The 446,644-nt window shown below is 72.8% G+C and carries 399 protein-coding genes and 8 pseudogenes (2 of these 407 running past the window's edge); 204 read left to right on the top strand and 203 right to left on the bottom strand.

The window, feature by feature from the left end:
* Positions 1-861, bottom strand: partial view of an SGNH/GDSL hydrolase family protein gene (locus ACIGXJ_RS09135; protein WP_399642691.1) — the 5' portion only. Its footprint begins 63 nt before the window's first position; the window shows 861 of its 924 coding nt (coding positions 1-861); it begins with the start codon at positions 859-861; its stop codon lies off the left edge, out of view.
* A 259-nt stretch (positions 862-1,120) separates the two neighbouring features.
* Positions 1,121-2,674, bottom strand: a complete 1,554-nt coding sequence (locus ACIGXJ_RS09130; protein ID WP_399642690.1) for a M28 family metallopeptidase — start codon at positions 2,672-2,674, stop codon at positions 1,121-1,123.
* Positions 2,675-2,985: 311 nt separating this feature from the next.
* Between ACIGXJ_RS09130 and ACIGXJ_RS09125 the strand changes: the two genes are divergently transcribed.
* Complete coding sequence (locus ACIGXJ_RS09125) at positions 2,986-3,411, top strand: ATP-binding protein (protein WP_399642689.1); 426 nt, start codon at positions 2,986-2,988, stop codon at positions 3,409-3,411.
* A 40-nt stretch (positions 3,412-3,451) separates the two neighbouring features.
* On the top strand, positions 3,452-3,814 hold the full coding sequence (locus ACIGXJ_RS09120) for a hypothetical protein (RefSeq protein WP_399642688.1): 363 nt from the start codon (positions 3,452-3,454) through the stop codon (positions 3,812-3,814).
* 103 nt (positions 3,815-3,917) lie between these two features.
* Here ACIGXJ_RS09120 and ACIGXJ_RS09115 read toward each other — a convergent pair whose 3' ends face one another.
* Entirely contained in the window at positions 3,918-4,085 is a 168-nt protein-coding gene (locus tag ACIGXJ_RS09115; protein ID WP_399642687.1) for a hypothetical protein, read from the bottom strand.
* Between the two features lie 105 nt (positions 4,086-4,190).
* Complete coding sequence (locus ACIGXJ_RS09110) at positions 4,191-8,111, bottom strand: hypothetical protein (protein WP_399642686.1); 3,921 nt, start codon at positions 8,109-8,111, stop codon at positions 4,191-4,193.
* A 479-nt stretch (positions 8,112-8,590) separates the two neighbouring features.
* Here ACIGXJ_RS09110 and ACIGXJ_RS09105 point away from each other — a divergent pair, with 479 nt between their 5' ends.
* The 3 genes from ACIGXJ_RS09105 to ACIGXJ_RS09095 all read left to right on the top strand — a co-directional run bounded on the left by ACIGXJ_RS09105 (position 8,591) and on the right by ACIGXJ_RS09095 (position 10,875).
* Entirely contained in the window at positions 8,591-8,758 is a 168-nt protein-coding gene (locus ACIGXJ_RS09105; protein WP_399642685.1) for a hypothetical protein, read from the top strand.
* 1 nt (position 8,759) lies between these two features.
* Positions 8,760-9,767, top strand: coding sequence for a peptidoglycan-binding protein (locus ACIGXJ_RS09100; RefSeq protein WP_399642684.1), 1,008 nt, complete (start codon positions 8,760-8,762; stop codon positions 9,765-9,767).
* A 193-nt stretch (positions 9,768-9,960) separates the two neighbouring features.
* Positions 9,961-10,875 carry a hypothetical protein gene (locus ACIGXJ_RS09095; protein WP_399642683.1) on the top strand — a complete coding sequence of 305 codons (915 nt, stop codon included), beginning with the start codon at positions 9,961-9,963 and terminating at the stop codon, positions 10,873-10,875.
* Between the two features lie 58 nt (positions 10,876-10,933).
* Here ACIGXJ_RS09095 and ACIGXJ_RS09090 read toward each other — a convergent pair whose 3' ends face one another.
* Entirely contained in the window at positions 10,934-13,120 is a 2,187-nt protein-coding gene (locus ACIGXJ_RS09090; RefSeq protein WP_399642682.1) for a WD40/YVTN/BNR-like repeat-containing protein, read from the bottom strand.
* A 215-nt stretch (positions 13,121-13,335) separates the two neighbouring features.
* On the opposite strand from ACIGXJ_RS09090, the gene ACIGXJ_RS09085 reads away from it, so the two are divergent.
* On the top strand, positions 13,336-14,118 hold the full coding sequence (locus tag ACIGXJ_RS09085; RefSeq protein ID WP_399642681.1) for a sporulation protein: 783 nt from the start codon (positions 13,336-13,338) through the stop codon (positions 14,116-14,118).
* A gap of 211 nt (positions 14,119-14,329) precedes the next feature.
* Here ACIGXJ_RS09085 and ACIGXJ_RS09080 read toward each other — a convergent pair whose 3' ends face one another.
* The 4 genes and pseudogenes from ACIGXJ_RS09080 to ACIGXJ_RS09065 all read right to left on the bottom strand — a co-directional run.
* On the bottom strand, positions 14,330-15,679 hold the full coding sequence (locus ACIGXJ_RS09080; RefSeq protein WP_399642680.1) for a hypothetical protein: 1,350 nt from the start codon (positions 15,677-15,679) through the stop codon (positions 14,330-14,332).
* An 89-nt stretch (positions 15,680-15,768) separates the two neighbouring features.
* Positions 15,769-16,503 (bottom strand): flavodoxin family protein, encoded by a 735-nt coding sequence (locus ACIGXJ_RS09075; protein ID WP_399642679.1) that lies wholly within the window; start codon positions 16,501-16,503, stop codon positions 15,769-15,771.
* Positions 16,504-16,798: 295 nt separating this feature from the next.
* Positions 16,799-16,966 carry a hypothetical protein gene (locus ACIGXJ_RS09070; protein ID WP_399642678.1) on the bottom strand — a complete coding sequence of 56 codons (168 nt, stop codon included), beginning with the start codon at positions 16,964-16,966 and terminating at the stop codon, positions 16,799-16,801.
* Positions 16,967-17,531: 565 nt separating this feature from the next.
* Positions 17,532-17,702, bottom strand: a pseudogene (locus ACIGXJ_RS09065) (LysR family transcriptional regulator); the annotation flags it as partial.
* A 57-nt stretch (positions 17,703-17,759) separates the two neighbouring features.
* Between ACIGXJ_RS09065 and ACIGXJ_RS09060 the strand changes: the two are divergent.
* Positions 17,760-17,933 (top strand): hypothetical protein, encoded by a 174-nt coding sequence (locus ACIGXJ_RS09060; RefSeq protein WP_399642677.1) that lies wholly within the window; start codon positions 17,760-17,762, stop codon positions 17,931-17,933.
* A gap of 346 nt (positions 17,934-18,279) precedes the next feature.
* On the opposite strand, the gene ACIGXJ_RS09055 is transcribed toward ACIGXJ_RS09060, so the two are convergent.
* The 5 genes from ACIGXJ_RS09055 to ACIGXJ_RS09035 all read right to left on the bottom strand — a co-directional run bounded on the left by ACIGXJ_RS09055 (position 18,280) and on the right by ACIGXJ_RS09035 (position 28,486).
* Positions 18,280-19,434 carry a S1 family peptidase gene (locus ACIGXJ_RS09055; protein ID WP_399642676.1) on the bottom strand — a complete coding sequence of 385 codons (1,155 nt, stop codon included), beginning with the start codon at positions 19,432-19,434 and terminating at the stop codon, positions 18,280-18,282.
* A gap of 358 nt (positions 19,435-19,792) precedes the next feature.
* Positions 19,793-24,223, bottom strand: a complete 4,431-nt coding sequence (locus tag ACIGXJ_RS09050) for an SAV_2336 N-terminal domain-related protein (RefSeq protein ID WP_399642675.1) — start codon at positions 24,221-24,223, stop codon at positions 19,793-19,795.
* Positions 24,223-25,263 (bottom strand): AAA family ATPase, encoded by a 1,041-nt coding sequence (locus ACIGXJ_RS09045; RefSeq protein WP_399642674.1) that lies wholly within the window; start codon positions 25,261-25,263, stop codon positions 24,223-24,225. The genes ACIGXJ_RS09050 and ACIGXJ_RS09045 overlap by 1 nt, the downstream gene beginning before the upstream one ends.
* The gene (locus ACIGXJ_RS09040; protein ID WP_399642673.1) at positions 25,260-27,233 is read right to left on the bottom strand and encodes a hypothetical protein; all 1,974 of its coding nucleotides are present in this window, start codon (positions 27,231-27,233) and stop codon (positions 25,260-25,262) included. The genes ACIGXJ_RS09045 and ACIGXJ_RS09040 overlap by 4 nt, the downstream gene beginning before the upstream one ends.
* Positions 27,230-28,486: a hypothetical protein gene (locus tag ACIGXJ_RS09035; protein WP_399642672.1), complete on the bottom strand. Its 1,257-nt coding sequence runs from the start codon at positions 28,484-28,486 to the stop codon at positions 27,230-27,232. The genes ACIGXJ_RS09040 and ACIGXJ_RS09035 overlap by 4 nt, the downstream gene beginning before the upstream one ends.
* A 259-nt stretch (positions 28,487-28,745) precedes the next feature.
* On the opposite strand from ACIGXJ_RS09035, the gene ACIGXJ_RS09030 reads away from it, so the two are divergent.
* Entirely contained in the window at positions 28,746-29,303 is a 558-nt protein-coding gene (locus ACIGXJ_RS09030; RefSeq protein ID WP_399642671.1) for a hypothetical protein, read from the top strand.
* Positions 29,300-29,434: a hypothetical protein gene (locus ACIGXJ_RS09025; protein WP_399642670.1), complete on the top strand. Its 135-nt coding sequence runs from the start codon at positions 29,300-29,302 to the stop codon at positions 29,432-29,434. Before ACIGXJ_RS09030 ends, ACIGXJ_RS09025 begins: the two co-directional genes overlap by 4 nt.
* 184 nt (positions 29,435-29,618) lie before the next feature.
* Here the strand turns inward: ACIGXJ_RS09025 and ACIGXJ_RS09020 are convergent, their stop codons facing one another.
* The 3 genes from ACIGXJ_RS09020 to ACIGXJ_RS09010 form a co-directional block, all read right to left on the bottom strand.
* A complete protein-coding gene (locus ACIGXJ_RS09020) occupies positions 29,619-30,185 on the bottom strand; it encodes a TetR/AcrR family transcriptional regulator (protein WP_399642669.1) in 567 nt (188 codons plus the stop codon).
* Positions 30,182-30,544, bottom strand: a complete 363-nt coding sequence (locus ACIGXJ_RS09015; protein WP_399642668.1) for a DUF1304 domain-containing protein — start codon at positions 30,542-30,544, stop codon at positions 30,182-30,184. Before ACIGXJ_RS09015 ends, ACIGXJ_RS09020 begins: the two co-directional genes overlap by 4 nt.
* A gap of 311 nt (positions 30,545-30,855) precedes the next feature.
* Positions 30,856-31,785 (bottom strand): AraC family transcriptional regulator, encoded by a 930-nt coding sequence (locus tag ACIGXJ_RS09010; protein WP_399642667.1) that lies wholly within the window; start codon positions 31,783-31,785, stop codon positions 30,856-30,858.
* 121 nt (positions 31,786-31,906) lie between these two features.
* On the opposite strand from ACIGXJ_RS09010, the gene ACIGXJ_RS09005 reads away from it, so the two are divergent.
* The 7 genes from ACIGXJ_RS09005 to ACIGXJ_RS08975 all read left to right on the top strand — a co-directional run bounded on the left by ACIGXJ_RS09005 (position 31,907) and on the right by ACIGXJ_RS08975 (position 38,149).
* Positions 31,907-32,587: an NAD(P)H oxidoreductase gene (locus ACIGXJ_RS09005; protein ID WP_399642666.1), complete on the top strand. Its 681-nt coding sequence runs from the start codon at positions 31,907-31,909 to the stop codon at positions 32,585-32,587.
* Positions 32,588-32,751: 164 nt separating this feature from the next.
* On the top strand, positions 32,752-33,972 hold the full coding sequence (locus ACIGXJ_RS09000) for a metallophosphoesterase (RefSeq protein ID WP_399642665.1): 1,221 nt from the start codon (positions 32,752-32,754) through the stop codon (positions 33,970-33,972).
* 262 nt (positions 33,973-34,234) lie between these two features.
* Entirely contained in the window at positions 34,235-34,414 is a 180-nt protein-coding gene (locus ACIGXJ_RS08995; RefSeq protein WP_399642664.1) for a hypothetical protein, read from the top strand.
* Positions 34,415-34,435: 21 nt separating this feature from the next.
* Positions 34,436-35,173 (top strand): hypothetical protein, encoded by a 738-nt coding sequence (locus ACIGXJ_RS08990; protein ID WP_399642663.1) that lies wholly within the window; start codon positions 34,436-34,438, stop codon positions 35,171-35,173.
* Complete coding sequence (locus ACIGXJ_RS08985; RefSeq protein ID WP_399642662.1) at positions 35,170-36,135, top strand: DUF6895 family protein; 966 nt, start codon at positions 35,170-35,172, stop codon at positions 36,133-36,135. Before ACIGXJ_RS08990 ends, ACIGXJ_RS08985 begins: the two co-directional genes overlap by 4 nt.
* A complete protein-coding gene (locus tag ACIGXJ_RS08980; protein ID WP_399642661.1) occupies positions 36,132-37,064 on the top strand; it encodes a DUF6895 family protein in 933 nt (310 codons plus the stop codon). The genes ACIGXJ_RS08985 and ACIGXJ_RS08980 overlap by 4 nt, the downstream gene beginning before the upstream one ends.
* Positions 37,061-38,149: a serine hydrolase domain-containing protein gene (locus ACIGXJ_RS08975; protein ID WP_399642660.1), complete on the top strand. Its 1,089-nt coding sequence runs from the start codon at positions 37,061-37,063 to the stop codon at positions 38,147-38,149. Before ACIGXJ_RS08980 ends, ACIGXJ_RS08975 begins: the two co-directional genes overlap by 4 nt.
* A gap of 88 nt (positions 38,150-38,237) precedes the next feature.
* On the opposite strand, the gene ACIGXJ_RS08970 is transcribed toward ACIGXJ_RS08975, so the two are convergent.
* The 4 genes from ACIGXJ_RS08970 to ACIGXJ_RS08955 form a co-directional block, all read right to left on the bottom strand.
* The gene (locus ACIGXJ_RS08970; protein WP_399642659.1) at positions 38,238-39,623 is read right to left on the bottom strand and encodes an alpha-lytic protease prodomain-containing protein; all 1,386 of its coding nucleotides are present in this window, start codon (positions 39,621-39,623) and stop codon (positions 38,238-38,240) included.
* A 326-nt stretch (positions 39,624-39,949) separates the two neighbouring features.
* Positions 39,950-43,327, bottom strand: a complete 3,378-nt coding sequence (locus tag ACIGXJ_RS08965) for a CHAT domain-containing protein (RefSeq protein ID WP_399642658.1) — start codon at positions 43,325-43,327, stop codon at positions 39,950-39,952.
* Between the two features lie 199 nt (positions 43,328-43,526).
* Entirely contained in the window at positions 43,527-44,462 is a 936-nt protein-coding gene (locus tag ACIGXJ_RS08960; RefSeq protein WP_399642657.1) for a hypothetical protein, read from the bottom strand.
* A 3-nt stretch (positions 44,463-44,465) separates the two neighbouring features.
* Positions 44,466-44,876, bottom strand: coding sequence for a hypothetical protein (locus ACIGXJ_RS08955; protein WP_399642656.1), 411 nt, complete (start codon positions 44,874-44,876; stop codon positions 44,466-44,468).
* A gap of 484 nt (positions 44,877-45,360) precedes the next feature.
* Here ACIGXJ_RS08955 and ACIGXJ_RS08950 point away from each other — a divergent pair, with 484 nt between their 5' ends.
* From ACIGXJ_RS08950 to ACIGXJ_RS08930, 5 genes are all read left to right on the top strand, one after another.
* Entirely contained in the window at positions 45,361-46,938 is a 1,578-nt protein-coding gene (locus ACIGXJ_RS08950; protein WP_399642655.1) for a PP2C family protein-serine/threonine phosphatase, read from the top strand.
* Positions 46,935-48,026, top strand: coding sequence for a B12-binding domain-containing protein (locus ACIGXJ_RS08945; RefSeq protein WP_399642654.1), 1,092 nt, complete (start codon positions 46,935-46,937; stop codon positions 48,024-48,026). Before ACIGXJ_RS08950 ends, ACIGXJ_RS08945 begins: the two co-directional genes overlap by 4 nt.
* Positions 48,023-48,451: an STAS domain-containing protein gene (locus tag ACIGXJ_RS08940; protein WP_399642653.1), complete on the top strand. Its 429-nt coding sequence runs from the start codon at positions 48,023-48,025 to the stop codon at positions 48,449-48,451. The genes ACIGXJ_RS08945 and ACIGXJ_RS08940 overlap by 4 nt, the downstream gene beginning before the upstream one ends.
* Before the next feature lie 162 nt (positions 48,452-48,613).
* Positions 48,614-49,054 (top strand): Lrp/AsnC family transcriptional regulator, encoded by a 441-nt coding sequence (locus ACIGXJ_RS08935; protein WP_399642652.1) that lies wholly within the window; start codon positions 48,614-48,616, stop codon positions 49,052-49,054.
* Positions 49,055-49,104: 50 nt separating this feature from the next.
* A complete protein-coding gene (locus ACIGXJ_RS08930; protein ID WP_399642651.1) occupies positions 49,105-52,068 on the top strand; it encodes an aminotransferase in 2,964 nt (987 codons plus the stop codon).
* 82 nt (positions 52,069-52,150) lie between these two features.
* Here ACIGXJ_RS08930 and ACIGXJ_RS08925 read toward each other — a convergent pair whose 3' ends face one another.
* Together ACIGXJ_RS08925 and ACIGXJ_RS08920 are read right to left on the bottom strand one after the other, a co-directional pair.
* Positions 52,151-52,429 carry a hypothetical protein gene (locus tag ACIGXJ_RS08925; protein ID WP_399642650.1) on the bottom strand — a complete coding sequence of 93 codons (279 nt, stop codon included), beginning with the start codon at positions 52,427-52,429 and terminating at the stop codon, positions 52,151-52,153.
* Positions 52,384-53,013, bottom strand: a pseudogene (locus ACIGXJ_RS08920) (helix-turn-helix transcriptional regulator); the annotation flags it as partial. The pseudogene ACIGXJ_RS08920 and the gene ACIGXJ_RS08925, both read right to left, overlap by 46 nt.
* A gap of 63 nt (positions 53,014-53,076) precedes the next feature.
* On the opposite strand from ACIGXJ_RS08920, the gene ACIGXJ_RS08915 reads away from it, so the two are divergent.
* Positions 53,077-53,463 (top strand): VOC family protein, encoded by a 387-nt coding sequence (locus tag ACIGXJ_RS08915; protein WP_399642649.1) that lies wholly within the window; start codon positions 53,077-53,079, stop codon positions 53,461-53,463.
* Positions 53,464-53,573: 110 nt separating this feature from the next.
* Entirely contained in the window at positions 53,574-53,810 is a 237-nt protein-coding gene (locus ACIGXJ_RS08910; RefSeq protein WP_399642648.1) for a hypothetical protein, read from the top strand.
* A gap of 72 nt (positions 53,811-53,882) precedes the next feature.
* On the opposite strand, the gene ACIGXJ_RS08905 is transcribed toward ACIGXJ_RS08910, so the two are convergent.
* Both ACIGXJ_RS08905 and ACIGXJ_RS08900 read right to left on the bottom strand, forming a co-directional pair.
* Positions 53,883-54,911 (bottom strand): MBL fold metallo-hydrolase, encoded by a 1,029-nt coding sequence (locus ACIGXJ_RS08905; RefSeq protein ID WP_399642647.1) that lies wholly within the window; start codon positions 54,909-54,911, stop codon positions 53,883-53,885.
* Between the two features lie 104 nt (positions 54,912-55,015).
* Positions 55,016-55,924: a serine hydrolase gene (locus ACIGXJ_RS08900; RefSeq protein ID WP_399642646.1), complete on the bottom strand. Its 909-nt coding sequence runs from the start codon at positions 55,922-55,924 to the stop codon at positions 55,016-55,018.
* 35 nt (positions 55,925-55,959) lie between these two features.
* Between ACIGXJ_RS08900 and ACIGXJ_RS08895 the strand changes: the two genes are divergently transcribed.
* A complete protein-coding gene (locus ACIGXJ_RS08895; RefSeq protein WP_399642645.1) occupies positions 55,960-56,931 on the top strand; it encodes a LysR family transcriptional regulator in 972 nt (323 codons plus the stop codon).
* 152 nt (positions 56,932-57,083) lie between these two features.
* Positions 57,084-58,730, top strand: coding sequence for a penicillin-binding transpeptidase domain-containing protein (locus ACIGXJ_RS08890; protein ID WP_399642644.1), 1,647 nt, complete (start codon positions 57,084-57,086; stop codon positions 58,728-58,730).
* A 237-nt stretch (positions 58,731-58,967) separates the two neighbouring features.
* Here the strand turns inward: ACIGXJ_RS08890 and ACIGXJ_RS08885 are convergent, their stop codons facing one another.
* Positions 58,968-59,243 carry a DUF3253 domain-containing protein gene (locus tag ACIGXJ_RS08885; RefSeq protein WP_399642643.1) on the bottom strand — a complete coding sequence of 92 codons (276 nt, stop codon included), beginning with the start codon at positions 59,241-59,243 and terminating at the stop codon, positions 58,968-58,970.
* Positions 59,244-59,418: 175 nt separating this feature from the next.
* Between ACIGXJ_RS08885 and ACIGXJ_RS08880 the strand changes: the two genes are divergently transcribed.
* Both ACIGXJ_RS08880 and ACIGXJ_RS08875 read left to right on the top strand, forming a co-directional pair.
* The gene (locus tag ACIGXJ_RS08880; protein WP_399642642.1) at positions 59,419-60,168 is read left to right on the top strand and encodes a hypothetical protein; all 750 of its coding nucleotides are present in this window, start codon (positions 59,419-59,421) and stop codon (positions 60,166-60,168) included.
* A 236-nt stretch (positions 60,169-60,404) separates the two neighbouring features.
* A pseudogene (locus ACIGXJ_RS08875) lies at positions 60,405-61,156 on the top strand (GNAT family N-acetyltransferase); the annotation flags it as partial.
* A 140-nt stretch (positions 61,157-61,296) separates the two neighbouring features.
* Here the strand turns inward: ACIGXJ_RS08875 and ACIGXJ_RS08870 are convergent.
* Positions 61,297-62,277 (bottom strand): hypothetical protein, encoded by a 981-nt coding sequence (locus ACIGXJ_RS08870; protein WP_399642641.1) that lies wholly within the window; start codon positions 62,275-62,277, stop codon positions 61,297-61,299.
* Positions 62,278-62,647: 370 nt separating this feature from the next.
* Here ACIGXJ_RS08870 and ACIGXJ_RS08865 point away from each other — a divergent pair, with 370 nt between their 5' ends.
* Positions 62,648-64,417: an NlpC/P60 family protein gene (locus ACIGXJ_RS08865; protein WP_399642640.1), complete on the top strand. Its 1,770-nt coding sequence runs from the start codon at positions 62,648-62,650 to the stop codon at positions 64,415-64,417.
* Between the two features lie 86 nt (positions 64,418-64,503).
* Here the strand turns inward: ACIGXJ_RS08865 and ACIGXJ_RS08860 are convergent, their stop codons facing one another.
* The gene (locus ACIGXJ_RS08860; RefSeq protein ID WP_399642639.1) at positions 64,504-64,848 is read right to left on the bottom strand and encodes an alpha-amylase; all 345 of its coding nucleotides are present in this window, start codon (positions 64,846-64,848) and stop codon (positions 64,504-64,506) included.
* Positions 64,849-65,344: 496 nt separating this feature from the next.
* On the opposite strand from ACIGXJ_RS08860, the gene ACIGXJ_RS08855 reads away from it, so the two are divergent.
* Positions 65,345-65,653, top strand: coding sequence for a hypothetical protein (locus ACIGXJ_RS08855; RefSeq protein ID WP_399642638.1), 309 nt, complete (start codon positions 65,345-65,347; stop codon positions 65,651-65,653).
* A gap of 213 nt (positions 65,654-65,866) precedes the next feature.
* On the opposite strand, the gene ACIGXJ_RS08850 is transcribed toward ACIGXJ_RS08855, so the two are convergent.
* A complete protein-coding gene (locus ACIGXJ_RS08850) occupies positions 65,867-66,748 on the bottom strand; it encodes a LysR family transcriptional regulator (protein WP_399642637.1) in 882 nt (293 codons plus the stop codon).
* A 61-nt stretch (positions 66,749-66,809) separates the two neighbouring features.
* Between ACIGXJ_RS08850 and ACIGXJ_RS08845 the strand changes: the two genes are divergently transcribed.
* The 5 genes and pseudogenes from ACIGXJ_RS08845 to ACIGXJ_RS08825 form a co-directional block, all read left to right on the top strand.
* A complete protein-coding gene (locus tag ACIGXJ_RS08845) occupies positions 66,810-67,175 on the top strand; it encodes a DoxX family protein (RefSeq protein WP_399642636.1) in 366 nt (121 codons plus the stop codon).
* A gap of 240 nt (positions 67,176-67,415) precedes the next feature.
* Positions 67,416-69,128, top strand: coding sequence for a cytochrome c oxidase subunit I (gene ctaD / locus ACIGXJ_RS08840; RefSeq protein WP_399642635.1), 1,713 nt, complete (start codon positions 67,416-67,418; stop codon positions 69,126-69,128).
* A 29-nt stretch (positions 69,129-69,157) separates the two neighbouring features.
* Positions 69,158-69,508 (top strand): hypothetical protein, encoded by a 351-nt coding sequence (locus ACIGXJ_RS08835; protein WP_399642634.1) that lies wholly within the window; start codon positions 69,158-69,160, stop codon positions 69,506-69,508.
* A gap of 496 nt (positions 69,509-70,004) precedes the next feature.
* Positions 70,005-70,793 (top strand): RNA polymerase sigma factor, encoded by a 789-nt coding sequence (locus ACIGXJ_RS08830; protein ID WP_399642633.1) that lies wholly within the window; start codon positions 70,005-70,007, stop codon positions 70,791-70,793.
* Between the two features lie 485 nt (positions 70,794-71,278).
* Positions 71,279-71,629, top strand: a pseudogene (locus ACIGXJ_RS08825) (SsgA family sporulation/cell division regulator); the annotation flags it as partial.
* A gap of 254 nt (positions 71,630-71,883) precedes the next feature.
* Here ACIGXJ_RS08825 and ACIGXJ_RS08820 read toward each other — a convergent pair.
* From ACIGXJ_RS08820 to ACIGXJ_RS08810, 3 genes are all read right to left on the bottom strand, one after another.
* Entirely contained in the window at positions 71,884-73,095 is a 1,212-nt protein-coding gene (locus ACIGXJ_RS08820) for an acyltransferase family protein (RefSeq protein ID WP_399642632.1), read from the bottom strand.
* A gap of 83 nt (positions 73,096-73,178) precedes the next feature.
* Positions 73,179-73,907, bottom strand: coding sequence for a restriction endonuclease (locus ACIGXJ_RS08815; protein ID WP_399642631.1), 729 nt, complete (start codon positions 73,905-73,907; stop codon positions 73,179-73,181).
* Positions 73,904-74,113 carry a hypothetical protein gene (locus ACIGXJ_RS08810; protein ID WP_399642801.1) on the bottom strand — a complete coding sequence of 70 codons (210 nt, stop codon included), beginning with the start codon at positions 74,111-74,113 and terminating at the stop codon, positions 73,904-73,906. The genes ACIGXJ_RS08815 and ACIGXJ_RS08810 overlap by 4 nt, the downstream gene beginning before the upstream one ends.
* A 370-nt stretch (positions 74,114-74,483) precedes the next feature.
* On the opposite strand from ACIGXJ_RS08810, the gene ACIGXJ_RS08805 reads away from it, so the two are divergent.
* Entirely contained in the window at positions 74,484-74,822 is a 339-nt protein-coding gene (locus ACIGXJ_RS08805; protein WP_399642630.1) for a hypothetical protein, read from the top strand.
* Positions 74,823-74,976: 154 nt separating this feature from the next.
* Positions 74,977-75,552 (top strand): antibiotic biosynthesis monooxygenase, encoded by a 576-nt coding sequence (locus tag ACIGXJ_RS08800; RefSeq protein ID WP_399642629.1) that lies wholly within the window; start codon positions 74,977-74,979, stop codon positions 75,550-75,552.
* A gap of 140 nt (positions 75,553-75,692) precedes the next feature.
* On the opposite strand, the gene ACIGXJ_RS08795 is transcribed toward ACIGXJ_RS08800, so the two are convergent.
* Complete coding sequence (locus ACIGXJ_RS08795) at positions 75,693-76,289, bottom strand: dihydrofolate reductase family protein (RefSeq protein ID WP_399642628.1); 597 nt, start codon at positions 76,287-76,289, stop codon at positions 75,693-75,695.
* A 267-nt stretch (positions 76,290-76,556) separates the two neighbouring features.
* On the bottom strand, positions 76,557-76,712 hold the full coding sequence (locus ACIGXJ_RS08790) for a hypothetical protein (protein ID WP_399642627.1): 156 nt from the start codon (positions 76,710-76,712) through the stop codon (positions 76,557-76,559).
* Between the two features lie 469 nt (positions 76,713-77,181).
* Between ACIGXJ_RS08790 and ACIGXJ_RS08785 the strand changes: the two genes are divergently transcribed.
* The 3 genes from ACIGXJ_RS08785 to ACIGXJ_RS08775 all read left to right on the top strand — a co-directional run bounded on the left by ACIGXJ_RS08785 (position 77,182) and on the right by ACIGXJ_RS08775 (position 81,101).
* Entirely contained in the window at positions 77,182-78,276 is a 1,095-nt protein-coding gene (locus ACIGXJ_RS08785) for a glutamate--cysteine ligase (protein WP_399642626.1), read from the top strand.
* Positions 78,277-78,406: 130 nt separating this feature from the next.
* Complete coding sequence (locus ACIGXJ_RS08780; RefSeq protein ID WP_399642625.1) at positions 78,407-79,258, top strand: MBL fold metallo-hydrolase; 852 nt, start codon at positions 78,407-78,409, stop codon at positions 79,256-79,258.
* Between the two features lie 178 nt (positions 79,259-79,436).
* Positions 79,437-81,101: a RecQ family ATP-dependent DNA helicase gene (locus ACIGXJ_RS08775; protein WP_399642624.1), complete on the top strand. Its 1,665-nt coding sequence runs from the start codon at positions 79,437-79,439 to the stop codon at positions 81,099-81,101.
* Between the two features lie 106 nt (positions 81,102-81,207).
* On the opposite strand, the gene ACIGXJ_RS08770 is transcribed toward ACIGXJ_RS08775, so the two are convergent.
* The 3 genes from ACIGXJ_RS08770 to ACIGXJ_RS08760 form a co-directional block, all read right to left on the bottom strand.
* Complete coding sequence (locus ACIGXJ_RS08770) at positions 81,208-82,065, bottom strand: MBL fold metallo-hydrolase (RefSeq protein ID WP_399642623.1); 858 nt, start codon at positions 82,063-82,065, stop codon at positions 81,208-81,210.
* Positions 82,066-82,100: 35 nt separating this feature from the next.
* Positions 82,101-82,634 carry a hypothetical protein gene (locus tag ACIGXJ_RS08765; protein WP_399642622.1) on the bottom strand — a complete coding sequence of 178 codons (534 nt, stop codon included), beginning with the start codon at positions 82,632-82,634 and terminating at the stop codon, positions 82,101-82,103.
* Positions 82,635-82,882: 248 nt separating this feature from the next.
* Entirely contained in the window at positions 82,883-84,124 is a 1,242-nt protein-coding gene (locus ACIGXJ_RS08760; RefSeq protein WP_399642621.1) for a choice-of-anchor Q domain-containing protein, read from the bottom strand.
* Positions 84,125-84,301: 177 nt separating this feature from the next.
* Here ACIGXJ_RS08760 and ACIGXJ_RS08755 point away from each other — a divergent pair, with 177 nt between their 5' ends.
* Complete coding sequence (locus ACIGXJ_RS08755) at positions 84,302-84,925, top strand: TetR/AcrR family transcriptional regulator (protein ID WP_399642620.1); 624 nt, start codon at positions 84,302-84,304, stop codon at positions 84,923-84,925.
* Positions 84,926-84,997: 72 nt separating this feature from the next.
* On the opposite strand, the gene ACIGXJ_RS08750 is transcribed toward ACIGXJ_RS08755, so the two are convergent.
* The 4 genes from ACIGXJ_RS08750 to ACIGXJ_RS08735 form a co-directional block, all read right to left on the bottom strand.
* A complete protein-coding gene (locus ACIGXJ_RS08750; protein WP_399642619.1) occupies positions 84,998-85,762 on the bottom strand; it encodes a restriction endonuclease in 765 nt (254 codons plus the stop codon).
* A 99-nt stretch (positions 85,763-85,861) separates the two neighbouring features.
* The gene (locus ACIGXJ_RS08745) at positions 85,862-87,727 is read right to left on the bottom strand and encodes a GMC family oxidoreductase N-terminal domain-containing protein (RefSeq protein ID WP_399642618.1); all 1,866 of its coding nucleotides are present in this window, start codon (positions 87,725-87,727) and stop codon (positions 85,862-85,864) included.
* Complete coding sequence (locus tag ACIGXJ_RS08740) at positions 87,724-89,139, bottom strand: hypothetical protein (protein WP_399642617.1); 1,416 nt, start codon at positions 89,137-89,139, stop codon at positions 87,724-87,726. Before ACIGXJ_RS08740 ends, ACIGXJ_RS08745 begins: the two co-directional genes overlap by 4 nt.
* Complete coding sequence (locus ACIGXJ_RS08735) at positions 89,136-89,831, bottom strand: FadR/GntR family transcriptional regulator (RefSeq protein ID WP_399642616.1); 696 nt, start codon at positions 89,829-89,831, stop codon at positions 89,136-89,138. Before ACIGXJ_RS08735 ends, ACIGXJ_RS08740 begins: the two co-directional genes overlap by 4 nt.
* Before the next feature lie 231 nt (positions 89,832-90,062).
* On the opposite strand from ACIGXJ_RS08735, the gene ACIGXJ_RS08730 reads away from it, so the two are divergent.
* Positions 90,063-91,004, top strand: a complete 942-nt coding sequence (locus ACIGXJ_RS08730) for an SDR family oxidoreductase (protein ID WP_399642615.1) — start codon at positions 90,063-90,065, stop codon at positions 91,002-91,004.
* Between the two features lie 232 nt (positions 91,005-91,236).
* Here the strand turns inward: ACIGXJ_RS08730 and ACIGXJ_RS08725 are convergent, their stop codons facing one another.
* The 5 genes from ACIGXJ_RS08725 to ACIGXJ_RS08705 all read right to left on the bottom strand — a co-directional run bounded on the left by ACIGXJ_RS08725 (position 91,237) and on the right by ACIGXJ_RS08705 (position 96,601).
* Positions 91,237-91,578, bottom strand: a complete 342-nt coding sequence (locus ACIGXJ_RS08725; protein WP_399642614.1) for an STAS domain-containing protein — start codon at positions 91,576-91,578, stop codon at positions 91,237-91,239.
* On the bottom strand, positions 91,575-92,864 hold the full coding sequence (locus ACIGXJ_RS08720; RefSeq protein WP_399642613.1) for a PP2C family protein-serine/threonine phosphatase: 1,290 nt from the start codon (positions 92,862-92,864) through the stop codon (positions 91,575-91,577). Before ACIGXJ_RS08720 ends, ACIGXJ_RS08725 begins: the two co-directional genes overlap by 4 nt.
* On the bottom strand, positions 92,861-93,664 hold the full coding sequence (locus tag ACIGXJ_RS08715) for an alpha/beta fold hydrolase (RefSeq protein WP_399642612.1): 804 nt from the start codon (positions 93,662-93,664) through the stop codon (positions 92,861-92,863). Before ACIGXJ_RS08715 ends, ACIGXJ_RS08720 begins: the two co-directional genes overlap by 4 nt.
* Before the next feature lie 68 nt (positions 93,665-93,732).
* On the bottom strand, positions 93,733-94,938 hold the full coding sequence (locus tag ACIGXJ_RS08710; RefSeq protein WP_399642611.1) for a spore photoproduct lyase family protein: 1,206 nt from the start codon (positions 94,936-94,938) through the stop codon (positions 93,733-93,735).
* A 214-nt stretch (positions 94,939-95,152) separates the two neighbouring features.
* Positions 95,153-96,601 carry an MFS transporter gene (locus ACIGXJ_RS08705; RefSeq protein ID WP_399642610.1) on the bottom strand — a complete coding sequence of 483 codons (1,449 nt, stop codon included), beginning with the start codon at positions 96,599-96,601 and terminating at the stop codon, positions 95,153-95,155.
* Between the two features lie 150 nt (positions 96,602-96,751).
* On the opposite strand from ACIGXJ_RS08705, the gene ACIGXJ_RS08700 reads away from it, so the two are divergent.
* Positions 96,752-97,348: a TetR/AcrR family transcriptional regulator gene (locus ACIGXJ_RS08700; protein WP_399642609.1), complete on the top strand. Its 597-nt coding sequence runs from the start codon at positions 96,752-96,754 to the stop codon at positions 97,346-97,348.
* 6 nt (positions 97,349-97,354) lie between these two features.
* On the opposite strand, the gene ACIGXJ_RS08695 is transcribed toward ACIGXJ_RS08700, so the two are convergent.
* Positions 97,355-98,026 carry a DUF4232 domain-containing protein gene (locus ACIGXJ_RS08695; protein WP_399642608.1) on the bottom strand — a complete coding sequence of 224 codons (672 nt, stop codon included), beginning with the start codon at positions 98,024-98,026 and terminating at the stop codon, positions 97,355-97,357.
* A 353-nt stretch (positions 98,027-98,379) separates the two neighbouring features.
* Here ACIGXJ_RS08695 and ACIGXJ_RS08690 point away from each other — a divergent pair, with 353 nt between their 5' ends.
* The 3 genes from ACIGXJ_RS08690 (at position 98,380) to ACIGXJ_RS08680 (ending at position 99,189) form a co-directional block, all read left to right on the top strand.
* A complete protein-coding gene (locus tag ACIGXJ_RS08690; protein ID WP_399642607.1) occupies positions 98,380-98,511 on the top strand; it encodes a hypothetical protein in 132 nt (43 codons plus the stop codon).
* Between the two features lie 13 nt (positions 98,512-98,524).
* Positions 98,525-98,806, top strand: a complete 282-nt coding sequence (locus tag ACIGXJ_RS08685; RefSeq protein WP_399642606.1) for a hypothetical protein — start codon at positions 98,525-98,527, stop codon at positions 98,804-98,806.
* A gap of 62 nt (positions 98,807-98,868) precedes the next feature.
* Entirely contained in the window at positions 98,869-99,189 is a 321-nt protein-coding gene (locus tag ACIGXJ_RS08680; RefSeq protein ID WP_399642605.1) for a hypothetical protein, read from the top strand.
* Between the two features lie 78 nt (positions 99,190-99,267).
* On the opposite strand, the gene ACIGXJ_RS08675 is transcribed toward ACIGXJ_RS08680, so the two are convergent.
* From ACIGXJ_RS08675 to ACIGXJ_RS08650, 6 genes are all read right to left on the bottom strand, one after another.
* Entirely contained in the window at positions 99,268-100,635 is a 1,368-nt protein-coding gene (locus ACIGXJ_RS08675; RefSeq protein WP_399642604.1) for a hypothetical protein, read from the bottom strand.
* A 44-nt stretch (positions 100,636-100,679) separates the two neighbouring features.
* Positions 100,680-101,174: an MSMEG_6728 family protein gene (locus ACIGXJ_RS08670; protein ID WP_399642603.1), complete on the bottom strand. Its 495-nt coding sequence runs from the start codon at positions 101,172-101,174 to the stop codon at positions 100,680-100,682.
* Between the two features lie 46 nt (positions 101,175-101,220).
* A complete protein-coding gene (locus ACIGXJ_RS08665; protein ID WP_399642602.1) occupies positions 101,221-101,673 on the bottom strand; it encodes a hypothetical protein in 453 nt (150 codons plus the stop codon).
* Positions 101,674-102,041: 368 nt separating this feature from the next.
* Positions 102,042-102,467 (bottom strand): DUF6003 family protein, encoded by a 426-nt coding sequence (locus ACIGXJ_RS08660; RefSeq protein WP_399642601.1) that lies wholly within the window; start codon positions 102,465-102,467, stop codon positions 102,042-102,044.
* Positions 102,457-103,836, bottom strand: a complete 1,380-nt coding sequence (locus ACIGXJ_RS08655; protein ID WP_399642600.1) for a DUF418 domain-containing protein — start codon at positions 103,834-103,836, stop codon at positions 102,457-102,459. The genes ACIGXJ_RS08660 and ACIGXJ_RS08655 overlap by 11 nt, the downstream gene beginning before the upstream one ends.
* Positions 103,833-104,846, bottom strand: coding sequence for an alpha/beta hydrolase family protein (locus ACIGXJ_RS08650; protein WP_399642599.1), 1,014 nt, complete (start codon positions 104,844-104,846; stop codon positions 103,833-103,835). The genes ACIGXJ_RS08655 and ACIGXJ_RS08650 overlap by 4 nt, the downstream gene beginning before the upstream one ends.
* 147 nt (positions 104,847-104,993) lie before the next feature.
* Between ACIGXJ_RS08650 and ACIGXJ_RS08645 the strand changes: the two genes are divergently transcribed.
* Complete coding sequence (locus ACIGXJ_RS08645) at positions 104,994-105,650, top strand: GNAT family N-acetyltransferase (protein WP_399642598.1); 657 nt, start codon at positions 104,994-104,996, stop codon at positions 105,648-105,650.
* Positions 105,647-106,555 carry a PaaX family transcriptional regulator C-terminal domain-containing protein gene (locus ACIGXJ_RS08640; protein WP_399642597.1) on the top strand — a complete coding sequence of 303 codons (909 nt, stop codon included), beginning with the start codon at positions 105,647-105,649 and terminating at the stop codon, positions 106,553-106,555. Before ACIGXJ_RS08645 ends, ACIGXJ_RS08640 begins: the two co-directional genes overlap by 4 nt.
* A gap of 166 nt (positions 106,556-106,721) precedes the next feature.
* Here the strand turns inward: ACIGXJ_RS08640 and ACIGXJ_RS08635 are convergent, their stop codons facing one another.
* Together ACIGXJ_RS08635 and ACIGXJ_RS08630 are read right to left on the bottom strand one after the other, a co-directional pair.
* Positions 106,722-107,453, bottom strand: coding sequence for a sporulation protein (locus tag ACIGXJ_RS08635; protein WP_399642596.1), 732 nt, complete (start codon positions 107,451-107,453; stop codon positions 106,722-106,724).
* A 123-nt stretch (positions 107,454-107,576) separates the two neighbouring features.
* Entirely contained in the window at positions 107,577-108,431 is an 855-nt protein-coding gene (locus ACIGXJ_RS08630) for a class II glutamine amidotransferase (RefSeq protein WP_399642595.1), read from the bottom strand.
* A 335-nt stretch (positions 108,432-108,766) separates the two neighbouring features.
* Between ACIGXJ_RS08630 and ACIGXJ_RS08625 the strand changes: the two genes are divergently transcribed.
* Positions 108,767-108,964: a hypothetical protein gene (locus ACIGXJ_RS08625; RefSeq protein ID WP_399642594.1), complete on the top strand. Its 198-nt coding sequence runs from the start codon at positions 108,767-108,769 to the stop codon at positions 108,962-108,964.
* Positions 108,965-109,002: 38 nt separating this feature from the next.
* Here the strand turns inward: ACIGXJ_RS08625 and ACIGXJ_RS08620 are convergent, their stop codons facing one another.
* Entirely contained in the window at positions 109,003-109,842 is an 840-nt protein-coding gene (locus ACIGXJ_RS08620; protein ID WP_399642593.1) for a YhjD/YihY/BrkB family envelope integrity protein, read from the bottom strand.
* 266 nt (positions 109,843-110,108) lie between these two features.
* Entirely contained in the window at positions 110,109-111,518 is a 1,410-nt protein-coding gene (locus ACIGXJ_RS08615; RefSeq protein WP_399642592.1) for a DUF2252 domain-containing protein, read from the bottom strand.
* Positions 111,519-111,779: 261 nt separating this feature from the next.
* On the opposite strand from ACIGXJ_RS08615, the gene ACIGXJ_RS08610 reads away from it, so the two are divergent.
* Entirely contained in the window at positions 111,780-112,235 is a 456-nt protein-coding gene (locus tag ACIGXJ_RS08610) for an SHOCT domain-containing protein (RefSeq protein ID WP_399642591.1), read from the top strand.
* A 27-nt stretch (positions 112,236-112,262) separates the two neighbouring features.
* Entirely contained in the window at positions 112,263-112,715 is a 453-nt protein-coding gene (locus ACIGXJ_RS08605; RefSeq protein WP_399642590.1) for a hypothetical protein, read from the top strand.
* 197 nt (positions 112,716-112,912) lie between these two features.
* On the opposite strand, the pseudogene ACIGXJ_RS08600 reads toward ACIGXJ_RS08605, so the two are convergent.
* Together ACIGXJ_RS08600 and ACIGXJ_RS08595 are read right to left on the bottom strand one after the other, a co-directional pair.
* Positions 112,913-113,017: pseudogene (locus tag ACIGXJ_RS08600) on the bottom strand (DUF2252 family protein); the annotation flags it as partial.
* 117 nt (positions 113,018-113,134) lie between these two features.
* Positions 113,135-113,223 (bottom strand): annotated as a pseudogene (locus tag ACIGXJ_RS08595) (hypothetical protein); the annotation flags it as partial.
* 609 nt (positions 113,224-113,832) lie between these two features.
* Between ACIGXJ_RS08595 and ACIGXJ_RS08590 the strand changes: the two are divergent.
* Complete coding sequence (locus tag ACIGXJ_RS08590; protein ID WP_399642589.1) at positions 113,833-114,141, top strand: amphi-Trp domain-containing protein; 309 nt, start codon at positions 113,833-113,835, stop codon at positions 114,139-114,141.
* Positions 114,142-114,205: 64 nt separating this feature from the next.
* Here ACIGXJ_RS08590 and ACIGXJ_RS08585 read toward each other — a convergent pair whose 3' ends face one another.
* On the bottom strand, positions 114,206-115,177 hold the full coding sequence (locus ACIGXJ_RS08585; RefSeq protein ID WP_399642588.1) for a hypothetical protein: 972 nt from the start codon (positions 115,175-115,177) through the stop codon (positions 114,206-114,208).
* Positions 115,178-115,512: 335 nt separating this feature from the next.
* Between ACIGXJ_RS08585 and ACIGXJ_RS08580 the strand changes: the two genes are divergently transcribed.
* From ACIGXJ_RS08580 to ACIGXJ_RS08565, 4 genes are all read left to right on the top strand, one after another.
* Positions 115,513-118,221, top strand: a complete 2,709-nt coding sequence (locus ACIGXJ_RS08580) for a LuxR C-terminal-related transcriptional regulator (protein ID WP_399642587.1) — start codon at positions 115,513-115,515, stop codon at positions 118,219-118,221.
* 139 nt (positions 118,222-118,360) lie between these two features.
* Positions 118,361-119,998, top strand: a complete 1,638-nt coding sequence (locus tag ACIGXJ_RS08575; RefSeq protein ID WP_399642586.1) for an MFS transporter — start codon at positions 118,361-118,363, stop codon at positions 119,996-119,998.
* Positions 119,992-120,510, top strand: coding sequence for a hypothetical protein (locus tag ACIGXJ_RS08570; protein ID WP_399642585.1), 519 nt, complete (start codon positions 119,992-119,994; stop codon positions 120,508-120,510). Before ACIGXJ_RS08575 ends, ACIGXJ_RS08570 begins: the two co-directional genes overlap by 7 nt.
* Before the next feature lie 127 nt (positions 120,511-120,637).
* Positions 120,638-120,835, top strand: coding sequence for a hypothetical protein (locus ACIGXJ_RS08565; protein ID WP_399642584.1), 198 nt, complete (start codon positions 120,638-120,640; stop codon positions 120,833-120,835).
* A gap of 97 nt (positions 120,836-120,932) precedes the next feature.
* Here the strand turns inward: ACIGXJ_RS08565 and ACIGXJ_RS08560 are convergent, their stop codons facing one another.
* Positions 120,933-121,586 carry a potassium channel family protein gene (locus ACIGXJ_RS08560; protein ID WP_399642583.1) on the bottom strand — a complete coding sequence of 218 codons (654 nt, stop codon included), beginning with the start codon at positions 121,584-121,586 and terminating at the stop codon, positions 120,933-120,935.
* Positions 121,587-121,776: 190 nt separating this feature from the next.
* Here ACIGXJ_RS08560 and ACIGXJ_RS08555 point away from each other — a divergent pair, with 190 nt between their 5' ends.
* On the top strand, positions 121,777-122,298 hold the full coding sequence (locus ACIGXJ_RS08555; RefSeq protein ID WP_399642582.1) for an NUDIX domain-containing protein: 522 nt from the start codon (positions 121,777-121,779) through the stop codon (positions 122,296-122,298).
* A gap of 220 nt (positions 122,299-122,518) precedes the next feature.
* Here ACIGXJ_RS08555 and ACIGXJ_RS08550 read toward each other — a convergent pair whose 3' ends face one another.
* The 4 genes from ACIGXJ_RS08550 to ACIGXJ_RS08535 form a co-directional block, all read right to left on the bottom strand.
* Positions 122,519-123,535 (bottom strand): YeiH family protein, encoded by a 1,017-nt coding sequence (locus tag ACIGXJ_RS08550; RefSeq protein WP_399642581.1) that lies wholly within the window; start codon positions 123,533-123,535, stop codon positions 122,519-122,521.
* A gap of 38 nt (positions 123,536-123,573) precedes the next feature.
* Positions 123,574-124,149 (bottom strand): cysteine dioxygenase, encoded by a 576-nt coding sequence (locus ACIGXJ_RS08545; protein WP_399642580.1) that lies wholly within the window; start codon positions 124,147-124,149, stop codon positions 123,574-123,576.
* A 382-nt stretch (positions 124,150-124,531) separates the two neighbouring features.
* Entirely contained in the window at positions 124,532-125,437 is a 906-nt protein-coding gene (locus ACIGXJ_RS08540; protein ID WP_399642579.1) for a LysR family transcriptional regulator, read from the bottom strand.
* A gap of 838 nt (positions 125,438-126,275) precedes the next feature.
* Complete coding sequence (locus ACIGXJ_RS08535; RefSeq protein ID WP_399642578.1) at positions 126,276-127,247, bottom strand: LysR family transcriptional regulator; 972 nt, start codon at positions 127,245-127,247, stop codon at positions 126,276-126,278.
* Positions 127,248-127,381: 134 nt separating this feature from the next.
* Between ACIGXJ_RS08535 and ACIGXJ_RS08530 the strand changes: the two genes are divergently transcribed.
* Positions 127,382-129,571, top strand: a complete 2,190-nt coding sequence (locus ACIGXJ_RS08530; RefSeq protein ID WP_399642577.1) for a M4 family metallopeptidase — start codon at positions 127,382-127,384, stop codon at positions 129,569-129,571.
* 232 nt (positions 129,572-129,803) lie between these two features.
* Positions 129,804-130,232 (top strand): hypothetical protein, encoded by a 429-nt coding sequence (locus ACIGXJ_RS08525; protein ID WP_399642576.1) that lies wholly within the window; start codon positions 129,804-129,806, stop codon positions 130,230-130,232.
* Between the two features lie 50 nt (positions 130,233-130,282).
* Here ACIGXJ_RS08525 and ACIGXJ_RS08520 read toward each other — a convergent pair whose 3' ends face one another.
* Positions 130,283-130,627 carry a hypothetical protein gene (locus ACIGXJ_RS08520; RefSeq protein WP_399642575.1) on the bottom strand — a complete coding sequence of 115 codons (345 nt, stop codon included), beginning with the start codon at positions 130,625-130,627 and terminating at the stop codon, positions 130,283-130,285.
* Between the two features lie 78 nt (positions 130,628-130,705).
* Between ACIGXJ_RS08520 and ACIGXJ_RS08515 the strand changes: the two genes are divergently transcribed.
* Entirely contained in the window at positions 130,706-131,563 is an 858-nt protein-coding gene (locus ACIGXJ_RS08515; protein ID WP_399642574.1) for an MBL fold metallo-hydrolase, read from the top strand.
* A gap of 267 nt (positions 131,564-131,830) precedes the next feature.
* On the opposite strand, the gene ACIGXJ_RS08510 is transcribed toward ACIGXJ_RS08515, so the two are convergent.
* Both ACIGXJ_RS08510 and ACIGXJ_RS08505 read right to left on the bottom strand, forming a co-directional pair.
* Positions 131,831-132,418: a hypothetical protein gene (locus ACIGXJ_RS08510; protein WP_399642573.1), complete on the bottom strand. Its 588-nt coding sequence runs from the start codon at positions 132,416-132,418 to the stop codon at positions 131,831-131,833.
* 54 nt (positions 132,419-132,472) lie between these two features.
* Complete coding sequence (locus ACIGXJ_RS08505) at positions 132,473-133,051, bottom strand: TetR/AcrR family transcriptional regulator (protein WP_399642800.1); 579 nt, start codon at positions 133,049-133,051, stop codon at positions 132,473-132,475.
* 152 nt (positions 133,052-133,203) lie between these two features.
* Here ACIGXJ_RS08505 and ACIGXJ_RS08500 point away from each other — a divergent pair, with 152 nt between their 5' ends.
* On the top strand, positions 133,204-134,022 hold the full coding sequence (locus ACIGXJ_RS08500; RefSeq protein ID WP_399642572.1) for an SDR family NAD(P)-dependent oxidoreductase: 819 nt from the start codon (positions 133,204-133,206) through the stop codon (positions 134,020-134,022).
* Between the two features lie 278 nt (positions 134,023-134,300).
* On the opposite strand, the gene ACIGXJ_RS08495 is transcribed toward ACIGXJ_RS08500, so the two are convergent.
* From ACIGXJ_RS08495 to ACIGXJ_RS08485, 3 genes are all read right to left on the bottom strand, one after another.
* Positions 134,301-136,994, bottom strand: coding sequence for a prolyl oligopeptidase family serine peptidase (locus ACIGXJ_RS08495; protein ID WP_399642571.1), 2,694 nt, complete (start codon positions 136,992-136,994; stop codon positions 134,301-134,303).
* Entirely contained in the window at positions 136,967-138,751 is a 1,785-nt protein-coding gene (locus tag ACIGXJ_RS08490) for an N-acetylglutaminylglutamine amidotransferase (RefSeq protein WP_399642570.1), read from the bottom strand. The genes ACIGXJ_RS08495 and ACIGXJ_RS08490 overlap by 28 nt, the downstream gene beginning before the upstream one ends.
* A 192-nt stretch (positions 138,752-138,943) precedes the next feature.
* Positions 138,944-140,134 (bottom strand): glutamate--cysteine ligase, encoded by a 1,191-nt coding sequence (locus ACIGXJ_RS08485; RefSeq protein ID WP_399642569.1) that lies wholly within the window; start codon positions 140,132-140,134, stop codon positions 138,944-138,946.
* A gap of 312 nt (positions 140,135-140,446) precedes the next feature.
* Between ACIGXJ_RS08485 and ACIGXJ_RS08480 the strand changes: the two genes are divergently transcribed.
* A complete protein-coding gene (locus ACIGXJ_RS08480; RefSeq protein ID WP_399642568.1) occupies positions 140,447-140,821 on the top strand; it encodes a hypothetical protein in 375 nt (124 codons plus the stop codon).
* Between the two features lie 90 nt (positions 140,822-140,911).
* Here ACIGXJ_RS08480 and ACIGXJ_RS08475 read toward each other — a convergent pair whose 3' ends face one another.
* The 3 genes from ACIGXJ_RS08475 to ACIGXJ_RS08465 form a co-directional block, all read right to left on the bottom strand.
* Positions 140,912-141,214: a protealysin inhibitor emfourin gene (locus ACIGXJ_RS08475; protein ID WP_399642567.1), complete on the bottom strand. Its 303-nt coding sequence runs from the start codon at positions 141,212-141,214 to the stop codon at positions 140,912-140,914.
* Positions 141,215-141,299: 85 nt separating this feature from the next.
* Positions 141,300-142,511: a M4 family metallopeptidase gene (locus ACIGXJ_RS08470; RefSeq protein WP_399642566.1), complete on the bottom strand. Its 1,212-nt coding sequence runs from the start codon at positions 142,509-142,511 to the stop codon at positions 141,300-141,302.
* Between the two features lie 37 nt (positions 142,512-142,548).
* Complete coding sequence (locus ACIGXJ_RS08465) at positions 142,549-143,493, bottom strand: endonuclease/exonuclease/phosphatase family protein (RefSeq protein ID WP_399642565.1); 945 nt, start codon at positions 143,491-143,493, stop codon at positions 142,549-142,551.
* Between the two features lie 356 nt (positions 143,494-143,849).
* Here ACIGXJ_RS08465 and ACIGXJ_RS08460 point away from each other — a divergent pair, with 356 nt between their 5' ends.
* From ACIGXJ_RS08460 to ACIGXJ_RS08430, 7 genes are all read left to right on the top strand, one after another.
* Positions 143,850-144,305, top strand: coding sequence for a carboxypeptidase regulatory-like domain-containing protein (locus ACIGXJ_RS08460; protein WP_399642564.1), 456 nt, complete (start codon positions 143,850-143,852; stop codon positions 144,303-144,305).
* A gap of 31 nt (positions 144,306-144,336) precedes the next feature.
* The gene (locus ACIGXJ_RS08455; RefSeq protein WP_399642563.1) at positions 144,337-147,057 is read left to right on the top strand and encodes a hypothetical protein; all 2,721 of its coding nucleotides are present in this window, start codon (positions 144,337-144,339) and stop codon (positions 147,055-147,057) included.
* A 27-nt stretch (positions 147,058-147,084) separates the two neighbouring features.
* Positions 147,085-149,247, top strand: coding sequence for a WD40 repeat domain-containing protein (locus ACIGXJ_RS08450; protein WP_399642562.1), 2,163 nt, complete (start codon positions 147,085-147,087; stop codon positions 149,245-149,247).
* 2 nt (positions 149,248-149,249) lie between these two features.
* Positions 149,250-152,750 (top strand): hypothetical protein, encoded by a 3,501-nt coding sequence (locus tag ACIGXJ_RS08445; RefSeq protein WP_399642561.1) that lies wholly within the window; start codon positions 149,250-149,252, stop codon positions 152,748-152,750.
* 209 nt (positions 152,751-152,959) lie between these two features.
* On the top strand, positions 152,960-154,432 hold the full coding sequence (locus ACIGXJ_RS08440; protein WP_399642560.1) for a sugar transferase: 1,473 nt from the start codon (positions 152,960-152,962) through the stop codon (positions 154,430-154,432).
* Between the two features lie 115 nt (positions 154,433-154,547).
* On the top strand, positions 154,548-155,138 hold the full coding sequence (locus tag ACIGXJ_RS08435) for a putative colanic acid biosynthesis acetyltransferase (RefSeq protein ID WP_399642559.1): 591 nt from the start codon (positions 154,548-154,550) through the stop codon (positions 155,136-155,138).
* Positions 155,135-156,346 (top strand): glycosyltransferase family 4 protein, encoded by a 1,212-nt coding sequence (locus ACIGXJ_RS08430; RefSeq protein WP_399642558.1) that lies wholly within the window; start codon positions 155,135-155,137, stop codon positions 156,344-156,346. Before ACIGXJ_RS08435 ends, ACIGXJ_RS08430 begins: the two co-directional genes overlap by 4 nt.
* 179 nt (positions 156,347-156,525) lie before the next feature.
* On the opposite strand, the gene ACIGXJ_RS08425 is transcribed toward ACIGXJ_RS08430, so the two are convergent.
* Positions 156,526-157,734 carry a glycosyltransferase family 4 protein gene (locus ACIGXJ_RS08425; protein WP_399642557.1) on the bottom strand — a complete coding sequence of 403 codons (1,209 nt, stop codon included), beginning with the start codon at positions 157,732-157,734 and terminating at the stop codon, positions 156,526-156,528.
* Between the two features lie 32 nt (positions 157,735-157,766).
* Entirely contained in the window at positions 157,767-158,747 is a 981-nt protein-coding gene (locus ACIGXJ_RS08420) for an NAD-dependent epimerase/dehydratase family protein (RefSeq protein ID WP_399642556.1), read from the bottom strand.
* 264 nt (positions 158,748-159,011) lie between these two features.
* Here ACIGXJ_RS08420 and ACIGXJ_RS08415 point away from each other — a divergent pair, with 264 nt between their 5' ends.
* The 5 genes from ACIGXJ_RS08415 to ACIGXJ_RS08395 all read left to right on the top strand — a co-directional run bounded on the left by ACIGXJ_RS08415 (position 159,012) and on the right by ACIGXJ_RS08395 (position 165,784).
* Positions 159,012-160,481, top strand: coding sequence for a hypothetical protein (locus ACIGXJ_RS08415; RefSeq protein ID WP_399642555.1), 1,470 nt, complete (start codon positions 159,012-159,014; stop codon positions 160,479-160,481).
* The gene (locus tag ACIGXJ_RS08410; protein ID WP_399642554.1) at positions 160,478-162,067 is read left to right on the top strand and encodes a hypothetical protein; all 1,590 of its coding nucleotides are present in this window, start codon (positions 160,478-160,480) and stop codon (positions 162,065-162,067) included. Before ACIGXJ_RS08415 ends, ACIGXJ_RS08410 begins: the two co-directional genes overlap by 4 nt.
* Entirely contained in the window at positions 162,064-163,602 is a 1,539-nt protein-coding gene (locus tag ACIGXJ_RS08405; protein ID WP_399642553.1) for an oligosaccharide flippase family protein, read from the top strand. Before ACIGXJ_RS08410 ends, ACIGXJ_RS08405 begins: the two co-directional genes overlap by 4 nt.
* A gap of 86 nt (positions 163,603-163,688) precedes the next feature.
* A complete protein-coding gene (locus ACIGXJ_RS08400; protein ID WP_399642552.1) occupies positions 163,689-165,239 on the top strand; it encodes a fibronectin type III domain-containing protein in 1,551 nt (516 codons plus the stop codon).
* Positions 165,230-165,784: an adenylyltransferase/cytidyltransferase family protein gene (locus tag ACIGXJ_RS08395; protein WP_399642551.1), complete on the top strand. Its 555-nt coding sequence runs from the start codon at positions 165,230-165,232 to the stop codon at positions 165,782-165,784. The genes ACIGXJ_RS08400 and ACIGXJ_RS08395 overlap by 10 nt, the downstream gene beginning before the upstream one ends.
* On the opposite strand, the gene ACIGXJ_RS08390 is transcribed toward ACIGXJ_RS08395, so the two are convergent.
* Positions 165,674-166,405, bottom strand: coding sequence for a CDP-alcohol phosphatidyltransferase family protein (locus ACIGXJ_RS08390; RefSeq protein WP_399642550.1), 732 nt, complete (start codon positions 166,403-166,405; stop codon positions 165,674-165,676). The two genes, ACIGXJ_RS08395 and ACIGXJ_RS08390, sit on opposite strands and share 111 nt — an antisense overlap.
* A gap of 108 nt (positions 166,406-166,513) precedes the next feature.
* On the opposite strand from ACIGXJ_RS08390, the gene ACIGXJ_RS08385 reads away from it, so the two are divergent.
* The 8 genes from ACIGXJ_RS08385 (at position 166,514) to ACIGXJ_RS08350 (ending at position 174,469) form a co-directional block, all read left to right on the top strand.
* Positions 166,514-167,857 carry a glycosyl hydrolase family 28-related protein gene (locus ACIGXJ_RS08385; RefSeq protein ID WP_399642549.1) on the top strand — a complete coding sequence of 448 codons (1,344 nt, stop codon included), beginning with the start codon at positions 166,514-166,516 and terminating at the stop codon, positions 167,855-167,857.
* 403 nt (positions 167,858-168,260) lie between these two features.
* A complete protein-coding gene (locus tag ACIGXJ_RS08380) occupies positions 168,261-169,337 on the top strand; it encodes a PQQ-dependent sugar dehydrogenase (protein WP_399642799.1) in 1,077 nt (358 codons plus the stop codon).
* A gap of 56 nt (positions 169,338-169,393) precedes the next feature.
* The gene (gene pqqA / locus ACIGXJ_RS08375; RefSeq protein WP_399642548.1) at positions 169,394-169,534 is read left to right on the top strand and encodes a pyrroloquinoline quinone precursor peptide PqqA; all 141 of its coding nucleotides are present in this window, start codon (positions 169,394-169,396) and stop codon (positions 169,532-169,534) included.
* Positions 169,535-169,542: 8 nt separating this feature from the next.
* Positions 169,543-170,457, top strand: coding sequence for a pyrroloquinoline quinone biosynthesis protein PqqB (gene pqqB / locus ACIGXJ_RS08370; protein WP_399642547.1), 915 nt, complete (start codon positions 169,543-169,545; stop codon positions 170,455-170,457).
* Complete coding sequence (gene pqqC, locus ACIGXJ_RS08365) at positions 170,454-171,224, top strand: pyrroloquinoline-quinone synthase PqqC (protein WP_399642546.1); 771 nt, start codon at positions 170,454-170,456, stop codon at positions 171,222-171,224. Before pqqB ends, pqqC begins: the two co-directional genes overlap by 4 nt.
* 47 nt (positions 171,225-171,271) lie before the next feature.
* Entirely contained in the window at positions 171,272-171,493 is a 222-nt protein-coding gene (pqqD, locus tag ACIGXJ_RS08360) for a pyrroloquinoline quinone biosynthesis peptide chaperone PqqD (protein ID WP_399642798.1), read from the top strand.
* Positions 171,490-172,662 (top strand): pyrroloquinoline quinone biosynthesis protein PqqE, encoded by a 1,173-nt coding sequence (gene pqqE, locus ACIGXJ_RS08355; RefSeq protein ID WP_399642545.1) that lies wholly within the window; start codon positions 171,490-171,492, stop codon positions 172,660-172,662. Before pqqD ends, pqqE begins: the two co-directional genes overlap by 4 nt.
* 274 nt (positions 172,663-172,936) lie before the next feature.
* Positions 172,937-174,469, top strand: a complete 1,533-nt coding sequence (locus ACIGXJ_RS08350; RefSeq protein ID WP_399642544.1) for an alpha/beta hydrolase domain-containing protein — start codon at positions 172,937-172,939, stop codon at positions 174,467-174,469.
* A gap of 510 nt (positions 174,470-174,979) precedes the next feature.
* On the opposite strand, the gene ACIGXJ_RS08345 is transcribed toward ACIGXJ_RS08350, so the two are convergent.
* Positions 174,980-175,813, bottom strand: a complete 834-nt coding sequence (locus ACIGXJ_RS08345; RefSeq protein ID WP_399642543.1) for a PIG-L family deacetylase — start codon at positions 175,811-175,813, stop codon at positions 174,980-174,982.
* A 313-nt stretch (positions 175,814-176,126) separates the two neighbouring features.
* A complete protein-coding gene (locus ACIGXJ_RS08340; protein WP_399642805.1) occupies positions 176,127-176,300 on the bottom strand; it encodes a hypothetical protein in 174 nt (57 codons plus the stop codon).
* 102 nt (positions 176,301-176,402) lie between these two features.
* Here ACIGXJ_RS08340 and ACIGXJ_RS08335 point away from each other — a divergent pair, with 102 nt between their 5' ends.
* On the top strand, positions 176,403-177,152 hold the full coding sequence (locus ACIGXJ_RS08335) for an esterase/lipase family protein (RefSeq protein ID WP_399642542.1): 750 nt from the start codon (positions 176,403-176,405) through the stop codon (positions 177,150-177,152).
* Here ACIGXJ_RS08335 and ACIGXJ_RS08330 read toward each other — a convergent pair.
* Entirely contained in the window at positions 177,125-178,306 is a 1,182-nt protein-coding gene (locus ACIGXJ_RS08330; protein ID WP_399642541.1) for a GlxA family transcriptional regulator, read from the bottom strand. The genes ACIGXJ_RS08335 and ACIGXJ_RS08330 overlap by 28 nt on opposite strands.
* Positions 178,307-178,437: 131 nt before the next feature.
* Between ACIGXJ_RS08330 and ACIGXJ_RS08325 the strand changes: the two genes are divergently transcribed.
* A complete protein-coding gene (locus ACIGXJ_RS08325) occupies positions 178,438-179,361 on the top strand; it encodes an NADP-dependent oxidoreductase (RefSeq protein WP_399642540.1) in 924 nt (307 codons plus the stop codon).
* Positions 179,362-179,582: 221 nt separating this feature from the next.
* Here the strand turns inward: ACIGXJ_RS08325 and ACIGXJ_RS08320 are convergent, their stop codons facing one another.
* Complete coding sequence (locus ACIGXJ_RS08320; protein ID WP_399642539.1) at positions 179,583-179,927, bottom strand: DUF3140 domain-containing protein; 345 nt, start codon at positions 179,925-179,927, stop codon at positions 179,583-179,585.
* Positions 179,928-179,934: 7 nt separating this feature from the next.
* Positions 179,935-180,168, bottom strand: coding sequence for a DUF2945 domain-containing protein (locus ACIGXJ_RS08315; protein ID WP_399642538.1), 234 nt, complete (start codon positions 180,166-180,168; stop codon positions 179,935-179,937).
* 229 nt (positions 180,169-180,397) lie between these two features.
* Between ACIGXJ_RS08315 and ACIGXJ_RS08310 the strand changes: the two genes are divergently transcribed.
* From ACIGXJ_RS08310 to ACIGXJ_RS08300, 3 genes are all read left to right on the top strand, one after another.
* The gene (locus ACIGXJ_RS08310) at positions 180,398-180,544 is read left to right on the top strand and encodes a hypothetical protein (RefSeq protein WP_399642537.1); all 147 of its coding nucleotides are present in this window, start codon (positions 180,398-180,400) and stop codon (positions 180,542-180,544) included.
* Positions 180,545-180,787: 243 nt separating this feature from the next.
* A complete protein-coding gene (locus ACIGXJ_RS08305) occupies positions 180,788-181,285 on the top strand; it encodes a MarR family winged helix-turn-helix transcriptional regulator (RefSeq protein ID WP_399642536.1) in 498 nt (165 codons plus the stop codon).
* Between the two features lie 175 nt (positions 181,286-181,460).
* Positions 181,461-183,539: an MMPL family transporter gene (locus tag ACIGXJ_RS08300; protein WP_399642535.1), complete on the top strand. Its 2,079-nt coding sequence runs from the start codon at positions 181,461-181,463 to the stop codon at positions 183,537-183,539.
* Between the two features lie 7 nt (positions 183,540-183,546).
* Here ACIGXJ_RS08300 and ACIGXJ_RS08295 read toward each other — a convergent pair whose 3' ends face one another.
* Genes ACIGXJ_RS08295 through ACIGXJ_RS08280 form a run of 4 tightly spaced genes read right to left on the bottom strand, consistent with a single transcriptional unit; the run spans position 183,547 to position 188,385 of the window.
* On the bottom strand, positions 183,547-184,554 hold the full coding sequence (locus ACIGXJ_RS08295) for a DUF5914 domain-containing protein (protein WP_399642534.1): 1,008 nt from the start codon (positions 184,552-184,554) through the stop codon (positions 183,547-183,549).
* On the bottom strand, positions 184,551-185,555 hold the full coding sequence (locus ACIGXJ_RS08290; RefSeq protein ID WP_399642533.1) for a phytoene/squalene synthase family protein: 1,005 nt from the start codon (positions 185,553-185,555) through the stop codon (positions 184,551-184,553). Before ACIGXJ_RS08290 ends, ACIGXJ_RS08295 begins: the two co-directional genes overlap by 4 nt.
* Positions 185,552-187,087 (bottom strand): phytoene desaturase, encoded by a 1,536-nt coding sequence (locus tag ACIGXJ_RS08285; RefSeq protein WP_399642532.1) that lies wholly within the window; start codon positions 187,085-187,087, stop codon positions 185,552-185,554. The genes ACIGXJ_RS08290 and ACIGXJ_RS08285 overlap by 4 nt, the downstream gene beginning before the upstream one ends.
* Complete coding sequence (locus tag ACIGXJ_RS08280) at positions 187,084-188,385, bottom strand: polyprenyl synthetase family protein (RefSeq protein WP_399642531.1); 1,302 nt, start codon at positions 188,383-188,385, stop codon at positions 187,084-187,086. The genes ACIGXJ_RS08285 and ACIGXJ_RS08280 overlap by 4 nt, the downstream gene beginning before the upstream one ends.
* Positions 188,386-188,584: 199 nt before the next feature.
* Between ACIGXJ_RS08280 and ACIGXJ_RS08275 the strand changes: the two genes are divergently transcribed.
* The 5 genes from ACIGXJ_RS08275 to ACIGXJ_RS08255 all read left to right on the top strand — a co-directional run bounded on the left by ACIGXJ_RS08275 (position 188,585) and on the right by ACIGXJ_RS08255 (position 194,817).
* Positions 188,585-189,772 (top strand): lycopene cyclase family protein, encoded by a 1,188-nt coding sequence (locus tag ACIGXJ_RS08275; protein ID WP_399642797.1) that lies wholly within the window; start codon positions 188,585-188,587, stop codon positions 189,770-189,772.
* A gap of 31 nt (positions 189,773-189,803) precedes the next feature.
* Complete coding sequence (locus ACIGXJ_RS08270; protein WP_399642530.1) at positions 189,804-190,523, top strand: class I SAM-dependent methyltransferase; 720 nt, start codon at positions 189,804-189,806, stop codon at positions 190,521-190,523.
* Positions 190,520-192,142, top strand: coding sequence for an FAD-dependent oxidoreductase (locus ACIGXJ_RS08265; protein ID WP_399642529.1), 1,623 nt, complete (start codon positions 190,520-190,522; stop codon positions 192,140-192,142). The genes ACIGXJ_RS08270 and ACIGXJ_RS08265 overlap by 4 nt, the downstream gene beginning before the upstream one ends.
* 117 nt (positions 192,143-192,259) lie before the next feature.
* Positions 192,260-194,584 (top strand): PAS domain S-box protein, encoded by a 2,325-nt coding sequence (locus ACIGXJ_RS08260; protein WP_399642528.1) that lies wholly within the window; start codon positions 192,260-192,262, stop codon positions 194,582-194,584.
* On the top strand, positions 194,563-194,817 hold the full coding sequence (locus tag ACIGXJ_RS08255) for a hypothetical protein (RefSeq protein ID WP_399642527.1): 255 nt from the start codon (positions 194,563-194,565) through the stop codon (positions 194,815-194,817). Before ACIGXJ_RS08260 ends, ACIGXJ_RS08255 begins: the two co-directional genes overlap by 22 nt.
* A 256-nt stretch (positions 194,818-195,073) precedes the next feature.
* On the opposite strand, the gene ACIGXJ_RS08250 is transcribed toward ACIGXJ_RS08255, so the two are convergent.
* The 3 genes from ACIGXJ_RS08250 to ACIGXJ_RS08240 all read right to left on the bottom strand — a co-directional run bounded on the left by ACIGXJ_RS08250 (position 195,074) and on the right by ACIGXJ_RS08240 (position 198,347).
* Positions 195,074-196,120, bottom strand: a complete 1,047-nt coding sequence (locus ACIGXJ_RS08250; RefSeq protein ID WP_399642526.1) for a M4 family metallopeptidase — start codon at positions 196,118-196,120, stop codon at positions 195,074-195,076.
* Positions 196,121-196,569: 449 nt separating this feature from the next.
* Complete coding sequence (locus ACIGXJ_RS08245; RefSeq protein ID WP_399642525.1) at positions 196,570-197,343, bottom strand: SDR family NAD(P)-dependent oxidoreductase; 774 nt, start codon at positions 197,341-197,343, stop codon at positions 196,570-196,572.
* Positions 197,340-198,347 (bottom strand): NADP-dependent oxidoreductase, encoded by a 1,008-nt coding sequence (locus ACIGXJ_RS08240; RefSeq protein ID WP_399642524.1) that lies wholly within the window; start codon positions 198,345-198,347, stop codon positions 197,340-197,342. The genes ACIGXJ_RS08245 and ACIGXJ_RS08240 overlap by 4 nt, the downstream gene beginning before the upstream one ends.
* A gap of 272 nt (positions 198,348-198,619) precedes the next feature.
* Here ACIGXJ_RS08240 and ACIGXJ_RS08235 point away from each other — a divergent pair, with 272 nt between their 5' ends.
* Both ACIGXJ_RS08235 and ACIGXJ_RS08230 read left to right on the top strand, forming a co-directional pair.
* Positions 198,620-199,123, top strand: coding sequence for a DUF485 domain-containing protein (locus tag ACIGXJ_RS08235; RefSeq protein ID WP_399642523.1), 504 nt, complete (start codon positions 198,620-198,622; stop codon positions 199,121-199,123).
* The gene (locus tag ACIGXJ_RS08230) at positions 199,120-200,736 is read left to right on the top strand and encodes a cation acetate symporter (protein ID WP_399642522.1); all 1,617 of its coding nucleotides are present in this window, start codon (positions 199,120-199,122) and stop codon (positions 200,734-200,736) included. Before ACIGXJ_RS08235 ends, ACIGXJ_RS08230 begins: the two co-directional genes overlap by 4 nt.
* Before the next feature lie 26 nt (positions 200,737-200,762).
* On the opposite strand, the gene ACIGXJ_RS08225 is transcribed toward ACIGXJ_RS08230, so the two are convergent.
* From ACIGXJ_RS08225 to ACIGXJ_RS08160, 14 genes are all read right to left on the bottom strand, one after another.
* Positions 200,763-201,380, bottom strand: a complete 618-nt coding sequence (locus ACIGXJ_RS08225; protein WP_399642521.1) for a histidine phosphatase family protein — start codon at positions 201,378-201,380, stop codon at positions 200,763-200,765.
* A gap of 5 nt (positions 201,381-201,385) precedes the next feature.
* Positions 201,386-201,868 (bottom strand): SRPBCC family protein, encoded by a 483-nt coding sequence (locus tag ACIGXJ_RS08220; protein ID WP_399642520.1) that lies wholly within the window; start codon positions 201,866-201,868, stop codon positions 201,386-201,388.
* A gap of 9 nt (positions 201,869-201,877) precedes the next feature.
* Positions 201,878-203,671: a carbamoyltransferase gene (locus tag ACIGXJ_RS08215; RefSeq protein ID WP_399642519.1), complete on the bottom strand. Its 1,794-nt coding sequence runs from the start codon at positions 203,669-203,671 to the stop codon at positions 201,878-201,880.
* A gap of 22 nt (positions 203,672-203,693) precedes the next feature.
* Positions 203,694-204,740: an NAD(P)/FAD-dependent oxidoreductase gene (locus ACIGXJ_RS08210; RefSeq protein WP_399642518.1), complete on the bottom strand. Its 1,047-nt coding sequence runs from the start codon at positions 204,738-204,740 to the stop codon at positions 203,694-203,696.
* A gap of 2 nt (positions 204,741-204,742) precedes the next feature.
* Positions 204,743-205,702, bottom strand: coding sequence for a hypothetical protein (locus ACIGXJ_RS08205; RefSeq protein WP_399642517.1), 960 nt, complete (start codon positions 205,700-205,702; stop codon positions 204,743-204,745).
* A 440-nt stretch (positions 205,703-206,142) separates the two neighbouring features.
* Positions 206,143-207,135, bottom strand: coding sequence for a BtrH N-terminal domain-containing protein (locus tag ACIGXJ_RS08200; protein ID WP_399642516.1), 993 nt, complete (start codon positions 207,133-207,135; stop codon positions 206,143-206,145).
* Positions 207,136-207,140: 5 nt separating this feature from the next.
* Positions 207,141-209,360, bottom strand: a complete 2,220-nt coding sequence (locus ACIGXJ_RS08195) for a hypothetical protein (RefSeq protein ID WP_399642515.1) — start codon at positions 209,358-209,360, stop codon at positions 207,141-207,143.
* Positions 209,357-212,839, bottom strand: a complete 3,483-nt coding sequence (locus ACIGXJ_RS08190) for a DUF5682 family protein (RefSeq protein ID WP_399642514.1) — start codon at positions 212,837-212,839, stop codon at positions 209,357-209,359. The genes ACIGXJ_RS08195 and ACIGXJ_RS08190 overlap by 4 nt, the downstream gene beginning before the upstream one ends.
* 5 nt (positions 212,840-212,844) lie before the next feature.
* Positions 212,845-214,014 carry an AAA family ATPase gene (locus ACIGXJ_RS08185; RefSeq protein ID WP_399642513.1) on the bottom strand — a complete coding sequence of 390 codons (1,170 nt, stop codon included), beginning with the start codon at positions 214,012-214,014 and terminating at the stop codon, positions 212,845-212,847.
* A gap of 50 nt (positions 214,015-214,064) precedes the next feature.
* Positions 214,065-219,038: a hypothetical protein gene (locus tag ACIGXJ_RS08180; protein WP_399642512.1), complete on the bottom strand. Its 4,974-nt coding sequence runs from the start codon at positions 219,036-219,038 to the stop codon at positions 214,065-214,067.
* A complete protein-coding gene (locus ACIGXJ_RS08175) occupies positions 219,035-219,889 on the bottom strand; it encodes a DUF4132 domain-containing protein (RefSeq protein WP_399642511.1) in 855 nt (284 codons plus the stop codon). Before ACIGXJ_RS08175 ends, ACIGXJ_RS08180 begins: the two co-directional genes overlap by 4 nt.
* A 99-nt stretch (positions 219,890-219,988) precedes the next feature.
* Positions 219,989-221,017: a pentapeptide repeat-containing protein gene (locus tag ACIGXJ_RS08170; protein ID WP_399642510.1), complete on the bottom strand. Its 1,029-nt coding sequence runs from the start codon at positions 221,015-221,017 to the stop codon at positions 219,989-219,991.
* On the bottom strand, positions 221,007-221,546 hold the full coding sequence (locus ACIGXJ_RS08165; protein ID WP_399642509.1) for a hypothetical protein: 540 nt from the start codon (positions 221,544-221,546) through the stop codon (positions 221,007-221,009). Before ACIGXJ_RS08165 ends, ACIGXJ_RS08170 begins: the two co-directional genes overlap by 11 nt.
* A 205-nt stretch (positions 221,547-221,751) precedes the next feature.
* The gene (locus tag ACIGXJ_RS08160; protein ID WP_399642796.1) at positions 221,752-222,243 is read right to left on the bottom strand and encodes a flavin reductase family protein; all 492 of its coding nucleotides are present in this window, start codon (positions 222,241-222,243) and stop codon (positions 221,752-221,754) included.
* 292 nt (positions 222,244-222,535) lie between these two features.
* On the opposite strand from ACIGXJ_RS08160, the gene ACIGXJ_RS08155 reads away from it, so the two are divergent.
* Positions 222,536-223,135: an SUKH-4 family immunity protein gene (locus ACIGXJ_RS08155; RefSeq protein ID WP_399642508.1), complete on the top strand. Its 600-nt coding sequence runs from the start codon at positions 222,536-222,538 to the stop codon at positions 223,133-223,135.
* 1 nt (position 223,136) lies between these two features.
* Here the strand turns inward: ACIGXJ_RS08155 and ACIGXJ_RS08150 are convergent, their stop codons facing one another.
* Entirely contained in the window at positions 223,137-224,345 is a 1,209-nt protein-coding gene (locus ACIGXJ_RS08150; RefSeq protein ID WP_399642507.1) for a phosphatidylserine/phosphatidylglycerophosphate/cardiolipin synthase family protein, read from the bottom strand.
* Between the two features lie 235 nt (positions 224,346-224,580).
* Here ACIGXJ_RS08150 and ACIGXJ_RS08145 point away from each other — a divergent pair, with 235 nt between their 5' ends.
* From ACIGXJ_RS08145 to glgX, 5 genes are all read left to right on the top strand, one after another.
* On the top strand, positions 224,581-226,344 hold the full coding sequence (locus ACIGXJ_RS08145) for a diacylglycerol kinase family protein (protein ID WP_399642506.1): 1,764 nt from the start codon (positions 224,581-224,583) through the stop codon (positions 226,342-226,344).
* A gap of 1 nt (position 226,345) precedes the next feature.
* The gene (locus tag ACIGXJ_RS08140; RefSeq protein ID WP_399642505.1) at positions 226,346-227,299 is read left to right on the top strand and encodes a YihY/virulence factor BrkB family protein; all 954 of its coding nucleotides are present in this window, start codon (positions 226,346-226,348) and stop codon (positions 227,297-227,299) included.
* A 3-nt stretch (positions 227,300-227,302) separates the two neighbouring features.
* The gene (locus ACIGXJ_RS08135; RefSeq protein ID WP_399642504.1) at positions 227,303-228,070 is read left to right on the top strand and encodes a phosphatase PAP2 family protein; all 768 of its coding nucleotides are present in this window, start codon (positions 227,303-227,305) and stop codon (positions 228,068-228,070) included.
* Positions 228,071-228,263: 193 nt separating this feature from the next.
* Positions 228,264-228,713: a hypothetical protein gene (locus ACIGXJ_RS08130; protein WP_399642503.1), complete on the top strand. Its 450-nt coding sequence runs from the start codon at positions 228,264-228,266 to the stop codon at positions 228,711-228,713.
* 192 nt (positions 228,714-228,905) lie between these two features.
* Complete coding sequence (gene glgX / locus ACIGXJ_RS08125; protein WP_399642795.1) at positions 228,906-231,020, top strand: glycogen debranching protein GlgX; 2,115 nt, start codon at positions 228,906-228,908, stop codon at positions 231,018-231,020.
* 106 nt (positions 231,021-231,126) lie between these two features.
* Here the strand turns inward: glgX and ACIGXJ_RS08120 are convergent, their stop codons facing one another.
* A complete protein-coding gene (locus ACIGXJ_RS08120) occupies positions 231,127-231,441 on the bottom strand; it encodes an XRE family transcriptional regulator (RefSeq protein WP_399642502.1) in 315 nt (104 codons plus the stop codon).
* A gap of 233 nt (positions 231,442-231,674) precedes the next feature.
* Here ACIGXJ_RS08120 and ACIGXJ_RS08115 point away from each other — a divergent pair, with 233 nt between their 5' ends.
* Genes ACIGXJ_RS08115 through ACIGXJ_RS08105 form a run of 3 tightly spaced genes read left to right on the top strand, consistent with a single transcriptional unit; the run spans position 231,675 to position 232,842 of the window.
* On the top strand, positions 231,675-231,821 hold the full coding sequence (locus tag ACIGXJ_RS08115; protein ID WP_399642501.1) for a hypothetical protein: 147 nt from the start codon (positions 231,675-231,677) through the stop codon (positions 231,819-231,821).
* Complete coding sequence (locus tag ACIGXJ_RS08110) at positions 231,818-232,423, top strand: PRC-barrel domain-containing protein (protein ID WP_399642500.1); 606 nt, start codon at positions 231,818-231,820, stop codon at positions 232,421-232,423. Before ACIGXJ_RS08115 ends, ACIGXJ_RS08110 begins: the two co-directional genes overlap by 4 nt.
* Positions 232,420-232,842, top strand: coding sequence for a PRC-barrel domain-containing protein (locus tag ACIGXJ_RS08105; RefSeq protein WP_399642499.1), 423 nt, complete (start codon positions 232,420-232,422; stop codon positions 232,840-232,842). Before ACIGXJ_RS08110 ends, ACIGXJ_RS08105 begins: the two co-directional genes overlap by 4 nt.
* A 61-nt stretch (positions 232,843-232,903) precedes the next feature.
* Here the strand turns inward: ACIGXJ_RS08105 and ACIGXJ_RS08100 are convergent, their stop codons facing one another.
* On the bottom strand, positions 232,904-235,189 hold the full coding sequence (locus ACIGXJ_RS08100; RefSeq protein ID WP_399642498.1) for an MMPL family transporter: 2,286 nt from the start codon (positions 235,187-235,189) through the stop codon (positions 232,904-232,906).
* 369 nt (positions 235,190-235,558) lie between these two features.
* On the opposite strand from ACIGXJ_RS08100, the gene modA reads away from it, so the two are divergent.
* The 7 genes from modA to rph all read left to right on the top strand — a co-directional run bounded on the left by modA (position 235,559) and on the right by rph (position 244,805).
* On the top strand, positions 235,559-236,353 hold the full coding sequence (modA, locus tag ACIGXJ_RS08095; protein ID WP_399642497.1) for a molybdate ABC transporter substrate-binding protein: 795 nt from the start codon (positions 235,559-235,561) through the stop codon (positions 236,351-236,353).
* 107 nt (positions 236,354-236,460) lie between these two features.
* The gene (locus tag ACIGXJ_RS08090; protein ID WP_399642496.1) at positions 236,461-238,395 is read left to right on the top strand and encodes an ABC transporter permease; all 1,935 of its coding nucleotides are present in this window, start codon (positions 236,461-236,463) and stop codon (positions 238,393-238,395) included.
* Positions 238,396-239,039: 644 nt separating this feature from the next.
* Positions 239,040-239,147, top strand: a complete 108-nt coding sequence (locus tag ACIGXJ_RS08085; protein ID WP_110635242.1) for a keywimysin-related RiPP — start codon at positions 239,040-239,042, stop codon at positions 239,145-239,147.
* A 168-nt stretch (positions 239,148-239,315) separates the two neighbouring features.
* Positions 239,316-241,184, top strand: coding sequence for an asparagine synthase-related protein (locus ACIGXJ_RS08080; protein WP_399642495.1), 1,869 nt, complete (start codon positions 239,316-239,318; stop codon positions 241,182-241,184).
* On the top strand, positions 241,181-241,438 hold the full coding sequence (locus tag ACIGXJ_RS08075; protein WP_399642494.1) for a lasso peptide biosynthesis PqqD family chaperone: 258 nt from the start codon (positions 241,181-241,183) through the stop codon (positions 241,436-241,438). The genes ACIGXJ_RS08080 and ACIGXJ_RS08075 overlap by 4 nt, the downstream gene beginning before the upstream one ends.
* 82 nt (positions 241,439-241,520) lie before the next feature.
* Positions 241,521-241,937 carry a lasso peptide biosynthesis B2 protein gene (locus tag ACIGXJ_RS08070; RefSeq protein WP_399642493.1) on the top strand — a complete coding sequence of 139 codons (417 nt, stop codon included), beginning with the start codon at positions 241,521-241,523 and terminating at the stop codon, positions 241,935-241,937.
* Between the two features lie 273 nt (positions 241,938-242,210).
* On the top strand, positions 242,211-244,805 hold the full coding sequence (gene rph, locus ACIGXJ_RS08065) for a rifamycin-inactivating phosphotransferase (RefSeq protein ID WP_399642492.1): 2,595 nt from the start codon (positions 242,211-242,213) through the stop codon (positions 244,803-244,805).
* Positions 244,806-244,833: 28 nt separating this feature from the next.
* Here rph and ACIGXJ_RS08060 read toward each other — a convergent pair whose 3' ends face one another.
* Both ACIGXJ_RS08060 and ACIGXJ_RS08055 read right to left on the bottom strand, forming a co-directional pair.
* Complete coding sequence (locus ACIGXJ_RS08060; RefSeq protein WP_399642491.1) at positions 244,834-245,946, bottom strand: AI-2E family transporter; 1,113 nt, start codon at positions 245,944-245,946, stop codon at positions 244,834-244,836.
* 10 nt (positions 245,947-245,956) lie between these two features.
* Entirely contained in the window at positions 245,957-246,370 is a 414-nt protein-coding gene (locus ACIGXJ_RS08055) for a hypothetical protein (RefSeq protein ID WP_399642490.1), read from the bottom strand.
* A 93-nt stretch (positions 246,371-246,463) separates the two neighbouring features.
* Here ACIGXJ_RS08055 and ACIGXJ_RS08050 point away from each other — a divergent pair, with 93 nt between their 5' ends.
* Complete coding sequence (locus tag ACIGXJ_RS08050; protein ID WP_399642489.1) at positions 246,464-247,363, top strand: DUF72 domain-containing protein; 900 nt, start codon at positions 246,464-246,466, stop codon at positions 247,361-247,363.
* Positions 247,364-247,508: 145 nt separating this feature from the next.
* Here the strand turns inward: ACIGXJ_RS08050 and ACIGXJ_RS08045 are convergent, their stop codons facing one another.
* Positions 247,509-249,557, bottom strand: coding sequence for a cellulase family glycosylhydrolase (locus ACIGXJ_RS08045; RefSeq protein ID WP_399642488.1), 2,049 nt, complete (start codon positions 249,555-249,557; stop codon positions 247,509-247,511).
* Between the two features lie 406 nt (positions 249,558-249,963).
* Between ACIGXJ_RS08045 and ACIGXJ_RS08040 the strand changes: the two genes are divergently transcribed.
* Positions 249,964-251,400 (top strand): VWA domain-containing protein, encoded by a 1,437-nt coding sequence (locus tag ACIGXJ_RS08040; RefSeq protein WP_399642487.1) that lies wholly within the window; start codon positions 249,964-249,966, stop codon positions 251,398-251,400.
* A gap of 108 nt (positions 251,401-251,508) precedes the next feature.
* On the opposite strand, the gene pntB is transcribed toward ACIGXJ_RS08040, so the two are convergent.
* The 6 genes from pntB to ACIGXJ_RS08010 all read right to left on the bottom strand — a co-directional run bounded on the left by pntB (position 251,509) and on the right by ACIGXJ_RS08010 (position 258,545).
* Positions 251,509-252,975: a Re/Si-specific NAD(P)(+) transhydrogenase subunit beta gene (gene pntB / locus ACIGXJ_RS08035; RefSeq protein ID WP_399642486.1), complete on the bottom strand. Its 1,467-nt coding sequence runs from the start codon at positions 252,973-252,975 to the stop codon at positions 251,509-251,511.
* Between the two features lie 6 nt (positions 252,976-252,981).
* Entirely contained in the window at positions 252,982-254,541 is a 1,560-nt protein-coding gene (locus ACIGXJ_RS08030; RefSeq protein ID WP_399642485.1) for a Re/Si-specific NAD(P)(+) transhydrogenase subunit alpha, read from the bottom strand.
* Positions 254,542-254,804: 263 nt separating this feature from the next.
* On the bottom strand, positions 254,805-255,188 hold the full coding sequence (locus tag ACIGXJ_RS08025; protein WP_399642484.1) for a hypothetical protein: 384 nt from the start codon (positions 255,186-255,188) through the stop codon (positions 254,805-254,807).
* 138 nt (positions 255,189-255,326) lie between these two features.
* The gene (locus tag ACIGXJ_RS08020) at positions 255,327-256,205 is read right to left on the bottom strand and encodes an alpha/beta fold hydrolase (RefSeq protein WP_399642483.1); all 879 of its coding nucleotides are present in this window, start codon (positions 256,203-256,205) and stop codon (positions 255,327-255,329) included.
* Between the two features lie 106 nt (positions 256,206-256,311).
* A complete protein-coding gene (locus ACIGXJ_RS08015; RefSeq protein ID WP_399642482.1) occupies positions 256,312-257,118 on the bottom strand; it encodes a hypothetical protein in 807 nt (268 codons plus the stop codon).
* A 461-nt stretch (positions 257,119-257,579) separates the two neighbouring features.
* On the bottom strand, positions 257,580-258,545 hold the full coding sequence (locus ACIGXJ_RS08010; protein ID WP_399642481.1) for a hypothetical protein: 966 nt from the start codon (positions 258,543-258,545) through the stop codon (positions 257,580-257,582).
* A 126-nt stretch (positions 258,546-258,671) separates the two neighbouring features.
* Between ACIGXJ_RS08010 and ACIGXJ_RS08005 the strand changes: the two genes are divergently transcribed.
* The 7 genes from ACIGXJ_RS08005 (at position 258,672) to ACIGXJ_RS07975 (ending at position 265,537) form a co-directional block, all read left to right on the top strand.
* Positions 258,672-259,628 (top strand): ArsR/SmtB family transcription factor, encoded by a 957-nt coding sequence (locus tag ACIGXJ_RS08005; protein ID WP_399642480.1) that lies wholly within the window; start codon positions 258,672-258,674, stop codon positions 259,626-259,628.
* A 212-nt stretch (positions 259,629-259,840) separates the two neighbouring features.
* Positions 259,841-260,476 carry a hypothetical protein gene (locus tag ACIGXJ_RS08000; RefSeq protein ID WP_399642479.1) on the top strand — a complete coding sequence of 212 codons (636 nt, stop codon included), beginning with the start codon at positions 259,841-259,843 and terminating at the stop codon, positions 260,474-260,476.
* A gap of 878 nt (positions 260,477-261,354) precedes the next feature.
* Positions 261,355-262,041 carry a hypothetical protein gene (locus ACIGXJ_RS07995; RefSeq protein WP_399642478.1) on the top strand — a complete coding sequence of 229 codons (687 nt, stop codon included), beginning with the start codon at positions 261,355-261,357 and terminating at the stop codon, positions 262,039-262,041.
* Positions 262,038-262,283 carry a BON domain-containing protein gene (locus tag ACIGXJ_RS07990; RefSeq protein ID WP_399642477.1) on the top strand — a complete coding sequence of 82 codons (246 nt, stop codon included), beginning with the start codon at positions 262,038-262,040 and terminating at the stop codon, positions 262,281-262,283. The genes ACIGXJ_RS07995 and ACIGXJ_RS07990 overlap by 4 nt, the downstream gene beginning before the upstream one ends.
* On the top strand, positions 262,280-263,005 hold the full coding sequence (locus ACIGXJ_RS07985) for a metallophosphoesterase (RefSeq protein ID WP_399642476.1): 726 nt from the start codon (positions 262,280-262,282) through the stop codon (positions 263,003-263,005). The genes ACIGXJ_RS07990 and ACIGXJ_RS07985 overlap by 4 nt, the downstream gene beginning before the upstream one ends.
* Before the next feature lie 406 nt (positions 263,006-263,411).
* Positions 263,412-264,470 carry a nitrous oxide reductase family maturation protein NosD gene (locus ACIGXJ_RS07980; RefSeq protein ID WP_399642475.1) on the top strand — a complete coding sequence of 353 codons (1,059 nt, stop codon included), beginning with the start codon at positions 263,412-263,414 and terminating at the stop codon, positions 264,468-264,470.
* A 38-nt stretch (positions 264,471-264,508) separates the two neighbouring features.
* The gene (locus tag ACIGXJ_RS07975; RefSeq protein ID WP_399642474.1) at positions 264,509-265,537 is read left to right on the top strand and encodes a methyltransferase; all 1,029 of its coding nucleotides are present in this window, start codon (positions 264,509-264,511) and stop codon (positions 265,535-265,537) included.
* A 76-nt stretch (positions 265,538-265,613) separates the two neighbouring features.
* On the opposite strand, the gene ACIGXJ_RS07970 is transcribed toward ACIGXJ_RS07975, so the two are convergent.
* From ACIGXJ_RS07970 to ACIGXJ_RS07925, 10 genes are all read right to left on the bottom strand, one after another.
* Positions 265,614-265,946, bottom strand: coding sequence for a TcmI family type II polyketide cyclase (locus ACIGXJ_RS07970; protein WP_399642473.1), 333 nt, complete (start codon positions 265,944-265,946; stop codon positions 265,614-265,616).
* Positions 265,947-265,967: 21 nt separating this feature from the next.
* Complete coding sequence (locus ACIGXJ_RS07965) at positions 265,968-266,447, bottom strand: SRPBCC family protein (protein WP_399642472.1); 480 nt, start codon at positions 266,445-266,447, stop codon at positions 265,968-265,970.
* Position 266,448: 1 nt separating this feature from the next.
* Complete coding sequence (locus tag ACIGXJ_RS07960) at positions 266,449-266,706, bottom strand: acyl carrier protein (protein WP_399642471.1); 258 nt, start codon at positions 266,704-266,706, stop codon at positions 266,449-266,451.
* Between the two features lie 22 nt (positions 266,707-266,728).
* Positions 266,729-267,964, bottom strand: a complete 1,236-nt coding sequence (locus tag ACIGXJ_RS07955) for a ketosynthase chain-length factor (protein WP_399642470.1) — start codon at positions 267,962-267,964, stop codon at positions 266,729-266,731.
* Complete coding sequence (locus ACIGXJ_RS07950) at positions 267,961-269,229, bottom strand: beta-ketoacyl-[acyl-carrier-protein] synthase family protein (RefSeq protein WP_399642468.1); 1,269 nt, start codon at positions 269,227-269,229, stop codon at positions 267,961-267,963. The genes ACIGXJ_RS07955 and ACIGXJ_RS07950 overlap by 4 nt, the downstream gene beginning before the upstream one ends.
* On the bottom strand, positions 269,226-269,666 hold the full coding sequence (locus ACIGXJ_RS07945) for a cupin domain-containing protein (RefSeq protein ID WP_399642467.1): 441 nt from the start codon (positions 269,664-269,666) through the stop codon (positions 269,226-269,228). The genes ACIGXJ_RS07950 and ACIGXJ_RS07945 overlap by 4 nt, the downstream gene beginning before the upstream one ends.
* A gap of 63 nt (positions 269,667-269,729) precedes the next feature.
* A complete protein-coding gene (locus ACIGXJ_RS07940; protein WP_399642465.1) occupies positions 269,730-270,878 on the bottom strand; it encodes a SchA/CurD-like domain-containing protein in 1,149 nt (382 codons plus the stop codon).
* A 142-nt stretch (positions 270,879-271,020) separates the two neighbouring features.
* Positions 271,021-271,692, bottom strand: a complete 672-nt coding sequence (locus ACIGXJ_RS07935) for a class F sortase (protein ID WP_399642464.1) — start codon at positions 271,690-271,692, stop codon at positions 271,021-271,023.
* A gap of 221 nt (positions 271,693-271,913) precedes the next feature.
* Positions 271,914-272,396, bottom strand: a complete 483-nt coding sequence (locus ACIGXJ_RS07930; RefSeq protein WP_399642463.1) for a hypothetical protein — start codon at positions 272,394-272,396, stop codon at positions 271,914-271,916.
* A gap of 154 nt (positions 272,397-272,550) precedes the next feature.
* Positions 272,551-274,212 carry an FAD-dependent oxidoreductase gene (locus ACIGXJ_RS07925; RefSeq protein ID WP_399642462.1) on the bottom strand — a complete coding sequence of 554 codons (1,662 nt, stop codon included), beginning with the start codon at positions 274,210-274,212 and terminating at the stop codon, positions 272,551-272,553.
* Positions 274,213-274,434: 222 nt separating this feature from the next.
* On the opposite strand from ACIGXJ_RS07925, the gene ACIGXJ_RS07920 reads away from it, so the two are divergent.
* On the top strand, positions 274,435-275,169 hold the full coding sequence (locus ACIGXJ_RS07920) for a sulfite exporter TauE/SafE family protein (RefSeq protein WP_399642461.1): 735 nt from the start codon (positions 274,435-274,437) through the stop codon (positions 275,167-275,169).
* 90 nt (positions 275,170-275,259) lie between these two features.
* Here ACIGXJ_RS07920 and xdhC read toward each other — a convergent pair whose 3' ends face one another.
* The 4 genes from xdhC to ACIGXJ_RS07900 form a co-directional block, all read right to left on the bottom strand.
* The gene (gene xdhC, locus ACIGXJ_RS07915) at positions 275,260-276,075 is read right to left on the bottom strand and encodes a xanthine dehydrogenase accessory protein XdhC (protein ID WP_399642460.1); all 816 of its coding nucleotides are present in this window, start codon (positions 276,073-276,075) and stop codon (positions 275,260-275,262) included.
* 1 nt (position 276,076) lies between these two features.
* Positions 276,077-278,497: a xanthine dehydrogenase molybdopterin binding subunit gene (gene xdhB, locus ACIGXJ_RS07910; protein WP_399642458.1), complete on the bottom strand. Its 2,421-nt coding sequence runs from the start codon at positions 278,495-278,497 to the stop codon at positions 276,077-276,079.
* Complete coding sequence (locus ACIGXJ_RS07905) at positions 278,494-279,978, bottom strand: xanthine dehydrogenase small subunit (protein ID WP_399642457.1); 1,485 nt, start codon at positions 279,976-279,978, stop codon at positions 278,494-278,496. Before ACIGXJ_RS07905 ends, xdhB begins: the two co-directional genes overlap by 4 nt.
* A 365-nt stretch (positions 279,979-280,343) precedes the next feature.
* The gene (locus tag ACIGXJ_RS07900) at positions 280,344-280,784 is read right to left on the bottom strand and encodes a hypothetical protein (RefSeq protein ID WP_399642456.1); all 441 of its coding nucleotides are present in this window, start codon (positions 280,782-280,784) and stop codon (positions 280,344-280,346) included.
* Between the two features lie 345 nt (positions 280,785-281,129).
* On the opposite strand from ACIGXJ_RS07900, the gene ACIGXJ_RS07895 reads away from it, so the two are divergent.
* The 9 genes from ACIGXJ_RS07895 (at position 281,130) to ACIGXJ_RS07855 (ending at position 288,554) form a co-directional block, all read left to right on the top strand.
* On the top strand, positions 281,130-281,450 hold the full coding sequence (locus ACIGXJ_RS07895) for an ArsR/SmtB family transcription factor (RefSeq protein ID WP_399642454.1): 321 nt from the start codon (positions 281,130-281,132) through the stop codon (positions 281,448-281,450).
* Positions 281,447-281,857, top strand: a complete 411-nt coding sequence (locus tag ACIGXJ_RS07890) for an SRPBCC domain-containing protein (protein ID WP_399642453.1) — start codon at positions 281,447-281,449, stop codon at positions 281,855-281,857. The genes ACIGXJ_RS07895 and ACIGXJ_RS07890 overlap by 4 nt, the downstream gene beginning before the upstream one ends.
* Positions 281,858-281,891: 34 nt before the next feature.
* Positions 281,892-282,632: a VOC family protein gene (locus ACIGXJ_RS07885; protein WP_399642452.1), complete on the top strand. Its 741-nt coding sequence runs from the start codon at positions 281,892-281,894 to the stop codon at positions 282,630-282,632.
* 357 nt (positions 282,633-282,989) lie between these two features.
* Complete coding sequence (locus tag ACIGXJ_RS07880; protein ID WP_399642451.1) at positions 282,990-284,396, top strand: family 2B encapsulin nanocompartment shell protein; 1,407 nt, start codon at positions 282,990-282,992, stop codon at positions 284,394-284,396.
* A 74-nt stretch (positions 284,397-284,470) separates the two neighbouring features.
* Entirely contained in the window at positions 284,471-285,904 is a 1,434-nt protein-coding gene (locus ACIGXJ_RS07875) for a family 2 encapsulin nanocompartment cargo protein terpene cyclase (protein ID WP_399642450.1), read from the top strand.
* A gap of 15 nt (positions 285,905-285,919) precedes the next feature.
* Positions 285,920-286,795 carry a geranyl diphosphate 2-C-methyltransferase gene (locus ACIGXJ_RS07870; protein WP_399642449.1) on the top strand — a complete coding sequence of 292 codons (876 nt, stop codon included), beginning with the start codon at positions 285,920-285,922 and terminating at the stop codon, positions 286,793-286,795.
* 474 nt (positions 286,796-287,269) lie between these two features.
* Positions 287,270-287,716, top strand: a complete 447-nt coding sequence (locus tag ACIGXJ_RS07865; RefSeq protein ID WP_399642447.1) for an SRPBCC domain-containing protein — start codon at positions 287,270-287,272, stop codon at positions 287,714-287,716.
* Positions 287,713-288,078, top strand: coding sequence for an ArsR/SmtB family transcription factor (locus ACIGXJ_RS07860; protein ID WP_399642446.1), 366 nt, complete (start codon positions 287,713-287,715; stop codon positions 288,076-288,078). Before ACIGXJ_RS07865 ends, ACIGXJ_RS07860 begins: the two co-directional genes overlap by 4 nt.
* A gap of 11 nt (positions 288,079-288,089) precedes the next feature.
* Complete coding sequence (locus ACIGXJ_RS07855) at positions 288,090-288,554, top strand: hypothetical protein (RefSeq protein ID WP_399642445.1); 465 nt, start codon at positions 288,090-288,092, stop codon at positions 288,552-288,554.
* A gap of 439 nt (positions 288,555-288,993) precedes the next feature.
* Here ACIGXJ_RS07855 and ACIGXJ_RS07850 read toward each other — a convergent pair whose 3' ends face one another.
* The 3 genes from ACIGXJ_RS07850 to ACIGXJ_RS07840 form a co-directional block, all read right to left on the bottom strand.
* On the bottom strand, positions 288,994-290,139 hold the full coding sequence (locus ACIGXJ_RS07850; RefSeq protein WP_399642444.1) for an RNA polymerase sigma factor: 1,146 nt from the start codon (positions 290,137-290,139) through the stop codon (positions 288,994-288,996).
* Between the two features lies 1 nt (position 290,140).
* A complete protein-coding gene (locus ACIGXJ_RS07845) occupies positions 290,141-290,554 on the bottom strand; it encodes a YciI family protein (RefSeq protein ID WP_399642794.1) in 414 nt (137 codons plus the stop codon).
* A 207-nt stretch (positions 290,555-290,761) separates the two neighbouring features.
* Complete coding sequence (locus ACIGXJ_RS07840; protein ID WP_399642443.1) at positions 290,762-291,373, bottom strand: hypothetical protein; 612 nt, start codon at positions 291,371-291,373, stop codon at positions 290,762-290,764.
* Between the two features lie 413 nt (positions 291,374-291,786).
* Between ACIGXJ_RS07840 and ACIGXJ_RS07835 the strand changes: the two genes are divergently transcribed.
* On the top strand, positions 291,787-292,644 hold the full coding sequence (locus ACIGXJ_RS07835) for a GerMN domain-containing protein (RefSeq protein ID WP_399642442.1): 858 nt from the start codon (positions 291,787-291,789) through the stop codon (positions 292,642-292,644).
* A gap of 75 nt (positions 292,645-292,719) precedes the next feature.
* Here ACIGXJ_RS07835 and ACIGXJ_RS07830 read toward each other — a convergent pair whose 3' ends face one another.
* Together ACIGXJ_RS07830 and ACIGXJ_RS07825 are read right to left on the bottom strand one after the other, a co-directional pair.
* Positions 292,720-293,325: a hypothetical protein gene (locus ACIGXJ_RS07830; protein ID WP_399642441.1), complete on the bottom strand. Its 606-nt coding sequence runs from the start codon at positions 293,323-293,325 to the stop codon at positions 292,720-292,722.
* Positions 293,326-294,217: 892 nt separating this feature from the next.
* The gene (locus ACIGXJ_RS07825) at positions 294,218-294,601 is read right to left on the bottom strand and encodes a VOC family protein (RefSeq protein ID WP_399642440.1); all 384 of its coding nucleotides are present in this window, start codon (positions 294,599-294,601) and stop codon (positions 294,218-294,220) included.
* A 130-nt stretch (positions 294,602-294,731) separates the two neighbouring features.
* Here ACIGXJ_RS07825 and ACIGXJ_RS07820 point away from each other — a divergent pair, with 130 nt between their 5' ends.
* Positions 294,732-295,379: a TetR/AcrR family transcriptional regulator gene (locus tag ACIGXJ_RS07820; RefSeq protein ID WP_399642439.1), complete on the top strand. Its 648-nt coding sequence runs from the start codon at positions 294,732-294,734 to the stop codon at positions 295,377-295,379.
* A gap of 170 nt (positions 295,380-295,549) precedes the next feature.
* Positions 295,550-297,592, top strand: coding sequence for a HelD family protein (locus ACIGXJ_RS07815; RefSeq protein WP_399642793.1), 2,043 nt, complete (start codon positions 295,550-295,552; stop codon positions 297,590-297,592).
* Positions 297,593-297,780: 188 nt separating this feature from the next.
* Here ACIGXJ_RS07815 and ACIGXJ_RS07810 read toward each other — a convergent pair whose 3' ends face one another.
* Positions 297,781-298,674: an endonuclease/exonuclease/phosphatase family protein gene (locus tag ACIGXJ_RS07810; protein WP_399642437.1), complete on the bottom strand. Its 894-nt coding sequence runs from the start codon at positions 298,672-298,674 to the stop codon at positions 297,781-297,783.
* A 194-nt stretch (positions 298,675-298,868) separates the two neighbouring features.
* Here ACIGXJ_RS07810 and ACIGXJ_RS07805 point away from each other — a divergent pair, with 194 nt between their 5' ends.
* Positions 298,869-299,411 (top strand): GNAT family N-acetyltransferase, encoded by a 543-nt coding sequence (locus tag ACIGXJ_RS07805; RefSeq protein WP_399642436.1) that lies wholly within the window; start codon positions 298,869-298,871, stop codon positions 299,409-299,411.
* A 7-nt stretch (positions 299,412-299,418) separates the two neighbouring features.
* On the opposite strand, the gene ACIGXJ_RS07800 is transcribed toward ACIGXJ_RS07805, so the two are convergent.
* From ACIGXJ_RS07800 to ACIGXJ_RS07780, 5 genes and pseudogenes are all read right to left on the bottom strand, one after another.
* Positions 299,419-301,434, bottom strand: coding sequence for a DUF1996 domain-containing protein (locus ACIGXJ_RS07800; RefSeq protein WP_399642792.1), 2,016 nt, complete (start codon positions 301,432-301,434; stop codon positions 299,419-299,421).
* Positions 301,435-301,662: 228 nt separating this feature from the next.
* Positions 301,663-301,839, bottom strand: coding sequence for a hypothetical protein (locus tag ACIGXJ_RS07795; RefSeq protein ID WP_399642434.1), 177 nt, complete (start codon positions 301,837-301,839; stop codon positions 301,663-301,665).
* Positions 301,840-301,963: 124 nt separating this feature from the next.
* Positions 301,964-303,382 carry a cellulose binding domain-containing protein gene (locus ACIGXJ_RS07790; RefSeq protein WP_399642433.1) on the bottom strand — a complete coding sequence of 473 codons (1,419 nt, stop codon included), beginning with the start codon at positions 303,380-303,382 and terminating at the stop codon, positions 301,964-301,966.
* A gap of 58 nt (positions 303,383-303,440) precedes the next feature.
* Positions 303,441-304,991 carry a beta-N-acetylhexosaminidase gene (locus ACIGXJ_RS07785; RefSeq protein WP_399642432.1) on the bottom strand — a complete coding sequence of 517 codons (1,551 nt, stop codon included), beginning with the start codon at positions 304,989-304,991 and terminating at the stop codon, positions 303,441-303,443.
* Positions 304,992-305,031: 40 nt separating this feature from the next.
* Positions 305,032-305,551: pseudogene (locus ACIGXJ_RS07780) on the bottom strand (carbohydrate ABC transporter permease); the annotation flags it as partial.
* Between the two features lie 265 nt (positions 305,552-305,816).
* On the opposite strand from ACIGXJ_RS07780, the gene ACIGXJ_RS07775 reads away from it, so the two are divergent.
* Complete coding sequence (locus ACIGXJ_RS07775) at positions 305,817-306,662, top strand: GntR family transcriptional regulator (RefSeq protein ID WP_399642431.1); 846 nt, start codon at positions 305,817-305,819, stop codon at positions 306,660-306,662.
* Positions 306,663-306,734: 72 nt separating this feature from the next.
* Here ACIGXJ_RS07775 and ACIGXJ_RS07770 read toward each other — a convergent pair whose 3' ends face one another.
* On the bottom strand, positions 306,735-307,013 hold the full coding sequence (locus ACIGXJ_RS07770) for a hypothetical protein (protein WP_399642429.1): 279 nt from the start codon (positions 307,011-307,013) through the stop codon (positions 306,735-306,737).
* Positions 307,014-307,264: 251 nt separating this feature from the next.
* Between ACIGXJ_RS07770 and ACIGXJ_RS07765 the strand changes: the two genes are divergently transcribed.
* Positions 307,265-308,251 (top strand): aldo/keto reductase, encoded by a 987-nt coding sequence (locus ACIGXJ_RS07765; protein ID WP_399642428.1) that lies wholly within the window; start codon positions 307,265-307,267, stop codon positions 308,249-308,251.
* Positions 308,252-308,258: 7 nt separating this feature from the next.
* On the opposite strand, the gene ACIGXJ_RS07760 is transcribed toward ACIGXJ_RS07765, so the two are convergent.
* From ACIGXJ_RS07760 to ACIGXJ_RS07735, 6 genes are all read right to left on the bottom strand, one after another.
* Entirely contained in the window at positions 308,259-308,822 is a 564-nt protein-coding gene (locus tag ACIGXJ_RS07760) for an EF-hand domain-containing protein (protein ID WP_399642427.1), read from the bottom strand.
* Between the two features lie 252 nt (positions 308,823-309,074).
* Entirely contained in the window at positions 309,075-313,367 is a 4,293-nt protein-coding gene (locus tag ACIGXJ_RS07755) for a discoidin domain-containing protein (protein ID WP_399642426.1), read from the bottom strand.
* A gap of 81 nt (positions 313,368-313,448) precedes the next feature.
* Complete coding sequence (locus ACIGXJ_RS07750; protein WP_399642424.1) at positions 313,449-315,053, bottom strand: glycoside hydrolase family 13 protein; 1,605 nt, start codon at positions 315,051-315,053, stop codon at positions 313,449-313,451.
* A 100-nt stretch (positions 315,054-315,153) separates the two neighbouring features.
* Positions 315,154-316,029, bottom strand: coding sequence for a carbohydrate ABC transporter permease (locus ACIGXJ_RS07745; RefSeq protein WP_399642423.1), 876 nt, complete (start codon positions 316,027-316,029; stop codon positions 315,154-315,156).
* A 15-nt stretch (positions 316,030-316,044) separates the two neighbouring features.
* Positions 316,045-317,004, bottom strand: a complete 960-nt coding sequence (locus ACIGXJ_RS07740; RefSeq protein WP_399642422.1) for a carbohydrate ABC transporter permease — start codon at positions 317,002-317,004, stop codon at positions 316,045-316,047.
* Between the two features lie 111 nt (positions 317,005-317,115).
* Positions 317,116-318,528 (bottom strand): ABC transporter substrate-binding protein, encoded by a 1,413-nt coding sequence (locus ACIGXJ_RS07735; protein WP_399642421.1) that lies wholly within the window; start codon positions 318,526-318,528, stop codon positions 317,116-317,118.
* 218 nt (positions 318,529-318,746) lie between these two features.
* On the opposite strand from ACIGXJ_RS07735, the gene ACIGXJ_RS07730 reads away from it, so the two are divergent.
* Entirely contained in the window at positions 318,747-319,325 is a 579-nt protein-coding gene (locus ACIGXJ_RS07730; protein ID WP_399642420.1) for a hypothetical protein, read from the top strand.
* Between the two features lie 31 nt (positions 319,326-319,356).
* Here ACIGXJ_RS07730 and ACIGXJ_RS07725 read toward each other — a convergent pair whose 3' ends face one another.
* Positions 319,357-320,163 (bottom strand): class I SAM-dependent methyltransferase, encoded by an 807-nt coding sequence (locus tag ACIGXJ_RS07725; RefSeq protein WP_399642419.1) that lies wholly within the window; start codon positions 320,161-320,163, stop codon positions 319,357-319,359.
* Positions 320,164-320,302: 139 nt separating this feature from the next.
* Between ACIGXJ_RS07725 and ACIGXJ_RS07720 the strand changes: the two genes are divergently transcribed.
* Both ACIGXJ_RS07720 and ACIGXJ_RS07715 read left to right on the top strand, forming a co-directional pair.
* Entirely contained in the window at positions 320,303-321,118 is an 816-nt protein-coding gene (locus ACIGXJ_RS07720; RefSeq protein WP_399642418.1) for a class I SAM-dependent methyltransferase, read from the top strand.
* 72 nt (positions 321,119-321,190) lie between these two features.
* Entirely contained in the window at positions 321,191-322,900 is a 1,710-nt protein-coding gene (locus ACIGXJ_RS07715) for a protein kinase (protein ID WP_399642417.1), read from the top strand.
* Between the two features lie 49 nt (positions 322,901-322,949).
* On the opposite strand, the gene ACIGXJ_RS07710 is transcribed toward ACIGXJ_RS07715, so the two are convergent.
* The 5 genes from ACIGXJ_RS07710 to ACIGXJ_RS07690 all read right to left on the bottom strand — a co-directional run bounded on the left by ACIGXJ_RS07710 (position 322,950) and on the right by ACIGXJ_RS07690 (position 330,082).
* Positions 322,950-323,480: an SRPBCC family protein gene (locus tag ACIGXJ_RS07710; RefSeq protein ID WP_399642415.1), complete on the bottom strand. Its 531-nt coding sequence runs from the start codon at positions 323,478-323,480 to the stop codon at positions 322,950-322,952.
* 152 nt (positions 323,481-323,632) lie between these two features.
* On the bottom strand, positions 323,633-324,991 hold the full coding sequence (locus ACIGXJ_RS07705; protein WP_399642414.1) for a PQQ-binding-like beta-propeller repeat protein: 1,359 nt from the start codon (positions 324,989-324,991) through the stop codon (positions 323,633-323,635).
* Positions 324,988-325,533, bottom strand: coding sequence for a SigE family RNA polymerase sigma factor (locus ACIGXJ_RS07700; protein WP_399642413.1), 546 nt, complete (start codon positions 325,531-325,533; stop codon positions 324,988-324,990). Before ACIGXJ_RS07700 ends, ACIGXJ_RS07705 begins: the two co-directional genes overlap by 4 nt.
* A 94-nt stretch (positions 325,534-325,627) precedes the next feature.
* On the bottom strand, positions 325,628-327,184 hold the full coding sequence (locus ACIGXJ_RS07695; protein WP_399642412.1) for a serine hydrolase: 1,557 nt from the start codon (positions 327,182-327,184) through the stop codon (positions 325,628-325,630).
* Positions 327,185-327,298: 114 nt separating this feature from the next.
* The gene (locus tag ACIGXJ_RS07690; protein WP_399642411.1) at positions 327,299-330,082 is read right to left on the bottom strand and encodes a SpoIIE family protein phosphatase; all 2,784 of its coding nucleotides are present in this window, start codon (positions 330,080-330,082) and stop codon (positions 327,299-327,301) included.
* 228 nt (positions 330,083-330,310) lie between these two features.
* Between ACIGXJ_RS07690 and ACIGXJ_RS07685 the strand changes: the two genes are divergently transcribed.
* Positions 330,311-330,901, top strand: coding sequence for a hypothetical protein (locus tag ACIGXJ_RS07685; RefSeq protein ID WP_399642410.1), 591 nt, complete (start codon positions 330,311-330,313; stop codon positions 330,899-330,901).
* An 11-nt stretch (positions 330,902-330,912) separates the two neighbouring features.
* Here the strand turns inward: ACIGXJ_RS07685 and ACIGXJ_RS07680 are convergent, their stop codons facing one another.
* On the bottom strand, positions 330,913-332,112 hold the full coding sequence (locus ACIGXJ_RS07680) for an Ig-like domain-containing protein (RefSeq protein ID WP_399642409.1): 1,200 nt from the start codon (positions 332,110-332,112) through the stop codon (positions 330,913-330,915).
* A 206-nt stretch (positions 332,113-332,318) separates the two neighbouring features.
* On the opposite strand from ACIGXJ_RS07680, the gene ACIGXJ_RS07675 reads away from it, so the two are divergent.
* Genes ACIGXJ_RS07675 through ACIGXJ_RS07655 form a run of 5 tightly spaced genes read left to right on the top strand, consistent with a single transcriptional unit; the run spans position 332,319 to position 337,918 of the window.
* Positions 332,319-333,500: a lipid II:glycine glycyltransferase FemX gene (locus tag ACIGXJ_RS07675; protein ID WP_399642408.1), complete on the top strand. Its 1,182-nt coding sequence runs from the start codon at positions 332,319-332,321 to the stop codon at positions 333,498-333,500.
* On the top strand, positions 333,497-335,143 hold the full coding sequence (gene murJ / locus ACIGXJ_RS07670) for a murein biosynthesis integral membrane protein MurJ (RefSeq protein WP_399642407.1): 1,647 nt from the start codon (positions 333,497-333,499) through the stop codon (positions 335,141-335,143). The genes ACIGXJ_RS07675 and murJ overlap by 4 nt, the downstream gene beginning before the upstream one ends.
* Positions 335,143-335,826, top strand: a complete 684-nt coding sequence (locus ACIGXJ_RS07665) for a response regulator (RefSeq protein ID WP_399642406.1) — start codon at positions 335,143-335,145, stop codon at positions 335,824-335,826. Before murJ ends, ACIGXJ_RS07665 begins: the two co-directional genes overlap by 1 nt.
* Before the next feature lie 14 nt (positions 335,827-335,840).
* Positions 335,841-337,346, top strand: coding sequence for an ATP-binding protein (locus tag ACIGXJ_RS07660; protein ID WP_399642791.1), 1,506 nt, complete (start codon positions 335,841-335,843; stop codon positions 337,344-337,346).
* Complete coding sequence (locus ACIGXJ_RS07655; protein WP_399642405.1) at positions 337,343-337,918, top strand: hypothetical protein; 576 nt, start codon at positions 337,343-337,345, stop codon at positions 337,916-337,918. The genes ACIGXJ_RS07660 and ACIGXJ_RS07655 overlap by 4 nt, the downstream gene beginning before the upstream one ends.
* A gap of 21 nt (positions 337,919-337,939) precedes the next feature.
* On the opposite strand, the gene ACIGXJ_RS07650 is transcribed toward ACIGXJ_RS07655, so the two are convergent.
* Positions 337,940-339,109, bottom strand: coding sequence for a PucR family transcriptional regulator (locus ACIGXJ_RS07650; RefSeq protein ID WP_399642404.1), 1,170 nt, complete (start codon positions 339,107-339,109; stop codon positions 337,940-337,942).
* Positions 339,110-339,260: 151 nt separating this feature from the next.
* On the opposite strand from ACIGXJ_RS07650, the gene ACIGXJ_RS07645 reads away from it, so the two are divergent.
* The 3 genes from ACIGXJ_RS07645 (at position 339,261) to ACIGXJ_RS07635 (ending at position 343,221) form a co-directional block, all read left to right on the top strand.
* Positions 339,261-340,748 carry a long-chain fatty acid--CoA ligase gene (locus ACIGXJ_RS07645; RefSeq protein ID WP_399642403.1) on the top strand — a complete coding sequence of 496 codons (1,488 nt, stop codon included), beginning with the start codon at positions 339,261-339,263 and terminating at the stop codon, positions 340,746-340,748.
* Positions 340,749-341,030: 282 nt separating this feature from the next.
* Positions 341,031-341,384 (top strand): SCO0607 family lipoprotein, encoded by a 354-nt coding sequence (locus ACIGXJ_RS07640; protein WP_399642402.1) that lies wholly within the window; start codon positions 341,031-341,033, stop codon positions 341,382-341,384.
* A gap of 178 nt (positions 341,385-341,562) precedes the next feature.
* A complete protein-coding gene (locus tag ACIGXJ_RS07635) occupies positions 341,563-343,221 on the top strand; it encodes a glycosyltransferase family 2 protein (RefSeq protein WP_399642401.1) in 1,659 nt (552 codons plus the stop codon).
* 60 nt (positions 343,222-343,281) lie between these two features.
* Here ACIGXJ_RS07635 and ACIGXJ_RS07630 read toward each other — a convergent pair whose 3' ends face one another.
* Both ACIGXJ_RS07630 and ACIGXJ_RS07625 read right to left on the bottom strand, forming a co-directional pair.
* Positions 343,282-343,542, bottom strand: a complete 261-nt coding sequence (locus tag ACIGXJ_RS07630) for a hypothetical protein (protein WP_399642400.1) — start codon at positions 343,540-343,542, stop codon at positions 343,282-343,284.
* A 328-nt stretch (positions 343,543-343,870) separates the two neighbouring features.
* Complete coding sequence (locus tag ACIGXJ_RS07625) at positions 343,871-345,130, bottom strand: SLC13 family permease (RefSeq protein WP_399642790.1); 1,260 nt, start codon at positions 345,128-345,130, stop codon at positions 343,871-343,873.
* A 125-nt stretch (positions 345,131-345,255) separates the two neighbouring features.
* Between ACIGXJ_RS07625 and ACIGXJ_RS07620 the strand changes: the two genes are divergently transcribed.
* The gene (locus ACIGXJ_RS07620; protein ID WP_399642398.1) at positions 345,256-345,888 is read left to right on the top strand and encodes a carbonic anhydrase; all 633 of its coding nucleotides are present in this window, start codon (positions 345,256-345,258) and stop codon (positions 345,886-345,888) included.
* A 29-nt stretch (positions 345,889-345,917) separates the two neighbouring features.
* Here ACIGXJ_RS07620 and ACIGXJ_RS07615 read toward each other — a convergent pair whose 3' ends face one another.
* From ACIGXJ_RS07615 to polX, 3 genes are read right to left on the bottom strand one after another with little or no spacing between them, the layout of a single operon-like run.
* Positions 345,918-346,178 carry a VOC family protein gene (locus tag ACIGXJ_RS07615; protein ID WP_399642397.1) on the bottom strand — a complete coding sequence of 87 codons (261 nt, stop codon included), beginning with the start codon at positions 346,176-346,178 and terminating at the stop codon, positions 345,918-345,920.
* Positions 346,178-346,372 carry an AraC family transcriptional regulator gene (locus tag ACIGXJ_RS07610; protein ID WP_399642396.1) on the bottom strand — a complete coding sequence of 65 codons (195 nt, stop codon included), beginning with the start codon at positions 346,370-346,372 and terminating at the stop codon, positions 346,178-346,180. The genes ACIGXJ_RS07615 and ACIGXJ_RS07610 overlap by 1 nt, the downstream gene beginning before the upstream one ends.
* A gap of 16 nt (positions 346,373-346,388) precedes the next feature.
* The gene (gene polX, locus ACIGXJ_RS07605) at positions 346,389-348,143 is read right to left on the bottom strand and encodes a DNA polymerase/3'-5' exonuclease PolX (protein ID WP_399642395.1); all 1,755 of its coding nucleotides are present in this window, start codon (positions 348,141-348,143) and stop codon (positions 346,389-346,391) included.
* Between the two features lie 140 nt (positions 348,144-348,283).
* Between polX and ACIGXJ_RS07600 the strand changes: the two genes are divergently transcribed.
* Together ACIGXJ_RS07600 and ACIGXJ_RS07595 are read left to right on the top strand one after the other, a co-directional pair.
* The gene (locus ACIGXJ_RS07600) at positions 348,284-349,054 is read left to right on the top strand and encodes an SAM-dependent methyltransferase (protein WP_399642394.1); all 771 of its coding nucleotides are present in this window, start codon (positions 348,284-348,286) and stop codon (positions 349,052-349,054) included.
* Positions 349,055-349,539: 485 nt separating this feature from the next.
* On the top strand, positions 349,540-349,941 hold the full coding sequence (locus ACIGXJ_RS07595) for a DUF4232 domain-containing protein (RefSeq protein WP_399642393.1): 402 nt from the start codon (positions 349,540-349,542) through the stop codon (positions 349,939-349,941).
* A 14-nt stretch (positions 349,942-349,955) separates the two neighbouring features.
* On the opposite strand, the gene ACIGXJ_RS07590 is transcribed toward ACIGXJ_RS07595, so the two are convergent.
* Complete coding sequence (locus tag ACIGXJ_RS07590; RefSeq protein WP_399642392.1) at positions 349,956-350,309, bottom strand: hypothetical protein; 354 nt, start codon at positions 350,307-350,309, stop codon at positions 349,956-349,958.
* Positions 350,310-350,431: 122 nt separating this feature from the next.
* Positions 350,432-351,223 carry an MBL fold metallo-hydrolase gene (locus tag ACIGXJ_RS07585; protein WP_399642391.1) on the bottom strand — a complete coding sequence of 264 codons (792 nt, stop codon included), beginning with the start codon at positions 351,221-351,223 and terminating at the stop codon, positions 350,432-350,434.
* 100 nt (positions 351,224-351,323) lie between these two features.
* Here ACIGXJ_RS07585 and ACIGXJ_RS07580 point away from each other — a divergent pair, with 100 nt between their 5' ends.
* From ACIGXJ_RS07580 to ACIGXJ_RS07570, 3 genes are all read left to right on the top strand, one after another.
* Positions 351,324-351,941, top strand: a complete 618-nt coding sequence (locus tag ACIGXJ_RS07580; protein ID WP_399642390.1) for an ABATE domain-containing protein — start codon at positions 351,324-351,326, stop codon at positions 351,939-351,941.
* A gap of 173 nt (positions 351,942-352,114) precedes the next feature.
* Entirely contained in the window at positions 352,115-353,293 is a 1,179-nt protein-coding gene (locus ACIGXJ_RS07575; RefSeq protein ID WP_399642389.1) for an alpha-hydroxy-acid oxidizing protein, read from the top strand.
* A 104-nt stretch (positions 353,294-353,397) separates the two neighbouring features.
* Positions 353,398-354,000: an SUKH-4 family immunity protein gene (locus ACIGXJ_RS07570; protein WP_399642388.1), complete on the top strand. Its 603-nt coding sequence runs from the start codon at positions 353,398-353,400 to the stop codon at positions 353,998-354,000.
* Between the two features lie 49 nt (positions 354,001-354,049).
* On the opposite strand, the gene ACIGXJ_RS07565 is transcribed toward ACIGXJ_RS07570, so the two are convergent.
* On the bottom strand, positions 354,050-355,363 hold the full coding sequence (locus tag ACIGXJ_RS07565; RefSeq protein ID WP_399642387.1) for a M28 family metallopeptidase: 1,314 nt from the start codon (positions 355,361-355,363) through the stop codon (positions 354,050-354,052).
* A 188-nt stretch (positions 355,364-355,551) separates the two neighbouring features.
* Positions 355,552-356,544: a class I SAM-dependent methyltransferase gene (locus tag ACIGXJ_RS07560; protein WP_399642386.1), complete on the bottom strand. Its 993-nt coding sequence runs from the start codon at positions 356,542-356,544 to the stop codon at positions 355,552-355,554.
* Between the two features lie 280 nt (positions 356,545-356,824).
* Between ACIGXJ_RS07560 and ACIGXJ_RS07555 the strand changes: the two genes are divergently transcribed.
* Positions 356,825-358,156: a phosphatase PAP2 family protein gene (locus ACIGXJ_RS07555; protein ID WP_399642385.1), complete on the top strand. Its 1,332-nt coding sequence runs from the start codon at positions 356,825-356,827 to the stop codon at positions 358,154-358,156.
* Positions 358,157-358,234: 78 nt separating this feature from the next.
* On the opposite strand, the gene ACIGXJ_RS07550 is transcribed toward ACIGXJ_RS07555, so the two are convergent.
* Complete coding sequence (locus ACIGXJ_RS07550; protein WP_399642384.1) at positions 358,235-358,750, bottom strand: hypothetical protein; 516 nt, start codon at positions 358,748-358,750, stop codon at positions 358,235-358,237.
* A 330-nt stretch (positions 358,751-359,080) separates the two neighbouring features.
* Here ACIGXJ_RS07550 and ACIGXJ_RS07545 point away from each other — a divergent pair, with 330 nt between their 5' ends.
* The 5 genes from ACIGXJ_RS07545 to katG all read left to right on the top strand — a co-directional run bounded on the left by ACIGXJ_RS07545 (position 359,081) and on the right by katG (position 365,883).
* On the top strand, positions 359,081-360,559 hold the full coding sequence (locus ACIGXJ_RS07545; protein ID WP_399642383.1) for a glutamate--cysteine ligase: 1,479 nt from the start codon (positions 359,081-359,083) through the stop codon (positions 360,557-360,559).
* A 134-nt stretch (positions 360,560-360,693) separates the two neighbouring features.
* The gene (locus ACIGXJ_RS07540; protein WP_399642382.1) at positions 360,694-361,116 is read left to right on the top strand and encodes a cytidine deaminase; all 423 of its coding nucleotides are present in this window, start codon (positions 360,694-360,696) and stop codon (positions 361,114-361,116) included.
* A 251-nt stretch (positions 361,117-361,367) separates the two neighbouring features.
* Positions 361,368-362,783, top strand: coding sequence for a phosphotransferase (locus ACIGXJ_RS07535; protein WP_399642381.1), 1,416 nt, complete (start codon positions 361,368-361,370; stop codon positions 362,781-362,783).
* 59 nt (positions 362,784-362,842) lie between these two features.
* On the top strand, positions 362,843-363,304 hold the full coding sequence (locus ACIGXJ_RS07530; protein ID WP_399642789.1) for an NUDIX domain-containing protein: 462 nt from the start codon (positions 362,843-362,845) through the stop codon (positions 363,302-363,304).
* A 389-nt stretch (positions 363,305-363,693) separates the two neighbouring features.
* Positions 363,694-365,883, top strand: a complete 2,190-nt coding sequence (gene katG, locus ACIGXJ_RS07525) for a catalase/peroxidase HPI (RefSeq protein ID WP_399642380.1) — start codon at positions 363,694-363,696, stop codon at positions 365,881-365,883.
* Between the two features lie 51 nt (positions 365,884-365,934).
* Here the strand turns inward: katG and ACIGXJ_RS07520 are convergent, their stop codons facing one another.
* On the bottom strand, positions 365,935-366,963 hold the full coding sequence (locus tag ACIGXJ_RS07520) for a saccharopine dehydrogenase family protein (protein ID WP_399642378.1): 1,029 nt from the start codon (positions 366,961-366,963) through the stop codon (positions 365,935-365,937).
* A gap of 165 nt (positions 366,964-367,128) precedes the next feature.
* Here ACIGXJ_RS07520 and ACIGXJ_RS07515 point away from each other — a divergent pair, with 165 nt between their 5' ends.
* Positions 367,129-368,073 (top strand): helix-turn-helix domain-containing protein, encoded by a 945-nt coding sequence (locus tag ACIGXJ_RS07515; RefSeq protein WP_399642377.1) that lies wholly within the window; start codon positions 367,129-367,131, stop codon positions 368,071-368,073.
* Here ACIGXJ_RS07515 and ACIGXJ_RS07510 read toward each other — a convergent pair whose 3' ends face one another.
* Entirely contained in the window at positions 368,074-368,463 is a 390-nt protein-coding gene (locus tag ACIGXJ_RS07510) for a VOC family protein (RefSeq protein WP_399642788.1), read from the bottom strand.
* Positions 368,464-368,508: 45 nt separating this feature from the next.
* Positions 368,509-369,096 (bottom strand): annotated as a pseudogene (locus ACIGXJ_RS07505) (TetR/AcrR family transcriptional regulator); the annotation flags it as partial.
* Positions 369,097-369,242: 146 nt separating this feature from the next.
* Here ACIGXJ_RS07505 and ACIGXJ_RS07500 point away from each other — a divergent pair.
* Together ACIGXJ_RS07500 and ACIGXJ_RS07495 are read left to right on the top strand one after the other, a co-directional pair.
* The gene (locus ACIGXJ_RS07500; protein WP_399642376.1) at positions 369,243-370,169 is read left to right on the top strand and encodes an NAD(P)-dependent oxidoreductase; all 927 of its coding nucleotides are present in this window, start codon (positions 369,243-369,245) and stop codon (positions 370,167-370,169) included.
* 72 nt (positions 370,170-370,241) lie between these two features.
* Positions 370,242-370,706 carry a DUF6098 family protein gene (locus ACIGXJ_RS07495; protein ID WP_399642374.1) on the top strand — a complete coding sequence of 155 codons (465 nt, stop codon included), beginning with the start codon at positions 370,242-370,244 and terminating at the stop codon, positions 370,704-370,706.
* Positions 370,707-370,820: 114 nt separating this feature from the next.
* Here the strand turns inward: ACIGXJ_RS07495 and ACIGXJ_RS07490 are convergent, their stop codons facing one another.
* Positions 370,821-370,985: a hypothetical protein gene (locus tag ACIGXJ_RS07490; protein WP_399642372.1), complete on the bottom strand. Its 165-nt coding sequence runs from the start codon at positions 370,983-370,985 to the stop codon at positions 370,821-370,823.
* Between the two features lie 141 nt (positions 370,986-371,126).
* On the opposite strand from ACIGXJ_RS07490, the gene ACIGXJ_RS07485 reads away from it, so the two are divergent.
* A complete protein-coding gene (locus ACIGXJ_RS07485) occupies positions 371,127-371,630 on the top strand; it encodes a hypothetical protein (protein ID WP_399642370.1) in 504 nt (167 codons plus the stop codon).
* A gap of 26 nt (positions 371,631-371,656) precedes the next feature.
* On the opposite strand, the gene ACIGXJ_RS07480 is transcribed toward ACIGXJ_RS07485, so the two are convergent.
* The 5 genes from ACIGXJ_RS07480 to ACIGXJ_RS07460 all read right to left on the bottom strand — a co-directional run bounded on the left by ACIGXJ_RS07480 (position 371,657) and on the right by ACIGXJ_RS07460 (position 375,572).
* The gene (locus ACIGXJ_RS07480) at positions 371,657-371,902 is read right to left on the bottom strand and encodes a hypothetical protein (RefSeq protein ID WP_399642369.1); all 246 of its coding nucleotides are present in this window, start codon (positions 371,900-371,902) and stop codon (positions 371,657-371,659) included.
* Positions 371,903-372,075: 173 nt separating this feature from the next.
* The gene (locus ACIGXJ_RS07475; protein ID WP_399642368.1) at positions 372,076-373,038 is read right to left on the bottom strand and encodes a polysaccharide deacetylase family protein; all 963 of its coding nucleotides are present in this window, start codon (positions 373,036-373,038) and stop codon (positions 372,076-372,078) included.
* Between the two features lie 14 nt (positions 373,039-373,052).
* Complete coding sequence (locus ACIGXJ_RS07470; RefSeq protein WP_399642366.1) at positions 373,053-374,054, bottom strand: glycoside hydrolase family 11 protein; 1,002 nt, start codon at positions 374,052-374,054, stop codon at positions 373,053-373,055.
* A gap of 264 nt (positions 374,055-374,318) precedes the next feature.
* Complete coding sequence (locus tag ACIGXJ_RS07465; RefSeq protein WP_399642364.1) at positions 374,319-374,714, bottom strand: VOC family protein; 396 nt, start codon at positions 374,712-374,714, stop codon at positions 374,319-374,321.
* A 243-nt stretch (positions 374,715-374,957) separates the two neighbouring features.
* The gene (locus tag ACIGXJ_RS07460; RefSeq protein ID WP_399642363.1) at positions 374,958-375,572 is read right to left on the bottom strand and encodes a hemerythrin domain-containing protein; all 615 of its coding nucleotides are present in this window, start codon (positions 375,570-375,572) and stop codon (positions 374,958-374,960) included.
* Positions 375,573-375,745: 173 nt separating this feature from the next.
* On the opposite strand from ACIGXJ_RS07460, the gene ACIGXJ_RS07455 reads away from it, so the two are divergent.
* From ACIGXJ_RS07455 to ACIGXJ_RS07430, 6 genes are all read left to right on the top strand, one after another.
* Positions 375,746-375,973: a DUF5133 domain-containing protein gene (locus ACIGXJ_RS07455; protein WP_399642361.1), complete on the top strand. Its 228-nt coding sequence runs from the start codon at positions 375,746-375,748 to the stop codon at positions 375,971-375,973.
* A 47-nt stretch (positions 375,974-376,020) separates the two neighbouring features.
* A complete protein-coding gene (locus tag ACIGXJ_RS07450; RefSeq protein ID WP_399642787.1) occupies positions 376,021-376,695 on the top strand; it encodes a YqjF family protein in 675 nt (224 codons plus the stop codon).
* On the top strand, positions 376,652-377,299 hold the full coding sequence (locus ACIGXJ_RS07445; RefSeq protein ID WP_399642360.1) for a hypothetical protein: 648 nt from the start codon (positions 376,652-376,654) through the stop codon (positions 377,297-377,299). Before ACIGXJ_RS07450 ends, ACIGXJ_RS07445 begins: the two co-directional genes overlap by 44 nt.
* 94 nt (positions 377,300-377,393) lie before the next feature.
* Positions 377,394-377,777 (top strand): hypothetical protein, encoded by a 384-nt coding sequence (locus ACIGXJ_RS07440; RefSeq protein WP_399642358.1) that lies wholly within the window; start codon positions 377,394-377,396, stop codon positions 377,775-377,777.
* Positions 377,778-377,858: 81 nt separating this feature from the next.
* Complete coding sequence (locus ACIGXJ_RS07435; RefSeq protein ID WP_399642357.1) at positions 377,859-380,342, top strand: molybdopterin oxidoreductase family protein; 2,484 nt, start codon at positions 377,859-377,861, stop codon at positions 380,340-380,342.
* Positions 380,339-380,830, top strand: coding sequence for a hypothetical protein (locus ACIGXJ_RS07430; protein ID WP_399642356.1), 492 nt, complete (start codon positions 380,339-380,341; stop codon positions 380,828-380,830). Before ACIGXJ_RS07435 ends, ACIGXJ_RS07430 begins: the two co-directional genes overlap by 4 nt.
* A gap of 3 nt (positions 380,831-380,833) precedes the next feature.
* Here the strand turns inward: ACIGXJ_RS07430 and ACIGXJ_RS07425 are convergent, their stop codons facing one another.
* Both ACIGXJ_RS07425 and ACIGXJ_RS07420 read right to left on the bottom strand, forming a co-directional pair.
* Positions 380,834-382,372, bottom strand: coding sequence for a glycerol-3-phosphate dehydrogenase/oxidase (locus ACIGXJ_RS07425; protein ID WP_399642354.1), 1,539 nt, complete (start codon positions 382,370-382,372; stop codon positions 380,834-380,836).
* Positions 382,369-383,031: a TetR/AcrR family transcriptional regulator gene (locus tag ACIGXJ_RS07420; protein ID WP_399642352.1), complete on the bottom strand. Its 663-nt coding sequence runs from the start codon at positions 383,029-383,031 to the stop codon at positions 382,369-382,371. The genes ACIGXJ_RS07425 and ACIGXJ_RS07420 overlap by 4 nt, the downstream gene beginning before the upstream one ends.
* A gap of 164 nt (positions 383,032-383,195) precedes the next feature.
* Here ACIGXJ_RS07420 and ACIGXJ_RS07415 point away from each other — a divergent pair, with 164 nt between their 5' ends.
* From ACIGXJ_RS07415 to ACIGXJ_RS07385, 7 genes are all read left to right on the top strand, one after another.
* Entirely contained in the window at positions 383,196-384,791 is a 1,596-nt protein-coding gene (locus tag ACIGXJ_RS07415) for an FAD-binding oxidoreductase (RefSeq protein WP_399642786.1), read from the top strand.
* 35 nt (positions 384,792-384,826) lie between these two features.
* Entirely contained in the window at positions 384,827-385,708 is an 882-nt protein-coding gene (locus ACIGXJ_RS07410) for a diacylglycerol/lipid kinase family protein (RefSeq protein WP_399642351.1), read from the top strand.
* 188 nt (positions 385,709-385,896) lie between these two features.
* Entirely contained in the window at positions 385,897-386,400 is a 504-nt protein-coding gene (locus ACIGXJ_RS07405; protein WP_399642349.1) for a nucleoside deaminase, read from the top strand.
* Positions 386,401-386,444: 44 nt separating this feature from the next.
* Entirely contained in the window at positions 386,445-386,963 is a 519-nt protein-coding gene (locus ACIGXJ_RS07400; protein ID WP_399642348.1) for a hypothetical protein, read from the top strand.
* A gap of 369 nt (positions 386,964-387,332) precedes the next feature.
* Positions 387,333-388,454, top strand: coding sequence for a GDSL-type esterase/lipase family protein (locus ACIGXJ_RS07395; protein WP_399642346.1), 1,122 nt, complete (start codon positions 387,333-387,335; stop codon positions 388,452-388,454).
* A gap of 133 nt (positions 388,455-388,587) precedes the next feature.
* Complete coding sequence (locus ACIGXJ_RS07390; RefSeq protein ID WP_399642345.1) at positions 388,588-389,040, top strand: iron chaperone; 453 nt, start codon at positions 388,588-388,590, stop codon at positions 389,038-389,040.
* A gap of 311 nt (positions 389,041-389,351) precedes the next feature.
* Complete coding sequence (locus ACIGXJ_RS07385; RefSeq protein WP_399642344.1) at positions 389,352-390,566, top strand: DUF2235 domain-containing protein; 1,215 nt, start codon at positions 389,352-389,354, stop codon at positions 390,564-390,566.
* Positions 390,567-390,665: 99 nt separating this feature from the next.
* Here ACIGXJ_RS07385 and ACIGXJ_RS07380 read toward each other — a convergent pair whose 3' ends face one another.
* Entirely contained in the window at positions 390,666-391,421 is a 756-nt protein-coding gene (locus tag ACIGXJ_RS07380) for a BTAD domain-containing putative transcriptional regulator (RefSeq protein WP_399642342.1), read from the bottom strand.
* 311 nt (positions 391,422-391,732) lie between these two features.
* On the opposite strand from ACIGXJ_RS07380, the gene ACIGXJ_RS07375 reads away from it, so the two are divergent.
* Positions 391,733-392,449, top strand: a complete 717-nt coding sequence (locus tag ACIGXJ_RS07375) for a peptidoglycan-binding protein (protein ID WP_399642340.1) — start codon at positions 391,733-391,735, stop codon at positions 392,447-392,449.
* A gap of 9 nt (positions 392,450-392,458) precedes the next feature.
* A complete protein-coding gene (locus ACIGXJ_RS07370) occupies positions 392,459-392,653 on the top strand; it encodes a hypothetical protein (protein ID WP_399642338.1) in 195 nt (64 codons plus the stop codon).
* A 56-nt stretch (positions 392,654-392,709) separates the two neighbouring features.
* On the opposite strand, the gene ACIGXJ_RS07365 is transcribed toward ACIGXJ_RS07370, so the two are convergent.
* The 3 genes from ACIGXJ_RS07365 to ACIGXJ_RS07355 all read right to left on the bottom strand — a co-directional run bounded on the left by ACIGXJ_RS07365 (position 392,710) and on the right by ACIGXJ_RS07355 (position 395,776).
* A complete protein-coding gene (locus ACIGXJ_RS07365; RefSeq protein ID WP_399642336.1) occupies positions 392,710-393,531 on the bottom strand; it encodes an inositol monophosphatase family protein in 822 nt (273 codons plus the stop codon).
* A 28-nt stretch (positions 393,532-393,559) separates the two neighbouring features.
* Positions 393,560-394,303 carry a PP2C family protein-serine/threonine phosphatase gene (locus ACIGXJ_RS07360; RefSeq protein ID WP_399642334.1) on the bottom strand — a complete coding sequence of 248 codons (744 nt, stop codon included), beginning with the start codon at positions 394,301-394,303 and terminating at the stop codon, positions 393,560-393,562.
* Between the two features lie 444 nt (positions 394,304-394,747).
* Positions 394,748-395,776, bottom strand: a complete 1,029-nt coding sequence (locus tag ACIGXJ_RS07355) for a GNAT family N-acetyltransferase (RefSeq protein WP_399642333.1) — start codon at positions 395,774-395,776, stop codon at positions 394,748-394,750.
* 55 nt (positions 395,777-395,831) lie between these two features.
* Here ACIGXJ_RS07355 and ACIGXJ_RS07350 point away from each other — a divergent pair, with 55 nt between their 5' ends.
* The 11 genes from ACIGXJ_RS07350 to ACIGXJ_RS07300 all read left to right on the top strand — a co-directional run bounded on the left by ACIGXJ_RS07350 (position 395,832) and on the right by ACIGXJ_RS07300 (position 401,945).
* Complete coding sequence (locus ACIGXJ_RS07350) at positions 395,832-396,428, top strand: TetR/AcrR family transcriptional regulator (RefSeq protein ID WP_399642332.1); 597 nt, start codon at positions 395,832-395,834, stop codon at positions 396,426-396,428.
* A gap of 70 nt (positions 396,429-396,498) precedes the next feature.
* A complete protein-coding gene (locus ACIGXJ_RS07345) occupies positions 396,499-396,837 on the top strand; it encodes a gas vesicle protein (protein WP_399642331.1) in 339 nt (112 codons plus the stop codon).
* Between the two features lie 49 nt (positions 396,838-396,886).
* Positions 396,887-397,339, top strand: coding sequence for a gas vesicle protein GvpJ (gvpJ, locus tag ACIGXJ_RS07340; RefSeq protein WP_399642329.1), 453 nt, complete (start codon positions 396,887-396,889; stop codon positions 397,337-397,339).
* An 8-nt stretch (positions 397,340-397,347) separates the two neighbouring features.
* A complete protein-coding gene (locus tag ACIGXJ_RS07335) occupies positions 397,348-398,061 on the top strand; it encodes a GvpL/GvpF family gas vesicle protein (protein ID WP_399642327.1) in 714 nt (237 codons plus the stop codon).
* A 32-nt stretch (positions 398,062-398,093) separates the two neighbouring features.
* Positions 398,094-398,348: a gas vesicle protein GvpG gene (locus ACIGXJ_RS07330; protein WP_399642326.1), complete on the top strand. Its 255-nt coding sequence runs from the start codon at positions 398,094-398,096 to the stop codon at positions 398,346-398,348.
* 45 nt (positions 398,349-398,393) lie between these two features.
* On the top strand, positions 398,394-399,068 hold the full coding sequence (locus tag ACIGXJ_RS07325) for an ABC transporter substrate-binding protein (protein WP_399642324.1): 675 nt from the start codon (positions 398,394-398,396) through the stop codon (positions 399,066-399,068).
* A complete protein-coding gene (locus ACIGXJ_RS07320; protein ID WP_399642322.1) occupies positions 399,061-399,822 on the top strand; it encodes a hypothetical protein in 762 nt (253 codons plus the stop codon). The genes ACIGXJ_RS07325 and ACIGXJ_RS07320 overlap by 8 nt, the downstream gene beginning before the upstream one ends.
* Before the next feature lie 9 nt (positions 399,823-399,831).
* The gene (gene gvpJ / locus ACIGXJ_RS07315) at positions 399,832-400,434 is read left to right on the top strand and encodes a gas vesicle protein GvpJ (protein WP_399642321.1); all 603 of its coding nucleotides are present in this window, start codon (positions 399,832-399,834) and stop codon (positions 400,432-400,434) included.
* A complete protein-coding gene (locus ACIGXJ_RS07310; protein ID WP_399642319.1) occupies positions 400,431-401,225 on the top strand; it encodes a GvpL/GvpF family gas vesicle protein in 795 nt (264 codons plus the stop codon). The genes gvpJ (ACIGXJ_RS07315) and ACIGXJ_RS07310 overlap by 4 nt, the downstream gene beginning before the upstream one ends.
* 119 nt (positions 401,226-401,344) lie before the next feature.
* Positions 401,345-401,569 carry a gas vesicle protein gene (locus tag ACIGXJ_RS07305; RefSeq protein ID WP_399642785.1) on the top strand — a complete coding sequence of 75 codons (225 nt, stop codon included), beginning with the start codon at positions 401,345-401,347 and terminating at the stop codon, positions 401,567-401,569.
* Positions 401,553-401,945, top strand: a complete 393-nt coding sequence (locus ACIGXJ_RS07300; RefSeq protein WP_399642317.1) for a gas vesicle protein K — start codon at positions 401,553-401,555, stop codon at positions 401,943-401,945. Before ACIGXJ_RS07305 ends, ACIGXJ_RS07300 begins: the two co-directional genes overlap by 17 nt.
* A gap of 19 nt (positions 401,946-401,964) precedes the next feature.
* Here the strand turns inward: ACIGXJ_RS07300 and ACIGXJ_RS07295 are convergent, their stop codons facing one another.
* The 3 genes from ACIGXJ_RS07295 to ACIGXJ_RS07285 all read right to left on the bottom strand — a co-directional run bounded on the left by ACIGXJ_RS07295 (position 401,965) and on the right by ACIGXJ_RS07285 (position 404,580).
* Positions 401,965-402,813: a carbohydrate-binding protein gene (locus ACIGXJ_RS07295; RefSeq protein ID WP_399642784.1), complete on the bottom strand. Its 849-nt coding sequence runs from the start codon at positions 402,811-402,813 to the stop codon at positions 401,965-401,967.
* A gap of 248 nt (positions 402,814-403,061) precedes the next feature.
* The gene (locus tag ACIGXJ_RS07290) at positions 403,062-403,994 is read right to left on the bottom strand and encodes a helix-turn-helix domain-containing protein (RefSeq protein ID WP_399642316.1); all 933 of its coding nucleotides are present in this window, start codon (positions 403,992-403,994) and stop codon (positions 403,062-403,064) included.
* Between the two features lie 85 nt (positions 403,995-404,079).
* Positions 404,080-404,580 carry a peptidylprolyl isomerase gene (locus tag ACIGXJ_RS07285; protein ID WP_399642315.1) on the bottom strand — a complete coding sequence of 167 codons (501 nt, stop codon included), beginning with the start codon at positions 404,578-404,580 and terminating at the stop codon, positions 404,080-404,082.
* A gap of 189 nt (positions 404,581-404,769) precedes the next feature.
* On the opposite strand from ACIGXJ_RS07285, the gene ACIGXJ_RS07280 reads away from it, so the two are divergent.
* The 3 genes from ACIGXJ_RS07280 (at position 404,770) to ACIGXJ_RS07270 (ending at position 408,108) form a co-directional block, all read left to right on the top strand.
* On the top strand, positions 404,770-405,162 hold the full coding sequence (locus ACIGXJ_RS07280; RefSeq protein ID WP_399642314.1) for a nuclear transport factor 2 family protein: 393 nt from the start codon (positions 404,770-404,772) through the stop codon (positions 405,160-405,162).
* A 235-nt stretch (positions 405,163-405,397) separates the two neighbouring features.
* Positions 405,398-406,585, top strand: coding sequence for an FAD-dependent monooxygenase (locus ACIGXJ_RS07275; protein ID WP_399642313.1), 1,188 nt, complete (start codon positions 405,398-405,400; stop codon positions 406,583-406,585).
* Positions 406,585-408,108, top strand: coding sequence for a hypothetical protein (locus ACIGXJ_RS07270; RefSeq protein WP_399642312.1), 1,524 nt, complete (start codon positions 406,585-406,587; stop codon positions 408,106-408,108). The genes ACIGXJ_RS07275 and ACIGXJ_RS07270 overlap by 1 nt, the downstream gene beginning before the upstream one ends.
* A gap of 99 nt (positions 408,109-408,207) precedes the next feature.
* Here ACIGXJ_RS07270 and ACIGXJ_RS07265 read toward each other — a convergent pair whose 3' ends face one another.
* A complete protein-coding gene (locus ACIGXJ_RS07265) occupies positions 408,208-409,098 on the bottom strand; it encodes an SDR family oxidoreductase (protein WP_399642311.1) in 891 nt (296 codons plus the stop codon).
* A gap of 802 nt (positions 409,099-409,900) precedes the next feature.
* Between ACIGXJ_RS07265 and ACIGXJ_RS07260 the strand changes: the two genes are divergently transcribed.
* Positions 409,901-411,049: an MAB_1171c family putative transporter gene (locus ACIGXJ_RS07260; protein WP_399642309.1), complete on the top strand. Its 1,149-nt coding sequence runs from the start codon at positions 409,901-409,903 to the stop codon at positions 411,047-411,049.
* Entirely contained in the window at positions 411,042-412,442 is a 1,401-nt protein-coding gene (locus ACIGXJ_RS07255) for an NAD(P)/FAD-dependent oxidoreductase (protein WP_399642308.1), read from the top strand. Before ACIGXJ_RS07260 ends, ACIGXJ_RS07255 begins: the two co-directional genes overlap by 8 nt.
* 7 nt (positions 412,443-412,449) lie before the next feature.
* On the opposite strand, the gene ACIGXJ_RS07250 is transcribed toward ACIGXJ_RS07255, so the two are convergent.
* Positions 412,450-413,061, bottom strand: a complete 612-nt coding sequence (locus ACIGXJ_RS07250) for a toxin (RefSeq protein ID WP_399642307.1) — start codon at positions 413,059-413,061, stop codon at positions 412,450-412,452.
* A 156-nt stretch (positions 413,062-413,217) separates the two neighbouring features.
* Here ACIGXJ_RS07250 and ACIGXJ_RS07245 point away from each other — a divergent pair, with 156 nt between their 5' ends.
* Together ACIGXJ_RS07245 and ACIGXJ_RS07240 are read left to right on the top strand one after the other, a co-directional pair.
* The gene (locus ACIGXJ_RS07245) at positions 413,218-413,646 is read left to right on the top strand and encodes a VOC family protein (protein ID WP_399642306.1); all 429 of its coding nucleotides are present in this window, start codon (positions 413,218-413,220) and stop codon (positions 413,644-413,646) included.
* An 815-nt stretch (positions 413,647-414,461) separates the two neighbouring features.
* Positions 414,462-416,036, top strand: coding sequence for a polysaccharide lyase family 1 protein (locus tag ACIGXJ_RS07240; RefSeq protein WP_399642305.1), 1,575 nt, complete (start codon positions 414,462-414,464; stop codon positions 416,034-416,036).
* Between the two features lie 313 nt (positions 416,037-416,349).
* Here ACIGXJ_RS07240 and ACIGXJ_RS07235 read toward each other — a convergent pair whose 3' ends face one another.
* Positions 416,350-417,078 (bottom strand): TetR/AcrR family transcriptional regulator, encoded by a 729-nt coding sequence (locus ACIGXJ_RS07235; RefSeq protein ID WP_399642304.1) that lies wholly within the window; start codon positions 417,076-417,078, stop codon positions 416,350-416,352.
* A gap of 103 nt (positions 417,079-417,181) precedes the next feature.
* Between ACIGXJ_RS07235 and ACIGXJ_RS07230 the strand changes: the two genes are divergently transcribed.
* Positions 417,182-419,866 carry a DegT/DnrJ/EryC1/StrS family aminotransferase gene (locus ACIGXJ_RS07230; RefSeq protein ID WP_399642303.1) on the top strand — a complete coding sequence of 895 codons (2,685 nt, stop codon included), beginning with the start codon at positions 417,182-417,184 and terminating at the stop codon, positions 419,864-419,866.
* A complete protein-coding gene (locus tag ACIGXJ_RS07225; RefSeq protein WP_399642302.1) occupies positions 419,866-420,888 on the top strand; it encodes an LCP family protein in 1,023 nt (340 codons plus the stop codon). Before ACIGXJ_RS07230 ends, ACIGXJ_RS07225 begins: the two co-directional genes overlap by 1 nt.
* A gap of 52 nt (positions 420,889-420,940) precedes the next feature.
* On the opposite strand, the gene ACIGXJ_RS07220 is transcribed toward ACIGXJ_RS07225, so the two are convergent.
* The 10 genes from ACIGXJ_RS07220 to ACIGXJ_RS07175 form a co-directional block, all read right to left on the bottom strand.
* Entirely contained in the window at positions 420,941-421,579 is a 639-nt protein-coding gene (locus ACIGXJ_RS07220) for a sugar transferase (protein ID WP_399642301.1), read from the bottom strand.
* 1 nt (position 421,580) lies between these two features.
* Complete coding sequence (locus ACIGXJ_RS07215) at positions 421,581-422,243, bottom strand: PIG-L deacetylase family protein (protein ID WP_399642300.1); 663 nt, start codon at positions 422,241-422,243, stop codon at positions 421,581-421,583.
* Positions 422,240-423,214 (bottom strand): methionyl-tRNA formyltransferase, encoded by a 975-nt coding sequence (locus ACIGXJ_RS07210; protein ID WP_399642783.1) that lies wholly within the window; start codon positions 423,212-423,214, stop codon positions 422,240-422,242. Before ACIGXJ_RS07210 ends, ACIGXJ_RS07215 begins: the two co-directional genes overlap by 4 nt.
* On the bottom strand, positions 423,135-424,550 hold the full coding sequence (locus tag ACIGXJ_RS07205) for a lipopolysaccharide biosynthesis protein (protein ID WP_399642298.1): 1,416 nt from the start codon (positions 424,548-424,550) through the stop codon (positions 423,135-423,137). Before ACIGXJ_RS07205 ends, ACIGXJ_RS07210 begins: the two co-directional genes overlap by 80 nt.
* A complete protein-coding gene (locus ACIGXJ_RS07200; protein WP_399642297.1) occupies positions 424,547-425,836 on the bottom strand; it encodes an O-antigen ligase family protein in 1,290 nt (429 codons plus the stop codon). The genes ACIGXJ_RS07205 and ACIGXJ_RS07200 overlap by 4 nt, the downstream gene beginning before the upstream one ends.
* Positions 425,824-427,098, bottom strand: coding sequence for a phosphotransferase family protein (locus tag ACIGXJ_RS07195; RefSeq protein ID WP_399642296.1), 1,275 nt, complete (start codon positions 427,096-427,098; stop codon positions 425,824-425,826). Before ACIGXJ_RS07195 ends, ACIGXJ_RS07200 begins: the two co-directional genes overlap by 13 nt.
* Positions 427,095-428,534, bottom strand: coding sequence for an RtcB family protein (locus ACIGXJ_RS07190; RefSeq protein ID WP_399642295.1), 1,440 nt, complete (start codon positions 428,532-428,534; stop codon positions 427,095-427,097). The genes ACIGXJ_RS07195 and ACIGXJ_RS07190 overlap by 4 nt, the downstream gene beginning before the upstream one ends.
* A gap of 16 nt (positions 428,535-428,550) precedes the next feature.
* Positions 428,551-429,681, bottom strand: coding sequence for a glycosyltransferase (locus tag ACIGXJ_RS07185; protein WP_399642294.1), 1,131 nt, complete (start codon positions 429,679-429,681; stop codon positions 428,551-428,553).
* A gap of 84 nt (positions 429,682-429,765) precedes the next feature.
* Entirely contained in the window at positions 429,766-430,881 is a 1,116-nt protein-coding gene (locus tag ACIGXJ_RS07180) for a hypothetical protein (RefSeq protein WP_399642293.1), read from the bottom strand.
* Positions 430,882-430,886: 5 nt separating this feature from the next.
* Positions 430,887-432,257: a hypothetical protein gene (locus tag ACIGXJ_RS07175; RefSeq protein WP_399642292.1), complete on the bottom strand. Its 1,371-nt coding sequence runs from the start codon at positions 432,255-432,257 to the stop codon at positions 430,887-430,889.
* Positions 432,258-432,363: 106 nt separating this feature from the next.
* Between ACIGXJ_RS07175 and ACIGXJ_RS07170 the strand changes: the two genes are divergently transcribed.
* Entirely contained in the window at positions 432,364-433,221 is an 858-nt protein-coding gene (locus ACIGXJ_RS07170; RefSeq protein ID WP_399642291.1) for a hypothetical protein, read from the top strand.
* Here ACIGXJ_RS07170 and ACIGXJ_RS07165 read toward each other — a convergent pair.
* The 3 genes from ACIGXJ_RS07165 to ACIGXJ_RS07155 form a co-directional block, all read right to left on the bottom strand.
* Positions 433,172-434,653, bottom strand: a complete 1,482-nt coding sequence (locus ACIGXJ_RS07165) for a polysaccharide biosynthesis protein (RefSeq protein ID WP_399642290.1) — start codon at positions 434,651-434,653, stop codon at positions 433,172-433,174. The genes ACIGXJ_RS07170 and ACIGXJ_RS07165 overlap by 50 nt on opposite strands.
* A gap of 83 nt (positions 434,654-434,736) precedes the next feature.
* A complete protein-coding gene (locus tag ACIGXJ_RS07160) occupies positions 434,737-435,951 on the bottom strand; it encodes a serine hydrolase domain-containing protein (RefSeq protein WP_399642782.1) in 1,215 nt (404 codons plus the stop codon).
* Positions 435,952-436,006: 55 nt separating this feature from the next.
* Entirely contained in the window at positions 436,007-436,903 is an 897-nt protein-coding gene (locus tag ACIGXJ_RS07155; RefSeq protein ID WP_399642289.1) for an alpha/beta hydrolase, read from the bottom strand.
* A gap of 107 nt (positions 436,904-437,010) precedes the next feature.
* On the opposite strand from ACIGXJ_RS07155, the gene ACIGXJ_RS07150 reads away from it, so the two are divergent.
* On the top strand, positions 437,011-438,063 hold the full coding sequence (locus ACIGXJ_RS07150; RefSeq protein WP_399642288.1) for a helix-turn-helix domain-containing protein: 1,053 nt from the start codon (positions 437,011-437,013) through the stop codon (positions 438,061-438,063).
* A 9-nt stretch (positions 438,064-438,072) separates the two neighbouring features.
* Here the strand turns inward: ACIGXJ_RS07150 and ACIGXJ_RS07145 are convergent, their stop codons facing one another.
* Positions 438,073-438,591: a GNAT family N-acetyltransferase gene (locus ACIGXJ_RS07145; protein WP_399642287.1), complete on the bottom strand. Its 519-nt coding sequence runs from the start codon at positions 438,589-438,591 to the stop codon at positions 438,073-438,075.
* Here ACIGXJ_RS07145 and ACIGXJ_RS07140 point away from each other — a divergent pair.
* The 3 genes from ACIGXJ_RS07140 (at position 438,590) to ACIGXJ_RS07130 (ending at position 441,805) form a co-directional block, all read left to right on the top strand.
* Positions 438,590-439,180 (top strand): helix-turn-helix domain-containing protein, encoded by a 591-nt coding sequence (locus ACIGXJ_RS07140; RefSeq protein WP_399642286.1) that lies wholly within the window; start codon positions 438,590-438,592, stop codon positions 439,178-439,180. The genes ACIGXJ_RS07145 and ACIGXJ_RS07140 overlap by 2 nt on opposite strands.
* A gap of 200 nt (positions 439,181-439,380) precedes the next feature.
* Positions 439,381-440,880, top strand: coding sequence for an MFS transporter (locus tag ACIGXJ_RS07135; protein WP_399642285.1), 1,500 nt, complete (start codon positions 439,381-439,383; stop codon positions 440,878-440,880).
* A gap of 124 nt (positions 440,881-441,004) precedes the next feature.
* On the top strand, positions 441,005-441,805 hold the full coding sequence (locus tag ACIGXJ_RS07130) for a VOC family protein (protein ID WP_399642284.1): 801 nt from the start codon (positions 441,005-441,007) through the stop codon (positions 441,803-441,805).
* Positions 441,806-441,835: 30 nt separating this feature from the next.
* Here the strand turns inward: ACIGXJ_RS07130 and ACIGXJ_RS07125 are convergent, their stop codons facing one another.
* The gene (locus ACIGXJ_RS07125; RefSeq protein ID WP_399642283.1) at positions 441,836-442,093 is read right to left on the bottom strand and encodes a helix-turn-helix domain-containing protein; all 258 of its coding nucleotides are present in this window, start codon (positions 442,091-442,093) and stop codon (positions 441,836-441,838) included.
* Positions 442,093-442,590: a DUF2975 domain-containing protein gene (locus tag ACIGXJ_RS07120; protein ID WP_399642282.1), complete on the bottom strand. Its 498-nt coding sequence runs from the start codon at positions 442,588-442,590 to the stop codon at positions 442,093-442,095. The genes ACIGXJ_RS07125 and ACIGXJ_RS07120 overlap by 1 nt, the downstream gene beginning before the upstream one ends.
* Before the next feature lie 637 nt (positions 442,591-443,227).
* Here ACIGXJ_RS07120 and ACIGXJ_RS07115 point away from each other — a divergent pair.
* Positions 443,228-444,883, top strand: coding sequence for a phosphodiester glycosidase family protein (locus ACIGXJ_RS07115; RefSeq protein WP_399642281.1), 1,656 nt, complete (start codon positions 443,228-443,230; stop codon positions 444,881-444,883).
* On the opposite strand, the gene ACIGXJ_RS07110 is transcribed toward ACIGXJ_RS07115, so the two are convergent.
* The gene (locus ACIGXJ_RS07110) at positions 444,855-445,481 is read right to left on the bottom strand and encodes a hypothetical protein (protein ID WP_399642280.1); all 627 of its coding nucleotides are present in this window, start codon (positions 445,479-445,481) and stop codon (positions 444,855-444,857) included. The two genes, ACIGXJ_RS07115 and ACIGXJ_RS07110, sit on opposite strands and share 29 nt — an antisense overlap.
* 252 nt (positions 445,482-445,733) lie before the next feature.
* Between ACIGXJ_RS07110 and ACIGXJ_RS07105 the strand changes: the two genes are divergently transcribed.
* A protein-coding gene (locus ACIGXJ_RS07105; protein WP_399642279.1) for a protein kinase crosses the window boundary here: on the top strand, positions 445,734-446,644 show its 5' portion. 559 nt of this gene lie beyond the right edge of the window; only the first 911 of its 1,470 coding nucleotides appear in the window; it begins with the start codon at positions 445,734-445,736; its stop codon lies off the right edge, out of view.

The raw sequence follows: 446,644 nt of genomic DNA, 5'->3' as shown, positions 1-446,644 counted from the left end.
CCTGGCGTTGGGGTGAGCCGGAGCGGCGGGTGCGGCCGGACGCAGGGGTTCGACCCAGCGGTCGGCGGGCGCCTTGCACATGTCGTGCCCGACGGACGGACCGTAGGTGTCGGCGAACTCGGCCCGGTTCAGCCACGCCACCAGGCGCAGCATCTGGTTCAGGCGCTTGCCCGTGTCCCGGAGGTAGGGGAAGTCCTTCGCGGCGAACGGCACCGACGGGTAGCAGCCGCTGCCGTCGTCGGGCAGGAGGGCGGGATAGCCGACGACCACCACGCGCGCGTGCGGCGACCGCTCGTGCACCGCGCGCAGCACACGGGCGACCTCGGGCGCCGTCTCGACGATGTTCAGTGCGAGCCGGTCGATCCCGGAGGTCGTGTAGTGGCGGCGGCACGGGTCGCCGGTGAGGTCCGTGGAGCTGAGCGCGGCGCAGGTGCTGATGATGGAGCCGAACCCGATGTCGTTGCCGCCGATCTGCAGCGTGACCAGGTCGGTGCCACGTGTCAGGGCGTCCAGCTGGGGCCCGTTGGTCCCCTGCGCCACCCACATCTCGTCGGTCTTGGCCCCGCCGCAGCTGACGTCCTTGAACGAGGCGACCTTGTACTGGGCCGCCACCAGCGAGGGGTAATTGTGGTCCGAGCGGGCGCAGTTGGCGTCGACCTGGCGCGGAATGAGCGGCCCTGAGGTGTATGAGTCGCCGAGTGCCACATAGTCGACGGGACGGTGGGAGTGCCCTTCCCCGGCCAGGGCGGGAGCCGGGGCGCCGACACCGGCGACGAGCGCACAACCGCTCAGTGCGGCGCCCAGCATCGCGGTGCGGCGGCGTCGCGGGCTCTCGCCACCGGGACGCGTGTGATGGTTCATGAAGCTCCTCCCCTGAAGCCCGGACAGCCCGCGGCACGGGACCGGCCGGCTCGGCGCACGAAGCATCGCGACACCGCGGCAACCGGACTCACTCCTGCCCCACAGGCCCAACACCGCCTGTATACCGGCGAGTAGGCCCCGGGGAACAGAGTCCGGTCGCCGTCGGCTCGTTCGGCTTTCGCCCGCCCGCGACGCTCCTGACCGACGCGCGCGGTCCGGCCCCCAGGCGGGGGGCCGGACCGCGCGCCTGTAGATACCGCTACTGCGTCACCTGCTCGTGGCCTTCGTGCAGGCCGCCGCCGCTGCCGGCGTCACCCTCCGTGGGGACGGAGACGACCGGCCGGGTGAGCGGGGCGAGGTCGTACGCGTAGTGGCCGACCGCGTCGGCGATGACATCCACGTTGACGTCGAGCGCCCGCATGTCGATGTTGCGGATGTCGTCACCGGGGGCGTGGTAGTTCACGTCGTACGCCACACCGGCCTGTCCGCCGTACTTGGCGGCCTGCGCCTCGGTCTTGATGCCCTCGGCGCCGGTGAAGGTGCCGCCGGCGGGGATGCCGACCTCGATGAACGGGCCGTAGTCGGAGCGGCCGGTGAAGTCGGTGCCCTCGTGCGGGATCCCCTTGGAGTCGAGGAAGTCGGTGATGCCCTTCTCCAGTTGGGCCGAGCCCTCGGGGCCAGGGCCGGCGCCGGTCGCGTCCGAGTCGTCCCCGTCGAAGACGAAGTAGGCGGCGTTCGGAGAGGCGATCATGTCGAAGTTCAGATAGAGCTTGATCTGCTTGCGCTGCTCCTCCGTCAGCGACGCGACGTACGCCTCCGAGCCCAGCAGTCCGAACTCCTCAGCCGACCACCAGGCGAACTTCACCTTGTTCTTGACCTTGGACTGCGACTTGGCCAGCTCCAGCGCCACCTGGAGGATGCCGGCCGAGCCGGAGCCGTTGTCGTTGATGCCCGGGCCCTCGGGCACCGAGTCCAGGTGCGCGCCGAGGAAGACCGTGTCGGCCGCGTTTCCGCCGCGGGTCTCCGCCACGACGTTGAAGGTCTTGCGGTTCTCGTGCAGTTCGCGGATGTCGAGGGTGACCTTCACCGGGCCCTGGGCGGCCTGGGCGGCCAGGGCCTCGCCGTCCGCCTGGGTGATGCCGCCGGTGGGGATCCTGCCGGCGGTGGCGTCTCCTATCGTGCCGTTGAGCGCGCCTCCGGTGTTGTTGTAGATGACGGCGCCGACCGCGCCCGCGGCGTGGGCGTTGGCCTGCTTGACGGCGAAGGTGCAGCCACCGCGCTTGATCAGGGCGATCCGGCCCGTGAAGGTGCCGCCTGCGAAGTCGGCGGCCTCGCAGCCATGGGTGCCGTCGGCGTCCAAGGGAGTGACCGCGACGTCCGCGGTGAGGCCGCCCTCTGGTCCGCTGACGGTGTACGTCATCAGCTCGACGGGGATGTCGCGCGGCTGGGGCGAGACGACGGCGAGGGTCTCGGCGATCTCGTCGGTGTAGACGAAGTCGAACTCCTGACGGGAGATCTTGTAGCCGGCTGCCTTGAGCAGCACCTCGATGTAGGCGGCCGACTGCCGGTGCCCCTTCGAACCGGCCGCTCTGGTGTCGCCGTTGCGGTCGGCTATGGCCTGGAACACTCCGAGGTGGCGGAAGGCGTCCTTGGCCGTGGCCTCCTTGACGAGCTTTCTGGCCAGTGCGTCGCCCCGGCCGGCCCAGCTCGTGTGGTGGGCTTCCGCGGTGGCGGACCCGGCCAGGAGCAGGGGGGAGACGAGTGCGGCGGCGGCCAGGGCGGCGGTCGCCGTCACGCTACGACGTGCGGGCATGATGGTCCTCTCACTGCAGCTCGATGGATCGATCGACAGTCGGAAGAACGCGCTCAGCGGGACGGGATCGAGGCACGTTAACCCCGGGACGGCTCGCTGCCAAGGAGGCCGCCCGAACTGTTCCGGGGGCCGGGAACAGACGGCTGATGGGCCGTCAGAGCCCAGTCGAACAGCGGCCGGAACAGCTCCGTGCACCCCGCCCCCGAAGAAATCGAGCAAGCCCGGCGCGTCGACACAGGCCTGCTGCCCCGGGGGTCTGGGTACACGGTGCCTGCACGTGATGGTGTGGACGAAGGAGAGGAAGTCGGGCAGTGGCAGTGAAGGCGAAGGGGTGGGCGCACTCGTTCCCCATGAACCAAGGAGTGCGCGCCGGCCGTGAGTGGACACGCAGGCGTCTTGAGACCCTGCCGTGGAGCGCTGCCGAGCCGGACAAGGTCGACGCCATCGTGCTGGCGGTGTCCGAGCTGATCACCAACGCGCACATCCACGCACACAGCGACGCGCAGCTGGTGCTCACCTGGGACGGCGAGTGCCTGCAGGTGAGCGTCCATGACGAGGACCCGTCGCTGCCGCGCCGGCGCGATCCGGAGGCGGGCGAGCCCTCAGGCCGAGGAGTGGCCATCGTGCACCATCTCGCCGACGAGTGGGCGACTACCTGCCAGCGGCACGGCAAGACGGTGACGGCGTGCTTCCGTCCCGCCGACCCGGGCACGGACCAACAGAGCCAAGGCAGTTGACACCGCGCACTGGTGCAGCCCCTCGGAAAGGACGGACCTCATGCAGCTGGCACGGGGAGCCAGTGACGACCCGTACGTCTGGCTCTGGGCCCTCGGCGCTCTGGCGCTCTACGCGCTGATCACCTACGGGCTGACCTATCGCGCCCGTGCCCGTCGCGGTTCCAGGCATCCCGCTCGTGACGCCGTGCACGACCTCAAGGACCGGGAGGATCCCCAGCCGAGCGACAAGCGTCTCGTCAGCCGCGTGATCATGCTGAGCGGGGCGGGGCTCACCGGTCTGGTCGCCGCTCTGACCAGCGGGGTCGTTCGGACACTGGCGGTCGGACTCGCCATCGGCGCGGCGGTGACCGCGTGGGCCTACTACGACCACCGCACGCAACGGCGCGCTTCCACGAAGCCGTGACCCCGCCCCCGGCCCCGTAGGCCGACGTTCCTGAAGCACCCGCCGGCTGCGAGGACACTGTGGTGCGGGTCCGGTGACGGTTCGTCACCAGACCCGCGTGGCGTCAGCGTCTGCGCGACCAGCCGGTCCCGATCCCGGCGACGTGCAGAGCCAGCGCGGTCAGCCCCAGCAGCATCACGTTCGTGGAAGAGAATGCATCATTGGTGCTGATTTCGGCCGCGTTGATCAGAAACGAGACGAAGAACAGCACCGCAGCGACTATGCCAAGCATGGAAGAGGCTCCTCTCTGAAGGGTGAAGCCCGTATTCCCGGCGGCGGCCCTGTCAGTCCTGTCCCGCACGAGCTCGGTCACGTACGCGACCGGAGCGACAGCGATTCACTCCTGGCCGCACACCTCCCGATACGGCACGCCCGTCAGGTAAGCGCGCCACTGGGACCGTGTCAGCCCTCCCCGGGCTCGGCGGCACGCCGCTTCGGCCATGCGGTCGGGGTCGACGGCGAACCGCTGGAGGGGGACATGGCGGCCGGCCGCGAACAGGGTGCCGCTGTCCGGGGAGAAGGCGAGGGAGGTGATGTCGTCGCCGGCGGTGGGCAGGCCCGCGCCGAGGGGGCGGCGCGAGGGGACGTCCCACATCCTCAGGGATCCCTGGGAGCCGGCCGCGACCAGGACCGTACCGTCCGGGGAGAAGGCCAGCGCGGTGGTCGCCTCCTCCTCCCCCGCGGCCGGGCCGGTCGGGAGGATGTCGCCGGCCAGGACACCCAGGGAGGTGCCGTGCCTGACGTCCCACAGAGTGATGCGGTCGTTCAGGTCGAGCAGTGCCACCGTGTCGCCGTCCGGGCTGAACGCCGCGAGACGGTTGTCGTCGAGCCTCGCCGTCGTTCCGGGGCGGCCGGCCGTGGGGAGCAGGGTTCCGTCGTCGTGCAGCAGCGTGCGACCGTCCGGGGAGATCGCGCTGACGGTGCCGAACTCGCCGAGCTCCCCGGCGACCGCCGTGCCGTCGACGCGGCGCGTCCTGCGGCCGTTGTCGGCGTCCCACACGGTGAGGGCGGGTTCCAGACCGTCGGAGGTGATCAGTTCCCTGCCGTCGGGACTGAGCGCGAAGCTCCAGGGGCGGTCGGCGGGCAGCGGCACGGTGCTCAGCCGGCGACGCCCGACCGTGTCCCAGACAGTGATGCGGGTGCTGTCCGCCAGTACCGAGGTCAGTCCCAGGTCGAGGGCGAACCTGCGTCCGTCCGCGCTCAGCGACAGGTCTCCGCCCCACGGGCTCTCCTCGTCGGGCATCGGGACACGCGGAACGTCAAAGAGCAGCCGTCCGGTGCCAGTGGCGTACAGGGCGAGGTGTCCTTCGTCGCCGTCCCGCCGCAGTACGGCCAGCGTGCTGCCGTCGGCACTGAGCAGGGCGTCGCCGGCCTCGTCCCCGCGCCAGGAGGGCCGTAACACCCGGCTGATGTCGACGGCACGGACGGTGCCGGTGTCGCGGGTGCCGCGTACGACGTAGCGCAGTACGCCCGCCCGGAGGTCGAATCTCACGTCCTGTGGTTCGAGGTCGGTCAGCGGGTGGCGGAAGACGGGGGCGTCGGGGCGGTCCGCACGCCACAGCAGGATCGCGCCCCCTCCCACGCCTGCGACGAACCGCCCGTCCTGGCTGATCACGTACTGGTCCAGGGCCACGTCGTCGATGGCCGGCAGTCTCTTGCCGGTGGAGATGTCCCAGCGCCGCATGCCGTTCGTGCTCGCCACGGTCAGGACGCGTCCGTCCGGTGAGAACTGCAGGGTGTCGTCCAGCCCGCACTTGGGCTCCAGGGGCCGGCTGGTGTTCCGGCGGCGCTGTACGCGCAGATCCCAGAGAGTCAGGCCACGCGCCGTGCACACGGCGAGGGTCCGGTTGTCCGGAGTGATGTCGTGGGCAGCCGCTTCTCCGTCGGGCAGGGTTCCGCTGAACAGCCGGTGGCCGTCGCTCGTGTCCCACACCTGCAGCCGGTCCGCCAGGTGCAGCGCCCATGCGCGACCACTGGTGCTGAAGGTGGGGGTGAACGCGGTGGCGCTGAACCCACCCGCCTCCAGCTCCAGTTCGCCGGTCCCCGCGTCGTTCTGGTCCTCCGGGACGGAGGGGGCACCACTCTCCTCAACGCCGCTCTCCCCGGCACCGCTCTCCACGACGCCGTCCTCGCCCTCCCCCTGCCCCTGCCCCTGCCCCGGAAGCGCATGCGGCATCTCGATCGGCTCCCAATCGACCGACGCGTCGACCCATGGCCCCAGGAAGCGCTCCGCCTCGGTGTCCCACAGCCGCAGGCGTTCCCTCTCCACCATTTCCACGATCACGTAGCGGCCGTCGGGGCTGACGGCGCCCGGAAAGGCTTCACTGGGCGGCGCCCGATGCGTGCTGATCTGCCGACGGGTGTGCACGTCCCAGCGGACGACTCCGCCGGGGCCCTGGAGGGTGGTGAGCGTGCGGCCGTCGGGGGCCAGCACGTATCCGGCCACCGAGCCCGCTCGACGCGGGGCGAACGGGGGCAGTTCGTTGTGGGCCAGGGCGCCCAGAAGGGCGGACCGGGTCTCGGGGGCGGGGTGCAGCCGCCAGGCCGCCACGGCGAGCCGGAGGGCGAGGTCCGGCTCTGAGGAGCGCAGGGTGTCGGCTGCGGTGGCGGCACGGCCGGCGGCGGCCTCCAGCTGACGGCGGTCGGAGACGCGGTTCTGCTGCCAGGCGACCACACCCGCGACCAGGGCCAGCACGAGCAGCACCGAGACGGAGGCGACCCAGCCCTTCAGGCGGCGTTGTTCCCGGGCGAGGGCGGAGCGGCTTGCGGTGAGGAACTCGGCCTCCGCCGGCGTGAGTTCGGCCGCGGCGTCGGCACCGGTGAAGATCTCCTCGGCCTCCGCCAGTCGCGCGCCCCGGAAGAGGGCCCCGGTGTCCCGGTCCAGCGCCCGCCAGGCCAGGGCCGCTTCGGTCAGCCGTCGCAGGGCGTGCAGCCGGTGCCGGTCCTCCTCGATCCAGGCGCGCAGCCGGGGCCAGGAGGTGATCAGTGCCTCGTGGGCGAGGTGGACGGTGTCGCCGTCCAGGGTGACGAGCCGGGCCCGCGCCAGCCGTTCGAGGACGGCGTCGGTCCGCTCCGGGGTGCCTGAGCCGGCCGTGCGCAGTTCCGCGCGGTCGACGGGGCGGCAGGTGTCCGCGGTTCCCTCGCCGGGCGCGATCAGCCTGAGGAGGACGCGCCGCAGCAACGCCGCCTGGGCGGGGTCGAGTTCGCCGTACAGCTCCTCGGCCGTCTGCGCGACGGCGCCCTGGACCCCGCCGACGGCCTCGTAGGCCCGGAGTGTGAGCATCCGGCCCGTGCGGCGCCGCCAGGTCTCCAGCAGCGCGTGCGACAGCAGGGGCAGACCACCCGGCTCGCCGGTGACCTCGTCAAGGAGCTGTGCGGTCAGCGCCCGTTCGACGGTCAGTCCCCGGACGGTGGCCGGCCGCACGATCACCTCGCGCAGCTCCTCGCGGCTCGGCGGTCCCACCGGTATGCCCGTCTCCCCTGTCACCCGTGCCAGTTCCGGGTGTTCGAGGCAGCGGCCGTAGAAGTCCGCGCGTACGCCGAGGACGACCCGCAGCCGGCCGGCCGGCTCGCGGGAGGTGAGGAGCAGGTCGATGAACTCGGCGCGTTCGCCCGGGTCCGGGCAGAGGGTGAACACCTCCTCGAACTGGTCGACCAGTACGAGCGTGTCCCCGGGCTTGTCCGCGGGGCGCAGTCGCTCGGCGTGCGTGCGCACGGGGTGCGGGCCGGGCGTCAGGATGCGGATGGCGGCGAGGGGTTCCTCCGGTCCGGCGCCTTCGCGCAGCCGGGGGACCAGGCCGGCGCGCAGCAGGGAGGACTTGCCGCTGCCGGAGGGGCCGAGCACCACCGTGCAGCGGTGGGTGCCCACCACTTCGAGCAGGTTCTCGACGAGCTGGTCGCGCCCGAAGAACACTGCCGCGTCGCCGGGTTCGAACCGCATCAGACCGCGGTAGGGCGACTCCTCGGCGTCGGCGTCCTGTCTGGGCACGGCGGTCAGTTCGTCGGTGACGGCCTGCCGGCGTTTCTCCCAGTCGTCCGTGTCCCCGCCGCACGCCGCCACGTAGGCGAGGGTGACCGCCAGTGTCGGCAGCTTCTCCCCGGCGGCCGCCTGCGACAGGGCGGGGGCCGAGTACCCCGTCCGCTGGGCCATCGCCCGATAGGTCGGGTGCCCCGCCTCGGCGCGCAGCGCCCGTAAGTCCGCCGCGAACCGCTGCACCGGACCCGCGTCCGGGTCGAGCGGCTTCTCCTTGCGCCCCATCCCCTGCCTCCCCGTTTCCCCGATTTCCCGGGTCCCGATTTTCCGGGTCCCGATTTTCCGGGTCCCCGCTTCCCCCGTCCCCGGGTCCCCGCTTCCCCCGTCCCCGTTTCCCCGGATCCCGTTTCCCCGGATCCCGTTTCCCCGGATCCCGTTTCCCCGGGTCCCCGTGCGCGTGCGGCCCCGTGGATCCGGGCCCCCCGCACGGCCGGTTCGTGTCCCGCGCTCCCCCGGCGCCCGTCCCCCTGACGGTGCGCCGACGACACAACCCGGTGCCGCCACGGTAGAACCCGCCCCCGGCCTGCGCAAAGCGGCTCCTCGGGTGCGGCGGATTGTTCACCTGCACAAATGCCGGCTGCTTATCAACGCTCGGCCCGCTGAACTCGTTGTCGAGCGGCACCGCGACGGCGCCGCCCACCGCCGGCCGGGTCCCTCTCGGGAGTCCGCGGCCGGCGCGATCCGACCCGAGAGAGGACCGGCTCATGACCGAGCCCACACAGGCACAGCCCACCCAGGAACAGCAGTCGCCGTACCCGGTCGGCGGCGCGGGGGTCTTCGACGTCGACCCGAGCCAGGACGGCGTCAGCCAGGACCCCGCGGTCGCCGTCGACGGCGACGTCCAGGCCCTCCCGGAAGACATGGAGATCTGACATGGGCAACGTCCAGGGAATGCTCACCGCGGCCCGCAAGCTGCTCGGCGTGCGGGAGAACCCGCCCGGCTCGAACAGCAACATCGTCACCCGCTGGTACGGGATGCGCGGCCCGTGGTGCGACATGGCCGTCAGCTACGCCGCGGCCCACTCCGACAACCTGGCGGCGGTGGGCGGCAAGTTCGCCTACACCGTCGCCCACGCCCGCTACTTCCAGAAGAAGGGACGCTGGCACTACGGCATCGGCGGCATCCGCCCGGGTGACATCGTCTTCTTCGACTGGTCCGGGTCGCGCTCCATCGGTGCCATCGACCACGTCGGCATCGTCGAGGCCGTGCACTCCAACCGCACCATCACCACCCTGGAGGGCAACACCTCCGACGCCTTCCGGCGCAGGCGCCGCAACTCGTCCTGCATCGTCGGCTACGGCCGCCCCGCGTACAAGGGCGGCAGTGCCCCGATGCCGAGCGGTGACGGCATCCTGCGGCGCGGCTCGAAGGGCAACGCCGTCAAGACGCTGCAGAAGAACCTCAACACGGTGCTGAAGACCAAGCTCGTCGTGGACGGTGACTTCGGGCCGGCCACCGAGAAGGCGGTCAAGGACTTCCAGGCCAAGTACCGGCTGACCGTGGACGGCCAGTACGGTCCGAACTCGGCGGCGATGATGAAGGCCGTCCTGGCCGGCCGAGACAAGCCCATACGGCCGAAGGCCCTCGTCCTGCAGGTCGACGACACCCTCGACGTCGACGGGGAGTTCGGTCCGGCCACCTGCGCGGCGCTGCAGCGGTCCCTCAACACCCGCACCCGGGCCGGTCTGGAGGTCGACGGCGCCTTCGGGCCGCTGACCATCAAGGCCCTCCAGAGCTACCTCAAGGTCGCCGCGGACGGGATCGTCGGCCCGAAGACCATCGCCGCCCTGCGGACCCGCCTCGGGGCCAAGCCTGACGGCGACTGGGACGCGGACACCACCCGCGCGCTGCAGAAGGCGCTGAACTCGGGCTCCTTCTGATCCCTGTGCACGGACCCCGGCCGGGAGACCGGCACGGAGGTGGCCTCCCGGCCGGGGTCCCGCATCCCGCACCACGACGCCCCGCGACATCGACACAGGAACGGAGGTGGCGCAGTGGACGCACAACACCCGACGGAAACACCCCGACAGCTCGCGCACCCCGCAGCCCACGAGACACCACAGGAGGCACAGGATGATGAACCCGTCGAGCCCGCAACCGGGAACCGCCGGTGCGCCTGTCGCCGCCGCGGCCGGTGACTACAAGGTCGCCGTCACCGAACAGCGCACCGGACAGATCCTCGTCTTCGACCGCAACGACCCGTTCACCGACCACCACGTCAGATGGTCCTTCAGCACCGGCAACGCCCCCGGCTGGACCCACCCGTTCGAGGTCCGCTTCCGCGACACACGCCGCTACGGGGCCATCGCGCTGATGACCTTCGGCAAGCCCGGGGAGGGACGGGCCGGCATCGTCAACGTCACCGCCAAGAACCACCTCACCCGGTCGGATCTGCTGTGGACCGCCCGGATCACCAGCTACCCGCACTCCATCGAGCGAGTGCCCCATGCCGGCACGGTGGTCGTGGCCGGCTCCCGCGACCGGCTGCACGTCTTCGGCCCCTCCAGCAGCGACCCCGCCACCCTCAAGGAGGTGCAGACGCTCACCTTCACCAAGGCCCACGCGGTCCTGTGGGACGACCAGAACGCGCTGCTGTGGGTCACCGGCGGCAAGGTGATCCGCACCTACCGCGTCGAGGGCACCCTGCGCGCGGCACGGCTGCACCGGCACGGCCCGGACATCACCATCGCCGGCAACGGCCACGACATCCAGCCCGACTACGCCCGGCCCGGCACCCTGCTGGTCACCGACAGCCACCACGTGTACTCGGTCGACAAGGCGAGGCGGGCCGTCAGGATCGTGGCGAGGATGCCGTACGTGAAGTCCTACGTCCGGCACGCCCGCGGCCAGGCGATGTGGACGGCGGACCCCGACATCGACGACTCGGTCTGGGGCGGATCCACCGTCCACTTCTCCTCCGGGGGCGACCGCAGCCGGCCGGGCGCGCAGATCTACAAGGCCCGCATCTACACCACCCTGTTCCACTGAACCGGCAGCCGGCCGCCCGGCTGCCCGGTCACCTGCGGCCCCGCCGCGCGGCGAGGGCTCACGACGGGTCGCCGTACTGGAGACCGCGTCCGTTGGTGCCGACGTAGACGCGGCCGAAGGTGTCGGGGTCGCCGGTGATCACACCGACGCCACCGATGCCGCCCCACTGGTGGGCGTCGTCGTTGACGCGGAGCCAGGTGGCACCCCGGTCGGTGGAGCGGAAGACCCCCGTGACGTTCCCGACGGTGCCGATCAGGTACAGCGCCTGGTAGGAGGCGCGCGGCGCGGCCTTGCCGAAGCCGAGGGCGGAGGCCGACCGCACGGTGGTGAGCGTGGTGAAGGTGCGGCCGCCGTCGGTGGAGTGCAGCAGTCCCTTGCCGCCGCCGGCGATCCACAGGTCCCCGGCGACACCGGGGACGGCGGTGAGACGGCCGTCGGCGGGCAGGCCGAAGGCGCGGGCGGTGAAGGTCGCGCCGCCGTCGGTGCTGGCGTGGAGCGTGCCGCCGGACAGGGAGTAGAAGGTGCCGGCCGAGGAACGGTCGGCGACGACCACGGCGCCGGCGCCCAGGCCGTGGACCTGCGACCAGCTCGCCCCCTTGTCGGTGGAGCGGTAGGGGGCCTGGCCGGCCTGGGTCCAGACGATGGCGGAGCCGTCGGCCGCGAGCGCGATGTGGCCGCTGCCGGCGCCGGTCACCGGCTCCGCCCCGAAGCCCTTCCAGGTGCGGCCGCCGTCGGTGGACAAGGCGCCGTCCTGTGCGCCGCCCGTACCGACGCGGACCATCGACGCGGGCCTGGACTGGGCGAAGTCGATGTCGGTGCTGTTGGTCATCATCGGGTCGGACAGCCGCCCCGCGGGCACCCTGCTCAGGGAGTCGTGGCGGAAACCGCCCTGGTCGCCCATGGCGGTGACGACGGTGGCACCGCCGGGCGGGGCGATCGCGTCCATCAGCGCGGTCTCCTCGAGCCCCCGGGCGCCCGACGCCCAGTGGCTGGTGCCGCCGGTGTCGGTGGCCGTGGCGTCCTTGCTGCGCCAGATGCCGTTGCCGGTGCCGTACAGCACATGCCCGGAGTCGAAGGGGTCGATGGCCAGGGCGGTCATCCAGTGCCCGGTGTGCGTGCCGACGTAGGGCGCGCCGGACGCGTTGCGCACCGACTTCGCCGCCAGAGCCTTCCAGGTCGTGCCACCGTCGGTGCTGCGGTAGATCTCGTCCTCGGGCCACCAGCGGCCGAGGGTGGTGACCATCACCGTGGCCGGTCTGCGGGGGTCGACGGCCAGACCGGAGAACCCGTAGGAACCCCGGGACGGGGAGACGTTCCTCCACGCCCCGCTGCCCGGCGTGTACTTCCACACCGAGCCCCCCGTCACGCCGTTGGGCCCGAGGTCGTCGGTGTACGTCAGGTACAGCGAGCCGTCGCCGGAGAGCACGCCGTGCTGCGGAAGCTGCCCGGTGGGCCCGCCGGGGACGGCCCGCCAGGTGCTGCCGCCGTCGGTGGAGCGGTACAGGGAGGTGGAGGAGTCGGCGACACCGGCGTAGACGGTCCTGCTGCCGGCCGGACCGTACGTCACGAAGGCCACGCCCGCGCCGCTGCTCGCGCCGTCCTTGACCGGGAACGAGGAAATCTGCTTCCAGGTCACGCCGTGGTCGGTGCTGCGCCACAGGCCGTTCTTGCGGGTGCCGAGCAGCAGGGTGCCGTGGTGTGCGGGGTCGACGGCCAGCCGTTCGCCGGCGCCCCGGCCGTCCTCGTTGCCGCCGAGCTTGAACGGCAGCTCGGTGCGCTTGAAGGTGCGGCCGCGGTCGGCCGAGCGCAGGATCGCGCCGTTGCCCGCCCACTCGTTGGTGTAGGTGCCCGCGGCGAGGTAGAGCCTCCTGGGGTCGACGGGGTCGGTGGCCACCGAGTCGATGCCGAGCAGGTTCCAGTCCTTCTCGCCGAGCCAGTCGGTCAGCGGGATCCACCGCTGGGCCCCGGTGTCCCAGCGGTAGGCGCCGCCCATGTCGGTACGGGCGTACAACAGGCCCTTCTCCCGCGGGTTGAACACCAGCCCCGTGACGTAACCGCCGCCCACCACCTGGGCGTTCCTCCACACGTACGGTCCGGCCGCCGTCTGCGCCGGGCCGGCCTGCGACTCCTCCTGGGCGAAGAGGAAGTACGGCACGACGAGGGCGGGCACGCCGAGCAGCAGGCCGGTTGCGGTCCAGCGACGGCGGTGACGCCCGCGGCGCACGCCGTTCGTGGGGTTGTTCATGGGGGGTGTTCTCCTTGCATACCGTTCACCGGAAAGACAGAACCGGGCACCGCGATGACCGGATCCGACTCCTTGTGGTCGCAGACGCCGCAAGGGGTTGCCGTGAGACAGAGCGTCCTCACGTCAACGCCGCATCCAGGGCCGGGCCCTCAGGTACAGGCCGCACGCACGCGTCTCGTAGCATGATCCTCCGATCACAGGGGAGGGGTCCGGGGATGGGTTTTCGCAGACTGTTCGGCATCGGGGGCGACGCGGGCGAGCAGGAACCGCCGGAGATCGACACCCAGATCACCACGGTCGCTCCGCGGCCCGGAAGCACCATCGAGGGGCAGGTCGTCCTGAAGGGCGGCAGCAAGGGCCTCCACGTCGAATGGCTCAACCTCGACGTCATCGGAAAGGCCCACTCCTACAACGGCTCCCTCGACGACGACGAGATCGTCGGCCTGAGCACCGACCGGCATCAGCTGACGCTGGCGCCCGGTGAGGAGAAGGTGGTCACGTTCACCGGCGAGCTGCCCTGGGAGTGCCCGGTCACCGAGCTCCACGGCCAGGCGCTCGGTGTCGACGTCTCCCTCGTCACCCGCCTCAACTGGGAGTCCTCCTCGCCCGTCCGGGACCTGGATTTCCTGCACATCGCGGCACCGCCGCTGTACGAGGCTGTCCTGGACGCCTTCGCCGAGGAGGGCTACCACGTCGACAACTCGCAGCTCATCGACGAGTACATCCCCCATGCGGAGGCCCACCGGGGTACCTACCAGATCTTCTTCCTGACCGACCGCAGTCGCGGAGTCGACCGCTTCGCCGAGCTGGAGGTGGTCTTCCACCAGAACATGGTGGGGGCCATGGTGTACGTCCGCCGCGCGGCCCGTGCCACGTACGAGTGGAGCGACAAGCCGCCGGCGCGCAGGTTCCCGGTCGCCCACCACGAGGTGGGCCGAGCCGACGTCGGCGAACGGGCCCGCAAGGCACTTGCCGAACTCCCCATCGTGGACAGCTGAACTGCCCATAGCGGCCCGTCTTACGGAGGGGGCCGGGAGGTCGAGGGGACGCCCACGGCCGAAGAGGGCGTGGTGACCGGGGTACCGAAGCCGACCGGCCAGCCGCCACGGGGCGGAGGCCGGGTGCCGCGTAGCGGTCACCACCGCGCCGCCGTGCACCGAGGCGCCACGACCGCGGCCCCGCACCTTCCGGTCACCGTGCCGGTCGCGGTCAGACGCTCACGCCGTGGCGGCGGGCCGTGTCGAGCAGGGCGCTCGTCACCATGTCCGCGAGCGCCTGGACGAAGGGGACGAACTCGGAGGCGGCGGCGTAGTCCGAGAGACGGAAGTCGAAGTCCTCGTTCCTCCAGTCGCCGATGGAACGGACCTTGTCGTCCAGCAGGGATCGTGCCTTCCTCTCGGGGGTTTGGCGCAGCCACTTCTTGCGCTTGTGCTGGTGGTAGACGGTCTCCGTCGTCTCGACGGCGAATCCGACGCTTCCCGGCGCCCTGTCCGCCATCGTCAGCACCAGCGTGCCGCTGTCGCGCAACCCGGCTTCGTAGCTGCCGTACCACCACCGGTGACGGTCCGGGGCCCAGCGCCGGGTCGGAGGAGTGACCCGCGGCGGCGGCACATGTGTCGGCCGGCGCAGGGTGAGGGGCCAGCCCCGCACGGAGTCGTAAGAGGTCGCGGTGTACGTCCCGATGCCCGGCCGCCCCGCCGCGTCGAGCGCCGCCCCTACCCGTACGGTGGTGGCGACGATGTCCCTTTCGGCCACCCGCAGCGCCTGGGTGTTGACCGTGACACGGACGAGAGCCCACCACCACGGCCCGAACGCCTCGGCGCCGATCACCTCCTCCGCCGGTCGCCGGGCAGCCGCCTCCCACTCCACGCGACGGCAGCCACGCCCGCCCAGTACGACTACCAGCCTCGCCAGTTCGCGTGCGCTCAAGGGTGCTTGTGCGTGCCGACCGGCGTCGTGCGCGAGCACCCGGAACACCTCCGCGTCGTGCTCCCACGTCCACACCCGCAGGTCGGCGGCGCGCGCCGCGTCGGCCTGCCGCTTCTTCCAGCGGTCCCACTCGGCCCGCAGCGCGAGCCTCCCGGCCTCCGCACGGGCCTGTTCCCGCTCACGGGCTGCCCGCGCCTCCTCCTTCACCGCGGCGATCCGCGCCTCGATCTCCGCCCGCACCTCGGCATACACCGCGTCGGCTGCCGCCAGCCGGGCGGTGCAGGCATCCTCGGTCCGCCGCAGGCGGTGCGCGATCCGCCGACCGATCAACGGCAGCTTGCGGGCCCACCAGCGACGGTGGGCCCGCATGTGGGCCTCCCACAGCATGTCGGCGGCCGAGACGGTCTCGGTGGCGTAGGCGAGCATGGCATCCCGCCATCGGACCACCTCGGTGTCCGTCACTCGCAGGCGGGTTCGATCGGTGACGCGGCCTTCGAAGGACTGCCACGGAGGACCGTCGGCGAAGCCGGCGTACGGCTCGCCGTCGACCCAGTAGCCGACACAGGCCGTCCCGGCTCCGCGTCCGACCGGCCAGGTACACCGCAGGATCCACCGCCGCTCGTCGGACACGTCGCCCCTCCCCCTTCGCCGGACACCGCCGTGTGGGGATACCCCGTCCACTCGGGCCGACACCGGGTTCGGACCCCGCGCGGCGCGCTCTACCGGTGTTCTGGGTTGTCTGCTCCCGGGCGGCAGCCGGCGTCCCACTGCGTCCGCTGGTTGCCGTAGGCCGGTACGCCGCCGGAGCGCTTCAGCAGCGCCGCGAGGTGCATCAGGTTCCAGGCCATGAAGGAGGTGTTGCGGTTGGTGAAGTCGTTCTCCGGGCCACCCGAGCCCGGGTCGAGATACGAGGGCCCCGGGCCGGCAGCGCCGATCCAGCCTGCGTCCGCCTGGGGCGGGATCGTGTATCCGAGGTGCTGGAGGCTGTAGAGGACGTTCATCGCGCAGTGCTTCACACCGTCCTCGTTGCCCGTGATCAGGCAGCCGCCGACGCGGCCGTAATAGGCGTACTGCCCCTGCGGGTTGAGGAGGCTGGAGCAGGCGTAGAGGCGCTCGATCACCCTCTTCGTCACGGAGCTGTTGTCGCCGAGCCAGATGGGCCCGGCGATGACCAGGATGTCGGCGGCCATCACCCGTTCGTAGAGCGCGGGCCATTCGTCGGTGGCGAAGCCGTGCTGGGTCATGTCCGGGTACACACCGGGCGCGATGTCGTGGTCGACGGCGCGGAATTCGGAGGTGGTGACACCGCGCGACATCATGATGTCCGCGCTTCTGTCGATCAGACCTTGGGTGTGGCTGAGCTGCGGGGAGGGTTTGAGGGTGCAGTTGATGTAGAGAGCGGTCAGGTCGTCGAAGCGGTACTGGGTGTCGGGGGAAGGCGAAGCTGCTGTCATACAGGCAGCGTCTCGCGAGCAGTCCGATCTGCCAGGTTTCGACGCACCGTGCAGGACAGCCGGCTCGCCGTCCCGGCCGAACGGCTGGGCCGGTGCGACGGTGGCAACCGTGACCATGCCGCTCTCCCCCGGCGGGACGAGAGGGGGGGACCCGTCGGGTGGACGGGCTGCTCTCTTCGCGGTCTGGGGTGATGGGGGTGACGGCCGATGGGCCGGGGCCCGTCAGCGCATGTCGACCGCTCCTCGAAACGGTGGGCCTCCTCGCGAGAACCCGGTGACAAACGGCCCATCCGCATCATTCCTCTCGCTCGAAGTCGGCTTCGGCCCGTTCCGCGTCCTGGTCGGCCTGGGCGTGGGTGTACAGGTCGTGCACGAACGTGCGGGCGGCCTCCGGCGAGATGCCCTCACCCAGCCGGAGCAGACGATTCGTCCACAGGTCGAGCGGATCGGTCGTTTCAGTCATGGACTCTCCCCAGGATTCACAAGCGGTACGAAGCGGACGGGGGGCCGGCTCAGCCCGCCTTCACCCGGGCCTGCCGGCAGTCGACGACCGCGCGCAGGACAGCCGCAGCGAAGAAGCCCTCTCGTCCGGGTGGCCCTTCCCACCGGATCGGCACCTTCCTGCTGCGCCGCGGCCGGGGCGCCCCAGGAGGGGGCGTCACGCGCGACGCGAGCTCCCGCGTTGCCTTTGGTCTCGCATGCCCTGGTGCCGCAGGGACGCGGCCTCTCCCACGATCTCTGCGACCAGCAGAGCGGCGACGATTTCGGAGCGCGGTGGACAGCACGGCATCTCCTGTTCTCCACCCCATGGTCCGCGCTTGAGTCACAGGCGCAACCGGAGTTGTCACTGTGACGAGAGAGCACCCGAAGCACCGGCATGGCGAGCAGGGGTCGGGCCCCTCCGCTTCTCGACGGGACAGCGGCCCTTCCGGCGCGAGAAGGGAACGGCAGGGGTTCGCCGCGCCGGAAGCGCTCGCGCGGGGCGCCAGGGTTCGGGTCGTTCGCGAGCTGCGGCGGCACCCGTTGCCGGCCCGCAGGCATTCCTGGACGTCGCGCACCACTGGGCCCTCGCGCGGCCCGCCCCCGTTCCGGTACGACTGCATGGCGGTGTCCGTGCCCTGCGGGAACCGGAACCAGCGGCGGTCGCTCAGCTCCGCCAGCCGCAGCCCGTCGCGGCGGGCCAAGGGACCGCTTGCCTTGTTTTCGCTTCGGCCCAGGGGCAGGCGCATCCTGGTGGCATCGACGAAGGGACCGACATGAGCGCCAGGGAGAAGGTCAAGGCCGCAACGGAGCAGGTTGTCGGGAAGGCGGTGCGCAAGGTGGCGTACGCGATGGGCAAGAACACCACCGCCGCCAAGGGTGCCGCGCTGGAGGCTCGGGGCAAGGCCCGGGCCACCAAGGAGGGCGTGAAGGACCGCTTCCGCCACTGATGGTGTTGCGCCGGGGAAGGGCGCGGAGCAGAGGCAGGGGTCCGGTGCACACGGCACCGGACCCCTTCTCACACGACCGGCAGCGGTGCCGGGGCACACGTGGCACTGCGGCCAGCGGTCGGCCCCCCCACCTGTCCCGCGGCCGCCGCGGCCCCTGCCACGCATCGGGGCAGGGGCCGCTTGCGGCCGGCAGGCTCAGTCCCGGAGCCACCTCGACCACTCGGCGCCACCTCGGCCGCTCGGCGGAGAAGGACCGCCGTGCGCTCGCCGGCACGCCGTGATCAACCGGCCGTCGCAGGTCTGCCCGTTCGCGGCAGAGGTGTGTCCCGACGGACCGACCTGATCGTCAGGCGGTGTGGAGAGTCAGACCGTACCGGCCGAGGATCTCGTTCACCGGCTGGAACCATGTCTCGCCGCCGGTGGAGCAGTTGCCCCAGCCGCCGGAGGTGACGCCCTGTGCCTGGTCGCCGCTGATGAATGCCCCGCCGGAGTCGCCGCCCTCCGCGCAGACGCTGGTCTTGGTCATCTGGTGGACCGCGCCCTGGCTGTAGTTGACCGTCTCGTTCTTCGCCAGGACCGTGCCGCAGCGCCAGTGTGTCGTGGACCCGGAGCGGCAGATCGACGTGCCCACCGGTGCTTCGGCGGAGCCGCGGACCAGCCGGTCGGGGACGGTTCCCCAGCCGAGCACCACCGGCACGGTCCACCAGCCGCTGTGGATGCTGACGTAGGCGTAGTCGTCGCCGGGGAACGAGGAGCCCTGGAACGTGCCCATCGCGGAGCCGTCCCAGCCGCGCACGGCCGCGCCGGCCCGTCCGCAGTGCCCGGCCGTGACGAAGCCGCCGTACACGGAGAAGCCGATCGAGCAGCGGACGTTGCCGGTGTAGTAGGGGTCGCCGCCGACCGTGCCCGCCGCGTAGGTGCGCGGCATCTCGGGCGTCCGGGCGACGCTGACGGGGCCGGCGGCGCGGGCCCGCTCGACGAAGGCGCGTACCGCGGGTGCCGTCCGCTGGGCGCTCACCACGTCGATCACCACGCTGTTGGCCTTCGCGTCGACGTACCAGCCCGCGACGCCCGCCGGGGCGGTGAGGGAGTCCAGATGCGTCTTGACCCGGTTCAGGGTGGCGGCGCTGTGCCGGACGAGGCGGGTGTCGGCGCCCAGTGCGCGGATCGCCGGTGCCTTGGCGCGGTCGGTGACGGCGACGACGAGCCGGCCCGTGGCCGGTTCGAACCAGGAGCCGGCGTAGGCACCCGCGGCCTCGGCGCGAGCCGCCTTCTCGACACCGGTCGCGGCCCGCTCGGCGCGCAGGCGCCGCGTCGCCTGTTCCGCCGTCAGCCCGAGGTCCCGGCGCATGGCTTCGAGCAGGCCGGGCGAGACGGAGGAGGAGTCCTGGGGAGGTGCGGCGGCGGGAGCGCCGTTCGCCGACCCCGCCTGGGTGGTGCCGAGCCCGGCCGCGAGCAGCAGGGCCACGACGAGGGCACGCGGGGTGAGGGTGCGTTTCACTGGGCCTCCTGGTGGGGGAAGAGCGGGGAGCTTGCTGAGAGCGCTCTCAGAATGTCTGACGGCACGCTAGACCCTCACCCGTTGTCAGGTCCATACCAAGTTTCGGCCGTCCGTGCTGCCGGGGCCCGTGGCCACCGGGGCCGTCGACGTACAGCGGGCTTTTCGATCCCCACCGGCGCCGTCGACGTACAACGGGCTTTTCGATCCCCACCGGCGCCGTCGACGTACAGCGGGCATCTCGGTCTCCACCGGCGCCGCGACGTACAGCGGGTATCTCCGTTCCCCACCGAGGCCGGCCCGCGCGATGGTCAACTCCGCCCTCACGGACGGACCTTGCTCTACCGGGACCCGCGCGGCCTCATCGCGGTCCGCCGCCCATGACCGCCGTGAAGGAAGCCACGTCACCCTCACCGGGGTCGACGGGACGGACCCCGCCGCGGAAGGTCCAGGAACCCGACGCGTCGCGCACGAACTCCCCCGTGGAGGCTGCCGTCGCCCGCGGGACCCCGGCGAAGCCGTATTCGTGGAGCACGGCGTCTCCTTCGCGGATGCGCAGGCTCAGGGCCGGTACGTCGGCGAAGGAGCCGTGTGGCGGGCCCTGTTGCAGCAGGACGCCGAGGACGACGCGTGCGTACCGGGCGTCGATCCGGTCGAGCTCCAGGGTCATCACCTCGTCCCCTCCGAGGCCCGGCCCGTCGCCGCTCGGGTGCGGGTACATCGCGCCGTCCGGCGGGACGCTGCCCCCGTGCACCACGTACGCCGGATCGCCGTACGGATCGCTCGCCAGGTAGGCGGCCGCGACCAGGACCAGGCGGGTGGGCGGTTGTCCGGCGGGAGGCGGGCCCCGCCTGAGGGCGACCTCGACCTTCCGGTCCTCCTGGGTGGGACCGCCCGGGGGCGGGACGTCGGCGGTGGCGCGGGGATCGCTCTGCGGGCCGGCGACAGCCCGCAGTTGTTCCGGGTGGAGGATCTCGATGCCGTTCCGGCTCGTCGCCACGATGTTCCGTCCGCGCAGCTCTTTGAGCGTCCGCTGGGTCGCCTCTCTGCTCGCTCCCACGGCCCCGGCGAGTTCCTGGTTCGTCAGCGGCAGGTCGAGCAGGATGCCGGCCTCCGTACGGCGGCCGTGGGTGCGCGCCAGGTCCAGCAGCAGTGCGGCGAGGCGTTCCCGTGTGGTCATCGACGCATGCTGCAGATGGCGCCGGTCGGCCTGCCGCATCCGCTCGGTCATGACCGCGAGCAAGTGCTGAGACACCGCCGGATGCCGCTGCAGGAAGCGGCTCAAGGTGTCGCCCGTCATGGCGACGACGTCGACCTGCTCCAGCGCGGTGACCGTCACGCTTCTGGGACCTCCGTCCAGAGACGCCTCCTCGCCCACCAGGTCACCCGGCCCGCGCAGGCCCAACAGGGCCTCGTAGCCGTGCGGGCTGGACGCGGTCACCTTGGCCCGGCCGGAGACGATGAGCAGCACCTCGCGGCTCGGGTCGTTCCGGCGCAGGAGGACCTCGCGGCGGGCGTAGGTGCGGGCGCGGCCGAGGGCGAGCAGTCTCTCGCGGTCGCGTCGTTCGAGCCGGGCCAGGAACGGCACCGGGTTGCCGAAGGCCGCCCATTGCCCTTCCCGGGTGTCCTGCCGCGGTGCCGGCGCGGCCTGGCCGGGCTGTCGCTGCCGGGTGGGTCGCGGGTGTGCCCTGTCCGCCGCGGCGGCGATGTCCCGGGCGGTCCGCAGGGTGAGGCCGGCGTCCGTGACGTCCGTGACGATCCCCGCGATGCGCCCGGCCTCGTCGACCACGGGAGCGCCGGTCACCGTGCGGCTCGACCAGTGTGCCGACGGCTGCGGCCGGAGCGTGTCGTGGGTTACCGCTGTGGTGTCGACGAAGACGTAGGACGTCGGCCCCAGGGTTCGGTACGGCGGTGCGCCGACCACCGTGAACCGCTGCCCCGGGGCCGGGTCGGTCAGGCTGAGCGCGGCGACGCCTTTCGAGGCGTCCGGCAGCGAGAAGAACGCCAGGCCGGTCGCCTCGTCCAGCGAGTCGGCCTCGGGCGCGTGCCGTTCGGCGGCCGGGTCCGCCGCGTAGGAGATACGCACCCGGGGCAACGGCTCGCGCAGGGAGCGGGCCGGCGCGGCGACGAGGGACGCGCTGAGCAGCACGCCCGAGCACAGCGGGCGGTCCCGCTCCCGGTCCCACAGGCGTACGGCCACGCCGTCCGGGGAGGGTCCCAGTCGGTCGACGGGCCACTCGGGGACGCGAAGTCCGCGTTCGCGGGCGCACTGGATCACGGCTGCGAGGTCGGGGCGGGACGCGTGCCGTCCGAGCGCGTCCAGGAGGGAGGCCGGCCACCGCAGCAGGTGTTGCGCGGCCAGTGTGCTCACCAGCACCTCGTGCGCGTAGTAGGTGATCTCGCCGGGAGCCACGTGCCTGGCCAGCAGGGCGGTGCCGCCGACGACGGCGGCGGTGGCGCGCTCCAGCACACGCGGCAGTTCCCCGGCGACTATCTGTCTCGGGCTCGGCAGGTGGTCCCTGGCCGCGCTCGCCAGCACCTGGGCCGGCAGGGGGGTGCGGCAGCCCAGGGAGAGAGCGCCCGCCGCGGCGTCGACCAGGGCCCGCACCTGGTCGTCGGCGCGCCGGTAGGCGTCGTGCAGCGCCGGGACGACCGTGAGGCCCCGGAAACCGCTGCCGTGCGCGGCCATGTCCAGCGCGGCTTCGAGCAGGGGGGTGTCGTGGTGTGCCAAGAGGGTGCGGGCGCGCTCCGCCTCGGCGGCGGTCAGCGGGAGCGGGACGCGGATCACCGTGGCGTCCTTCCAGGCCGGGTCACGGCGCAGCCTCTCCCAGTGGTCCGACCGGACGGTGGCCAGCACGAGCCGTGGCGTGTCCGCGGAGCGCAGAAGTGCCTCGACGTGGCCGAACCGCTCCAGATCGTCGAGCCACAGCACCGTCCGGGAGCCGGACGGCGGCAGGGCCTCCCGACCGCGGGGGCCCTCGCCCGGCGCGTGGACCGGCCAGCCGGGCAGGACGGCCTTCACCGCCTCCACGGCGGAACGCGACTTCCCCGCCAGCGCGTCGCCGACCAGGACCACGCGGACCCGGTCCCCGGCAGCGGCACGCCGCACGGCCGCTCGCAGCTCGGTGTCGAAGTCCCGCTCCACGTACTCCGGGAGGTCCCGAGCCCGCTCCGTGAAGGGGAACGGATGGACCCCCGGGGCCACCGCGTCCGACTCCCCCGCCACTGTCGTCGAGGCGCCGGCGGCGGACTCGGCGAACGGCCGGGCACCCGCCCCGGTCGCCCGGCCGGCGTCCGTGCCGACCGCCTCGCCCGAGGCAACGCGGACCGCGGGGAAGTCGGTGCCGGGGCCGGGACCGTGCTCCAGAAGGCGGCCCATCCTGCGGCGCACCAACTCCTGCACGGCCGTCACGTCCTGGCGGCGCTGCGCTCCCAGCAGAGCCTCGCGCACACCGGGCAGGAAGTCGAAGGAGAACACGGCCATGTCGCCGGGGGGCCGCTCGCCCGCCTGCTCCCAGGGGACGAGCAGTCCGCCCAGTGCCACCTCGGCGAGATGCCCGTGCTCCGCCTCGGGCAGCATCACCCGGCGGACGAGGGTCATCACGGGCAGCGTCAGCGGCACCGCCGACAGACAGCCGGCCAGCTCCCGGGCGAGGGGCGAGGCGGTCTCCTGGAACCGCCGCAGAGCGGCCGGGCCGGGCAGCGCGGGCTCCGGCGCGGGTGGGTCCGGCACGGGCGCCGGGGCTTTCGGGACGGCCAGACAGGACGTCCGGTGCCATCGCCCGCCTCCGTCGACGATCGAGGCCAGGGAACCCAGTCCGGACGCGGTGGCCTCGACGACGGGAACGGCGATCGTCCCGGACAGCTCCGGTAACCGCTCCCGGTCGGGGCGCCGGCGGCGGGCGCGGGCCGGCAGCAGCCGCCAGGACGCGTTGGGGGCGGCGGGCTGACTGGCCTGCACCAGCAGTCCGGTCGTCGGCAACGCGGCGCTGCCCCACAGTCTGCGGGGCAGCAGGTGGACCATGCAGAGCGGGCTGTGCACGGCCCAGTGCCGCAGTACGTCGTGCACGGCGCCGGTGCCCCAGCCGGGGGCCACTCCGTCCGTCAGGACCACGGTCAGCCGGTGCCCCGTCGGGTCGGTGACCTCCTGGGGGCTGCGGGCCTCACCGCCGCGCACGGAGGTGATCCGGGGGCGGGCCGAGCCGTCGGTGCCACTGAGGAACCAGACGCGCACGTCCCGGAAGACACCGGCGCGTTGGACGAGGGTGGAGAGTTCGTCGATCAGGTCGTGCCAGAGCAGCATCGAGTGGTGGGTGTCCACGACCAGGGCGAGGTCGATCCACCGGCTGCGGCGCGGGGTGAGGACCGGCACCGTCATGTGCTGCTCGACGCTGGCGACGACGGTGCGTTCCTCGTCCAGTTCCGTGCCTGTCACACCGGGCACGGTCCGCTTGGCCAGCGGGCGCAGCGCTCGCATCAGGGCGAGCGGATCGGAGAGGCCGGACGCGCGCCGCACCCGCACCGGCGTGCCCCGCGGTGCGTCACCGGGGTCGCCGCCGGGTGGGGCTGCGGCGTAGTGGCGTACCTCGCCGGGGTACGGCGTGGTGGAGCCGCCCGGTGCCGGAGGGGTCGGTGCCGGCTCGTCGGGCGGTGCCGCGGGGGCGGTCTCCGCGTCCGTGCCCGGCCGGCCGGCGGCGCCGGTCCGGGTGGCGAGCCAGAGGATGTCGGCCAGTTCCTCCGGTCCGGCCTCGATCCCGGCCGCCAGCAGCGCCGCGCGCAGTGCCGCCAGCATCACGAGGGTCCGGGTCCGGTGAGGCGTTGCAGAACCGCGTCGAGGAACTCCCCCTCACCGGCCGTGCCGGGCCAGGCCCCGCGCAACCGCAGTTGTACGGCGTTGAGGAGCTGGTCGGTGGCGAGGTCGCCGTCGAGGCGCCGTTGCAGGAACTGCTCGACGAGCCCGCGGTGCCGGTCGGCCTCGGCCGTGTCCAGCCTCAGGCGCCGCCGCACGATCTGCACCAGTTTCTCCTCGCCGGGCGGCTCCATGTGGAGCCGGATGCAGCGGCGCAGGAACGGCGGGGGGAAGTCCCGTTCCCCGTTGCTGGTCAGCACGATGACGGGGAACGACCGGCAGCGTACGAGTCCGCGCTGGACGCGGACGAGCGCCTCGGGGTCGTCGTGCGTGCCGATCCGCACCTGGGGTGCCTGACCGGCGACGCGGGCGAGTTCGGGGATGTCGTACGTACCTTCCTCGAAGACGGTCAGCAGGTCGCCGGGCAGGTCGATGTCGCTCTTGTCGATCTCGTCGACGAGCAGCACCCGGGGCCGGCGGCGAGGCAGCAGGGCCGTGCCCAGGGGGCCGAGGCGTACGTAGGGGGCGATCGACGTGCCTTCGCCGTCGGGGTCCGGGCTCTCGCCGCGCAGGTGCCGCAGGTTGGCTTCGTGGAGCCGGCCGATGGCGTCGTACTGGTAGAGCCCGTCACGCAGGGTGCTCCGGCTGGTGATGGGCCAGTGCAGCACGGGGCCGAGCCCCAGGTCCGCGGCGATGCTGTAGGCGAGGGAGGACTTCCCCACGCCGGGTTTCCCGGTGACCAGCAGCGGGCGGCGCAGATACAGGGCGGTGTTGACCGCGTTGGCCTCCGCCGTGTCCGGCACGTGGTCGGCTCCCCGCCGCAGGGTCTCCTGCCAGGCCGGGCTGTCGCGGTCCGGGAAGTCGTACGCGGGATCGGGCTCGCCGTCGAAGGTGCGCCACGGGGGGCACTCGGCCGCGAGCCGCGAGCGGCGCTCGTCGCGGGGGCCGGAGCCCCGGTAGATCCACCAGTCCTCCGCCGTCATGACAGGGCCCGCCTTTCGGGTACGCGTTCGGGGTCGTCCCACAGCAGCGCGAGACCGGCCGTGGAGCTGCGTCCGGCCGGCGTGGTGCAGGGCCGGTCCGGGATCCTCGACTGCCACACCAGGAACGGCAGCCGCGGGAGGTTCAGTTCGCCCTGGTCCCGCTGCTCGTCGAGGATCGCCGCGACCCGGCCGGGTTCTCCCCCGCCGCGGTGCCAGACCGCGATCGGGACGCCGGCGTCGAGCACGGCTTCGAGTGTCTCCGCCAGCCTCGGCCCCGAGACGTCCGCCAGTACGCAGACGGGGGGCTCGGCGGACTGGAGGAGGGTGCCGAGGTCCATGGACACCGTCTCGTCGCGCAGTTCCCGTACGGCGTGCGGGTCCGTGCCGCCGTGGGCCTTGAACCACCGCCACTTGCGGCGCCACAGGGTGCCCGCCAGTCCGTCCCGCTCCTGCGGGCAGCGCACCACGACCTCGAACGCCCGGCCCAGCTCGACAGACCGGCCGCGCCTTCCGATGGGCAGCTGCCAGGACTCGAACGGCTCGGCGAGCAGCTCCAGCGGCACATGGAACTCGATGCGGCGTACGTCGTACGCGCGTGTCTCCGCCAGCAGGCGGGTCAGGGCCCGCCGGGTCGCGGGCGGGTCCAGCGGCCGCTCCGACTCCCAGAGCGTCTCGAAGCCGTCGTCGCGGTAGAGCCACGTCCGTACCCAGAAGGTGCCCTCACGCTCGCCGTCCTCCTCGAACCGCAGGTGCAGGCCGACCTGCGCGGGGTCGGCGCGCGGAGGCACCGGTACGGGTGGGGCGCCCAGCCGGGCCCGGGCCGACTCGATCCAGTCGAGGATCTGCTGCGCCCACGCTTCGTCGGCGCTGTGGGCGGCGAGGTACCTCATGAACGGCAGCACCAGCGGCAGTCCGCGCCGGCCCTGGCGTGCGTCGAGATCGTGCGTGACGCCCGCCAGGTCGGCCGCCGGAAGGCCACGGCGCACGGGATGGACGCAGTCGGTGATCTCGAACGCCCAGCGGTAGGCGTCGTAGGTGTGGGAGGGCAGGCAGGGCAGCCGCAGCAGCGGCGCCAGTTCGTCCCAGCCCCGCTGGTCGAGGACGACCGCGCCGTGCGTGGTCGTGCCGTCCCCCGGCGGGCCGTCGGGGTGTCGGTCGTCGCCGCGGACGGTGCTGCCCGTCCAGTCCCGGTGGACGACGAACTCGGGCTGCTGCCAGGCCAGCCCGTCGGCCCGGAGCTCCAGGAGGTCGGCCTGTACGGTCCGCACGATCGGCACGAGTTCGCTCACGCTCGCCGGCGGCGAGGTCTCCCGGAGTCTGCGCAGGAGCGCGTCGGTGAACTGCCCCGCGCCGCTGTCGGGCAGGTTCTGGGCGAGCTCGCCGACCCGGCAGGCGTACAGGGCGAACTGGAGCCGGTCGGAGTCCGGGCGGCGGGCGCCGTACTCGGCGGCGCCGAAGGACAGTTGCCGTGCGAGACGGGCGTCCACCCGGCAGGCGTCGCCGATCGCTATCTGCCGGCCGAAGCGGCCCGCCTGCACGCCGGACCCTTTCCACCAGCGCAGCGCGGCCTCGATGTTGAGATGGCAGGTCCATTCCCGGGTGGCGTCGGCGTACGGCAGGAGCAGCTGGTGGGAGTCGTCCAGGTAGCCGTGTCCGGCCCAGTAGATCCACAGCAGGTCGCCGTCGCAGGCGGGTAACTCCTTGAACAGCAGCCGCTCGACGTGATCGCGGGTCGGCGGCGGGACGTCCCGCTGCGGCAGGTCCACCGCGGTCCTGTCCAGCGGGGACACCAGGACGTGCACCTGTTCCTCGGGGACTCCCCCGGCGGTCAGCCAGTTCGCGAACCGTACGGCGTCCCGGGCCGCGCCGGGCAGGTCCCAGCCCCGGCCGATCGTGTAGGACTCGATGCCGACCACCAGGGCGAACATCCTGCGCGGGTCGATTCGCCGCCCGGCATCGGCCGTGCTCACGGGGATGCCTCGAACGCCTCGATCTCCTTGACGATCCGGTCGTACACGGCGTCGAGTTTCCAGTAGGCGCTGTGGCTGAGCGGGAACGGCTGCCGGCTGGTGACCTCGTGGTCGGTCACCCGTGCGTCGCCGGGGAAGACCGGTTCCGCCCGGTAGGCGAGCAGGTCCTTGCGGTCGTAGATGTTGAGCCAGCGCGGGAAGCCCGGCGGCAGGCCGGCCGAGGGCGGCAGGCCGGTCAGGGCGCCCAGTTCGTGCAGGAAGGGTGCCTGGGAGCCCACGGTGACCAGCAGTCGGGGCTGCGGCAGGGCGGTCTGCCCGATCGCGGCCAGTGCGCACACGTCCACCAGGGCGATGCCGCCGAGGCTGTGACCGACCACGACCGTCGGCCCCTCCTCGGCCCTCATCACCTGCTCCAGGTGGTCGCGCAGCGGCCCGCCGCGGGCCTGGTAGCGCAGGATGTCGCCGAGCGCGGGGACCGCGCCGGTGGTGAGGGGTGTGCGCCACCGGTCGAGCACGGGCTGGGTCGTCACGCGCAGGGCCAGGGTGCCGAGCACCGCCGCGACGCGCTCGCCCGGGAACCGTGCGGTGCCGCCGAGTCGGGTGGAGAGCAGATCGACGGCCGCGTCCCGTTCGTCGCCCGTGCAGACCACGCCGTCGGCCGCGGCGGCCAGCGCGTACGCCACGACGGCGCGTGCCGTCGCGGTCACCAGTTCCCGTACGGCGGGTGCGTCCGGGACGCTGTCGCAGGCGTCGGTGAACTCGGCGGCGCCGGCCATGGCTTCGGCCGCCGCGGCCACGTTCGCCGTTCCTCCCACCGGTTGCAGGACGTCACTCGCGGGCGGGCCGGCGGTCAGGGCGGCCGGTAAGCCTTCCAGGGCACGGGCGACGCGGCGGCCGTCGGCGAGCGCGCCGGGCGCCCCGGCGCCGTCGTCCTGCGCGGCCACCTCGGCCAGCACGCGCAGTTCGCACAGCGGGTCGACGAGCAGCAGCCCCCACGCCGCGGCCTGTTCGTCCGGAGGTGCGGCCTCGGACGGGCCGCGCACCCGGCCCCGGCGGGGAATCGAGACGCCGCCCGCCGCGAGGGAAGCCCCGTGCGTCTCGCCCCAGTGGACGGCGGACACCTCGGCCCGGGGAAGTCGCGACCGCAGACGGTCCAGGACCAGATCCGACAGGCGCGTGAACCCCTCCCGGCGTACTCCGGTCCCGTGGACGAAGACGACACGCAGCCGCTCATCACCGGACAGGTCCGCCACCCCCTTTCTTGGAGACCTCCCGGCAGTGTGCACCAACGGCCCGCGGGCACGCAGGCGATCGATAGATGTGCCGGGGGCGTGGACGTGAGGGGCATGAGGGACTGCACGGCGATGCTGTCGGAAGTCCGCAGCACGGCATCCCGCTTGTCCCTGCACTCTCCCGGGAGACACCGGGTGGACGACGACGCCGTATCACCCGTCCGTCGCGCCGGACGCGCGCAGTCCTGCGCCGGCCTCTACGGTCGAAGTGCCCTGCGCTGTGACGAGACGTCTGGGCTGGGGCGGTCCCGTACCCCGCGCCCTGGACGGGGCCGCCCGCTTCTCGCCCCACCTGGTCGCGCCGGGAACGCAGTCGGCCGGCCGTGACCTCGTGCCCGGTGAGTTCCGAGACGAAGGCGGCGGTGACGGAGACGGGGTCGGGAAGTGCGCCCACGTCGACGCCCAGGACCCGTTCGGCGCCCAGCGCGACGACCAGGCCGGCCATCGTGCCGCCGGAGCCGAGGGCGGTGACGACATGCCGGACGCCGGGCTGCTGGGCGAGGATCTCCTCACCCGCCTCCCGGTGTCCGCGGGCGCCCAGCGCGCCGGATCCGCCGAACGGCACCAGGTACGGCACTGCTCCCTCGCCCTGCAACTCGGCGCACGTCTTCCGGGCCCGACCGGCCGGCTCCGCGGGCGCGGTGTCACCCGCCCACACGATCCGGGCGGCGAGGGCGGAAGGATGTCCGCACCGCACCGCAGGGCGTCGGCGACCAGCCACTCCAGCTTGCGGATCTTGTTGCCACCGCCGCCGAGTCCGGTCAGGTCGTCCGCTTGACCCACAGGTCGTCCGGCCCCAGCCCGATCGCCCGCGCCGGCCTCGGCGCCGCTTCCATCGGCGTGGGCCACGCCGACAACGTCACCTTCTCCACCACGAACTCCTCGCTCCACGTCGCGGCAGCGCGCTGAAGGAAGACGTCCGGCGCGCCGGGCGCTCACCGTCTCATACGGGCACGGAGAGGTAGGGGTGGGGCTGGGGGCCGTTCGTGCGCCCTGTGCCGCTCGGCCGAACGCGGCGCGCCCGTTCGTCGGCCCGCTCAGCCGATCAGCACCACGACGGCGATGTCCCGGCGCGGCGACGGCGGTGTGCCGGTCAGGTCAGGGGGGTGCGGTGGAGGTTGACCAGCAGTCGCCAGACCCGCTGCGCGACCTCGCCGGGGGTGGCCTCGATGAGGCCGTGGAGCCAGTCGGCGACGACTCCGGCGAAGGTCGCGGCGACGGCGGAGGCGACCAGGTCGGGTTCCGGCGCGCCGGCCAGCGCCCGCTCGGTGCGGCTGCGGTCACGCAGTTCGAGGTGGAGCACCTGGCCGAGGGGACCGCTGCCGCCGGGGGTCAGCAGTTCGCGGTAGAGCCCGGCGTGGGGGGCGAGGCGGTCGAAGAAGTCGAGCAGGGCGGGCGGCGGGACCTTGGGGTCGGGTTGGCCGCGCCAGGCGTGCAGGGCGTCGACGGCCTCGCGGACGATGTCGGCGCAGGCGTCGACGGCGAGCGCCTCCAGGTCGGCGTAGTGCAGGTAGAACGTCGCGCGCCCCACTCCGGCCCGACGGACGAGTGCGGCGACACTGACCTCCGCCAGCGGGCGGTCGGCGCACTCCTCCAGCAGTGCTCGGCGAAGTCTGGCCCGGGTCCGGGCCGTTCGAGGGTCTCCTTGCTCAACTCTCACCGGGCCAACAGTACGGCGGCGAGTGCCAGTGCCCCCGGCAGTGCCTGGGCGGCGAAGATGCGCCGGTTGGCGGTGAACCCGCCGTACACTCCGGCGACGAGCACGCAGGCGAGGAAGAAGACCTGCACCCGGAACCCGGTCGGGTCCGCCGCGATCAGCCCCCACACCAGGCCGGCGGCCAGGAACCCGTTGTAGAGCCCTTGATTCGCGGCGAGTGCCGCGGTGGCGCGGGCCATGTCCGCGTCGAATCCGGAGAGCTCGCGCCCGGGTCTGCGTTCCCAGAGGAACATCTCCAGGACCAGGATGTACGCGTGCAGCGCCGCCACCAGTCCGACCAGCACGTTCGCGGTTGTCGCCATGGGTGTCCCGCCTCCAGGTTTATGGACAGGTGTCCAGAATACATGGACAATAGTCCATGAAATCCACGAGGAACCCCGCGGCGCCTCGGCGATAGGGCACCTGGCTCGCCGAGCGCATCAACGCGCGCGGTCGGCGGGGGAGCGCGGAGACCCCCATCGCGCCGGCACCCTCCCCCGCCCTGCCGCCGCACGCATCAGACCCCGCTCGACCCGGCGTGGCAGCGGCGGCAGCCCACTTCGGCATCGCCAGTCAGGGCCGCGTCCCCGAACGCGACGCCCGAGGGTGCCCGTTCGAAGGCCCGGACCCGGGTTCACGCCGCCGCGGCGCGGAACGTGCTGGGGCTCATGCCCTTGTGGCGCTTGAAGGCGGCGCTGAAGCCGAACGCGTCGGCGTAGCCGACGGTCTTCGCGATCTGGGCGATGCCGAGGTCGGTGTCGGCGAGGAGCGCCTCGGCTTCGTCCATACGGCATTCGGTGAGATAGGCGAGGGGCGGGCGGCCCATGAGCTGGGTGAAGCGCCGGGCGAACAGCGCCCGGGAGACGCCGGCTCGGGCGGCCAGCGACGCGACCGTCCATGGATCGGCGGGCCGGTCGTGGAAGGCGTGCAGGGCGGGCGCGAGGACCGGGTCGGCGAGGCCGCGGAACCAGCTGGGGGCGTCGTCGCCCGCCTGGTCGAACCAGGTGCGCAGCGTGCACACCAGAGCCCAGTCCAGGAGCCGGTCCATCAGCGCCTGTGAACCGGAGGAGAGCCGTGAGGCGTCGGCGGCGGAACTCTCCAGCCAGTCGCAGACCTCAGCGCCCTCGGTGACGACCAGGACGGGCGGCAGCGCGCGCAGGAGCCGTTCGTGGCGGTGCCCCGAGGCGCGGTAGGCGCCGACGATGAGCGCCGTGGCTCCGCCCGTGTCGGCACCCCACTGGATGCCGCCCAATTCCTGCGCCGAGCAGGGGTCTTGGTCGGTGAAGCAGCTGATCTCGTACTCCGCGTGCGGGCGGTTGACGGCGGCGGGCTCGTCCGCGAGATGGAACGGTGCGGGGCCGCGCACGACGGCCGTGTCCCCTGCGGCGATGACCCGCTCGGTGCCGTCGGACAGCAGCAAGGTGCCGCCCCCGCGCAGCACGGTGACCATGGTGAGCGGTGCGCCGTCGGCGAAGCGGATGGTCCAGGGCGCCCTCAGGACGGCACGGCAGACGACCGAGCCCTCGGCCCGGATGCCATTCAGCAGCGAACTCAGGGGATCCATGAGGGAATCGTAGACGATCTCCTATGCTTCGGAGACTTTCTCCCATGGATCATCTACACGACCCCGGTTGTACTGGACTCACCGAAAACACCCAACGCACCGAGCCCAGTCGGGAGACACCGTGCCGCAGCACAGCAGTGACGCCGGAACAGCCCTCGTGGTCGTCGCACACCACCGCAGCGATTCCCTCACCGCACACACCGCCCGCCGTGCGGCCGACCGCCTCGAAGCCGCCGGATACCGCATCGACCTGCTCGACCTGCACGGCGAGGGGTTCGACCCCCGGATGACCGTGGAGGACCAGCCGGACTGGGGCGACCGGGAGAAGACGTACTCGGAGGAGACGCGGGCTCATATGCGGCGCATCCTCGCCGCCGATGTGATCGTCGCCGTCTTCCCCGTGTACTGGCAGAGCGTGCCCGCCGTCCTCAAGGGATGGATCGACCGCGTGTGGAACTACGGGTTCGCCTACGGCCGCAGCAAGCCCCGCCTGGCCGGGAAGCGCATCCTGTGGCTCGGTCTGGCCGGCGCGACCGCCGACGACCCTGTCGCGGAGGGGATGCAGTCCCTCCTCGAAGCCAACCTGAGCGAGGGCATCGCCTCCTACTGCGGTTTCTCGCACTCCGCCGTGGGCCTGCTCCTCGACGCGGAGGAGCGGCCGCAGCGCGTCGACGCCGACGGCGGTCTGCTCGTGGGCGACGCGGTCGCCGGGGCCGAACGCGATGCGCAGTACGCCGACTTCGACCGCCGGACACTGGAGTTCGTGGAGAAGTTCCTCGCGGACGTACCCGCCGCGGCCTGAACGGCCCCGATCCGCCGGCCGACCGGCCCCTCGCCGGTCAGCCCGCCGGGCACGGCCCCCGGCCAGGGTTCCTCAGGCGGCACAGACGGCCGCGAGCGCCCTGTCGGAAGGAACGGGCGCCCGGATACAGTGCGCGGGACGGCAGCCCGGTCAGAGAGGGAAGCGTGACCGACACCAGCAGCACCCGACCCACCGACGGTGATGCACAGGCCCGGCGGCCGAGCCTGTTGCACCGCGTGATGCGCTACCTGCCTCTGATCGCCCCCGTCCTGCTGTGGGCCGTGCCCTGTTGGGTGCTGCTGTACACCGGCCAGCACTGGCCGCCGGCCGTCGCCCTCACCGGCACGGCCCTGTTCGCCCTCGGCCTGGTCGGAATGCCGCTCGCGATGGCGCGCGGCCACGGCCGGCGCCAGCAGGACCGGGCGGCGATCGCCGGTGACACCCTGCTGGGGGCCGTCTGGGTTCTGTTCACCTGGTCCGTCCTGCTCGGCGCCTTGCTGCGGCTCGCCCTGTTCGTGACCGGGGCCGGGGAGAGCCAGGACCGGGCCCGGATCGTCACCTGGGCCGTCCTCGGTACGACCGCCGTGCTGCTCGCCCGGGGGTACGCCGAAGCCCGCCGTGTGCCCCGCGTGCGCCGGCTCGATGTGCAACTCCCCAGGCTGGGCGCCGGGTTGGACGGCCTCCGTGTCGCCCTCATCACCGACACCCATTACGGTCCCCTCGATCGCGCCCGCTGGTCGGCGCGGGTGTGCGAGACGGTGAACACCCTGGAAGCCGATCTCGTCTGCCACACCGGCGACATCGCGGACGGCACCGCCGAACGCCGCCGCGCCCAGGCCGCCCCGCTCGCCACCGTGCGGGCCACCCATGCCCGCGTCTACGTCACGGGCAACCACGAGTACTACAGCGAGGCCCAGGGCTGGGTCGACCTGATGGACGAGCTGGGCTGGGAACCGCTGCGCAACCGTCATCTGCTGCTCGAACGCGGAGGCGACACCCTCGTGGTCGCCGGCGTGGACGACGTCACCGCCGAGTCCTCCGGCCTGACGGGCCACCGCGCCCACCTCGCCGGAGCCCTCGACGGCGCCGACCCCGGCCTGCCCGTGCTGCTCCTGGCGCACCAGCCCAAGTTCGTCGACCGGGCGGCAGCGGCCGGCATCGACCTCCAGCTCTCCGGCCACACCCACGGCGGCCAGATCTGGCCCTTCCACCTCCTGGTCCGCCTCGACCAGCCCGCCGTCGCCGGCCTCAGCCGGCACGGGCCCCGCACCCTCCTCTACACCAGCCGCGGCACCGGCTTCTGGGGCCCGCCCTTCCGCGTCTTCGCCCCCAGCGAGATCACCCTGCTCGTCCTCCGCTCCCCCCACGCGCCCACCCCGGCGTAACGCCCGAGGGATGTCCGACCGCGCCGGGTGAGCGCGCTGCGACGGACGAAACCGTCGACGGCGAGGGCGACTTCGGCGAGGAGACGACGGGCTGGATGCACGGCATCCGGCGGCTCCGAGGCGGACGCGGCGTGCACGCATCACACGGGTCAGATGTTGAAAAAGGGACAGAAGTTATGCAAGGGAAATTTGCATCATCCCGGGAAAATCGGTGAACCGGAGTGGTGGCAAGTCCAGCCGGAACCGACAAGGAGATGACGACATGCCTGACACCGAACGCATGATCGACGAACTCACCGGCATCGAACTCGAGGAAGTCCTCGACCCCGCCGAGCCCGACGGGGTCTACCGCGACAGCAGGGAATGCGCCGCCCTGGCTCTGCAGGGCGGGACCACCACGCTGCTGCTGTCTCCGCCGACCCCCCGCCCCAAGAAGGGCTGAACGGCTCGACGGGAGCATCACATGGAGCAGTCACGTACCTCCGCCCTGCTGCAGGGCGTGGTGCAGGACCTCGCTTCGGGCGTGGCCTCCGCCCTTCACGGCGGCGGCCACGCCTCCCCCTCCGGCGACGTACTGCGGGACGGGACGGCGAACGGCGTGGTCCTCGCGGCCGTACGGGTGCTGGGAGCGGACCTGCTCCTGCCCCATGTCCTCTTCGGCACCGCACCGAGTGAGCCCGAACGGGCCGCTGTTCAGGAGGCCGTCCGCGCATTCCCGCCGCGTCCGGACGCGGCCCCCACCGTGGCCTGGAGCCACTGGGGCATGGACCGCGCCCTGCGCCGGGCCGACGCCGGCCTCACCCGCACACCCCTCTCCGCCGACGACCTCGGTTCCCCCAACTCCCCGGGCCCACCCGTCGAACCCGGCGGCGGCTGGCTGCGCGACGACTCCTGGCAGACCCTCACCCACCGTCTCGCACTGCTGGCGGCCCTCGCCGTGCCGGGCGAGGACGGCGCCGTCGCGCGCGGTGCCCAGGAGCGGGTGGTCGACCTCAGCCGGGGCTTCGTACGGGCCGTACGCCGCCGGAACTGGCGGCAGGCCGCCGGAGCGGGGCGCTGGCTGGCGCTGCTCCGGGACGTGCCGGACACGCTGGGGCTGGACGCCGGCCTGGACTTCGTGGAGCTGATGGGCGGCGACGACGCGTGCGTGGCCCTGCAGGTGCGAGCGGCCCGCCTGATGCGCACCGGAGTGCCCGTATGACGGCCGCGGACGTGCGCGGGGTGGTGGACGCGGCGCTCGCCTGGGTCTCCGAGGAGCGCGAACGGTTCGTGCTGCCGGACGAGGCCCTGGACAGCGCGGGCGCCGTGAACACGACCTGGAAACCGCTCGGCGAGCTCGCCCAGGTGTGCTCGACCGCCCTGTGCCACACCGCCGAGGCGGATGCGCTGCACGCCCGTGCGGCGGACCTGCTGGCCTTCGCGTGGAAGCAGACCGGCCAGGGCGAGCTGCTCCTACGACAGCAGCGCCGTGAGCCCTTCTCGACGTATCCGCTGGAGGTGTACGCGGCGTTCGCGTCGGCCGGACTGCGCTACGAGCCCTTCGTCGAGCTGTCCGCCCGGCTGACCGAGACGCGCGGTCGCCGGCTGGTCGAGCAGGTGCCGGTGCGGCGGCTGGGCGTCCTCTTCGCCGAGCGGCACTGCGGCCGCCGGCCCGACGGGGAGGTCCCCGACGTACTGGGCCGCACCTGGCTCGGCGGGCTGCCCGAACCGTGGGCCTTCGAACGCCTCTCCGGCTACGCGCTCACCCACGTCGTCTTCCACCTCACCGACTGGGGGCGCGGCGGCCCAGGTGTCCCCGCCGATCTGGCCGGCTACCTGGAGCTGTGGATGCCGCCCTGGCTCGACACCTGCCTGGACGCGGGCCTGTGGGACCTGGCCTGCGAACTCGTGGCCGTGGCCGCGAGTCTCCCGGTCGGGCCCGAACACACCGATTCCGTGGGACCCGGCGGAACCGGCCCCGGCCTGTGCGCCGCCGTCGACGACGCGTGGGCCGCGCTCGCCGCCGCCCAGCGCCCGAGCGGGGCCATCCCGGAAGAGGCGGGCGGAGGCGACGGGGAGCCGGCCTTCATCGACTGCTACCACTCCACCCTCATGGCCGCCTTCGCGGGCGTCCTCACCCTCGGCCGCCGCCCCGCCCACGACCGGGAAGGAGCACACCCATGACCGGCACACGCACGACCGGCACGGCCCTGATACACACCGTGGGTGTCCGCGCGCTCGAATGGCTGTGGGCCCACCGCGACGGCTTCCGACTGGAGCCCGACGCGGACCCCGAAGTCGGCTTCCTGGAGCGGTTCAAGCCGATCGGGGAGCTCGCGCTCGTCTGCAAGGTGCTCTTCCGTGAGGGCGTGGCCGGCTCGCGTCAGGCCGACCTGGCCCGCAGGCTCCTGGACCACATGTGGCGCGACACCCTCGACGGCGGCCGCATGCTCGTCCGCGGGCAGCGCACCGAGCCGTTCTCGCCGATCCCCTTCGAAGTGCACCTGGCCTTCAGGGAACTGGGCTACCGCTGCCCGGAGGTGGAGCGTGCCACCGAGCTGAACCACCGGCTCGGCAGCTGGTCCGCGTTCGAGACCACACCCACCCGGCGGCTCGGCCTGTCCGCCTTCCAGCGCCGCGCCGGTCTGACCCCGTGGCCCGCCGAGGCCGACGCGTTCCGCGGGACCTGGCTGGCCCGCCGGCCCGAGCCGTGGACGGTGGAGGGCCACACCGCCTACGACGTCACCCACGCGGTCTTCCACCTCACCGACTGGGGTGAACGCCCCGAGGGACTCCCCCCGGACACCGCCGACTACCTGTCCCTGTGGCTGCCGGCGTGGCTGGACGACTGGCTGGACCTGCGGCGCTGGGACCTGCTCGGCGAGCTCCTCGTGGTCGACGCCTGTCTGCCGCGGCCCACCTTCGACGAGCGGGCGTGGGAGGCGTTCGCCGCGGCCCAGGAGCCCGACGGGGCCATGCCCGCGCTGCGGACGATGCCGACCGGGGACAGGGACGAGGTGTTCGATGTGGTCTACCACCCCACGCTGGTCGCCGCGTTCGCCTCCACCCTCGCCACCTCCCGGTCCCTGAGCGAGCTGGCGCAGGCGTCATGACCGGCGCGCCCCGCACCCCATGGCCCGAGGCGGCACCGCCCGACGAGGAGCCCGAGGCAGCACCGCCCGCGGCCGGGTTCGCCGCCCCCTATGACGTCGAGGAGCGGCTCGCGGCCGCCGTGGAAGCCGCCGACGCGCCCGACGCCGTGTTCGCCCTGTCCCGGCACGGCAGGCGTGTCGTGCGCTGCGGCGGTCACCTCGCCACCCCCACCGCCCGGGAGGACCTGCGCTACGAGATCGGGTCCGCCTCCAAGACGTTCACCGGGCTGCTGCTCGCCCGGCTGATCCGGCTCGGGCGGCTCACCGGCGGCGAGTCGGCGGCCGGCTGCCTGGCGCCCGGCCGGTCCGCGCGCACCGGCGCGATCTCCCTCGCGCACCTGGTCACCCACACCTCCGGACTGCCCGCGCTGCCGGCCGACTTCGTCGTGCGTGCCCTGCCCGCCTGGCACACCCAGCCCTACGGCCGCTACCCGGCCGACCGGGTCGTCGCCGCCTTCCTGCGGGCACGGCCCCGGCGCCGGCCCGGCAGCCGCTGGCACTACTCCAACTTCGGGGTCGCCGTGCTGGGCCACGCCCTGGCCGCGAAGACCGGTACGCCGTGGGAGGACCTGGTCACCGAGCAGATCCTGCACCCGCTCGGCCTTCACGGCACCGCGCTGCGGCCAGGTACCCCGGCCACGGACGCGGTGGGGCACGGCAAGGACGGCCGTACGCCCACCCCCGGCTTCGACCCGGGCGGGTTCCAGGCCGCCGGCGCCGTCCGGGCCACCCCGCACGACCTGCTCACCTTCCTGGAGGCGCACCTCGACCCCGCCGGAACACCGCTGGAGGGCGCGCTGCGGGCGGTGCGCGTCCCGGTGCTGCGCCGGGGGCTGGGCCACCGGCACACGCACACGCTCACCTGGTTCAGGCACCCGACGGACGGCGGCCCGATGTACTTCCACAGCGGAGCAACCCTCGGCCAGCAGTCCTTCCTGGGCTTCCGGCCCGACACCGGGACCGCGTTGGCGGCCCTGTGCACCCGCCGGTTCCGGGCCGGTGACCCCTTCATCGCCACGGCGTACGCGCTGCTGGCCGGCGACTGACCCGGTACGGCACAGGTGTCACTCGCCGGCCGTCGGGCCGGTCCGGCGCGCGGGCGGTTCCGCGCACGCCGGACCGCTCAGGCCGGGTTCACACCCGCTGCCACAGCGCGGGCGTGCTCTCCGGCCGGGCGCCCGCCTGCGCCTGGTGAGGCTGCAGGCACTGGTAGCGGACGGCGCCGTAGGTGACCGTCGCTCCGGCCTCGTAGACCCGGCCGGAGGTCCAGGCGTCGGCCGCCGGGGTCTCGTCGGGGGCGGACGGGGCGGACGGCGTCGCTTGGGCGGCCGTGGTCACCAGGGTGAGACCGAAGCCGCTCAGCAGCGCGTTGATCGGCTGGAAGAACGTGGTGCCGCCAGTGGTGCAGTCCCCGGAGCCGCCCGAGAGGACGCCCTGCGCCTGCGCGCCCGCTACGTACGAGCCGCCGGAGTCACCCGGTTCGCCGCACACCGTCGTCCGGGTCAGCCCGTTGACGGTGCCCTCCTCGTAGGTGACCGTGGCGTTCTCCTGCTCGATCTTGCCGCAGTGCCAGCCGCTGGTGGAGCCCGAGCGGCACACCGAGGCCCCCACCAGCGCCTGCACCGAGCCGGCGACTTCGACCGTCGCGTCGTCCGCGCCCCGCACCTTCGGGGTGACGGTCCAGCCGCCGGTGACCCCCACCCACGCCATGTCCTTGCCGGGGAAGGTGGATGCCTTGAAGGTGCCCTGCGCTACGTCGCCCGCCCCGGTGGTCGTCGAACCGGGCTTCCCGCAGTGGCCGGCCGTGGCGAACCCCTTCTGCTCGCCCTTGGTCACGGAGAAGCCGACGGAGCAGCGGTAGGTGTCGTCGATGTAGTACGGGTCGCCCCCGACGATGTCCGCCAGGGCACGGGGCCGATGCTCGGACAGCTGCACGCTGATCCGCTTGCCCGCCACGCCCGCCCGTGCGATCAGCGCCTCCGCCGCGGCGCGGGTGGTGGCCTGGAGCACGACCCGGTTGGTGCGTACGTCGATGGAGCGCACCGGCGTGTTCACGCCGTCGGCGCCGTCGACGGCCGCGTCGAGCCGCTGCTTCACGGCCCGGAGGTCCGCGAGCGAGGCGGGGACGACCGCGGCCTCGGCGCCCTGCGCCCTGATGGCGGCCGCGTCGGCGGCGCGGGTGGTGGCGACCGTGAGCAGGGCGGAGGTGGTGCCGCTCAGCCAGGCCCCGGCGAAGTGCTCGCCGAGCGAGTTGCGCAGCAGTCCCGCCCGGGCGCCCGCCTCGGCCTCGTTGGCCAGGCGGGTCGTGGCCTGGGTGGGCGTCAGATGCAGGTCCCGCTGCAGCGCCCGCAGCAGCGCGGCGTCGGGACGGCCCGCGCCGGGAGCCTGCGCCGGGGACGGAAGGGGAGCGGCGGCGGGCGGGGACGCGGCACCCGCCGGGGGGTGCGCGGCGGTCAGGGCGAGGGTGCCTGCCACCAGCAGGGCGGCTCGGGTCGTGCGCGCGGTGTGTCTGCCGGCCATACGGGGCCTCCTGGGATCCGAGTGAGGGTCAGGACGTCGGACGTCGTGGCCATAGCCCTTGACGCGAAGTCCACGTCTCATCGCGGGGGCGGAGGTGTTTCCCGCGATGGGGGACGTGGCGGGGCGGCAAGTGCAGTAGGCCGCCGGGCGCGTCGGGCGCACGGGTACGCCGGCGAGGCACGGCTCCGGGGAAGCGGAAGGCGTCCCTCCCCGCTCTGTGTGAGCCGGTCCGGGAGGCGGGCCACGCGCGGCAGCAGCCGGGTCCGGGAGCACGACCGGGCCGTGGGCTCCGCCGTACGGCCCGCCTCGGCCCCCGGGCGTGGCGCTCAGGCGCCGGTGTGGAGGTGCCCCGCCCAGAGTGACGGGGTCTGCGGGAACTCGTCGCGGACCATGCGTACGGCCCTGTGCAGGGCGTGGGCGGCCCGGCGGGTGTCGAGGGTGTTCCCGGCGGTACGCAGGTGGGAGTAGAAGGTGTCGGCGATGGTGGCGGAGACCTGGTCGTCGACCTCCCACAGAGTGCCGATCACCTGCGGGAAGCCTGCCAACTGGAAGGCGGAGGCGAGGTGGACGGCCTCGTCGGCGGGCATGGGGTCGGCGATGTCCGCGGTACGGCAGGCGGAGAGGTAGGCCAGCTGCGCCGCCTCCAGGCGCAACGGGCCCAGGGCTGCGACGGTCAACGGGTCCTGCCTGTGGTCGTGCAGCAGCAGCCGGCTGCGTGAGGGGTCGGTGGGATGGCTGTCCCCGTGGCAGGCGAAGTGGGCCACGGAGCAGGTGCGCAGGTGGGCGAGGACCTCGGCCTTGGTCGGTGTGCCGGCGGCGGGGACGGCCGCCCCGGTGGCGGACCCGGGGTTCCTCAGCAGGACGTGGTCGGGCAGCCGGGACCGTACGTTGGCGACCTCGGCGTCGACGAAGTCCAGCCGGCCCTGGTGGGGCAGGCCGGGGGTGGTGGGCATGGCGACGATCAGTGCGCGTGCGGGCCCCGGCGGACGGTCGGCGGCCAGTTCTCGCGCGTAGCGCAGGGCACGCACGGTCGGCGTGTACGAGGAGACGACACGGTCCATGACCGTGCGGCGGTTCCGGTCGCCGGGAGGGTCCGTGTGGTGGCCGGCGGCGTGCAGGGGCAGACGCCCCAGAGGGCCGCCCGAGGCCCACCACAGTCGTGGCCGTTCCGCGCCGGCTGCGGGTTCCTGCCGGTATCCCAGGGCGTCCAGCACCGGGCCTGCCACGGCGTCCCACAGCCACCGCAGGACTCCGGCCAGTGCCGCCTGCGCCCGTCGCCTCTCGTCGCGGGTCGCGCCGGTCAGGGTGCCCCGCACGGCCTGCTGATAACTGACGTACTGGCCGGCCACCGCCTCGGGACTGAGCAGGGGAAGTCCCACCTGCTGGACGCCGCTGCCGGTGACGATCAGGGCGTCGCCGCGGTAGAAGCTGTGGTTGAGGACCACCACCGGACCCTCACAGGCCGCCTCGATCAGCTCACTGGTCCGGGGCGGCAGGCCGAAAGAGGAGAAGCCGTCCAGTCGCCGGATCTCGGCCAGGAGGGCGGCCATGTCGCCGGCCAGCCGGTGGCGTTCGGGGACGACGTGGTCCTGCCTCAGCCGTCCGCCGGGGGCGCGCTCGTCGGCGAGTTCGTCCAGACGACCGCGCAGTTCGGTCAGCCGTGCGGCCAGTCGGGGGTGCTTCGCGCGCAGATCGCTCAGTTCGCTGCGGGTGTCCAGAGCCTGGCTCAGCTGTACGGCCCGGCCGGTCTCGAGCAGTTGGAGCGCGCGCTCGGCGGGCCGGGAGCGGGGCGTGCGGGGGGCGTCGAGGGCCATCGCGGCGGCGCTCGCGGACAGGCCCTGGAACCGGGCGAGCACCTGCCGCTGGTCTCCTGGGTCGAGGCGGCGTGCCGCCAGCTCGGGCAGCAGCCGCACCGCCGCCTCGGCCACGTCAGCGGCCCGCCCGGGATCGCTCCGGGACAGCGCGAGCGCACCGGAGAGGTTCATGCCGGCTTCGATCCGGAGGCGGACGTCAGCCGACCCGTCCTCGAACACCTGCGTCCAGAGCGCTGCCACCGCCTGCCGGTCCGCGTCCCGAGCGGCCCTCACCACCTCGGGGGACGGGGCGGCCGGGTACGAGGCCAGCCGGGTCACCAGCGCTTGCGCCAGGTTGAACAGCGCCTGCGCACGACCGGGGTCGCCCGGAGGCATGTCGCCGACAGCGGAGCGCATCATGACGATCGCGTCGTCGAGAACCTGCGCCGACCGGGTCCGCGAGTACAGCGCCAACAGCGCCTGCCCGAGGACGGACTGGTACCAGGGATGGTCGGGATGCCCGGCGGGAAGCGCGCGGATCGCCGCACAGTGCGTGCTGACGGCGGCTTCCGCGTCCGCCGCCGTTCCCGCCTCCCGCAAGGCCCGCATCCGCAGCACGATCCCCAGCTCGTTGAGGTGTTCGGCGCGTCCGGAGTCGTTCACCGGCAGGGCGTCCACCGCGGCGTGCATGGCGTCCGCCGCGGCCGCCAGATCCTCCTCCGACCCGGTCCGCTGGTACCGGACCCGTAGTGCGACGGCCTGGAGATAAAGGTGCCGCGCACGTTGCGGGTGACCCGCGGGGGTGTCCCGCAGCGTCGCGCGGGCGATACCGACGGCCGCGTCCGCGTCCCGCAGCGCCGCCCCGCCCGTCCCGGACCGGCTCCGCACGTGGACGCCCAGACCGGACAGGACGGTGGTCCGGTGGGGGTGGCCGTCCGGCAGGACCGACAGTGCCTCCTGCCCGGCGGCGATGGCGGCATCCAGGTCGGCAGGCGACCGGGATTGCGCGTAGCGCAGCCCCAGCAGCTGCCCGAGGTCGTGCAGAAGAGCCGCCCGGCGGGCGCGGTCGTCGGCCGGAGTGGCCCGTACCGCCTGCCGGTAGGTGTCGGCTGCGGTGTCGAAGTCGGCGAGCGCCCGCGTCAGACCGGCCCGCTTGGCGAGATCCTGGGCGAGGACGCCCAGGTGCCGGGCGCGGTCCGGTCGGCCCGGCGGGAGAGCGCGTGTGGCTTCGTGGCCGGCGGCGATGGCGGCGTCCAGGTCGGCTCGGGCCCCGGTGAGCTCGAACCTCTGCCGTAACGCGGCCCACAGGTTGCCGTGGAAGGCGCTGCGTCGCGGGTGGTGCGGCGGTGCCGCTCGTACGGCCTCCCCGCCGTAGGCGATGGCCTCGTCCAGGTCGGCAGGCGCCTGCCGCAGCTCGTACCGGACGAAGAAGGCACCGGCGAGCACCGACAGCCGCTCCGCTCGGTCGGGGTGGGCATCGGGAGTGGCTGCGAGGATCCGCCGCATCCGCGAGACGACCAGGGTGAGCAACTCCGGGTCACGGCCCGTCTGTGCCTGCCGGAACATCTGCGTGGCATCACCGGCCGCGGCCTCGGTGATCATCGGCAGCAATGGGGCCGGCATGTCGTCGTCGCCCGCGAGGAAGCACGGGACCAGAAAGGCAGCGGCCTTCGCCGCCTCCACCATGCCCTGGTCCCGGGGGGACGCCCGGTACCGGTGCCAGTGCAACCAGCCGAGAACGGAACGCGTCTCCAGTTGCTCGCCCGTCGGTGCCGCAGTGTCGCGCCGGAGCCGCTCGGCGAGCCGCTCGGCGTCGTCGAGGGTCCGCGGGTCCAGGGCCCTTGAGGGGTCGCCGCAGCTGTTGACCCGCCGCAGGCGTGCCAGCTCCGCGGACCAGTTCTTCCTGCGCATGTCGCCCTCACGGCTCGCTCTGTCTCATCGTCCGGTGGACGGGATGCTAGCGGCGGCACGGCACGGAACTACGCGTCACTCCCCGAACTCCCCCGATCCGGCGTACTTTTCACCGTCAGGACGACAGCGAGCGCTCGGCCGTGCGGAGCCCGGGCGACGTGTCGCCGTGCGAGCGCGGATCCGATGTGCTCGGCGCCGGTCAGGGTGGCGGCGGTGGCGGCCCCGGCGCGAGGTGGTGGGTGACGGCTTCACCGAGGGCTTTCGGCGCTGCGGTGGTGTCCAGGCCCAAACGGTCGGCCAGTTCGCGAAGGTGGAGGCGGGTGGCGGCCTCCAGCAGCACGGCATAGGCGTCGGTGGCGGCGCGGGTGCGGCGCCAGCCGGTGAGGCCGAGGACCGCGCTCAGCGCCGCGGCGGGCCACCACCACCACACCAGTTGCAGGTACAGCACGGCCCATGCGGTGAGGGTGGTGGCGCGCGTGAGGGCCTGGCGGGCGGCGGTGATCTCCGCACGCGGGGCGTCGGTCAGGATCAGCCATATGTCCGGCCAGCAGACGGCCGCGTCGACGCCCGTCTCCCGCTCGAGGCGGACGGCCACGGCGTTCAGCCGATCGCCGCACCAGGTGGGCCTGCCGGGGGCTTCCGCGGCGATGCGTGTCATGGCCCGGTGGGCGGCGTGGCGTTCGGATGGGTCGGCCCGCCGGCCCCGGGCACGCGCTAGGGCGGCTTCCTCCCTGAGCCGGTGCCACCGGGCTGCGGCGGCGTTCCAGCGGCGCAGGCGGCGGGCGACGAGGCGGCCGGCGCCGCGCCGCAGGGGTCCGGGCCAGTCCCGCCAGCCGGCGGACAGCGTGAGGCGTTCGACCAGGACACCCAGTCCCTGCGCCGCGAGACCGGCCACCGCCGCGGCGGCGAGAGCCGCGGCCAGCAGCACCACCTGGCCGCCGGCGCCCCGGACGGCCGGCGCGCCGGCCCAGGCGGTGACCTGGTCCGCCAGACGGGACAGGTCGGCCGGATGGCCGTGACCGAGGGTGCGGGCCGCGGCGGCGACCGCCAGGAACAGCGCACCCGGCAGCACCAGCGCGGAGAACCACCGCTCGGCGAGCTTCTTCCCGAACTCGGACAGGAAGCCGGTGACCACGGCCTAGAGCCGGTCCCTGCGCAGGCCGTCGCCGGTGATCGCGCACCTGGGAACGGGCGCGTCGCCCGTCCGCCACCAGTACCGCACGCACCGCCCGTCCGGACACAGGTACACCGTCTCGCCCGGGACGTTCGCGCTGATGCCGATCGCCTGCACGGACCGCACGGTCGTGGTGCCCCCCTCGTAGCCGTGGAGTCCCAGTGGGTCGCCGTGGCTCTGGAGGGCGCGGTGCAGGGCGTCGAGCGGGCCGGTGATGTCCTCGCCGGTGCGGGCGGCGGTCAGCACCCGCTCCAGCGGGGCGTCGCCGTCGCGTGAGCCGCCCCGCAGGTCGGCGCGGATCTCCTCCACGTACGCGCACACGACGGCCAGGCCCTCCGCTGCCCGCTCCGCGGCGTCGTCCGGTGCCACGGCCACAGCTCTGCCCTCCGATACCTTCCAACCGATGGCTGCGTGCTGCTCCACCGAGGGTGGAGTGCACCAAATCTAGTGCCCCTCGGGCGTATGCGGACCCCGGCCACGCGATCCGTCGAGGAGGCGTTCCCCGCTGTCCCGGCGGGGGCCCGTCCCCGGCCACGTGATCCGCATGTGTGTGAGGAAGGCGACACGGGAGGGCGATCGCTCACGGCGCCGGCCGCCTGATCTGCATCAGTGACGTCCATGGATTCCCGTGCGCGCACACGCGATCTTCACATGTGTGCAGATGACGGCCTTCGACAGGGGGCCGGTTGCCAGACGGACGCCGCGTGGGGGATCGTTGCAGGAAGACAACGATCCCCTTTGGAGGGTGAGGTGAGGGATTCGCTCAGCGGGTCCTCGTTTCTTGGTTCTTACCCGAGCCCAGACCTCCGCAGGCGCGGAGCCGGACTTCCCGTGGGGCAGTGCCCCCTACCCGGTTCTGGTGGCTGACGCGACGGGTCTCGTAGTGCAGCGCAACGACGCCGCACAGACGCTTCTGCCCGCGGCGTGCCCCGGGACGCCTCTGGCCGATGCGGTCCCGCCCTGGCTGGCCGCGGCGCACCTGGAGATGCGTGCGCCCGGCCTTCGAGCGGTGCAGGAGCGGGGCGTGTCGTCGTCGGGTGTGATCGAGGGGCGGCGTTTCGCGGCCTACCCCAGCGTGCGCGACGACGGCAGGGTGGCGTGGTGGCTGATGGACGACACCGATCACCAACTCGCCCGTGAGGCGCTGCACATGGAGCGGGAGCGGACGGCGTTCCTCGCGAGGGCGTCCAGCACTCTGCTGTCCTCCCTCAACCTGGGCCGCTGCATGGACGTGACCGCGCAACTGGCCGCCGAGAACCTCGCCGACGCGGCCCTGGCCATCGCGCCGGCCCGCGGCCACCGGCTGCCCATGGTGACCTGCGTGCGCGGCGGGACACCCGTCACCGCGCAGAAGGCGGTGGCCCCCGACGCCGTACCCGGGCTGGCTGAAGCCCTGCGCGGTTTTCCGCCGGTGCCGTCCCGGTGGATCGATCCCGCCGCCGCCCCGGCGTGGATGATCCCCGAAGGCTTCGGCCCCGTCGGCGCCATAGTGATCACTCCGCTGCCCGGGCACGGTGTCCCGGCCGGTGCGCTGGTCCTGCTGCGCAAGGAGGGCAGCGTCGCCTTCACGGAGGAGGAAGAGGTCTTCGCCCGCCTGTTCGCCGCGCGCTCGGGAGCGGCGATGTCGGCAGCCCGTCTGTACGCGGAGCAGACGGCCGTCACCGAGGTGCTCATGCGGGAGTTGCTGCCTCCCGCGCTGCACCAGATCTCCGGGGTCGACTTCGCCGGGAGTTACCGCCCCTCAGCGGACCACGAGCGCATCGGCGGGGACTTCTACGACCTGCATCCCGCGGCCGTGGAGGGTGAGCCCTCGCTGGTGGCACTGGGCGATGTGTGCGGCAAGGGCCTGGAGGCGGCCGTCCTCACGGGCAAGATCCGCAACACCCTGCACGCCCTGCTGCCCCTGGCCGACGACCACCAGCGGATGCTCAGCCTGCTCAACACCGCACTGCTGAGCACCCGCCACACCCGCTTCGCGACGCTGGTCCTGGCCTCCGCCGCCCGCAGGGAGAACGGGGTCGACGTACGGCTGACCAGCGCCGGCCACCCGAGCCCGCTGATCGTCCGGACGAACGGCACCGTCGAGGAAGCCGACACCCGCGGCACCCTGGTGGGGGTGCTGCCCGAAGTCCGGGCCCGCACCACGGCCGTCACCCTCGCCCCGGGGGAGTCCTGCGTCCTGTACACGGACGGAATCACCGAGGCCAAGGGCGGCCCGCTGGGCGACAGTGTCTTCGGGGAGGAGCGCCTCAAGCGTGCTCTCGCCGGATGCGTCGGCATGCCCGCGGAGGGCATCGTGGAGCACGTCCAGATGCTCGCCTCCCAGTGGCTGGGCGACCGCAGTCACGACGACATGGCGGTCCTCGCCATCTCGGCCCCGCGCACGCATCATCTCAGCGCGGTGGACGGCCATACCCGGGGCAGGTACACCGCATGAGCACGAGCACCCCGTCCCGCCTCTCCGGCAGCGCCCGCGTGCGCGAGTTGTCCGTCCGGCTGTGGACCGCCGTGACGGCCGGAGACGAACACGCCGCCACCGACCTCGTCGTACACGCCGTGGACGACGGCGTCCACCCCGAGTCCGTCCTCCTGGACGTCATCGCCGCCGTCCAGGGCAGGGTCGGTGAGGAATGGGCCGCCAACCGCATCAGTGTCGCCCAGGAGCACGCCGCGACGTCCATCACGGAACGTGCCGTCGCCGCGCTGGCCCTGCACCCCGCGGCCCGCACCGCTGTCCATCGGGGCCGCATCACGGTGGCCTGCGTGGACGGTGAATGGCACGCGCTGCCCGCCCGGTTGGTCGCCGAGGTGCTGAAGCTGCGCGGCTGGCACGTCGACTACCTCGGCGCGCAGGTCCCGGCTCCGCATCTGATCTCCCATCTGCACACCACGAAAGCCGACGTGGTCGCCCTGTCCAGCTCGATCGTCACCCGGCTGCCCACCGCGCACGCGGCGATCACCGCATGCCAGGCCGTCGGCGTCCCCGTCCTGGTCGGCGGCGCCGCATTCGGCCCCGACGGCCGCTACGCGCGGCTGCTCGGTGCGCAGGCCTGGGCTCCCGATGCCCGCGCCGCGGCCGACCGGCTCAGCGAGGGGCCGCTGCCCCGACCGCAGGCGCACCATCAGCAGGTCGACGACCTGCCGCACCTGGCCGACCAGGAATACACGATGGTCGCCCGCAGCCGCGACCGCCTGGTGCGGGCCGTGTTCCTCGCCCTGCAGGACGAGTTCCCCGCCCTGCGCGCGTACGACGACATACAGCGCGAGCGCACGGCCGAAGACCTCGCGCACACCGTGGACTTCCTCGCCACCGCCCTCTACGTCGGCGACGAAGACCTCTTCACCGGGTTCATCACCTGGACCGCCCACATCCTCCAGGCGCGCGGCGTGCCCGCGCAGTCGCTGCCGCCGGCCCTCACCCTCTTCGCCCGTGAGCTCAAGGACCTCCCCCGGGCGGTCCGCACCCTTCAGCGCGGAACCGAAGCCCTGGCCACCACCCACCCCACCGCTGGAACCCCCGCATGACGCTGCCCCCCGCACTGCACCTCACCACCGTCGACACCGACGACACAGTCCGCATAGAGATCACCGGGGATCTCGACTACGACAGCGCGGAACTCCTCCTGGACGAGGTCACCGCCCAGCTGTCGGCCCGGCCGGGTCTGAGGGACCTGCACCTGCACTGCGCGGAGGTCGGCGTGGTGGACTCCACGGGGCTGTCCGTCCTGCTCATGATCGGCCGACGCACCGCCGCGGCTGGCACCCGTCTGCACCTGGACGACCGGCCCGCGCAACTCACCCGGCTCCTCGACCTCACCGGCACACTGGACCACTTCACGGCCACGGCCGCCACCGGCGCCGCGGCCTCGCACCGAGGCACGCCGGAACGTGCGACGCCCCAAGGGGCGATGCAGGCGGGCCGCCCCACCGGACGGGATACCACCAGCTGAGCAGGCGGAAGTCAGCCGTCTCGACTCACGCTTTCACGCGCGCAGCACCCACGGAACGCGCGTGATTCGGCAGTCTCGGCACTTGATTCGAGCACAGGGATCGGGCAGTGTGCTTGAAACAAGCGCGACGACTGCCGTTCAGGCAGACGCGAGAGGTGCTGCATGGACGACATCGACCGGGCCATCCTGCGGGAGCTGCAGATCGACGGCCGGATCCCGTATGCCGAACTGGGGCCGAAGGTGGGCCTGTCGCCGTCGGCGGCGAGGCTCCGGCTGCAGCGCATGATCGACACGAAGGCCGTCCAGGTCGTCGGAGTGACCGATCCGATGACCATGGGGCAGCAGGCGATGGCGCTCCTGGGCCTGCGTGTCGACGGCGACCCGCGGGCGGTGGCCGACGAGCTGGCCCGGCACGACGAAGTCGTGTACACGGTCCTGACGTCCGGCGGCTTCGATCTCTTCGCGGAGGTCGTGTGCCCCCGGCCCCGTGCCCTTCTGGACTTCATCAACGATGTCGTGCGGCCCGTAGAGGGTGTCGCGTCCGTGGAGAACTTCCCCTACTTCGGAATCCACACCCACCGGTTCCTGTGGAACGTCGACTGAGAGCACCGAAGCACCCCAGTCGGCCCGCCCGCACCAGCCGAGGAACTCATATGCCGCACGACGAGCACCGCACCATCGACTTCTTCACCGAGGACGCCCTTCCCGCACCGCGCGTGACGACGGCCGACGCCGAGCGCATCGCAGCCCAGCACCTCGGGTGCCCTGCACGCGCCGAACCGCTGGGAAGCCAGCAGGACGCCAACTTCCTGCTGCGCGACGAGAACGGGACCGCCCTGGCCGTTCTGAAGATCGCCAACCCCGCCTTCGGAGCGGTGGAGATCGAGGCCCAGGACGCCGCCGCCGACCTGGTCTCCTCGGCACACCCCGAACTGCGCACCGCCACCGTGCTACGACGTCCTGACGGCTCCCCCCTGCGTACCGAGGTGGACACCGACAGCGGGCCGGCCGTCGCGCGACTGCTGCGCCACCTGCCCGGCGGGACCCTCTCGGGACCCCGCCACCTGTCCCCCGGCACCGTGGCGGCCATGGGCACGATCGCCGGCGAGGTCGGCACCGCACTGCGGGACTTCCGGCACCCGGGCCTCGATCGCGTACTCCAGTGGGACCTGCGCCACGCGGACCGTGTCGTCGCCAGGCTCGCCCGGTACATCGACGAACCCGACCGGCGCGCCGCCGTCCGCACCGCGACCGCCGGTGCCTGGACACGCGTGCAGCAGGTCGCCGGCGCACTGCCCTCGCAGGCCGTGCACCTGGATCTCACCGACGACAATCTGATCCGTACGCCCGGCAGCCGGCCCCCGATGCCGGACGGCGTGATCGACTTCGGTGACGTGACCACGAGCTGGGCCGTCGGCGAGCTGGCCGTGACGGTCTCCTCGATGCTCCACCACGACGGCATCGAACCCCACCACGTGCTGCCGGCCGTCCGCGCCTTCCACGCCGTCCGGCCCCTGAGCGCGGCGGAGGCGGAGGCGCTGTGGCCGCTCGTCGTCCTGCGCGCCGCCGGTCTGGTCGTCAGCGGACGCCAACAGGCCGCCGTCGACGAGGACAACAGCTACGCCAGGGCGGCCCTCGACCGCGAGTGGCGCATATTCGAGCAGGCCACCGCCCTGCCCCTCCCGGTGATGACCCACCTCGTCAAGGACGCGGCCGGGCTGGCCGACGCACCCACGCGCACCGACTCACCTCCGCACCCTCTCCTGCGGGACCTGGCCGCCGCCGACATCGCCGTCGTCGACCTGTCCACCGAAGCCGACTCCATGGACGACGGAGCCTGGACCGACGCCGGCACCGAGGCCCGGCTGGCGGCCGCCGCGCTCGCGGACGGGGCAGGCGCGGTCGCCACCCGGTACGCCCAGCCACGGCTCACCGAAGCACCGGAAATGTCAGCCGTTTCCGCCGCCACCGTGCCCACCGGCATCGACCTGTGGCTCGGCCGGGCCACCGTGGCGCAGAGTCCCACCGAGGGAACGGTCCTCGTGGCGGACTCGGGGCAGGTGGAGGTGGCCCACGGCTCTCAAGTGCTGACCTTGTCGTTCCCGCGCACGGTCCGGCCGACGGTCACCCCCGGCGTATCCGTCCGGGCGGGCCAGGACATCGCACACCTTCCCGCCGGAGCCCGGGTGCGCCTCGCCCTGCGCGACGCCGACGGCCCTGCCGTCCCTCCCCTGATCCGTCCCGAACACGCCCCCGGCTGGCTCGCGCTGACCGCCGACCCCGCCCCGCTCCTCGGCCTCCCGGCCACCGGCCGTACCCGGCGCAGTGACCTTCTCGCCCGGCGCGACGCCGTGTTCGCGACCGTACAGGGGCACTACTACGCCGACCCGCCCCGCATCGAGCGGGGTTGGCGCCACCACCTTCTGTCCACCGACGGCCGTTCGTACCTCGACATCGTCAACAACGTCACCCCGCTCGGCCACGCCCACCCCCGGGTCGAGCAGGCGGTCTCCCGGCAGCTGCGACGGCTCAACACCAACTCGCGCTTCCACTACGCCGCGGTGGTCGAGTTCACCGAACGCCTCGCCGCGCTCCTCCCCGATCCCCTGGACACGGTGTTCCTGGTCAACTCGGGCTCCGAGGCGGTGGACCTGGGCCTTCGGCTGGCCATCGGCGCCTCCGGCCGGCCCGACGTCGTGGCGCTGCGCGAGGCGTACCACGGCTGGACGTACGCCTCCGACGCGGTGTCCACCTCCCTCCAGGACAACCCCAACGCCCTGGCCACCCGGCCGGACTGGGTCCATACCGTGGATTCGCCCAACTCCTACCGCGGCAGGCACCGTGGGGCCGACGCCCCGCGCTACGCGCCCGAGGCCGTCGCGGTCATCGACGAGCTGGCCGCCGCAGGGCGTCCGGCGGGAGCGTTCATCGGCGAGACCTTCTACGGCAACGCCGGCGGAGTCGCCCTGCCCGACGGCTATCTGGCCCAGGTCTACGCGGCCGTACGCCGTCACGGCGGCCTCGCGGTGGCCGACGAGGTCCAGGTCGGCTACGGCCGCCTGGGTCACTGGTTCTGGGGCTTCGAGCAGCAACAGGTCGTCCCCGACATCGTCTGTGTGGCCAAGGCCATGGGCAACGGGCACCCGCTCGGCGCCGTCATCACCTCCAGGGCGGTTGCCGACCGGTACCGCGAGCAGGGCTACTTCTTCTCCTCCACCGGAGGCAGCCCCGTCTCCAGCGTCGTGGGCCTCACCGTCCTCGACGTGCTGCGCGACGAGGACCTCCAGGGCAACGCCGTGCGTGTCGGCGGCCATCTGAAGCGCCGGCTCCAGGCACTGGCGGACCGCTACGGCATCATCGGCACCGTCCACGGCTCGGGCCTCTACCTCGGCCTCGAACTCGTCCGGGACCGCGTCACCCTGGAGCCCGCCACACAGGAGACCGCCGAGCTCTGCGACCGCATGCTCGACCTCGGCGTCATCGTCCAGCCCACCGGCGACCACCTCAACATCCTCAAGATCAAACCGCCGCTGTGCATCGACGCCGCCGCGGCGGACTTCTTCGCCGACATGCTCGACCTGGCCCTCGGCCAGCTCGGCCACGGCCCCACCCGCTGACCCCGGGCCCGGCCCGCGGCGAACCGGGCCGGCCTCTTCGTGGCGGCAAGTCCCTTGCGCAGGAAGGCGAGGGCGCCGCCCTCTACTCACCTGTCTCGTGCGGCGAACGATCCGTGCGCGGCGGCTCGTCGTAGGTGATGACGACGGGCGCGTCCGCCTGCGCCCGTGCGCGGTCCGAGGCCGCCGCGATCTCCTCGTGGCTCCATTCCCTGTGCAGGCGCTCCCCGTGGGCATCGGTGATGTCGATGACCACACCGGTCCACTCCTCGGCGGGCTGTTCGGGGACGAGCCCCAGCTCGTACGCGGCGTCCCGGAGGAGGGACTCGGTGACGCGACCCTGTCGGCCCGGAAGGTCCGCCATTGCCCGCGCGTCACGTCCCGGGCGACGAAGTACCACCGGCGGCCCGTGTGGACCAGGCGGTAGGGGTCGATGTCCCGGACCGTGGCTCGTCCTTCCCGGTCGCGGTACGACAGGCGGGCGCGCTCGCCCCGGCGGCAGGCGGCGGCGAGCTCCAGCAGCATGCCGGGCGTGATCTGGGGCTCGTCGGGCCTGGGGGTGTGGACGACGGCGGCGTCCATCTCACCGAGCCGGTCCGCGATCCGCCGCGGCAGAACCTGTCTCAGTTTCAGCAGCGCCGACAGCGCGGCCTGGTCACCGCCCAGAGCGCCGCTCAGCGCCGCTTCGCGCAGCCCGACGGCCACGGCGAGTGCCTCTTCGTCATCGAGGATCAGCGGCGGCACGCGGGACCCGGCACGGAGGCGATAACCGCCCCAGGGGCCGGGCTCCGACTCGACGGCGTAGCCCAGTTCACGCAGCTTGGCGATGTCCCGGCGCACGGTGCGCTCGGTGACCGCCATCCGGCCGGCCAGCTCACCGCAGGTCCACGACGGCCGTGCGGCCAGCAACGAGACGAGACGCAGCAGGCGGGCGGATGCGGTGATCACGCGCCGAAGTCTTCCATATGACCAGGACCGGATCTGTCCTGGTCACGTCGTAGCGTCTTCCCCATGAGCACGGACAACGCCTCCGCGTCCACGTTTCGTTACTCGGCGGTCACCTTCGACTGCCCCGACCCCGCCGAACTGGCCCGCTTCTACGGCGAGGCTCTCGGCCTGCCCGTCGTCTACTCCACCGACGACTTCGTCCTGCTCGGCCAAGAGGGCGCGGCCGGGCTGGGATTCAACCGGCTGGCCGACTACCGACGGCCCACCTGGCCGGACCCGGCGCAGGAGAAGCAGGCCCATATCGACGTGGGCGTCGACGACTTGGACGCCGCCCAGGCCCGGTTCCTCGCCCTGGGGGCCGTCAAGCCCGACCTCCAGCCGGACCCCGGCCGGTGGCGGGTGCTGCTGGACCCCGCGGGGCACCCGTTCTGCATCTCCACCCTCGCCTGAGCGCGGCCACGAAGGGGTTCCACGAGAGAAAGCCCTGGCGAGAGATCGGCCGCCGTGCCCAGGATGGGCACGCGCTGCCAGTCCTTGCCGTTCGGGAGAGTGGACCCGCCATGACCGAAGCCTCACCCTCACGTCTGCTGCGCGGCGTCCTGCGTGCCGACTCCTTCATGACGTCGTCGGCCGGGACGATCACGCTGATCGCAGTCCTGCTCACGCTCGTCTACACCGAGACCGTCGCAGGTTTCGTCACCGCCGGCCTCCTCTTCACCGCCTGGTCGGCCGTCGGCTGGACCGGCCGCCGGCATCAGCGGCTCGAGGAGCGGAACCGGATGACTGAAGACCGTTGACACCCAGGATGCGCGCCGAAGCCGGCGTCTCCGCCCACCGCGACGACGGTGAACGCCGGGGGCCCGGCCCGGTCAGGGCGTCCGCGGCGGCTGGTGCGCGTCACGTGACACCACGTCAGGTTCTTCGACGGCCTTCGCCCGCATGGTGCCGTCGTACACGGTCCGGTAGTCCGGCACCACGGTCCGCGTCCTGGGTGAGGTGGCGGCGACCTCGGCGAGGAAGGCGTCCATCCGCATCTCCGGGTCACGGACCGGGGGCTCGGTCAAGGGACGTTCGAAGTTGTCCCAGTGGACGGGGACCACGACCCCGGGGTGGCCGAGCGCCCGGAGCAGCCGAGGGACGTAGCGGTGGGTGGCGGTGCTGGAGGGCACGGCGATCATGGCGAGATCGGGGCGCAGGTGCCGTACCGCGCGCTCGTCGAAGTCGCTGGCGCCCATGAGGTACGCCGACGGGCCGCCGTCGCCTGTGCTGACCAGGTAGGCGAGGGTGTCCCCCTCCGGGAGGTCGGCGATGGTGCGGGGGGCGGTCGCGGGCGGGGCGTGCAGTGTGCCGGGGGCGAAGTAGGCGCAGTTCTTGTTGCGGCTGTGCAGACTGGGCACGGCCTCGACGACGATCCCGTCCCCGAAGTCCAGCACCTCGCCGCCCTTGACGACGGAGATCTGGCCCGCGTCCACGCCCAGTGCGGTCAGCAGGTGGTACGTCGTCTCGGTCCCGACGACGCGCGCGCCGGTGGTCCGGGCGATGTACGGGACGTCGGCGAGGTGGTCCCAGTGGGAATGGCTGACCAGCACGAGGTCCGGCGTGCCGATGTGCGCGTCCACGACCGGCGGGTCGGTGCGCAGCGGGGTGCGCGGGTCGAAGGCGCCGTCGTACAGGCCCGTGCGGAACCGGGTGAGGTACGGGTCGAACAGGACGGTCCGGCCGCCGGCGTCGATGCGCCAGCCGGTCGTGCCGAGCCAGCGGAACGAGGCGGTGCCCGCGCGCCGGTCGTGGGGCGCGGCGGACGCGCCCGCGGCCGTGCCGATCAGTGGCGTGGCCGCCCCGAGCGCGGCCCCGCGGAGCACCGTACGGCGGTGGAAGGAGGGTGTCTGCTGGGTCATGCCGTCAGCAGAGCAGGGCGCAGAGTCCCCTGTCCAAGACCGCATGCACGCCCCCGCCATACGTGATCGCATATGAGGTCCGGTCACGAGGTGTGTCGCGCCGGTCAGGCCGGGGTTCTCGGCGCCTCGCCCCTCAGCCGCCCGACCGCCAGTGCCGCCGTCCGGCCGATCGCCGCGTCCACCGTGGCGAGGGAGGCGGTGAGGTCATGGGTGCGGGCGAACACGGCGACGGCGTAGCAACGGCCGTCGGGGTGGCGGGTGACTCCGGCCTCCATGTGCAGGCCCGGCAGGGTGCCCGTCTTGGCGGCGACGGCGACCCCGGGCGGGAAGCCGGACGCCAGCCGGTGACGGAACACCTGACGGCTCATCAAGTCCCGTACGAAGGCGCACGCTTCCGGCGCTCCCGCCGCGTCGCTCCAGACGAGCCGGAGCAGCCGGGTGATCTCACGGGGCGTGCTCGCGGTGGTGTGCCGGGGGTCGAGTACCGCGAGCCGCCGCTTGCGCTCGTCCGGCAGTCGCGCCCAGCGCACGGCGAACTCCCGCTCGTCACGTGCCCCGACCTCCGCGAGCAGCGCCTGCAACAGGTCCCGTGGCCCGCCCACGATGTGCGTCCGCTCCAGCCCGAGCTCCTTGGCGAGCAGTCGTACGGTGTCCAGGCCGACACGGGACAGCAGCAGATCGGCGGCCGTGTTGTCGCTGACGGACATCGCGAAGTGGGCCAGGTCGCGCAGCGACAGCTCCACGTCGTCGAGGCAGCCGGCGGTGCCCCACCCGCCGAGCCGGTCCGCCTCGCGCACCGACACCCGCTCGCGCGGATCCAGTTGACCGTCGGCGACCTGCCGGGCGAACTCCAGCACCAGCAGCACCTTGAAGATCGACGCGATCACCACGGGCTCGTCCGCCCCGACGGCCACCTCTGCCTCACCCGCCCCGTCCCCGGTCACCGGAATCGCGTGCAACTGCCCCGTGCAGCCGGCGTCCGCGAAGATCCGCCGGATCCGCTCCTCGATCACTGCCGTTCCCCTCCCCGGGCCCATCGCGTAAGGTCATGATCGTGGATCTCCTACGCCACCTGCGACTTTTCGTCACCGTAGCCGACGAGCTGCACTTCAGCCGGGCCGCCGAGCGGCTCGGTATGGCCCAGCCGCCACTCAGCCAGGCGATCCGCCGGCTCGAGAAGGAACTGGACACCGAGCTGTTCGACCGCTCGCAGCGCAGCGTACGGCTGAGCGCCGCCGGAGCCGTGCTGCTGGACGAGGCCCGTGAACTCCTGGCCCGCGAGGAGCGGTTGCGCACGGTGGCCCGCCATGCCGCCGGCGGCGGCCTCGGCACGCTGCGCGCCGGAGTGCCGCCCGACACCACGGCCGCCGTGCTCTCCGCGCTGCTCGCCGCCTGCGCCGAGCAGGCCCCCGGGCTGACCGTCGACCTCCAGGAGGTCAGCACCGAGGAACAGGTGCGGCTGCTGGCGAGCGGAGGACTGGACGCCGGACTCGTGCAGCACCCCGTCGACGCCACCGGCCTGCTGCTCGGCCCGGAGGTCCCGCTGGACCTCGGTGTCGTACTGCCCCGCACCTCGCCGCTGGTCCGGCTGCCGGAGGTGCGGCTGGCCGAGCTGTCCGGCCACGACCTGGTGCTGTTCCCGCGCGCCCACGCCCCCGGCTGGTACGACACGGTCCTCGACGTGTGCCGCGCCGAGGGCTTCGTCCCGGGCCGGGTGCGCCACGCCTCCAACCCCGAGTTCCTGCTCGCCCTGGTGACCGCGGAGCACGGCGTGGCCTTCGACCAGGGGCCGGCCGCCCGCAAGGAGCCGCGCGTCGCCTGGCGGCCCCTCGCCCGGCGCCCCCTCACCCTGCGCGTCAGCGGCGCCTGGCCCGCCGGCCGCGCCGCCCACCCCGCGGCCCCCCGCTTCGCCGAACTCGCCGCCGACGTCCTCGCCCGCCGGCACACCGCGGCACCGCGCCACCTGGGCACCCGCCCGGAAGACGACTCACCCCGCCCGTGGTCGGTGGTGTACGGATGACGGGCGCCCGCCCCGCGTGACCGTTCCGCAACAGCGCCGGACGTTCCGGGCACCGTGCCGGCTCCACGACCTGCACCCATATGCCGGGGCGCGCGACACGAGACGAGACGGGTCTTGGACGCACCCCGTGGGCGGCTGTTTGGCTCAGCGGCATGACTGTTCATGTGGACGGACCCCGAAACGAACGACGAGACGGACGGCGGCACGGAAACCGACCGCCCTCCCGGGGGCTGCGGGCCCTCGCCCTCACGGGCCTGGTGACCGCGGCCGCCACCGTCGTCGCGTACGCCGCCGGCCTCGGCCCCTTCGCGGACGCCGACGGCCCCGATCCCGCGGCCGAGGCGCAGGCCCGGGCGTTCCTCGCCGACTGGTCCGCGAACCGCCTGCCGAGCGCCGCGGCCCGCACCACCAGACCCGGCACCGCCCAGGAGGTGCTGGACAGTTTCACCGATGGACTCGACATCGAGGGGCCCGAGTTCACCACGGCCGGCCCCGTCGAGAACGGGGACGGCACGGTCACCGTCCCCTTCACCGCGCGGATGCCCGTCACCGGCCTGGGCATCTGGTCGTACCGGTCGGCACTGCCGCTGCGCGAGCAGGACGACGGTTCCTGGAAGGTGGACTGGACACTGTCGCTGATCCACCCGCGGCTGAGCGGCACCGCGAAATTCCGCCTCGAACGCGAGGAGGCCCGGTCCGTCGAAGCCACCGACCGCCACGGCGCGCTGCTGAGCGCGGACCGCCACCCCTCCCTCTCCCCCGTCCTGGCTCATCTGGGCGGCGTCGGCCCCCGGGGCGCCGTACACCTCGTCGACCGGGTCACCGGCGAGGTCGAACGCACCGAGACCACCTTCGGCAAGAATCGGGACCTCACCGCCGGCAAGCCGGTGCGCACCACCCTGGACGCCGACTGGCAGGCTGCCGCCGAACGTGCTCTCGCGGCGCGGGCCCGCGGCAGGAACGCCGCGCTCGTCGCCCTGCGCGTCGACGACGGCGAGATCCTCGCCCTGGCCAACTCCCCGGCGTCCGGCTTCAACCGCGCCGCCTCCGGCACCTACGCGCCCGGCTCCACCTGGAAGATCGTCACCACCAGTGCCCTGCTGCTGAAGGACGCCGTCGCTCCCGGTGACATCGTGAACTGTCCCAAGTACCTCACCGTCGGCAAGCGTTTCCAGAACGTCGAGACCTCCCACCACCCCGGCGCGACCTTCCGCACGGACTTCACGGAGTCCTGCAACACCGCCTTCATCAGCCTGCGCGACAGGCTCGGCGACGGTGAGCTCGGCGAGGTCGCCCGCACCTACTTCGGCGTGGGCCAGGAGTGGCACATCGGCGTCCCGTCCTACGACGGATCGGTGCCCGTCCCCCAGGACGAGACCGAGAAGGCGGCCTCGATGATCGGGCAGGGCAGGATCCAGGCCAACCCGCTGATCATGGCGTCGGTCACCGCGACCGCCGTCTCCGGAACCTTCCACCAGCCCTCGCTCATCGAGGGCGCCGAGGACACGACCAGGACCACCTCGCTGCCACGGGAGGTCGTCGGCCAACTCCGCGCGCTGCTGCGCGCCACCGTCACCGACGGCACCGCCCAGGTCCTGGCCGGCCTGCCCGGTGGCGTCGGGGCCAAGACCGGCACCGCCGAGGTGTCCGACGACCAGGACAACAACGGCTGGCTCGTCGCCCACCGCGGCGATGTCGCCGTGGCCTGCGTCGTGGAGGAGGGCGTCACCGGCGGCGGCTCGGCGGGACCGGTCGTACGGGAGCTGCTGGCCACGATGCCGCAGTCCAGTGCGGGGTGAGCTCCGGCGACGACCTCGCCGGTTCCGGTCCGTGCCTGCCGCGAGTGGCCGTGGTCCGGTCGCCCTGGCGGACCACGTCGAGTCGTGTGGGCGCCGCCGGCCCTCGCACATGGGCGCCGGACCATACATCCGGCGAGGGCGGCGGACAGCTCGCCGTGACGAGCGGACGCGCGAGGGCGCGTCGTACGGCAGCAGCGGGATCGTCCGGCGTCTGCGCGGCACTCCGGTCGGCATCGGCTACGGGCGTGGGCGGCGGATACGCACGGGGCCGCGCGTCCCGGTCTCCGCCACGGGCCGGCCGCCCTGGGTCACCTCGACCTCGCCGGCCTCCGCCATACGCCGGGCCGCTCGGCGGACCGGTTCCATCAGAGCCCGCCAGCCGTCGTCGTCTCCGTCGTAGACCTCGCGCGCCACGTCGGACGGACAGATCGAAGCCGTGTCGGCACGACGCTCCAGCAGGCTCGCGATGGCCCTCTCCAGCCGCTGGCCGAGCTGCCGGTCTGTCTCCGCCATCCTTCCAGTGTGGCACCCAGGGGACAGGCGCGCGTCCGTCGCCCGAGTACGGACGCGGCCCGCCACGATCGCCGAAGCGGTGGGCAGGAGCGGCCCGGGTGACGGACTGCGGGGCGGTCCCGGGCGATCGCCCGCCGGCGGGGAGACCTCCTGGAAGCCCGTCTACCCTGGCCGGGTGACGGATGAGGGTGACTTCCGGGCCGGTGACGTGCTGTCGGTCTCCTGCCCGTTCACGGTCACCGGGGTCGAGCGAGGCGTCACCTGGGACCATGTGTCGGTGCGATGGCCGTGGTGGGAGATCGACACCGCGTGCGAGTTCGGGCAGTGGAACGGGATCGTCGCCCTCGGTGTGAGCAACGGTGGACGCGCCACGGCAGACGTGGAGGCCGAGCTGTTCCGCACCGACCCTCCGCCGGATCAGCTGAAGGCGGGAGACGTCTGCCGGGTCGGCGTGCCGCCCACCGTGGTGCATGTGACGGCCGTCGAGCATCATGACCCGCCGCTGGAGACGGTCTGGCTGCCGCGTCCCACAGGGACCGTCACCGTGCTGCCCCGAGGTATGTCCTACCGCGAATTCCCGGACGGGAGCCATCTCGACGGTTCGGGTTACTCCATCCACCCCGGTGACGGGATCCCCTTCACTCTCGAACTGTTGATGCGCCCCTACGCGTTCCTCCAGGCGGGCGACGAAGTCGCCGACGCCGTCGGCCGGGCATGGCGGTTCGACGGGCCCTGGGACTGGACCGCCTTCGACGGAGAGCCCGTCGGCGCGGGACCCGAGTGGCCGCTCGTCCTGCTCACCCGAGCGGGAGAGCCGTGCTCCGCCGACGACGCGGAAGCAGTGGCTGCGAGCACGGCGACCGGTTCGCATCAGGAGACGGTCCGAGAATGGATGGCCCTCACCCAGGCATCCCCCACCCCCTGACCCCCGCTCGGAGGACGGGCTCGCCCAGTCCGACCGTGCCCTCACGCACGCTCAACGGCGCTGTGCCCTGCGCGGGACGTCGGTCTGGGCGTTCAGCATGTCGGGGTTCAGCCGCGGCATCAGGGCACGCTTCCTTGCCGGGGGCAGCTCACCGCCCACGCCGTTGTCCGAGGCGACGGTGACGATCGCTGAGTTCCAAGGGCTCCTTCAGTGAGTTCGTGAGGTCAGCACCCGCCATGGACAACCAGGTCCAGAGCTTTGCCGTCACCGACCTCCGACGCCGTCCCGTGGTCGTCGAGACCAACGGCTTCGTCGCCGGCTTCACCCCGACACCGACAACCCGTACCTCAACTGCGCGACGCCGCTACCCGATGCCCAGCCGAACGGGCAGGACGTGGCGGCGCTTGTGGGGATCGTCCGCGAGCGGGGGCTGGTGCCTCGTCTGGAGTTCGCACCGCAGGCCGCCCCCGCCGTGGCACCGGCTCTGCGGGCGGCGGGATTCAGCACGGAGGCTGTGCACGAGTACCTCGTCTGCACGCCCCACACGCTGATACTCCCCCAGCCCTCCGGTCACCTCCGGGTGGAGGTCCCGGCCACCGGCGAGGACTTCGCCGAGCTCGGCGCCGCGCTCGCCGAGGCGTTCGGCGGCGTCTTCGCGCCCTCCGCACAGGGTGCCGGACGACTGCGCCGCACCCAGCGGAGCGGTGGAGCAGTGCGCTTCGTCCGCGAGCCGCGGGGCGGCGGCGTCCTCGGCGGGGCGTCCTGCTCCCCTGCGGCCGAGGGCACCGCAGAGCTGTCCGGCGTCGGCACCCGCCCCGCCCACCGGGGCCGCGGCATCGCCGCCGCGGTGACCGCCGCGCTGACCGAAGCGATGTTCGCTCAGGGCGCCGGGTCGGTCTGGCTGGAGCACTCGGGGGAAGGATCCCGCCGCGTCTACGAGCGCGTCGGTTTCCGGCCGCAAGGCACTCGCCTCTACGTCTCCTCGCCCCGGCGCAGAAGCCCTGACGGTACCGGCCGGCTCGGGGGCGGCCGCGTGCCGCCCCCGGGTTGCGCTGTTTCCGGCTGCCTTCGGTCAAGGGCGTCAGTGCCCTCTTCCGGCCCACGCAACGCCTTGTTCATGTGCCATGCCTACATGGCGTCCTCGTCGAAGGCCTCGTCGCCCGTCATCGCGGCGCCGAACCCACCCAGGACCTCTTCGATGTCCAGTTCGGTCGCACCGGTCGGGGCCGTCGGCTTCTGGCCCTCGCTCATGCGCACCACCAGGCCCAGCTTCTTCACCTCGGTGTTCTCGGCCAGCTCGGCGAGGTCGACGCGGACCTCGGTCAGCTCGCCGTCGTCGAGAGTGAAGTCGGCTGTGACATCGGTGTTCGGGGCGTCCGCGAGTTCCTTGTCCGTGGGCAGGTCCATACCCGGGGGCAGGTCCTTGGTGAACGGACGGATCTCGTCGAAGAGCTCCGTCATCAGGGTTCGGAAGGGAGCGGTGGCGGTGATGTGCTCGGACCCGTCCTTTTCCCCGGCGGACTTGAAGTCGACCTCGCCGGCGATGGTCCTACGGAGCGCCTCCACCAGCTTCTTCTGCGTCTTGGCGTCGAGGGTGGGCTGCGGCTCGGGCTCGGTGCCGGGCTCGGCGCCCATCGCGCCGCCGGCCTCTTCCATCTCCTTGGTGTCGATCTTCACCCACTCACCTTCGAGCACCTTCTTGAGCCCGCCGGCGTCCGGAGGCAGGTCAGCCGCGGACGGGACGGGGGCGCCCAGCGCCTTCCCGAGGGAATCCGTGTCGGAGCGGATGTAGGTGTAGTCACCGACGATCCGGTACTCGACGAGATCCCCGTCCTTGGTGCTGACCTTCATGGCCATACCGACGTAGTCCTTCTCCCCGGACTCGCCGATCGGCTTCTTCGACTGCAGGGTGACACTGATCTTCGCGCCGCTGAGCAACTCGGCGGCCTCGTCCGGGATCTCCTCGCCGGGCTCCGGGTCGGAGGAGGCGTCCAGCGCCTCGAGGGTCTCGGCGTCCGTGTCCAGGTCGAGCTCGAAGGAGATCGTCTTCTCCTTGCCCAGCTCGTCGAAGGCCTGGTCGAGCTTCCTGCCCGCGGAGAGCTGCTCCACGGTGCCGCAGGCAGCCGAACCTGCCAGCACCGCGCCGACGACGGCTGCTGCGGTCAGGGTCTTGCGTATGGCGGTGATGATGGTCTCCTCGTCAGTGTGATCGTGATGCGATCACCTGGGAGACTCAAGGCACGGCCAAATGGTTGCCCCGGACACTGAACCGGTCACCACATCAGCGCGACCCGGCACCTCCCCGCGTCCGGGCCGGCGCCTCCACAACCGCCCGTCGGAGCAGTTCCGACGGCTCCCGCGCCCCACCCCGAACCGGACGCTCGACCGCGACGAGCCGTGAACCGAGGAGCTGGGTAAGGTCCCTCATCGCAAGATCGTCCGGTCCTGTGTTTCTTTCCGCACCAGGGGGAGCCCTCGCATGTCCGCACCGAAGTCCTCACCGAGCCGCAGAGCGGCCCTCACAGCGCTCGTGGGAGCGACGGCGGGCAGCGCCCTGCCGTTCGCCTCGGCGCCGACCGCGCATGCCGCCGGCCCGGCCGCGCTGCCGACGATGACGACTGCGTCGGCCTCGGCGTCGGCCCAGGCCGGCGCGCAGGCACCCGGTTTCCGGGTCCCGGTCCTCATCGACCCGACCGACCCCTGGCACTACTCCCCGCACCCGGCCGGCGCGCTGACCACGCGTACGGTCGCCGGCGGCCTGGAGGTCTCGGACGCCACGGGCGTGCTCGCGACGCTCACCACGGGGGCGCGGACGGTGACGCTGCGGGGGCCGCGGCGATGGTTCACCGAGCAGAAGAAGGCCGTGCAGGACGACTTCGACCGCACCCCGCCCACCGGCGGCTGGGGCGCGTCCCCCGGGGGCGGCACCTGGTCGCACCACAACGGCGTCGACGCCGACTACTTCGTCGAGAGCGGCCGCGCCGCCATCACGCTCGCCGCCGGCAGGAGCCGTTACAGCCTGCTGCCCGATCACGGGATCGGCGACCTCTACGCCGCGGCCCGGTTCTCCTTCGACAAGCTGCCCGCCGGGGCGCCCGTCTCCCTCGGCCTCGTCTTCGCCGCCCAGGACGTCAACAACCACTACCGGGCGCGGCTGATCGTCACCCCCGCGGGAGACGTCCAGCTCGTCCTGGAGAAGGAGCTCGCCGACACGTCGGCTGTTCTGAGCGAGCCCGTCACGGTCGGCACCGGCTTCAAGGCCTTCGACCACTGGTGGGTCCGCGTGGAGAAGGCCGGTGACGAACTGCGGGCCCGTGCCTGGCGGCACGTCACGACGGGCGTGGCCGACGAACCGACGAGCGTGTGGCACCACCGGGTGTGCGACCCGGAGAAGAACCCGGGCGCCGTCTTCCGCTCGGGCACGGTCGGCGTCCGGGGCCTCGCCTCCACCGGTGCCACCGTGCTGCCGCAGGCGCGGGTCTACGACTTCAGGATCGACACGGCGACCTGGACCGACCCGCCGGTCGTCACCCACGACACATGGGTGCGGGTCCTGCCGGAGCCCTTCGACGGCACGTGGACACCCGCCCTGGAGCAGCGGGTCCGTGCGTGGGCGGGCGACACCTCGCCCGACGCCCTCACGTACTCCTCGATGTACCGGCCCTTCGCGCCGGCCGTCACCGACCCGGCGCGCCAGAACGCACAGGTGCTCGGTGAATCCGGCTACAGCTCACTGCTGGCATCCGGACAGCGCGAGGTCGGCGCCGACTTCCACGAGTACATGGGACTGCCCTGGACCTTCCCCAGCGGCGAGACCGTCAGCGCGACCCCTGACCCCAAGTGGCTGAAGAACCTCGACTGTTCGGGCTTCGTGCGGATGGTCTACGGCTATCACCTGGGCGTTCCCATGGGCCTGGCGGCGGACTCCCAGCGCCGGTACCTGCCGCGCAGGTCCGAGTGGCAGGCGGCGTCCAGCCCTGGCGTCGTCGTCGCCCGGGCCACCGACGCGCCGCCCCCGCTCGACGCGCTGCGGATCGGCGACCTGCTCTTCTGGAACGACCCCGACGACGGTGCGGTCTCCCACACCGGGATCTACCTGGGCCTGGACCAGTACGGCAAGCACCGCTTCGTCTCCAGCCGCAAGACGCCCAACGGTCCGACGATGGCCGACGTCGGCGGAAAGTCGATCATCAACGGCACCGCGAGCGACCTCTACACGCACAGTCTGCGCGTGATCCGCCGTCTGTGAGCGGCCGCGCTCGACGAGCCGGAGTGCGGTGGGCGCCGGTGGTCACCGGCGCCCGGGGCCGCGTAGGCCCCATCTCGTGGGCGCGGTCAGGCGTTGCTGGTGGTGACGAGGGCGGGGTCGCACGTCAGCAGCCCCGTCACATAGTTGCCGTCCGTTCCGTAACCGGCGAAGGTCGCCCACCCGTTCGGCTCGATGAGGCGGCACGGGGCCCACTGACCGTTCGTGTACTCGACCGTGACGGCGACGGTGGCGTCACAGCCGTTGAAGACGTCGGTGTAACGCCAGCTCTGGAAGTACTGCACGCACTCCGGAGCCGGGGACTCGGTGGCCGCGGTAGCGGCCGGGGAAGCGGTCAGGACCGTCAGGAGACCCGCCGCAGCGGTGGCGGTGAGGGCGACGGGTCGGGATATGCGCTTCAGGAGGGTTGCCATGCGCCGCATCCTCAGGGCGCAAGGAGCTTGCATGCAAATTGCTGAAACTATTTTCAGACACGCGCCTCCCGGGATCTTTAACACCCAGGTCATCGACCGTTCTTCACGCGGAAACCAGTTGCAGGCGCGCATGTGCCGGCTCGAGCGGGCGCCCGATGGCGCGCCCGCACCGGCTTCATAGCCGCCAGGAGGCATCAGGCTCCGGACCCTCCGGCCGAAAGCCGCGAGGCGCAGAGCAGCGGGGGCACACAGACCCTGAGCGACCCCTTCAGGCTTGAAAGAGCTTTCATGACCTTGCAGAAAGTTGGGTCATAGCTCTTGACGCCGCTCTCGACGGCGGGACATGGTCGACGCAGCCCTTCCCGGGACGATGAGATGCCGACGCCGACGCCCCGTCGATGTCCGGACCGCTCTCGCCATGTCAGCCTGCAACGACGCTCGGCTGACGTCCGTACGCCCCAGGGCACGTGTGAGCCGCAACGTCGCAGGAGACACCATGACTGTGATCCCTCAATCCGTGGTCTCCCCGCCCCGAGCGGTGTCCGACAGCCGGTCGCAAGCCCTCGGCTCCGCAGGAGGCGCCCGGCAGGAACCGCCCGTGTGGCTGATCAGCATGCCCACCGTCGCCGCGGACGGGGTGTCCGGAACCCAGTGGTTCGCGGTCCGCGCCCACACAGCACACCAGGCGATCGCGGATGCCGCCGTCCATGCGGCGAGCACCCGAGCAGTCGTACGCCGGCGAGGAGCCCGTGTCTTCATCGAGCAGGCCCGGGTCGCCCCATGGACCTCCGACGGAACCTGGTGAGGACGACACACTGCCTGGCTTCTGAGTGGCGGCCCCGCACCGCCCGGCCCCGTCCCTCCGAGCAGCGGCATCGCTGACATCGCGTCTCGGCGGCCGGACCGGCCCCGGCACCGTACGGAGTTCCAGGCACGCGTCACCAGGAACCCCACGACCTGCGCATCGGCAGCGGCGGTCCGGCCAGGCAGGCGCCTCTCGGCGGTACGCGGCCCCGCCTCACCCCCTTCCGAGCCGTCGCGCGACGGCCTCCAACAGCTCGCCCAGCGGGGCTTCGCGCTCCCGCCCCCGCGGCCGGGCCAGGCCCACCCGGCTCGGTGAGACCCCGCGGACCGGACGGAACACCACGTCCGGGTGGGAGTAGAAGCGGGCCGCGGATGCCGGGGCCAGCGCCACACAGCCCGCGGCCACCGCCCCGAGCCATTCGTCGGGACGGCTGGTGACGGCTCCCACCCGGACGGAGTGCCCCTCCCGCTCCTCCGTAGCCAGCCAGTGCTCCCGCCAGGCGCCGGTCTCCGCCCCCGCCGCGACGAACGGCTCGTCCCACAGCTGCCTGAACTCCACCGTCTCGCTGTTCGCGAGCCGGTGCCGAGCGGGCAGGAGCACCCCACGTTCCTCGGTGAACAACTCCCGCACCGTAAGCCTCTCCTGCCCCGGGAACGGCACGCGCACCACTGCCGCGTCCACCTCACCCCTGGCCAGGCCGGCGCTCGGATCCGACCAGTCGAATTGCCGCAGTTCCACCCGCCACTCCGGCCGCGCCCGGTGGAACCCGGCGATGACCTCGGGGACCGCCCCCACGGCGCCCGCGTCCAGGAAGCCCAGGCGCAGCACCCGCGCGGCCCGGCCGGCTGCCCGCACCGCCTCGTCCCAGCCGTCCAGCAGTGCGGGCACCCGCGCGGCGAGCTCACGGCCTGCCTCGGTGAGCGCCATCCCCGACCGCGAACGCGCGAAGAGCCGTACTCCGAGATCGTCCTCCAGACGCCGGATCTGTTTGGTCAGCGCGGGCTGCGAGACGAACAGTCTCTTCGCCGCACCGGTCAGGGTGCCCTCCTCCGCCACTGCGGCGAAGTACCGGAGCAAGCGCGTGTCCACATCCATGCCGCCAGGTTATAGAAGCAGGTATTGGACGGTGCCCATGTGTCCTGCGAACCCTGAAGGCATGTCCGGTAACCAGCTCGCGCTGCTCGTCGTCCCCCTGCTCACCGCCGCTGTCAACGTCGGTATCGCCGCCGCCGACCTCGCCGGGGCACGCTTCGTCCTGGCCAACTCGGCCGAGGTGGGGGTGCCCCGGTCCTGGCTGTCCAGGCTGGCTTTCCTCAAGCTGGCCGGCGCGGCGGGCCTCCTCCTCGGTCTCCTCAGCACCGCACTGCGCCCCGTCGCCGCCGCCGCGGCATGCGGTCTCGTGCTGCTCTACCTGGGCGCGCTCGCCTTCCATCTGCGCGCCCGCGTGCTGCACAACATCGTCTTTCCCGGCTTCTACCTCGCCACCGCCGTCGCCTCGCTCGCCTTGATCCTGACGTCCTGACGGCATCGCCTGTGTCAGTGCCGGCGGATCCTGGCCGCTCGTCGACCGGTCGGAGCCGGGTGCGGCATGCGGGACGGCGTCAAGGTGGTGCCGGCGGCGCGGCTCGTTGCCGTCGGCCGTGGCACCGCCCCGTCCTTTGATCCGGGTTTGGCTTCTTACGGCGCGTCAACGTGTAACGCCTGCCCCTTTCCGAAATGTTGGGGCACAAATGCGGCACATGCATCGATCTAGGGAGACGCCATGGGCACCGAGGCGGAACCGGTCACGTTGGTCCCGGTCGAAGGGAGACGAAGCAAAGGTCGCGTGATCGTCTCCTGGCTGACCACGACCGATCACAAGAAGATCGGCCACCTGTACTTGATCACTTCGTTCGGCTTCTTCCTGTTCGGCGGCCTGCTGGCCATGGCGATCCGGGCGGAACTGGCCCGACCCGGGCTGCAGATGCTGTCCAACGAGCAGTACAACCAGGCGTTCACGCTGCACGGCACGATCATGCTGCTGCTGTTCGCCACCCCGACGTTCGCCGGGTTCGCCAACGCGATCATGCCGTTGCAGATCGGCTCCCCGGACGTGGCCTTCCCGCGGCTGAACATGTTCTCCTACTGGCTGTTCCTGTTCGGCGGCCTGATCGTGATGGCCAGCTTCCTCACCCCCGAGGGCGCCGCGGACTTCGGCTGGACCGCCTACACCCCGCTCAGCGGCGGCGAGCGGACCACTCAGCTCGGCGGCGACCTGTGGATCATGGGCCTGGCGCTGGGCGGGTTCGGCACCATCCTCGGCGCGGTCAACTTCATGACCACGATCATCTGCATGCGCGCCCCCGGCATGACCATGTTCCGGATGCCGATCTTCACCTGGAACGTGCTGATCACGTCCCTGCTGGTCCTGCTCGCCTTCCCCGTCCTGGCCGCCGCGCTGTTCGCGCTGGAGGCCGACCGCAAGTTCGGCGCCCACGTCTTCGACCCGGAGAACGGCGGGGCGATTCTCTGGCAGCACCTGTTCTGGTTCTTCGGCCACCCCGAGGTGTACATCCTCGCGCTACCGTTCTTCGGCGTGGTGACGGAGATCATCCCCGTGTTCTCCCGCAAGCCGATCTTCGGCTACCAGGGACTGATCGCGGCGACCATCGCCATCGGCGGGCTGTCGGCGACCGTATGGGCGCACCACATGTTCGCCACCGGAGCAGTGCTGCTGCCCTTCTTCTCCTTCATGACCTACCTGATCGCCGTGCCCACCGGGGTGAAGTTCTTCAACTGGATCGGCACGATGTGGAAGGGCTCGCTCTCCTTCGAGCCGCCGATGCTGTGGGCGTGCGGGTTCCTGGTCACCTTCCTCTTCGGCGGCCTGACCGGTGTCATCCTCGGCTCGCCCCCGATGGACTGGCACGTGACCGACACCTACTTCGTCGTCGCCCACTTCCACTACGTGCTCTTCGGCACGATCGTCTTCGCGATGTTCGGCGGATTCAGCTTCTGGTGGCCGAAGATGACCGGCACCATGCTCGACCACCGGCTCGAGAAGATCCACTTCTGGACGCTGTTCGTCGGCTTCCACACCACGTTCCTGGTGCAGCACTGGCTGGGCGCCGAAGGCATGCCCCGCCGCTACGCCGACTACCTGGCCGCCGACGGCTTCACCGCCCTCAACACCCTGTCCACCATCGGCTCGTTCCTCCTGGGGCTGTCGACCTTGCCGTTCCTGTACAACGTCTACAAGACCGCCCAGGCGGGCAAGCGGGTCGGCGTGGACGACCCCTGGGGGTACGGCCGCTCCCTGGAATGGGCCACCTCCTGCCCCCCGCCGCGGCACAACTTCGTCACCCTTCCGCGCATCCGCTCCGAATCACCGGCCTTCGACCTGCACCACCCGGACATCGCCGAACAGGAGTACCTGGCGCAGGGAGGCCGCCGCGACGCCATCGACGCCGAAGGCCACAGGCAATCCCCCCGATGAGGAGCAGCCGCCGGCCACGAGGGGCAACGATGGACGAGACGGCTCCCGCCGCATTCGCCAACGCCGTCGAGGGCTACCTGCTGGCACGGTCCCACGAGGACGCCGCCCGCAAGGAGGCCGAGGAGCTGTGCGGCGCGCTGCCCTGGCTGACCGCCGCCCAGGCCCAGGACCTCACGCATCACTATGTACGACGACGCCGTCACCTCACCCGTCAGATGCTCGAGGCGACCGTGGACCGAAGTGCCGAGCTGCGGCGGGAGTACGAGCTCCGTTACGCCACCCTGCGCCGCCGCCTGCTCAGACGGCACGCCGCGTGCGCCTGCCTGGTGCTCGCCGCGGCCGCGGGGGCAGGCGGCCTGGCCGGTCTGCTCACCCGTTGAACCAGCCCCCTGATCCCTGCGGCCGCAGGTCGGGGATCAGGAAGGCCGGCGCGGCTCCGAACCCGGCCCGGAAGGGTCCTGGGCATCCCTGGCCTGCTCCATCGGCCCACTCGATCCGGTCAGTTCCCTCCAGGCCCTGGCCAGCGGGATACATGCCCGGACCAGGCGGGTGAGGGAACGCGGCAGATGTTCCAGTGCGACGAGACAGGCCAGCACGCCGGTCGTCGCGGTGACAAGGGTTTGAGTCATGCCGTGGTCGTAGGGGGTGACGCGGCCGTCGCATCACGTCCGGACCGTGGTTCACCCGTTCGGGGGGCTCTGCGCACGATTGCGTTATCCGCAGGGCCCTTCCCTCCCTACAACGCTGTCGGCATGTGACCGCATCGCAGGGAGAGATATGCCCGACGACGAGTTCGACGGGGTTCCACCGTCAGGGGCCCAACAACTGCCGGCCGCACGCACGGGGGCCGACGCTCACGAGTCCCCGCTCTTCAGGGTGCACATCGAAGAGAACTCCGACGCCCTGGCCAGGCTCGCAGACAAGACCGCCGCCGAAACCAGCCGGAGAGCCGCGGACGACGCGGCCCTCCATCAGGCCCTGGCGGCCGCACAGTTCGACGGCCCGGCCTGGAACCTCTTCGCGCGGGCGTTGACCGAGTACGCCTGTCCCATCCTGACCAACTGGCTCTACACGGGGGAGATCTTCAGCCTGTGCGCGGACCGGGGACGGCCCGTTCGTACGCCCCGAAGGCTCCAGGACATGGAGACGCTGCGTGCCGACCCGGACGAGCGGGAGGAGCTCGTCTGTGAGGTCGTCGCGCGGGCCCTGCACCTCTACCGCCGCAGCGCACGGGCCGGTACCGGCTGGCGCCCGGACGGCGGCGCGTCCCCGAAGACGTATTTCATCGGTGCCGTCGTGGGGGAATTCGCAGGGGTCTACGACCGCTGGGCCTCGGAGCGCGCCAGGCGCCCACCATGTGCCCCGGACGGCATGAACGCGTTGCGCGATGTCGCCGGTCATCCCGGTGAGGAACCCGAGAGCCGGGTGATCGGGCATGACGCCGCGCGGCAGTTGCTCGCGCAGGTGAAGGACGAGACCACGCGCACCGCTGTGTTCCTCATGCTCAGGGGTTACACGATGAAGGAGATCGGAGAGTTCCTCCACCTTTCCGCGGCGGCCGTCGCGATGCGCATGTCCCGGCTTCGAAAGGACCGGCAGCAGCAGGGCAGCCGGGAAGAACAGCTCACCCCTTCGACGACGCAGGACGGCAGGGAGGACGCGTGAAGCGGGAAGAAGGCCTCGCAGACGGGGTCGCGGAGGCCATCGCGCGGATTCGGGAGGCAGAACTGCAGGCCCCCGAAGCCCTGCGGCCGAGTCTGCGCGCGTGCCTCGAGCACCTCGCGGAACTGCAGGAGCGCGTGGACGAGGAGGCCAGAGGAGCCGACGACGGCCCGGGCGGCGTGACCGGCCCCGACTTCGAGGTCCTGCTCAAGCAGTCCTCGCTCGGCACGCCGGGCGCAGCGGCTCTGCGGGACCGTACCGGCGCCGAGGTGCACGAGCGTGTCGCGAGGCGGCTGGCCGAGCTCGAGGAGAACGTCCCCACCGGGGCACCGCCCGAGAGCGTTCACGACGCCGAGCCCGAACGAAAGGTCGCCGGACAACTGAGCACGCTGCTTCGCAGCTACGTGGAGCAGCGCCGCCGGCAGGCCGGTGCACAGCCCCGGAGCGCGGAAGGTCCCGACGCTTCCGAGGTGACCTGCGAGTTGAGCATGCGGGTGGTGGTCTCCAGCACCTCCTCGGCACCCGTGCCGGCGAAACTGCGCTACCGGCGATCGGATCCCTACGCCATCGAGGCGTGGTTCCGGACGGGACCGGACGAACAAGTGCACTGGGTCTTCTCCCGCGAGCTCCTCATGGCCGGCCTGCACACCTCCGCAGGCGTCATGGACGTGAAGATCCGGCCCGCCGTCTCCGTCGGCACGGAGGTCGTCCTCATCACCCTGCAGTCCCCCGAGGGCACAGCTCTGCTGGAAGCCCCCAGGGCGGCTCTGCAGAGGTTCCTCCGGCGCACACATGAACTGGTGGCGCCTGGAGACGAAAGGCGACACGTCGACATGGACGAACTGTTCCTACTCACCACGTCCGCAGGGCACATCACATCGGACACCTCGTCCACCACCGCCGCCGAGCCCGAGTACGAGGGCGAACACGAGGCCAAGGACGAGGACGAGGACGAGCCCGGGTACGAAGACGAGGACGAGGACGAGGAACACGCAGACGACCCCGACCAGCGGGCCGAGACCGACCAACTCCTCGACAGGCGAAGAGGGCACGACCACTGAAGCAGCCGCCGGCACCCGCCGTCGGGGCCCCGTCAGGGAGGCTGGAGACGGCGGCCCAGCTCGCGGCCCCGTTGGTGGCACGGCGCCTCGATGTAACGGTAGGTCAGGAAGCACAGGGGCAGCAGCACGGCGAAGAACGCCGCTTCCAGTGCGAGGTTGGCCCGCCACCGTCGGGCGACCGTGCCGGCGATCACCGCGAGCAGCACCGGGTGAACCAGATACACCGAATAGCTGATCACTCCGAGGCCGGTCAGCGGCCTCGGCAGCTGCCGGCGGCGCACTGCCAGTCCGACGCCGAAGGTGAGCACGGCCAGCAGGAAGGCGAGGATCCAGCCGCGCCGCGTGAAGAGGTCACCGTCGCCGTACCGGTGGGCACTCCACACCGCGCAGGCCACCACCACGACCGCGGTGCCCGCCGCGTACCACCAGCTGCTCCGGCCGTGTTCGGCCCGGTGGACGGCGGTGCCGAGGAACATCACCGCCAGGATGACCAGGCCCTCCCACACGGGGACCGTGCCGTTGAGCAGCAGAACGAGCGCCAGGGCCCCGCCCAGCACTCCCCCGAACACCCGAAGTGTGTGTGCCGTGGCGCTCGCACAGCAGATGGCGATCACCATGGTGGTCGAACCCGCCGCGATCAGCGGACCGGTGCCGGTCACGTCCGACAGCGCGGAATCCTCCAGGGTCACGCCGGCCGTCGCGCTGACGGCCGCGAGCACGGCCAGACCGACGGCGACCGCGGCCGACTGCCGTACGCGGACGGTGAACAGAGCGACGACCAGCAGATAGAAGGCCATCTCGTACGACAGCGTCCACAGGACGAGCAGGACGCTCGGCGTGCCGAGCAGTTCCTGGAGAAGGGTGAGGTGGGCAACGGCCACCGCGCCGGCGTTCTGCGCCCCGGAGTCGCGGATGTCCGCCACGCCGCACAGTCCGAGCACGAGGATCATGGCCACGACGGCCGCCCACAGCGGGTAGACGCGGAACACCCGTACGATCCAGAACCTCCGTACGCAGCCGTGGCGTTCCAGGGAAGCGGGGATGATGTAACCGCTCACCAGGAAGAACACCATGATGCCGTAACGGCTGGTGTTGAACTGCGGCATCAGCTCCCGCCGGAAGTCCGACATGAAGGTGTTCGACGAGTGGTCCAGGGCCACGACCAGCGCCGCGATGCCTCGCAGTGCGTCCAGCCAGCCCAGGCGCGGCGGACCGCTGGTGAGGGATGCGGGGAGCAGTCGCATGAGCACGTAGAGTAACGGCAGTCGGCGCGTCGATATCGGCTGCCGCCGTCGTCCACGTCGATGACGGCCGCCCGTGGGCGGATTCAGGAGAGGGGCGTCGGCTCACGAGGTGGAGGGACGGCGCGGAGCAGCTCCCACAATGGCCGTGATCCGGAGGCCCAGACTCCGAGCGTGTGGCGGTCCACCACGTGGAGGCGCTGCTGCTCGGCGAAGGTCATCGCGGGCGCGGTGACCCGTCCGTTGGTCACGATGACCGCGACGTCGGCTCCGTGGACCTGGCGGGCCGTGCCGTTGAGGACCTGAAGGTCCGGCGTGCCCACGGCGGAGCCGGCGAGGCCGTCACGCCGGTGCTTGCACTGGATGACCCAGCGCCGCCCGTAGGGGTCGGTGGCCTTCACGTCGGCGCCCAGGTCGCCGCCACCCCCCACCCGGGTCGCGTCCCGGCAGCCGTCGCGGCGCATCAGGTCGCGCACCGCTTCTTCGAAGCGCGCGTGATGGAGGCCGTCCAGCTGGGACAGGCCGTAGCGCAGCCTCTGCGCGTGAACCGCTTCCCACCGTGCTTGCCGCTGCCTGTGGTACAGCCGGCCGCCGCCTGCCGACACCGCGACCGTGCCCACGACGGCCAGGATCCACCAGTGGGCCAGCAGCCAGTTGACGACCGTCACCACCGCGGCGACGGCCAAGACGCCGCCGACCAGGAGGCCGATCAGCCGGTCGTCGGCTCGCTGCCGCCCGGCCGGCCTGCGGGTACGCCGCCGTACCGGCGGGCGCCTGCTCGTCGCCGCCCGGCCCCTGCGTCTGCGGGGGCTCACCGGCCGGCCTCCGTGACGCCGCTCGCGAGCTGCCCCAGGACGTTCTGGATTCCCTGGCCCGCCGGAGTGGGTGCGATCAGGACACCCAACGCCAGGACGATGACGACGGTCAGCTTCTCGTCGAAGCGGCTGCGGGCATGCGTACGCCGCCGCAGTCGCCAGACGACGATGACCGCGAGCAGCACCGCCACGTTGATGGTCAGCACCGTCCAGACCTCCCCCACGACCGGCCACCACTCCACCGCGGCTGCAGAACGCCGCCGCGGATCTCTTGTGTAGCGGCACCCCGGCGATGTTGCGGACGGGTTGCCGGCGAATGGCACAAAGCCATCGAACCTGGCCGAATACCACACTTACGTCCGGTGAGCCGTCCGCACCGGAGTGCCGAGTGATCGTCAGGGGCGTTCTCCCGCAGGTGCGGTGGAGCCGGCCTGCCCGCGCGCCGAGCAGGTACGCAATCGTGGCAAGATGACGTCATGTTGATCCGAAAGGACGATGCCGCGTAGGCGTCCCAAGGCCGTCCGCGCAGAGCGGTGGCGGCCACGATGGCAGGGTCCGGTCCGGCAGGTCCGTGGCGTGTCCGCTCGGACGCGTGCGGCGATCCGCCGGGTCGAGGACGAGCGGATGTGGCCCAACGCCGTTGCCGACGCGCTGCGCCGTATCGAGTGGGCTTTCGAGCAGCCCGGCACATACCTGGCCGCTTCCGAGGTCGATTCGCCCGGGCTGGAGGTGGAGGACGCCCGTGACGACCTGGCGGAGGCCATGCGCCGGCTGCCTCCCGGAGCTCGGCGGGACCTGGGCCGGCTCATCGATCGCATCGACGACGAGTTCGAACGCCGCACCCTGCCCAACCCCGCGCCCATGAGCCGACGACTCGTGGGTTGCTGGTGGTGGTCGAGGATCCGTGACCGCTGAACCGCCGCCCTCCGTCGAGAGCGCATGCACGGCCGGCCGACCGCACCCCTGCCAGGCCGGGCGTCCGGGCGTCCTGTCCGGACGGGCTGTCGGGCGGCCGGCCGCGGTGAGGTGCGTAGAGTGTGGGTGGGCGCGGTGAGATCACAAGGAGTCGATGTTGACTGCCGTCAGCCTTGAGCACGCTGCCGTCCCCGCCGACACCGGCGAGGTGACCCTGCTGATAGCCCGCCGGGTGGAGCCCGGCCACGAAGCCGCCTTCGAGCGGTGGGCGAAGGGAATCCTCGCCTGCGCGGCCACCTTTCCCGGGCACCTCGGCTATGGGTTCTTCCGCTCCTCCGGCGGCGACGCCCCATGGTTCCTCGTGCACCGATTCCGCGATGCGCAGGCGTGCCGCGCCTGGCAGGAGTCGCCCGAACGGGCGGCCTGGTTCGCCGACTGCGAGGGCCACCACCACACGGAGATCGCCCGGCGGCAACTGACCGGCATGGAGACCTGGTTCGCCGAGCCCGGCTCGGCGCGGCCCGTTCCACCACGGTGGAAGATGGCGATCAGCGCGACGCTCGCGATCTACCCGATCTCCGTGTTCGGCAGCCTCTTCCTCCTGCCGCACCTGACCGCACTCCCCCTCCTGCTCAGCAGTGCGGTCGTGGCCTGCGTCTTCAACGTCCTCATGACGTACGTTTCGATGCCCGTCGTGAGCCGGGTCCTGCGCCGCTGGCTCAGCGCATAGACCCTGCGGCCGCCGCCTCGGCTGCCACTCGCCGACGGCCTACGGCGGACGGCGGACGGCGGATGCCTGTGCACGGTGCCAACCCCGCCCCCGCCTGGTTGGCGAAGGAAGCCGCGCCAGGCGGTTCGCGGGCGTGTGGTTCAGCGGTCCTCGCCGACCGCGGTCGAGGACCGGTCGGTCGCCAGGCGATAGCGGAGGTAGACGACATTCGAGGGGAAGGTACGGGTTTCGACGAGGTCGAGGTCCACGCGGCGCTCGTGCCGGGGAAAGAACGGAATGCCGCCGCCGACCAGCACCGGGTGGACCATGACCCGGTACTCGTCGATCAGCCCCAGCGCGGACGCCTCGGCGGCGAGTGTCGCACCGCCGATCGCGATCTCGCCCTCCCCCGGCTCGGCCCGCAGCCGCTCGATCTCCTCCGCAAGCCCGCCCGAGGCCAGGCGGGCTTGCCCCCGCACCTCCGACAGGGTGGTGGAGAACACCACCTTGGGCAGCGGATTCCACAGCGCGGTCCACTCGAGTTCCGCTTCGTCGAGCGCGGACTCCTGGTCGGCGGTCTCCCAGTACAGCATCGTCTCGTACAGCCGTCGTCCCAACAGGTGCACGTCGACCTGGCGGATCTGGTCGATCCAGAAGCGGAAGACCTCAGGGTCGGGTGCCGTCCAGCCGAAATCGCCGTCCGGACCGACGATGTAGCCGTCGAGTGAGGTGCCCATCGAATAGGTCACGCTGCGCATCAGAAGTCCTCCTCGGTCACGCGTTCCGCAGTACGACTGCCGTCCCGTCCCGGACTCATCGCAGTTTCCGGGATCCGGTGCCAGGGCGGTGCTTCTGGGACACCGCCGCTACGCCGGTGGTGCGCAGAAGTCCGGTGGCCAAACGAGCCCACCGCCCGGAGGACACGCACGCGAGCAAGGGGACACCGGCCACCGGGAGCGACGGTCGAACCGCGGTACGCCGTCGCACGAGGCGGCACAAGGACACTGCGCGCGCGAGCGCCGTACTCAGGCCCTGGCTTGGCTGCCCCAGACCGTCCCGCCGCGAGGGGCGGCGTGATGCACGGGCTCCTGGGCCTGCGAGAAGTCCCGGTTCCGCAGCCACAGGGACGTCATGAACCACAGCGCGGTGAAGATCACGAGGAACACCACCGAAACCCACATCGCCCGGCCTCCTGGGGCATCCCATGCTGACGCCGCAGCCGAGGCGGCCCACAGGCCGGTGCTGCCGGCGTAGAAAGTGCGGATCCGGCGCAGCTGCCGCAGCGCTCGTACGGACTCGGCATGATCGGTTCCCGGTGTCATGGCGACCCAGGTACCCCGCACGCGGCCGGTAAACGTCGGAGATCCTATGCGAACCGATCCGCAGGTCCGGCCAGGCGGCGTGTCCTGCCTGAACGCGGACGGCGGGAAGCCCGCACGCGTCGCCTGCCCCGCCCCTGGCGGTTGCCCTGCCGGGTGGGCCGTGCTCAGCCCACCCCCACATTTGGGGGATTTGTGGTGGTTTATTACGAAGCGTGCGCGGCACTCGGGCACCCGAGTGACCCTCTCGACGGGGTCCACCGTGCGATGCACCGGCCAGGCGCATCGGGAGCCAGTCCGGTGCCCAGCCGGGCGGAACAGTGGGCGATCGATGACGACGATCGGTGTGGAAGAGGAATACCTGCTGCTCGACCCGGTCACGGGCCTGCCGGTACCCATGGCGGACAAGGTGCGCGCCGATGCCGGCCTGGGGCCTCTCGTGGCCGAGCAGGAGGTGCAGTGCGAGCTGCTGCAGGCGCAGGTCGAGGTGGCCACGCCGGTGTGCGGCACGCTGGAGGAGGTCGGCGGACACCTGCTGCGGCTGCGGCACGCTCTGGGAGCGGCCGCCGAGGCACACGGGTGCCGGATCGCGGCCTGCGCGACACCCCCGCTGCGCCACGGTCACCCCGTGGCCGTCACCGACCGGGCGCGTTACCGGGCCATGCTCGTCCAGGCGCCCCAGCTCGTGGCGGAGCAGCTGGTCAACGGCATGCACGTGCACGTCGGCGTGCCCAGCCGGGAGGCGGGCGTCCAGATCCTCAACCGGATCAGGGTCTGGCTGCCGACACTCACCGCCCTGTCCGCGAACTCTCCGATGTGGGACGGTCACGACACCGGCTTCGCCAGCTGGCGGACCGTGATCTTCAGCCGCTGGCCGGTCAGCGGCATGCCCCCGCACTTCGCCGACATCGCCGACCACGACCGGCGCGTGCAGCAACTGCTGGACGGCGGTCTGATCTCTGACACCGGGCAGCTGTACTGGCAGGCCCGGCTCTCGCAGCGGTACCCCACCATCGAGGTGCGGTGCCTGGACGTGCAGCTGCGCGCGGACGAGGCGGTGATGCTGACGGGCCTCGTCCGGGCGCTCGTGGAGACCGCGCTGGCGGACACCGCGGCCGGTGCTCCGCCGCTCGACTGCGACCAGGAGCTGTTGCAGGCGAGCATGTGGCACGCGGCTCGCCATGGACTGAGCAGCACCCTGGTGGATCCGGGTGGCCGGCAGCGCCGGGCCGGCGAGATGCTGTACGAGCTGCTGCGGCACGTCGCCCGCGCACTGGACGCGTCCGGCGACAGCCGGCAGGTGACGGCCCTGGTCCACCGCCTGCTGCAGGACGGCACGGGCGCCGACCGGCAACGCGCCGCCCTTGCCCAGGGCGGCCTGACCGCGGTCACCGAGCTGATCCTCGCCCAGAGCACCATGCCCTGACACACCGCAGCGGCCGCGCTCCGTGACCGTGACCGGAAGATGTCGGCCCCTGCGTTTGACGCGGGCGTGGCGCGAGGCTGGACTGGAGTAATGGGCGCTGCGGCCGAACTCCGTCCCAGGGAGAGCAGCGATGACTACGACGGAAACGTTCAATCTTCTGGAGCCGTACAAGATCGCCGAAGAGACGTTTGTCATCCCGTGGGCTCTGGAGGCCCCTCCGGTCGGCCACTTCCCGATGAATTCGATGGTGATCCGGGGAGCCGAACCCGTGCTCGTGGACACCGGTGCGCCGGCGGTGCGAGCCCAGTGGCTGGAGGCCGCATGGTCCGTGGTGGATCCGTTGGACGTGCGATGGATCTTCCTCACGCACGACGATCGCGATCACGCCGGCAACCTCCTGGCCGCTCTCGCCCAGTGCCCGAACGCGACGCTGCTGACGACATGGTTCTCGATCGGGCGCATGGCCGAGGAATGGGAGACACCGGTCAACCGGTGCCGTTTCATGATCGACGGCGACGCCGTGGACATCGGTGACCGCACTCTGGTGGCCAAACGACCGCCGTTGTACGACAACCCGACCACCCGCTCCCTCTTCGACACCAGGACGAGCGTCTTGTGGGCGGTGGACACCTTCGCGACGAACGTGCCCACTCCCCTGCCCGACAGCGCCGGCCTGTCAGCGGACGAGTTCCGCGACGGGCAGTTCTTCGGCGGACGGTTGGTTTCGCCCTGGGCGGCGTTGCTGGACGGCCAGAAGTTCGGGGCGGTGGTGGACTACTTCCAGCGGCTGGACTCCGAGGTCATCGCCGGCTGCCACACGCCGGTGCTGCGCCGGCCACACATCGCGGAGGCATTCGATCTTTTGCGCCGGCTGCCCGAGATCCCGCCCTGGCAGGAGTTCACACAAGCCGACCTCGACCAGTGGATGGAGTCGGCCGAGACCTCGGTCCCGCCCGAACAGCCAAGGCCGTCGGCCACGTGACCGACGTGCCGCGGGTGAGCAGGTCCACGACGCGTGGGCCGGGCTGATCCGGCCCGCAGTACGAGCAGCCGGGATCTCGGCCTCGCCCTCCTGCTGTGCGCCGCTTCGCTTCACCGTCGTTCCCGGAGGGTACCCGGGCCGGGTCGCAGGACTGCCGGGCCGTGAAGGGGGCGTCGTGATGGGCGTGCACGACGGGATCGCCGAGCTGCGCCGTGTCGCCCGGGAGCGGTTCGGGTGGAGCGAGCTGCGCGCCGAGCAGACGGAGGCGATGGAGGCACTCCTCGACGGCCGCGACGTGCTCGTCGTCATGCCCACCGGTTCCGGCAAGTCTGCGATCTACCAGGTGCCGACCGTCATCCTCGGCGGCCCCGCCGTCGTGGTGTCTCCGCTCGTCGCCCTGCAACGCGACCAGGTCACCGGCCTGCGGGAGAGTGCGGCACCGGACGCCGTGGCCGTGAACTCGGCGCAGCCGCAGTCGGTCACCGACAGCGCCTGGCGGTCGGTCCGGGACGGTGACGCGGAATATCTGTTCCTCTCCCCCGAGCAGCTGACCAAAGACGGTGTCGTGGAACGGTTGCGGAAACTGGGTCCCTCGCTGTTCGTCGTGGACGAGGCCCACTGCGTGTCCGCCTGGGGGCACGACTTCCGCCCCGACTACCTGAACCTCGGCGAAGTCGCCGACCGGCTGGGCCGCCCGCCGGTGCTCGCTCTGACGGCGACGGCCGCGACCCCGGTCAGGACGGACATCGTCGAGCACCTGCACATGCGCGACGCCCGTGTCGTGACGACCGGGACCGACCGGCCCACCATCCACCTCTCGGTACGCACCTTCACCGACGACCCCGCCAAACGCGCGGCCGTCCGCCGCTGGACGGCCCGAGCGCGCGGCCCGGGCATCCTCTACACCGCCACCCGCAAGGACGCCGAGGCGTACGCGTCGCAGCTTCGGCAGGACGGCGTGGACGCGGAGGCGTATCACGCGGGCGTGAAGGCGGCCGACCGCCGCCGGATCCATGACGGTTTCCTGGCAGGCGCTCCTGCCGTGGTGGTGGCCACCTCCGCGTTCGGGATGGGCATCGACAAGGCGGATGTACGGTTCGTCGCCCACGCGTCCGTCCCGGAGTCGCTGGACTCCTACTACCAGGAGACAGGCCGTGCCGGCCGGGACGGGGAGCCGGCTCACGCGGTCCTGTTCTACCGCCCCGAGGACCTGGGCCTGCAGCGGTTCCTCACGGCCCGGTCTCTGGACACCGACGCGCTGCGCCGGATCCTGACCACACTGCGCGGCCAGGACGCCCCGCTGAGCCGTGGCCGTACGGCGCAGGTGTGCGGCCTGTCGCGCCGCAAGACCAGCGACCTGCTGAACCTGCTGGAGGAGGCGGGAGCCGTGACCGTCGAGGGCAGGCGCCGTGCGGTCCGGGCTCTGCCCGGCCCCACCGTGGACGAGGCCGTCGAAGGGGCGGCAGAGGTGTTCGAGCGTCGGCGGCGCATCGACCGCTCGCGCATCGAGATGATGCGCGGCTACGCGGAGACGCCCAACTGCCGCCGCCAGTACCTTCTGGGCTACTTCGGCGAGCAGCTGGACGCACCGTGCGGGCGGTGCGACGTGTGCGAACGCGAGGACGAGCACCCCGCCACCCGGGCCGGACAGCAGGACGCCGCTCCCCCGGCCGGACACCACGGGACGTACGAACCCAACGACCGGGTGCGCCACGCGGAGTGGGGTGCGGGCACGGTGATGCGGACGGAGGCGGACCGCCTCGTCGTGCTGTTCGAGCAGGTCGGCTACAAGACACTGTCCGTGACGGCGATAGAGGAGGGCGACCTGCTGACCGGCGCCTGACGCCGGGCGGGGCGGCATGCCGGGCGGGGCGGCATGTGTGGGCGGGGCGGCATGTGTGGGCCACCGGTGCGGACGACCCGCCCGGGTCCGGGGGCGAGACCCCGCATCACAGGGCTGTCGGCGCCGTGCCCGGTACGGCGGTCACCCGAGCCCGCTCACCGTGCGCGCAGTGGACGACCCGGTCGCCGAGTCCGACGGCATCGATCTCGGTGAGGAACGCGGAGAGCGGCGAGCGCATCACCGTGTAGTCGCCGTAGTGGACGGGGAGGACGAGCCGGGGGTCCAGTCGCCGCGCCAGCTCCGCTCCCTGAGCGCCGTCCATGGTCACCACGAAGCCGCCGGGAAGCCGGGTGCCACCGAGGTGGAGCACGGCCAGATCGGCGGCCGGGAAACGGCGGGCGATCTCGTCGAGGCCGTCGTGGACCAGCGTGTCTCCCGAGATGTACAGCCGTAGCCCGACCGGCCCGCCGACGGGGCCGAACTCCAGCAGGCTGCCCATCACCGGCGGCAGCAGCCCGCGTATCAGGGGGTTGCCGGCGTGCCGGCCCGGCAGGGCGGTCACGCCGACCTCGTCGTTCCCGTGCCGGAGGGTGAGGTGCTGCCAGGTCCGCAGCCCTGCGGTGCGCGGGAACCGGTGCACGACCCTGAGCCGGCGTGCCGCGTGCGGCGTGGTCAGCACCGGCACGCTGTGATCGAGCTCGCCGCGCGCCCTGCGGTCCCAGTGGTCGCCGTGCAGATGCGACAGGACGACGGCGTCGAGGCGGGGCAGCTCGGCGATGTCCACGGCCGGTTCGGTCAGACGACGGCTGAGCAGCCCGTACCCGAGGTAGGCGTACTGGCCGCGGTGCAGGAAGTTGGGATCGGTGAGCAGCGTGAGCCGGCCGTAGCGGAGCAGCACGGTCGCGTTGCCGATGAAGTGGACGTCGAGCGTGCCGTCCGGGATGTCTTCGCTGATCCGTGTCATGGCGGTGCCGTCCGTTCAGCGGTCTTCAGCGGTCTTCAGCAGTCTTGAGGTCGTCCGCGGGGCAGCGGTCCGGCGTCGGAGTGGCGGCCCGGCCGGAGGGCGGCGTGGCGTCCGCCGGGGCCGCGGCCGTCGCGGGCGGCGAGCGCGTCGGCGACCGCCCCGGTCGCGAACGCGTAGACGGCCTTGTGCAGAAGGTCCACCGCGAGTTCGGAGCGCGGCCAAGTGGGCGGTGGGGCGCCGACGCCGGTCATGTTCTCGAGGATCTGGTCGTTGGTGAGGCGCACGACGGCGAACTGCGTGGAGGCGACCGGCCCGCGCAGTCCGGCCTGGGCCATGATCGAGCGCAGTACGCCGAGCAGGGCGGCCTGACCGAAGTGCATGGCCAGGTTGAGCGGGACCGGCTGGGTCCGCGGGCGCTCGGGCAGGCCGGTGAGGCGCTGCAGGACCCGCGCGGGCACGTGGGAGTCGGGCCGGCCGGTGACCCTCGGCTCGACCTTCTCGCCGACGGTCATCACGACGCCTCCGGCGGTACCGGCGACCAGGCCCTGCCACAGTGCGCGCTTGATCACGCCCGGCCGAGTACCCCGCTCCCGACGGCCTCACCCACGCCGCGACTCGGGCCTGGGTTCATTCGACGTACTGCGTGCCTGTCGTCGGGGGCGCCCCTCGTCCGTCCCCGCGACGGCGTGCGGTGCCCGGTCCGGCGGGGGAACGAGTACGCCGGACCGGGCGGTCGTGCCGGGGGCCACCGGTGACCGTTCGGGACGCAGGTTCGCATCGTCCGGACGTCGGCGTCGGTGCCCCCGGCCGCGGTGGGTCAGGGCTGGTACTCGAAGGCTCCGGTGTCGCAGGCCGGGCCCTGAGGCCGGGTGACTCCGCGCTGATCGGTGGACGGGCAGTCGGACGCGGCGTCGCGGGCGGGGCTGTCGGGCAGCAGGGCCACGGTGTCCGTGGGGCCGCCGTGGTCGGCGAGCGGGCCGAGGCGCGCATCACGGCGCGGCAGGTCGCCTTCGGCCGTCAAGCCGCAGCTGTCGCCGCTGTCGAGGTTGCCGCCCAGGGACTCGATGGCGGCGAAGGCCCTCTTGCAGTCGCCGGACGCCCGGCCGACGGTGTTCGCGGCGATGATGGTGTTGTGCAGGGCGAGGTGGCCGAGCGGCAGGTCGACGATGTCGGTGACGGACGAGGGCAGGCTGTCCAGGTAGGCGGGGGCGATGTTGATCCCGCCTCCGCCGTCGGTGGAGGTGTTCCCCGTGATCGTGGAGTTGCGGATGTCCACCAGGCCGGTACCGCGTATGTCGATGCCGCCTCCGTAGCCCGACAGGCTGCCGGGCCGGTCCCAGTCGTCGGTCACATGGTTGTCCGCGATCGTCGAGTTGAGCACGGTGCCGGAGTCGTCGAACCGGATGCCTCCGGCCTCGCCGGCCGTGTTGTCGCTGACGGTGCTCTCGATCAGCGTCAGATGGGAGTCCGGGATGTTGAAGATGCCCCCTCCGTAGCCGGCGGTGTTCCCTGTCACCGCGACCCGGCGCAAGGTCATGTTCTTGCTGTTGGCGATGCCGCCCCCGCCCGGGTCGGTGAGCCGTACTTCCCGCTGCTTGGCCTCGCCCCCGGTGATGGTGAGGTCGGACAGCGAGGTGTCGGCCCCCATACGGAAGACCCGGTCGACGTGGTCGGCGTCGATGACGGTCTCGCGGGCGCCTGCCCCGCGGAGGGTGGTCGGCGCGGTGACGTTCAGGTCGCCTGTGGTGGGGTCGGCGGTGCGGGTGTTCAGGTAACGGGGATCGGGAGGGATGCTCAGCCGGTAGTGGCCGGCGGGCAGCTCGATCGTGCTGCCGGGCCGGGCGTTCGCGGTCATGACCGCGGCGCGCAGCGTGCACGTCCCCGCACTGGTACGGCAGACGCCGTCGGACGTGTCGGCGTCGACGGCGTCCTCGGTGGAGTCGACCGTGATGGCCGCGGCCTGGGTGTCCGCCCGCGCGGGGGCCGGTGCGGCGGCCAGGGTTCCCGCGACGGCCGCCAGTGAGGCGGTCAGTGACGAAAGGGTCGTTGCTCTGTTCATGGGGGTGCCTCCTGGGGGTCTCGTCCCCGCGCCGGTCTCGTGCGCGGCAGTGAGAAACACTCGCGTACATGACATGTATCAGAATGCGTACCAGCTATGGCAGATTCGATCCGGCCCCTCCTGAAGCCCCATCAGACGGAGCTTCCAAGAGGGCCACACGGGCTTACACAGGAGTTCGTGACGGGCTCTCAGCGCCGCCGACTCCTCTACGCGATGACGGTCGTGGTGGCCGAGAAGGGCTATATCGCCACGACCGTGGCCGACGTCACCTCACGGGCGGGCGTGTCCCGCAAGACGTTCTACGATCTGTTCGCGGACAAGGAGGAGTGCTTCATCGCCGCGGCCGACACAAGCCGTGAGCTCATGATCAAGTGGCTCCGGACGTCGTTCGCGCATTCGTCGGCGCAATCGCTCTCCCCCGTCGCCACGCTCCGCGCCTCGATCCGCGCCTACCTCCAGCTGATCGCCGGAGAGCCGGAATTCGCCAAGGCGTTCTTCCTGGAGACGGCGACGGCCGGCGGCCGGGCACAGGAGCACCAGGACGCGTGCCGGTCCTGGTTCGCCGAGTCGATGCGCGCCTGGCGTGCCGGGCTTCCCGGTCACCGCGGCGTCCCCGAGGCCCACTACATCGCCGCCGCCGACGCCACACACGAAGCCGTCTGCCGCTGTCTGCGCCGAGGCGGCGTCGACGAGGTCCCCGGCCTGGAGGACACCGTGCTGCACATCTGCCTCGCCCTGCTGGACGTGACCGATCCGGAGACGGAAGAGAGGGCCGGGCCGAGCTCCGGATCGCGCGCCTGAGGCGCGTTGCCCGGAGCACGCTCTCATGCGCGCGTGCGGGCACGAGTGGAACCGGGCATCCGCTCTCTCGCCCTACCCCGGCATCCAGGGCGCCGGCCCCGTCCCGTCGTGCCAGGCCTGCAGTGCCGACCGGTCGACGCCCACGATCCCGCACTGTTCGGCGTACTCGACGGCAGGGGCGGTGAACTCGCTGGTGGTGACGAGGACCGCGACGTCGGCCTCGTGTACGGCGTAGCAGGTGCCGCCGAAGCGCTGCAGGTCCTGGGAACCGACCCGGTAGGTGTCGTCGTAGCGCTTGCACTGGATGACGATTCGTCGCCCGTCCGGCGCCGTGGCCAGCACGTCCGCGCCCAAGTCACCTGCGCCGCCGACGACTTCGACGCCGCTGCAGCCGTCGCGCTCGCACAACGCGGCCACGGCCTGCTCGAACTCGTCGGCGTCCAGGGCGGCGTAGTCGTACGCCTCGTCGTACTCGGCGGGTCCGGCGGGCTCGGCGACCGGCTCGACCACTACGGACGGGACGACGGTCTCGGGCGTCTCCAGCTCCTCCAGCGCCGTGTGCGCGCCTTCCTCCAGGGCCGCAGCGGCACGGCGAGCGGCCCGGGCGCCGGACAGGCGCCGCCGTCGGCGTCGTAGCCCCAGGGCGGCGAAGAGGCTCAGCAGACACAGGACCACCACCCAGACCGGGCGCCGCTCGGCGGTCGCGGCCAGTGTGCGGGCCGCGAAGCCGAGAGCACACACGAGGAGAGCCAGGAGTGCGAAGAACAGGGCCGTGGCCCGGAGGTCGAACGGCCGGCGGTCGGCGCGCGGTCGTATTCGGCGTGCGGGCACGGTCACGAGGAGACGCCCCCTTCCACTTGCTGAGCTGGACGATCACTTCCGTCTGCCCCGCAATACCTGTCTCCGCACGCGCCGCGTGTCATCGGGCGGCGAAGGTCAGCGGCGCTCCAGGGCGGCCCGGCTGATCGCCAAGGCCACTGCCATGATGGTGACTTGGGGGTTGACCTCCGGGCAGGTGGGGAAGGTGGACCCGTCCGCCACCAGGACCCCGTGCACGCCCCGCAGCCGCCCCCAGGTGTCCGCCGGTGCCCGTTGCGGGTCCGCGCCGACGGCGACGGTGCCCGTCGGGTGGAACGCCGAGAGGTGCAGCCCTCGCGTGGTGGCCCCGCGCAGTGCCGCGCGCAGGCCGGGGACGGAGCGGACCGGCGGGGCACCGGCCAGCCCGGTGAGAACCTCCTGCGCCCCGGCCGCGAGGAGGATCTCTCCGAGGGCCCGCACCGCGCGCAGCAGCAGGCGTCCGTCCGCCGGGTCGAGCCGGTACGTGGTCAGCGCTCTCCGGCTGCCCCGTACCCTGCCGCCCGGCCGGTCGGCGATCATGGCGCCGACCGTCGCGAGGTGGTCGCCGGCGGCCAGTTCGGCGCGGAGGCGGCGGCCGAGGCCGGGCGGGACGAAGGAGCTCATGCCCGGCGGCGGGGCGGTGGCTTCGATGAGGATGCCCTCGTCGTGGAACTCCTCCACCGCCACGCTCTGCAGCACCACCGCCCCGCCCGCGACGGGTTCGGCGAAGCGCCCGGCGACACTCACGGCGGGGTGGACCGCCAGGTTGCGGCCGGTCATCGGATGCCCGCCGAGGCCCGAACGCCGCAGCAGCAGAGGCGACATCAGGGCTCCGGCGGCCACGACGACCAGGCCGGCGAGGATCTCGAACCGCGTGCCGTCCGGCCTTCGCACGGCCACTCCGGCGGCAGCGCGCCCGCCGGGCCGGTCGGGGTCGGTCAGGATCACGTCGGCGTACGCGGAGGTGACGATGGTAGCGCCGGAGGCACAGGCGTCGGGCAGCACCGACAGCTGCACGCTCTGCTTGGCACCCGAGGGGCAGCCCGCCACGCACTCGCAGGAGCCCCTGCAGCCGGGCGCGTTGCGCCGCACCGGGCGGGCCTCCCACCCCAGTGCCCCGGCTCCGCGCAGGGTGAGCGTCCCGTTGCGTCCCAGGGCGTGCGGGGGCGAGGGGGCGACCCTCAGGGTGCGTTCCACCTCGTCCAGGTCGGCGGCGAACGTCGACGGGTCGGCCAGGGGCACTCCGTGGGCGTCCCGCCACCGGGTGAGGACGCGCTCCGGAGTGCGGTAGCAGGTGCCGGAGTTCACCGTGGTGGTGCCGCCGACGGCGCGGCCCGTGGGGAGCAGGACGGGCGGGTCGCCGATCATGACCGTGGCGCCGCCGTCGCGGTACAGCTCGGTGAAGCGGTCGAGCGGGGGCCGGGTGCGGAACTCCTCGGTGGTGTGGTGCCTGCCCTCCTCCAGGACGATCACGCGCAGCCCGGCGCGGGCGAACGTACGAGCCGCGACGGAGCCTCCCGCTCCGGAGCCGATGACGACGACGTCCGCGGTGTGCCGGTCCGGCCAGTCGGCCGACGGCACACAGTTCAGCGGCGGGTCGTCGGCAGGGACGGGCCCGGTCGCCGGGGGCGGATCCGCCCGGCGCCGGTGGAGCAGGCGTTCCGTTCCGGCCGCGAGGACGACGGGGATCTTCACGAGGTCCAGCAGATGGGAGAGGTGCCGCTGCCCGGCCAGCGTGGTCATGACCGCCTCGCGCTCGTCGGGGGTGAGGCGGTCCAGCCGGCGGCCCAGGCGGGCCACGGCGTACGCGTCCAGCGCCCCCGCCGCCGCGTGGAGCCCGGCACGGGCCGGGAGCGGCATGGCGCCGAGCACCTTCTCCAGCCGCCGCGGCACGGCCGCCGGCCAGCCGTCGTCGCCGGTGTCGGCGAGCAGTGCGGTGACGAGGCCGTCGAGGCTGCGGCTCACCGGCTGCCCACCTCCGCATGGGCGGTGCCCTCGAGGCGCCAGCCGGCTTCGGTGCGCCAGCGCCCCCACCAGCGTTGCAGGACGATGTGCGCGTCGGCCGTCTCGCTGTTGCGGCACACCGCCCGGCTGCCGTCGGGGTCGGTGTACGTCAGCGCCAGCGTGCGTTCCTCCGGCTGGACGACGGTGACCCGGACACGCCGCAGCCCTGCCCAGCCGGAAACCTCCCACTGCGGAAGGCCGATCCGTGCGCGGAACCGTCCCAGGCCGGCGAGCCCCACGGCCGACCGGGTGCCGCCCCGGGGCCAGTCGCGGCCGTCCTTGCGCAGCCGCAGGAACACCAGCGGGGGCAGTCTGCCGAGCCCCGGCCGCATGGACACCGCGGCGACGATCTCCAGGACGTCGCCGCCGCCCAGGTCGGCGTGGAGCCAGGCCCAGCGCCGGGCGTTGCCGTGACCGTAGATACGGGCGGTGGCGCCCGGCGCGCCGTCCAGCCTCAGCTCACCGCCGGGGTGGGTGATCGTGCCGCTGTACCGGGAGCGGGCCGCGGGCAGCATGTGCGCGGCGGGAAGCAGCGGACGCCGCCATGCCCATCGGGGGAAGGTGTGCAGCGGTGCGCCCTCGGGGTGCTCGGTGAGGTCCCACTCGAACGGTCCGGCCTTCCCCCGCAGCGTGCCGGCTCTCGCCTCGACGCCGTCGGCGGCGAAGCCCGACGGCGGACCGGGCCAGGGCCGGGGGCCGAACCGGGCGTGCTCCACGGGGCCTTGGGCGGGGAAGACGGAGACCCAGCCGTGGGCGTGGGCCGGGGTCCCGTCGGTCGGTACGGTCAGTTCGTGGTGCAGCCACACACCCGTCCCGTCGGCCGGGTCGGTGAGGGTGGTGTACCAGACCTCGGTGCGGCCGGGCTTCCCGTCCCAGCGGGAGCGCAGGTGTGGCTCGCCCCGGCCGGGGACGGGGTGCCGCCAGCTCGCGAGGAAGGGGACGAGCTCGCGCAGCGGGAACCGCAGGGTTCCCTCACCGCACGGGACGCCGTCCTCGGACACGGTGAACGGCAGCACGGTCATCGAGGTCCAGGGCGAGCGTGGGGAGACCGACTTCCATCCGCGCAGGGTGAACTCCCGGCCGTCCGCCCTGAACCGCAGGCGGTAGTCGATCCTGCGGCGCGCGAGCGGGGAGATCTCCAGCTCGCCCGTCACCTGGTGGTCGTCGGCGTACCCGCGGATCCGTATCCGGCCGCTCACCGTCGCCCGCGTGGTGCGGTGCGGGAGCACGACCGTGTCGGCCCACACCCTGAGGTCGACGCGCACCGGCCTGTCCTCCGGCTGTCCGGCGAGCCGGACCGTGCCGGTCATGGTCTCGGCGAAGGTCGTGGCCCGGTCCTTCAGTGCGCGGTCCCTCACTGCGCGGGCCGTCACCGCGCGATCCCGAGGTCGCTGAGCATGATGCGTTCGGTGGCCTCCAGGTAGGCGTCGGCGGCACGGCGGGCCGCTTCCCCGTCCCTGGCGGCGACCGCGCGTACGAGGGGTTCGAGCCGCGCGTGCGCTTCACCGGCGTCCCGGAAGGGGCCGGCCAGCTGTCGCCGGACGGGGAGGTAGGCGTTGAAGAGGGTGTTGGTCAGCAGGACGTACACCCGGTTTCCGGTGGCGCGGGCCAGCGCCCGGTGCACTTCGGCGTCGGCGAGCTGGGCCGTGTCGGCGTCCTCCGCCGCCCGTACGGCTTCCAGCAGGGCGCCGAGTTCGGCGATGTGACGGGCCGTCGCCCGGAGCGCGGCCCGTTCCGCGATGAGTGCGCCCACCGACCGGCGTACCTCGAAGACCTCCTCCAGCCACGCGGGGGCCTGCCGTACCAGCATGGGCAGCAGGTCCGCGCCCCCCGTCCGCAGGTAGTCGCGCACCCGGGTGCCCACACCGTGCCGGGTCTCCAGCAGCCCGGCCTGCACCAGCCGCTCCAGGGCGTGCTTCAGGGTGGTCCGCGTGACGCCGTAGCGGGCGGCGAGGTTGCGTTCCGGCGGCAGCAGCGACCCGACGGGATGCCGGCCTTCGAGGATGTCCTCCTGGAGCCTCCCCTCGAGCGTCTCCACGACGGTGGTGCGGGGCAGCGTCTCCATGGCGTCTCTCCACCTCATGGCCGTGACCACCGAACCCGGACTGGTCCAGTGGCTCAGCCACAAAACCACCGCGGTGGCGAGCCGGTCAAGAGGTCGGCGAACCGATGCACGGACGACGCAGGTGGCGCGTCCGCGGACGGGACGAACAATGGAAAGAGTCGTCGCCGGCACGACCTGGCGGCAGATCCGGCAGATCCGGATGGACCCCTTTCCCCGGCCCCAGGGACACCGATGCCAGACTCCGGCAGCACCGCTACCCGGCAGCCAAGGACCGGCGCACCCCGCAAGGGGCGGGTCGTGGTCGTCACGGGCGCCGCGCGAGGCGTGGGTGAGGCGCTGGTACGGAAGGTGTCCGCCAAGGGGGCACGGACCGTACTGCTCGGGCGGGAAGCGGAAACGCTGCACCGGGTGGCCGCGTCCCTGCCCGCCCCGAGCCTGTGCGTCGAGACGGACGTGACCGACCAGGCCGCGCTCGACCGTGCCGCCCGGCAGGCCCTCGATCACTTCGGGCCGGCCGACGTGGTCGTCGCGAACGCCGGCATCGCCGCGGGTGGTGCCTTCAGCCGCACCGACGCCGACCTGTGGCGCCGGGTGATCGACGTCAACCTGGTCGGCTCCGCCAACACCGCCCGCGCGTTCCTGCCCCAGCTCACCCGGACGCGCGGCTACTTCCTCCAGATCGCCTCGACGGCGGCCTTCGGCTCCGCCCCCATGATGAGCGCGTACTGCGCCTCCAAGGCGGGCGTGGAGTCCTTCGCCCAGGCCCTGCGCGGTGAGGTGGAACCCGACGGCGTCGACGTAGGGATCGCCTACCTGCACTGGACGGGCACCGACATGATCGCCGGCCTGGACGAGCACCCCGTGCTGCGGGCCCTGCGGCGGCACCAGCCCGCGTTCGCGCGCCGCGTGCACAGCCCCGCCCAGGTAGCCGACTGGCTGACCGCCGGCATCGGCCGGCGCGCCCACCGGGTCTACGCACCCCCGTGGCTGCGCTGGGTGCAGCCCTTGCGGCCGGTGTTCCCGGCCGTGGTGGCTCATGTCGCCCGCCGCGAACTGCGTACGTTCTCCGTCGGCGACCTGTCCGCCGACACGGGCGTTCTCGGCGCGGGAGGCCGCGCCGACTGGCGGTCGTTCGCGTCCGGCTCTCCCGGGGCGCCCGAGCCGCGGGACTGAGCCGAAGGGCCGGGGGCCTGCCCGTCAGGGCCCCGCCCGGCGCCGGCCTCCCTCCCACGGGCCGGATCGAGACCGAGTGAATGCCGGTGGACAGGGCAGTCGGTGGAGGGAAACCCGCCAGGGACGGTTCTGAGGTCAGGGCCGGGCACGACGGCCCGGGGCCGGGCACGACGGCCGTCGGCGCAGCGTGCCCGGCCGCCGGACTCTCTTGCGGCCGCGGGCGTCACGGGGGTCAACCCCCTACGGCCGCGTTCGTGTCGGGATACAGGGCGAAGAGCTGATCCAGGCCGACGATCCGCAGGGTGCGCAGCAGGGAGCCGGGTACGGACGCGAGGACCGTCTCCGCCTGGGCGGCGCGGGCATGCTGGTACGCGACGATCAGCGCGGTGATGCCGCTGGAGTCGCAGATGTGGAGTCCGGCCAGATCCACGACCAGCCGTTGGCCCGCCGTCAGGCGGAGCGTGCCGATCCGCGCTCGCAGCTCCGGAGCGCTGGCGTAGTCGAGATCGCCGGAGACGGCCAGCACGTGGCCGTTAGCGGTGTCATGAGTGGTGATCTTCAGCTGATGCATCATGTGTTCGTGGTGTGAGGGCGGACGGCGGGAACGCCTATGGCGAGGAGGGCGGTGTCGTCGTCGAGACCGTCACCGAAGCCGTCCAGGACCTCGGTCAGGGCCCGGACGACCGCGTGGACGGATTCACCGGCGTGCCTGCGGGCGAAGCCGAGCAGGCCGTCGTCTCCGAACAGCTGTCTGCGGTCCCTGCCGATACGTGCCTCGGTGAGTCCGTCGGTGTACAGCAGGAGGGTGTCGCCCGGCGAGAGAACCGTGGTGGCGGTGACGAAGTCCGCGGCGGGCAGGACGCCGACCAGCAGTCCCCCGGGCGTGCGCAGGAAGTCGGCCGTGCCGTCGGCACGCAGGACCACCGCCGGCGGATGGCCGCCGGAGGCGAGGCGCAGGGCGACCTGTCCGCGACCGGGGCCGGGCTCCAGGGTGCCGAAGATCGCCGTGCAGTAGCGCGGGTCACCGCTGCCGGAGTAGCGCTCGTGGAGCACCGTGTTCAGGGTCGTCAGAGCGGAGACGGGGTCGGGATCGTGCACGGCCGCGGCCCGCAGGGTGTAGCGGGTCAGCGAGGTCACCGTGGCGGCCTGGGGCCCTTTGCCGCACACATCGCCGAGGAAGAAGGCGTGGCGCGTGTTGTCGACCGGGAAGACGTCGTAGAAGTCGCCGCCGAGCCGGTCGGGCGAGGCGGCGTGGTAGTGCGCGGCCGTCTCCACTCCGGGAACGGGCGGGAGGACGTCGGGGAGCAGCGACCGCTGGAGGACGGCGAGGGCCTCCTGCAGGCGGCGCCGGTCCGCCTCCGCCTCCCTGTGGGCCTCCTCGGCTGCCTGGCGGCGGCGCAGCAGCTCCTCCTCGTAGGCGCGGCGGTCCCGTGCGTCGAACAGCGTGGTGCGGATCAGCAGGGGCTGTCCGCTGTCGCCGTTCTTGACGACCGAGGAGACCAGGACGGGTATCCGGCCGCCGTCCGCCCGTCGTAGCTCCAGGGCGATGCCGCTGATGTCGCCCTGCATCTGCAGCAGCGGCGCGAAATGCGTCTCGTGGTAGAGCTTGCCGCCCACGGTCAGCAGGTCGGCGAACCGCATCCGGCCCAGTACGTCCGCGCGGTCCAGGCCGAGCCAGTCCAGCAGCGTGCCGTTGATCTTGGCGATGGTGCCGTCCATCAGCGTGGACAGGTATCCGCACGGGGCCCTCTCGTACAGCTCCTCGACGCTGTCCTCCAGCAGCGCGGCGAACGCCGAGTCGGCGGCCCCGGAGTGCCCGATCCTCCGCGGCCCCCGTTCCCGGCCGGCGCCGCCGGTCATCGCAGGCCGGCCAGGAAGCGCAGTATCGCCTCGTTGGTGGCCTCGGGGGCGGACAGGTGCGGGCAGTGCCCCGTGGCGTCGAGGGTGACCAGGGCCGACCCGGGGATCTCCCGGTGGACGAACGCGCCGACCTCGCGGGGGGCGATGACGTCCTGCGTGCACTCCAGGACCAGGGTGGGCACCCGTACGCGCTTGAGGTCGTGCCTGGAGTCCGACAGGAAGGTGCACCGGGCGAAGACGCGCGCCATGTCCGGGTCGGTGGCGCAGAAGCTGTTCCTCAGCTCCTCGCCGAGCTCCGGCCGGTCGGCGTTGCCCATGATCACCGGGGCCATCGCCGCGGACCAGCCGAGGTAGTTCGACTCCAGCGAGGCGAGCAGTTCGTCGATGTCCTCGGCGCTGAAGCCGCCCCGGTAGTCGTGGTCGTCGACGTACCGCGGCGAGGGGGCCACCATCACCAGCGCGCCGATCCGCTCAGGGGCGGCGTCGGCGGCCAGCACACCGATCATGGCGCTGACCGAGTGGCCCACGAACACCGCGTTGCGCAGATCGAGCGACTCGCAGACCTCCACGACGTCCCTGGCGTAGCCGTCCAGCGAGGCGTAGCGGCTCTCCGAGAACGCCGACGCGTCCGAGCGGCCCGCCCCCACGTAGTCGAAGAGCACCACGCGGTACTGCTCGGCGAGCGCCGGCACGGTGAGCCGCCACATGTTCTGGTCGCAGCCGAAGCCATGAGCCAAAACCACCGTCTCGCCCTGTGGGTTCCCGGTGACAGTGACGTTGTTCCTGTGCAGGACATCCATGTAGGCAGTCTCTCAAATCGACGGGGCGGGGCCGGAGGGGCCTCGTCCGGGCCGGAAGCCGGGCGGGTTCAGAAGGCGTAGCGGACGCGGAGCCAGGGGGCGTGCAGGCCGATGAGGCCGCGGAGGGCGTTCACCGCGTCGGCCTTGACACCGTTGCGGTAACGGACGTTCAGGGCGCCGTTCTCGGAGCGCTTGGCCTGCTGGAGCGCGGGCTGCCACAGGACGTCCTCGGCGCGGGGGTGCCAGCCGAGGTTGACCTCGTGCAGTTCCCGGTTGTGCGTCAGCATGATCACTTCGGCGGCTGCCTGCCGCCGCACCCGCTCGGGCAGGACGTCACCGAGGTGCCTGAGCAGGTCGGCCCAGGCTTCCTGCCAGCCGGGGCGGACGACCACGGGAGAGAGGTTGAAGTGCACCTCGTAACCGGCGTCGAGGAAGTCCGCTGCGGCGGCGATCCGCTCGGCGATCGGCGAGGTGCGCAGGTCCAGCAGCCTGGAGTCCTCCGGCGGCATCAGGGAGAAACGGACGCGGGTCCGGCCCCTGGGGTCCAGCGCGAGCAGGTCGGGGTTGACGAACTTGGTGGCGAAGGACGCCTTGGCCGTCGGCCACTGCCGGAAGGCGTGCACGAGGTCGGCCGTGTTGTCGCAGACCAGGGCGTCGACCGAGCAGTCCCCGTTCTCGCCGATGTCGTACACCCAGGCCGTGTCGTCGCACTGGTTGGGCTCCGGCTTCGGCCCTTGCCGGGCGACGTGCCGCGCGAGGTGGGCGATGATCCGGTCGATGTTGGTGAAGACGGTGATCGGGTTGGCGTACCCCTTGCGTCGCGGCACGTAGCAGTAGGCACACGCCATCGCGCAGCCGTTCGAGGTGCCCGGGGCGATCCAGTCGGCGGACCTGCCGTTGGGGCGGGTCGTGAGCGTCTTCTTCTCGCCGAGGACCAGGGTCTCGCTCTTGACCCGCACCCAGCGTTCGACGTTGCCCCCGTTGCCGTGCAGTCCCGGGATACGCCAGTGGGAGTCCACCGTGGTCAGCCGCGCCCCGGGGAACCGGGCGACGACCTGCCGGCCGCGCGCGGAGGCGGCAGCGGCAGGCTCGGCGAGGATCTCCCGCACGGGCAGCATCCGCCGGGCAGCCGGGGAGTCCCGGAAGAGGCTGCCCGCTCTGCCTTCTCCCTGACCGCCGCTCCCCCGCTCCGGGCCCGGGGTCAGCGCGTCCAGCCCGAACAGCGTGCCGGAATCGTCGTCGTCCGGGGGTGGGATCGGGGAGGGATGGTGCATGCGCGCTCCGGTGCGGGTGCGGCCAGGTGCCGGTGGCTGAGCCAGGGTGTCCAGTGTAGGGACAGTCGGAAGGACGGCCCCGCCTGCCCGCCGCCCCCCTGCCGTCTGCGGTCGCGGTGCGTGAGCGCCGTCCGTCCGGTGCGCCGGTGGTCGCGAAAGCGCGGACCGTCCCGAAGGACGGGTCCGCGCTGTCCGGAGTGTGTACGTCAGGCGCTCAGTGCCCGTGGCCGGCGCCCTCCGGAGCCTTGCGGGGCAGCAGGCGCAGGGCCGGGAGGCAGGCCGCGGTGATCGCCATGACGACGATCAGGCTGACGGTCATCGCGTGGGCGGAGCCGCCCGCGTGGAAGTAGACGGTGGTGACGACGGCGGACCCGATGCCGTTGGCCAGCTGCTGAACCGCGGTGAGGGTGCCACTCGCGCTGCCCGCCTCGTCCGGGTCGATGTCACCGAGCGCGATGTCGAAGACCGTGCCGAAGCAGCAGCCCATGCCGAGGCCGGTCAGGAAGACCGCGGGGGCCAGCGTCCACAGGCTGACGTCGAGGCCGCTGACCTGGACCAGCGCGAGCAGCCAGCCGGCGCCGGCGATGGTCAGCAGCATGCCGATGAGGACCAGGGTGCGGCCCAGGCGCGCGCCCAGGGCCATGCCCGCGAAGGCGGCGACGATGATCCCGAGGGTCAGCGGGAGCAGGCCGAGCGCGGCGTCACCGGGGCTGACGTGCAGCGCCTGCTGCATGAACAGTGAGATGACGTACGTCAGACCACTCGTCACGGCGAAGAACAGCAGACCGACGAAGAGGCCGGAGGTGAAGCCCTTGTTCCTCAGCAGCGAGGGCTTGATCAGCGGGTCGGTGGCGCGCTGCTGGCGTCGGGCGAACACGCCGAGGAACACGAGGCCGACGGCGAGCGAGGTGAGGGCGAGCGCGTCCCAGCCCTGGGTGGAGCCCTCGATCAGTCCGAACATGAGGCCGAACATGCTGACGGCGAGCAGGCCGCCGCCGAGGCCGTCGACCGGCATCGTACGGTCGCCGGTGTCCTTCGGGAGCAGCTTGAGCGCGGCGATCGTGCCGACGAGGCCGAGCCCCAGGTTGATCAGGAAGACCGGACGCCAGGACAGGCCCGCCACATCGGCGTCGATGACGAAGCCGGCGAGGACCGGGCCGCCCACGGTGGCGACGCCGAGCAGGGGTCCGAAGAGGTTGAAGGCCTTGCGCAGCATGTCGCGCGGAAACGTGGCGGTGATGATCGCCATGCCCTGCGGGATCATCAGCGCACCGAAGGCGCCCTGCACCGCGCGGGCCACGATCATGAGCCCCGGGTCAGGTGAGAGGCCGACGACGGCGGAGGCCGCGGTGAAGCCGGCCATACCGGTCAGGAACAGTCTGCGGCGGCCGAACTTGTCGCCCAGCCGTCCGCCGACGACGAGCAGCACGCCCATGGCGAGGGCGTAGGCCGAGCCCAGCCATTTGATGAGGGTTTCACCGCCGCCCACGTCGTCGACGATCGTCGGCGCGGCGATGTTGGTGACGGTCGCGTCGATCATGTCCAGCGCGTCGGCGACCAGGACGAGCCCGAGGATCAGCCACAGGACGGTCTTGGAGAGCGCGGCCGCGCGTGACGTGGCGGTGGGGGTGGCGGGGGTTTCCGGCGTGGTGGCTGTGGACATGGCGGGGCCTCCTGCGGGCGTGGCGGACGGGATACGGCACGCTCGGTGCCGCACCCCCAGAAAACCACAGTCACTACAAACTCGCAATCACTACGGCTTTGAAGTGAGTGCGAGCTCGGAGCGCATCGGAGTTCGTCGTACGCTGACCCCATGGCAGAGACGAAGACCGGCGAGAAGGCCCCCGGCCGGCGGGAACGCAAGAAGGCGGCGACCCGTAAGGCACTGTCGGACGCCGCCCTGGAGCTGTTCCTGGAGCGCGGCTTCGACAAGGTGACCGTCGCGCAGATCGCCGAAGCCGCGGACACCGCCGTGACCACGCTGTTCGCGCACTTCCCCGGCGGCAAGGAGGCGCTGATCCTGGGTGACAGCGCCGAGCGCGAGGCCTCGCTCACCGCCGCGGTGCGCGGCCGGGGCGGGAACGAATCGGTCCTCGACGCGCTGCACCGGTTCTTCGCGGGGCGCGGCATCTTCTCGCCGGACCCGGACAACACCTTCCGGCGGCAGGTGCGGTTGATCACCGAGACGCCTCAACTGCGCAGGTACGCGCGGGACTTGTGGACCGCCTGCGAGAGCACGCTCGCCCGGGTGATCGCCGAGGAGACCGGCCGCGACCCCGACGACGTCTCCCTGCGGGTCCTGGCCCGCTACGTCCTGGAGATCCCGGACCTGACGAGCGACGCCCCGGAGCCCACCCGCGCCCTGGACACGGTGTTCACGCATCTGCGGCGCGGGTGGCCGGAGTTGTGAGGGCCGTCAGTACGTCAGCGCGTCCTCCGCGCTGCCGAAGAAGCTGGTGACCTCCATGTCGTTGACGGTGACGGGCCCGTGGCCGACCGGCACCGTCGTGGGGCTCTCGGCGGCCGTGAGCGCGATCTCCACCTTGTCGGCGCTCTTGCCGCCCGGGGTGTCGGCGTGCGAGAAGAGGATCCCCGCATAGGCGCTCTGCCCGGCCTCGAGGATCCAGTCCTTGCCGTCGGGGCCCATGTGGCCGGCGGCGCCGTCGAGTTCCGCGATCGTCAGGACCAGCTCGTTCGCCGGGAGGAGACAGGGGTCGCTGCCCTTGTTGACCGCGGTCAGCAGGGCGTGGTTGACGGGCTTGGACGCGACGGTGACGACGTACGTCAGGTCGGTCGTCTCACACATGCCGACGCCCCCGTCCTGGTCGTCGGAGCCGGCGTCCGAGGGCGAGGCGGTGCCGCCGCCGCTGCCGGAGGAGCTCTCGTCGGAGGCGCCGCCGTCACTCGGTCCGGCCGTCGACGGGGTGCTGGAACCCTCGTCCGGACCCGCGGCGGACGGGCTCGCCGTCGCGCTCGGAGCGGCCGTGTCCTCCCCGGAGTCGGCTTCGCACGCGGCCAGCGCCATGATGCCGAGCGAGACGGCGGCGAACACCGCGGTGGTACGGAGTGAACGAGCTGCGTAAGCCATGAGGAGCCCCCCGGGAATCGGAATGTCCCGGTGATCGTGCCCCATCGGAGCCGTGATTCCGACCGATCGCACGGAGCGGGAGCCGTCCGCGGACAAGGCTGTGACACTTCGACGGGCTCGCTGGTCCACGAGGTGCCCGCTCATCCGGCCTGGTTCCAGTTGCCTGCCGGTCAGGTCACCCAAACCGGTCCCGGCGCCCAGCGGCCAGCGCCCGTCGCCCGTCGCCCGGCTGATTCGGCGGCGCGAGCGCGCCGGCCGCCCGCTTCGAGGCGGGTCTGGGCGGGGCGTTCGCCGACTGGGTCCCCGGGCACGTCCTGACACCGCTGGCCGTCGACGCGGACCGCGGCCGGTCCATGCTGCCCGACGGCGGCCCGCTCTTCCGGGACGTCCTGGACGCCGGTGCCGCCGGACCGGCGGACTGGCTCGCCGCGGTCGAGCGGTACCCCGGATGCAGCGCGCCCTGGTCCCGTACACCGGCCGGATGACGGAACTCGGCCGGTGGCCGGCGTTCGCGACACCTACCCGGAGCCGTGGGCGGACCTCGCCGTCCCCCTGCGGGAGCTCCGCCGTGCCGCGACCCTCGCGGTCCGGCTGGCCGCCCTCGGCCGCGCGGTCTCGTGGTTCCGGCTCTTCCCCGGGACTCCGGCCGACGACTGCCACGAGGCGAGCGCCTACTGGATCGGGGAACTCTTCGCCGGCGCCGGCCTGTCGAAGCCGTGGGAGCCACCGGGCGAATCCCGTGAAGGCGCCTCCCGGCACGGGGGCGGGACATACGCTTGACGCCGCGGATCGCCGGGCGCGGGCCGGCCGCGCCCGTGCAGTCGCCATCGACGGGAGCCAGGATGGGCTACTTGGACGGCATCGAACCACGTCTCAGGAAGGCGTTGGAGCTCCGCAAGCTCTCCCTCCGCGAACGGGCGGACAGAAGGGGCTACTTCGACGTCTACTGGGACGACGGCATCAAGAACGGCGCGGACGACCCGGGCCTCCCGGTCGGCTTTCTGAACGTGTCCGCCTACTCGTCCGGCTTCATGCGGCGCAGGACCGAGTTGTGGTGGGTCAGCGTCTCCAGCCCCGTGGTCCACGAAGTCGCCGCCAGGCTTCCCGACATCAACGAAGCCATCGGCGTGCTCCTGGCCCATCTCCCCGACCGGTACTCCTGAACGGCCCGGTGGCGCAACGCCGGAGGGCCTGGGCGTTCGGTGAGAAGCGATGGACGCCGCCCCCGACCGGGCCGGCGTTCACCTCACGTCCCGGGGCTCCGGCGCGGGCTGTACGTCGTCGGGAAGGGCGCCGAGCATGCGCAGCGCGGACACCGCCCGGGCCCGGACCTGGGCGTGCGGGTGCCGGGTGTGGGAGCGCAGCAGGGCGCCGTCCTCACGGCACCGCTGTTCGGCCAGCCCGATGAGCGCCGCCGGCGTGACGGTGGCCGGGTCGGCGCACAGGGCCCGATAGTGCGCGCGGGGGTCGTCGCCCATCGCCCGCAGCTCCCGGCAGGCCGCCGCCCGGACCGCAACCGACCGGTCCGGCAGATGCCGTACCAGCTCCGCCCCGCGTCCGGCGCCCCGCAGCCGGCCGACGGCGGCGGAGCGCACAGCCGCGTCCTGCGCGGACAGCAGGCTGTCCAGTACGGTGTCCCCCTCCGGGCCGGCGAGGGCGGCGGCGCAGCTGTACCGCCGGATGCCCCGGTCCCGGTGTCCGCGGGCGAGCGAGACCCAGTCCGGAGCGCGCAGGCACCCGGCCGCCACGGCGGCGGCGAGCACGGCGCGGCGGACGTCGGACGACGGCTCGGCCTCCAGGCAGGCGACGACCCGGGCCCGCACGTCGTCGAGGTGGGCCCGCTGCCCGGAAGCGAGCGTCACACGTATCCCCGTGCACGCCGCGTGCCGGCGCACCCCGCAGGCCGGGTCCGACCCGGCGACCGCCCAGATCTCGGCCTGTCCGAGCCGCCCGTACGCGGCCCCGGCGAGCAGGCCGGCGATCCGGGTCTCCGGAGCACTGCCCGAAAGCAACTGCGCCACCGCCTCCTCGTCCGGTCCGCCCAGGCGCCCGAGCACGGCCTCCCGCACCCACGCGCCGTACCGCCGCCGCATGCCCACCAGCGCTGCCAGCGGTGACAGTCGGCGCAGTACGGCCTCGTCCGCGTCGGCGAGCGCGCGGCCGAGGATCTCCCGGGCGAGGTCCCGCACCCGCTCGTCGGCGTCCGCGCACCGGATCAGCACGAGCGGCAGCACGGACGCGGGCGCGACCGCGGACTGCACGTGTGCGAGCGCCGCCGCACGGACGCGGGCGTCCGCGTGCGCGAGGCACAGTGCGATCTCCGACTCGGTGGGCGGCGCACTCCAGGAAGGGGTGCCGCACTGCTGCCGGTACGGCGCCCGGCCCCAGTCCGCGTACTCCCTCTTGTCGAACCAGTGGAAGCCGATCCGGATCCGGCAGCTGATCCGCCGGCCCTTCACCGAGGTGGCGGTGCCCGACCAGATCTGGCGGTCGAGGTCGACCCACTCCTCGGCCTGGCCGGTACCCGTCGCCGAGGCCACACCCTTGCCGTGCAGCAGGCGTTCCCCTCGGGTGAGGAAGCGGGTGGGACCGAGCCGGTGTGCCGTCATGGCCGGACTCTAGCGCCCCACCCCACCACCCCCACCAGCGCTTTTCACGGAGGCGCCGGGGGTGCGGACTCCTCCCTGCCGCGGTCCGAGGCGGGCCAGACGTACGGCAGGTCGTCGGGTACACCGGGGAAGAGGGCGGCGTAGATCTCGGGGGCCTTGCGGACCAGGGCCGACTGGTGGCTGCGGTGGAAGGCGGTGTCACCCAGCCACGGCGGCAGCTCCCCCGCCTCGGCCAGCTCCTCCTGGGCGCGGACCGGGGCGCCCGGGTGGTGCGCGGCGAAACCGGCCACCAGGGAGGCGGCGCAGCTGTCCTGGTGGCCGCGTTCCCGCCACACGCGGCAGATCTCCAGGCCGTACCGCACGAGTGCCTCCTCGTAGCCGCTCCACATCCGTACGGCGGGGTGCCGGCGCCAGCCGTAGCCGGGCACGGTCAGGCCGCGCAGGACCTGGAGGGCCTCGACGCGCTGTTTGCCCAGCCTGCGCGGGTCGAGGTCGTGTGCGGCCTGCCGGAAGCCGGGGCGGGTCAGGAAGGTCTGCATGCCAGGCGTCCTCGGTGCTCGATCACTGTCTCCTCCACCGGCCCGGTCATTCCTCCGGCAGGGGTGGGCGGGCGGTGTGGTGGGGGTGGCCGGGCGTGCGGCGCCGCTCCTTCAGCTCGGCCTCGTACAGGTGGTCGCGTCCCTGCGCCAGTTCCTCCACCGCGCTCGCCTCCAGCTCCCGGAAGGGCTGGTAGTAGGTGGCGTCGTAGGCCTCGACGATCTGGAAGGTCCAGTGGCCGGGGATCACGTTGCGGCCGAGGATCTCCGAGGTGATCTTCTCCGCCCACTCGGAGTGGCCCGCCTCGCGCAAGAGCTGGACCGCGCGGTCGAGCTGGAAATCGGCGGTACCGGTCATCTGATGGAAGTCGTAGAGGCGGCCTCGGGCCCGCTCCGTCGTCTCCAGGGCCTTGGAGAGCGCGCCGAGCGCCTCGACGGTTCTGTCGTCGACGCCGTCGGGGCGGCGGTGGCTGCGGTCGGGGCCGGCCGGGAACTCGTTCATGTGTCCTCCCTCTAAGGGGCCGCCCCCGGTGCCGGGGTGCGGGGTCGGCGTCGGTCGCCGGTACGGTCCGTGTGTGCGAGCGGCCGCCGCCCCCACCGGGTGCGGCGCACGAGTTCGCCGGGCGTCAGGCACCCGGAGGAACAGTTGCCGGTGCGGGGCGGTGGCGCTGTGGCCGCCGCCCGGGTTGCCGATTCAGACGATGAAGAACGGCCACATGCGCCTCCGTCCCGTGCCTGAAGCCTGCGTCCCGGCCGGCCGGGACGCCGAGTTCCCCCGTCACACCTGTCCAACCGGGCTCACCGGTCACAACACCGGAGCCAAGAGGCTTCTCTCCCCTCCTTCTCCCTCACGGCCCCTTCCGGATGCGGTCAGCGCCGGGCGGCCGCCTCGATGACGGCCGGATCCTCACCGGTCAGCTCCGCGACGCGGTGCGCGGGCACGCCGGCGGCCAGCGCGCGGGCGAGCAGCTCGTCCCGGCCGTCGGTGCACTGGCGGTAGGCGAGGAGTTCCTCCTCGAGCGCGCCGGCGCCCTCCGGGACCCTCTGGCGGCGCAGCCGGCTCAGCTCCTCGTCGGTCAGCGGTACGGGCAGCCGATCCGCTTCCGTGGGGATCCCCGCCGTCTCCTCCGGCGGCACGATCCGCAGACCGGGCGAGGTCGCGGTCACGTCGAGGGCGGCGAGCCACGCGGTGACCGCGGAGGTGTCCATGCACGACAGCTCGCCGAGCGCGGCGGGCTGCACCCCAAGGTGCGCGGTCGTCTCGTCGGCGAGGAACAGGTAGGCGTCATCGGTCATGGTCGGCTCCTTCGGTCATAGTCGGCTCCTTCGCGGCTGGTCGGCCTTCGTATGTGCCTCTACCCCGGCGGCGAAGTCGCAGGCAGGGCGTGGAGTCACCGGCCGGCCCGGTCATGAGCGGGGCAGGGGCCGGGCCGCCGGCGGCGGCTGCGGCTGTCGCGGTGCGCGGGGGCCGGGTGAGGTGCGTCCAGGCGCGCAGTACCCGTTCGAGGGGACCGTAGGCGTGGCGGCGGAGCCACCAGCGGCTGGCCACGACCTGCACGGCGAACAAGGTCGTGGCGATCGCCGCGACGCCCGCCGGCGGTACGCGGCCGACGAGTGCGAAGCCGTAGCCGGTGAACAGCAGAGCGCACACCAGGGACTGGGTCAGGTAGTTGGTCAGCGTCATCCGGCCGGCCGGTGCCAGCAGCCTCAGTACGGACTCCGCGCGGGGGCTGTGGGCGATGCGCAGGAGCGAGGCCGCGTAGGCGGCGGCGAGCAGGGGTGCCGTGATCACGTCGACGCCCAGGGCGAGGACCTGGTAGGCGGTTCCCTGGTGCGCGAGGCTCGCGTGGGCGTAGACCGCACCGCCGGCGAGTCCCGCCGTGAAGCCCCAGAGCTGCAGGCGTCGTAGGAGGCGGCCGTGCGGTGCGAGGTCGGACAGGGCCTGGTGCCTGCCCGCGGCCAGGCCGAGGAGGAAGGCCGCCAGCGCGGCGGGGGCCTGGAAGAACACCAGCAGGAAGGCGACGTCCGGCAGTTGCTGGAGGTGGACCGTGATGACGGAGGCGGCGTCGGAGCGCAGCAGTTCGGTGGTGGCCGCCGCGTCGGCAGCCGCCGCGGCCTCGTTCAGGCGTCCGCCCGCCGGCCACAGGGCCAGGGCGAGAGCCGTGTACGCGGCGAAGGTGAGGGTGAACAGCGCCAGCGCGGTGCGTACGGCGGTACGGGGCCGGATCCGGCGCAGCGCCAGGAGGACCAGGCCGAGCACGGCGTAGGTGGTGAGGATGTCGCCGGGGAACAGCACCACGGCGTGCACCGCTCCTAGGACGAACAGCCCGGACGAGCGGCGCAGGAAGCGGGGCGCGAACCGGGTCCGGCGGCGTTCGGCGGAGGCGAGCTGGAGGGTGAAGCTGTAGCCGAAGAGGAAGGAGAAGAGCAGGAAGAACTTGGCTTCGAACAGCACCGTCACCACCGTGCGGACCGCGGTGTCGAGCGGGCCGTCGAAGCCGGGGTCCTCCACTCCGGTGCCGTGGTGGGCGGAGGCCAGGTAGGTGCTGTTCACCATCAGGATGCCGAACAGCGCGAAGCCGCGCAGCGCGTCGACCGCCGCCACCCTCCTGGCGGGCGCCTCCTGCCCGGCCGGGGTGTCCGGGACGGCTCGGGGGGTGGTCACGGCGCCTCCCCGCCGGTGCCTCGCTGTACGACGTACCGGGCCTGGTCGGCGAGGAAGCTGCCGGAGTACAGCTCGCGGGGCAGGAAGACGGCCGTCAGCGTCAGACGCCATGACGAGCGCTCCAGGTCCCGGTCGACGAGGGAGTGGGTGGCGTCGGGGTAGTGCGCGACCGTCAGCGAGGCGGCGGGCAGGAGTTCGCGGTAGACGGCTTCGGTCTCGGCGGCGTCCACGTTGACGTCGTGGCCCGCCAGCACCAGCAGCAGGGGCGTGCCCCTCATCGCGCGCAGGTCGGCGGTCGCGTCCGAGCGGTAGTTGCGTGCGACGAACGCCCACCGCCGCGGGGTCATGCCGCCGACGTCGCCCATCGCGTCGCGGTACTCGGCGAAGGACGCCCGCCGTTCCAGCAGCCTCAGGGTGGTCTCCCGGCGCCGCAGCGCCGTGGCCTTCTCCGCGGCGGTCGCGCCGTCACGGTCCAGTTCGGCGAGGAGGTTGTAGCGGCCTTGTCGCAGCCAGTTGACGGCGGGTGAGACGGCGATGACGAACTGCAGGTGCCGGTCCCGTGCGGCGACCTTGGGCAGGACCCAGCCGGCCTGGCTCGCTCCCCACAGCCCGATGCGCCGGCCGTCGATGTCGGACCGCTCACGGGCCCACCGCACTGCGGCCAGGGTCTCGTCGGCCCGGTCGTCCATGCTCTGGTCGAGCCAGTCGCCCTCCGATCCGCCGACGCCGGGCTTGCTGAACGACAGCGAGGCGTAGCCGGCGCGGGCGAAGGACTCCCACATGGGGCGGTAGAACGTGTCGTGGGTGGCCTCGACCGGCCCGTCCCCGTGCACGAAGACCACCAGGCCGAACGGCCCCCGGCCCCGCTCGGGCAGGGCCAGCACCCCCTGGAGGAGCCGCCCGTCGTGCCGCAGGGAAACCTTCTCCTCGCGCAGCGCGTAGGTGTTCTGCCACACCGCGAACCCGCCGGCCCCGGTGGCCACCAGCACCAGCCCCACCAGCGTCCACACCGCCCCTCGCCACCTGCGCCGTACCGGCGTTCTGCGTGTCCCGGACACACCAGCCCCCCAAATCGCTCAATGCAAAAACGGTCGTAGCGATAATGAACGTATTACTATCGATCACACAAGCGGCTGTGCCCACGACGAAGGAGTCCCATGGAGACCACGGCAGGCGGGGCCCACCCGGCGGCCTGCACCGGCCCGTCGGTGCGCAGGAGCGTCCCCGAGGGCAGTGAGGAGCAGGTGGCGGCGCTGTACTGGGAGGCGTTCGGCCGCAAGCTGGCGCCGGCCCTCGGCCCGCCCGAGACCGGGCGCGCGTTCATCGCGGCCCACCTCCACCACGACCGCGGCATCGTCGCGATGTGCGGCGGCCGCGTGGTCGGCGCGGCGGGCCACCAGCTCGGCGGGCGGGCCCTGACCGGCGGCGGAGTGAAAGAGGTCCTGTCCACCTACGGCCTGCTGCGCGGCCTGCCGAGGCTGGCGGTCCTCGCCCTGTTCGAACGCTCCCCCGCCGCGGGCGAACTCGTCATGGACGGCATCGCCGTGGACGCGGCACACCGCGGCCGGGGCATCGGCAGCCTCCTCCTGGAGGAGACCGCGGCCGTCGCCGCCGAGCACGGATGCCGCCGCGTCCGCCTGGACGTCATCGACACCAACCCCCGCGCCAGGGCGCTGTACGAGCGGCACGGCTTCACCGCCCGCCGTACCGAGCAGACCCCGTACCTGCGCCGCCTGCTGGGCTTCGGCGCGGTCACCACCATGCACCGGCCCGTCACCCCGGCCGACGCGACGAGCGAACGGAAGGCACGATGACCACCGACAGCCCTGTCCGCACGGACGACCGGGCGGCCTGGCGGCCCGAGATCCCCACCCGGCTGCTCGTCCACGCCCTGGTCCGCGAGGACGGCACCGTCGACGCCCAGGAGCTCTACACCGTCGCCGCCGTGCTCGGCATGAGCGACCAGCAGATCAGACTGTGCGTCAAACGCCTGGTCGCCGACGGCAGGTTCACCCAGGAGGGCCGCGGCCGCAAGGCCACCCTCCGCGCGGTCGCCGACGTCACCGGATCCGTGGCCCCGGACGCCGCCTACGTCCGCCACGCCTACCGGCAGGACAGCGGACTCGCCCCCTGGGACGGCACCTGGCACCTGTTCGCCTTCGCCATCCCCGAGACCCGGCGCACCGCCCGTGACACACTGCGCGAGCATCTGCTGCACCTCGGCGCGGCACCCCTGCAAGGCGGCCTGTACGTCACGGCCAACCCCGTCGGCGAACTCGTCGAGGCCCAGGCCCGCCGTCTCGGCGTCCTGGACACCCTCGCCCGCTTCACCACCACCGACCTGCGGATCGGCGACATCACCGAACCCGCCCGGCTGGCCGCCGCCCTGTGGCCGCTCACCGAGATCGCCGAGCGCCACGAACACCTCGGCACCTTCGCCCGGACGTGCCTGACCCGCCTGGGCGAGGGACCGCGGCCCTCGGACGCCGAACGGATCACCATGGCCGTCGAACTCGCCGCCGCCTTCAGCCACGCGATGCGCCCGGACCCGCTCCTCCCGCCGCAACTCCTGCCGCAGCCCTGGCCCGGGACGGCCGCCCGCCGTCTGGCAGCCGACTGCTTCACCCACCTGAGCGAAGCCCCTCGCGCCGGTACGACCCCGGCCCTGCGCCTGTTCGCCCTGTACGGCGAGGCGCTGGGCCTGGACGACGCCGGCTAGGACCTTCCGTTCGGATCAGGCCGGCCGAAGGGGACTTGTGCTTCCCGGCCGGGCCCAGCGGGTGCGACTGCGAGGCAGGAGGGAGTCGACGCGATGGGGTCTCCCCCCGGCTCGCCGCGTGGGCACAACGGCCGGGGGCCGGCGCGACCGGCCCCCGGTGCCGGTCTCAGCCCTTCAGGAACGACTCCCGGAGGTAGGCGTCCAACCGGGCCGTCAGCGCCGCGTGGTCGGCCGTCTCCTCATGACGCAGGGTCAGCGGAGCGACCGAGGTACCCGGCCGTACGTCGATCTCGTCGGGCAGGACGGCGAGGAGCAGCTCGACCGCGCCCAGCCGGTACTCGGCGGGGAACGACAGCTCGATCTCCTGCCACCAGTCCACGTCCTGACGGGAGTTGTACGCGACGCCGGGCTTGACCTCGGCCTCCCGCAGCCGGAACCCGAGTTCCTCCAGGGCCCGGAGCACCGCGGCCTGCGACGGCAGGGCGTGCACCTCGACCGCGTCCACGTCCGTCCGGTCCACCGCCCTGTCCACGGCGAGCTCGGTACGGACCGCGCAGTACGCGCCCTGGAGCGGGCGGCCGCCTGCGTGGGTGAGGGGCATGGCGAGCGGCAGCGGGAAGGAGAACTTCTCGGTGCGCGTCTCCCCCGCCCCCAGGGTGAAGGGCCCGGGGAACTCCTGGACCGCCATGCGGCGCAGATAGCGTGCCTCGTCGCCGTGACCCTCGAAACGCACGAGCAGCTCGACGGTCAGCCGCTCGATCTCCACCTCCGCGTCGCCGCCGCGGACGGTCACGGTCCCGGTGATCTCCTCCCCCGGCAGACACTGCGTCCGGTCCAGCTCGGTGGCGACCTCGGGCGCGCCCACCCCCAGGGCACTGAGCAGCCTGCGGAATGCCATCTCGGCACCTCCCCCTCTCTCCGGAGCAGGAACGGCCCTGCCCGACGGTGCCCCCGACATTAACGGCCGCCGCGGCGCCGCCCACGCCCGGGGGCGCGCCGCCTGACGGTCCGTCGCCTTCCCTCAGCCGCCCCCGTGACCGGGACGGAAGGCGTGCAGTGCGTCGCGTCCCGGCTGGATGACGCCGTAGCTGCCCTCAGGTACTTCGTTCCAGGCGCCGGGGAGTTCGCCGAGCGGTTCGGACACGACGAGGCGGGTCTCGTCGGAGATGTCGCGCAGGAACGCGGCGTCCGGGTGGAGCGCGCGCAGGGTGGCCACCTCGGTGCTGAAGTACAGCGACCGCGACCGGCCTTCGCTGGAGTGGCGGAAGGCCCACACGCGCTCGCCGTCGGCCACCGCGACGGTCATCTGCAGCGGGTGCGGGATGCCGTGCGCGTGGCCCGCCTCCTCGATCAGGCCCGCCATGCGCGCCACGGCACCGGGGGGATCCTCCGTCAGACCGAAGGTGAGCGCGAGGAAGAACATGAGCTCGGAGTCGGTGGTCCCCTCGATGTCGGGGTACAGCTCCGGGTCGACGGCCACGGCGAGGTCGCGCCGCATGAGGCGGAACCCGTTGATCATGCCGTTGTGCATCCACATCCAGCGGCCGTGCCGGAAGGGATGGCAGTTGGACTCCTGCACGGCTGTCCCGGTCGCCGCCCTGATGTGGGCGAAGAAGAGGCCCGACCGCACGTGGTGGGCGACCTCCCGCAGGTTGCGGTTGTTCCACGCCGGGCCCACGTCCCGCACGACGGCCGGTGTGTCGGCCGTGGCCACGCCCGCGTCCTGCGTGTACCAGCCGATGCCGAAGCCGTCCCCGTTGGTCGTCTCCACCCCCATCCGGGAGTGCAGGCTCTGGTCGATCAGCGAGTGCGTCGGCTCGAACAGCACCTTGCTGAGCAGGACAGGCGTGCCCGAGTAGGCGATCCAGCGGCACATCTCGGATCAGATCCCTTCGTCGCCGACGGCGGCCGGCCATCCTCCGCCGCCGCTCCCATCGCACCCGAACACCCGCCGGGCCACCTCACCCCTGGCGGGGGAGACACGCCCGGCGGAGGGGCCGCACCGGAGCCCCGCTTCACCCTCGGTGGGTGCTGCCGTGGCGGGCGCCGGCACGAAAGGTGGACGTGTGCCGGCCGGGCCGGCACCGTGCCGAAGGGCATGCCCGCGAGCCGGAGGACGACCGTGAACGCATACCCGGCCATCGCCGAGCACGGCACGATCGGCGACCTGCGGATTGCCGCATCGGTCTCCTCCGGCGGAAGCGTCGACTGGTGGTGCACGCCCCGCTTCGGCTCCCCCAGCGTGTTCGCCTGCAGTCCACCACCGGCGTCCCGCCGCGTGCCGAGGCGCTGGACGAGGAACTGGCCGCGCAGGGCGACAGGCCCCGAGCCGACGGGCACCGGCACGCGGCGACCCGCGGCCTCACCGTGCCCGGCGAGAGCGGCTCCGAAAGCCCCGGCATCGCCTGACCACCCGCGCCCGTACGGCGGTGAGGCTGTCCGAGGGGTCAGGTCCCCGTGCGCCCGCTCCGGCGGGAGACGTCCTTGCGGGACCTGCGCCAGCGGGAACGGGTGTCCTCCAGCACGCTGTCCCACTGCCGGCGGACCTCGTGCTCGGAAGGCCGCAGGCCCTGCCGGATCCGGCCCAGCTCGTCCCCCACCTCGCGGCCCAGCGAGGCCGACGCGACGACGACGAACATGGCCGCGAACAGGGCCGAGAGCATCGCGAAGACACTGCCGACGACGCCGTAGCGGTCGGCGTACGAGTTGAACAGACGCGGCAGGTAGAACGACGCGCCCCACGAGTAGACGGTGGTGAGAACCGCGCCCGTCACCGCGAACGGGATCAGCTCGCGCCAGGGGATCCGCTTCGCCGACAGGATCCAGCCGCTCCAGCAGAGGAACACCGCCGTCACGGCCGCCTCGCACACGGCGGCCGGCAGCCCGGCCGCCCACTCGCCGAGCACCGCGGAGATCCATCCGCTGACCAGGGCGTACACGCCGAGGGCGAGGATCCACCACAGGCCGTTGCGCGAGTTGCGGACACTGAGCGGCTTCAGTTCCCAGGTCTGCTCGAAGAGGCGCTGCGCGGCGCGGGCGAAGCTCAGCACGGAGACCGTCAGGAAGAGCACGCCGAAGATGCCGGTGCTCGCGTTCTCGCTCTGCGTCGGGGAGAAGAGGAAGTTCACGGCGTCGGCTCCGGGGCCGCTGAGATCGTAGCGCCGGATGATCCGCTCGGCGGCGTCGAGGTGGACGAGGCTGCCCAGGACGGCGCCGGCGAGGAGGGCCAGCGGGACGAGAGCCGTGAAGGCGCTGGAGGCCAGGGCCATGGAGCGGTCGAACCCCACGACGCGCTGGAAGCGGTTGAGGACGCGCAGGGCGAAAGCGGGACGCAGCCAGAACGTCAGCGTCCTCAGCAGCCGCTCGCGGTCGATCCCTGCCGTCGTGCTGCCCTCCCTGACGTGCGCGAACGTGAAACGGCACGAGCGTAGCCGTCGTCCGCGCGCCAGCCGGGGCGCGACAGGCGGCGTTCAGCCGGCCGGCCCCCGGGGAGTCCCCCGCCGGGCCGCCCCGGTCAGGTCCGGTGCCGCCGGGGCGCGGCCGGCCGGCACCCTCACAGGGCGGCCGCGCGGACCCGGCCCGAGGCGACGGCCGCGGCCAGTGCGCCGGCGTCGCGCTCGTTCTGGTCGGCGTATGCCTGCGCGAAGGCGGCTAGGGCGCGGTCGAAGCGGTCGCTGCTCCCGAGGTAGGCGGCGATGGCGACGGGGTCGCCGGAGCGGGCGTGGGCCCGGGCCAGGGAGGCTCCGCACAGGCGGGCGAAGAGCCGCAGCTGGTCCGGGTCCATGGTGTCCGGCCGCGCGATGCCCTTCCAGTCCCAGAGCTGGCGGACGTAGAAGTCCCGGCCCGTGCCGTCGAGGCCGACCGCGCGGGTCCAGCCGAGGAAGATGTCGCTCGTGGTCTGCATCAGGCGCTGTCCGGCCACCACGCGGCGGCCCTGGTTGTCGAAGGGTGCGCCCGCCGTGTGCGCGGCGAGCACCGACTCCTGCGCCTCCTTGGCCTGCAGCAGCAGGGGATCGTCGTCCCCCTTGCCGAGCAGCAGCAGGATCCAGCAGCGCGTTCCGACGCTTCCGACGCCCACCACCTTGCGGGCCATGTCGACCAGGCGGTAGCGACGCAGCAGGAACCGGTGTTCCGAGGACAGGGTCCGCGCGTACCCCTCCACCACCTTCCGCAGCTCGCCCTCCTGCCGGTCGTCGGACGGGTCGGTCAGCAGGTCGCGCAGCGGGGTGACGAGCGGGGGGTCGGGGGTGATGCGCCGGCCCTCGGCCGTGACCCGGGTGAGCTTGGCGAAGGCCTGGAGGTGGGTGCGCGTGCGGGCCTTGGCGGTCGCCTCGGCGGTACGGCGGCGCGCCTGCTTGCTCATCGACGAGGCCAGCAGTTCACGCATCCGGTCGGCGTCGTCCTGCGCGTACCAGACGTCCAGGGTGGGCATCGAGGCGAACTCCCGCATCCGCGTGCGGTAGGCCCGCACGCATGCCCGTACGGCGCCGTCCTGGTCGGAGGTGGAGAAGCCGTTGTTCCGGCCGGCGATCGAGAAGGAGGCCGCGAGCCGTTTGACGTCCCATTCGAAGGGGCCCGTGAGGGTCTCGTCGAAGTCGTTGATGTCGAAGACGAGATGCCGCTCGGGCGAGGCCAGCAGCCGGAAGTTCAGCAGATGGGCGTCTCCGCACAACTGCGTCGTCAGGCCCGTGCACGGCAGCGGCGCGAGGTCCATCGCCATGAGGGCGGCGGCGCCCCGGTAGAAGCGGAACGGGGATTCGAGCATGCGGCCGTAGCGCACGGGCACCAGCTCCGGCACCCGGGTGGCCGACTGGTCCTCCAGCACCCGGACCGGATCGGGCCGCCCGCCGTCCGCCTCGAACCAGCCGTGGCAGGACCGCGGAGCCCGTTTGCGGGCGTCCTTGCCGTGCGCCGCCCGCTCGGCGGGTGACAGAGCGGTGTGCACGGTGATCGCTGTCGTCATGGCCGTCCCTCCGTTCCCGCCCGAGGCTCTCCCCTCCCGTATGGACCAGCCCACCGTGACTGCGGGCCGCGCGGATCACCCGCGGGGGGTGACCCGGGGCCTCCGGTGCGCGGCGAGGGCCGTCCCAGGGGCCGGAAGTCCGGCCGGAGGCAGTTCACCCGCGCCGGGTGAGGCCGCCGGCACCTCGCCCGGGCACTCTGGGATCAGCCGGGGACGGCGGCGGTACGCCCGCCCGGAACCGAGAAGAGAGATGAGTACCTCATGGAACTCGCCTACGACTACCCCCTGCTGAGCATGTTCTGGACCATGCTGTGGTTCTTCCTGTGGATCATGTGGTTCGTCCTGCTCTTCAGGATCATCGGCGACATCTTCCGGGACGACACGCTGAGCGGCTGGGGCAAGACCGGCTGGCTGGTCTTCGTCATCGTGCTGCCCTTCCTCGGCGTCTTCGTCTACGTCATCGCCCGCGGCAGGAGCATGGGCCAGCGCGAGATCACGCACGCCCGAGCCCAGCAGGCGGCGTTCGACGACTACATCAAGAAGACAGCGGGCGACGGCGGCCGGCCCACTAGCGCCGACGAACTCGCCAAGCTGTCCGACATGCGCGCCCGCGGGGACATCACCGACGAGGAGTTCCGCCGCGCCAAGGACCTGGTCCTGAGCGAGACCGGCTCCTCCGTTCCTCCCGGCACTCCGACCGCATCCGCCACCCACTGAGCACGCACCAGGAAACGAGGCAGGAAGATGACCGCCACCCATGCGCCCAGGGAGGCGCACTCCACGAAGTTCGCGTGGGCCGCGGGCCTGATGACGTTCGCCGCCGTCATGCTCACCCTCGTGGGCATCCTCGACATCCTCCGCGGCATCATGGCGATCGCCGAGGACGACGTGTTCCTCACCACCCGCAACTACGTCTTCGAGTTCGACCTCACCAGCTGGGGCTGGATCCATCTCGTCCTGGGCGCGGTCGCCGTGATCATCAGCATCGGGCTGTTCCAGGCGGCGACCTGGGCGCGGGTCCTCGGCGTGGTCATCGCCGGGCTCGTCATCATCGCCAACTTCCTCTCGCTGCCGTACTACCCGGTTTGGTCCGTCATCATGATCGCCATCTCCGGCTTCATCATCTGGGCCCTGTGTGTCGCCAGGAAGGACGACTTCGGCGATCCCTTCGACACCATGCCTGGCGGCGACAGGTGAGCGCCCCGTCGTACCGCTAGCGGCGAGCGCCCGGCCCCGGCACTCCAAGTGGTGCCGGGGCCGGCTGCTGCCCGAGGCGGTGGTGTCACAGGGGGTTCCGGCAGGCAGCCGGCCAGCCCCTCGTGGGCGACGGGCAGGTTCACGTACGGGGCGAGGACGGAGGGCTCGGCCTCCTTGGCCTGAAGCAGCAGCAGCTCCCCCGCGACGCGTCCCTGCAGGAGCAGCACGAAGCAGCGGGTGCCGACACTGCCGACGCCGACGACCTTGAGCGCCGCGTCCAGGATCCGGAACCGGTCGAGCAGCCGGGCCTGCGCCGGCGGCAGGCCGGCACGGTAGTCCTCGAAGACCTGCTCGGCGAGGCGGTCAGCCCGGTGTCCGGTACCCCCGCCAGGTCGGCGGCCATGACCGCGGGGGTGCCGCGGTAGAACGAGGACAGGGAGCCCGCCGTCCGGGCATAGCGGATCGGCACCAGCTCGGGGATCCGCGGCTCGGCCTCCTCCTCCAGCATGGCCACGAGATCGCGGCGCCGCGGCGACGGGGCCCACGCGCCGTGCTCGGCGAGGGGGACCTGCCGGCGCGCGGCCCGGCCGTCTGCCGCGGGGTCGTCGGAGGCGGGGGACGCAGGGGGCTCGCCTGTGGAGCGGGGGGCGGTGGACACGGGGCGGCTCCTGCGGGGTGGGCCTCTGACGGGGGGTCATGCGGCAGGGTCGGATCGTGGAGGTTGCGCTGCATCCAGGCGAGCACCTCGCCGACCGTGTGGCCTGTGCCGTCCGCGCCGGGGCCGTGGATGCGGTCGCCGGGGCCGTGGATGCGGTACGGACCGTCGTCCGCGAGGGCCGTCGGCGCGGTGCGGACCTCGGCCCGGCGCCGGGGAAGCCCGGTGACCTGCGCCGTACCCTCCGCCGCCCCCGCGACGGTGATGCGGGAGTCCTCCGGGCAAGGCCGCCGCAGCTGGGCGGCCCGCACGTAAGCTCCGCCTCGAACCTGCCACGCCTGTCGCCGGCCGCCGCTTCGGGACGGGCGGACGACGCGGCGTACGCCGTGCTCACCAGGACGGCGGGAGGGCGGGGCCCCACAATGGGAGGGGTCTGGTGCTCCCCCGGCCCAGGAGGCTGCCGTGAAGGACCTCGAATTCGAGCAGAAGCGCACGCTGTCACGCTCCGAGGCCGCGGACCAGCTCGACGCGCTGGCGGCGGCGCTCCGCCGCGGCGGCCGAGCCGAGCTGGACCTCGGACCCGGAACTCTCACGGTGCGGATCCCCGACGAACTCCGCACCGAGATCGAGGTCGAGCTGGAGGACGGCGAGATCGACCTGGAGATCGAGCTGTCGTGGCGCACGGAACAGCCGGACCGGACCGCGGAGGACGAGGCCGACGAGGCCGACGAGGCCGACGAGGCCGACGAGGCCGACGAGGCCGACGACTGAGTTTTCCGGTGCGGCCCGTCCGCGATGCGAGCCGGGATTGGACCCGGGTGCCGCCGGGCCGGCCTCACGGCGCCCGCCGGTGTCGTCGGTGCAGTACCCACCCGGCAGCCGCCGCCAAGGACAGACAGACCAGGACGACCAGCCCCGCGATCCAGCCGCTGTCCTCGACACGGGCCCCCAGTGCCATGGCCAGCACGGCCAGCACCACCGGGGTCACCGCGAAGGACACCAGCCGCAGCAGGGAGAACACCCCGGCGGCCTTGGGCACCCGCGGGAGTCTCCGTGACCTGGCGGTGCCCCTCGCGTCGGAGCCGGTGTAGTACGTGGCCGCCCGGGCGCCGAGCCGCAGACTGGCCTTCCGGTACAGCCATGCCATGCACGGCAGCCAGACCAGGGGAAACACCAGTCCGAGGAGGAACAGCAAGGTCACGGCTGTCGTTCCCGCGGCCCGCCGGAGCCGGCTGCCCTCGTCGCGAGGTCCGATGATCCCGAGCACCGCCGCCATCCGGACGACCACCCGCCACCGTGTCCCCCGGGGCACACGGCCACGGCCGCCGTGCGGGCGCCGCTCGGCCCCCGCCAGGGCCTCCCGGGCGGCCTCGGCGGACGGATAGGCGCTCTGCAGCACCAGCAGGTCCACCACCCGGTCCTCGGACTCGGGGTCGTGGCCGGACAGCACGGCCAGTTCCAGCACCATCTGGGCCTGGGCGAGCAGGGCGGCGACGAAGGCCACCGGAATCAGCACCACGAACGGACCGCCCACGACGGCGCCCTCGGCGATCGTCACCCGCGTCCCATGGGCGATGACGCCGCCGCTCAGTTCGCCGAATCCGTCCCCGGGGCTGCCGCGTCGCCGCCGGCCGGCCGCGGCGGCCGCACGCCGTCCGAAGTGCCTGACGGCGAACATGGCGAGCTGCTCGGGCATGTGCTGCGGATCCGCCCAGATCATCGGCAGCAGCGCCTGGGCCTCGACTCTCGGCGCCCCGGTCGGCGGCCCCGGCCCGGCCCCTTCGGGAGAGTCGCCGTTCACGCCCATCCGCCCGGACTCCCTTCCGCTCGTCCGGGCCTCAGCCTGCGGGCTCCGTTCCGGCCGCGGGCTCCCGTTCAGCCCTCTCGTCGACGTCCCTCCGGGGACGGCTGTGCACCACGGGGACCACCTCCGAGACCCGTCCCTGCCTCCGCGAGGCATGTTCGGCCGGTGCCTCCAGGCTGCTCCGAGCGCGCGGTGGACGCACCCGCAGGACGACGGGCCGCAGGCCGACGCGGTCTTCTCGGCTCCTCCGAGGGCGTCTGCCGGGGGCCGTCCGGCCCGGGCACGGGACCTTCGGCTCCTGCCGCGGCGCGCGCACATGGACAGAAGCTGTGATTCTGATGGAAGAGCTGCAATCCACAACCTGCTGGACAGGGGTGGTGGCCACCGTGGCAGTGAGCGACGAGAACCCGGCGGGGTCTGACACCCCGCACGCCGATCCCCTGGGTGTCCCGTTCCTGAGGACACGATTCGCCGTGCCGGCGCGGCCTGCCACGTTCCTGCGGCGTGAGCGCCTGGTGAAACACCTCGAGCAGGCGCTGACGACACCGCTGACGGTGGTCAACGGCTCCGCCGGTGCCGGCAAGACGCTGCTGGTCGCCGACTGGGCCGCGCGCCTCGGGCAGCCGCCTGCCTGGCTCACCCTGGACGCGGCGGTCCAGGGCCCGGGCATGTTCTGGGCCCATCTGCTGCACTGCCTGCGCGGCCACGGTGTGCCGTTGCCGGACGAGATCGGCTTCCCCGCCGACGCGAGCGGGGTGAACGCCACCTGGCTGAGCCGGCTGGCCGCGCGGCTGAGCGGCGGCGACCGGACCGTGACCGTGGTGCTCGACGAGTACGACCGGGTGACGTCACCGGAGATCCCGGAGCAGCTGGAGTTCGTCCTGCATCACGCCGGGCACGGTCTGCGTCTGGTCCTCGTCACCCGCACCGAGCCGCTGATGCCGCTGCACCGGTACCGGGCGACGGGCGAGATGACCGAGATCAGGGACGCGGAACTGGCCTTCACCCCCGAGGAGACCGTCGCGCTGCTGGAGCTGCACGGACTGCGGCTGTCCGTCGAGGCGGCGGGCGCCCTGGTGGACCGCACCCGCGGCTGGGCGGCCGGTCTCAGGCTCTGCGCACTGGCCGCGCAGCAGAGCCCGGACCCTGAGGTCTATCTGAAGGAGTTCGAGGCGGGCCACAGCACGGTCGCCGACTTCCTGCTGGCCGAGGTGCTCAAGCGGCAGCCGCCCCCGGCTCAGGACCTCCTGCTGCGGGTCAGCATCCTGGACCGCTTCTGCGCCGGCCTGGCGGACACGCTGATCGGGCGGACCGACGCCGAGCCCGTCATCGTCGGGCTGCACCGCGAGAACGCGTTCGTGGAGGACCTCGGGCACGGCTGGTACCGACTCCATCCGCTGTTCCGGGAGATCCTCCGGGCGCATCTGCGGGAGCGTTCGCCGGGCCTGGAGCCGGAACTGCACCGAAGGGCCGCGCACTGGCTGCGGCGGTCCGGGTCGCTTCCCGAGATGCTGGCCCACGGCGCCGCCGCACAGGACTGGGAGTTCACCTCCCGTGCCCTGGTCGACGATCTGGCGATCGGGCAGCTGTTCACCGGACTGTGCTCCGGCGACATGGCGGACCTGTTCGAGCGCATGGGGCTGGAGACGGCGAGCCCCGCGGCCCATCTCGTCCAAGCGGCCCGGGACCTGTCCCGCCACGACCTCGATCGGGGTCTGGCGCATCTCCGCAGGGCCGAGGAGCAGTTGACCGCGGACGCCGCGGGCCCGCCGGCGGCCCAGCTGAGCTGCGCCCTGCTGGAGGCGCTCGCGGCCCGGCTGTCCGGCTCGCCCGACCGGGCGGAGCAGGCCGCGCAGGCAGCCCGGGAAGCGGAGCGGGAGGTCCCCGCCCGGCTGCTGGACCAGCACCCCGAGGTGCCGGCTCTGCTGCTGACCCATCTGGGCTCGACGCAGCTCTGGGCCGGGCGGTTCGACGAGGCGCGGGCCGCGCTCAGCGAGGTGGCCGACAGCCCCGGCGGGGCCTCCACGGCGATCCCGCGGGCCCAGTCACTGGGGCACCTGGCGCTGATCGACTACCTCGACGGGTGGCCGAGCCGGGCCGAGCGCCACGCTTTCGCCGCGATCAGCGAGTCGGAGCAGTTCAGCCTGCCCCAGCCGTGCGGATCCGGGCTGGGGCAGCTCGTCCTTGCCGCGGTGGCGGTCGACCGCAACGAGCTGGGCCGCGCCCAGGACCTCCTCGACCGCACGCCCGACTCGGCCACGCGGGACCCGGTGACGGAGGCGGGCCGGTCCATCGCGACGGCCCGGCTGCTGCTGGCCCGGGGCAAGGCACGCGCGGCCCTGGCGGCCGCGGAACCCTCGGTGGAGGCCGATGTGTCCTCGCCCTGGGCGCAGAGCCAGACCGCCCTGGTCGCCTCCGCCGCCCACCTGGCCGAGGGTCGCCCGCACGCGGCGGCCGAGGTCCTGCGGCAGGTGGCCGAGGGAGAGCCGGCCTGTGCCGTGGGCGCCGCGCGGGCGCACCTCGCGGCCGGTGACCGGCTCCAGGCCCTGCACGCGCTCGGCGGCATCGCGGCGGAGGGGCGGGCCGGCCCGGCGGTGCGCGTCCGCGCCACGCTGGTGCGGGCGCAGGCCGCCCACGCGGCGGGTGATGTCGCGGCCGCCCGCAGGCTCCTCGCGGAGGCGCTGGTGGAGGCCCGGCGCGAGCGGCTGCGCCTGCCCTTCCGCGAAGCGGGACCGTGGCTCGGGCCCCTCCTCGCCTCCGCGCCCCTGCAGCACATCGCCGCCGGCTGGCTCACCGCAGACGCCCCGTACGGCGAGCCGCCGCACCGGGCGGCCGAGGCCGCGCCCTTGCTGGTGGAGCCGCTGAGCGTCCGTGAGCGGGACGTTCTGCAGCGCCTCGCCCAGATGATGTCCACCGAGGACATCGCCGTCGATCTGTATGTGTCGGTGAACACGGTGAAGACGCACCTCAAGAGCGTGTACCGGAAGCTCGCGGTGAACCGGCGCCAGGACGCGGTGCGACGGGGCCGCGAGCTGGGGCTGCTGTGAGCGGGTACCGCAGGGTGCCGCCTCCCCCCTGGCGGGTGAGGCACCCGGCGAGCGATTCGGGTGCGATGGGAGCGGCGGCGGGCAGGCCGGCCGCCGCCCGGGGTTGCCGGTACCGGGCCGACTCGGCGAGGTGGACACCGTGACGCGCTGGCGGGCTCTGATCGTGCTGGGGACGGCCCAGTTCCTGATGGTCCTGGACACATCCGTCATGAACGTCTCGATCACTCAGCTGGTCGAGGACTTCGACACCGAGGTCACCGCCATCCAGGCGGTGATCACGCTGTACGCCCTCGTCATGGCCGCCTTCATGGTCACCGGCGGCCGTTTCGGCGACATGCTGGGGCGGCGGCGCATGTTCCTGCTCGGCATGTGCGTCTACGGCGTCGGCTCGGCCGTGACCGCGGTGGCTCCGACCCTGTGGGTGCTGGCCCTGGGCTGGTCGGTCGTCGAGGGGCTGGGCGCGGCCATGGTGCTGCCGGCCATGGCGGCCCTGGTCGCGGAGTCATACCACGACCGGGACCGCGCCCTCGCCTACGGCGTGATCGGCGGCCTGGCGGGAGCGGGGATCGCGGTCGGTCCGCTGCTCGGCGGCTGGATGACCACGTATCTGTCGTGGCGCCTGGTGTTCGCCGGCGAGGTCGTGGTCGTGATCGGGGTTCTCCTCTTCCGGCGGGCGATCGCCGAGAGCCCGCACGCCGGGCCGCGCCCCCGGCTGGACGTGCTCGGCGCCGTGCTGTCGGCGGCCGGGCTGGGCCTCGGGGTGCTGGGGGTCCTGCAGAGCAGTTCATGGGGCTGGGTGCAGCCCCGCAACCCGCCCTTCACGGTTCTCGGCTTCGCCCCGACCCTGTTCGTCATCGCGGCGGGGGCGGTGGTCCTGGCCGTCTTCGTGCACTGGCAGCGCCGGCGCGAGGCCAAGGGCGCCGACCCCCTGGTGCATCTGTCCCTGCTGCGCGTGCCCGTGCTGCGGGCCGGCCTGATGTCGCTGGTGAGCCAGAACCTCATCCTGCTGGGCCTGTTCTTCACCATTCCGCTGTATCTCCAGGTGGTGCAGGGCTTCGACGCGTTCGAGACGGGGCTGCGCCTGCTGCCCGTCTCCGTGACGATGCTCGTCGCCTCGACGGTCGGTTCCCGGCTGGGTCGCAGGGCGGGACCGCGCAGAGTGGTCCGCTTCGCGCTGCTGACCCTGGTGGCGGCCGTCGTGTGGCTGCTGGCCACCATCGACCCGGTCATCGACGACGCCCAGTTCGCCGCGGCCATGGCACTGCTGGGCGTGGGCATGGGCCTGCTCGCCTCGCAACTGGGCAACGTCGTCCAGTCCGGCGTCGGCGAGGAGGAACGCAGCGAGGCCGGCGGACTGCAGTTCACGGCCCAGAACCTGGGTTCCGCCCTGGGCACCGCCCTCATCGGATCGCTGCTCATCGGCGCCCTGACCCATGCTTTCACCACGCAGGTGGAGGATGACGCGCGGCTGTCGGAGGAGGCCCGGCAGCAGACCGGGGTGGCGATCGAGGCCGGGGTCTCTTTCGTCTCCACCGACCAGGTCCGCACCGCCGCCCAGCGTGCCGGTCTGCCGCCCGCCGAGGTCGACGCGCTCACGGACTCCTACGCCTCCGCCCAGCTCGACGGGCTGAAGGCGGCGATCCTCGCCGCCGGCGGCATCACCCTGGCCAGCTTCCTGGTCACCCCCCAGCTCCCGACGGGCCGAGCGCAGCGTCCCGGCGACGGGAGGGGGAAGCACGCACCGCCGCTCTCCCACTCCGAGAGGCATCCATGGTGAGAACCGACCGTGTCACCCCTCGGGAGCGCAGAGCGGAGCGCCGGGCCCACGCCGACTACACCGGTGGCGTCTACGGTTCCATGCTCGCCGCCGGCGTCGTGCTCGGCGCCGGCACACTCGACCACTTCCCACGCCTGGAGCTGGTCCTGCTGCTGCTCCTGACCGGTCTGGTCTTCTGGGTGGCCCATGTGCACGCCCAGCTGTTCGGTGCCCGGCTGGCCCAGCACGGCATCGACCGCGCGGCGGTCCTGCACGTGTGCCGTGACGAATGGCCGATCGTGAAGGCCGCCGTTCCCCCGGCCCTGGCCGTGGCCGTCAGCCCGCTGCTGGGCCTGGGCGTGCCGGGCGCACTGTGGCTGGCCCTCGCCGTGGCCGTGGCCGGGCAGGTGGGCTGGTCGGTGGCCGCCGCCCTTCGGGTCGGTGCCTCCCGGCGGCTGATCGCCCTGACCGCCTCGGTCAACCTGTTGCTTGGCCTGCTGATCGTCCTGCTCAAGCTCGTGCTGACCCACTGACCCCCGTGCTCGGGAAGCCGGCTCCCAGCTCACCTGTGCCGGGTGAGGCACGGCTCCACCGCGAGCAGGAGGATTGCGGAACAGAGCGCAGCAGGTTCATGCATCGCTGTGGGCGGGAGAGCGGCTCATGCGCTACGAGATCCGCGTCGAGGGACACCTGTCGGAGACGCTGGCCAAGGTCTTTCCGGAGCTGGACCACGTGAGGATGTCCGGTCAGACGGTGCTGTTCGGACCCGTCATCGACGAGGCCCACCTGTATGGACTGCTGGCCCGTTTCCGGTCGTTGGGAGTACGCGTGCTGGAGATGCGGCAGCTGCCCGAGTGACCCGCGCACGTCTGCCGTACGGCGCCCGCCCGGCGGGTGACAGCGGGCCGGTGCGGCCCCTCCTGCCCTCCATGCTCGCCGTCCGCTTCCGTGGCGGTCAGCGCCCGTCCCCAGGTGGCCGTCCCGACTGTCTCCGCAGCCCCGTCTGCACGGCGTGCGCGAGGATCCGCGCGAAGACCCCGACGAGCACCAGGCCGCCGGCCATCTGAAGCATGATCACCACACGGCCGGCCTGCGAACGCGCGGTGATGTCGCCGAAGCCCACGGTGGAGAACGTCGTCAAGGTGAAGTACAGGGCGTCGGTCCTGGTCAGGGGTTCGCTGAAGGACCCCGGGGTGGACTGCTCCAGAAGGAAGTAGGTTCCCGCGAAGAGGACCAGGAACAGCGTCAGCGTGGCGGCGAGCGCCTCGGCGGCCCTGAGCCGGGGGTACGACGACCGCGCGATGGTCCGGACCTCCCAGAGGAAGAGCACCACCACGGCGAGCAGCCCGCACGCGAGCAGTGCCGCTGTGCCGGCCGAGTCGGTCCCGTCCAGGGGCAGCAGATAGTAGGCGGTGACAAGACCCGCCGCGATGAGCGAGGCCCGCACGAGGGTCAGGGTCGTCACCCGTCGGCCCGGGTGCAGGAGCGGGTCCGGCCGCGGGGCCGCCTCGGCCGTCTCGCCCTTGCCGCTGTCGTCCCTGCCGCTGTCGTCCCTGCCGCTGTCGTCCCTGCCGCTGTCTTCCGTCCGGGCCGTGCTGGGATCGCTCATGTCCTCACGCTTCGCTGCTGCGGAAACCGGTGGACTTACGCCCCATCCATCCGACCGCCGTCCCGGCCGCTGCGGATCACCCGCCGTGGGTGACCCGCACAGGCCCCGCACGCGCGACGCCTGCCCCGGCGGGGCACCGCACGCCGGGTCTTCCGGGCCGGGTGTCAGTGGGCTCTGCGATCGTGTGCGCGTGGATGAACTCGTGGACCACGTCGACGCGCAGGACCGAGTGCTCGGGGCGGTCAGCCGGCGGGAAGCTGTCCGGGAGGGCTGGCTGCACCGGGTCGCCTCGGTCGTGTGCCGAGACGGGCGGGACCGCTTTCTCGTCCATCGGCGCGCAGAGCAGCTGTCCCGTTTCCCCGGACACTGTGAACTCGGCGTCGGGGGCGCAGCGGGAGTCGGCGAGTCCTATGAGCAGGCGGCCGCCCGCGAGCTCGGTGAGGAGCTGGGAGTACGGGCGTCCGTGCGCCTTCGGTTCACGTTCCTCAACCGGGTCGGCCTCAGCCCCCACTGGCTCGGGGTGTGTGATGCCGTGGTCCCGGAGATCGTCGCCCCCGATCCGGGAGAGGTGGCCTGGCACGGGTGGCTGACCGAGTCCGAGCTGCGACGGGCTCTGCGGCAGTGGACCTTCACTCCTGACAGCCAGGAGATCTTCGACCGGTATCTCGCTGGTCGTACTGACCCGGCGCGTGCGCATGAGGGGCGCCCCTGAGCTGGGTCGGTCGGGTCGGCGGGGTGGGGGTGTCCGGCGGCTCCGTACCGCCGGACATGGGCTCTGCGCGGTCCCGCGGTGGACGTCTCGGCAGGCGCCGTCCGCTGCGGACGCGCGCACAGCATGCCCCGTTCCGTCAACTGCCATGTCACTGCGGCGAGTTCGCCCGACTCCGCGCGTCAGGTCGTACCCCGAGGTCAGGATCGCGGGAGAGCGCGCGTCAGCGCGCCACCAGTAGCACCCCGGCGTACGAGACGCCTGCCACGACCAGCCAGGCCGTCAGACCGAGGAGCGCCGTCCGGGCGCCGGTGCGGGTGAGCGAGGGGAGGTCGACGGCGCTGCCGAGGCCGAACAGGGCCGCGGCGAGCAGAAGTTCCTGCCCGGTGTGGGCCGCCTCCAGCGCGGGGCCCGGCAGCAGCCCGGTGCTGCGCAGGGTCACCGCCGCGAGGAAGCCGACGATGAACAGCGGTACCAGCGGCGCGCGCTTGCGGCCGGGCTCGCCCGGCCCGGCCGCGGCGAGGCTGCGGTGGCGGGCGGACAGCGCGACGGCGGCCACGAGCGGCGCGAGCAGCGCCACCCGCATGAGCTTGACCAGCACCGCTTCGCCGAGGGCCGCGTCACCGGCGGTCTGTGCCGTCGCGACGACCTGACCGACATCGTGCACGCTCGCGCCGGCCCAGCGCCCGAACTCGGCGTCGCCCAGCCCCAACGGCCCCTGGAGCAGCGGCAGTACGGCTATGGCGAGGGTTCCGCAGAGGGTGACCAGGGCCACCGAGGTGGCCGCGTCCCGTTCGTCGCTGCCCCTCGCCTCACCGACCGCGCCGATGGCCGAGGCGCCGCAGATCGCGTACCCGGCGGCGACGAGCAGGGGCTGGTCTCCCGGCAGGCCCAGTCGCCGTGCGAGCCACCAGGTGCCGGCCAGTGTGGTGAGGACGACCGCCAGCGTCATACCGACCGTGGCCCATCCGATGCCTGCCACGTCGTCGAGTCCGAGTTGCAGGCCGAGCAGGACGATGCCGGCACGCATCAGCCGTCTGCCGGCGCAGGACAGGCCCGGGCGGGCGGGGCCCCGTACCACCGTGCGCAGCCGGGGCAGGTGTGCGGCGAGGACGCCGAGCACGACGGCGGCGGTGAGCATCGGCACGGCCGGAAGAAGCCCGTGCACGGCGACGGCGAGGGTGAGGCCGAGGGCCGCGAGGAGGAGGCCCGGGCGCAGAGCGGGCGCTGCGCGCCGCATTCGGTCACCTTGCGCGGGACGTTCCCTGAGGAGGGCCATCAGCAGTCGACGGGCAGTTGGTAGACACGCCGGACGCTGCTGCCGAGGCGGGAGATGTCCGCGCCGTAGACGTGGAGCGAGACGGCTGTCTCGGGGCCGGCGTTCCAGACGCGGTGGATGTCCCCTGGAGGGGCGAACCCGCAGAACTCTCCCTGTGCGTTGACGACATCGGCGGTGGCGACGAGCCTGGCCGCGCCGTCGTCCGCCGGGAGGAGGCGGTAGCGCCGCTCGTGTTCCCGGCCCTGGTGCACCCCCGTGGTGCACCAGGACACGTGGTCGTGGACGGAGGTTCCCTGGCCGGGCAGCCAGACGAGCGCGACGACGGAGAAGCTCCCGTCGCGCTCCGCGTGCAGCAGGTGCTGCCGGTAGCGGGCCGGGTCGCTCCGCCGCTGCTCAGCGGTGAGCAGGTCGGGCGCACCCAGATGAGGTGCCAGGCACTCGCCGACGAGATGCGCGGTCAGGTCGGGCGGGAGGCCCCGCCCGACGACTTCCCGTAATCCGGCGAGCAGGGCTTCGAGGCGGTCGGTGGCGTGGGCGGCGGTGAAGGCACCCGGAGCGGTCGGCGCAGAAGTCATACGGAAAGCGTCGGACCGCTTCTGCCATCACGTCCAACGACACTTTCTTCGCATGTCCCAAGGAGCGCTTATGGATGGGCGGTGCTATTGAGCCATCCGATCCAGCGGTCTGATCCGGCACTCCGAGGGACCGGCCGGATGGAGCGGCCCGAGGGACCGGCGGGACGGAGCGGCCCGAGGGACCGGCCGGACTGACCGGCCCGAGGGACCGGCGGGACGGAGCGGCCCGAGGGACCGGCGGGACGGAGCGGCCCGAGGGACCGGCCGGATGGAGCGGCCCGAGGGACCGGCCGGATGGAGCGGCCCGAGGGACCGGCCGGATGGAGCGGCCCGAGGGACCGGCGGGACGGAGCGGCCCGAGGGACCGGCCGGATGGAGCGGGTCAGCAGCCCGTCTTGCCCGCGGCCACGGTCTTCAGTTCCTGGAGGACCAACGCCGTGGCCGGAACGCGCAGATGTTCCCGCAGGACGTACGCCGAGACCTTGCGCCGGGATGCGGGCTGGAGCGGCCGGCCGGCCACCTTGGCTCGGTGCATGAAGGTCAGCACCAGCGCGGGCACCATGGCGACGCCCAGCCCTTCCGCCACCAGGCTCTGCACCGCCAGGTTGTCGTCCGTGGTGAAGGCGATGTCGGGGACGAAGCCCGCCTCCGCGCACTCGTGCAGCAGGTTGGCCCGGCAGCGCGGACAGCCCGCTATCCAGCGCTCCCCCCGCAGGTCGGTGAGCTTCACGACCCTGCGCCGGGCGAGCCGGTGCCCGCTGGGCAGCAGTACCGTCAACTGGTCCTCCAGAAGCGGAGTTTCGACCAGGTCCTCCGGGACGTGCTCGTGCAGTCCGGGGTAGGTGAACGCCAGGGAGATGTCGCACTCCCCCTGCGCCAGGCGGTGCAGGGACTCCGGCGGCTCGTTCTCCAGCAGATCGACGCGTATGCCCGGGTGTGCCGCCGCCACCCGGGCCAGAGCCTCCGGCAGAAGCGTGGAGTTGGCGCTGGGGAAGGCACAGACACGGACCCGTCCCGCGTGCAGCCGGGCCAGCGCGTTCATCTGCTCCTGCGCCGCCGACAGTGACCCGAGGATGTCGCTGGCGTGCCGTGACAGCGTCTCGCCCGCCTCGGTGAGCCGTAACCCGCGGCCCACCCGGACGAACAGGGGCATGCCGACGTCCCGTTCGAGGGCCTTCATCTGCTGGGTGATGGCCGGCTGTGTGTAACCGAGGGTGCGGGCGGCGGCCGAGTACGAGCCGGTCCGCACCACTTCGTGGAACGTTCTCACGTGCCGGGAATCGAACACCGCTGCATCATAGAGCGGGCCCGCGGGCGGGGCGATGCGCGGGGCTCGCCGCACGCGGGCGCGACATCCACCGGACCAGACGGTCGAGGTCGAGGCCGTGGCCGGCGCGGATCACCGCCCCCCTTCAGGGCGCGCCCCGCCAACCGGAGAAGCGGCCAACACGCCGGAGAGCATGGGGCCGGTGCTGCACTTCTCCGTTCCGAAGCTCTACGAGGCGATCCCGGGCGCCGGCAAGCCGATGTTCCGTGTCGAGGGCCCAGGTGGCGGGTGCGGGTGCACTGCGAGGGCCGCGCGGCGGTGCGCCGGCCGGCGGCCGAGGGCGTGCCGGAGGGCATCGAGCGCTACCTGGTGCAGTTCTGGCCCGCCTCGGTTCCTCGTCCTCAGTCCGCGTCATAGGGGCGGGACGGCAGGTGCTCGCGCGCGCTGTGCGAGATCACCCGACTCGAGCACACCCGCGACTACCTGCGGCCGGGCGACGTCAGCACGGCTGTCAGCCGGTGGAAGACCTACGTCCGCCGGCCCGAGCGGGATCTGTGGCACGACCACGAGTGGGGCAACGTCCACTGATACTGCTGCGGCGACCCCTTCGAGGCCCGAGCTCTCCTCGACACCGTGACGCAGGCCCTGTCACCTCGAAGCGCCCGCGAACTGCGAGAGAGCGTCCGCCGGTCGGACGCCGTGTGGACTGCCGGCACGGATCCGCCCTGGCCGTCAGCATGGGCCTTTCGGTTCGTGGTCATGCGGCACATGGTGCCAGGCGTCGGTGACACCGCTGCGACGGGGCCGGTTCCGGGTCGTCCGCCACTGGCGCGGCCCCACGACACATCCGGCGGTCCGCTCATGGCTCCCGCTCGTCGAGGGTCGGGTGCAGCTCGGGGCGGGCGTCCCACCAGGCGCGGTGGAAGGGGTTGTTGTCCACGTCCGCGAGATAGGCGTGGGCGGCCGCCCGGTAGAGCAGTTCCGCCTGGCGGGTGGAGACCGCCGCCCGGTTCCACGCGATGCGGATGCGGCCGGTGACCGGGTCGCCCGCCAGCGGACGCAGAACCGTGCCTTCGGCGGTGGGGGCGGTCGGCTGGCTCAGTGATATCGCCCGGCCGGCGGCGATCAGGTCGTAGTGCATCTTCCGGTCCGTCACCCGGTGGCGCAGCCGCGGGGTGAAGCCCACTTTGGCGCAGGCGGCTACCAGGGCCTCGGGGCCGCCGTCGTCGTCCTCGACGAGCATCATCCAGGACTCGTCGGCCAGTTCCGCGAGCGCGATCCGCTCGCGGGCGGCCAGTGGGTGCGTGGCCGAGAGCCGTACGCAGAAGGGTTCCTTGGGAATCAGGGTGCGGGCCATGATGCCCTGGGGCAACGGCACCTCGTAGTCGTTGACCTCGCCGTACAGCGCGGCGTCGTACTTTCCCGCGCCGAGCTGTCGGGTGAGCGTGGTCGCCGACTGCTCCACCGACACATGGATGTCCTGGCCGGCCAGGAGCCCTTCCAGCTCGCCCAGCAGCCGGTCGACGAGGACCAGCAGGATGCAGCCCAGCCGCAGACTCGGGTGCGGGGCGATGGCCCGGGCGCCCGCGGCCAGGGCGTCCATCTCGCCGAGCACCAGGCGGGCCTTGCGCAGGACGAACTCCCCGAGCGGGGTGGGCTCCACGCCCTGGCGGCCGCGCAGGAACAGCTCCCCGCCCGCGACCCGTTCGATACGTCGCAGCTGGGCCGACAGCGCCGGCTGGGAGACCCCGAGACGCCTGGCGGCCCGGCTCAGACTGCCCGCCTCGGCGATCCGGCACACGGCCTCGAGATGCCTCAACTCCAGGTTCATTGGCGCAGAGTACGCACCGCCGCGCGGCCGCACCATAACCCGGGAGTTATGCAACATCGCATGTCCCGAACTGGCCATGTCCACGCCCATACTCGCCGCAACGATCCGCCTCCCCACCCTGAACGGAGCAGACGTTGCACCCCACCAGAGTCACCGCCGCCGTGACTGCCCTGGCGCTCTCGGCGAGCCTCGCGGCCGCCCTCGCCGGGCCCGCCACCGCGGCCCCGCAGGACCGTCCCGCACCGCCACCCGGCAACGGCAGGTCCCTCGCGCTCGCCGCCGCCGACCGCGCCGCGGACAGCGGTCTCGACGAGCTGCGCCACGGCGCCGACGAGAACCTCGTCCGGACGTCCGTCACTCCCTGGTCGAACGGCCTGTACTTCTCGGCCTACGAGCGCACCTACAAGGGCGTTCCGGTCGTCGGCGGCGACGCCGTCGTGCTCAGCGACTCCACCGGAAAGGTCCGTGAGGTCACCGGCGCCCCCGCCCCGGCCCTGCGGCTCTCCACCCGGGCGGCGGTCACGGGACGGGCCGCGCTCGCCACCGCGCGGGGACAGCTCGCCTCGGTGGACAGCGCGAGCGCGCCCGAACTGACCGTCCTCCTCAAGTCCGGCAAGCCGGTCCTGGCGTGGCACACCCTCCTCGTCGGCCGTACCGCGAGGAACGCGCCCAGCTCGCTCGACACCTACGTCGACGCCCGCACCGGTCGTGTCGCGCAGGTCACCGAGAAGGTCCGGCACGCGGACGGCCGTGGCTACCACAACGGCAACGTCACCATCGACACCGCCGCCACCTCGATGACCGACCCGAACCGCTCAGGCTTCCGCTGCGGCGGCCAGAGCGGCACCGCCTACACGGGCTCCTCCCCGTGGGGCAACGGCGGCGCCAACGACCTCGTCACCGCCTGCGTCGACATCATGTACGCCGCCCAGCGCGAGTCCGACATGCTCAAGTCGTGGTTCGGCTACAACGGCATCAACGGCCAGGGCGGCATGGTCCCGGCCCGGGCCGGCCTGTCCGAGGTGAACGCGTACTACGACGGCACGAAGACCACGTACGGCCGCAACCAGAACGGCACCAACCAGCTCACCGGCATCGACGTCGTGGCCCACGAGTACGGCCACGAGATATTCGACCGGACCCCGGGCAGCACCGGCTCGTCCAACGAGAACGGCGGCATGAACGAGTCCACCGGGGACATCTTCGGTGCGCTCACCGAGCACTACGCCAACAACCCCAACGACACCCCCGACTACACCGTCGGCGAGAAGCTGAACTTCCTCGGCGACAACCGGCCCATCCGGTACATGTACAACCCGTCGCTGCGCAACAACGACCCCAACTGCTACACGCAGTTGACCTCCAACACGGAGGTGCACGCGGCGGCCGGTCCGCAGAACCACTGGTTCTACCTGCTCGCCGAGGGCTCCAACCCGGGCGGCGGCAAGCCCAGCAGCCCCATATGTTCCGGCGGGCCCTCGTCCGTCACCGGCATCGGCATCCAGAAGGCCGGCAAGGTCTTCATGGGCGCCCTGCTGATGAAGACCTCCGGCTGGAACCACCTCGCCGCCCGCAGGGCGACCCTGACCAGCGCGAAGAACACCTACGGCAGCACCGAGTGCAACGCGGTGAAGGCGGCCTGGAACGCGATCGGCGTGCCCGCCCAGTCCGGTGAGACCGACTGCGGCGGCACCACCACCCCGGACTTCTCGCTGTCCCTGAACCCGTCGTCGGGTTCGGTCCAGCAGGGCGCGTCCGTCACCTCCACCGTGAACACCAGCACCACCGGCGGCAGCGCGCAGACCGTCCAGCTCTCCGCGAGCGGCGCGCCGAGCGGCGTCACGGTGTCCTTCAGCCCCTCCTCGGTCACCTCCGGCGGCTCCTCGACGATGACCGTGCAGGTCGCCTCCGGCACCGCCGACGGCACCTACCCGATCACCGTCACCGGAACCGGCTCCGCCACGCACACGGTCACCTACCAGCTGACCGTCGGCACCAGCACCCCGCCGACCGGCTGCGCCGGCGCCGAGTACACCTACGAGGGCACCCTGGCCTCCGGTCAGCGGGCCGTCCAGCCGAACGGCTCGTACTACTACTCGGCGTCCTCCGGCACCCACACGGGCTGCCTGCGCGGTCCTGCCGGCACCGACTTCGACCTCTACCTCCAGAAGTGGAACGGGGCGAGCTGGGTCGACGTGGCCGTGGACGGCGACGCCACCTCCGAGGAGGACCTCAGCTACAACGGCACCGCGGGCTACTACCGCTATGTCGTCCACGCCTACAGCGGCTCCGGCGCGTACACGCTGGGCTTGAGCGCCCCCTGACAGGGGGTTGAGCGCCCCACGACGGGTACCTGACTCCACCCCGAGGGCGAGCGCCGCGCGGGAACAGGGGAGCCCCACGCGGCACCGGGGCCGGATCGCCGACCATCCGTCGGCGGCCCGGCCCTCGCGTACGCCCGTCCGCCGCCGACACGGCGTGGGCGCCGCAGCTTCAGGTCGACGGTGATCGGACTTCTGCTGACCCGGACGGACCGCACCGGCTTCAATGGCGGCCATGGCCACGCCCGCATCCCCGCCTTCCGGCACGCCTCCCGAGGAGTACGCCCTGCGCACACACAACGCGCCGGACGTCGCGCGCCGGGACTTCCTGCGGGACGTGGAGAGACTGGAACGCTTCTGCGACCGTGCGGACCAGAACGGGCTGGCCCTGCTCATCACGAACGAGTCGTCCCTGTGGCGCCCCCGGCAGCGCAGGACGCCCACCCGTGACGAGGAGTTCCGCATCCACCACGGTCGCGAGCTGAGCGGCACCCTGCTCTGGGCGGGCGGCGCCTTCCCCGGCAACACCAGAGTGCTGCGCGGGACCTACTCGCTCGCCTGGCGCCCGTACGCCCAACTGGAGGGGCCTGCGGGCGAGTTCCGTTGCCTCGCGGTGTTCGTCGCTCCGCACGCCGGCCGACTCGCACCGTCGCAGGGGGTTTGACACCCACGGCACGACACCCGGTTCCTGGGGGCGTCAGCGAGGCCGGCGTGTCAGTCGTTCTCCGCTTCGAAGGGCTCGTCGTGCCAGCGCCAGCCGGCGGTGCCGTCGTCGTGGATGTGCAGGATGAACTCGGCGACGTGACCGCCGTCCGGGAACGTCATGGTGAGTTCACGGCGGATCCGGTGGTAGCAGGCACCGGCCCGCTCCCAGTCCTCCTCGTCGACGGCCTGTTCCTGCTCGGCGAAGAGGGGACGGAACTCTTCGAAGCCGGGCAGCGCCTCCACTGCGGCGTGGGTCCAGGGCATGTCGGTGTCCGTCACGGTCAGCCGGGCGACCTCCTGGTCGCCATGGTGGAGCCGCCAGACACTGCCGGTCGTGAGGTTCGCGTGGGTCACACCCCATGATGGCCCACCGCTGTCACGGCACGCGAGGAGTCACCGCACCCGCACGGAAGGCATGACAAGATCGCGGCCATGTCCCTCAGCGTCCCGCGCCTGTGCATAGGCTCGACCGAGATCATCGCCCTCGCCGATGGGGAGGGCCCGTTCTTCTCCCCGCGCGCCGAGGCGTTCCCCGAGGCCACGCCCGCTCAGTGGGCCGAGGCCGACCGCTACGACCCGGGCTCGGTCGACGCCGAGGGCCGCTGGCGGCTCCAGTTCCGCGCGTACGCGATCCGGAGCGACAGGGGCCTCACCGTGGTGGACACCGGAATCGGTCCGTCGGACAGCCCGGCCAGTTCATGGGCGCCGGTACCGGGTGTGCTCCCGGAGTCGCTCGCCGCCGCCGGCATCGATCCTGCCGAAGTCGACACCGTGGTGCTCACACATCTGCACACCGACCACGTCGGGTGGGCGGTCGTCACCGAGGCCGCCGTCCCCTCGGCGGACGGCGCGGTGGACGTCCACGCCTCGACCGGCGGCCGCCGTCCCTACTTCCCCAACGCCGAACACCTCCTCCAGCGGGCCGAGTTCGACGCCCTCGACATGCTCAATCCGCAACTGCGCGACGCCCTCACCGACCCGCTCGCGGCCGCCGGTCAGCTGCGGCTCCTCGACGGGGACACCCCCCTGCGCGCCGGGCGCGTGGTCGCCACGCCCGGGCATACGCCCGGACACCAGAGCGTGCTGGTTTCCGACGGACGCGAGTCGGTGGCCATCACCGGCGACCTGCTGGTGCACGCGCTCCAGCTGCTCCACCCCGAACTCGCCTACGTGCACGAGGTCGACCCCGAGGCGGCCAGACGCTCAAGGGAGCGCATGCTCCGCCGCGCAACCGGGACCAAGCTGCACGTGGCGACGCCGCACTTGACGGGGCCTTTCCTCGAAGCCTGATCACAGAGCATCGGTCGGCGCTCACCGGAGCGATGCGCCGTGTGCCTTCGACCACGGGCGCGGCACATTCAGGATCCCGGCTCCTCACCGGCCTCGGTCCACGAATTCCTGGGCCGGCAGCGCTCCGGAAGGAGCGACGCGGAGGTTGCTGTGGCGTGTGAGGCACCTTCGTACCCATGTCCGAGCCTAGACCCGGACGGTCACGGTCGGCCGGACCGTGACCGACGCCTCCTCCTTCCCCCGGCGGACCGTTGCCCGTCACCGCGCTCAGTCGAAGATGTCCAGGAGGTCCGCCCAGGAGCCGTCGTCGGCGGCGGGGCGGGCCCGCATGGGGCGGGGCTCCGGGTAGGTTGCCGCTGCCGCCCTCTCGCGGACGATGTCCGGTCCGCCGCACGCGGCCACCGCGAAGGCACCGAAGACCTTGGCGAACGCGGCCGGGTCGCGGAACTCCACGCCGTACGCCGGGCCGTCCAGCAGCGGAACCCACACCACCCGCTCCGCCCGGGCCCATTCCCCCACCGGCTGGTCGTCGGCGGTCGACCGTCCGTCCAGCCAGGTCCGCGCCACGTGCAGCAGGTTGACGTTCTCCATCGGCAACCGCTTGCGCCGTATGCGCAGTTCACGTGTCGTCAGAGTGACCTTCTGGTCCTTCTTCGAATACCAGACGACGCCCACCCCGAACGGCACCCACAGCAGGATCCCGATCATCGGCCAGACCAGGGCGTCGCCCCATGTGCGCAGCAGTCCGCCGTCCACCAGGTACACGGCCCCGAAGAACAGCACCCATTTCGCCGTCATCCGCCAGAACCCGGTGCCCTGGCGGTAGAGGACCCGCCGTTTCCCCGTCATCGTCATGCCTCCACGCTATCCGTCACCCGGGCAGCGGCCCGAACCCGGTCCAGCGCCTGCTCAGGCGCGCGGGCCGGCGCCGTGCAGCAGGGTGTCGACGATGCGGGCGGCGAGGGTGTCCGGGGCGGCTCCGTCCGTGTTCCCGTGCAGGGATTCACCGATCAGCGCGTAGTACACCCGGCGCACCCAGTCCAGGTCGGCCGTCTCGTCGATGAGCCCTTCGTCCTGGGCCCGCCTCAGCACGGCGACGCAGCTGCGGGCGATGTCCTCATGGAGCGCGGCGGCCTCACCGTCGGGGTCCGCCGGCAGCTCAAGGGCGAACGCCCAGGCGCTCTTCACCTGGAGCACGTTGGCCGTGATCCGGTGCATCGCCACCAGCGGCGGCGCGGTGTCCGGCCGGCCGTCGTCCACCGCATCGGCGAGCTGCCGGGCGGCCGACGAGGCCAGTGCCTCGATCAGCGCCTGCCTGCTGGCGAACCGCCGGTGGATCGTCGTGCGGGCCACTCCGGCGGCCGCGGCGATCTGCTCCATGGAGGCTCCGGGCTCCTCGGCGAGCACCCGCTCGGCCGCCTCCAGGATCGCGCGCACGCTGCGCTCCGCGTCCGCCCGCAACGCTCGTGGCGCCGTCTCGCCCATCATGCCTCCTGCTCCCTCGCTCACCCGGAAAGACAATACATCTGTGACGCCGTCCAGCAGATATCTGCATCAACACTGTTGCAGTTAGCTATAATTCTCCTACATACTCGTTCCAGTTGACCTCGACTGGTCGACCCCGACTTGAGGAGGACCCTGTGCACAGCACTGCCCTGATCACCGGAGCTTCGTCCGGCCTCGGCGCGGAGTTCGCCGCTCAGCTCGCCGCCGGCGGACACGACGTGCTCCTGGTCGCGCGCTCCGGCGACCGGCTCTCCTCGCTCGCCGAGCGGCTGACCGCCGAACACGGCGTCCGCGCCCACGTGCTGGTCCAGGACCTCGCCGAGCCGGACGCGGCCCGCCGTATCGCCGGCGAACTGGCCGCGCGGGGGCTGACCATCGACCTGCTGGTGAACAACGCCGGATTCGGCACCTGCGGCCGCTTCGAGGAGATATCCGGGGCGCGCGACCACGACCAGCTGATGGTCAACGTCGTCGCGCTGGTCGACCTCACCCATGAGCTGCTGCCCGGCATGCTGGAGCGCGGGCGCGGCTCGGTCGTCAACGTCGCCTCCAACGCCGCCTTCCAGCCGTCCCCTTACTTCGCCGTGTACGGGGCGGCCAAAGCTTTCGTACTGAACTTCGGCCTCGCTCTGCGGCAGGAGTACCGCCGGCGCGGCATCCGCGTACTCACCTTGTGCCCGGGACCGGTCGAGACCGCCTTCTTCGACACGATCGGCACCCGCCGGGCAGCCGTCACCGGCTCCTTCACCACCCCTGAACCCGTCGTACGTGCCGCACTGCGCGCTCTCGAACGCGACCGCGGCTATGTCGCCCCCGGACTCGGCAACGCCCTGACCGCCCACCTGTCACCCCGCCGCCCCCGCACGCTGGTCGCCGCCGTCGCCGAACGCGTCACCCGCAAGGTCCTGGCGCCCGCGGCGCCCGCACCGAGCCTGGCCGAACACACCTCGTGAGGCGCTCCGCCGGCTTACGGAAGCCGCCGAAGGGCCTGCCCTTCCGGCGGCGGTGCGGCGGCGTCGCAGGCGTGTCCTTGCCGCCGGGGCGACCGTTGACGCAAGCCGTATCGGGTGGAAGTCGCGTCGTCTCGCCCCCGCACCACCGGCATTACAGGGCCGGCCCTGGCGTTCGGCCCCGGCGACAGGTCCTTGGCGACCGCGAGCCGGACCGCGAGGACACAGACCGCGATGAATCCGGCCGGCCTCGCTCCTGTCCGGCTGGGGCCTCGTCGACGTCATCCGTGGCGCAGATGCCGTTCCATCCAGTCCGCGGCGGCCCTGCGGAACAACCGCCGGTTGTCGGCGCGCAGGAAGTCGTGTCCCTCGTCGCGCAGGGTGAGGAGCTCGGCGGGGACGCCGCGTTCCCGCGCGGCCCGGACGAACTGCTCCGACTCCCCCGGCGGCACATTGGTGTCGTGTTCGCCGTGCACGGCCAGCAGCGGCACCCGCAGCGCGTCGATGCGGCTCATCGGTGACAGGGCGCGCAGCAACTCGCGGTCGTGCTCGGGGTGCCCGTACTTGTGGGCCGCCGACTCCGCGATCCATGGTTCCGTCCCGGCGAAGAACGTCAGCAGGTCGGACATGCCGCACACGGCTACGCCCGTACGGAACAGGTCGGGGTGCCACACGAGCGAGGCGAACGTCAGGTAGCCGCCGTACGAGCGCCCCATGACCGCCAGCCGGGTCGGGTCGGCCGGGCCCGCCGTCACCGCGTGGGCCGCGCAGTCCGCCACGTCGTCGAGGGCGGCGAAGCGGCCCGTGCCCAGGTCGGCGTCGACGAACGACCTGCCGTGTCCGGAGGAGCCGCGGACGTCCGGGGCGAAGACGTCAAGACCGCGACCGAGGAGTTCGTGGTACAGCGGGTCGAACACCGGCCGTTCCTGCTCCTCCGGGCCGCCGTGCAGGTGGATCACGCACGGCGCGGGCTCGTTCGGCGGACGCCCCGGGGCGCGGTAGTACCAGCCGCTCAGCGGCAGGCCGTCCCGTGCCGTGAGGCGCAGCGGGACGGGCCGCACGGGCGGGCGGCCGGGCGGAACGGCGTCCTCGTCACGGGACGACCAGGGGGTGCGGAGCAGGGACACCCCTTCGTGGACCCACCACAGACCCGGACGGCGCTGCGAACCGGACAGCGCGAGCAGCAGCCGTCCGGCCCCGGCCGGCGCGACACGTGTGACGACCTCGTGCGGCAGAGGCACCGGGCGGGCGGGTCCGGCGGCGCCGGGACTCAGGCGTGTCGGCCCCGTGGCCTCCGGGCCCTCACCCGCCTGCCCTATGTCTTCGAGACTCAGACGCGCCGACCCCACGGCTTCCGGGCCCAGGCCACCTGGTCCCATGGCCTCCAGATCCAGGCCCGCCCGTCCCATGGCCTCCGACCCCAGGGACGCCAGACCCGCGGCCTCCGAACCCAGGCCCGCCCGTCCCACGGCCTCCGGACCCAGGCCCGCCCGTCCCATGGCCTCCGACCCCAGGGACGCCAGACCCGCGGCCTCCGAACCCAGGCCCGCCGATCCCACGGCCTCCGGACCCAGGCGCGCCGGTCCCATGCCCTCCGCGCCCAGGGACGCCGACCCCACAGTCTCCGGACCAAGGCCCGCCAACCCCATGTCTCCCGGGCTCAAGCGCGCCGCTCCCGCGGGCCCAGGGCGCGCCGCCGACGTCTCCAAGAGTTCGAGCTCGCTCGCCCCCAGCACGTTCCACGCCAGCACGGCCGTGCGGCCGTCGTGGGCCATCGACAGGAGTTCGAGGCCGCTGCCGTCCCGCTCCGCGACGACCGTACGGCCGCGGGGAACGCCGTCGGCGTCGAGGGCGAGGGCGTACAGCGCCGCGTACTCCCGCTCGGCGTCGCTGCGCAGCCACAGCGTCCGGCCGTCGAGGGAGAACCGGCCGATCCACGGGTCACCGTCGGCGACGGGCATCGTGCAGGTCGTCGTCGAGTCGGCAGTGCGCCGGACGACGGCCTCCCGCCGTCCGCGCGGCCCCCGGCGCAGCAGCACGAGTCCGCCGTCGTGGCTGATGTCGCACACGCGCAGGGTGGCGGCGTGCGTCTCCGTGGCGAGGAGCACGGGTGAGGCCAGTCCGTCGGGGTCGATGAGGTAGGCCGACAGGCCACCACCCGAGCGGATCGTCGGCGCGCCGAGGGCGGTCGCGCCGGTGTGCGTCGCGTCGCCCCCGGCGGTGCCAGGGCCCACGTCGTACGCGCTCGTCCCGAGGAGTGTCGCCCGGCCGTCCCGGCCGGCCCAGTCGGGCGGGGCGTGGCTGCCGTCGAGGGGGCCGGGGGCCGGGCCGGGGTCGGCCGAAGACCACGTACCGTCGCCGTGGGGGCGGCCGGCCGGTGCGGAGAGGGTGACGGCGATGGCCGAGCCGTCGTGCGCCCAGCAGCCGAGGTGGGCGGAGGTGTCGGGGTCGGCCCCGGCCAGGATCCGGCGGCCGCTGCCGTCTGGCCTCACGCACAGCACCCGTGAGTGCTCGCCGCCGCCGGGCGCGGTGGTGTACGCGATCCAGCGGCCGTCAGGTGACCAGGAGACCTCCGTGACGGGGTCCGGCGAGGAGTCGAGCAGCCGGGGCTCGTCGCCGTCGACGGGCCCGGCCCACAGCTGGGGGACGCCGCCCCGGTCGCAGATGAAGGCCGTCCGGCCGCCGTCGGGACTCGCGGAGGGATACCAGCAGCCGTGTGCCCGCAGGCGGGTGACGGCGTCCCTGGGGCCTCCTGCCTCGGACAGCGGCACCGCGACCGGGGCCGCGGTGCGTGCCCGGTCGTACGCGTCCGCCGGGCGGGGCGCGCCGGCCTGGTCGTGCGAGGCGGCCCCGCCGGTGTGGTCGTACGCGTCCGCGGTCCCGGGGGCAGTGGCGGCCGCGGCCGGCGGCCGTGCGGTCGTCGGCGTGTGCGTTCCCGGCCAGGCGGTCACTTGATTCCGTGCGTCTGCAGCCATATCTCCAGCAAAGCTACCTGCCACAGGGCGTTGGCTCCGCGCTTGGTCCGGTGCTCGTCCGGCGCCGCGAGGAGCTCGGTCACGTACTCGTCCCGGAAGAGCCCGCGCTTCTTCGCCTCGGGCGCCTCAAGGGCGTCGCGCACCCGGTCCAGGACGGGGCCCGCCATGTGCCGGATGGCCGGGACCGGGAAGTAGCCCTTGGGGCGGTCGACGACGTCGCGGGGCAGCAGCTTGCGTCCCGCCTCCTTCAGTACGCCCTTGCCGCCGTCGGCGAGCTTGAGCTCCGGCGGACAGGCCGCGGCCAGCTCGACCAGTTCGTGGTCGAGGAACGGCACGCGGGCTTCGAGGCCCCAGGCCATGGTCATGTTGTCGACGCGCTTCACGGGGTCGTCGACGAGCATGACGTGGGTGTCCAGCCGCAGTGCCGCGTCCAGGGCGGTCTCCGCGCCGGGTACCGCCATGTGCTCCTCGACGAAGCGTGCGGAGACGTCGTCCGGGGTGAGCATGTGGGGCTGCAGCATGGCCGCGAGGTCGGGGTGCCGTCGGTCGAAGTACGTCTCGGCGTACTGCTGCGGCTCGTCCTCGCGCGCGGCGGCGGCCAGCTCCGGGTACCAGTGGTAGCCGGCGAACACCTCGTCGGCGCCCTGCCCGCTCTGCACGACCTTGACGTCCTTGGCCACCTGCTCGGCGAGCAGGTAGAAGGCGACGACGTCATGGCTCATCATCGGCTCGCTCATCGCGGCGACGGCGCCGTCCAGGGCGGCCGACACCCGGTCGGAGGGCACCATCAGCCGGCGGTGGTCGGTGGCGAACTCGCGGGCCACCAGGTCCGAGTAGCGGAACTCGTCGCCCTCCTCCCCGCCCTCGGACTCGAAGCCGACGCTGAACGTCATCAGGTCGCGCTGCCCCTCGTCGGCCAGCAGCGCGACGATCAGGCTGGAGTCCAGGCCGCCGGACAGCAGGACGCCGACCGGTACGTCGGAGACCATCCGGCGGCGTACGGCGGTGCGCAGCGCCTCCAGCACCGCGTCGCGCCACTCGTCGGGGCCCATGCCGGCGTATTCGGCGCGGCGGGTGTACGACGGCTGCCAGTACCGGTGGTCGCGGTGGGTGCCGTCGGGCTCGACGACCCGCACGGTGGCCGGGGGCAGCTTGCGTACGCCGTTCAGGACGGTGCGCGGCGTCGCGACGGTGGCGTGCCAGCTCAGGTACTGGTGGAGCGCCACCGGGTCGACGGAGGTGTCGACGTCCCCGGCGGCGAGCAGGGCGGGCAGCGACGAGGCGAAACGGAGCCGGCCCGGGGTCTGCGCGAGGTACAGCGGCTTGATGCCGAGCCGGTCGCGGCCCAGCACGAGCCGGCCGGTGCGGTGCTCGACCAGGGCGAAGGCGAACATGCCGTGGAAGTGCTCGACGCAGGCGGTTCCCCACTGCTGGTAGGCCTTCAGCACCACCTCGGTGTCGGAGGTCGACTCGAAGCGGTGGCCGAGGCCGCGGAGCTCGTCCCGCAGTTCCCGGTAGTTGTACACGCAGCCGTTGAAAACGCCCGTGATCCCGCCGCGGGCGTCGGTCATCGGCTGCGCCCCGAGCTCGGACAGGTCGATGATCTTCAGCCGCCGGTGGCCCAGCGCCACCGCGTCCCTGGTCCAGACGCCCTCGCCGTCGGGCCCCCGGTCCGCGAGCCGGTCGCTCATGCGCTCGACGGCCGCGAGGTCGGGGCGCTCGCCGTCGAAGCGGATCTCGCCGCTCAGACCGCACATGCCCGGCCGCCTCCCTTCCGCGCGTCGGCGGACGTGAGCCGCGGTACGGGGACCGGGTCGCGCCTGCCGGTCGTAACCGGGGTGGTCTTGCTGGGCATGACGGAACTCTCCTTGCAGATGTGGTGTGCGGAACGGGTGGGGCCGACTGCCCCGATATGGCGTGGAGCGGGCGTCATGGCGCGGGCCCGTGGCTCAGCGGCCGACGACTTCGGCTGCTCCGGTGCCGGTCCGGGAAGCCGCCCCGTCCACTGCCGGGGACGGCAGGTTCCTGTGACCGACGGGTACTCGCCGGCGGTTTCTCTGTTCGCCGCGGGTCTCGGCGATCAGCATGTCCACGCAGGCCAGCAGGTCCTCGCGCTGGGCGGTGCGGCGTACGCGCTGGGCGGCACTGCCGTCGGCCAGAGCGGCCTCGGCCAGGGAGCGGACGGTCTGCCAGTCGCCGTGGGCCTCCAGCGCGGGGCGCAGCCGGGTGAGCAGGGATCGGACGACCTGCGCGGCGGGTGCCTCGCGGTGGCTGGAGGGGTCGATGAGGGTGCCTTCCAGGCCGGACCGGGCGGCTCGCCAGGTGGCGCCGCGCAGCCAGTCGTGACGGCCCTCGCAGGCCGGGGCTCCGGCGGCGAGGCGCTCGCGGGCGTCGGTCACCAGGGCCCGGAACAGTCCGGCGACGAGCACGACGGTCTCCACGCGCGGGCAGGCGTCGCAGATGCGCAGTTCCAGGGTGCCCAGGTGGTCGGAGGGGCGTATGTCGTAGTAGATCATCCCCGGGTCGGTGATGATCCCGGCCTGGATGAGCTCCTGCACCGCGGCGTCGTACTCGGCCGCGTCGGAGAAGCAGCCGGCCGGGCCCGCGGTGGGCCAGCGCTGCCACAGCAGCGTGCGCCAGCTGGCGTAACCGGTGTCGGCCCCCTGCCAGAAGGGCGAGCTGGCGGACAGCGCCAGCAGGACCGGAAGCCAGGGCGAGACCATGCACATGATGCGTACGGCGGTGTCGCGGTCGGGCACGTCCACGTGGACCTGGGCGCCGCAGATCAGCTGCTCCTCGGCGACCTGGCGGTACTCCTCGACCATGTGGCGGTAGCGCGCCCCCGCGGTGGGGTGCCCGGAGGAGGCGGGTGCCAGCGGTGCCGTGCCCGCGGCGACCGCCGCGAGCCCCAGCGAGGAGGCCGCCGCGTCGAGTCTGCGTCTGCTTCCGGCCAGGTCGGTGTACAGGTCGTCCAGGGTCGTGTGCACCCCGCTGTTGGTCTCCACGGCCGACTGATGCAGCTCCGTGGTGAAGTTCCGCCGGGGCAGTCTTCGTAGCACCGGGTCGGCGCGCGGCACGAGCAGCCCGCTCTCCACCTCCAGGATGTGGAACTCTTCTTCCACTCCAATACGTACACTCACGGCCACTCCTCGCGCTGTTGCCGAACGTCCGCCCGCCTCACGGCCCCCGACCCCTCCCGGCGGCCTCCGGGGCCGGCGTGATCACCAAGTGCCCCGGACGCGCGCAAGTAAGCCCACAAATGCGCGTTTGATGCCGGCACCGGGCACATGAGCAGGGCTTTTCTCGTTGGTGCACGCGGGACGCGCCCACCGGCACTCCGCGGGGTCTGCCGCACATCGTCTCCTCTCGTCGGGCCGGCCGAAGCCCGGGAAGTGAGTGCCGGGGAGCGAGAGAGACGCTGGAACGGGCGGAGAGGCTCCGGGCCCAGGGCGGTGGCCGCCGCCTCCGCCGCGGACGGCAACCTGCATGCCTGGGAGCACGAGTACCGCGGAGGTGACCACTGCTACTGGAGCGGCTCCAGCCGGAACCGGGACGGCGTGAAGGAGACCGCCCAGGCAGGCTGCGGCGGAATGCGGAACAGTGCCACGTCCCTGGAGAACCGCGGTTACGAGGGCGTCGACGCGGTGAACCTGTACTGGGACATCGACCAGGAAGGCGCCTGGGCATGCCTGGGCCGGGGCGAGATGTGGCTGGACCTGTCGCTGGGCCGGGAGACGTGCAGCCACAAGAGCCGGCTGAACAGCGGCGGTCACGGTGAAAACCTGCGGGACAACATCTCCGCCCACCAGTGGGTGGAGAGCTGCTGAACGGCCACCGCACAGGCACCGGAGATGCACTCCCGGCCCTCAACCGGGAGCACCGCTCGTACGCTGTCGAGGACGCCTGCCTGTCGGCTGTCAGGGCAAGCGCTGCTCCAGCCAGTCGAGCAGCGCCGCGAAGGCCGGGGACATCGTGGTGTCCGACCGGGTGAGGACCGTGGACCGGCCGCCGTCCTCCACCGTGATCGTGTAGCTCATCGCGTCCCGGGCACGGCCCGGCCCGGACGGGCCCTCGGCGTCCTGCGCGAGGGCGGCGGCGACCAGCCGGGCCAGCTCCGCCGCGGCGTCCTCGGGCAAGTCGTCGCTGTCCAGGACATCCGGCGGCAGACGGCGCTGGATCGCGGCCGCCTGCCCACCGTGTGTCGCCAGGGTCACCTTCATCCGGCCGATTCTCCCAGCGGGCCGCACACTCGGCCTCCTCGGCGGGGCGAGCGTGCGCGGACCGGCCGGCCCGGGCCGACTGTGGTCATCTGCCGGCCTTCAGCGAGGCCAGCTCCTTGGCCAGCCCGGTCACCTGGGCGGTCAGCGCGCCGACCTGCTTCGTCAGGGCGGCCAGGCCGTCTCCCTGCTCCCCCGCGCCGTCCCAGTGAACGGCGAAGGTGCGCGCACGGGCGACTCCGACCGGGACACCGCTGATGGTGATGCCCACCTCCCGCCATGCCGACATGACGGCCAGCTGCTCGGCGCTGTCGGAGCCGTACAGCTCCTCGGCCTTCTGGTAGGTGGTGTCGGCGAAATCCTGGAACTGGGTCTCCGCACTCGAGGCCTTCAGCGACTCGTACCAGATGAGCCCCGGAGCGCCCCACGCGTTGCCGCCAATGCGCTCCGCTGTGAGGTAGAAGGCCTTGTTGGGAATGCCGGAGTTGTCGTGCACCCCGCCCCAGTCGCCTTCCTCCGTGTTCGGCTGGCGCACGTATTTGCTGATGTGGTCCGGCTGGGAGTCCCTGCCGAAGAGGGGGTTGTCGTACGCCTCCCCCGGTGCCTTCATCGACCGCAGGGCGTCGGCGCCGATCCCCGGGGTGAAGATCTCGCTCCCGATCAGCCAGCTCGCCGTGTCCGCGGTCTGCTTCAGCGACCACTGCTCGACCAGTGCCCCGAACACGTCCGACATCGACTCGTTCAGGGCGCCGGGCTGGTCGTGGTACGCCAGGCCCGCGGTGAACTCGGTGACTCCGTGGGCCAGTTCATGGGCGATCACGCTGAGCGACCCGGTGAAGTCGCTGAACTTCTTTCCGTCCCCCTCCCCGAACACCATCTGCCGGCCGTCCCAGAAGGCGTTGTTGTACTTCCGGCCGAAGTGGACGTACCCGTCCAGGCGCATGCCCCGGTTGTTGAGCGAATTGCGCTGGAGCACCTGCTGGTAGAAGTCGCGTGTGGTGCCGAGGCCCTCGAACGCCCGGTTGACCGCCTCGTCCCCGGACGGCGGTCCGTCCTCCGACCGCGCGTGATCGGCGAGAGAACGGGACCTGTTCCCGTGGCAGTCGAAGATGGTCCGCCGAGCGTTGCCGGGGGTGGGGGCGCCGTCGAAGGACGACCAGACCGCTCGCTCTCCCCGCAGCCGCGTCGTGGTCAGCAGGGTGTCCAGCGCGGTCTGGCGCACCTCGCTGTCGTCGCTCTTCAGGAGTCGGAGCAGGAGCTGCGGGGGGATGATGCAGTTGACGCGGCGATTGCTGTTCATGGGATGCCTTCTGCGCGTGAGAAGCAGCGGCGTGCGCTCACTGCACTTCCAATCTGATGATGACGGGGCCGTGGTCCGAAGCCTTGGGCCTGTCCTGCCCGACGCCCGGGAATCGCGGGCCCTTGTACTTGGTCGCGCGCAGCGGCATCCCTTTGCGGAGGATCTCGGGCAGCACGTCCGGTGCCGCCTGGGCGAGTGAGGTCGACAGCAGGAGGTAGTCGAGCTGCCGGTACTCGTCGCCGCCGCTCCAGTAGTGCGTCCACCGCTCCTCGGCGGGCAGGCGGGTCACCACGTTGTCGACCTGATCCCAGTTGACGAGCTCGTCGATGCCCGAGCTCCCGTTGCCGTTGGGCTCCAGGTAGTCGTTGAGATCTCCCAGTATCACGAACGGATGGGCGCCCGGCTCCCGACCGAAGCGGTCCGTGACGATTTCCATGACCTTGGCCGACTGCCGCTCTCGCTTCGGCCGCGTTTCCGCGCGTCCCCCCAGCATGGACTTGAAGTGATTGACGAAGAGCGTGACCGACGCCTTCCGGTCCTGGTCCGTCTCGACCTCGATGTCGACCTCGAGGCAGTCGCGGGAGAAGAGTGCCGCGGTCGGGCTCGCGGGGTCCATGAGGTGCTGATACGAGCGGACATGGGTGATCGGCCACTTCGACAGCACCGCGACGTCGATCAGACGGGGATCGTTGCCGTCCACTCCGGCCACGTAGGGGTACTGGGAGCGTCCGCCCAGCGCTTGGGCCCGGAAGTGCTTGAGGGTGTCGACGTTCTCCACTTCCTGCAGGCAGAGCACATCGGCCGCGATGTCCCGCACCGCCGCCCCCGTAATGGCTTTGTCGTCGACACCCAGTTCCTCGAATCGGGTCTGGTCGACGACCCACCCTCGTGAGTTCGCGTTCGCCGGGTCGACGTTGTCCTTGAAGCGCCAGCGGGCGAAGAGATTCTCCACGTTGAATGTGGCCAGTCGCAGCGTCGTCATGGGGGCCTCCCGAGCACTCAGGACAGAGACGCGGATATGCGGGAGTAAGAAAGAAAAAGCGCGATCTGCACCCATGAGGCAGCAGCAACATGACGAGCGTCGGTGTCTACCAGCCCCCTTTTGCGCAGTAGACCCCCGCGGATATCTCCAGCTTCCCGCCGCTCACCGCACCTGGCAAACGGAGTGTATGCCACCGGCCGAAATTGACATGCTTTGCGCACGGGACGAATCTGGAGTCAGGCGCGCCTGAACGCCCCTCAGAAGTTGTCACTTCAATCAAACTTGCGTTCGTCGACTTCGGCCGCGCCCCGCCCGTCCTCGACGAGAATCCCGGCCGCGCCCGAGAGGAGACTCTCATGTACGGGCATGTGCGAAGCACCACCGGGGACGAGCCGATCTTCATGATCAAGATCAGCGTGTACGGCCCCGGCCTCAAGCTGATCGATCATGTCTACACCGACGAGGACGGCTACTACAGTGTCGCGGTGGCCGCCGGGGAGACGGTCACCGTCAGGTTCGACACCCATCACTCGCTCACCAACGCGGACAGCTGGCAGCCGTCGCTGATCACCGACGTGGTCACGGACGACACCGTGCCGCTCGACCGCCGTCTCGTCCCTGTCGGCCAGTTCGCGGACACGGCACGCGGCGTCGACATACTCGCCGCCTTCCTCCTGGCCTCGGCCGTGGAGGAACCGGAGTACGCGGCCCACGCCACGACGCGGCTGTCCCAGCTCAAGCAGAACACCCTGTTCCTCCAGCACATCCAGGCAGAACTCCTCCGGCACTTCACGGAGCAGGAAGAAGCCTGATGGGCCGTACCCGACCCGGTCGGTGGTCATCGTGCCCGCTTTCCTTCTCGTCCGCCCCTCGGACCATCTGCTGCTCGGGGCGGCGTGGTCCGGTCTGACCGTGGCCGAAACCCGTCCCGACGGGATGCCTGTGCTCAAGGCCACCGGCGACGACGCCCGGCTCGTGGTCTCCTTCCCGCCCCAGCACGTGGCCGAGGAGACGTCGCTGACCGGGCAGTCGGCCCCGAAGACCCTGCCGACGGCCTCAGGCACCCTCGTACCGGTCTGGAACGGCATCCTGTCCGGGCCGAGCCGGATCTCCTTCGCCCTGCCGAAGGGCACGGCCCTCGTCCCCACCGTGGACGGCGTCCTGGAGGCCATGGGCAGGGGCCGGCCGATCGCCGCGGACACCGCCGTCGAGCTGCCCTGGCGGATGGTCTTCGCCGTGCAGGACCGCCAGGGCGGCCAGGACATCACCTCCGACCATCCCCTGCTCCCCCTGACGGTCGGCGGAGTCTCGGGCCTGTGGCGCGCCCGCCTCCGCTCCTTGCGGCGAGAGCCGGGAACCCCCCTCCAGGACGCATTCCTCGCGGTGCACGCCGTCGACCCGGCGGCCGCCAGGTCACCGGATCCCGGGTTCGCCGTCCCGCTGGGCCAGGTGGGCCGAGACCGGCTCGCCGGCCAGGCCACGCCTGCGCAGCCCGCACGCGCCACCCGGCTGGAACTGAGCGCCCTGGGCGGCACCCTGACGGCCGCAGGCCGGTGGGACACCTTCCAGTGGGAGCACGACGCGGTGCTCGGCCGGGACGTCCGGGTGCGGACGGAGACCTCCGGCGTGCTCTACCCGCTGGGCCACCGGGCCCGGTACGTGGAGTTCAGCGAACGCGTCTTCGACCCGACGGCCGGCCACGCGGCCGTACTGCGCAGCACGTTCGTCCTCACCGTCACCGAGCCCGTCCGGCGGCCGCCGCCGGACGGGCCGGTGGCCCGCGCCTTCCCGTTCGGGGACATCGAGATCACCACCCTCGTGTACGGGGGCCTCGTCGGTGACCCCTGGCAGAACTTCCCCGACCCGGTCACCGGACCCCACCTCGGTACCTACTTCAAGCCCACGTTCGCCGAAGGCAACCGGCCGGTCGACTTCCCCGTACGCTGTGCGGCGCCCAGAGGTGACGTCCGGTTCCGGATGCAGCTGCTCTTCGTCGCAGACGTCACCGAGCCCGGCTTCTCCTCCCTCACGGACCCCGCCCTTGCCGACCGCCTGGCGAGTGTCCTCCCTCCGCAGTCGGTATCCCTTCCCGGCATCCCGATCGACCTGGTCCGGTCGGCCACACCCCGCGACGGCGACGTCCACGAGGTCCACGGCATCACCGTCGGCGGCACCCTGCACACCACCGGATACCGGCCGGTGCTCACCGGTCTCGACATACGGCTCCCGGCGCTGCGGACGCTGCTGGGCGAGGACGAACCGCACCGGGCCGAGTTCACGCGCGAGTACCTCGACCACGGCACCTCGCACGACATGCTGTTGAAGCTGGACCCTCCCGTCGAATTCGACTTCGTCGGCCGAAGCGACCGTTCGGGCGGTCTGGTGGCCCCGAAGTTCACGACGGACGCGATGTCCCGCGACCTCGGTCCCGTGAACTCCACGGCACAGCCGGCCCAGGGTACGGACGAGATCGACCCGGCACGGCTGTTCCCCCCGGAGGCCACCCTGCTGGGGTTCGCGTTGACCGAACTGGTCACCGGTCTCAAGAAGCCGCCGACCGTGACCTCCGAACTGAGGCCGGGCCGCCCGCCGGCCGCCAGGATGGCGTGGAAGGACGTACGCCTGAAGGCGAGCGGTCCGTTCCGGCCGACCGGTGAGAGCAGGCTCGACCTGACCGTGACGGCATCGGCCGACGGAACCGACACCCACTGCAAGGTGACCGACTTCGCGCTCGTGCTCCCGACGCCGTCCGCTCCGCTGCTGAAGGTGCAGTTCGCCGCCATGACCTTCACCCAGAAGAGCGGTGGACCGCCCTCGATCGCCCTGGAGGACATCGAGGTGGAGTTCCTCGGCGAACTCCAACTCCTCCAGGAACTGGGTGAAGCCGTCGACCTGTCCGACCTGGCGCCGCAGATCGACGTGGACCCCGACGAACTCACCGCGAGCTACTCGTTGCCGCTGCCATCGGTCGCCGCCGGCGCGTTCCTCATGACCAACCTGGAGGTGAGCACCGAGATCGCCGTCCCGTTCGACGGGAAGCCGGTGTCCGTCACCTTCGGCTTCGCGAGCCGGGACAACCCGTTCACGCTGACCGTGCTGATGTTCGGCGGTGGCGGCTACCTGGAGCTGGAACTCGACCACAGCGGGCTGCAACGCCTGGAGGCCGCGCTGGAGTTCGGCGCGATGGTCGCCGTCGACTTCGTGGTGGCCCGCGGGGAGGTCCACGCCTTCGGCGGGATCCGGTTCGAGCTGGCCGACGACGAGGTCACGCTCACCGGCTACCTGCGCATCGGCGGGTGTGTCGAAGTCCTGGGCCTGGTCTCGGTGTCGGTCGAGCTGTGCATCGCGCTGGCCTACCAGTCGGCGACCAAAGCCCTGGTGGGCCGGGCCACCCTGGTCATCGAGGTCGACTTCACGCTGTGTTCGGCGAGCGTCGAACTCGACAGCGGCAACTGGGTGCTGGCGGGCGGCGAGAGCGCCGACCCGACGCTGCTCGCCCTGCACGACACCGACGACGGCCTGGCGCGCTGGCGGGCGTACCAGGCGGCCTTCGCACCGCTGTGACCGGAACGTTGTGACAGGAGCGCAGTCATGAGCGAGATCGGTGAGCTGCTGGCGAAGGCGGAGCTGGGCTACGCTCCGTCCGAGATCGCCTGGGGCGACGACGGGCTGAGCCTGGTCGCGCTCGGGCCGCGCCGCACGGACGCCCCCTTCGCCACCCAGGCACTGTCGGTCGTGAACACCGGCTCGGGCGAGATTCGCTGGTCGAGCTCGGCGCTGGACACGACGTCCGTCGTGATCAGCCCTGACGGACAGCTCGTGGCCGGGACCGGCGGTGACGGGCAGGTGGAGCCCATCGAGAAGATCGTCGAACCGCTCGACTGCTTCGACCTCCCGCCCGACATGCGGGAGGAGTGCGAGCGGTTCAACGAGGAGGAAGCAGGCATCCACATCGTCGGCTGGACCCCGCCGCCGCGCCGGACCTGGGTGCGGGCGACGGACTCGGCCATCGTGCGGTGGCACCGGGACGATCCGGCCGGGGACGTACGGCACCTCGTCCACAGCCCCGACGGCGAGCTCCTGGCCGGTTCCGGCAACGGCCTGCTGGTGCTCGACGCGCTCGACGGAAGTGTCAGGAGCGCGTTCCCGGCTGTCGTCTCACAGCTGCCCGCCGTGTACACCCGCGACTCGCAGCGACTGGCGGTGGCCGAAGCGACCCGCATGGTGCTCGTCGACGTGACCACCGGGACCGTCCGCTGGACGACCGGGCTGCCCGCCGCCATCACGGCGTTCGCCTTCACCGCCGACGAGACGGCACTGGTGGTCATGACCGACGGCGAGGCCTTCACCCTGAGGACCGAGGACGGGAACATCCGCGAAACGGTCGCTCTCGAAGACCCGCTGCAGGGCGCGACGGGGACGGCCCTCAGCAAGGGCGGCCGACGGCTGCTCCGAATCGGTGCCGAGGCGATGGTCCTGTGGGACCTGTCCGACGGCAAGCGGCGCTTCTCGACCCCGGTCGGGGCCTCCGCCCGGGGCCGCTTCAATCCCGTCCTCCCGGAGATCGCGATCGCCTCGGCCAGCGGCGTGAAGGTCGTCAACTGCCTGCTCGGCACCACCGTGTGGGAGACGGCGACAGCCCCGCTGACCGGCCTGGCGTTCTCACGCGACGGACAACGGCTCGCGCTCGGCGGGCGGGGCGGCCAGAACTCCGGCTTCCTCCATATCCGCAGCATGGCCCCTTCGAGCGTGTCGAGCCTGGCCTTCGAGGGCCCCGTGAAGAAGATCGCGCTCACCTCGGCCACCGGGCCGCTGGCCGCCGCGGCCGGCCACGACCCCGGGGCCAAGGCCTCCTTGTTCCGCGCCGACACCGGCGACCTGGTCCTGGAGAAGAAGCTGCCCGGGGAGATCAACTCCCTGAAGTTCGGCCCGGACGGCCACCACTTCGCCACCGGCAACACGGACGGCGGCGTCCGGCTGTTCCGCACCGACACGGGCGAGCGGTTGTGGATCGTGCCGCACAACGCGCCGGTGGAAGGCGTCGCCTTCCTCCCCTCCGGCGGGAACGACGACGTGGTCACGGCCAGCCGGGACAAGACGGCACGCCGGCTCGCCCTCGACGACGGGAAGGAGGTCTGGAAGTCCAAGCACCCGCAACCGGTGACCCGGGTGACCACCAGTGGCGACGGCCGGTTCGTCGCGACCGCCTGCGCGGACCGCTCGACCCGGATCCTTTCACCGGACACGGGCGCCGAACTCGCCGTCTTCGCCCACGACGACAAGCTCAGGGCGATCGCCTTCAACCCCCAGGGCTCACTCCTGGCAAGCGGCGGGGACGACGGCGCGGTGCTCATCATCGCGACCGCCACCCGCAAGGAGATCGGGCGCTCCCAGCACACCAGCGATGTCACCGCGCTCGCCTTCAGCGGAGACGGCAAGCTCCTGGCGACCGCCGGCAAGGACAAGGTCGTCCACGTGTGGAACGTGGCGGCCGACCCCCCGCAGAAGGTGCGGACCCTGACGTTCCCGCAGATGATCACCCAGCTTCTCTTCCACCCGACCGACCCGCAGCTGGCGCTCGTCAACGACGAGCCGAAGCCGGCGGTCGTCATCATCGACCCGGCCGCCGACACCGAACTCGCCCGGCTCGTCCACCCGGCCACCGTCAACGACCTTGCCTACAGCCCCGACGGCAAGTTCCTCGCCACGGCCTGCGCGGACGGTCTGGCCCGCGTCTACCCGGGTCGGCGGTAGCGATGAGCACGATCGTCTGGGCGGCGGTGCCCGCCGGACTGACCGGGGGCCCGCAGCCGGCCGCCCGCATCCGTGTCCTCGTCGTGCCCCGGCTGGCCGCGGGCGCCCTCTCCGAATTCGGTCTCCAGGACTGGCCGTCCCTGCTCGCCGACGCCACGTTCGACCTGGAGGTCCGCACCGACGAGGGCGTCCACGAGGCGGAGCACCCGCTCCTGTACGACCCCGTCGCCGACAGCGACGCCTGGCACGCCTTCTTCGGCGGTGAGGCCGGGGTGGTCGAGGAGTGGACGCCGACGGAGCAGCCCGCTCCGCGGGTCGGTACGACGTATGCCGACGCCCGTGCCGTCGTGACGTCGTACCGGGAGTGCACGAGCATCCTGACCCGCGAGCCGGCAGACGGCGAGGACGCCGTACGCCAACGGATCGAGCGGTGGAAGACCCCCCTGTCGCCGTCCGGGGAGTCCGAGCCGCCCCTGCCGCCACTGCCGCCGGTCCTCGACTTCCACCGGACCGTGGCGACCCTGCGCGACCACCCCGCGGTCCTGGAAGCCCTGGGGCTCGTGTTCGAGCTGCGCGCCGACCGGGCCGACCTGGACATCGGCGCGGGCCCACGGTTCCTGCGGATCCGCGGCACGGACCTGCCGATCGACATCAGTTCGCCCTGGACCAGGTACGACCTCTCCGATACGGGTTTCTGGCCTGCGCCCGCCGACGGCTCCAGCGGCATCCGCAACGGGCTCCTCGACCTGTCCGGGGTCGGCCTCCTCGACTGGGCCGAGGGACCCGCCCCGGCCTGGGCCCTCAGCCTGATCGACGTCGACGGAGCCGTGCGCGCCCTGCGCACCGAGGCCAGGGCCCTGGACGTCGACAGCAGCCGCCGGCCCGCGCTGCCGGACCTGCGGACGGCCGGGCTCATGCTGATGCGCCCGGGCCGCCAGTCGGACTTCACCGCGCGCGCCGGAGTCGCCGCGGGCCGGCTCGGGGCCGGACTGCACGGCGCCGAGCTCACCGCCGAGGATCTGGTGCTGGGCTACCGGGTCGACATCCGGACCGGTGACGACGAGCAGTGGCACCCGCTGTGCACGCGCCGGGCGTCCTACACCGTCGAGGACGGCGACGGTCAGGTGATCCGGCTGGGCGATCCCGCGCTGCCCGAGGAGGGGCACGTCAAGCCCTACGCGGCGGTGCGGACCCCGGACGGACGGCTGCAGGCGGACGAGGTCGTCGTCCGCTGGGACGGCTGGAGCCTGGCGGTGCCCTTCATGGACCTGCTCGGCGGCGCCGCCGTGCCGGAGCCCGACCCGGCCACGGCACCGCCGTACGTGTTCCGCTGGGACTTCAGTCCTGTCGACGGCACCCTGCCCCGTCTGCGGTTCGTCGTCCGGTATGCGATGCGGGTGCGGATCGCCGACCTCACCGGCGGCGGCCCGGGCCTCGATGAACCCACGGGCCCCTCGGGCGCAACCGAGACGGTCAAGTACGCCCGCAGCGATCCCATCAGGCCGCCCCGGCTGAGCCACGACGGCACGTTCGGGGCCGGCGCGGCCCTGGACCGGCTGGTCGTCCGCAGCGACTTCGGCATGAACGCCGCCCAGTTCAGCGCGGCCCACCCTCAGTACCCGCCGGTCGAGCGGCGTGCCCTGCACCGGCCGACCGTCAGTTTCGGTCTCGCGGAGCAGCACGGGGTGTTCGACCCCCGGGAGGGGCATCCGGAGGACGTCGGCCCCTCGTTCACCGAGCGCACCTGGAAACTGGCCCTGCGCGCGCTACGCGCGGAAGCCTCCGGCGAGTCGGACGGCGCCCTTCCGGACCCGGCGACCAGCGGCGTCAACGCCTATGTCCCCGCCGCCCCGGGCGGGCCGGCCGCCCCGGTCACCGACCGGTCCGCCTGGGACGACTGGCCCTCCGCGGCCCCCAAGCGGCTCACCCTCTCCGACCAGCCGGCCGCCACTCCTCCCATCGCCCTCAAGTGGGTGAACGGTGACCTTGAGCTGAAGCTCGCCAAGGCCGAGGAGGTGGTTCTCGAACTCTCCTCCACCGTCACCGACGGCCTCCTCGACCACTTCTCCGTGAAGCAGTGGCTGGACCGGCCCCTCAGTGCCTCCGGCGTGCCCCTGCCGGCCAGCGAGTGGGAGGTCACCGTTCTCAACGGCAGGCATCCGGTGCTGTGTCCCGTCCGGCGGATCCACCTGGTGCACGCCGTGCGACGGCCGCTGGCGGAGCCCCGCTGGCAGGGCCGGCCGCCCGTCACGCGCGGCGAGGGGGACACGTTCGCCGTGCTGCAGCCCGTCTTCCCGCCGACCGGCCTGAACACCGACAGCACCGGCCGGCTGGAGATCTCCGCGGCCTGGCGGGAGTGGACGAACGACGGTGACCGGGACGCGAGCGTGGCGCAGGTGTACGGGCAGACCGTCGCGCGGGGTGACCCGCCCACTCCGGTGATCCGTCACGAGTTCGGCGACACCAAGCATCGCAAGGTCACCTACACGCTCAAGGCGATCAGCCGTTTCCGCGCGTACTTCGACGAGGACGACCCGGACGACGCCTTCCAGTTGAGCCGCCCCCAGGAAACCGTCACCATCCCGTCCAGCGCCTGCCCGCCGGACCTGGTGCTGCTGTCGACGACTCCGTCCTTCCGCTGGGAGACACAGACGGCCGCCTCACGGATCGCGCGTGTCCGCGCCTCCCGGCGGTTGCGCGTGGAGCTCGCCGGCCCCTGGTACGCGACCGGGGAGGGCGAACGGCTCGCCGTCCTGTGCGCCGCGCCGGGCGCGGCCCCCGCGGTTCCGGTGACCCGCGCCGGCCGGGATCCGCTCTTCGCGTCCGAGCCGCTCCCGCCGCTCGCCGCCGAGGAATGGTTCACGGGATTCAGCGAGCCTCCCGATGCGTCCTCCGACCTGGGCGCGTCCGTGCTGCTGATCCCTTACGCCGTCAGCCGCGACGGCGACCGCTGGTACGCGGACATCGAGATCGCCCCGCCCGCGGCGGCTCCCTCGTACGCGCCGTTCGTCCGGCTGGCCCTGGCCCGGTTCCAGCGCGACAGCGTGCCCCGGATGTCACTGTCGCCCGTGGTGGTGGCGGACCCGGTGCGGGTGCTGCCCGACCGTCGGCTGGTCGTCGAGCGGACCGGCCCCGACCTGCGCATCTCCCTGCTGGGGACGGGTCCTCGGCCGCCCAACCGGCTGGAGGCCGTACTGGAGGAGGCGCATGGCCCGGCCGGCACCGTTCCGGGCGCCGCGGACCTCGTCGACCTCGGCTCGCCGCCCACGGGCGCGGCCGGCGTTCCGGCCTGGCGTCCGCTGTCCGCCAGGGTCACGAGCGACAGCCCGGAGATCCCGTCGGTCCTGCGCATGCCGTCCGGTACCGGCCCGCTGCGACTGCGGGTCCGCGAGGTGGAACGGATCCCCGCCCTGCCGTCCTCTTCGGGCGACCCCGCCGAACTCCAGGACCGGACGCTCTTCGTCGACGTGGTCCGCCTCCCGCCGGACTGGCGGCCGAGCTGACTCCAGGCCCTGGGCGTCCGGGCGTTCGGCGCCTGCCGGGGCTCTGCCCAGGGTGCCCCCCTCCCCGTTCAGGTTGACCGGCGAATGGATGACAGAGCGGACATAAGTACCTATCAGTTGATATAAAGCTTGCGTGAGGATGCGACGGGCCCTTGAGCGGGCGGGGTGGCCGCGTCGGTCGGCTGAGATCGGAGCTTCCGAGGAGAGGCATGCGGCCCTTCAGTATCGCGGCGACCCGCCTGACGCCGGGCTCCGTGCCGCGTCGGCCGGTGCATTCAGAAGGCACCCAGCCACGCTGGTACGGCCCTCTGTCCGTCTGTGTGGACCTGGCCGGCGCGGCACTGCCGGTCGCGGCGGCGTTCGTGGAGGTCCACGAACCCCATCCGCTGCGTCTGGCGGCCGTCGCCGCCCTGCTGTGGCCGCTGATCAGAGTGGCCGGCAAGCGTTACACGCCCTCCGCCTGGGGTGACGGCGGTGGCCTCAGAGCCGTGGTGAGGGACTGGCTGCTGCTGGTCGGCGCGCTGGCGACGCTGCGCGTGCTGTGCGGACTGCACAGCGTGCCGGCCGAGGCCTTCACGGCGCTGGTCCCGGCGCTGTTCCTCTCCGCGGCCTGCCACAAGGTGATCCACCGTCACCTGCTGGCGTCCCGCCGCGACGGACGCGCGCTGCGCCACGTCCTCGTGGTCGGAGAGGGCCCGGTCATCGACGCGGTGGTCGGACAGCTCGCCCAGCGCACCGACCACGAGTACGTGATCGTGGGGTCCTGCCCGGTCGGCGAGGACGACGTGCTCTCCGGCGTCCCGGTCTACGTACGGCTCCCCCGCGAGGAACCCGGCACTCCCGAGCAGGACGCCATGACGGTGCTCGGGGCGGCCGACGAACTCTCCGCCGATATCGTCTTCGTGGCGACGAGCCCGCATCTGTCGGGCGAACGCCTGCGACGGCTGTCGTGGGCGCTGCACGACCGGGGGTGCCCGATCGTGGTGCTGCCCGGCATCGTCGAGGTCGCCCGCCGGCGGGTCCGGCTCACCTCGGCGTCCGGGCTCACCCTGCTGCACATCGCGCCGCCGTTGCGCCACGGCATGCCGGCTCTGCTGAAGGAGGCCGTGGACCGGGCGGGCGCGCTGCTGCTGATCCTGCTGCTCTCACCGCTGCTGGTGCTGCTGGCCCTGGCCGTGCGGCTCGGCTCACCCGGTCCTGCCTTCTACCGCCAGACGCGGGTGGGCCGGCACAACAAGCCCTTCCCGATGTGGAAGTTCCGCACGATGGTCGTCGACGCGGACCGCCTCAAGAGCGAGCTGGAGGCGGCGAACGAGAACGACGGCCACATGTTCAAGATGCGCCGCGACCCCCGGGTCACCCCCCTCGGCCGCGTCCTGCGCCGCTACTCGCTGGACGAGCTGCCCCAGTTGTTCAACGTCCTCCTCGGCCACATGTCCCTGGTCGGCCCGCGCCCTCCGGTGCCGGAGGAGGTCGTCAGGTACAACCCGGTGGAGATGCGCCGGCTGCACGTCAAGCCGGGCCTGACCGGACTGTGGCAGGTGAGCGGACGTTCGGACCTGTCCTGGCAGGAGACGGTGTCGCTCGATCTGCGCTATGTCGACAACTGGTCCCCGTCCATGGACATGAACGTCATGGCCCGCACGGTACGCGCGGTGCTCAACGGCCAGGGCGCGTACTGAAGCTCCTCCATCCGGGCAAGCCTGCCGTCAACACGCATGAATCGCGGGTGATCCGCCTCCCGGGACGTGAAGGATCGCGGAGCCGAACGCCTCCGCCTCGGGAAAGGACACTGTCATGGCGCAGAGCGCAGTCGCCCCACAGCCCGGTGACGCCCGGCCGGCCACCTCGCACCGACCCGTCGTGGAGCGGTCCCTGCGCGGCTTCACCGGCGCCGGATACGACAAGGGGCGCCCCCTGCTCGTCCAGGCCGCCTGGTTCGCCGTCCTCCACCTGGTCTTCGTCAAGTGGTGGTGCCCGCACCGCTGGCGCCCTGGGCTGCTGCGCGCCTTCGGCGCCCGTGTCGGACAACGGGTGCTGATCCGGCACGGAGTGCGGGTGCACTGGCCGTGGAAGCTGGAGATCGACGACGACGTGTGGATCGGCGAGGGTGCCTGGATCCTCAACCTCGAGCCCGTCACGATCGGCCACGACTGCTGCGTCTCCCAGAGCGCGCTGCTGTGCACGGGCAGCCACAGCCCCCGTTCGGCCACCTTCGAGTTCGACAACGGCCCCATCCGGCTGGAGCCGGGCAGCTGGGTCGCGGCCCGTGCCGTCGTACTGCGCGGGGTCACCGTCGGCCGGGGCGGCGTGGTGGGCGCCGGCGCCGTCGCGCACCGGGACGTCGCGCCCGGCACGGTCCTGAGGTCGAAGGGACGTACGGCATGAAGCTGCTCCACGTGGTCACGCTCATCAGTGACGACGGTGCCTTCGGCGGGCCGCCGAGCGTGGCGGTCGCCCAGGCCCGGGAGCTGGCCGCACGCGGCCAGGACGTCACGCTGATGTCGCTGTGGCGGGGCAGCGGGCGGGCCCCGGAGCGCGTCGGCACCGTCCGGCTGCGCTCGCGTCCGGCCCGCAACCTGCTGCCGGGGCGGGGCTTCATCGGCCTGCTGCACCCCCTGCTCCTGCGCGACCTGTGGCGGGCCATGGGAGACGCCGAGGTCGTGCACGTCCACGCCGGGCGCGATCTGGTCTCCCTCTCCGCCCTCGCCGTCGCCGCCCTGCGCCGCGTGCCCTGTGTGGCGCAGACGCACGGCATGGTCGAGCCGCGCACCGCGCTTCCCGTCCGGCTGTTCGACCTGCTGTACCTGCCACTGCTGCGGCGGACGCGCGCCTGCTGCGTCCTGACCGAGCAGGAGCGCGGGCTGGTGGCGAAGGTGCTGGGGCCGGCCGGCCCGCCGCTGCGGATCCTGCCCAACGGCATCGAGCCGGGGCCGCCCGAACCGGCGCCGCGGCAGCCGCGCGAGCCCCAGGTGCTGTTCCTGGCCCGGCTGCATCCCCGTAAGCGTCCCGAGGCCTTCGTGGAGATGGCCGCGCTGGTCCACCGGCAGGTCCCCGAGGCCCGTTTCACCCTCTACGGCCCGGACGACGGGTCGCTGCCCGCCGTACGCCGGCTCATCGCCGAGGGGCCCGCGGGCGTGGTCCGCTACGGCGGTCCGCTGGATCCCGCCGAGACACGCGAGGCCTATCGGACCGCGGCCGTCCATGTGCTGGCGAGCGTGAACGAACCCTTCGGCATGACCGTCATCGAGGCGCTGGCCGCCGGCACGCCCGTGGTCTGCACCGACACCTGCGGCATCGCCGACGAGCTGGCCCGCCGTGGTGCCGCCCTGGTCACCGACGGCAGTCCCGAGTCCATGGCGGCGGCGGTCCGCCGGCTGCTGGGCGACCCGGAGCTGTGGGCTCGGATGTCGGAGGCCGGCCGGCGTGTGGTCGAGGACGTCTACTCCATCGGCGCCGTGGTGGACCGGCTGGAGGAGATCTACCGGGCCAGTCGTCCTGAGGAGCCCCTCGGCCGAGGCCGTGCGGGTCACCGTGTACGCCCGGCGGGCGGCCGGACCCGGCAGGAGCCTGCGCCGACGGGCCGGATCGGCTGACCGACCGGGCCCGGCCACCGGAGCAACCGCGCCGGCCGTCCTGCCCCACCCACCGCACCGGCCGTCCCACCCCGAGCCGCCGTGGCACCGGTCCTCCGGTGCCACGGCGGCGCTCCCCTGCGGGAAGGCCGCCGATCGGCCGTGGCCGGCGCGCGGGGCCGGCCACGTGGGACGTCCTTTCAGGGCCGGCGGCGTCTTCCGCCGGCGGTCACGCGGTGCAGGATGTCCTCGAAGCGCGAGGCGCAGTCCTCCAGGGCGAACTCCCGCTCGGCCAGGGCGCGGCTCTCCTTGCCCAGTTGCTCGGCCCGGGCCGGGTCGGACAGGACCTCCCTGACCCAGGCGGCGGCACCGTCCAGGGCCGACCCCTCCGGCGGGAAGACCGCCGACCCCGCCTGCCGGAGCAGCCGCGCGGCGAGGTTGTCGGCGGGCATCAGGCCGAGCACCGGCCGCCCGGCGCACAGATAGGACAGCGTCTTGGAGGGGACCGAGAACTGCCCCGCCTCCGGGCCCAGCAGGACGACGAGGACGTCGCCCGTGCCGAGCACCTCGGGCAGCCGTTCGTAGGGCTGGAAGGGCAGCAGGGTCAGTTCGACGCCTCGCGCCGCGGCCGCGTCCCTGAGGACGGGTACGGCGGGGCCGTCGTTGACGACGACGAGACGGACCGGGCTTCCCTGCTCGCGCAGCCGCTCGGCCAGCCGCACCAGCAGCTCCGGGTTGTGCTTCAGCCCGAGCGTGCCCGAGTAGAGCACCGTCCGTACGTCGTTCAGCCCGTGTTCCGCCGACCAGCCGTTGGCCCGCGCCACCGGGACGATCTCATCCAGCGGCGCCCAGTTGGGGATGACGGTGACCTTGTCGGCGGTGCCCCACTGCCGGTGGACCCGCACGAACGAGTCGGCGATCACCACGACGGCCGCGGCCCGCCGCGCCGACCACTTCTCGGCGGCGCCGAACACCTTGGCCGCCAGGCCCATCGACCTGGCGACGTCGGCGGCGGCGAAGCTCTTCAGCGCGACCGCGGTCACGTCCTGGTGCCACAGCACCCAGGGGATGCGCAGCCTGTTCAGGACGGCCGCGGTCACGGCCAGGACCGGGATCGGCAGGTTGGACAGCAGTGCCACGTCGGGTTTGTCGCGGCGGACCTGCCGGGCGAGTTCGAGTCCCAGCCGGGTCTCCTGGCCGAGCCGGCGGAAGTAGGCCTCCTTGCGCAGCCTGACGCCGTCCCCGATGGTGGCGAAGCGCAGGCCGGGGGCGGGTCCGGCGAGGTCGCCCTTGCCGGAGACGTAGGCCGTGCACGTCGAGTGGACGACCTCGTGACCGCGGCGCGCCAGCTCCCGGCTCAGCTGGGCCTGGAAGGGGTGGCCGCTGTAGTCGTGGACGAGGATCCTCATCGTCCCGGCGCTTGCGCGCAACGCTTCGGGCGTCACTGGTGGGAGCGCTTGACCTGGTCGTAGACCCATGCGTACGTCTGTTCCAGTCCGTCGGCCAGGGAGACCGACGGTTCCCAGCCGTAGATCTCGCGGATCAGGGTGTTGTCGGAGTTGCGGCCGCGCACGCCCTGGGGGGCGTCCAGCCGGTAGCGGCGCTCGCAGCGGATGCCGGCGATCTGCTCGACGATGTCGACGAGCTGGTTGATGGTCACCAGCTCGGAGGAGCCCAGGTTGACCGGCTCGCCGCTGTCGCCCTTCATGATCATTTGAGTGCCGTGCAGGCAGTCGTCGATGTACATGAAGGAGCGGGTCTGCAGGCCGTCGCCCCAGATCTCGATGCGGTGGTCGCCGGAGAGCACCGCCTCGGCGATCTTGCGGCACACCGCGGCGGGCGCCTTCTCCCGGCCGCCGTCCCATGTGCCGTGCGGGCCGTAGACGTTGTGGTAGCGGGCCACGCGGGTGACGAACCCGTAGTCCTCGGTGTAGTGGCGGCACATGCGCTCGGAGAAGAGCTTCTCCCAGCCGTAGCCGTCCTCGGGCTGCGCCGGGTAGGCGTCCTCCTCGCGCAGGGCGGTGACGTTCGGGTCGGTCTGCCTGGCGGCGGCGTAGACGCAGGCGGAGGAGGAGTAGAAGTAGCGCTCCACCCCGGCCTCGTGCGCGGCCTGCAGCATGTGGGTGCTGGTCAGGACCGACATCATGCAGGCGGCCTTGTTGTTCTCGATGAAGCCCATGCCGCCCATGTCCGCGGCCAGCATGTACACCTGCCGTGCGCCGCGCACGCCCGCGCGCGCGTGCTCCAGGAGCGAGAGGTCGGCGATCACGTTCTCGGCGCCGTCGTGGACCTGGTACCACTCGTGCCGGGGCTTGATGTCGATGGAGCGGACGGTCAGCCCCTGGGCCAGGAGGGAGCCCACGAGATGCCCTCCGATGAATCCCCCGCCACCGGCGACGACGACGTCGACCTGCCTGTCCATGCGCAACTCCCTTGTCCGAAGATCGGATGGTCTGATGCGATCAAGGAATGCACATATGTCCTGTTTGTCGGTAAATGGCACGCCGACCGGTCTCCCCGTGTCACCCGATGACGGCGTCGCGCGGACCGCCGCCTGGCGCCCTCCGGATTACCGCGCGCCTGTACGGATTGTCGTGACACAGGCGCTATAACCCTGTTGATGAACTTTCAGGCGAAACACCCGACTGGCGAAGACCTTGGGCGGGAAGAGGTCCCCGTTCGCAGTGTGGCCGCGGTCTCCCTGTGGGCCCTGGTCCTCCTGGTCCTGCTGCCGGGGCTGATCCTCCAGTCGGGTGGCGCGCGCCTGTCGGTCGCACTCGCCGTGCAGGGCGTGGTCGTGGCGCACACCGGTGTGGCCCTCGTCCGCGTGCTCACCGCGACGACGGTGCGGCTCGTCGCCCTCGGTTTCTGGCTCTTCGCCTACATCTGGCTCGGCCTCGCGCCGCTGGCGCAGCTCGCCGCCGACGCCTACCCGTGGACCTACTGGACCGGCGAGGGGACCGCCCTGACGGCCGTGGCCGTCGTCGAACTGGGGCTTCTGGCGCACAGTGCGGGCACCGCCGTCGCCGCCCGCCGCGAGGGCACCCGCGCGGCCGGGTCCGCCGCCCGCCCGCCGGGGCCGGTGGAGCGGCTGTTGTCCCGCCGCCTCGCGCCCTGGCGCCTGCTGTCGCTGTGCGGGCTCGCCCTCGTCCTGGCGGTCCTGCTCGTCCCGGGCCAACCGGGCGGCCTGTCTGCGTACTTCACGAGCCGTCAGGCGCTGCGGGAGGCGGGCGCCGACGACGGCTCGGGCGACGCCTTCCTGTCGGCCCTGCGCAGCTGGTGCCTGTCGGTGCCCGCGTTCTGGGCTCTGCTGGCCCTGCTGCACGTGCCGCGCGCGCCCGGCGGCGACCGTCTGCTGCGCGTCGCCCGCCGACTGCTGCTGCCGCTGCTCCTCGTCCTGAACGCCGTCGTCAACAACCCCGTCAGCAAACCTCGGTTCTGGGTCGGCACCGTCGTACTGACCCTCCTGTTCGCCATGCCCCGGCTGTGCCGGCCCCGCGCTTTCCGCGTCATCGCGGCCACACTCATGACGACCGTGCTGCTGGCCTTCCCGTACAGCGACTACTTCCGCTACAGCGACCGGGAGCAGTTCTCCGTGGTCTCCCTGTCCGAGCAGTTCACCACCAACGGCGACTACGACGCCTTCCAGCAGGTGCAGACCGGGATCGACCTGGCCCGCGACCAGGGGTTCTCACCGCTGGACGTGCTGGGGCCCGTGCTGTTCGCGGTCCCGCGTTCGCTGTGGCCGGACAAGCCCGGGGACACCGGAATCGCCCTCGCGCAGTACGCCGGCTACGACTTCGTCAACCTCTCCGCCCCGCTGTGGATCGAGAGTTACCTGTGGGCCGGCCCACCCGCCGTGGCCCTCGTGTTCTTCCTGCTCGGCGCGGTCGGACGGCGTATGGACGATGTGCACCACCGGCTCCGCGACCGGGCGGGCACCCTCGCGGCGCTGCTGGTCCCGGCCCTGGCCTTCTACCAGATGATCTTCCTGCGGGGCAGTCTGCTCGGGATCGTGGGCCCGCTGGCGCTGCTGGTGACCGTTCCCCTGCTCATCACCACCCCCACCGCCCGCGCACCCCGGCTCGTCCCGTCGGCGCGGCCGACCGCACCCACCCGACCCGCACAGCTCCCCGCGACAGGAGGGCCCTCGTGACCGCCCCCATCCACTCCTTCGACCGGTACGACGAGCCGGACCAGCTGCGCGACCAGCTGCGCCGGCTCCTGCGCCACCGCGCCGTCATCGCCCTGGGCATCGTCCTGGGGCTGCTCGGCGGCGCCGTGCTGGCCCTGTCCGGCGCGAACACCTACACCTCGACGAGCGAAGTCCTCGTACGCTCCACCGCCGACCCCTACGGCACGGTCAGCGTGTCCGCCGACAACCAGGTCAGCATGGGCACCGAGCGACAGATCGCCGCCAGCGCCGCGGTCGCCGTGCGCGCGGCACGAGTCCTGGGCCAGGCCGAGGGCACCGCGGCCGCGCTCGAGGAGGACGTGCGGATCACCAACCAGGCCAAGTCCCAGGTACTGCGCTTCGAGTTCACCGCCGACACCCCGCGGCGCGCGGCGCGCGGCGCCAACGCCTTCGCCGAGGCGTATCTCGCCGACCGCAAGGCCCGTAACGAAGCCGCCGCGCAGCGGGCCACCCGCACCGTGGAGCAGCAGATCAAGACGGTGGAGGCGGCCAAGAAGCAGAACAAGGAGGACGAGGTCACCAAGGCGGTGCAGAGCCAGCTGGAGACGCTGCAGGAGCGCATCGTCGAGATCAACTCCCGGGACACCGACGGAGGCGACATCGTCCGCCGCGGCGAGGCGCCCGGCAGTCCCTCGTCGCCCGGCTGGCCGATGCTGCTCACGCTGGGGCTGGCGGCCGGACTGGCGCTCGGCATCCTGCTGGCCTGGCTGTGCTCCGCCCTCGACTCACGGGTCAGGTCGGCGGCGGACGCCCGGGCCGCGCTGGACGGCCCCGTGCTCGGTCTGCTGCCCCGCCGGCGCGACAGGGACGAGGACGAGGACCTGCTGACGGTCGGCCGCCGGGGCGGTGACCGGGCCGAGACCCTGCGCGCCCTGGCCTACCGCCTGCGCCGCTCCGGCCCGCCCGCCGGCACCGGCCGGATCCTCGTCGTCGCCCCCCGCCGCGACGCCGCCGCCGAGGAGGTCGCCGTGAACCTGGCCGCGGCACTCGCGGAGTGCGGCGAGGAGGTGCTGCTGGTGGACGCCGACCCCGACACGGCCGCGCTCACCGCCCGGCTGCCGCTGCTCCCGGACGACGCGCGCACCCTCGAGGAGGGTGCTCTGCCCGACGGGAGCCTGCTCGTCGACGCCGGTACCGCCGGGCGGTTCGCCTGCTGGTCCACCGGTGGCAGCGGTTCGGCCGCCCAGGCCGGCATGTCCGCCACCGTCGACCGGCTGGTGACCGGGACCGGCTCCCGCAGCGCGGTCGTCGTCACCCGGCCGCTCCTGGAGCACGCCGACGCCCTGGCCGTCGCCCAGCGTGTCGACGGCATCCTGCTGGTCGCCACCCTCGACACCACCCGGCGGGACGACCTCAAGCGGGTGCGTGAGCTGATCGAGTGCTCCGGCGGAACCCTCCTCGGCGCGGTCCTGGACGCCGGCCACCGGCGCGGACGTCTGCGTGCCGTCCTGCGGCGCCGTCCGGGGAACCCCGCGGAGGCCGAGCCCGGCACGCCGGTCGTGGAGCTTCCCGCGCAGGACGACACGCTCTCGGCCACTCGCGGGTGACCGCCCCGGAAGCGACCGCCCCCGCCCCCGGCTCCGGCACACCGAACAGCGTGGCCGCGGCCGCGCGGGGCGGGTGGTGGGGGGTGGCGGGTTCGGCGACCAACGCCGTCTTCGCCTTCGTCTTCGTCGGCCTGATCACCCGTGCGCTCGGGGCGCAGGGGGCTGGAGCGGTCTTCACGGGCGTGGCGCTGTTCACGATCCTCAGCAACACCTGCAAGCTCGGCTCCGACACCGGGCTCGTGCGTTTCGTCTCGCGCGACATCGCGGTGGGCGGCGGGCGGTCGGTGGGCGGTCTGCTGCGCGCGGCCCTCGTGCCCGCGGTCATCACCAGCACGGCGGCCGCCCTGCCCCTGCTGCTGTGCCCCGCGGTGGCCACCACGCTGCTGCCGCACCTGCGACCGGCCGACGCGATCACCCTGGTACGGCTGTTCGGGCTGTTCCTGCCCGTCGCCACCGTGGGGCTGGTCCTGCTGGGCGCCAATCAGGGCCACGGCACCGTGGTGCCGTTCGTCGGCGTGGAGCAGATCGGCAAACCCGTGCTGCGGCTGCTGATCGCCGTCCCGGTGGCCGTGTGGGCGCCGGGCATGGTTCCCCTGGCCGCGGCCTGGCTGCTGCCCGCCCTGGCCGGCACCGTGGCCGCGTGGCTGGCCCTGCGCCACTGCCGCGCCGCCCGGGGCACCACGCATCGGGCCGTGCGCGGAGCCGTTCCCTGGCGTGCGTTCTGGAGCTTCGCCGCACCCAGGGCGATTTCGTCCGTGTTCGACTTCAGCGCGGTGTGGGTCGGCGTCATCCTGCTGTCCGCGCTGGCCACCAGCGCCGAGGCGGGCGTCTACACCGCCATCGGCCGCGTCGTCACGGCCGGCACCCTGCTGCAACTGGCCATCCGGCTGGCCGTGGCGCCGCAGATCAGCCGGCTGCTCGCGGTCGACCAGATCGCCGAGGCGCGCCAGCTGCACCGGGTGTCCACCTGCTGGGTCGTGCTCTTCTCCTGGCCGCTGTTCGCCGTCGTCGCCGGCTTCCCCGGGACCGTGCTGTCGGTGTTCGGGCCGGAGTTCGTCCAGGGCGCGCCCGCCCTCGTCGTGCTGTGCGCCGCCTCGATGGTCAACGTGGCGGTCGGCAACGCCCAGACCGTGATGCTGATGTCCGGCAAGAGTTCCTGGCATCTGGCCGTCACGGGCGCGGCGTTCACGGTGCAGCTGACGGTGGGACTGCTCACCGTGCCGAGGTGGGGGGTGCTGGGTGCCGCCCTGTCCTGGGGCGCGGCCATCGTCGTGGAGAACCTCTCGGCCGCGCTCCTCATCCGGTTCCGCCTCGGCTTCACGACCGTGGACCGCAGCTACACCACCGCTCTCGGTGCGGGACTCGCCGTCTCGGTGGCGCTGGGGGCCGTGCGCGCACTGACCGGTGACACCACGTCAGGACTCGCCGCCGGAATGACCTTGGGATTGTGTGTATTTGCTACTAGTTTGTGGTGGTATCGCAGGCCGCTGGGAGTGAGTGAGCTGGTCGGAGTTCTGCGCCGTCGCGCTGCGTGAGCCCGGGCGGGGTCGTACGGCCCGGGCTCGGCAGGCGCGTGTCATTCCCCGCGTGTCGCCCACATCACTGCCATCCGGGGTGTCCATTGCGCCTGAGAAAGCTCCCGCCGAGGGCGGCCACGAGTGCGGTCGCCACCGCTCTTCTGTGTTCCGCCGCCCTGCTCCATTCCCCTCCCGCCTCGGCCGCCGACGAGGCCGGACCGGCGTTCACCGCCGATCCGCTGGCCACGTGGCAGACGAACGGCATCGTCTGGTCGCTGGCCGCCGCGCACGGTGTCGTCTATGTCGGCGGAACCTTCGACTCCGTGCGGCCGCCAGGTGCGGAACCCGGCACCCAGGAGGTCCCGCGCCGCAACTTCGCCGCGTTCGACGCGACGACCGGAGCCCTGCTGCCGTGCGCGCCGTCGTTCACCGGAGGAACGGGAACCGTCCGCGCCCTCGAAACCTCCCCGGACGGCAAGGTGCTGTACGTGGGCGGCTCCTTCAGCCGGGTGGGACCCACCGGCGTGGCGAGCGCCGTCGCCCTCGACACGGCCGACTGTTCCCTGCGCAAGGACTTCCGGCCCGCGGTGTCGGCGACCGTCCGGGCGATCGACGCCACGGACCGCACGGTCTACCTCGGCGGTGACTTCCGCCGGGTCGACGGCCAGACCAGGCAGCGCGTCGCCGCCTTCACCCCCCAGGGCGCCCTGCAGGCGTTCCGGGCAGACGTCGACGCCCCGGTGCGCGCACTGTCGGTGGCGCCCTCGCGGGGAAAGCTCTACGTCGGCGGGGACTTCGAGCGGGTCAACGGCCGCGAGTCCCGCTCGCTGGCCGCCCTGAACCCCACCAGCGGCGCCCTCGTGCGCACCTACCCGGGCTGGCTGCCTCCCGGGTCGGTGGTGAAGACGATCGCCCAGGACGGCACCCGCTTCTACGTCGGTGCCGAAGGCCGCGGTATCGGCATCTTCGACGGCCGTATCGCGGGCCGCCTGGACGACGACCGGATGGTGTGGCGCGACACCTGCCTCGGCGCCACACAGGCCGTCCTGCCCTACCGCGGTGTCCTCTACAGCGCCTCGCACGCGCACGACTGCACCAACACACCCGGCGGGTTCCCCGACCTGAGGGAACGCCAGCACCTGCTGGCCCAGTCACCCCAGGACCGCAGGATCCTGCACTGGTTCCCCGACACCAACGAGGGGATCGGGGAACAGGTCGGACCCCGCGCGCTGACGGTCTCCCGTGGAGTGCTCTGGGTGGGCGGGGAGTTCACCCGGGTCAACGGCGCACCCCAGCAGGGCCTCACCCGTCTCGGCGCCGGCCCCGACACCGGGGCGCCCGCGGTTCCCGTCCTCACGCTCGCCGCGCAGCAGTCCGGTCGGGTCACCGTGCGCTGGAAGGCGTCGTGGGACCGGGACGACGCCTCGCTCACCTACCGGCTCTACCGGGACGGCCGGCTGGTCTCCACGCAGCAGCGGTCGTCCACCTACTGGGACCGCCCGTTGATGAGCTTCACCGAATCCGTGGCCGCCGGCCCCCCTCGCCAGTACCGGATCGAGGTGACGGACGGGACCAACACCTCGGTGAAGTCCCCGCCGTTGCGGGTGACCGTGCCCACGAGGGCGGCGGCCGTTGCGGGTGACCCATGGACGTGACCCGCATCGGATTCGCGCCCGGCGTCTACGACCTGTTCCACGTCGGCCACCTCAACATCCTGCGCCAGGCGCGCCGGCACTGTGACCGCCTCGTAGCCGGAGTCACCACGGACGACCTGGTACAGCGGCTCAAGGGCCGGCCGCCGGTCGTGCCGTTCGCCGAGCGCCTGGAGATCGTCGGCAATCTGCGCTGCGTCGACGTGGCCGTCCCCGAGTCGGAAGAGGACAAGCTGGAGACGTGGAAGCGGATCGGTTTCCACGTCATCTTCAAGGGCGACGACTGGCGCGGGACGCCCAAGTGGGTCGATCTGGAACGGCGTTTCGCCCAGGTCGGTGTGGAGGTCGTCTACTTCCCCTACACCATGCACACCTCCAGCACGCTGCTCCGCGACTCCCTGGAGCTGCTCGCCCGGCACCAGCGGACGGACTTCCCCTCAGCGCAGCTCGCGGAACCACTTGACCAGGAAGGCCGCCATGAACAGGAGGTGGGCCAGCAGCAGGGCGCAGTACACGGAAAGGAAGACGTGCTGGCTGCCAAGGAATAGGAAGCCGACGCAGGTCACGCCGTAGTCGACCGGCAGCAGCAGCACGGACCGCAGCGCCGGGGCGGGCTCGGCCGGCATCGGCGCCGCCGACGTCGGTGCCGCGGGCGACGGGGCGGCCGTCCGCCGCTTGAGCTGCTCCGTGAGGATCCCGGCGAAGAAGATCACCACGGCCGCCAGCTCGAACAGCATCGGAGCGAGCAGGAAGGCCGGATCGGGCAGGGAGAAGAAGCGGTAGAACGACACGAGCACGACCATGTGCACGATGACCAGTTTGGCGCAGTCGAGCACATGGTCCAGCCACTCGCCCGACGGACTTCCCGAGCGCTGCATGCGGGCGAGCTGTCCGTCCGCCGCGTCGAGGGCGAACCCCACGGCCAGGGCGGCGCAGACACACACCGACAGCCCCGTGCCGGGCCGTACCAGGGCCACGGCGGCCAGGGCGGGAAAGGTGAACAGAGCGCCGAGCAGCGTCAGTTGATTGGGCGTCGCACCGACGCGGTAGGCCAGCGCGGCCAGGACCCGGCCGGCTGGACGGTTGACGAACAGGGTGTAGACCGACACCCCTTTCGCCGGTTTCTGTGCGGCCGACATATGCCGGAGCACCTCAACGAACCCGGTCATGTCCCTCCTTGACGAAGTAGGCGCTGATAAGCGCACAAAAGTGCTAGTGGGCTTGGAAGGGATGAAACAGGTGGAAAGAAGGAGATTATGACAGAGTGGGATGCTTCGATGTCCCGTGTCACCCGTCGGCATCTTCTGCGTGGCGGGGTCTCGCTGCTGGCCGCGACGTCCCTGTCCACCCGCAGTGCGTCCGCCGTCCCGCGCTCCTCGGCCAAGCCGGACACCGTGATCAACGTGGCCGATCTGGGCGCGGTGGGCGACGGGCGGACCGACGACACCGCGGCCTTCGAGATCGCCTACTCGTTCGCCGCCGCCCGGGTCTCCGGGGGTGTCGGCCGTGTGGTGATCGAGATCCCCGCCGGCGAGTTCCTCATCACCCGCCCCCATGCCCTGCTGAACGGTGCCGCCGCGTCACAGCCCGCGAGCGGCCTGCGCTTCTGCGGCGCGGGCCGCCGTATGACCAGTCTCGTCTTCAAGCCCAAGACCGGCCCCGGCTCCTATCTCTGCCGCAACGAGGACGTCTGGTCGAACATCTCCTTCGAGCGCATGCAGTTCCAGTCGGCCAGACCGGGCGCCTCCTTCTTCAGCTCGTACTCGACCGGACAGGCGCAGGACTACCGGTTCTCCGAGTGCGAGTGGATGGGGGAATGGGAGTACGGGCTCGCCCTGAGCGGCACCGACACCAACTCGGAGATGCGCTGGGAGGCGTGCCGGGTCGGCGGCCGCTATCGCCGCGCGTTCCTGTACTCCGGGCTGACACGGGACGGACAGAAGGAACCGAACGACCAGGACCAGTTCCTCAATTACTGGTTCACCGACATGAAGGTCGAGTACGAGTGGGGCAATTTCCTGGAGTTCCCCTACGGGGGTTCCATCACCTGCCGGGGCGGCTCGTACATCATCACGGACAGACGCCCGCAGAGCACTCCGGAGTACGGCACCACCAGCACGTTCTTCCGCTTCCCCGTCGCCGAGCACCACGACTCGGTGCAACGGTTCCACGCCCAGGACATCCGTTTCGAGGTGCGCAACCCGGACGTGGCCGTCATCGACTGCAAGTGGAACGGCGGCATCGTCCACTTCAGCGACTGCGACGACACCGGGCTCGCCTACCAGGACTTCTCCACCGATGTCCGCTCGCACCGCTACGCCGTGGGTCCGCGCGGCCCGCTCATCCGCTACGACGCCTGCCAGTTGGTGGGCCGGCACGAATACCGGCTGGCCTCCGGGACGAACCCGCCCCCGGTGCTCGCCCGCTACGACATGTGCCGGCTCCGCAGCCACGCGGCAGGTGACTTCGCGGTCGACGACGCCACGGGCCGGGTGCCCTTCGTCCAGTTCGTCGACTGCATCGACGCCGCCGTCATGGACGGCTCGCCCGCGCCGGCGACCCCCTCCTCCCCGCCCGCGACCTCCCCCTCCCCGCCGCCGAGCCCGAGCCCCACGCCGTGACGCGGATGCCTCCCTGACCGGCGTACTGCGTGCGCGGCCACCCGCGCGGCGGCGGTCACTCGTGGGAGGGACCCTTCGGCGCCGGTGGACCGACGGCTGACGAGCCGTCGCGCAAGCTCACTGACATCCGCGGTCCCGCCGCCGGAACGGCCCGTCAGCAGGATGGACCGGTCCCGGTGGCCGTTGCTTCAGGGGGCGCCCGATACTCCAGACAAGAGGCATTGCCACGCTCCGGACCACGCCCTTCTCACCCGGCTCACCACGGTGCGGCGCAGCGATGAGCACCTCCTCGTACCGCATTCGGCCGCGCCGATTCCCCGGAATCAGTCGGCCGCGCCCCCACACGAAAGGCATCAGGATGTCACGCTTGGCGCACTCGGCGCTGCCTCGGATCCGACCGGGCATCGCCGCGCTCTCCGCCGTCGCCGCCGTCATGACCCTCGGCCTGACCGGGCCGCACGCGACGGCCACGGAGCCGCCCTCCGTCCCCGGCGCGCAGAGCGCACCGACGGGGATCAGCACGCTCGCGGACGGTCTGACGACTCCCTGGGGGATCTCGTTCCTCCGGGGCCACAAGGCGGCGCTGGTGACGGAACGGGACACCGCCGTCGTCTGGCGGGTCGCCCTGAACGGCGCCAAGACGAAGGTCGGCACGGTGCCCAACGCCGTGTGGAGCGAGGAGACGCAGGACAAGGGCGGCCTGCTGGGTGTCGCGGTGTCACCGACCTGGAACGGCACGACCGACCAGGACGTGTTCTTCATGGAGACCACGCGTGAGGACAACCGCGTGGTCAGGATGAAGTTCGACGGCACCCGGCTGAGTGACTACACCTCGATCCTGACCGGAATCACCCGGGACAGCCAGCACAACGGCGGAAAGATCGCGTTCGGGCCCGACGGCTATCTGTACGTCACCACCGGCGACGCCTCGAAGAGGAAGCTGGCGCAGGACAAGACGTCGCTCAACGGGAAGATCCTGAGGATCACCAAGGACGGTGCCGCGGCTCCCGGCAACCCGTTCGGGACCCGCGTCTACAGCTACGGTCACCGCAACCCCCAGGGGCTGGCCTGGGACAGCGCCGGGCAGCTGTGGTCGACCGAGATCGGCGCGGAGACCTGGGACGAACTCAACCTCGTGCGGCCGGGCCGGAACTACGGCTGGCCGACCTGTGAGGGTTCTTGTTCCGTCGCGGGTATGACCGACCCGAAGATGGTCTGGGACCCCGACGAGGGAGGCGTGCCCGCGCAGATCGCGGTCGTCGACGACGTGGTCTACGCCTCCACGCTGAGCGGCCGCCGGCTGTGGCGGATCCCGATCGACTCCACCGGCGAGGACGTCGGGCCGGCGACGTCCCACTACAACGGCGTCTACGGCCGGCTGCGGGCCATCGCCAAGGTTCCCGGTGCCGACCAGCTGTGGCTGGGCACGAGCGACCGCGGCGACGAGGACGACGTCCTGCTCAAGGTGACCGTCGACTGAAGGCTCCTCCCGCACCCGGGAGGCGAACACCCCACGCAGAAAGGAAGGTACGCATCATGACCGAAGCAGTCGAGCAGGCCGAGCAGGCCGGCCGGGCCACCTCCGAGGAGACCGACCGGACCACCTGGCAGACCCCGGGGTACGCGGTGGTCGACACCGCGCTCGAAGTCACCGCCTACTCCCTCAGCGTCCGCTAGCCGCCGTCATGCTGCTGCAGGTGCTCGGTACCGCGGCCGGCGGCGGCATCCCCCAGTGGAACTGCGCGTGCCCCGGGTGCTCCGGGGCACGCGCCCACCCCGGGCGACGCCGCCGACACGCCTCGCTGGCCGTCCGGGCCGGCGAGGGCCGCTGGTACCTCGTCAACGCCACCCCCGACATCGGCGACCAGATCGAGGCCCACCCCGACCTCCACCCCGGACCCGGGCCCCGGCAGACACCGATCGCCGGAGTCGTGCTCACCGACGCCGAACTCGACCACACGCTCGGGATCGGGCGGCTGCGCGAGGCGGACGGCCTCGAACTCCTCGCCACCCCGCCGGTCCGCGAGGCGGTCGACACCCGCCTCGGCCTCGGCGCGGTCCTCGCCCCGTACACCACCCTGACCTGGCGGGAGCTGCGGTCCCGGGGGACACAGCCCCTGCACGCCGACGCGGACGGCCCCGCCGGATCCGGTGTGCGGATCAGCGCCGTACCCGTCTCAGGCAAGCGCCCGCGCTACGCCGCCGACGCCCCCGAGGACGACGCCTGGGTCGTCGCGCTGCGCCTGTACGACCCGGCCACCGGCCGCACCGCTCTGTACGCCCCGGCCGTGGCCACCTGGTCCGACGCGCTGCACCAGGCCGCCACCGAGGCCGACTGCGTCATCGTCGACGGCACCTTCTGGGACGAGGAGGAGCCCCGCCGCACCGGCATCTCCTCCCGCACCGCCACCGGCATGGGGCATCTGCCCATCGACGGGCCGGACGGCACCGCAGCCGTCCTCGCCTCACTGTCCGCCCGCTGCCTCTACACCCACCTCAACAACACCAACCCCCTCGTCGACCCCGCCGCGCCGCAGCACAAGCGGCTCGCCCGGCTGGGCCTCGAGGTGGCCGACGACGGAATGGTGATCGAGCTGTGACCACGACACTCGCCCCGCCGGTGAAGCCCTGGAGCCGCGCGGAGTTCGAGGACCGCCTGCGCGAGGTGGGCCAGGACCGGTACCACGACCGCCATCCCTTCAACGTCCGTATGCACCGGGGCGACCTCAGCCCGGACGAGGTACGCCGCTGGATCGCCAACCGCTTCCACTACCAGCGCCACATCCCGGTCAAGGACGCGCTGATCCTCGCGAAGCTGGACTCCTCGCGGCTGCGCCGCATGTGGCTGCGGCGCATCGAGGACCACGACGGACGGGCCGACGGCGAGGGCGGCATCGAGCGCTGGCTGCGGCTCGGCGAGGCGGCCGGCCTGGACCGCGAGATCCTGCTGTCGGGCGAGACCGTACTGCCGGGCGTCCGGCTGGCCGTGGAGGGCTACGTCAACTTCTGCCGCCTGCGCTCCCCGCTGGAGGCCGTCGCCGCCTCACTCACCGAGCTGACCGCTCCCGGTCTCATGCGGCTGCGCATCGAGGCGTTCGAGCGGCACTACCCCTGGATCGCGCCGGACGGGCTCGCCTACTTCCGCACCCGCGTCGACCAGGGCCGGCGCGACAGTGCCGAGGCACTGGACCTCGTACTGGAGTGGTCCCGGACCCGGGAGGACCAGGAACGGGCCGTGGCCGCGCTCTCCTTCAAGTGCGACGTGCTGTGGTCCCTGCTGGACGCCGTGGAGCACGAGAGAGGGTCCGGGCACACCGGGCCGGACGAGCGAACGCACGGTCAGGGCGGCGCAGGGGGGCACGGGTGAGCCCGCAGAGCACGGAGCCCTGGCGTCCGGCGCTCGCCCCCGCGCTGATGCTGCGGCACGACGCCGTGCGCGGCACGGACCTGCTGGTCCTGCCGGAGCGCGTGGTCGTCCTGCAAGGGCATGGCGGCACGGTCGTCGGCCTGTGCGACGGCACCCGCACGGTGGCCGGGATCGTCGGCGAGCTCACCGGGCGCTTCCCCGGCGCGCCGGTGGCCGAGACCGTCCCCGCCTTCCTGGACAGCCTGCGGCAGGAGGGCTGGCTGACGTGACCATCCCCGCGCACCCCGGGCCCGCCGTCCGGCCCGCGCCCCCTTGGGCTCTGCTCGCCGAACTCACCCACGCCTGCCCGCTGCACTGCCCGTACTGCTCGAACCCGCTGGAACTGGCCCGTCGCTCCACCGAGCTGAGCACCGACGAGTGGACCGGCGTACTGCGCCAGGCCAGCGAGCTGGGCGTCGTACACACCCATCTCTCCGGTGGGGAGCCGCTGCTGCGCCCGGATCTGGAGCGGATCGTCGCCGCCGCCGAGGCCGCCGGGATCTACACGCAGCTGGTCACGAGCGGTACGGGCCTGGACGAGTCCCGGCTCGCCGCCCTCACCGCGGCCGGGCTGCGCAGTGTCCAGTTGTCCGTCCAGCACGCCGACCCGGGGGCCAACGACCGCATCGCCGGACGTCCCTCGTCCTTCGCCGCGAAGGAACGGGCCGCCGCGCTGGTCCGCCGGGCCGGGCTCCCGCTCGGCCTGAACGTCGTGCTGCACCGCGACAACCTCGGCTCCGTCGACGCGGTCATCGAGCTGGGCCTGGCCTGGGGTGCGGACCGCATCGAGCTGGCCAACACGCAGTTCTACGGCTGGGGCCTGCTCAACCGGGCCGCGCTGCTGCCCGGTCGCGAGCAGCTGGCACGCGCCCGGGAGACCGTGGAGCGTCGCCGGGAGGAGCTCGCCGGGCGGATCGAGCTGGTGTGGGTCGTCCCCGACTACTTCGACGGGGTGGCCAAGCCCTGCATGGGCGGCTGGGGGGCGGTCTCGCTCACCGTCGCGCCGGACGGGACGGTGCTGCCCTGCCCGGCGGCCGCCTCCCTGACGGACCTTCACCCGCCCAACGTCCGCGACCACCGGCTCGCCTGGATCTGGGAACGGTCCCCGGCCTTCAACCGCTTCCGCGGCACCGACTGGATGACGGGCCCCTGCCGGGGCTGTCCCCGCCAGGAGGAGGACTTCGGGGGCTGCCGCTGCCAGGCCTTCGCCCTCACCGGTGACGCCGCACGTACCGACCCGGCGTGCGCGCTCTCCCCCGACCACCACCTCGTCCGCGACCCGGCCGAGGGCGGTCGGACGGAGACGCCGCCGTACGTCTACCGTCGGCCCGGGGGCGTACCGGCGCCGGCGCCTGTTCCCGGCGGCATCACCGTGGACGGCGTGGACCGAGGCAACTGACCGTCGGGGCCGGGCCGCGTCGGGGACCTGTGGGCTCCAGGGCGGAGCACTTCGTCCTCGCGGGTCGCGTCGTTCGTGCGCGACCCGCCGCGGCACGGCACCGCGCTGCCGCGACGGTCACCCGGTCCGTCCGTGCGGTGTGCCCCCAGCAAGTGCCGCGATCAGTCGCCGCTCCCGGGCACCGGTGGATTCGCCGGTGGCAGTCCACCGCGGTCCGCAGAGACTGCCGTCTCAGCCCATTGCCCATGGGGCCACGCATCTACGGAGGCAACCCGTGCGCCTGCTTGCCCGGTTATCCCGGCGGTCCGTCACCGCCGCCGCAGTGGGGGCGCTGCTCTGCGGCGCCCTCCTCGACACCCCGCTGACCGCCCCGGCCGCGGCCGCCCCCGCCACGGCCGCGGGCCCCACGGTCACCCTCCCGCCCGCCGGCGGTCACGGCTTCCCGTTCCTCGCCGCGGCGGAGGACCTCGGCTCGTTCGGCTACACCGAGAGCGAGTACTTCATCTCCGGCACCGCCACGTCGTACGCCAAGTCGGGCCTGTGGACCTCGGACGGCCGGTGGAACGTCCGCGCCTCCGGCACCGCCGCGTACAAGAGCCGCCTGCTGGTGCGCCGGCCCACCGACCCGGCGCAGTTCAACGGCACGGTGGTCGTCGAGTGGCTCAACGTCAGCGGCCAGCTGGAGATCTCCCCGGACTACTGGTTCCAGCGCGACGAACTGCTGCGCCGCGGCTACGCCTGGGTCGGCGTCTCGGCGCAGGCCGTCGGGGTCAACGGCGGGCTGGGCGAGATCAAGGGCCTGCGGGGCTGGGACCCGGCCCGGTACGGCAGCCTGGTCCACCCCGGCGACGCCTTCGCCTACGACATCTTCTCCCAGGCGGGCCGGGCGCTGCGCACCCCGAACGGGCCCGACCCGCTCGGCGGCCTCCCGGTGCGCACGCTGCTCGCCGACGGCGAGTCGCAGTCGGCGGGCTTCATGACCACGTACGTCAACGCCGTCCAGCCGGTCGCCGGGGTCTACGACGGCTTCATGGTGCACAGCAACAGCGCCGTCGCCGCCCCGATCAGCGGCGTACTCGCCGACACCCTGCTGATGCCGAACCCCTCCCGGATCAGAACCGACCTCGGGGTGCCGACGTTCGTCGTGCTCACCGAGACGGACGTGCCCGGCGCCGCGGCGGCCCGGCAGCCGGACACGGACAGCGTCGTGCACTGGGAGCTGGCCGGCACCGCCCACGGCGACCAGTGGGTCTTCGACCTCGGCGGCCCCACCGTGCGGAAGTCGGCGGGCCCGGCCGCGCCTTCGCCCGACTGCGCGGCCGGTTCGGCGCCCTTCAACGACGGGCCCGGCCACTGGGCGATGAACGCGGCACTGCGGACCTTGGCGGGCTGGGCGCGGGGCGGTCCGCGGCCGCCGAGCGGCCGGCCGCTGAGCACCGTGCTGCGTGACCCGGCCACCGGCCTCGCCACCGGCGGCATCCGCCTGCCGGACGTCACCGTGCCCACCCGTACCCTCAGCGGCAGCCGGGACACCACCGGCAGCGGCGTCTTCTGCGGCCTGTACGGCGCCCGCGACCCGTGGAACGACGACGGCGACGCCTGGGACCGGCACGACGACGGCGACCCCTCCGACCCGTCCTTCCCCGCCACCGCGGAACCGGTGCTCAGCCGGCTCTACCCGACCCACGCCGACTATGTGGACAAGGTGCGCGCGGCCGCGCGGACGTCCGTCGACGCCGGCTATCTGCTGCCGGAGGACGCGACGGCGATCGTCGCCGCCGCGCAGGATTCGGCCATCGGCGGCTGACCCGCCCGCTCCGGCCGGCCCTCCGCTGCCCCGCGCCCCGGTCCGCTCGCGGCGCGCGGCGGCGGTGCGGCGTCCACGGACCCACCCTCGCCAGGGACCCCAAGTGGTGCGGTAGAACGCGTGATGCGATGGCCGGATGGTGGCAGACCGCGCATTCCTGGGACCGTTGGAAGTGAGCAGCGGGCATCGGAGGGTGGGGGACGCCTTCCTGGACCACACCCGTTCCGGGTCGCCGAGGAGATGCGGCCTTCCGTCGTCGACGAGCTGCCGCAGGCCGGGCGGTGACGTACCTGGCCGGCGGGAACAACCGCTGGATCACCTGCCGTGCGCTGCGACGGGTGGTGGCACGGGCAGTGGCAGCGGCCGGCCCGGGCAGTCCCTGAGGGGCGCCCTTGACGGGAGGCCCTCAGGGGAGCGTTGAGGGGCCGCCGTCGCCACCGGCGCGCCGGGGCAGGCGGCAACGCCTGGCTGAGGGAACCTGGCCGCTCTGCCCCGGCGGGCGGGCGTGGGTCAGCGCAGTCCGGCGAAGAGGTCGTTCTCGGGCACGGCCGCGCCGGTGGTGTCCTGGACGCGCAGGAACGTCTCCACGCCCATCAGTTCGGTGAACCTCTCCCGGCCCATCTGCAGGAAGAAGATGTTCTCGCCCTGGCTGGCGTGCGCGGCCAGCGCGTCGAACTTCTGGCCGCCGAAGGCGCTCGTGTCGACCCAGGTGGTGATCTGCTCGTCGGGCAGCCCGATCTCGGCCATCGCGGCGGCCTCGGCGGGGTCCGGCTCCGGGAAGTCCGCGCCGAACTCGCGCATGACCTCCCCGAATTTCTGCATCATCGAGCGGGGCGCCGTCGTCCAGTACACCTTCGGCGTCAACTCGGTCATCGCCAGTGCCGCCATCGTGATGCGGTTGGCCTGGATGTGGTCGGGGTGACCGTAGAAGCCGTTCTCGTCGTACGTGACGACGACGTCGGGCCGGTAGCGGCGCAGGAGTTCCGCGAGCCGGGCGGCGCCCTCCTCCACGGGTGTGCGCCAGAACGAGCCGGGGGCGTCATTGGCCGGCCATCCCATCATCCCGGAGTCGGCGTACCCCAGCATCTCCAGGTGAGCGACCTTCAGGATCTCGCAACTCGCCTCGAGTTCCCGGCGCCGCATCCGGGCGACGGCCGCCGGGTCGTGCCCGGCATCGCCCGGCTTGACGCCCCCCGGTCCGTCACCGCATCCGCCGTCGGTACACGTCACGAGAACCGTACGCACGCCGTCCGCGGCATACCGCGCGAGAACGCCCCCCGTTCCCGTGGCCTCGTCGTCGGGATGCGCGTGCACTGCCATCAGGGTCAACGGTCGGTCGTTCATCAGACACTCCTCTGCACAAAAAAGAAATCGGTCCGGGTCCGCGGCGGGCGCGCGGACCTTCCACCCCCCACTATCGGCCACCGGGCGCCTGATGAGCGGTGACACGGACGAGAAGGGAGAGGGTCGAGGGGCCGGTGTGAACAGTTCCGGTTCTGCCGGGCCGGTGATCCGGTACCTCACGACCGGCGTGGCGGCTTGTACGAGGGCTTCGAGTGGCACAACGCCCGTGTTCGGGACCCCAGTTGGCGGTCACCGACCGGTGGTGCGGCGTGCCGGGTGCCCCGGCTCCTCCCCCGTTGAGCCTCTTCGGGTGTCAGTCGATCAGGATGCCCGGGTTGAGGATGCGGTAGGGGTCCAGGGCGTCCTCGGCGGCGCGCAGGGCGAGGGCGACGGCGGCCGAAGCCTTGTGACGGGGGCGTTCCGGCAGGCGCATCCACGCCTCGGTGATGACGCCGAGCGTGCCCTCGGACGGTCGGCGTGCGAGCAAGCGGGCGGCACGGCGGCGCACTGGTGATTTCGCTGATGGCCGCCGGGTGCCGGGCCACGACTCTGTTCGGGTCAGGCACCCGCATCCTTCTCGGGAGGGCTCATGCGTCGTCGTTCAGCGCGCCGACTCTTCGGCGTCCTCGCGGCCACCACGGCCGCGTTCACCCTGCTCACCTCAGCGCCGACGGCCGGCGCGGCGGCCGGTCCGGCCGTGTCCGCCTCGGCCGCCACGAGTTCGGCCGCCGAGGCAGCGCAGCCGCTGTCGACCAGAACACCGGTGGTCTTCGTCCACGGGTACACCGGCAGCGCGTCCAACTGGGTCACCGCCATGAGCGTGTTCCGGCTCAACGGCTGGGCCGGCTCGGACCTGTTCGCCTACGAGTACGACTCCTACGGCAACAACGTCACCAACGCCCAGGGCCTCGCCGCCTTCGTCAACGGCGTGAAGGCGCGCACGGGCGCGAGCAAGGTCGCGATCGTCAACCACTCGATGGGCGGCCTCGTCAGCCAGTACTACCTGAAGGTGCTGGGCGGCAACACCAGCGTCAGCCACCTCGCCTCGATCGCCGGCGCGAACCACGGGACCACGTACGCCGGCGCCTGTCTGATCTACACGACCTGTCAGCAGATGTACCCCGGCTCGTCGTTCATCGCGCAGATCAGCTCGGGCGACGAGACGCCCGGCGCCACCCGATACGCCACCTGGTACTCGGCCTGCGACGGCATCATCATCCCCTACACCAGCACCCGGCTGGACGGCGCGACGAACAACAACGTGCTCTGCCAGACCCACATCGGGTTCCTCGCGGACACGGTCGTGCTCGGTCAGATCGCCCGTTTCATCGCTTCCTGACCAGCGCGCGGCGGCCCGCCGTCGGCTGCGCCCCTCAGGGCCCGCGCTCCGCCCCCGGCATGCCGCTGCCGGGGGCGGAGCGCAGGTGCGGGATCGCCGTTCCCGGGAATCGGTCGGCCGCCGGCGTCGACGACGTCGTCGGACTTGAACGTACGGCGGTAGGCGGCGGGTGAGATGCCGAAGGCGGTTCTCATGTGCGCGCGCAGTGAGTTCGCGGAGCCGAAGCCGGCCCGGTGGGCGACCAGGTCGATCGGCAGGTCGGTGGTCTCCAGCAACTGCTTTGCCAGTTCCAGGCGTTGGGCGGTGAGCCACTGCACGGGGGTCATCCCGACCTCGTCGCGGAACCGCCGGGTGAAGGAGCGCAGGCTCATCCGGGCGTGCTCGGCGAGCTGGGCGAGGGAGAGCGGCTCGCCGAGGTGCTCCAGGGCCCACGCGCGGGTGGCGGTGGTGCCGGCCACGGCCGGGTCGGGGACCGGGCGGTCGATGTACTGGGCCTGCCCGCCGTCCCGCCAGGGCGGTACGACACACATCCGGGCGGCCCGGTTGGCGGCGGCCGCTCCATGGTCCTGGCGGATCATGTGCAGGCACAGATCGACGCCTGCGGCGACGCCCGCGGAGGTCAGGACATCGCCGTCGTCGACGAACAGGACCTCCTCGTCGACCTTGACGTGTGGATAGGCGCGGCGGAACTCGGGGGCCAGGTTCCAGTGCGTGGTGGCCGGCCGGCCGTCGAGCAGCCCGGCGGCGGCGAGCACGTAGGAGCCGGAGCAGATGGACACCAGCCGGGTGCCGGGCCGGATGCCGGCGATGGCCGCGGTGACCTCGGCGGGCAGGGGGCCGCCGCGGCCCAGCTCCGGCATGGCGTGCGTGGGCGGGATGATCACGGTGTCCGCGGCGGCGAGGGCCTCCGGGCCGACCGCCGGCTGCACGACGAAACCGGCGTCGGTGAGCACGGGGGCGCCGTCCGCCGTGCAGACGGTGATGTCGTACAGGGGGCGGCCTTCGGCGTCCAGGACGCTGCCGAAGACACGGGAGGGGATCCCGAGCTCGAAGGGCGGGACCCCGGGCAGGGCGAGGACGGCGATCCGGTGTCGTGCGGGCGGCTCGGGCGCCCGGCCGGGTGTGTTCTGCGTGGCCGGCCGCGCGATGCTCATGGCCGGATCCTGTCACATAGTGGCCGGACGGCCAACACCATGGGGAGCCGGACTGCGCCAGTCTGGACCGCGTCGCACCGGGAGACCTCCCGGCAGCGGAGCCGATCGAGACGAAAGCGGAGGCGGAAAGCATGCGTGCGGTGGTCGTGGAGCAGTGGGGCGGGCCCGAGAACCTCGTCGAGCGCGAGGTCGAGCGGCCGGAGCCGGGGCTGAACGAGGTCCTGGTCCGGGTGCACGCGGCCGGGGTGAACCCCGTGGACTGGAAGACCCGCGCCAGCGGGGCCCTCATCGAGTGGGGCGCCGTACCCGTGGTCGGCTGGGACGTGTCCGGCACGGTCGAGGCAGTCGGGCCGGGCGTGGGCGTGTTCCGGCCCGGCGACGAGGTCTTCGGGATGCCCCTGTTCCCGCGCCAGGCGAGCGGTTACGCCGAGTACGTCGTGGCTCCGGCCCGGCACTTCGCCCCCAAGCCGGCGGGGCTGACGCACGTGGAGGCGGCCGCGCTGCCGCTCGCCGCGCTGACCGCCTGGCAGGCGCTGGTGGACACGGCCGACGTGCGCCCCGGTGAGCGGGTGCTGATCCACGCCGCGGCCGGAGGGGTCGGGCACCTGGCCGTGCAGATCGCCAAGGCCCGCGGCGCGTACGTCGTCGGCACGGCCAGCGCCGGCAAGCACGACCTGGTGCGGCGGCTGGGCGCTGACGAGGTGATCGACTACCGCTCGGTGCGGTTCGAGGACGTCCTGACCGACATCGACGTGGTCTTGGACGGGCTCGGCGGCGAGACGGCCGAGCGTTCCCTGAAGGTGCTGCGGACCGGCGGCCGGCTGATCACCCTGCCCGGCCCGGACGACGTCCCCGCCGCCCAGGACGGGGTGCGCGCCATGTGGGTCCTGGTCGAGCCGGACCACCTCGGCCTGCGCGAGATCGCCGCGCTCGTGGAGCGGGGCGCCGTGAAGCCGGTCGTCGAGACCGTCCTGCCGCTGGGCCAGGCCGCCAAGGCGCACGAGCTCGGTGAGCAGGGCCGTACCACCGGCAAGATCGTCCTGACGGTCGCCTGAGCGGCGGGCGGCCGCCGGCCTGGTGCACATCGGGCGGACCGGGCGTGGACGGCGATGCCGCTACGGCGTGCCCGGTGGTGACAGGCCACCGCCTGCGACAGGGGGACTCGTCACGCGGTACGGATTCCGGCGGGACGGGTCCCCGGGCGGCGGTCCGGCCACGGCATCTGACGTGGATCGGCCCCGGGCCGCGTCGAGGGGGGCCGCCAGGGGACGACCGCTCAGTCCTCGCCCTCGTCGGCCAGCGGATCATGCCCCCAGTTCATGAGGGAGTGGCGCCAGCGGGTGTCCCGTACGTCACCGGACGGGCGCTGCGCCAGATGGCGGCGGATGTAGCCCACGACCTTGCGCATGTGTTGGTGGTCCGCCTCCGACAGGTCGTCCTGCCCGGCGCGCAGGATGGTCAGGATGCGGCGTCCCGAGGCGTGCCCCGTGGACTCGCCTCCGTCTCTGCTCTCCCCGGCGCTGCGGGACTCCTCGGTCGCCAGCCACTTCTCCAGGTCCGCCGGCCGCATGTTGACCAGTTCGCGGAACTCCTGCCGGGTTCGGCGCCGCTCGTCGTCCATCCGCCGCTCACTTCTTCCGCTTCTTCAGGGCGGACGGCTTGTGGACGGCCGACCGGCCGGACTTGTCGCTCCTCACCTGGTACTGCGGCTCCTCGGGTGAGGCGTCCACGGTCCGCCCCGCCGCCTCCGTACGCTCGGTGATCCTCTTCTCGACCTTCCCCTCGGTCTCGCTGCCGTGGCTCTTCCAGGCGACCCTGTCGCCCTTGCGGAGCTTCTTGTCCTCGGTCTCGCCCTCGGCCATCCCGTGCACCTCCTTGAGCGGCAGCAGCTCCCGCAGATCCGGGGCTGCGATCGTTTCCCACCCTGAGGTACGGGCCCGGCCTCCGCATCCGCAGCGGCCGCTCCCGGCGCCCGTGCCGGAGACGGCCCGGCCACGCGGACAGGGATGACACGTCCTGCCGGGGGTAGACGGCTCCGTGCCGAGGACTTACCGGCGACGTCGTCGACTCGACCTTCATCAGGAGGCAGCAATGGCAGGCATGTTGGACAAGATCATGCAGTTCGGCAGGAGTCCGCAGGGGCGGCGCGCCATCGAGCAGGTGCGCCGGGCCTCCGCCGACCCGCGCCGCCGGGCTCAGGCCCAGCGCTTGCTCGGCAAGCTGCGGGGCCGGCGCTGACTCCCGGCGCCCGGGCGTGCGCGTCGGCTCCGACACCCCGTACCTGTTTCACCGCCGGTCACGGGGCCCCGGCCGGGCGCCGCGTGTGCGGCGGGCACCACCGCCTGCGGTCTCCGCAGGTGGCCCGGGCGGAAGGGGACGCGGGCCATCGAGAGCGCGTGGGCCCGTGGGATGCGCCGGCGTCGGCGGAGGCGCCGGCCCTCCGCCGCCGGTCGGGTCCACCGGTTTGGATACGCTGGCCGTGTGACCAGGGGACAGCACAAGAGCGAGGCCGGCGGCGCGGTCTCCGCACGGGCGCCGGGGGACGCGCAGAGTTTCGCCGTCGCGCTGCGGCGCACCATAGGTGAGGTCAACCGGCTGGTCCACGGCTTCGCCGCCGCGCAAGGGCTGCATCCCACCGACGTCCAGGCGCTGTCGTTCGTCCTGGACAGCCCGGAGCCTCCGACGCCGGGGCTGCTGCGCGAGCACCTCGGTCTGACGTCGGGTGCCGTGACGGCCTGTCTGGACCGACTGGAGCGTGCCGGGCACATCCGCCGAACGCGCGAGAGCGCGGACCGCAGGGTCGTCCATGTGCGCTACGCCGAGGGTGCGCGGGCCGCCGCGCGCACCTACTTCATGCCGCTCGCGCAGGCGGAGGAGCAGGCGAGGCTCCAGTTCAGCGAGGACGAACTGGCTGTGGTGCTGCGCTACTTGCAGGCTCTGAACGCCGGACTCGGGGAAGTGCGCGTTCCCAGGCGCTGAGCAGAACCCGGCTGACGCAGACTCCGGCTGACGCAGACTCCGGCTGAAACAGGCTCCGGTCAATTGGAACCCCGCTGCCGGGTCCCCGGTCGAGGGGACGTACGTCCGTGCTTCAATATCTCTCAATCATTGAGATTGTTTATCGTTGAGATAAGCCCGTGACCCTGGAGTTCCCATGTCCCGACCCCGGCGGTGGGCCGGCCGGCTGCTGCCTCTCCTCCTCCTCGTCGCCTGGCTGGCCGTCGGCGGGGGCCTCGGCCCGTACGCGGGCAAGCTCGGCGAGGTGGCGACCGACGACCAGGCCGCCTTCCTTCCCGCCGACGCCGAGTCCACCCGCGTACTGAAGGAGCAGAAGGCGTTCCACCAGGAGGAGTCCCTCCCCGCGCTGGTCGTCTGGACCGTCGACGGCGGCGGTCGCGTCGATCCCGCCCTGCGGACGGCGGCGACCCGCGCCCTCGCCTCCCTGAACGGCCGGCCCGCGGTGGTCGGCGTCCCGTCCCCGGCGCTCGCCTCCGACGACGGGCAGGCCCTGCGCGGGGTCGTGCAGCTCCGTCCCGATCTCGGGGACGAGCTGCCGGACGCGCTCGCATCGATCCGGAGGGCCGCCTCCTCCGTGCCGGGCACCACCGTTCACCTGGCGGGCCCCGCCGCCACCCAGGCCGACCTCTCCGACGCCTTCGCCGGCATCGACGGACTCCTGCTCGGCGTGGCCCTCGCCACCGTGCTGCTGATCCTGCTGCTGGTCTACCGCAGCGTGCTGCTGCCGCTGGTGATCATCGTGGGCGCGGTGTTCGCGCTGGGTCTGGCCTGCGCCGTGGTCTACGTGCTCGCCGACCACGACATCCTCCGCGTGGACGGTCAGGTGCAGGGCATCCTCTCCATCCTCGTCATCGGCGCGGCCACGGACTACGCGCTGCTGCTCGCCGCCCGCTACCGCGAGGAGCTCGGCGCCGCGCCCGACGGGGACCGCACCGCCGCCCTGCGCGCAGCGCTGCGGCAGTCGGTGGGACCGGTCACGGCCAGCGCCGCCACCGTGGCGCTGGGGCTGCTGGCACTGCTGCTCAGCGACCTCACCAACAACCGGGCCCTGGGGCCGGCCGGCGCGATCGGCATCGCCTGCGCCGTGCTGAGCGCGCTGACCTTCCTGCCCGCCGTGCTGCTCCTCCTCGGCCCGGCCGCCTACTGGCCCGCCAGGCCCAGGGCCGCCGAGCGGGACGGACACCCGCTCTGGCGGCGCGTCGCCGCGCTCGTCGACCGGGCACCGCGCAAGGTCTGGGCCGGCACCCTGGCGGCGCTGCTCGCCTGCGCCGCGTTCTGGCCGGCGCTGGAGTCCAAGGGCGTCCCGCTGGACGAGATCTTCATCGACGACGCCCCTTCCGTCAGCGCGCAGGAGACTCTGGTCCGGCACTTCCCGGGCGGCGCCGGAAACCCGGTCGTCGTCATCGCGGACGCCGCGACGGCGGACGCCGTACGGGCCGCTGCGGCCCAGGTCCAGGGCGTCGACTCGGTCGCGGTCGTCACGGCGTCCGGCCGACCCGGCGCGGGCCGGCCGCTGGTCGTCGGCGGGCGGGTGAGGATCGACGTCACGCCGGCCGACGCCGCCGACACGGACGCGGCGAAGGACACCGTCGCCCGCCTGCGCACGGCCCTGCATGCCGTACCGGACGCCGAGGCCCTGGTCGGCGGCTACACCGCCCAGCAGTACGACACCCAGCGCACGGCCGAGCGCGACCGGACGCTCATCGTGCCCGTGGTCCTCGCCGTCATCCTGATGGTCCTCGTCGGCCTGCTCCGCTCGCTGGTGCTGCCGCTGCTGCTCGTCGCGACGGTCGGGCTGAACTTCCTCGCCACGCTCGGGGTCTCGGCCCTGGTGTTCGAACACGTCCTCGGGTTCAGCGGGACGGACGCGTCGGTGCCGCTGTACGGCTTCGTCTTCCTCGTGGCGCTGGGCGTCGACTACAACATCTTCCTCATGTCCCGGGTGCGTGAGGAGGCCCTCGTCCACGGCACCCGCGAGGGCGTGCGCAGGGGACTGGTCGCGACGGGCGGTGTCATCACCTCGGCGGGTGTGGTCCTCGCGGCCACGTTCGCCGCCCTCGGTGTCATCCCGCTGGCGTTCCTGGCGCAGATCGCCTTCATCGTGGCCTTCGGCGTCCTCCTCGACACGCTGGTGGTCCGCTCGCTGCTGGTGCCCGCCCTGGTCCGCGACCTCGGGCGCGTCGCCTGGTGGCCAGGGGCCCTGAGCCGGAAGTGAGTCCACGTCAGCCCGGGAAGCGGCCCGTGGAGCGCAGCCGGCGGCGGCGCTCCGCGTAGGCCAGGTCGTCCCGCCACAGCCGGGCGGCCGCGGTGCGCATCAACGGGCGCACAAGTGGGGCCGCCCGGCGGGCGAGGGCGAAGCCCGGCCGGCCGGAGGCCGCCACCACGGCCTCGGTCACCGCGGTCAGCGGCCGGCCCCGCTCGTCGGTCCCCAGCGGGGTGGCGTGCGTCTCCACGACGGAGCCCACGCCCTCCCCCTCGGTGATGCGCATGACGACGGTGCGCGGCTCCGGCGCGGTGAACTCCGCCCGCACGGGCACCACCAGCCGTCCGGCGACCTTGAAGGACACGTCGACGGTGAAGGCGTCCTCGTCCGGCCCGGCCCCGTCGGGCGAGCCGACGACCGTGAGGTCGACGAACGCGTACGGGTGGTACCACGCCCCGTGCCACGGGTCGAGACGGTTGGCCATCACGTCCTCCGGGTCACAGACCCCGATGCCGGTGTAGACGGCCGTCAGCGCGCGGGCGGCCGGCGGCCGGTCGGGCAGTACGGGCGCGTCCAGCGGCGCCTCCCCGCCGGCCTCGTCGAGCCGCACCCAGAGGAGCACGCCGTCGTCGAAGGCCGGCAGCGGCTCCCAGCCCGCGAAGGGCGCCCCGTCCAGGGCCAGTCCGTGCCAGTGGCACACCAACGTGCCGCAGCGCACGGGGCTGTCGCCGAGCGGTGCCCCGAGGTGGGGGCAGATGCCGGGGCCGGCGAGTGGCCGGCCGTCCCGGCCGCGCCAGACGACGATCTCCCGCCCGGCCACGGTCCGTGCCAGCGGCCGGTCGCGGCGCAGCGCGCGGGAGTCCCCTACTACGTACCAGTTGCCCGACGGCCGGCCCTGGGCCCGTTTGAGCGCCTGGGCGATCACCGCCGGCCTGGCCTCCCGCCAGGTCGGCCGCTGCCGGTGCCAGGGCGCGGCCCTGCGGCGCAGCGAGAGGGGAAGGCGGCGGGCGGACGGCTCTGGGGTCACGCGACCTCCTCGGAGACGGAACGGCTGGTGCGCCCGGTCCGCGGGCCGTCGCCGCGGCAGGTACGGCCGCGGTGGCGCAGACGGGCGGCGACGACCCGGGCGAGCCCGTCGGCGGCGACGGCCGCGCGGTCCCTGCGCGGGACCACCGCCCGGCGGTGCAGCACCGCGTAGCCGTCGCGCGCCACCGCGTCGAGGATGGCGCCGTAGAGCACGTACGCGGTGCGGATGCAGGGCCGCGCCACCGGGTCGAGCAGGTCGATCCCCGGCTCCGCCTCCCGGTAGACGCCCCGGGTCAGGGCCTCGAACTCCCTCAGGGCCGCCGTGATCCGCCGGTCGGGCCGGCCGGTGTCCCGGCTCCACCGCAGCCGGGCGCGGTCGACCCCGTGCCCGGCGAGCAGGTCGGCCGGCAGGTACACCCGGCCCCGGTCGAGGTCCTCGCCCACGTCGCGCAGGAAGTTGGTCAGCTGGAAGGCCACCCCGAGCGCGGCCGCGTACGGCGCGGCCTCCTCGCGCGGCACGACCGTGCCCAGCACCGGCAGCATCTGCAGGCCGATCACGGCCGCCGACCCGTGCATGTAGCCGCGCAGGTCGGCGTAGGTGGGGTAGTCCGTCACCGTCAGGTCGGACCGCATCGCGGACAGGAAGTCCCGGAAGTGCGCGTGCTCGATCTCCAGCCGGCGTGCGGTGTCGGCGACGGCCACCACCACCGGCTCGTCGCTGGGCCCTCCGCGCAGCGCCTTGTCGAACCGCTCCTGGAGCAGGGCCAGTTCGACGGCCCGCCGGGCGTCGTCGACGCCGGGATCGAGGGAGTCGACGATGTCGTCGGCCCACCGTGCGAAGCCGTACAGCGCGTGCACGGACGGTCTGCGGTCGGCCGGCAGCAGCCGGGTGGCGAGGAAGTACGTCTTGCCGTGGGCCGAGTTGAGCTGACGGCAGCGGCGGTACGCGGCCCGCAGCGTCGGGTCGGTGATGCCGGCCGCGTCGAGTTCGCGGGCGGTCATTCGGCGCTCACCTCGGCTCGGGAGGGCTGAGTCCGGTGAGCGGTCCGTGGGGCGCCGCCGGTGACGCGGGCCGCCGCCAGCTTGCCCGACACCAGTGCCGTCGGTACGCCGACCCCGGGCGTGGTGCCGCAGCCCGCGAGGACGGCGTTCTCGGTGCCCCGGACGAGGTTGCGGGGGCGGAACGGCCCTGTCTGGGCGAAGGTGTGCGCGGCGGAGAAGGGCGTCCCGGCCGCGTGCCCCTGGCCGTGCCAGTCGGCCGGGGTGACCAGGCACTCCTCCTCGACGGCCGCCTCGAATCCGTCGAGGCCGCGCCGCTCCAGCTCGCGCAGCAGCTCGCTCCGGTAGCGCGGGCCCAGGTCGTGCCAGTCGGCGGCGCCGGGCCCGATGTCGGTGTTGGGGCACGGCGCGAGGACGTAGTGCAGATGGCGGCCCGGCGGGGCGAGCCCGGGATCGGTGGTGGTGGGCCGGGTGATGAGCAGCGACGGGTCGCTCATCAGCCGCCCGGTCCGGGTGAGTTCGTCGAAGGTGGTCCGCCAGGCCGCGCCGAACGAGATGGTGTGGTGAGCGAGTTGCGGCCAGGTGCGGGAGGTGCCCGCGTGCAGTACGACGGCCGACGGCGAGTGCCGCAGCCGCACCGGCCGGCGCGGGCGGCGGCCGAGGAGACGGTAGGCGACGGGCAGGTCCGGGGTGAGGACGACCGCGTCGCAGGGAATGCGGTCGTCGCCGGTGACGACGGCCGTGATGCGCTCGCCCGACCGCTCCAGCCGGGTGACCTCCTCGCCGTACCGCAGCACGGCACCCGCGTCGGCGGCGGCGTCCGCCATCGCCTGCGGCAGGGCATGCATGCCGCCGCGCGGGAAGTACACGCCGGCGACGGTGTCCATGTAGGCGATGACCGCGTAGGCGGCCAGCGCACGAGCCGGCGGAACACCGGCGTAGAGGGCCTGGAAGGAGAAGACGCGCCGCAGCCGCTCGTCCTGGAGGAACCGGCCGATACGCCGGTCCAGCCGGCCGAAGCCGCCGAGCGCGGCCAGCCGGGCGAGATCGCCGGTCAGCAGATCCAGCGGCGAGTCGAAGTTGGCGTCGATGAATCGGCGCAGCTGGGTCCGGTAGAGCTCCTCCAGCCAGGTGCGCAGCCGCAGATAGCCCGCCGCCTCGCCGGGTCCGGCGAACCGCTCGACCTCCGCGGACATCGCGTCCCGGTCGGTGTGCACGTCCAGGGTGCTGCCGTCGGCGAAGCACGCCCGGTAGGCGGGATGCAGCGGCACGAGCTCCACCCGGCGGTGCAGGCTGTCGCCCACCGCCGCGAAGGCCTCGTCGGCGAGGTCGGGCATGGTGAGCACCGTGGGCCCGGTGTCGAATCGGTAGCCGCCGAGCTCCAGGCGTCCGGCGCGGCCCCCCGGCAGCAGGTCGCGCTCCACGACGGTGACACGTCGGCCGGCTCCCAGCAGGTGCAGGGCGGCCGACAGCCCGGCGAGCCCCGCACCGACGACCACGACATGGTCGGTGCGTCCGGCCAGTGAGCGGGTCATCGCCGTACCTCCGGGGTGACGGGGTGCGGCCGGACGGAGCCGTCGTCCGGGAGCGGGGCACCGCCCGTCGAGGCGAGCAGGGCTCGCAGCCGGGCCCCGGCGACCGGTTCGAGCCGGGCGCGGTCGGCGTGGCGGAGCCCTTGCGCGGTGAGCCGTTCGATCCTGCTCTCCACCGTCGTCCGCGCTCCGGTCCGCTCCAGCACGTCGCGTATGGCGTCGAGGCCCGCGGGGGTGAGACCGTCGTCGCCGAGCGCCCGCTCCAGCACCGCCAGGGCGTGGCGGTCACCGGCTGCGCGGGCGCGGGCCACGGCCAGTGCGACGAGGTAGGTGGGTTTGCCCTCGCGGATGTCCTCGGCGGACCGTTTGCCGGTGCGCCGCGGGTCGCCGAAGACGTCGTTCAGGTCGTCGCGCAGCTGGAAGGCCATGCCCACGCACCGCCCCGCCGAGCACAGGGCCCGCACGGTGACGGCGTCGGCGCCCGCGACGGCGGCGCCGAGCGCGAGCGGCCGCTCGACGGAGTACAGGGCGCTCTTGAGGCAGGCGGCGCGCAGCGCGCGGGGCACGGAGCGCGAGCCGGTGAGCTGCCCCTGGAGGTCGAGGTACTGCCCCGCCACCATCTCCGTGCGCATGTCGCTCCACAGCCGGCGGACCACGGTCGCGGTCCAGGGGTCGAGCACGGTCTCGGCCAGGACGTCGTCCGCCCAGACCAGCGCCAGGTCCCCGGCCAGGACGGCGGCGGCCTCCCCGAAGCGGGCGGCCCGCGCGGCCGGCGCGGTCCGGGCGTAGTGGTCGCGGACGTCGGCGTGCAGTGCGGGCCGGCCCCGCCGAAGCGCCGAGCCGTCCATGACGTCGTCGTGGACGAGGGCGCAGGTCTGCAGCAGTTCGAGCGCCGCCCCGATCCGCAGCCCCGCCGCGGCCGCCGTCGTGTCGGTGCCGCCGCAGGCGCGCAGCGACCACCACACCAGCTGCGAGCGGGCGCGCTTGCCGCCCTCGCGGGTGAAGCGCGCGACCCGCTCCGCCAGTTCGCGTGCGAACAGCGCGTCCATGGCGTGCGCGCGGGTGAGGCGGTCGGCCAGCAGGTCCTCCAGCACGCGCCCGACCGCGGCGGGTACGTCCGCGTCCACGGCGGTGACGTCCGCGGTCGCCTGCCCGAGCGGGACAACCCGGGTGGTCGCCCGTCCGGCTCCGTCCGCCCCTGCCGGCCGGAGGGTGCCCGTCGCGGAGCCCGCCGGGGGGACCAGACGGGGGACGGGCGGTGGGTCGGCCGCGAGGTGGTCCTTCGCCTGGATGGGGCACATCCCGGGTCCTCTCGTCGTGTGGACTGCCGTGTCGAACGATGCTTCGGGGGATCACCCGCGGACGGATGCGGTGTCAGGACGGGTACCCGTGGCCGACAAGCCGGGCACCTGCCGGATGGGTGCATCCGTCGGCGTGCCGGGCCCGGAAGCGGACACAGGTGCCCGCCGGCGGGAGTGGATGGAAGAGGAGGAGGTGCCCGTGCTCGACGCGGACGTGGCCGTAGTGGGAGCCGGTGCGGCGGGGCTGTCCCTGGCGCACCGGCTGAGCGGGCCGGCGCCGGGATCCCGTACGCCGTCCGTGGTGCTGGTCGAGGCACCGCCGGGTCCGCTGCGGCCGCCACCGCGGACCTGGTGCTTCTGGGAGGACGGGCGGGGCCGCTTCGACGCGGCGGTGCGCTCGCAGTGGCGGCGGCTGCGCGTACGGCCCCCCGCCGGGCCGGCCGTCACGGACGACATCGCGCCGCTGCGGTACAAGATGATCCGCTCCGACGACTTCGAGGCCCTGGTCGGCCGGGACCTGGCGCGCAGCCCCCATGTGCGGCGCGTGGAGGCGGCCGTGGAGAGCGTGGAGGACTTCGCGGGCGGGGCCCGGGTGCGGATGACCGCGCCCGACGGCCGGGCCCGAGTCCTGGACGCCCGCTGGGTGTTCGACTCACGCCCCCTGGGCAGTCTGCCGGCCGCCCGTACCACTCTGCTCCAACACTTCCACGGCTGGTTCGTGCGCACCGCACGGCCCGTCTTCGACCACGAGACCGCCGAGCTCATGGACTTCCGCACGCCCCAGCCCGCCGACGGGCTGTCGTTCGGCTACGTCCTGCCCACCGGTTCCCGTGAGGCCCTCGTGGAGTACACGGAGTTCTCACCCCGCGTCCGCACCGCGAGCGCCTACCGGTCGGCGGTGCGTCACTACGTCGACGAGGTGCTGCGCCTCGGCGACACCGAGATCCTCGCTACCGAGACCGGGGTGATCCCGATGACGGACGCCCCCCTCCCCCGGCGGGTCGGCACGTCGGTCTTCCGGATCGGTGCCGCCGGCGGGGCCACCCGCCCCTCCACCGGCTACACCTTCGCCGGCCTGCAACGCCAGACCCGCGCGGTCGCCGCGGCGCTGCGCCAGGGCCGCAGGCCGGTGCCGCCCGCGGCCCACTCCGCCCGCTCCCGCGCGATGGACGCCGTGCTGCTGCGCGCCCTGGCCAGCGGCCGGGTCGACGGCCCCGCGCTCTACTCCCGGCTGTTCGCCGACGTGCCGATGGGGCGGCTGCTGCGCTTCCTCGACGGACGCACCGGCCTGCTGGAGGACCTGTCCATCGGGCTGCGCACGCCCGTCGCCCCGATGCTGCGCAGCGCGCTCGAACTGCCCGGCCTGCCCCGTCGTCCGTTCGGCTGAACCGCCCGTTCCACCGGCCCCTGGAGACCGTATGACTGTGTTGCGCGACGAGGACCTCGCCGCCGCGTTCGACCACGCCTCCCGCAGCTACGACGCGCTGGTCGCCGCCAACCCCGGCTACCACGCGCACCTGCGCCGGTCCGTGCGCCGCCTCGGCCTGCCCGGGCACGGGCAGGGGCTGCGGGTCCTGGACCTCGGCTGCGGCACCGGCGCCTCGACGGCCGCGCTCCGCTCCGTCCTGCCGGCCGCCCGCGTCACGGCCGTGGACGCCTCGGCCGGGATGCTCGCCCGGGCCGCTGCCAAACCCTGGGCCCCGGGGGTGACCTTCGTGCACGCCCCGGCCGAACGGCTCGCGGAGGCGGGGGTGACGGGCCCGTTCGACGCGGTCTTCGCCGCCTACCTCTTCCGCAATGTCACCGACCCCGACGCCGTCCTCGCCACCGTCCGCGACGTCCTGCGGCACGGCGGACGGCTCGCCGTGCACGAGTACACCCTCAGCGGCCGCCGCGCCGACCGTGCGGTGTGGACCCTGGTGTGCCGGGGCGTCGTCCAGCCGGTCGCGACCCTGCTCGGGGACGGCGCCCTCTACCGGCACCTGTGGCGCAGCGTCGTCATGTTCGACACGGCCGACGGCTTCGCCGGCCGGCTCCGTGCGGCCGGCTTCACCGGGGTCCGTGCCCTGCCCCTGCCGGGCTGGCAGACGGGCATCACCCACACCTTCCTGGCCCGGCGTCAGGAGTCCGCGCGATGACGGCCCGTGCGCAGAAGGGCAGGGCCGGGTCGGCCGCCGCCGCACCGGCCCGCCGGGGCCGGGACCGGCGCGCGTGTGTGCTGCCCGCGCCCGCGGGCGCCCGGTACGCCGACGGGCGCCCCACGGTCGCCGTCGTCGGCGCCGGGATCGCGGGGCTCGCCGCCGCCACCGCGCTGGCCGAACGCGGCGTGGCCGTGACGCTCTACGAGCGTGAGCCCCATGTGGGCGGCCGGGTGGGCGGCTGGCCCACCCGCCTGCGGGACGGCAGCACCGTCACGATGAGCCGGGGCTTCCACGCGTTCTTCCGCCAGTACTACAACCTGCGCGGTCTGCTGCGCCGTACCGACCCCGCCCTGGCCCGGCTGACCGCCCTGCCCGACTACCCGCTGCTGCACGCCGACGGCCTGCGCGACAGCTTCCGGCACGTCCCTCGCACGCCGCCCTGGAGCGCGCTCGGCTTCATCGCGCTCAGCCGCTCCTTCCGGCTGCGCGACCTGCGCGCCATGGACCCCCTGGCGGCGCTGCCGTTGCTCGACGTGCGCGTCCCCGAGGTGTACCACCGGCTCGACGGCGTCAGCGCCGACGCCTTCCTGGACGCCGTCGGTTTCCCGCAGCGGGCCCGCCATCTGGCGTTCGAGGTGTTCTCCCGGAGCTTCTTCGCCGACCCCCGGGAACTGTCGGCGGCGGAGATGGCCCTGATGTTCCACATCTACTTCCTGGGCTCCGCCGAGGGCCTGCTGTTCGACGTGCCCGGCTCGCCCTTCCCAAACGCCCTCTGGGAGCCCCTGGTCCGCTATCTGCGCGGGCACGACGCCGAGGTGCGCACCGACACGCCGGTCGAGCACGTCTCCCCCGCCCGCGGCGGCGGCCACGAGGTCGCCTGCTCGCGTGACGAACGGTGGTACGACGCCGTCGTGCTCGCCCTCGACACAGGAGGGCTGCGCTCACTGGTCGCCCGCTCGGACCGGCTGGGCGACGCCGCCTGGCGTGAGCGCGTGGCGCGTCTGCGTACCGCCCCGCCCTTCCTGGTCAGCCGGCTGTGGCTGGACCGGCCCGTCGCACCCGACCGGCCCGGGTTCCTGGGCACCAGCGGCTTCGGCGGCCTGGACAACATCAGCGTGCTCGACCGCTGGGAGGACGAGGCGGCACGCTGGGCCGCCCGCACCGGAGGGTCCGTCGTGGAGCTCCACGCCTACGCCGTCGCGCCCGGGGTGCCGCGCGAGACCGAGCAGAAGCGTCTCGTCGAGCAGCTCCACCGGGTGTACCCGGAGACCCGTACGGCCACGGTCGTCGACGTCCGCCACGAGTGGCGCGAGGACTGCCCGCTGTTCCCCGTGGGGGGCTACGCCGACCGCCCCACCGTCCGCACCCCGGACCCCTCTCTGGTGGTCGCCGGTGACCTCGTGCGCACCGACCTGCCGGTCGCGCTGATGGAACGTGCCGCCACGACCGGCTTCCAGGCCGCCAACGCCCTGCTGGAACGCTGGGGCGTGCGCGGCCAGACCCTGTGGACGGTGCCGGACCGCGGCCGTGGGCCGCTGCTGCGCGGCCTGGCCGGGTGGCAGAGCCGCCGAGGGGGGACTGCGGAAGGGACGCCGAGCGAGCGGTACGCACAGTGAACGTCGTGTCCGGACATGTTCGGGCACAGTTGGGCCATTTCTCGACTCGACGGCACACATGTCCGGCACATGCGCTGAACTGGCCTGCCGACCGTTGTGCGAGGGACGAGGACGACCATGAGTGACCCGCTGGACACCGCTCAGCCCCGGACCGCCGGCATAGCCGGGCTGGCTGAGATCGCCACGTGCCGGTGCGAGGCCCGCGCGAGCGCGGGTGTCCCGGGCGGGGCCGAGGAGCGGTTCAGGGGGCTGCTGGAAGCGGCACCGGACGCCATGGTGATCGTCGACGACACGGGCGTGATCCGTCTCGTGAACGCGCAGACGGAGGCCCTGTTCGGCTACCGGCGCGAGGAACTCCTCGGAAACCCGGTGGAACTGCTCGTTCCCGGCCGCTTCCGAGCCCACCACACCGAACACCGCGACGGCTACGCCCACAACCAGCAGGTGCGCCCGATGGGAGCCGGACTGGACCTGTACGGACTGCGCAAGGACGGCACCGAGTTCCCCGTCGAGATCAGCCTCAGCCCCCTGGAGACCACCGACGGCCTGCTGGTCTCCGCAGCCGTACGCGACGTCAGCGAACGCAAGGCCGCCGAGGAGCGGTTCAGGGGGCTGCTGGAAGCGGCACCGGACGCCATGGTGATCGTCGACGACACGGGCGTGATCCGTCTCGTGAACGCGCAGACGGAGGCCCTGTTCGGCTACCGGCGCGAGGAACTCCTCGGAAACCCGGTGGAACTGCTCGTTCCCGGCCGCTTCCGAGCCCACCACACCGAACACCGCGACGGCTACGCCCACAACCAGCAGGTGCGCCCGATGGGAGCCGGACTGGACCTGTACGGACTGCGCAAGGACGGCACCGAGTTCCCCGTCGAGATCAGCCTCAGCCCCCTGGAGACCACCGACGGCCTGCTGGTCTCCGCAGCCGTACGCGACGTCAGCGAACGCAAGGCCGCCGAGGAGCGGATCAACGAACTGGCCGCACTCGTGGAGTCCTCCCAGGACGCCATCCTCGCGAAGACCCTCGACGGCCACATCACGTACTGGAACGCCGCCGCCCAGCGACTGTACGGGTTCGCCGCGGACGAGGTGCTGGGGCGGCATGTGTCGGTGCTCGCCCCGCCCGCAAGGAGGAAGGAGGTCACCGCTCTGCTGAAGCGGCTGCGCAGGGGCGAGAAGGTCGAGCACTTCGAGACGCTGCGGCGCACCCGCTCGGGGGCGCTGCTGGACGTCGACGTCACGCTGTGGCCGACCCGGGCGGCGGACGGCACGGTGGTCGGGGCCTGCGCGATCGTCCGCGACATCAGCGACCGCAAGCGCGCCGAGGCGGAGCTGACCGAACTGTACGAGCAGCAACGGCACATCGCCCTGACCCTGCAGCGCAGCCTGATGGGCACTCCGCCCGCGATCCCCGGCCTCACCACCGCGAGCCGCTACCGGCCCGCGACCCAGGGGGCCGGCGTCGGCGGTGACTGGTTCGACCTGATCCCGCTGGGAGCCGGTCGGGTCGGTGTGCTGATCGGCGACGTCATGGGCCGTGGGCTGGAGGCCGCGGCGGTCATGGGTCAACTGCGCTCCGCCGCGCACGCCCTGGCCAAGACGGGAATGCAGCCACGTCAGCTCATGCAGGCTCTGGACAGCGTCGTGGCCGATCTCGATGTCCCCGACCAGTTGGTCACCTGCTGCTATGTCGTCATCGCCGCCGACTCCGGTCAGGTGACCGTGTGTTCCGCGGGTCATCTGCCGGTGCTCGTCGCCACCCCCGGAGCACGCACCCGGACGCTGCCGGCGCCCGTGAACGCCCCGCTCGGGGTAGGCGGGATGATCTACGAGCAGTGCAGCAGCAGCATCGAGCCTGGCGCGATCATGGTCCTCTACACGGACGGCCTGGTGGAGACCCCCGACACCGACATCGAGGAGAAGCTCTCCCAGCTCCTCACCACCCTGAACAAGCTCCCGGCCACGGCACCCGACCTGGAGGCCGCCGCCGACCACGTCCTGTCGACGCTGCTGCCGGACGCCGACGGCCACGACGACGTCACCCTGCTGCTGACACAGCTGCCCGCCGCTCCGCTGGACGCCGCGGCCCTCGACCTGCCCTGCGCGCCCGAGTCCGTACCGGCCGGCCGTGACTTCCTCGGCAAGACGCTCAGCGCGTGGGGCTGCGTCGGCAGGGCCGACGACGCGCTTCTCCTGCTCTCCGAGCTCCTCACCAACGCCGTACGCCACGCGGAGGGCCGTGTCGGGGTGCATGTCCGCCGTACCCGCACCGATCTGACGGTCGAGGTCCGCGACTGCAGCCCGCATCTGCCCCAGCCCCGCCTCGCCACCGAGGACGAGCAGTCCGGGCGGGGACTGCTGCTGGTGCGCGCCCTCGCCGACGACTGGGGAGCACGCCCCACCGACGAGGGCAAGTCGACGTGGTTCAGCATGAAGCTCTGACGGCGACGCGCGGCTCCGCCCGGCCCTGCCGTGACCGAGCCGGCGGGGGCCGGCCTCGCGGTCACGAGCACCTGGCCGACGACGTGGCGGCCCTGCGCGCCGACGGCACCGGCATCGTCGTCTGCGCCCTCCCCGACGCCGAGCGCACCGAACTGGGCCTGGCCGACGAACACCGTCTCGCCGGGGCGGCCGGGTCCGGGGGGGCGGCACGGGGTTCGTCGTATCGCCGGTGACCTGTGCGTACGCCGCCGGGACGGGGCCCGCTCCGTGCAGCCCGGCGCGCGCCGCGTAGGACAGGATCCACGGCGTGTCCACGGGCTGTGCCGTCGTGGAGGCGGACACCGCGAAGCGGGCGATGTCCCGCGGGTCTGGGCGCGGTTCGCGCCGGACGTGCCGTTCCGCCGTACCTGCGAGCGGTGGACACATCCGGCAGGGCCCGCCAGGGACGTCCCGGAGGCGGCGGGTCCGCCTCCCCCGGGACGACGCGGATCAGGCGACGCCGGGGATGCCCCGGGCCCGGAACGCGGCACGGACCGCGTCCGCCGCGCTCTCTCCGTACATCCGCTGCGCCGTCGCGACGGTCGTGTCGGCGGCCGCCGCGAAGCTGGTGTCGGGGGCGAAGCCGAACTGGGCGTTGACGATGATCCGGTCGGCGGTGCGCGGGCCGAGCGCGGTCCGGATGTCGAGCAGCGCGCGGGACCAGATCTCCCCGTCGGCGTGGACCTCGCCGACCCGGTCCGCGTACGTCTTGTCGGAGTCGATACGGCGCAGACAGTGCGGGGCCGCGCTGTAGGTGACGGAGTCCCAGTCGGCGACGCAGGCGACGTCGGCCTTCAGCGGCCAGCCGTAGCGTGCGGCGGCGTGCTCGCCGACGGCGACGGCGAGGTAGTCGCCGAACGCCTCGCCGATGGAGCCGGCCTCCAGGGAGCTGCCGAAGCCGGGCACCTGGGCGTGGTGCACGGCGTGTCCGTACTCGTGCACGACGACCTCGGCGTCCTCGGCGTCGTCCACACCGCCCTTGCCGAAGCGGATCTCCGCCTTCTTGTCGGTGAAGAAGGAGTTGTCGGCACCCCACTGGTTGATGCGGACCGGCTGCACCCGGTCGTTGGCGCCGGGCAGTTCGCTGCCGAAGCCGAGGCTCTGCAGGTACTCCTGCGCCTCGTTGACCCAGAAGTAGGCCATGACCTGCTCGAACTGGTCGTCGTGCCGGTTGTAGGAGGCGGCGTCGGCGATCCGCGCGGAGGCGCCCGTGTCGGAGCGGACCGAGGCCCAGCGGCCGGACAGCCCTCCGCTGCCGTCCAGATTGCGCAGCGCGACGGTCGCGTAGGCGGTGGCGGGAACCGCGTCGGCGGCGTCCTTGCCGTCGGTGAGGGTCTGGTCTCCCGAGGACTGGACGGGGTTGACCATGAAGACGCGCGCCTGTGGGCCGGCCGCGGCGGGGGCGGGCGCCGTGGCGGAGGCCGCCCCGGCCGTCACGAGCAGGGCCACGGTGGCGGTGGCCCCGGCGAGCAGACCGCGGGGTGTGCGGTGAGCCATGTTCATCCTCCGGTTGCGGATGGCGTGGATGCGATGGTGCGGTGCGGGCGTGATCTTTGCGCACCGGCCCCGCTTTTGGCCAGGTCCATGGCAAGCCGGGACGGCCCGGGGCGGACACTCGGCGGCGTGGACCGCCTGGTGCCGGCGCCGTACCGGGGAGGGCGGGACAGGCAGGCCGCCAGGTGTCGGCACCGTGCCTGAGCGGACGAGGCAGGCGCGCCGCCGGGTGCCGGCACCGTACCGAGCCGGGCGAGCAGACGTGCCGGTTCTCGCCGTCGGTGGCCGACGCGTTGGCGGTGGCCGCGCATCGGTGGCCGACGTGTCGGCGGCCGACGTGTCGGCGGCCGACGTGTCGGCGGCCGTCTTCGCATCGACGGCCGGGACGCGGACGCCCCGGCCGTCGGCCGTCCCGCCGCGGGTGCCCCCCGCGACGGTGGCCGTGGGCCTTCTCAGACGCCGTAGCCCTTGCCCGGACCGGGCACCCGACGGAAGCGGAACGGCTCCGGGTCGCGGCCCGCCTGGACGAACCAGCACTCCCCGGTGCCGTCGCCGGTGAGGATCCGCAGGACCGTGTCCGCGACGAGCTCCGCCGGGATGATCGGCAGCTCCTGCTCGGCGAGCATGTCGCGCAGGTGGTCGATGATCCGCGACTCGGCGAACCCCGGGCAGACGGCGTTGAAGCGCACGTTGTCCCGCGCGAGAGCCGGTCCCAGGGAGCGTGCGAGCCCCACGACCGCGTGCTTGTTGGCCGCGTACAGCGGATCCAGCGGCACCGCCGCCAGGCCGGCCAGGGACGCGGTCGCCACGATCGCCCCTCCGCCGCGGGCCCGCAGCGCCGGCAGGACCGCATGGGTGCCGAAGACCACGCCGTCGAGGTTGGCCCCCATGGCGCGGCGGTAGCGCGCCAGGTCGAAGTCGTCCCCGACGCCGCACCCGGTCGCCACGCCCGCGTTGAGGAAGGCGATGTCGACGCCGCCGTACTGCTGTCGGGCGAAGTCCACCAGCGCGCGGTTGGCCTCGAGGTCGGAGACGTCGCAGGCGCGGAAGTGCCCGTCGACCATCTCGGCCACCTCCCGGCCGCCGCGCGCGTCGAGGTCGGCGACCACCACGCGTGCCCCGGCCTCGGCCAGCGCCAGCGCCGTGGCCCGGCCCAGTCCGCTGGCGCCGCCGGTGACGATCGCCACCTTGTCGTGGAGCGCGGGCGCGCTCCGGGCGGCCGTCATGACAGCTCCAGGACGAGCTTGCCGACGTTCTCGCCGCGGAAGAGCATCTGCAGCGTCTCGGGGAAGTCGTCCACGGTCCCCCTGACCACGTGTTCCTTGACCTTGATGCGGCCGGCGCCGATCCAGGCGGCGATCTCCTGGGCGGCCCGCGCGTAACTCTCGGCGTAGTCGAAGACGACGAAGCCCTCCATGCGGGCGCGGCGCACCAGCAGCGAGAGGTAGTTCGAGGGGCCCTTGACCGGGGTGGCGTTGTTGTACTGGCTGATCGCGCCGCAGACCACGACGCGCGCGTGCATCGCCAGCCGGGTCAGGGCGGCGTCCAGGATGTCGCCTCCCACGTTGTCGAAGTAGACGTCGATGCCGTCGGGGGCGTGCCGGCGCAGCGCCTTCCTGACGTCCTCGGCGCGGTAGTCGATCGCCGCGTCGAAGCCGAGTTCGTCGGTGAGCAGGGCGCACTTCTCCGGCCCGCCGGCGATGCCGACGACCCGGCAGCCCTTGGCCTTCGCGATCTGGCCCGCGATGGTGCCGACGGCCCCGGCGGCCCCCGACACCACGACGGTCTCGCCGTCCTTGAGCGCGCCCACGTCCAGCAGGCCGAAGTAGGCGGTCATGCCGGGCATGCCCAGCGCACCGAGGTAGGTCGAGGGCGGGGCGAGGGAGGTGTCGATCTTCATGGCGCCCCTGCCGTCGGAGACGACGTACTCCTGGACGCCGAACGTGCCGACCACGTGGTCGCCCGGCTGGTAGTCGGGGTGGTTCGACGCGGTGACCTCGATGACCGATCCGGCGCGCATCACCTCGCCGATGCCCACCGGCGGCAGGTAGGAGGGGCGGTCGTCCAGCCAGCCCCGCATCGCGGGGTCGAGGGAGATGACACGGGTGCGGCCCGCGAACCGGCCCGGGCCCGGCTCGTCGACGGGCCCCGCACAGTGCTCCCAGTCGTGGGGTTCGACCTCCCCCACGGGTCGGGCTGCCAGACGGATCTGGCGATTGGTCGCAGACATCGCGCCTCCTGTCGTTCGCGGCTCCCAGCGACCATACCGACCAGTGGGTATGCATGCGGCCGTGATATTGACCACAAGCCCGCTCCCCCGCGGGATGCCTATGGTGCACGGGCCGTCGCGGTGCCGGCCCACCCGCCTCCCGGACGCGACCCCCAGCTCACAACGTGATACACGACAGCCTCAGCAGGCATACCCACCAGTCGGTATCGTGCGCGCCGCCGCCCCCTCCCCCTCTGCACCATCCCGGACCGAGACGCACCGGAAGGCCCCCGATGACATTCCCCGACGACAACCGGTACCCGCCGCCGGCGCCGCCTCAGTGGTCGCAGCCGCGGACCGAGCCGTACGGCCGTGCCCCCCGACAGCAGACGTACGGATGGGATCCGGGACAGGGCTCTCCCCGGTCCGGGTACGGCGACCCTGCGTACGACCGGTTCGGGCAGGCGCATCAGTCGGCACCGCACGCGCCCGGGCCCCACGACGACGCCGATCTCGCTGCGCTCCGCTCGGCCTACCGTGTGCTCCGCCGCGTCTCCACGCTCACCGCGCTCGGCTCCTTCGTCGTCTACGTGCTGCTGTCCTGCTCCGCGCCGGACCTGATGGGGTCCAGGGTCACCGGGGAGCTGAGCCTGGGCATGGTCCTCGGGGTCCTGCAGCTCGTCGTCACCTTCGCGGCGGTGTCCTGGTACCGGCGCAGCGCGCAACGCTCGGTGGACCCGCTCGCCCGCGCCGTCAGGGAACGGACGGCCGGCCGGCCCGCGGGAGCGGCGAGATGAACCACTTCGGCTCCGGGACGCAGGCCACCGTGCTCGTCCTCTTCGCCGCGCTGGTCACCGTCACGCTGATGATGTCGGTGATGGCGGGACCGGACCGCGACGACCTCACGGACTTCTACACCGGCTACCGCTCGCTCACCCCGTTCAAGAACGGCCTGGCCATCGCGGGCGACTACATCTCGGCCGCCACGGTGCTGAGCACCACGGGCATCATCGCGCTCGCCGGATACGACGGCTACGTCCTCGCGGTCAGCACCGCCCTGTCGTTGGTGCTGCTGATGTTCCTGCTGGCCGAACCCCTGCGCAACACCGGCCGGTTCACCATGGGCGACGTCCTCGCCCGCAACATGCCCGGGCGGGCGGTGCGTATCGCCGCCTGCGTGGTGACGCTCTCGGCGACCCTGCCGTTCCTCGTCGTCCAGCTGTCCGGAGCCGGGTCGCTGCTCACCTTCATCCTGGACATCCCGCACGGGGTGGGCGCCCGGACGACGTGCATCGTCATGGTCGGCAGCCTGATGATCCTCTACGCGGCGCTCGGCGGTATGCGGGGAACCGCGCTCATCCAGATGATCAAGATCGTCATCCTGCTCGGCACCAGCTGCGTCGTCGCCGCCCTGGTCCTCAACCGCTTCGACTGGAGCCCGGGCGCCGTGCTCAGGGCCGCCCAGCAGGGCAGCGGCACGGGCCCCGCCTTCCTCGAACAGGGCCTGCAGCTCGGCACCTCGGCCGGCGACCGGCTGGACTTCATCGGTCTGCAGCTGACCATCATCCTCGGCGTGGCCTGTCTGCCCCACATCACCATGCGCCTGTACTCCGCCCGGGACGTGCCCGCCGTACGACGCTCCATGTCGTGGGCGGTCGGTACGGTCACCACGTTCTGCCTGCTCGTGATCGTCATGGGCACGGGCGCGGCGGCGCTGGTGGGCTCCCAGCACCTCACCGCCGCCGACCCTCAGGGCAGGACGTCGGTGCTGATGCTGTCGCAGGCGCTCGGCGGGGGCTCCGACTCCGCGGGCGCGACGATGCTCTACGCGGCCGTGGCGGGCACGGTGTTCATCACCCTGCTGTCCTCGGTGGCCGGCATGACGCTGGCCGCGGCTTCCTCGCTCGCCCACGACCTGTTCGCCCACGCGGTGCGGCGGGGACAGGCCGAGCCGCGTACGGAGATGACCGTCGCGGCGTGGACGAGCGTGGCCGTGGGAACCGCGGCCATCGCCCTCGCCACTCTCGTCCAGAACTGGGACGTGGGCGTGCTGACCACATCGGCCATCTGCATCGGGGCGTCCGCGGTGGCTCCCGCGCTGACCTACTCCCTGTTCTGGCGAGGGTTCACGCGCACCGGCCTGCTCGCCACCCTCTACGGCGGTACGGCCTGCGCGGTGGTGCTGATGGTGTTCTCCGAGGCCGTCTCGGGCACGCCGTCCGCCGTCTTCCCGGACGCCGACTTCGCCTGGTTCCCCATGCAGTCCACCGGGCTGGTCTCCATCCCGTTCGGCTACCTGGCGGGCTGGCTCGGCAGCCGGCTGGACCACCGGGTCCGCGCCGCCGAGGGCCGGGAGAGCCGGCGGTTGTACGAGGAGAGCGAGGCACGGCTGCTCGCCGCCGCCGAGTGACCACGGCGGCGGGCTCGTGACGCGGCTCAGCCCAGGTGGTGGGTGTCGTTGAGGGCCCGCACCGTGGCGGTGCCGTCCACGTCGTACGTCACCGCCGACAGGGACGCCGCCGCGACCTCCATGCGGAACAGGCTGTGCGGCGGCGCCTTGAGGGCGAGGCGGACCAGGGTTCTGAGGGGCCCGACATGGGAGACCACCAGGACCGTGCGGCCGGCGTACCGGGCCACGAGGCCGTCTCGTACGGCGGTGACCCGGCGGGCGACCTGCCCCATGGTCTCGCCCCCGCCCGAGGGAGGGCTCTCGGGCGAGGCGAACCACGCGCCCAGGTCCTCCGGATGGCGCTCGCGGACCTCGGCGAAGGTCAGGCCCTCCCAGGCGCCGAAGTCCGCCTCCCGCAGATCCCGTTCGACCTGGAGGCTCAGGCCGAGGCGCGCCGCCGCGGACCGAGCGGTCTGCAGGCAGCGCCGCATCGGTGACGTGACGATCGCCTCGATGTCACCGCGGCGGGCGAGGGCGTCCGCCGCCGCCCGGGCCTGGCGGTGTCCGGCGGGCGAGAGTCCCGGGTCGGACCCTCCGCTGCCGGAGAACCGCCGCTCGGGCGTGAGCGGGGTCTCGCCGTGCCGCAGCAGCACGAGCGTCGTCACGTCACTCACCGCGCGGTCGCCGCGAAGTGGTCGCGGACCGCGTCGGTCTGCTTCTCCATGACGTCGATGATGCGCTCGACCACGTCCAGGTCGGCGTCCTCGGCGATCTCCAGGACGCGGTCCCACTCGAAGAAGCTGCGGGCCGGGTCGTTGGTGATGGGACGCACGCGGATGGTGGCCTGGTAGTTCCGGACCCCGCTGGTGGGGGCGACGGCCCGGTAGGACTGGGTCTTGTCGATCTCGTCCCGGGCGGCGATCTCCTGCTGGACGAGGCCGCCGTTGAGCGTGAGCCGGAAGTCGTAGCGGGCCGGGACCGTGTCGACCGAGCCGCCTTCCACCCAGGAGACGTCGGTGTGGATGTCCAGGTCGCCCGGGGAGACGATCTCCAGGATCTGCATGGCGTCGCGGACGGTCGCCCACACGGTGTCCGGGTCGGCGTCGAGGACGGTGGAGTGGTACATGGTGTGCTTGCGCTGGATCTTCGGCACGGGTTGCTCCTAGCTCTTGGCGATGAGGTGGTTTCCGAGGACCAGATAGTCGATCTCGGTGCCCATGAAGCAGTTCAGGGCGTCGGTGGGCGTGCAGACGATGGGTTCGCCGGCGACGTTGAACGAGGTGTTGATCAGGCAGGGCACGTCGGTGAGTTCGGTGAACCTCCGCAGCAGTGCCGTCAGCCGTGGGGTTCCCTCGTCCGTCAGCGTCTGGACACGGGAGGTGCCGTCCACGTGTACGGCGCCGGGGATGCGGTCCCGGTACTCCTCGCGGACGGGGAACACGAACGTCATGTACGGGGAGCTGGTCTTGCGCCCCATGTCGAAGATCCGCGGCGCCTGCTCCTGGAGGACGAGCGGAGCGAACGGGCGGAAGGGTTCGCGGTGCTTGACCCGGGTGTTGATGATGTCCTTGATGTCGGTGAAGCCGGGGTTGGCGAGGATGCTGCGGTGCCCCAGCGCGCGCGGCCCGTGCTCGACGCGGCCCTCGAACCAGCCGATGACGACCTTCTTCGCCAGCAGCCTCGCCACCTGCTCGACGACCTCGTCGTCGTCCAGGCGCGAGACGACGACACGGCCGGCGAACCCTTCGAGGGCCTCCTCGATCGCGGCGTCGTCGTAGGCCGGCCCCAGATAGGGGGAGACGGGTGCGGCGGCGGCGAGGATGTCCGCGGGGCCGGTGCGGGGGTGGCCGAGCCAGGCGTGGGCGGCGGCGCCGATGGTGATGCCGGTGTCGGAGGCGCCGAAGCCGACCTGCATGTCCTCGAAGCGGGAACCTTCGAACAGCGGGGTGTTGTTCAGGCAGTTCAGTGCGACTCCGCCCTCGAACAGCAGCCGGTCGAGATCCGTCCTCTTCTCCAGGTGGGCGACCTGGTGGGCGGTGGCGACGTTCAGCATCTGCTGCGCGGCGGCGGCGACGCGGGCCTTGTAGGCGAGGGTGTCCTCGAAGGGTCCGAAGTACTCCTCGAACAGGGCGTCGTGACTGTGCAGGTCGTGGGTCCGAAGAGGCCGACTGAAGGTGTAGCGGCCGTCGTCGTGGAGCCTGAGGAGCCGCTCGACGAACGGGTTCGGGGTGGGCGGGGCGGTGTATCCCGCCAGGCCCATCACCTTGTATTCGTCGTTGTTGGGGACGAAGCCGAGGAAGCGGGTGATGGAGGAGAAGAGGGTGCCCATGGAGTACTGGGCGCCGATGACGGTGTCGTCGAAGACGGTGATCTCGCCGTCGCGGATCTCGCCCGTCAGCGTCGAGAAGCGTTCGGCGCGGCCGTCGCTGACGAGGAACGCGGCGTCCTTCATCCCGGCGAGGTAGTAGCCGGTCGTGGCGTGGGCCAGGTGGTGGGGAACGAAGCGGACCTTGGCCGGGTCGGGACGGTGTCCGGTGCGGGCCTCGAAGTCCGCGAGCATCGCCTCGTGGCCGACGACCTGGTCGAACAGGTCGGCCATGTCGCCCAGGAGGCGGGTCTTCGCGTCCTGAGTCAGCGGCGAGGTGCGGATGCCGTCGAGGATGTCGTCCAGGACCTGGGGGGTCCAGTTCCAGGGGAAGGCGAACAGGTCGACGTCGTCGAACGTGATCCCGGCCTCCTTCAGGCACCAGTCGATCGCGTTCACGGGGAAGTCGGTGGTCTTCTTCTCCCGGTTGAGGCGTTCCTCCTCCACCGCGGCGACCAGGCGGCCGTCGATCAGGAGTGCGGCGGCGGCGTCGTGGCCCAGGAGGTAGTGCTTGTTGATGCCGGTCGCGCCGAGGCGTTCGGAGAAGAACTCCGACACCCGGCTGAACCCGTTGCATCCGAGAACTATCACGGGATTCTTTCCTGTCATGGGGCTACTTGGCGATCAGCAGGTCGCGGAGCTTCTCCCCGGCCGCGGGTGCCTGGCACAGGCCCGCGCCGGTGAATCCGGCCGCGTACAGGAAGCGGCGGGTGGGATGTGCCCCGATGAAGGGGGAGTTGCCGGGACTGGGGTCGAAGTCGCCGGTCCACGCGCGGTGCAGGCCGATGCCGTCCAGGGCGGGGAACAGGGTGCCGAGGCGGCCGGCGACACGGCCGAGCCAGGCATCACGTGTCTCACCGGCCTGGGGCATCCCCATGCCGAGGAGGATGCGGTCCTTCCAGGTGCGGATCCGCAGGCCGGAGGCGGCGTGCATCGTCATGGGCAGCTCGCGGTGCGGCGAGGGCGGGACGTCCGTGAACAGCATCTCGATCGTGCGGGGTCTCATCGGCAGGTCGACCGACGCCATGGACGCCACCTCGCCGGACCAGGACCCGGCCGCGCACACGACGGTGTCCGCCGTGACGCTGCCCCGCGGGGTGTGGACGGTGTTGTCGTCGTCGATGCGGGTGACGGGCGTGTGGGTGAACAGACGGGCTCCGTGATTGCGGGCGGCGGCCGCGTAGCCGCGGACGATGTCGAGACCGTCCACGTGGTACGCCTCGGCGGACCAGGCGGCGGCGAGCACGGCACGCTCGTCGATCAGCGGGTTGCGCTCGGCCGCCTCACGGGCGGAGATCAGTCCGACCCGGACACCGGCGGCCCGCTGGGCCGGACAGCCCGCCTCGAACTCGGCGAGCTGCTGCTCGTCGGTGAGCAGCACCAACAGCCCCAGCTGCTTCAGGGCGAGGGGTGTGGCGGTGTCGCGGGCGAAGTCCTGATAGGCGTTCAGACTGCGCACGGCCCGCTGCCCCGCGTCGGGGTCGTCCGGGAAGTAGGTGCGGACCATGCCCGCGGTGTGCGCGGACGAACCGCCACCGAGGATTCCGCGTTCCAGCAGTACGGTGTCCACGCCGGCCGCGGCGAGGTGGTAGGCGGCGGAGGTGCCGATCACTCCCCCGCCGATGACGACGGCGTCGGCGCGGGCAGGCAGGACGCTCACGCTCACACGCCCGCCTCGACGCCCTGCTGGCGCAGGTGGTCTCCGGTCTCCCACGGGTACAGCTGGAGGTTCCAGCCGCCGAGGCAGTTGATATAGAGGGCCATCTGGCTGGTGACGGCGTAGAAGTCGGCACGGTCGAGGCGGTCGAGGACGTCGAGGAACCGCTGGGTGAACGCCCACAGCTTCTCCAGGCCGCAGTAGCCGAGGAATTCGGCGGGCACGCCGACCAGCAGGCGGGTCATCTGGACGAGCGAGTCCATCGGCATGCCCTGGACGGCGGCGCGGACGAGGCCGCCGTAGGCCGCGTAACCGAGGGGCCGCGTCTCGCCGTTGACGAACAGCAGGGTGGGCAGGACGGTGCCGAAGTTGCCCGCCTTCGACGGGATGACGCCCTGGTGGAGGCCGTCCAGCTCGGCCGGGGGCGTGAGCCAGATCCTCTCGGTCTCGGCGGCGATGTCGGCGATCAGCCGGCCGGCGTCCGCGTCGGTGGCCCGGAGCGTGGGGATGCGGTGACCGCCCGGCTCACCCGCGCGGCGGACCTCGGCGAGGATCTGCTTCTTCGTGGAGTAGACGGCGTCCCAGATCGCGGCCCCGGCCTCCAGCAGGGCGGGCATGTCCGCCTCCCGGACGCGGCCGACGGGGGTGGCGGGCATCGGCTCGGTCAGCGTGCCGTACTTGATGCCGAGGTGCTGCAAGCCGGAGCAGAACACGGTGCCGTCGGGCGCCTCGCGCCGGTCGGGGATGCGGGTGGCGTGAGGGGTGTGCAGCAGGGTGGGTATCGGCGCCACGTGGTAGAGGTGCTCTCCCGCGATGAGGGCGTGCCCCTGGAGGCTCTGGTAGGGCAGCGACTCCCACAGGGCGTCGGCGAGCGCCGGGTTGCGGTCGTCAAGGTCGGCGGCGACCGTGATGCCGAGGTCGGGCCAGGAGATCTCGATCTGACGGCCAAACAGCTTCTCAGACAAGGCTTTTCCCGTTCGTCGGTTCGGCTTGCCCGAGGAGTACATCGTCGGCGGGCGGGTCTCAGCCAGGCGTCGAAGACCTGAAATGGGGGCGGTCTGAGACCGGTGATTCGTGTGTTCCTACGAGAACCGGCCCGTCCGGATACCGGTCGACCTGCCACCGTCCCGCCTCCCGTAACCGGTTCGCGGCGCGACGGCGTCAACCCGTGTCAACTGCCCGCTGTGCTGGAAGAATCGGCTTGCCGGCGACCTCGGAAGGGCCGTCGGCAGGCTGACTTGAGCGAGCGGCCTGACGCCCCCTCACGTCCGGGGCAGGGCAAGCGGATGAGGACGGTGTTCACCGGCGGCCCGACGACCTGGACGGGGGGGTGCCCCGGCGAGATGGGGCCATCGCGGTCGTGTTCGGTGCGGTGCATCCACGGCCGCGGGACCACCGCTTGTGGTCAATGGTCCTGGAGCATGCTGAGTTCCCGCATCGCGTCCCGCTCGATGCGCGCGAGGTCGTGGAGGACGGAGGCGGCCTGGACGAGCTTGTCCTCGTCGCCGGATTCGCCCGCGGCCGCGATGAGTGAGGCCACCTGCGTCCAGAGGGCGGCGGCCTCGGCGTAGAGGCGGTGGCCGGTGCGCAGCCGGCTGCTGTCGATCAGCTGGGCGCACTCGGCGAGGAAGTCCCGGTAGAGGTTGCGGAACAGGGCGCCGCCGGTGCCGGCCCGCTCCATGAGGACGGCGGCCCGGGGCAGGTCCTCCCGCGGATCGCCGCCGCGCCGCAGCCATTTCGGCACCTGCTGGGCCGTCTTCTCGATGCCCCGGTACCCCAGGTTCGCGATGGGCGGGTTCAGGAAGGCGTCGGCACAGGACTTGACGGCCGGGACGATCCGGTCCTCCGGTGAGGCCGGCCGGGTGGGCGCTGTGAGGGTGAACGAGCGGTGCCTGGCGGTCATGGGGCCACGCTGGGCCCTGGCCCGGGCCAGGGCGGCGAGGCCGGCCGAGACGGCTCCGCCCTGCTGGGCGGTGTCCACCAAGTAGGCGCGCTGTTCGTCGTAGCCGTACATGGCCACGACGTGTCCGCCGAAATGCACCTTGGTGGTGAAGTAGTCCAGGTGGTAGCTGTCGAGTTGGAGGCCGACGGGCCGGCCGGCGTCGATGGGCCCCGCCACGTTCCGCCACGCCTTGCGCGGGGAGGTGGTCTCCTCGACCCGCAACTCGAGGCCGAGTGCGGCGGCGAGGTTCCTGGTGAGCTCGAACGGTTTGACGCGGCCTCCCAGGAAGGGGAAGTCCATGTTCTTGCCGTCCCAGTAGATGAAGGACAGGCCGGAGCCGAGCCCGAACAGCATGGGCTCGGACAGGTCGAGTCCCTCGTGCCGAAGGAGCACTCCCAGCGCCGTAGTCTCGCAGTGCTGCATACCGCGGACGTCGACGTCCTTCACCATGACCATGCCGTTCATCCTCCTGCCCGGACGGGGGTCCGGTGCCGGTCCGCTCCCCATGCCTCGGCGCACAGCGTCCGGTCGACCTCGGCGGTGTAGTGGGCCGCGGCGAGCCAGGCGCGCGCGAAGCGGCCGAGGTCGGCCGGGACGAGACGGCCGAAGGCGTCGCGGGTGCGGTCGGCGGCCGCCGCGTGCAGCTCGTCCAGGAGGTCGGCCGCCGTGCCGAGCCCGGACCGCCGCAGGCGCCCGCTGTCGGCGGCGGTGTCCCCGGGGAAGGCGAGCACCCGGCGTCCGCCGGACACCGCCTGGTGGACGCGGCGGCGCAGCAGGTGCAGGGGAGCCTCGTCGGGCACGGGCGTCACCGCGACGGGCCCGGACCGGGGACGCTCGGGCAGGTCCGCCTGCTGGAGGCGGTCGAGTCCCAAGTCGAGCCGGGCCTCGGGGTCGGTCGGGTGGCTGACGGCGAGCAGCAGGGCGCGGGCGTGCGCGGCCGGGACCAGCCGGGCGACGACCCTCAGCCGACTGCCCCGGGCGGCGGCCAGCAGACGCAGGTTGTCGCGGTGGGGCAGCACGGGATGGTCGTGGGCGGCGGCGAGCCGTACGGTCAGACCGTCGCAGTCGGCGAGCAGACAGTCGCCCGCCGCCTCACGGACCGTGCCGCCGAGGGTGACGTCGAGGAACAGCAGGTCGTGGGGAGTGTCTTCGGCGAGGGCGCGCACGGCCTGTTCGGCGGCGGGTACCGCCCACAGCCGGTCCAGGGGCTCGGCGTGCCAGGCCGCGCCGGACGCGCGCACCGCCCGTACGCCCGCCCCCGCGCCGAGCCGGCCCGTCGGGGAGACGGTCGCACCGGACACGGCGAGCCCCGCCCGTGACAGCTCACGGTGCGTCAGCGCCGTGTCGCCGATGCGTACGGCGCGGTCGGCCGCTCCCACCGCCCGGCCCGGGCCGCCCGGCGCCACGTCGGAGACGGTGTACAGGCGGCCCTCGGCATCGGCGGTCCAGGTGACGGCCCCCGTGTAACCGGTCGTCGTGAGGACCGGCTCGGAGAAGAGTCCGTACAGGCGCAGCGAGCCGTCCGGGCGGTAGGGCTGGCGGACGCTTCCGCGCAGCGCGGTCAGCTCCGGCCCTACGGCACGCGGGATGCGATGCGCGGCACCGAGGACGTCCTGGAGCGCGGTGACGAGGTCGGCGAGGCGGTACGACGGGTCGGCGGCACGGGCCGCGCGCAGCCCGGTGACCACGGACACCGCCGCGGCCGCGGCCCGGGGCAGCCCGGCCAGCCGCGCGGTGTGCGCGGCGCGCAGCAACTCCGCCTGAGGAACGGCGCCCGCGCCGTCCGTGCCCGCGTCGAGCACTCCCGCTGCCGCGGTGCGCAGGGCCTGGGCGGCGGTGTGCTGGGCGGGGGTGGCGGTGTCGGGGGCCGGGTGCGGCTGCGGCTCGGTGTGCGGGTGAGGCTCCGTCGCGGGCGCGTGTGCGGGCTGCGACGGCTGGGAGTCGGCCGCTTCCGGGGGAACGGCCGCGGCCGCGGTGGATGCGCCGGCCGGCTCATGCGGCAGTACGGCAGCCGAAGCGTCGCCCCGCGCATCCGTCGGCGCCGCAGCCGGTTCCCCGGCCGACTCCCCCACCGGCACCCCGGCGGACAGCCCGACCGGCTCGCCCACCGGCACCCCGGCCGATACGCCGTCCGACTCCCGCCCCGGTCCCGGTACCCCGGCCGACAGCCCGACCGGCTCAGCCACCGGCGCCTCGGCCGACTCCCCCACCGGCACCCCGGCGGACAGCCCGACCGGCTCGCCCACCGGCACCCCGGCCGATACGCCGTCCGACTCCCGCCCCGGTCCCGGTACCCCGGCCGACAGCCCGACCGGCTCAGCCACCGGCGCCTCGGCCGACTCCCCGACCGGCTGGCCCACCGGCACTCCGGCCAGGGAGTCGTCCGGTTCCGGCTCAGCGATCGGCGCCGCCGAGGCCGCCGCGGCGCGGTGCAGGCAGTCGGGGGCGAGGAGGCAGCCGCAGCGGATCGCGTCCGGGTCGGTCACCACCCCGCCGGGGGCGTGCAGTTCGAGGTCGGTGTCGTCGTCCACGGCGAGGCGTACGGTGTCGCCGTCCACGACCAGGGGGCGGCCGGCCAGCTTGGCGACACCGGCGTCGAGCCGTTTGCGCAGACGGGGCGACAACGCCCCGACCAGCTCGGCGGTCACGGACGGGGCGACCGCGGGAAGGCCCGGGCTCATGCGATCTTCTCTCCTACCCAGCGGGCGAGTTCGAGCGGACTGAGGGCGGCGACCGGCATGCCCGCGGCGACGAGCTGCCCGGCGACGCCGGTGGAGTAGCGGGGGCGGCCCGCGTCGTCCAGGCTCGCGCAGCCCAGGACGTGGCAGCCGGCGCCGACCAGGGCCCGGACCTCGGCGAGCAGCCCGCCGAGCGGGTAGCCCTCCTCGAAGTCGCTGACCACCACGACGAGGGTCCGCGAGGGCACGGTGACGAGCTCACGGGCGTGCCGCAGTCCCGCGGCGATGTGCGTGCCGCCGCCGACGCTGACCTCGAGCAGCAGGGACAACGGGTCGTCGACATGGCCGGTGAGGTCGATGACCTCCGTGGAGAAGGCGAGGAAGTGGGTGGACAGCGTGGGCACCCCGGCCAGTACGGAGGCCGTGAGCGCGGCCCAGACCGTGGACGCCTCCATCGAGCCCGACACGTCGGTGACGAGGATCAGCCGCCAGTCGGCGGCGCGCTTGGCCCTGCTGCGGAAGACGGGCCGTTCGGGGATGACCTGGACGGTGCCGTCCGGGGCGCGCCGCGCGGTCGCCAGGTTGGCGCGCAGGGTGCGGGGCAGGTCCAGGCCGCCGCCGGGCCGTCGGCTGGGGCGGGGCAGCGCCGTGCCGTGCAGCGCCGGGCGCAGACGGGTGGCGAGCTCCCGGGTCAGCGCGTCGACGAGACGGCGGACGAGCGGGCGCAGCGCGGCCAGCCGGGCCTCGGGCAGTCCGCCGGCGTGCCGGAGCACGGTACGCAGCAGGTCGACGGACGGGCGCACGCTGTCCGGGTCGAGTTCGGCGAACACGTCGGCGCGGCCGGACGCGGCCGCCGCCGCCAGCACCTCCTCCCGGATGCCGGGCCCGAACAGGGCGGCCAGTTCCTCCGACCACTCCCGCACGCCCGGGTAGGGCGCCTCGCGGCCGCCACCCGATCCTGCGCCGGGCAGCTCGCCCCGGCTGCCCTCGCCGCGTCCGCTGCCGTACAACTCGTCCAGCGCGGTGGCCAACGCCGCGGCGGACGGCGGCAGTCGGTCGTTACGGCGTCCCAGGACCAGCCGCCAGCGGTCGGCGGGGGCGACACGGCTGTCCTCGGTGGGCGCGGCGGCAGGCGCCTCGTGCGGTTCCGGGGGGCTGTCCCCGGTCGGTGGCGGCAGCAGGTCCAGCGCCCGGAGTGCCGCCCGGGCGGCGAGGTCCGCGCCGGTCCAGGCGGCGAGCGCGGCGGGGTCGGCGCCTGCGGTGTCGGCCAGGTGGGTGGCGCCGAGGCGTTCCTCGACGACCGTGAGGAGGCGGTCGCGGGCGGCCGGGCTCAGGGTGTCGAAGCCTGCGCGCAGTGCCGGGAGCCGGTCCAGGAAGGCCCGGTCGGGCAGGTCCGTGACACGCTCGAGGAGGGGTTCCAGCGCGGCCGGCGCCGCCTCCAGGAGCGGTCCGGCGGCCGTCAGCACTCCGGCGAGACGGGCGGTGAGGGCGGAGCGGGACCCGGGACCGGTGGCGGAGTCCACCCAGGAGGCGACCCGGCCGCCGAGCGCGGCGGGCTCCTCGTGCCCGAGCAGCACGCGTACGGCGCCCGCGGCGCCCCGCATCAGCGGCGAGCCGTCGGCGGCGAGACGGGCGAGCGCGTCGGTGAGCCGGATGCCGCCCGGCGCGTCGGCGCGGTGGGCGAGTTGGAGCAGGGCCTGCGCGTCGGCGGGGTCCTCGGAACCGGTGAGGCCGTCCACCTGGCGCACCGCCGCCGCGGTGAGCAGTTCGGCCACGGCGACGGCCCGGGCCGCCCGCTCCTCGTCGGGTCCGAGCCCGGCGATGTGACCGGCGCGCAGCCGGTCCAGCAGGGCGAGGCCGCCGAGGAGTTCGGGGAGCGTACCGGCCTGCGGCAGGGTGCCGGCGAGGTCGTCGAGCCGTTCGTCCACCAGCTGCGGCAGGCCGCACTGCGCGGCCTCGCCCAGTCCTTGCAGGATCTGCGCGGCCGTCGAGCCGCCCTCGTCCCGCTCGGCCCCGCGGCGCTCGCGCAGTACGCCCTCGGCCGCCTGTGCGGGCGTGACCCCGCGCACCCCGGCCGCGGTCAGCATGGCCGCGGTGGCGGGGGTCCAGCGGACCTCCCAGCGTGAGGTGAGCGCATCGGCCCCGCCCGCGCCGACGACCTCCTTGGGCTCGGCGTACGGCACCCCGCACACCGTCAGCCGGCGCAGCAGCAGTTCGCGGCGGCGGTCCAGGTCGGAGCGGAGGGGGTCCAGCCGCAGATCGCGTGCGGCGCCGGCGCCACGGCTGTCCGGGCCGGGCAGGCCCAGGGCCGCCGCCTCCGACTCCACCGCCGGGGCGAGGCCGCTGCGCGGCGCGCCGGGAGCCGGACGGCCGGTGCGCGTACCGACGAGCACCCGCTTCATCGCGCGGGCCACGGCCCGCCCCCGGCCGTACGGTTCGCCCTGGGCGAGTACCGTCTGCACGGCCTCCACCAGCTCGCCGCGCCCCGCGGCGGGCAGTCCGCGCAGGCGCGCCAGATCACCGGCCAGGCGGCTGATCTCGCGGGCGTCGGCGGGCCCCGAGGCATGGCCGAGGGAGCGCAGCTCCGCGCACACGCCCACGGCCGCCCGGGTGAGGGCCTCCTCCAGGGCGGCCGGATCGCCCGCCGCGCGCAGCACGAGGTGCTGCCACTCCGGGTCCCGGATGCCCGCCGGATAGCCGGAGCGCTCGTCCAGCAGCGGGTAGGCGTACGGGATGAGCGAGGTCGCCCAACTCCCCCGCTGCGCGGGCTCGTCGAGCGGCTCGGGTTCCGGCTGGGGCGTGAGCAGTGCCGGGGCGTGGAAGGCCCCGACGACCACGGCGGCCCGCTCGCCCCGGGCGGTGGCGGCGGCGAGACGTGCGCGCATCCAGCGTTCGCGTCGCAGGTCCAGCTCGGGTACCCCGCCCGCGGCGGCGGCGTCCTCGCGCAGCGCCCAGCCCGTGAGCAGCGCCGCCCGGCGCAGCGCCTCGGGCGGGGAGCCGGGGGCTGTGGCCTCCACGAGGCGGTCCCACAGGTCGTCCCCGGGGCGGCCGGTGAGCCGCTCCCGCAGGGCGTCCGCGAGGCCGGGACCACCGGCCGCCTTCCCCGCCGTAGCGCGCGCCTCGCCCCATGCCCGGTCGGCGAGCGGCAGGTCGCAGGCGACGACCGGGATGCCGTGCCCCGTGGCCCAGCGCACGGCGACGAGTTCCGGTGAGAAGTCGGCGAAGGGGTAGAAGGCCGGACCTCCCCCGGCGTCCGGAGCGGCGGCCAGGGCGACCGGGGCGCGCGTGTCCTCGTGGCCCAGCCAGGGCAGCCACTGCTGCATCTCGTGCGGCAGCTCGACGAGGAGCACGTCGGGCCGGGCCGCGTCCAGCAGCGCGGGCACGGCGGCGGCCAGGGACGGCGCGTGGTGGCGCACGCCGATCAGATAGGGCGCCGCCGGGTCGGTCAGGGCCGCCACGGCCTCGTCGGGGGTGAGGGGCACGGTGCTCAGCCCTCCAGGACCGTGCGCAGGTCCCACAGGGTGCGCCAGGTGGCTGAGCCCTGTTCGGCGCGGCGCCGGACCGGGCCGTCCCAGTAGCCGCGCAGCCGGGCCGCGTCGGCGGGGTCGTCCTTGCGGACCACGCCGAGCAGGTGCCCCGGCAGCAGTCCGAGCACATCGCGGTCGCCGGGGAAGTAGGCCGCGGCCAGTGCCAGGGCGCCCGCGACGGACACGGCCTCGGCGGTGCTCATCACGGTGGAGGGACGCTCCACCTCCCAGCCCTCCGCCGACCGGCCCTCGCGCAGATCGCGGAAGGCGGTCACCAGGGCCTCCAGTACGGCGTCGTCGACCTGGAAGGGCGCACCGGCGCGCTCCACGGAGGCCCGGGCCTGGCTGCGCACCAGCGCGCACTCGGCGTCGAGGTCGGGGATCGGGCCGACCGTCTCGAAGTTGAAGCGGCGCTTGAGCGCGGCGGACATCTCGGAGACGCCCCTGTCGCGCAGGTTGGCGGTGGCGATGAGGTTGAAGCCGGGCGCGGCGTGCGCCAACGCGTCCTCGCCGCCCGCCAGTTCGGGTATGGCGATGCGCCGCTCCGACAGCAGGGAGACCAGGCTGTCCTGCACCTCGGGCAGACAGCGTGTGACCTCTTCGACCCGGGCGATGGCGCCCCGGTTCATGGCGGTGAGCACCGGGGAGGGTACGAGGGCCTTCGGGCTCGGGCCCTGGGCCAGCAGCAGGGCGTAGTTCCAGCCGTACTTGAGCTGGTCCTCGGTGGTGCCCGCCGTGCCCTGCACGACCAGGCCGCTGGTGCCGCACACGGCGGCCGACAGCAGCTCGGACAGCATCGACTTGGCGGTGCCGGGCTCGCCGACGAGCAGCAGGCCGCGCTCGCCGGCGAGGGTGACGACGCACCGCTCGACCAGGGCGCGGTCGCCGACGAACTTGCCCGTCACGACCAGGCGGCGCGGCACGCCGTCCGGCGCCTCGGCGGTGTCGGGCAGCCGCAGCGCCTCGCCGCCGCTGCCCATGACGAACGTGACCACGGCACGCGGCGTGAGCCGCCACGCGGGTGGGCGCGGCCCGTCGTCGTAGGCGGCGAGGAAGGCCAGCTCGGTGGCGTACAGGTCCTCCGGCGGGACGATCTGACGGGCCGTGCCGGGGGCGAGGGTTGCGGTCATGGGCTGCGGGTCTTCCGGTCGGTCGGGCGGGGAGGGGGCCTGGGCGGTCGTCATCGGCGCCGCCCCTTGCGGGTGGCACGCGTGGCGAGTTCCTCGTACGCGGGCGCGTCGCCGGACCGCACGCGCTGCCAGGCGCGGGCGAACAGTTCGGGGACGGGCAGCATCGGAACGGTGCGGACGCGTTCGTGGATCGGGTAGAGGCCCTCCTTCCACGTCTCCACCGGCAGCGCGGCGCCCTTGAGGTCGCGCCAGCCGCAGGGCAGGAAGAGCGTGCGCCCGGCCCGCGCCCGCTTGGCCTCGACGACCAGGTCGGTCGCGGCCAGCTCGGCGCGGGCCTTCTTCGCCCGGGCCGGCTTCCAACCGGTCCAGCGGGCGCAGTTGCGGTCCGTGGGGTCGGGCAGGGCCAGCAACTGGAGGTAGAGCACGGCCGCGTCCTCGCTCAGACCATGGGCCGAGCGGACCTCGGCGACCAGCGTGGGCGCACTGACCATGGGGTCCTGGGCGTGTCCGACGGGCCCCTCCCGGTCGGTGCCCTGCGCGAGGGTCCGGGCGAGGTCGTCGGCCAGGATCGTGCGCAGCGCCCGCAGTCCGGCGCCCCGCAGGGGACCGACGAGCCCCTCCAGCAGCCCGAGGACGGCGTCGTCGGGCCCGGTGAGCCCGGCGGGCCGGACCAGTGTCGTCTCGGTGTCGCCGTGCCACGGGCGCAGCACCAGCGCCTCCCCGACGCGGGTGAGTCCGTCCGCGTCGGCGCCGCCGGTGGGCGGGAGCCCGTGGGCCTTGCGGATCTCGACGGCGGTCGGGGTGCCCTGCTCGGTCCACTCGACGTCGAGGTCGAGCAGGAGCTCCGGGTCGGCGAGGCGGCGGCGCAGGGCGGCGAGGCCCTCGGGCAGCGCGGAGCGCAGGAGGTGCCCGTAGGGCAGGCCGTAGGCGAGCGAGGCGAGGGAGGCGACCGCGGTCACCAGGGCGCCCCTGGCGGGGACGGCGGCGGGGTCCTCGGGGACGAGGTTGCCGTCCTTGTCGGGACGCAGGACCGTGGTCCGGCTGAGCCAGGCGGTGCGCCGCGGGTTGAGCACGGCCCCGGCGGCGGTGCAGGGCAGTCCGGCGAGGTCGGCCATGACGTCCTCGGACAGCCGCACCACGGACCCCAGCCGCTCGGCCCACACCCGGCCGGCGGCGTCGACGTCCGGCCCGGTCGTCCACAGGTCGGCGGGGTCGGCGGGCAGCAGCGCCCCGAGCAGCGCCCTGCGGTCGCCGGCGGACAGTGAGCCCAGCATGTCGTTGGCCTGGTCCATCTGACGCGGCTTCAGGCCCGTCAGGGCGAGCGCGTCGGCGTCGCGGTCGTGCGGCTGGGCGGCGAGCAGCACGGTGGACTGGAGCGGGCCCAGCCCGCCGTGCGTCGCGGCGGCGAGCGCGTGGACCGCCTCGGGCCGCCACGGCGCGGCACCCTTGTCCCGGACCAGCCGGGCGACGGCGGCGAGCCCGTCGGCGGGGAACGCCGGCCGGTGCCGGGTCTCCTCCTCCAGGGTGAAGTGCGCGATCGCCCCGAACTCCCCGGTGGGGTCGTGGTCCAGGGCGAGCCAGCGCACCTGGCCGCGAGCGGTGTCGATGCGCTGGCAGCCGAGCACGACGACGGTACGGCCGTCCCGGCGCAGCACCTGGCCCTCGCGCTGCTGCTTCCGCGCCGGCTCGGCCAGGACAATCTCGCGCAGCGCGTCCCCGGGCGCGGCGAGCGGGCCCTCGGTCAGGGCCTCGAACAGCAGGAGCAGCGCCTCGCGTTCGGCGCCGGGCACGGCCGGCGAGGCCGCGCGGTAGGCGAGCGGCCGCAGGACGCCCAGCAGCGACGGCCAGATCGTGCCGATGCCGGGGACGGTGAGCTCGTCGCTGGTCCAGCCGTCGCCGAGCGGGGCCGGACGCCCGTGCTCGGCGGGCAGCGGCTTGCCCTGCGCGGGGTGCCCGGACAGCACGTGGTTGACGGAGCGGACCTGGCGGAGCACGGTCCACCGCTGCTCGCTGTGCCACCCGCCCCACAGATGGGCGATGCCCGCGGTGGCCTCGCGCAGCGTCCGGTCGTCACCGTGCTCGGGGCTGTAGTCGGCGAACATGCCCTCGGTGCGCCGTCTGTCCGGCGTCGCCCGCGGCGCGGGCGGCGCCGTGAGGGCGGCGGCCGACTCGGTGAGCCGCAGTGCCGTGCGGACCAGGGAGGAGACGCCGAGGAGCAGCCGCTCGTCGGTGAGGTCGGGAAGTGCCGGGGCCACCGCCCGCCGGACGAACTCGTCGGCGGTCGCGATACCGCCGCGGGTCGCCTCGTCGGCCGCGGCGATCAGCGCCTGACGCTCCGCCAGGGCAGCGGCGCCCACACGCAGGAGCTCGGCCGCCCGCTCGTCGCTGAGGGCGCGCAGCGCCGCCGAGCCCCGCTCGTCGCGCGGACGCAGGGCGTGCCAGTAGGGAAGGTGCGGCACGAACCGTGTGCCGGCGGCGAACTCGCCGCCCTTCTGCCCCGGCGTCACCCCGCCGAGCAGACCGTCCTCGGAGGTGTCACCGGCCGTGAAGAGGGCCAGGTGACCGCCGAAGAGCGCGGCGACGGGTTCGGCGCCCCCGGGCAGTCGCAGGGTGCCGAGCGGGATGCCGCGCGTCATGGTGACCGTACGGCCGTCCGGTGTACCGGTGGTCGTGCGCGTCTCGTCACCGTCCTTCTCCGTGCGCACCCAGCGCCCGAGGACCGTGCCGTCGGTGCCGAACGGGCTGTGCTCCAGGCCCGGTTGCAGCGGCAGCACCTCGCACACCGCCTGGTGCAGCGACGCGCCCTCGCGGACACCGGACGCCAGGAGTGCGGGCAGCGAGGCCCTCCCGTGCGTGCCGGTCACCGGGTCGTACTCCAGCCACACCTGCTGCTTGCCCTGTCTGCCCTGGCGCCACAGGGTGGTGCCGTCGCCGATCAGCGGGCGGCTCGGCGGCAGCACGGTGTCCCCGGCGTGCAGGGTGCGGCCGCCGGTGGCGCGGCCGCCGCCGGGCAGCGGGATCGAGGGCAGGCCGACGTGGTGGCCGTGGCCGTAGCCGAGTTGTTCGCCGCCGAGGGTGAACACCTCCGACGGCCGGGCGGACCAGTAGCCGTACTGCTTGCCGTCGTGCCGCCACATCACCAGCAGTTCGCCGTCGGTGTAGCGGAACTGCGGGCGGCTCCAGCGGTCGAGCTCGACGGGCAGCCGCAGGTCGTGTTCGAGGAGCACCTTCTCCGGGCCGACGACGATCGCCTTGTCGCCGCGGGAGACGATCAGCGCGGGCCACGCCTCGCTGACCGCCACGTCGTCGCGGTGGCCCTTGGGGCCGGTCTCGGCGTCGAGCGCCCGCAGCGCCTCGTCGAGGGCGGGCCAGCCCAGTTCGTCGAGGATGCCCGCGCGCAGGGTGCGGCCGAGCAGCGGCGCGATCTCGTGGGCGGCGACCCGGCCGACGGCGTCGGCGTCGACCCGGGCGGCCACCGGGCGGAAGGGCCGCAGCCGGTCCAGGGCCGCGCGGGCGCCGGGCAGGCCGGTCGCGCGGGTGAAGTCCCCCGCCCGGGCGGAGAGCCACTCGCGCAGCACTTCGCCCAGCACCGGGTGCGCGGCGAGCGACTCCAGCACCTCGGAGGAGGCCCGGTTGCCGCCCAGGGCGCCGATCGCCTCGTGGAGCAGGCGCCGCAGCCGCGGGTCGGCGGCGGTGGCGGTCAGGTCGCGGCGGCCGGGCCGGGTCTCGCGCAGCCAGCGGTCCAGGCTCAGGTGGACGGGCGTGTCCGGGCCGGGGACGGTCAGCGGGACGCCGTGCGCCGCGCACAGGTCCAGCAGGTCGAGGTCGGCGCCCGCGTGCCAGCGGCCGGTGAAGAGGTCGACCGGTCTGCCGTCCGCGCGCAGGCGTGGCGCCATCCGCTCGACGAGCGCGAGGGTGGCCGGGGAGCGGTCGCAGAAGGAGGCGCCGTGCTTGCGGTGCGTGGCCCAGCGGCCGAGCCATTCCGCGGCGTCGACCGAAGCGGCGGCCTCGGTGTCCTCGCCGGTCAGCAGCCGGTCGGCTCCGGTCTCCGTCAGCAGTGCCAGCCAGAACTCGTCGTCCTCGACGCTGCCGCCCAGACCGTTCGGCATGATCTCCAGCAGGCGGGTCCGCGCGGACGGCCGCTGCTCGGCGAGGACGGACAGCGTGGCCCGGTAGGTGTTCCAGAAGGAGGCGGGGGCGCGGACCGCGGCCGGGGAGGCGATCAGGTCGGCGACGAGGGAGCACTCCTCGGTGACCCGGGACAGGCCCGCCGCCTTGATCAGGCTGCGCGCGTCCTGCGGCAGGGAGGCGTACGGCGGCATGCCGGCCGCGCAGCGCTCCACCGTCAGCTGCCGGTACTGCACCCACGCCTCGGCCGGGTCGAGCCGGCGGGCGAGGTCCTTCACATGCTCCTTGAGGGCCTTGACGGTCAGCGCGCCCGCGAACGCGAACTCCAGGAACACCGCCCGCTGCCGGTCCTCGTCGACGGTGAGGGCGTGCACCCGCTCGGCCTCGCGCGCCTTGCCGAAGAAGGCGGAGGCGTATGTCGTGTTCTCGTGCTGGAGGAAGATCCGCGCCGCCTGCTCGTAGAAGGTCGGCAGGAAGTGCGGTACCGCGCGGCCGAGCTGGTCGCCGAGGGCCTCGAAGCCCTCCTTGGCGGTGCCGGGGCGGGACTTGGCCTGGCGGGCGAGCCGTTCGACGTCCTTGACCAGGGCCAGCGCGTGGTGGCCGTTGGCCGGGTCGTTGACCAGCGCCCAGGCGGGGAAGCCCAGGGTCTCCCGGCGGACCTGGCCCACCCGGGGGGTCTCCGGCTCGCGGGCGAGGCCCAGGAACTCCAGGGCGAGGTCCTCGGCCTCGCCGAGGGTGCCCGGCACGAGCCGGACGACGCGCCGGTCGTCGAGGGCGGGGTGGGTGTAGGTGCGGACGGTGAGGGTGTCGGCGTCCTCACGGGCGGTGGTGCCGGGCGGCAGGACGGCACCCGCCTCCAGCAGCGCGGCCGCGGTGGTCTCGTCGTAGGTGCTCATGCGGCCTTCTCCTCGTCCTCGATGTCGCGCCCGGCGTACAGCGCGGCCGCCATGCGCATGCCTTCCGACCAGGACACCGGCCCGACCTGACCGAGCCTCAGCGGGCGTCCCGAGGCGTCCGTGAAGGTCAGCGGGCCGGTCTCCGTCTCGAAGTAGGAGTCGTAGTCGCCGATCCAGACCCGGGCCTCGATCGCGCGGCCGTCCTCGCGCAGGGAGCAGACGGCGTCGCCGCCGCGGACGCGGTAGCCGAGCTGGGTGGCCCGGCCGTGCAGGAAGCGCAGTTCCTTGAACACGCCGCCCGCGTAGTCCTCGACGGTGCGGGCCTCGGGGTCGACACCGTCGGGGCGGTGCCACACCTCGCGGAAGAGCTGCTGGGCGCGCTGTTCCAGGCCCAGTTCCACGGCGAACTCCCGCAGGTCCTCCAGTTCGTCGAGGAGCACCGGGTGCGGGATGCGGACGCGGTCGGAGGTGATGCGTACGGTGTCGCCGTCGAGGTCGACGAGGCCCAGTCCGCGGCCGAGGTCGGCGTCCCGGAGGAAGCCGGCGACCTCGCCGTCGGGTCCGGTGACCACCAGGTCGCGCAGTGCGTTCCGCCAGGCCGGATCGGGCCACACCCGGGCGATGACGGCGAAGGGCACCGGCAGGGAGCGCACCATCCACCGCTCGACGTCGGCCAGGCACTGCCGCTCGTGCCGTTCCAGCCATTCGGCGAGCTGGCGCAGTCCCACCACGGCGGGATCGTCGGCGAGCTTCGCCGGTACGGACTTCAGCCGCCGCCCCGCCGCGTTGCGGCAGATCACCTTCCCGGCCTCCAGCGCGACCTCGTAGCCGCCGGCCGTCACCCACCCCACACGTGCCTCCCCGCACCTCTGTGATCAAGTGACGGGAACTCTAGGACAGGCCACTGACAACGCCCTCCCCGGCCTCCTGCGCCCGGTCCGGCGCGGTGCTCAGACGGTCTCGGGTACTCCGGTGCACTGCGGGACGTGGCCGAGGGTCACGACGAAGTGGCCGTTCCCCAGGGAGACCGACCGGGACAGGATGGTGGTGTGCACGTCGGGGGGCCACTCCGTCTCCAGGGACCAGTGGACGCCGTCCAGTTGGAGCGAGTCCACCGTGGGGGTGTCGGGGTCGTCGTCGCCGATGGTGTTGAGGAGGTTGGCGCCGCGGAGGTCGGCGTTGCGGAGGTTGGCGTACCAGATGTGGGCGTCGCTGAGGTCGGCGTCCCGGAGGTCCGCACCGGCGAGGAGGGCCCGGTGGAGGTTGGCACCCCGCAGGTTGGCGCCGCGCAGGCGGGCCTCGGTGAGGTCGTGACCGTGCAGGTAGGTGCCGCACAGGTCGGCCTCGTCCAGGACGGCGCTGCCGAGGCGGGTGCGCAGCTGGGCGCCCCGCAGGTCGGCGCCGGTGAGGTCCGCGTTCCACAGGTCGGCGCCGGTGAGGTCGGCGCCCCGAAGATCGGCCGAGCGCAGGGTGGCGTTGCGCAGGACGGCGTTGCTGAGGTTCGCCGCGCCCAGGCCGGCACGGCTCAGCGTCGCGCCCTGCAGACGCGCGTGGCGCAGATCGGCGTTGCGCAGGTCGGCCTGGTACAGGTCGCTGCGGTTGAGATGGGCCTCGCGCAGGGTGGCGGTGGCCAGGTTGGTGCCCCGCAGACGGGCCCCGGTGAGGTTGCCGATCTCGAGGTCGGCGCCTTGGAGGTCGGCGCGGGACAGATTGGCGCCCCGCAGGTCCGCGCTGCGGAGGTTGGCGTAGGCCAGGCCCGCCTCGCACAGGTCGGCGTCGGCCAGTCCTGCGCCCTTGAGCCGCGCGCCGGGGCGAGTCGGGGGCGCGGCGGCCGACTCGGGCAGGTGCGGCGGCACGGGTGCCGTGGAGGGGTGTCCGCCGGCCGTGGAGGCGGGCCGTCGGGAGGCCGGGTCGTGGAAGGCCGGGGAGCGCCGTGACAGGACGGCGACGATGCGCCCGATCAGGCGGTCAGCTCGCATGGGGGCCTCCTTGAGCCGTCGGTGCCGTGCCCGCTCCGCCCTGTGCCGTCGGCAGGTGCGCGCCCGCCTCCTGGACGGTGGGGGGAGGCCAGACCGCCTCGGGCGGCGGAAGCGGCTCGGGACCGGACGCGGGCTGCTGCAGCGTCGCGGCGATGCCCTCACGGCCGACTCTCGTCACCAGCGGCACGAACGCCGTGACCTTCTCCAGCACGACCGGCGCCGTGGCTCCCACCAGGACCGCGAGCCAGGCCGACATCCGGCCCGGCGCGGTCGCGGTGCAGGCGAGTGCGACGCCCCCGCCGACCGCGATCCTCAGCACTCCCGCGACGCAGTACGCCAGCACCCCGGGCGCCGGCAGTTCCTCGTCGGGCTCGGTCCGGTGCGCGCCGGCCCGTGAGCCCTGCGAGAGGGTGCTCGCGCCCACGTTCCAGGGAAGTCTGCGCCAGCGGCGTACCGCGATGATGTAGTCGAGCGCCTCCATGGCGAAGCCCCCAAAGGCCCCCCAGAGCACGCCTTCCAGCCATGCCATGAACCGGAGCGTAGGAATGCCTCCGGGACGGCTGCCGGGAGTTGAGTGTTCTTGCACCGGCGGCCGACGACCTGTGGTAGGCGGGCCTCGTCGTCGTCCGGGTACCCGACCACGACGTCCGTCTCGATCCCCATGGCGCCCGAGGCTACCGGCCCCCTCCGACGACGCGGCCCCGTCGCACCGGTGCCGCGGGAGCGGGACGCTGTCAGTCCACCGGATGCCCCGGCTCGATGGACAGGGCGTCCGCGAGGCGCAGCAACGGCCCGCCGTCGGCCTTCTCGTCCTGGCCGGACTGCGCGGGGCTCAGGACGAACCCGACGTGGTCGCCCCCGTCGATCCGCTGCTCGATCCTTCCCACGAACCAGGCACACGCGTCGCGCAGGACGGCGGCTCCGCCGTGCGCGACGGTCCAGTCGACACGGGCGAACTTGTCCACCGAGTGACCGGTCTCGCCGCCGAACAGGGCGGCCAGCTCGTGCTGCCGTCGCGTCAGGACATGCACGGCGAGGAAGTCGGCGGCACACGCCACCTCGTACGTCCGGTTCACCTTGGACAGCCACACCACGAACCGCAACGGCCGCAGCGAGCACTGCGAGGCGAACCCCACGAGACAGCCCGCCCGCTCGTCGCCCGCGGTCGCCGTGACGACATACATGTCGGGATTCAGCCTGCCGATGAACGCGTCCATGCCCACCATGCTCACCATGCTCACCCATGGAGGGTGCGGTGACCAGGACGGCAGGCGGCCGGGGCGGGCGAGTCGTTCGATTCGCGGTCCCTCGTCCGCACGGTGGCCTCGGCTTCGCGGGACCGCTGTCGCGCAGAACGGCTCGTACTTGAACGCTGTCCGGGTCCACCGGACCGAAGGCACCCGGACGAGCCCAGGCCCCAGCCCGCCGGAGCCCCGGGGCGAGTAACGGACCGCTCACCGCTACGATCCGCTGAAAGTCCCTGGCGCCCGTGCCGCCGCCCAATTCGGAGTTCCGGCAGTGCTTTTCGACATCACCCGCACCCGGCTCGCCGACGTCTTCGGCGAGGAGCGGATCGCGACCCTGCCCGCCACCGCCTTCCCGCCCTCCGCGGCGGAGACAGCCGGCGCACGTCTGCTGCGGACCGTCGGCGTGCCCACCGGGACGCTCCTGCTGCGGGAGCCCGACGAGGACACCGGTCGCCTGCCGCTCGCCCGGGAGGTCGTCGACGCCCCGCAGGACGCGGGCGGCTGGCCCGTCATCGGCTGGCTGCTCAACGCCCACCTCGCCCTCGATCCCGCCTCCGGCAAGGTGCTCGCCCTCGACCCCGACGAGGAGAGCGTGCGGGAACTGCACACGGACGTCTCCTCCCTCGTCCAGGTCACCAGCCGGTTCCAGCGCCTGCTCGACGAGTTCGGCTTCAGCGGCGACGACGGCGACGAGGGGGCCGGTTTCGAGCGCCTGGACCGCGAGGTCGAGCGCGTTCGTCGGGAGACGAGCCGGATCGATCCGCTCCCCTTCCAGGACGAGGAGACCGTCTGGTCGGTGGTCGGCGACGAGATCGCCGCGGGCCGGCGCTTCACGGGCGACAGCCCCGGAGCCCGCTCGCTCCGCCGATGACTCAGAGGAAGCGTCGGATCGGGGTGACGGCGGCCTCCTTGAGGCGCTGGAGCGCGGCCCGCCGTTTCCACCGGTCGAGGTCGATCTCGACGCTTCGTCGCAGGTCCTCGTCGTAGTCGCGGTCGAGTTCGGCGGTGAATTCCTCGTCCAGGACGGCGAGCATGACCTCTTCGTCGTGGTCCATGGACCGGCGGTTGAAGTTGGTGGACCCGATCAGCGAGGCGACCGAGTCCACGGTGATGATCTTGGCGTGCATCATCGTCGGCTGGTACTGGCGGATGTGGACGCCGGCCTCCAGCAGGCGTGTGTAGTGGTGCTGGCCGGCGAGCTGGCAGGCGCGCTGGTCGGTGTGGGGGCCGGGGAGCAGGATCTCCACGCGCACGCCCCGGCGGGCGGTCCGGCACAGCAGGTCGATGAAGTAGGTGTCGGGCGCGAAGTAGGCGGTGGCCAGGCGGAATCGCTCCTCGGCGGAGGTGAGCATGACGCGGATGAGGGTCTGCATGTCCTGCCAGCCGATGCTGGCCGATCCGCGCACCACCTGCACGATCGACGAGCCGGCCTGCGGGTGTTCGCCGAAGCGGTCGCGGTCGTCGAAGAGTTCGTCGTGGCACTCGGCCCAGTTCTGCGCGAACGCGGCGGCGATGCCGTCCACGGCGGGCCCGCGCACCTGGACATGGGTGTCGCGCCACTCGCCCGGGTTGCGGGCGTCGCCGCACCATTCCTCCGCTATGCCGACGCCACCGGTGAACGCGGTGTGCTCGTCGACGACGAGGGCCTTGCGGTGGCAGCGGTGGTTCTGCTTGAACGGCGACAGCCAGACGGGCTTGCGGAACCAGGCCACCTGCACGCCCGCCGTGTTCATGTGGTCCAGCAGCTGCTGCTCGATCTCCATGGCGCCGAAGCCGTCCAGCAGCAGCCGGACGCGTACGCCGGCCCGCGCGCGGTCGGCGAGGGCGAAGGCGAAGTCCCGGGCGACCTGACCGCGCCAGTACACGAACGTCATCATGTCGACGGTGTGCCTGGCCGAACGGATCGACTCGAGCATCGCGGGGAATATCTCGTCACCGTTGCGCAGGGGTACGAGGTCGTTCCCCTCGGTGGCGGCGATGCCGATCAGCCGTTCCAGGCGGCGGCGCAGCCGCTGCTTGCGGGCCGCCGCGTCGGTCGCGGTGTCATGGGCACGGGGCTCCGGTCTGCTGTCGAGGAACACGTCGTATCTCCCGTTTCGGCCATCAGGGCGGATCACTGCGGGCTGCACCACGAGCCCGACAAGGCGCTTGCCCGGCGGACGCCTCCGTATGTCGGCGGCGGCCGAACCCGGCCCTGGCCCCGGTCCCCTGCGCGGACCGGGCCCGCCTATTTCCGGGCCGGCCGGGCATACGGCGGTGAACCAGAGGACAGTCTCCGGCCGGTCACCGCCGCGAGACGCTGATCAGGGGGTACGGATGCCGACCGCTGTATCGGGAAGACCGGACGAGTTGCCCGGTGAGCGACCCGCGGAGGAGCCCGGTGCCGCCGGGGGCGGCCGCGCCCCGGTGCTGCGCGGGACCGGCTGGTCGGCCCGCTGGATCGGTGCGCTGACCGTCTGCCAGGCGGCCTTGGTGGTGGGCGCCGGCCTGCTGATCACCGGCCCCGCCCAGGGCCTGTGGCCCGTGACGGTCGAGGACGCGGTCATCGAGGCCCTGGTGCGGATGCGCACGGGTTCCCTCACCGTCCTGTCCTCCATCGTGTCGGAGGCGGGCAACACCGCGACGGTGATCGCCGTCACCTCCGTGAGCTGTGTGGGCCTGATCCTGATACCGCGGCTGCCGTTGTGGCGGCAGGCCGCCTTCCTCGCTCTCGCCGTGTCGTTGCAGTCGCTCGTCTTCCTCGTCGTGACGGTGGCGGTCGACCGTCACCGCCCGGACGTGGACCGTCTCGACGGCTCACTGCCCACCTCCAGTTACACCTCCGGCCACACCGGCGCGGCCACCGCGGTCTACGGCGGGCTCGCCGTGCTCGTGCTGTCCCGGCTGCGCGGTCCGTGGCGGGGCGTCGTGGCCGGGCTGCTGTTCCTCGTCCCGGTCGCGGTGGGTGTCGCCCGGATGTACCGGGGCATGCACCATCCCACCGATGTCGTGGGCGGTCTGGTGAACGGTGGTCTCTCGCTGCTGATCGTGGGGCGCGCCGTACTCGCGGACGGGTTCGTGACCGCTCGTCCCGCAGCCGCCGGCACGGCCGTCGCCGACCGTTCGCGGCGGCTGCCCGGTCACGTCGCCGTGGTCTTCAACCCCACGGTCACCGGTCGCGCCGAACGAGACGTCCTGCGGGGGGTCCTGGAACGACACGGCTGTGCCGAACCGGCGTTCGTCGAGACCACCGCCGAGGACCCGGGGGGCGGACAGACGGCCGCGGCGGTCCGCGAGGGTGCGACGCTCGTGGTGGTCTGCGGCGGCGACGGTACGCTGCGAGCGGCCGCCGACGCCCTGGCGGGGAGCCGGATCCCGCTGGCCCTGGTGCCCTGCGGGACCGGCAACCTCCTGGCGCGCAATCTCGGCCTGCCGCTGGCTCCCGCCGAGGCGCTCGACGCCGCGCTGCGCGGTGCCGTCCACCATGTGGACCTCGGCCGTGTCGAGGGCGACGGGCTGGCCGCGACCCACTTCGCCGCCATGTCCGGCGCGGGCCTGGACGCCGCGATGCTGGAGCGCGCCAACGACAGCGACCGGACCAAGTCCCTGCTGGGCTGGCCCGCCTACGCGGTGGCGCTCCTGCGCGTGCTGCGCACCCCTCGCATGAGTCTGAGCGTCCGCCTGGACGACGCCCCGGTCCTGCGCCGCCGCGCCCGCATGGTGCTGCTCGGCAACGTCGGCACCGTACAGGGCGGTCTGACGCTGCTGCCGGACGCCCGCCCCGACGACGGCCGGCTCAACCTGCTGATCCTGGACCCGCGGGGGCCGGGCGGCTGGATCCGGGCCGTACGGACGCTGTTGCGGGGCAGTACGCGGGCGCCGTCGCGGGTCGTGGACCCGGCCGTGGACACCGTCCGCGGGCGGGACGGCCGTAGAGACGGCTCGCCCGTGGAGTTCTTCGCCTTCAGGCGGGCCGAGATCGGCTTCGACGGCCCCCAGCCCCGCGAACTGGACGGCGATCCGGTGACGCCCGGACACCGCCTGACCGCGGAGGTCAGGCCGGGTGCTCTGACCATGCTGCTGCCGGTGCGAGGGGAGTGACATGGGTACCGCGACGAAGGTTCCCGAGACGAGGGACATGAGCGGGGAGGAGCTGTCCGCCGACGAGGCCTGGGCCGCGCTGCGCCGTTACGGCGGCGGCTCGCTGCTGCGGGACGCCTTCCTGCGGTTCCGCTACGCCGACGGCTTCAGCCACTCCCGCGCCCTGGCGCTGCAGACGGTGCTCGCGCTCATCCCCATGGCGATCGCCTTCGTCGGTCTGTCGACCACCCTGCACACCGAGGACATCGGCAGGCTCGCCGAACTGACGATCCACCGGATCGCCCGGGGCCCCAGCGCCGAGGTCGTCGACGACGCGCTCGCCCGCAGCCGGCGCAGAGCGGGCGACGGCGCCGCGGCCGCGCTCTGGCTCGGAGCCCTCTTCTCACTGGTCAACGTCACCACGGCGATGTGCCAGATAGAGCGGGGCGCCAACCGGATCTACGGCAACGAACGCGACCGTCCCTTCAACCGCAAGTACCTGCGCGGTCTGGTGATGTCCGTCAGCGCGGGGCTCCCGCTCGGCCTCGGGTTCGTCGTCATGGTCGCAGGCGGCGACCTCGCCTCGGCCGCGGTCACCGTGTACCACCTCGACGACAGTGCCCGCGGGGCCTGGGACATCCTGCGCTGGCCCGTCGGACTGCTGCTCGCCCTCATCTCCGCGAGCGCCGTCTTCCGCCGTTCACCGCGCCGCAAACAGCCCGGCTACACCTGGCTCGCCTTCGGCGCGGCCGTGTATCTGGTGCTGTGGATGACCCTGACCTGGCTGCTGAGCCTCTACCTGAACCTCAGCGGCTCGTTCGACGCCGTCTACGGGCCCCTGAGCGCCTTCATGTCCCTGTTGCTGTGGGCCTATCTGACCTCCATCGCGCTGTTCCTCGGGCTGTCCTTCGCCGCCCAGCTGGAAGCGGTGAGGGGACGGTGCCCCGGCCCGATCCAGACCGACCCGGGAGTCTGAAACATGGTCACGCGAGCCGTCCTACGACGCCTTGCCGAACGCCGCCGGCGCGCCGACCGCAGGTACGCGGCACGGCTGCTGGCCTCCACCGCCGTCGCCGCCGTGGCCGCGGTGCTCTTCGCGCTGCTCCTCGTCCTGGTCGAGGGGCAGTGGAGGCCCTTGCGGCAGATCGACGTGGGCGCGGCACGGCGCCTGCACGAGCTCGCCGTCCACCACCCGGCCTGGACCGACGTGCTGCACGTGCTGTCCGACCGGGTGTGGGATCCCGTCACCCTGCGCGCGGCCGTCGCGGTCCTCACGCTGTGGCTGCTTCGGCGCGGGGCGTGGCGCCTGGCGGCCTGGGCGGCGGTGACGGCCGTGGCCGGCGGGCTCATCGGCCTGCTGGTCAAGGTCGTGGTGGAGCGCGCCAGGCCCGCCCTGCAGGACCCGGTGGCGCAAGCGCCGGGCTACTCCTTCCCGTCGGGTCACGCGATGACGGGCATGACGTCCTTCGCCGTCTTCGTGCTGGTGCTGCTGCCCCTGATCCCGCGTGCCTGGCGCGTCGCGTGCTGGTGCGTCGCGGTGCTGTCGGTGCTGGGCGTCGGCTTCACCCGGGTCGCCCTCGGTGTGCACTGGTTCAGTGACGTACTGGGGGGCTGGCTGCTGGGCCTGGCCGTCGCAGCCCTCACCACCTGGGCGTTCGAGGCGTGGCGCACCGAGGCCGGCCGGGGCCGGGTCCCGGTGGGCGAGGGCCTGGAACCGGAGCTCGCCGAGGCCGCCCCGGAGCGGTGAACCGCGTGTGCGCCGCCGCGCGCCCCGCATGAGGGAGGCGTCGGCGGACCTCACTCGGATGACCGACGCCTTGCGCACCATGTGTGCGCTCCGCCCCAGTTCACGCAGTTTTCGAACAGGGAGGCGGGCCTGAGGTGGTGTCAGATGGGTAGGCGCGGGGACTACTCAACGGCATCGAGGAAGGGAAAGGCCCATGTCCGTGGATCCCGTACCCGCCGAGGTGAGTTCGGCGGCGGACCAGGTCGCCGTGTCGATGATCGAGTTGTGGCGGCGGGCGCGTGCCGATGCCGCTCCCACGGTCTCCGAGGAGCAGATGCGCGGTCTGCTCGCCCTGGCCGCGGAGCCTTCGGACCCGGGCGGGGTCGCGGGAAGCCTCGGCGTCAGTCCCTCGTCGGCCACGCGGCTGCTCGACCGGCTGGAACAGCGCACGCTGGTGCGCCATCTGCCCTCGGGCGAGTTCTGCCTGACCGGCGCCGGGAAGTGCGTGCTGGAGGCCACGCGTGAACGTCGTCGGCAGCTTCTGGAACAGACGGTGGTGACGGCCTCGCCGTCGGACCGGCCCGTGCTGCGGGATGTCTTCGACCAGTTGTACGGGGTGGTGAGTCCCGTGGCCCGGGTGCCGCACAGCCGCCGGCCGCGCTGATCGGCACGCGGACCACCGCTGTCCGGCAGGCCCTCCTCGCGCGGGCGGGCCGTGCCCGGGTGCGCATGTTCGCCGGTGACGTGGGCACAAGGGAACGGCGGCAGCGGGGTGTCCCCGCCGTCCGGGTCCGGGGAGGGGCGTGTCGTGCATATCTGGCAGGAGAGTACCGAGGTGGGCCCGCGACCGGGCCGGATGTCGCCGCTGGGCGCGACGTTCGACGGGACGGGAACGAACTTCGCCGTGTTCTCGGAGGTGGCGCAGCGGGTGGAGCTGTGCCTGTTCGACGAGGACGGCACCGAGGAGCGTGTCCCCCTGAAGGAGGTGGACGGCTTCGTCCACCACGTCTACCTGCCGGACGTCGGCCCGGGCCGGCGGTACGGGTTCCGGGTGCACGGGCCGTACCGGCCGGAGCACGGTGAGCGCTGCAACCCCAGCAAGCTGCTGCTCGACCCGTACGCCAAGGCGATCGAGGGCGACGTCGAGTGGAACGAGGCGCTGTTCCCCTACCACTTCGACGCCCCGGGGCGCCGGAACGACCTGGATTCCGCCCCGTACACACCCAAGTCGGTGGTGGTGAACCCGTACTTCGACTGGGGCAGCGACCATCCGCCGCGGACGCCCTATCACGAGACGGTCGTCTACGAGGCCCATGTGAGGGGCATGACCCAGACGCACCCGGCGATTCCGGAGGCGATGCGCGGTACGTACGCCGCGATGGCGCACCCCGCCATGGTGGACTACTTCGTCAAGCTGGGCGTCACCGCGGTGGAGCTGATGCCGGTCCACCAGTTCGTCCAGGACCACGCGCTGGTGGAGAGGGGCCTCTCCAACTACTGGGGCTACAACACCATCGGCTTCTTCGCCCCGCACAACGCCTACTGCTCCTCGGGGCAACGGGGCGAGCAGGTGCAGGAGTTCCGCTCGATGGTCAAGACCCTGCACGAGGCGGGGATCGAGGTCATCCTCGACGTCGTCTACAACCACACAGCCGAGGGCAACCACCTGGGGCCGGTGCTGTCGCTGCGCGGTCTGGACAACGCGGCCTACTACCGGCTGTCGGACGAGGACCGGCGCTTCTACTGGGACACCACCGGCACGGGCAACAGCCTGCGGATGAACCATCCGCACACCCTCCAGCTCATCATGGACTCGCTGCGGTACTGGGTCACCGAGATGCACGTCGACGGCTTCCGGTTCGACCTGGCGGCGACGCTGGCCCGCCAGTTCCACGAGGTCGACCGTCTGTCGTCGTTCTTCGACCTCGTCCAGCAGGACCCGGTCATCTCCCAGGTGAAGCTCATCGCCGAGCCGTGGGACGTCGGTGACGGCGGCTACCAGGTCGGCAACTTCCCTCCGCTGTGGACCGAGTGGAACGGCAAGTACCGGGACACGGTGCGCGACTTCTGGCGCGGCGAGGGCGGCACGCTCGGTGAGTTCGCCTCCCGCCTGACCGGTTCCTCGGACCTGTACCAGAGCGACGGCCGCCGCCCCTACGCGTCGGTCAACTTCGTCACCGCACACGACGGCTTCACCCTGCGCGATCTCGTCTCGTACAACGACAAGCACAACGAGGCCAACGGTGAGGACAACCGGGACGGCGAGAGCCACAACCGCTCCTGGAACTGCGGCGCGGAGGGCGACACACGCGACCGCGGCGTCCTCGAACTCCGCGCCCGCCAGCAGCGCAACTTCATCGCCACCCTGCTGCTCTCCCAGGGCGTGCCCATGCTGCTGCACGGTGACGAACTCGGACGCAGCCAGCGCGGCAACAACAACGCCTACTGCCAGGACAACGAACTGACCTGGATCGACTGGTCGGACGCCGTCGAAGGCACCGAACTACTCGACTTCACGCGCAAGCTGATCGCCCTGCGCCGGGACCATCCCGTCTTCCGCCGGCGGCGGTTCTTCCAGGGCCGGGCTCCCCAGGGCAGCGGGCGCGCCCATCGGGGCGGCCGGACCGAGGAGAAGGACATCGCCTGGTTCACCCCGGCCGGACGCGAGATGACCGACACCGACTGGGACACCGGATTCGCGAGGTCCCTGATGGTCCATCTCAACGGCAAGGCCATCACGGAACCGGACCTGCGGGGGCTGCCGGTGGTGGACGACTCGTTCCTGCTGCTGTTCAACGCCCACAGCGAGCCCCTCACCTTCACCGTTCCCCAGGGGCTCGACCCGTGGTGGGCGGTGGAGGTGGACACCGCCATCCCGTACACCGACTACCGGCCGCTGATCAAGGGCGGCAGCGAGGTGGAGGTCGAGTCCCGCGCCATGCTCGTCCTGCGCGCGCACCGCGACGGCTGACCCCCGGCTGCCGGGGAGGACGCGCGGCCTCGCCCCGGGCGGGCCCTGCCGAGGGTGTCAGGGCACCGCCGGGGCATGGCTGCCGTACGTCGCCGGGGCAGGGTCCTCAGCTCGTCGCGCCCGCTCGTCGTACGTCCCGGCCACCCGCCGCCAGCAACTCCCCTGCGGGCAGGGAGAGCATGAGCGCGAGCGCGTCCAACTCCTCCTCGGTGGGCCGGACGGGGCCGGCCGCGCCGTCCTCGGCGAACGCCTTGATCCGCGGCGTCCGGATGCCGGTGCGGGCGGCGACGACTTCGGCCGACACGCCCCTTCGGGTCATGGCCCGCTGGATCAGTCGTGCAAGTGCGTCCATCTCCGCCTCCGCGCCGCCGCCGCTGCCGACATGTGTCCGGCCGCCTACCCGGGGCGCGGGAATCGACACGTCCGCTCCTTTCGGGGCTTCGAACTTCACTCGTACGGCGCCCGGTTGGAGCGGACCCGACCCGGCGGTGACCTCCTCGGCCGACTCCGGCCGCGCCAGGCGTACAAGTCCGTACCGCGGGCAACCGGATAGCCCAGGGACCGCCGCCGGACAGAACGACGGCCATGGCGAAGACGGTACTGATGAGACGTACGAACGAGACGTGCGGATGAGACGTACGGAGGAGGTATGCGATGGAGTGGTGGAGTTGGGTGGTCCTTCTCGTCGCGGTGGCGGGGGTGCTCACCGCGGCCGCTCTGGTGGTGCAGGCCAGGCGCCGCAGCGGCACGGTGATCGCGGTGCGTCCGGCCCGGCGGCCCGGCCGGGAGGGTCCCCGGTGAACACCCTCATGCTCGCCTCGGAACTGACCAAGCGGGTGGTCGTGACGCTGGCCGGTGAGGCGGTCGCCCAGATCCGGGACACCGTCTTCGACGCGCAGGCGGGCCGGATCACCGGTTTCACCCTGAGCGGGCGCGGTCTGCTGGCCGGGCCGCTGAAGGAGAGCCTGCCCTTCTCCGGGGTGCACGCGATCGGGCCGTCCGCCGTGATGATCCCGAGCGAGGCTGTGCTGGAGAGGCGCGGCAAGGTCGTGGGGACCGGCGAAGCCGAACAGGGCCAGGTCCTCGGTGCGCCCGTCCTCACCGACCAGGGGACGGAGGTCGGAACGGTCCTGGACGTCGTGGTCGAGGGCGGCGGCAGCGGACAGGTGGTCGGCTTCGAGATCGCCGCGAACGAGAACCTCGACCTGCACAAGCGGAAGGTCTTCGTGCCGCGCGGGGAGACGCTGGCCGTCTCCGGGCGCGCTCTGGTCGTCCCGGCGCACGCCCGTCACTTCGCCGCCGACGACCTGCCCAGCTTCAGCGCCCAGGTGGAGGCGTTCCGCGCGCACGCCGCGCGGCCGTACGCGGGTTCCCCCGCGGTCGAGGAAGGAGGCCCGGCATGATGCTGTTCACCCAGGCCATGGGGCTCCCGGTGATCACCGCCGACGAGGCCGAACCGCTGGGGCGCGTCGAGGCCCTGACCATCGACGCGCGCAGCCGGAGCATCGCCTGCCTGCGCCTGTCCGGAGCCCCGAAGCACGCCACGGCCGTCGCCTGGAACGCGGTCGAGGCGGTGGGCCGGGACGCCGTCATCGTGCGCTCCCGCACGGCGGCCGATCCCGGACAGAGCGGTTTCCCCGTCCATCGCGAGGCGCTCGGACACCGCATCCTCACCGAACACGGCGCCGCGCACGGCACCGTGAAGGACATCGCCTTCGACCCTGCGACCGGCGAGGTCAGGACGCTGTACACGGCTTTCGGCGACATCCCCGGAGACCGGCTCCTCGGCCTCGGCTCCTACGCGGTGGTGGTGGGCGCCTAGGACGGCCGACGGGGGCACCGGTCCCGGCTGACCTGGGTCCGCCGGTCCCGTGGTCCCCGGGTCAGCGCCGCCCGCCCCGTCCGGACGCCGGGCTCGGCGCCGGCTCGGCGTCGGCGTGGGCGGCGGCCTCGCCCTCCGCGTCGATGTGGGGCAGGATCCGGTCAAGCCACCGCGGCGTCCACCACGCCGATCTGCCGAGCAGGGTCATGGCGGCCGGTACGAGGAGCAGGCGGACGACGGTGGCGTCGATGAGCACGCTCGCGGCGAGGCCCAGGCCGAGCATCTTGACCACGATGTTGTCGCTGATGACGAACGCGGCGAAGACACTGACCATGATGAGGGCCGCGCACGTGATCACCCGCGCGGTGATCTCCAGGGCGTGGGCGACGCTCCCCTTCGGGTCACCGGTGCGCAGCCACGCCTCATGGACGCGGGACAGCAGGAAGATCTCGTAGTCCATGCTGAGCCCGAAGACGATGGCGAACATCATCATCGGTACGTAGCTCTCGATGGGCACCTCGCCCGAGACGCCCAGGGCCGGCCCGCCCCAGCCCCACTGGAACACCGCCACCACCACACCGTACGAGGCGCCGATCGACAGCACGTTGAGCACGGCCGCCTTGACCGCGACGAGCACACCGCGGAAGACGACGAGGATCACGAGGAAGGCGAGGCCGACGACGACGGCGATGATCAGCGGCAGTCTGCTGGAGACGATGTCCAGGAAGTCCACCTGGGCGGCGGTCGTGCCGGTGACGTAGGTCCGGGCGTCGGTGCCGGACACCGCCTGCGGCAGGACGTCGTCCACGAGGTGGTTGGTGAGTTCGGTGGTCTTCTCGTCCTGGGGTGCGGCGACGGAGTAGGCCGTCGCGATCAGCACGTCACCGTCCGACGTCGGCTTCAGCGGCGTGACGACGGCCGCGTCCGGGACGTGGGCCAGCGCGCTCTGCGCCTTGGACTGCAGAGACGACCGGTCGGAAGCGGGGACGTGCGTCTGGTCGATGACCAGTGTCAGCGGCCCGTTCGAACCCGGGCCGAAGGCCGACGACATGAGGTCGAAGGCGCGCCGGTCGGTGAACGACTTCGGGTCGGCCCCGTCGCCGATGTGCCCGAGCTGGATGAACAGCAGGGGCACCGCCAGCACCGCCAGGGTCAGCACGCCCGAGACCAGGAACCACCACGGGCGGCGCTCGACCCGCTGGGCGTAGCGGTGCCAGGTGCCGTGCGCCGCCTCACCGGGAGCGGCGTCCGTCTCGGCGATCGGCCGCCGTACGTGGAGCCGGTCGATGTGCCGCCCGAGCAGCCCCAGCACCGCCGGCACCAGGGTGAGCGCCCCGAGGACGGCGGTGACGACGGTGACGGCCGCGGCGAGCCCCAGCTTGCCGATGAAGCTGATCCCCGACACCCACAGCCCGGACAGGGCGATGATCACCGTGCTGCCGGAGACGAGCACGGCCCGGCCGCTGGTCGCCGCCGCCAGTCCGGCCGCCGTGGCGGGGTCGCGTCCGTCCATGAGGTTCTGCCGGTGGCGGGTGATCAGGAAGAGCGCGTAGTCGATGCCGACGCCCAGGCCGATCATCGTGGCGAGCGTGGGCGAGACGGTGGCGAAGGTGAAGGCCGCCGCCAGCAGGCCCAGCAGGGCGAGTCCGCAGATCACCGCGATCAGCGCGGTCACCAGCGGGGTCACCGCGGCAGCGACACTGCCGAAGCCGATCAGCAGCACCAGGATCGCGACTGCGAAGCCGATGCCCTCGCTGCCGCGGTCGTCGGCCTGGGGACGCGCCAGTTCGCCGAGCGGGCCTCCGTACTCCACCTGCACGTCCGCCGAGCGCAGCGGCTCCACCGCCTTGTCGACACCGTCCAGGTAGGACGACCCGAGCGTGGAGGGCTGCACGTCGAACCGTACGGTGATGTACGCAGTCTTCTCGTCCGACGACAACGGGCCGACGTTCGTGGCGCCCTGGGCGGGTGGCGGGGTGCCGGGGGCGGGCAGGGGGTTCTGCGCGCTGAGCACATGGGGCAGCTTCTGCAGGTTGCCGACGGCCGTGCCGACCGGTCCGCCGACGTCGGTGAGCGGCTTTGCGGAATCGTGCAGGACGATCTGCGCGCTGTACCCGCCCGCGGCGGGCTCGTGGGCCTTGAGCACGTCGAGGCCGTCCTGGGACTGGGACCCGGGCAGGGTGAAGTCGTCCGAGTAGTCGCCCCCGCCCGCCCGGTCCAGCACCTGAAGCCCCGCGAGGGCCACCAGCCACAGGACCACGACCGTCACGCTGTGGCGCGCGCACCACGACCCGGTCCGCCGGAGGGCGCCCTTGCGCGGCGGCGTCATGCTCTGTGGCGGCGCCATGCGCCCTCCCGGAACCCCAGGCCCGGCCGTGAGGAGCCGCGGCACGACGACGCGCGCCCGCCCCTGAGCGGGCGGCGCGCCTGATGCGCCCATTCCACAAGGCCGAGCGCCGTTCGGCACATCGCACGGGGCCCTGAGAGTGAACCGGGCCCTCACCGAGCCGCTGTCCCACCGACGGTGCCGCTGCGGTCATGACAGCGGAGCCAGACGCCTCGTCCATATCTACGATGCACCTCTCATTCGCCATGGAGACTCCCACTACTTTCTTGCAGATGCGAGGACTCTGGCTCTACGGTGGCGCATATGCAGCCATCGGCCGTCGGCGCGACCGGCCGGTACTCGCCTCGTCGCCAAGGAGTCCAGTTCCTCATGTCCCTGTCTTCGACCAGACGTCGTGCCGCCGCTGCCGCCCTCGCCGCAGCGCTGCTGGTCACCCTCGCCGCCTGTGGCGACGCCGACGCCGAGAAGGACACCGGCGGGCCCGCGGGCGCCGCTTCCGAGGCCGATCTGACGGTCCTCGCCGCCGCCTCGCTCACCGACGTGTTCCGGACGGCGGGCGCGGCCTACGAGAAGGCGCACCCCGGCACGAGGATCACCTTCTCCTTCGCCGGCTCGCAGGAACTCGTCGCCCAGGTCTCCCAGGGCGCCCCCGCCGACGTCCTCGTCACCGCCGACACCAGGAGCATGGACAAGGTGCGGGCCGACGCCGGCACACCGACCGTCATCGCGAAGAACCGACTCGTCATCGCCACCGGCAAGGGCAACCCGCACAAGGTCGACGAGCTGAAGGATCTCGCTGACACCGGCCTCAAGGTCGTGCTCGCCGCGCCCGAGGTGCCCGCGGGCAAGTACAGCAGGCAGATCCTCGACGCGCAGCGGATCACGGTGCAGCCGGTCTCCCAGGAGCCCAGCGTGCGTGCCGTGCTCAGCAAGGTCGAGCTCGGCGAGGCCGACGCCGGCCTCGTCTACAAGACCGACGCCGACAGCGCGAAGGACAAGGTCGACGCCGTCCGGATCCCCGACGCGCAGAACGCCGTGGCCGAGTACCCGGCCGCCACGCTCAAGGACTCGAAGAACGCCGAGGCCGCCGCGGCGTTCGTGGCCTGGCTGTCCTCGGCGCAGGGCCAGAGGATCCTGCTGGACGCCGGCTTCCAGAAGCCGTAGCCGAGGGGGTCATCGGTATGACCAGGTGTCCTCCGTTCTTGTGTCTTCGTGTCCTTGTGTCCTTGTGTCCTCGTGTCCTCGTGTCCTCGTGTCTTCGGGAACAGTGCATGCAACGTCCTCGCGTAGGTAAGTCCGGCGGCCGTCCGCCCCTTCTGCTGGCGCTGCCCGCTCTCGCGGCGGTGGCCTTCCTGGCGCTCCCGCTGGCCGGCGTCCTCGCACGGACCGAGTGGGGCGAGCTCGGCGGTCATCTGAGCTCGCCCGGTACCGTCGAGGCGCTGAAGCTGTCGCTGCTGGTCTCCGTCTGGGCGCTGGGGCTCTCGCTGCTGCTCGGCGTCCCGCTGGCCTGGCTGCTCGCCCGAGTGCCCTTCCCGGGCAAGGCGTTCGTCCGCTCGTTGGTGCTGCTGCCGATGGTGCTGCCCCCGACGGTCGGCGGAGTCGCACTGCTCCTCGCCTTCGGGCGGCGCGGACTGCTCGGACCGTGGCTGGAGGACACCTTCGGCGTGACGCTGCCGTTCCACACGTCCGGCGCGGTCCTCGCGGCGACCTTCGTGGCCATGCCCTTCCTCGTCATCAGCCTGGAAGGCGCGCTCGGCGGACTGCGCCCGCGCTACGAGGAGACGGCGGCGTCCCTCGGTGCCTCGCCGGTGCGGGTGTTCTTCACCGTCACGCTGCCCATGGTGGCGCCCGGCGTCGTCGCGGGCGCGGCTCTGACCTGGGCGCGGGCCCTCGGCGAGTTCGGTGCCACGATCACCTTCGCGGGCAACCTGCCCGGCGCCACGCAGACCCTGCCGCTCCAGGTCTATCTCCTGCTCCAGGACGCCCCGGAGGCCGCGACCTCGGTCTCTCTGCTGCTCCTCGCCATCGCCATGACCGTGCTGGTCACCCTGCGCGGCCGGTGGACCGGCGCCCCGGCCGACCGTGCGCCCCGCACCGCGCACGAGGGCGACACCGATCCCGTCCCGGCCGAAGCGACGGCCGCCGCTCCCCGGCCGGCTCCGCCCGGGGAGCGCTGGTCGATGCATGCCGAGGTCACCGGCTTCACCCGGCTCACCCTCGACGCCGGCCCGGGCACCACCATCGCCGTCGTCGGCCCCAACGGCGCCGGCAAGACCACCCTGCTCCGCGCGCTCCTCGGGCTCACCCCCCGCGCCCACGCGGACCTCATCCTCGGCGGCACCGACGTCACCGACCTGCCCCCGCACCGGCGGCGGGTCGCGTGGGTGCCGCAGGACGGCGCCCTCTTCCCGCACATGAGCGCGCTCACCAACACCGCCTACGGCCTGCGCGCCCGAGGAGTCCCGCGAGCCGAGGCCCGCCGCGAGGCACAGACCTGGCTGGACCGCCTCGGGGTCGGCCACCTGGCGCACCGCAGGCCGGGCCAGCTGTCCGGCGGACAGGCCGGTCGGGTCGCCCTGGCCCGCGCGCTCGCCGCCCGCCCCCGGCTGCTGGTGCTCGACGAGCCGCTGGCCGCGCTGGACCAGACGACCCGCTCCCACGTCCGGCACACGCTGCGCACCCACCTGGCGGGCTTCGGCGGCGTGTGCCTCATCGTCACCCACGACCCGGTCGAGGCGGTGTCCCTCGCCGACCGCGTGCTCGTCCTGGACGAGGGCCGCGCACTGCAGGACGCGGCTCCCGCCGAGGTCACCCGTCACCCCCGGTCCCCGTGGGTGGCCCGGATGCTCGGCCGCAACGCCTGGCCCGGCACGGCCACCGCGGACGGCCTCGCGCTCGACGCGGGCGGCACCCTGATCGCGGCCGAAGCGCCGCCGGCCGGTACGGCCGCACTCGCGATCGTCGCGCCCGAGGCGGTGTCCGTCCACCGCGAGAAGCCCACCGGCAGTCCCCGCAACGTCTGGCCCGGAACCGTGCGCGAGATCACCGCCAGCGGCAGCCGGCTGCGGGTCCTGATCACCTCCGACCGGGTGCCCGACCTCGTCGCCGAGATCACCCCTCAGGCCGCCGCCGAACTGGGCCTCGCCGACGGGGCGCCCGTGTGGACCGGCGTCAAGGCGACCGAGGTCACCGTGGTGGCCCTCTGATCGCGGCTCAGCAAACCTGATCCGCCGCACTCCCCCGACGGCGAGCCGCCCGTCCCGAGCCGGGTTTCCGGGCCGGGTTTCCGGGCCGGGTTTCCGGGCCGGGTTTCCGGGCCGGGTTTCCGGGCCGGGTTTCCGGGCCGGGTTTCCGGGCCGGGTCTCCACCGGACGCATCGCGCCGAGCCGCCGGCACCCCCTCCCCCGCACACCGCGTTGGAGAGCGGCAAGTGCCGCTTTCCGGCCATTGCGGCAGCGATCGGCCAGTCGCCGCCGGCGACCGGAATCCCGGCTACCGCATCTTCCGAGTTCAGGAGGGGGCTCACGCATGTCCTGACCCCCTGACACCCGGGGCGACCCGGCCGAAAACCGGCGTCGGCCCCCGGCGGGGGCAACGTGAGTACCCCGCCCCTCGTGAAACATGACCAGGCACCGGCAATTCGTGAGCTGTGAGGCACATGTGACGACAGGGAAGATCCCGGGGCCCGTCCCGGATGGCCTGCGACCCCCGTTGTGGACCGGGAAACCGCCCGCCTAGCTTTGTGCACTGCGTCGGCACCCCACCCACAAGGTGCGGAACGCCGGCTCCTGCGGCAGGTGGGGCGACCCGCTTGCCGCGACAGAGAATTCATCGACGAAGGGAAATGACGATGGCTTACGAGCGTCCCACCCTCACCAAGGTCGGCGACTTCCAGAAGGTCACGGGCCTGGCCGGGACGGGCAGCCCGGACCTGCTGGGCGGCCACAGCCTGCTCTGACCCTGCGCGACCAAGACCCTCTGATTGTCATGTACACCTAATCAGAGGAGTCGGTCGGGGCGTGGGCGGCGCTGCCGGTGCCGCCCGCGCCCCTGCCCCGTACCGCCGACCGCGACCGACCGCTCCAGATCGCCCCCGACCGCACCCGACCGGAAGGACCCGCCCATCGTGACCGGCCCGTCGTCTCCCGCCGGGGCCCGCTGGTTCCTCGTCCTCCCGGACACCGACGCCGTCGCGGCACTCGCCGCGCGGGCCCGCTCGCGTGGCACCCGGGAGATCCCGCACAGCTCCGGCCGGCCCTGGCTGATCGGCCGCTGGCCGGACGACGCCGTGACCACGGCCGTGTGCGGACCCGCCCGACTGGCGGTGCTCGGCCAGCACGCCGTGACGGCCGAGGAGGCGGAGCGCGCGGCCCGTACCGGCTCGCCCGAGGCCGCCGACGCGTACGCGAGGAGATGGCCCGGCAGCCATCATCTGATCGTCTCCTTCGACGGCAGCACACTGGTGCGCGGCACCGTCACCGGCGTCCGGAGCGTCTTCGCCGCCGAGGCACCGGGAACCCACGGCGCCCACCTCCTGTCCGACCGTGCCGACGTCCTCGCCGACCTGACCGGCGCGGACCTCGACGAGGGCCGGCTGGCCGTGCACCTGCTCAGCCCCGGCATCCTGCACCCGCTGACCGTCCAGACCGTCTGGCGCGGTGTCGACGTCGTCCCCGGCGACCGGCGCGCGCTGCTCGACCGCGACGGGCGCCTGCGCACGAGCCGCTGCTGGACCCAGCCGCCGGCCGAACTGACGCTCGCCGAAGGGGCGCGGCTGGTGCGGGAGCGGCTCGCGGACGCGGTCACCGTGCGCGTCGCGGGCCGCGAACTGGTCAGCGCCGACCTGGGCGGCGTCGACTCCACCGCGGTGGTCGCCACGGCCGACCGCGCGGGCGCGAAGACCGTCGCCTACACCGCGGGCGTCCACGACGTCCTCGGCGACGACGTCACCTACGCACGGCGCACGGCCGAGGCACTGGACGCGGTGGAGCACCACGTGGTGCCCGCGACCGCCGTACCCCTGACCTTCGACCGCGTCGACACGCTCGACGACGACCTCGACACCCCGTCGCTCTACGCGGTCAACCGTCACCGGCGGATGTACATCGTCGAGCGGGCCGCGGAGCGCGGCTCCCCGCTGCACCTGAGCGGCATGGGCGGCGACGAACTCTTCAGCGGCGCCTCCGCGCACGTCCACGGTCTGCTGCCACGCCATCCCCGTACGGCCTGGCGGCTCGCCCGCGGCTTCACCTACCGGCACCGCTGGTCCCGTCGCACGGCCCTGGCCCAGCTGCTGGACCGCCGCTCCTACGGATCCTGGCTGGAGCGCGTCGCGTACGACCTCACCCGACCGCAACCGCCGATGTCCGTCCCGCTGTTCACCTGGGGCACCCCGCCGCGGCTGCCCCCGTGGGCCACCGGCCGGGCCGTCGAAGCCGTACGCGAGCTGATCCTGGAGCAGACGCGCGAGGCGCAGCCGCTCGGCCCCGGGCACGGCGGGCACCGGGAGCTGGCCACCCTGCGGACCCTGGCCCGCTTCGCCCGGCACGTCCAGCAGATGTCCGAACCCCTCGGCGTCGACTTCGCCGCCCCCTACTACGACGACCCGCTCGTCGAGGCCGCGCTCGCCGTACGGCCCCAGGAGCGGGTGACGCCCTGGCGGTACAAGCCGCTCATCGAGGAGGCCATGCGGGGCGTCGTCCCCGAGGCCAGCCTCCACCGGACCACCAAGGCGCACGCCGCGTTCGAGGAGGAGACCGGGCTGCGCCGGCACCGCTCCGCGCTGCTCGCCCTCTGGGAGGACTCCCGGCTGCGGGAGTTGGGCCTGGTCGACGTGGCGGCCCTGCGCGACTGGTGCCTTCGACCGCTCGCCGCCGACCTGGAGAGCGCGCTGCTGCATCCGACCGTCGGCTGCGAGGTGTGGCTGCGCGCACGCGAACGACAGCGCGGCCCCCTGCGGCCGACGACAACCGACACGGGAGGTATCACGGCATGACGATGACCCTGCGGCCCGGCGTGGTGACGGCCGACACCGAGTACGGCATGGCCCTGCTCGACCAGAGCAGCGGCGAGTACTACACCCTCAATCCCACGGCGGCGCTGATCGTACGGACCCTGCTGGACGGCACGAGCAGGCAGCAGGCGGTGACGACCCTCACCGACACGTACGACGTGAGTGCCGAGCAGGTCGAGGAGGACATCACCCGCATCCTGGAGGAGCTGCGCACCGCGAAGCTCCTGGCCGCCTGACCCGACACCCCCTCAGCCCCCTCCGCCCCTCGCCCCTCGCCCCTCGCCCCTCACGTCCCCGTCGTCCCGGAGGATCGCCGCAATGTCCACCTCGCAGGTCGTCCCCTACGATCCCCGGTCGGTGCCGCTGGGTCAGCGGCTGGTGACCCGGCTGGTCGTCGGCTGCGCCCATCTGCTGGCCCGGCAGCCGCCCGTGCGCATCCGCGCGGTGCTCCTCCGGCTGCGCCGCGGGGCCCGCCCCGCGACCCTCCAGGAAGCCGCCCGGGCCCGGGAGACCGTCCTCGCCGTCAGCCTGGCCGCCGGCGGCCAACAGGGTTGCCTGCCCCGGTCCCTGGCGACCGTGCTGCTGTGCCGGCTGCGCGGCCAGTGGCCCACCTGGTGCGTCGGCGTCCGCACCCAGCCGCCGTTCGCCGCGCACGCCTGGGTGGAGGCCGAGGGGGTGCTGGTCGGTGAGGGCGCGCCCGCGGACTACTTCCAGCGGTTCATCACGGTGGAGTGAGCGGCGGGGAGACCCCGGACGGGGCGCCGGCAACGGCAGCCCGACCATGACGAAGGGCAAGGAGGTCACTCTCCTTGCCCTTCTCAACGTATAGCAGGCAGGGGGGCTTGCGGCAAGGCCGGGGGCGGGGCGCAGAATCGTCGGCCAAGGCCACAACCTGCGGAAATGGGGGCACGACGTGCCGGTTTCATGGTCGGTGTACGGGGCGCGGGAGTTCGCGTCAGGCGACTGGTCCGGAGGGCGGCGCGGCGCGGCGCTCCCGGAGGTGTCGCGATGAGCGAGCCGTACGTGCGGGACCTGCGGGCGGTCGACGAGACACAGGTCGCCGTCGTCGGCGGCAAGGGCGCGCACCTGGGCGGGCTTCGGCGGATCGACGGCATCCGTGTGCCGGACGGCTTCTGTGTGACGACGGAGGCCTTCCGGCGGGTCATGGCGGACGTGCCGTCGATCGAGGACCGGCTCGACGAACTGTCACGCGTGAGCCCGGACGACCGGGACGCGATCCGCACGCTCAGCGCGCGGATCCGCCGCGGCATCGAAGAGGCCGCCCTCCCCGAGGATCTCGCCGCGGCGATCACCCGCGCGTACGCCCGGCTCGGCGAGCGGACCGCCTGTGCCGTGCGGTCCAGCGCCACCGCGGAGGACCTGCCGACAGCCTCCTTCGCCGGCCAGCAGGACACGTACCTGAACGTCGTGGGGCCGAGCGCGGTCCTCCGGCACGTCAGCCGGTGCTGGGCCTCGCTGTTCAGCGAGCGGGCCGTGACCTACCGCCGGCGAAACGGCATCGACCACCGCACGGTGCACATGGCCGTGGTCGTGCAGGAGATGGTCCTCCCGGACGCGGCCGGCGTCCTGTTCACGGCCGACCCCGTGTCCGGTCACAGGAAAGTGGCCACGGTGGAGGCCGGGTTCGGCCTCGGCGAGGCCCTCGTGTCGGGCCTGGTCAACCCGGACGTGTTCACGGTGCGGCAGGACGGCGTCGTCACCAGGACGATCGCCGCCAAACAGCGTGCGGTGCACGCCCTGCCGGGCGGCGGTACGCGGGAGGTGGCGGTCGACGCGCCACGGCAGGAGCAGCCGGCGCTGACGGACGCTCAGGTGCGGGAGCTCGTGCGGCTCGGGCGGCGGATCGAGGCACACTTCGGGTGTCCGCAGGACATCGAATGGTGTCTGGCCGACGACGGCTTCCAGATCGTCCAGAGCCGGCCGATCACGACGCTGTTCCCGCTCCCCGAGGTCGACGACCAGGAGAACCATGTCTACCTCTCCGTCGGTCACCAGCAGATGATGACCGACCCCATGAGGCCCTTGGGGCTGTCCGTGTGGCGGTTGACGGCCATGGCACCGATGCTCGAGGCCGGTGGGCGGCTGTTCGTCGACGCCACCCCGAGACTGGCTTCGCCCGCGGGCCGCGCCGCGCTCCTGGACGTCGTAGGGCGATCCGATCCGCTGACGAGGGACGCGCTGGAGACCGTGCTCGGCCGGGACTTCGTGCCGTCACTGCCGGACGCGGGTCCCGGCGGGCCGCCGGCCGGCGGGGCGGCCGACCCGGTCGAGACCGACCCGGACATCGTCGAGGAGCTGGTCCGGCGCAGCCAGGCGTCGATCGGCGCGCTGCGGCGCGACATCCGGACGAGGACGGGGCCGGCGCTGTTCGACTTCCTGCTGGAGGCCTTCGCGGAGCACAAGCGGGTCCTCGGCGACCGGCTGAGCATGCAGGCGATCATGGCGGGGATGGAGGCCACCTGGTGGCTCAACGACAACCTGCAGGAGTGGCTGGGCGAGAAGAACGCGGCCGACACGCTCACGCTGTCCGCGCCGGGCAACATCACGTCGGAGATGGGACTGGCGCTGCTAGACGTCGCGGACGCCGTCCGTCCGCACCCGGAGGTGGTGGCGTTCCTGCGGGGCGTCGAGGACGACGGCTTCCTGGACGACCTGGCGAAACTCCCGGGCGGGACCGAGGCGCGCGACGCCGTCGAGGCCTACCTCGACCGGTACGGCATGCGCTGCGTGGGCGAGATCGACATCACCAGGCCGCGGTGGCGTGAGCGTCCCACCGCCCTGGTGCCCGCGATCCTCGACAACGTCAGGAACTTCGGACCGGGCGCCGCCCGGCGGCGTTTCGAGCAAGGACTGCGGGAGGCGCGGCAGAAGGAGCAGGACGTGCTGGCACGCCTGCGGGCCCTGCCGGACGGGGCGCGGAAGGCCGACCGGACCAAGGAGATGATCGACCGGGTCCGCACGTTCATCGGATACCGGGAGTACCCGAAGTACGACGTGGTCAGCCGCTACTTCGTCTACCGGCAGGCCCTCCTGGAGGAGGCCGATCGCCTGGTGCGGGCCGGTGTGCTCGCCCGCAGGGAGGACATCTACTACCTCACCTTCCAGGAACTCCACGACGTCGTGCGCTCGCGGCAGGTGGACCATGGGCTCGTCCGGCGGCGCGAGGAGGCCTTCCGGGCGTACCACGCGCTCACCCCGCCCCGGGTGCTCACCTCGGACGGCGAGGCCGTCGACGGGGCGTACCGGCGCGACGACGTGCCGGCGGGTGCGCTGGTCGGCCTGCCGGTCTCCGCCGGGACCGTCGAGGGAAGGGCCCGTGTCGTCCATGACGTGGCGGACGCCTTCCTCGACGCGGGCGACATCCTGGTCACGACCTTCACGGACCCCAGCTGGTCGCCGCTGTTCGTCGGGATCGCGGGCCTGGTGACGGAGGTCGGCGGGCTGATGACCCATGGCGCGGTCATCGCCCGGGAGTACGGCTTGCCGGCCGTCGTGGGCGTGGACCGCGCCACCCGGCTGATCCGGGACGGGCAGCGGATCCGCGTGCACGGCACCGACGGGTACGTCGAGTTCCTGTCGTGACCGGCCCGCGGGGCGGGCGTTCGCCGTGCTAGGAGGCAGCGGCACCGGGCGCCGGTTCGTCGCCGCCCGGTCCCGCCGACGGCTCGGCGAGCTGTTCGCGCACGTAGTTCCAGACGACGGCGATCAGGGCCGTCACGGGGACGGCGAGCAGGCTGCCCACGATGCCCGCCAGATTGCCGCCCAGCGTCACCGCCAGCAGGATCACTCCCGCGTGCAGGCCGAGCCCACGGCTCTGGATGATGGGCTGGAAGACGTTGCCCTCCAATTGCTGCACCACCACGATGATGGCCAGCACGATCAGCGCGTCGGTCAGGCCGTTGGACACCAGCGCGATGAGGACGGCGACGAACCCGGCGAACAGCGCGCCCACGATCGGTACGAACGCGGTGACGAAGGTCAGCACCGCCAGCGGCAGCACCAGCGGAATCCCGAGGATCCACAGACCGAGGCCGATCAGCACGGCATCCAGCAGGCCGACGGCGGCCTGGGACCGTACGAACGAACCCAGGGTGTCCCAGACACGGGCGGCGACGGTGGGGACGTCGGTGGCGAGCCGGCCGGGCAGCTGGCGGGCGAGCCACGGCAGGAAGCGGGGGCCGTCCTTGAGGAAGAAGAACATCAGGAACAGCGCCAGCACGGCGGTGATCACACCGTTGACGACCGTGCTGACTCCCGTGACGACGGCGGTGACCGCGCTGCCGATCCCCTGCTGGGCCCGGTCGACGGCCGAGTCGAAGGCCTTGTCGATCTGGGCGTCCCCGATGTTCAGCGGCGGCCCGGCGGCCCAGTCCCGCAGCCGGTGGACGCCTTCGACCACGCCGTCGGTCAGATCGCCGGACTGGGAGGCCACCGGAACCGCGATCAGCGCCACGACCCCCGCCGTGAGAAGCAGGAACACGACGGTCACCACCGACGCGGCGAGAGCCGGAGCCCATCCCTTCGAGCGCAGGAAACGCGTCGGGGGCCACGTCAGTGTCGTCATCAGCAGTCCGACGACGAGCGGCCAGACCACCGACCACATCCGGCCGAGCAGCCAGAGGGCCACCACGAGCATCACGAGGACGAGCAGCAACTCGACGGAGACACGGGCCGATGTACGAAGCGCGGCGCGGGATTTCGTGGAACTCAACCTGGCAGACATGGGGTTCACCCTAGGGGGAGCACCCGCCTCGGTCGGCGCGGTGGTCCCGGGAGAGCAGCCAGGTCCAGCGCCGGCGCTCCGTGACGACGGTAGCCGCGGCCAGTACGGTCACCGGCACCGCCGCCCAGGCGGGCCAGGCGAGCCAGGAGGAGATCACGGCGGCGGCCAACTGGAGCAGCACCAGCAGGATCGTGCCCCATCCCGGCACGGCGACGATCACATGGGCCTTGTCCCCCGGCGTGGAGAACAACGTCGGCAGCCCGATCAGGACCACCACGGACGCGGCGGCCGGCAGCCACGAGTGCGCGGCCAGCGCCCAGGGCGTGGCCACCCAGGCGACGAGCTCCGTCGCGAACCGCAGGACGGACGCGGTGCGGTCGTCGGGGCGCTCTGAAGTCGTCGGTGCGGCAGCGGCGTCGGTCACCTGCGGACGATCTCATGACGCACGGTCGGCCGCCAGGGGTTTCGGCACCCGGCGTCGCCGCATCCGGTGAACACGGGCGGGTAATCGGGGGTGATGGGAGACATCCTCGTAGGAACGTGTTCATGGACCGACCCGGCGCTGACGCGCAGCGGCTGGTACCCCGCCGGAAAGCGGGACGCGGAAGGGCGGTTGCGGCACTACGCCGAGCGGTTCCCGGTCGTCGAGGTCGACTCCTCCTACTACGCCCTGCCCAGCGAGCGGAACAGCCGGCTGTGGGTGGAGCGGACGCCGGACGGGTTCGTCTTCGACGTCAAGGCGTTCTCGCTGCTCACCGGGCATCCGACGCGCAGCGCGGCGATGCCGGAGGGGCTGCCCGCGGATGCCCGGGACCCGGGGGTGCTCGACGAGGTCTGGTCCCGGTTCACCGCGGCGCTCACACCCCTGCGGCGCGCGGGGCGGCTGGGCAGTGTGCTGCTGCAGTTCCCGCCCTGGTTCAGGCCGGGGGCGCGCGCGGAGACGGTCCTGGAGCAGACCGCACGGCGTTGCCGGGGCTGGCCCCTGGCCGTCGAGTTCAGGCACGCGTCGTGGTGGCGGGAGGGACAGGCCGAGGCCACGTGCGCGCTGCTCGCGCGGTACGGGATGGCCGCCGTCGCCGTCGACATGCCCCAGGATTTCGCGGGCGCCGTGCCGCCGGTCACCCCCGTCACCACGCCCCGGCTGTCCGTCGTACGGTTCCACGGGCGCAGCGCCGCGTGGGAGGGCGGCGACAAGGAGGAGCGCTACCGGCATGCCTACGGTGACGGTGAACTCGCCGAGTGGGTACCGCGGTTGCATGAACTCGCCGGGCAGGCCGAGCAGGTGCACGTGCTGTTCAACAACTGCTGCGGCGACGCCGCGGTGCGGGCCGCCGAGAGGATGGCGCGGCTGCTCGGGACCGTGCCGGCCGCGGGGCCGGGTGCGGCGGCGGAACGGGCGGCGACGGCGGGATCGTAGGAGCGGCCGGATTGCAGGAACGGCGGGCCCGGCCGGAACGAGCGGCGTCGCCGGGCGCGGGACCGCACCCCGGCCGTCCGACGCCGGCCGGCCCTCGTGCGGGGCGAGGTCCGTCGGCGCCGTGCGGGCGGGGTGCGGTCGTGGCTCAGGCCGGCGGGGCGCCCCAGGCCAGGGCGGTGCCGGTGTACGCGGGGACGGCCGGTGCGTCGGTGTACGCGGTGGCCGTGGTGCGGCTGTAGTCGTTGGTCTCGTCGAAGTTGGACCAGTCCGACTTGCTCATCCTCAGCTGGATGTCACCGCTGTCGCGTCCCGCGGCGAGCGAGCCGCCGGCGAAGGTGACCTCCAGGTAGGCGTCCGCGCGCGCGACGGGCGTGGTCAGCGGAACGACACGCAGCTTCACCTGGGCGCACGTCACGGCGGCGTAGTCGCACCAGGCGCTCACGGAGGAGGCGCCGTCGCGGGTGAAGTAGTAGCGCAGCGAGACGGTGCCGAGGTCGACCGCCGAACTGCCGGTGTTGACCAGCTGGAGGGAGGGCCGGATCGAGTTGTCCGTCGCCGAGGCGTCGATGTTCTTGTACCGCACCTTCACCGCCCCGGTCGGGGTGTCGGCGGAGGCGGTGGTCACGGACAGCGCGGCGGAGGGGTCGGAGACGTTGCCCGCCGCGTCCCGGGCCCGCACGGTGTAGCGGTACGTCGTGGCCGGGGACAACCCGGTGTCCTGGAACGTCGTGCCGGTCACCGGCGCGGAGTTGACCCTGGCCGTGCCCCGGTACACGTCGTACCCGGTGACGCGGACGTTGTCGGTCGACGCCGTCCACGACAAGGACACGCTGTTGGACGTGGTGGCGGTGCCGGTCAGGCCGGTGGGGGCCGTCGGCGCCTGGGTGTCCGTCGGGTCCGGGGTGCCGCCGCCGTGGACGTCGCTCACGCTGATGCCCGTCGTGCTGCCGGCACCGCCCAGCGGGACCTCGTGGTCGAGGCTGACGAACTTGCCCTGGTGCTGCCACAGGGCCGGCTTGAGCAGGGCGTACTTCTCCTCGTCCCAGCTCTTCCAGTCGTTCAGCAACAGGCCGCCGGTGTCACCGGAGTTGGGGTTGAGGCACCAGAAGGTCTGGTGGATGCGGCGCTCGACGATGAGGTCGCGCAGGGCGGTCATCCACTTCTGGTTGGGGCCGCCGTCCAGGAAGCCGCCCCATTCGCCGATGAGCAGGGGCGCCTTGTTCTCCTTGTGCAGGTAGAGCCAGTTGGGGTCCCAGACGTCGCGTTCGAGGGTGGTGCGGTTCCAGTCGCCGGTGAACCAGGGCTGCTGGAACACCAGCGGTCCGTAGTCGTGCGGGGAGTACACCAGCTGGTCGTTCTGCGCGCCGAGGTCGACGGGGTGTTCGCGGACGCCGCGCAGGTTGCCGCCCCACCAGGTGGAGTAGTAGTCGGTCGGCGTGGTGGACGTCCAGCTCACGCCCGCCTTGGGGTAGACCTCGATGCCCTCGCAGAGCACCAGCAGGTTGGGGTTGACGGCGAGGATGCGCCTGCCGGCGGTCTCACAGGCGTACTTGAAGTTGTCCTGGTCCGTGGAGCCGTCCCACTTGGCGCGCGGGCTCGTGCTCGCGGTGCCGTGCGGCTCGTTCTTGATGTCCATCGCGATGACCGTGTCGTCGTTGCGGTAGCGCGCGGTCACCCACTCCCAAGCCGTGTAGAAGTTCTCGACCGTGATGGTTCCCTTCCACCACACGGGGTGCACATGGCCGGAGTTGTCGGCCTCGGCGCTGTGCACGTCGAGCATGACCTTGATGCCGTACTGCTTGCACAGGGCGAGCCAGGTGTCGAAGACCTCCAGCGACGTCTTGCCCGCGAGCTCGGGGTTCGCGTACGCGTTGACGCCGCTCGGGACCGCGGCCTGGCCGTTCTTCCACTCCAGCAGGAGCTGGGTGGAGATGGGGACGCGGACGATGTTGATGCCGCGGTCGGCCATCGACTTGGTGACCTCGGTGATGTTCGCCGACCACAGGCCGTGGAAGACGCGCTCGGTGGCGTTGAAGCCGAACCAGTTGGCTCCCGTCAGCCATACCTCGTCGCCGTTCGCGTCGACGATCTTGTTGCCCTGGGTGTGCAGCCAGTCGTCGCCGGGCGCGGCCGCGACGGCCGCCGTGGCCGCCGCTGTGCGTTCGTCCGACAGCCGCTCCGCGGCCCCGGCCATGGAGCCGGTCGTCGACAACGCGCCCGCCGCCAGTACCGCGGCGAGCAGTGTGCTGAGTCGCCGGAGCGGACCGCGTGGCCGGCTCCGTGCTGATGGCTGTCCCACTGTGTGCCCTTCTGCTGAGGGTGGCCTGAACGAGAAGCACGTACAGAGGCGAGAGCGTTATGGGAGCGCTCCCATTGCGCGTAGTCATGAAGCCAGGCGCCCCAGGAGCTGTCAACCGTCTCGACCAAACCACGCGTCGGCGCGGGGCCGGGTTCGGCCTCAACTGCGCGGGAATGGGCCGACTTGGGCCGCCCGAGCGGGGCCGGGCGCGCGAGGCGTTGCCGCCGTCCGCCGTGCCCGTGGGGGGACGAGTCGTGGCGAGGGGGGTGTCCGGCCACCGCGGGCTCGGCAGACTGGCCCCATGACAGCGCGATCCATGAGCAAGGGTGCCAATCTGCCGGTCACCCCGTCCGTCGTCCGTGTCGAGCTCAGCTGGTCCGAGCGGGGTGACGGGCCGGACGTCGACGCGTCGGCCCTGCTGCTGACCGGGGCGGGACGGGTCCGCGACGACGGCGACTTCGTCTTCTACAACCAGCCCCGGCACGCCTCCGGTGCCGTCACCCACACCGGCAAACGGGCGGCCGGCGGTGTCATGACCGACACGGTCGAGGTGAACCTGGGCGCGCTGGAGAGCGGCATCGAGCGCGTGATGCTGTGCGCGTCGGCCGACGGCGGCACCTTCGGCCAGGTGACCGGTCTGACGCTGCGGCTCCTCGACCCGGCCGACCAGACCGAGGTCGCCCGCTTCGCGATGACGGCCGACGCGGAGACGGCCTTCATCGGCGGCGAGCTCTACCGGCGCGAGGGGCGCTGGAAGTTCCGTGCCGTCGGCCAGGGTTACGCCTCCGGGCTCGCGGGACTGGCCACCGACTTCGGGATCTCCGTCGACGAGGAACCGGCCGCCCCCGCACCGGCGCCGGTGCGGCCCCCCGCCCCCTCGTCACCGGCCGTCCAGCCCCCGCCCGCTCCCGTGGCGGCACCGGCCCACCAGCCCCCGTCCACCGGTGCGACCTCCCCCGCCTCCGCGCCCCGCCTCACCAAGGGCGAGGAACGCCTCCCCGTGGACATGCGCAAGCGGCTGTCCCTGCGCAAGGAGCAGGTCGCCGTCAGCCTCAGCAAGCACGGCGCGGCCGGCGTCACCGCACGGGTGATCCTGGTGCTGGACGCCTCCGGCTCGATGTCGTTCCTGTACTCCGGCGGCGTGGTGGCGGACGTCGTGGAGCGCATGGCGGCGGTCGCGGCGCAGCTCGACGACGACGGCGAGATGCAGGCATGGACCTTCGCCAGCAACCCGGCCCGCCTGCCGGACCTGCGGCTGGGCGAACTCCCGGAGTGGCTGCGGCTGCATGTGCGGGTGGGCGAGATCAGTCTCTTCCGCCGCGGCAAGAAGCCCAGGAAGGGGCTGGAGCCGGGGCAGGTCGACATGCGGGCGGTCGGCATCCAGAACGAGGAGCAGAAGGTCATCGCGGAGGTCCGGGCCTATGTGCGGGAGAACCCCGCGCCCGTCCCCACGTTCGTGCTGTTCTTCTCCGACGGCGGCGTCTACCGCGACGCTGCGATCGAGAAGGAGCTGCGCGAGGCGGTCGAGGAGCCGGTCTTCTGGCAGTTCGTCGGACTGGGCCGCGCCCACTACGGCGTCCTGGAACGCTTCGACACCCTGCCGGGCCGCCGCGTCGACAACGTGGGCTTCTTCGCGGTGGACGACATCAGCACCGTCCCGGACCAGGAGCTGTACGACCGTCTGCTGTCGGAGTTCCCGTCCTGGATCACCGCGGCGCGCCGGGCGGGAATCCTCTGACGTGCGGTCCCCTGTACCGAAACGGACGGCCGCCGCCCCCCGTGCGCAGCTTCGGGGGACGGCGGCCGAGGTTTCCAGGATCAGGACCGGGGCGGCGACGACGGCGCCTCAGTGGCTGACTTCCGACGCCTGGCGCGCGGCCGGGGCCGCGTCGCGTCGGCCGTCGATGCCGAGTGCGTGCAGGATCTCCTCCACGCTCTGCTTGGCGTCGCCGAACAGCATGCTGCTGTTCTCCCGGAAGAACAGCGGGTTCTGCACGCCCGCGTAGCCGGAGGCCATGGAGCGCTTGAAGACGATGACCTGCTCCGCCTCCCAGACCCGCAGCACCGGCATGCCGGCGATCGGGCTGGACGGGTCGTCGGTCGCGGCCGGGTTGACGGTGTCGTTCGCGCCGATGACCAGCACGACCGAGGTGTCGGTGAAGTCGTCGTTGATCTCGTCCATCTCCAGGACGATGTCGTACGGCACCTTCGCCTCGGCCAGCAGCACGTTCATGTGCCCGGGCAGGCGTCCGGCGACGGGGTGCACGCCGAAGCGTACGTCGACGCCCTGCTCGCGCAGCCGTCGCGTGAGTTCCGCGACGGGGTGCTGGGCCTGGGCGACGGCCATGCCGTAACCGGGGGTGATGATCACCGAGCGGGCCTGGGCCAGCATCTCGGCCGCCTCCGCGGCCCGCACCTCGCGGTGCTCGCCCTGCTCCTGCTCGGCGCCCGACGGCGCCTCGATGCCGAAGCCGCCGGCGATGACGGAGAGGAAGGACCGGTTCATCGCCTTGCACATGATGTACGACAGGTAGGCACCGGAGGAGCCCACGAGTGCGCCGGTGACGATGAGCAGGTTGTTGTCGAGCAGGAAGCCGGCCGCGGCCGCCGCCCAGCCGGAGTAGCTGTTCAGCATGGAGACGACGACCGGCATGTCACCGCCGCCGATCGAGGCGACCAGGTGCCAGCCGAGCGCCAGCGCCAGCGCGGTCACCGCGATCATCAGGCCCAGGTTCGGGCTGATCGTGAACCAGACCGTGAGCGCGACGAACGCGGCGAGCGCACCGAGGTTCAGCGCGTTCTTGCCCGGCAGTGTCAGGGGCCGGGACTTGATGCGCGCCGAGAGCTTCAGGAACGCGACGATCGAGCCGGTGAACGTGACCGCGCCGATGAAGATGCCGATGAACACCTCGGCGTGGTGGATGCCCAGCAGGTCGGCGCCGACCTCGGTCTGCTCCGAGCCGTGGGCCTCCACCTCCAGGTAGCTGTTCCAGCCGACCAGCACCGCGGCGAGGCCGACGAAGCTGTGCAGCACCGCGATGAGTTCGGGCATCTCGGTCATCTCGACGCGGCGGGCCCGCCACAGGCCGATCGCCGCGCCGAGTGCCGTCGCCAGCACGATGAGCCCGACCGCTCCGGCGGAGATGCTCTGTGCCGCCACCACCACGGTGGCGACCAGGGCGAGGGCCATGCCGGCGATGCCGTAGACGACGCCGGCGCGGGAGGTGCGGTGCTGGGACAGGCCGGCCAGGCTGAGGATGAACAACAGGGCGGCGACCAGGTCGGCAGCGTGGGAAGCCGTCAGGGACGTCATCTCGGCTCAGCCTTTCGAGAACATGGACAGCATGCGGCGGGTGACGGCGAAGCCTCCGAAGATGTTGACGCTCGTCAGCAGGATCGCCACGAAGGACAGCGTGGTGACGACCCAGTTCTCGTGCCCGATCTGCAGCAGGGCGCCGATCACGACGATGCCGGAGATCGCGTTGGTCACCGACATCAGCGGGGTGTGCAGCGCGTGGTGCACCTTGCCGATGACGTAGTAGCCGATGACCACCGCCAGCGCGAACACGGTGAAGTTGCCCGCGAGTTGGGCGGGGGCGAAGGCCACCAGCAGGAACATGGCGAGCATGCCGAGACCGATCAGGCCGAAGCGCCACGCGGGCGTCAGCTTCGGCTGCTGCGGCTCGGGCGCTGCCGCGGGTGCGGCAGCGGGCTGCGCGGCGGGCGCGGCCGAGACCGCGACGGGCGGCGGCGGCCAGGTGACGTCGCCGTCGCGCACCACGGTCACCGCCCGCTGGACGACGTCGTCGAAGTCGATCGCGAGCTGCCCGTCCTTGCCCGGGGTGAGCAGCTTCACCAGGTTCACCAGGTTGGTGCCGAACAGCTGCGAGGCCTGGGCCGGGAGCCGGGAGGCCAGGTCGGTGTAGCCGATGATGGTGACGCCGTTGTCGGTCACCACCGTCCGCCCCGCCACGGTGCCTTCGACGTTGCCGCCCATCGCGGCGGCCATGTCGACGATGACACTGCCCGGCTTCATGACGGCGACGTCCTCGGCCGTCAGCAGGCGCGGTGCGGGCCGGCCCGGGATCAGCGCGGTGGTGATGACGATGTCGACGTCCTCGGCCTGCTCGCGGTAGAGCTGGGCCGCGGCGCGGTCGTAGTCGGCGGAGGTCGCCTTGGCGTAGCCGTCGGTGCTCGTCTCCTGGGCGACGTTCACCGGGAGGTACTCGCCGCCCAGCGACTTCACCTGGTCCGCGACCTCCGGCCGCGGGTCGGTTGCGCGCACGATCGCGCCGAGGCTGGAGGCGGCGCCGATCGCGGCGAGACCTGCCACACCCGCGCCGGCCACGAGCACCTTCGCGGGCGGTACCTTGCCCGCCGCGGTGACCTGGCCGGTGAAGAACCGTCCGAAGACGTGCGCCGCCTCGATGACCGCGCGGTAGCCGGCGATGTTGGCCATCGACGACAGCACGTCCATCGACTGCGCCCGCGAGATGCGGGGCACCGCGTCCAGCGCCAGGGCGGTCACCCCGGCCTCGGCGAGCGCCTGGAGCAGCTCGGGCTTCTGCGCCGGGGCCAGCAGGGCGACGAGTGTGGCGCCCCTGCGCAACCGGCGGATCTCCGCGTCGGAGGGGGCGTTCACCTTCAGGACGACATCCGCGTCCCAGGCCTCGCCGATGCCCGCGCCGGCGTCGGTGTACGCGTGGTCGCCGAAGCCGGAGGCGTCTCCGGCCCCGGACTCGACGACGACCTCGTAGCCGAGGCCCAGCAGCTGTCTCACCGTCGCGGGGGTCGCGGCGACCCGCGTCTCACCGGGGACGGACTCGGCCACCACACCGACGCGCCGGGGAGGGTGATGTGAGCGTTCTTGAGCAGACATGTCCTCTGTCTCTCGTCGGAAGAGGGGTGCGAAAGGGGGGGAATCTGCGGTACGGGAAGGTACGACGTCCTACCCCGTGATCGCTGGAACCTACCCGTCCGACGGGTGCGGGCCAACGTGAACCGACGGTGACTTGCTTCACCTTGCGCAACCAGCCGATGTGAGCCGAAGGTGCTGGGCGTGCGCGGACAGTGCTGGAACGGGCCACGACGGCGGGCGGCGGGGCGCGGACGGTGGCCGGCGTCCGACCCCTGCTCAGCCCGTCACGCGGCCCAGCACCCCGTGCGCCGCGTGCTCTGCGCCCGTCCCGGGTCCTGTGCGGGGCTGACCCGGTAGGTGGTCTTGCCCGGGTCGCTGACGGGGGCGCCCAGCGTGATGCGGCCGGCCGAGAGCAACTCCTCGCAGACGTCCGTCGGCAGGGCCACGTGCCCGCCCGGGCCGGCGGCGGAGCCGGCCGGCCGCCAGTAGCCGTAACGCAGCCGGCCGCCCGCCAGAGCCGTGGCGAACACGGGCGTCCGGGAGTCGGACACGATGCGCAGCACCTCGGCCGAGGGGGCGGCGAGCGGGGTGACGGCGCGTCTGAGGGGAACGGGGCGAGCGGTGCGGGCCGGTGCGGGCGTCGTGGGCTGGTGCTGAATGAGCGCCATCGGCATGGCCTTTCCAGACGGAGGAACGGACACCGCTTACCCCGTACGGGCCCGGTGTTGATCGTGCTGCGCCGCATTCTGGTCCCCACCACTGACAACGGGCTCGCGCAGCGCGGCCGCCCGCTGCCGGCGGGGGTGTCAGCGGCTGAAGTCGTGGGCCCAGAAGGCGCGCAGGGCGGTGACGAGCTCCTGCGGGGCCTCTTCGGCGATGTGGTGTCCCGACTCGATCGGGCCGCCCCGCAGCCGGTCTCCCGCCCAGGGGCGCCAGACGCCGAGCACGTCGCCGTAGAGGTCGGCCATGTCGTCCCGGGTGGCCCACAGCACCTGGAGCGGGCAGGTGACGCGCCGGCCGGCCTGCCGGTCGGCCTCGTCGTGCTCCCGGTCGATGCCGAGGCCGGCCCGGTAGTCCTCGCACATGGCGTGGACGGTGTCCGGGTCGTGGATCGCGCGCCGGTAGTCCTCGTACGCCTCGGTGCCCATCTGTTCGGGACCGGCCCGGTACCAGGCGTCGGGGTCGGCGTTGATGACGCGTTCGGCCGGCTTGTCCGTCTGGCCGAGGAAGAACCAGTGCCACCAGCGCGCGGCGAAGGTGGCGTCGCAGCGCCGCAGTGCCTCTCCGAGAGGGACGGCGTCCAGCACGGTGAGCGCGGTCACGGCCCCGGGGTGGTCCAGGGCGAGGCGTGTCGCCACGTACGCGCCGCGGTCGTGTCCGACGACCGCGAAGCGCTCGTGGCCCAGCCGGCGCATGACCGCCAGGCAGTCGCCGGCCATGGCCCGCTTGGCGTAGGGGCGGTGTTCGGCGTCGGTGGCGGGCTTGTCGGACTCGCCGTAGCCGCGCAGGTCGGGGCAGACGACGGTGTGGCCCGACGCGGCCAGCAGCGGGGCGACGCGGTGCCAGGTGGCGTGGGTGCGCGGATGGCCGTGCAGCAGCAGCACGGCCGGGCCGCTGCCGCCGTGACGCACGCGCAGTTCGGCGCCGTCCCCCTCGCACCGCGTCAGCTCGAAGCCGTCGAACACGTAACCTCCCGGGCTCGGTCGTCGACGGTCGTCTGCCCCGGAGCGCTCGGTCCAGTCATCGGGCGGGGTGAACGGCGTTCGCCCGCAACGCCGTTCCCTCCCCTGGTCAGCTGCTCTTCTTGCTCTCCTGCAGCACCTTGCCGGTCATGTCGGCCGTCTGCCGGGCGGGAGGCGCCTCGGTGTCGACGTCGGTGCCGAAGTCGGAGTACTCCATCACCGTGCTGACCTTCGCCTGCCCGGCCGCCGAAGTGCCGCTCGGCCGGTCGCCGGCGCCCTGGGCCGGGACGGTCATGTCGATCTGCTGGCGGCGGATACGGCCCTCGTCGTCGAGCCAGAGGTGCATCGGCAGGGTGCGGCCGAGCTGCTCGCGCAGGGCCGCGCCGTTCGGCAGCCTGGCGAGGTCGACGGCGACCCGGTAGTGGGTGGTCTCGACGCCGTCGATCTTCTCCTTGCCGAGCTCGGTGACGTCCTTGTCGGTGATCGCCCTGGCGTAGGCGGCCGACTGGGCGGGGTCACCGATCGAGCCGCTGCCCATGTTCTGCTGGGCACCGACCTTCTGAAGATCGATCTTGATCCACGGCTTCCCGCCGGGCGCCAGGCCGGGAGCCTTCTGGTACAGGACCTGGTCGATCACCCGCTGCTCGATGCGTCGGCCCTCGGCGCTGACGGTCATGACGCTGTCGCCGTCCTCGAAGTCGAGCGCCCCCCGGCCCTCGAGGGTGACGGCCCGTCCGCCGTCGGCGGCCTTCACGTGCATCGTCATCCGCGCCGTCTCGGCCTCGGCCGTCTTGTCGTAGGCGGTGCGCACGTCCGCCGTGCCCTGCTCCCGGGCTCCGGGGCTGCCCGACGCCTTGCCGTTCTGCGCCTCGGGGTCGTCCTCGCCACCGCAGCCGGCCAGAGTCGCCGCCGCCATGACGACTAACCCGATCAGGCCCGCCCTCGTTCGCATGCTGCGCACGGATCTCCTCGCTCTCCTCTCGACGGCCGGCCGCCTGCCGGCCGACCGGTCCGACCCCTCGGATTCCCCGTACATAAGTGAACACACCTATGGAAAGCGGTCGTTCAGGGTGGGCCGCCCGGGCGGCACACGCGGGCCGGAACCCTTTCCGGTTGCCTCGGAGCCGCGGTGATATCCGTCCGCGAGTTCGTTCCCGTACGAGCACGTTCGTTCCCCGCACACGGAGCCGGCCGTCCTGGGCGGCCCGTACGCGACGCACACCGAGCCGACCATCCTGGGCGGCCCGTACGCCACGCACGCCGCCCCACATGAGGACGCCGACCAGCCCTGCCCATGGTCTGTCGCTGCCGAGCCGGCGCGCAGGAGGCCGTCCGCTCCCCCGCGGAGGGCGACCCCCTGCGCGCCCGTCCGTGGGGTCAGCCGGCCGGCCCGCACACGGGGTCGGGCACGGCGGTCACCGTGTAGGGCGGTGTGCCGGGCGGGTCGTCGTTCTGGCTGTCGACGACGTACAGGCGGCAGCCGCGTCGGGCGAGTGTGGTGGGCAGGTCGAATCTGTCACCGGTGATGCGGTGGACGACCGTCCCGCCGCGGAGCTGCTCGTCCAGGCGGGCGACGTAGACGCCGTGCGGGGCACCGTAGTTGAGCACGGCGTACAGGTTCCGGCCGTGGAGCACCATGCCGTCCGCGCCGAAGGACGTGTCACCGAGGTCGAGGCGGCTCACCTCACGGGTGGCGGTGTCGATGCGCCAGACGGCCTCGGTGCCGTTGGAGGCGACGAGGAGGGTGCGCCCGGCGGGGTCGGCGACGATGCCGTTGAGCAGCCAGTAGCGGGCGGGGAAGCCGGGGAACGCGCCGCGCACGTCCGCCCACGGCTCCAGCGGGCCCACCCTGCCCTTCTCCAGTGGTGCGCGCAGGACCACCGGGTTCGCCCAGTCGGTGACGTAGACGGCGTCGGGCGTGACGACGAGGTCGTTGAGGTCGGCGGCGCCGAGCGGGCCGGCCGGGGCGTCCACGGCGGCGAGCAGCCGCCCGTCGGGTGCGTGCACGGTGAGCCGGCTCCCTCCGACGGAGAACACCCGGCCCGCACGGTCGGAGTGGACGCCCCGCGTGCCGCCGCGGGCCGTCACGCCCTCGGCGTCGAAGGGCCGCAGCTCCGGCGCGGTCACCCGGCCCCGGTAGAGGGCGCCCGTGCCGTCCGAGGACACGTACATCGTCCCGTCGGGACGTACGTCGACGCCCTCGGGGAGCACCCCTTCCGCCCGGGAGACGACGTACCGGTCGGGGAGGGGCCGGCAGGCGCTGTCGGCGGGTGCCGCCGCACCGCAGACCAGCAGGGCCGCGGTCGCGAGGGCCGGTACGGCGAGACGGCGCGGTGGGGACATTCGACCTCCTGGGGTGGTGGCCGGCGGGTGCCGGTCGCTCACCGGAGAATCGCCGCGCGACGGGGAGGCGCGCCCGTCCTTTCGGCCCTGGCCGAAAGGGGGTCCGGCTCCGCTACCCTGCGGTGCGTGTTACGGATACGGTTCTCCCCGGCCGACCTCGCCCGCGTCACCGTCGCCGCCACACCCGACGTACTGCTGGAGACGGCGCTGAGCGTCCGCCATCTGGCCGGCCCCGTCTCGGGGCCCGCGGCGCGCCGGGGTGAACTCGTGGAGTGGCGGCGGACCGTCAGGCCGGGGCTGGCGGCACGCGCGGGCGTCCTGGCACGGCTGGTCCCGCCCGCCGGCTATCTGCCGGACTTCCTGTACCAGCCCTCGGCCCGTGACGCCGTGACGGCGGCCGAACTTGCCGCGCGGACGCCGACGACACGGCTGGCCGCCGAACTGGAGCCGCTGCACACCGAACCGCGCTCGGCCGTGACACGGCGGCTGGCGGAGGGTTCGGCCGCGGCCCGGCGTGTGCTCGTCGAGGATCTGACGCGCTATCACCGTTCGTCGGTCGCCCCGCTGTGGCCGGCCGTGCTGAACGCGGCCGCCGCCGACCGCGCGCTGCGCTCGGAGACACTGCTGCGGGGCGGGGTCGAGGCGCTGCTCGCGACCCTGGCACCCGGCTGGCGCTGGGCGCCTCCCGAGTTGCTGGTGCCGTTCAAGTCGTCGCACACGGTGGAACTGTGCGGGCGGGGACTGCACTTGGTGCCGTCGTACTTCGCCGCGGGCGCGATGCTGATCTACGACCCGCAGGCGCCGACGGTGCTGATCCGTCCGCTGCCGGCCGCAGATACGGCCACGCGGCCCGGTGACGTGCTGGGGTCACTGCTGGGGCGCACCCGGGCCAAGGTGCTGGCATCGCTCACCAGTCCCGCCGGGACCACCGTGCTCGCCGAACGCGCCGGAGTCTCCATCGCCACGGCCAGCGAGCACGCCGCCGTCCTGCGTGCTGCGGGACTGATCACGACACTGCGGGACGGCAGCCGAGTGCTCCACGCCCTCACTCCGCTCGGCGAGGGACTGTTGACCGGGGGGTGACACACCTCTCGTATCAGGTGCGCACCGAAGGATTCTTGCCATACGGCCGTGCATGACTGCACGTCTTCCGTACCATCACTACGAACATGCCTGTACGGAAGCAACCGCTGAAGAGCGTGCGGCATCAGGCAGAAGAGCGAACCCGTTGGATTTCGCATACGTCACCGGCTCGGTCGTCCCGGGCCGTGACCCCAGGAAAGGGTAGGTGCGACATGGCCGAAACGACCGCCGAGACGACCGATGTGGCCTCTCAGTACAGCGCTCAGGTGGCAAGCGACCTGGAGCAGAACCTCAAGGAACAGGAACGTCTGAGTGCCGAGATCGAGGCGTTGCAGGCGCAGTTGGCGGCTCTGCAGCACAATCACAGCGTCCTGACGAACATCCAGCAGGCCCTGGGCACTTCGGCGGCGGCCGCCGTGTCCGCGGCCGAGTCCGTCACCAAGGTGCCCGCACCGCGCAAGAAGACCGCGACCAAGGCGGCAGCGAGCCGGCGGACCAAGTCCCAGAAGCCGGCGACGGCCACGGCCAAGCGGGCCGGCAAGAAGACCGCCAAGGCGTCGCAGACGCAGTCGGCCGCACAGTCGGCCGCACCCAAGCTCGTCGAGCTCGTCCGCGCTCACCTGTCGGCTCAGAGTGAGCCCCGCTCCGCCGCGGAGATCGCCGCCGCGCTGGAGCAGGAGCAGCCCGAGCGCGGTATCAAGACCACCGTCGTGCGCAGCACGCTCGAGGCCCTCGTGGCGAAGAACCAGGCACAGCGCACCAAGCAGGGTTCATCGGTCTTCTACACCTCCACCGACACCGCCGAGCCGGCCGCGGATGGCGATCAGTCCGAACAGCCGTCTGCCTGACATCCTCCGGCGGAACCGTTTCGCTCGGACACACCACGCCGCACGAGACGCTCGCGCCGCCGCGACGAACGGCCCCACGGGTTGACGACCGCAGAGGTGAACGCCCGAAGAGGTGAACGCCCGAAGAGGTGAACGGGCGCAGAGGTGAACGGGCGGCCGCAGAGGTGAACAGCCGCAGCGGTGCGAGGGATCGCGGGGCTACGTCGCCCGGAACCGTCCCTCCTCCACCTCCGCGACGCGGCGCCTTCGCCCACGAGCCGGTCCAGGTGCTGCACGGCCGTCTGTGCTCCACCGGCCGTACGTGCGGGCCTTCCACGTGGGGCCGGTAGAGCCGCCGGTGCTCGACGATCTCCTCGACGGTCCGCGGCTCGCCGAGGAACGCCGGCAATGTGGCCTCGCGCCGTCGCACCACGTCGGCGAAGGCGTCGAGCCGGCGCCGGAACTCCTCGGCGCCCTCGATCACACCCTTCTGGTGGGAGGTGCCGTACCAGCGAGCGTCGATCTCCCGGCAGCGGCACATCGACGCCTCGAAGCCGGCCAGACTGCTGCCGGCGTCGCCGTAGTACGGGCCGAACGACGTGAGGTCGATGTCCGCGACCAACAGGGACGTGCGCCTCCAGCTCTTTCGCCGCGTGCGGCGGCAGGTCCAGCCCTGCGACCATCGCCTCACTGGAACGCAGCGCGGCGGGGTCGGCGCCATGGTGGAATCGCCGGACGCCGCTGAAGGGCCGGGCTCACGGGAACGCACTTGGCCGGGAAAAGGTCGGGTGCCGATCTCCGTGGTGTCGATGAGGGCGGCCCGGGTACTTGGATCACGTCATCCATCCCGACAACCGGCATCCTGCGCGGCGGTCCCCGCCCTGCCGAGGAGAGTGATCATGACGCAGCATGCTGACGATCCGGCGTCCGCTCCGCATGCGGGTGGCCCTGAGCTGCGGCTGGCGACGGTGACCAGGCAGGCTGAGGAGGCCGAGGCGGTCGTGAGTGCAGAGCTCCCACGTGACCGGACGCAGGCGATTCTGGAGGCGACCAAACAGGTCGGGACCCTGCTGAAGCAGCAGGGTCACCGGTTCGCGCTGGCGGGCAGTGTGGCCGCGTACGCACACGGGGCCGGGGCCCATTTCCAGCACGACACCGACTTCTGCGTGCGCGCCGAGGACGCGGACGCGGTCGCGGGCACACTGCGCGAGGGCGGGCTGAAGGTCTGGACGCCCCCCGAGGACTGGCTGCTGAAGACCGAGTGCTTCGGACAGCCCGTCGACATCATCCTGCGGCTGGCCCACCGGCCCGTCACCACGGAGATGCTGGACCGGGCCGTGGAGCTGCCGGTCGACTCCGTGCGGATGCCGGTGCTGTCCGCGACGGACCTGGTGTCGAGCCTGCTCTCCGCGTTCTCGGAGCACTACTGCGACTTCGGCTCCGTCCTGCCGGTCGCCCGGGCGCTGCGGGAGAAGGTCGACTGGGGGCAGGTACGGCGCGAGTGCGGCGACGAGCCCATGCCGGCCGCGTTCCTGTTCCTTCTCGAACGTCTGAGCGTGATCCCTCCGTGGAAGGAACGCCCATGAGCAACCTCGACTACCGCGTGGCCCATCTGCGGGACCGCCTCGCGGCCGGCCCGCTGGCCGAGCTGGGGGTGCGGGTCGCGGTGCACGGGGACTCCGTGGTGGTGACCGGGACCGTACCGTCGGCGCAGTGCCGCGACGAGGTCGAGCAAGCCGTCGGTGAGGCACTGACGGGCCTGACCGTACGCTGCGACCTGCTGGTCGCCGGAACATCGACCCCCGACCAGGCCGAGGAGCTGCCGTGATCCGTGTCGCAGCCGTCGGAGACATCCACATGGGGCCCGACAGCCAGGGCGTGCTGCGGCCCGCCTTCGAGACCCTGCCCGACTGCGCCGACGTCCTGCTGCTGGCGGGCGACCTGACCCGGCACGGCACTCCGGAGGAGGCCCGGGTGGTGGCGCGGGAGATCAAGGACCTGGGCGTGCCGGTGGTGGCCGTCCTGGGCAACCACGATCACCACGACGAACGGCCCGAGGAGGTCACGGCCATCCTGGAGGAGGCCGGCGCCCGCGTCCTGGAGGGCGCCGGCACGGTGGTGGACTGTGCGGGCGGCCGCGTCGGCGTGGCCGGCACCAAGGGCTTCTGCGGTGGCTTCGCCGGCCGCAACGCGGGAGAGTTCGGCGAGCCGCTGATGAAGGAGTTCGTCCGCTACACGCGCCGCTGCGCCGACGGTCTGCGCACCGCTCTGGAGCAGCTCGACGAGCAGGAGTGCGACGCCCGGATCGCGCTGACCCACTTCTCCCCCGTGCCGGACACCCTGGCCGGTGAGCCGCTGGAGATCTACCCGTTCCTCGGCAGCTATCTGCTGGCCGAGGCGATCGACACGGGCGGCGCCGACCTGGCGGTGCACGGCCACGCCCACGCCGGCACCGAGCACGGCATGACCAGCAACGGCGTGCGGGTGCGCAATGTGGCCCAGCCGGTGATCGGGCGGGCGTTCCACGTGTACCACGTGCACTCGGGCTGAGGGTCCGCAGCCGGCGTGAGGCGCCGGGGCACGAGGGGTTCATCACCGCCGCCGTGCTGGACCTGCCGGACGACGAGCCGGTCCTGCGGCTGATCAACTGCGGGCATCCCCCGCCCCTGTTGCTGCGCCGCAGCCGGGTCGTACCGCTGGAGACCCGTGGAACGCGCGGCCGGCCTGGCCGGCAAGGGACCCGGCGCCCTCCTCGACGGCCTGCGCCAGGACCTGCTCCGCCACGCCGGAGGCCAGCCCGGGGACGACGCGGCCATGGGCCATCGAGCGTCTGCCCCCGTCGCACTGACCGACGTCACCGGGCCGTCCGTGGGTCCGTGGGTCCGGAGGTCGTGACACGCCACCGTACGGCCTATTCAACCCGCTCTGTCGCCTAGTTACCCATACTGTCGCAAATATGAGGAAACTTCATATCGCCTACATGGCGTGTACGGCAGCGCTCGTCGGGTCGGGAATCGGCGCCGCTCCGCCGGCCGCACAGCACAGGGTGCACATGGTCCTGCCCGGCGAGTCGATCCAGCGGGCGGTGGACGCCGCCGCCCCCGGGGACACCGTCCAGCTGATGGCCGGGACCTACCACGAGAGCGTCAAGGTGACCACGCCCGGGCTGACGCTGCGCGGCCTGGGCAGCAGCACCGTGATCCGGCCGTCCACCAAGAAGGCCGCCAACAGCTGCGCCGAGGGCGGCAACGGCATCTGTGTCGTCGGCGCCAAGGGCCACTACGTCGAGGACGTCACGGTCGCCTTCCTGACCGTGACCGGCTTCCCCAAGACCGGTGTGTTCGCCGTGGGCGCCGACCGGCTCACCGTACGGAAGGTGACCGCGGCCGACAACGGCGTGTGGGGCATCGCCCAGGAGCGCTCGCTGCGCGGGGAGTTCCGCGGCAACACCCTGCTGAACAACGGCGACGCGGGGCTGTTCCTGGCCAACACCGTCAAGAGCGAGGAGGGCGCCGCCGACACCAAGGGCACGCTGGTCGCCCACAACCGCATGGAGGGCAACCGCATCGGTGTCACGGTCCGGCGGCTGCGCAACCTCACCGTCGAGGACAACGCCATCGCCGGAAACTGCGCGGGCGTGTTCGTCGTCGGGGACGAGAACAAGCCGAGGGCCGGGGCCCTGACCGTGCGCGGCAACCGCGTCGTGGCCAACAACAAGTCGTGCCCCAAGACCGACCGGCTGGAGGCCCTGCAGGGCTCGGGCATCGTGGTGACCGGCGCCGAGGACACCCTGGTGACGCGGAACGTGGTCCGCGACAACGCCGGGAAGTCCTCCCTGTCGGGCGGCATCGTCCTGTTCAAGAGTTTCGTCGGCATGGCCAACGAGCGGAACCTGATCAGCGACAACGTGCTGCACGGCAACTCGCCGGCGGACCTCGTCGACACGGGCACCGCGAAGAGCAACACCTTCGAGGGCAACCGGTGCGGCGCGTCGAAGCCCGCGGGCCTGTGCTGACCACCGACCGGACCCCGGAAGAGGAAGGAAGGCGGCACATGACGACCGCTCAGACCACCCCGCCGCCGCCCATGCGGCTGAGGGAGCTGGTGTTCGGCGCAGCGTGCGCCGCCGCCCTGCGCGCCTCGGCCAGGCTGGGCGTCGCCGACGCCCTCGCTGAGGAGCCCATGGCGGTGGAGGACCTCGCCGCCGCGGTGAAGACCGAACCCCGGCCGCTGCTCAGGCTGTTGCGGGCGCTGTCCTGCTACGGCGTCTTCACCGAGGAGCCGGACGGCAGGTTCGCCCACACCGAGATGTCCCGGCTGCTGCGCGAGGACGACCCGCACAGCCTGCGGGACATCGCCCTGTGGTGCACCGAGCCGTGGACCTGGGACGCCTGGCCCCTGCTCGACGAGGCGGTGCGCACCGGCGGCAACGTCGTGGAGGGCCTGTACGGCAAGGAGTTCTTCACCTACCTCAACGAGGACGCACCCGAGTCGGCCGCGGTGTTCAACCGGGCCATGACCACCTCCAGCGAGCAGTCGGCGCGTGATGTGGCGGCGCTCCTCGACCTGTCGGGCAGTTCCTCGGTCGCCGACATCGGCGGCGGCCAGGGGCATGTGGTGGCGAGCCTGCTGGACAAGTACCCGGCGATGCACGGGGCGCTGCTCGACCTGCCCCGCGTGGTCGACAACGCCCTCCCCCGGCTGACCGAGGGGGGCGACCTCGCCGACCGTGTCCGCGTCGTCCCGGGCGACGTACGCGCGGCGGTCCCCGTCAAGGCCGACGTCTACGTCATCAAGAACATCCTGGAGTGGGACGACGACAGCACGGCCAGGACACTGGCCAACGTCATCGGCGCGGGCGGTCCGGGAACACGGGTGGTGGTGATCGAGAACCTCGTCGACGACACCCCGTCGATGCGGTTCAGCACCGCGATGGACCTGCTGCTGCTGCTCAACGTCGGCGGGGCCAAGCACACGACGGCGAGCATGCTCAGCCGGCTGTCCGCCGCCGGGCTCGTCGTGGACGAGGTCCGGCCGGTCAACCCGTATCTGCACGCCTTCGACTGCCACGTCCCGGGCTGAACCGCCCCTGTCATGACCCCGGCCGCCGGGTCCGCGATGTCGCGGACCCGGCGGCCGTTGGGGTTCTCTTCCCGGCTCAGCCCGCCGAGTCGCGCTCCCACACGTAGAAGCGCTGTGCCATGGCGTCCTTCGGGGAGCGCCAGGTCTCGGGGTCGTACGCGCTGACGTACGCCGACAGCCGTTCGCTGACGAGCTGGAACTCGGGGTGCCCGGTCACCTTGGCGATGGCGGGGCCGGGGTCCCGCTCCGATTCGATGAGGTGCAGGTACACCTCACCGAACTGGAAGAGGCTGCGCCGGGAGACACCCACGAGGTGCGGCAGCTCCCCCCGGTCGGACTCCTCGAAGATCTTCGCGATGTCGGGGGCCGATCCCGGGGCCATCCGGGCGACGATCAGGGCTTGGTGCATGGGCACGGTCCTCCGTACGGCTCAGTCGGTCAGACCCGGCGCGGCGCCCCGCTCGGCGGCCGCCTTCTCCACGCGGTCGCGGATGAGGGCCATCTGCACCTTGGAGTTGCGGTTGATGTTGTCCGTCATCCAGTCGTCGTCGACCGGTGCGTCGGGCTTCATCTCGAAGTCCTGCGTCCACACCATCCGGGTGCCTTCCGGCGTCTTCTCGTAGGTCCACCGGATGTTCATGTAGGCGAAGGGACCGGTCTCGACCCGGTGCGCCCTGACCGTGAGGTTGTCGCGGTCGGTCTCGCGTTCGGAGACCCAGCTCCACACGGTGCCGTTCTCGTCCGGGTGCATGGTCAGCCGGAACGTGGTCCGGGCGCCCTCCCGGGACAGGATCTCGACGGAGGCGTACTCGCTGAACAGGTTCGGCCAGTTCTCCAGGTCGTTGGTCATGTCCCAGACCAGGTCGAGGGGAGCGCCGATGGTGATCTCGTTCTGGGTGTGTCCGGCCATGTCAGGCTCCTGCCAGGAGTGCGCTGTTGACCTGGTCCAGGAACTGGCGGGGCGTCTTGGAGCGCTCGGCGTCCGGCGGCATCGCCGCCCCGTAGCGGTTCTCCAGCTCGCCGACGATGCCCAGCAGGCCGAGCGAGTCGACGCCGAAGGTGTCGAACCCGGTGTCGAGGCTCTGCTGGAGCTCCTCGGAGGGCACGGTGACGCCGGCGGCCTTCTTCATCAGCTCGGCCAGCTCTTCGACGGTGATGCGGTCACTCATACGATTTCTCTCCTTCGCTGTGTCATCGGCGCCGCAGCAGCAGCGCCGAGTTCGACCCCATGAGCCCGCGGCTGAGGACCAGCGCGGTGCTCGGCTCGGCGGGGCGCGCCCGGCCGGTCACGAGGTCGAGGTCGTGGCAGATGTCGAACACATGGGGTGTGGGCGGGATCAGGCCCTCCTCCATGGCGAGGACCGCGGCCGCGGTGTCCAGCACGGGCGCGGCACCGTAGCCGCGGCCGATGCCGGTCTTGGGCGCGGTGACGGGCACGCGGGTGCCGTGCGGTCCGAGGGCGTCGGCGATCGCCATTGCCTCGGCCCGGTCCGCCTCGGGCACGCCCAGGGCGTCCGCGAAGACCACGTCGACCTCTTCGGGCGCACAGTCCGCCTCCTCCAGCGCGCCCCGGATCGCCTGAGCCAGCCCCTCGCGGGAGGCCGCCCAGCGAGAGGCGCCGGTGAAGGTGGCCGCGTGTCCGGCGACGACGGCCCGGGCCGGGACACCCCGCTCGCGCGCGGTGGCCTCGTCCTCGACGACCAGCATGGCGCCGCCCTCCGCCGGCACGAACCCGCAGGCCGCTGCGGTGAAGGGACGGTAGGCCCGCTCGGGGTCCTCGACGGTGCTCAGCTCCTCGTAACCGAGCTGGCAGACCATCGAGTACGGGGCGAGCGGCGCCTCGGTCGACCCGGCGACCAGCACGTCCGTGCCGCGCCGGACCTCCCGCGCCGCGTGGGCGAGGGCGTCCAGGCCGCCGGCCTCGTCGGAGGCGACGACCCCGCACGGCCCCTTGAAACCGCGGCGGATGGAGATCTGGCCGGTGCTGGCGGCGTAGAACCAGGCGATGGACTGGTACGGGCCGACGAACCGGCTGCCCTTGCTCCACAGCTGCTGCAGCTCCCGCTGCCCGAACTCGCCGCCGCCGGACGCGGCCGCGGTGACCACGCCCACCGAGTACGGCGCGGCCTCGCTGTCGCTGCGGCCGAGACGGGCGTCGTCGAGAGCGAGGTCCGCGGCGGTCATCGCGAAGTGCGTGAACCGGTCGGTCTGGACGAGGAACCGCTCCTCGACCGAGGCCGCCGCGTCGAACTCCCGGACCTCCCCGGCCACCCGCAGGGGCAGGTGCTCGCACCCCTCGCGGGTGACCGGGCCCAAGGCGCTGATGCCCTCCTTGGTGGCCTTCCAGAACGTCTCGGTGTCCCTGCCGTTGGGCGCGACGACACCGATGCCGGTGACGACCGCGCGCCGGGGACGCGCTGCGCTCATGGTGTTCCCTCCCTCCCCCGGGTCAGCACCACCGCGGACTGGAACCCGCCGAATCCGCTGCCCACGGAGAGCACACTGCTCAGCCTCCGCTCACGGGCGTCCCGCGGGACGTAGTCCAGGTCGCACTCGGGGTCCGGGGTCTCGTAGTTCGCGGTGGGCGGTACCACCTGGTGGGCCAGCGCGAGCACACAGGCCACCAGTTCGATCGACCCGATCGCGCCGAGCGAGTGGCCCACCATGGACTTGATGGAGCTCATCGGCGTGGCGTAGGCGTGCTCGCCCAACGCCCGCTTCACGGCGGCGGTCTCGTGCCGGTCGTTCTGCTGGGTGCCCGACCCGTGCGCGTTGACGTAGTCGATCGCGGTGGGGTCGAGCCGGGCGTGGTCGAGGGCGTGGTCGATCGCCCGCGCCATCTCCAGGCCTTCCCTGGTCAGCCCCGTCATGTGGTAGGCGTTGCCGAACGTGGCGTACCCGGCGAGCTCGCAGTACACGTGCGCCCCGCGGGCCCGCGCGTGTTCGAGTTCCTCCAGGACGAGCACCGCGCCGCCCTCGCCCATGACGAACCCGTCGCGGTCCGCGTCGAAGGGACGCGAGGCGTGGGCGGGGTCGTCGTTGTTCGGGGAGGTGGCCTTGATCGCGTCGAAGCAGGCCATGGTGATCGGGGAGATCGGCGAGTCCGACGCTCCCGCGATGCATATGTCGGCCCTGCCCTCCTCGATCGTGTGGAAGGCGTATCCGACCGCGTCGAGCCCGGAGGTGCAGCCGGTCGAGACGGTCTGCACCGGTCCGCGCGCCTCGAACCGTTCGGCCACCGTGGCGGCGAGCGTGCTCGGCGTGAAGGCGCGGTGCAGATACGGTTCCGCCCGCCCGGGGTCCACGTCCCAGCGCTGCCCGCGGTGGCTCACCAGGACGTAGTCGTGCTCCAGCCGGGTGGTGCCTCCGACGGCGGTGCCCAGACTGACCCCGACCCGCCAGGGGTTCTCCCGTGCGAGGTCGAGCCCCGAGTCCTTGACGGCTTCCTCACCGGCCGCCAGCGCGAACTGGATGTACCGGTCGCACCGCGCGATCTGCTCGGGTTCGAGGCCGTGGGCCTGCGGATCGAAGTCGCATTCGGCGGCGATCCGGGAGCGCAGGCCGGCCGGGTCGAAGAAGGTGATGCCCCGCGTCGCCGTGCGCCCGTCGGCGAGCAGCTGCCAGAACGCCGGTGCACCGATGCCGCCCGGGGCGACGACGCCTATTCCGGTGACCGCGACGCGCCTGGTCATGGATGTACTTCTCGTCGGCCGGCCGCCAGGTCCGCGGTGACCGCGACGGCGTCGGTGCCCTCGGTGTCGACGTGGCCGAGCGGCGGCTCGGGAGCCAGCGGGCCCAGATGGAAGACGATGCGGGCCTCGATGTTCCCGACGTTGCGGAAGCGGTGCCGCACATGGGCGGGGATCATCAGCGCCTGCTCGGGCCGCAGCGGGTGGGGCTCACCGTCGAGGTCCACCTCCAGCTGCCCGCACACGACGTAGACGAACTCCTCGGAGTACGGGTGGTAGTGCTCTGCGATGCGGTCGCCGGGCGCCACGGTGGCCACGCCCATGAAACCGCTGGTGGAGCCGACCGTGGCCGGCGTGAGCATGGCGCGCAGATCTCCGCCGCGCCGGGTGTTGGGCTCGATGTCGCTGATGTCCACGAGCCTGGGAGTGGGTTTGATCACGACGTTCCTCCGATCATGTGCGGCTACGAATCGGACCGGCCGCCGCAGCCCTGGCATGTTGCGTCAGGCCGCGGGTGCGCGGCGGTCGGTGATGAGGTCCATGCGGGTGAGCGTGAGCAGGCGGGTGAGGTCGCCCAGGGATGCGGCGTCCGCACCGAGCGCGTCGGTGTCGAGGAGTTCCAGCAGTTCGGCCGTGCGGGCGCGGTCCCCGAGGCCCAGCACCGACGCCGGGTCGGCGTCCGCTCCGGCACGCAGGTCGACCAGCCGTACGACGACGTCGTCGCGCTGGAAGATCGTGCTGCGCAGCACGGGGCTGTCCGCGCTGTCCGCCGCTGCGTCCTGCTGGGCGAGCAGTTCGGCCAGCCGCATCCCGCGGTCCTGGACGGCCGGGTAGTACAGCGCCAGCCGTTCGGTCTCCGCGCTCTCCTGGCCCGTCGTCACATGGTGGACGGCGGGCAGGGCCGCCCGGGTGAAGAAGACCCGTGCGGACTCCTGGTCGTCGAGGTCGCGGTCCTGTTCCAGGTACGGGTTGATGGCCTCCTCGACGGCCCGTACCTCGGGCTGCCGGGCGACGTGGCGCAGTGCGGCGAGCAGGTCGCCCCGCACCTCGATGGCGCGCACGACCCGGTTGCCGTGCATGAACAGGGAGGTGCGGCACAGCCGGGTGGTGTCGTCGACCCGCGGCTCGGGCGAAGCGTAGTCGGCGAGGATCTTCGCGACGGTGTCCTCGCTGCCCGGCTTGACCGTGAAGGTGAGCGCGTGGCGGATGACTCCGTCACCGATCCGGGGCGCCGTCTGGAGCCGGCGGGCGCCGGAGGCCGCCTCCGCCGCCGGTCCGCCGGTCTCGCGGACGACGTGGAAGCGCAGCGACCGGGTGTCACGGACGCAGCTGTGCAGGGGCTGCACCATTCGTACGTGCTCCTCGCTGTTGACCCAGGTGAGGAACGGCGGGGCACTCTCCCATTCGCTGGTGATGAGCCACTGGGAGGGGTTCTCGATGGACTGGCACAGCTGGTCGCTGACATGTCCGGGGACGGAGGCGACCTGGTTGCACAGCTGCTCATACGCCTCCAGGAACTGCTGCTGAGCTCCTTCGTGGACATCGACCAGCAGCACGACACGCAGTCGCGAGCCGTCGAACACGGACTGGGAGATCCGCTGCGACGTCTGTCGGGTCCGTGATGTGACGGCTCGTTCGGACGTAGTGGTCATCCGGGTACATCTCCTTCGCGGTGCACAGGTCAACGCCGCCGCGGAAAGCGACGACAGCGTTTCTCGATCCTGTGCCCGGCCTCAGGAGAGCGCGACTTGTGGGCACTGGGAGGGTGAGCGCGTACGGCGGACGGCGGAGTCCTCACACGAGGTGGGCGAAGACCACGAGGTTGTCGGTGTAGTCCTTGACCGCGTGGTCGTAGTCACCCGCACAGGTGATGAGCCGTACCTGCGCCTGGCCGGTGTCGCCGTAGACCCGCTCGTCGGGGAAGTCGTCCTTGTCGAACGTCTCCACGCTGTCGACCACGAAGCTCGCCCTGCGGCCGTCGGCCCGGTCGACGTGGAAGACGTCGCCCTTCTCGAGCTCTCCCAGCCCCACGAACACCGCCGCGGAGGTCGCCGTGTCGACGTGTCCGGCGATGATCGAGGTGCCCACTTCCCCGGGTGAGGCGCCCTTGGCGTGCCAGCCGACGAGGTTGGTGTCACCGGCGGGCGGCGGTTCGAGCTGCCCCGAGAGGCCGACGGACAGGTCGGTGAAGGGAGCGTCGACCGAGATCTTCGGGATCAGCAGGCGCACCGGCCTGGACCGGGGCAGGTGTTTCCCGGCCGGCTGTCCCGCGGGGGGAGCCGACGCGACCGGCCGGGTGGAGGGCGGCGGGGCCGCCGTACGGGGGGACTCGTCGTTGCCGCCGACCAGGGACATGGCCAGCACGGTGCAGGCCACGGCCGACATCATCAGCATGGGCGGGCGGGTCGCTCCAGGCTTCGCATCAAGGGTGTCGCCGTCGGCGGGGGGAGGGGAAGGAGCTGCCATCGGGATACCACCTCACCTGGACACGGCAGCGGGACAGGGGACTGGGGGCATCTCGCCGAGACACCCCCTAGGGCCTGTCGTCCCGGTCAGGTCGGCCGAGGCGGACTGCGCTTCTCCGCCGCGCGACGCCGGGCTGATCCGAACGACAGGCCCTAGGGGCGCCGGGCCGCCACGCGGCACACGCGCGTGGCGGCCGCAGCGACCTATCGCATCCGGCATCGTCAGGCCAGGCCTCCGGCCGGCTTCCTGCGCCGTGCCGCGTAGAGACCGGTGCCGGCGACCGCGAGGACGGCCAGGCCGCCCGCGGTCATCGTCGGGCCGGCCAGGGCCCCGCCGCCCGTGTGCATGCCGCCGCGGGGCTTCTCGTGGTCACCGCTCCACGAGTTCTCGTCCTGCTTGCCGGTCCAGTCCTCCTCCTGCTTGCCGCTCCAGGAGCTGCCCTTCTCATGGCTGTCCTCCTGGTAGCCGCCGTCCTGGGTGACCAGGGAGAGAGCGCCGCCGCCGGTGTGCATGCCACCGCGCGGGGAGTCCTTCCAGCTGTCCTTGCCGTGCTCCTTGCCCTCCTCGTTGGCGTGCTCCTTGCCCTGCTCCTTGCTGTACGAGCTGTCCTCGTGGTCGCTGCCGACCGCGTAGGCGCCCGGCGCGCCGAGCACGAGGACGGCGGAGGCCGCCGCGGTGAACAGCAGGGTGCGTGCAGAACGCATCTGACTTCCTTTCCGACGCAGACGGGGACGGCTGACGCTTCATCAGCTGAGGTGGACCCCGCCTCGACGTGATCCACCGTCAGCCGTGATGCGCGCCCCCGCCAGTCGGGGCGATCACCTGGGTGACACTCCGTCTGCTGGGCGGGTGGCAGGGTCAGGCCCTGGCCAACACCTTGGTCAGGGCGTCGCGCAGTGCCGAGACGGCGTCCGGGGCCGGTCCCGCGCAGCGCCAGGCGACGAACCCGTCGGGGCGGACGAGTACCGCGCCACCGGGCCCGACGCCGTGGCAGGCGGCCCAGTCCGCGTCGCCCTCCGGGGTCAGTTCGGCGTCGTCCGCGGTCCCGACCCGGTAGGAGCTCAGCGGTACGCCCATCTCCCCGGCGAGGCGTACGGCGCTCGCGTGCCAGCCGCCGGCGTCACCGGCGTCGCTGAGCAGGACGATCGAGGTCTCGTAGAGGTCGAGGGTGGAGATGCGCTCCCCGCGGTGCCGCAGCCACAAGTGCGGGGCACGGCTGCCGGGTTGGCCGCTCAGGTCCAGACCCTCCGGGACGACCGGGGTCGTGGGGTCGGCGTCGACGACGGCGCCCTGCGGGTAGCGGTAGCCGAGGGCCACGTTGAGGATGCCGCGCTGCGGGCCGCCACCGCCTCCCGCCCCGGGCGGCGGCGCGAAGCCGGGGTGGCTGTGCTCCACCGACCGGACGGCGGCCCGGGCGCTGGTCGCCTCCGCGACGGGGCGGCGCTCGGCGTCATAGCTGTCCAGCAGCCCCTCACCGGCCCAGCCGCCCAGCACCGCGGCCAGCTTCCAGGCGAGGTTGTGGGCGTCCTGGATGCCCGTGTTGGAGCCGAAGGCGCCGGTGGGGGACATCTCGTGGGCCGAGTCGCCGGCCAGCAGGACACGGCCCGCCCGGTAGCTCTCGGCGACACGCTGGGCGGCGTGCCAGGACGCGCGGCCGGTGATCTCCACGTCCAGGTCCGGGACCCCCACGGCACGGCGGATGTGCGCGACACACCGCTCGTCGGTGAACTCCTCCAGCGTCTCGCCGCGTTCGGGGTGCCAGGGGGCGTGGAAGACCCAGTTCTCCCGGTTGTCCACCGGCAGCAGCGCGCCGTCGGCGTCCTCACCGGTCAGGTAGCAGACGATGAAGCGGCGCTCCCCCACGACGTCGGCGAGCCGGCGGGAGCGGAAGGTGATGCTGATGTTGTGGAACAGGTCGCCGGGGCCGCTCTGCCCGATGCCGAGCTGCTCGCGCACGGGGCTGCGGGGGCCGTCGGCCGCGACCAGGTAGTCGGCGCGGATGGTGGTGTGCTCGCCGGTCTCCCGGCTCTTGACCAGGGCGGTGACGCCGTCGGAGTCGCTGTCGAAGGAGAGCAGCTCGGTGTTGTAGCGCAGGTCGCCGCCCAGCCGCGCGGCGTGGTCGAGGAGGACGGGTTCGAGGTCGTTCTGGCTGCACAGGCACCAGGAGCTGGGGCTGAAGCGGGCCAGTCCGCCGCCCGGGTCGATCTCCTTGAACAGCCACTCCCCCGCGTCCCCGACCAGGGTGGGGGTCTGCAGGATGCCGTGGTTGTCGGCGAGTGTGGCGGCGGCGTCGCGGATCGCCCGCTCCACGCCGGCCACCCGGAACAGCTCCATCGTGCGGACGTTGTTGCCGCGGCCACGGGGGTGGATGGAGGTGGCGGCGTGCCGCTCCACCAGGGTGTGGCGCACTCCCAGGCGGCCCAGGAACAGCGAGGTCGACAGCCCGACCAGGGAGCCGCCCACGATGAGAACCGGGACCTGATGGGTCGTATGGACGGTTGGATTGGCTCGTCGGGTCATCGCTCGCCTCCAGCGCGTTCGTGTTGCGGATTCCGGCCGGATACGGCCGGTTCTCATCCATGCCCCGCAGGGACCGCGCAGGCGTCCGCTTCACCCGCTTAACCCGCTGGATTCGCCGTGTCGGCGGCACGGCGAACCGCAGGCGCGGCAGAAGGCATTGCGTCCGGGGCCGTGCTCCGCCGAGGATGAGCCCGATCATCCGGGTGACGGCGGGAGTCCGATGTGGCGGGCGCGGGGACGGCCGAGCTGCTGCTGGGCTGCACGGTGGCCTTGGCCGCCTCGGTGCAGTGGCTCACCGGCATGGGCTTCGCGCTGATCGCGGTGCCGGTGCTCGTGCTGCTGCTCGGACCGGCGCAGGGGGTGGTGCTCGCCAACTGCGCGGCCGGAGTCATCAGCGTCGTCGGACTCGCCGGGGGCTGGCGCCGGGTGCGGCCGGCCGCCATGGTCCCGCTGGTCGTCGCCGCCGCGTGCACCGTGCCCGCGGGCTCCTGGGCGGCCGCCCGGCTGCCCGAGCCGGTCCTGCTGGCCGGCGTGGGGACCCTGGTGGCGCTGGCCGTGGCCCTGGTGATGGCAGGTGCCCGGATCCCGGCTCTGACCGGCACGGGGGGCGCGGTGACGGCGGGTGCCGTCGGCGGGTTCATGAACTCCGCCGCCGGTGTCGGTGGGCCGCCGTACTCGCTGTACGCGCTGAACGCGGGGTGGTCGGTCCGGGAGTTCGTGCCCAACGCGCAGTTCTACGGCATCGCGGTGAACGTCTTCTCCGTGGCCGTCAACGGCGTGCCGCGGCTGAGCGGGCCGGCCTGGGCGGTGACCGTGACCGCCATGGTGGCGGGCGCTCTCGTCGGCAGGGCGCTGGCCCCGAGAGCGCGGGAGCGGGCGGTGCGCCGGCTCATCTACGCCCTGGCCCTGGCCGGAGGCTTCTCCGTACTGGTCAAGGGGCTGTTGGAGATGGTGTGAGCACCCGCCTGCCCCGCGCGGGCGGGCTGCGGCCCCTGGTGCCGGCGCCGCCCGCCGAGTCGGCCGCGCCCGTCGAGGCACGCGGTCAGCTCATCGACCGTCCCCTCGGCCCTCGAACACGCGCAGCAGATCGGCGGCGACGCTCACGGCGATGGTCGCCGGTTCCTTGCCGGTGATGCAGGGCAGCCCGATGGGGGTCTTGATCCGGTCGATGGCGGCGTCGTCGTGGCCGCCCTCGGTGGCGAGGCGTTTGCGGAACCGCGCCCACTTGGCCGACGACCCGATCAGTCCGATGGAGCCGAGGTGGCCGGTGCGCAGGGCGGCGTCGCACAGGGCGGCGTCCTCGGCGTGATCGTGGGTCATGATCAGGACGTGGGTGCCGGGCGGCAGCTCCTCCAGCACCTCCTCGGGCAGCAGCGGCGTGTGGTGGACGTGCACCTGCGCCACGGCGTCCGACAACACGGCGAGCCGCTCCTCGGTGAGGATGTCGGAGCGGCTGTCGACGAGATGGAGTTCGAGGTCCTGACGGGCCAGGACGCGCGCCAGCTCAAGGCCGACGTGCCCGATACCGAAGATCGCCACCGCCGGGACGACCGGCAGCGGTTCGAGCAGCACCGCGACGGTGCCGCCGCAGCACTGCACCCCGTGCTGGTTGGTCACCTTGTCGTTGAGGGCGAAATCCATCAGCTCCGGCTCCGCCTCGGACGCGCCGATCATCTCCCGGGCCCGGTCGATCGCGACGGCCTCGACGTTGCCGCCTCCGATGGAACCCCAGGTCTCCGTCCGCCCCACCACGAGTTTCGCGCCGGCGTCGCGCGGGGCGTGGCCGCGCACGGTCGCGACGGTCACCAGCACGCCGGGCTCCCGGCGTGCTCGCAACCGCGCGACCGCGGCGACCCAGGTCATGTCAGGCACCGCTCAGCGCTTCCGCGTCGGCACGGACCGCGCCGTCGAGGGCGGACCTGTCCGTCGCTGCCCGGCCGTCGGTGGAGGCATCGCCCTGGCGAGCGGCCTGGATGGCCCAGTACACCGCCTCCGGCGTGGCAGGGGAGGCCAGTTCCACGCCGGCCCCGCTCGGCCCGAACGCGGCCGCGGCCTGCCGCAGCGCCTCGCGCACCGAGAACGCCAGCATCAGCGGAGGCTCGCCGACCGCCTTGGAGCCGTAGACCGCTCCCTCTTCGGTGGCGTTCTCCAGCAGCGTGACGTTGAACTCCTCGGGCATCTCCGAGAAGCTCGGCAGCTTGTACGTGCTCGCCGCCTGGGTCAGCAGCCTGCCGCGGTGGGGGCCGTCGCCGGTGTCCCAGCGCAAATCCTCCAGCGTCAGCCAGCCCGCGCCCTGTACGAAGCCGCCCTCGACCTGACCGATGTCGATCATCGGGGACAGGCTGTCGCCGACGTCGTGCACGATGTCCACGCGCCGGATGCGGTACGCGCCGGTGAACCCGTCCACCTCCACCTCGGTCGCCGCGGCGCCGTGGGCGAAGTACTTGAACGGCGAGCCCCGGAAGGTCTTGGCGTCCCAGTGCAGCCCCTCGGTCCGGTAGAAGCCGGCCGCCGACAGCTGGACGCGCTGGAAGTACGCGGTGCGCACCAGGTCGTCCCAGGCCAGTTCCCTGTCGCTGCCGAGGAGGCGCGCGACGCCCTCGACGATGCGTACGTCCGAGGCGTTGCCGCCCAGCTGGGAGGCCGCCACGGCAAGCAGTCGCCCGCGCAGCTGCTCACAGGCGTTCTTGATGGCCCCGCCGTTCAGGTCCGCTCCCGAACTGGCCGCGGTGGCCGAGGTGTTGGGGACCTTGTCGGTGCGCGTCGGGGCGAGGCGGACCTTGTGCAGCGGGATGCCGAGGGTGGTCGCGGCCACCTGCATCATCTTGGTGTGCAGGCCCTGGCCCATCTCGGTGCCGCCGTGGTTGATCAGGACGGAGCCGTCCTTGTAGATCAGCACCAGCGCGCCGCCCTGGTTGAAGGCGGTGAGGTTGAACGAGATGCCGAACTTGATGCCGGTGATCGCGAGGGCCCGCTTGGTGTGCGGGTGCGCGGCGTTGAAGGCGGCGATCTCGCGCGTGCGGTCGGCGAGGCCGGCGTCCTCCTTGACCTGCTGCCACACGGCGGAGATCCGCTCGGCCTGGGTGACGGGCTGTCCGTACGGCGTGGTCTGGCCCTGGCCCGGCTGGTAGAAGTTGCGCTCCCGCAGCTCCATGGGGTCCAGCCCCAGCCGGGGGGCGCAGCGGCCGAGGATGTCCTCGATCACCAGCATGCCCTGCGGTCCGCCGAAGCCGCGGAAGGCGGTGTTGGAGACGGTGTTGGTCCTGGCGATACGCCCGGCGACGCGGGCGTTGGGGATCCAGTACGTGTTGTCGATGTGGCACAGCGCCCGGGCGAGCACCGGCTCGGACAGGTCCAGGCTCCAGCCGCCGTCCGCGACCAGGGTGGCGTCCAGGGCCTGGATACGGCCGTCCGCGTCGAAGCCGATCTTCCACTTGGCGTGGAAGCCGTGCCGCTTGCCGGACATGGTCAGGTCCTGCGTCCGGTTGAGCCGGAACCGGACCGGGCGGCCGGTCAGCTTGGCGCCGAGCGCGGCGACGGCCGCGAAGCCGTGCGGCTGCATCTCCTTGCCGCCGAAGCCGCCGCCCATGCGCAGGCACTGCACGGTCACCTCGTGGGCGGGCACCCCGAGCACGTGCGAGACGATCTCCTGGGTCTCCGACGGGTGCTGGGTGCTGCTCTGGATGAACACCTGCCCGTTCTCGTCGACCTGGGCCAGTGCCGCGTGGGTCTCGAGGTAGAAGTGCTCCTGGCCGGCGAACTGGAACTCACCGGTGAACACGTGCGCGGAGTCGGCGAACCCGGCGTCGATGTCGCCGGTCTCCATCAGGGGCTGGGCGCCGTGGTAGCTGCCCGCCTCCATCGCGTCCCGCAGCGTGACCAGGGCGGGCAGTTCCTCGAGCTCGACCTCGACGGCCGCCGCTCCGAGCCGCGCCGCCTCCAGGGTCTCGCCGAGCACCCAGGCGACCGCGTGGCCGTGGAACATGACCTCGTCGGGGAACAGCGGCTCGTCGTGCTTCATGCCGGCGTCGTTGACGCCGGGCACGTCGGCGCCGGTCAGCACGCGCACCACGCCCGGCACGGCGAGCGCGGGCTCGGTGCGCAGCGCGGTGATACGGCCGTGGGCCTTCATGACCTGGACCGGGTAGGCGTGCAGCACGTCCTTGGTGCGGTACACCAGGTCGTCGGTGTAGAGCGCGGTGCCGGTGACGTGCTGGAAGGCACTCTCGTGCGGCATCGAGAGGCCGACGACGGGCTTTTCGGGACGCTCGGACAGATGGCTCATGACGACACCGCCTCGGGGGTCTGTGCGTGCAGCTTCAGCAGGCTCTGGCCGAGCATCGCGGAACGGTAGAGGGAGCTGGCGCGATGGTCGTCCATCGGCGTGCCCTCGCCGCGCAGCACCCGTGCCGCGGCCTCGACGGTCTGTGCCGACCAGGGCTTGCCCTCCAGGGCCGCCTCGGTGGCGAGGGCGCGGATCGGCGTGGCGGCCACGCCGCCGAGGCCGATGCGCGCCTTGCGGACGACGCCGTCCTCGATGTCGAGCGCGAAGGCGACGGCGACGCTGGAGATGTCGTCGAAGCGCCGCTTGGCGATCTTGTGGAAGGCCACGACCGGCGACAGCGGCAGCGGGATGCGCACCGCGCGGATCAGCTCGCCGGGGCGGCGCACGCTCTGCCGGTAGCCGGTGAAGTAGTCCGCCAGCGGGACCACGCGCTCACCGTCGGCGTCGGCGAGGACCACCGACGCCTCCAGCGCGAGCAGCGCCGGCGGGCTGTCGCCGATGGGCGAGCCGGTGCCGAGGTTGCCGCCGAAGGTGGCGCTGTTGCGGATGAGCCGGGAGGCGAACTGCGGGAACAGCTCGGCCAGCAGCGGGACGGTGCCGTCGAGCCGGCGCTCGATCTCGGTCAGCGTCAGCGCCGCCCCGATCTCGATGTACTCGTCCTGGACACGCAGCTCCCGCAGTTCGGGCAGCCGGTCGACGGCGACCGCGCAACCCGCCCGGCGGGCACGGATGTTGACCTCCACGCCCCAGTCGGTGGAACCGGCGACCACGACCGCTTCGGGCCGCTCCCGCAGCAGCCGAAGCGTCTCGGCGAGGGTGCCGCGGCGCACGAAGACGGCGTCGTCCTGGACGTATTCGGTGGCGACCGGCGCGGGCGGGGCCTGCTCGCGGCGCTGCGCCAGCGGGTCGTCGTCGGTCGGCTGTCCCACGGCGAACGCGGCGTCGCGGATCGGCCGGTATCCGGTGCAGCGGCACAGGTTCCCGCTGAGCGCGTGCAGGTCGAACCCGTTCGGGCCGTGCTCGGCGTCGCCGCCGGCCTGCAGGGTGTCGCCGCCGTCGGTCTCTTCGGTGTGCGCGCAGCGGTCGGGCCGGTAGTACTCGGCGGCCATGCTGCAGACGAAGCCGGGCGTGCAGTAACCGCACTGGGAGCCGCCGCGGACCGCCATCTCCTCCTGCACGGGGTGCAGGGTGGGCGGGCAGCCGGGTTCCCCGGCGGTGGCGAGCCCTTCGGCGGTGACGATCTCCTGGCCGTCGAGCGCCGCGACCGGCACCAGACAGGCGTTGACCGCCACCCAGTCGGTGGGCTTGTTCACCCCGGGACGGGCCACGAGGACCGAACAGGCGCCGCACTCGCCCTCGGCGCAGCCCTCCTTGGTGCCGGTCAGGCCACGCTCACGCAGGAAGTCCAGCACGGTGGTGTGAGGCGGGGCCGGGGAGATCGGCGCTTCTTTCCCGTTGACCGTGATCCGCGCCCCTACCATGACGGGCCCTCGTTCCGGTGCGCGGTCGGTCGATTCATGATGTTCGCCAATTTTCAGGCAGCTTTCTGTGTGCAGACACGCCGCGTCACAGGAGCGGGCGCGAGAAGACACGCGGCAGCGACGTGCCGGGAGATGGTGACGGGAGACCCGAAATGTGCCGAGGACGGCGGCACATCAGAAAAGGCGTGCTCAGACGCCGTGCGCGATCCGGCCCGGCACCCACACCGTGCGGCGGGCGAGGCGACCGAGGTCAGAGCTGGTGTACATCTGCCGGTCGCCTCCTTTCGATGGCCATGGATCGTCTAGGGCAAAGTAGTGGCTGGTGTCACAGCGGTCAAGAGGTCGCCCACGGAGCGGCTTCTCCGTCAGCTCCAGAGGACGGGGCCCGCCGACAGGACGACGACGTAGGACACGATGTACAGCTGGTAGGTGACGCGGTCGGGGTCGCGGTGGCGCAGGACCAGGGCGCGGACGGCGGGCACCCTGCCGGCGGTGGCGAGTGCGGCGTCGCACAGGGCGATCCTCGCCGGGTCCGCGCCGGTGGGAGCGAACAGCAGGATGTGTGCGACGACGGGGATCGCCGTCAGCAGGGCGGCGAACCAGAGGCGGACGGGCCAGGCGCCGAGGACGAGCGCGGCGGTCCTGCGGCCGACCGCGCGGTCGCCCCCCGTGTCGCGCACGTCCTCGAAGACCAGCGCCAGGGAACAGGCGACGACGACGGTCCGGATCCACTGCCGGGCGACCGCGTCGAGGGGGTCGGCCGGCCGCCAGGCCGCGGCGAGTATCGCGACACCACCGGCCACCATGCACGGCGGGGCTTGTCGAGCCGGTCCTCCGCCGCGCCACGCGCCTGGTTGGAGACATCGAAGACGTGGGCGTACAGCAGGAGGAGCACCGCCACCTGCCCCAGGCGCACCAGCGCCTCCGGGCCCGTGAGCCGGTGGTGGACGCAGGCGCCGACGACGAAGAACAGCGGCGGCAGCACACACGCCGCCACGTTGCCGGCGAGCAGCCGCCACGTCACAGCCACCTCGTGCCGCAGGTGCCGGGACTGCCGCGGCGGAGCCGGGGCCGCCACCGGCCCCCATCGACCGCCATGAACGCGTCGGAGATTCTTGACGCGTCGGAAATCTCCGACCCATACTGAAGCCATGCCTACCGACGTGTTCGGCGTGCTCGCCAACCCCGTACGCCGCAAACTGCTCGAAAGCCTGCGCGAAGGGCCTCGCTCCACGGGTGAGCTGGCCGGGCTGTTCGAGCTGGGGAGGCCGGCGGTCTCCGAGCACCTGGCGGTGCTCCGCGCCGCGGGCCTGGTGCGCGAGGAGCCGCGTGGCCGGCACCGCTTCTACCACCTGCAACCGGCTCCCCTGGCCGAGGTGGGCGAGTGGCTGCACCCGTTCGAGCACTACTGGAAGCAGCGCCTGGACGCGCTGTCCGATCTTCTGGACGAGGAACAGGGAAACGAGAGATGACCGACAACGACACGATCACCTGCGAGAAGTTCCTGCCCCACACGCCTGCGGCGGTGTGGAGGGCACTCACCGACCCCGGCCTGCACGCCCGCTGGTGGGCCGCCGGTGACGTCAAGCCGGTCGTCGGGCACCGCTTCACCCTCGACATGGGCAACTTCGGCAGCCAGCCCTGCGAGGTCACCGAGGTCGAGGAGGAGCGCCTGCTGTCCTACCGGTTCGCCGAGGGCACCCTCGACACCTCCATCACCTGGACGCTCCACCCGGAAGGCGCGGGCACCCGTCTGGTCCTCACCCACGCCGGCTTCGACCTCGACTCCCCGATGGGCCGGCAGGCGTACGAGGGAATGGGCGAGGGCTGGCCGCACGTCCTGGAGCGCCTCGACACGGTCCTGGGCGAGAGCGCCTGACCCCCACGCGCGGCGGCTGCATAGGATCGCCCGCATGGCGCTGCGACCCGTCCACGTGAACATCAAGGCTCTTGACGCCGCGGCGGTCGGCCGGTTCTGGGCGCAGGCCCTCGGCTGGACCGCCTACAGCGCCGGCGCGACCACCTACGTCGGCCCCTCCGGCGGCCTCGTCTGGCCGGACCCGGTCGTGCTCGGCGTCGACGTCGTGCCCGTCCCGGAACCGGGGACGGCGACGAAGAACCGTGTACACCTCGACCTCGCCACCACCTCCGCGGCCCATCAGGAGGAACTGGTCGCGCGTCTGGAGGCCCTCGGTGCGGCACCCGTCGACGTGGGCCAGGGCGATGTGCCGTGGACGGTCCTCGCCGACCCGGAGGGCAACGAGTTCTGCGTACTGGAGCCCCGCGAGGTCTACCGGGACACCGGGCCGATCGCCGCCGTGGTGGTCGACTGCGCGGACCCCCGCGCCATGGCCCGGTTCTGGGGCGAGGCGATCGACTGGGCCGCGCACGAGGTGACCGACGACCTGGCCGTCCTCCGTTCCGCCGAGGGCACCGGGCCGTATCTGGAGTTCCTCCGCACGCCCGGCGTGAAGACCGTGCCGGACCGCGTCCACCTCGACCTGCTGCCCCGCCCCGGCGACGACAAGGCGGCGGAGGTGGCCAGGCTGCGCGCCCTCGGTGCCCGTGAGCTCGACCTGGGTCAGGGCGACGTTCCGTGGACCTGTCTGACCGACCCCGAGGGCCACGAGTTCTGCGTCCTGGCTCCCCACTGACCGACGGCCGGATCCGGAGGCGGACAGGCGTGGGCGGTGGCCGGATCCGGAGGCGGACAGGCGTGGGCGGTGGCCGGATCCGGAGGCGGACAGGCGTGGGCGGTGGCCGGATCCGGAACCCACGGATGCCTGTGGCGCAAAAGCACCTATCGACGGGATAAACCGCTTCCACCCGTATGTCACCGCTTCGAGGTAAGCATTCCGCTTCGGCTACGAATGCGCCCCGACCAGCGGCTACTTTCCTGCAGGTGGACGGATCGAGTGATCCTCCGCGTCCGTTGCCGCACCCTCCCTTTCTCGCGGCCGGCGCACCTGTGTACGCCGGCCACCCCGTCGCGCGAGGAGAAGCTCCCCCCGATGACCGTCGACAGCAGCCCGGAAGCCCGGACCGCACAAGCCGTGCCGCAGCAGTCCCTGAGTACCGCCGCCGCCCGCAACCTCGCCACCACCACCAAGTCCGTGCCGCAGATGCAGGAGATCACCTCCCGCTGGCTGCTGCGGATGCTGCCCTGGGTCGAGACCAAGGGCGGCGCCTACCGGGTCAACCGGCGGCTGCGCCACACCGTCGGCGACGGGCGCATCGAGTTCGTGCAGGAGGGCGCCACGGTCCGGGTGATCCCGCGGGAGCTCGGCGAACTCGCCCTGCTGCGCGGCTTCGAGGACACCGGCGTCCTCACCGCCCTCGCGGAACGCTGCACCCAGCGCGACTTCGCGGCGGGCGAGGTCCTCGCGGAGCGCGGCAGCCCGGCGGACCGGATCCACATCATCGCCCACGGCCGCGTCACCCAGACCTCCGAGGGCAGGTACGGCGACGAGATCGGCATCGCGGTGCTCGCGGACGGCGCGCACTTCGGCGAGAACGCCCTGCTGGACGCCGACGCCCGCCACGACTGCACGGTCACCGCAGAGACCGCCGGCGTCCTCCTCACCCTCTCCCGCGCCGACTTCGCCCGCGTCCAGGCCTCCGCGCCCGGCCTCCAGGCCCACATCGAGCGGTTCAGCTCGGCCGCGCACAAGCCGCAGAACAAGCACGGTGAGGCCGCGATCCCGCTGTCCGCAGGTCACTTCGGCGAGGCCGACCTGCCGAGCGCCTTCGTCGACTACGAGCTCAAGCCGCGCGAGTACGAACTCTCCGTCGCACAGACCGTCCTGCGGGTCCACACCCGTGTCGCGGACCTCTACAACGGTCCGATGAACCAGACGGAGGAGCAACTCCGGCTCACCGTCGAGGCGTTGCGCGAGCGCCAGGAGTACGAGCTGATCAACAACCGCGAGTTCGGGCTGTTGCACAACGCCGACTTCAAGCAGCGCATCCAGCCCCGCTCCGGCCCGCCGACCCCGGACGACATGGACGACCTGCTCTGCCGACGGCGTGGCACCAAGCTCTTCCTGGCCCACCCCAGGACCATCGCCGCCATCGGGCGCGGCTTCAGCGCCTGCGGTCTCTACCCCGACAACGTCGACCTCGGCGGACAGACCGTGCCGGCCTGGCGCGGGGTCCCGATCCTGCCCTGCAACAAGATCCCGATCAGCAAGGAGCAGACCAGCTCCATCATCGCCATGCGTACCGGCGAGGAGAACCAGGGCGTCATCGGCCTGCGCCGGACGGGCCTGCCGGACGAGTACGAACCGGGCCTGTCCGTACGGTTCATGGGCATCAACGAGCAGGCGGTCGTCTCCTACCTCGTCAGCACGTACTACTCCGCCGCGGTGCTCCTGCCCGACGCGCTGGGCGTGATGGAGAACGTGCAGATCGCCCGCTGACGGGACGGAAGGCCGAGGTTCGCCTCCTCCCCCACAGCACTGAACGCTCAACCCACCGCAGCAAGGAGCTACGGATGCCCGATGCCGGGCCCCTCGTACCACCCGCCCCACAGCAGCAGTCGACGCCGTCCACCGCCGTGCCGGACGTTCCCAGGCCGGTGGTCCCCGACCGTCCGGCCCCGTCGGCGGTCCCGGACTTCCTGGCCGCACTGCATCCGCCGGTCGCACTCCTGCACCCGCCGCCGCCCTCGACGCCCACCGACGTCTCGGCGCCCGTACCTCCGCAGGTGCCGCCGGCGGCCGCCGCACCGGCACGGGTCCTGCCCGCACCTGCCGTGCCCGACGTACCGGCCGTGCCCGACGTACCTGCCGTGCCCGACGCACCGACCGCGCCCGCCGGCAATGCCTTCCAGCGGGCCCTGGGCGGACCGACCGGGCTGGGCACGGCCTCGCTGTCCCTGGCGCGCAGGCACCCTTCCCTGCCGCCGGAAGCGGAAGTCGCATCCGCGGCACCCCTCGCGCCCGCCGAGGGCCGGGCCGTCCCCGGCCTCTACCACCACCCGATCCCGGAGCCGGACCCCGTGCGCGTCGCGGAGGTGAGCCGCCGGATCAAGCTCTGGGCCGAGGACGAGGTCCAGCTCTACCCCGAGGAGTGGGAGGGCCAGTTCGACGGCTTCTCCGTCGGGCGTTACATGGTCGGCTGCCACCCCGACGCCCCGTCGGTCGACCACCTGATGCTCGCGACCCGGCTGATGGTCGCCGAGAACGCGGTGGACGACTGCTACTGCGAGGACCACGGCGGCTCACCCGTCGGTCTCGGCGGGCGCCTGCTCCTCGCGCACACCGCGCTCGACCACCTCCACACCACCTCGGAGTACGCGCCCGGCTGGGCGGAGTCGCTCGGGTCGGACGCCCCGCGCCGGGCGTACCGCAGCGCGATGGACTACTTCGTCCGCGCGGCCACGCCCTCCCAGGCCGACCGCTTCCGGCACGACATGGCCCGGCTCCACATGGGTTATCTGGCCGAGGCCGCCTGGGCCGAGACCGACTACGTACCGGAGGTGTGGGAGTACCTGGCGATGCGCCAGTTCAACAACTTCCGCCCCTGCCCCACCATCACCGACACCGTCGGCGGCTACGAACTGCCGGCGGACCTGCACGCCCGGCCGGAGATGCAGCGGGTCATCGCCCTCGCCGGGAACGCGACGACCATCGTCAACGACCTGTACTCCTACACCAAGGAACTCGACAGCCCCGGCCGGCACCTGAACCTGCCGGTGGTCATCGCGGAACGCGAGAAGCTCTGCGAGCGCGACGCGTACCTGAAGGCGATCGAGGTCCACAACGAACTCATGCACGCGTTCGAGGCGGCCGCCGCCGACCTCGCCGCGGCGTGGCCCGTGCCTCCCGTGCTGCGCTTCCTCAAGGGCGTGGCCGCCTGGGTGGACGGCAACCACGACTGGCACCGCACCAACACCTTCCGCTACAGCCTGCCCGACTTCTGGTAAAGAACGGAACCATCTGTGACGACTGACATCACCTCCACCGCCTCCGCGAAGATCCCGGCTCCGGCGACGCCCTACCAGGAGGACATCGCCCGCTACTGGAACAACGAGGCGAGGCCGGTGAACCTGCGCCTCGGTGACGTGGACGGGCTCTACCACCACCACTACGGCATCGGCGCCGTCGACCACGCCGCGCTCGGCGACCCCCAGGACAGCGAGTACGAGAAGAAGCTGATCGCCGAGCTGCACCGGCTCGAGTCCGCCCAGGCGGAGGTGCTCCTCGACCACCTCGGCCCCGTCACCGCCGACGACAGGCTCGTCGACGCCGGCTGCGGGCGCGGCGGCTCCATGGTCATGGCACACCGCCGCTTCGGGTGCCGGGTCGACGGCGTGACGCTGTCCGCCGCGCAGGCCGACTTCGGCAACCGGCGCGCGCGGGAGCTGCGGATCGACGACCATGTGCGGTCCCATGTGTGCAACATGCTCGACACGCCCTTCGAGAAGGGCAGTGTCACCGCCTCGTGGAACAACGAGTCGACCATGTACGTCGACCTGCACGACCTGTTCGCCGAGCACTCCCGGTTCCTGAAGGTGGGCGGCCGGTATGTGACGATCACCGGCTGCTGGAACCCGCGTTACGGCCAGCCGTCGAAGTGGGTGTCCCAGATCAACGCCCACTTCGAGTGCAACATCCACTCCCGCCGTGAGTACCTGCGGGCCATGGCCGACAACCGGCTGGTGCCGCAGACGATCGTCGACCTGACCCCCGACACGCTGCCCTACTGGGAGCTGCGGGCCACGTCCTCGCTGGTCACCGGGATCGAGGAGGCGTTCATCGAGTCGTACCGGGACGGTTCCTTCCAGTACGTCCTGATCGCGGCCGACCGCGTCTGAGTCCTGGACTCACCGAGGGCGGGCCGGAGCACGCCTCCGGTCCGCCCGGTGACACCCGGGTCTTCGACCCGTCGAGGACCCGGGTGTCACCGTCGCGGACCGCGGTGGTGCGCAGGGCGGCGAGGTCGGAGCCGCCGCCGGGCTCGGTCATCCCGATCGCCCTGACGATCTCCCCGGAGCAGAAGCCGGGGCCGGGCATGTTCTCGCGCCCGACCAGATGCGCAAGCGGATCGCCGACTGGGGGCGCGGGGGCTGGACCGCCGGTTCGCCGAGGCGTGGAAGGAGTTCCTGCCCGTGGCCGAGGGACGGGTCGACCAGTCGGCCGTACCGCCTCCGACTGCTGGACGATGCCGCTGCGGCCCTGCCCACCGCTCTCCGGACGCCGTCACATGTTACGCAACCCTCGGGTTGCACGTCGCTTCCCGATGTGCAACTCTGAGGTTGCACCTGATGGCGACAACCGAGGAGTCCCTCATGAGCGAGGACCGCATCGAGCGCGAGACCCTGATCGCGGCACCCCTGGAGCGGGTCTGGACGCTGGTGGCCCAGCCCGGGTTCTGGGTGGCCGACAAGGCGAGCCTGCCGGGCACGGTGGCCAGGGAGGGCGAGACGATGGTGGCGAAGAACCCCGAGCACGGGGACTTCCCGGTACGCGTGGAGAAGGTCGACCCGCCGGCCTACCTTGCCTACCGCTGGACCAGCGCCTTCCCCGGTGAGGAACTGCGCGAGGACAACTCCACCCTGGTCGAGTTCACGCTGACCCGGGAGGGCGACGGGACGCGGCTGCGTGTCGTGGAGAGCGGGTTCGCCGCGCTGGCCGGTTCGCAGGAGCTGCGCAGCCAGAACCTCAAGGACCACAGCGCGGGCTGGCCGCTGGAGCTCGACGCGCTCAAGTCGCGCGCCGAACAGCCCTCCGCATGACGGAGGAACGTTCCGGCGCCGAGTCCGTCGACGGCGTCCTCGGCGCCCTGGCCGACCCCACGCGGCGCCGGCTGCTCGACCTGCTCGCCGCGCACGGCGAGGCCACCGCCACGACACTCGCGGGCCGACTCCCCGTCTCACGGCAGGCGGTGGTCAAGCACCTCGCCGTCCTGGACGCCGCCGGACTGGTCGCCGCGAGCCGGGCCGGACGCGAGGTGCGCTATGTGGTGCGCCCCGCCGCGCTGGACGCGACGGCTCGCTGGATGGCCTCACTCGCGTCCGAGTGGGACCGCAGGCTGGCCCGCATCAAGCGGATCGCCGAGGCGGCGGAGCAGGACCAGGATCCGACCGACCCGGCTTGAGAGAGGCACCCATGGACACCACGGCACTCCGCGACGCCTACGACACGCTCCTCGACGCGGCGGCCCTCCCCGGCCTCGGCGAGCCGGACGACGGCGGCTGGAACGCCGACCTGATCCTGGCGCATCTCCTCAGCGTCGACGCCTCGACCGCGGCGGTGGCCCTGAGCGTGGTCGCCGGCGCGCGGCCCGCCTTCGACAACCGGATCTGCCTCGACACCTGGAACCTGCGCCGGATCGTCGCCGAGCACTCGGGGCGAGCGGACCTGATCGCACACGTCCGCGCCCAGGCCGGCCTCCTGTGCGACATCGCGGACCGGCTCGGCGAGGAGGCCGCCTCGGTCCTGGTGCCGTCGCTGCTGCTGTCCGATGACACGCTCCTGCTGGACGGGCCGGTCCCGCTGGCGGCTCTGATCGACGGCCTCGCCGACCACCATGTGCCGCAGCACACGCGTCAACTCCTGGCCCTCCGGGGCTGACGGGTGGACCCGGTGTCACCTCGCGTGCGGCCGCACCCCCGTTCCGCTCTGAGGTGCCGCACGCACGGCGGCCGGGGCGCCCACGGGGGCGTCCCGGCCGTCGTCGGTGCGTGGCGCGGTGTGACGGTCAGTCCGTCACGCGGGGTTGACCACGCTGATGGTCAGGTCGTCCCCGGTGCCGTCGGTGACGGTGACCTTCACACCGTGGTCATGGTCCACGTCTCCATCACCGGGCCACTGGGCGCGGCCTCACCGGAGGGAGGCGGTCGGGGCGCGTACGTCACGCGCGTCTGCCGGAGCACCCCTCGGACAGGGCACGGCGCGATCACGCGCCCGAAGGACGAGCCGGGCCGTCGGGACGCGGCCACTGCGGGCCGATCCGACGGGCCCCGGCGGTGCCGAGCCGTCCAGGACAGGGTTCGTCACGCGGATGAGCCGATCAATCACGCCGTCGGGCGTTGAGGCGGGCCGCCCGGCGGGTCAGGTAGTCGCGTTCGGCGAGGCTGGGGGCCCTGCGGGCCGCCTCGGCGTACAGGTGGGCCGCCGTCGCCAGGTCACCGTCGCGCTCGTGGAGGTACGCGGCGACGGCGGTGTGGCGGGGCAGTGCGTCGTCCAGGCCGGCGAGCGCCGCCAGCCCGGCGCGCGGCCCGTCCGCCTCCGCCACGGCGACCGCGCGGTTGAGGCGGACGACGGGGCTGTCGGTCAGGCGCAGGAGTTCGTCGTACCACTCGACGATCTGCACCCAGTCGGTCTCCTCGGCGGTGGGCGCGTCCGCGTGCAGCGCCGCGATGGCGGCCTGCGCCTGGTACTCGCCGAGCCGGTCGCGGGCGAGGGCCGCCTGGAGGATCCCGACGCCCTCGGCGATCGAGGCGGTGTCCCAGCGGGAGCGGTCCTGCTCGGCGAGCGGCACGAGGCTGCCGTCCGGCGCTGTCCGGGTGGCGCGCCGGGCGTGGTGGAGCAGCATGAGGGCGAGCAGCCCCTGCACCTCGGGGTGGTCGAACCGGGCCGCGAGCTGCCGGGTGAGGCGGACCGCCTCGGCGGCGAGGTCCACGTCGCCGGAGTAGCCCTCGTTGAAGACCAGGTAGAGGACGCGCAGCACGGTGGCGACGTCGCCGGGCCGGTCGAACCGTACGCCGGACACCGTGCGTTTGGCCCGGCTGATGCGCTGGGCCATCGTCGCCTCGGGCACGAGGTAGGCCCGGGCGATCTGGCGCGTGGTCAGGCCGCCCACGGCGCGCAGGGTGAGCGCGACCGCGGACGACGGCGTCAACGACGGGTGAGCGCACAGGAAGTACAGCTGGAGCGTGTCGTCCCTCGCGGGCACGGGCCCCGGCGCGGGCTCCTCGTCGACGAGGTCCTCACGCCGGCGCCGGGCGGCGTCCGCCCTGGTCGCGTCGAGGAACCGGCGCCAGGCCACGGTGACCAGCCAGCCCTTCGGATCCCGGGGCGGATCGTCCGGCCAGACCCGGACCGCCTCGACCAGGGCGTCCTGCACGGCGTCCTCGGCCGCCGCGAAATCGGCTCCGCGGCGGACGAGGACGGCGAGGACGCCGGGCGTGAGGCTCCGCAGCAGGACCTCGTCCATCTCAGTGGCACTCGGTGACGGTGGGGGGCGCGGACAGGAACGGACGCACCTCCAGCCACTCGTGGATCGGCTTGCCTCCCGCGCCGGGCGCGGCCGACAGTTCCCCGGCCAGTTCCACGGCGCGGTCGTAGCTGTCGACGTCGATCACCATCCAGCCGGCGATGAGGTCCTTGGTCTCGGCGAAGGGGCCGTCGGTGACGGGCGGCCGCCCCTCGCCGTCGTACCGGACCCACGCGCCCTCCGGGGCGAGCGCCTGGCCGTCGACGAACTCGCCGGTCTTCTCCAGCCGGTCCGCGAAGTCGCGCATGTACTGCACGTGGGCCGAGATCTCCTCCGGCGTCCACTGGTCCATCGGCACGTCGTTCACCGCGGCCGGGGCGCCCCGGTAGTGCTTCAGCAGCAGATACTTGGCCATCGTGTACTCCTCGGTGCTGATGCGACCCATTCTGGTCGCGCTCACTACGGGGACGGAGCCGGTCCTGGATTCTCGACATGGCCGGACAAGATTTTCTCGGATCTCTTCCGACGGCCTCGTGGAAGCGTCCCCCGGACGGCTCCACCACGCGGCAGGTGGAGGTGTGTGGACCCCGGCCGCCCCGCCCCGCCCCGATGGCCCCGGACCTCAGTGCCCGGCGGGCGGCTCCAGGCAGCCGGTCTCCGGGTAGATGCCGTTGGTCCGCACCTGGTAGTCGGTCTTCTGCAGGAACGCCGTGACGCAGGCGTCGTCGTGCACCCGCAGCGCGACCAGCGCCCCCTCGGGTGTGACGTAGTGGTCGGCCTCGAAGCGCGGGTACATCGCCCGGACGGTGAGCGTCCCGCCGAGGCGCTTGCCGTCCTGGCTGACGCGTTCCTCCTCGTAGCCGAGGTCCAGCAGGGCGGAGCGCACGCTCGCGGGGTCCCACTTCTTCTGCTGCCACAGCCGCTTGATGACCGGGGTCATCCGCTCGGCCTCGCGGTCGGCGTCCGCCTCGTGCGCCGGGGACATGTCGCCCTCGCGGCGGTAGCCGTTGTTCTCGTTGTAGTGCGGGGCGCCGTCGCCGGCTCCCGGCTCCACGTAGGGGGTGGCTCCCGCGGCGCCGGGCGAGGCACTCGCCGGGGGTGTGGCCGGGCCGCCCTCCGTGGCGGTCGTGTCCGAGGCGCGCTGCCGGCCGCAGCCGGTGAGCGCCAGCGCGGCGGTGAGGACGAGGACGGCGGCGGCGAAAGGGCCCCGACGGGCCCGGATCGAGGCGGACATGACGCCACCCTGTCATGCCGCGCGGGGACCGATATCGGCACAGGCGCGGAAGGGACATGAGTACCGGTACTCATGACGGACAGGTCCCGGGGTGGGATCCTGCGTGCGCTCATGACAGACAGGTCCCGGGGCGGGATCCGGCGCGCGCTCCACAACAGACGCGCCCGGACGGGATCCGGCATGCGCTCATGACGGAGTCCCGGGGCGGGATCCGGCGCGCGCTCCACAACAGACGCGCCCCGGGACGGGATCCGGCATGCGCTCAGGGCCGTCGCGACTGTCGCAGACCCATGACCTTCACAGCGCCGTGTCGGTCGCATACTCGTCCCATACGTGCACGCGTCGGGGCCGACCGGCCGACCCTCCCTGGTCCCAGCCGTCGCTGGCGCACTCCCGAAAGGTCGGAGGCTGCCATGAGCGGCACACACCCGGCTCCGCGCCCCCGCGGGCGCGTCCCCGTCGTCCTGGTCTCAGCACTGACTCTGTCGCTGCTGTCCGTCGGCACCGTCCGACCCGCGGAAACCACCACGGCGAGCGGCAGCGGTACGACCGTCCCCCGCCGGGTGACCGCCGTCGTGTACTTCCTGCACGGCGGGTACGTCTCCCCCGCCCCGCGCACCGTCACCGCCCCGGCCACCGCCGCGGGGGCCGTGCGCGCCCTGCTGGCGGGACCCCGCGGCACCGAGGCGCGCCACGGCCGTACGACGGCGATCCCGTCGGGCGCACGACTGCGCTCGCTGGCGGTGCGCGACAAGGTGGCGACCGCCGACCTGTCCGGGCGGTACGACGACGGCGGCGGCACCTTGTCGATACGCGCCCGTCTCGCCCAGGTCGTGTACACGTTGACCCGCTACCCGAGTATCGAGAAGGTGCGTTTCCGCCTCGACGGCAGGCCCGTCACGTCGTTCGGCGGCGAGGGCATCCGCCTCGACCGGCCCGTGGGACGGGCGGACTTCGAGGACGTCACACCGGCCGTCCTGATCGAGTCGCCGCCGATCGGCGGCACCGTACGCACGCCGGTCCGGGTCTGGGGCACCGCGAACACCTTCGAAGCCGAGTTCCGGCTGAGGGTCACCGACGCCACCGGGCGCACGGCCGCCGACGTCCGCGTCATGGCCACGTCCGGCTCGGGCACCCGCGGCACCTTCGACGTGACGTTCCCGTACCGGGCGGCGCGGTCCGGGCCGGGTCTGCTCACCGCGTACTTCTACTCTCCCGAGGACGGGCGGCGGGTCACCGTGGACACCGTGCCGGTGGCCGTGAGGCGCTGAGTCTGGCCGAGGAGCGCGGCGGCCGGGCCGGCCGGTCGCTGCCGCCCCGCCTGCCGCACCTGCGACCGCGTGACGTCATCGGGCGGTCGGCGGCGCGGACCGTGTGGAATCGGCCGGGCCCGGGACCTCGCCCGTCCTGTGGAACCGCCGTACGGCCGCGTGCATACGGGCCCGTTCGTCGCGCGGGTACTCGCGCAGCGGCTTCAGCGACTCCCGCTGCTCCACGACCGTCCGTACGAACGCCCTGACCAGTCCTTCGGCAAGGAGCAGCACGACAGCGGCGGAGACCAGACAGAAGGAGTCCCTGGCCAGGCCGGGGTTCGCGGTGTGGTCGGCGGAACCGGCCCACATCAGGATCCTGATCTGCTGGACGCCCAGGACGACGACCACCACGCTCCACACCACGCCGGCTATGTAGGCCGACAGGTTCGCCTGGGTGAAGGCCAGGAAGCGGACCGTCGACACGCGCGCCGCCCGCAGGTCCTCCGCGTCGGGGGCCACGTCTCGGCGCATGGCGTCCATGACCCTCAGACGCGCCTCTACGGTCCTGCGTACGTCCTCCGTCTGTGAATCGCCCAGCCGGCGCATCAGTGTGTACGTCTGGATCGTGCCGACCGCGAGGACGGTGACGATGAGCGTCGTGACGAGCGAGGCGTAGTCGTCGGTCATCGCCCACTTCATGGGATCCCCCTAGGTCGTGCGGCCCGTGCTCGGGAACCTACTACGGTGACCGGCTCGCCCGGCGGGCCGAGCCGGCCTCCCGGCTCCACCTTCGCGGCCTCGGCCCTCCCGGCCGAGCCGACTGCCCTGTTTCGGACAATCCGGCCGCGTCGGTGCCCTCATGCGCGACAAGGGTCGGTGTATGACGCAGCTTCGACGAACCGTGCGGCTCCGGGCCCCGGGACCGACCGAAAAACATGTGTTCGATACGGGAGGCGGGTCGTTGTACCCGATGACCGGGCCGCGACCGTCAGACAGGGGGCCGACATTGGTGACCACCGAACGCATCCGACACAACCGGCACATCCGAGAGACCGTCGAGGCGTATCTCGCCCACCACCCCGATGAGCGTGGCGCGTTGGCCGAGCTGCTCACCGCCCTGGAGCGGGGCGCGGACGTGACCAGCCGCGCGACGCTGCCCGGCCATGTCTCGTGCAGCGCGGTCGTCGTCGACCGCGACCGGCGGGTGCTGCACCTCCGGCACCGGGCGAAGCTCACCCTGCCGGACGAGGAGGCCTCCGAAGCCCGGTGGCTGCCGTTCACCGAGGTCACCTCCGCGACCCTGCGCACCAAGCTCCTTGACGCGCAGGCTCGACTCTCCAGGTCTTCGAGGGCCGCCACGGGAATCCCGACGGTCTCCAGCTGCGCGAGGGCGTGCTGCTGCGCTGGTTCACCTCCCGGAACCGATCGCCCCCTACACACAAGCGGCCCTCACCGGTATGGCCGAAGGCCGCGCCTACACGGAGATGGGCTGGTGACAGAGGCGCCGACGCGTGCCCCGCAGACACATGCGCTCGCCGCCGTGGGACGCCCCCCTCGTGTGAAGGCAAGCAAACGGCCCTCGGGCCTCGGCTCAGCTCGGAGTGACCCACTCGACGAACTGGACGATCACTCCGTTCGGGTCGGTGACCTGGAACAGGCGCTCGCCCCAGGGCTCTTCGCGCAGGGGCATGGTGATCGGGACGCCGGCCTCGCGCAGCCGTTCCTGGTGCTCAGCCAGGCCGGAGGCCACGGTGAAGGCCAGGATCAGCCCGCGGGCGTGCTGGTCGCGCTGCTCGGGCGGCAGGACCTCGATGCCGCGGGCGAGAAGGACGAGGTCGACCGCGTCGTCGCGGGTGAGGGCGGCGAAGCCGTCGGCGGCCTGCCGGACCTCGTAGCCGAGATGGGTGGTGAGGAAGTCCTGGGAAGCGGTGACGTCGTCGACGGTGAGCGAGACGGTGGAGGCGGTGAACTGCATGAGGCTCCTTGATGCGGCGGGGAGGCGTCAGTGGATGAGGCGACTGGGTCAAACTTGCTACAGACGTAAACTTAGATCGGACCCCTCAAGGGTGTCAACATAAAAGTAGTATCGGTGTAAGATTGCGCTCATGGCCATTGAGACACCCACGCCTCCAGCCGGACTGCGCGAGGCGAAGAAGCAGGAGACCCGGCAGCTCATCTCCGACCACGCGACCCGGCTGTTCATCGCCCAGGGCTTCGAGCGGACGACCATCGCCGAGATCGCCACCGCGGCCCGCGTCGCCAAGAAGACCGTCACCAACTACTTCCCGCGCAAGGAGGAGCTGGCCCTGGACCACCAGGAGGAGTTCGCCGCCTCCCTGGCCCACACCGTCACCACCCGGCAGGCGGGGGAATCGGCGCTGACCGCACTGCGCCGGGCGTTCACCCACGCCGTCTCCACCCAGGACCCGGTCGCCGGGTTCTCGGGGCGGGAGTTCGCCACGATGGTCGCCGACAGCCCCACGCTGAGCACGTGCCTGCGCGGTCTGCACGACCAGCGCGAGCTCCGGCTCGCCGAGGCGCTCGCCGAGGCCACCGGCACCTCCGCCGACGACATCACCGTCCGGACCGCCGCGGGACTACTGAGCGCCGTGCACCGGGTGCTCTTCCAGCGCATCCAGGAGCTCACCCTCGACGGACAGCCCGACGACCGCATCGCCGAGACCGTGGCCGGCGAAGCGGACCGGGCCTTCGACATGCTCGAACCCGCCCTGTCCGACTACGCCACGGCCTGACCCCGGGCCTCATCACCCACAGCCGTGACGCAAAGGAGGACACAGTCGGCCCAGTTCGGTCAACGTTTACTTTTCCGGAATCCGTCTGCATAGTGACGCCTCGAAATAGTGGCGGCTCAAGCCGAGAGGGCTTCTTCTTGTCTCAGATCAACGATGTTGCCGCGCGCGAGATGGAGCTTGAGCGGGCTCAGGTCTCCGTCATAGGCGAGCTGTTCGACGAACGGCTGGCCGAGGCGCGCGAGCAGCTGGCGTGTGTGCTCGCGTCGCCGGCCGACGGCGCGAGTGAAACGTACGAGAGGGAAGTGGCGGCGGGACGGCTGACGCGGGAGGTCCGCAAGCTGGAGGGCGCGGAGGAGGGACTGGTCTTCGGCCGGATCGACCTGGCGGACGGCACCGTCCTGCGGATCGGACGGCTGGGACTGCAGCGGGACTCCGACGACCTGCCCGTGCTGGTGGACTGGCGGGCCGAGGCCGCACGGCCCTTCTACGAGGCCACGCCCGTGCATCCCATGGGGCTGCGGCGCCGCCGCCATCTTCGGCTGACCGGCCGCAGGGTGGTGGGGCTCAGCGACGAACTGCTCGACGGCTCCGAACCCACCGGACAGGACGTGCTCGGCGACGGGCCGCTGACGGCCGCACTCCAGGAACGGCGCACCGGACGGATGGGCGCGGCGGTCGCGACCCTCCAGACCGAGCAGGACGCGATCGTACGGTCGCCGCACCGCGGTGTGACGGTGGTGCAGGGCGGCCCGGGCACCGGAAAGACAGTCGTGGCACTGCACCGTGCCGCCTATGTGCTGTACGCGTTCCCCAAGGCGGCCGAGCGCGGTGTGCTCGTCCTGGGGCCGAACGCGCGCTTCCTGGACTACATCTGCCAGGTCTTGCCGTCGCTCGGGGAGAACGACGTCGTCCTGGCGACGTGCCAGGAACTGGCGGGCGTCGCACCGGACGCCACAGACCCCTTCGAGGTGGCGCGCCTCAAGGGCGGTGCCCGACTGGCCGACGCCCTGGCCGCGGTGGTCCGCTCGTGCCAGGCCCCGGGCGGCGACTTCGAGGTCCGGGTCGGGCAGGAGTGGATCCGCCTGCCGGACAGCGAAGTCGCCCAGGCCCGGGAGTCGGCCCGGACCGGCGGTCCGGCGCACAACCGGGCCCGCCGGCTGTTCAAGGAGCTGCTGGTCGACGCCCTCGTCCGGGAACTCGTCCGCAGCGGTGCCGAGACACTCGAACGCATCGACGCCGAGGTCGCGCAGTTGACCGGTCTCGACCTGGACCGGGCCGCGGCGGCGGACCTGCGCCGCCTCGGGGTGGACGGTGTGCCCGCCACGGGGGCCGACGAGTTCGACGCCGACGCCGTGCGCGCCGAACTCCTCGACGACGCCCTGCTGGACCGGGCCGTCGAGGACCTGTGGCCGCGGCTCACGCCGGGCGACGTGGTCGACGCCCTGCTGACGGACGACGACGAACTGGCGACCCGTCTGCCGGAGTTCACCGACGATCAGCGGGCCCTGCTGAGGCGGGCGCCCGGTGCGCCCTGGACGGACGCCGACGTGCCGCTTCTCGACGAGGCGGCGAGCCTGGTCGACGGCCCGCCCGAGCAGACCTTCGGGCACGTCGTCGTCGACGAGGCGCAGGAACTCACCGCGATGCAGTGGCGGATGGTCGTACGCCGTTGTCCGGGCCGGTCGATGACGCTGGTCGGTGACTTCGCCCAGGCAGGACCCGCGACGACGGCCCGCGACTGGACGGAGGCCCTCGGCCCGCACCTCGGCCCGCGCTTCGACCTGCGGACCCTGACCGTCAGCTACCGCACCACCCAGGAGATCCTCGCCACCACGGAGGACCTGCTCGCCCGGATCGCCCCGAACCGGCCGCCGATCCGCTCGATCCGGCACGGCGAGGCGCCCCGGGCCCTGGCCGCGACCCCCGAGACGCTCATCGCCACCCTCCTCACGGAGCTCCGGGCGCAAAGCGACGCCCACCCGGGCGAGTTGCTCGGCGTGATCTGCGCCGACGACACGACGGAGCAGCTCGCGGCCGCGGGGATCGAGCGGCACGCCCGCCTGGTACCCGCGTCGCAGGCACGCGGCCTCGAGTTCGACGCCGCGGTCGTGGTCGACCCGGCCGGAATCACGACCGCCCGTCCCGGCGGCGAGCGAGATCTGTACGTCGCCCTCACCCGCGCCACCAAACGACTGACCACCATCGACGTCTGAGGCGCGCGGGTTCCCTCAGGGCGGGCTCAGCCCCGGCTGGGCCCGCCTGCTCGACCCGCCCCGACCGCAGGCGGGCCGCAGGCATCCGGCGGGTATGCGGCCTGGCATGGTCCAGTCGGCTCGGGCTGAGCGCGAGCGCCGCCGCCGGTCCGGCGGACGCGAGGGCCGGCGAAGAGTTCCGGGCCGGGTCAGTCCTGACGGGGGCGGGCGTTGTCCAGCTCCACGTCGGCGTAGAGCATGTGATGGTCGGAGTGCTCGGAGGGTTGCACCCGGTGTCCGAGCGAGGTGATGCCGCCGCGCAGGAAGACGTAGTCGAACTTGGTGTACCAGTCGGTGGTCGGCTTGCAGGCGCCGGCGTCCGAGGGACGGCAACCGGAGTCCGTGTCGATGGCCAGGGACCACATGCGGGAGAGCTCGCCGGCGGTCGGCACGGCGTTGAAGTCGCCGATGACGACGGCGCGGTCGTGCTCGGCGACCTCCTCGGCGAGCACGCCGACCTGCTCGGCCCGGACGGCTTCCTGGTCCCGCTGGGCGAGATGCGTGTTGAACACCCGGACGGACCGGCCGTCCACCGTGGTGGTGACCGCCAGGTATCCGCGGTCCTCGGAGCCGCCGTCGGGATACTCCACGTTGACGCGGTCCCTCATCGGCGCAGCCGACAGGATCGCCTGACCGTAGCCTCCCGGACTCCACGGCGCTCCCCCGCAGCGGCCCCAGTTCCGCAGTACGGAGCCGTACTCCACGTGGTAGACCAGGCCGTGGATGTTCCGCAGATACTCCCGGATCCTGTCGACGTCCCGCACACACGCTTCCTGCAGGCCGATGACCTGGGGCGCGAACCTGGCGATCTCCGCCGCCCGGGCGACGTCGCTCTCGTCGCAGGGGTTGCAGATGTTCCACGTCATGACGCGGTTAGGTACGACGTCCCTGACGGCCTCGGCGGGCTGGCGCCCGCCGAAGAGGGGGCCGCCCGGCGCGCTGGGGCCGACGAGCACGACGCAAGCCACGATCGCGGCGCCTGCGAGCAACCGCGTGCTCCTTCCGAGCACCCCTGCCTCCTCGATACGGAGATGCGCATGCATCCGACGTCTCTTCTCACGAGGCTATGGCACGGCGCACCGGCACACATGCCTGCGGCCCCACAGCGGGCCCACTACTTGAACTCGGCCCGACCCATGGCTACGAAAACAGGGCGCAGGCGGTCGTTCGATCATGGTGACAGGCATCCGTAGTTAATCGTTTGCCGCAGGTCAAGGCCGTGGGATAGGAAACGCCCATGCTGAAGGGCGACAAGGTCGGGCTGAGGGCTCGGCACGAGGACGACATACCGGTCCTGGAGGCCGGACTCCACGCCGACGTGGTCAACGCCGCGCGGGCGACCGGCCGGCCGTGGCGGCCGATCACGCCCGGCTCGAAGAGTTCGCCCTTCGTGGTGGACGAGAGCGACCCGACTCACGCCGCGTTCTCCGTGGTGGAGCCGGCCGGCGGCACGCTGGTCGGCGTCGCCAACCTGTGGGGCATCGACGACCACAACCGGTCCGCCCACGTCGGGCTCGGCCTGCTGCCGTCGTCGCGCGGCAAGGGCTACGGCACCGACGTGGTCGCGGTGCTGTGCCACTACGGTTTCGTGGTGCGCGGCCTGCGGCGGCTGCAGGTCGAGACCCTCGCGGACAACCACGCGATGCTGCGCTCCGCCGAGCGCAACGGCTTCGTCCGCGAGGGCGTACTGCGCTCCTCTGCCTGGGTGATGGGCGAGTTCCTCGACGAGGTGCTGCTCGGGCTCCTCGTCGAGGACTGGAAGCGGGACTCGAAGGGCTAGACCCCGGTCACTTGCCCCGTCGGCCTGTCGAAGCCCGCTGTCGCCTCAGGCCCGTGCGGGTCAGCAGCAAACCTCCCGCGACCAGGAGGGCCGAGCCGGCCGCGGTCGGCCACAGGCTCGTGCCGGTCTGCGCCAGGCCGCCTCGGTCGCCCTGCGGGGCGGACGCCTGCTGAGCGGCCGGTGCACCGGCATCGGCGCCGGTGCCGGCGTCCGCTGCCTCGGTTGCGGTGGCCGGGGCGGCGGCCGACTGAACCGGGGCGGGCGTACCGGCCGACTTCGGCTCGACGGAAGGCGACGCGCTCGCCTGAGGAGCTCCGGCGACGGGGGTCTCGGACGGCTCGGCGCCGCCGTCAGCGGAGCCGTCGGCGCCGTCGTCAGCACCGTCGCCGGGCTGGGCCGCCGGCCCACCGTCGCCCGGGGTGGCCTCGCCGGACGGAGCCGGCGGCGCTGTCGGCTGTGCCGTGTCGCCGCCGTTCTCGCCCTCCTGCGGGGCTTCCGGCGTGGCCGTCGGGTTCTCGCCTGCCGGGTTCTCGCCTCCCGGTTCCTCCCCAGTGTCCTCCCCAGTGTCCTCCCCCGTGTCCGCTCCCGCGCCGCAGCTGCGGCCGGAGTTGATGCAGTCGACCATTTCCGCCATCAGGTCCTCGTCGAAGACGTTGATGAAGTCGCCGTGGTCGGTCACCGGCTTGTGGAGCTGTTCGGGGAAGGAGTCGACCGCGAACAGCGGCGTCGTACGGCCGCCGTCGTCGAGGCTCGGCGCGTCGACGTCGTAGACGATGCGCTGCACGAGCTGCGGGATCGCCTGGAAGCCGTTCTGGCAGCGGCCCTCGCCGTCCGCGAACGCCACATGGGTGCGGTGGTTGGCGCTGTCGATGTTGCGGCCGTCCCAGCAGCTCTGGAACTTGAAGGTGCGCACCACGTCACTGCCGGGCGGGCAGAGAGGGTACTTGTCCTTCAGCTGCCGGTCCTCGAAGCCGGTGCAGCTCCAGGACGCGTTGGCGTTGCCGGGGCCGTTGACGAAGGCCTTGGCGTCACCCGTGATGATGCGCAGCAGCCGGGGCATCGCGGTGACCTCGCTCACCGGGCTGCCGACGAAGGTCAGCGTGACCTCCTTCGGCGTGACGATCTCACCGGCGTTGCCCTCGATGCCGCCGCCGGGCGCCTGGGCGTCCTGCTCCTGCGCACCGTTGCGCAGCCGCAGCACGGGCCAGTAGTAGGAGGACCGGTCGCCCTGGTCGACGCAGCTGGTTGCGGCCGCGGCGAGGTCCTCGTCGCTCGCGAAGGCGTCGTTGGACTGGTTGCCGACGTAGTCGTGGAAGTGGTGGGCGCCGTTGGTGACGCCGGGCGCCACGATGACGTTGTCCGAGTTGAACAGGCCGCCCTCGTTGACACCGCAGCTCGTCGTGAACGTCCCGCGGGAGGCGTCGGCCGTCGCGGGCGCCCCGGCGGCGGCCGGCTGTACGGCGGTGATGTCGGCGTAGTCCTCGGGAGCCGGACCGTTGTCCACGGCGCCGCCCTGCCCGTCCTGGCCCTCTTGGCCCTCTTGGCCGTCCTGGCCGCCGTTCTGCGTCTGCTGCCCGTCCTCCTGTGTCTGTCCCCCGGCCTGTTCCTGTCCCTCCCCCGCCTCCGCCTGCCGTACGGTGCACGCGGCCAGGGACTCCAAACTCTCGGCCCGATCGCCCTCGGCGCCGGCAGTGGCGATGGCGGCGACGATGCGTTCGATCGTCGCCGCCCGCTCCTCGCTGAGCGGCTTCAGGATCGCGTCCTCGGGCGAGCCCGACTGCTCGTCGCCCGCCCGCAGTTGTCCGTAGGCGTCGGCGATCTGCTGGTCCAGCAGCGCGAGTTCCTTGTCGACGTCGGCCCTGGCCGCGTCCGGCACCGAGACGAGGCGTTCGCCCACGTCGGGGCACTCGACGGTGACGGCGTCGGACCAGGCGCTCGCCGGTTCACCGGTGGCGGCGGGGGCGCCGTCGTCGGTGGCCGAGGCGTACACGTTCACCGCCACGAGGCCTCCCCCGCCCAGCATCAGAGCGACCGCTGCGAAGGTCGCGCGTCTTGCTCCGGTCGGGCGTCTGCGTGTGCTGCGTCTCACTGTGCCTGCTCCTACGGGTCGGTCGGCCCCGGGTCCTGTGTTCCCCCGGGGTCCCATACGCAGCGAGGTGCCCGTGTGTTCAACGGAGAGGCATCTTGTGAGAAAGTCGCCGCCCGAACTCGGCGCCCCCTGGCGCGGCGGCGACCGTGACGCTGCCCGACGCTATGCGGCGCTGGTGTGCCGGCCCCGCTGCCCGCAGCCGGGTTCGTGGTCCCAGCCGAGCGATGTCCACCAGCGCTCGCAGCAGGCGTCGTTCAGCTCCACGGCGGTGAACGCGCGGGCGGTGCGGTCGAGGCGTGCGGTACGGCGCTGTTCTCTCGCGTGGCTGGGTGTGCTCATGCGGTCCTCCCATGGCCGGACTGGTGGGCGCATCACGGATTCCCCCGATCCGCGGGACCATGCCCGGCGCACGTCACCCGTGCGGGACGGTGAGCACCGCGGGGGTGCTCACCGCCGCCCGCGCTCAGGAGGCGGGGACCTCGTCGACGAAGGATGTGCCCGCGTTGCGGTACGCGGCGACCTTCGCGGCGACCTGCGCCGGGCTGAGGACCTGGTTCTTGACGTGCAGGACGTAGTCGACGCGCTGGTCGTAGGCGCGTGGTGTCGTCGAGGTCTGGCCGTTCAGGTCGATGAGCCACTGGTTGAAGTTGATCGACATCGGGCGCTCCGGCAGGTACTGCGAGCCGTGGGTGCCGAAGAGGCGTCCGTCGACGTAGTAGGTGATGGCGTCGTCGTCGACGGTCACGACGAGGTCGTGCCAGCCCGCGAAGGACTGCCGGCTCTCGCTGTGCTGGTTGACGGCCTGCCAGGGGTCGGGGGCGTAGGTCTCCCAGGAGGTCGTGTAGAGGATGTTCGACGGCTCGCCCCAGCCGCCGTTGGGCAGGTACTCGAAGTCGTACTCGGCGTAGTCGTCGGCCATGGGGGCCTTGAGGTCGTTGATGGTGAAGAAGGTCTGGACGACGCGGTCGCCGTCGGGGCCGTACTTGGGCGCGTCGGAGAACTTCACGCGGGCGGCGTAGGTGCCGTTCTTGAACTTCATGTGCTGGGTGAGGACTTCGGTGTGCGTGGTGCTGGAGCCGGTGCCCGCGCTGGAGGTCTCCAGGTTCATGACCGAGTTGCCGCCCTCGGTGGTGAAGGTGACCTTCGACGGGTCCCAGGCGGCCCCCGGCACGCCCGGCCCGCCGGAGTTGGAGCGGACCCGCCAGCCGTGGGCCGCCAGGGCCGGGTCGGTGTGGGAGGTGTAGCGGAAGTCGTCGAAGAGCGTGGCGCCGGACGGTCCCGGGTCGGTGGGGGTCGGGGTGGGCGTCGGATCGGGGGCGTTGCCGCCGGGCGCGGTGCCCCAGACGGTCTGACCGGCGAGCTGGGCGGTGACCTTGGTCCAGTCGCCGTAGGACGTCTGGGCGGCGCCGAAGGAGTGGTCGTCGCTCTGGGTCAGCGGCTGCCAGGTGGACTGGTGGAAGCGCAGCTGCATGTCGCCGGTGTCGGCGCCCGGGGCGAGGGTTCCGGCCGCGGACGTGAAGCCGATCTCCAGGTAGCGGTCGGCCGTCGGGGTGGGGTTGGCGAGCGTGCCGAAGGTGCCCGTGATCACGGAGCAGCCCCTCACCGCCCAGGAACAGGCGAAGCGGTACGAGGCGGCGGCGGAGTCGGCCTTGAAGTAGTAGCGGATCTTCACCTGGGCCAGGTCGACCGGGGCCGTGCCGGTGTTGCGCAGCTTCAGCCACGGCTCGCTCTGGTCGGCGGTGGCGCCGGGCGCGCTGGTGCGGTACTGGACGGCGAGTCCGTCGGCGGCGGCCGAGGCGTTCGTCGGCGGCAGTGCGGCCAGTGCGGTGCTGCCCAGCAGGGCGGCCACCGCCAGGGCGGTCCGGGTGCGGCGGTCGGGCATGGTTGCTCCTCTCGGGAGCCCCCCGCTGGTCGCGGGAGGCCGGTGGGGGTGGAGGGTGCTATCCGGCCGCGCCGAGTGGCCGGTGCGGCGGGGTGTCGTACGGAACGCCCAGGGCCCGCAGGCGTGCCTGGTGTCCGGTGAGGCGGCGGTGGAAGTCCTGCCAGTCCTGTGCGGGGTGCCAGACACGTTCGGCCAGGGCGCACAGGCGGGGGTAGGTGAGGTACTCGATGTGGGCGGGTGTGGTGACGAACTCGGTCCACAGCTGGCCCTGCGCGCCGAGGACCCGGCCGGCCCGGGGCATGAGGTCGAGCTGGTGCACGGTGCGCAGATCGACGACGGGCCCGGGCTGGGCCGGCGGTTCCTGCGGGCCGGTGCCGCGGGCGTGGTCGAAGTACGTGGTGCGGTGGTCGGCGTGCACGACCTGGTGTCCGCGGCGTGCGGCGGCCCATGCGTCCTGGGGTTCGCGCCAGCTCATCACCGTGCAGTCCAGGGGCAGTCGGGTGTCCTTCTCGGCCCAGGCGACGGGCCGTCCGCCCGCGCGCAGCACATGGTCGGCGATGCGCGCCAGGAACCAGCCGTGCAGGGCGTGGGGCCCGGGCAGCCCCTCTCGGGCGGCGCGGGCGATCGCGGCCGGGCTGCGCTCCCACTCGCCGGTGGGGCACTCGTCGCCGCCGAGGTGGACGTACGGTCCGGGGAAGACGTCCATGACCTCGTCCAGGACCGTGCGGAAGAAGTCGAGGACGTGGTCGCCGACGCCGAGGACGTTCGGACACACGCCCCACCGGGTCCAGACGTCGAGCCGCCGTTCGGGGTGGTTGCCGAGCTCGGGGTGCGCGGCGAGGGCGGCGCGGACGTGGCCCGGTACGCCGACCTCCGGCAGGACGGTCACCCCGCGCCGGGCCGCGTGGGCGACCAGCTCGGTGAGTTCGGCACGTGTGTACGCGCCCTCGTGCGGGCGCCCGTCGAACCGGGTGCTGCCGGCGGGACCGATCATCGACTCGGCCCGGCGGCCGCCGACCTCGGTGAGCCTTGGGTAGGCGCCGACGGGCATCCGCCAGCCCTGGTCGTCGGTGAGGTGCAGGTGCAGCACGTTCAGCTTGTGCAGTGCCAGGAGGTCGACGTACCGCCGCAGGTAGGACGCCGGCTGGAAGTGCCGGGCCACGTCGAGCATGGCGCCGCGCCACGGGTACAGCGGTACGTCGGTGATCTCCACTCCGGGCAGTGCGAGGCGCTCGGCGCGCCGGGGCGTGGCGGAAAGGGCATCGGGCGGCAGGAGTTGGCGGACCGTCTGCACGCCGCGCAGCAGGCCGAGGGGACGGGCGGCGCGCAGCAGCACTCCGTGCGGTCCGACCGTCAGGCCGTAGCCCTCTTCGCCGAGCCCGGTGAGGGTGGGGTCCACGGCGAGGACGAAGGTGCCGTCGTCGGAGTGTTCGAGGGGCAGGCCCGTGGATGGTTCCAGGTAGTCGCGGAGCAGTGCGGCGGCGGGTTCGGCGCCGGGTGTGACACGCAGCCGTGTCCGGGTGTCGAGGGGGAAGCGGCCCGGGCGCGACGAGAGCTTGCGGGGGCGCGGCACGAGGGTGAACTCGGGCCGTCTGCTCGAGGGTTCCACGAGAGGGGTCTCCGGTCGGCAGGGAACGGTGGGGCGCGGTTCAGCCTTTGACGGAGCCGGCGGCGAGGCCGGAGGTGACATGCCGCTGCGGTGCGAGGAAGACGACGAGGGCGGGCAGCGCGAAGAGGGTCGAGGCGGCCATGGTGGCGCCCCGGTCGGTGCCGAACGTCGACTGGAAGGAGGAGGGCCACACGGGCAGGGTCCGGCTGTCCTGCTGCTTGGTGATCAGGAAGTCGGCGTACGTGAACTCGTTCCAGGCGGTGAGGTGTCCGAACAGCGACGTGGCCATGAGGCCCGGAGCCGGCACCGGCAGGGCGGCCCTGCGGAAGGCGGTCGGCCGGCTGCAGCCGTCGGCCTGTGCGGCCTTCTCCGGTTCGGGCGGGATCGCGGCGGACGCTGTTGCGCCGGAACAGGGCGAACCCGTCCGACCCGACGGCCCGGCGGAAGTGGGCGAGGGTCCCTTCGCGTGGCACCAGGGCGGGGTCGTAGGACTGGATGTCGCGCGACGGCCGGACCGCGGTGGAAGACGAGCGGGGCGCCCAGTATCGAGGCGCCGAGCAGGGCTGGGGAGCGGTGATTCACCATGCACCTCGCAGAGTTGACCAGTTGCCCACTTGGTGTTGACCAGTTGCGACGAGAATGAAAAATGGCATGGACCAATGAGGGCGTCAACCCTTCTGCCACCAAGGCATTTTGAGCTTCCTGGGGCGGAGCTGCAGACCGCATGCACGGGCATGTACGGCACCCCGCCCCTGACCAGCAGACCAGTTAAGATGACCAGTGCTTGTCAGATGGACGTGTCCCGACCGAGAACGAAGGGCGCACATGGAGATCGACGCCGCAGCCTCCCGTGCGATGCTCAAGCGCGAGCGGGTCCGTGAGGCGGTCCTCGAACTGATCGAGGCACGCCGGCCCGGCGACGCCATCCCCTCCGAGCGCGTGCTGAGCGCCGAGCTGGGCGTGTCCCGGCCCACGCTGCGTGCCGCGGTCGACGAGCTGGTCATGGCAGGACTGCTGGTGCGCGAGCACGGCAGGGGCATGTTCGTCGCCGAGGCCAAGATCACCCAGGAGCTGGTCTCGGACCGCAACGCCTTCACCCTGCCGCAGGCGGGCGGGGTGTGGACCAGCGAGCTCCTGGAGTTCCGCAGGGTGCCCGCCGGAGCCAGGGTGGGCCGCAGGCTGCGGATGTCACCGGCAGCGGAGATCCACTACGTGGCACGGCTGCGACTGGTGGACGGCGCCCCCATGGCCATCGAGCACCTGCACATACGGGCGGACCTGGTGCCCGGCCTCAGCCGTGCGGAACTGGAGCGGGGCGACCTCTACGAGCATCTGCGCGACCGGCACGGTGTCCAGGTCAGCGAGGCCGTGCAGTCGATCGAGCCCACCGTGGTGACCCGTACGGAGGCGGACCTGCTCGACGTGCCGGAGCTGTCCCCCGCCCTCCTCTTCGAGCGCCTCACGTCCGACGCCGGCGACCGGCCCGTGGAGTACGTCCACTCCCTCTACCGGGGCGACAGGTACCGCATCGTCTCCCGTCTGGCCCTGGGCCCCCGCAGCCGGCCCCCTGCCACCGGGGAGGGCCATCACCCAGGAATTCCTCCAGGCGACTTCGCGTCAGGCGGCGCGGTGAGCTTCTCCACGCACGGCGTGGTGCAGCAGGGTCTGTGACGGGCCCGGGCGTGCGGCCTCGCCGTACCACTCCCCGAGTGCCCCCGGGGCAGGCCGTCACACGCGGCGCGGTCAGACGAGCGCGGCCAGCGCGGCCGTGGTGACGGCGGTGTCCTCGCGGGCGTGGATGATCAGGCGGGCGCCTGCGGAGGCGGCGTTCGCCTCCAGTACGCGGCGCGCGGGAGCGCTGGAGGTGACGACGGACAGCAGAACCCCCAGGGCACGGCAGGTGCGGTGGACCAGGAGCACCCCGCTGAGCGCCGCGCCGGTCGCGGCCGGCTCTTCGACGACGATGACCACCGGTGCCGGGTGGTAGGCACGGACGAGGCCCTCGATCTCCCTCACCAGCACGGCGCGTCCGTCCGTTCCAGGGTCACTGTGCACCCTTATGACGAGCACGTGATCTTCCCACGTATGCGACAGCATCCCGGCCTCCGATTGACGCCTTCGACTTCTCTGCGCACAACCCGACTACCCCGCAGCACCGTCCGATCACGCGATCACCCGAAACGCACCGCCTTGACTTGGAGCGCTCTCCAAGATGCAGGCTCGCCCCGTAATCCCGGCGGACGGGACCGGGACCTTCGGCGACGGGGTGGAGCATGAAGTACCGCACGATCGGCAGTGACCCGAGGACACGGCGGAAAGTCAGTGTGCTCAGCCTCGGGGCGATGCTGTTCGGCTCGGGCACCGACGAGAAGACGTCGTTCGCGATCCTGGACCGGTACGTGGAGGCCGGCGGCACGTTCATCGACACGGCGAACAACTACGCGTTCTGGGTGCACGGCAGCCGGGGCGGCGAGAGCGAGGCACTGCTCGGCCGGTGGCGGCGCAGCCGCGGCGTGGGTGATGAGGTCACCATCGCCACGAAGCTGGGCGGCCGGCCGCTGACGCCGAGCCGGACCTTCTCCCGGGACATCGAGGGACTCTCGGCGAGAAGCATCCGGGAGGCGGCCGAGCAGAGCGCGCAGCGGCTCGGCACCGACAGGCTGGACCTGCTGTACGCGCACGCGGAGGACCCTTCGACGCCCCTCGCGGAGACGGTGGAGGCGTTCGCGGGACTGGTCGCTGAGGGGTCCGTCGGGCTGCTGGGGGCCAGCAATCACCGGGCCTGGCGGGTGGAGCGGGCCCGGGCTCTGGCCTCCGCGGCGGGGCTGCCGGGGTACGAGGTGCTGCAGTACCACCACACCTACCTGCGGCGCCGTACCGATGTGCCCACCCTGCGCTCCGCGGACGGCGACCTCGGGGTGCTCTCCGGGGACCACCTCAGCTATCTGCGGGAGGAGCCCGGACTCGCCCTGGTGGCCTACTCGCCCCTGCTGTCCGGCGCGTACGTGCGCCCCGACAAGCCGCTGGACCGCGAGCTGGACCACGCCGGCACCGCGGTGCGGCTCGCCGCGCTGCGGGAGGTCTGTGAGGAGACGGGCGCCACCGCCAACCAGGTCGTCCTGGCCTGGCTGATCGGCGCCGAGATCCCCGCCGTCCCGCTCGTGGGTGCCTCCTCGGTGGCCCAGCTCGACGAGAGCCTCGCCGCGGTCGACCTGGAACTGACGCCGGACCAGCGGGCGCGGCTCGACGCGGCCCACTGACGGTGCGTCAGGAGTCGAGCGGCCCCAGCAGCCAGCTCCCCGCCGAGTCCGGCCTCTCGTCGAAGTAGTAGGCGCGGATCGCGGCCAGGAGGTCGGCGGTGGTGACATGGCCGTCGCCGTCGGCGTCCAGACGGCGGTGGATCTCCCGGGCGTCCGCCTCCGGGAGGTTCATCAGGGAACCGGTCCAGCGGACGTGGTCGTCGGCGGTGAGCCGGCCGTCGCCGTCGGTGTCGGCCACCGCCATGATCGCGTCGAGGAACGGCATGTACCCGGCGTCGAAGGAGTCCTCCGTCTCCAGCAGCCCGCGCGAGAACGCCGACTTGTACTCGGACTCGGTGATACGGCCGTCACCGTCGCTGTCCGCCACGGCGAGCAGGTGCTCCCACAGTCCCACGCACAGCTCGACGAGCCTGCCGCGCGCCGGGTCGTCCGCCGCCAGGCCGAACTCGTCGCTCATCCGGTTCGCCGCGCTCTCGAAGTCCGAGCGCTCCAGGTACCCGCTGCCGTCGCTGTCGTACGTGCGGAAGCGGCGGGCCAGCTTCCGGTCGAGGAAGGGCGAGATGGTGGTCATGCGGTGGTGCTCCTGTCGGTGAGGGTTCCGTGGCCGTCGGTCGGGTGCCGGTGGGCGGTCGGAACCCTCCGTCCCCCGGCCGGACCTCGTCGGCGGCTCAAGTGATGCTGGACTCAGGGGCGTCGGGTCATGCGGCGCTACTCGATCGAGTGAACGCGATCCGGACACCGCGCCCGCCCGAGGGCGAGGACGGGACCGGCGCCCGCCACTGGCAGCGGCGGGCGCCGGTCTTCCCGGGGAACGGCCCCAGGATCAGCAGGGGTTGACGGTGAGCTCGAACGTGCTGGTCGTGTTGCGGACGTCCTGTGCGTTGCCGCTCGTCCGCAGACAGTTGATGGTGGCCTCGCCGACGGCCGGGCCCTGGCCCTCCTCCGGCTTCTCGTTGACCCAGACGCCGAAGCCGGACTTCGCGTCCCAGGCGTCGCCGCTCTTGCGGGCACCGGTGACGGAGATGTCGGTGAAGACGGTGTCCTCGACCGGGAACTGGGGCTGTCCGCCGCTGTAGTTCGTCTGGAACATGATGCCGCTGTAGGTGGGGTCGACGATGTCGACGTCGATCACGCGGATGCCCTGGAAGATCTTCGAGGCGGAGAAGACCCAGATGCCGGGGAAGGTCTGGTTGCCCCAGAAGTGGCCGCCCGCGCGGACCACGGAGATGTTCTCGAAGGTGGTGGGTTCGGTGCCGAAGCCGTTCATCGGGTAGCCGAAGTCCAGGGAGGAGATGGTGATCCCGGAGTAGACCAGCGTGTCGGCGATGCGGATGTTGCGGAAGGTGTTGTGGTAGCCCCCGTACACGGCGACACCCGCGGCACGCCAGGTCAGGGTGGTGGTCAGGTTCTCGTAGACGTTGTTCCTCATGTCCGCGCCGCCCGCGTCGATCGCCGAGAAGAGCGCGAAGCTGTCGTCGCCGGTGGCCCGGGCGTCGTTGTTGACGACGTGGTTGTCGGTGGAGCCGTTGGTCATGTTGACGCCGTCGGCGAACATGTTGCGGATGCGGGAGTCGCGGATCGTCATCCGGTCGGTGTTGGCGCCCCAGTACAGGCACACCATGTGTTCGTTCCAGATGTCGTCGATCGTGATGTCCGAGACGTTGGCGAAGTCGAAGACCTTGCCGGGGCCGTCGATCCGCGAGGTGTAGTTGCCGAAGTAGGCGAAGCCCTTGAACAGCGAGCCCCTGGCCGTCGCGTCGGCGCGGAAGCCGATGTCGGTGTTGCTCTGCCCGCCGGGCGCGTGGAACTGCGTGTACCAGGGGCCGGCGCCGACGACCTGCACCGGCTTGCCGTACACCTGGAACTTGCCGGAGGTCTGGTAGTCGCCGGGCGGCAGGTAGACGCCGACGAGCTTGCCGGTGGTGTCCATGCGGACCCGGTCGAGCGCGTTCTGCACGTCCTGGTGGGTGAAGCCGGCCGGGACGGTGTACGTGGCCGGGTCCGGGTTCGCGACCGGGGCCGTCTTCTCCAGGTCGACGAAGTCGATGGCGTAGTGGGCGGCGTTGTCGGCGGCGTCCTTCTGCAGGCGGATCCTGCTGCCGGCCGGGACGTTCTCGCCGAGCAGGATGTGCGCCTCGTCGTAGATGTGCCGGGGAGCGCCGGCCGCCGGGTCGTTGCCGGGCGCGGTCTCCGCCCCGTACAGCCAGGCGAACCTTGAGGTCAGCGGGATCGCCTTCTTGAAGACGCCGTCGACGTAGAGACCGAGTGTCGTGTCGATGCCGCCGCCGCCCGGGGCGTCGGGGATCGAGAAGCGGGTGACCAGGGTGTTGGTCTCGGCGCGGGTGGTGAACTCGACGTACTCGCCGGTCGCGTCGAGGGTCACCGCCTTGCGGCCGGAGGCCTCTCCGGCGATGTCGCCGACGGTCCGGTTGGGTCCGACGACCCTCGCGCCGCCGCCGACGGTGCCGTCCTCGGCCTCGTACGTGGTGTACGGCATGTCGGCTCCGCGGCCGACGAACAGCGGCTGGGTGGAGGTGTTGTTCCCGCGCTTGACCGGCGGCTCGTCGGTGTCGGCGGCGACGGTGGTCCGCACGGTGTACGAGCCGTTCGCGGCGGTCCAGGGGCCGAGGGTCACCTCGGCCGTGGCGCCGGCGGCGATGGTTCCGGAGTAGGCGCCGGTCAGGGTCCTGACCGTGGCGCCGCCGCCGTCGACGAGGGTGAGCGTCACGCCGTGGCTGCCGGCGGCGCTCGGCTCGGTGCCCTGGTTCCGCACCGGCACCCTGAAGGTGACGGCGTCACCGGCGCCGGGGCTGGACGGGCTGGTGCTCACCTGGCCGACCACCAGGTCGGAGCCGGGGAGCGGCTTGACCACCAGGGCGGTGGGCCGGGTGTAGGTGTTGTTGGTCTCGTTCTGTTCGACGACCGCGCTCGCCTTGTCGGCGACCGCGCTCAGTTCGTACGAGCCGGCGGGACGGGTGCCCAGCGAGGCGGTGACCGTGGTCTGCGCGCCGGCCGCCAGGGCGCCGACCTGCGCGGTGGCGGTCTCGGTGCCGCCCAGGCGCAGGGCGAGGGTGCTCGCCGGGGCGGCGGCCGGACCGTCGTTGCGTACGGTCGCCGACACGGTGATGTCGTCGGACTCCACCGGTGCGGCCGGGGATGTGGTCAGGCCGGTGACGACGAGGTCCGGGTTGGGCGCCGGGACACCGAGGACCTGGAACTCGGCGAGCTGGCCCGCCGGTGCGCCGGTGTTGGCGGTGAACCGCAGCCGTACGTCGGCCACACGGCCGGTCACCGCGACGGTGACCGTGTTGCCGCTCGCCGGGCTGAAGTCGTAACTCCTCGCGGCGACAAGGCCGGTGAACGCGGTGGCGTTCTGCTCCCGGCCGAGGACCTCGATCGTCTGTGAGCGGGCGGCCCAGGCGCTGTCCGGGTTCAGCTTGAGCACCAGCCGGTCGAGGTCGGCATCGGCGCCCAGCCTGACGGTGAGGGTCTGCGGGTAACTGCCGCCAGCACCTTCCCAGTAGGTGGCGGTGTCGTTGTCGTCGGCGTTCGCGGCGACGTAGGTGTGGACCGTGGAGGAGGCGTCGATCGGCTTGCCCACGGCCAGGTTCGAGCCGGTGTCGCCGCTGCCGTTGCGGGTCACGCCGTTGCTGTCGCCGGACCGGTTGCCGGCCGCGTCCCGGGCGCGGACGCGGTAGGTGACCGTGCTGGTCACCGGCTGGCTGTCGGTGTACGTGGTGACGTTCCCGGCCACCGTCGCGCGCAGCACGCCGTTGGCGTGGATCTCGTAGCCGCTCACCCCGACGTTGTCGGTGGACGCGGTCCAGGTGAGCTTGATCCGGCCGCTCGTGGGCTCGGTGAACGCGAGGTCGGCGGGGGCCGTCGGCGCCTGGGTGTCGCCGGAGCCGCCGATGCGGGTGACGGTGTTGCTGTCGGCGGACTGGTTGCCGGCCGCGTCCCGGGCGCGCACACGGTAGGACACGGTCTGGTCGGTGGGCCGGCTGTCGGTGAAGGCGGTGACGTTCCCGGCGACGCTGGTGAGCAGTTCACCGTTGGCGTAGACGTCGTGGGCGGTGACGCCCACGTTGTCGGTGGCCGCGGTCCAGGTGAGCCGGATCTGGCCGGTGGCGGGCTCGGTGTACGCCAGGTTCGCGGGAGCGGCCGGGGCCTGGGTGTCGCCGGTCGCCGGGCCGTAGATCTCCAGCTCGGACATCTGGGCGGCGGGCTGCACGGTGTTGGCGGTCACCAGGACGCGGAGGTAGCGGGTGGTTGCCGCGTCGAGGGTGAGGGTCGCGCTGTTGTCGCCGGCCGCGTCGAAGGTGTACGCCTGGGACGACGTCAGGTCGGTGAAGGCGGTGCCGTCGGTGCTGCCCTGCAGCTTCAGGGTCTGGCTGCGGCCCTCCCAGCCGGCGGGCAGTCTGAGCACGACCCGGTTGACGGCGCGGGACACGCCGAGGTCGGCCTGGATCCACTGCGGTAGGGCGTTGTTGGCGCTCTCCCAGTAGGTGGCCCGGTTGCCGTCGCCGGCGTTGCCCGGCGCGTAGACCTGCGTGTGGCTGCTGGCCGTCGGAGGGCGGTCGGCGGCGAGGTTCACCGAGGACTCGTCCGCGGAGTGCACCTCCAGCTCGGAGAGCTGCGCCGCCTGCCAGCCGGTGTTGGCGGTGATGTCGACACGGACGTACCGCGCCAGCGCGGCCGGGAAGGACACGGTGACGGTGTTCCCGGAGCCGGAGGTGAAGGCGTACGTGGCGGAGCTCTTGAGCGTGGTGAAAGCGGTGCCGTCGGCGCTGCCCTGGACGGACAGCGTCTGGTTCCGGCTCTCCCAGCCGGCCGGCAGCTTGAGGACGACCTCGTCGACCCGGGTGGCCGTGCCGAGGTCGGCCTGCACCCACTGCGGCAGGCCGGAGCCCGCGCTCTGCCAGTAGGTGCCCTGGTTGCCGTCGGTGATGTGGGCGGCGCCGTACTCGGCGTGGGAGCTGCTCGCCGACGCGGTGTCGCCGAGCGCGATGTTCGGTCCGCCCGCCGCACGGGCGGTCAGCAGCGGACCGCCCAGCGCCAGCAGGCTCGTCGCGACCACGGCGCTGAGGCACCGCGATCTCCATGTGCGGGTTTTCATCAGACCTCGCAAGGGAGTGGTTTCACATCCGGCATCGATCGGTGCGAGAGTTGCGCGAAAAACGCGGGGACTGCCGTCGGTTCAGGCACGCAGCCACACGGCGGTGTCCTGCGGGAGCGTGCCGTCGTCGCGCAGCGGCCCGCTGGCCAGCAGCAGACCGTCGTACGGCGGGAGGGGTACGGGACCGCCGGAGAGGTTGACCACGCACAGCAGGCCGTGCGGGCGGGCGAAGGCGAGGACACCGTCGGGTGCGGGCAGCCAGGTCAGGGGCCCGTCGCCGAGGCCCGGCTCGGTGCGGCGCAGGGCGAGGGCCCGCCGGTAGAGGGACAGCATGGAGTGCGGGTCGGTGCTCTGCCGGTCGCGGGCGTACGCGGCCCAGCCCGCCGGCTGCGGCAGCCAGGGTTCGTCCCGGGAGCCGAAGCCGGCGTAGGGGGCGTCGGCGTTCCACGGCAGCGGGACGCGGCAGCCGTCACGGCCGGGGTCGGTGCCGCCGGAGCGGAAGTGCATGGGGTCCTGGATGCGGTCGAGGGGGATGTCGGCCTCGGGCAGGCCCAGTTCCTCGCCCTGGTAGAGGTAGACCGAACCGGGCAGGGCGAGGGTGAGCAGGGCGGCGGCGCGGGCGCGGCGGGTGCCGAGTTCCAGGTCGGTGGGGGTGCCGAAGGCCTTGGTGGCGAAGGCGAAGGCGGTGTCCTCGCGGCCGTAGCGGGTGACCGTGCGGGTGACGTCGTGGTTGCACAGCACCCAGGTGGCGGGGGCGCCGACGGGGGCGTGTTCGGCGAGGGTGTCGTCGATGCAGCGCCGCAGCCGGCCGGGGTCCCAGGGGCAGGTGAGGAAGTTGAAGTTGAAGGCGGTGTGCAGTTCGTCGGGGCGCAGATAGCGGGCGAAGCGTTCGGCGTCGGGCAGCCAGACCTCGCCGACGAAGACGGCGCCGTACTCGTCGGCGACGGCCCGCCACGCGCGGTAGATGTCGTGGAGTTCGTCCTGGTCGACGAAGGGTGCCGGGTCGACGCCCTTCTCGTAGTCGGCGAGTTCGGGGTCCTTCACCAGCAGGGCCGCGGAGTCGATGCGCACACCGGCGACGCCCCGCTCGAACCAGAAGCGCAGGACGTCCTCGTGCTCCTGTCGGACGGCGGGGTGGGCCCAGTTGAGGTCGGGCTGTTCGGGGGTGAACAGGTGGAGATACCACTCGCCGTCGGGGACGCGGCTCCAGGTGGTGCCGGCGAACTGGGACGGCCAGTCGTTGGGCGGCAGTTCGCCGTGCTCGCCGCGGCCGGGCCGGAAGTGGAAGAGGGCGCGCTCCGGGCTGCCCGGTCCGGCGGCGAGGGCGGCCCGGAACCAGGGGTGCTGGTCGGAGACGTGGTTGGGGACGATGTCGACGATGGTGCGGATGCCGAGTTCGCGGGCCTCGGCGATGAGTTTCTCGGCTTCGGCGAGGGTGCCGAAGGCGGGGTCGACGGTGCGGTAGTCGGCCACGTCGTAGCCGCCGTCCACCAGGGGCGACAGATACCAGGGGGTGAACCAGACGGCGTCGACGCCGAGTTCGGCGAGGTGGGGCAGTCGGGCGCGGACACCCGCGAGGTCCCCGGTGCCGTCGCCGTCGCCGTCGGCGAAGCTGCGCGGGTACACCTGGTAGATGACGGCGTGCCGCCACCAGTCGTCGGTGCGGTGCGGGGTGGGGGCTCCCACGTGACGGTCCTTTCGGGCAGGGTCGATCTTCGCCGCCGGTCCGGACAGCGGGGCGTCGGACGGGCCGGCGGCGAAGGCTTCGAGGTCGGGAGGGCGGGCGTCAGCCCTTGAGGCCGCCTGCGGTCAGGCCGCTCATGATGTTGCGCTGGAAGACCAGGAAGATGAGCAGCGTGGGCAGGCTGGCGATGGTGAGCGCGGCGATCAGGACGTTCACCGGTACGCCGTTGGACAGCGAGTAGATACCGACGTTGAGGGTCTGTCTGGCCGGGTCGGGCAGGGTGAGCATCGGCCAGAGGAAGTCCTTCCAGACCCCGACGATCGCGAAGATCGACACGACGCCGAGGACGGGCCGCGAGATGGGCAGCACGATGGACCACAGGACGCGCGTCGGGGAGGCGCCGTCCATGGCGGCGGCGTCGAGGAGTTCCCTGGGGACGGAGTCGAAGAACCGCTTGAGCAGGAAGATGTTGAAGGCGTTGGTGACCGAGGGCAGCCAGATGGCCCACGGGGTGTTCAGCAGGTTGCGCTCGACGACCGGCACGTCCAGGACGGTCAGGTACTGCGGTACGACGAGGACGGTCGCCGGGATCATCAGCGTGGCCAGCATCATGCCGAGGACGGCCTTGCCGAACACCGGGCGCAGCTTGGACAGCGAGTAGGCGGCCGCCACGTCGAGGACCAGCTGGAAGGCGAGCGCGCCGAAGGCGTAGAAGAGGGTGTTGCCGAGCAGTCCGGCGAGGTCCATGACCTCCCAGGCGCGGCTGTAGTTGCCGGGCGTGAAGGTTCCGGGCACCAGGGTGGGCGGGGTCCGGACGACCTCCTGCGTGTCCTTGAAGCCGCTGGAGACCAGCCAGTACAGCGGGCCGAGGAACACCAGCGTGAAACCGCCGACGACCAGGGTGAACACGGCCCGGTAGAGGGCCTTGCCGCGGGGCTTGGCGAGCTGGGCCGGCGAGATGAGCGTACGCGTGGACATGTGGTCTCCCCTGGTCTACTCGTCCTCGGCGCGGCTGAGCCGGACGTACGCCGCCGAGAACCCGGCGAGCAGTACGAGCAGGAGCAGGCCTAGGGCCGCCGCGGCACCGTCGTCGTTGAAGTTGAAGGCGTACTGGTAGATCAGGTGGACGACGGTCGTGGTGGAGCCCTCGGGGCCCGCGCCGCCGGTGAGCAGGAACGGCTCGACGAAGACCTGCATCGTGGAGATGATCTGCATGAGCAGCATCAGCGACAGGATCAGCCGGGTCTGCGGGATGGTGACGTGCCAGATCTTGCGGAGGAGCCCCGCGCCGTCGAGTTCGGCCGCCTCGTACAGCTCGCCGGGGATGCCCTGCAGCGCGGCGAGGTAGATGAGGGCCGCGCCGCCCATGTTCATCCAGGTGGAGGCGAGGACGACGGAGAGCATGGACAGGTCGGCGTCCTGGAGCCACTGCTGTTCGGGCAGGTGGAGGAGGGACAGCAGTTCGTTGAGCAGCCCGTAGCCGGGGTCGTAGAGGTATTTGAACAACAGCACCGAGGCGACCGGCGGGAGCATCACGGGCAGGTAGACGAGCAGGCGGAGGTAGCCCTTGCCGTGGCGGAACTCGTTGATGACGACCGCGACGACGAACGGCACCGCGAAGCCGAAGACCAGGGCCAGCACGGTGAACAGCAGCGTGTTGCGCCAGGCCTGCCAGAAGGCGGGGTCGTTGTAGACGGTGGTGAAGTTGTCCAGGCCGACCCAGGTGGTCTCGCCGCCCTCGGTCTTCTGGAAGGCCAGGAGGAACTCCCTGACCATGGGATACCAGGAGAACACGGCGAAGCAGACGACCGCGCCGATGAGGAATCCATGAGCGGTCAGATTGCGCCGCAGGCTCCTGGCGAAGGCCTGCCCGGAGGGGGTGCGAGACGCTTCACGGGGAGTGGGAGGGCGGGGAGGTCCCACCTTGCTGGGGGTCAGGCTGGGGGCCGACATCGTCGCTCCTCGGTGCTGGTCTGCCGGGTCTGCTGCCCTGTGCCGGGCCGCCGGCTGCGGGCGGCCGGGCGGGGTGCGGCCCCTGGGCCACCGGCCCCCGCCCGGGTGCGGTCACTGGTCGGCGAGAACCTGGTCGACCTGTGACTCGGCCGTGTCCAGTAGTTCCTCGATGTCGGCGTCCTCGTCGGTGAGGATGCCGGACATGACGTTGTCGAGGACCTTGTAGATCTCCTGCGCCTTCGGCGGTTCGGCCTTGCCGGGCACGGGGTTGTCCATGAACGCCTTGAAGTTGGCCACCGGCATGGTGGCGTTGGCGACGCGCGCGGCGTCGTCCTTCCGCTTGGACTCGCCGAGCCAGAAGTTGGGCTGCGGCACACCGACCGGGAGCTTGTCGGCCTTGCTGCGGGCCCAGTCGAACTGGCCCTTGCCGACGGTGAGGTTCTTGAAGTTCAGCCAGGCCACGGCCGCCTTGACCTTGTCGGGCGAGATGCCTTTCTTGATCATGTAGTTGTTGCCGCCGGCCAGGGTGTTCTTGCCGCCGGGGATGGGGCCCATCCCGAAGTTCTCGTACTTCGCGCCGAGTTGCTGGACCATGTACGCGATGTCGTCGGGCGCGGCGAGGAACATGCCGAGCTTGTCGGTGGCGATCTGCTTCTGCAGGTCACCCCACTTCAGCAGCTGGGTCTTGCCCATGCTGTCGTCCTCCCAGCGCATCGCGCGGAGGTTGTCCGCAACCTGCCGGCCGAGCTCGTCGTCGAACGCGGCCTTCGCGCCGGACGCGTCCACGATGTCGCCGCCGATGCTGTACATGTGCGCGGTGAAGTGCCAGCCGCCGGTGTTGCCGGCGCTGTACTCGCCGAAGCCCGCGATGCCGTCGCCGAGACCGGCGATCTTCTTGGCGGCGGAGCGCACCTCCGCCCAGGTGCGCGGCGGGCTGTCGGGGTCGAGCCCGGCGCGCCGGAAGAGGGTGCGGTTGACGAGCAGGCCCATCGTGTAGTTGCTGGTGGGCAGGCCGTAGAGCTTGCCGTCGTGCTTCAGCGAGGCGAGGACGTTCGGGTCGATGTCCTTCAGCGCCGGCACCGTCCTGTCGTTGACGTAGGCGGTGATGTCCTCGGCGCCGTCGTGGTCGAGGACCTGGGGCAGGTCGGTGAAGTAGGTGTAGAACACGTCCGGCTGGGACTTGGCCTTCAGCATCGCGGTGAAGCGCGGGGGTTCGAGGCACTGGCCGGGGGTGGAGCGGCCCTCGATCGTGACGTTCGGATACGTCTTGTTGAACTCGGCGACGTCCTCCTTCCACTCCTTCAGCTCCGCCGCCTTCGCCGCCGGGGGCATGCAGTCGATGGTGATCGTCACCTTCGTCCCCGGATCCAGCGGAGCGGAGGGGTCCGAGGAGCCGCTGCCGCCTGAGGCACCGCCGTCGTCGCTGCTGCTGGTGCCGCAGGCGGCGAGCGCGCTCAGCGTCAGGGCGGAGACGAGGGCGACCGCGCCGGCGCGGCGGGTACGGCGGAGCCGGGCATTTCTCATGGGTGGTCCCCTTCGGGCAGGAACGTGGAAGTCACCCCACCACCGGACGGCGGATGCGTTGTGGGGCGGGGCACACTCAACCACCGCCAACAAGTGAACGCAATATCTCGCGCGTACTTTGCAATTCATCGACAAGCGGCAGTCAGTTGGCCGCCGAAGCCCCTGCTTTCGAGGCGGAGCCACCTCCCTCCCGGCCCTGTTGCTGTTGAATGGGTCGAATGAACGACGCCGCTGTACTGCGACTTCGCCAGGCCGTACGGGACATCGGGGACGCCACTCGGGAACGTGGCAGCACAGGGCGCGGGCCGGAGGAAGCGGACGACGTCGCCGGCACCTTCGCCACGGACGGCGCGCTCGGCTTCGACCCGTTCCCGTTCCTTCAGGCGCTGTACGAGGCCGGTTCGCGGGCGGTGGTCATCGGCCAGGTCGCCGGCATCCTGCACGGCTCGACGGAACCGACCGGCGACCTCGACCTGCTGTGGGACGGCACCCCCGCCGAGGCACGTGCCCTGCGCGACGCGCTGACCAGGACGGGCTGCGCCGGTCCGCCCGACCTCGGCCGGCCGCAGGCGGCCTACCGGGTGACCGGCGCCGCCGGGGACCTGTGCACCCCCGCCCTGCCCTGGGGCCGCATGGACGTCGCACCCTGCCTGGACCGGGCGGTGAGCGCCCGGGACGCGGCCGGGTTCACGGTCCGCTACGCCGCCCTGGACGACCTGATCCGGATGCGCAGGGCCCTCGGCCGCCCCAAGGACCTCCGCCGCGCGGACGAACTCGAACGACTGCGGGCCCGGTGACCGGGGGGAGCCCCGAGCAGGCCGAGGCCCTTCAGATCGTCGGGGACGGTGCCCTGTGCGTGACGCGGAGTTTGGACTGGCCGTGCGGCAGGCGCTCCCAGTCGTCCATGAACCGCGCCTCCAGGCCGTGCCCGCGCGCGAGCCGTACCAGCGTCTGCGTGCGGTAGTAGAAGTCCTCGCGCAGCACCTGGTGCTCGGGGCCCTCGGTGCGGTCGAAGGTGAAGTCGAAGAAGCCGCCCGGCGCCAGGACACGGCCCACATGGGCCAGGCACTCGTCGATGACCTCCAGCGGCGAGTGGGAGAACACGCTGTGCGCGTGCACCACCGTGAACCAGCCGTCCGGGAGGAACTCCAGCCGCAGGTCCTCCACCGGCGTCAGATAGGGCACCTTGTCCTGGAGCCCGTACCGCACCAGTGTCTTCTTCGCCTCGATGAGGATGTCCGGCGAGATGTCGATGCCGTAGTAGTGCCCCGGCTCCAGATGCCGGATGAACCGCCACCCCGCGCGCAGGTTGCCGCAGCCGATCTCCAGCATCCTGTCCTGCGGCCGCAGACCGTGCCCGAGCAGGTAGTCGAACTGCATGCGGCCGATCTCCAGCCACCGCTCCGGCGACGGGTTGCCGCCGATCGCCGCCTGCGGGCTCCGGGCCGTGTCGCTCGCCATCACCGCCCGGTAGTACGCCACATGGCTGCCCCGGTGCTTCAGCCGCAGCCACCCGTCCCGGGCCGCACGCCGCGCGTACGGCACGACCCGGTCCGGGTGCCGCAGCGCGTAGCGCAGCTTGTAGTCCAGCCGCGCCCGGTTCCGCGACCCGCGCGCCTCGGGAGATCCCGGCATGACACCCTCCCTGCTCCGACACCGGCGTGACACACCCACCTCCACCCTGCACCCGGCCACGCCGTCCGGCAGCCCGGGCCGGTCCACGCGGGGTGCCGGTGCTCTGCCGGGGCGCGGGCGTACGGGATACCGTCACCGTGTGGACCGGGACGAAGAACAGACCCGCGCGCCGACGGGAGACCAGGACGAACAGCGGCTGCACGCCTCGTCGTTCGGCGCGGCCGCGGTCGCCTATGCCGAGCACCGCCCGGACTACGCTCCGGCCGCCGTGCGCTGGGCGCTCGATGCCGCGCCCGGCCCGCGCGTGCTCGACCTCGGTGCCGGGACGGGCAAGCTGACAGCCGGAGCGGTCGCCCTGGGCGCCGACGTCGTCGCGGTCGAGCCCGACGCGGTCATGCTGACCGAGCTGCGCCGCGCGCTGCCGGCGGTCCGCGCCCTGCGGGGAAGCGCCGAGTCGATACCGATGCCGGACGCCTCCGTGGACGCCGTGCTGGCCGGCAACGCCCTGCACTGGTTCGACATGGCCCTCGCGGGACCCGAGATCGCCAGGGTCCTCGCTCCCGGCGGCGTCCTGGCCGGCCTGTGGAACGTACTGGACGACCGGGAGGACTGGGTCGCCGAACTCGCACGGGCCGGCGGGAGCGCGGTCGTCGGCCCGCGAGACACGCCTGCCGCCTGGCGCGCCGAGACCGCCCGCGCCCACCTCCCCAGGACCGGCGGCCCCGCCCGGTTCGGCGCCCCGGAGCAGGCAGGGTTCCGGCACGGTCAGCGCCGCACCGCCGACTCCCTCCTCGCCACCCTCGCGACGCGCGCGGGCGTGCTGGTCATGCCGCGACAGGAACGGGAAGCCACCCTCGGCCGCCTCCGCGACCTCCTTCTGACCAGGCCGGAGACCGCCCGCGGCGAGTTCACCCTGCCCATGCTGACCTGCGTACTGCGGGTCCGGCGGCTGTGACGCGGACCCGCACCGCGCCGGGCGGAGCCCCGGCCGGGCGAGCTGTCACCGGTATCTCGTAGGCTCCGGGCCATGAGTGACGGGGAATCCGGCAGACGGGTCATCGACGGGCGCTTCGAACTGCAGGGGCGGCTCGGTGGCGGCGGTATGGGCATGGTGTGGCGGGCGCGTGATCTGGTCCTGGACCGGGCCGTGGCGCTCAAGGAGGTGCGGCCGGCCGATCCGGGGCTCGCGGAGTACGACCCGCAGGCCGCGGCGATGCTCCGGGCCCGGGTGCTGCGCGAGGCGCGGGCGCTCGCCCGGGCCGACCACCCCAATGTGGTGACCATCCACCACGTGGTGGACGGCGGGGAGCACACCTACCCGTGGCTGGTGATGGAGCTGGTCACCGGCGGATCGCTCCAGGACCGGCTGGAGAAGGGGCCGCTGGCGCCGGTCGAGGCCGCCCGGCTGGGCCGCGAGGTGCTGGCCGCGCTGCGCGCCGCGCACGACGTCGGTATCCAGCACCGGGACGTGAAGCCCGCCAACGTCCTGCTGAGGCCCGACGGACGTCCCGTCCTCACCGACTTCGGCATCGCCGCCATCAGGGAATCGACCGTCCTGACCGCGACCGGGTCCATCATCGGCACACCCGACTACATGGCGCCCGAGCGCATCTCCGGCGGCGAGGGCGGCCCCGGCTCGGATCTGTGGTCGCTGGCGATGATGCTGTACGTCGCCGTCGAGGGACACCACCCGCTGCGCAGGGGCACCACCCTCGCGACGCTGGCGGCCCTGCTGAGCGAGGAGCTCCCGCCGCCCGTGCGGTCCGGGCCGCTGACCGGCTTCCTGAACGCCATGCTCGTCAAGGACCCGGCCCGCCGGCCGGACGCGACGGCAGCGGACCGCATGCTCGCCGAAGCGGCGGCAGGCCGGGACACGGCCGGCACGGGTCCCGGTACGACCTCGTACCGGGTGGCTCCCCCGGCCGGCTCGCCGGGCCCCGCTCCGGCCGGCTTCGGGCCGCCCCCGGCCGGCTTCGGACCGTCGGCTCCGCACGACGCCGTGCCCGGCCCGTTCGCCTCCCCCACCCCCTACCCGGCGGGCCCCACGCGGGCGACGCCGCCGCGGCCGGGCGGCCGCGCCGGGCGCCGGGTCGCGATCGCCTCGTCCGTCGTGGGGACCGTGCTGGTGGGCGTGCTGGTGTGGACCCTGGTGCCGGACGGCGACGACCAGAACGGCGGGAAGACGGCCGGCTCACCGGGCTCGTCCTCCGCCACACCGAAGGAGTCGACCACCCCACCTCCCACGGCGTCCCGCACGACGCCGGCGCCCCAGGTCGACGCGAAGACCGGCCTGCTCACCCCGGACGGCGTCCGGACGGCGGTCAAGGAGATCAAGGCGGCGACCGGCACCGACCGCGCCTGCGACTTCAGCGTCTACCCGGAGTACGCGATCGCGGAGATCATGGTCAAGGGCAGCAACACGAAGTTCGACAGCTACACCTACCGCCCGGGCCAGGGCGTCGAGAAGGACCTCTTCAGCAGCACCGTGATGACCGGTGACCAGCCCTTCAGCCTGGACGACGTCGACTGGGACGTCCTCCCGGCCTTGATGAAGCGGGCGGACAAGGACCTGAACGTGCCGCACCCGACCCTGCGTTACGTCACCGTCAACCCGGCCAACACCACGTTCGACACCCCGATGGGCCTGGCCTTCTATCTCTCCGACGACTACGGCGGCGGTCACCTCACCGCCGACCTGGACGGCAAGGTGACCCGCGTGCTGCCGGCCGAGGACTGAGCCGCGCAGGCCCGGAGCGGCCGGAGCGGCCGGAGCCGCGACGCGGGCGTCAGCGGGACCGCTCCGCCAGGTCCTTGATGCCGCGCAGGGTGCTCCCCATCCCGGCAAGCCACTCCTCCTGGCGGCCGGAGAGGATCTGGTCCCTGTGCTCCGGGCTGCGCTCCACGATCAGTGTGAGCCCGCTGCGCCCCGGCCCGAGGGCGGCCGTCTGGCGCAGCCGGGTGCCGTCGCCGTCGGGGGCCAGCTCGAAGCGCCAGTGGGCCAGTGCCTGTTCCGGGTGGCGTGCGGGCTCCCCGAACAGGCCGTCCTCGTCGAGGACCGCCCAGGCGAAGGCCCGGTGCTCGACCAGCTCGACGACATGGGACACGGTCCGCCACTCGGCCCCCGTGTGATGGCGGTTGTGCCCCTCGAAGCGCGCGCCGACCGCGGGCCGCTCGGCGTCGTCGAGCCAGGCGACGCGCTGCAGTTCCGGGCTGAAGCGGGCGGGCAGCCGGATGTCGGTCACCAGCTCCCAGACCTGCGGAACGGCCGCCTCGATGTGCACGTCGCAGTCCAGTCGCGGCAGTTCGGCCCCGCTCATGTCTCCCCCTCCGGGTGGGCGGGCGTCGGCCCCGACGACCGACGCCCCCGACTCATGGACTCAGCAGGCTAGTCGAGACCGGCCCACCCGGTCTTCGGATACCGGGGTTCCGACGTGATCCTTCGCGCCCTTCCGGCCCGGGCCGGGGTCCACTAGCCCAACTCCGGCTCGATCCGGAAGAGTTCCCGGCCCACCTGGCCGACGAGGCCGTGGTCGTAGACCATCAGCTCCGGGGCGACCCCTGCCTCCGACGGGGCGTCGGGCAGCGCCACCCGGCCTCGCCAGCGGACGGCGCCGGTGTCCAGGTCGAGGCCCACGAGGTGCCCGGACGGGTCGGCGTAGTAGGCGACCCGGCTGTCGGGGTCCACCGCGGCCTCGGAGGACAGCTCCCGCATCATGGCGTCGTGCGGGTCCTTGCGCAGGGTCAGTCCGAGGTCGCGCGACCAGAGCCGCTCGCCGTCGTCGGCCGCGTAGGCGACGGCGCTGCCGCCCCGGTCGAAGCTCAGCACGATGCCGTCCGCGACCACTCCCACGGGCATCCCCTCGACGCGGTGCCGCGACACCTTTCCGGAGCCGAGCTCGACGCGGATCAGGTCGGCCGGCCCGGGCTCGCCGAAGGGCTGCCGCCCGTCGGCCTTGCCGGCCAGCAGTACGGCGTCCCCGTCCGTGCCGACGTAGGCCGTCGGGCCCTCGACCGACGCGACCGTCCGGGGCGTTCCGGTCGCCGGGTCCAGCCGGACGACGGTGCTGTACTGCGGGGCCTTCTCGCTGTCCGGCGAGCACATCAGGTACGGGACCCCGTCGACGGCGTCGCGGTCGCAGTCGGCCCGCTTCCAGGAGTGCGTCCACAGGGTGCGGCCGGTGGCGCCGTCCAGCGCGGCCACGCTCTTGAAGGACGGGGCGTTGGCGAGGATCCCGCCCTCGAACAGCACGGCGGAGGAGCGGCCGCGGCTGTCGTCGGCCAGCTCGTGCTTCCAGAGCACCTCCCGGCTGTCGATGTCGAGGGCGACGAGGTCGGTCCCCGCTCCGGGCGTTCCCGGCGCGTGGTCGGCGTAGGTGTACAGCACGCCGTCGCGGACCCCGGGCAGTGCTCCCGCAGGGGTGCGGTCGCCGTCGTCGCCGTCGGCCTCCCGCTCCCACACGATCTTGCCGGTGCGGGCGTCCACATGGATGCCGTCGTACTCCGGGCCGCGGCAGTACACGGCGCTCGGACCGGTGGTACAGGCGTCCCAGGAGGTGCCGGGCAGCGTCGTCCGCCACAGCAGGCTGCCCCGGCCGCTCATGCCCGAGGCGGGCGGCCGTGCCCCGTCCTCGCCGCCCGGGCCGGTCGCCAGCACCGCTCCGAAGGCGACACCGGCCAGTGCGAGGGCCGCGCCGGTGACCCGTACGACGTTGCGGCGACGGCGGCGGCGCACGATGCGGTCGGCGAGCCCCGCGGGCACGCCCTGGTCGTCGGGGGTCCAGCGGTGCAGGACGTCCCGGATCGCGCTGTCCAGCTGATCGGCGCTCATGTGTGGGCTCCCTTCGGGACGTTGGTGCTCACGGCGGCGGCCTGCGCGGGGGCGGCCAACTCCGGTGCGAGGCGGCGCAGTCGGGTCAGTGAGCGATGGGTGGTGCTGCGCACGGTGCCCACCGAGCAGCCCAGGGTGCTCGCCACCTCCGTCTCCGACAGGTCCTCGAAGTAGCGCAGCACGAGCATCGTGCGCTGCCGCGGGGTCAGCCGGGCCAGCGCCTGGGCGACGCTGATCCGCAGATCGGCGGCGGCCGTGCCGTCGGTGACACCGAGGTCCTCCGGCGGCACGGCGAACGTCGCCTCGCGGTGCGGGCGTCGTAGCCGCCAGCGGCTGATCTGGTGCCGGTACATCACCTTGCGTACATATCCCTCCGGGTCGTCGATGTGCCGCCAGCGGCCCAGCGCGTTCATCAGAGCGATCTGCACGAGGTCCTCGGCCTCGTGCCGGTCGCCGCCGGTGAGCAGGTTCGCCAGGCGCAGCAGGGTGCTCCACCGTGCGTCGACGAACTCCCGGAATCTCTCGTGGTCCTGCGGGTCCATGGGCCCTCCCGTTCCCTGACGCTCTCAAGGACGCGCGGACCACGGAGGATCTATGTCTGCCGCAGGGGATTCCTTCGCGAGACCTGGACCACAGTCACCGGGTCGTCGCGGTGGTACGGGTGAAGGTGCCCAGCCCCTCCGTGTCGAGGTACTCGACGGTGAGGGACTTGCCGTCCGGGGTGAAGGTGACCCCGGTGAGACCGACGGCGTTCTCGCCGGCGGTGCGGAAGCTGAAGGTGTCGCCGGAGTAGTGCGTGAGGCGGTACGACTGGGGCTTCGGGCCCAGACGGAGCGTCAGCGCGCCGCTCTCGCCCTCGACGACCTGGGCGCGGCCGTAGTAGTCGCTGTCGTAGGTGCCCGTGTAGGTGTCGGCGGGTTTCGCGGGCCTGGCGTCGGACGGCGGGTGGGCGTAGTCGGTCCTGGAGCGGGCCTCGTCCACCTGCTGCTGGTACACGGCGTCCACGAGCGGCATCCAGTCGCGGCTGACCTCGCCCGTCTGTGCGATGTCGAAGAAGTCCAGGGCGACGGCGTCGGCGACGCCGACCGGTGAGGTGTTGCTCAGCACGACGATGCCCAGCTGCTCCCCGGGCAGCATGGTGACGTTGGTGTGGGCGCCCAGCGCGAAAGCGCCGGTGTGCGAGAGCCTGAGCCGGCCCTCGTCGTCGTAACTCACGTTCCAGCCGAGGCCGTAGAAGCCGGTGCGGCCGGCCGGGGCGTGGGGCGGGCTGGCGACGGACTCGGGCACGTGGGTGCGCTCCAGGGCGTCCGCGTCGATGATCTGCCGGCCGTCGAGCTTGCCGTTCGCGAGCTGGAGCCGCAGCCAGGACGCCATGTCCCGGGCGCTGGAGCTGACGCCGCCCGCGGGTGACTGCGCGTCGGGGTCGCGTACGAACTCGGGTTTCCAGGTGCCGTCGGCGGCCTTGACGTGGCCCCAGGCCCGGTTGGCGGCCTTGGCGTAGTCCTCGAAGCGTGAGCTGGTGGAGTCCATGCCGGCCGGCTTGTAGAGGGTGTCGGCGGCGAGCTTCTCCCAGGGCACGCCCCTGTCGTCGGCGACGGCCTGGGCGGCGGCGGGCAGGCCGAAGTTGGTGTAGGCGTAGCCGGCGCGGAACGGCGTGAGGGGCTCGTAGCGCAGATGGGACAGGATGTACGCCCGGTCGTAGCCGAGGTCTTCGAGGAGGTCCCCGGCGTGATCGGGGAGGCCGCTGCGGTGCGCGAAGAGGTCGGCGACCGTCACATGGGAGGTGACCCACGGGTCCTTGAGGCGGAAGTCCGGCAGGTTCGGGGCGACGGGCTCGTCCCAGCCCTCGGCGCCCACGGCCTCGGAGACGACGGTGGAGGCGATCGGCTTGGAGACGGAGGCGAGCTGGAAGACGGTGTCGGCGTCGACGGCGGCCTTCTCACCGCTCTTGCGGACGCCGTAGCCCTTGAGGTGGAGCACCTTGCCGTCGTGGACGACCGCGACGGCCACGCCCGGGGTCCCGGTGCGCTTCATGGCCGCCTCGACGACTCCGTCGAGCCGGTCGACGGCCCGCTGCACCTCCGCGTCGTCGAGCTGGGGCGGCGGCTGCGGCGGGGGCGGCGACGGCCCCGGCGCGGTGGCGCCCAGCAGCGCCGTCAGCCCGGCTGTGGCGATCCGTGCGAGGGTGCTCACCCTTCCATTGAACGGCTGCCGACGAGGTCTGTCGCGCGCTGCCGCGAAGGCGCTGCCGTCCGGCGCGCGGCCGGACTGTCCGGCCTGCTCGTCGGGGGCCGGGTGGTGCCGCGGTCACCAGGCCAGTTCGTCGATCAGCGCGGTCGGATCCGGTTCGTGGGTGCGGCCGAGGGTCTGCTCGGCCCAGATGACCTTGCCCCTGGCGGCGTAGCGGGTGCCCCAGCGGTCGGCGAACTGGGAGACGAGAAACAGGCCGCGGCCTCCTTCGTCGGTGGTGGCCGCGCGGCGCAGACGGGGTGAGGTGTTGCTGCCGTCGGAGACCTCGAGGACCAGGGTGTTGCCCAGGAGCAGCCTGACGCGTACGGGCGGGGCGCCGTAGCGGATCGCGTTGGTGAGGAGCTCGCTGAGGATGAGTTCCGTGCTGAACGAGGACTCCTCCAGGCCCCATGCGTCGAGGCGACGGCTGACCTCGGTGCGGATCCGGGAGACGGCCATGACGTCGGACGGCACGTCCCAGGCCGCGACGCGGGACGGGTCGAGGAGTTTTGTGCGGGCCACCAGCAGGGCCACGTCGTCACTGGGATGCCCCGGCAGCATCGACTCCATGACCGTCCGGCAGGTCTCCTCCGGGGTGCGGTCCGCCCCGGCGACGGCCTGGCGGAGCCTGTGCAGGCCCTCGTCGATGTCGCTGCCGCGGTCCTCGACGAGTCCGTCGGTGAACAGCACCAGCCGGCTGCCCTCGGGCAGGTCCAGTTCACCGACCTCGAAGGGGTGCCCGCCCACGCCCAGGGGCGGCGAAAGGGGCAGGTCGGGAAAGGTCACGCGGCCGTCCGGGTCGACGACGGCCGGGGCGAGGTGCCCGGCGCGGGAGAGGGTGCAGCGCCCGCCGACCGGGTCGTAGATGGCGTACAGGCAGGTGGCCCCGGTGACCGGGGCGTCGTCGCTGTCGGCGTTCGACGTGCGGGTGTCCAGGAGGGTCACCATCTCGTCGAGGTGGCCGAGGAGCTCGTCCGGGGCGATGTCCAGGGAGGCGAAGTTCAGTACGGCGGTGCGCAGCCGGCCCATGGTCACGGCGGCGTGCAGTCCGTGCCCGACGATGTCGCCGACCACGAGCGCCACCCGGAAACCGGGCAGCGGGATGACGTCGAACCAGTCGCCGCCGACGCCGGCCTGGGCGGGCAGATAGCGCCAGGCGATCTCCAGCGCCTCCTGGTCGGGGACGTCGCGCGGCAGCAGGCTGCGCTGGAGGGTGACGGCCATGGCGTGCTCGCGGGAGTAGCGGCGGGCGTTGTCGATGGCGACGGCGGCCCGCGCGACCAGTTCCTCGGCGACCGCGACGTCCTCCTCCGGGAAGGGCGGGGAACCCGCGCCGCGCCAGAAGTTGACCATGCCGAGGACCACTCCCCGCGCCCGCAGCGGGACGGTGATCAGCGAGTGGATGCCGTACTCGAGGGCCTGCCGCGCCCCGACCGGGTCGTGGGCACGCCAGTCGTCGGCGCTGTACAGGTCCGCCACCAGGACGGCCTTGCCGCGGTGCAGCGCCGCCACCATGGGGGTGTCCGCCACCACGAACTGGATCAGGTCGCCCACCGGCTGCAGCGGGTGTCCGGTCCGGGATCCGCTCAGCGCGGTGCGCCGCATCCGCCGGACGGCGCCGGTGGGCTCCTCGCCGCGCAGGACGGACTCGAGGAGTTCGACGGTGACGAAGTCGGCCATGCGCGGGACCGCCACCTCGGCGAGTTCCTCGGCCGTGCGCCGTATGTCGAGCGTGGTGCCGATGCGTACGCCCGCCTCGTACAGGAGGGTCAGCCGTCCCCGTGCCTCCTCGGCCTGGCCCGACAGGGCCCGCAGTTCGGTGGTGTCGCGGAAGGTGGCCACCACTCCCGGCGCGCCGCCGTACGGCTCGGTCAGCCGGGTGTTGACCGCGAGCAGCCGTCCCCCGGCCGGGAGCACCTCGTCGGAGACGGGCTCGGCCGCCCCGAGCAGGCTGGTCAGCCGGGGACTGAGCCCGAGTTCGGTGACGAGCCGCCGGTCGGCGCCCTCGGGGAGGTCCAGCAGCCGGCGTGCCTCGTCATTGGCCAGCATCAGACGGCCGTCGCCGCCGACGATCAGGACGCCCTCGCGGACCGCGTGCAGCACGGCGTCGTGGTGCTCGAACATGCGGGTCATCTCGGCCGGTCCCAGACCGTGCGTCTGGCGCCGCAGCCGCCGGCTGACGAGGGCGGTGCCGACGGTGGCGAGCGTCAGCGCGCCCGCCGCCACGGCCAGCATCATCGGGACCTGCTCGTACAGCACCTGGCCCAGGGTGTCGTACTGGATGCCGGCGCTGACCATGCCGACCACGCGCCCGTCGGTGTCCCTGACCGGTACGACCGCGCGTACGGCGTCGGTGGGCTCGCCGTGGAAGGTCTCGGTGAAGGTCTCGCCCGCGGCGGCCCGGGCCACGCCCTCCGCCCTGGTGCCGATCAGCTCGGGCTGGGAGTCGGTGAGCCGCACCCCTCGTGTGTCGAGGACGGTGATGAAGTCGACGCCGGAGCCCCGCCTGGCCGCCTCGGCCGCCGGCTGGAGCCGTGCCGTGGGATTCGGCGACATCAGCGCGGCTGCCGTACCGGGCGGGTGCGCGAAGCCCTCCGCCACGGCGAGGCAGCGGTTCTTGGCGCCCTGTTCGGCCTCGTACCGGCCCTGGACCGCCAGGGCCGCGACCGCCGCCGCGATCAGCACCAGCACGATGAGGACCTGCAGCAGGAACACCTGCGCGGCGAGCGTAGGCACGCTCAGGGACGCTGGCAGATGGTGTCCGGGGGGATGCGGCGCCCCGGGGCGGCGGGACGACTCGGAGGAGCGGCGTTCGCCGAACGGCGCCGCTCTCGTCCAGGACCGGCGAGAAGGACCGATCATGTCCCATTTCTAGCACTATGCCGACTGTACGGGCGAACGCTGCGGGCTCCCGGTTCCCGGGAGGCCGGCCGGGGCGGCGGTCGTGGCCACTCCCCCGAGGGCGCCGGCCGGTCTCGGCCCGCATTTCCGGCACGCGAACGCCGCATAACGGCATATGGCGTCGCTGCACGGCATATTCGGTGCATCCCTGGGAAACCGGCCGGTGAGGACACGCGGAAGGGGTTCGACATGAGCCAGGGCAGGACCGGTCCCGCGCATCTCCCCCAGCCTCTGCGGGCCGTCGCCTCGGGGGTGCGCCGCCTGCCGGGGGCCGGGCAGGTGGGCAAGGTCGCCGACGGTGCGCTGGACCGTATCGGAGCAGTCTCTCCCCGCGGCCGCCGTATGGCGGTCTACGCCGGGGCCGGAGTCCTCGGTGTGGCCGGCGCGATCGAGTGGCCCGTCGCCCTCACCGGCGCGGCCGTCGCATGGCTCACCCAGCCCCGGCCGCGGGAGAGCGGACAGCAGGAGCAGCGGCAGCCCGACCGGGCAGGGACCGAACCCGCCGGCGACGCGGAGGACCCCGAGGAGCCCTACGGAGCCGGCGACAAACTGGCACCGTCCCACTTCCACCGTGACCCCTTGCCGGACACGACCGCCAGGGTCGGGGACCCGGCCACGGCGTCGGCCCTGAAGAAGGTCGCGGAGGCCACCGCCCACCACGACCCGGAGGCCACCGCCCACCACGACCCGGAGGCCACCGCCCACCACGACCCGGAGGCCGCCACGCACCACGACCCGGGGGCCGCCACGCACCACGACCCGGGGGCGCCGGAGACGTAGGGCCCCCGCCGCTACAGCGCGCTCTTCTCCCGCCATTCCGGCCAGCTCAGGTTCCACGCCCCGAAGCCGTTGCCCGGCTCGACCACGCCCTTGGTGTCCTCGCCGGTGATCTCGAACGGGTCGCCGGGCCGTACCTGTGCGTAGAACCAGGCGGCGTCGGCGTCGCTCATGCCGATGCAGCCCGAGCTGTGGTTGGCCCTGCCGAACCAGGCGGCGTTCCAGGGGGCTGCGTGGGCGTACATGCCCGACCAGGTCAGGCGCATCGAGTAGTCGACCATCTTGTCGTAGGCGTCGCCGAGGCCGACGGTCTCGGAGTTCATGTTGATCGTGCCCTCCTTGGCCATCAGGACGGCCGTTCCGCGCCAGGAACGCTTGTCGCCGCCGGGTGTGCCGCCGGAGACGGGGATCCGGCGGACGGTCCGGCCGTCGCGGACGAGCGTGAGCCGGTGGGTGTCGAGGTCGACCTTCACGATCTGCCGGGTACCGGTCGTGAAGGTGGTGGTGTAGTCGCGTACGAACCAGCCGCCGTCGGGGCCCGAGTCGATGCCGTTCAGCTCGGCGTGGAGCGTGACCTCGGTGCCCGGCTTCCAGTACGTGCGGGGACGCCAGTCGACGCGGTCGCGGCCCGACCAGTCGCGTATCCAGCCCCAGGACCCCTCGGTGCCGTTCGAGGTGGTGACCTTCAGCTGCTTCTCGACCTCGGCCCGGTTGCGGACGGGGTTGTCGAAGACGAGGGAGATCGGCTGGGCGACGCCCACGGTGGCGCCGCTGCCCGGGCGCCAGTCGACCTTGTTCACCTTGCCGGCTTCGGCCGTGGTGAAGGAGGACCGGGTGGTCCGGGTGGTGCCGGCCGCCGTGCGGGTGGTCGCCGCGACCGTGTACGCGGTACCCGGCGCGGCGTTGCGGTGCGAGACCCAGCTTCCGCCGTCGGCCGCGACCTCGCCGGTGAGCCGGCCGCCCCCGGCCGCGGTGACCGTCACCGAGGTGAGGCTGCCGCCCGCAGCGGTGACCGTCACGGGCTTGCCCGGCGGAACCCGCAGTCCGGTGGGGATGACGGTGACCTGGACGGGGCGGTCGTCGGCGCTCCTGGCCGGCTTCGGGTCCGAGGCGGTGGGTGAGCCGCCCGACGAGCAGGCGGCCAGAGGCGCCAGCAGGGCCGCCGCGACAGCGGCCCGGACGCGGGTGTGGGCGAAGACATGGGTGCGGTGCAACGGGACCTCCGTGACGAGCGGATGCGGCGGACGATCGTGACTGTAGAGCCGGAAAGCCGCAGGTCAGCCGTTGTACGGCGATGTGACGGCGACTGGTGAGGAACGGTCATGGTCCCGTCACATTCGCCGGACGGAGCGGTCATGGGCCGCTGTGAGCATCCTCTGCGTCCCCGCGACAGCGCCGGGGAGAAGGAGAGGCTCAGACCGTGTCAGCACTGCTCGTACCGCCCGCACGCAACGGGTCCGTCACCCTCGGGGCCGTCACGCCCGAGGTCTACCGCGCCTTCCTCGCCTCCCCCGCCGGCACGGCGCTCGGCGCCGGCTTTCTGCAGTGCCCGTCCTGGGCGGACGTCAAGGAGGGCTGGCGTGCCCAACTGCTGGGCTGGGGACCGGATCCGGAGGCGGGTGAGCTGACCGGCGCGGCCCTGGTGCTGCTGCGCCAACTCCCCGGCACCCGCAGGTACTTCGCCTACCTTCCCGAGGGGCCCGTCGCCGACTGGGCGGACCCGGACCTGGACGGCTGGCTCACGCCGCTGCTGGAGCATCTGCGTCGCGCGGGCGCGTTCGCCGTCCGTATCGGCCCCTCCCCCGCCTACCGGCGCTGGGACGCGGCCCTGCTCAAGTCGCTGACCGGGCCGGGGCGTCGGCTGGGCGACGTGCTGGCCAGCGAGGTCGACCCGCTCGGCGCGGCCGTCGCGGAACGGCTGCGGGGCCGGGGCTGGCGCCGCTGCGGCGGTGACGGGACCGGCTCGGACGGGGACGCGCAGCCCCGCCACGTCTTCCGGGTGCCGCTCGCCGGACGCAGCACCGAGCAGCTGTGGGCCGGCCTGAACCAGGAGTGGCGGCGCAACGTCCGCCGCGCGCAGAAGGAGGGCGTGGAGGTGGTGGTGGGCAGCGCCGCCGAACTCCCCGAGTTCTACCGGCTGCTGGGCCTCACCGAACAGCGGGACGGCTTCCGGCTGGGGCGCTCGCTGGCCTACTACGAGCGTCAGTACGCGGCGCTGAACGCCGAGGAGCCCGGCCGGATGAAGCTCTACGTCGCCCGGCACGGCGGGGAGATCCTGGCCGCCCACACGATGATCACGGTGGGGCGGCGCGTCTGGTACCAGACCGGTGCCTCGGCCGACCACCGCCGCGAGGTCCGGCCCTCCAACGCCCTGCAGTGGCGCATGCTGCTGGACGCCCACGCCCTCGGCGCCGACGTCTACGACATGCGCGGGGTACCCTCCACACTCGACCCGGACGAACGTGCGTACGGATTGCTGCGGTGGAAGCTCGGCACCGGCGGACAGGTCGTCGAAACGCTGGGGGAATGGGAGAGACCCTTGGGCGGCACCGCCAACCAGACGCTGTACCGCGCCTTCCAGGCGTACCTGAACCGCCGATGAGCGCGACCGTCACCCCGCCCACCGCCCCGGTGAAGCCCGCCTCCGCGGCACGCAGCAGCGCCGTCATGGCCGCCGGCTCGATCGTCTCCCGGGGCACCGGTTTCGTGCGGTCCGCCGTGGTGGCCGCGGCACTGGGCACCATCGGGCCGACCGCCGACGGCTACGCGGTCGGCAACTCCCTGCCCACGATCGTCTACATGCTGCTCCTCGGCGGCGCGCTCAACGCGGTCTTCGTGCCCGAGCTGGTCAAGGCGGCCAAGGAGCACGCCGACGGCGGCGCCGCGTACACCGACCGGCTCGTCACCGTCTGTGTGCTCGCCCTGCTGGCGCTCACCGCCGCCGCGGTGTGGGCGGCCCCGGTGATCATCGGCGTGTACACCGACTACGCCGGCGAACAGGCGGCCATGACGACCGCGTTCGCGCGCTACTGCCTGCCGCAGATCTTCTTCCTCGGGCTGTTCACGCTGCTGGGCCAAGTGCTCAACGCGCGCGGCCGGTTCGGCGCGATGATGTGGGCGCCGGTCCTCAACAACCTCGTCGTGATCGGTGTGTTCGGCGTGTACCTGGCCCTCGCCATGGGCGGCGGGGACACGCTGACCGCGACCGAGACCGCCGTGCTGGGGTGGGGTACGACCGCCGGCATCGCCGTCCAGGCGCTCGCCCTCGTCCCGGCGCTGCGCGCGGCCCGGTTCCGCTGGCGGCCCCGCTTCGACTGGCGCGGCAGCGGACTGACCCGCCCGCTGCGGTCGGCCGGCTGGCTGGTCCTGCTGGTGCTGGCCAACCAGGCCGCCTACTGGGTCACCACCCGCCTCGCCACGACCGCGGGCGTCGACGGCGGTCCCGGATTCAGCGCGTACAACAACGCCTATGTGCTGTGGGCCGTACCGCACGGCATCGTCACGGTGTCCCTGGTGACGGCGCTGCTGCCCCGGATGAGCGCGGCCGCCGCCGACGGCGACACCGCCGCCCTGCGACGTGACGTCTCCCACGCCCTGCGGGCCTCGGCGTCCGCGGTCGTGCCCGCCACGTGTCTGCTGTTCGCCCTGGCCCAGCCGCTGATGGCGCTCGTGTTCGGCCACGGCAGGACGAGCGCCGGGGACACGGCCGCCATGGCCGGGATCCTGATGGCGTTCGTGCCCGGTCTGATCGCGATGTCCGGCCAGTACGTGCTGTCGCGCACCTTCTACGCGCTCTCCGACACGCGTACGCCGTTCCTGCTCAACCTCGTGATCGTCGCCCTGAACGCGGGCCTGTCACTGGCCGCGGCCCACCTGCTGCCCGCCCGCTGGGCGGTGACGGGCATGGCGGGGGCGTACTCGCTGGCCCTGTGCGCGGGCTGGGCGGTGACCGCCGGGGTGCTCGGCCGCCGCCTCGCCGTCGTCCGGCCGCTGCGGTCGGCCGCCGCCGGCGCCCACGCACGGCTGCTGGCCGCCGCCGTGCCCGCGACCGCGCTGGGCCACTTCGCGGCGGTGGGTGCCGGCGGGGCGGGGGCCCTGGCCGCCGCGGGCGCCGGAGCGGCCGTCGTCGTGCTCGTCTTCGCCCTGCTCGCCCGTCCGCTGCGGCTGAGGGAACTGAACGCGCTGATCTCCGGTCTTCACCGGCGAGTCACCCGCACACCGTCACCACCCAGGGAGAACCGCTGATGCCCCGCGTGCTCCTCATCGAGGACGACCCGTCCGTACGCGAAGGGGTCGAGCTGGGTCTGCGCCGCCGCGGCCACGAGGTACGGGTGGCCGCGACCGGCGAGGCCGGCCTCGCCGCGCTCGCCGAGTTCCGCCCGGACCTGCTGCTGCTGGACCTGATGCTGCCCGGGATGAACGGCGTACAGGTCTGCCGGCGTGTCCGCGAGGACAGCCAGTTGCCGATCATCATGCTCACCGCGCGCGGTGACGACTTCGACGTGGTCATCGGTCTGGAGGCCGGCGCCGACGACTACATCGTCAAGCCCGCGCGGACCGAGGTGATCGAGGCGCGGATCTCCGCCGTGCTGCGCCGTATCGACCCCGGCGGCGGTGGCCGGCCGGCCGTCGAGGTGTACGGCGAACTCGCCGTCGACCGGGCCGGACTGAGCGTCACCAAGGCCGGCAGGCGGCTGGCGCTGGCGCCCTCCGAGCTGAGGCTCCTGCTGCACCTGTCCGCCGCCCCGGAGCAGGTGTTCAGCAGGCAGCAGCTGCTGGAGCACGTGTGGGAGCACAGCTACCACGCCGACGCCCGGCTGGTCGACGCGTGCGTCGCACGGCTGCGCGGCAAGATCGAGGACGAGGCGGGCAGCCCCCGGTACGTCCAGACGCTGCGGGGCTTCGGCTACCGCTTCGGGCCGCTGTGAGCGCCGGGCCCCTCCTGGGACGGCGGCGGCGCGGCACACGGAAAGGCGACGGCGGGGACGCTCCCCGGGCCCGGGCTCGGGCGTTCGGGCTGCGCACCCGGCTGGTGCTCGCCTTCCTGCTGGTGGCCGGCGTCAGCGCGGGCACCACGGCGGCGCTGACCTACCGCGAGGCCCGCAACGCGCTGCTGAAGACCGCCCAGGACACCGCGGTCTCCTCGTTCCGGGACCAGGTCCAGCAGACCGGCTGGACGCTGCCCGTGCAGGCGGAGGGCCTGGAGGAGGTCCTGCGGGACATCGCCCGCAAGGGCAAGCCGCATCCGTGGGTGGTGTTCGCCGAGTACGGCACGGTGCGCGCCTCCTCCGGCGAGAACCCGGTCTCCACCGTCATCACGCCGGAACTGCGCCGGGCCGCGCAAGCCGGCCCCAACGGCAGCTTCGAGCGGGTCGTCAAGGACGGCGTCCCGTATCTGACGATCGCCATGCCCACCGTCTTCAGGACCGGCGCCGAGGGAGTGCTGCCCAGCGGTCTCGTCATCTACGCCGTCATGCGGATGACCGACGAGCAGGTCAACGTGGACGCGCTGCTCACGGCCGCCCGGGACGGCGCCCTGCCCGGACTCGCGGTCGCGCTGATCCCCGGCCTGCTCGCCGCGCGCAGCGTGCTGCGACCGGTGCGGGAACTGCGCCGGGCCGCGCAGCGGATGGGCAGCGGGCAGCTCGACACCCGCATCCCGGTGCGCGGCAGCGACGAACTGGCCGACCTCGCACACACCTTCAACGAGTCGGCGGGCCGGCTCGAGCGCTCGGTGCGGGAGTTGCGGGAGGCCGAGGCTCGGGCCCGCCGTTTCGCGTCCGACGTCTCGCACGAACTGCGCACCCCGCTCGCCGGGATGCTCGCCGTCACCGAGGTCCTCGACGAGGACGCGGGCCGGCTGGACGCCGACACCGCCCGCGCGGTCCGGCTGGTCAGCGCCGAGACCGGGAAGCTCGCCGTGCTGGTCGAGGACCTGATGGAGATCTCCCGCTTCGACGCGCGGGCCGCCGAGCTCAACGCCGACGAGGTCGACGTGGCGGAGGCCATCCGCAAGACGCTGCAGAACCGGCACTGGACCGACGGCCGTGTCCGCACCGAGCTGCCCGACGGCATCCGGGCCCGGCTCGACCCGCGCCGCTTCGACGTCGTGGTCGCCAATCTCGTCGGCAACGCCCTGCGGCACGGCGGTGCGCCCGTCACCGTGCGCCTGCGCACCGAGGCGCGCTCGACGGGTGTGCCCGTGCTGGTCACCGAGGTCGCCGACAGCGGACCCGGCATCCGGGCCGAGGTGCTGCCGCATATCTTCGACCGCTTCTACAAGGCCGACGCCGCCCGTACCCGCTCGGCGGGCAGCGGCCTGGGGCTTGCGATCACGCTGGAGAACGTGCGGCTGCACGGCGGGACGGTCCGCGCGGGGAACCTGCCGGGGGGTGGGGCCGTCTTCACCGTCGAGATACCGCTGTACGCGGAGGAGGCCGACGGATGAGGCATGCGCGCGGGGGCGCGGGCGGGGTCGCTGTCGCGGCGTGTGTGCTGCTGCTCGGCGGCTGCGGCATCCAGGAGACCGAGGTGATCGGGGCGGGCAGCCCCGCCACGGTCGAGGCGTTCGGCAGCCGGGACAGGCTGCTGTTCTTCGAGTCCCCCGACGGGGGGCTCAACCCCGTGACGCTGATGGACGACTACTGGATCGGGCCCGGTCCGGACTACGTCGTGTCCAACACGGTGGGCCAGTCCTCCGGCAGCGGGGAGGGCCGGACCGTTCCCGCGGACAAGCTGGTCATGGCGTTGCTCGCCGGGCCGGGGGAAGAGGAGCGGGCCGCCGGTCTCGGCACCTCGCTGCCCCGGCCCCGCAAAGGCGGCATGGCCCGGGTCGAGGTCGTGGCGGGCGGTGACGTCACCGCTCGGGTGCCCATCGAGCTGGCCGGCCTGGACCGGACGGGGCTGCGCCAGCTGATCTGCACGATCGCCTACAACCAGGACTCCACCGGCCGTGTCCTGGTGCGCCTGACCGGAGCCGACGGCTCGACCGGGCAGGGCACCTGCGACCTCGCTCCCTGACGCGGGGGCGTCACCGCCGGCTCATCCCACGCCCGAACTGCGTACCACCGCCAGCGCGGCGCCGAGGTCCGCCACCGTGCGCGGGTCGGCCAGGGAGCGGCCGGTCAGTTCCTCCACGCGGCGCAGACGGTAGCGGACGGTGTTGGGGTGGACGAAGAGGGTGCGGGCGGCCTCGGCGGCGGAGCCCGCGGCGGCGAACCAGTGCTCCAGGGTCTCCAGCAGCCGGGCCCGCTCCACGACCGGCAGGTCGAGGACGGGCTGCAGGACGGTCTCCAGCAGATGGGCCGCCTCGGCCGGTGCGGCGGCGACCAGCATGGCCAGGGGGTTGTCGTCGAACCGCGCGACACCGGGCCCGCCGCCCGGCAGCCCGGCCAGGGCCAGGCGGGCGAACCGCAGGGCCTGCGGGGTGTCCCGCAGGGAGGTGAAGCCGGGGCTGAGGCCGACGCGGGCGCGGGCCCGGCGCAGGACGCGCACACAGGTCTCCTCCGCGTTCGGTGCCGTCAGGGCGACCATGCCGATCTGCTGGTCGGGCAGCAGCCGCCAGGCGGAGGGCAGTTGGGACTCGCGCAGCGCGCTCTCGATGCCGGTCAGGGGTTCCGCGCCGGGGGCCGTGGCCGCGGCGACGGCCACCGCGTAGGGCCCCTGCTCGGGCAGCCCGAGCTCGCGGGCGGCCTCCCACAGCGTGGTGCGGTCGGCGATGACACCGGTGAACAGCGCCTCCACCAGCGCCGAGCGCCGCGCCTCGCGCTGCAGGGCCAGCTCCGCCGAGGTCTCCCGGTGGGCAGCCGCGACGGCCTCGGCGTAGCGGCCGAACAGCGCCCAGACGTCCGCCGACCGGGACACCAGGTGCGCGTCGGTGACCTCGGGGTGGGTGCGCGACTCCTCGACGATCTCCGTCCACAGCAGCTCGAACCCGACCCGGTAGGCGTGCAGGGTGTCGGCGAGCGGCATGCCCTGCTCGGCCCGGATGCGGCCGGTCTCGCGCGCCGGGCTGGGGTCCGTGGCGTCGGGCCGGGTGAAGTGGCTGAGCACCAGGTCGGCGTTGGCCGTGCAGGAGCGGCGCAGTGACTCGTAGGGGATCAGTGACTCGTCCCGGTAGGCCTCGACGTCGGCGCGGATGCGCTGTGCGATCCGCTCACCCAGTTCGGGCAGTCGCGCGTGCAGCGCCGAGGCCACTCCGGAAAGATCCATCGCCCCAGCGTAATGCCCCCTCTTTGTGCCCGGGAACAATCCCGGCGGGCAGACGCTGTCCGGCCGGCCATAGTCGGGCGGCGGGGACGACAGCACCATGTCGTCGACGTTAACTGCGTATTTCTACGACACCTTTTCGTGGAGGCGGACGATGGCCAATCTGGCGGAGTTTCTCGTGCGGACGGCGGCGCGGCAGCCCGAGCGGCCGGCGCTGCGTCTGAGCGGTCAGGTCATCTCGTACGCCGAGCTGGACGAGGCCAGTGCCCGGGCCGCCGCGCTGCTGCGGGCCGAGGGCGTGCGGCCGGGCGACCGGGTCGCGCTGATGCTGCCGAACGTCCCCCAGTTCGTGGTGCTCTACTACGGTGTGCTGCGCGCCGGTGGGATCGTCGTACCGCTGAACCCGCTGCTGAAGGCACGGGAGACCGCGTACCACCTGACCGACTCGGGGGCGGCGCTGCTGTGGGAGTGGCATCAGGCTCCGGGTGAGGGCGCGCAGGGTGCGGCGGACGCCGGGGTGCGGCATGTCGCCGTCGAGCCGGCCGCCTTCGCCGGTCTGCTGGCCGGGCACGAGCCGCTCACCGAGATCGCGGCGACGGCCGGTGACGACGTGGCGGTGCTGCTGTACACCTCAGGCACCACCGGCCGCCCCAAGGGCGCCGCCCTCACCCACGGGGGGCTGCGGCACAACACCGAGGTCAACATGACCTATGTGCAGGAGATGACGCCGGAGGACGTGGTGGTGGGCTGTCTGCCGCTGTTCCACATCTTCGGCCAGATCTGCACGATGAGCGTGGCCCTGGCCAGCGGCGCCTCGCTGACGCTGATCCCCCGCTTCGAGCCGCAGGCGGTGTTCGACGCCATCGCGCGGGACGGCGCCACCGTCTTCGAGGGTGTCCCCACCATGTACGCCGCGCTGCTCCAGCATCCCTCCGACGCCGACGTGTCGTCGCTGCGCATGTGCATCTCCGGCGGGGCGTCGCTGCCGGTGGAGATCCTGCACGGCTTCGAGGAGCGCTTCGGCTGTGCGGTGCTGGAAGGCTTCGGGATGTCCGAGACCAGCCCGGTCGTCACCTTCAACCACCCGGACCGTCCGAGAAAGGCGGGTTCCATCGGCACGCCGATCAAGGACGTGGAGGTGCGCCTGCTGGACGAGAAGGGCCAGGACGTGGCGCCCGGGGAGATCGGCGAGCTGGCGGTGCGCGGGCCGAACGTGATGAAGGGCTACTGGAACCGGCCGGAGGAGACCGCGGCCACGATCCCGGACGGCTGGCTGCGCTCCGGCGACCTCGCGCGCCAGGACGAGGACGGTTACCTGTACATCGTCGACCGCAAGAAGGACATGATCATCCGCGGTGGGTACAACGTGTACCCGCGCGAGATCGAGGAAGTGCTGCACGAGCACCCGGCCGTGGGCCTGGCAGCCGTCGTCGGAGTGGCCCATCCGCACCTGGGCGAGGAGATCGCCGCCGCGGTCGTGCTGCGGCCCGGCGCGCAGGCCACGTCCGACGAGCTGCGCGAATTCGTCAAGGAGCGGGTGGCGGCGTACAAGTACCCGCGCGAGGTGTGGCTCGTGGACAAGCTGCCGACCGGCCCCAGCGGCAAGATCCTCAAGCGGGAGATCAGCGCCCCGGCGGGTTGAGCCGGGCTGTCCGGCCGGACATGCCCTGCGGGCGGGAACGCCTGCCGGTGTTCCGAGGGCGCGGGAACGGCTGCCGGTGCCCGGCGGGCGTTCCCGCGCCCTCCGGCCTGACGCGGCCGGTGCCGAGGGCGCCGGTGCGGCGGCCGGGCTCACGTTGACCGCACCGGGTTGAGCACCCGCGCAGGGGCCGGTCTGAGTAGGCGCACTCAGGCCCCGGCGATCTGCAGCGGCGAGAGTGGGGGCAGATCGCACAACGGGAATCGACCACAGCAGGAGACCACCGTGTCCACGCCCCTCGGCATCCGCCGCACCCGCACCACCCGCGCCGCCCTTCCGCCCCGCGGCCTGCGCACCGCCGGCGCCGTCCTCGTCGGCGCGGCCGCGGTCGTGGCCCTCACGGGGTGCTCCGCGCTGGAGTACCGGGAGGAGCAGTGCATGAGCGACCACTACCCCGTCCTCGCCGTGAACAACACCGGCGCGGACTGCGTGCCCGACGGCGAGCAGCCGCCCGCGGGTTACGCCCGGTACCCCGAGGGCAAGGTGCCCCGGTACGTCGGCGACGAGTGGGACGTCTACTGGAGCACCCACACCCTCGACGAGCACGGCGAGATCATCGACGCCCCGGGAACGCCCTGAGCGCGCCGCACCCTCAGCTCCCTGAGCGGCTTGTGCGCCCCTGGCACCCGGAAGGGCGTTCGGCGGCCCGACATGCGCCGACCCGACAGGACGAATGCGCACGACAAAGGTAAAACTGGCTATTCCGTTCGTATTCGGAGCCGGTCGCCAGGATTGTGCCGCATGCCTAGGGGAGTTCGTGTCGGAGCCCACCGTCACCGTCGTCATCGGCGCGTACAACGCCATGCCCTATCTGACCCGCTGTCTGGAGTCCGTCGCCGGGCAGTCGCTGGGGCGGCACACCCTGGAGTGCCTGGCCGTCGACGACGGCTCCACCGACGGCAGCGGCAAGGAGCTGGACCGCTTCGCCGCCGAGCACCCCGATGTCGTCCGGGTGGTCCACCAGCCCAATTCCGGCGGGCCCAGCGGCCCGCGCAACGTCGGCATCGAGCAGGCGCGGGGGCGCTACGTCTTCTTCCTCGACGCCGACGACCACCTGGGCCCCCGCGCCCTGCGCAGCATGGTCGACATGGCCGAGCGCAACGGCTCCGACGTGGTGCTCGGCAAGTACGTGGGGGTCGGCTGCGACGTGCCGCACTCCATGTTCGGGGCGAACGAGGACGTCGTGGACCTCGCGACCTCCCGCGTCTGGAACCTCCTGACCCCGCACAAGCTCTTCCGGCGTTCCTTCCTCATGGAGCGCGGGCTGCGCTTCGACGAGGACATCCGCATCGGCGAGGACCGGCTCTTCGTCACCAAGGCCTACCTCCAGGCGTCGGTGGTCTCCGTGGTCGCCGACGAGGACTGCTACTTCAAGGTCAGGCGCGACGACAACGGCAACATCAGCAGCAGCTGCGGCCGCGCCGACGTGATCAGGCGCTTCGAGACGGCCCGGCGGATCATGGCCGCGATCGCCGCCCACAGCGAACCCGGCCCCGTGCGGGACGCCGCACTGCTGCGCACCTTCCGGGGCGGCCTGCTGGACACCTTCTCCTGGCGTTTCCCGCAGCTCACGGAGGACGAGCAGCTCGCCGCCATGGCCCTCACCAAGCGGGAGATCGAGCGGTTCTACACTCCCGAGCTCGACGCCCGGATGACCGCGCCGCACCGGATCTTCGCCCACTGCGCACGCCACGGGATGCGCCGCGAACTCCTCGACGTCATCGAGTTCCTGAAGCAGGAGCGGGCCAAGGGCGGACGCCGCCACGAGGTCGTCGTGGACCGCGGACGCGCCTACGCGGCCTACCCCCACTTCCGCGACGGCACGGCCGGGATCCCCGACTCCTGCTACGACATCACCGACGAGCTGCACCAGCACGACCGGCTCGATGCCCTGCGGTGGCGGCGGACCCGGCGCCGCGCGGTGCTCCGCCTCGACGGCCACGGGTACATCGAGGGGGTCCCGGCCCGCGAACCGGCGACCGAGCTGGTGCTGCGGCTGCGCGCCGACGGCCGTGAGGTCCGCGTTCCCACCCGGGCCGTACCGCCGGCCGACCCGGCCGGCGGCGCGTCCGTCGGCTTCGTCGCCGAGATCGACTTCACCCGGGCGGAGAGCGGCGGCCCGCTCACGCCCGGCGTCTGGGACGTGTACCTCGACGTCCGCTCCCAGGGGCTGAGCACCCGGCGCCGCTTCGGCGCCCGCAAGGCCGAGGACCTCGCCCCGCCCGAGACCGGCACCGCCGGGACCCGCGCGGTCAAGCCGTACTACACGGCGTACGGCAATCTCAGCCTGGACGTGACCGCGGTGCGGACGAACCGCAAGCCGAAGCCGCCCGTCCGCAGGGCGCTCAGGGGCATCGCCCGACGGCTCGGCGCCGGAAAGCTGCGCAGGGCCGCCGTCGCCCGGCTGCGGCGGTGAGAGCGACCAACAGCTGAGGCGGACGGTCGCCTCCGGCCCACCTGTCCGGACGAAAGGCCCTCAGCGGCTCCGCCGGCGCGGGGCGTCGTCGTCGGGGGCGTCGGGGGAGGCGAAAGGGAACGGCACGCCGAGGTGGCCGGCCGGCGCCCGGCCGGCGCCCGGCCGGCGCCCGGCCGGCGTCGGCTGCGGCCCGGGCGGCAGATGAGCGGTCGGGCCGTTGGCGGACGGTCGCCAGGTGGCCTTCGCCGCGGGCTCCTCCAGGACCGCCACCAGCGTCACGAACCAGTCGTGCACGGTGTCGCCGTCCCAGAGGGCCTCCACCGCGGCCACCCGGCCCGGCAGGGCCGCCGCGCGCCGCGAGCGAGGCCACGTCGAACGGATCGGGCGGCCTGCGCCGCACCTGGTCGCCGAGGGCCTCGCAGCGCTCGTGGACCACCCGCTCCGCCTCGTACGGCCCCACCCCCAGCAGCCGCAGCTCCTCCCACACCGCCCTGACCGCCGTCATCCGCCGGTCCCGCAGCACCTGGCGTCGACCTCCCGGCGAGTCCGCTCCTGCAGTCAGGTCCACCAGCCGCTCACAGGGCCACCGGCCGGGGTGTCGATGCGTACACCACGGTTTCGCACCCTGGTAGGCGGCCCGACCCGCGGTTCACGGACCGGCGACCGCCAGCGACACCCACAGCGCCGCCGTCGAGGCCAGCAGGGCCGCCGGGACGGTGAGGAGGCCCAGGAGGGTGAATTCCCGCAGGTCGACCTCGTGGTCGTGGTGGTGGGCGATGCGGCGCCACAGGAGGGTGGCGAGGGAGCCGGCGTAGGTGAGGTTGGGGCCGATGTTGACGCCGAGGAGGACGGCGAGGACCGCGCCGGGGCCGGAGGGGGCGGCCAGGGGGACGAGGGCGAGGACGGCGGGGAGGTTGTTGATCAGGTTCGCCAGGAGGGCGGCGAGCGCGGCGATGCCGAGCAGTGCGGGCAGCGACGTTCCGTCGGGGACGAGGCGGCCGAGCGCGTCGCCGAGGCCGTTGTCGACGACGGCGCGCACGACCACGCCGAGGGCGAGGACGAAGGCGAGGAACGGCACCGCGGCCGAGCGGACGATAGCGGCCGGGGTGGTGTGACGCCGGGCCAGCGCCCGTACGGCCATGACCGCCGCTCCGGCGGCCGCGACCCAGGCGGGGTCGATGCCGACGGCCGAGGCCACCGCGAACCCGGCGAGCGTCGCCGCGACGGTCAGCAGCGCGAACAGCGGCAGCTGAGGCGGCTCCTCGGCCTGCGCGGGCTCGGTCGGGGCGTCGAGGTCGGCCGCGAAGAAGCGGCGGAAGACGGCGTACTCGACGGCGACGGCGGTCAGCCACGGCAGCAGCATCAGCAGCGCGAAGCGGGTGAAGGTCAGGCCGCTCGCGGTGAAGGCGAGCAGGTTCGTCAGGTTCGACACGGGCAGCAGCAGGGACGCCGTGTTCGACAGGTGGGCGCTCGCGTACACGTGCGGCTTCGGCCGGGCGCCCATCCGGGCGGCCGTGACGAAGACGACCGGGGTCAGCAGGACCACGGTGGCGTCCAGGCTCAGCGCGGCCGTGATCGCGGAGGCCAGCGCGAAGACCGCGCCGAGCAGCCGGCGGGGCCGGCGGTGGGCCCAGCGGGCCATCCAGGTGCCGCAGGCGTGGAAGAGGCCCTCGTCGTCGCAGAGCTTGGCGAGGACCAGGACCGCGGCGAGGAATCCGATCACCGGGCCGAGCCGGGCGGCTTCCGCGCGGACGTCCTCCCACGGGATCGCACCGGCGGCGACCACCACGGCCGCGGCGGGCACCGCGAAGGCCGCCTCCGGCCAGCGGAAGGGGCGGACGACGGCGCAGACCAGCACCACGGCGAGGGCGACGACGGACAGGGCTTCGAGCAACACGCCCCTCATCATCCGGTCCGTGCCGTCCGCTCCCGGCACCACCCCCCTTACGGCGTACCGGCCGGCTCCTCGGCCGGTTGGCCCAGCGGGGACCCCCTGCCTGCACGTGTGGCATGCCCCCGTCGTAACCTGCGGTCATGAGTGACGCCTTTCCCGCCACCCCGCGCGAAGCCTTCGACCAGCTCATGGCCGGCAATCAGCGCTTCGCCGCCGGTACGCCCCAGCACCCCAACCAGGACGCCGCCCGCCGGGCCGGCCTGACCTCCGCCCAGCGTCCGTACGCCGTGCTGCTCGGCTGCTCCGACTCGCGGCTCGCCGCGGAGATCATCTTCGATCAGGGGCTGGGAGACCTGTTCGTCGTCCGCACCGCAGGGCACGCGGCGGGCCCGGAGGTCCTGGGCAGCATCGAGTACGGAGTGAGCGTGCTGGGCTGCCCGCTGGTCGTCGTCCTCGGCCACGACTCCTGCGGCGCGGTCGCGGCGACCCGCGCCGCCGTCGCGGACGGCACGGCCGCCCCCGGGTACCTCAGGGACGTGATCGAGCGTGTGACCCCGAGTGTTCTGGCCGCTCAGGCCGCCGGGGTCAGCGAGGACGACGGGTTCATCGACACCCATGTGCGGCACACCGTCGACTTCGTCCTGGACCGCTCCCGGGTGCTGGCCGACCGGGTGTCCTCCGGCCACACGGCGGTCGTGGGCCTGTCCTACGCCCTCACCGACGGCAACGCCCGCCCGGTCACGTTCCACGGCCTGGAGCCGGAGGAGCGCTGACCCGCTCGCTCGGCCCTTCCCGGGCGGCGTCAGTGCCGTCCGGGATCGAACTCCATCACCTGCGTGAGGCGGATGTTGTTGCCCGACGGGTCGCGGAAGGACGTGTCGATGCCGTACGGCTGCACCGTGGGCGGGTCGTTGAACTCGGCGTCGCGGGCGGACAGCTCGTCGTAGGCGGCCTCGCAGTCGTCGGTCTCCAGGAACAGCGTGCCGCCCGCGCCCTTGGCCACCAGGTCGGACAGCTGGGCGCTGCTCGCCTCGTCCGGCATCGGCTCGCGCGGTACCGGCATCAGCACGAGCGCCGGGCCGTCAGCAGGTACTGGTGCGGGGACTCGCCGAACGCGGCCTTGAAGCTGCGGCTGAAGTGGGCGGGCGACAGCGCGGCGGCCGCGGCCAGGTCGGCGACGGTGAGCTCCTCGCGATAGGGGGCGTCGGCGAGGTCCCTGGCGCGGAGCAGATGACGGGCGATCGGTACATGGGCCACGGCTCCCGTCGTGGGTTCACCCGTGCCCGCCGGTCCTGCCCTTGCGCAGGAAGCGTCGGAGTCGGGTCTCCGGCCAGGTGTTGATCACGTCCTCCCCGGTGAGCCAGCCGCGTTGCGCCGTCGCCGTGCCGTAGCGCATGTTCGCCAGGTGCGGGACGGCGTGGGCGTCGCTGTCGACGGCGAACCGCACTCCGTGCCGCTTGGCCCGCAGGATGTCCTCGTCACGCAGGTCGAGCCGGTCGGGGTGGGCGTTGATCTCCAGGGCCGTGCCGGTGCGCGCGCACGCGGCGAACACCGCGTCGAGGTCGGCGTCGATGCCGGGCCGCCTGCCGATGATCCGGGTGGTGGGGTGGCCGATGATGTTGACGTACGGGTTCTCGCAGGCCCGCACGATCCGCCGGGTCAGCTCCTCGCGGCTCTGGCGGAAGTGCGAGTGCACCGAGGCCACACACAGGTCGAACCCGGCCAGGAAGTCCTCGGGCCAGTCCACCGCGCCGTCCGGGCCGATGTTCAGCTCCACGCCGTGCAGCAGCCGCAGTCCGCGCCGCCGGCCCCGCTTGCCGTGGGTGCCGTCGAGCGCGCGCACCCGCTCGCGCTGGGCGAGCATCCGCTCCCGGGTCATCTGCTGCATGTACAGGTCCGGCCCGTGGTCGGTGATCGCGTAGTACGCGTAACCCCGCTCCGCGGCCGCCTCGGCCATCTCCTCCAGCGGCGCGAGCCCGTCGGTCAGGTCGGTGTGCGTGTGCAGGTCGCCCCGCAGGTCGGACTCCCGCACCAGCTCGGGCAGCTCGCCGCGCAGCCCCGCCTCGATCTCCCCGCGGTCCTCGCGCAGGGTCGGCGGGATCCAGGGCAGGCCGAGCCGGGCGTAGACGTCCTCCTCGGTCCCGGAGGCGATCCGCTCCCCGCTCTCGGCGTCGAACAGGCCGTACTCGGACAGCTTCAGGCCCTGGCGGACGGCCAGCTCCCGGGTGCGGATGTTGTGCGCCTTCGAGCCGGTGAAGTACTGCAGCGCGGCGCCCCAGCAGTCCGGCGGTACGACCCTCAGGTCGACGGCCGGCCCCTTCGCCGTGCGGACCGACGTCTTCGCCGGCCCGTGCGCGACGATCTCCGAGACGTACGGCAGTCGCGTGAAGGCGTCCATCAGCGGTCCCGACCTCTCCGCCGCGACGAGGACGTCGATGTCGCCGATCGTCTCCCGGCCGCGGCGCAGCGATCCGGCGTAGGCGCAGCGGAGGCAGCCGGTCACACCTGACATCGCCCCGACGATGTCCTCGGCGAGGTCCATGGCCACGCCGAGCAGCACGCGGTCGCCGGAGGATCGCAGGAGTTCGACGCCGTGGAGGATGTTCTCCTCGGTCCTGGGCCCGAAGCCCTTCAGATCGCGCAGTTTCTCGGCGTGGATCGCCTCGACCAGTTCCTCGACCGAGGAGATGCCCAGGTCCTCGTAGAGAGTCAGCGCCTTCTTCGGGCCCAGCGTGGGGATGGCCGTGAGCCGTCGTACACCCGCGGGGATCCTCGCGCGCAGTTCGTCGACCGCGGAGACCCTGCCGGTGCTGAAGTACTCGGCGATCTTCTCCGCGATCGACCTGCCGACCCCCGGGATCTCCTGCAATCCCTTGCGGTCGAGTGTGGACACGTCGGCGTGGTGGCCGCCGATCGCTCGGGCGGCCTTCTCGTAGACGCGCGCCCTGTACGCCTCGCCGCCGGTGATCGAGATGAGGTCCGCGTACTCCTGGAACAGCTCCGCGACCTCGTCGTTGGACCGAGCCATGCCCCCCGAGTGGGCAGGCGGCGCCCGGTTCATGCATGCCGGGGCGGCGGGGCAGGCTCCCGGGGCGGACGCCCGAGCCGCCCGCGACCGCCCGTAAACCACTTGTGTCCCCGCCCGGGGTTCGGCTTGAGTGCGGGACCGTGACTGCCTTGGACGATCTCGTACGGCCCGACCGCTACCCGCGCTCCTCGCGCTACGACCCCGCCTGGCTCGTCGGCCTCGACATGGGACCCAACCCGCTGTGGCTCCTGGAGGACCTGGCCCGCGATCTCGATCTGCGCCCCGGGATGCGGGTCCTCGACCTCGGCTCCGGCAAGGGCGCCACGTCGGTGTTCCTGGCCCGGGAGTACGGTGTCGAGGTCGTCGCCGCCGACTGGTGGATCCCCGCGGAGGACGCGGCCGCGGTGTTCGCCGAGGCGGGGGTCGCCGACCGGGTGACGGCCGTACGGGCCGAGGCGCACGCCCTGCCCTTCGAGCCGGAGAGCTTCGACGCGGTCGTGAGCGTGGACGCCTTCGAGTACTTCGGCACGGCCGACGGCTACCTCCCCTATCTGGTGCGATTCCTGCGCCCCGGCGGCCAGTTGGGCGTCGCCACCCCCGGTATGACCCGGGAGGTACGCGAACTCGGCGCGATACCGGCCCACATCAAGCGGGTCGTCGGCTGGGAGGCCATCGCCTGGCACACCCCGCAGTGGTGGCGCTTCCAGTGGGAGATCACCGAGCTGGTGGACGTCACCTCCGCCCGGCTCCAGCAGGACGCCTGGCGCGACTGGCTGTTGTGGGCGCGGGCCTGCGCGGAGCGGCAGCCGGACGGCCCGGCGGCGAACCAGCCGGTGATCGACATGCTCACCGAGGACGGCGGCGAGTACCTCTCCTTCGCGCTGGTGACCGCGCGCAGGAAGGACCTGTGACCCGCTCGCGGAGTCACGGCGTGCCCGTCCCCGGCCGGCGACTCCGTGTCCTGGGTCGGTCACACATGCTCGGGGGCCGGCCGCCGTGGGCGAGGGTGTACCGCACACTCGGCTCGTCGCCGGACAGCGCGACAGTCGTCCACGGCACCACGGCACCACGGCACCACGGCGGACCACGGGGGAACGCCATGCATGCTCCTGCCCGCAGGAACCACGAGTCGGCATCAAGTCCCGGGGCGGGCAGGGCCGTTGTCGTCGCGGCCGCCGGCCGCCGCGGTGCTCGCGTCCACGGCGTGCGAGCCGCAGGGCGACGGCACCGCGGACGGTCCCCGGCCGTCCTCGGACCGGCCGGGCGCGACGGCCGCGGCCACGCCCGGTGAGACGGCCTCGCCCGCGCCTGGTGAGCCGCTCCCGCGCACGCGGAGCGGCGCAGTAGGCGACGGCGGCACCGTCGCCGCCTGGCGGAGGGCGATCCGTCGTTCGCCGTGTCGAGCCAGGACGCGCGGGGCGAGGAGACCAGGCACCTCCTGCTCACGGTCACCAACACCGGCGTCGAGCCGTGCGCCGTCCACCGCTCCCCGCAGATCTGGCTGGGCGCCCACCCCAGGGAACCCGTGAAGACGATCGAGGACAGCGACCCGGAGGGGCTCGTCACCGTGGCGCCGGGCGAGGAGGCGTACGCCGCTCTGCTCGTCAACGGCGGCGGCATGGACACGTGCGAGACGAGGACCGTCACCGTGCGGCTCCAGGGGGCGGGGCGCGGCAGCACTCCCGGTACGCCGACCGCGGTCGGCCTGCCCGGTGTGGCGGCCTTCGACGACGGTTCCGGTGTCACCTGCTGGACGTCCGCTTCCGGCTACGCGCTGGACTTCGTCATGTCGTCCTGACCGGGTGCACGAGGTCAGACGGGCAGCAGGAGCACCGATCGCAGGGTGAGCAGGTCGGTGGCGGGGCGGCCGTGCGGGCGCAGGAGCCACGACTCGCCCGTGCAGTTGGGGCCGGTGAAGACGAGGGCGTAGTCGCCGGTGTCGTTGTGGGGTGCGAAGGCGGGTACGGAGGTGCCGGGATCGGCGACCTCCGGGAGGGTCACGCACGTCTCGGTCAGCGGGTCCTGGAGGGTGGCGGAGCGGACGTCGCCGTTGGCGGCGAGGAAGCGGTAGGAGAAGTCGCCGGCGGCGGCGTCTGCGGGCGCGGCCAGGACGGCGGTGAGGGCGAGGGCGCCGCAGACGGCGGCGACGGTGTGCCGGATGCGCACGGGGTTCTCATTTCCTGTGAGACGGAGAGGACCACCCCATGCGTACCCGCGCCCCGCTCGCTCGGCGCGCCGACCCTTCGCCGTGAGGCGTCGCCGCCACCCGTCCGGCGCAGTCGCGCGGCTCAGCCGCGCCGGAGCCAGTCGCGGTCCAGACGGTCGGTCAGGCCGGCCGCGGCGAAGGCGGCTTCGAGGTCCTCGCGGCCCTCGGTGAAGTGCGCCCAGCTGTCGTGGTGGACCGGGACGACACGGCGGGCGTCGAGGATACGGGCGGCCTCGGCGGCCTGGGCGCTGTCCAGGACGAGCGTTCCGCCGTCGAAGAGGACGGGGAAGCGGGGCGCTCCGGCGAAGAGGACGGCCGTGTCCACCGGGGCGAACCGGTCGGCTATCTCCCTGACCGCGTCGAGCGAGGCGTTGTCGCCGCTGACGTACACGGTGGGCAGGTCCTCTGCGGTGAGGACGAACCCGACGACCTGGCCGGTGATCGGCTCGGTCGCCTCGCGCGGGCCGGGGCCGTGGATGGCGGGGACCGCGGTCACGGTGAGGCCGCCGCCGCCGGGGCGCTCCAGCTCGACGGTCTCCCAGTCGGACAGGCCGGTGGCGTTGCCGCCCAGCCGCTGCCCGCCGCCGGTCGTGGTGAGCGTGAGCGGGACGTCGGCGAGGAGCGCCCGGCCGGAGTCGTCGAGGTTGTCGGCGTGCTCGTCGTGCGAGAGCAGGACCACGTCGACGGGGCCGAGGTCGGCGGGGGTGGCCGTGGCGGGGGCGGTCTTGGTCAGTACGGGGCGGCCGGGTCTGCCGTAGTCGCCGGGGCCGTCGAAGGTCGGATCGGTCAGGAAGCGCAGGCCGCCGTACTCGAAGACGGCGGTGGGGCCGCCGATGACGCGGACCGGGAACTGCTCGGTGGCGTGCCGGGACATGCGCGATCACTCCTCGCACTCAGGGATTCTCACGGAAGTCTTCCGTGTTTTCCGTGAGGCACACGCTAGGCCCATGTCACGGAAAAACGCAAGGGCTACCATGAGAGACGTGGACGAGACCGTGCTGACCGACATCACGCGGGCCGCTCTGCCTCCGGCTCCGGGGGCGGACCGCTACCGCTGCCTGGACTTCGCCGACACCGTCGCGACCCTGCCCTCCGGCCAGGGCTACGACCTGCTCGCGGCGCCCGAGACCGCGAAGGGCTGGCTCCTCACCCACGACCTGGCCGCGCCGGACGTGCGGTTGTACGAGTTCTGCGCGGGCCGGATGCGGGCGCTGCGCACCCATGTGCGGGCCCTGTTCACCGCCCGAGTCGACGGCTCCACCCCGCCCGAGGCGTCCCTGCGGGCGGTGAACGACGCGCTCACGGCCATGCCCTCGGCGCCGCTGCTCGCCTGGGACACGGCTCAGGGGCCGCGCCGCGTGGAGGCGCATCCCACCGACCAGGCCGTGAACCATGCGCTGGCGATCCTCGCCGCCGATGCCGCCGACCTGCTCACCGGCCCCGACGCCGAGCTCCTCGCCGCCTGCGGCTCCGCACCCTGCGACCGCTTCCTGCTGCGCACCCACGGCCGGCGCCACTGGTGCTCCACGCGCTGCGGCGACCGCGCCCGCGCCGCCCGGGCCTATGCCCGGCGCACCGGCGCGTCCGAGTGACCGGCCGGCCCCGACTTCGCACTACCGCCGGGGGCTTACGCACGGGATTGTCCGTGGACGGGCCTCGGCGCCGGTCGCGGGACCATGGCGTCCGGCCGCCGCCGTCGGCAGAGTGTGAGCGGTCTCGCCGGGACGGTCCCGGGCGGAGGGCGGACGGAAGGGCTGCGATCAGGATGCAGGCGGAGTTCGGCGGGCAGTTCGGCGACTACCAGAACGAGATCTACTTCAACGGGCTGTTCGGTGTGCTGCCGGACCTGCCGATGACGTACGGCGAGCTGGAGGCGCGGGCCGCGGCGGCGCTGCCGGCGTCCCTGCTGTCGTACGTCGCGGGCGGCGCCGGGGACGAGTTCACACAGCGGGCGAACGTCTCGGCGTTCGAGCGGTGGGGGCTCGTGCCGCGGATGATGGTCGGGGCCGCCCTGCGGGACCTGAGCGTGGACCTCTTCGGTCTGCGGCTGCCGTCGCCGCTGTTCATGGCGCCGGTCGGGGTGATCGGGCTGTGCGCGCAGGACGGGCACGGCGACCTGGCGACGGCGCGGGCCGCCCGCAGGAGCGCGGTGCCGATGGTGGCGTCGACGCTGTCGGTCGACCCGCTGGAGCAGGTGGCGGGCGAGTTGGGGGACACGCCCGGCTTCTTCCAGCTGTACACGCCCAAGGACCGTGCCCTGGCGGAGAGCCTGGTGCACCGCGCGGAGAAGGCGGGCTTCAAGGGGATCGTCGTCACCCTGGACACCTGGGTCACCGGCTGGCGTCCGCGTGACCTCGCGGCGAGCAACTTCCCCCAGCTGCGCGGCCATTGCCTGGCGAACTACACCTCCGACCCCGTCTTCCGCGCGCGGCTGGCGAAAGCGCCGGAGGAGGATCCGCGGGCGGTCGTCCTGGAGTGGGCCGGGGTGTTCGGCCATCCGCTGACCTGGGACGACCTGCCCTGGCTGCGCTCGCTCACCGACCTGCCGATCATCCTGAAGGGCCTGTGCCACCCCGAGGACGTACGCCGGGCCAGGGACGGCGGTGCCGACGCGGTCTACTGCTCCAACCACGGCGGCCGGCAGGCCAACGGCGGACTCGCCGCCCTCGACGCGCTGCCCGCCGTCGTGGAGGCGGCGGACGGGCTGCCGGTGCTCTTCGACTCCGGCGTCCGTACGGGCGCGGACGTCGTGAAGGCACTCGCGCTGGGCGCGACCGCCGTCGGAGTGGGCCGGCCGTACGCGTACGGGCTCGCGGTGGGCGGCGAGGACGGCGTCGTCCATGTGCTGCGGTCGCTGCTGGCCGAGGCGGATCTGATCATGGCAGTCGACGGCTACCCCACCCTCGCCGATCTGCGCGTCGAGGGCGCGATACGCCGGAACTGAACACCCGACGGCCGGCCCCGGCAGCCGGGGCACGCGGCGCGGACGCCATGGGGTTGACTGGGTCCGCGATGATCGAACGACACACACCTCATGGGGGCCGGGAGTTGAGCAGCGACGACACTCCGTCGACACCGTCGACACCGTCGACACCGGACGCGGCGTGGCTGGAGGAAAGGCTGGGTGAGGGCTGCCTCTGGCGGCCCGGAGAGACCGACCTGCCGGCCGAGTTGACCGACGCAGAGTCGCGGGAGTTCCTGCTCACGGTCGGCTTTCCCGCGCTCCGCCTCGACGCCGCCGGGATCGACTCGAGGGTCCTGCGGGGCAGGCGCGCGCTGGAGCCCTTCGACGCCGACGAGATCTACGGCAACCGCTACCCCGACGACGACTCGCCGCCGGAGAACTTCTGCTTCACCGTCGCGCTGTGGGGCGACCAGCACCTCATGCTCGACGCCGCGGACGGCGGCATCACCCACTACGACCCCAACGGCTGGGACCACGGCGACGGTTGGCAGGGCCCGGCCGCCCATTCCCTTCCGCGGCTGGCCGTTCTCCTCGGCCTGATCGCCGAGTCGGGAGACGCACTGGCGTCGGACGACGAGGCCGTACGGGCGGCCGCCGCCACCGCCCTGCGGGAGCGTCTGATCGCCCACGACCCGAATGTGGACGGCTCCGCGTTCTGGGATCAGGTCTTCGAGTCGTTCGAGTGACCGCCGCGGGACCGGCGGCTGACGCCCGGTCCCGCGGCCGCCGACTCCCTTACGGGAAGGTCAGCTTGAAGCTGTTGATGTAGCCGGTGTCGTACGCGGCCCGGTCCTGGACGCGCAGCCGCCAGGTGCCGTTAGCGACCTCGGAGGAGGCGTTGACCGTGTAGGTGGTCCTGACGTCGTCGGCCGAGTCGGAGGACGAGTACGGCTTGAGGTTGTAGACGCTGCCGTCGGGCGCGACGAGGTCGACGACCAGGTCACCGCGGTAGGTGTGGACGATGTCCACGCCGACGGAGAGGTTGCTGGGCGCGTTGCCGGTGACGCCGCTGACGGTGACGGAGGAGGTCACCGCGGCGCCGTTGTCGGGGATGGACACGTCGGCGGTGTTCTCGAAGACCTTGCCCGGCGGGGGCGTCGTCCCGGAGGACAGGGTCCAGATCGCGTGGGCGATGGCGTCGCTGTTGCGGTCCAGGGCCGTGTCGTTGATGTTCGCGGTGGTGTCGCAGGAGGAGTGGTAGCAGCGGTCGAAGGCCTGACCGGCCGTGCCGCCCCACTTCTGGGCCTGCGCCGAGGTCTTGGTGTAGTCGGCGCCGGTGAACAGGCCGCCGACGGGTATGCCCGCGTTCTTGAACGGCGCGTGGTCGGAGCGGCCGTCGCCCTCGGTCTCGATCTCGGTGGGTATGCCGAGGCCGGCGAAGTAGTCCTTGAACGTCTTCTCGATGGTCGGGTCGTCGTCGTAGACGAAGTAGCCCGGGTTGGGCGAGCCGATCATGTCGAAGTTCAGATAGCCGGTGAGCTTCGCGCGCTCGGTGGACGGCAGGTTGTTGACGTAGTACTTCGAGCCGACGAGGCCGAGTTCCTCAGCGCCCCACCAGCCGAACCGGAGGTGCTTGGTGGGCTGGTAGCCGGCCCGGGAGACGGCGAGCGCGGTCTCCAGGATCGCCGCCGAGCCGGAGCCGTTGTCGTTGATGCCCGGGCCGGAGGTCACCGAGTCGAGGTGCGAGCCGGCCATGAGGACCTGGTTCGGGTCGCCGCCGGGCCAGTCGGCGACGAGGTTGTAGCCGGTGGCGCCGTTGTACGTGAACTGCTGGACGGTCGTGGTGAATCCGGCCGCGTCCAGCTTCGCCTTCACGAAGTCGATGGACGCCCTGTAGCCGGCCCGGCCGTGGGCGCGGTTGCCGCCGTTGGCGGTGGCGATGGACTGGAGGTCGGCGAGGTGCTGCTTGACGTTGGCCACCGATATGTCGGGCGCGGCGGCCGTGCCGGCCTCCTCGGCGGTGGCGGCGGGGACGGGCCCGGTGAGCGCGGCGGCGAGAGCGACGGCGCCGGCGAGAGCCAGGGCATGTCTGTGGACGGAGAAGGTCATGTGGGGGCTCCGTGACTTCCGAACTGAGGATGGGTTGCGGAACGTACGAGACGCCCCGCGGCATCGGTGATGCGGGGCGCTGGAGCTGTGTGGTGCCTGTGCCTGGTGCGGCCGTGCGGGTGAATGTTCGACTAATGCCTGACTCATCGTCAAGAGGGCCGACCGGACAGCCTGTTCGTACGGCGCGTTCAGCGCGCGGCCTCGCCCGCCTTCCAGCCCCACGCGGTGAGCATGCCGGCCGACAGCGCGGCGCACTCGTCGGAGTCCAGGTACCGCACCGCCGCGTCGACCGCGGCGTCGTCGACCAGCCCGGTCGCGAGCATCGCCGCCCTGCCGCGCTGCCAGGTGTCTGCCCAGAAGCGGCTGATGGGGCTGCCCGGCAGCAGCGGCGGCACATGGACCTCGGCGCCCACCCGCGTGAGCCCCGCCGCGCGCAGCAGCCGCGGGTACGACGGCACCCAGGAGACGTCGGTGCCGATGGTGGCGCGCAGCCCCCGCCACATGGCACGCATCGCCGTCGTGTACGGCGTGGCGGGCGCGCCGTCGCCGGTCAGGTCGACGGCGTCGGAGAGCACCAGGACCCCGCCGGGCTCGACGAGCTCGGCCAGCGCCCTGATCAGGCGCTCGCGCTCGGGCAGGTGCATCAGCACGAAGCGGGCGTGGACGAGGCGGTGGCGGCCGGGGACAGACCCCGTGACGGTGATGTCGGTCTCCAGCGGTTCCAGGCCGGGCACGGGCCGCTCGGCGAGGAACCGTACGTCACGGTCCACGGCGAGCACACAGCTCACGCCGGCCTCCTCGAGCAGCCGGCGCGCGACCGTGCCCGTGCCGGCCCCCACGTCCAGGCAGCGCCATCCCGGGCCGACGCCGAGGGCCCGCAGCCGCGCCATGGTGATGTCGTCGTAGGCGAGGGCGCCGAAGTCGATCCGCTCCCCCTCCCCCGCCTGCTCGGGCCGGAAGACGGCCTCGCCGTAGCGGCCGCCGTCGCCGAGGCGGTCCGCGTCACCGCGGCGGCCACCGTGGCCCTCTCGGCCTTCGTCACCGTAGCGGCCGCCGTCGCCGAGGCGGTCCGCGTCACCGTGGCGGCCACCGTGGCCCTCTCGGCCTTCGTCACCGTAGCGGCCACCGACGCCGAGGCGGTCCGCGTCACCGTGGCGGTCCCCGTCGTCGGGCACTCTCATGGCCGGACCTCTTCGCGTGCTGGAACGGTGCCGGGCGGGCCGCTCCTGGGCGCCGCCCCGGGCATCTTCTCCGCCGCCGGCCGCGCCGCCGCCCGGGGCGCGCCGCACGGGAACGGAAAGGCCGGCTTTCGGCTCGTACCTGACGGGAGGAAACCGGCGAGCACCCCGATAGCATGTTCGACCTCGCGGTGATCAGCCAGTCGCCCGACTGACCTATCGGCATATAACTGACAAATCGGCCTGACAATTGAGATCTATAGCATCGCGGGACCTCCCGCGAATGAACAAAAGAATCAGCAAGGCCCTATGGGGCGCGGTGGGCGCGGTGGCCCTCGCGTTCCTGGTCGCGCTGGAGATCGCCGCACGGCACTACGGCATCCCGGGGCCGATGACCAATCAGGTCAAGGAGGTGATATTCACCCCTAAATCAGGGCCCCTGCTGTACGCCAGCATGGCGTTGATGATGGTGGTGCTCCCCCGGCGGGAGCGGTTCATCGCACTGGGTGCCGCGGTCGGTATCGACCTGGTCTTCTTCCTGGTGCGGTGGGCGGCCGACATCGAGAGCAGCAGAAGCTATCCCTTCGGCAACGGCGCCCTGTGGGTGGTCATCGGCTGTGCGGTCGTCGCCGTGACCCGCCGCACCGGCGAGGACCGTGTGCTGCTGCTGAAGGGCGTGGGGCTGGGCCTGCTGCTGGTGACCGGGCGCAAGACCGGCGACGCCTGGCTGCTCATCACCGCCAAGACCCGCCCGCAGGTGCTCGACCAGTACGTGGCGCTCGCCGATCGCGCGCTGGGCTACCCGTCCTGGGTGGCCGGGCGGATCGTGGAGTCCACCGGTTCCGTCGGGGCCCATGTCCTCGACTGGGTCTACATCCAGCTCGCGGTGGCCGCGGTGGCGGTCTCGCTGTACCAGCTGCGGCATGTGGCGGCCGAGCGGCGCTTCCCGCGCCATCACCTGGTGCGCACTTTCCTGACGATCGGGCTTCTCGGCCCCGGCATCTACATGCTCTTTCCGGTGGTCGGGCCGATCTTCATCTACGGCGCCGACGGCGGGACGTGGGCCGTCGCCGAATTGTGGCCGCACACGCTGCCGCCGACGGGCGTGCCGCAGCACATGCCGTTCAACGATTACATCCCCCGCAATTGCATGCCGAGCCTGCACACCGCCTGGGCCACGGCGATCTTCATCCATTCCCGCAAGGGCCCGAGGCTCCTGCGCTACGCGGGCACGTTCTGGCTGATCGCCACCCTCGGCGCGACGCTGGGATTCGGCTATCACTACGGCTCCGACATCGTCGCCGGTGTGGTGTTCACGGTCACCATCGAGGCCGCGCTGCGCTCACAGGCCCGCGACTGGGACCGCTCGGGAATGCGGCTCGCCGCCTATGGTGCGGCCGTGTTCGCCGCGATGCTCGTGTCGTACCGCTTCCTGCCGACGCAGATGGCCGCCTGTCCGTGGCTGGCCGGGCCGCTGCTGATGCTCGCCATGGCCTCGGTGGTCTACGGCTTCGTCCGGGTCACCCGGCAGTGGGAGAAGACCCCTGGTGTGCCCGCGCCCGCCGCCCCTCGGACCGGCGACGGCGCTCCCGCGGAACTCGCCGCGACGCCCTGACCGGGCTTCGGCCGCGCGGTGGGCGAACGGTGGGAGGGCGGTCCCGGACGGGCCGCCCTCCCGCCGTTGCGGGTGCTGTCAGCAGCCGCCGCAGTTGTAGTAGGTGACGTCCCAGTGGTTGCCCTCGTCGGCGTAGACGTTTCCGGAGCCGGACCGCCACTGCGGGGCGCCGTCGCCGCGCAGGCCGATGTAGGTGAAGGTGTTCTTGATGTAGCTGCCGATGCACGTGTACTTGCTGTAGTCGAGCTTGTAGCCGTTCCAGTGCGAGTACGTGCCCGAGGCGTGGCCGGTCTCCGTGCCGCCGGTGATGTTCAGGGCGCAGCCGCTGGCCCGCTTGAGGGTCTGCGCGCCCTGGGCGGTGGCCAGGTTGAGCTGCTCGAAGGACGTACACGTGGAGTTGTAGCGGTCGGAGCAGTTCCCGGACGACGACCAGGTGATGCCGACCTCCCGGAACATCGCGGTGGCGGTGGCGTGGCTGATCTTCGTCACCGCGAAGGCCTCGCCGGCGGTGCCGACGACGGCGGCGCCCGGGGCGACGACGAGGGCGAGAGCGGTCAGAACCGAGCGCAGCTTCAGGGCCTTGGGGAGTTTCATGCGGAGACCTTCCTGCGAGGGGCCATGGTTCGTGTACGGCGGCGGTGCTGGGCAGTGCGAGCGGTGCGAGCGGTGCGGGCAGTGCTGGCGGTGCACGACGATGGTGCCGGGGTCTACGCGCGTTGGCCAGAGGACAAACCGGAACGGACGGGTTTCCGCGATCCCGCGGCGTCACAGGCGTGCACGGGGACTCCCGGCGACCCTGCGCACCGCGCGGGTGACGTACGGCTACGGGACCGGGCGCGTGGAAGGCACCGCATGGTCGGAGTCGGCGGGTGGTGCGACGCTGGGATGTGCGGGGGTCCCTGACGGGCGACCTGGGAGGGCCGAATGGGACGGGACGTTCCGGCGATGGTCTTCACCCGCGAGGACCGCCGCCGGTACCGGATCAAGATGCAGGGGTGTCTCGACGCCCTCGCGCAGATGCTGCGCGAGGAACGGTTCGAGAGTGAGCGGCCCCAGGTGGGCCTGGAGATCGAACTGAACCTGGTCGACGACGCGGCCGAGCCGGCCATGCGCAACCTCGACGTCCTGGAGTCCATCGCCGATCCGGCATGGTCCACGGAACTGGGCCGGTTCAACCTGGAGATCAACGTTCCGCCCCGTCGGCTGACGGCCGGCGGCCCCGACTCCTGGGAGTCCGAGATCCGCGACGCGCTCAACCACGCCGAGGAGCGCGCGCGGTCGGTCGGGGCGCACCTCGTCATGGTCGGCCTGCTGCCCACGCTGCGGCAGGAGGACGTGAACGAGGCCGCGCTGTCCGACAATCCGCGCTACCGGCTGCTCAACGACCAGATCTTCGCGGCCCGGGGCGAGGACCTGCTGATCGAGGTCAGCGGTGTCGACCGGCTGCGCACGTACGCGGACACGATCACTCCGGAGGCCGCGTGCACGAGTACGCAGTTCCATCTCCAGGTGTCTCCGGAGGAGTTCGCCGGTTACTGGAACGCGGCGCAGGCGATCGCCGGGGTGCAGGTGGCGCTGGCCGCCAACGGGCCCTTCCTGTTCGGCAGGGAGCTGTGGCACGAGACGCGCATCCCGCTGTTCGAGCAGGCCACCGACACACGCCCGCAGGAGATCAAGGTGCAGGGGGTGCGGCCCCGCGTGTGGTTCGGCGAGCGGTGGATCAACAGCGTGTTCGACCTCTTCGAGGAGAACCTGCGGTACTTCCCCGCGCTGCTGCCGCTGAGCGACGACGAGGACCCGCTGGAGACCCTCGGCCGCGGTGACATCCCGGAGCTGTCCGAACTCACCCTCCACAACGGCACCATCTACCGCTGGAACCGTCCCGTCTACGCCGTCGCGCACGACCGGCCGCACCTGCGGGTGGAGAACCGCGTACTGCCGGCGGGCCCCACGGTCGCCGACACCCTCGCCAACGGCGCGTTCTACTACGGCCTCACCCGGGCGCTCGTGGAGGAGGACCGGCCCGTGTGGTCGCGCATGTCCTTCGCCGTCGCCGAGGACAACCTCCACGCGGCCGCCCGGCACGGCATGGACGCCGGCCTCTACTGGCCCGGCGCGGGCGAGGTCCCCGTACCCGAACTCGTCCTACGTCGCCTGCTGCCGCTGGCCCACCGCGGCCTGGAGCTCTCAGGCATGGACGCCGCCTGGCGCGAACCGCTCCTCGGCATCATCGAGCAGCGGTGCGTGACGGCCCGCAACGGCGCCGTCTGGCAGAAGGAAGAGGTCCACCACATCGAGGACCACGACCACTGCACCCGCCACGAGGCCCTGCGCCGCATGACGAAGACGTACATCGACTACATGCACCTCAACGCTCCCGTCCATACCTGGCCCGTCGACTGACGCCACGTCAGGGACCGGCGCCGGGGCGGGGCGCCACCTCGCGGCCCCCGAACCCGCCCGCGGGCCTCCGATACGCGCTTGCGCAAGATCGTCATGTGGTCCACCGTCGGCCTGTACCGAGGAAGGCGGAGAACATGACCACGCACCCCGACCGGGCCGGCGACGCACCCGACCACGAACTCGTCCGCGCCGCGGCCGAGGTGGCTCGTACGCGCTGCCGCGGCGACCACCACACCATGGCGGCCGCGGGGCGCGCCCCCGACGGCCGGATCGTCACCGCGGTGAACGCCTACCACTTCACGGGAGGCCCGTGCGCGGAGCTGGTCCTCATCGGTACCGCGGCGGCGCAGGGGATCTACGAGCTGGACACGATCGTCGCCGTGGGCGACCGCGACCGGGGGGTCGTCCCGCCGTGCGGCCGGTGCCGTCAGGCGCTGCTCGACTACTTCCCCCGCCTGAAGGTCGTCGTCGGCACAGGCGACCGCGTGCGGGCGGTGCCCATTGCCGACCTGCTGCCGGAGAGCTACGTCTGGGCCGACCACCAGCTCGACGACTAGAGGATTTCAGCCAACCGGGGCTCACTCGTGCGCTCTTGCGGGACAAGGGTCCGTGTAGCGCACACCTTCGGACAACCGCTCAGCGTCGGGCTCCACGGCCCGACCGAAAGACATGTGTTCGAAATCCGGCCGGCGTCGTTGAACCGGGCGACACCGTCGTGAGCGTCAGGAAGGGGAACGACGTTGGCATCGGCCGGAGCACTCCGCCCCGCGGACCACCGCAGCCGCCGCAGGGCACACCGGAGTACGTCATGAGCGGCGGGCGGCAGCGGCACCGCGAGCCCGTCGACGTGCATCTGATCGCGCGCCGGGACACCGCCGCGGGCCCGGAGATCCTGCTCTCCCGTCGCGCCGGGGAGGTGTACGCCGCCGGGCTGTGGCACCTGCCGTCCGGGCACCTCGACGGCCCGCACGAGGACGTCGTCGACGCGCTGATCCGGGAGGCGGCCGAGGAGACCGGCCTCGTCATCGACCGGGCCGAGGTCCGCTTCGCGGTGGTGGTGCACCACCGCGGCCCCGGCGGGCGCACCCGGACCGGCCTGTTCTTCGAGGTCCGGGCATGGCGTGGCACGCCGGGCATCGGAGAGCCGGCCGTGTGCGACGCGATGGGCTGGTACGGACTGGACGAGCTGCCCTCACCCATGGTGGCGTACTGCCGGGCCGGACTGGACGCCTACCGGAACGGCCGTCCGATGGCCGTGCACTTCCAGGAGCCGGACGATCCGATCGCCTGCACGCCGGACGCCGACCGGCTGTACTGCCCGCCCGCGGTCACCGACCCGGCTAGCGGGCAGCCCCCGCCGGAGGCACGGGAGTTCGCCGAGCGCGCGGTGGGCCGTGTCGCCGGGTGGACGGACGTCTCCTGGGCCCGGCGGGACAGACGGGTGTGGCGGGCGCACGGTGCGGCCGGCGGCGTCTGGTTCGTGAAGACACACCGGAGCGAGCGGTTCCATGAGCGGGAGGTGCGGGCCTACCGGACGTGGGTGCCGGCTCTCGGGGCGGCCGCGCCCCGGCTGGTGGCCACCGACGCGGCCCTGCGTACGGTCGTGGTCACCGCGGTGCCGGGCCGGCCGCTGCACGGCGTGCCTCTGTCCGCCGCGGAGGAACGCCGGGTCTTCCACGGCATCGGGGCGCTCGCCCGGTCGATCCACCGCAGCGCCGCCCGCCCGGACCGAGGCCCGGCCGTCGACAAGGCCGAACGGCATCTCGCCGGCGCCCGGGACCATCTCGCCCCGGGCGACACCGAGTTCGTGCGCTCACTGGTGGAGCGGGCGGGGGAACCGGCCCCGCTGGAGTGTGTGCACACCCACGGGGACCTCCAGCTCCGCAACATCCTGCGCGCCGGCGACGGCACCCTGGCGGTGATCGACTTCGAGCGCAGCGAGCCCGGCCCCGCGGTCCGGGACCTCGTCCGCCTGTGCGACGCGTGGACAGGCCGCCCGGACCTGTACGAGGCGTTCCTGGCCGGGTACGGGCGCGCGCTCACCCCCTGCGAGCAGGAGCGCCTCGTCGTGGAAGCCGCCCTGGACTCCGTGTCCGGCATCCGGTTCGGCATCGCCCACGGCGACCCCGAGCTCGTCGAGCGCGGCCGGCGCACCCTCGCCCGGCTGCGCGCCCAGACCCTGATCCCCGTCCCCGCTGTTCCCGTGCGAGGAGGCACACCGTGACCCCTGAGGCGCCGACCGGCCGCGTATGGCTGCCGCCCGCGCAGTACGCCGAGACGCTGATGAAGGCCACCGGCTTCGCCTGCGTCTTCTTCACCGACGAGGCCGACCGGCCCCTGCAGCTGCGCTCCGTCTACAGCGCGGACCACCCGTGGCAGCTGGCCGGCGGCACCATGGACCCCGGGGAGCGGCCCTGGCAGACCGCCGCGCGGGAGTGCCGGGAGGAGACCGGCATCACGGTGGAGGGACCGACAGCGCTGCTCGCGGTGGTCTACGGGCTGCCCGGCGGCGAGTGGCCCTACAGCACGATGGGCGTCGTCTTCGACGGCGGCCGGCTCACCGAGGCGCAGATCGAGTCCATCGTGCTGGACCCGGAGGAGCACGACGAGGTGCGGGTCCTCGCGCTCGACGCCTGGCGGCCGCTGATGCCGCCGAGAGACTTCGCCCGGCTGAGCTCGGTGATGGAGGCCCGGCGCACGGGCGTCACCGCCTACTTCGACACCTGGGACTGGGAGACGGCGTGAGCCTGCCGCCTACGGCGAGGGCGCGGCGGTAGGCGGTAGGCGGTAGGCGGTAGGCGGTAGGCGGTAGCGGCAAGGTGGCAGGCGGCAGGCGGACTCCTCGGCCGGGGCGCCGGTCTCCGTCAGCGGGTTCCCGACCCTGGTGACGGGCGACGGCGACCGGCCCGGCGTGCCCGAGGTGCGAACTCCGTCGCCCCGGGCACCCGCGACCGGAACACCCGGGGCGACGGCGGGGCCGACGTCTCCCGCCAGGACGACGACGGCGTCCCGGCCCCGCGCGAGAAAGGCACCCGCCGGCGCCCTGCGTGTTCTCGTGGCCGCGCCGTCATCGGTGCGCAACCATGAAAGACGGCGGTTAAGGACATTCGGAACAGACAGGAAGAAGGTCGGACGTGTCCGGCAGTGAAAGCGAGAACCCGGCAATTCCCTCCCCCACCCCGACGTCGACCCGGCCCCGGACGAATCGGGACTGGTGGCCGAATCAGCTGGATCTTCAGGTTCTCCATCAGCACTCGCCCCGGTCCAATCCGATGGACGAGGACTTCGACTACGCGAAGGAGTTCTCGACCCTCGACCTGGAGGCGCTGAAGCGGGACGTCTTCGAGGTGATGACGACGTCCCAGGACTGGTGGCCGGCGGACTACGGCCACTACGGGCCGCTCTTCATCCGGATGAGCTGGCACGCCGCGGGCACGTACCGCATCGCGGACGGCCGGGGCGGCGGCGGCTCGGGCGCGCAGCGCTTCGCCCCGCTGAACAGCTGGCCCGACAACGCGAGCCTGGACAAGGCGCGCCGGCTGCTGTGGCCGGTCAAGCAGAAGTACGGCCGGAAGATCTCCTGGGCCGACCTGCTGGTCTTCGCCGGCAACTGCGCCATGGAGTCGATGGGCTTCAAGACGTTCGGCTTCGGCTTCGGCCGGGAGGACATCTGGGAGCCCGAGGAGATCTTCTGGGGCCCGGAGGACACCTGGCTCGGCGACGAGCGCTACACCGGCGACCGGGAACTGAGCGGCCCCTTCGGCGCCGTGCAGATGGGACTGATCTACGTCAATCCCGAGGGGCCGAACGGCAATCCGGACCCGCTGGCGGCGGCCAGGGACATCCGCGAGACGTTCGGGCGGATGGCCATGAACGACGAGGAGACGGTCGCGCTGATCGTCGGCGGCCACACCTTCGGCAAGTGCCACGGCGCGGTCGACCCCTCCTACATCGGCGCGGAGCCCGAGGCGGCCCCCCTGGAGCAGCAGGGCATCGGCTGGCGGAACACCTACGGCACCGGCGTGGGCCCCCACGCGCTCACCAGCGGGCTGGAGGGCGCCTGGACCAACGAGCCCACGCGCTGGGACAACGGGTTCCTGGACAACCTGTACCGCTACGACTGGGAGCTGACCACCAGCCCGGCCGGCGCGAAGCAGTGGAAGCCGACGGACCCCGCGGCGCAGGACACGGTGCCCGACGCGCACGACCCGTCGAAGCGCCACGCCCCGATGATGCTGACGACGGACCTCGCGCTGAAGCTCGACCCGGTCTACGGGCCGATCTCGAAGAGGTTCCACGAGAACCCGGACGAACTGGCGCTGGCGTTCGCCAAGGCCTGGTACAAGCTGCTGCACCGCGACATGGGCCCGCTGTCGCGCTACCTCGGCCCGTGGGTGCCCGAGCCGCAGCTGTGGCAGGACCCCGTCCCGGACGTCGATCACGAACTGGTCGGCGCCGAGGACATCGCCGCGCTCAAGCGCACGATCCTCGCCTCGGGGCTGTCCGTCCCCCAGCTGGTCACCACCGCCTGGGCCTCGGCGGCGAGCTTCCGCGGCACCGACAAGCGCGGCGGAGCCAACGGCGCACGCCTCCGGCTCGCACCGCAGAAGGACTGGGAGGTCAACGACCTGCCCGAGATCAGGGAGGCGATCCAGACCCTCGAACGGATCGGGCAGGAGTTCAACGACGCCCAGTCGGGCGGGAAGAAGGTCTCCCTCGCCGACCTGATCGTCCTCGGCGGCTGCGCGGCCGTGGAGCAGGCGGCGCAGCGGGCCGGGTTCGACATCACGGTGCCGTTCGCACCCGGGCGCACGGACGCCTCGCAGGAGCAGACCGACGCGGACACGTTCGCCGTGCTGGAACCCGAGGCGGACGGCTTCCGCAACTACCTGCAGGCCGGGGAGAAGCTGTCGCCCGAGACGCTCCTGCTAGACCGCGCCAACATGCTGACCCTCACGGCCCCCGAGATGACGGTGCTGATCGGCGGCATGCGCGCGCTGAACGCCGGCTTCAAGGGTGCCCCGCACGGCATTCTCACCCAGCGGCCGGAGACGCTCACCACCGACTTCTTCGTGAACCTCCTCGACATGGGCACGGAGTGGAAGCCGTCCACCGACACCGAGAACGTCTTCGAGGGCCGCGACCGCGCCACCGGCGAGGTCAAGTGGACGGCGACCGCCGTCGACCTGGTCTTCGGCGCCAACTCCCAGCTGCGCGCCCTGGCGGAGGTGTACGCCTCCCGTGACGCGGGCGAGAAGTTCGTCCGTGACTTCGTCACGGCGTGGGACAAGGTGATGAACCTCGACCGGTTCGACCTGCGCTGACCCGCGCCCCGGTCGGCCGCACGCCGGCCGACCGGGGCGTGCCGCCGCCCGTCAGGCCGGCAGGTCCACGGTGAGGTGCGGGGACAGCGCGCGCAGGAAGTCGGCCGCGTCGAAGAGCGCGCCGGCGGAGGCGACGCCGGTCGTGCGGGTCCGCCCCGTGAGGACGCGGCGGACGGCTTCCACGGCGAGCGGCGCGGTGACGGCGTAGATGTCCCGGCCCCTGGCCACGGCCCGCCGCTCGCTGTCGCCGGAGCGTACGACGACGTCGACCAGGAAGGTCTGGTCGGACCGCCCGGCCTCGTCGACGGCGGCCGGGGCCGGTGTGCCGGGGTCGCGCACCTCCTGGGCGGCCTCGGCGGTCATATAGGTGCGCACCTCGGGGACGGAGAGGTGACTGGGGAGGGTGACGACGTCGGCCATCGTGAACTCGCCGACGACCGTCCGCGGGCCCAGCGGGTCGGGGAACGTCCACTTCACCAGCGGCGCTTCGTCGTGGCGGTACTGCAGCCGCCCGTCGCGGTGGACGACGCGGGCGCCGCCGCGCCGCTCTCCGGAGACCCGGCCCGCGACGCGTGTCCCGGCGGTGGGGTGCCAGTTGCTCAGCGCGTAGGCGATGTGCGCCTCGTCCGCCGCGGTCCAGTCGCCCATCGCGGCGGTGGCGAGCAGGTCGCCGAGGCCGCCGAAGAAGGCCATCGCCGGTACGACCACCGCACCCGCGGCGCGGGCCCGGTCGGTGAAGTGGGCGAAGGTGTCGGCGTTGGCCTCGATCTCGGCGGCCACGTCCACGTACGGGATCCCGGCGCGCAGGGCCGCCTCGACGACGGGAGCGGCCGTCGACGCGAAGGGTCCGGCGCAGTTGATCACCGCCGACGACCCGGCGAGCGCCCGGTCGAGCGAGGCCGGGTCGTCGGCCGACGCGGGACGGGCCTCGTGTCCGGACTCCGCCGCCAGCGCGTGCAGCTTGTCCGCGTCACGGCCGGCCAGGACCGGGACGAACCCGCGTCCGCGCAGCTCCGCCACCACGAACCGCCCGGTGTGCCCGTACGCGCCGAACACCGTCACGCTCTGTCCCGCCGCCATGACCTCTCCCCTGCTCTCGACTGATCGCGTGATCGACTGATCGGTCGATCGCGTGATCGAGTGATCGAGTGATCGAGTGACCGGCTGATCGCTCGAGGCCATCCTGTCCGGGCGGAACAGCCGATCGTGAGTGTCCGGAACGACATGACCCGTACACTTCCGGACATGGCCACTGTCGCGCTCGCCGTCACCGACGGGATGCTCCACCTCGAACTGTCCATGGCGTACGAGGTGTTCGGCTCCGCGCCGGCCGGGGTGACGGTCCCCTGGTACGAGGTCGCGGTCTGCGGGCCGGTCCCCGTGCGGGTGGGCCGGTTCCTGCTGGAGCCCGACCACGGGCTCGGCCGGCTCCGGGAGGCCGGCACCGTGATCGTGCCGGGCTGGGCCGATGTGGACGTGGAGCCGCCCGCGGAGCTGGTCGACGCGGTGCGCGCGGCCCACGAGGCGGGGGCGCGGGTGGTGTCGCTGTGCACGGGCGCGTTCGTGCTGGCGGCGGCCGGGCTGCTGGACGGGAAGCGGGCGACGACCCACTGGGCGCACACCGATGTGCTGGCCGCCCGGTATCCCCGGGTGGAGGTCGACCCGGACGTGCTCTACGTGGACAACGGCAGCGTGCTGACCTCGGCGGGGAAGGCGGCGGCGATGGACCTGTGTCTGCATCTGGTGCGGCTCGACCACGGTTCGGCGGTCGCCAACGCGGCCGCCCGCCGGCTCGTCGTACCGCCGCACCGGGCCGGCGGGCAGGCGCAGTTCGTGGCCACTCCGGTGCCCGCGCGGGACGACCATCCGCTGGCGGCGCTGTTCCCGTGGATCGTCGAGCGGCTGGACCGGCCGCTGACCGTGGAGGACCTGGCCCGGCAGGCGGGGATGAGCTCACGCCATCTGGGCCGCCACTTCAGGGCGGCGACCGGCACCACGCCGCTGCAGTGGCTGCTGACCCAGCGGATCCGGCGCGCCCAGGAGCTGCTGGAGCGGACCGACGACAGCGTCGACGCGATCGCGACGGCGACCGGGATGGGCACCGCCACGACCTTGCGCCGGCACTTCAACCGCACGGTCGGCGTGCCTCCGGACACCTACCGGCGTACGTTCCGCTCGCGGGCCGGCTGATCAGCTCAGGTAGTGGGCGCGGCCGTCGTCGTCGAGATCGACCGGGCCCTCCGGGATGACGCAGAACTCGTTGCCCTCGGGATCGGCCATCACCAGGAAGCCGCTGTCCGCGTACTCCTCCAGCCTGCGCCCGCCGAGCGCCTCGACGCGGCTCTGTTCCGCGGCCGGGTCGGGCGAACTGACGTCGAAGTGCATGCGGTTCTTTCCCGACCGGGGCGCGTCGGTGCGCTGGAAGCCGAGTCCGAGACCGTCCTTCCGCTCCAGCCACACATAGGGGCCGACGCGGCCTCCGACCGGCCGGTCCAGCAGGGTGGACCAGAACGCGGCGAGCCGTTCGGGGTCGTGGGCGTCGACGACCAGGGCGTTGATCTTCATAGGTGTGTCCGCCATGCCGTGATCCTCGCAGAGCGGCCGGTGCCCGCGCAGGGCGCCCTTCTCGGTCGCGGCGGCGTCGAGCAGCGGGCCGAGCTGGTCGGCGACCGCCCTCAGCGCGCGGACGTCACGCTCGGCGCGGGCGATGAGCAGGGCGCCCTCCAGGGCGCTGATCATGAGCGTGGCGAGCGGCTCGGAGCGGGCGGCGGGGACGCCCAGGTCCGCCAGGGCGCGGGCGACCGGTGCGGTCCAGGTGGCGAAGGCGGCGGAGGCGGCCTGACGGGTGGAGTCGGCGGACTCGGCCCGGTCGACCGTGGCGGCGGCGACCGGGCAGCCGCCGGCGAAGCCCTGGGTCTGGTACTCGTCCGTCCACTGCCGCACCATCGCGGCGAACAGCCCGCTGGGGGTGGGCTCTTCGAGCGCGGCGAGGAAGCGTGCGACGCGTTTCCCGGCGTACCGGCCGGCCCAGGCGACGGCCTCGTTGACGAGCTGTTCCTTGCCGCCCGGGAAGTAGTGCTGGAGGGAGCCGCGGGGCGCGCCGGCGTGCGCGGCGACCTCGCGCATTCCGGTGGCGGCGACCCCGTCGCGCCGGATGAGCTGGGCCGCGCTGAAGACCATCCGCTCTCGCGGACCGTGTTCGGACCCCGACATCCTCGACCTCCCTCAGCCGTCCGGCGCGTGCGCGCTCCACTCTATGACCGCTGTCATAGAGGCGGCTACTATGACCGCTGTCATAACCCCGGATCGCCGGGACGTCGCGGCTCCGCCCGGGTGCGGGCCGGGAAGGCTGGTGCGTCATGTACGTCGGTTTCGTCGGCCTCGGTGTCATGGGGCAGCCCATGGCCCTCAACCTCGCCCGCGCCGGCACCCCGCTGATCGTGTGGAACCGCACGCCCGCCCGGTGCGCACCCCTGCGCGCGGCCGGCGCCGAGGTCGCGGCCGGGCCCGCCGAGGTCTTCGAGCGGGCCGGGACCGTGTTCCTGATGCTGGCCGACGAGCACGCCGTGGACGCCGTGCTGGGCCGGGGCACGGCCGCGTTCGCCGCCCGCGTCGCGGGCCGCACCGTCGTGCATATGGGCACGACCTCGGCCGTGTACTCGGAGGGTCTGCGGGCCGACATCCGCGCGGCGGGCGGCCGGTACGTGGAGGCGCCGGTGTCGGGGTCCCGGGTCCCGGCCGAGCAGGGCCGGCTGGTGGGGATGCTGGCGGGCGACGAGGACGCCGTGGCGGCCGTCCGTCCCCTGCTCGCGCCCGTGTGCCACGAGGTGTTCGACTGCGGCCCGGTGCCGGGGGCGCTGCTGATGAAGTTCTCGGTGAACCTCTTCCTGATCACTTTGGTCACCGGGCTGGCCGAGGCGTTCCACTTCGCCGGCCGGCACGGCCTGGACCAGCGGCTGCTGCGGGACGTCCTGGACGCGGGGCCGATGGCGAGCGCGGTGTCCCGGACGAAGGCGCCGAAGCTGGTGGAGCGGGACTTCGCGGTGCAGGCGGCGGCCGCGGACGTGCTGAAGAACAACCGGCTGATCGCCGAGGCCGCCCGCGCGGCCGAGGTGGCCTCCCCCCTGCTCGACGTCTGCCACGCCCTGTACGGCGAGACGGTCGCGCAGGGGCACGGCGGCGAGGACATGGCGGCCGTACTGCGCGCGCTGGAGTCACGGACGGCCGGCGCCCGCGGCACATCACCTGGCGCGGACGGGGCACACGGGCTGGTGTACGGCCCATGAGACGTGCGGCGACGCGGGAGACGGCCGATACGGCCGATGTCTCCGGCGCCGCCCGCCACGCGGGAGAACCAGATGGACCAGAACCACACGCTGCGCACCGACCTGCCGACCTTCACCAGCCTCGATGAGCTGACCCGCCTCGTCACCCGCCGCCGCGGGCTGTACGTGCGCTGGTCACGCGGCCCGCACGTCGACCTGTCGGACGTGAGCAGCCGGGACGAGCTGACCGGCGTGAAGCTGCCGGGGCTGTCGGCCAGCCCGCTGGACATCGAGGAGTGGTGGGGTGAGCGGCCGGTGCGCGTCTGGGTGGCCCGGCGGCTGTACGACTACTGCCATCTGCCGCAGGTGAGGGGCGGCCCGACCCGGCCGTGGATCCTGCACGGCGCCGAGTCCGGCCGCGGCCCCGACAACGAGCCCCTGGTCACGGACGTCGAACCGCTGGGCTGGATCGCCGAACAGGTCATCGAGGAGGCGACCCGCGTCATCACGGAGCAGCCCGGGCCGTGGGGGCCGCTCGACCGCAACCAGCGGGACTGAGACCGCAACCCACGGCACAGACACAGGGCGCCGCTGTGGCGCGCCGCGGTGCGCGCCCGCCGGGTGGCCGGGGGGCGGCGCCGCACACGAGGTGAAGGGGCGGTCCGGCCGTCTCTACGTCCCCTCGTCCTCGGTCTCCGCGAGGCGCCCGGAGCCGTAGTCGAGGCGGCGGGCCGTCTCCACGAGGGGAGTGAGCGGGTCGCGGCGCAGGGGGCGCCAGCGGGCGGCGGAGCGCGTGCGGTGGCGGACCGCGCGCCAGGCCCTCTTCAGAAGGAACATTTCGGCAGCATTCGCCACGGTCCGCCACCCCTTCCGATGCATAGAAATATCCACCAACATGAACCTCCCGTGTCCGGCGGTCCTGGCCGCAAGGGGGAAGTGCGCCCTGCTGACAGGGCTGACCGAGACCGGAGGTAGGCCATGCGAGATCCCGACCGGCGGCCCAGGGAGTGGCTGGCCGCCGCCGCCTGCGACCCACGGGAGTGCAAGCGGCAGTGGCGTTCGGCGGCCGGGGTCGCCCTGCTGGTCTGCGGGCGGTTCTGGGACGTGCTGAGCGTGTCGGAGGAACTGGGCGTGCGGGCGCTCGACGTCCTGCTGTGCATTCCCCAGCCGCCCGGGCCCGCGCTCGCGGACGCCGCCTCCCGCCGGATCGGGTTCTTCCTGCCGCCGGACCCGGGCGGCGGCTGGGTCGGGCCCGACATCCGGTACCTGGGCCGGGGCGCGCGGATCGTCGCGCCCGCGCCCGACCGGGTCGCGGGGCCGCTGCGCTGGCTGGTCCCGCCCGACGGCCTCGGCACCCTGTTCGTGCCCGCGGCGATGGAGCTGGCCCTGCAACAGGCGGTCGCCTCGCTGGCCGCGCAGGCCACGGACCGGCGGCGCTGTCCCACGTGCGGGGCGCCCACCGCCGGCCCGGCCCGCGGGTGACCGTCCGGCCGCGCGGCGGGCTGCGGTCATCCGCCGCCGGGCAGCTCGGCCGTGGCACGCGACGGCTCCCCGATCGTCGAGGGCGCCGCGACCAGGGCCGTCCACTGGGCGTCCCGGACGCCCGGCATCGTACGGCCACGGGCCTGCCACTCCCTGACCAGAGCGGCGTAGATGGGCGGATGCGGCAGGGCTGCCCCGTCGGGGGCGCCGTACCGTGGCCGTCGGCTCTCGCCCGCCAGGACGAGGCACCCGGGGGTGACTGTTCGGTTCATGCTGCTGCCAACGCGGCTGTGTGCGCGGGCGGTACGCGGGACCGGGCGGATGGCCCGGTTCAGGGGAAACGGTGTCCCTCTTTCGGGGCCATGGGCTTGTCCGACAAATACGGCCCCGGAGCAGGGGTGCGGCGCGGCAGCGGGGAGCTGCCGCGCCACGAGGGTGCCGCCGGTCAGCCGGCCGTACAGGTGACGGTCGGCCAGGTGCGGTTGCCGTTGTGCTGGATGGTGACGCCCCAGTTGTTGCCGCTGCCGTTCGGTTTCGCGGTCAGCACCTGTGCGCTGGGGTAGCTCGCGGTGACGTTCCAGGTGGCGATGACCCTGGCCGGGGAGGGCACCGTCATCGTCACCGTCCAGGTGCTGGAGCCGGCGACCGAGACATTGAGGTTGTAGCGGTCGCTCCACTGCTGGCCCGCGGACAGGGTGGCCGTGCAGCCGGTGCCGCCGCCACCGCCGGTACCGCCGCCGTCGGGGGCCACGGCGCGGCCGGTCTGCGGGGAGATCATCCCGGCGCACAGGCCGCGGGCGGCCAGGTTCTGCGCGATGCGCGGGATCGCGGCGAGCGTGTTGGCGGACCAGTCGTGCATCAGGATGACCTGGCCGGCGGTGAGGCGGCCCGCGGCCTGCACGATCGCGTCGGTGCTCGCGCCGTTCCAGTCCTGCGAGTCGACGTCCCAGAGAACCTCGGTCAGCCCGTACTTGGCCTCGACCGTGCGCACGGTCGCGTTGGTCTCCCCGTACGGCGGCCGGAACAGCCGGGGCGTGCCGCCGCCCGCGGCCGCGATCGCCTGCTGGGTGCGGGAGATCTCCGAGTCGATCTGCGCCTGGGACAGGGTGGTCAGGTGCGGATGTGTGTAGCTGTGGTTCGCCACCCACATCCCGGCGGTGACCTGCGCCCGCACCTGGGACGGGTTGGCAGCCGCGTACTGGCCCTCGTTGAACATCGTGGCCCGCAGCCCGTTCTGGGTGAGGGCGTTCAGCAGGGCGGGGGTGTTGGAGGACGGGCCGTCGTCGAAGGTGAGGCCGACGTAGCCGGAGCAGGCGGCGGCCTGCGCGGGGGCGGACTGCGCGGTGAGCGTGCCGGCCAGGGCCATGACGGCGACCGCCAGTTTCGCGAGCAGGGGACGGAATCTCATCGACCGCTCTCCCTTCAGGCCGTCGAACAGGAGACGGTGGGCCAGTTCCAGTTGCCGTTCGGCTGGATGGTGACGCCCCAGTTGTTGCCGCTGCCGTTCGGGCGCGCGGTCAGCACCTGTGCGCTGGGGTAGCTCGCGGTGACGTTCCAGGTCGCGAGGACCTTGGCGGGCGAGGGGATGTTCATGGTGACGGTCCAGTTGGTGGCGCCGGTGACCGACACGTTGAGGTTGTAGCGGTCGCTCCACTGCTGGCCCGCCGTCAGGGTCGCCGTGCAGCCGGTGCCGCCGCCACCGCCACCGCCGCCGCCCGAACCGGTGCCGCCGACCGTGATGTTGGAGCTGCCGCTGCTCTGGTAGCCCTCGGTCGCCATGATCATGTAGTAGCTGAAGCTGCCGATGGGCATGCCGGCGCGGGCCCAGGCGTCGAAGTGGTTGCCGGTGGTGATGGTGCCGCCGGTCCGCTTCGACTGGCGGACGCTCCAGTACTGGTCGAAGGTGCGGTTGCCTTCGACGGAGGGGGCGTTGTACCGCGTCGTCTTGTAGATGTCGTACGTGCCGCCGTCGCTGGTGACCGTGCCCATGAAGGTGCCGGTGGGCCGGTAGGTGCCCCAGTTGTCGACGATGTAGTACTCCACGAGCGGGTTGGACATCCAGCCGTAGAGCGCGAGATAGGCGTTCCCGGACGGGTTGAACGTGCCGGAGTAGGTCACGCTCCTGCGGCCGCCGTTGCTCCAGCCCTTGCCTGCGACGAAGTTGCCCGTGTTGCTCCACCGCGTGCTGTAGTTCCCGCCGGAGCCCAGGTTCATGGAGACGGTGCCCTGGGAGTCGGTCCAGAACGAGTAGTAGTAGCCGTCGTTCGTCCCGGTCTGGTTCGTCGTGACGACCGTGTCCGCGTGCGCGGTCCCGGGGAGCAGCAGTGCGGCCATGGCCATCAGCAGCAGTGCGCAGGCGCTGCTGACCACCGACCGGAGACGGCCGGGCCGGCGTGGCCGGTGGTGTGCGGGTGCTTGGTTCATGTGCGCGTTCCTCCACGTCCTCGTGAGGGTGGGGTGGGGCCCTGTCAACGGCGCCAGTGTTGGTCTGGGCACGTCAACTGTCAATAGTTTCGACTTTCCGAGCGAAACATTCGAAGCGGGCACAGGCCCAATGAACGCGTGAATCCCCAGTTCAGAGGTATCGACTACACGTCGACGGATGTACCGGAGGAGCGACCCAGTCACAGATCAGGAGACCTGGACTCACCTTCATCGAAACTTTCGACCGCTCCCCGGACGGAGTGCTCAGCTCTCCTGCAGCACCGCCAGGACGTTCCCGGCAGGGTCCGTGAACCACGCGATCGCCGCCGGTCCGTCGCCGCTGCCACCGCGCACGACACCCTTGGCGTCCTGGTCGAAGCCGGAGTAGCGCTCCAGAGTGACGCCGCGCCGCTCCAGTTCGTCGACGGCCCCGTCGATGTCGTCGACGGGGAAGTTCAGGATCGTGAAGCTCGCCGGGGTGTGGTTCTCCTTGGGGTAGACGAAGACCCTCGCGCCGCTGCCGAGAGTGAGGGTCAGCATCCGCATGTCGCCCTCTCCGACCACCTCCGCCTGGAGGCCGAGGGTCTCGCCGTAGAACCGGCGGGCCTCGTCGAGGTCGTCGACCGAGAAGCCGCTGAACGCCTGCGTTTGTCCGAACATGCCGGGTCTCTCCTTCGCGGGATGAACCGTGGGGAGCTTTCAGGGCACACCAGACGCGCCGCGGGAAGGGGGTGCGCCACGCGGGCGGCGTCCGGATGGGGTGCGCCCTTCACCCTGCGACGGGGCGTACGCGCGAAGGAGTACGTCAGCGGGGCCGGACGTCGAAGGAGGCCCGCCCCACGCGCCGCACCCCGGCGGGTGCGCATGGGACGGGCCTCCTTCGACGTCCGGCTACGGGCGGGCTCAGCCCTCGGCCTTGCCCACTTCCTGGGCCAGTTCGTCCTTGGTCATCGAGGAGCGGCCCTCCACGCCGAGGTCCTTCGCCTTGTCGTACAGCTCCGCGCGCGTCATGCCCTCGGTGCCGCCCTGCTCGGCCTGCCCACCGCCCTGCCGCGCTCCGCCTTCGGCGGCCTTGAGGGGCTCGCCGACCAGCTTGCGGGCCCGCCGGGCGGCGAACTGCAGGCCCAGCTCACGCAGCCGGTCGGAGTCGACGGCCTCGCGCAGTGCGGGGAGGACGTCGTTCTCCTCCTCCTCGATGTGGTGCTCGACGGCACCGATCCACTCCTCGAGGGCGCGGTCGAACTCCTCGCTCTCCCAGTCCATCTCCAGCAGATGCTTGCCCTGGCTCTCCGCCTCGTGGTGCTCCTCGGCGGCGTGCTCGACCTCCGCCTTCTCTCCGGCCTCCTTGGCGACGACCGGGTAGATCCTGTCCTCCTCGGCCTCGCTGTGCGCCTCCAGCATGGCCACGGCCAGCGGAAGCGCCAGCGGCCGGGAGCTCCGGTCCGACTTCATCATGTCGAACAGTCGCTTCAGCTCGCGGTGGTCGGTGGTGACCATGGTGATGAGGTCGTCGGCCATGGCGGGACACTCTCCTCGTGGTTCGCCTGAGCACGGGTTCTTCCCCCGTCGTGCAGACGACGAGTTACCGCACCGGCCGCGCTGATGCATGCGACGCGCCGGTGATTGGCATCCTCCGACCTGGGCACACGGGGGTACGGCCCATGTGAACACCGCGACGACGGAGGCTTCCGATGCTGATGGCACATCCTGCTGTTCTGAAGAACCTGATCGAGCAGTACGAGACGCTGCGCATCCTGCATGCCGAGGACGGGAGCCCCGGAGTGCGCCAGAGGATGGACGACGTCGCCTACACGCTGTGCGTGGCGACCGGTACCCGTGACATAGACGCCGCGCTGATCGCGGCGCGCCACCGGCTGCCCGGCGCCAGGCCCGAGGACGACTCCCTGCTGACCACCTGACGCCGCCCCCCCCGAAGCCCGGGAGAGCCTCCGTGAGCGCGCCGGTCATGCGGGCCGGCTGGCTGCGACAGACGTTCGTCCACTGGCCCTACCCGCCGGACAGCGTGCAGGCGCTCCTGCCCGAGGGTCTGACCGTGGACTGCTACGACGGTTCCGCATGGGTCGGTCTGACCCCCTTCGTCATGGCGGACGTGCGGCCGCCCGGGGTGCCCGCCTCCCTCCCCGGGCTGCCGGTGTTCGCGGAGACCAACCTGCGGACGTACGTCCGGCGGCCGGGCGGGAAGGACGGACTGTGGTTCCTGTCCCTGGAGGTGGCCTGCCCGCTGATGCTGGCGGCCCGTGCCGTGGGAGCGCCGTACCACATGGGAACCCTGCGTGTGGGTGAGGGCGACGGCATCCTCACCTACGAGGGTGCGCGATGGGGTGGTGGCCCCTCCTACCGGCTGGTCGTCCGTCCGGGTGCGCCGCTCGTGCCGACGGACAGGGATGTCTGGCTCACCGCGCGGTGGCGGGCCTACACCCGTCGGTTCGGGAGACTGTGGGAGATGCCGGTCCAGCACGAGCCATGGCCGCTGGCCGACGCCGTCGTCGAGGAACTCGACGAGACACTGCTCGCCGCGGCAGGACTCGCCCCACCGGACAGCGAGCCCCTGGTGCACTATTCGGAGGGCGTACGGCATGTGCGGCTCGGGGTCTCCGCTCCGGCAGCGCCGGCGCGCTAGCCGCTCTCGGCTCCGCTTCGACGGCTGTATCGCGGGCCTGGGCTGCGCCTCGGGGACCCGGATCGTCCTCGGACACTGGCAGCGGTCGCCGTTCGGGCCGTTCAGCGACGTGATGATCGAGCGAGCCGACGGGCAGCGGCTGCTGCTCGCCCCGACCCGCCGTACGGCCGACTTCGTGAGCGGCACGTACACCTTCGACGCGGTGCAGGTGGTGCCGGTCCGGGTGCGGGTGGAAGCCGGCACCTGGACGGTCGCCGCGGGTCCGCTCGCCCTGCGCTTCACCGTCGGCCGGCGAGGGGCACTCGGCCTGCTGCTGCGCGCCGTGCCCGGTGCGGTCGCCTCCCGTCCGGCGTGGAGTGCGCTGACGTACTGGCCGGCCCGGCTGCTCCCGGGCGGGGTGCGAACGCGCGGCAGCGCCGGAGCCGGGCGCCGCGAGTGGTACGGCGTACGGGACCTGCGGCCGATCACCTCCGGGTCGGCAACCCTGAACGGCCATGACCTCGGGGGCCGCGCGCCCGTCGAGCCACCCGTGCGTTTCGGGTTCGGTTCGGTGCCCCGCGCGCCCGCTGTCGTCAGGGTGACCACCACCGTGGAGCTGCCGTGAGGGAGCGGCGCGACCGCGGCCGTCGTTTCCCCGCGGTCCGGACCGGGTACCCGGCGAGCCTTCCGAGGCCGGGGGCGAGTCGAAGGGACGGGTCATGGGCGAGGCGCGGGTTCCGCCGCAGGCGGCGGTGGTCGCGGCGGCGCACGGCGCGTTCAACGTCGTGGGCGGGCTGTGGCCGCTGCTGCATCTGCGCAGCTTCGAGTGGGTCTTCGGGCCGAAGCGCGATGTGTGGCTGCAGATGACGACGGGCGGGCTGCTGGTCTCCGCCGGTGTCGCCCAGCTGGCGGCGGTACCCGCCCCGTGGGGTCCGGCCCACGCCCGGCGGATCGGTCTCGGCACGGCGGTCACGCTGCTGGGCGTCGATCTCGTCTACGTCCCCAAGGGGCGGATCCGGCCGACCTACCTCCTGGACGCCGCGATGCAGGCCGGCTGGATCTACGCCTGGCTGCGCACCCGGTCGGGGTCGGCCGGGCCCTGAGGGGCGTGTCGGGGCGGTGGTGAGGGGTACCGGGGGACGCGCGGCGCGTACGGCGCCGGCGCGGCTCTCGTGGAGGTGGACGTGGACGCTTCGGTGGACCGGATCGCTCAGCCGTGGGGCAGTCGTACCCCGTACGGGCGGCACGAGGCGTGGCCCGAGCGGGTGGACACCTGTCTGGAGGCGGGCGTCGAGCCCGGCCGGGTGCAGCGGTGGGTGCAGACGGCGTCGCTGCTGCACTCGGACGGGGACGCGATGGACATCGCGGTCGCGGACGGCCGGATCGTGGGGGTGCGCGGCCGGGCGCAGGACCGCGTCAACCACGGACGGCTCGGCCCGAAGGACCTCTTCGCCTGGCGCGCCAACGCCTCCCCCGACCGGCTGACGCGGCCCCTGGTGCGCGAGGCCGGGCGGCTGGTGGAGTGCGACTGGGCGACCGCGATGGACAGGGTCGTGACGCGCTCCAAGGAGCTGCTGGAGGAACGCGGTCCCGGGTCGATCGGCTTCTACACCACCGGGCAGCTGTTCCTGGAGGAGTACTACACCCTCGCCGTCCTCGCCCGGGCCGGGATCGGCACCAACCACCTGGACGGCAACACCCGCCTGTGCACGTCGACGGCCGCCGAGGCGCTGAAGGAGTCCTTCGGCTGCGACGGACAGCCCGGCACGTTCGACGACATCGACCACGCCGACGTGATCGCGCTGTTCGGCCACAACATCGCCGAGACCCAGCCCGTGCAGTGGATGCGCGTCCTGGACCGGCTGGAGGGGAGCGACCCGCCCCGCCTGGTGTGCGTCGACCCGCGGCCCACGCCGGTGGCCCGCGCGGCGACCGTGCATCTGGCTCCGCGCGCGGGGACCAACGTGGCGCTGCTCAACGCCCTGCTGCACGAGATCATCCGCACCGGCCGCGTCGACCACGCCTACGTCGAGGCGCACACGGTCGGCTTCGAGGAACTGGCGTCCCGGGTGCAGGAGTGCACTCCCGAGTGGGCCGCCGGCATCTGTGACGTGCCGGCCGGCCGGATCCGAGAGGCCGCCGAGGTCCTCGGCACGGCGGAGCGGCTGCTGTCGACGGTGCTGCAGGGCTTCTATCAGTCCCATCAGGCGACCGCGGCCGCCGTGCAGGTCAACAACCTGCACCTGATCCGCGGCATGCTGGGCCGGCCCGGCGCCGGAGTGCTGCAGATGAACGGCCAGCCCACGGCCCAGAACACCCGCGAGTGCGGCGCCGACGGAGACCTGCCGGGGTTCCGCAACTGGCAGAACGACAGCCATGTGGCCGACCTGGCGCGCGTGTGGAACGTCGAGCCGGAGGCGATCCCGCACTACGCGCCGCCGACCCACGCGATGCAGATGTTCCGCTACGCCGAGCAGGGCTCGATCCGCATGCTGTGGATCAGCGGCACCAACCCGGCGGTGTCGCTTCCCGAGCTGTCCCGCATCCGGTCGGTGCTGGAGCAGGACCGGCTGTTCGTGGTGGTGCAGGACCTGTTCCTCACCGAGACCGCCCAGCTGGCGGACGTGGTGCTGCCGGCGGCGACCTGGGGTGAGAAGACCGGCACGTTCACCAACGCCGACCGCACCGTGCACCTGTCCGACAAGGCCGTGGAGCCGCCCGGTGAGGCCCGGCCGGACCTGGACATCTTCCTCGACTACGCCGCCCGCATGGGCTTCCGCGACAAGGACGGCGGCCCGCTCGTCACCTGGCACGACCCGGAGTCGGCGTTCGAGGCGTGGAAGCGGTGCAGCGCCGGCCGCCCCTGCGACTACACGGGCCTGACGTACGACAGGCTGCGCGGCGGCAGCGGCATCCAGTGGCCCTGCGGCGAACGGGCCCCGGACGGCACGGCCCGCCTCTACACCGACGGCATCACCTGGGCGCACCCCGACGTGTGCGAGTCGTACGGCAAGGACCTGGTCACCGGGGCCGCGGCGGAGGTGGTGGAGTACCGGTCGCTGAACCCCGACGGCAAGGGCGTGCTCAAGGCGGCCGCGTACCTGCCGCCGCACGAGGAGCCGGGCGAGGAGTACCCGTTCCAGCTGACCACGGGCCGGACGATCTACCACTTCCACACCCGTACGAAGACCGGGCGCACGCCCCAGCTGAACGGCGCGGCCCCGGACGTGTGGGTGGAGGCCTCCGCGTCGGACGCGGCCTCGCTCGGACTGGAGGAGGGCGACCTGGTGGAGGTCACGACGGCGCGCGGCGCGCTGCGGGGGCGGCTGCGGGTGACGGACCTGCGGCCGGGGCTGCTGTTCGTGCCGTTCCACTACGGCTACTGGGACACCGAGGCGGGGCACGGGCCCGGCGGGGACACGCCGGGGCGGGCCGCGAACGAGCTCACCGTCACCGACTGGGACCCGGTGTCCAAGCAGCCGCTGTTCAAGACGGCCGCGGCCGCCCTGCGCCGCGTCGAGCGGGCCGACGGCCACCACGCCCCGGCGCCGACCACCGCCGCCTCCGCGCCCGCCCGGCCCGGCCGGGTGCCCGCCACGGCCGGCGGACCCGCCGCCATGGTCACCGAGTCGGGCACCGCGCTCGGCCGTGAGGAGGACGCCCGATGAACGGCATCACCCTCGTCCTGCGCGCCCTCCACCACGGCGAGAAGCAGCTGGCCAAGGAGCTGGTGACGGCCGCGGAACGCCACCGTACCGACCACGAGGTCCATCATGTGGCCCTGGATCTCGCCGCCTGGTCGCGCGAACACGTCCAGCGGGTGGCCGACACCGGGCACGACTACGGCGTGGACCTCGGTGACGCGTCCGGGGCCCCCTCCCCCGGCTTCATGTCGGCGCTGCGCGAGAAGGCCGCCGAGGCGGTGGGCCACCGCCCCGAACCGGGCCTGCTCCTGCTGCGGGACCTGCGCGAACTGCACCTGGACGCCGCGCAGAACTCCCTGTACTGGGAGATGCTCGCGCAGACCGCGCAGGCTGCCAAGGACGACAGGCTGCTGGCGCTGGCGTCCGCCTGCCATCCGCGGACGCTGCGGCAGATGCGCTGGACCAACACCATGATCAAGATCCTGTCGCCGCAGGTCCTGTCCAGCCTGTGAGGCTCAGGCGGCGAGTGCCTCCCGGGCCGCCTGCTCCGCGAGGCCCCGGTCCTCGGCGACGAGGCCGATACGGGTCCGGCGGTCGAGGATGTCGGCCTCGTCGAGGGCGCCCTCGTGCCGGACGGCCCACACCAGCTCGGCCCCGGTGACCGGGTGCCCTGGCACGACTGGCCGGGCGAGCGCCGGGTCCCGGACGGCGAGGGCGTGCACGGCCTCGGCCTCCGAGCCGTAGCGCCGTACGAGACGGGCCGGGGCCCGCAGCCGGGCGAGCGCGCTCGGGCCGGCGGCGCCGACCAGCGGCACGGACGCGGTGCGGCAGGCGCCCGCGTCGAGACGGCGCCCGGCGACGGCGGCGTCGACGGCGTCCTGGGCCATACGGCGGTAGGTGGTGAGCTTGCCGCCGACGACGGTGACGACTCCGTCCGGCGAGGTGAGCACGGCGTGCTTGCGGGAGATGTCGGCGGTACGGCCGCCCGCGCCCCGGGTGTCGAGCAGCGGGCGCAGTCCGGCGAAGGCCCCGATCAGGTCGTCGCGGTGCACGGTGACGTCCAGCGCGGAGCCGAGGACGTCGAGCAGGAAGCCGATGTCGGTCTCGGGCACCTCGGGCACGTCGGGGATGTCCCCGTCGACGGGCTCGTCGGTGAGACCGACGTACACGCGGCCGTCGCCCTGCGGCAGGACCAGGACGAAGCGGTTGCTCTCGCCGGGGACCGGGATGTGCAGCCCGGCCGAGAGCCGGCCGAGGGCCTCCGAGCGCAGCACGAGGTGGGTGCCGCGGGAGGGGCGCAGCGTCACGTCCGTGACGAGGCCGCCCGCCCACACGCCGGCCGCGTTGACCACCGCACGGGCGCGGATGCGCAGTTCCTCGCCGGTGGTCTCGTCGCGGACGCGGGCGCCGTCGCCGGTGAGCTCCAGGGCGCGGGCGCGGGTCAGCACGCGCGCGCCGTGGGCGGCCGCGGTGCGGGCGACGGCCGTCACCAGGCGGGCGTCGTCGGTGAGCTGTCCGTCCCAGGAGAGCAGTCCGCCGCGCAGCCCGGTGGCGCGCAGCACCGGGGCGAGATGGCGGGTCTCGACGGCGGACAGGGTGCGCGGCGCGGGCAGGGTGGCGCGTGAGGTGCGGGCGGCGGCGCGGAGCATGTCGCCGGCCAGGAAACCGGTGCGGGCGAGGGCGGCCTGGCCGCGGCCGACCAGTGGGGTGAGCGGCAGCACGAACGGCTGGGCGCGGACCAGGTGGGGGGCGGTGCGCTCCATGAGGATGCCGCGCTCCACGGCGCTCTCGTGGGCCACGTCGAGCTGGCCCGAGGCGAGGTAGCGCAGCCCGCCGTGGATCAGCTTGGAGCTCCAGCGGGAGGTGCCGAAGGCGAGGTCGTGGGCGTCGATCGCGGCGACGCTGAGGCCGCGGGTGGCCGCGTCCAGGGCGGCTCCGGCGCCGGTCGCGCCGAGTCCGACGACCAGGAGGTCGACCTCGGCGCCGTCGGCGAGTTCGGCGAGTTCACGGCGCCGGCGCGCCGCGTCGAGGGAGGCCGTGGCGGTGGGGGTCATGGGGTGAGGGTCCTCTCCAGCAGCGTGCGCAGTTCGTCGAGGAAGGCGGCTTCGCCCAGTTCGGGGTCGCTGTCGTCGGTCATGGTGCGCAGCGAGAGCGTGAAGGACTGGACGACCAGGAGCAGGGACCTGGCCTGCAGGTCCGTGCGCATGCGGCGGACGGAGCCGTCCGCGTGGCCCTGGTCCAGCGCGGTGGCGAGCAGGTCGAGGAGTGCCTCCTGGCTGGCGCCCCGCCGGTCGAGGATGTAGGGCAGCAGCAGTTCGGGGTCGACGTCGAGGATCTTGTGGAAGAGCGTGTGGGCCCGGAAGGCGGTGGCTCCCCCGACGAGTCCGTCGACGATCCGGGCGCGGACGGGCCGGGGGTCGTCGGCGGGCGGCATGGCGTTCGCGGCGACCGCGATCCACTCACGGGTCATCAGGTCGCCCACGAGGCTGCGCACGTCGGGCCAGCGCCGGTAGATGGTCATCCGGGAGACGCCCGCGCGCCGGGCGACGTCGGTCAGGGTCGTGCGCCGTACACCGACGGCGAGCACGCAGTCGCGTGCGGCGTCGAGGACGGGGTCGGAGTCCGCGGCGGTGCCGCCGGGGCCGGCGCCGGTGACGGAGGCCCCGCTGTCCGGGGCGTTGCTGTCCGAGGCGTTGTGACGAATGGGCGTCATCTGTCACAGTGTAATGCCAGTACGGGCCGAGCGGCACGTCGAGCGCGCAGCGAGCAGCACAGCGAACAGCGAACAGCGAACAGCACAGCGAACAGTGAGCAGCGAGCAGTGAGCAGCGATGCGAGCGGCACGGCAGAGCAGCACCGAGCGTGAGGACCTTCGAAGTGGACATGTTGTGGAGCGGCTGGGGCGACCCGGCCAAGGCGGCCCCGCTGCCGGACGCGGTGACCGGCCTGCTGCGGGACCTGCTCGGCGTGACGCCCCGCGAGAAGGGCCCGGCGGACCTCGGTGACATCGAGGTGCCCCCGTCGGGGCTCACCGAGGATTCCCGCAAGGCCCTGCGGGCGGCCGTCGCCGCCGAGGACGGGCTGCGCGAGGACGCGGAGAGCCGTGTCCGGCACACCCGCGGCAAGTCCACGCCCGACCTGCTGCGCATCCGCTCCGGCGAGGTCGACGACATACCGGCGGCGGTCGTGCTGCCCGGCAGCCACGACGAGGTGCTGGCCGTGCTGCGCGCCTGCGCCGCGCACGGTCTGTCCGCCGTGCCCTTCGGCGGCGGCACCTCCGTCGTCGGCGGGCTGCGGCCGGAGGGCGGGCGGCCGTTCGTCGCGCTGGACCTGCGCCGGCTGGACCAGTTGCTCGCCGTCGACGAGGTGTCCCGCACGGCGGTCCTGCAGCCCGGACTGCGCGGACCGCGCTGCGAGGAGCTGCTCAACGCCCGGGGATTCACGCTCGGGCACTTCCCGCAGTCCTTCGAGTGGGCCTCGGTCGGCGGCTTCGCCGCGGCCCGCTCCAGCGGACAGGCCTCCTCCGGCTACGGCCGCTTCGACGAGATGGTCCTCGCCCTCACGGTCGCCACCCCCGAGGGCACCCTGGAGACCGGCCGCGCGCCCCGCTCGGCCGCGGGCCCGGACCTGCGCCAGCTGATCCTGGGCTCCGAGGGCGCCCTCGGCGTGATCACGTCCGTGACCGTGCGCATCCGCCCCCTGCCCGAGAAGCGGGTCTACGAGGGCTGGCGCTTCGCCTCCTTCGAGGCGGGCGCCGCCGCGCTGCGCCGCCTCGCGCAGGACGGGCCACGGCCGACCGTGCTGCGGCTGTCCGACGAGACCGAGACCTTCGTGGGTCTGGCCCAGCCCGACGCCATCGGCTCCTCCGACGCCCCGCAGCCCGCCGGCTGCATGGCGATCACCGGGTACGAGGGCGGCGCGCAGGAGACCGCCGCCCGGCGGGCGGCCGCCCGTGAGGTGCTGCTGGCCTGCGGCGGCGAGTACCTGGGGGAGGAACCCGGCGAGCGCTGGGAGCACGGCCGCTACGACGCGCCCTATCTGCGCGACGCGCTGCTCGACGCGGGCGCGTTCGCCGAGACGCTGGAGACGGCCGGATTCTGGTCCGCGATCCCCGGGCTGTACCGGGCGGTGCGCGAGGCGCTGACCGGCGCCCTGACCGCGGCCGGCACGCCGCCGCTGGTGATGTGCCACATCTCGCACACGTACGAGAACGGCGCCTCGCTCTACTTCACCGTCGTCTCGGCCCAGGGCGAGGACCCGGTCGGGCACTGGGAGCCGGTGAAGCGGGCCGCGAACGACGCGATCCTGGCGGCGGGCGGCACCATCAGCCACCACCACGGCGTGGGTACCGACCACCGGGACTGGTACGCCCGGGAGATCGGCCCGCTGGGCATCCGTATGCTCCAGGCCGTCAAGGCCGAGGTCGACCCGTCCGGTGTGCTCAGTCCCGGTGTCCTCCTTCCCGTCCGCTGACCGCCCCCTTCTCGCGCCGTACGGAGGCCCGATCCATGCGACAGTTCACCGCCGTGGTCAATCCCACCGCAGGGGGTTCCAGCGGAGCCGCGGGCCTTCTCCCGCTGGCCCGCCTGCTGCGGGAGGCCGGCGCCCGGCTCGACACCGAGTACAGCCGCAGCCTGGAGCACGCCCGGGAGATCGCCCTGCGGGCGGGAGCCGAGGGGCGTGTCGTGCTCGCCGTGGGCGGTGACGGCATGGCCGGCCGGGTCGGCGGCGCGCTCAGCGGCACGGACGCGGTGTTCGGCCTCGTCCCCGCGGGGCGCGGCAACGACTTCGCCCGCGCCCTCGGCCTGCCCACCGACACCGCCGGTCTCGCCCGGGTGCTGCTGGAGGGCACACCGCGCGCCGTGGACACGATCGAGGTCGAGTCCGCCGTGCACGAGCGGGTCCACGTCCTCGGCAGCGTGTACGCGGGTGTCGACGCGGTCGCCAACCGGTACGCCAACGCCTCCCGGCTGCTGCGGGGTTCGGCCTCGTACTACGCGGGCGGCCTCAGGGCCGTCCTCGGCTGGCGGCCGGCCGCCTACCGGATCACCGTCGACGGGGAGCCGTACGAGCGCAGCGGCTACACCGTGGTCGCGGCGAACTCCGGCTACTACGGGTTCGGCCGCAACATCGCGCCCGGCGCCCGCGTCGACGACGGCCTGCTGGACGTCGTGGTCATCGGGCACGCACCCAGACGGCACTTCTTCGCCATGATGAACGAGCTGAAGACCGGTGCCCATGTGCACCGCCCCCAGGTCGAGGTGGTGCGCGGCAAGGAGATCCGCATCGAGGCCGACCGGCCTCTCCCGTACGGCGCCGACGGCGAGGTCGACGCGGCCCTCCCGGTGACGGTCCGGGTCCGGCCGGGAGCGCTGAACGTCCTGGTCTGAGCCCCTTCGTGCGAGGCCGGGCGGGATGCGTTGGGAGCTGACCACCGGCGCCCTCCCGCCCGGCTCTGGTAGAAAGCTACGAAGAGCCGGGGTCGACCTGCGGGTCCTTTCATGTCTTCCACTCCTAGCTGGTGGCGATCATTCGGCTGTGTACTCCTCGTACGAGTCGCAGGCGATAAGGAGTGACCATGAGCACGCAGATCCAGGAAGCCGACGTCCAGGAGGCGGAGCGCGTCTGGCTGGAGCAGGCGATCAGGCTGGCCACCGACAGCGTGAGAAACGGCGGCGGGCCGTTCGGCGCCCTGGTCGCCAAGGGCGGCGAGGTCGTCGCCCTCGGCAACAACCAGGTCACCGCGACCCTGGACCCGACCGCGCACGCCGAGGTCAGCGCGATGCGCGCCGCCTGCAAGCAGCTGAACTCCTTCTCGCTGGAGGGCTGCGTCCTGGTGACGTCGTGCGAGCCCTGTCCGATGTGTCTGTCCTCCGCGCTGTGGGCCCGCGTGGACCGGATCGTCTTCGCCGCCGACCGGCACGACGCCGCCGTGGCCGGCTTCGACGACCGCAAGTTCTACGACCTGTTCGAGAAGCAGCCCGCCTCGATGTGGCCCATGGCCGTCGAAAGGCTCTCCCTGCCGAACCGCACCGAGCCGTTCGACACCTGGCTCGCGAAGGCCGACCGCGTCGAGTACTGACGCCGGTACGGTGGCCGGAAGACGATCCGGCCGGTGGGGGGACCATGCACGGCGGCACGAGCCGATGGCGGGGCGGACTCCTGGCCGGCGGGATCGCCGTGGCCGCACTGGTGCTGACCGGCTGCGCGGGGCAGCCGCAGCCCGTGGGCGCCGCAGCCTCCCCGGCCGCCCCCGGCCTGCGCAGGGACGAGGAGCCGGTACGGGCCCGCTTCCCCGAGTTCGGGGACTTCACGTCCAGCGTCTGGCTGGGCGAGGTCCTCGGCCAGAACCACGGCCGGCCGGCCGTGCCGGGCCCCACGGACGTCCGGATGGCCGGGGTGGTCCGGCTCACCGCCGTGGACGCGGCACGACTGCGCGACACCTACACCTGGCAGGACGCGCCCGCACAGCCGGCGCTGCCGGAGGGCCTGCGACCAGAGGTGCCGGCCGGCGCCCGCTGGCGGACGAGCGCCGGCTTCACCCGTGCCGTCACCGGCGGCCTGTACCCGGCGGCCTTCCACGCCGACCTCGACCGGAAAGTGCTCGTCTTCGACGCCGTGAACCCCGAAACGAAGAAGGCGTAGCGGCTCAGCCCGCCTGGATCAGGGCCGGTTGAGTACTTCGCTGAGGATTTGGCCGATGGGTCCGGTGAACAGACCGTCGGCGCCTCCGCCCTGGACCCGACGTCCCAATTCCGCTCTGCCGTGACGCGGAAAACAGAACGATCACATGGCGAAGAACAGCCTTCCGCTACCTAGCGGTAACAAGGCGCGGCGTGTCACATTCCTGCCTGCCACCGGCCGGCGGCGCAACCCTCACTCTCCGCCACCCCGCTCGGAGCGATGCTTCCGTGTGTCCGGACCTCGCTCCTGCGGAATGGCCGAACAACGGAGTTCGCCGTGTCCGGATCACCCCGCCGTTCCCCTCGCCTCCACAGACGGATCCTCACCGCCGTGACCGCCGCGGTGCTGCTCGGCGCCGGGCTGGGCGCCGCCCCGGCAGCCTCCGCGAGTCCCGGGAACGGCCCCACCGCCATCGTCTCGCTCGGCGACAGCTACATCTCGGGTGAAGCGGGGCGCTGGCGCGGCAACAGCCTGAACAACGCCGGCAGCCGCGACGGAACCGACCGGGCCTGGACCGGCAGCACCTACGACCCGACGCTCGTGTACGGCCCCACCGCCGTCAACGGCTGTCACCGCTCCGACTCCGCCGAGGTCAAGAGCGCCACCGGCACCGGCGTCCAGGCGCTGGTCGACCTCGCCTGCTCCGGCGCGACCACGGCCAACGTCTTCCGCGCGGCCTCCGGCGGCCGGCCCTACAAGGGCGAGGCCCCGCAGGCCGACCAGCTCGCCGCCGTCGCCGCCCAGTACGACGTCAAGGCCGTCGCCCTGTCCGTCGGCGGCAACGACCTGGGCTTCGCCTCGATCATCGAGACCTGCGCGACGGACTACATGATCTGGTACTCGTACTGCCACGACGACCAGCAGCAGGTCGTGGACTCGAAGATCGACGCCGTGACGGCGAACGTCGGCAAGAGCATCGACGAGGTCCGCGCGGTGATGAGCGCGGCCGGTTACGGCTCCTCGTCGTACCGGATCATCCTCCAGTCCTACCCGTCCCCGATCCCGCGGGCCGCCGAGAACCGCTACGGCGAGAGCGGCTGGTCCCGGGTCAGCACCGGCGGCTGCCCGTTCTGGAACAAGGACTCCGACTGGGCGCGCGACTCGCTCGTCCCGCAGATCGCGGGCCGGCTGCGGCAGGTGGCGACCGCCAAGGGCGTGGAGTTCCTCGACCTGCGCGACATGCTCCAGGGCCGCGAGGTCTGCGCCACGGCGAGCCGGCTGGTGACCGCCACGCAGCCGCCGTCCGCCACCTCCAGCGAGTGGGCCCGCTGGATCGACAGCGACGGCACCCAGGGCCCCGTCCAGGAGTCCATGCACCCCAACCACTACGGCCAGCAGGGCCAGGGCCGTTGCCTCGCCCTCGCCTACGCGGCGACGCCGGGCGGCCACCGCGGCTGCCGCAACACGCCGGGGTCCGGGGCGTCCGGGATGTACCTCACCACCCTGTCGTAGGGCGCCCCGTGGTGGTTTCCGTGGTGACCACGGATGCGGTCCGTACCCCGGCCGGGAGAGGCTGTGCGCACAGCGGTCGCCCCCACCGGGGGCGTACCGGACCGATCGTGGACCAGGACGGCAGGGGACCATCATGACCAGCACCGACGACACCGCCTACGAGGGTTTCTCGGCCGAGGAGCGGGCCGCGATGAAGGAGCACGCCCAGGAGATGAAGAAGGCCGCGCGCCGCACCTCCAAGGCGGACAAGGCGGCCGAGGCGGCCCGGGACGTCCTCGCGAAGATCGCCGAGATGCCGGAGTCGGACCGTGTCCTGGCCGAGCGCGTCCACGCCGTGGTCACCGCCACCGCCCCGGCCCTCGCGCCGAAGCTGTGGTACGGCATGCCCGCGTACGCCCTGGACGGCAAGGTCGTCTGCTTCTTCCAGAGCGCGGCGAAGTTCAAGGCGCGCTACGCCACGCTCGGGTTCAACGACCCGGCCCAGCTGGACGACGGGCCGATGTGGGCGACCGCCTTCGCTCTCACCGAGGTGACGCCCGAGGTGGAGGCGCGCATCGCCGCACTGGTCGAGCGCGCGGCCGGCTGAGGCCCGGCGGGGCCGTCGCCACGGCAACTCGGCGGCCTCGCCGTTCGCCGCGCCGAGTACTGCGGCAGGCGCGGCGTGCGGGCGCGGCGTGCGGGCGCGGCGTGCTCGCCGCAACGCGCCGCTCCTGTCGGTATGTCGACATGTGCCACACCGTCGCGGCGCCGACGGCCCGGGCGGGCACGGTCGTTCTCGCGTGGCGGGGACCGTCGGCCGGTGCCAGCATGGGAGTGGTGCCGTGCGCCCGAGTGCTGTACGCCCGGGGCGTGGTGCGCCGCTCCACTCCCTCGGCTCCCTCGCGAGGAGGGATGGTCATGGCCAAGCGTCTGGTCGTCTGTTGCGACGGCACATGGAACTTCGCCGACCAACCCAGCAAGACGAACGTCGCCAAGGTCGCGCTGTCCGTGCGGCCGGGGACGTCCGCCGGGAAGGAACAACGGGTCTACTACCACAGCGGGGTCGGCACCGGCCGGAGCGAGCGGCTGCGCGGCGGCGCGTTCGGGATGGGCCTGTCACGGAACACCGCCGACGCCTACCGCTTCCTGGTGGAGACGTACGAGCCCGGCGACGAGCTGTTCCTGTTCGGCTTCAGCCGGGGCGCGTTCACCGCGCGCAGCCTGGCCGGGCTGGTGCGCAACAGCGGCATCCTGCGCCGGGACCACGCCGACCGGATGCCGCAGGCCTGGTCCCTGTACCGGGACCGTATCGAGCAGCCCAACGGCGCGGCCGCCACGCTGTTCCGCCGCTCCTACGCGCGTGAGACGGAGATCCGCTTCATCGGCGTGTGGGACACGGTGGGCTCGCTCGGCGTCCCGATGCCGGGCCGGCCCTGGCTCCAGCCGGCCGTGAACCGGTTCAACCACCGCTGGGCGTTCCACAACACGGACTTGAGCAGCTGGGTGAACGCGGCGTTCCACGCGCTGGCCGTCGACGAGCAGCGCTCGGCGTTCCGGCCGGCCCTGTGGCACCAGATGCCGGGCGCGGCCGAGCAGGGCCAGGAGCTGAAGCAGGTGTGGTTCGCCGGGGTGCACTGCGATGTCGGCGGCGGCTACAAGGAGGCGGGGCTGTCCGACATCGCGCTGCTGTGGATGGTGGACCAGGCCCGCCGCTACGGCCTCGTCTTCGACGACGAGGTGCTCAGCGAGGCCGGACCGCGGGTGATGAAGCCGGACGTGAGCACCGACTTCCGGGTGCGGCCGGACGGTTCGGGCACTCTGCACGACTCGCGGACGAAGATGTACCGGCTGGCCAAGCCGCTGCACCGGCCGATCGGGGCGGCGGTGAACGAGCGGGGCGAGCCCGACGGCAACGAGTTCCTCGCGGTGCCGGCCAAGGAGCGCTACGACCGCGACGCCGCCTACCGGCCTCCCGAGCTGGAGCGGTATCTGGGCGCCCAGGAGCGGGTCCGGCTGGAGCCCGTGCTGCTGCCGGGCCTCGCCGCGGGCCTGCCGCCCCTGCCGGGCGCGGAGCCGGGCCCCGCGGTGGCGGACGCGCCGAAGGCGAGCCGGCCGCACGACGGCACCCCGTGAGCCGAGGCGGCACCGGCCGGCCCGCCGACGGGCTGGAGCCCCGCCGACGGGCTGGAGCCCCGCCGACGGTCTGGACGGGGCCGGGCGGGGCCCGCCCGGTCAGGCTCCGAACGTGAACGCCCCTGTACCCGGTGCGGTCTTCCCGCCCCCCGGGGCCTCGGACGTCCGGCGCGGTCCGGTCCGCTCGGGAAGCATCCGGGCGAAGCGGGGCGAGGGTTCGACGCCGAGTTCCTCCTCCAGCAGCCGGCGGAACGCCTCGTAGTGGCGCAGGGCCTCGCCGATGTTGCCCTCGGCGAGGTGCGCCGACACGACGGCCCGGTGCGCGCTCTCGCGCAGCGGCTCCGCCCGTACGCTCGCCCAGGCCGCCTCCATCGCCAGGGCGGGTCTGTCCTGCCGTACCAGGGCGTCGGCCAGCGTGTCGAGCGCGTGCAGCCGTAGTTGCCGCAGGCGCTCGCGCTCCAGCAGCACCCAGTCCTCGTCCCAGCCCGGCAGCAGGTCCTCCCCGGTGAGCAGGTCCGGCGGGGGCAGGGCGTCGAGCGCGGGGCCGGTGCCCTGGACGACGGCGAGCGCGGTCCGGGTGAGGTCGTGGACGTCCACGTGCAGGGCGGGGGTGACCAGCAGCATGTCCCCGCGGCAGCGGACCAGGGGCGGCTCGGCGCGCGGCAGCTTCCACAGCGTGGTGCGGAGGCTGCCGCGGGCGTGTCCTTCGGTGACCTCGGGCCACAGGGTGCCGGCGAGGACGGTGCGGGACACGCGCTGCCGCAGGCCCATGAAGGCGAGGAGGCGCTGGCCGTTGCGGCACAGTTCGACCGGCTCGGTGCCCAGTTCCAGGCGGAACTGGCCGAGGAGTCGCAAGCGGGGAGGAGCAGGGACCACCTTGACCGCCTCACGCACAGCGTGCCGCGTGGGCGCGCCCCTACCGGCCGGTGGGGATGCCGCATGCTCCGACGGGGCGTGCCACCACCAGTCTCGGCCCGGTGTGCACCACGTGCAACTTCGTCAAGCGGAACGCGGCGGGGACGATGACGACATGGCCGAGCGGGTCGCCGGGGCGGCGATGACGACGTGGTCGAGCGGGGCGCCACGGCGGTGTTGACGGCGTGGTGACGCCGCGCTGACGCCGGTTCCGTAATTTCGTACGCGACATCGTCCGCTGGGAGTCCGTCATGGTCGCTCTGGCCAACGTCCGCTTCGGCAAGCGCAACGAGGACGTGCGCACCGTGCAGAAGGCCCTGATCAAACGGGGCCGCAAGATCCCCGACGGGCCGACCGGCCTGTTCGGTGAGCAGACCAAGGCCGCCTACCGGGCCGAGCAGCTCGCGCAGGGCTTCAAGGGCGCCGACGCCGACGGCATACCCGGCTGCACGTCACTGACCGCCCTCGGCCGCCTCACCGGCTTCACGGTCGACTGCGGACGGGTGCCGGCCGGCCGTGGCGGGAGGCTGTCCCTCGCCCAGGTCACCTACCGCGACCCCGGTGACGACTCCGGGGAGGCGGCGATGCGGCGCTACGCGCGCAAGGCGTGCGAACTGACCGGGATGGAACAGAAGTTCGGGGTCCCGGCTCTCACCACGATCGCCAAGCGCGAGTCCACCTTCAATCATCCGAAGCACCGGGTGAACAAGACGGACTCCAACGCGCACGGCCCCATCGTGTCCGACGGACATCCGCGGAACTGCTCCCGGGGCGCCACACAGTGCATCCCCACGACGTTCGCCGCCTACCACCAGGCGGGCACCGCGACCACGCCGTACGACGTCGTCGCCTGTATGTGCGCGACGGTCAACTACGTACGCGACCGCTATCACGTCAACCGGTCCGGCTCGAACTTCGCCGCCCGCGTCCAGCAGGCCGATCCGCACCGGGCTCCCCATCCCTACTAGGAGTCCGTCATGGTCGCTCTGGCGAACGTCCGCTTCGGCAAGCGCAACGAGGCGGCGCGGCCGGCGCCCCGGCGGCCGGCCGAGGGGCGGGTGCCCTCGCCCGTGCCGGGGCACAAGGTCACCTTCGAGTTCTTCAGCATGCACTTCGAGATGTCGAAGGGTTCCACCTGGTCGTACGGCGATGTGACGAAGCCTAGTTGCTGAACCGGCGGGCTCCCCCGGGCTGGCGCCCCACCGGTCGGCGGCACGGAGCGAGCCGGTCAACTCACCTGCGGCAGACCGCTCCTGAGGGCCGCGATCAGGGACAGCAGCGTTTCGTGCGTCCTGGTGTCGGCCGCCGCCACCAGGCCGCGGCCGCCCTCTTCGAGCGGGGTGCCGTCGAGGCCGGTGACCACGCAGCCCGCCGCCCGGCACAGGGCGATGCCCGCGGCGAAGTGGACGCTGCCGGACAGGGTGTCGTCGCCGTCGGTGACGTAGGCGGCGCGCCTGCCGGCGGCTACCCAGACGAGGGCGAGGCTCGTGGAGAGGACCCGGGGGCGGAAGCGTTCGACGAAGCCGGGGTGGGCCAGCAGGTCCACGGCCCGGAAGGCGGGGGCGCCGGGGAACGGCGGGTCGAGGTTGACGTCGACGAGCCGGGTGGCGGAGGTGGGCGTCAGCGGGACGTCCGTGCCGCCGGCCCTGAGCCAGGCACGGGTGCCGTCGGTGCAGAAGACCTCGCCGGTGAACGGGTCGGCCACGGCGGCGGCCCCGTCGCGCAGCGCCACGTTGACGGCGACCAGCATGCCGCCGGCGGCGTAGTTGAGCGTGCCGCACAACGGGTCGACGAGCCACTGCCGTGCGGCCCCTGCCAGGCCCTGCCGGCCGCTCTCCTCACCGAGGACCGCGTCGTCGGGCCGGGCGGCCCGCAGGACGTCGAGGACGGCCCGCTCCGCCTCCACGTCGGCGGTGGTGGCGAAGTCGCCCGCCCCCTTGTCGATACGGCCGAGGCGCCCGCCGTACATGCTCCGCACGACGTCCGCGCCGGCCCGGACGGCGGCTATGGCGACCTCGGCGTCGTCGGTGCCCGCACTGGAATCGATCATGGCCGGAGGATAGCCGGGGGACCGAAGGTCAGGTGTCGTGGACGCGGACCAGGGCGAGGGTGATGTTGTCGGGGCCGCCCGCCTCGATCGCGGCGCGCCACAGGGCGAAGGCGGCGACACCGTCCTCGGGTTCCTCCAGGATGCGGGCGATGTCGTCGTCGGGGACGGGGTCGGTCAGACCGTCGCTGCAGATCAGGTAGCGGCCGCCGGGGGCGAGGCCGCTGCGGTCGAGGTGCGGGGTGACGGGCGTGAGACCGCGGCTGCCGCCGAGGGTCTGGGTGACAGCGGAGGTGGTGCGCCGGCCGGGAGCCGGCGGCGGGCTGTCGTCGACGCTGACCTGGCGCAGGCCGTCCTCGTCCTGGCGGTAGACCTTGCTGTCGCCGACGTTGAACACGAGCAGGCTGTCCGCCAGGACCAGCACTCCGGCGACGGTGGTGCCCATGGTGGCCAGCTCGGGATGGCTCCCGGACGCCTCGAACAGCTCAGTGTTGCAGCCGTCCAGGGCACGGCCGAGGCGGTCCTCGTCGGTGAGCGTGGGGCCGAGCGCGGCCAGCCGGTTGACGACCAGGCCGCTCGCGACCTCGCCGCCCGGGTGCCCGCCGAGGCCGTCGGCGACCGCCACCAGCAGGGGGCGGGCCCGGGGGAAGGCGAGGGTCTGGGGGCTCTCGGTCACGGTGCCGCACAGGGTCCACGGCCCGACGACGAGGCTGTCCTCGTTGTGGTCGCGGACCAGTCCGGTGTGGCTCAGAGCGGTCACTGCTGTATAGGACACGTGGCTGCCTGCCTCTCCCTCACCATTGTCCTCCTGCGCGCCACCGAGCGCGTGGTCATCGCGAAACCGCTGGACGGCACATGGCCCGGCCCATGCCTCCTCACCGTGACGCGGGCGGTCGCGTACGGCGGGGAGGTCCGGGTGAGACTCCGTCAGCGACCTTGTGCGGCGCCCCGGTCCGAGCCGCTGTCCAGCACCTGCCCGGCTCTGCGGCGGGACAGGCCGCCCCCGCGCCCGCCGGGTCCGCCGTGTCGGCCGGTGGCCGCCGGCTCACGGTCGGTGGCGCTGCGCAGGTCCGGGTCGGCCGCTGTACCGGTAGGCGTGTCCGCAGGGGGGGCCGGTCGGGCGGTGCTGTGGAGGTCACGACTCCGGGACGTGAGGAGACGAGGGTGAGGTTGCGCGCCGGTGTGCGGGGATTGCGCTCGACGAGGCGGCGGGCCTCGGTCAGGGCGTGTCGTCCCAGGCGAGTGAGGCCATCCGCCAGCCCTCCGGAGTGCGCAGGAACTGGGTGGTCTTGCAGCCGGAGCCCTCGAACCAAGTGCCGTTGTGGTAGCCGGACTTGCGGTATTCGCTGAACCGGTGGGCGACCGAGCCGAAGATCTCCGTGCGCGCGGAGACCTCCCGTTCGGAGAACTCGGTGAGGGTGCCGTCGGTGAGCATCTTCTGCCGGGGCTCGATGAACGCGTCGAGGTCGTAGATCACCGGCTCGGGGCCGACGTTCGCGATGATCCTGCCCTGCGGGACGAACAGGTCGCGGAGGACGCCGAGGTCGGGCCGTCTGCCGCCGGTGTTGGTGAAGGCGCCGACGAACTCGCCCATCAGCCGGTCGAGTTCGACGCGGACGGCGACGGTGGCCTCCTGTCCGTCGGGAGCCGGCTGTGCCCGGTCCGCGGACGCCGCCGGCCGTGCCCCGCCGCCGGACCCGTCCCCCGCGGGCGGCCACTCCTCCGCCAGCACCGACCACACCTCGCTGTCCTGCCGCTCACCGCGGTGCGGGTAGCGCCGCCGCAGGACGCCTTCGCGGGTCATGCCGAGCCGGCGGGCGACGGCGATGCTGCGGGCGTTGCCCGAGGCGACCCACCATTCGACCCGGCTCATCCCGCGCTCGCGGAACGCCCAGTCGATCAGCGCCCGGCAGGCCCGAGTCACCAGCCCCCGCCCCTCCCCCGCCGGCTCCGCCCAGCAGCCGACCTCGCACACTCCGGAGGCGCTGTCGAAGCGGGTGAACATGACACCGCCGACGAGCGTGCCGTCGAGCCGGATGCCGTAGACGCGGCCGCTGTCCTCGGCCAGCCGGTCGGCGTAGCGCTGGAGGGTGGCCGTGGCGGACGCCAGGTCGGTGCTGAGGCTCGCCCACGGTATCCACGGGTCGACCCCGTCCCGGGCGCGGTCCATGTGGGCCAGGAACTCCGGCGCCTGCCAGGGCTCCAGGGGGTGCAGGTCCGCACGGTCGTCCAGCGGCAGATTGAACATGGGGAGCCTCGCTCTCTCGGGTGCGTAACAAGCGTTCGGTACGTAGGCTGACAGCATGCCGCCCGCACCTGGTGACCGTGAAGCCCGCCGCAAGGACGTGTCCGAGGCGGTGTGGCGGGTCCTCGCCGACAAGGGGTTCGGCGGGCTGACCCTGCGCGCCGTCGCCGCCGGGATGGGCGTGTCGACGGGGATGCTGATGCACTACTTCCCGACGAAACGGGCCCTGATCACGCACGCGCTGGACCTGCTGGAGAGGAACACCGCGCAGCGGCCGCGCCGGGCGCATCCCGCCCCCGGCCTGGCCACCGTCCGCGCCATGCTCCTGGACATCCTGCCGCTGACCCCGGACGACACCGCCCGCAACCGCATCTGGGTCAGCTCCTGGGACCTCTCCCTCGCCGACGGCGACCTGACCGCGGCACAGGCCGCCCGCTACGCCCGGCTGCGCTCGGCGCTGGCCCCGCACCTGAAAGCCGCGCAAGATCTCGGTGAGCTGCCCGCCGAGGCCGGGCCCGAGCGGCTCGCGGCGGCCGTCGTCGCCTTCACCCATGGCCTGGTCGTCCAGGCGCTCTTCGACCCGGACCGCTTCTCCGGGGACGTACAGACCGCCCTCCTGGACGATTTCCTCGCCTCGCTGACGCGGTCCGCCTGACGCTTCCGTCGCCGCAGTGGTTTATGGATCCGATTTGCGGGGTTATGGGAGAGAAGACCTAAGAAGGTGAATGATCACGAACGACGACAAGCCCCGCAGGGCACGGGACGACGAGGCAGGGCAGGACTCCCCCACCGAGGAGCGCGTGTCCGCTCCCGAAGCCATGCGTGGCGCCATCGACCAGCTCAGCCAGTTGCTGGGCAGGGCTCCGGAGTCGGTTTCCTCGCTGAGGCCGACCGAACAGGGCTGGGAAGCCGAAGTCGAGGTCGTGGAACTCGAACGCATCCCTGAGACGAGCAGCATCATGGCCAGCTACCAGGTGGTCCTGGACCCCACGGGGAAGCTGCTGGCCTACGAGCGCGGGCGCCGCTACACGCGGTCCCAGATCGACAGGGCGGACAAGAGCTAGACACGGCCACGACGGCTCGGCTCGACCCTTCACAGGAAGGGAAGACGACGTGAGCGTGGTGCCGCAAGGCAATGCCGGGCCTCCGGCATCCGGGGGCGGATCGGGCAACCTCTACGACGTACTGGAACTGGTCCTAGACCGGGGCCTGGTCATCGACGTGTTCGCCCGGATCTCCCTGGTGGGCATCGAGATCGTGAAGGTCGACGCCCGTGTGGTGGTCGCCAGCGTGGACACGTATCTGCGCTTCGCCGAAGCCGCCAACCGCCTGGACCTGGAGGCGGGCCGCAAGGCACCGGCCCAGCTGACCGATGTCGTGGAGGGCGTCACCGAGAAGGGTGCCCAGGGCAAGAGCAAGGGAGCGCTGTCCGGCGCGGTCCAGGCGGTCACCGAGTCCCTCCAGAAGGGGCGCGAGGAGGCCGAGCGCGAGCCGGAGCCCAGACGCGAACGGAGCTCGGGCAGCCGCAGCCGGGACCGTGAGCGCAGCCGGGACCGGGAGGAGTGAGCGAGCCGATGTCCGTGTACGTGTACGCGATCACCAAGGCGTCACATCCGCTGCGCCTGGACGACGTCACCGGCGTGGGCGACCCGCCCGCGGAGGTCCGCGTCGTGCCCGGCGACTCGCTGTGCGCCGTCGTCAGTGAGTCCCCGGCGGACCTGTCCGTCTCCCGGCAGGATCTGCAGGCCCACCACGAGGTCGGGCAGCGCCTGTGGGCCGACGGCCCCGTACTGCCGCTCAGCTTCGGCTTCACCGCCGAGGACGACGACGCCGTACGCGCCGTGCTGGAGGAGCGGGGGCCGCAGATGGCGCAGCGGCTCGACGAGCTCACCGGGCGCGGCGAGTTCAACGTCAAGGGAGTCGCCCAGGAGGACGCGCTGGTGGGGGCCGAGCTGCAGGACAACCGGCAGGCCCGTGAGCTCAACGAGCGCACCCGGAAGGGCGCCGGCACCTACGAGGACCGTGTGGCCCTCGGGCAGCTGCTGGCCGAGGGCGTGCAGCGCCGCGAGCAGGCGCTGGCCGAGGAGATCCTCGCCGTGCTGCGGCCGCTCGCGCTGGCCGAGCAGACGTCGCCGCCGTCCGGTCAGTACTTCGTGAACTCCTCCTTCCTGGTGGACGAGGAGCGCTACGACGAGTTCGCCCGGACCGGCCAGGAACTGAGCGAGCGCTACGGCGAGGCGGCCGAGGTGCGGCTGCGCGGCCCGCTGGCGCCCTACAGCTTCGTGTGAGGCGGGAGAAGGGCCATGCGCGAGGAGCGGACATGGGACTGATCACCGGGATCCTGACGCTGCCGGCCACACCGGTGCGGGGTATCGCCTGGGTCCTCGACAAGGTGGTGCGCACCGCCGAGGACGAGTACTACGACCCCGGCCCGGTGCAGGAACAGCTCGTGAAGCTGGAGCAGGCGCTTTCGGAGGGCGACATCGACGACGAGGAGTTCACCCGGCGCGAAAAGGCGCTCCTGAAGCGGCTGGAGGAGATCCGGGACTACCGAATGCGGCGCGGAGTCCAGTAGGTGGGGCCGCGACGGCCCGAGAACGCTGAGGAAGAGGAACAGGCCATGGACAACGCCAAGATCGGTACGGCTCTGGTGGGCGGCTATCTGCTGGGCCGCACGAAGAAGGCCAAGCTTGCCCTGAGCCTCGGCGCGTTGCTGGCCGGATCACGGATCAAGCCCGACCAGATCGGCAAGACCCTCCAGCAGTCGCCGGTCGTGAAGGACATCAGCAAGCAGGTGCGCTCGGAGCTGACCGGAGCGGGCAAGGCGGCTGCCTCCTCCCTCCTGACGGCGAAGGCCGACAGCCTCGCCGACGCCCTGCACGCCCGCACCACCGGTCTGCGCCGGCAGTCGAAGGTCTCGTCCGACTCGGAGCAGGACAGGGACGAGGCGGACGTGGACGAGCAGGACGGCGACGAGCAGGACACGGCGGGGAAGGACGCGGACGAGGGGCACGAGGAGGACAAGGGCGGGAAGAGCAAGGGCGAGGAGCAGGCCGAGGACCAGGACGAGGAGGGCGGGGCCGACGCCGACGAGAGCGACGAGAGCGACGAAGGGGAGAAGGCGAAGGACGGGGACGGCAGCAAGTCCAAGGAAGCCCGGAAGCCGGCCGGCGGGCGGAGCACGACGGCGCGGTCGGGCGCCAAGGGCGGGAAGTCGGCCAAGAAGACGGCCGCCTCCCCGAGCCGCTCGCGCGGCGGCACATCCTCCCGGCCGAGGCGGTCGGGCGATGGCTGAGCACAAGGCACCGCAGGGCACCGACCGGCTGCGGCAGGAGCTCGAGAAATACATCGAGGCCCGCATCCAGTCGGCGCTGGCGGGCATGGGCCAGCGGCTGGGAAGCAGCGCGCGCCGGCTGAGCGAGAAGCCCCTCGGACCCCGCGCGCTGGCCGGCGATGTGGCGCAGCGCGGCCGGGCGCTGCGCGGACGTCTGCCGTCCGGCGCGACCGTGACGTCCAGGGCGGCCGCGCAGGCCAAGGACACCGCCGCCCACGCCAAGGAGACCGTGCTGCAGCGGGCCAAGGGCCTGATCATCATCGAGGACATCGATGTGGGGGTCCCGGTGCCCGACGCGTACGACGGGTGGCGGCGGTTCCAGGAGTCCGGCCAGTCCGCCACGGGCATCCAGCGCGGCGAGGGCGCCGTCACGGAGGAGGTCCCGCGCGAGCGGATCGCGTGGACGTCCGAGGTGGACCACGCCGTCGCCAAGGGCGTCGTCACCTTCCACCCCCTGGGCGAGAGCCTCACCAAGGTGCTGCTCGTCCTGCGCTACATCCCCAAGGGACCGGTCGAGCGTGCCGAGACCCTCCTGCGCGTCCAGAGCCGCCGCGCCCGCAGGGACCTCAAGCGCTACCGCACCTTCGTGATGATGCGGGACGACGAGGACCGAGAAGAGCACGAGGACCAGGACGAGCGCGAGGACCACCAGGGACAGGAGGGACACGAGGACGGCACGAACCAGGAACGCGACGACCCCCACGACGACAGTTAGGGCCCTGCCGTGACCGAGCCCCGCCCCGCCGGCCGTACGCCGATGCAGCCGCTGTCCCCGTACGGTCAGCAGTCGTCCGGCGCCAATCTCGCCGACATCCTCGAGCGCGTGCTCGACAAAGGCATCGTCATAGTCGGCGACATCAAGATCAATCTGCTGGACATCGAACTGCTCACCGTCAAGATCAGGCTGCTGGTGGCCTCGGTGGACAAGGCGAAGGAGATGGGCATCGACTGGTGGGAGCACGATCCCGCCCTGTCCTCCCGTGCCGACCACCGCCCCAGCCTCCAGGAGGAGAACGAACGGCTGCGCGCGGAGGTGAGGGAACTGCGCGAGCTGGCCGCACGCTCCCCCGCCGAAGTGCCCCCGCGCGAGTCGCGGGTCCGCTCCCGGCCGCGTGATCCCGAGCACGAGCCCCGTACGAAGCCGCGGCGCCCGCGCCGGAAGGCGGCCGAGGACGACGAGGATCGGAACGAGAACCGGAACGGGGAGCGGAGCGAGGAGCGGAACGGGGAGCGGAGCGAGGAGCGGAACGGGGAGCGGAGCGAGGAGCGGAACGGCGAGCGGAACAGGGAGCGGAACAGGGAGCGGAACAGGGACGGCACCTCGTGAACGGGACGCTCACCTACGCCTACGCCGTCCTGCGGGCGTCCGACGCCCCCGACGCTCCGCTGCCGGGCGAGGTGCGCGGGGTGGCGTCGGCGCCGGTCGGCGTGGTCCGTGCGGGCCCGCTGGCCGCGGCGGTCAGCGCGGTGCCTGAGGAGGAGTTCTCGCAGGAGGCGCTGAAGGTGCGCCTGGAGGACCTCGCGTGGCTGGAGGCGACGGCCCGGGCCCACCACCTCGTCATCGAGACGCTGGCCGCGCGGACCACGGTCCTTCCGCTGCGGCTGGCCACCGTCTATCTGGACGAACCCCGTGTCGCGCGGATGCTGCGGGAGCGCGAGGAGCCCTTCCTGGCGCTGCTCGACCGGCTCGCGGACCACGTCGAGTGGGGGGTCAAGGTCTATGCAGAGGTCCCGGCCGAGGCACCGGCCGTGGTCCCGGTCGGTGACACCGGCGCCCCGGACTCCGGGCGGGCCTACCTTCGCCGCCGCAGGCAGGAGCGGCAGGCGCGGGACGACACGCGGCGTGCCGCGGAGCGGGCCGTACGCCTCACGGCGGAGCTGGCCCGCGACCTGGCCACGGAGCGGGTGCGGCACCGCCCGCAGCAGGGTGCCCTGGCCCGGACGCCCGGCGAGAACATCGCCAACGACGCCTATCTGGTGCCGCGCGCTCTGGCCGAGGAGTTCCGCGAGCGGATGCTGAGCGCCGCCGACGGTCTTGCGGGCGTACGCGTGGAGGTCACCGGGCCGTGGGCGCCGTACTCGTTCACGGGTCAGCAGGAGGGGAGCGGCGAGCGGTGACCGGGCGCGGCGGGCACGGCGGATCGGGCGAGTACGGCGGATTCGGAGCGTACGGCGGATCGGGCGAGTACGGCGGGCACGGCCGGCACGGCGGCCACGACGGGTACGACGACCGGCCGGTGGCGGGGGCGCAGGTGGCGCTCATCGATCTGCTCGACCGGCTGCTCAGCGGGGGCGTGGTGCTCACCGGTGACCTCGTGATCTCCGTCGCCGACATCGACCTCGTCCGGGTGTCGCTCCGGGCGCTCGTGGTGGCCGTCCGGGAGCGGGCGGAGGAGTCCTGGACTCCGTTCCCGCCCGCGTCGGGGACGGGACACGGTGACCGGCGTGAACTCCCCGGATGACACCGGCCCGGACCGGCTGCGGGAAGTGACCGAGGCCGCGGCCCGGGCGTTCGCGCTGCTGCCGGCCCGTCCGGACGACGTCCCGCCCTCCTCGGGCCGGGACGCGGCGCACCGGCTGCGGACCGATCCGGACACCGTCGAGCAGGACCTGATCAGGCTGGTGCTGACCGTCGTGGAACTGCTGCGCCAGCTGATGGAGCGGCAGGCGCTGCGCCGGGTCGACGAGGGCGGGCTGACCGAGGAGCAGGAGGAGCGGCTCGGGCTGACGCTGATGATCCTCCACGACCGGATGACGGAGCTGTGCGATCGCTACGGGCTCCGTCTGGAGGACCTCAACCTCGACCTGGGGCCGCTGGGGCCGCTGCTCCCGCCGTAGGTGTCCGGGGGTGCCGGTGTCAGGCGGCCCGCCACAGCGCGGGGACGTTCGGGGGCTCCCAGCCGGGCTGGGCGGTGTGCGTCTGCAGACACAGGTAGGCGCGGGCCGCGTAGGTGACGCGGTCGCCCGCGCGGTAGGTGGCTCCGACGGTCCAGGTGCCGCCGGGCGGCGGGGTGTCCGTGGGGGTGGGGCCGGGTCCGGGGGTCTGGGGGACGTCGAGGACGAAGTCGAAGGACGCCTCCCGGCTCCCGCCGCTGTCGCGCACGGTCATCACCAGGCGCGGGTCGAAGATCGTGTCGGTGCTGTTGCGGGGTTCGTTCGGGAAATACAGCTGTGTCGTGAGGACGGGCCGGTTCGGGGCCTGCACCTTGACGTGCAGGTGCCGGGTGCGGCCGGGGTAGAGGCCCGGCACGATCGTGGTGAGCGTGAACGCGCCCCGCGTGTCGGTGTACTGGTGGCCGCGCAGCCGGAATCCGGTGTTGTCGTAGGCGCCGTTGTCGTCGGCCTGCCAGAAGTCCAGCAGGACGCCGGCGATCGGGCGGCAGGCCAGGCCGAAGACGTAGCCGGTCACCGTCAGGCGTATGCCGGGCATGCCCGCCTCCAGCAGGCTGGCGCGCTGGGGCGAGCGGGGTTTGAAGTAGGGGCCCTCGGTCTGCGGCGGCGTCGGGTCGTCGCCGTCGTCGCAGGGCGGGGTGAGCGCCGGTGCGGTGCCGGTCGAGGCCAGTGCGCGGGCCAGGGCCGGGGCGCCGAGCAGGGCGACGGGCAGCGCCGCGGTGGTGGCGAGCGCGGCGCGCAGCACGGCCTTGCGGGGGACGAGCCGCGGTGGGTTCGGGCCGGCCGCCCCGCTCGTCCCGGGCTCCCTGCTCATTCCTGCCGTCCTGCCGTTCGCGGCCGCCTTGCCGGGGTCCGCCGCCTTGCCGGTGTCCGCCGTCCTGCCGCTCGCGGCCGCCTTGCCGGGGTCCGCCGTCCTGCCGGTGTCTGCCGTGTTGCCCGTCTCGGCCGCCGGGTTCGTCTCGGCCGTCTTGTTCGTCTCGGCCGTCTTGTTCGTCTCGGCCGTCTTGTTCGTCTCGCTGTCCATGCCTGCTCCTCGTGGGGGGCGTCGGATCGGCAACGAACCTAGGCGGGCGGCGGCGTGGCTTCGAGGGACGGATCGTGGCGGCTGTGGTGTTTTCGGAAGGCCCCGGGGCTGACGCCGGTCTCACGGCGGAAGAAGCGGCCGAAGTAGGCGGGGTCGGCGAACCCGGTACGCGCGGCGACCTGTCGCACCGTCAGCTCGGTGTGGGCGAGGAGCTGTTGGGCGTGGTACACGCGCGCCTCGATGAGCAGTCGGCCGGGGCTGCGGCCGGTGGCTGCGCGGACGGCCTGGGTGAGGTAGCCGGGGGTGACGCCGAGCCGGTCGGCGCACTCGCCCACGGTCCGGCCGGCCGCCTCAGGGCCGGCGATCAGCCGGGCGAAGGACTCGGCCAGGGCCGCCTGCCGGCCGCCGGGCGGGGGGAGGGTGCCGGGGCGGCCCGGGAGCCGGGACAGCCGTACGACGAGCACGTGCAGCAGGGAGCGCAGGACGCTCTCATAGCCCTCGGCCCGCTCCCGGTACTCCCCCACCAGCTCGGCCATGAGCCGCCGCAGACGCTCGTCCTCCGCCGCGTCCGGCGCGAGCCGGCAGAGTCCGCCGAGCCGGCGCAGCACCTCGCGGTCGCCCGGGTGGTCGACGAGGAAGTCGTCGGTGAACAGGACGAGCGTGCCGTCGAGTCGGCGGCCGCCCTCCCAGTGGTGCACCTGTCCGGGCCGGATCACCGTCAGCTGCGGGGGCCGGACCGGCAGGCGGGCCAGATCGACGACGTGGGTGCCGGAGCCGCCGGTGACGTGGACGATCTCGTAGAACGTGTGCCGGTGCGGATGGTCCGCCCGGGACAGCGGCCCCACCGCCTCGAACGACCCCGCTGCGAAGGGCGCGGCCCCGGGTCCGGCCACTTCCAGGCGGTGCAGCGGCACGTCCCCGGGCGAGGGCGCCGGGCAGGGGGTTCCCGGTGGGACGGTGGTTGCGCGCATCGGCTCTCCCGCTTCGACAGGTACAGACCAGTCGGGCGGGAGTCACGATGCCACGCGCGTGCGTCCTCGGGAACGTCCCTTCGCGTCAGTCCAGGACCTTGGCGGACTCGATGACGACGGGCTGCGTGGGCACGTCCTGGTGGCCGCGGGAGGTGCCGGTGCGGACGGCCTTGATCTGGTCGACGACGTCCTGACCCTCGGTCACCTTGCCGAAGACGGCGTAGCCCCAGCCGCGCATGTCCTTCGACGAGTGGTTGAGGAACTCGTTGTCCGAGACGTTGATGAAGAACTGGGCGGTCGCGGAGTGCGGGTCGCCGGTGCGCGCCATCGCCACGGTGTACGCGGTGTTCTTCAGGCCGTTGTCGGCCTCGTTCTGGATCGGGGCCAGGGTGGGCTTCTGCGCCATCTCCGCGGTGAAGCCACCTCCCTGGACCATGAAGCCGTCGATCACCCGGTGGAAGATCGTTCCGTCGTAGTGCCCGTTGCGGACGTACGTCAGGAAGTTCTCGACGGTCTTCGGCGCCTCGGCGTCGGCGAGCTCGAGGACGATACGGCCGAAGTTGGTGGTCAGTTCGACCCTGGACATGGTGCGCGCCTTTCTCGCGGGAACAACCGGAACATCTTGTCACGCACGTGCCGTCGCCCCTCCCGACGGCCCGCCCGTCCGGTCCGTCCGTTCCACCCGCCGGAGGGTCTGGTGGTGCGGACCGGCGCCGCGTATCCTCCACGTCACCTACTCAACTTTTTGAGTATCGAGATCGATCCCGGAGAGCCCATGAACCCGTTCCGCAAGGCCGTCGAGGCCCGTGACGCCGCCGCCATCGAGGCGCTGCTCGCCGACGACGTCGTCTTCACCAGCCCGGTGGCGTTCAAGCCGTACCCCGGCAAGGCGATCACCGCGGCGATCCTGCGCGGCGTGATGCGTGTCTTCGAGGACTTCACCTACGTCCGCGAGATCGGCGACCCGGACGGCGATGACCACGCCCTGGTGTTCACCGCCACCGTGGACGGCAAGCAGATCCAGGGCTGCGACTTCCTCCACTTCGACGAGGAGGGGAAGATCGACGACCTCACCGTGATGGTCCGCCCGCTGTCGGCCGCCAAGGCGCTGTCCGAGGCGATGGGGGCCCAGTTCGAGCGGATAGCCCGCGAGGCGACGGAGGCCTGAGGGCGCCCTGACGGCGGTCGGGCCGCGGCCGGGGCCCTCGCCGAACGGGAACTCCCGGATCGTCACTCCGGAGCTGGGTTGCGGCCCCTCTCGTCAACTCGGAGGATAGTGCGGCGACTTCCGGCTCCGATCCGCTCTTTGCGCAGGTCAGCTTTGACAGAGGCGTGTCGGCATGCTGCTATGAGGCGCCGCGCGGCCGGGCGGCCGCACCGAGAACCCCAGCGAGGACCCACCCATGCCGAAGCGTTACGCGACCGTCGTCGGCGGTGGGATCGGCGGGCTCGCGGCGGCCGTCGCCCTGCAGCGCCGGGGCTGGCGGGTCGAAGTGCTGGAGCGCGCCGAGCGCTTCACGGAGATCGGCGCCGGCATCTCCCTGTGGCCCAACGCGCTGGCCGCGCTCGACGCGCTCGGCCTGGCCGGCGCCGTGCGGGACCTGGGCGCCGTGGAGACCGCGGGCGGCGTACGCGACCTGCGGGGCCGCTGGCTGTCGCGCACGGACAACGCCGAGCTGGCGCGTCGCTTCGGGCATCCCCTGGTGGTGCTGCACCGCGCCGATCTGCTGCGGGTGCTCGCCGAGGCGCTGCCCGCGGACAGTCTGCGTCCGGGCAGCGAAGTCCTCGCCGTCCGCGACGACGGGCACGGACCGGTCGTCGAGCACCGGGGCGGCGAGTCCCGGCCGGATCTGGTGGTCGGCGCCGACGGGCTGCACAGCGCGGTCCGCGGCGCCCTGTGGCCCGAGGCGGCCGGCCCCCGCTACGCCGGATACCCGGCCTGGCGCATGGTGACCGAGCCGCTCGACGAGCCGCCCGCCGAGGGCGCGGCGACCTGGGGCAACGGGGAGCGGTTCGGGTACACGGTGCTGCCGGGCCGGCGGATGTACTGCTTCGCCACCGCGTCACTGCCGCCCGCGAGCGCCCTCGGCTCCCCCGCGGCCGAGTACGCCGAGCTGCTGCGCCGGTTCGGCGACTGGCCCGACCCGGTTCCCGCCCTGCTGGCCGCCGTCCCGGCCGACGCCGTACTCCGCCACGACCTGTACGACCTTCCGCCGCTGCGCACCTTCGTCCGCGGCCGGGTCGCGCTGCTGGGCGACGCGGCGCACGCCATGACCCCCAACCTCGGCCAGGGCGCGTGCCAGGCCCTGGAGGACGCGGTCACGCTCGCGCACTGCCTGGACGAGACCGGCGACCCGGCCGCCGCGCTCCGGTCGTACGACGCGCTGCGCCGGCCCAGGACCCAGGCCGTGGTGCGCCGGTCCGCGAGACTCGGCGCCGTCGGACAGCTGGCCTGGCCGCCTGCGGTACTGCTGCGCGACACGGCCGCGCGGCTGACGCCGGTACGGGCGACCCTGCGCTCCATGACACCGGTGCTGAGCTGGACCCCGCCGGGCGCGCCGGCGACCGAGACGGAGAACGAGAGCCCCTGATGCCGGACTGGACGTACCACCCGCTGCGCGGCGCGGCCGCCGCCGTCCTCGGCGAACGCCGGGCGCAGCGCACCGCACTGCGGCTGCTGTCCTCGATCGGCTCCCGCCCGGCCGGTGCCCGGCTGATCGCCCGCGGGTTCGGCCACCGCCATCCGCCCGAGCGGCTCGCCGGAGAGGTGGCGGGGGTGCCCGTCCGGGTGCGGCTCGGCATATCCGTCCCGCCCTCGCTCGCCCATGACGTGGTGCGCGCGATGCCCCCGCTGGGTGCGGGTGTCGTCGAGGTCGCGCCGGTCACGGCCGCCGACGTGGACACCGTACGAGAAGCGGCGGAGGGGCGTTCGCTGCCGCTGGTGGTCGGGGCGTGCGACGCGGAGGCGGAGGCGGCGCTGAAGCCGTACGTCGACGGGTTCACCGGTGACGACGATCCGCGGCTGGTCCGGGTCGACGACCCGTCGCCCGCTGCCGCGGCGGCCGCCCTGGAGGGGCCGGAGGCCGTGGTGCTCGCCCGGCCGGGGGTGCTCGTCGAGGCGGGTCCCGGCTGGTTCGCCCGGGTCGTCGAGGCGGCGACGCCCACCCGGCCCGCTCCCGCGCTGCGCGACATCGGCCGCGACCCGCGCCGCTGGCCCGCCTGGTGGTGGGCGCTGCTGGTCGGGCTCGGCATGACGGGCGCCGGACTGGGCGCGGCGGCGATCACGCTGGGGCCGGTGCTGCTCTGGTACGACCGCGACTACCTCGGCATGACGCTGCACGAGCTGCACGCCGCCAACCACCACCTCGTGCACTTCCTCCAGCACGACCGCATCACCATGGCGGGCACCATGGTGGCGATCGGCGCCCTCTACACGGGCCTGGCCCTGGGCGGGATCAGACGCGGCTGGGGGTGGGCGCGCGAGGTGTACCTCCTGTCGGGGGCGATCGGCTTCCCGACCCTCTTCTACTTCCTGGTGACCGGCTTCGTGGAGCCGTTGCACACGGCGACCGCCCTGGTGCTCTTCCCCATGTTCCTGGCCGGGGTCCGCCGCGCCCCGCACACGGCGCGCTGGCGGCTGGCGCCCGAGGGGCCGGAGCGGGAACGGCGGCGGGCGCTGGCCGGCCAGCTGCTGCTGATCGTCACGGGAGCGGGCCTCTTCGTCGGCGGGGCGGTGATCTCGGCCGTGGGGCTGACCGGTGTCTTCGTGCCCACCGACCTGACCTTCCTCGGGACCGACCCGCACACGCTCCAGGCCGTGAACGCCCGGCTGGTGCCCTTCGTCGCGCACGACCGGGCGGGCTTCGGCGGCGCCCTGATGTCCGCCGCCGTCGCGATCACGCTGCTCAGCGCGTGGGGGTGGCGCCGGGGTGAGGCCTGGGTGTTCTGGACCCTCGCCGTCGCGGCGGCCGCCGGATTCCTCCCCGCCGTCGTGGTGCACGGCCTGATCCACTACACCGACTTCGTCCACCTGGCGCCGGTGTACCTGGGCATCGTCCTGACGGCCTCGGGACTGCTGCTGGCCCGCCCGTACCTGTGCGCCGAGCGGGCCTGACAGCGGTCATGGCGGCGGGATGCCGCCGGTCACGGTCACGGCGATGACGGTCACGGCAGCCGGGCGCCACCGGTCACGGTCACCGTCGCCGGGTGACGGTCACGGCAGCGGGGTGCCGCCGGTGACGTTCATGATCTCCCCGGTGATGAAGCTGGCCTCCTGGGAGGCGAGGAAGACGTACGAGGGGGCCAGTTCGGCGGGCTGGGCCGGGCGGCCCATCGGGCTCTGCTTGCCGAACTCGGCCGTGTCTGGCATGGTCGCCGGGATCAGCGGCGTCCACACCGGGCCCGGCGCGACCGCGTTGGCGCGGATGCCGCGGTCGACCAGCATCTGGGCCAGTCCCTGGGTGAAGGTGACGATCGCGCCCTTGGTCGTCGCGTAGTCCAGCAGATGCGGGCTCGGCTTGTAGGCCTGCACCGAGGTGGTGTTGATGACGCTGCCGCCCTCCGGGATGTGCGGCACGGCGAACTTCGTCAGCCAGAACATCCCGTAGAGGTTGGTACGCATGACCCGGTCGAACTGCTCGGTCGAGATGGCCTCGATGCCGTCCGGCTGGGACATCTGATAGGCCGCGTTGTTCACCAGGACGTCGATGCGCCCGAACTCCGCGACCGCCCGCTCGATCAGCGACCGGCAGTTGTCCTCCTCGCGGATGTCGCAGGCCACGGCGACCGCCTTGCGTCCGGCGTCCTCGACGAGCCGGGACGTCTCGCGCGCCTCGTCCTGTTCGTCCTCCAGGTAGGTGAACAGCACATCGGCGCCCTCGCGGGCGTAGGCGAGCGCGACCGCGCGTCCGATCCCGGAGTCGCCGCCGGTGATGACGGTCTTGCGGCCCTCCAGGCGGCCGGACCCACGATAGGTCTCCTCGCCGTGGTCGGGCGGCGGGTCCATCGGTCCCGTCCAGCCGGGATGCGGCTGGTCCTGCGCCGGGAAATCCGGCTGCGGGTGCTGGGTCGTCGGGTCCTGCTGCGTGTGCTGCGGATCGGTCACTTCGGCCTCCTGACCTGTGGGGTGGGTCCGGACAGCGACCGGGTTCCCGCCGAGAGCCGACCGAAAAGCACCAGCCGGCCACGCCACCGGGCCGCCTCGGCCATTCTGCGCAGGCCGGCGGGTCGTCGCCCACTGCCGACCGGACCGCGACGCGTCGCTGGGGGTGGTGACGAGACGGGCGAGGCCCGCCGGGCCGGCGCCTGGGGACCCGCGGGGAGGTCGCCCTCGGCCCGAGTGGGCGCACAGGGCGCTTCGGCGGCACCCCCTTCCCGGCCCGGCGGGCGGTGACCTGGCCGAGCCGGGTGAAACCGACGCGCTTCGTTACGCCGTCAGTGGCATGACCCGCGGCAGTTCGCCGAGTGGCGCCGACAGTTGCCCGCGTTCGGCGGAGTGAGGGGCCGGAAGGTGTCGTCGGGAAAGGGAAAAGAGGAAAGGGGAAAGGGAAAAGGGGAAAGGGGAAAGGCCGGGACGCCGTCCTCGCCACGGTCGAGCAGCCCGCAGGTGCCCACCGTGGACGCTGCAGCCGGTCCCGCGCGTCGCGCGCGAGCAGGGTGCTGCACCGGGACCGTGGGGAGGCCGAGCCCGGCGGGTCCGGCGCAGTCGGCCGTCGCGGCGGGAAACAGCCCGTTGAGGGGCGGTCGGGGGACGCGTAGGGTGCGAGGCGCAACGTCCCCCGATCATGTCCAGGAGCGATAGCGGTGCGAGCCGTGGGAGCCCGACCGGCCGGCAGAGCGATGGCGTCGGACAGGGGCGACCGTTGACGCGACTCGGCGATCTCTGTCCGCCGTACACCCTGCCGACCGTGCTCCTCGTGATCGGTCTCGGGCTCAAGTCGCCCACGATCGTGCGGTCCTGGAAGGACCCCAACGCGCGCGCTACCTGGCTGGTCCTGCTCTTCGCGTCGGCCGTGTTCCTGAGCGTGGCGCCGACCAGCATCCACTGGCTCAACACGGTGACGGGCATCCCCAACTTCGCGGCGCCGTGGTCGTACTCGCTGCTCACGCTCTTCTGCGCCGCCTGCCTCACCATGATCATCACCTGGCGGGAGGAGCCGACCGGGCGCCGGCGCCGTCGGATCCGGCTGGTCTGGGCGATCTACCTCGCCGTGGTGGTGGCGCTGTGGGGCACGTTCCTGATGGCCGACGTGCCCGTGGAGCGGGTGTACGACCTGGACACCTACTACGCCGGCACCCCCTGGATGCGCGAGCACATCGTGCTCTATCTGCTCGGTTACCTGGTCTCCACGCTCGTGTCCGCGTGGATGATCTGGACGTGGATCGGCAAGGTCCGGGCACGCCGGCTGAAGGTGGGCCTGGTGTTCCTGCAGGCGGGGTACGCCTGCGGGCTGGGCTACGACATCACCAAACTCCTCGCGGTGGGCGCCCGTTGGACCGGGCGGGACTGGGACGGCCTGAGCACCCGGGCCGCGCCGCCCTTCGCTATTCTCGGCGCCACCCTGGTCGCGACCGGGTTCATCCTGCCCGTGCTCGGGCCGTTCCTGCAGACCTGGCCGCGGGAGCAGGCCACCTACTGGGTGCTGCGCCCGCTGGAGCGGCTCATCCGCCGGGTGGGGCCGTCGACCGCGCAGGCCCGTGTCAGCCGTTTCGCGCCCCTGGACCTGCGGCTGGTCAGACGGCAGCAGCGGATCCACGACGGACTGCTCCGGCTCGCACCGCACTTCGACCACGCGCTGTACCGCCGCGCGTACGACGTGGCCGCCGCCGGGCACCGGGAGACGACCGCGCGGGGCGTCGCCGGGGTCATCGCCCTGCGCGACGCCCTGACCGCCTGCGCGGCCGGCGCACCCCGGGTCTCGGACGGCCGGCCCGCGCACATCGGCCGCGAGGTCACCGACCATCTCACCGCGATCGCCAGAGCCCTGTACCGGCCACGTCTCGTCGAGAGCGTCCGCCGGCGGACGAGCACAGAAAGTCTCCCCTCTCATGTCTGAAAGACCGATAGGCCGCCGTCCCAGGGCGGTTGTGGTGGGCGCCGGTGCGGCGGGCCTGTTCGCGGCCGCCGCGCTCGCCGAGTTCGCCGACGTCACCCTCGTCGAGCGGGACCGCCTGCCCGACGGCCCGGAGCCCCGCCGTGGCGTGCCCCAGGCGCTGCACGCGCATCTGCTGTGGAGCGGCGGAGTGGCCGCCTTCGACGCCCTGCTCCCCGGGGTGGTCGACGAGGCCGTGGACCGGGGTGCGCGACTGGTGCACGTCATGGGCGACCTGGTCAGCCGCGCCCCCAACGAGGTCTGGTTCAGGCGTTTCACGAGCACCCGGCACCACAACCTGGTGTGCTCCCGGCCCCTGTTGGACCACGTCCTCACCACCCGGGTCCTCGCCGATCCGCGCGTCTCCCTGCGCGAGGACACCACCGCGATCGGCCTGGCGGGCTCGGCCTCGGCCGTGGCGGGACTGCGCGTCCGGTCCGGCGACCGGGACGAGACGCTGCGCGCCGACCTGGTCGTGGACGCCTCCGGCCGCGGCTCACGCGCCCCGCACTGGCTGCGCAGGCTCGGCCTGCCGCAGGTCGCCGAGCGTGAGGTGGACGCCGGCGTCCGCTACGCCACACGCCTGTACAAGGCGCCCGGCGGTACGACGTCGGCCGCCTTCCCGCTGGTCAACGTGCAGGCCAACCCGGCAAGACCGCCGGGCCGGGGCGGCATCGTCGTGCCGATCGAGCACGGGCAGTGGATCGTCACCCTGTCCGGCAGCCGGGGCGGTGAACCGAGCGCCGACGCGGAGGAGTTCATCGACTTCGCCCTCGGGCTCGACGACCCCGTCATCGGCCTCCTGCTGCGCGACGCCGAGCCGCTCGGCGGTGTCGCCACCAGCCGCAGCACCGCCAACCAGCGCCGCTACTACGAGAAGATGCCCGCCTGGCCGGACGGCTTCGTGGTCCTCGGCGACGCCGTCGCGGGCTACAACCCGGTCTACGGGCACGGGCTCAGCGTCGCCGCGCAGTGCGCCCTCGCCGTACGCGACACCCTGCGCGGCCGTGACATCACCGCTCCCGGCACGGCCCGGCGTCTGCAGCGGGCCGCCGCCCGGCCGGTCGGCGCCGCCTGGGATCTCGCCGTCGGGCAGGACGTCTTCTACCCCGGCGCCAGCGCCACCGCGCCCACCGTCGCGGAACGGCTCCTCGCCCGCTATGTCGACCGCTGCGTGGAGACCGCCGCCGGGAACCCCCGCGCGCTCGACGCCCTCCTGGACGTGATGAGCCTCAGCGAGCCGCCCACCCGCCTGTTCTCGGCGGACATGCTGCGGCCCATGCTCCTCGGCCCGAGGCAGCCGCGTCCGGCGCGGGCGCCGCTGCGGGCGGAGGAGTGGCAGAGCGCCCGGCCGTGAGCGGGGCTCACTCCAGGATCTGGCCGCCGCGGTGGGTGAGGGACAGGTTGATGCGGCCCTCGATGGTGGAGGGGGTGACGGGGCCCCTCGCGTAAGGGCCTTTGATCCAGGTGCGTACCTCACGGCCGAAGAGCAGCCCGAACGTCTCCGCGTCCGCCTCCTCGTCGTCGTCCTCGGCGGCAGCCCGCGCGGCGACCGCCAGCAGGGCCGCGCGTGGCACCTCCTCGGCGGCGAGGATCTGCTCGGCGGCGAGGCGCACGGCTTCGGGGCCAGCCTCGGGGGCCAGACCTCGCGCCGCCGCGGGCAGACCGGAATGACGACCGCAGTCGCCCCGCTCCTCGTGCCACAGCTCATGTCCGAGAATGACGAGTTGGGCCTCGGGGACGGCACGCTCCTCGACCACGACGATCGACCGGTCACCGCAGTCCAGCCGCAGACCGGACACCGGTACGTCGTCGGGGAACGCCCGGAACACCAGCTGGACCGGCCGCCCCCGGCGGGCGCTCATCGCCCGGCAGAACGCCTCCATCACCACAGCAGGCTCCGCGGGCCTCTCCAGCCCCTGCGCCGCGTCCCGGCCCAGGCCGGCGAGAAGCGCCTTCATCGCTTTGCTGCCCACCGGTCGGCCCCTTCCTCCGTACGTCACGCCCCAACCCGCGGCCCGGCCGGGGCAGATGGCGCGACCCGCACCCTACGCGCACCTCACCCATCTCTCAACGATCATTTCCCGTCCTCGTGCGACGGTCACCGGGCCGGGTCCTGTTATCGTGCGCCGGTGCCGACGATCAAGAAATTCCAAGTCACCTTCGACTGCGCGGAACCCGAGCGCGTCGCTCGTTTCTGGTGCGAGGTACTGGGATACGTCGTGTCGCCCCCGCCCTACGGGTTCGCCACCTGGGACGCGTTCGACCGCTCACGGCCGCCCGAGGACCGCGGCTCATGGTTCGCCTGCAGCGACCCCTCCGGCGTGGGCCCGCGCCTCTTCTTCCAGCGCGTTCCCGAGGGCAAGGCCGTCAAGAACCGCGTGCATCTCGACGTACGCGTCGCCACCGGTCTGGTGGGCGAGGAGCGGCTCGCCGCGCTGGAGGCGGAGTGCACACGGCTGGTCGGTCTCGGCGCGGTACGCGAGCAACTCCTGTACGACGGCCATGGCGCGTGCATCGTGATGCGGGACATCGAGGGCAACGAGTTCTGCCTGGACTGAGCGGCCCGGCAACAGGGTGGCGACCGACTCACGGAGAAAGCGGTTACTCCACCGAACCGCGCAGTCGTCGCGTGCGCCCCTCTCGGGCGGCGCGGGTTCGTTTTCCGCCATGTTCACACTGGCCGCGCTCCGGCACGGCCTTGCACGCGACGGCCATGAGGCGCATACGGCCGCACCCTCGGGGAGTGCCCACAGGAAGATCCAGGGCTGTTGAAGGTGCGTCGACAACGCGGCAGAGGCGACGACCGAGCAGTGCGAAGAAGGCGGATGCCGCGGTGAGGCGACCCTCGAAGCAGTCCGTCCACAGCGAGCACCGGACGACCCCAGCACTCCTGCCCGCCGCCGGCCCCCGCTGGTGACCAGGGCGGCGCCGGGGGCCGCCCCCATGGCTTGTTCACCCCCGCGGAAACCATGACGAGCCTCGCGAGATGCGAACGAAACGGGCCCAGCGGCGCTTCGCCGCATCACGCACAGAGCCTTGCCAGCACCGCGAAGGGCACCCTATTCTCGCCGCACCGAAAGCGCTTTCTGTCGCTACGAGGGTCATTCGAGGGACGTTCGAAGACCTTCGCGGGACATACGGGAGCTCCACGCCGCAGAGCACCCGCCGTGCACGTCGCACCACCCGAACCACCGAGCCGCCCGCACCACTTGAGCTACCGGAGCCACCCGACCCACCCCGGCCGTACGCCCGGCCCGGCGGCGCCGGGGAGGGCCCCGCTCATGCGCGGCACACAGCACATCAGCACCCCGCACCCCGCACCCCGCACCCCGCACCCCGCACCCCACGACGTACGACCAACGAGGAGGCGAAGATGAGACGACCCGTCGCAGTGCGACTCCATGCCGCGCTGGCAACCCTGGCCCTCACGGCCGCGGCAGGCGCGGTGCTGTCGATGCCCGAGGCATCGGCGGCGACCGGCGGCGCCACCGGCTACGCGACCCAGAACGGCGGCACCACCGGCGGCGCAGGCGGCCAGACGGTCCGGGCCACCACCGGAACGGCGATCCACGCGGCCCTGTGCGGCCGCGCCGGCAGCAGCACCCCGATCACCATCCAGGTGGAGGGGACCATCAACCACGCCAACACCAGCAAGGTGTCCGGCAGCAGCTGCAACACCGCCGACGGCGTCATCGAGCTCAAGCAGATCAGCAACGTCACGATCGTCGGCGTCGGCAGCGGTGCCGTCTTCGACCAACTCGGCATCCACATCCGCGAGTCCAGCAACATCGTCATCCAGAACGTGACCGTCAGGAACGTCAAGAAGTCCGGCTCGCCCACCTCCAACGGCGGCGACGCCATCGGCATGGAGAGCAACGTCCGCAACGTCTGGGTCGACCACGTCACCCTGGAGGCGTCGGGCGGTGAGTCGGAGGGCTTCGACGGCCTGTTCGACATGAAGGACAACACCCAGTTCGTGACGCTGTCCTACAGCGTCCTGCGCAACTCCGGCCGCGGCGGCCTCATCGGGTCCAGCGAGACCGAGCTGTCCAACAGCTACATCACCTTCCACCACAACCTGTACCAGAACATCGACTCCCGCACTCCCTTGCTGCGCGGCGGCGTCGCGCACATGTACAACAACCACTACGTGAGCCTGAACGAGTCCGGCATCAACTCCCGGGCGGGAGCGCGTGCCAAGGTCGACAACAACTACTTCGAGGACTCCAAGGACGTCCTGGGCACCTTCTACACCACCGCGGCCGGCTACTGGCAGGTCGGCGGCAACGTCTTCGACAACGTGACCTGGTCCGCCCGCAGCAGCGACTACAACCCGGCCGGACCGAACCCCGTCTCCAACACGACCGTCAGCATCCCCTACGCCTACACCCTCGACGCCGCCTCCTGCGTGCCCGGGATCGTGAGCCAGACGGCGGGCGCCAACAAGGGCCTGCGCGTCTCGGACGGCAACTGCACCCCGCAGACGCCCGGTCCGACACCGACGAGCCCGACCCCGACCCCCACTCCGACGCCCACCCCGACCCCGACGCCCACGCCCACGCCCACGCCGAGCCAGCCGACCGGGACCAACCTCAGCATCGGGGCCGGTTCGGACGGGTCCAGCAAGGCCGACGGCACGAGCTACGGCAACGTACGGGACGGCAACATGAGCACCTACTGGTCGCCGGCCGGCACAACGGGCTCGGTCTCGATCAAGTGGGGCTCCCCCACCACCGTGTCCCGGATCGACATCCGGGAGGCGTCCGGCGCCGCGGGCCGCATCGGCACCTGGAGGGTCCTCAACGGCGACAACGGCGCCGTGCTCACCTCGGGCACCGGCGCGGGCGTCATCGCCGTACCGAGGACCACCCTCAGCAAGATCACCTTCGAGATCACGGGCGCCGTCGGCACCCCCCAGGTCGCCGAGTACGAGACCTACGCCGGGTGAGCGGACGGAGCGGAACTCCCTGCCGGGTGTGAGCCGGGGTCTCCTCGGGGGAGGTGGGTACCCGCGAGTGACATCGGGGCCGGCACGCGGCCCGCGGGCGCTCACCTCCCGGTCGCCGTCCTCGACCGTCCCCGGCGTGGTGCTGGGCCGGCCGGCGCTGAACCGCTCCCGCCGCACGAGGGGAAACGCTTCGCCGGTCGCCCTCTCCCGGTCTGCATTTCCTTGGCATATCCACCGATGTCGGTGAATCACCGAACGACAGGGCGGCCCGCTTGCGCGCACGGCCCCCGTTCGCCTCGCCCACCCGGACGGGCTAAACCTGAGCGAACCGGTCCAGCAGCGCGTCCAGGCCGGTGGCCAGTCCCCGGGGGCCCGCGCGTTCGGCCAGGGCGGCGGCCGTGCGGCGCAGGGTCGGCAGCTCGTGGGAGGGCATGCGGTGCAGGCCGAGCCTGAAGGCCGGGTCCGGCTCGTCGGGGTTGTCGACCATGGCGCGCAGTTCGGCGGAGACCCAGCCCAGCAGCCAGGCCGTGACGGCCTCGAAGGCGGCGGCGGTACGGGTCTCGTCCAGGCCCGCGCGCTCCAGCAGGGCGAGGACGCGCTCATGGTCCTTGAGCACCGCGAGGGGGCGGCGGGCCAGCGGGACGGCCAGCATGCGGGTGGCCAGCAGCGGCACGACGTGCGGGTGGGAGAGGCAGACGTCGTAGGTGGCCCGCGCGATCCGGTGCAGCCCGGAGCGCCAGTCCTGCTCACGGTCCCAGTCCCCGAGCCGCTGCTCGAGTTCCAGGTACAGCGCCTCGACCAGGCCGTCCAGGAGGGCGTCCTTGCCCTCGGCGTAGCGGTAGAGCGCCATCGCCTCGACGCCCAGCTCCGCGCCGAGGCGGCGCATGCTCAGCGCGGACAGGCCCTCCCGGTCGACCAGTTCCAGCGCGGCGGCCAGTACGCGCTCGCGGCTGAGGCGGCCGTAGCGGCCACGGTCACTGGCGCGCCGCGCCGGAACCCCCTGGCCGCTGCCCCCGGCCGACCCGGTCCGCCCTCTCGCCATGTCCGCCTCCGGTGGTCCGGCCGTCCCCTGTTGACTGTATGTACCCGTCGGCGCAAAGTGTACGTATACGCCGTAAATATACGCCTTATGGATGAGGCCCGTCATGACAGTTCACCGACTGCGGCCCCGGCACCGGCAGGACGGCGCTTCGCGGGGCGTCCCCTTCGCCGTCGCCCGGATCAGTCCCGAGGCCCGCCGGGCGGCACGCCGGGTGCTGGCGTCGGGATGGGTGACCACCGGCCGGGAGGCGGAGCTGTTCGAGGCGGAGTTCGCGGCCCAGGTCCGCGCCCGCCACGCCCTCGCCGTCAGCTCCTGCACCGCCGCGCTGGAGCTGGCGCTGCGCGCCCTGCGGCTGCCGCACGGCGCGCCCGCGCTGGTGCCGGCCGTGACCTTCTGCGGCGCCGCGCAGGCCGTGGTGCACGCCGGGCTGCGGCCGGTGCTGGTGGACGTCGACCCGGGCACCGCGACGGCAACCCCCGACACGGTCGAGCGGGCCGCCCGGGCCTGCGGCGCGGGCCCCCAGGCGATGACGGTCCTGCACTACGGAGGCGCCCCCGCCCCCCTGGACGAACTGGCCGAGGCGGCGGGCCTGCCGCTGGGCCAGGTCGTCGAGGACGCCGCGCACGCGCTCGGCACCTGGGTGGGCGACCGGCCCGTGGGCGGCGGCCTGTCGGCGGCGGCCTGCTTCAGCTTCTACGCCACCAAGAACCTCCCCATCGGCGAGGGCGGGATGCTCACCACCGACGACCCCGACATCGCCGACCGGGTCCGCCGCGCCCGGCTGCACGGCATGTCCGCCGACGCCTGGCGCCGCCATCTGCCCGGCGGCAGCTGGCGCTACACCGTCGACGAGGCCGGAATGAAGGCCAACATGACCGATGTGCAGGCCGCGGTGGGCCGCTTCCAGCTGCGCCACTTCGACGACTGGCAGGAGCGGCGGCGCGTACTGGCCGCCCGCTACGACGCCGCGCTCGCCGAGATCCCGGGCCTCGAACCGCTCGCCTCGCCGGTACCCGGCGAGCACGCCCGGCACCTGTACGCCGTGCGGGTCCTGCAGCAGTACGGCACGGACCGCGACGAGCTGATCGAGCGGCTGGCCCGGGACGGCATCGGCACCTCCGTGCACTTCGTCCCGCTGCACCACATGCCGTACTTCCGGCGCGTGGCCACCGTGCCGCCGGACGGTCTGCCCGGGGCGGACGCGCTGTTCCCGCAGCTGCTGTCGCTGCCCCTGTACCCCGACCTCTCGGAGCGGGACCTCGACCGGGTCTGCGAGCGGCTCGCCCGGTACGCCGCCCCCGCCCCGCCCGTCGCACCACCCCGGATCGCCGGGCTGCGCACGCTGGTCATCGGGGCCGGGGAGGCGGGGCGGTCGCTCGCCCGGGACCTGGCGCACACGCCGGAGTTCGGGCTGGACCCGGTGGGGTTCCTGGACGACGACGCGGCCAAGCGGAGCGCCGGGGCGGCCGGGGGGCTGCCCGTGCTCGGCGGGCTGGACGACACCGGGCCGGCCGTGCGCGCGCACCGGGTCGACGCGGTCGTCGTGGCCATCCCCGCCCTCGCCCCCGACCGTTTCCGGCAGGTCGCCCGGGCCGCCGAGGACGCCGGCGCGAGCGTGCGCCACCTGCCGTCGTTCGTCGCCGCGCTCCAGCGGGACGTCGTCGGCAGCGACATGCGCGCACTGGACCTGCGCGAGCTGATCGGGCGCGCCGAGATGCACGTCGTCAGCCCCGAGGCGCGGTCGGTGGTGGCCGGCCGGCGGGTCCTCGTCACCGGCGCGGGCGGCTCGGTGGGCAGTGAACTGTGCCATCAGATAAGGGCGTTCGGACCGAGTCGGCTGTTCCTGCTCGACCACGACGAGTCCAATCTGCACCGGCTGCAACTGGAGCTGTACGGTGACGCGCTGAGCGGCGACGACACGGTGATCTCCGACATCCGCGACCGGCCCCGCGTCGACCAGGTCTTCCGCGAGCTACGGCCCGAGGTGGTCTTCCACGCGGCCGCCCACAAGCATCTGCCGCTGCTCGAACTGCACCCGTGCGAAGGCGTGAAGACGAACGTGCGCGGCACCGAGAACCTGGTCCGCGCCGCCACCGCGGTCGGCACCTCCCGGTTCGTGCTGGTCTCCAGCGACAAGGCGGCCGACCCGGTGTCCGTGCTGGGGGCGACCAAGCGGATGGCCGAGATGGTGGTGGGCAGCGGCGGACAGGACGCCCCGCCCGGCACGGTGTTCGCCGCCGTCCGCTTCGGCAATGTGCTCGGCAGCCGCGGCTCGCTGCTGTCGGTCGTGGCCCAGCAGCTGGGCGCCGGAAGCCCGGTGACCGTCACCCACCCGGAGGCGACCCGGTACTTCACGACCGTCGAGGAGGCCGTCGGGCTGGTCCTGGAGGCGGCCCGGATGGCGCGCGGCGGCGAGGTGTTCGTCCTCGACCTCGACGGCCCGGTGCGCGTGGAGGACCTGGTCCGCGCCTACGCCCGCTCCCTGCACATCGCCGACGTCGACATCCGCTACACGGGCCTCAGGCCCGGCGAGAAGCTCCACGAGCGGCTGCTGTCGGCGCACGAGCGGCCCACCCACACCTCCCGCCCCGGCATCCTCGCCGCGGAGCCGCTCACCCGGGCGACCCCGTTCGCCCGGCATCTGCCCGCGCTCTACGCGGCGGCCGAGCACAACGACACCCCGGGCGTACGCCGCATCCTCGCCGCACTGCTGCCGGGTTTCCCGGCCGCCGAGCCGACCCGCCGGGCGCACGCCGCGCTGGCCGACCCCTACCCGGACGACTTCTGATGTCCGCGCGCGAACGGTGGCCGCGCTGGGAGCCACGGCCGGACGCGGCCCGGCGCCACCGCGTCCTGCGGGTCCTGCTGCTGCTCGGCGTCACCGTCGTACTCGCCGTCGCCGCGCTGGGCGCCGGCACCTTCTGGTGGGCCACCGACCACTACGGCGACCAGGTCACCCGCATCCCCCACGCCTTCCCCACCGGACCGCGCCCGCCCCGCCCGGCGGCCCACGACGGCGGTACGACGTTCCTGCTGGCGGGCGTCGACAGCCGCTCCGAGCAGCCCACCACCGGCAGCGACGCCGTCGCCGCGCTGTGGCGCCGCGGCGCCCAGCGCACCGACACGCTGATGCTGGTGCACCTCGACGAGGACGAGCGCACCGCCTCCGTGCTGTCCCTGCCGAGGGACAGCTGGGTGCCGATCCCCGGACACGGCTCCGCGAAGATCAACGCCGCGTTCTCCTGGGGCGGGCCGCCGCTGATGATCGAGACGGTCGAGCAGCTCACCCGCACCCGCGTCGACCACTTCGGCGTCGTCGACTGGCACGGCTTCAAGGCCCTCACCGACGCGGTGGGCGGGGTGCCCGTCACCATCGACCGCGACTCCTACGACCCCGTCCTGCAGCACCGGTTCACGGCCGGCACCCATCTGATGCGCGGCGAGGAGGCACTCGCCTACGTCCGGCAGCGGCACGGCGTGCCGGGCGGCGAGCTGGACCGGATCAAGCACCAGCAGCAGTTCCTGCACAGCCTCGCTGACCGCATCCGGGGCCGGGTCAGCCTCACCGATCCGCTCGGTACGGGCCGGATGCTCGACGCGATCACCCGTACGGTCAGCGTCGACGACCGGATGTCCAACGGCGATCTGCGCGACCTGGTGATCGGGCTGCGGCACCTGGACGCCGGTGACACCACCTTCGCCACCGCGCCGATCGTGCGCTCGCGAATGATCGAGGGGCAGTACACGCTCGTCCTGGACACCGGCAAACTGCGGGCGCAGTGGCACGCGGTGGAGACGGGCGGACGCTGAGCGCCGCCGAGCCGCTCAGTGACGCGCCGGACGCTGAACGCCGCCGAGCCGCTCAGTGACGCGCCAGGGCCGTGCCGGCCGCCTGCCCAACAAGCCGCAGGTCGGTGCTCAGCCGGCGGTCGTGCAGATAGGCCAGGTCAAGGGCCAGCTTCTCGTGCAACTGCCGCTCGACGTAGAGCCGTTCGGCGCCGAGGCTGTCGTCCAGGTCGGCCTCGTGGTGTGCCGCGTACAGCGCGCCGGGGCCGATCACCCCGGGCCGCACGTCCAGGAGGTGCAGCTCCTCGGGGGTGTAGTACGGCAGGAACCGCTCGACCTCGGGGCGCGGCCCGATGAGGGTCATGTCGCCGCGCAACAGGTTGACCAGCTGCGGGAGTTCGTCCAGGCGGGTGCGGCGCAGCCAGTGCCCGAGGCGGGTGACGCGCGGGTCGGCCGCCGCGCTGACGGCCGGGCCCGCCCGGTCGGCGTCCGCGGTCATGGAGCGCAGTTTGAGGATGGTGAAGGGCCGCATCCCACGGCCCACCCGGCGCTGGCGGTACACGGCGGGGCCGCGGCTGGTGGCCCGCACCAGCAGCGCGAGCAGCAGCAGCGGCACGAGCAGCAGGAGGAGCAGCAGCAGGGCGACGGCGATGTCCGCGGCGCGGCGCAGGGCGGTGTCCCCGTGGAGTTCCCCGGCAGCCGGCGGTGCGATCACCTCAGAGCACCTCCCGCAGCACCTGGAACGGCTCGGCGGCCTCCCGCCCGACCCGGCTGCCCCAGTACGCGGCGCGCTCGCGCAGGGCCGGCAGCGAGCGCGGGTGGGGAGGGTCGCGCAGTTCGGTGTCGTAGCAGCTCATGGCCTCCAGCTTCAGTTCGAGAGTGCCGGCGACGTCGACGTACAGCGACGGGGTGAACGGCGTCTCGGCCGACCAGCCCCACTCCGTGGACGACGGCGTCTCGAACACCGCGAACCGGCGCAGCCGGGGCAGTACATAGGGGCGGCAGGCGGTCCAGGCGGCGCGGGCGGCGATGCCGTGGTCGGCGTTCACGTCGCCGGGGAAGTGGGTGTAGACGAGGTCGGGGCGCAGTGCGTCGGCGACGGCCTCGACCTGCTGCACGACCTCGATGAGGGGCAGTGCGTCCAGCCGCTGGTCCGGCAGCCGCCACAGCCGCAGGGAGGTCAGTCCGAGCACCTGGGCCGCGCGGTGGGCCGACTTGGCGAGGTCCTCGGCGAGCCCTTTGCGGTAGCGGCTTGAGGCGCCCTCGGTGAGGACGACGGCGTGCACGGCGTCGCCGTCGGCGACGTGCCGGGCCAGAGTGCCGCCCACGCCGAGGAGTTCGTCGTCGGGGTGGGCGGCCAGCACCAGCACGGTGCTCATCGCAGCGCTCCCTCGGGGCGGGGGCCCTCGCCGCGTACCCAGCGCGACACTTCGGGCGGCACGGGCGCGAACCGGGTGCCGGGCAGCACGCCGAACCGATGGCACCAGCGGGCGGCGGGCTGCGGCGGTTCGGCCCGGTTGCCCATCTCGGTGGCCACGACGCTGCCGCCGCGCGCGGCGATGCGGACGCCGTCGCGTTCGACGGCGAGGACCATGCCGGGCGGGCCGGCGGGTTCGTCGCGGCGCGGCGGACGGGTGCGCCAGACCATCACCCGTTCGCCGTCGAGCATCCCGAACGCGCCGGGGTAGGGCGTGGTCAGCGCCCGCACCCAGTCGTGCACGGCGCGCGGCGGGCGGTCCCAGTCGATCAGGCCCATGGCGGGGGTGCGGCGGGGCAGCACATCGCCCGCGGCCGGGTTCTGCGGCTTGCGCCGGGCGGTGCCGGTGAGCAGGGCGGGCAGATGGGTGAGGAGCATGTCGGCGCCCGCCATGGCGACCCGGTCGTAGACGGTGGCGACGGTGTCCTCGGGGCCGATGTACAGCCTGCGCTGGTCGACGATGTCCCCGGTGTCCGCGCCGGGGTCGAGCAGCATCATGGTGTTGCCGGTGACGTTCTCGCCGCGCAGGATCGCCCAGTTGACCGGGGCGCGGCCGCGGTGCCGCGGCAGCAGGGAGGCGTGGAAGCCGACGCAGCCGTACCGGGGCACGGACAGCAGCTCGGGGCCGAGCAGCCGGGTCCAGCCGACGACGACCACCAGGTCCGGTTCCAGCTCCCGGACGCGGGCCACCACGGCGGGCGCGTTGACGTCGCCCTCGCGCAGTACGGGGATGCCGGCGGCCCCGGCGGTGCCCGCGAGGTCGGCGGCGCCGGACAGGCGCCTGCGTTCCTCGTCAGGCGGCGTGATCACGGCCTCCAGGCTGACCAGCGGTGAGTGGAGCAGGGCCGTCAGTGCCGCCTGCGCCTCGTGCACGGCGCCGACGAGGACGACCCGGCCGGGAGGGCGTGCGGACTTGGGGTGGGCGGATACTGTGCGCATGGCGGTTCCTTCGGGGTCGGGTGCCGTGCGCGGCCACGGCACGGGCCAGGGCCACCAGCACCGCGGTGGTGACCAGGTAGGCGACGCCGGACGCGGCGGCCGCGCCGACGGCCTCGTAACGGGGGATCAGCAGGACGTCGAGGCCGACGGTCACGACGACCCCGGCCGCCATCCCCCAGGAGTTCATCCCGGGCCGGCCGACGCCGAACAGGTAGGCGGTGGACACCGCCGCCGCGCCCTCCACGGCGAGCCCCGCGAGCAGGATGCAGGCGGGCACGACCGCGCCGGCGAACTCCCGGCCGTACAGCGCCGGCAGCAGCAGCACGGCGGCGCCCGCCAGCGGTGGTGCGAGTACGGCGGTCAGGGCGGTGGCGCGGGGCAGGAAGCGGCGCATCTCGGCGCGGGCCCGGTCGGCTCCTGCGCGGGCGAAGCGCGGGTAGAGGACGTAGTGCAGGGCGACGGCCGGGAGCCGCATCAGTTCGGCGAACTTGGAGGCGACCGCGTACACGCCGAGCACGGCCGGCCCGGACAGCGTGCCCACGACCAGGAAGTCCAGCCGCAGGTTGACGAGCATCAGGACGTTGCCGAGCTGCCCGCGGGCGCCGTAGCCGACGACCTCGGCGGCGAGCGGGCGGTGCGGGCGGCCCCAGCCGCGGCCGAACCCGGTGGCGGCCAGGCGGCCCAGCGACACGGCGGTGGCGGCCGCGCCGCCGCCCAGCAGTCCGGTGACGACGGCGGTGGAGCCGTGCAGGCCGCCGAGCAGGGCGAGGCCGTAGGCGGGCAGGAAGAGGAGTTCCTCGGTGACGATGATCAGGTTCGCGCCCCGCAGATCGGCCCGGCCCTGGCAGCAGGCCTTGCCCCACACGGTGAACAGCTGGGTGACGACGGTGGCCGCGAGCAGGGTGAGCTGCCAGCCGGGCACGGTGGTGAAGAACGCGTCGAAGAGCGGCAGCAGCGCCAGCCACAGCAGGGCACCGGCCACCGCCCCGGCCAGGGCCAGCAGCGCCAGTGTGGGGGGCAGCCGGGGGTCCTCGCGCCGCTCCCCCGCCAGGAAGTAGGCGCTGGCCAGCGGCAGTCCGCAGCTGACGACGACCCCGGTCAGCCAGGGCAGCACCCGCAGCAGCGCGTACTCGCCGAGCACCTCGGCCCCGGCGAGCCGGGCGACCAGCAGGCCGGCGACGAAGACCAGGCCCACCGCGGCGCCCTGGGCGGCGAGGTTGCCGGCCACGCTGCGGCCGCCGAGCGCGGAGGCCGCCGGCTGGGCGGTCATGGCGGGGTCCGGTCGTCCTCGGGGTCGGGCGCCGACGCCAGCACCGCGACGAACGCCAGCAGCACCCACAGGAAGCGGAAGTGCAGCACCTCGTAGTAGGCGCCGGCCACGGCCAGGCCCAGCAGGGCCGCGACCAGCCCGGCCGGGCGGGGCACCTGGGCGGCGAAACGGCTGTCGGGGGGCGCACGCAGGGCACGGGCCGAGCGCCAGGCCGCCGACGCGACCAGGAGCAGGAGTCCGGCGACACCGAGCGGGCCGCGTTCGACCAGGGCCGCCAGATAGTCGTCGTGGACCTCTTTGGCGTACGGGTACTGGCGGTCCAGCAGGAGTTGCTTGGTCGTGCCCGGGCCGTGGCCGGTCACCCACTGCTGCCCGTACAGGTCGATGCTCTCGCGCACCAGCGTGCCGCGCTGTTCGGTGCTCGAACCGCTGCGGCCCAGGGTGTTGACCAGTTCGGTCTGCTCCGACAGCCGGGCCCGGTCCTGCACCTGCGCGAGCGGGGCCGCGCCCAGCGCGCCGCCGACCGCGAGGGCGACGGCCAGCAGGGCGGCGGCCGCGGCGACGGGTCCGGCCCTGCGGTGCACGGCGTACACGCCGGCGAAGACCAGGCCGACGCCGAGGTCGAGGAGACCGCCGTTGGACTGGCTCAGCAGCAGGGCCCACAGCAGCATGGCGTAGCCGTACCAGCGCAGCGGGCGGGCTCGCGGGCGCTGGGTGGCGTACACCATGAACAGCGACATCACCCAGTAGGTGGCCGCGTAGTTGGGGTCGCCGAGGGTGAAGAGCTTGCGCTCGCCCTCGGCCTCCGAGACGCCCTGCAGGGCGGTGACGCCGGTGAGGGTGGCGGCCACCAGGACGGAGGCCCACACGACGGCGGCGTAGGCGAAGGCGGAGGTGAGCAGGCGCAGCATCCCGGGCCGGCGGGCGAGGTTGTACAGGGCGACGCACCAGGCGATCAGCAGGATCTCGCGGGCGACGTTCAGCAGCGAGGTGCCCGGCAGCGGCCCGGCCAGGCCCGCCAGGGTGCCGCTGAGCAGCATGAGCCCGCCGGCGACGGCGTAGGGGGCGCCCATGCGCCGTCCGCAGGTCGCGGCCCACAGCAGGCTCAGCAGGACGGTGGCGACGGTGAGGACGTCCACGGGTGAGCTGTTGCCGGGCCCGGTGGGCTGCAGGATCGGCTGCAGGACGAGAGCGGCGCAGGCCACGACGGCCGTCGTGCGGGTGAGGGTCTCGTAGCGGGCGGTGGAGGTGCGCGGGGTGCGCGCGGGTGCGGTCAGGACGGCCATGGCACCTCCTCGGCCGCGAGCAGGACGGTGAAGGCGCGGTCCTGCGCCTGGGCGAAGCGGGGGTCGGTGGCCTCGGCGGCGACCGCGGCCAGCTCGGCGAGCACGGCGTCGCGCCCGCAGGCGACGGGCAGGCCCAGCCGGTGCACCGCGGCGGCGAGGAAGTCGCGGACCAGGCGCGGGTACCAGCCGGTGCCGTGGAGCGCGTAGACCAGGGCGGCGCCGGGCCGGCCGGCGATCAGCCCGTGGTGGCCGGGCACGCGGTGGCCGGGGCGGGTGCGGCGGTCGAGGTACTCGCAGTAGGACACGATGAACCGGGCGGGGTCGGCGAGCGGGCTTCCGGCGCTGCGGGCGTGCTCCCAGTCGACGACGCCGGAGATCCTGCCGTGGCCGACCAGGAGGTTGCCGGGCCAGAAGTCGCCGTGCACGGCGGTGCGGGGTGCCCGGTGGGCGCGCAGCCGGCGGCGCAGGGCGTGCAGGTGGACGCGGGCGGGCCTCGGCAGCCGGCCGTCCAGTGTCTCGACCACTCCGGGGCGCAGGTCGAGGGGCGCGGGCGCACCGGCCGTGGCGGACTGCAGGTCGGCGAGCCAGTGGGCGGCCGCGGCGAAGTCGGCGCGGACCGGGCCGGGCCGGGCGTGGTGGCCGGGGCGGTGGTAGGCGACCAGCATCGACACCCCGGGCAGGGCGGTGGTGGCGAGGGCGGGCAGGTCGCCGTGGCGCAGCAGCCCCTGGACGGTGGGGACGGTCGGGCGGGCCGCGCCGAGCGGCAGGCGGGCGAGGGCTCCCAGTCGTTCGGCCTCGCGCAGGATCGACTGGGCGGCGTGCGGGCCGGTCGGGATCTTCACGGCCGTCGCGGGGTCCGGCGAGCCGGGCGGGAAGACCAGCAGGAGCAGGCGGGCCGCCGGGTCGTGGCTGTGGTCGAGCAGCACCACGGGTCCGGTGGCGGTGAGCCGGCCGAGGTCGTCGAGCGCCTCGTCCGGCGGTGCGGCGCCGGCGTCCTCGGCGGTGACGGCGAGGCCGGGCAGGATGCGCGGCAGGGCCGGTACGGCGAGCGCGGCGCGGGCGGCCGGGTAGAGCCAGCCCGGCATGGGTGGCGGGATCGCCAGCAGTGACTGGCGGACGTAGGACAGCACCGGCGCCCGGTCCTCGGCCACCACGACCGGATGCCGCCGGGTCGGCAGGGCGAGGTAGCGCCGTCCGGGAGGCAGCAGCTCGCGCCACATCCCCTCGCGTGACGACGGGGCCGTCGCCGGTGACGTCGTCATGACAGCACCGCGAAGGGCCGGAGCCGGGCGACGGGCCTGACCAGCCCGTTTCCGGAGAGGATGGCCACCGCCGCGTCGACCCCGGCGTCGTCGAGCTGGGGCACCCGGCGCGGCGCGGCCCGGTCGTAGGTGAAGCGCAGGGTGTGGCGGTGGCGGGGGTCCGGCCCGCTGCGGCCGCTGCGCTCGAAGTCGCCGATGATGCTGCCGGTGCCGTGGCAGGCGGTGTACAGGCTGCGGTGGGCCTGCGGGGCGGGCACGCACAGGAACGAGGAGGTGCGGTTGGTGCCGGGCACCAGCAGCGGCTGGCCGGTGTGCGCGAAGGCGGGGTGGCCCGCCATCATCTCCGGGGTCCAGGCGCGGGCTGCGTTGTGCCGGTGCACGAAGGCCGGTTCGCCGTCGACGAGTTCCTCGTAGACGGAGTTGTGCGGGGAGTCCACGACCAGCCGCAGGGACGCCCCGAAGGAGCTGCGGGCGTAGGCGCGCAGGGAGGCGTAGGTGGCGAGGCGGTAGGCGAATCCGTAGTTCATGGCGAGGCGTTGGGCGAGGAGCACCCGCCGGCCCTCGTCGCCGTCGATGGGCACCGAGGGGCAGCCGTCGCGGAAGTACGTGGCGTACCGCCGGCGCAGTGCGGCCGGTCCGCCGGGGCGCAGCAGGTGGGTCAGGGGCTTCTGCACGGCCATCTCGGCGCGCAGCATCCGGGAGGCGGCCCGGCGGCGTGCGTACAGTTCGCCGAGCTGTCCGGTGAGCACTCCGCCGCCGTTGTGGTACTGGACGGTCACCTGGCCCTGGTGGATGCCGAGGTGCTCGGCGATGCCGGGCTCCAGCACCTCCTCGACCTCCTGCAGTTCCAGGAAGTGGGTGCTGGGGCCGATGCCGCCGAACCGGAGCCGGGCCAACTGCACGCACAGCCAGGGCAGTTCGCGGCGGGCGCGGCCGGCGCCGCCGTACTCCTCGACGGGCAGCCGGCCGAACTCCTCGACGCGTTCGAGGTCGGCGGGGTCGATGCCGAAGCGCTCGGCGGCGAATCCGGCGCCCTCGACGGCGGCGCGCAGCACCTCGGCGCGGGTGAGTTCGGCGTGCCGGCGCGGCGGGTCCGGGTAGCGCTGCCGGACCCGGCGGTAGAACTCCTCGACGGCCGCTGTGGAGGGCCGGGGCACGTCCAGCACGGCGAGGGCCATGCCGCAGTTGAGGGCGGCGTCGGTGAGGGTCGGGCGGATCGCGCCGCGCGTGGCCACGGCGATGCTGGAGGGCATCTCCGACTTGCCCTTGTGGCAGAAGTCGGGCAGCACGACCGGCGGCGCGGCCAGGTCGGCGGTCTCGGTCCCGCTGCGCACCCGGTCGAGCAGCTCGGGGTCGGCGGGGGCCTCGGCGCTGTCGAACACCGTCAGTCCGGTGCGGGTGGCGGCGGCCTGGCCGCCGATGATGTCGACACGCATGGCGCGACTCCTCGGTTCAGGGCCGTTCGGGGGCGTAGGCGGCGGACAGCGCGTCGGCCAGGGCCTCGGCGGTGAAGCCGTCGCCGATCCGCGTGCGGGCCTCGGCTGCCATCCGGGCCGCCTGCCCCGGGTGGTCCAGCAGATGGGCGACGGCCCGGGCGAACAGGTCGGGCCGCTGCGGCGGCACCAGCAGGCCGGTGCGGCCGGGCACCACCACGTCGGACACGGCGTTGACGGCCGTGGCGACCACGGGGACGCCGCACACCATCGCCTCGGCGACGGCGACGGGCAGCCCCTCGTAGCGGCTCGGCAGCGCGAACACGTCGAAGGCCGGGAGCAGTTCGGGGATGTCGGAGCGCTCACCGGCGAACACCACCGGGGCTTTCCTGTGAACCGCCAACTCCCTTACTTCTCCCTCCAGTTCGCCACTGCCCAGCCAGACGCCGGTCAGGCCCGGGCGGCGCAGCGCGGCGAGCGCCTCGACGAACGCCTCCGGGTGCTTCTGGTACGTCAGCCTGCCGACGGCCCCGACGACCGGGCCGGGGCCGGTCAGGCCGAGGGCCGCGCGGGCCCGCTCCCGGGCGGCGGGCGTGGCGGTGGGCGCGTCGAGCGCGACCGGCACCTCGATGGTGCGCACCCGCTCCGGGGCCACCAGCCGGCGCCGCACCACCTCGACCGACACGGCCGTGCCGACGCACAGCGCCACGTCGGTGCGGCGCCCGACCCACCGCTCGATCGCAATGTACGTGCCGCGCCGCGCGGCGGACTCGAACTCGTGGTACGGCAGCCCGTGGAAGGTGTGGACGACGCGGGGCACTCCGGCGCGGTGGGCGGCGAGCCGCCCGAGGGTGCCGGCCTTGGCGCTGTGGGTGTGCACGACGTCGAAGCGGCGGCGGGTGAGCAGCCGGGTCAGCCGGTACAGGGCGCGCGGGTCGTCGCGGGGCGAGACCGGCGACACCAGCGCGGGTTCGACGACCACCTCGATGCCGGCGTCGGCGGCGAGGGCGAGCAGCCGCCGGCCGCCGCGTCCGGTGACGATCGTCGTGCGGTACTCGGCGGGGTCGAGGGCCTGCGCCCCTTGCAGGGCGACATGCCCGGAGCCGGCCTCGAACCGGGTGACGACGGCGGCGACGCGCTGCGGGGTCATGGCCGTGCCTGCGCGGGTACGGGGGTGACGCGGGGCGTGTTCATGGGCGTGCCTCCGTCTTCACGGGGCCGGCGTGCGGGGTCGTCATGGCCGTGCCTCCGCCCGTGTGCGGGTGCCGTAGAGCGCGGCGAGTCCGTCGTCCGGCCGGTCGCCGAGGAGGAGTTCGACGGCCGGGAGGCGCTGGGCGAGGTCCAGGGCGGCGGGGCCGATCGGCGGGTGGGCCGGTCCCCTGCCGGTGCCCAGGGCCAGGGCTGCCGCGAAGGCCCAGTAGCGGCGCAGCTCGCCGGCCAGGTACGTGCCGGTGATCAGTACTCTCGCGGCCTGCGCGGGATCGAGGGGCCGTGTCCGGGGGCGGCCGCCGGGCATCCGGCTCAGGATCACGAGCCGGTCGGGGCGCAGGCTGTCGACGCGGCCGGGCAGCGGGCACTCGGAGCGGCCGTGGGCCATGCGCCGGCCGCCGCCGCCCTCGACCCGGACCGGTTCGACCAGCCCGTACACGTCCTGTCCGTCGGTCACGCTCAGGTTGTCCGAGCAGGCGTGCTCGCCGGCCGCGACGGCCCGCAGCAGCAGGGTCGAGCGGCCGGTGCCCCCCGGCCCGGCCAGCAGGGGCACGGAGTCTCCCGCGGTCATGGCGCCGGCGTGCACGGGGACGCGGCCGTGGCAGCCGGCCCACCAGAGTGCCGGGTACTGCAGCAGTACGGCGCGGGCCAGCAGGTGGAAGCGGGAGCGCAGCAGCACGGCCGCGAGCCGCTCCCGGCGCGGGGGGCGCCAGCGGGCCTGAACCCGCAGCCGGTCGTCGGTTGCGGTCAGCCGCAGGTCGAAACCGCTGCCGCAGGCGTTGGCGAGCACGACCGCCCCGCCCCGGGCGTGGCCGCCCCGGGTGAGGGGCGTGAAACCGCGTACGTCGAACGGCGCGTGGGACGGCTCGACCTCGATGTGGACGTCGACGTGGACGTCCGCGGGGGCCGCAGCGGCGGGGCGTACGGCGTGCACACCGCCCGCGGGGGCCGCAGCGGCGGGTGGCGTGGCTCGCGCACCGCCCGTGGTGAGCGTCGGCGTAAGCATGCCCTCCGCTTTCACGGAGACGTGCCCGGCGGGCTGCCAGGCGCCCGCGCCGCCCTCGGTGAGCAGCCGGGCGAGGGCGGTCTGGCGGCAGTCCACGAGGAGGCGTTCCCCGGCCTGGACCAGCAGCGCGCGCACGGGACTCACCGGGACCGGGCGCGCTGGTGCCGGTCGGGGTCGCCGAGGACGCCGACGAGGGGCCAGCCGGTGGCGGCCAGCAGATTGTGCACGCGGCGCAGTTCGGCGTACGGCGGCAGGTCGGGTTCGACGGCGACCAGGCCGGTCCGGGCGCCGTCGGGGACGTCGTCCGTCTCGTGCAGGGCACGCACCCGCGGGCTGGTGGTGCGGGAGGCGGGGGCGACGCGGGTGATGCGGCCGTTCACCGGCTCGGTGCGTTCGCGCACGGCTGTCGCCAGGCCGCCGGAGCCGGTTGCGGCGTGGACGGGCCCGCCGTCGGACTCCGCCGGCCCGGGGGCAGGGGCCTGGCGTGCGCCCGGCCGGGTGCCGCGGGATGAGGTGCCCTGCGCTGCGGCGAGCCGGGCCTCCAGTTCCCGGGCGAGCGCCGCGAGGCGGGCGTCGGGGGCCGGTCCGGTCACGACCAGCGTCTGCAGACCGCGGCGGGCGACGGCGCGGCGCAGGGTGGTGACGGTCTCGGCGTCGACGGGCGGCGGTGCGCCGGGGTCGGCCCGGCGGTCTGTGCGGCCGAGCCGGCCGAGCACGGGTCCGCCGAGCTCGCGGGCGAAGGCGCTCTGCCCGCCGACGTGCGGACGCAGGATCTCCAGGAGCATCACCAGCAGCAGCCCGGCCACCAGTCCGGCCGCTCCGGCCAGGATCACCCGGACGGGGGACACCCGCTGGACCTGTTCGGCGTCGGAGGCGGACGAGAGCAGCGAGGCCGTGCGGTCGCCGAGGCCGGCGGCCTCCGCGGCCCGCAGGGAGGCCTGGATGTCGAGGATCTGCTGGTCCAGGGCTCCCAGTTGGGCGGTCAGGCGCCCGGATTCGGCCGGGTCGGCGGCGTTCGGGATCTCCGCGGCCACCCGCAGCCGTTGCTGGCGGAGCTGTTGCTGCCGGTCCGTCAGCTGCGTGATCAGCAGGTTTCCCGAACCGTTGAAGAAGGCGACCAGTTCCTCCGACACGGCTCCGGCGAGCTTCTCCGCGGTCCGCGGGTCGGGGTCGGTGACCTTGACGTGGAACACCGCGGAGCCGCCGAGCCGGGCGACATGGGTCTCGGCCGCGACCTGAGCCTGGCTGCGGTCGTCGACGCCGGACCTCTTCAGGGCCTCCTTGAGCACGGACCCGCTGGTGGCGACGGCCCGGACCCGGCTGAGCATGGCGTTGGCCTGCACATCCGTGGTGGGCAGGGTGGCCGAGGCCTGGACGCGTGCCTTGGAGACGTAGGTCCGTGCGTCGCCCAGCTCGAGCGTCGCCACGACCAGCATCGGCAGGACGAGGAACAGCACGAGCAGCCGCCAGTGTCCGCCGACGGTGCGGCGCAGGGCTTCGTTGAGTTCCATCGCGCGTCCCCTCAGATCGAAATGCGGCGTTTGATCGGATTTACTGAGTCATGTCTGTTCGCTGAGCTGGTTCCGTGTTCATCCGAGTTCCTAGGGAGACCTGCCGATGGCCGAGCCCGACGCCCGCCGCCGACGCCGGCGCAGACGCCGCGTCCTCTGCCTCGCAGGTGTCCTGGTCGCGGGCACCCTGGCCGGCGGCTGTCCGCAGTCGTCCGCCGAGCAGGTGCCGTCCGGGCGGTTCCTGTCCGTCGCGCTCAACACCAGGGACCCGGTCACCGTGCGCTACGGCTACACGCTCGCCGACGTCAACCCCGCACATGTCGAGGACACCCCGGTCCGCCAGCGGGCCCTGGTCTGGCTCGGCGGCTACGACAAGGCGAACTGCCGCTGGGAGTGGAGCGACGACCGGGTCAGGGAGGAGTTCGAGCGCTACGACCTGGCCGGCAACCGCCGGATCGCGGGCTACTTCATCGCCGACGAGCCCAACACCAACCTCAACTGCCCGCAGGCGGCCGGCGAGGTGCGTGAGCGGGCGCGGCTGGTGCGCTCCCTCGACCCGGACACCGACCGCTTCACGCTCGTCAACGTCGACCGGCCCGACCAGTTCGCCGACTTCAAGGGCACCACGGACGTGATGAGCGTCGACGTCTATCCCTGTCTGGTGGACCGGCCGTGCGACTGGACGAAGATCCCCGAGGTCATCGCGAAGCTGCGCGAGGTGGGTGTCGAGCGGTACATGGGCATGCTCCAGGCGTTCTCCTTCGAGCAGTGGCGCTGGCCCACGGCGGAGGAGCTGAGGGGCATGATCGCGCAGTGGCAGCGGTCCGACTGGGAGGGGCAGCTGACGTTCTCCTGGGAGTACGAGGGCGCCCGGCTGACCGACCATCCGGAGCTGCTGAGCGTCCTGCGCAGGCTCAACCTGGCACCACACGTGCGATTCCCTCTTCCCTCGGCGAGTCGGTGACCTGGGCGGGGAACCCGGGCAGCATCCGGGCGAGCAGCCGGCGCACCTCGGTGCGGTCGTTGCCGTCGGCCGCGGCGTACAGCGCGGCGAGCGCGCCCAGCGCCGCGGCGACGACCGGCCGGGCCGGCGGCACGGTGGCGAGGATGCGCGGGTGCCGGGTGCCCAGATGCGCCTCCTGTTCGGAGAACAGCGTCTCGCGCAGCTTCTCGCCGGCCTGTAGGCCGGTGAACTCGATCTCCGGGTCGGGTACGTGCAGCGCCCGCGCGAAGGTGTGCACCAGGTCGACGATGCGGACCTGCTCGCCCATGTCGAGCACGAAGACCTCGCCGCCGCGCGCCATCCGCGCCGCCTCCAGGACGAGCCCGACGGCCTCCTCGACGGACATGAAGAACCGGGCGACCTCCGGGTGGGTGACCGTCACCGGCCGCCCGGAGCCGAGCTGTTCGGCCAGCACGTGCAGCAGGGAGCCCCGGCTGCCGAGGACGTTGCCGAACCGGACGGAGGTCAGCACCGTCGAGCCGCCCGCGCGGTCCTGCACGATGAGTTCGGCCAGCCGCTTGGTCGCGCCGAGCACCGAGACGGGGTCGGCGGCCTTGTCGGTGGAGATCAGCACGAAGCGTTCGGCGTGCACGGCGAGGGCGGCCCGGACGAGGTTGTCGGTGCCGGTCACATTGGACTTCACGCCCTCGCAGGGGTGGCGCTCCAGCAGCGGCAGGTGCTTGTGCGCGGCGGCGTGGAAGACGACCTGCGGGCGCAGTTCGGCGAAGACCTGGTCGATGCGGGCGCGGTCGCGGATGTCGGAGATGACGATGTCGTCGTCGTGCAGTCCGCTGCCGTACAGCTCCAGGCCCAGCCGGTGCAGATGGGACTCGTCGTGGTCGAGCAGGAACAGCCGGCCGGGCTCGAAGCGGCGCACCTGGCGGCAGAGCTCGCTGCCGATCGAGCCGCCCGCCCCGGTGACCATGACGCGCCGCCCGGCGAGGAACGCGCCGGTGTCGGGCCCGGTCACCGGGATCTCGGGGCGGCCGGTGAGCCGGCGTACGTCCACCGCGCGCAGGTGGTCGCCGCCGACCACGTCCCTGCGCAGTGCGGCGACGTACGACGGCAGGTGGCGCACGCTCGCCCCGCCGGCCTCGGCGGCCGCGGCGACCCGGCGGAAGCGGCGGGGGGCGAGCCCGGGGATGGCGACCACCACGACCTCGATGCGATGGCGCAGGACGACCTCCGCGGTGTCGTCGAGTCTGCCGAGCACGTCCAGGCCCGCGACCTGCTGCTTGGCCGTGTCGTCGTCCAGGAATGCGACCGGCCGCAGGCCGTGGCGCGGGTTCCGCAGCAGGTCCCGGGCCAGTGCGCGTCCGGCCTCGCCGGCACCGACGACGAGGGTGCGCAGGTCGCTGTTCCTCGGGGCCGCCTGGGCCGCCTGTGCCGTCATCACGGGCTCCTCGGGGGGCGAGCTCTCCGTGCGCCGTATATTTACGGCGTATACGTACACCTTTTACCGATTTGCCCGGTACGTCAAGAGGAGTGATCGCCGCAGAGCGCCCGCTCCTCCAGCACCGCGAGCGCCTTGTCGATGGCGTGGGGCTGCGGCTGTCCCGAGGCGTCCATGCGGTTCCAGCGGGCGAGGTTCACCGCGACGGACAGCTGGCGCCGGCCGTCGGCGCGGGTGAAGGACAGCGTGCCCGCGCCCCAGGCGCTGCCGTCGTGGCCCCAGAAGGTGCCGCAGCCGGGTATCTCCCTGCGGTGCAGGCCGAGGCCGTACTCGACGGTCGAGCCGTCCAGGGCGACGACCGGGACGGTGCGCTGCATCTCGGCCAGTGAGGAGGGGCCGACGATCTCGCCCGCGAGGAGCTTGCCGTAGAAGCGGTTCAGGTCCGCCATGGTCGACACCAGTCCCGCGCCGGTCGTCACCCACGACATGTCGTAGACGCTGTAGTCGCGCGGCGGGTCGATCAGGCCGTGCAGGGACTCGTACATCCGCGAGTGCGGTCCCCGGATGCGCGGCCCCTCGGGGAAGGCGGTGTGGCGCAGCCCGGCGCGCCGGATGACGTGGCGGGTGATGTACTCCTCGGCCGGAAGGCCGGTGACCTTCTCCAGCAGCTCGCCGAGGATCAGGTAGTTGGTGTTGGAGTACACACCGGTCGGGCCTCCGGGCTCGCCGGCGGGAGGCGCCGAGAGGCCGAGCCCGATCAGCTCTGCCCGGCTGAACCGCCGGAACCGGTTGTCGTCGAGGCTCTGCGGCGACATGACCTTCAGGGACGGGAAGGCGTAGACGATGTGGTCGGGGATGCCGCTGGTGTGGTTCAGCAGCATCCGGACCGTGATCCGGCGCCCGCGCTCCCCCGGCACCAGGTGCGGCAGATAGTCGCCGATCGGCGCGTCGAGGCCGATCCTGCCCCGCTCGACCTGCTGCATGACCGCGACGGCGGTGAAGGTCTTGGTGACGCTGCCGACCCGATGCCGCAGTCCGGGGGTGACGGGCCGGCCGGTGCGGACGTCGGCGACCCCGGAGGCGCCGCTTCGGAGACCGTCCGCGTCGCGCACCTCGGCGAACACTCCCGGTACGCCCGCGCGGTGGACGTCGTCCAGTGCGGATCGCAGCGCGGCGGGGTCCGCCCGCCGCGTCCCCTCAGCGGCCTCGGTGTGCGGCACTTCGGGTACGGGGGCCGCCGCCACCGTGCCCGCACACATGCCGAGCACGGTCACACCCGCGCACAGAGCCAGTCGGATCTTCAAGGCGTCCGTCCTTTCCTCATCGATGGGTTGGGCAGATCACGGAAGTGGCTCACGGGGCCAGCGCGCGGCGCAGGACCGCGCCGAGTTCGGCGCTCTGGCGCTGCGAGACCTCGGCGGACAGCAGGGCCTGCGAGCCGTGGAAGGTGCCCGCCCACTGGTGGAGTTCGACGGAGACGCCGGAGCGCAGCAGGCGCAGGGCGTAGTCGAGGTCGTCGTCGCGGTTGGGGTCGAACTCGGCGGTGGAGACGTACGCCGGGGGCAGACCGGACAGGTCGTCGGCCCGTGCGGCGGCGGCGTACGGGGTGGCGGGCCGCGAGCCGAGGTAGTGCTGCCAGGACTGGGCGACCTTCTCGCGGTTCACCCAGGGCGTGTCGGTGAAGGTGCGCTGCGACCAGGTCTCCTGCCGGTCGTCGAGCTGCGCCTGGTTGAGGACCTGGAAGCAGATGGCGGGGCCCCGCTCGTCCCGGGCGCGCAGCGCGAGCGCCGCCGCGAGTCCGCCGCCGGCGCTGTGCCCGCCGACAGCGATCCGCGCCGGGTCGACGCCGAGTTCGGCGGCGTGCGCGGCGAGCCAGTTCAGGACGGCGTAGGCGTCGTCCAGGGCGGCCGGGAACGGGTCCTCGGGGGCCACGCGGTAGCTGACGGAGATCACCACGGCGCCCGAACCGTGGGCGAGCCGGGTGGCCCAGGGGTGCTCGGTGCGCACATCGCCCATGACGAACCCGCCTCCGTGCAGCCAGAGAACGGCTCCCTGGGCCTGGCGGGGGCGGTAGACGCGCACCGGCACGTCCGGGTCGGCGGGCACCGTGCGGTCCTCGATCTCCAGGCCGTCGGTGTCGAGGGCGGGCACCACGGCCGCCAGCTCGGCAAGTGCCTTGCGGGCGGTGACCGGGTCGCTGAAGTCGGCACGCGGGAACAGCGGGACGAATGCTTCGAGTTCGGGATCCATGACGGCCATCCTCATGGCCACGGCGGGATAGATCGTCCGCCGTCCGTCGCGCGTCACGCCCGGTTCGCGCGCCGAACGGCGCACGCCCGCCGCTCTATGCTGCGGACATGGAGGCACTGGCCGTACGGCTGTCGGGACTTGATCCCTATGTGGACGGCGCGATCCGCATCGTCGCGTTCTACGACACGCTGATGCGCCGGCGCGTGGACCTGCCCGCGCTCGCCCGGGCGTCGGCCGGACTCGCCGAGTGCGTGGCGGGGATACGGCTGCACGGCACGGGCCGGACGGTCCGGATGGCCCCCGACGGCACAGCCGCCTCCGACCCGGCGGCCCCCGCCACCACCACGGTGCCGATCACCCTCGACGAGGAGGAGATCGGCACGGTGTGGCTGGAGCGGTCCGGGCCCGCGGCGAACGCGCTCGACGACGTGGTCCTGGACCGGCTCGCCCTCGCCGTCGCGGCAGCCGTGGAACGCTACGGCCCCGCCCGCACCACCATGGCCGACCCGGCGCTCGTCGAGCTGGTGATCAGCCCCGACAGCGACGAGGCCGCCCGGGCGCGGGCGCTGCGACTGCTGGGCTTCGCCGCCGGTGTGCCGGTCCGGGTCGTCGCCGTACGCTCCGCACTCCCCCTCGACCGGATCGGCGGGCTGATCTGCCCGGGCCGGCCGGTGAAGGCGGCGCCGCTCGCCGACGTCGGTGTCCTGCTGGCCACCGGCGTGGACGCGGCCCGCTTCCCGGCGGAGGTCCGCGCGGGCATCGGCTCCGCCACGACGCCCGCCCTGTCCTGGCGGCAGGCCCGCACCGCCCTGCGCTTCACCAGCGCCCGCGAACCCGTCGTCGAGCACGCCGGCCTGGGGGCGCTGGCCCTTCTCGCCGAGCTGCCCGCGAAGGCCCTGCGGGCCAACCCGGACGTCGCGGCGATCGCCCGCGTCGCGTCCGGCCCCGACGACCTGGCGACCCTGGACGCCTACTGCACCACCGGCTCCCTGCGCCGCGCCGCCGACCTGCTCCATCTCCACCACAGCAGCGTGGCCCGCCGCGTCGACCAGCTCGCGAAGGCACTCGCCCTGGACCTCACCGACCCGGCGGGCCTGACCCGGGCGAGGCTGGCCCTCGCGGCGTGGCGGCTGCTCGACGACGCGGCCGCCGAGGGGTGAGTCACCGGTTCAGGACAGCGGCAGGCGCATCAGGGTCAGGTCGAGCCAGCGGCCGAACTTGACGCCGACCTCGGGGATCGTGCCGGCGTGCAGGAACCCGAAGCGTTCGTGGAGCCGGACCGAGGCGGTGTTCTCGGCCTCGATGCCGGCGATCATGACGTGGTGGCCTGCCTCGCGGGCCGCCGTGATCAGGGCGCCCAGCAGGGCCGAGCCGATACCGAGTCCGTGCCGGCCCTCGCGGACGTAGACCGAGTCCTCCACGGTGTGCCGGTAGCCCTCCTTCTCCCGCCACTGCCCGTAGACCGCGAAGCCGACCACCTCGCCGTCCGCCTCGGCGACGAACGCGGAGCCGCGCTCCAGATGGGCGGCCAGCCAGGTCTCCGCCTCGGCCGGGGACTGCAGGGTGTCCGTCCACAGAGCCGTGGAGTGCGCGATCGCGTGGTTGCGGATCTCGCGGACGGCCTCCACGTCACCGGGCTGCGCCCGACGCACCTCCACCACCCGGCTCCTCTCGTATATTGGATTCATGACCAACATAGTAGATCCCCTGGTGGCGCAGATCGCCGCCCGAGTCCGCACCGAGCGGGAGCGGCGCCGGTGGACGCTGGCGCAGCTCGCCGACGCCTCGGGGGTCTCCCAGGCGATGATCAGCCGGATCGAGCGCGGCGAGAGCTCGCCGACGGCCGTCGTCCTGGGCAAGCTGTCGGCCGCCTTCCAGCTCAGTGTCGCCTCGCTGCTGGCCCTGGCCGAGGGACAGCGGCCGGAAGCCGCGGACACGGCCGGGGTGCGCCGGTCGGGCGAGGCCGCCGAGTGGCGCGACCCCGACACCGGCTATCTGCGCCGGCAGATCAGCGGCCCGCACTTCCCCGCCGAGATCGCCGAGATCCGGCTGCCCGCCGGTGCGACCGTGCCGTATCCGGCCGCGGCCTTCGCCTTCGTACGGCAGGTGGTGTGGGTCCTCGAAGGGCGGCTGACCTTCCACGACGGCGACACGGTCCACGAACTCGCCGCGGGCGACACCATCGAGCTGGGCGAGCCCGCCCCGCGCGTGTTCGCCAACACCACGGACGGCGAATGCCGTTACGTGGTCGTCCTGGCCCGGGGCGCACGGCCGTGAGGCGCGGGGTGCGCCGGGGCGACGGGGGGCTGCTCAGGGGTGGCGTGCCGCGCCCCCGTGCGCCGCGGCCCGGGGCGACCGACGACGGGGCACCGGGCGGTACGACCGGCCGTGGGCTACCGCGCAGGTCCAGGACCGGCGGGGGGCCACCGAACGACGGCACGCCCGGCGCGCCGCGGCCTCATCGGCCGCCCACAGCGGTGACCGACGGCTCCGCCGGAGACAGCACGCATCACGGCACGGCGCTCGCCGACGGTCTCCCCCGAGACAGCACGCCCAGCGGCACGGCCCCCACCGGCGACCCGGCCCAGGACAACACACCCCCACACACGCCCCCCACCGACGGCACCACCGCAAACGCCACGCCCAGCGGCACGGCCCCCACCGGCGGCCCGGCCCAGGACAACACACCCCCACATATGCCCCTCACCGACGACCCCACCCGAGACACCACGCCCAGCGGCACGGCCCCCGCCGGCGGCCCCGCCCGAGGCAACACACGCCCCCGCGCCGCCCTCACCGACGGTCTCGCGCGGAGCGGTGTGGTGCTGCTCGCGGTCGTCGCCGGGACGGCTGTCGCGAACAACTACGCTCTCCAGCCCGTGCTCGCCGCCGTCGCGGCCGACCTGGGCGTGCCGCTGGCGGTGATCGGCCTGGTCCCCACGGCCGCGCTCGTCGGGTGCACGACCGGCTTCGCCCTGCTGCTGCCGCTCACCGACCATCTCGCACCCAACCGCCTGGTCCCCGCGCAGCTGACCGCACTCGCCGCCGCGCTCTTCCTCGCCGCTGCCGCGCCCGGCCCGCTCGTGCTGCTGGCCGCGTATCTGCTCATCGGCGCGGCCGCGGCTGTCGCGGCGCAGGCCGGCAGCATCGCGGGACGCCATGCCCCGGCGGCGCGCCGCGGCAGGAGCGTGGCCACGGTGGCCGCCGGGATGTCGGCCGGCATCCTGCTCAGCCGCCTGGCGGGCGGCACCCTCGCCGACCTCCTCGGCTGGCGGCCCATGCTGCTCGTCTTCGCCGGGCTCGCCCTGGCCTGCGCGGTCGCCGCCGCGGGGTGCCTGCCCCGGCGGCGGCCAGGGCCCGGCCGCGGGTACGGGGCCACCCTCGCCTCGCTTCCTCCCCTGCTGCGCGAGCATCCCCCGCTGCGGCGCGCGGTGGCGGCCGGGGGGCTGTGGTACGTCGCGTTCCACCTGGTCTGGGTCGCCCTGGCTCTCGCTCTGGCCCAGCCGCCGCACTCGCTGGGCCCCACGTCCATCGGCCTCTACAGCCTGGCGGGGACGCTCGGCTTCGCCGTACTGCCGTACACCGGACGGCTCACCGACCGGTACGGTCCGCGTACGGTCGTCACCGCCGCCCTGCTGGCGGCCGCGGCCGGCACCGCCGTGCTGGCCACCGGTCTCGACGCGCCGCTCGTCACCGCGTCCGGGCTCGCCCTGTTCGACGCCGGGTGCTTCGCCGCGCAGGCGGCCAACCAGAGCCGGGTCATCGCGCTGGACCCCGATCGCTCGGGCAGCCTCAGCAGCGTCTATCTGGTCCTGTACTTCACGATCGGCTCGCTCGGCACCGCCCTCGCCGCGCCGCTGCTCGGCCTCCTCGGCTGGCGGGGCACCGCCGTCGCCGCGTCCGCCGTGCTGCTCCTGGCCGCCGCCGTCGTACGGACCGAGGCGCGGCGGGACGAAGGGGCCGTCGGGAGGCTGTGATTCCGCTGGTCGGCCCACCTACGCCCGCCTGGGCCCGGGGGTGTGGGGCGAGCCGGGGCGTCGTCGTGCGAGCGGAGCGGGCCGGTGTCAGGGTGAGGGGCAACGACCTGCGAAGGGAATCTCCATGATCACCACCGACTTCGTCGCCGGTTCCCCCTGTTGGCTCGACCTCGGCACACCCGACGTGCCGGCCGCCGCGGCGTTCTACAACACCGTCCTGGGCTGGGAGTACGAGCCCATGGAAGGCGGCGGCGAGGACATGGAGGGCGGGATGTTCCGCCGGGACGGGAAGATCGTCGCCGGGCTCGGCAAGCTCACCGAGGCGGGCGCGCGGTCGGCCTGGATGGTCTACTACTGCGTCACCGACGCGGACGCCACCACCCGGGCGGTCGAACAGGCGGGCGGCACGGTCCGGGTGCCGCCCATGGACCTGGAGGAGTGGGGCCGCATGGCGCAGTACAGCGACCCCCTGGGCGGCCAGTTCGCCGTCTGGCAGCCCGGCTCGCAGCCGGGCGTGGAACTGGTCGACGCTCCGGGCTCGCTGTCCTGGACGGAGCTGTACACGAGCGACGCCGCGGGCGCGAGGGACTTCTACGGAGAGGTCTTCGGCTGGCAGTACAGCGACATGGAACTGCCGGGCGGCGGCGGCACGTACACCCTGATCACCCCGGCCGGGCAGCCCGAGGAGCGCATGCAGGGCGGCCTCATGCAGATGCCGAAGGAGCACCTCACCCTGACGGACGGGCGGCCCTACTGGCACCCCGTCTTCGACGTCGAGGACTGCGACGCCGCGATCGCCCGCGTCCAGGAGAAGGGCGGCAGCGTCCAGATGGGCCCGGACGACGCGGAGGGCGTCGGCCGGCTCGCCGTCTGCCTGGACCCGGCGAAGGCGGACTTCGTGGTGCTCAAGCCCGCCCAGCGCTGACCCGGCGGTACCGCCCTTCCCATACGGTGCTCAGCCCCTGCTGCCGTCGACGACGGTGGCAGGGGCACCGGTGTCGGCCTCGGCTCCGGGTTCCCAGCGGAGCAGGTCTCCCGGCTGGCAGTCGAGCACCTCGCACAGCGCGGCGAGGGTCGTGAAGCGGACGGCCTTGGCGCGGCCGTTCTTCAGCACGGCCAGATTGGCGGGGGTGATGCCCACCCGCTCGGCGAGGTCGCCCACGGACATCTTCCGCCGGGCCAGCATCACGTCGATGTCGACGACGATCGGCATCAGATCACCTCGGCCAGCTCGGCCCGCATGCGCGCGGCCTCGACGTCACGCGCCACGGCCTGCGCGAGCAGCATCCGCAGGACCAGCACGATCAGCGCGACGCCCAGCACGGCCAGTGCCGCGCCGCAGATCAGCAGTACGATCCCGGGCGCCACCGCCTCGCCGGGGGCCAGGACGACGGCGAGCGAGAACACCAGCAGGGCCGCCGCGACGAAGGCACCGGTCACGACGTCGACGTAGCGGAACGCGGCGGTCGAGAACACCGTGCCGCGCCGCACCATCGTCGCCAGCCGCCATACGCACACCAGGACCACCTGGGCCGTCATGACGCCCAGCACGATGATCAGCAGCAGCGGTGTGCGCAGATGGGCGTAGTCCGGGTCGAGCCCGTCGAGGTCGGCGGCCAGCAGCGGCACCATCACCGCCTCCACGAACACCGAGCCGGCGAACAGCCCTCCGAGAACGGCACGCAGTGCGCGCAGGGCCAGCTTTCCCATCACCCCTCCAACGATCGATCCACGATAGGAATCTATCGAAAGTCGATAGATGGCGCAACAGGCCGCTGGGTGACGCCCCACCCGCGGTAATGCGCCCGAACGGCCCAGGCGTTCGGCGCCACCCGGCCCCGGGGGCCCGCCGGTCGGATGTGCGGTCGCGTCAGAACCTCATCGGTCGTGGGTCGTTGGACCCGGCGAGCGTGTCCGCGGCCTTATGGTGCGTCACGTACGAGACGAACGGCGGGGCAACCGGAACGCGGCACGCTGACCGGTTTCCATCGCTTTGGCCGACCGGCGGGCGGGCATCCTCACCGGCGGGACGCATCCGGAACGGAAGGTGGCACCGGCGTGAGGACTTCGACGCGCTCCCTGCCACACACCGCGGCGGCACTGCGACCGCGCAAGGTCATATCCCCCCTCTGACGGACGCCGTGGGCCGACCCGGCCCCGCGCCCCGGATTCCGCCACCGCACCGCGCGCGCTTCGCCATGCCCGCGTGCGCGCCTCGCCACCCATCACGTCAACCCTCCGTAACCGCACATCGAGTGGACGGCCCCCTGCGCGACACACGCGCCGGGCACGGTCACAGACGACTCCCTGGCCGACGTACCTGAAAGGGCTCCGCATGAGCAACCGAATGGCACGACGCGGAATGATCGGCGGGGCGCTGGCCGCCTGCCTGGTCGCCGGCACGATCGCCACCTCGGTGGCCGACGAGACGGCGGCGACCGACCAGCCCCCGGCGGAACGGGCCGCGGCGAGAATCCCCGCCGAACTTCCCCTCGGACCGGTCACGTTGGACGAGACCCGCACCTCCCGGACCGTCGCACCGGGCGTCACCCACATCGCGATCGAACGCGGCAGGGCCTCGGCGGACGACTTCTGGACGGTCACGATCGGCGTCGGCACCACCGACGAGGAGGTCGCCGAGCTGGAGCGCAGAGTCCGTGCCGCCGGGTACGAGCCGCGGCTCGACCCCACCGCGGGACCCGACCCCCGGGGCACCGAGGACGAGCCGCTCGGCATGATGGTGCGGGTGGGCAGGTACGCCGACCAGACCGCCGCCAACCGGGCCCGCAGCGAGATGGTCTCCCGCGGTCTGACCGGCGTGGTCCACCACACCAGCGAGGACGGACAGCCCACCACCGGCCCCTGGTCACTGGACGTCCTGGTCGTCGACCCGGCCAGGTTCACCGGCCGGCTGCGCTCCGAACTGGCCAGCGGGATCGTCCCGGGCCGGGAGACCACCAGCTCGATGGCACGGCGCACCGGCGCCCTCGCCGCGGTCAACGGCGGGTTCTTCGTCATCGACAGCGGCCGGCACACCCCCGGCCCCGGACTGACCGGCACCGACGGCGACCTCGCCGGCATCTCGGTCGTCGGCGGGAACCTCGTCTCGGAGGCTGTGAACGACCGGCCCGCGCTGGTCATCCCGGCCGACTCCGGCCGGGGCTCGGCCGTGCGCCGGCTGCGGACCAGCCTCAGCGTGCGCACCGACGCCGGCGTCACCCGCCAGGTGACCGGCCTCAACCGGCAGGCCGGGCTGATCGTGAACTGCGGCGGCGTCGGCACCGCCACGCCCTTCTCCCACCCCTTCCAGGAATACACCTGCGGCAACGACAACGAACTCCTGGCCATCACCCCGAAGTTCGGCACCACCGCCCCGTCGGGAGCCGGCTATCAGGCCACCCTCGACGCCGACGGCCGTGTGACCGCCGTACAGCAGAGCCGGGGCGGTGCGGTGCCCGCGCGGGGCACCCTGCTCCAGGGCACCGGGACCGGGGCCCAGTGGCTGCGCGACCACGCCCGCGTCGGTGACCGGCTGACCGTGCGCAGCGCGGTGGTGGACTCCGACAGCGGCGCCCGGGTGCCGGTCACCTCCAAGACGTCCGTCATCAACGGCGCCCCGCTGCTGCTGCGCAACGGCCGGACGGCCCTGGACCCCGTCCGCGACGGCTGGGGCCCCGTGGAGATCGCGGGCTCCGACCGTGAGGCCCTGTTCAACGCCTGGTACCTGCGCCGCAATCCGCGTACCGCGGCCGGTGTCACCAAGGACGGAAAGATCGTCCTGCTCACCGCCGACGGACGCCGGCCCGGCTACACGGTCGGCCTGAGCACCCCCGAGACCGCCGCGGTCATGCGCAGCCTCGGCGCGGTGAACGCCCTCAACCTCGACGGCGGCGGCTCGACCGCGATGGTCGTGAACAACGCCCTCCAGGGCACCCCCAGCGACCGCACCGGTGAACGCCCCGACGGGGACGCCCTCATGATCCTGCCGCCTTCGGCCCGGTAGGTTCCCCGCCCTCCCCGGGCGTCAGGCCACGGCCCACGGTCACCGCCCACACCACCGTCGAGGGGGCGGTGACCGACACCGTCCCGGGCCTGCGGGCGCCCGCCAGCGCGAACTCGTTCTGCACCACGGCCGGTTCGTCCGGGGAGCAGGTGTGCGAGAAGTGCACCGCGAGCGCGGGCAGGTCCACGGTCACCTCGCCCGTGCCGCGGCAACTCACCGCCACGACAAGGGCCTCGCCCCCTGGCCCGGCGTCGTACGAGAAGGCCGCGCCGCCGCGGGCCGGTCCGTACCGGCCGGCCAGGGTCTCGCCGGTTCCCCCGTCGAGCGACGGCGGGGTGACGGCCACCGGTTGCCCGGCCGTCCCGGCCGTCGCCGCCCCGGCCGGGGAGGCGCTCGGCGCGTCCGGTCGTGGATCGGCCTGTCGTGGATCGGCCTGTCGTGGATCGTCCGGTCGTGGATCGGCCGGTCGTGGATCGGCCGGTCGTGGATCGGCCGGTCGTGGATCGGCCGAGTGCTGCGGTGGGGCGGTGCAGGCCGCGGCGGCCAGTACGGTCAGCAGCCAGACAGGGTTCCGCCGGCGGCGGGTCACGGTAGACACGGGCCCACGCTAGGCAGGGGGCGGGCACGGTTCGGCCGTATCGGCGTCGTTCTGAGCAGAACCTGAGGAAAGGGTCGGCCGGCCACGTTCGTCAGCCGGTGTCCGGGCACGCGGACCGCCCGCCGGGGCCCCCGCACACCGCGTGGACCACGGGTCGGCTCCCGTCTGCGATCATGACGGCGTGAGGAACGGCCCCCGGACGGCGAGGGGTTCCTCAGTGGCTGTCCGGTGCAGGGGGAAGGGACGACGAACGTGCTGGTGGCGGGGCGGTATGTGCTGGAGACTCCGCTGGGACGCGGCGCGATGGGCGAGGTGTGGCGGGCCACCGACCAGACCTTGAACCGGCCGGTCGCCCTGAAGCTGCTGACCGGTGAGGCGGCGGAGAAGGACACCGCGCGCTTCCACCTGGAGGCGCAGACCGCGGCCCGCCTCAACCACCCCCATGTGGTGGGCGTCTACGACTTCGGGTCGCACGCCGGGCAGCCGTACCTGGTCATGGAGCTGGTGGAGGGCTGGAGCCTGGCCCAGGAGCGGTCGCTGCGCGGCACCCTGCCGCCGGGCGAAGCGGCGCGGATCGTGGGGCAGTTGGCGAACGGTCTCGCGGCCGCGCACCGTCAGGGCGTGATCCACCGGGACATCAAGCCGGCCAATGTGATGCTGACCGCCGACGGCGTCGCGAAGATCACCGATTTCGGCATCGCACGGTTCGCCGACGCGGCCGCCGGTGCGCTGACCGCGACCGGCACGGTCGTCGGCTCGGCCGCCTATCTGGCCCCCGAGCGCGCCCTGGGCCGTCCGGCCGAACCCGCCTGCGACGTCTACGCGATGGGCTGCCTGCTGTACGAACTGCTCACCGGGCGCCCACCGTTCACGGGGGCGACGAGCCTGGCCGTGGTCCAGCAGCAGGTGGACGCCGCGCCGGTGCCGCCCGCCCGGCTGCGTCCCGACATACCCCAGCCGCTGTCCGAGTTCGTGCTGCGCCTGCTGGAGAAGGACCCGGCCCGGCGTCCTACCGCGGGCGAGGCCGCCACCTGGCTGACGGCGCTGCCCGCCGCGCCCCACCGGACCGCGGAGGAGCACGCCTATCCCGCGGCGGCGCAGGGGCAGGGGTACACGGGCGGGGTGCGGGGGCGGGGGGTCGCCGCCCCCTCGCCGGAGCGGGG

The organism is Streptomyces sp. NPDC053367, assembly GCF_044545925.1.
Classification (GTDB): Bacteria; Actinomycetota; Actinomycetes; order Streptomycetales; family Streptomycetaceae; genus Streptomyces.
This window is presented reverse-complemented; position numbering and strand designations above follow the sequence as displayed.

Bases quoted from the DNA above. Each gene is read 5' to 3' on its own strand.
- ACIGXJ_RS09130 (WP_399642690.1), bottom strand. From the start codon at position 2,674: ATGCCCGCACGTCGTAGCGTGACGGCGACCGCCGCCCTGGCCGCCGCC.
- ACIGXJ_RS09120 (WP_399642688.1), top strand. From the start codon at position 3,452: ATGCAGCTGGCACGGGGAGCCAGTGACGACCCGTACGTCTGGCTCTGG.
- ACIGXJ_RS09115 (WP_399642687.1), bottom strand. From the start codon at position 4,085: ATGCTTGGCATAGTCGCTGCGGTGCTGTTCTTCGTCTCGTTTCTGATC.
- ACIGXJ_RS09110 (WP_399642686.1), bottom strand. From the start codon at position 8,111: ATGGGGCGCAAGGAGAAGCCGCTCGACCCGGACGCGGGTCCGGTGCAG.
- ACIGXJ_RS09105 (WP_399642685.1), top strand. From the start codon at position 8,591: ATGACCGAGCCCACACAGGCACAGCCCACCCAGGAACAGCAGTCGCCG.
- ACIGXJ_RS09100 (WP_399642684.1), top strand. From the start codon at position 8,760: ATGGGCAACGTCCAGGGAATGCTCACCGCGGCCCGCAAGCTGCTCGGC.
- ACIGXJ_RS09095 (WP_399642683.1), top strand. From the start codon at position 9,961: ATGATGAACCCGTCGAGCCCGCAACCGGGAACCGCCGGTGCGCCTGTC.
- ACIGXJ_RS09090 (WP_399642682.1), bottom strand. From the start codon at position 13,120: ATGAACAACCCCACGAACGGCGTGCGCCGCGGGCGTCACCGCCGTCGC.
- ACIGXJ_RS09085 (WP_399642681.1), top strand. From the start codon at position 13,336: ATGGGTTTTCGCAGACTGTTCGGCATCGGGGGCGACGCGGGCGAGCAG.
- ACIGXJ_RS09075 (WP_399642679.1), bottom strand. From the start codon at position 16,503: ATGACAGCAGCTTCGCCTTCCCCCGACACCCAGTACCGCTTCGACGAC.
- ACIGXJ_RS09070 (WP_399642678.1), bottom strand. From the start codon at position 16,966: ATGACTGAAACGACCGATCCGCTCGACCTGTGGACGAATCGTCTGCTC.
- ACIGXJ_RS09060 (WP_399642677.1), top strand. From the start codon at position 17,760: ATGAGCGCCAGGGAGAAGGTCAAGGCCGCAACGGAGCAGGTTGTCGGG.
- ACIGXJ_RS09050 (WP_399642675.1), bottom strand. From the start codon at position 24,223: ATGCTGGCGGCACTGCGCGCGGCGCTGCTGGCGGCCGGGATCGAGGCC.
- ACIGXJ_RS09045 (WP_399642674.1), bottom strand. From the start codon at position 25,263: ATGACGGCGGAGGACTGGTGGATCTACCGGGGCTCCGGCCCCCGCGAC.
- ACIGXJ_RS09015 (WP_399642668.1), bottom strand. From the start codon at position 30,544: ATGGCGACAACCGCGAACGTGCTGGTCGGACTGGTGGCGGCGCTGCAC.
- ACIGXJ_RS09010 (WP_399642667.1), bottom strand. From the start codon at position 31,785: ATGGATCCCCTGAGTTCGCTGCTGAATGGCATCCGGGCCGAGGGCTCG.
- ACIGXJ_RS08995 (WP_399642664.1), top strand. From the start codon at position 34,235: ATGCCTGACACCGAACGCATGATCGACGAACTCACCGGCATCGAACTC.
- ACIGXJ_RS08990 (WP_399642663.1), top strand. From the start codon at position 34,436: ATGGAGCAGTCACGTACCTCCGCCCTGCTGCAGGGCGTGGTGCAGGAC.
- ACIGXJ_RS08985 (WP_399642662.1), top strand. From the start codon at position 35,170: ATGACGGCCGCGGACGTGCGCGGGGTGGTGGACGCGGCGCTCGCCTGG.
- ACIGXJ_RS08980 (WP_399642661.1), top strand. From the start codon at position 36,132: ATGACCGGCACACGCACGACCGGCACGGCCCTGATACACACCGTGGGT.
- ACIGXJ_RS08975 (WP_399642660.1), top strand. From the start codon at position 37,061: ATGACCGGCGCGCCCCGCACCCCATGGCCCGAGGCGGCACCGCCCGAC.
- ACIGXJ_RS08970 (WP_399642659.1), bottom strand. From the start codon at position 39,623: ATGGCCGGCAGACACACCGCGCGCACGACCCGAGCCGCCCTGCTGGTG.
- ACIGXJ_RS08965 (WP_399642658.1), bottom strand. From the start codon at position 43,327: ATGCGCAGGAAGAACTGGTCCGCGGAGCTGGCACGCCTGCGGCGGGTC.
- ACIGXJ_RS08945 (WP_399642654.1), top strand. From the start codon at position 46,935: ATGAGCACGAGCACCCCGTCCCGCCTCTCCGGCAGCGCCCGCGTGCGC.
- ACIGXJ_RS08940 (WP_399642653.1), top strand. From the start codon at position 48,023: ATGACGCTGCCCCCCGCACTGCACCTCACCACCGTCGACACCGACGAC.
- ACIGXJ_RS08935 (WP_399642652.1), top strand. From the start codon at position 48,614: ATGGACGACATCGACCGGGCCATCCTGCGGGAGCTGCAGATCGACGGC.
- ACIGXJ_RS08930 (WP_399642651.1), top strand. From the start codon at position 49,105: ATGCCGCACGACGAGCACCGCACCATCGACTTCTTCACCGAGGACGCC.
- ACIGXJ_RS08925 (WP_399642650.1), bottom strand. From the start codon at position 52,429: ATGGCGGACCTTCCGGGCCGACAGGGTCGCGTCACCGAGTCCCTCCTC.
- ACIGXJ_RS08915 (WP_399642649.1), top strand. From the start codon at position 53,077: ATGAGCACGGACAACGCCTCCGCGTCCACGTTTCGTTACTCGGCGGTC.
- ACIGXJ_RS08910 (WP_399642648.1), top strand. From the start codon at position 53,574: ATGACCGAAGCCTCACCCTCACGTCTGCTGCGCGGCGTCCTGCGTGCC.
- ACIGXJ_RS08905 (WP_399642647.1), bottom strand. From the start codon at position 54,911: ATGACCCAGCAGACACCCTCCTTCCACCGCCGTACGGTGCTCCGCGGG.
- ACIGXJ_RS08895 (WP_399642645.1), top strand. From the start codon at position 55,960: ATGATCGTGGATCTCCTACGCCACCTGCGACTTTTCGTCACCGTAGCC.
- ACIGXJ_RS08890 (WP_399642644.1), top strand. From the start codon at position 57,084: ATGACTGTTCATGTGGACGGACCCCGAAACGAACGACGAGACGGACGG.
- ACIGXJ_RS08885 (WP_399642643.1), bottom strand. From the start codon at position 59,243: ATGGCGGAGACAGACCGGCAGCTCGGCCAGCGGCTGGAGAGGGCCATC.
- ACIGXJ_RS08865 (WP_399642640.1), top strand. From the start codon at position 62,648: ATGTCCGCACCGAAGTCCTCACCGAGCCGCAGAGCGGCCCTCACAGCG.
- ACIGXJ_RS08860 (WP_399642639.1), bottom strand. From the start codon at position 64,848: ATGGCAACCCTCCTGAAGCGCATATCCCGACCCGTCGCCCTCACCGCC.
- ACIGXJ_RS08855 (WP_399642638.1), top strand. From the start codon at position 65,345: ATGACTGTGATCCCTCAATCCGTGGTCTCCCCGCCCCGAGCGGTGTCC.
- ACIGXJ_RS08850 (WP_399642637.1), bottom strand. From the start codon at position 66,748: ATGGATGTGGACACGCGCTTGCTCCGGTACTTCGCCGCAGTGGCGGAG.
- ACIGXJ_RS08845 (WP_399642636.1), top strand. From the start codon at position 66,810: ATGTCCGGTAACCAGCTCGCGCTGCTCGTCGTCCCCCTGCTCACCGCC.
- ctaD (WP_399642635.1), top strand. From the start codon at position 67,416: ATGGGCACCGAGGCGGAACCGGTCACGTTGGTCCCGGTCGAAGGGAGA.
- ACIGXJ_RS08835 (WP_399642634.1), top strand. From the start codon at position 69,158: ATGGACGAGACGGCTCCCGCCGCATTCGCCAACGCCGTCGAGGGCTAC.
- ACIGXJ_RS08820 (WP_399642632.1), bottom strand. From the start codon at position 73,095: ATGCGACTGCTCCCCGCATCCCTCACCAGCGGTCCGCCGCGCCTGGGC.
- ACIGXJ_RS08800 (WP_399642629.1), top strand. From the start codon at position 74,977: ATGTTGACTGCCGTCAGCCTTGAGCACGCTGCCGTCCCCGCCGACACC.
- ACIGXJ_RS08795 (WP_399642628.1), bottom strand. From the start codon at position 76,289: ATGCGCAGCGTGACCTATTCGATGGGCACCTCACTCGACGGCTACATC.
- ACIGXJ_RS08790 (WP_399642627.1), bottom strand. From the start codon at position 76,712: ATGTGGGTTTCGGTGGTGTTCCTCGTGATCTTCACCGCGCTGTGGTTC.
- ACIGXJ_RS08785 (WP_399642626.1), top strand. From the start codon at position 77,182: ATGACGACGATCGGTGTGGAAGAGGAATACCTGCTGCTCGACCCGGTC.
- ACIGXJ_RS08780 (WP_399642625.1), top strand. From the start codon at position 78,407: ATGACTACGACGGAAACGTTCAATCTTCTGGAGCCGTACAAGATCGCC.
- ACIGXJ_RS08775 (WP_399642624.1), top strand. From the start codon at position 79,437: ATGGGCGTGCACGACGGGATCGCCGAGCTGCGCCGTGTCGCCCGGGAG.
- ACIGXJ_RS08770 (WP_399642623.1), bottom strand. From the start codon at position 82,065: ATGACACGGATCAGCGAAGACATCCCGGACGGCACGCTCGACGTCCAC.
- ACIGXJ_RS08760 (WP_399642621.1), bottom strand. From the start codon at position 84,124: ATGAACAGAGCAACGACCCTTTCGTCACTGACCGCCTCACTGGCGGCC.
- ACIGXJ_RS08735 (WP_399642616.1), bottom strand. From the start codon at position 89,831: ATGGAGACGCTGCCCCGCACCACCGTCGTGGAGACGCTCGAGGGGAGG.
- ACIGXJ_RS08730 (WP_399642615.1), top strand. From the start codon at position 90,063: ATGCCAGACTCCGGCAGCACCGCTACCCGGCAGCCAAGGACCGGCGCA.
- ACIGXJ_RS08725 (WP_399642614.1), bottom strand. From the start codon at position 91,578: ATGATGCATCAGCTGAAGATCACCACTCATGACACCGCTAACGGCCAC.
- ACIGXJ_RS08720 (WP_399642613.1), bottom strand. From the start codon at position 92,864: ATGACCGGCGGCGCCGGCCGGGAACGGGGGCCGCGGAGGATCGGGCAC.
- ACIGXJ_RS08715 (WP_399642612.1), bottom strand. From the start codon at position 93,664: ATGGATGTCCTGCACAGGAACAACGTCACTGTCACCGGGAACCCACAG.
- ACIGXJ_RS08710 (WP_399642611.1), bottom strand. From the start codon at position 94,938: ATGCACCATCCCTCCCCGATCCCACCCCCGGACGACGACGATTCCGGC.
- ACIGXJ_RS08705 (WP_399642610.1), bottom strand. From the start codon at position 96,601: ATGTCCACAGCCACCACGCCGGAAACCCCCGCCACCCCCACCGCCACG.
- ACIGXJ_RS08700 (WP_399642609.1), top strand. From the start codon at position 96,752: ATGGCAGAGACGAAGACCGGCGAGAAGGCCCCCGGCCGGCGGGAACGC.
- ACIGXJ_RS08695 (WP_399642608.1), bottom strand. From the start codon at position 98,026: ATGGCTTACGCAGCTCGTTCACTCCGTACCACCGCGGTGTTCGCCGCC.
- ACIGXJ_RS08690 (WP_399642607.1), top strand. From the start codon at position 98,380: ATGCTGCCCGACGGCGGCCCGCTCTTCCGGGACGTCCTGGACGCCGGT.
- ACIGXJ_RS08680 (WP_399642605.1), top strand. From the start codon at position 98,869: ATGGGCTACTTGGACGGCATCGAACCACGTCTCAGGAAGGCGTTGGAG.
- ACIGXJ_RS08675 (WP_399642604.1), bottom strand. From the start codon at position 100,635: ATGACGGCACACCGGCTCGGTCCCACCCGCTTCCTCACCCGAGGGGAA.
- ACIGXJ_RS08670 (WP_399642603.1), bottom strand. From the start codon at position 101,174: ATGCAGACCTTCCTGACCCGCCCCGGCTTCCGGCAGGCCGCACACGAC.
- ACIGXJ_RS08665 (WP_399642602.1), bottom strand. From the start codon at position 101,673: ATGAACGAGTTCCCGGCCGGCCCCGACCGCAGCCACCGCCGCCCCGAC.
- ACIGXJ_RS08660 (WP_399642601.1), bottom strand. From the start codon at position 102,467: ATGACCGATGACGCCTACCTGTTCCTCGCCGACGAGACGACCGCGCAC.
- ACIGXJ_RS08645 (WP_399642598.1), top strand. From the start codon at position 104,994: ATGGAGACCACGGCAGGCGGGGCCCACCCGGCGGCCTGCACCGGCCCG.
- ACIGXJ_RS08640 (WP_399642597.1), top strand. From the start codon at position 105,647: ATGACCACCGACAGCCCTGTCCGCACGGACGACCGGGCGGCCTGGCGG.
- ACIGXJ_RS08635 (WP_399642596.1), bottom strand. From the start codon at position 107,453: ATGGCATTCCGCAGGCTGCTCAGTGCCCTGGGGGTGGGCGCGCCCGAG.
- ACIGXJ_RS08630 (WP_399642595.1), bottom strand. From the start codon at position 108,431: ATGTGCCGCTGGATCGCCTACTCGGGCACGCCTGTCCTGCTCAGCAAG.
- ACIGXJ_RS08615 (WP_399642592.1), bottom strand. From the start codon at position 111,518: ATGACGACAGCGATCACCGTGCACACCGCTCTGTCACCCGCCGAGCGG.
- ACIGXJ_RS08610 (WP_399642591.1), top strand. From the start codon at position 111,780: ATGGAACTCGCCTACGACTACCCCCTGCTGAGCATGTTCTGGACCATG.
- ACIGXJ_RS08605 (WP_399642590.1), top strand. From the start codon at position 112,263: ATGACCGCCACCCATGCGCCCAGGGAGGCGCACTCCACGAAGTTCGCG.
- ACIGXJ_RS08585 (WP_399642588.1), bottom strand. From the start codon at position 115,177: ATGGGCGTGAACGGCGACTCTCCCGAAGGGGCCGGGCCGGGGCCGCCG.
- ACIGXJ_RS08580 (WP_399642587.1), top strand. From the start codon at position 115,513: ATGGAAGAGCTGCAATCCACAACCTGCTGGACAGGGGTGGTGGCCACC.
- ACIGXJ_RS08570 (WP_399642585.1), top strand. From the start codon at position 119,992: ATGGTGAGAACCGACCGTGTCACCCCTCGGGAGCGCAGAGCGGAGCGC.
- ACIGXJ_RS08565 (WP_399642584.1), top strand. From the start codon at position 120,638: ATGCGCTACGAGATCCGCGTCGAGGGACACCTGTCGGAGACGCTGGCC.
- ACIGXJ_RS08560 (WP_399642583.1), bottom strand. From the start codon at position 121,586: ATGAGCGATCCCAGCACGGCCCGGACGGAAGACAGCGGCAGGGACGAC.
- ACIGXJ_RS08550 (WP_399642581.1), bottom strand. From the start codon at position 123,535: ATGCGGCGCGCAGCGCCCGCTCTGCGCCCGGGCCTCCTCCTCGCGGCC.
- ACIGXJ_RS08545 (WP_399642580.1), bottom strand. From the start codon at position 124,149: ATGACTTCTGCGCCGACCGCTCCGGGTGCCTTCACCGCCGCCCACGCC.
- ACIGXJ_RS08535 (WP_399642578.1), bottom strand. From the start codon at position 127,247: ATGAACCTGGAGTTGAGGCATCTCGAGGCCGTGTGCCGGATCGCCGAG.
- ACIGXJ_RS08525 (WP_399642576.1), top strand. From the start codon at position 129,804: ATGGCCACGCCCGCATCCCCGCCTTCCGGCACGCCTCCCGAGGAGTAC.
- ACIGXJ_RS08515 (WP_399642574.1), top strand. From the start codon at position 130,706: ATGTCCCTCAGCGTCCCGCGCCTGTGCATAGGCTCGACCGAGATCATC.
- ACIGXJ_RS08510 (WP_399642573.1), bottom strand. From the start codon at position 132,418: ATGACGATGACGGGGAAACGGCGGGTCCTCTACCGCCAGGGCACCGGG.
- ACIGXJ_RS08505 (WP_399642800.1), bottom strand. From the start codon at position 133,051: ATGATGGGCGAGACGGCGCCACGAGCGTTGCGGGCGGACGCGGAGCGC.
- ACIGXJ_RS08495 (WP_399642571.1), bottom strand. From the start codon at position 136,994: ATGGCTGCAGACGCACGGAATCAAGTGACCGCCTGGCCGGGAACGCAC.
- ACIGXJ_RS08490 (WP_399642570.1), bottom strand. From the start codon at position 138,751: ATGTGCGGTCTGAGCGGCGAGATCCGCTTCGACGGCGAGCGCCCCGAC.
- ACIGXJ_RS08475 (WP_399642567.1), bottom strand. From the start codon at position 141,214: ATGAAGGTGACCCTGGCGACACACGGTGGGCAGGCGGCCGCGATCCAG.
- ACIGXJ_RS08470 (WP_399642566.1), bottom strand. From the start codon at position 142,511: ATGAACAGCAATCGCCGCGTCAACTGCATCATCCCCCCGCAGCTCCTG.
- ACIGXJ_RS08465 (WP_399642565.1), bottom strand. From the start codon at position 143,493: ATGACGACGCTGCGACTGGCCACATTCAACGTGGAGAATCTCTTCGCC.
- ACIGXJ_RS08460 (WP_399642564.1), top strand. From the start codon at position 143,850: ATGTACGGGCATGTGCGAAGCACCACCGGGGACGAGCCGATCTTCATG.
- ACIGXJ_RS08450 (WP_399642562.1), top strand. From the start codon at position 147,085: ATGAGCGAGATCGGTGAGCTGCTGGCGAAGGCGGAGCTGGGCTACGCT.
- ACIGXJ_RS08445 (WP_399642561.1), top strand. From the start codon at position 149,250: ATGAGCACGATCGTCTGGGCGGCGGTGCCCGCCGGACTGACCGGGGGC.
- ACIGXJ_RS08440 (WP_399642560.1), top strand. From the start codon at position 152,960: ATGCGGCCCTTCAGTATCGCGGCGACCCGCCTGACGCCGGGCTCCGTG.
- ACIGXJ_RS08435 (WP_399642559.1), top strand. From the start codon at position 154,548: ATGGCGCAGAGCGCAGTCGCCCCACAGCCCGGTGACGCCCGGCCGGCC.
- ACIGXJ_RS08430 (WP_399642558.1), top strand. From the start codon at position 155,135: ATGAAGCTGCTCCACGTGGTCACGCTCATCAGTGACGACGGTGCCTTC.
- ACIGXJ_RS08425 (WP_399642557.1), bottom strand. From the start codon at position 157,734: ATGAGGATCCTCGTCCACGACTACAGCGGCCACCCCTTCCAGGCCCAG.
- ACIGXJ_RS08420 (WP_399642556.1), bottom strand. From the start codon at position 158,747: ATGGACAGGCAGGTCGACGTCGTCGTCGCCGGTGGCGGGGGATTCATC.
- ACIGXJ_RS08395 (WP_399642551.1), top strand. From the start codon at position 165,230: ATGGACGTGACCCGCATCGGATTCGCGCCCGGCGTCTACGACCTGTTC.
- ACIGXJ_RS08390 (WP_399642550.1), bottom strand. From the start codon at position 166,405: ATGACCGGGTTCGTTGAGGTGCTCCGGCATATGTCGGCCGCACAGAAA.
- ACIGXJ_RS08385 (WP_399642549.1), top strand. From the start codon at position 166,514: ATGTCCCGTGTCACCCGTCGGCATCTTCTGCGTGGCGGGGTCTCGCTG.
- pqqA (WP_399642548.1), top strand. From the start codon at position 169,394: ATGACCGAAGCAGTCGAGCAGGCCGAGCAGGCCGGCCGGGCCACCTCC.
- pqqB (WP_399642547.1), top strand. From the start codon at position 169,543: ATGCTGCTGCAGGTGCTCGGTACCGCGGCCGGCGGCGGCATCCCCCAG.
- pqqD (WP_399642798.1), top strand. From the start codon at position 171,272: ATGCTGCGGCACGACGCCGTGCGCGGCACGGACCTGCTGGTCCTGCCG.
- ACIGXJ_RS08345 (WP_399642543.1), bottom strand. From the start codon at position 175,813: ATGAACGACCGACCGTTGACCCTGATGGCAGTGCACGCGCATCCCGAC.
- ACIGXJ_RS08335 (WP_399642542.1), top strand. From the start codon at position 176,403: ATGCGTCGTCGTTCAGCGCGCCGACTCTTCGGCGTCCTCGCGGCCACC.
- ACIGXJ_RS08330 (WP_399642541.1), bottom strand. From the start codon at position 178,306: ATGAGCATCGCGCGGCCGGCCACGCAGAACACACCCGGCCGGGCGCCC.
- ACIGXJ_RS08325 (WP_399642540.1), top strand. From the start codon at position 178,438: ATGCGTGCGGTGGTCGTGGAGCAGTGGGGCGGGCCCGAGAACCTCGTC.
- ACIGXJ_RS08320 (WP_399642539.1), bottom strand. From the start codon at position 179,927: ATGGACGACGAGCGGCGCCGAACCCGGCAGGAGTTCCGCGAACTGGTC.
- ACIGXJ_RS08315 (WP_399642538.1), bottom strand. From the start codon at position 180,168: ATGGCCGAGGGCGAGACCGAGGACAAGAAGCTCCGCAAGGGCGACAGG.
- ACIGXJ_RS08310 (WP_399642537.1), top strand. From the start codon at position 180,398: ATGGCAGGCATGTTGGACAAGATCATGCAGTTCGGCAGGAGTCCGCAG.
- ACIGXJ_RS08300 (WP_399642535.1), top strand. From the start codon at position 181,461: ATGTCCCGACCCCGGCGGTGGGCCGGCCGGCTGCTGCCTCTCCTCCTC.
- ACIGXJ_RS08290 (WP_399642533.1), bottom strand. From the start codon at position 185,555: ATGACCGCCCGCGAACTCGACGCGGCCGGCATCACCGACCCGACGCTG.
- ACIGXJ_RS08285 (WP_399642532.1), bottom strand. From the start codon at position 187,087: ATGACCCGCTCACTGGCCGGACGCACCGACCATGTCGTGGTCGTCGGT.
- ACIGXJ_RS08280 (WP_399642531.1), bottom strand. From the start codon at position 188,385: ATGTGCCCCATCCAGGCGAAGGACCACCTCGCGGCCGACCCACCGCCC.
- ACIGXJ_RS08270 (WP_399642530.1), top strand. From the start codon at position 189,804: ATGACTGTGTTGCGCGACGAGGACCTCGCCGCCGCGTTCGACCACGCC.
- ACIGXJ_RS08265 (WP_399642529.1), top strand. From the start codon at position 190,520: ATGACGGCCCGTGCGCAGAAGGGCAGGGCCGGGTCGGCCGCCGCCGCA.
- ACIGXJ_RS08260 (WP_399642528.1), top strand. From the start codon at position 192,260: ATGAGTGACCCGCTGGACACCGCTCAGCCCCGGACCGCCGGCATAGCC.
- ACIGXJ_RS08250 (WP_399642526.1), bottom strand. From the start codon at position 196,120: ATGGCTCACCGCACACCCCGCGGTCTGCTCGCCGGGGCCACCGCCACC.
- ACIGXJ_RS08245 (WP_399642525.1), bottom strand. From the start codon at position 197,343: ATGACGGCCGCCCGGAGCGCGCCCGCGCTCCACGACAAGGTGGCGATC.
- ACIGXJ_RS08240 (WP_399642524.1), bottom strand. From the start codon at position 198,347: ATGTCTGCGACCAATCGCCAGATCCGTCTGGCAGCCCGACCCGTGGGG.
- ACIGXJ_RS08235 (WP_399642523.1), top strand. From the start codon at position 198,620: ATGACATTCCCCGACGACAACCGGTACCCGCCGCCGGCGCCGCCTCAG.
- ACIGXJ_RS08230 (WP_399642522.1), top strand. From the start codon at position 199,120: ATGAACCACTTCGGCTCCGGGACGCAGGCCACCGTGCTCGTCCTCTTC.
- ACIGXJ_RS08200 (WP_399642516.1), bottom strand. From the start codon at position 207,135: ATGGTCATGGTGAAGGACGTCGACGTCCGCGGTATGCAGCACTGCGAG.
- ACIGXJ_RS08195 (WP_399642515.1), bottom strand. From the start codon at position 209,360: ATGAGCCCGGGCCTTCCCGCGGTCGCCCCGTCCGTGACCGCCGAGCTG.
- ACIGXJ_RS08185 (WP_399642513.1), bottom strand. From the start codon at position 214,014: ATGACCGCAACCCTCGCCCCCGGCACGGCCCGTCAGATCGTCCCGCCG.
- ACIGXJ_RS08180 (WP_399642512.1), bottom strand. From the start codon at position 219,038: ATGAGCACCTACGACGAGACCACCGCGGCCGCGCTGCTGGAGGCGGGT.
- ACIGXJ_RS08170 (WP_399642510.1), bottom strand. From the start codon at position 221,017: ATGCGAGCTGACCGCCTGATCGGGCGCATCGTCGCCGTCCTGTCACGG.
- ACIGXJ_RS08165 (WP_399642509.1), bottom strand. From the start codon at position 221,546: ATGGCATGGCTGGAAGGCGTGCTCTGGGGGGCCTTTGGGGGCTTCGCC.
- ACIGXJ_RS08160 (WP_399642796.1), bottom strand. From the start codon at position 222,243: ATGGTGGGCATGGACGCGTTCATCGGCAGGCTGAATCCCGACATGTAT.
- ACIGXJ_RS08145 (WP_399642506.1), top strand. From the start codon at position 224,581: ATGCCGACCGCTGTATCGGGAAGACCGGACGAGTTGCCCGGTGAGCGA.
- ACIGXJ_RS08140 (WP_399642505.1), top strand. From the start codon at position 226,346: ATGGGTACCGCGACGAAGGTTCCCGAGACGAGGGACATGAGCGGGGAG.
- ACIGXJ_RS08135 (WP_399642504.1), top strand. From the start codon at position 227,303: ATGGTCACGCGAGCCGTCCTACGACGCCTTGCCGAACGCCGCCGGCGC.
- ACIGXJ_RS08130 (WP_399642503.1), top strand. From the start codon at position 228,264: ATGTCCGTGGATCCCGTACCCGCCGAGGTGAGTTCGGCGGCGGACCAG.
- glgX (WP_399642795.1), top strand. From the start codon at position 228,906: ATGTCGCCGCTGGGCGCGACGTTCGACGGGACGGGAACGAACTTCGCC.
- ACIGXJ_RS08115 (WP_399642501.1), top strand. From the start codon at position 231,675: ATGGAGTGGTGGAGTTGGGTGGTCCTTCTCGTCGCGGTGGCGGGGGTG.
- ACIGXJ_RS08105 (WP_399642499.1), top strand. From the start codon at position 232,420: ATGATGCTGTTCACCCAGGCCATGGGGCTCCCGGTGATCACCGCCGAC.
- ACIGXJ_RS08100 (WP_399642498.1), bottom strand. From the start codon at position 235,189: ATGGCGCCGCCACAGAGCATGACGCCGCCGCGCAAGGGCGCCCTCCGG.
- modA (WP_399642497.1), top strand. From the start codon at position 235,559: ATGTCCCTGTCTTCGACCAGACGTCGTGCCGCCGCTGCCGCCCTCGCC.
- ACIGXJ_RS08090 (WP_399642496.1), top strand. From the start codon at position 236,461: ATGCAACGTCCTCGCGTAGGTAAGTCCGGCGGCCGTCCGCCCCTTCTG.
- ACIGXJ_RS08085 (WP_110635242.1), top strand. From the start codon at position 239,040: ATGGCTTACGAGCGTCCCACCCTCACCAAGGTCGGCGACTTCCAGAAG.
- ACIGXJ_RS08075 (WP_399642494.1), top strand. From the start codon at position 241,181: ATGACGATGACCCTGCGGCCCGGCGTGGTGACGGCCGACACCGAGTAC.
- ACIGXJ_RS08070 (WP_399642493.1), top strand. From the start codon at position 241,521: ATGTCCACCTCGCAGGTCGTCCCCTACGATCCCCGGTCGGTGCCGCTG.
- rph (WP_399642492.1), top strand. From the start codon at position 242,211: ATGAGCGAGCCGTACGTGCGGGACCTGCGGGCGGTCGACGAGACACAG.
- ACIGXJ_RS08060 (WP_399642491.1), bottom strand. From the start codon at position 245,946: ATGTCTGCCAGGTTGAGTTCCACGAAATCCCGCGCCGCGCTTCGTACA.
- ACIGXJ_RS08050 (WP_399642489.1), top strand. From the start codon at position 246,464: ATGGGAGACATCCTCGTAGGAACGTGTTCATGGACCGACCCGGCGCTG.
- ACIGXJ_RS08045 (WP_399642488.1), bottom strand. From the start codon at position 249,557: ATGGCCGGGGCCGCGGAGCGGCTGTCGGACGAACGCACAGCGGCGGCC.
- ACIGXJ_RS08040 (WP_399642487.1), top strand. From the start codon at position 249,964: ATGACAGCGCGATCCATGAGCAAGGGTGCCAATCTGCCGGTCACCCCG.
- pntB (WP_399642486.1), bottom strand. From the start codon at position 252,975: ATGACGTCCCTGACGGCTTCCCACGCTGCCGACCTGGTCGCCGCCCTG.
- ACIGXJ_RS08030 (WP_399642485.1), bottom strand. From the start codon at position 254,541: ATGTCTGCTCAAGAACGCTCACATCACCCTCCCCGGCGCGTCGGTGTG.
- ACIGXJ_RS08025 (WP_399642484.1), bottom strand. From the start codon at position 255,188: ATGGCGCTCATTCAGCACCAGCCCACGACGCCCGCACCGGCCCGCACC.
- ACIGXJ_RS08015 (WP_399642482.1), bottom strand. From the start codon at position 257,118: ATGGCGGCGGCGACTCTGGCCGGCTGCGGTGGCGAGGACGACCCCGAG.
- ACIGXJ_RS08010 (WP_399642481.1), bottom strand. From the start codon at position 258,545: ATGTCCCCACCGCGCCGTCTCGCCGTACCGGCCCTCGCGACCGCGGCC.
- ACIGXJ_RS08000 (WP_399642479.1), top strand. From the start codon at position 259,841: ATGGCCGAAACGACCGCCGAGACGACCGATGTGGCCTCTCAGTACAGC.
- ACIGXJ_RS07995 (WP_399642478.1), top strand. From the start codon at position 261,355: ATGACGCAGCATGCTGACGATCCGGCGTCCGCTCCGCATGCGGGTGGC.
- ACIGXJ_RS07990 (WP_399642477.1), top strand. From the start codon at position 262,038: ATGAGCAACCTCGACTACCGCGTGGCCCATCTGCGGGACCGCCTCGCG.
- ACIGXJ_RS07980 (WP_399642475.1), top strand. From the start codon at position 263,412: ATGAGGAAACTTCATATCGCCTACATGGCGTGTACGGCAGCGCTCGTC.
- ACIGXJ_RS07975 (WP_399642474.1), top strand. From the start codon at position 264,509: ATGACGACCGCTCAGACCACCCCGCCGCCGCCCATGCGGCTGAGGGAG.
- ACIGXJ_RS07970 (WP_399642473.1), bottom strand. From the start codon at position 265,946: ATGCACCAAGCCCTGATCGTCGCCCGGATGGCCCCGGGATCGGCCCCC.
- ACIGXJ_RS07965 (WP_399642472.1), bottom strand. From the start codon at position 266,447: ATGGCCGGACACACCCAGAACGAGATCACCATCGGCGCTCCCCTCGAC.
- ACIGXJ_RS07960 (WP_399642471.1), bottom strand. From the start codon at position 266,706: ATGAGTGACCGCATCACCGTCGAAGAGCTGGCCGAGCTGATGAAGAAG.
- ACIGXJ_RS07955 (WP_399642470.1), bottom strand. From the start codon at position 267,964: ATGAGCGCAGCGCGTCCCCGGCGCGCGGTCGTCACCGGCATCGGTGTC.
- ACIGXJ_RS07950 (WP_399642468.1), bottom strand. From the start codon at position 269,229: ATGACCAGGCGCGTCGCGGTCACCGGAATAGGCGTCGTCGCCCCGGGC.
- ACIGXJ_RS07940 (WP_399642465.1), bottom strand. From the start codon at position 270,878: ATGACCACTACGTCCGAACGAGCCGTCACATCACGGACCCGACAGACG.
- ACIGXJ_RS07935 (WP_399642464.1), bottom strand. From the start codon at position 271,692: ATGGCAGCTCCTTCCCCTCCCCCCGCCGACGGCGACACCCTTGATGCG.
- ACIGXJ_RS07930 (WP_399642463.1), bottom strand. From the start codon at position 272,396: ATGCGTTCTGCACGCACCCTGCTGTTCACCGCGGCGGCCTCCGCCGTC.
- ACIGXJ_RS07925 (WP_399642462.1), bottom strand. From the start codon at position 274,212: ATGACCCGACGAGCCAATCCAACCGTCCATACGACCCATCAGGTCCCG.
- xdhC (WP_399642460.1), bottom strand. From the start codon at position 276,075: ATGACCTGGGTCGCCGCGGTCGCGCGGTTGCGAGCACGCCGGGAGCCC.
- xdhB (WP_399642458.1), bottom strand. From the start codon at position 278,497: ATGAGCCATCTGTCCGAGCGTCCCGAAAAGCCCGTCGTCGGCCTCTCG.
- ACIGXJ_RS07905 (WP_399642457.1), bottom strand. From the start codon at position 279,978: ATGGTAGGGGCGCGGATCACGGTCAACGGGAAAGAAGCGCCGATCTCC.
- ACIGXJ_RS07900 (WP_399642456.1), bottom strand. From the start codon at position 280,784: ATGGTGGCCGGTGGTGTCGCGATACTCGCCGCGGCCTGGCGGCCGGCC.
- ACIGXJ_RS07895 (WP_399642454.1), top strand. From the start codon at position 281,130: ATGCCTACCGACGTGTTCGGCGTGCTCGCCAACCCCGTACGCCGCAAA.
- ACIGXJ_RS07890 (WP_399642453.1), top strand. From the start codon at position 281,447: ATGACCGACAACGACACGATCACCTGCGAGAAGTTCCTGCCCCACACG.
- ACIGXJ_RS07885 (WP_399642452.1), top strand. From the start codon at position 281,892: ATGGCGCTGCGACCCGTCCACGTGAACATCAAGGCTCTTGACGCCGCG.
- ACIGXJ_RS07880 (WP_399642451.1), top strand. From the start codon at position 282,990: ATGACCGTCGACAGCAGCCCGGAAGCCCGGACCGCACAAGCCGTGCCG.
- ACIGXJ_RS07875 (WP_399642450.1), top strand. From the start codon at position 284,471: ATGCCCGATGCCGGGCCCCTCGTACCACCCGCCCCACAGCAGCAGTCG.
- ACIGXJ_RS07865 (WP_399642447.1), top strand. From the start codon at position 287,270: ATGAGCGAGGACCGCATCGAGCGCGAGACCCTGATCGCGGCACCCCTG.
- ACIGXJ_RS07860 (WP_399642446.1), top strand. From the start codon at position 287,713: ATGACGGAGGAACGTTCCGGCGCCGAGTCCGTCGACGGCGTCCTCGGC.
- ACIGXJ_RS07855 (WP_399642445.1), top strand. From the start codon at position 288,090: ATGGACACCACGGCACTCCGCGACGCCTACGACACGCTCCTCGACGCG.
- ACIGXJ_RS07850 (WP_399642444.1), bottom strand. From the start codon at position 290,139: ATGGACGAGGTCCTGCTGCGGAGCCTCACGCCCGGCGTCCTCGCCGTC.
- ACIGXJ_RS07845 (WP_399642794.1), bottom strand. From the start codon at position 290,554: ATGGCCAAGTATCTGCTGCTGAAGCACTACCGGGGCGCCCCGGCCGCG.
- ACIGXJ_RS07840 (WP_399642443.1), bottom strand. From the start codon at position 291,373: ATGTCCGCCTCGATCCGGGCCCGTCGGGGCCCTTTCGCCGCCGCCGTC.
- ACIGXJ_RS07835 (WP_399642442.1), top strand. From the start codon at position 291,787: ATGAGCGGCACACACCCGGCTCCGCGCCCCCGCGGGCGCGTCCCCGTC.
- ACIGXJ_RS07830 (WP_399642441.1), bottom strand. From the start codon at position 293,325: ATGAAGTGGGCGATGACCGACGACTACGCCTCGCTCGTCACGACGCTC.
- ACIGXJ_RS07825 (WP_399642440.1), bottom strand. From the start codon at position 294,601: ATGCAGTTCACCGCCTCCACCGTCTCGCTCACCGTCGACGACGTCACC.
- ACIGXJ_RS07820 (WP_399642439.1), top strand. From the start codon at position 294,732: ATGGCCATTGAGACACCCACGCCTCCAGCCGGACTGCGCGAGGCGAAG.
- ACIGXJ_RS07815 (WP_399642793.1), top strand. From the start codon at position 295,550: ATGGAGCTTGAGCGGGCTCAGGTCTCCGTCATAGGCGAGCTGTTCGAC.
- ACIGXJ_RS07810 (WP_399642437.1), bottom strand. From the start codon at position 298,674: ATGCATGCGCATCTCCGTATCGAGGAGGCAGGGGTGCTCGGAAGGAGC.
- ACIGXJ_RS07805 (WP_399642436.1), top strand. From the start codon at position 298,869: ATGCTGAAGGGCGACAAGGTCGGGCTGAGGGCTCGGCACGAGGACGAC.
- ACIGXJ_RS07800 (WP_399642792.1), bottom strand. From the start codon at position 301,434: ATGCTGGGCGGGGGAGGCCTCGTGGCGGTGAACGTGTACGCCTCGGCC.
- ACIGXJ_RS07795 (WP_399642434.1), bottom strand. From the start codon at position 301,839: ATGAGCACACCCAGCCACGCGAGAGAACAGCGCCGTACCGCACGCCTC.
- ACIGXJ_RS07790 (WP_399642433.1), bottom strand. From the start codon at position 303,382: ATGCCCGACCGCCGCACCCGGACCGCCCTGGCGGTGGCCGCCCTGCTG.
- ACIGXJ_RS07775 (WP_399642431.1), top strand. From the start codon at position 305,817: ATGGAGATCGACGCCGCAGCCTCCCGTGCGATGCTCAAGCGCGAGCGG.
- ACIGXJ_RS07765 (WP_399642428.1), top strand. From the start codon at position 307,265: ATGAAGTACCGCACGATCGGCAGTGACCCGAGGACACGGCGGAAAGTC.
- ACIGXJ_RS07760 (WP_399642427.1), bottom strand. From the start codon at position 308,822: ATGACCACCATCTCGCCCTTCCTCGACCGGAAGCTGGCCCGCCGCTTC.
- ACIGXJ_RS07755 (WP_399642426.1), bottom strand. From the start codon at position 313,367: ATGAAAACCCGCACATGGAGATCGCGGTGCCTCAGCGCCGTGGTCGCG.
- ACIGXJ_RS07745 (WP_399642423.1), bottom strand. From the start codon at position 316,029: ATGTCCACGCGTACGCTCATCTCGCCGGCCCAGCTCGCCAAGCCCCGC.
- ACIGXJ_RS07740 (WP_399642422.1), bottom strand. From the start codon at position 317,004: ATGTCGGCCCCCAGCCTGACCCCCAGCAAGGTGGGACCTCCCCGCCCT.
- ACIGXJ_RS07735 (WP_399642421.1), bottom strand. From the start codon at position 318,528: ATGAGAAATGCCCGGCTCCGCCGTACCCGCCGCGCCGGCGCGGTCGCC.
- ACIGXJ_RS07730 (WP_399642420.1), top strand. From the start codon at position 318,747: ATGAACGACGCCGCTGTACTGCGACTTCGCCAGGCCGTACGGGACATC.
- ACIGXJ_RS07725 (WP_399642419.1), bottom strand. From the start codon at position 320,163: ATGCCGGGATCTCCCGAGGCGCGCGGGTCGCGGAACCGGGCGCGGCTG.
- ACIGXJ_RS07715 (WP_399642417.1), top strand. From the start codon at position 321,191: ATGAGTGACGGGGAATCCGGCAGACGGGTCATCGACGGGCGCTTCGAA.
- ACIGXJ_RS07710 (WP_399642415.1), bottom strand. From the start codon at position 323,480: ATGAGCGGGGCCGAACTGCCGCGACTGGACTGCGACGTGCACATCGAG.
- ACIGXJ_RS07705 (WP_399642414.1), bottom strand. From the start codon at position 324,991: ATGAGCGCCGATCAGCTGGACAGCGCGATCCGGGACGTCCTGCACCGC.
- ACIGXJ_RS07700 (WP_399642413.1), bottom strand. From the start codon at position 325,533: ATGGACCCGCAGGACCACGAGAGATTCCGGGAGTTCGTCGACGCACGG.
- ACIGXJ_RS07690 (WP_399642411.1), bottom strand. From the start codon at position 330,082: ATGATCGGTCCTTCTCGCCGGTCCTGGACGAGAGCGGCGCCGTTCGGC.
- ACIGXJ_RS07685 (WP_399642410.1), top strand. From the start codon at position 330,311: ATGAGCCAGGGCAGGACCGGTCCCGCGCATCTCCCCCAGCCTCTGCGG.
- murJ (WP_399642407.1), top strand. From the start codon at position 333,497: ATGAGCGCGACCGTCACCCCGCCCACCGCCCCGGTGAAGCCCGCCTCC.
- ACIGXJ_RS07665 (WP_399642406.1), top strand. From the start codon at position 335,143: ATGCCCCGCGTGCTCCTCATCGAGGACGACCCGTCCGTACGCGAAGGG.
- ACIGXJ_RS07655 (WP_399642405.1), top strand. From the start codon at position 337,343: ATGAGGCATGCGCGCGGGGGCGCGGGCGGGGTCGCTGTCGCGGCGTGT.
- ACIGXJ_RS07650 (WP_399642404.1), bottom strand. From the start codon at position 339,109: ATGGATCTTTCCGGAGTGGCCTCGGCGCTGCACGCGCGACTGCCCGAA.
- ACIGXJ_RS07645 (WP_399642403.1), top strand. From the start codon at position 339,261: ATGGCCAATCTGGCGGAGTTTCTCGTGCGGACGGCGGCGCGGCAGCCC.
- ACIGXJ_RS07625 (WP_399642790.1), bottom strand. From the start codon at position 345,130: ATGATGAGGGGCGTGTTGCTCGAAGCCCTGTCCGTCGTCGCCCTCGCC.
- ACIGXJ_RS07620 (WP_399642398.1), top strand. From the start codon at position 345,256: ATGAGTGACGCCTTTCCCGCCACCCCGCGCGAAGCCTTCGACCAGCTC.
- ACIGXJ_RS07615 (WP_399642397.1), bottom strand. From the start codon at position 346,178: ATGCCGGTACCGCGCGAGCCGATGCCGGACGAGGCGAGCAGCGCCCAG.
- polX (WP_399642395.1), bottom strand. From the start codon at position 348,143: ATGGCTCGGTCCAACGACGAGGTCGCGGAGCTGTTCCAGGAGTACGCG.
- ACIGXJ_RS07585 (WP_399642391.1), bottom strand. From the start codon at position 351,223: ATGTCCCGGCACGCCACCGAGCAGTTCCCGGTCCGCGTCATCGGCGGC.
- ACIGXJ_RS07580 (WP_399642390.1), top strand. From the start codon at position 351,324: ATGAGAGACGTGGACGAGACCGTGCTGACCGACATCACGCGGGCCGCT.
- ACIGXJ_RS07575 (WP_399642389.1), top strand. From the start codon at position 352,115: ATGCAGGCGGAGTTCGGCGGGCAGTTCGGCGACTACCAGAACGAGATC.
- ACIGXJ_RS07565 (WP_399642387.1), bottom strand. From the start codon at position 355,363: ATGACCTTCTCCGTCCACAGACATGCCCTGGCTCTCGCCGGCGCCGTC.
- ACIGXJ_RS07560 (WP_399642386.1), bottom strand. From the start codon at position 356,544: ATGAGAGTGCCCGACGACGGGGACCGCCACGGTGACGCGGACCGCCTC.
- ACIGXJ_RS07555 (WP_399642385.1), top strand. From the start codon at position 356,825: ATGAACAAAAGAATCAGCAAGGCCCTATGGGGCGCGGTGGGCGCGGTG.
- ACIGXJ_RS07550 (WP_399642384.1), bottom strand. From the start codon at position 358,750: ATGAAACTCCCCAAGGCCCTGAAGCTGCGCTCGGTTCTGACCGCTCTC.
- ACIGXJ_RS07545 (WP_399642383.1), top strand. From the start codon at position 359,081: ATGGGACGGGACGTTCCGGCGATGGTCTTCACCCGCGAGGACCGCCGC.
- ACIGXJ_RS07540 (WP_399642382.1), top strand. From the start codon at position 360,694: ATGACCACGCACCCCGACCGGGCCGGCGACGCACCCGACCACGAACTC.
- ACIGXJ_RS07535 (WP_399642381.1), top strand. From the start codon at position 361,368: ATGAGCGGCGGGCGGCAGCGGCACCGCGAGCCCGTCGACGTGCATCTG.
- ACIGXJ_RS07530 (WP_399642789.1), top strand. From the start codon at position 362,843: ATGAAGGCCACCGGCTTCGCCTGCGTCTTCTTCACCGACGAGGCCGAC.
- ACIGXJ_RS07520 (WP_399642378.1), bottom strand. From the start codon at position 366,963: ATGGCGGCGGGACAGAGCGTGACGGTGTTCGGCGCGTACGGGCACACC.
- ACIGXJ_RS07515 (WP_399642377.1), top strand. From the start codon at position 367,129: ATGGCCACTGTCGCGCTCGCCGTCACCGACGGGATGCTCCACCTCGAA.
- ACIGXJ_RS07510 (WP_399642788.1), bottom strand. From the start codon at position 368,463: ATGGCGGACACACCTATGAAGATCAACGCCCTGGTCGTCGACGCCCAC.
- ACIGXJ_RS07500 (WP_399642376.1), top strand. From the start codon at position 369,243: ATGTACGTCGGTTTCGTCGGCCTCGGTGTCATGGGGCAGCCCATGGCC.
- ACIGXJ_RS07495 (WP_399642374.1), top strand. From the start codon at position 370,242: ATGGACCAGAACCACACGCTGCGCACCGACCTGCCGACCTTCACCAGC.
- ACIGXJ_RS07490 (WP_399642372.1), bottom strand. From the start codon at position 370,985: ATGTTCCTTCTGAAGAGGGCCTGGCGCGCGGTCCGCCACCGCACGCGC.
- ACIGXJ_RS07485 (WP_399642370.1), top strand. From the start codon at position 371,127: ATGCGAGATCCCGACCGGCGGCCCAGGGAGTGGCTGGCCGCCGCCGCC.
- ACIGXJ_RS07480 (WP_399642369.1), bottom strand. From the start codon at position 371,902: ATGAACCGAACAGTCACCCCCGGGTGCCTCGTCCTGGCGGGCGAGAGC.
- ACIGXJ_RS07475 (WP_399642368.1), bottom strand. From the start codon at position 373,038: ATGAGATTCCGTCCCCTGCTCGCGAAACTGGCGGTCGCCGTCATGGCC.
- ACIGXJ_RS07470 (WP_399642366.1), bottom strand. From the start codon at position 374,054: ATGAACCAAGCACCCGCACACCACCGGCCACGCCGGCCCGGCCGTCTC.
- ACIGXJ_RS07465 (WP_399642364.1), bottom strand. From the start codon at position 374,714: ATGTTCGGACAAACGCAGGCGTTCAGCGGCTTCTCGGTCGACGACCTC.
- ACIGXJ_RS07460 (WP_399642363.1), bottom strand. From the start codon at position 375,572: ATGGCCGACGACCTCATCACCATGGTCACCACCGACCACCGCGAGCTG.
- ACIGXJ_RS07455 (WP_399642361.1), top strand. From the start codon at position 375,746: ATGCTGATGGCACATCCTGCTGTTCTGAAGAACCTGATCGAGCAGTAC.
- ACIGXJ_RS07450 (WP_399642787.1), top strand. From the start codon at position 376,021: ATGCGGGCCGGCTGGCTGCGACAGACGTTCGTCCACTGGCCCTACCCG.
- ACIGXJ_RS07445 (WP_399642360.1), top strand. From the start codon at position 376,652: ATGTGCGGCTCGGGGTCTCCGCTCCGGCAGCGCCGGCGCGCTAGCCGC.
- ACIGXJ_RS07440 (WP_399642358.1), top strand. From the start codon at position 377,394: ATGGGCGAGGCGCGGGTTCCGCCGCAGGCGGCGGTGGTCGCGGCGGCG.
- ACIGXJ_RS07430 (WP_399642356.1), top strand. From the start codon at position 380,339: ATGAACGGCATCACCCTCGTCCTGCGCGCCCTCCACCACGGCGAGAAG.
- ACIGXJ_RS07425 (WP_399642354.1), bottom strand. From the start codon at position 382,372: ATGACCCCCACCGCCACGGCCTCCCTCGACGCGGCGCGCCGGCGCCGT.
- ACIGXJ_RS07420 (WP_399642352.1), bottom strand. From the start codon at position 383,031: ATGACGCCCATTCGTCACAACGCCTCGGACAGCAACGCCCCGGACAGC.
- ACIGXJ_RS07410 (WP_399642351.1), top strand. From the start codon at position 384,827: ATGCGACAGTTCACCGCCGTGGTCAATCCCACCGCAGGGGGTTCCAGC.
- ACIGXJ_RS07405 (WP_399642349.1), top strand. From the start codon at position 385,897: ATGAGCACGCAGATCCAGGAAGCCGACGTCCAGGAGGCGGAGCGCGTC.
- ACIGXJ_RS07400 (WP_399642348.1), top strand. From the start codon at position 386,445: ATGCACGGCGGCACGAGCCGATGGCGGGGCGGACTCCTGGCCGGCGGG.
- ACIGXJ_RS07390 (WP_399642345.1), top strand. From the start codon at position 388,588: ATGACCAGCACCGACGACACCGCCTACGAGGGTTTCTCGGCCGAGGAG.
- ACIGXJ_RS07385 (WP_399642344.1), top strand. From the start codon at position 389,352: ATGGCCAAGCGTCTGGTCGTCTGTTGCGACGGCACATGGAACTTCGCC.
- ACIGXJ_RS07375 (WP_399642340.1), top strand. From the start codon at position 391,733: ATGGTCGCTCTGGCCAACGTCCGCTTCGGCAAGCGCAACGAGGACGTG.
- ACIGXJ_RS07370 (WP_399642338.1), top strand. From the start codon at position 392,459: ATGGTCGCTCTGGCGAACGTCCGCTTCGGCAAGCGCAACGAGGCGGCG.
- ACIGXJ_RS07365 (WP_399642336.1), bottom strand. From the start codon at position 393,531: ATGATCGATTCCAGTGCGGGCACCGACGACGCCGAGGTCGCCATAGCC.
- ACIGXJ_RS07355 (WP_399642333.1), bottom strand. From the start codon at position 395,776: ATGTTCAATCTGCCGCTGGACGACCGTGCGGACCTGCACCCCCTGGAG.
- ACIGXJ_RS07350 (WP_399642332.1), top strand. From the start codon at position 395,832: ATGCCGCCCGCACCTGGTGACCGTGAAGCCCGCCGCAAGGACGTGTCC.
- ACIGXJ_RS07345 (WP_399642331.1), top strand. From the start codon at position 396,499: ATGATCACGAACGACGACAAGCCCCGCAGGGCACGGGACGACGAGGCA.
- ACIGXJ_RS07335 (WP_399642327.1), top strand. From the start codon at position 397,348: ATGTCCGTGTACGTGTACGCGATCACCAAGGCGTCACATCCGCTGCGC.
- ACIGXJ_RS07330 (WP_399642326.1), top strand. From the start codon at position 398,094: ATGGGACTGATCACCGGGATCCTGACGCTGCCGGCCACACCGGTGCGG.
- ACIGXJ_RS07325 (WP_399642324.1), top strand. From the start codon at position 398,394: ATGGACAACGCCAAGATCGGTACGGCTCTGGTGGGCGGCTATCTGCTG.
- ACIGXJ_RS07320 (WP_399642322.1), top strand. From the start codon at position 399,061: ATGGCTGAGCACAAGGCACCGCAGGGCACCGACCGGCTGCGGCAGGAG.
- ACIGXJ_RS07295 (WP_399642784.1), bottom strand. From the start codon at position 402,813: ATGAGCAGGGAGCCCGGGACGAGCGGGGCGGCCGGCCCGAACCCACCG.
- ACIGXJ_RS07290 (WP_399642316.1), bottom strand. From the start codon at position 403,994: ATGCGCGCAACCACCGTCCCACCGGGAACCCCCTGCCCGGCGCCCTCG.
- ACIGXJ_RS07285 (WP_399642315.1), bottom strand. From the start codon at position 404,580: ATGTCCAGGGTCGAACTGACCACCAACTTCGGCCGTATCGTCCTCGAG.
- ACIGXJ_RS07280 (WP_399642314.1), top strand. From the start codon at position 404,770: ATGAACCCGTTCCGCAAGGCCGTCGAGGCCCGTGACGCCGCCGCCATC.
- ACIGXJ_RS07275 (WP_399642313.1), top strand. From the start codon at position 405,398: ATGCCGAAGCGTTACGCGACCGTCGTCGGCGGTGGGATCGGCGGGCTC.
- ACIGXJ_RS07270 (WP_399642312.1), top strand. From the start codon at position 406,585: ATGCCGGACTGGACGTACCACCCGCTGCGCGGCGCGGCCGCCGCCGTC.
- ACIGXJ_RS07255 (WP_399642308.1), top strand. From the start codon at position 411,042: ATGTCTGAAAGACCGATAGGCCGCCGTCCCAGGGCGGTTGTGGTGGGC.
- ACIGXJ_RS07240 (WP_399642305.1), top strand. From the start codon at position 414,462: ATGAGACGACCCGTCGCAGTGCGACTCCATGCCGCGCTGGCAACCCTG.
- ACIGXJ_RS07235 (WP_399642304.1), bottom strand. From the start codon at position 417,078: ATGGCGAGAGGGCGGACCGGGTCGGCCGGGGGCAGCGGCCAGGGGGTT.
- ACIGXJ_RS07230 (WP_399642303.1), top strand. From the start codon at position 417,182: ATGACAGTTCACCGACTGCGGCCCCGGCACCGGCAGGACGGCGCTTCG.
- ACIGXJ_RS07225 (WP_399642302.1), top strand. From the start codon at position 419,866: ATGTCCGCGCGCGAACGGTGGCCGCGCTGGGAGCCACGGCCGGACGCG.
- ACIGXJ_RS07215 (WP_399642300.1), bottom strand. From the start codon at position 422,243: ATGAGCACCGTGCTGGTGCTGGCCGCCCACCCCGACGACGAACTCCTC.
- ACIGXJ_RS07205 (WP_399642298.1), bottom strand. From the start codon at position 424,550: ATGACCGCCCAGCCGGCGGCCTCCGCGCTCGGCGGCCGCAGCGTGGCC.
- ACIGXJ_RS07200 (WP_399642297.1), bottom strand. From the start codon at position 425,836: ATGGCCGTCCTGACCGCACCCGCGCGCACCCCGCGCACCTCCACCGCC.
- ACIGXJ_RS07195 (WP_399642296.1), bottom strand. From the start codon at position 427,098: ATGACGACGTCACCGGCGACGGCCCCGTCGTCACGCGAGGGGATGTGG.
- ACIGXJ_RS07190 (WP_399642295.1), bottom strand. From the start codon at position 428,534: ATGCGTGTCGACATCATCGGCGGCCAGGCCGCCGCCACCCGCACCGGA.
- ACIGXJ_RS07185 (WP_399642294.1), bottom strand. From the start codon at position 429,681: ATGACCCCGCAGCGCGTCGCCGCCGTCGTCACCCGGTTCGAGGCCGGC.
- ACIGXJ_RS07175 (WP_399642292.1), bottom strand. From the start codon at position 432,257: ATGGAACTCAACGAAGCCCTGCGCCGCACCGTCGGCGGACACTGGCGG.
- ACIGXJ_RS07170 (WP_399642291.1), top strand. From the start codon at position 432,364: ATGGCCGAGCCCGACGCCCGCCGCCGACGCCGGCGCAGACGCCGCGTC.
- ACIGXJ_RS07165 (WP_399642290.1), bottom strand. From the start codon at position 434,653: ATGACGGCACAGGCGGCCCAGGCGGCCCCGAGGAACAGCGACCTGCGC.
- ACIGXJ_RS07155 (WP_399642289.1), bottom strand. From the start codon at position 436,903: ATGGATCCCGAACTCGAAGCATTCGTCCCGCTGTTCCCGCGTGCCGAC.
- ACIGXJ_RS07150 (WP_399642288.1), top strand. From the start codon at position 437,011: ATGGAGGCACTGGCCGTACGGCTGTCGGGACTTGATCCCTATGTGGAC.
- ACIGXJ_RS07140 (WP_399642286.1), top strand. From the start codon at position 438,590: ATGACCAACATAGTAGATCCCCTGGTGGCGCAGATCGCCGCCCGAGTC.
- ACIGXJ_RS07145 (WP_399642287.1), bottom strand. From the start codon at position 438,591: ATGAATCCAATATACGAGAGGAGCCGGGTGGTGGAGGTGCGTCGGGCG.
- ACIGXJ_RS07130 (WP_399642284.1), top strand. From the start codon at position 441,005: ATGATCACCACCGACTTCGTCGCCGGTTCCCCCTGTTGGCTCGACCTC.
- ACIGXJ_RS07125 (WP_399642283.1), bottom strand. From the start codon at position 442,093: ATGCCGATCGTCGTCGACATCGACGTGATGCTGGCCCGGCGGAAGATG.
- ACIGXJ_RS07120 (WP_399642282.1), bottom strand. From the start codon at position 442,590: ATGGGAAAGCTGGCCCTGCGCGCACTGCGTGCCGTTCTCGGAGGGCTG.
- ACIGXJ_RS07115 (WP_399642281.1), top strand. From the start codon at position 443,228: ATGGCACGACGCGGAATGATCGGCGGGGCGCTGGCCGCCTGCCTGGTC.